416 protein-coding genes, 2 tRNA genes, 5 pseudogenes and 2 riboswitches (1 of these 425 only partly in view) are annotated in these 459,608 nt (G+C 55.7%); of the genes and pseudogenes, 242 read left to right on the forward strand and 181 right to left on the reverse strand.

Annotated features, from left to right (window positions below; all coding sequences use genetic code 11):
- Positions 1–298: 298 nt before the first annotated feature.
- A protein-coding gene (locus tag HMPREF1487_RS26840) for an IS5 family transposase (protein ID WP_154982403.1) occupies positions 299–1,152 on the reverse strand; the annotation gives its coding sequence in 2 pieces (ribosomal slippage) (positions 299–804 and positions 804–1,152; 855 coding nt in all).
- A 392-nt stretch (positions 1,153–1,544) separates the two neighbouring features.
- On the opposite strand from HMPREF1487_RS26840, the gene HMPREF1487_RS16830 reads away from it, so the two are divergent.
- The 8 genes from HMPREF1487_RS16830 to HMPREF1487_RS16865 all read left to right on the forward strand — a co-directional run bounded on the left by HMPREF1487_RS16830 (position 1,545) and on the right by HMPREF1487_RS16865 (position 9,416).
- Positions 1,545–2,393 (forward strand): flagellin domain-containing protein, encoded by an 849-nt coding sequence (locus tag HMPREF1487_RS16830; protein ID WP_010797887.1) that lies wholly within the window; start codon positions 1,545–1,547, stop codon positions 2,391–2,393.
- Between the two features lie 71 nt (positions 2,394–2,464).
- Positions 2,465–2,818: a flagellar protein FlaG gene (locus tag HMPREF1487_RS16835; protein ID WP_010797888.1), complete on the forward strand. Its 354-nt coding sequence runs from the start codon at positions 2,465–2,467 to the stop codon at positions 2,816–2,818.
- Between the two features lie 70 nt (positions 2,819–2,888).
- Positions 2,889–4,304, forward strand: coding sequence for a flagellar filament capping protein FliD (gene fliD, locus HMPREF1487_RS16840; protein WP_010797889.1), 1,416 nt, complete (start codon positions 2,889–2,891; stop codon positions 4,302–4,304).
- A 108-nt stretch (positions 4,305–4,412) separates the two neighbouring features.
- Positions 4,413–4,799, forward strand: a complete 387-nt coding sequence (fliS, locus tag HMPREF1487_RS16845) for a flagellar export chaperone FliS (protein ID WP_010797890.1) — start codon at positions 4,413–4,415, stop codon at positions 4,797–4,799.
- A 19-nt stretch (positions 4,800–4,818) separates the two neighbouring features.
- Positions 4,819–5,115 carry a hypothetical protein gene (locus HMPREF1487_RS16850; protein ID WP_010797891.1) on the forward strand — a complete coding sequence of 99 codons (297 nt, stop codon included), beginning with the start codon at positions 4,819–4,821 and terminating at the stop codon, positions 5,113–5,115.
- Between the two features lie 125 nt (positions 5,116–5,240).
- Positions 5,241–6,722, forward strand: coding sequence for a sigma-54 dependent transcriptional regulator (locus HMPREF1487_RS16855; RefSeq protein WP_010797892.1), 1,482 nt, complete (start codon positions 5,241–5,243; stop codon positions 6,720–6,722).
- A 91-nt stretch (positions 6,723–6,813) separates the two neighbouring features.
- Complete coding sequence (locus HMPREF1487_RS16860) at positions 6,814–8,019, forward strand: sensor histidine kinase (RefSeq protein ID WP_010797893.1); 1,206 nt, start codon at positions 6,814–6,816, stop codon at positions 8,017–8,019.
- The gene (locus HMPREF1487_RS16865) at positions 8,016–9,416 is read left to right on the forward strand and encodes a sigma-54-dependent transcriptional regulator (protein WP_010797894.1); all 1,401 of its coding nucleotides are present in this window, start codon (positions 8,016–8,018) and stop codon (positions 9,414–9,416) included. The genes HMPREF1487_RS16860 and HMPREF1487_RS16865 overlap by 4 nt, the downstream gene beginning before the upstream one ends.
- A 29-nt stretch (positions 9,417–9,445) precedes the next feature.
- Here HMPREF1487_RS16865 and HMPREF1487_RS16870 read toward each other — a convergent pair whose 3' ends face one another.
- The 3 genes from HMPREF1487_RS16870 to HMPREF1487_RS16885 all read right to left on the reverse strand — a co-directional run bounded on the left by HMPREF1487_RS16870 (position 9,446) and on the right by HMPREF1487_RS16885 (position 12,575).
- Positions 9,446–10,963, reverse strand: coding sequence for an amino acid permease (locus tag HMPREF1487_RS16870; RefSeq protein ID WP_010797895.1), 1,518 nt, complete (start codon positions 10,961–10,963; stop codon positions 9,446–9,448).
- Between the two features lie 273 nt (positions 10,964–11,236).
- A tRNA-Asn gene (locus HMPREF1487_RS16880) sits at positions 11,237–11,312 on the reverse strand.
- A 66-nt stretch (positions 11,313–11,378) separates the two neighbouring features.
- On the reverse strand, positions 11,379–12,575 hold the full coding sequence (locus HMPREF1487_RS16885; protein WP_010797896.1) for an amino acid aminotransferase: 1,197 nt from the start codon (positions 12,573–12,575) through the stop codon (positions 11,379–11,381).
- Between the two features lie 297 nt (positions 12,576–12,872).
- Between HMPREF1487_RS16885 and uvrB the strand changes: the two genes are divergently transcribed.
- From uvrB to HMPREF1487_RS26845, 8 genes and pseudogenes are all read left to right on the forward strand, one after another.
- Positions 12,873–14,882, forward strand: a complete 2,010-nt coding sequence (uvrB, locus tag HMPREF1487_RS16890) for an excinuclease ABC subunit UvrB (protein ID WP_010797897.1) — start codon at positions 12,873–12,875, stop codon at positions 14,880–14,882.
- Between the two features lie 119 nt (positions 14,883–15,001).
- Entirely contained in the window at positions 15,002–16,483 is a 1,482-nt protein-coding gene (gene gltX, locus HMPREF1487_RS16895; protein ID WP_010797898.1) for a glutamate--tRNA ligase, read from the forward strand.
- 211 nt (positions 16,484–16,694) lie between these two features.
- Positions 16,695–17,807 (forward strand): histidinol-phosphate transaminase, encoded by a 1,113-nt coding sequence (hisC, locus tag HMPREF1487_RS16900; RefSeq protein ID WP_010797899.1) that lies wholly within the window; start codon positions 16,695–16,697, stop codon positions 17,805–17,807.
- Positions 17,808–17,823: 16 nt separating this feature from the next.
- The gene (locus HMPREF1487_RS16905; RefSeq protein WP_037030159.1) at positions 17,824–20,031 is read left to right on the forward strand and encodes a bifunctional prephenate dehydrogenase/3-phosphoshikimate 1-carboxyvinyltransferase; all 2,208 of its coding nucleotides are present in this window, start codon (positions 17,824–17,826) and stop codon (positions 20,029–20,031) included.
- Complete coding sequence (cmk, locus tag HMPREF1487_RS16910; RefSeq protein WP_010797901.1) at positions 20,028–20,714, forward strand: (d)CMP kinase; 687 nt, start codon at positions 20,028–20,030, stop codon at positions 20,712–20,714. The genes HMPREF1487_RS16905 and cmk overlap by 4 nt, the downstream gene beginning before the upstream one ends.
- Before the next feature lie 147 nt (positions 20,715–20,861).
- A complete protein-coding gene (rpsA, locus tag HMPREF1487_RS16915) occupies positions 20,862–22,541 on the forward strand; it encodes a 30S ribosomal protein S1 (protein ID WP_010797902.1) in 1,680 nt (559 codons plus the stop codon).
- A gap of 201 nt (positions 22,542–22,742) precedes the next feature.
- Positions 22,743–23,027 carry an integration host factor subunit beta gene (gene ihfB / locus HMPREF1487_RS16920; RefSeq protein WP_010797903.1) on the forward strand — a complete coding sequence of 95 codons (285 nt, stop codon included), beginning with the start codon at positions 22,743–22,745 and terminating at the stop codon, positions 23,025–23,027.
- Between the two features lie 1,476 nt (positions 23,028–24,503).
- A pseudogene (locus HMPREF1487_RS26845) lies at positions 24,504–25,340 on the forward strand (IS5 family transposase).
- Positions 25,341–25,813: 473 nt separating this feature from the next.
- Here HMPREF1487_RS26845 and HMPREF1487_RS16930 read toward each other — a convergent pair.
- Both HMPREF1487_RS16930 and HMPREF1487_RS16935 read right to left on the reverse strand, forming a co-directional pair.
- Positions 25,814–26,038: a hypothetical protein gene (locus tag HMPREF1487_RS16930; protein ID WP_010797905.1), complete on the reverse strand. Its 225-nt coding sequence runs from the start codon at positions 26,036–26,038 to the stop codon at positions 25,814–25,816.
- Positions 26,035–27,309 (reverse strand): rhamnan synthesis F family protein, encoded by a 1,275-nt coding sequence (locus HMPREF1487_RS16935; protein WP_010797906.1) that lies wholly within the window; start codon positions 27,307–27,309, stop codon positions 26,035–26,037. The genes HMPREF1487_RS16930 and HMPREF1487_RS16935 overlap by 4 nt, the downstream gene beginning before the upstream one ends.
- A gap of 1,031 nt (positions 27,310–28,340) precedes the next feature.
- Between HMPREF1487_RS16935 and HMPREF1487_RS16945 the strand changes: the two genes are divergently transcribed.
- From HMPREF1487_RS16945 to flhB, 26 genes are all read left to right on the forward strand, one after another.
- The gene (locus HMPREF1487_RS16945) at positions 28,341–29,246 is read left to right on the forward strand and encodes a glycosyltransferase family 2 protein (RefSeq protein WP_010797908.1); all 906 of its coding nucleotides are present in this window, start codon (positions 28,341–28,343) and stop codon (positions 29,244–29,246) included.
- Positions 29,236–30,147 (forward strand): glycosyltransferase, encoded by a 912-nt coding sequence (locus HMPREF1487_RS16950; protein ID WP_010797909.1) that lies wholly within the window; start codon positions 29,236–29,238, stop codon positions 30,145–30,147. The genes HMPREF1487_RS16945 and HMPREF1487_RS16950 overlap by 11 nt, the downstream gene beginning before the upstream one ends.
- Entirely contained in the window at positions 30,148–31,107 is a 960-nt protein-coding gene (locus HMPREF1487_RS16955; RefSeq protein WP_010797910.1) for a UDP-glucose 4-epimerase family protein, read from the forward strand.
- Complete coding sequence (locus HMPREF1487_RS16960) at positions 31,107–32,126, forward strand: MraY family glycosyltransferase (RefSeq protein ID WP_010797911.1); 1,020 nt, start codon at positions 31,107–31,109, stop codon at positions 32,124–32,126. Before HMPREF1487_RS16955 ends, HMPREF1487_RS16960 begins: the two co-directional genes overlap by 1 nt.
- A gap of 44 nt (positions 32,127–32,170) precedes the next feature.
- Positions 32,171–34,159: a polysaccharide biosynthesis protein gene (locus HMPREF1487_RS16965; RefSeq protein WP_010797912.1), complete on the forward strand. Its 1,989-nt coding sequence runs from the start codon at positions 32,171–32,173 to the stop codon at positions 34,157–34,159.
- A gap of 339 nt (positions 34,160–34,498) precedes the next feature.
- Positions 34,499–35,563 (forward strand): dTDP-glucose 4,6-dehydratase, encoded by a 1,065-nt coding sequence (gene rfbB / locus HMPREF1487_RS16970; RefSeq protein WP_010797913.1) that lies wholly within the window; start codon positions 34,499–34,501, stop codon positions 35,561–35,563.
- A 62-nt stretch (positions 35,564–35,625) separates the two neighbouring features.
- Complete coding sequence (gene rfbA / locus HMPREF1487_RS16975; protein ID WP_010797914.1) at positions 35,626–36,507, forward strand: glucose-1-phosphate thymidylyltransferase RfbA; 882 nt, start codon at positions 35,626–35,628, stop codon at positions 36,505–36,507.
- Positions 36,507–37,043 (forward strand): dTDP-4-dehydrorhamnose 3,5-epimerase, encoded by a 537-nt coding sequence (gene rfbC / locus HMPREF1487_RS16980; RefSeq protein ID WP_010797915.1) that lies wholly within the window; start codon positions 36,507–36,509, stop codon positions 37,041–37,043. Before rfbA ends, rfbC begins: the two co-directional genes overlap by 1 nt.
- On the forward strand, positions 37,040–37,969 hold the full coding sequence (rfbD, locus tag HMPREF1487_RS16985; protein WP_010797916.1) for a dTDP-4-dehydrorhamnose reductase: 930 nt from the start codon (positions 37,040–37,042) through the stop codon (positions 37,967–37,969). Before rfbC ends, rfbD begins: the two co-directional genes overlap by 4 nt.
- A gap of 154 nt (positions 37,970–38,123) precedes the next feature.
- On the forward strand, positions 38,124–38,492 hold the full coding sequence (locus HMPREF1487_RS16990; protein ID WP_010797917.1) for a ComEA family DNA-binding protein: 369 nt from the start codon (positions 38,124–38,126) through the stop codon (positions 38,490–38,492).
- 331 nt (positions 38,493–38,823) lie between these two features.
- Positions 38,824–39,162 (forward strand): flagellar hook-basal body complex protein FliE, encoded by a 339-nt coding sequence (fliE, locus tag HMPREF1487_RS16995; protein ID WP_010797918.1) that lies wholly within the window; start codon positions 38,824–38,826, stop codon positions 39,160–39,162.
- A gap of 11 nt (positions 39,163–39,173) precedes the next feature.
- Positions 39,174–40,985, forward strand: a complete 1,812-nt coding sequence (fliF, locus tag HMPREF1487_RS17000; RefSeq protein WP_010797919.1) for a flagellar basal-body MS-ring/collar protein FliF — start codon at positions 39,174–39,176, stop codon at positions 40,983–40,985.
- Complete coding sequence (gene fliG / locus HMPREF1487_RS17005; protein ID WP_010797920.1) at positions 40,972–41,985, forward strand: flagellar motor switch protein FliG; 1,014 nt, start codon at positions 40,972–40,974, stop codon at positions 41,983–41,985. The genes fliF and fliG overlap by 14 nt, the downstream gene beginning before the upstream one ends.
- Positions 41,986–42,106: 121 nt before the next feature.
- Complete coding sequence (gene fliH / locus HMPREF1487_RS17010) at positions 42,107–42,889, forward strand: flagellar assembly protein FliH (RefSeq protein ID WP_010797921.1); 783 nt, start codon at positions 42,107–42,109, stop codon at positions 42,887–42,889.
- Positions 42,879–44,225, forward strand: coding sequence for a flagellar protein export ATPase FliI (gene fliI, locus HMPREF1487_RS17015; RefSeq protein ID WP_010797922.1), 1,347 nt, complete (start codon positions 42,879–42,881; stop codon positions 44,223–44,225). The genes fliH and fliI overlap by 11 nt, the downstream gene beginning before the upstream one ends.
- A gap of 6 nt (positions 44,226–44,231) precedes the next feature.
- Positions 44,232–44,678, forward strand: coding sequence for a flagellar export protein FliJ (fliJ, locus tag HMPREF1487_RS17020; RefSeq protein WP_010797923.1), 447 nt, complete (start codon positions 44,232–44,234; stop codon positions 44,676–44,678).
- Between the two features lie 425 nt (positions 44,679–45,103).
- Positions 45,104–45,457 carry an Hpt domain-containing protein gene (locus tag HMPREF1487_RS17025; protein ID WP_010797924.1) on the forward strand — a complete coding sequence of 118 codons (354 nt, stop codon included), beginning with the start codon at positions 45,104–45,106 and terminating at the stop codon, positions 45,455–45,457.
- 74 nt (positions 45,458–45,531) lie between these two features.
- A complete protein-coding gene (locus HMPREF1487_RS17030; protein ID WP_010797925.1) occupies positions 45,532–46,851 on the forward strand; it encodes a flagellar hook-length control protein FliK in 1,320 nt (439 codons plus the stop codon).
- A gap of 159 nt (positions 46,852–47,010) precedes the next feature.
- Entirely contained in the window at positions 47,011–47,523 is a 513-nt protein-coding gene (gene fliL / locus HMPREF1487_RS17035) for a flagellar basal body-associated protein FliL (protein ID WP_010797926.1), read from the forward strand.
- Between the two features lie 8 nt (positions 47,524–47,531).
- Complete coding sequence (fliM, locus tag HMPREF1487_RS17040; RefSeq protein WP_010797927.1) at positions 47,532–48,503, forward strand: flagellar motor switch protein FliM; 972 nt, start codon at positions 47,532–47,534, stop codon at positions 48,501–48,503.
- Positions 48,504–48,570: 67 nt separating this feature from the next.
- Positions 48,571–49,026, forward strand: coding sequence for a flagellar motor switch protein FliN (gene fliN, locus HMPREF1487_RS17045; protein WP_010797928.1), 456 nt, complete (start codon positions 48,571–48,573; stop codon positions 49,024–49,026).
- Between the two features lie 4 nt (positions 49,027–49,030).
- Complete coding sequence (gene fliO / locus HMPREF1487_RS17050) at positions 49,031–49,444, forward strand: flagellar biosynthetic protein FliO (RefSeq protein ID WP_010797929.1); 414 nt, start codon at positions 49,031–49,033, stop codon at positions 49,442–49,444.
- 82 nt (positions 49,445–49,526) lie between these two features.
- Complete coding sequence (gene fliP / locus HMPREF1487_RS17055) at positions 49,527–50,309, forward strand: flagellar type III secretion system pore protein FliP (RefSeq protein ID WP_371106385.1); 783 nt, start codon at positions 49,527–49,529, stop codon at positions 50,307–50,309.
- 13 nt (positions 50,310–50,322) lie between these two features.
- Positions 50,323–50,592 carry a flagellar biosynthesis protein FliQ gene (fliQ, locus tag HMPREF1487_RS17060; RefSeq protein ID WP_010797931.1) on the forward strand — a complete coding sequence of 90 codons (270 nt, stop codon included), beginning with the start codon at positions 50,323–50,325 and terminating at the stop codon, positions 50,590–50,592.
- A 3-nt stretch (positions 50,593–50,595) separates the two neighbouring features.
- Positions 50,596–51,372, forward strand: coding sequence for a flagellar biosynthetic protein FliR (gene fliR, locus HMPREF1487_RS17065; protein WP_010797932.1), 777 nt, complete (start codon positions 50,596–50,598; stop codon positions 51,370–51,372).
- A 13-nt stretch (positions 51,373–51,385) separates the two neighbouring features.
- Entirely contained in the window at positions 51,386–52,522 is a 1,137-nt protein-coding gene (gene flhB / locus HMPREF1487_RS17070; RefSeq protein ID WP_010797933.1) for a flagellar biosynthesis protein FlhB, read from the forward strand.
- A 33-nt stretch (positions 52,523–52,555) separates the two neighbouring features.
- On the opposite strand, the gene sodC is transcribed toward flhB, so the two are convergent.
- On the reverse strand, positions 52,556–53,083 hold the full coding sequence (gene sodC, locus HMPREF1487_RS17075; protein ID WP_010797934.1) for a superoxide dismutase family protein: 528 nt from the start codon (positions 53,081–53,083) through the stop codon (positions 52,556–52,558).
- A 279-nt stretch (positions 53,084–53,362) separates the two neighbouring features.
- On the opposite strand from sodC, the gene flhA reads away from it, so the two are divergent.
- The 14 genes from flhA to HMPREF1487_RS17145 all read left to right on the forward strand — a co-directional run bounded on the left by flhA (position 53,363) and on the right by HMPREF1487_RS17145 (position 67,766).
- Entirely contained in the window at positions 53,363–55,462 is a 2,100-nt protein-coding gene (flhA, locus tag HMPREF1487_RS17080) for a flagellar biosynthesis protein FlhA (protein WP_019365146.1), read from the forward strand.
- A gap of 10 nt (positions 55,463–55,472) precedes the next feature.
- On the forward strand, positions 55,473–56,801 hold the full coding sequence (gene flhF, locus HMPREF1487_RS17085) for a flagellar biosynthesis GTPase FlhF (protein ID WP_010797936.1): 1,329 nt from the start codon (positions 55,473–55,475) through the stop codon (positions 56,799–56,801).
- Between the two features lie 175 nt (positions 56,802–56,976).
- Positions 56,977–57,804, forward strand: a complete 828-nt coding sequence (gene fleN, locus HMPREF1487_RS17090; RefSeq protein WP_010797937.1) for a flagellar synthesis regulator FleN — start codon at positions 56,977–56,979, stop codon at positions 57,802–57,804.
- Entirely contained in the window at positions 57,801–58,541 is a 741-nt protein-coding gene (fliA, locus tag HMPREF1487_RS17095) for an RNA polymerase sigma factor FliA (protein WP_010797938.1), read from the forward strand. Before fleN ends, fliA begins: the two co-directional genes overlap by 4 nt.
- 79 nt (positions 58,542–58,620) lie before the next feature.
- On the forward strand, positions 58,621–58,995 hold the full coding sequence (locus HMPREF1487_RS17100; protein ID WP_173869067.1) for a chemotaxis response regulator CheY: 375 nt from the start codon (positions 58,621–58,623) through the stop codon (positions 58,993–58,995).
- Positions 58,996–59,014: 19 nt separating this feature from the next.
- The gene (locus HMPREF1487_RS17105; protein ID WP_010797940.1) at positions 59,015–59,800 is read left to right on the forward strand and encodes a protein phosphatase CheZ; all 786 of its coding nucleotides are present in this window, start codon (positions 59,015–59,017) and stop codon (positions 59,798–59,800) included.
- Positions 59,801–59,826: 26 nt separating this feature from the next.
- Positions 59,827–62,178, forward strand: a complete 2,352-nt coding sequence (locus HMPREF1487_RS17110; protein WP_010797941.1) for a chemotaxis protein CheA — start codon at positions 59,827–59,829, stop codon at positions 62,176–62,178.
- A 28-nt stretch (positions 62,179–62,206) separates the two neighbouring features.
- Entirely contained in the window at positions 62,207–63,310 is a 1,104-nt protein-coding gene (locus HMPREF1487_RS17115; RefSeq protein WP_010797942.1) for a protein-glutamate methylesterase/protein-glutamine glutaminase, read from the forward strand.
- An 85-nt stretch (positions 63,311–63,395) separates the two neighbouring features.
- Entirely contained in the window at positions 63,396–64,136 is a 741-nt protein-coding gene (locus tag HMPREF1487_RS17120) for a flagellar motor protein (protein WP_010797943.1), read from the forward strand.
- 3 nt (positions 64,137–64,139) lie between these two features.
- Entirely contained in the window at positions 64,140–64,961 is an 822-nt protein-coding gene (motD, locus tag HMPREF1487_RS17125; RefSeq protein WP_010797944.1) for a flagellar motor protein MotD, read from the forward strand.
- Positions 64,962–65,053: 92 nt separating this feature from the next.
- Positions 65,054–65,845, forward strand: a complete 792-nt coding sequence (locus HMPREF1487_RS17130) for a ParA family protein (RefSeq protein WP_010797945.1) — start codon at positions 65,054–65,056, stop codon at positions 65,843–65,845.
- A gap of 77 nt (positions 65,846–65,922) precedes the next feature.
- Positions 65,923–66,795: a CheW domain-containing protein gene (locus HMPREF1487_RS17135; protein ID WP_010797946.1), complete on the forward strand. Its 873-nt coding sequence runs from the start codon at positions 65,923–65,925 to the stop codon at positions 66,793–66,795.
- 93 nt (positions 66,796–66,888) lie between these two features.
- Positions 66,889–67,368, forward strand: coding sequence for a chemotaxis protein CheW (locus tag HMPREF1487_RS17140; RefSeq protein ID WP_010797947.1), 480 nt, complete (start codon positions 66,889–66,891; stop codon positions 67,366–67,368).
- A complete protein-coding gene (locus HMPREF1487_RS17145) occupies positions 67,368–67,766 on the forward strand; it encodes a DUF2802 domain-containing protein (protein WP_010797948.1) in 399 nt (132 codons plus the stop codon). Before HMPREF1487_RS17140 ends, HMPREF1487_RS17145 begins: the two co-directional genes overlap by 1 nt.
- Positions 67,767–67,890: 124 nt before the next feature.
- On the opposite strand, the gene HMPREF1487_RS17150 is transcribed toward HMPREF1487_RS17145, so the two are convergent.
- Complete coding sequence (locus tag HMPREF1487_RS17150; RefSeq protein WP_010797949.1) at positions 67,891–68,205, reverse strand: EscU/YscU/HrcU family type III secretion system export apparatus switch protein; 315 nt, start codon at positions 68,203–68,205, stop codon at positions 67,891–67,893.
- Positions 68,202–69,725, reverse strand: coding sequence for a flagellar hook-length control protein FliK (locus HMPREF1487_RS17155; RefSeq protein ID WP_010797950.1), 1,524 nt, complete (start codon positions 69,723–69,725; stop codon positions 68,202–68,204). Before HMPREF1487_RS17155 ends, HMPREF1487_RS17150 begins: the two co-directional genes overlap by 4 nt.
- 143 nt (positions 69,726–69,868) lie before the next feature.
- On the opposite strand from HMPREF1487_RS17155, the gene ccmA reads away from it, so the two are divergent.
- The 12 genes from ccmA (at position 69,869) to pepN (ending at position 80,786) form a co-directional block, all read left to right on the forward strand.
- Positions 69,869–70,492: a cytochrome c biogenesis heme-transporting ATPase CcmA gene (ccmA, locus tag HMPREF1487_RS17160; protein WP_010797951.1), complete on the forward strand. Its 624-nt coding sequence runs from the start codon at positions 69,869–69,871 to the stop codon at positions 70,490–70,492.
- Positions 70,489–71,160, forward strand: a complete 672-nt coding sequence (ccmB, locus tag HMPREF1487_RS17165) for a heme exporter protein CcmB (protein ID WP_010797952.1) — start codon at positions 70,489–70,491, stop codon at positions 71,158–71,160. The genes ccmA and ccmB overlap by 4 nt, the downstream gene beginning before the upstream one ends.
- A gap of 12 nt (positions 71,161–71,172) precedes the next feature.
- The gene (locus HMPREF1487_RS17170; RefSeq protein WP_010797953.1) at positions 71,173–71,934 is read left to right on the forward strand and encodes a heme ABC transporter permease; all 762 of its coding nucleotides are present in this window, start codon (positions 71,173–71,175) and stop codon (positions 71,932–71,934) included.
- Entirely contained in the window at positions 71,931–72,107 is a 177-nt protein-coding gene (gene ccmD / locus HMPREF1487_RS17175; RefSeq protein ID WP_010797954.1) for a heme exporter protein CcmD, read from the forward strand. The genes HMPREF1487_RS17170 and ccmD overlap by 4 nt, the downstream gene beginning before the upstream one ends.
- The gene (gene ccmE / locus HMPREF1487_RS17180; protein ID WP_010797955.1) at positions 72,104–72,562 is read left to right on the forward strand and encodes a cytochrome c maturation protein CcmE; all 459 of its coding nucleotides are present in this window, start codon (positions 72,104–72,106) and stop codon (positions 72,560–72,562) included. Before ccmD ends, ccmE begins: the two co-directional genes overlap by 4 nt.
- Before the next feature lie 47 nt (positions 72,563–72,609).
- Positions 72,610–74,583 carry a heme lyase CcmF/NrfE family subunit gene (locus HMPREF1487_RS17185; RefSeq protein ID WP_010797956.1) on the forward strand — a complete coding sequence of 658 codons (1,974 nt, stop codon included), beginning with the start codon at positions 72,610–72,612 and terminating at the stop codon, positions 74,581–74,583.
- Positions 74,580–75,116, forward strand: a complete 537-nt coding sequence (locus tag HMPREF1487_RS17190; RefSeq protein WP_010797957.1) for a DsbE family thiol:disulfide interchange protein — start codon at positions 74,580–74,582, stop codon at positions 75,114–75,116. Before HMPREF1487_RS17185 ends, HMPREF1487_RS17190 begins: the two co-directional genes overlap by 4 nt.
- Positions 75,116–75,586, forward strand: a complete 471-nt coding sequence (locus tag HMPREF1487_RS17195; protein ID WP_037030874.1) for a cytochrome c-type biogenesis protein — start codon at positions 75,116–75,118, stop codon at positions 75,584–75,586. Before HMPREF1487_RS17190 ends, HMPREF1487_RS17195 begins: the two co-directional genes overlap by 1 nt.
- Positions 75,586–76,791, forward strand: coding sequence for a c-type cytochrome biogenesis protein CcmI (gene ccmI, locus HMPREF1487_RS17200; RefSeq protein WP_010797959.1), 1,206 nt, complete (start codon positions 75,586–75,588; stop codon positions 76,789–76,791). The genes HMPREF1487_RS17195 and ccmI overlap by 1 nt, the downstream gene beginning before the upstream one ends.
- Before the next feature lie 122 nt (positions 76,792–76,913).
- On the forward strand, positions 76,914–77,177 hold the full coding sequence (locus HMPREF1487_RS17205; RefSeq protein ID WP_010797960.1) for a YeaC family protein: 264 nt from the start codon (positions 76,914–76,916) through the stop codon (positions 77,175–77,177).
- A 76-nt stretch (positions 77,178–77,253) separates the two neighbouring features.
- Complete coding sequence (locus HMPREF1487_RS17210; RefSeq protein WP_010797961.1) at positions 77,254–78,081, forward strand: DUF2797 domain-containing protein; 828 nt, start codon at positions 77,254–77,256, stop codon at positions 78,079–78,081.
- A 47-nt stretch (positions 78,082–78,128) separates the two neighbouring features.
- Positions 78,129–80,786 carry an aminopeptidase N gene (pepN, locus tag HMPREF1487_RS17215; RefSeq protein WP_010797962.1) on the forward strand — a complete coding sequence of 886 codons (2,658 nt, stop codon included), beginning with the start codon at positions 78,129–78,131 and terminating at the stop codon, positions 80,784–80,786.
- Positions 80,787–81,238: 452 nt separating this feature from the next.
- Here pepN and HMPREF1487_RS17220 read toward each other — a convergent pair whose 3' ends face one another.
- Genes HMPREF1487_RS17220 through HMPREF1487_RS17255 form a run of 8 tightly spaced genes read right to left on the reverse strand, consistent with a single transcriptional unit; the run spans position 81,239 to position 92,981 of the window.
- Complete coding sequence (locus HMPREF1487_RS17220; RefSeq protein ID WP_010797963.1) at positions 81,239–84,904, reverse strand: AAA family ATPase; 3,666 nt, start codon at positions 84,902–84,904, stop codon at positions 81,239–81,241.
- Positions 84,901–86,139, reverse strand: a complete 1,239-nt coding sequence (locus HMPREF1487_RS17225; protein WP_010797964.1) for an exonuclease SbcCD subunit D C-terminal domain-containing protein — start codon at positions 86,137–86,139, stop codon at positions 84,901–84,903. Before HMPREF1487_RS17225 ends, HMPREF1487_RS17220 begins: the two co-directional genes overlap by 4 nt.
- 45 nt (positions 86,140–86,184) lie before the next feature.
- Positions 86,185–87,825 (reverse strand): BatD family protein, encoded by a 1,641-nt coding sequence (locus HMPREF1487_RS17230; RefSeq protein ID WP_010797965.1) that lies wholly within the window; start codon positions 87,823–87,825, stop codon positions 86,185–86,187.
- Positions 87,822–89,555, reverse strand: a complete 1,734-nt coding sequence (locus tag HMPREF1487_RS17235; RefSeq protein ID WP_010797966.1) for a VWA domain-containing protein — start codon at positions 89,553–89,555, stop codon at positions 87,822–87,824. The genes HMPREF1487_RS17230 and HMPREF1487_RS17235 overlap by 4 nt, the downstream gene beginning before the upstream one ends.
- Positions 89,555–90,592 (reverse strand): vWA domain-containing protein, encoded by a 1,038-nt coding sequence (locus HMPREF1487_RS17240; RefSeq protein ID WP_010797967.1) that lies wholly within the window; start codon positions 90,590–90,592, stop codon positions 89,555–89,557. The genes HMPREF1487_RS17235 and HMPREF1487_RS17240 overlap by 1 nt, the downstream gene beginning before the upstream one ends.
- Positions 90,585–91,082, reverse strand: a complete 498-nt coding sequence (locus tag HMPREF1487_RS17245; protein ID WP_010797968.1) for a DUF4381 domain-containing protein — start codon at positions 91,080–91,082, stop codon at positions 90,585–90,587. The genes HMPREF1487_RS17240 and HMPREF1487_RS17245 overlap by 8 nt, the downstream gene beginning before the upstream one ends.
- Complete coding sequence (locus HMPREF1487_RS17250; RefSeq protein WP_010797969.1) at positions 91,079–92,017, reverse strand: DUF58 domain-containing protein; 939 nt, start codon at positions 92,015–92,017, stop codon at positions 91,079–91,081. Before HMPREF1487_RS17250 ends, HMPREF1487_RS17245 begins: the two co-directional genes overlap by 4 nt.
- A 4-nt stretch (positions 92,018–92,021) precedes the next feature.
- A complete protein-coding gene (locus tag HMPREF1487_RS17255) occupies positions 92,022–92,981 on the reverse strand; it encodes an AAA family ATPase (RefSeq protein ID WP_010797970.1) in 960 nt (319 codons plus the stop codon).
- A 203-nt stretch (positions 92,982–93,184) separates the two neighbouring features.
- Here HMPREF1487_RS17255 and HMPREF1487_RS17260 point away from each other — a divergent pair, with 203 nt between their 5' ends.
- The 3 genes from HMPREF1487_RS17260 to HMPREF1487_RS17270 all read left to right on the forward strand — a co-directional run bounded on the left by HMPREF1487_RS17260 (position 93,185) and on the right by HMPREF1487_RS17270 (position 101,291).
- A complete protein-coding gene (locus HMPREF1487_RS17260; protein ID WP_010797971.1) occupies positions 93,185–94,045 on the forward strand; it encodes an NHL repeat-containing protein in 861 nt (286 codons plus the stop codon).
- 3 nt (positions 94,046–94,048) lie between these two features.
- Positions 94,049–96,157 carry an LTA synthase family protein gene (locus HMPREF1487_RS17265; RefSeq protein ID WP_010797972.1) on the forward strand — a complete coding sequence of 703 codons (2,109 nt, stop codon included), beginning with the start codon at positions 94,049–94,051 and terminating at the stop codon, positions 96,155–96,157.
- Positions 96,158–96,419: 262 nt separating this feature from the next.
- On the forward strand, positions 96,420–101,291 hold the full coding sequence (locus HMPREF1487_RS17270) for an NAD-glutamate dehydrogenase (protein WP_010797973.1): 4,872 nt from the start codon (positions 96,420–96,422) through the stop codon (positions 101,289–101,291).
- 47 nt (positions 101,292–101,338) lie between these two features.
- On the opposite strand, the gene HMPREF1487_RS17275 is transcribed toward HMPREF1487_RS17270, so the two are convergent.
- Positions 101,339–102,343 carry an alpha/beta fold hydrolase gene (locus HMPREF1487_RS17275; RefSeq protein WP_010797974.1) on the reverse strand — a complete coding sequence of 335 codons (1,005 nt, stop codon included), beginning with the start codon at positions 102,341–102,343 and terminating at the stop codon, positions 101,339–101,341.
- Positions 102,344–102,572: 229 nt separating this feature from the next.
- Between HMPREF1487_RS17275 and HMPREF1487_RS17280 the strand changes: the two genes are divergently transcribed.
- The 4 genes from HMPREF1487_RS17280 (at position 102,573) to HMPREF1487_RS17295 (ending at position 108,387) form a co-directional block, all read left to right on the forward strand.
- Positions 102,573–104,831: an ATP-binding protein gene (locus tag HMPREF1487_RS17280; protein ID WP_010797975.1), complete on the forward strand. Its 2,259-nt coding sequence runs from the start codon at positions 102,573–102,575 to the stop codon at positions 104,829–104,831.
- Between the two features lie 10 nt (positions 104,832–104,841).
- Positions 104,842–105,303: a response regulator gene (locus HMPREF1487_RS17285; protein ID WP_010797976.1), complete on the forward strand. Its 462-nt coding sequence runs from the start codon at positions 104,842–104,844 to the stop codon at positions 105,301–105,303.
- A gap of 88 nt (positions 105,304–105,391) precedes the next feature.
- Positions 105,392–107,809 (forward strand): response regulator, encoded by a 2,418-nt coding sequence (locus HMPREF1487_RS17290; protein WP_010797977.1) that lies wholly within the window; start codon positions 105,392–105,394, stop codon positions 107,807–107,809.
- Positions 107,806–108,387 (forward strand): biliverdin-producing heme oxygenase, encoded by a 582-nt coding sequence (locus tag HMPREF1487_RS17295; RefSeq protein ID WP_010797978.1) that lies wholly within the window; start codon positions 107,806–107,808, stop codon positions 108,385–108,387. Before HMPREF1487_RS17290 ends, HMPREF1487_RS17295 begins: the two co-directional genes overlap by 4 nt.
- Here HMPREF1487_RS17295 and HMPREF1487_RS17300 read toward each other — a convergent pair.
- On the reverse strand, positions 108,373–109,308 hold the full coding sequence (locus HMPREF1487_RS17300) for a hypothetical protein (RefSeq protein ID WP_010797979.1): 936 nt from the start codon (positions 109,306–109,308) through the stop codon (positions 108,373–108,375). The two genes, HMPREF1487_RS17295 and HMPREF1487_RS17300, sit on opposite strands and share 15 nt — an antisense overlap.
- A gap of 394 nt (positions 109,309–109,702) precedes the next feature.
- On the opposite strand from HMPREF1487_RS17300, the gene HMPREF1487_RS17305 reads away from it, so the two are divergent.
- Complete coding sequence (locus HMPREF1487_RS17305; protein ID WP_010797980.1) at positions 109,703–110,731, forward strand: quinone-dependent dihydroorotate dehydrogenase; 1,029 nt, start codon at positions 109,703–109,705, stop codon at positions 110,729–110,731.
- A gap of 94 nt (positions 110,732–110,825) precedes the next feature.
- Here the strand turns inward: HMPREF1487_RS17305 and rmf are convergent, their stop codons facing one another.
- Complete coding sequence (rmf, locus tag HMPREF1487_RS17310; RefSeq protein ID WP_010797981.1) at positions 110,826–111,041, reverse strand: ribosome modulation factor; 216 nt, start codon at positions 111,039–111,041, stop codon at positions 110,826–110,828.
- Between the two features lie 312 nt (positions 111,042–111,353).
- On the opposite strand from rmf, the gene rlmKL reads away from it, so the two are divergent.
- Positions 111,354–113,546 (forward strand): bifunctional 23S rRNA (guanine(2069)-N(7))-methyltransferase RlmK/23S rRNA (guanine(2445)-N(2))-methyltransferase RlmL, encoded by a 2,193-nt coding sequence (rlmKL, locus tag HMPREF1487_RS17315; RefSeq protein WP_010797982.1) that lies wholly within the window; start codon positions 111,354–111,356, stop codon positions 113,544–113,546.
- A gap of 211 nt (positions 113,547–113,757) precedes the next feature.
- Complete coding sequence (locus HMPREF1487_RS17320; protein WP_010797983.1) at positions 113,758–114,798, forward strand: acyltransferase family protein; 1,041 nt, start codon at positions 113,758–113,760, stop codon at positions 114,796–114,798.
- Here HMPREF1487_RS17320 and HMPREF1487_RS17325 read toward each other — a convergent pair whose 3' ends face one another.
- The 9 genes from HMPREF1487_RS17325 to HMPREF1487_RS17365 form a co-directional block, all read right to left on the reverse strand.
- A complete protein-coding gene (locus HMPREF1487_RS17325) occupies positions 114,799–115,860 on the reverse strand; it encodes an oxidoreductase (RefSeq protein WP_010797984.1) in 1,062 nt (353 codons plus the stop codon). It abuts the gene before it with no gap.
- A gap of 110 nt (positions 115,861–115,970) precedes the next feature.
- Positions 115,971–116,396 (reverse strand): HPF/RaiA family ribosome-associated protein, encoded by a 426-nt coding sequence (locus HMPREF1487_RS17330; protein WP_010797985.1) that lies wholly within the window; start codon positions 116,394–116,396, stop codon positions 115,971–115,973.
- Between the two features lie 74 nt (positions 116,397–116,470).
- Entirely contained in the window at positions 116,471–117,976 is a 1,506-nt protein-coding gene (gene xylB, locus HMPREF1487_RS17335) for a xylulokinase (protein ID WP_010797986.1), read from the reverse strand.
- Positions 117,977–118,039: 63 nt separating this feature from the next.
- Positions 118,040–119,521: a mannitol dehydrogenase family protein gene (locus HMPREF1487_RS17340; RefSeq protein WP_010797987.1), complete on the reverse strand. Its 1,482-nt coding sequence runs from the start codon at positions 119,519–119,521 to the stop codon at positions 118,040–118,042.
- A 48-nt stretch (positions 119,522–119,569) separates the two neighbouring features.
- Positions 119,570–120,667 carry an ABC transporter ATP-binding protein gene (locus HMPREF1487_RS17345; RefSeq protein WP_010797988.1) on the reverse strand — a complete coding sequence of 366 codons (1,098 nt, stop codon included), beginning with the start codon at positions 120,665–120,667 and terminating at the stop codon, positions 119,570–119,572.
- Positions 120,668–120,684: 17 nt separating this feature from the next.
- Complete coding sequence (locus HMPREF1487_RS17350) at positions 120,685–121,518, reverse strand: carbohydrate ABC transporter permease (protein ID WP_010797989.1); 834 nt, start codon at positions 121,516–121,518, stop codon at positions 120,685–120,687.
- Positions 121,519–121,528: 10 nt separating this feature from the next.
- Positions 121,529–122,464 carry a carbohydrate ABC transporter permease gene (locus HMPREF1487_RS17355; RefSeq protein ID WP_010797990.1) on the reverse strand — a complete coding sequence of 312 codons (936 nt, stop codon included), beginning with the start codon at positions 122,462–122,464 and terminating at the stop codon, positions 121,529–121,531.
- A 116-nt stretch (positions 122,465–122,580) separates the two neighbouring features.
- A complete protein-coding gene (locus HMPREF1487_RS17360) occupies positions 122,581–123,888 on the reverse strand; it encodes an ABC transporter substrate-binding protein (RefSeq protein WP_010797991.1) in 1,308 nt (435 codons plus the stop codon).
- Between the two features lie 290 nt (positions 123,889–124,178).
- The gene (locus tag HMPREF1487_RS17365; protein WP_037030876.1) at positions 124,179–125,081 is read right to left on the reverse strand and encodes an AraC family transcriptional regulator; all 903 of its coding nucleotides are present in this window, start codon (positions 125,079–125,081) and stop codon (positions 124,179–124,181) included.
- A gap of 211 nt (positions 125,082–125,292) precedes the next feature.
- Between HMPREF1487_RS17365 and HMPREF1487_RS17370 the strand changes: the two genes are divergently transcribed.
- Entirely contained in the window at positions 125,293–126,582 is a 1,290-nt protein-coding gene (locus HMPREF1487_RS17370; protein ID WP_010797993.1) for a mechanosensitive ion channel family protein, read from the forward strand.
- A gap of 112 nt (positions 126,583–126,694) precedes the next feature.
- Positions 126,695–127,384 (forward strand): CatB-related O-acetyltransferase, encoded by a 690-nt coding sequence (locus HMPREF1487_RS17375; protein WP_010797994.1) that lies wholly within the window; start codon positions 126,695–126,697, stop codon positions 127,382–127,384.
- Between the two features lie 74 nt (positions 127,385–127,458).
- Here HMPREF1487_RS17375 and HMPREF1487_RS17380 read toward each other — a convergent pair whose 3' ends face one another.
- Positions 127,459–127,638 (reverse strand): hypothetical protein, encoded by a 180-nt coding sequence (locus HMPREF1487_RS17380; RefSeq protein WP_010797995.1) that lies wholly within the window; start codon positions 127,636–127,638, stop codon positions 127,459–127,461.
- A gap of 98 nt (positions 127,639–127,736) precedes the next feature.
- Positions 127,737–128,855 carry a GNAT family N-acetyltransferase/peptidase C39 family protein gene (locus HMPREF1487_RS17385; RefSeq protein ID WP_010797996.1) on the reverse strand — a complete coding sequence of 373 codons (1,119 nt, stop codon included), beginning with the start codon at positions 128,853–128,855 and terminating at the stop codon, positions 127,737–127,739.
- A gap of 197 nt (positions 128,856–129,052) precedes the next feature.
- Between HMPREF1487_RS17385 and HMPREF1487_RS17390 the strand changes: the two genes are divergently transcribed.
- Entirely contained in the window at positions 129,053–130,546 is a 1,494-nt protein-coding gene (locus HMPREF1487_RS17390; RefSeq protein ID WP_010797997.1) for a RimK family protein, read from the forward strand.
- 156 nt (positions 130,547–130,702) lie between these two features.
- On the opposite strand, the gene HMPREF1487_RS17395 is transcribed toward HMPREF1487_RS17390, so the two are convergent.
- Both HMPREF1487_RS17395 and HMPREF1487_RS17400 read right to left on the reverse strand, forming a co-directional pair.
- Positions 130,703–131,509 (reverse strand): hypothetical protein, encoded by an 807-nt coding sequence (locus HMPREF1487_RS17395; RefSeq protein ID WP_010797998.1) that lies wholly within the window; start codon positions 131,507–131,509, stop codon positions 130,703–130,705.
- 57 nt (positions 131,510–131,566) lie between these two features.
- On the reverse strand, positions 131,567–132,532 hold the full coding sequence (locus HMPREF1487_RS17400; RefSeq protein WP_177325227.1) for an alpha/beta hydrolase: 966 nt from the start codon (positions 132,530–132,532) through the stop codon (positions 131,567–131,569).
- A gap of 175 nt (positions 132,533–132,707) precedes the next feature.
- Between HMPREF1487_RS17400 and aroC the strand changes: the two genes are divergently transcribed.
- The 9 genes from aroC to HMPREF1487_RS17445 all read left to right on the forward strand — a co-directional run bounded on the left by aroC (position 132,708) and on the right by HMPREF1487_RS17445 (position 139,809).
- Positions 132,708–133,799 carry a chorismate synthase gene (gene aroC, locus HMPREF1487_RS17405; RefSeq protein WP_010798000.1) on the forward strand — a complete coding sequence of 364 codons (1,092 nt, stop codon included), beginning with the start codon at positions 132,708–132,710 and terminating at the stop codon, positions 133,797–133,799.
- Between the two features lie 126 nt (positions 133,800–133,925).
- Positions 133,926–135,107, forward strand: a complete 1,182-nt coding sequence (locus tag HMPREF1487_RS17410; protein WP_010798001.1) for an MFS transporter — start codon at positions 133,926–133,928, stop codon at positions 135,105–135,107.
- Complete coding sequence (locus HMPREF1487_RS17415; protein ID WP_010798002.1) at positions 135,067–135,684, forward strand: methylthioribulose 1-phosphate dehydratase; 618 nt, start codon at positions 135,067–135,069, stop codon at positions 135,682–135,684. Before HMPREF1487_RS17410 ends, HMPREF1487_RS17415 begins: the two co-directional genes overlap by 41 nt.
- Positions 135,681–136,232 (forward strand): 1,2-dihydroxy-3-keto-5-methylthiopentene dioxygenase, encoded by a 552-nt coding sequence (locus HMPREF1487_RS17420; RefSeq protein ID WP_010798003.1) that lies wholly within the window; start codon positions 135,681–135,683, stop codon positions 136,230–136,232. Before HMPREF1487_RS17415 ends, HMPREF1487_RS17420 begins: the two co-directional genes overlap by 4 nt.
- Positions 136,229–136,912 carry an acireductone synthase gene (gene mtnC, locus HMPREF1487_RS17425; RefSeq protein WP_010798004.1) on the forward strand — a complete coding sequence of 228 codons (684 nt, stop codon included), beginning with the start codon at positions 136,229–136,231 and terminating at the stop codon, positions 136,910–136,912. The genes HMPREF1487_RS17420 and mtnC overlap by 4 nt, the downstream gene beginning before the upstream one ends.
- A 94-nt stretch (positions 136,913–137,006) precedes the next feature.
- Positions 137,007–137,222, forward strand: coding sequence for a PLD nuclease N-terminal domain-containing protein (locus HMPREF1487_RS17430; RefSeq protein WP_010798005.1), 216 nt, complete (start codon positions 137,007–137,009; stop codon positions 137,220–137,222).
- Between the two features lie 102 nt (positions 137,223–137,324).
- Positions 137,325–138,185, forward strand: coding sequence for a polyamine aminopropyltransferase (gene speE, locus HMPREF1487_RS17435; RefSeq protein ID WP_010798006.1), 861 nt, complete (start codon positions 137,325–137,327; stop codon positions 138,183–138,185).
- A 250-nt stretch (positions 138,186–138,435) separates the two neighbouring features.
- Entirely contained in the window at positions 138,436–138,771 is a 336-nt protein-coding gene (locus HMPREF1487_RS17440; RefSeq protein ID WP_010798007.1) for a ribonuclease E inhibitor RraB, read from the forward strand.
- A 150-nt stretch (positions 138,772–138,921) separates the two neighbouring features.
- Entirely contained in the window at positions 138,922–139,809 is an 888-nt protein-coding gene (locus HMPREF1487_RS17445; protein WP_010798008.1) for an AEC family transporter, read from the forward strand.
- A 356-nt stretch (positions 139,810–140,165) separates the two neighbouring features.
- On the opposite strand, the gene HMPREF1487_RS17450 is transcribed toward HMPREF1487_RS17445, so the two are convergent.
- Positions 140,166–140,861, reverse strand: coding sequence for a crotonase/enoyl-CoA hydratase family protein (locus tag HMPREF1487_RS17450; RefSeq protein ID WP_010798010.1), 696 nt, complete (start codon positions 140,859–140,861; stop codon positions 140,166–140,168).
- Positions 140,862–141,063: 202 nt separating this feature from the next.
- Here HMPREF1487_RS17450 and HMPREF1487_RS17455 point away from each other — a divergent pair.
- A tRNA-Ser gene (locus HMPREF1487_RS17455) sits at positions 141,064–141,153 on the forward strand.
- Positions 141,154–141,236: 83 nt separating this feature from the next.
- Here the strand turns inward: HMPREF1487_RS17455 and HMPREF1487_RS27340 are convergent.
- Complete coding sequence (locus HMPREF1487_RS27340; RefSeq protein WP_010798011.1) at positions 141,237–141,521, reverse strand: hypothetical protein; 285 nt, start codon at positions 141,519–141,521, stop codon at positions 141,237–141,239.
- 430 nt (positions 141,522–141,951) lie between these two features.
- On the opposite strand from HMPREF1487_RS27340, the gene bcsE reads away from it, so the two are divergent.
- From bcsE to bcsG, 3 genes are all read left to right on the forward strand, one after another.
- Positions 141,952–143,517 (forward strand): cellulose biosynthesis protein BcsE, encoded by a 1,566-nt coding sequence (gene bcsE, locus HMPREF1487_RS17460; RefSeq protein WP_037030173.1) that lies wholly within the window; start codon positions 141,952–141,954, stop codon positions 143,515–143,517.
- The gene (locus HMPREF1487_RS17465) at positions 143,507–143,710 is read left to right on the forward strand and encodes a hypothetical protein (protein ID WP_010798013.1); all 204 of its coding nucleotides are present in this window, start codon (positions 143,507–143,509) and stop codon (positions 143,708–143,710) included. Before bcsE ends, HMPREF1487_RS17465 begins: the two co-directional genes overlap by 11 nt.
- A gap of 89 nt (positions 143,711–143,799) precedes the next feature.
- Positions 143,800–145,485 (forward strand): cellulose biosynthesis protein BcsG, encoded by a 1,686-nt coding sequence (gene bcsG / locus HMPREF1487_RS17470; protein ID WP_051370193.1) that lies wholly within the window; start codon positions 143,800–143,802, stop codon positions 145,483–145,485.
- A 48-nt stretch (positions 145,486–145,533) separates the two neighbouring features.
- Here the strand turns inward: bcsG and HMPREF1487_RS17475 are convergent, their stop codons facing one another.
- The 7 genes from HMPREF1487_RS17475 to bcsR form a co-directional block, all read right to left on the reverse strand.
- Complete coding sequence (locus HMPREF1487_RS17475) at positions 145,534–146,574, reverse strand: NADP-dependent oxidoreductase (protein ID WP_010798015.1); 1,041 nt, start codon at positions 146,572–146,574, stop codon at positions 145,534–145,536.
- A 132-nt stretch (positions 146,575–146,706) separates the two neighbouring features.
- A complete protein-coding gene (gene bcsC, locus HMPREF1487_RS17480; RefSeq protein WP_010798016.1) occupies positions 146,707–150,162 on the reverse strand; it encodes a cellulose synthase complex outer membrane protein BcsC in 3,456 nt (1,151 codons plus the stop codon).
- A complete protein-coding gene (gene bcsZ / locus HMPREF1487_RS17485; protein WP_010798017.1) occupies positions 150,150–151,253 on the reverse strand; it encodes a cellulose synthase complex periplasmic endoglucanase BcsZ in 1,104 nt (367 codons plus the stop codon). The genes bcsC and bcsZ overlap by 13 nt, the downstream gene beginning before the upstream one ends.
- Before the next feature lie 5 nt (positions 151,254–151,258).
- The gene (gene bcsB / locus HMPREF1487_RS17490) at positions 151,259–153,514 is read right to left on the reverse strand and encodes a cellulose biosynthesis cyclic di-GMP-binding regulatory protein BcsB (RefSeq protein WP_010798018.1); all 2,256 of its coding nucleotides are present in this window, start codon (positions 153,512–153,514) and stop codon (positions 151,259–151,261) included.
- Positions 153,515–153,516: 2 nt separating this feature from the next.
- Positions 153,517–156,105, reverse strand: coding sequence for a UDP-forming cellulose synthase catalytic subunit (gene bcsA, locus HMPREF1487_RS17495; protein WP_010798019.1), 2,589 nt, complete (start codon positions 156,103–156,105; stop codon positions 153,517–153,519).
- Positions 156,102–156,833: a cellulose biosynthesis protein BcsQ gene (gene bcsQ / locus HMPREF1487_RS17500; RefSeq protein WP_010798020.1), complete on the reverse strand. Its 732-nt coding sequence runs from the start codon at positions 156,831–156,833 to the stop codon at positions 156,102–156,104. Before bcsQ ends, bcsA begins: the two co-directional genes overlap by 4 nt.
- A gap of 3 nt (positions 156,834–156,836) precedes the next feature.
- Entirely contained in the window at positions 156,837–157,058 is a 222-nt protein-coding gene (gene bcsR, locus HMPREF1487_RS17505; RefSeq protein ID WP_010798021.1) for a BcsR/BcsP family cellulose biosynthesis protein, read from the reverse strand.
- Between the two features lie 433 nt (positions 157,059–157,491).
- On the opposite strand from bcsR, the gene earP reads away from it, so the two are divergent.
- The 3 genes from earP to HMPREF1487_RS17520 all read left to right on the forward strand — a co-directional run bounded on the left by earP (position 157,492) and on the right by HMPREF1487_RS17520 (position 160,075).
- Complete coding sequence (gene earP / locus HMPREF1487_RS17510) at positions 157,492–158,640, forward strand: elongation factor P maturation arginine rhamnosyltransferase EarP (RefSeq protein ID WP_010798022.1); 1,149 nt, start codon at positions 157,492–157,494, stop codon at positions 158,638–158,640.
- 30 nt (positions 158,641–158,670) lie between these two features.
- Positions 158,671–159,237 carry an elongation factor P gene (gene efp, locus HMPREF1487_RS17515; RefSeq protein WP_010798023.1) on the forward strand — a complete coding sequence of 189 codons (567 nt, stop codon included), beginning with the start codon at positions 158,671–158,673 and terminating at the stop codon, positions 159,235–159,237.
- A 91-nt stretch (positions 159,238–159,328) separates the two neighbouring features.
- Positions 159,329–160,075 carry a sulfite exporter TauE/SafE family protein gene (locus HMPREF1487_RS17520; RefSeq protein ID WP_010798024.1) on the forward strand — a complete coding sequence of 249 codons (747 nt, stop codon included), beginning with the start codon at positions 159,329–159,331 and terminating at the stop codon, positions 160,073–160,075.
- Here the strand turns inward: HMPREF1487_RS17520 and HMPREF1487_RS17525 are convergent, their stop codons facing one another.
- Positions 160,076–160,936, reverse strand: coding sequence for a LysR substrate-binding domain-containing protein (locus HMPREF1487_RS17525; RefSeq protein WP_010798025.1), 861 nt, complete (start codon positions 160,934–160,936; stop codon positions 160,076–160,078).
- A 99-nt stretch (positions 160,937–161,035) separates the two neighbouring features.
- Between HMPREF1487_RS17525 and HMPREF1487_RS17530 the strand changes: the two genes are divergently transcribed.
- A complete protein-coding gene (locus HMPREF1487_RS17530) occupies positions 161,036–161,266 on the forward strand; it encodes a DUF1127 domain-containing protein (protein WP_010798026.1) in 231 nt (76 codons plus the stop codon).
- A gap of 52 nt (positions 161,267–161,318) precedes the next feature.
- Complete coding sequence (locus HMPREF1487_RS17535; protein WP_010798027.1) at positions 161,319–162,548, forward strand: winged helix-turn-helix domain-containing protein; 1,230 nt, start codon at positions 161,319–161,321, stop codon at positions 162,546–162,548.
- Here HMPREF1487_RS17535 and HMPREF1487_RS17540 read toward each other — a convergent pair.
- Positions 162,529–163,875, reverse strand: coding sequence for a class II 3-deoxy-7-phosphoheptulonate synthase (locus HMPREF1487_RS17540; protein ID WP_010798028.1), 1,347 nt, complete (start codon positions 163,873–163,875; stop codon positions 162,529–162,531). The genes HMPREF1487_RS17535 and HMPREF1487_RS17540 overlap by 20 nt on opposite strands.
- A gap of 125 nt (positions 163,876–164,000) precedes the next feature.
- Between HMPREF1487_RS17540 and HMPREF1487_RS17545 the strand changes: the two genes are divergently transcribed.
- The 3 genes and pseudogenes from HMPREF1487_RS17545 (at position 164,001) to HMPREF1487_RS17555 (ending at position 167,448) form a co-directional block, all read left to right on the forward strand.
- Complete coding sequence (locus HMPREF1487_RS17545; protein ID WP_010798029.1) at positions 164,001–164,750, forward strand: spermidine synthase; 750 nt, start codon at positions 164,001–164,003, stop codon at positions 164,748–164,750.
- Positions 164,751–164,989: 239 nt separating this feature from the next.
- Positions 164,990–166,697, forward strand: a pseudogene (locus HMPREF1487_RS17550) (DEAD/DEAH box helicase).
- A gap of 94 nt (positions 166,698–166,791) precedes the next feature.
- A complete protein-coding gene (locus tag HMPREF1487_RS17555) occupies positions 166,792–167,448 on the forward strand; it encodes a thiopurine S-methyltransferase (protein ID WP_010798031.1) in 657 nt (218 codons plus the stop codon).
- Between the two features lie 32 nt (positions 167,449–167,480).
- On the opposite strand, the gene HMPREF1487_RS17560 is transcribed toward HMPREF1487_RS17555, so the two are convergent.
- Positions 167,481–168,866: an adenylate/guanylate cyclase domain-containing protein gene (locus HMPREF1487_RS17560; RefSeq protein ID WP_010798032.1), complete on the reverse strand. Its 1,386-nt coding sequence runs from the start codon at positions 168,864–168,866 to the stop codon at positions 167,481–167,483.
- A 223-nt stretch (positions 168,867–169,089) separates the two neighbouring features.
- Here HMPREF1487_RS17560 and HMPREF1487_RS17565 point away from each other — a divergent pair, with 223 nt between their 5' ends.
- Positions 169,090–169,650, forward strand: a complete 561-nt coding sequence (locus HMPREF1487_RS17565) for an NAD(P)H nitroreductase (protein WP_010798033.1) — start codon at positions 169,090–169,092, stop codon at positions 169,648–169,650.
- Here the strand turns inward: HMPREF1487_RS17565 and HMPREF1487_RS17570 are convergent.
- The 4 genes from HMPREF1487_RS17570 to HMPREF1487_RS17585 form a co-directional block, all read right to left on the reverse strand.
- Positions 169,631–170,965 (reverse strand): HAMP domain-containing sensor histidine kinase, encoded by a 1,335-nt coding sequence (locus HMPREF1487_RS17570; protein ID WP_037030878.1) that lies wholly within the window; start codon positions 170,963–170,965, stop codon positions 169,631–169,633. The genes HMPREF1487_RS17565 and HMPREF1487_RS17570 overlap by 20 nt on opposite strands.
- A gap of 61 nt (positions 170,966–171,026) precedes the next feature.
- Positions 171,027–171,473, reverse strand: coding sequence for a hypothetical protein (locus HMPREF1487_RS17575; RefSeq protein ID WP_010798035.1), 447 nt, complete (start codon positions 171,471–171,473; stop codon positions 171,027–171,029).
- A 130-nt stretch (positions 171,474–171,603) separates the two neighbouring features.
- On the reverse strand, positions 171,604–172,281 hold the full coding sequence (locus tag HMPREF1487_RS17580; protein WP_010798036.1) for a response regulator transcription factor: 678 nt from the start codon (positions 172,279–172,281) through the stop codon (positions 171,604–171,606).
- 78 nt (positions 172,282–172,359) lie between these two features.
- Entirely contained in the window at positions 172,360–172,944 is a 585-nt protein-coding gene (locus tag HMPREF1487_RS17585; protein ID WP_010798037.1) for a septation protein A, read from the reverse strand.
- Between the two features lie 62 nt (positions 172,945–173,006).
- Between HMPREF1487_RS17585 and HMPREF1487_RS17590 the strand changes: the two genes are divergently transcribed.
- From HMPREF1487_RS17590 to HMPREF1487_RS17600, 3 genes are all read left to right on the forward strand, one after another.
- Positions 173,007–173,879, forward strand: a complete 873-nt coding sequence (locus HMPREF1487_RS17590) for a PHP domain-containing protein (RefSeq protein ID WP_010798038.1) — start codon at positions 173,007–173,009, stop codon at positions 173,877–173,879.
- Positions 173,876–174,508: an L-threonylcarbamoyladenylate synthase gene (locus tag HMPREF1487_RS17595; protein WP_010798039.1), complete on the forward strand. Its 633-nt coding sequence runs from the start codon at positions 173,876–173,878 to the stop codon at positions 174,506–174,508. Before HMPREF1487_RS17590 ends, HMPREF1487_RS17595 begins: the two co-directional genes overlap by 4 nt.
- A 119-nt stretch (positions 174,509–174,627) precedes the next feature.
- Complete coding sequence (locus HMPREF1487_RS17600) at positions 174,628–175,362, forward strand: segregation and condensation protein A (RefSeq protein WP_167670392.1); 735 nt, start codon at positions 174,628–174,630, stop codon at positions 175,360–175,362.
- On the opposite strand, the gene HMPREF1487_RS17605 is transcribed toward HMPREF1487_RS17600, so the two are convergent.
- The 11 genes from HMPREF1487_RS17605 to HMPREF1487_RS17660 form a co-directional block, all read right to left on the reverse strand.
- Positions 175,363–176,088, reverse strand: a complete 726-nt coding sequence (locus HMPREF1487_RS17605; RefSeq protein WP_010798041.1) for a cobalt-precorrin-6A reductase — start codon at positions 176,086–176,088, stop codon at positions 175,363–175,365.
- Positions 176,085–177,176 (reverse strand): cobalt-precorrin-5B (C(1))-methyltransferase, encoded by a 1,092-nt coding sequence (locus tag HMPREF1487_RS17610; protein WP_010798042.1) that lies wholly within the window; start codon positions 177,174–177,176, stop codon positions 176,085–176,087. Before HMPREF1487_RS17610 ends, HMPREF1487_RS17605 begins: the two co-directional genes overlap by 4 nt.
- A 79-nt stretch (positions 177,177–177,255) precedes the next feature.
- A complete protein-coding gene (cobM, locus tag HMPREF1487_RS17615) occupies positions 177,256–178,044 on the reverse strand; it encodes a precorrin-4 C(11)-methyltransferase (protein WP_010798043.1) in 789 nt (262 codons plus the stop codon).
- The gene (cobJ, locus tag HMPREF1487_RS17620) at positions 178,041–178,805 is read right to left on the reverse strand and encodes a precorrin-3B C(17)-methyltransferase (protein WP_010798044.1); all 765 of its coding nucleotides are present in this window, start codon (positions 178,803–178,805) and stop codon (positions 178,041–178,043) included. Before cobJ ends, cobM begins: the two co-directional genes overlap by 4 nt.
- Positions 178,802–179,566 carry a cobalamin biosynthesis protein gene (locus tag HMPREF1487_RS28410; protein ID WP_010798045.1) on the reverse strand — a complete coding sequence of 255 codons (765 nt, stop codon included), beginning with the start codon at positions 179,564–179,566 and terminating at the stop codon, positions 178,802–178,804. The genes cobJ and HMPREF1487_RS28410 overlap by 4 nt, the downstream gene beginning before the upstream one ends.
- Positions 179,560–180,258 (reverse strand): precorrin-2 C(20)-methyltransferase, encoded by a 699-nt coding sequence (cobI, locus tag HMPREF1487_RS17635; RefSeq protein ID WP_010798046.1) that lies wholly within the window; start codon positions 180,256–180,258, stop codon positions 179,560–179,562. Before cobI ends, HMPREF1487_RS28410 begins: the two co-directional genes overlap by 7 nt.
- The gene (locus HMPREF1487_RS17640; protein ID WP_010798047.1) at positions 180,255–181,517 is read right to left on the reverse strand and encodes a bifunctional cobalt-precorrin-7 (C(5))-methyltransferase/cobalt-precorrin-6B (C(15))-methyltransferase; all 1,263 of its coding nucleotides are present in this window, start codon (positions 181,515–181,517) and stop codon (positions 180,255–180,257) included. The genes cobI and HMPREF1487_RS17640 overlap by 4 nt, the downstream gene beginning before the upstream one ends.
- Entirely contained in the window at positions 181,514–182,155 is a 642-nt protein-coding gene (locus tag HMPREF1487_RS17645; RefSeq protein ID WP_010798048.1) for a precorrin-8X methylmutase, read from the reverse strand. Before HMPREF1487_RS17645 ends, HMPREF1487_RS17640 begins: the two co-directional genes overlap by 4 nt.
- A gap of 4 nt (positions 182,156–182,159) precedes the next feature.
- Positions 182,160–183,188: a sirohydrochlorin chelatase gene (locus HMPREF1487_RS17650; protein ID WP_010798049.1), complete on the reverse strand. Its 1,029-nt coding sequence runs from the start codon at positions 183,186–183,188 to the stop codon at positions 182,160–182,162.
- Positions 183,188–183,874: a CbtA family protein gene (locus HMPREF1487_RS17655; protein WP_010798050.1), complete on the reverse strand. Its 687-nt coding sequence runs from the start codon at positions 183,872–183,874 to the stop codon at positions 183,188–183,190. Before HMPREF1487_RS17655 ends, HMPREF1487_RS17650 begins: the two co-directional genes overlap by 1 nt.
- Positions 183,875–183,883: 9 nt before the next feature.
- Positions 183,884–184,069, reverse strand: a complete 186-nt coding sequence (locus HMPREF1487_RS17660; protein ID WP_010798051.1) for a CbtB domain-containing protein — start codon at positions 184,067–184,069, stop codon at positions 183,884–183,886.
- Between the two features lie 95 nt (positions 184,070–184,164).
- Positions 184,165–184,381, reverse strand: a riboswitch (cobalamin riboswitch).
- 58 nt (positions 184,382–184,439) lie between these two features.
- A riboswitch (cobalamin riboswitch) is annotated at positions 184,440–184,630 on the forward strand.
- 122 nt (positions 184,631–184,752) lie between these two features.
- Here HMPREF1487_RS17660 and cobW point away from each other — a divergent pair.
- The 5 genes from cobW (at position 184,753) to HMPREF1487_RS17685 (ending at position 192,691) form a co-directional block, all read left to right on the forward strand.
- A complete protein-coding gene (gene cobW / locus HMPREF1487_RS17665) occupies positions 184,753–185,805 on the forward strand; it encodes a cobalamin biosynthesis protein CobW (RefSeq protein WP_010798053.1) in 1,053 nt (350 codons plus the stop codon).
- Between the two features lie 4 nt (positions 185,806–185,809).
- Positions 185,810–189,559 (forward strand): cobaltochelatase subunit CobN, encoded by a 3,750-nt coding sequence (cobN, locus tag HMPREF1487_RS17670; RefSeq protein ID WP_010798054.1) that lies wholly within the window; start codon positions 185,810–185,812, stop codon positions 189,557–189,559.
- 42 nt (positions 189,560–189,601) lie between these two features.
- A complete protein-coding gene (locus HMPREF1487_RS17675) occupies positions 189,602–190,612 on the forward strand; it encodes a magnesium chelatase ATPase subunit I (RefSeq protein WP_010798055.1) in 1,011 nt (336 codons plus the stop codon).
- Positions 190,594–191,298 carry a VWA domain-containing protein gene (locus HMPREF1487_RS17680; protein WP_010798056.1) on the forward strand — a complete coding sequence of 235 codons (705 nt, stop codon included), beginning with the start codon at positions 190,594–190,596 and terminating at the stop codon, positions 191,296–191,298. Before HMPREF1487_RS17675 ends, HMPREF1487_RS17680 begins: the two co-directional genes overlap by 19 nt.
- 73 nt (positions 191,299–191,371) lie before the next feature.
- The gene (locus HMPREF1487_RS17685; protein WP_010798057.1) at positions 191,372–192,691 is read left to right on the forward strand and encodes a DEAD/DEAH box helicase; all 1,320 of its coding nucleotides are present in this window, start codon (positions 191,372–191,374) and stop codon (positions 192,689–192,691) included.
- Positions 192,692–192,733: 42 nt separating this feature from the next.
- Here the strand turns inward: HMPREF1487_RS17685 and HMPREF1487_RS26340 are convergent, their stop codons facing one another.
- From HMPREF1487_RS26340 to HMPREF1487_RS17705, 5 genes are all read right to left on the reverse strand, one after another.
- Complete coding sequence (locus HMPREF1487_RS26340; RefSeq protein ID WP_177325221.1) at positions 192,734–193,792, reverse strand: putative bifunctional diguanylate cyclase/phosphodiesterase; 1,059 nt, start codon at positions 193,790–193,792, stop codon at positions 192,734–192,736.
- A 105-nt stretch (positions 193,793–193,897) separates the two neighbouring features.
- Positions 193,898–194,557: a GAF domain-containing protein gene (locus HMPREF1487_RS26345; RefSeq protein ID WP_010798059.1), complete on the reverse strand. Its 660-nt coding sequence runs from the start codon at positions 194,555–194,557 to the stop codon at positions 193,898–193,900.
- A 214-nt stretch (positions 194,558–194,771) separates the two neighbouring features.
- On the reverse strand, positions 194,772–195,731 hold the full coding sequence (gene egtD / locus HMPREF1487_RS17695; protein WP_010798060.1) for an L-histidine N(alpha)-methyltransferase: 960 nt from the start codon (positions 195,729–195,731) through the stop codon (positions 194,772–194,774).
- 2 nt (positions 195,732–195,733) lie between these two features.
- Positions 195,734–197,017, reverse strand: a complete 1,284-nt coding sequence (egtB, locus tag HMPREF1487_RS17700; protein WP_371106386.1) for an ergothioneine biosynthesis protein EgtB — start codon at positions 197,015–197,017, stop codon at positions 195,734–195,736.
- A 198-nt stretch (positions 197,018–197,215) separates the two neighbouring features.
- Positions 197,216–198,433: a maltoporin gene (locus HMPREF1487_RS17705; protein WP_010798062.1), complete on the reverse strand. Its 1,218-nt coding sequence runs from the start codon at positions 198,431–198,433 to the stop codon at positions 197,216–197,218.
- A gap of 202 nt (positions 198,434–198,635) precedes the next feature.
- Between HMPREF1487_RS17705 and HMPREF1487_RS17710 the strand changes: the two genes are divergently transcribed.
- The 3 genes from HMPREF1487_RS17710 to HMPREF1487_RS28415 all read left to right on the forward strand — a co-directional run bounded on the left by HMPREF1487_RS17710 (position 198,636) and on the right by HMPREF1487_RS28415 (position 206,262).
- A complete protein-coding gene (locus tag HMPREF1487_RS17710) occupies positions 198,636–200,129 on the forward strand; it encodes an MFS transporter (RefSeq protein WP_010798063.1) in 1,494 nt (497 codons plus the stop codon).
- Between the two features lie 116 nt (positions 200,130–200,245).
- Positions 200,246–204,616, forward strand: coding sequence for a DEAD/DEAH box helicase (locus HMPREF1487_RS17715; RefSeq protein ID WP_010798064.1), 4,371 nt, complete (start codon positions 200,246–200,248; stop codon positions 204,614–204,616).
- A gap of 1,040 nt (positions 204,617–205,656) precedes the next feature.
- Positions 205,657–206,262, forward strand: coding sequence for a methyl-accepting chemotaxis protein (locus HMPREF1487_RS28415; RefSeq protein ID WP_230382144.1), 606 nt, complete (start codon positions 205,657–205,659; stop codon positions 206,260–206,262).
- A gap of 37 nt (positions 206,263–206,299) precedes the next feature.
- Here HMPREF1487_RS28415 and HMPREF1487_RS17725 read toward each other — a convergent pair whose 3' ends face one another.
- Positions 206,300–207,028 (reverse strand): TorF family putative porin, encoded by a 729-nt coding sequence (locus tag HMPREF1487_RS17725; protein ID WP_010798066.1) that lies wholly within the window; start codon positions 207,026–207,028, stop codon positions 206,300–206,302.
- A gap of 330 nt (positions 207,029–207,358) precedes the next feature.
- Positions 207,359–208,282, reverse strand: a complete 924-nt coding sequence (locus HMPREF1487_RS17730; protein WP_019365038.1) for a DUF6279 family lipoprotein — start codon at positions 208,280–208,282, stop codon at positions 207,359–207,361.
- A 210-nt stretch (positions 208,283–208,492) separates the two neighbouring features.
- Here HMPREF1487_RS17730 and HMPREF1487_RS27710 point away from each other — a divergent pair, with 210 nt between their 5' ends.
- Positions 208,493–208,639, forward strand: coding sequence for a PA1414 family protein (locus tag HMPREF1487_RS27710; protein WP_010798068.1), 147 nt, complete (start codon positions 208,493–208,495; stop codon positions 208,637–208,639).
- A 312-nt stretch (positions 208,640–208,951) separates the two neighbouring features.
- Positions 208,952–210,091 (forward strand): PQQ-dependent sugar dehydrogenase, encoded by a 1,140-nt coding sequence (locus HMPREF1487_RS17735; protein ID WP_010798069.1) that lies wholly within the window; start codon positions 208,952–208,954, stop codon positions 210,089–210,091.
- Between the two features lie 24 nt (positions 210,092–210,115).
- On the opposite strand, the gene HMPREF1487_RS27715 is transcribed toward HMPREF1487_RS17735, so the two are convergent.
- The 3 genes from HMPREF1487_RS27715 to HMPREF1487_RS17745 all read right to left on the reverse strand — a co-directional run bounded on the left by HMPREF1487_RS27715 (position 210,116) and on the right by HMPREF1487_RS17745 (position 211,247).
- Complete coding sequence (locus HMPREF1487_RS27715) at positions 210,116–210,265, reverse strand: hypothetical protein (RefSeq protein WP_010798070.1); 150 nt, start codon at positions 210,263–210,265, stop codon at positions 210,116–210,118.
- Between the two features lie 85 nt (positions 210,266–210,350).
- Positions 210,351–210,959 carry a hypothetical protein gene (locus tag HMPREF1487_RS17740; RefSeq protein WP_010798071.1) on the reverse strand — a complete coding sequence of 203 codons (609 nt, stop codon included), beginning with the start codon at positions 210,957–210,959 and terminating at the stop codon, positions 210,351–210,353.
- Between the two features lie 78 nt (positions 210,960–211,037).
- On the reverse strand, positions 211,038–211,247 hold the full coding sequence (locus tag HMPREF1487_RS17745; RefSeq protein WP_010798072.1) for a cold-shock protein: 210 nt from the start codon (positions 211,245–211,247) through the stop codon (positions 211,038–211,040).
- A gap of 243 nt (positions 211,248–211,490) precedes the next feature.
- Between HMPREF1487_RS17745 and HMPREF1487_RS17750 the strand changes: the two genes are divergently transcribed.
- Together HMPREF1487_RS17750 and def are read left to right on the forward strand one after the other, a co-directional pair.
- Complete coding sequence (locus HMPREF1487_RS17750; RefSeq protein ID WP_010798073.1) at positions 211,491–212,339, forward strand: CvfB family protein; 849 nt, start codon at positions 211,491–211,493, stop codon at positions 212,337–212,339.
- Positions 212,340–212,373: 34 nt separating this feature from the next.
- On the forward strand, positions 212,374–212,913 hold the full coding sequence (def, locus tag HMPREF1487_RS17755) for a peptide deformylase (protein WP_010798074.1): 540 nt from the start codon (positions 212,374–212,376) through the stop codon (positions 212,911–212,913).
- 5 nt (positions 212,914–212,918) lie between these two features.
- On the opposite strand, the gene HMPREF1487_RS17760 is transcribed toward def, so the two are convergent.
- Both HMPREF1487_RS17760 and HMPREF1487_RS17765 read right to left on the reverse strand, forming a co-directional pair.
- Positions 212,919–213,548, reverse strand: a complete 630-nt coding sequence (locus HMPREF1487_RS17760; protein WP_010798075.1) for a DsbA family oxidoreductase — start codon at positions 213,546–213,548, stop codon at positions 212,919–212,921.
- A 46-nt stretch (positions 213,549–213,594) separates the two neighbouring features.
- On the reverse strand, positions 213,595–214,029 hold the full coding sequence (locus HMPREF1487_RS17765) for an NUDIX hydrolase (RefSeq protein WP_010798076.1): 435 nt from the start codon (positions 214,027–214,029) through the stop codon (positions 213,595–213,597).
- A gap of 319 nt (positions 214,030–214,348) precedes the next feature.
- On the opposite strand from HMPREF1487_RS17765, the gene HMPREF1487_RS26350 reads away from it, so the two are divergent.
- The 4 genes from HMPREF1487_RS26350 (at position 214,349) to HMPREF1487_RS17785 (ending at position 217,252) form a co-directional block, all read left to right on the forward strand.
- Positions 214,349–215,263 carry a hypothetical protein gene (locus tag HMPREF1487_RS26350; RefSeq protein WP_010798077.1) on the forward strand — a complete coding sequence of 305 codons (915 nt, stop codon included), beginning with the start codon at positions 214,349–214,351 and terminating at the stop codon, positions 215,261–215,263.
- Positions 215,264–215,265: 2 nt separating this feature from the next.
- Entirely contained in the window at positions 215,266–215,703 is a 438-nt protein-coding gene (locus tag HMPREF1487_RS17775) for a phage holin family protein (RefSeq protein WP_010798078.1), read from the forward strand.
- Positions 215,700–216,563, forward strand: coding sequence for a DUF3618 domain-containing protein (locus HMPREF1487_RS17780; RefSeq protein ID WP_010798079.1), 864 nt, complete (start codon positions 215,700–215,702; stop codon positions 216,561–216,563). Before HMPREF1487_RS17775 ends, HMPREF1487_RS17780 begins: the two co-directional genes overlap by 4 nt.
- A 353-nt stretch (positions 216,564–216,916) precedes the next feature.
- Positions 216,917–217,252 (forward strand): hypothetical protein, encoded by a 336-nt coding sequence (locus HMPREF1487_RS17785; RefSeq protein WP_051370197.1) that lies wholly within the window; start codon positions 216,917–216,919, stop codon positions 217,250–217,252.
- Here HMPREF1487_RS17785 and HMPREF1487_RS17790 read toward each other — a convergent pair.
- Positions 217,246–217,767, reverse strand: a complete 522-nt coding sequence (locus HMPREF1487_RS17790; protein WP_100217730.1) for a hypothetical protein — start codon at positions 217,765–217,767, stop codon at positions 217,246–217,248. The genes HMPREF1487_RS17785 and HMPREF1487_RS17790 overlap by 7 nt on opposite strands.
- Before the next feature lie 276 nt (positions 217,768–218,043).
- Between HMPREF1487_RS17790 and galU the strand changes: the two genes are divergently transcribed.
- Positions 218,044–218,874 carry a UTP--glucose-1-phosphate uridylyltransferase GalU gene (gene galU, locus HMPREF1487_RS17795; protein ID WP_010798082.1) on the forward strand — a complete coding sequence of 277 codons (831 nt, stop codon included), beginning with the start codon at positions 218,044–218,046 and terminating at the stop codon, positions 218,872–218,874.
- Between the two features lie 130 nt (positions 218,875–219,004).
- On the forward strand, positions 219,005–220,366 hold the full coding sequence (gorA, locus tag HMPREF1487_RS17800) for a glutathione-disulfide reductase (protein ID WP_010798083.1): 1,362 nt from the start codon (positions 219,005–219,007) through the stop codon (positions 220,364–220,366).
- A 63-nt stretch (positions 220,367–220,429) separates the two neighbouring features.
- On the opposite strand, the gene HMPREF1487_RS17805 is transcribed toward gorA, so the two are convergent.
- On the reverse strand, positions 220,430–221,443 hold the full coding sequence (locus HMPREF1487_RS17805; RefSeq protein ID WP_010798084.1) for a bile acid:sodium symporter family protein: 1,014 nt from the start codon (positions 221,441–221,443) through the stop codon (positions 220,430–220,432).
- 83 nt (positions 221,444–221,526) lie between these two features.
- On the opposite strand from HMPREF1487_RS17805, the gene HMPREF1487_RS17810 reads away from it, so the two are divergent.
- Together HMPREF1487_RS17810 and HMPREF1487_RS17815 are read left to right on the forward strand one after the other, a co-directional pair.
- The gene (locus HMPREF1487_RS17810; RefSeq protein WP_010798085.1) at positions 221,527–222,318 is read left to right on the forward strand and encodes an AraC family transcriptional regulator; all 792 of its coding nucleotides are present in this window, start codon (positions 221,527–221,529) and stop codon (positions 222,316–222,318) included.
- Positions 222,319–222,329: 11 nt separating this feature from the next.
- Positions 222,330–222,956, forward strand: a complete 627-nt coding sequence (locus HMPREF1487_RS17815; protein WP_010798086.1) for a trimeric intracellular cation channel family protein — start codon at positions 222,330–222,332, stop codon at positions 222,954–222,956.
- Positions 222,957–222,959: 3 nt separating this feature from the next.
- Here the strand turns inward: HMPREF1487_RS17815 and HMPREF1487_RS17820 are convergent, their stop codons facing one another.
- The 3 genes from HMPREF1487_RS17820 to HMPREF1487_RS17830 form a co-directional block, all read right to left on the reverse strand.
- Positions 222,960–223,700 carry a PIG-L deacetylase family protein gene (locus HMPREF1487_RS17820; RefSeq protein ID WP_010798087.1) on the reverse strand — a complete coding sequence of 247 codons (741 nt, stop codon included), beginning with the start codon at positions 223,698–223,700 and terminating at the stop codon, positions 222,960–222,962.
- A 91-nt stretch (positions 223,701–223,791) separates the two neighbouring features.
- Complete coding sequence (gene ligD / locus HMPREF1487_RS17825; RefSeq protein ID WP_010798088.1) at positions 223,792–226,359, reverse strand: DNA ligase D; 2,568 nt, start codon at positions 226,357–226,359, stop codon at positions 223,792–223,794.
- Between the two features lie 11 nt (positions 226,360–226,370).
- Positions 226,371–227,276 carry a non-homologous end joining protein Ku gene (locus HMPREF1487_RS17830; RefSeq protein ID WP_010798089.1) on the reverse strand — a complete coding sequence of 302 codons (906 nt, stop codon included), beginning with the start codon at positions 227,274–227,276 and terminating at the stop codon, positions 226,371–226,373.
- Between the two features lie 185 nt (positions 227,277–227,461).
- Here HMPREF1487_RS17830 and HMPREF1487_RS17835 point away from each other — a divergent pair, with 185 nt between their 5' ends.
- From HMPREF1487_RS17835 to nadE, 4 genes are all read left to right on the forward strand, one after another.
- Positions 227,462–228,451 carry an XdhC family protein gene (locus HMPREF1487_RS17835; protein ID WP_010798090.1) on the forward strand — a complete coding sequence of 330 codons (990 nt, stop codon included), beginning with the start codon at positions 227,462–227,464 and terminating at the stop codon, positions 228,449–228,451.
- 1 nt (position 228,452) lies between these two features.
- Complete coding sequence (locus HMPREF1487_RS17840) at positions 228,453–229,115, forward strand: nucleotidyltransferase family protein (protein WP_051370198.1); 663 nt, start codon at positions 228,453–228,455, stop codon at positions 229,113–229,115.
- A gap of 84 nt (positions 229,116–229,199) precedes the next feature.
- Positions 229,200–229,703: a CinA family protein gene (locus HMPREF1487_RS17845; RefSeq protein WP_010798092.1), complete on the forward strand. Its 504-nt coding sequence runs from the start codon at positions 229,200–229,202 to the stop codon at positions 229,701–229,703.
- Between the two features lie 4 nt (positions 229,704–229,707).
- On the forward strand, positions 229,708–230,541 hold the full coding sequence (gene nadE / locus HMPREF1487_RS17850; RefSeq protein ID WP_010798093.1) for an ammonia-dependent NAD(+) synthetase: 834 nt from the start codon (positions 229,708–229,710) through the stop codon (positions 230,539–230,541).
- A 52-nt stretch (positions 230,542–230,593) separates the two neighbouring features.
- Here nadE and HMPREF1487_RS17855 read toward each other — a convergent pair whose 3' ends face one another.
- Positions 230,594–231,331 carry a ferritin-like domain-containing protein gene (locus HMPREF1487_RS17855; protein WP_010798094.1) on the reverse strand — a complete coding sequence of 246 codons (738 nt, stop codon included), beginning with the start codon at positions 231,329–231,331 and terminating at the stop codon, positions 230,594–230,596.
- A gap of 9 nt (positions 231,332–231,340) precedes the next feature.
- The gene (locus HMPREF1487_RS17860; RefSeq protein ID WP_037030193.1) at positions 231,341–232,507 is read right to left on the reverse strand and encodes a hypothetical protein; all 1,167 of its coding nucleotides are present in this window, start codon (positions 232,505–232,507) and stop codon (positions 231,341–231,343) included.
- Between the two features lie 556 nt (positions 232,508–233,063).
- On the opposite strand from HMPREF1487_RS17860, the gene HMPREF1487_RS17865 reads away from it, so the two are divergent.
- On the forward strand, positions 233,064–233,570 hold the full coding sequence (locus HMPREF1487_RS17865) for a ferritin-like domain-containing protein (RefSeq protein ID WP_010798096.1): 507 nt from the start codon (positions 233,064–233,066) through the stop codon (positions 233,568–233,570).
- A 53-nt stretch (positions 233,571–233,623) separates the two neighbouring features.
- On the opposite strand, the gene HMPREF1487_RS17870 is transcribed toward HMPREF1487_RS17865, so the two are convergent.
- From HMPREF1487_RS17870 to HMPREF1487_RS17880, 3 genes are all read right to left on the reverse strand, one after another.
- The gene (locus HMPREF1487_RS17870; protein ID WP_010798097.1) at positions 233,624–234,607 is read right to left on the reverse strand and encodes an NAD(P)/FAD-dependent oxidoreductase; all 984 of its coding nucleotides are present in this window, start codon (positions 234,605–234,607) and stop codon (positions 233,624–233,626) included.
- Between the two features lie 127 nt (positions 234,608–234,734).
- Positions 234,735–235,469 (reverse strand): DUF421 domain-containing protein, encoded by a 735-nt coding sequence (locus HMPREF1487_RS17875; RefSeq protein ID WP_010798098.1) that lies wholly within the window; start codon positions 235,467–235,469, stop codon positions 234,735–234,737.
- Positions 235,470–236,168, reverse strand: a complete 699-nt coding sequence (locus HMPREF1487_RS17880; protein WP_010798099.1) for a DUF421 domain-containing protein — start codon at positions 236,166–236,168, stop codon at positions 235,470–235,472.
- Between the two features lie 155 nt (positions 236,169–236,323).
- Here HMPREF1487_RS17880 and HMPREF1487_RS17885 point away from each other — a divergent pair, with 155 nt between their 5' ends.
- Together HMPREF1487_RS17885 and HMPREF1487_RS17890 are read left to right on the forward strand one after the other, a co-directional pair.
- Positions 236,324–238,189, forward strand: coding sequence for a PAS domain-containing sensor histidine kinase (locus tag HMPREF1487_RS17885; RefSeq protein WP_037030197.1), 1,866 nt, complete (start codon positions 236,324–236,326; stop codon positions 238,187–238,189).
- Positions 238,186–238,542 carry a response regulator gene (locus HMPREF1487_RS17890; protein WP_037030199.1) on the forward strand — a complete coding sequence of 119 codons (357 nt, stop codon included), beginning with the start codon at positions 238,186–238,188 and terminating at the stop codon, positions 238,540–238,542. Before HMPREF1487_RS17885 ends, HMPREF1487_RS17890 begins: the two co-directional genes overlap by 4 nt.
- Positions 238,543–238,573: 31 nt before the next feature.
- Here HMPREF1487_RS17890 and HMPREF1487_RS17895 read toward each other — a convergent pair whose 3' ends face one another.
- The 10 genes from HMPREF1487_RS17895 to HMPREF1487_RS17940 form a co-directional block, all read right to left on the reverse strand.
- Positions 238,574–239,248 carry a sulfite oxidase-like oxidoreductase gene (locus HMPREF1487_RS17895; protein ID WP_010798102.1) on the reverse strand — a complete coding sequence of 225 codons (675 nt, stop codon included), beginning with the start codon at positions 239,246–239,248 and terminating at the stop codon, positions 238,574–238,576.
- Between the two features lie 13 nt (positions 239,249–239,261).
- Complete coding sequence (locus tag HMPREF1487_RS17900; RefSeq protein WP_010798103.1) at positions 239,262–240,431, reverse strand: zinc-dependent alcohol dehydrogenase; 1,170 nt, start codon at positions 240,429–240,431, stop codon at positions 239,262–239,264.
- Positions 240,431–241,291, reverse strand: coding sequence for an SRPBCC family protein (locus tag HMPREF1487_RS17905; RefSeq protein WP_010798104.1), 861 nt, complete (start codon positions 241,289–241,291; stop codon positions 240,431–240,433). The genes HMPREF1487_RS17900 and HMPREF1487_RS17905 overlap by 1 nt, the downstream gene beginning before the upstream one ends.
- A 135-nt stretch (positions 241,292–241,426) precedes the next feature.
- Entirely contained in the window at positions 241,427–242,776 is a 1,350-nt protein-coding gene (locus HMPREF1487_RS17910; RefSeq protein WP_010798105.1) for an MFS transporter, read from the reverse strand.
- Between the two features lie 379 nt (positions 242,777–243,155).
- On the reverse strand, positions 243,156–243,569 hold the full coding sequence (locus HMPREF1487_RS17915; protein WP_010798106.1) for a response regulator: 414 nt from the start codon (positions 243,567–243,569) through the stop codon (positions 243,156–243,158).
- 273 nt (positions 243,570–243,842) lie between these two features.
- Positions 243,843–245,663, reverse strand: a complete 1,821-nt coding sequence (locus tag HMPREF1487_RS17920; RefSeq protein ID WP_010798107.1) for an IucA/IucC family protein — start codon at positions 245,661–245,663, stop codon at positions 243,843–243,845.
- Complete coding sequence (locus HMPREF1487_RS17925; RefSeq protein WP_010798108.1) at positions 245,660–246,265, reverse strand: GNAT family N-acetyltransferase; 606 nt, start codon at positions 246,263–246,265, stop codon at positions 245,660–245,662. Before HMPREF1487_RS17925 ends, HMPREF1487_RS17920 begins: the two co-directional genes overlap by 4 nt.
- Position 246,266: 1 nt before the next feature.
- On the reverse strand, positions 246,267–247,430 hold the full coding sequence (locus HMPREF1487_RS17930; protein ID WP_010798109.1) for an MFS transporter: 1,164 nt from the start codon (positions 247,428–247,430) through the stop codon (positions 246,267–246,269).
- A complete protein-coding gene (locus HMPREF1487_RS17935; RefSeq protein ID WP_010798110.1) occupies positions 247,427–248,752 on the reverse strand; it encodes a lysine N(6)-hydroxylase/L-ornithine N(5)-oxygenase family protein in 1,326 nt (441 codons plus the stop codon). Before HMPREF1487_RS17935 ends, HMPREF1487_RS17930 begins: the two co-directional genes overlap by 4 nt.
- A 14-nt stretch (positions 248,753–248,766) precedes the next feature.
- Positions 248,767–250,323: a pyridoxal phosphate-dependent decarboxylase family protein gene (locus HMPREF1487_RS17940; RefSeq protein ID WP_010798111.1), complete on the reverse strand. Its 1,557-nt coding sequence runs from the start codon at positions 250,321–250,323 to the stop codon at positions 248,767–248,769.
- A 641-nt stretch (positions 250,324–250,964) separates the two neighbouring features.
- Here HMPREF1487_RS17940 and HMPREF1487_RS17945 point away from each other — a divergent pair.
- Positions 250,965–251,147, forward strand: a complete 183-nt coding sequence (locus tag HMPREF1487_RS17945; RefSeq protein ID WP_010798112.1) for a hypothetical protein — start codon at positions 250,965–250,967, stop codon at positions 251,145–251,147.
- Between the two features lie 86 nt (positions 251,148–251,233).
- On the opposite strand, the gene HMPREF1487_RS17950 is transcribed toward HMPREF1487_RS17945, so the two are convergent.
- The 8 genes from HMPREF1487_RS17950 to HMPREF1487_RS17985 form a co-directional block, all read right to left on the reverse strand.
- Entirely contained in the window at positions 251,234–252,829 is a 1,596-nt protein-coding gene (locus tag HMPREF1487_RS17950; protein WP_010798113.1) for a gamma-glutamyltransferase family protein, read from the reverse strand.
- 26 nt (positions 252,830–252,855) lie between these two features.
- Positions 252,856–253,728: an ABC transporter permease gene (locus tag HMPREF1487_RS17955; protein ID WP_010798114.1), complete on the reverse strand. Its 873-nt coding sequence runs from the start codon at positions 253,726–253,728 to the stop codon at positions 252,856–252,858.
- On the reverse strand, positions 253,725–254,672 hold the full coding sequence (locus HMPREF1487_RS17960; RefSeq protein ID WP_010798115.1) for an ABC transporter permease: 948 nt from the start codon (positions 254,670–254,672) through the stop codon (positions 253,725–253,727). Before HMPREF1487_RS17960 ends, HMPREF1487_RS17955 begins: the two co-directional genes overlap by 4 nt.
- 55 nt (positions 254,673–254,727) lie before the next feature.
- Complete coding sequence (locus HMPREF1487_RS17965) at positions 254,728–256,230, reverse strand: ABC transporter substrate-binding protein (protein ID WP_010798116.1); 1,503 nt, start codon at positions 256,228–256,230, stop codon at positions 254,728–254,730.
- The gene (locus HMPREF1487_RS17970) at positions 256,227–257,318 is read right to left on the reverse strand and encodes an ABC transporter ATP-binding protein (RefSeq protein ID WP_010798117.1); all 1,092 of its coding nucleotides are present in this window, start codon (positions 257,316–257,318) and stop codon (positions 256,227–256,229) included. Before HMPREF1487_RS17970 ends, HMPREF1487_RS17965 begins: the two co-directional genes overlap by 4 nt.
- Positions 257,315–258,310, reverse strand: coding sequence for an ABC transporter ATP-binding protein (locus HMPREF1487_RS17975; protein ID WP_010798118.1), 996 nt, complete (start codon positions 258,308–258,310; stop codon positions 257,315–257,317). Before HMPREF1487_RS17975 ends, HMPREF1487_RS17970 begins: the two co-directional genes overlap by 4 nt.
- Positions 258,307–259,044, reverse strand: a complete 738-nt coding sequence (locus tag HMPREF1487_RS17980; protein ID WP_037030203.1) for a FadR/GntR family transcriptional regulator — start codon at positions 259,042–259,044, stop codon at positions 258,307–258,309. Before HMPREF1487_RS17980 ends, HMPREF1487_RS17975 begins: the two co-directional genes overlap by 4 nt.
- Positions 259,045–259,396: 352 nt before the next feature.
- Positions 259,397–260,437 (reverse strand): purine-nucleoside phosphorylase, encoded by a 1,041-nt coding sequence (locus HMPREF1487_RS17985; RefSeq protein WP_010798120.1) that lies wholly within the window; start codon positions 260,435–260,437, stop codon positions 259,397–259,399.
- A 300-nt stretch (positions 260,438–260,737) separates the two neighbouring features.
- Here HMPREF1487_RS17985 and HMPREF1487_RS17990 point away from each other — a divergent pair, with 300 nt between their 5' ends.
- A complete protein-coding gene (locus tag HMPREF1487_RS17990) occupies positions 260,738–263,155 on the forward strand; it encodes an ELM1/GtrOC1 family putative glycosyltransferase (RefSeq protein WP_010798121.1) in 2,418 nt (805 codons plus the stop codon).
- Positions 263,156–263,213: 58 nt separating this feature from the next.
- Positions 263,214–263,981 carry an aspartyl/asparaginyl beta-hydroxylase domain-containing protein gene (locus tag HMPREF1487_RS17995; RefSeq protein ID WP_010798122.1) on the forward strand — a complete coding sequence of 256 codons (768 nt, stop codon included), beginning with the start codon at positions 263,214–263,216 and terminating at the stop codon, positions 263,979–263,981.
- 53 nt (positions 263,982–264,034) lie between these two features.
- Here the strand turns inward: HMPREF1487_RS17995 and HMPREF1487_RS18000 are convergent, their stop codons facing one another.
- From HMPREF1487_RS18000 to lptF, 6 genes are all read right to left on the reverse strand, one after another.
- Positions 264,035–264,805, reverse strand: coding sequence for an aspartyl/asparaginyl beta-hydroxylase domain-containing protein (locus HMPREF1487_RS18000; RefSeq protein WP_010798123.1), 771 nt, complete (start codon positions 264,803–264,805; stop codon positions 264,035–264,037).
- 67 nt (positions 264,806–264,872) lie between these two features.
- Positions 264,873–265,841, reverse strand: a complete 969-nt coding sequence (locus HMPREF1487_RS18005) for a hypothetical protein (RefSeq protein WP_010798124.1) — start codon at positions 265,839–265,841, stop codon at positions 264,873–264,875.
- 8 nt (positions 265,842–265,849) lie between these two features.
- Entirely contained in the window at positions 265,850–266,776 is a 927-nt protein-coding gene (locus tag HMPREF1487_RS18010) for a diacylglycerol/lipid kinase family protein (RefSeq protein ID WP_010798125.1), read from the reverse strand.
- A 37-nt stretch (positions 266,777–266,813) separates the two neighbouring features.
- Positions 266,814–267,998 carry a CDP-alcohol phosphatidyltransferase family protein gene (locus HMPREF1487_RS18015; protein WP_010798126.1) on the reverse strand — a complete coding sequence of 395 codons (1,185 nt, stop codon included), beginning with the start codon at positions 267,996–267,998 and terminating at the stop codon, positions 266,814–266,816.
- A 105-nt stretch (positions 267,999–268,103) separates the two neighbouring features.
- Positions 268,104–269,177, reverse strand: coding sequence for an LPS export ABC transporter permease LptG (lptG, locus tag HMPREF1487_RS18020; RefSeq protein WP_010798127.1), 1,074 nt, complete (start codon positions 269,175–269,177; stop codon positions 268,104–268,106).
- Positions 269,174–270,247: an LPS export ABC transporter permease LptF gene (gene lptF / locus HMPREF1487_RS18025; protein WP_010798128.1), complete on the reverse strand. Its 1,074-nt coding sequence runs from the start codon at positions 270,245–270,247 to the stop codon at positions 269,174–269,176. Before lptF ends, lptG begins: the two co-directional genes overlap by 4 nt.
- 148 nt (positions 270,248–270,395) lie before the next feature.
- On the opposite strand from lptF, the gene HMPREF1487_RS18030 reads away from it, so the two are divergent.
- Entirely contained in the window at positions 270,396–271,178 is a 783-nt protein-coding gene (locus HMPREF1487_RS18030; protein ID WP_010798129.1) for a phosphocholine cytidylyltransferase family protein, read from the forward strand.
- Here HMPREF1487_RS18030 and HMPREF1487_RS18035 read toward each other — a convergent pair.
- On the reverse strand, positions 271,169–271,999 hold the full coding sequence (locus tag HMPREF1487_RS18035) for a nucleotidyltransferase family protein (RefSeq protein ID WP_010798130.1): 831 nt from the start codon (positions 271,997–271,999) through the stop codon (positions 271,169–271,171). The genes HMPREF1487_RS18030 and HMPREF1487_RS18035 overlap by 10 nt on opposite strands.
- Positions 271,983–273,137 carry a hypothetical protein gene (locus HMPREF1487_RS18040; RefSeq protein WP_010798131.1) on the reverse strand — a complete coding sequence of 385 codons (1,155 nt, stop codon included), beginning with the start codon at positions 273,135–273,137 and terminating at the stop codon, positions 271,983–271,985. The genes HMPREF1487_RS18035 and HMPREF1487_RS18040 overlap by 17 nt, the downstream gene beginning before the upstream one ends.
- Before the next feature lie 226 nt (positions 273,138–273,363).
- On the opposite strand from HMPREF1487_RS18040, the gene HMPREF1487_RS18045 reads away from it, so the two are divergent.
- The 6 genes from HMPREF1487_RS18045 to HMPREF1487_RS18070 all read left to right on the forward strand — a co-directional run bounded on the left by HMPREF1487_RS18045 (position 273,364) and on the right by HMPREF1487_RS18070 (position 279,888).
- Complete coding sequence (locus HMPREF1487_RS18045) at positions 273,364–273,813, forward strand: HIT family protein (RefSeq protein ID WP_037030207.1); 450 nt, start codon at positions 273,364–273,366, stop codon at positions 273,811–273,813.
- Between the two features lie 42 nt (positions 273,814–273,855).
- Positions 273,856–275,604: a fatty acyl-AMP ligase gene (locus HMPREF1487_RS18050; protein WP_010798133.1), complete on the forward strand. Its 1,749-nt coding sequence runs from the start codon at positions 273,856–273,858 to the stop codon at positions 275,602–275,604.
- 4 nt (positions 275,605–275,608) lie between these two features.
- Complete coding sequence (locus tag HMPREF1487_RS18055) at positions 275,609–276,523, forward strand: NAD-dependent epimerase/dehydratase family protein (RefSeq protein ID WP_010798134.1); 915 nt, start codon at positions 275,609–275,611, stop codon at positions 276,521–276,523.
- Positions 276,524–276,560: 37 nt separating this feature from the next.
- A complete protein-coding gene (locus HMPREF1487_RS18060) occupies positions 276,561–276,824 on the forward strand; it encodes an acyl carrier protein (protein WP_010798135.1) in 264 nt (87 codons plus the stop codon).
- Positions 276,808–278,010 (forward strand): serine palmitoyltransferase, encoded by a 1,203-nt coding sequence (locus HMPREF1487_RS18065; protein ID WP_010798136.1) that lies wholly within the window; start codon positions 276,808–276,810, stop codon positions 278,008–278,010. Before HMPREF1487_RS18060 ends, HMPREF1487_RS18065 begins: the two co-directional genes overlap by 17 nt.
- 168 nt (positions 278,011–278,178) lie before the next feature.
- Positions 278,179–279,888 carry an ABC transporter ATP-binding protein gene (locus tag HMPREF1487_RS18070; protein WP_010798137.1) on the forward strand — a complete coding sequence of 570 codons (1,710 nt, stop codon included), beginning with the start codon at positions 278,179–278,181 and terminating at the stop codon, positions 279,886–279,888.
- Positions 279,889–279,932: 44 nt separating this feature from the next.
- Here the strand turns inward: HMPREF1487_RS18070 and HMPREF1487_RS18075 are convergent, their stop codons facing one another.
- Both HMPREF1487_RS18075 and HMPREF1487_RS18080 read right to left on the reverse strand, forming a co-directional pair.
- Positions 279,933–280,484: a GNAT family N-acetyltransferase gene (locus HMPREF1487_RS18075; RefSeq protein ID WP_010798138.1), complete on the reverse strand. Its 552-nt coding sequence runs from the start codon at positions 280,482–280,484 to the stop codon at positions 279,933–279,935.
- A 68-nt stretch (positions 280,485–280,552) separates the two neighbouring features.
- The gene (locus HMPREF1487_RS18080; RefSeq protein WP_010798139.1) at positions 280,553–281,338 is read right to left on the reverse strand and encodes an exodeoxyribonuclease III; all 786 of its coding nucleotides are present in this window, start codon (positions 281,336–281,338) and stop codon (positions 280,553–280,555) included.
- 211 nt (positions 281,339–281,549) lie between these two features.
- On the opposite strand from HMPREF1487_RS18080, the gene HMPREF1487_RS18085 reads away from it, so the two are divergent.
- A complete protein-coding gene (locus HMPREF1487_RS18085) occupies positions 281,550–282,245 on the forward strand; it encodes a TerC family protein (RefSeq protein WP_010798140.1) in 696 nt (231 codons plus the stop codon).
- Positions 282,246–282,641: 396 nt separating this feature from the next.
- Here HMPREF1487_RS18085 and HMPREF1487_RS18090 read toward each other — a convergent pair whose 3' ends face one another.
- From HMPREF1487_RS18090 to HMPREF1487_RS26850, 3 genes are all read right to left on the reverse strand, one after another.
- A complete protein-coding gene (locus tag HMPREF1487_RS18090; protein ID WP_010798142.1) occupies positions 282,642–282,962 on the reverse strand; it encodes an Arc family DNA-binding protein in 321 nt (106 codons plus the stop codon).
- A gap of 180 nt (positions 282,963–283,142) precedes the next feature.
- Complete coding sequence (locus HMPREF1487_RS18095) at positions 283,143–283,724, reverse strand: acyl-homoserine-lactone synthase (RefSeq protein WP_010798143.1); 582 nt, start codon at positions 283,722–283,724, stop codon at positions 283,143–283,145.
- Between the two features lie 80 nt (positions 283,725–283,804).
- Positions 283,805–284,221, reverse strand: coding sequence for a DUF4902 domain-containing protein (locus HMPREF1487_RS26850; protein WP_083397884.1), 417 nt, complete (start codon positions 284,219–284,221; stop codon positions 283,805–283,807).
- Between the two features lie 120 nt (positions 284,222–284,341).
- Between HMPREF1487_RS26850 and HMPREF1487_RS18100 the strand changes: the two genes are divergently transcribed.
- Complete coding sequence (locus tag HMPREF1487_RS18100; protein ID WP_010798145.1) at positions 284,342–285,055, forward strand: LuxR family transcriptional regulator; 714 nt, start codon at positions 284,342–284,344, stop codon at positions 285,053–285,055.
- Between the two features lie 66 nt (positions 285,056–285,121).
- Here the strand turns inward: HMPREF1487_RS18100 and HMPREF1487_RS18105 are convergent, their stop codons facing one another.
- Positions 285,122–285,787 carry a nucleoside/nucleotide kinase family protein gene (locus HMPREF1487_RS18105; RefSeq protein ID WP_010798146.1) on the reverse strand — a complete coding sequence of 222 codons (666 nt, stop codon included), beginning with the start codon at positions 285,785–285,787 and terminating at the stop codon, positions 285,122–285,124.
- A gap of 230 nt (positions 285,788–286,017) precedes the next feature.
- Here HMPREF1487_RS18105 and HMPREF1487_RS18110 point away from each other — a divergent pair, with 230 nt between their 5' ends.
- Complete coding sequence (locus HMPREF1487_RS18110) at positions 286,018–286,992, forward strand: Gfo/Idh/MocA family protein (protein WP_010798147.1); 975 nt, start codon at positions 286,018–286,020, stop codon at positions 286,990–286,992.
- Positions 286,993–287,128: 136 nt separating this feature from the next.
- Positions 287,129–289,090, forward strand: a complete 1,962-nt coding sequence (locus HMPREF1487_RS18115; protein WP_010798148.1) for a glycoside hydrolase family 3 protein — start codon at positions 287,129–287,131, stop codon at positions 289,088–289,090.
- 133 nt (positions 289,091–289,223) lie between these two features.
- Here the strand turns inward: HMPREF1487_RS18115 and pip are convergent, their stop codons facing one another.
- The 8 genes from pip to HMPREF1487_RS18155 form a co-directional block, all read right to left on the reverse strand.
- Positions 289,224–290,210, reverse strand: a complete 987-nt coding sequence (gene pip / locus HMPREF1487_RS18120; RefSeq protein WP_010798149.1) for a prolyl aminopeptidase — start codon at positions 290,208–290,210, stop codon at positions 289,224–289,226.
- Between the two features lie 245 nt (positions 290,211–290,455).
- Positions 290,456–292,420 carry a hybrid sensor histidine kinase/response regulator gene (locus tag HMPREF1487_RS18125; RefSeq protein WP_010798150.1) on the reverse strand — a complete coding sequence of 655 codons (1,965 nt, stop codon included), beginning with the start codon at positions 292,418–292,420 and terminating at the stop codon, positions 290,456–290,458.
- A gap of 220 nt (positions 292,421–292,640) precedes the next feature.
- The gene (locus tag HMPREF1487_RS18130) at positions 292,641–293,924 is read right to left on the reverse strand and encodes a TRAP transporter large permease (protein WP_010798151.1); all 1,284 of its coding nucleotides are present in this window, start codon (positions 293,922–293,924) and stop codon (positions 292,641–292,643) included.
- 1 nt (position 293,925) lies between these two features.
- Positions 293,926–294,456, reverse strand: coding sequence for a TRAP transporter small permease (locus HMPREF1487_RS18135; protein ID WP_010798152.1), 531 nt, complete (start codon positions 294,454–294,456; stop codon positions 293,926–293,928).
- Between the two features lie 89 nt (positions 294,457–294,545).
- Positions 294,546–295,529 (reverse strand): TRAP transporter substrate-binding protein, encoded by a 984-nt coding sequence (locus tag HMPREF1487_RS18140; protein ID WP_010798153.1) that lies wholly within the window; start codon positions 295,527–295,529, stop codon positions 294,546–294,548.
- Between the two features lie 65 nt (positions 295,530–295,594).
- On the reverse strand, positions 295,595–296,497 hold the full coding sequence (locus HMPREF1487_RS18145; RefSeq protein ID WP_037030894.1) for an SMP-30/gluconolactonase/LRE family protein: 903 nt from the start codon (positions 296,495–296,497) through the stop codon (positions 295,595–295,597).
- Positions 296,498–296,555: 58 nt separating this feature from the next.
- Positions 296,556–297,377 (reverse strand): NAD-dependent epimerase/dehydratase family protein, encoded by an 822-nt coding sequence (locus HMPREF1487_RS18150; protein ID WP_010798155.1) that lies wholly within the window; start codon positions 297,375–297,377, stop codon positions 296,556–296,558.
- Between the two features lie 399 nt (positions 297,378–297,776).
- Positions 297,777–298,700, reverse strand: a complete 924-nt coding sequence (locus HMPREF1487_RS18155; protein ID WP_010798156.1) for an AraC family transcriptional regulator — start codon at positions 298,698–298,700, stop codon at positions 297,777–297,779.
- 363 nt (positions 298,701–299,063) lie between these two features.
- Here HMPREF1487_RS18155 and HMPREF1487_RS18160 point away from each other — a divergent pair, with 363 nt between their 5' ends.
- Positions 299,064–299,801: an SDR family oxidoreductase gene (locus HMPREF1487_RS18160; RefSeq protein WP_010798157.1), complete on the forward strand. Its 738-nt coding sequence runs from the start codon at positions 299,064–299,066 to the stop codon at positions 299,799–299,801.
- A gap of 46 nt (positions 299,802–299,847) precedes the next feature.
- Positions 299,848–300,210 carry a putative quinol monooxygenase gene (locus HMPREF1487_RS18165; RefSeq protein ID WP_010798158.1) on the forward strand — a complete coding sequence of 121 codons (363 nt, stop codon included), beginning with the start codon at positions 299,848–299,850 and terminating at the stop codon, positions 300,208–300,210.
- A 45-nt stretch (positions 300,211–300,255) separates the two neighbouring features.
- Here HMPREF1487_RS18165 and HMPREF1487_RS26355 read toward each other — a convergent pair whose 3' ends face one another.
- A complete protein-coding gene (locus HMPREF1487_RS26355) occupies positions 300,256–301,563 on the reverse strand; it encodes an alpha/beta fold hydrolase (RefSeq protein WP_010798159.1) in 1,308 nt (435 codons plus the stop codon).
- Positions 301,564–302,273: 710 nt separating this feature from the next.
- Here HMPREF1487_RS26355 and HMPREF1487_RS18175 point away from each other — a divergent pair.
- From HMPREF1487_RS18175 to HMPREF1487_RS18205, 8 genes are all read left to right on the forward strand, one after another.
- Positions 302,274–303,242, forward strand: a complete 969-nt coding sequence (locus HMPREF1487_RS18175) for a DNA replication terminus site-binding protein (RefSeq protein WP_010798160.1) — start codon at positions 302,274–302,276, stop codon at positions 303,240–303,242.
- Between the two features lie 581 nt (positions 303,243–303,823).
- Complete coding sequence (locus HMPREF1487_RS27720) at positions 303,824–303,985, forward strand: hypothetical protein (protein WP_010798161.1); 162 nt, start codon at positions 303,824–303,826, stop codon at positions 303,983–303,985.
- Between the two features lie 120 nt (positions 303,986–304,105).
- Positions 304,106–305,011 (forward strand): SctD/MshK family protein, encoded by a 906-nt coding sequence (locus HMPREF1487_RS18180; RefSeq protein WP_167670390.1) that lies wholly within the window; start codon positions 304,106–304,108, stop codon positions 305,009–305,011.
- Positions 305,012–305,054: 43 nt separating this feature from the next.
- On the forward strand, positions 305,055–305,429 hold the full coding sequence (locus HMPREF1487_RS18185; RefSeq protein WP_010798163.1) for a hypothetical protein: 375 nt from the start codon (positions 305,055–305,057) through the stop codon (positions 305,427–305,429).
- The gene (locus tag HMPREF1487_RS18190; protein ID WP_010798164.1) at positions 305,426–305,773 is read left to right on the forward strand and encodes a tetratricopeptide repeat protein; all 348 of its coding nucleotides are present in this window, start codon (positions 305,426–305,428) and stop codon (positions 305,771–305,773) included. Before HMPREF1487_RS18185 ends, HMPREF1487_RS18190 begins: the two co-directional genes overlap by 4 nt.
- Positions 305,774–305,787: 14 nt before the next feature.
- Positions 305,788–307,887 carry a type III secretion system export apparatus subunit SctV gene (gene sctV / locus HMPREF1487_RS18195; protein WP_051370249.1) on the forward strand — a complete coding sequence of 700 codons (2,100 nt, stop codon included), beginning with the start codon at positions 305,788–305,790 and terminating at the stop codon, positions 307,885–307,887.
- A gap of 52 nt (positions 307,888–307,939) precedes the next feature.
- A complete protein-coding gene (locus tag HMPREF1487_RS18200; RefSeq protein ID WP_037030900.1) occupies positions 307,940–309,298 on the forward strand; it encodes a type II and III secretion system protein family protein in 1,359 nt (452 codons plus the stop codon).
- On the forward strand, positions 309,288–309,677 hold the full coding sequence (locus HMPREF1487_RS18205) for a CpaD family pilus assembly lipoprotein (RefSeq protein ID WP_010798167.1): 390 nt from the start codon (positions 309,288–309,290) through the stop codon (positions 309,675–309,677). The genes HMPREF1487_RS18200 and HMPREF1487_RS18205 overlap by 11 nt, the downstream gene beginning before the upstream one ends.
- Positions 309,678–309,710: 33 nt before the next feature.
- Here HMPREF1487_RS18205 and HMPREF1487_RS18210 read toward each other — a convergent pair whose 3' ends face one another.
- A complete protein-coding gene (locus HMPREF1487_RS18210) occupies positions 309,711–310,499 on the reverse strand; it encodes a tetratricopeptide repeat protein (protein WP_167670391.1) in 789 nt (262 codons plus the stop codon).
- A gap of 232 nt (positions 310,500–310,731) precedes the next feature.
- Between HMPREF1487_RS18210 and HMPREF1487_RS18215 the strand changes: the two genes are divergently transcribed.
- Genes HMPREF1487_RS18215 through HMPREF1487_RS18275 form a run of 13 tightly spaced genes read left to right on the forward strand, consistent with a single transcriptional unit; the run spans position 310,732 to position 319,889 of the window.
- A complete protein-coding gene (locus HMPREF1487_RS18215) occupies positions 310,732–311,448 on the forward strand; it encodes a type III secretion protein (protein WP_125912893.1) in 717 nt (238 codons plus the stop codon).
- A gap of 39 nt (positions 311,449–311,487) precedes the next feature.
- Positions 311,488–311,697 (forward strand): hypothetical protein, encoded by a 210-nt coding sequence (locus HMPREF1487_RS18220; RefSeq protein WP_010798170.1) that lies wholly within the window; start codon positions 311,488–311,490, stop codon positions 311,695–311,697.
- A gap of 44 nt (positions 311,698–311,741) precedes the next feature.
- The gene (locus tag HMPREF1487_RS18225; RefSeq protein ID WP_010798171.1) at positions 311,742–312,143 is read left to right on the forward strand and encodes a hypothetical protein; all 402 of its coding nucleotides are present in this window, start codon (positions 311,742–311,744) and stop codon (positions 312,141–312,143) included.
- 1 nt (position 312,144) lies between these two features.
- Positions 312,145–312,927, forward strand: coding sequence for a type III secretion system inner membrane ring lipoprotein SctJ (gene sctJ / locus HMPREF1487_RS18230; protein ID WP_010798172.1), 783 nt, complete (start codon positions 312,145–312,147; stop codon positions 312,925–312,927).
- Positions 312,924–313,595: a hypothetical protein gene (locus tag HMPREF1487_RS18235; protein ID WP_010798173.1), complete on the forward strand. Its 672-nt coding sequence runs from the start codon at positions 312,924–312,926 to the stop codon at positions 313,593–313,595. The genes sctJ and HMPREF1487_RS18235 overlap by 4 nt, the downstream gene beginning before the upstream one ends.
- Positions 313,592–314,185, forward strand: a complete 594-nt coding sequence (sctL, locus tag HMPREF1487_RS18240; protein ID WP_010798174.1) for a type III secretion system stator protein SctL — start codon at positions 313,592–313,594, stop codon at positions 314,183–314,185. Before HMPREF1487_RS18235 ends, sctL begins: the two co-directional genes overlap by 4 nt.
- A 20-nt stretch (positions 314,186–314,205) precedes the next feature.
- Positions 314,206–315,606, forward strand: coding sequence for a FliI/YscN family ATPase (locus HMPREF1487_RS18245; RefSeq protein ID WP_371106387.1), 1,401 nt, complete (start codon positions 314,206–314,208; stop codon positions 315,604–315,606).
- Complete coding sequence (locus HMPREF1487_RS18250) at positions 315,551–316,033, forward strand: hypothetical protein (RefSeq protein ID WP_010798176.1); 483 nt, start codon at positions 315,551–315,553, stop codon at positions 316,031–316,033. Before HMPREF1487_RS18245 ends, HMPREF1487_RS18250 begins: the two co-directional genes overlap by 56 nt.
- Positions 316,033–317,070, forward strand: coding sequence for a type III secretion system cytoplasmic ring protein SctQ (gene sctQ, locus HMPREF1487_RS26360; RefSeq protein ID WP_010798177.1), 1,038 nt, complete (start codon positions 316,033–316,035; stop codon positions 317,068–317,070). Before HMPREF1487_RS18250 ends, sctQ begins: the two co-directional genes overlap by 1 nt.
- Complete coding sequence (sctR, locus tag HMPREF1487_RS18260; RefSeq protein ID WP_010798178.1) at positions 317,063–317,719, forward strand: type III secretion system export apparatus subunit SctR; 657 nt, start codon at positions 317,063–317,065, stop codon at positions 317,717–317,719. Before sctQ ends, sctR begins: the two co-directional genes overlap by 8 nt.
- A gap of 1 nt (position 317,720) precedes the next feature.
- Complete coding sequence (locus tag HMPREF1487_RS18265; protein ID WP_010798179.1) at positions 317,721–317,990, forward strand: EscS/YscS/HrcS family type III secretion system export apparatus protein; 270 nt, start codon at positions 317,721–317,723, stop codon at positions 317,988–317,990.
- Positions 317,991–317,999: 9 nt separating this feature from the next.
- Positions 318,000–318,812, forward strand: coding sequence for a type III secretion system export apparatus subunit SctT (gene sctT / locus HMPREF1487_RS18270; RefSeq protein WP_010798180.1), 813 nt, complete (start codon positions 318,000–318,002; stop codon positions 318,810–318,812).
- Positions 318,813–318,845: 33 nt separating this feature from the next.
- Positions 318,846–319,889: an EscU/YscU/HrcU family type III secretion system export apparatus switch protein gene (locus tag HMPREF1487_RS18275; protein ID WP_010798181.1), complete on the forward strand. Its 1,044-nt coding sequence runs from the start codon at positions 318,846–318,848 to the stop codon at positions 319,887–319,889.
- Positions 319,890–320,017: 128 nt separating this feature from the next.
- Here the strand turns inward: HMPREF1487_RS18275 and HMPREF1487_RS18280 are convergent, their stop codons facing one another.
- A complete protein-coding gene (locus tag HMPREF1487_RS18280) occupies positions 320,018–320,395 on the reverse strand; it encodes an RcnB family protein (RefSeq protein WP_010798182.1) in 378 nt (125 codons plus the stop codon).
- A gap of 89 nt (positions 320,396–320,484) precedes the next feature.
- Entirely contained in the window at positions 320,485–321,423 is a 939-nt protein-coding gene (locus tag HMPREF1487_RS18285) for an AEC family transporter (RefSeq protein WP_037030913.1), read from the reverse strand.
- Between the two features lie 189 nt (positions 321,424–321,612).
- Here HMPREF1487_RS18285 and HMPREF1487_RS18290 point away from each other — a divergent pair, with 189 nt between their 5' ends.
- The 6 genes from HMPREF1487_RS18290 to HMPREF1487_RS18310 all read left to right on the forward strand — a co-directional run bounded on the left by HMPREF1487_RS18290 (position 321,613) and on the right by HMPREF1487_RS18310 (position 325,067).
- Complete coding sequence (locus HMPREF1487_RS18290) at positions 321,613–321,993, forward strand: hypothetical protein (protein WP_010798184.1); 381 nt, start codon at positions 321,613–321,615, stop codon at positions 321,991–321,993.
- A 144-nt stretch (positions 321,994–322,137) separates the two neighbouring features.
- Positions 322,138–322,602: a DUF2243 domain-containing protein gene (locus HMPREF1487_RS18295; RefSeq protein WP_010798185.1), complete on the forward strand. Its 465-nt coding sequence runs from the start codon at positions 322,138–322,140 to the stop codon at positions 322,600–322,602.
- Positions 322,603–322,623: 21 nt separating this feature from the next.
- Complete coding sequence (locus tag HMPREF1487_RS18300) at positions 322,624–323,445, forward strand: cytochrome c oxidase assembly protein (protein WP_010798186.1); 822 nt, start codon at positions 322,624–322,626, stop codon at positions 323,443–323,445.
- Between the two features lie 79 nt (positions 323,446–323,524).
- Positions 323,525–323,839 (forward strand): hypothetical protein, encoded by a 315-nt coding sequence (locus tag HMPREF1487_RS18305; RefSeq protein ID WP_010798187.1) that lies wholly within the window; start codon positions 323,525–323,527, stop codon positions 323,837–323,839.
- Between the two features lie 151 nt (positions 323,840–323,990).
- Entirely contained in the window at positions 323,991–324,308 is a 318-nt protein-coding gene (locus HMPREF1487_RS26365) for a hypothetical protein (RefSeq protein WP_010798188.1), read from the forward strand.
- 6 nt (positions 324,309–324,314) lie between these two features.
- Positions 324,315–325,067: an alpha/beta fold hydrolase gene (locus HMPREF1487_RS18310; RefSeq protein WP_010798189.1), complete on the forward strand. Its 753-nt coding sequence runs from the start codon at positions 324,315–324,317 to the stop codon at positions 325,065–325,067.
- A gap of 1 nt (position 325,068) precedes the next feature.
- Here HMPREF1487_RS18310 and HMPREF1487_RS18315 read toward each other — a convergent pair whose 3' ends face one another.
- Positions 325,069–325,848 carry an IclR family transcriptional regulator gene (locus HMPREF1487_RS18315; RefSeq protein WP_010798190.1) on the reverse strand — a complete coding sequence of 260 codons (780 nt, stop codon included), beginning with the start codon at positions 325,846–325,848 and terminating at the stop codon, positions 325,069–325,071.
- A 96-nt stretch (positions 325,849–325,944) separates the two neighbouring features.
- Here HMPREF1487_RS18315 and HMPREF1487_RS18320 point away from each other — a divergent pair, with 96 nt between their 5' ends.
- The 5 genes and pseudogenes from HMPREF1487_RS18320 to HMPREF1487_RS28425 all read left to right on the forward strand — a co-directional run bounded on the left by HMPREF1487_RS18320 (position 325,945) and on the right by HMPREF1487_RS28425 (position 332,184).
- Entirely contained in the window at positions 325,945–327,477 is a 1,533-nt protein-coding gene (locus HMPREF1487_RS18320; protein WP_010798191.1) for an MFS transporter, read from the forward strand.
- Complete coding sequence (locus HMPREF1487_RS18325) at positions 327,474–328,505, forward strand: HlyD family secretion protein (RefSeq protein ID WP_010798192.1); 1,032 nt, start codon at positions 327,474–327,476, stop codon at positions 328,503–328,505. The genes HMPREF1487_RS18320 and HMPREF1487_RS18325 overlap by 4 nt, the downstream gene beginning before the upstream one ends.
- Positions 328,505–329,935, forward strand: a complete 1,431-nt coding sequence (locus HMPREF1487_RS18330; protein ID WP_010798193.1) for an efflux transporter outer membrane subunit — start codon at positions 328,505–328,507, stop codon at positions 329,933–329,935. Before HMPREF1487_RS18325 ends, HMPREF1487_RS18330 begins: the two co-directional genes overlap by 1 nt.
- 323 nt (positions 329,936–330,258) lie before the next feature.
- Positions 330,259–331,326, forward strand: a pseudogene (locus tag HMPREF1487_RS28420) (HAMP domain-containing protein); the annotation flags it as partial.
- Positions 331,327–331,428: 102 nt separating this feature from the next.
- Positions 331,429–332,184, forward strand: coding sequence for a methyl-accepting chemotaxis protein (locus tag HMPREF1487_RS28425; RefSeq protein WP_371106388.1), 756 nt, complete (start codon positions 331,429–331,431; stop codon positions 332,182–332,184).
- A 189-nt stretch (positions 332,185–332,373) separates the two neighbouring features.
- Here HMPREF1487_RS28425 and HMPREF1487_RS27345 read toward each other — a convergent pair whose 3' ends face one another.
- From HMPREF1487_RS27345 to HMPREF1487_RS18350, 4 genes are read right to left on the reverse strand one after another with little or no spacing between them, the layout of a single operon-like run.
- A complete protein-coding gene (locus tag HMPREF1487_RS27345; RefSeq protein ID WP_125912895.1) occupies positions 332,374–332,676 on the reverse strand; it encodes a hypothetical protein in 303 nt (100 codons plus the stop codon).
- A 45-nt stretch (positions 332,677–332,721) separates the two neighbouring features.
- Positions 332,722–333,903 (reverse strand): MFS transporter, encoded by a 1,182-nt coding sequence (locus HMPREF1487_RS18340; RefSeq protein WP_010798196.1) that lies wholly within the window; start codon positions 333,901–333,903, stop codon positions 332,722–332,724.
- A 54-nt stretch (positions 333,904–333,957) separates the two neighbouring features.
- Positions 333,958–334,722, reverse strand: coding sequence for an SDR family oxidoreductase (locus HMPREF1487_RS18345; protein ID WP_010798197.1), 765 nt, complete (start codon positions 334,720–334,722; stop codon positions 333,958–333,960).
- A gap of 31 nt (positions 334,723–334,753) precedes the next feature.
- Positions 334,754–335,551, reverse strand: a complete 798-nt coding sequence (locus tag HMPREF1487_RS18350; protein WP_010798198.1) for an SDR family NAD(P)-dependent oxidoreductase — start codon at positions 335,549–335,551, stop codon at positions 334,754–334,756.
- Positions 335,552–335,655: 104 nt separating this feature from the next.
- On the opposite strand from HMPREF1487_RS18350, the gene HMPREF1487_RS18355 reads away from it, so the two are divergent.
- The 3 genes from HMPREF1487_RS18355 (at position 335,656) to HMPREF1487_RS18365 (ending at position 339,036) form a co-directional block, all read left to right on the forward strand.
- Positions 335,656–336,612, forward strand: coding sequence for a GlxA family transcriptional regulator (locus tag HMPREF1487_RS18355; protein ID WP_010798199.1), 957 nt, complete (start codon positions 335,656–335,658; stop codon positions 336,610–336,612).
- Between the two features lie 323 nt (positions 336,613–336,935).
- Positions 336,936–337,847 (forward strand): 5-dehydro-4-deoxyglucarate dehydratase, encoded by a 912-nt coding sequence (kdgD, locus tag HMPREF1487_RS18360; RefSeq protein ID WP_010797261.1) that lies wholly within the window; start codon positions 336,936–336,938, stop codon positions 337,845–337,847.
- A gap of 133 nt (positions 337,848–337,980) precedes the next feature.
- On the forward strand, positions 337,981–339,036 hold the full coding sequence (locus tag HMPREF1487_RS18365; RefSeq protein WP_010798200.1) for an Ldh family oxidoreductase: 1,056 nt from the start codon (positions 337,981–337,983) through the stop codon (positions 339,034–339,036).
- 40 nt (positions 339,037–339,076) lie between these two features.
- Here the strand turns inward: HMPREF1487_RS18365 and rnk are convergent, their stop codons facing one another.
- Positions 339,077–339,490 carry a nucleoside diphosphate kinase regulator gene (gene rnk / locus HMPREF1487_RS18370; RefSeq protein WP_010798201.1) on the reverse strand — a complete coding sequence of 138 codons (414 nt, stop codon included), beginning with the start codon at positions 339,488–339,490 and terminating at the stop codon, positions 339,077–339,079.
- 240 nt (positions 339,491–339,730) lie between these two features.
- On the opposite strand from rnk, the gene HMPREF1487_RS27990 reads away from it, so the two are divergent.
- On the forward strand, positions 339,731–339,865 hold the full coding sequence (locus tag HMPREF1487_RS27990; protein ID WP_010798202.1) for a hypothetical protein: 135 nt from the start codon (positions 339,731–339,733) through the stop codon (positions 339,863–339,865).
- Between the two features lie 68 nt (positions 339,866–339,933).
- Here HMPREF1487_RS27990 and HMPREF1487_RS27790 read toward each other — a convergent pair whose 3' ends face one another.
- On the reverse strand, positions 339,934–340,152 hold the full coding sequence (locus HMPREF1487_RS27790) for a macro domain-containing protein (protein ID WP_010798203.1): 219 nt from the start codon (positions 340,150–340,152) through the stop codon (positions 339,934–339,936).
- Between the two features lie 631 nt (positions 340,153–340,783).
- Here HMPREF1487_RS27790 and HMPREF1487_RS18380 point away from each other — a divergent pair.
- The 9 genes from HMPREF1487_RS18380 to HMPREF1487_RS18420 all read left to right on the forward strand — a co-directional run bounded on the left by HMPREF1487_RS18380 (position 340,784) and on the right by HMPREF1487_RS18420 (position 351,403).
- Complete coding sequence (locus HMPREF1487_RS18380) at positions 340,784–341,419, forward strand: MEDS domain-containing protein (protein WP_010798204.1); 636 nt, start codon at positions 340,784–340,786, stop codon at positions 341,417–341,419.
- A 41-nt stretch (positions 341,420–341,460) separates the two neighbouring features.
- Positions 341,461–343,086, forward strand: a complete 1,626-nt coding sequence (locus HMPREF1487_RS18385) for a hybrid sensor histidine kinase/response regulator (RefSeq protein ID WP_010798205.1) — start codon at positions 341,461–341,463, stop codon at positions 343,084–343,086.
- A gap of 761 nt (positions 343,087–343,847) precedes the next feature.
- Positions 343,848–344,597 (forward strand): GntR family transcriptional regulator, encoded by a 750-nt coding sequence (locus HMPREF1487_RS18390; RefSeq protein WP_010798206.1) that lies wholly within the window; start codon positions 343,848–343,850, stop codon positions 344,595–344,597.
- Positions 344,594–345,490 (forward strand): methylisocitrate lyase, encoded by an 897-nt coding sequence (gene prpB / locus HMPREF1487_RS18395; RefSeq protein WP_010798207.1) that lies wholly within the window; start codon positions 344,594–344,596, stop codon positions 345,488–345,490. The genes HMPREF1487_RS18390 and prpB overlap by 4 nt, the downstream gene beginning before the upstream one ends.
- Before the next feature lie 75 nt (positions 345,491–345,565).
- Positions 345,566–346,699, forward strand: coding sequence for a bifunctional 2-methylcitrate synthase/citrate synthase (gene prpC, locus HMPREF1487_RS18400; RefSeq protein WP_010798208.1), 1,134 nt, complete (start codon positions 345,566–345,568; stop codon positions 346,697–346,699).
- Between the two features lie 58 nt (positions 346,700–346,757).
- Complete coding sequence (gene prpD / locus HMPREF1487_RS18405) at positions 346,758–348,242, forward strand: 2-methylcitrate dehydratase (RefSeq protein ID WP_010798209.1); 1,485 nt, start codon at positions 346,758–346,760, stop codon at positions 348,240–348,242.
- A 246-nt stretch (positions 348,243–348,488) separates the two neighbouring features.
- Positions 348,489–349,829 carry an MFS transporter gene (locus HMPREF1487_RS18410; protein WP_010798210.1) on the forward strand — a complete coding sequence of 447 codons (1,341 nt, stop codon included), beginning with the start codon at positions 348,489–348,491 and terminating at the stop codon, positions 349,827–349,829.
- A 21-nt stretch (positions 349,830–349,850) separates the two neighbouring features.
- Positions 349,851–351,107, forward strand: a complete 1,257-nt coding sequence (locus HMPREF1487_RS18415) for a gallate dioxygenase (RefSeq protein WP_010798211.1) — start codon at positions 349,851–349,853, stop codon at positions 351,105–351,107.
- 74 nt (positions 351,108–351,181) lie between these two features.
- On the forward strand, positions 351,182–351,403 hold the full coding sequence (locus HMPREF1487_RS18420) for a DUF7740 domain-containing protein (RefSeq protein WP_010798212.1): 222 nt from the start codon (positions 351,182–351,184) through the stop codon (positions 351,401–351,403).
- A gap of 33 nt (positions 351,404–351,436) precedes the next feature.
- On the opposite strand, the gene HMPREF1487_RS18425 is transcribed toward HMPREF1487_RS18420, so the two are convergent.
- Positions 351,437–352,642, reverse strand: coding sequence for a LysR family transcriptional regulator (locus HMPREF1487_RS18425; RefSeq protein WP_010798213.1), 1,206 nt, complete (start codon positions 352,640–352,642; stop codon positions 351,437–351,439).
- 139 nt (positions 352,643–352,781) lie between these two features.
- Between HMPREF1487_RS18425 and galB the strand changes: the two genes are divergently transcribed.
- The 7 genes from galB to HMPREF1487_RS18460 all read left to right on the forward strand — a co-directional run bounded on the left by galB (position 352,782) and on the right by HMPREF1487_RS18460 (position 359,918).
- A complete protein-coding gene (galB, locus tag HMPREF1487_RS18430) occupies positions 352,782–353,519 on the forward strand; it encodes a 4-oxalmesaconate hydratase (RefSeq protein ID WP_010798214.1) in 738 nt (245 codons plus the stop codon).
- Positions 353,516–354,232 (forward strand): 4-carboxy-4-hydroxy-2-oxoadipate aldolase/oxaloacetate decarboxylase, encoded by a 717-nt coding sequence (locus tag HMPREF1487_RS18435; RefSeq protein ID WP_010798215.1) that lies wholly within the window; start codon positions 353,516–353,518, stop codon positions 354,230–354,232. Before galB ends, HMPREF1487_RS18435 begins: the two co-directional genes overlap by 4 nt.
- Before the next feature lie 3 nt (positions 354,233–354,235).
- Positions 354,236–355,318 carry a 4-oxalomesaconate tautomerase gene (locus tag HMPREF1487_RS18440; protein WP_010798216.1) on the forward strand — a complete coding sequence of 361 codons (1,083 nt, stop codon included), beginning with the start codon at positions 354,236–354,238 and terminating at the stop codon, positions 355,316–355,318.
- A 68-nt stretch (positions 355,319–355,386) separates the two neighbouring features.
- A complete protein-coding gene (locus tag HMPREF1487_RS18445) occupies positions 355,387–356,271 on the forward strand; it encodes a LysR family transcriptional regulator (RefSeq protein ID WP_010798217.1) in 885 nt (294 codons plus the stop codon).
- Between the two features lie 114 nt (positions 356,272–356,385).
- Positions 356,386–357,249 carry an amidohydrolase family protein gene (locus tag HMPREF1487_RS18450; RefSeq protein WP_010798218.1) on the forward strand — a complete coding sequence of 288 codons (864 nt, stop codon included), beginning with the start codon at positions 356,386–356,388 and terminating at the stop codon, positions 357,247–357,249.
- A 55-nt stretch (positions 357,250–357,304) separates the two neighbouring features.
- Complete coding sequence (locus HMPREF1487_RS18455) at positions 357,305–358,621, forward strand: dicarboxylate/amino acid:cation symporter (protein WP_010798219.1); 1,317 nt, start codon at positions 357,305–357,307, stop codon at positions 358,619–358,621.
- 70 nt (positions 358,622–358,691) lie between these two features.
- Complete coding sequence (locus HMPREF1487_RS18460; protein WP_010798220.1) at positions 358,692–359,918, forward strand: OprD family porin; 1,227 nt, start codon at positions 358,692–358,694, stop codon at positions 359,916–359,918.
- Between the two features lie 128 nt (positions 359,919–360,046).
- Here the strand turns inward: HMPREF1487_RS18460 and HMPREF1487_RS18465 are convergent, their stop codons facing one another.
- The 3 genes from HMPREF1487_RS18465 to baeS all read right to left on the reverse strand — a co-directional run bounded on the left by HMPREF1487_RS18465 (position 360,047) and on the right by baeS (position 363,619).
- Positions 360,047–361,117: a glycoside hydrolase family 5 protein gene (locus tag HMPREF1487_RS18465; RefSeq protein WP_010798221.1), complete on the reverse strand. Its 1,071-nt coding sequence runs from the start codon at positions 361,115–361,117 to the stop codon at positions 360,047–360,049.
- A 403-nt stretch (positions 361,118–361,520) separates the two neighbouring features.
- The gene (locus HMPREF1487_RS18470) at positions 361,521–362,213 is read right to left on the reverse strand and encodes a response regulator (protein WP_010798222.1); all 693 of its coding nucleotides are present in this window, start codon (positions 362,211–362,213) and stop codon (positions 361,521–361,523) included.
- 2 nt (positions 362,214–362,215) lie between these two features.
- On the reverse strand, positions 362,216–363,619 hold the full coding sequence (gene baeS / locus HMPREF1487_RS18475) for a sensor histidine kinase efflux regulator BaeS (RefSeq protein ID WP_010798223.1): 1,404 nt from the start codon (positions 363,617–363,619) through the stop codon (positions 362,216–362,218).
- Between the two features lie 290 nt (positions 363,620–363,909).
- Between baeS and HMPREF1487_RS18480 the strand changes: the two genes are divergently transcribed.
- Both HMPREF1487_RS18480 and HMPREF1487_RS18485 read left to right on the forward strand, forming a co-directional pair.
- Positions 363,910–365,697, forward strand: a complete 1,788-nt coding sequence (locus tag HMPREF1487_RS18480) for a tannase/feruloyl esterase family alpha/beta hydrolase (RefSeq protein WP_010798224.1) — start codon at positions 363,910–363,912, stop codon at positions 365,695–365,697.
- A 64-nt stretch (positions 365,698–365,761) separates the two neighbouring features.
- Complete coding sequence (locus HMPREF1487_RS18485) at positions 365,762–366,376, forward strand: O-methyltransferase (protein ID WP_010798225.1); 615 nt, start codon at positions 365,762–365,764, stop codon at positions 366,374–366,376.
- A gap of 93 nt (positions 366,377–366,469) precedes the next feature.
- Here the strand turns inward: HMPREF1487_RS18485 and HMPREF1487_RS18490 are convergent, their stop codons facing one another.
- The 3 genes from HMPREF1487_RS18490 to HMPREF1487_RS18500 form a co-directional block, all read right to left on the reverse strand.
- The gene (locus HMPREF1487_RS18490; RefSeq protein ID WP_010798226.1) at positions 366,470–367,291 is read right to left on the reverse strand and encodes a shikimate 5-dehydrogenase; all 822 of its coding nucleotides are present in this window, start codon (positions 367,289–367,291) and stop codon (positions 366,470–366,472) included.
- Between the two features lie 83 nt (positions 367,292–367,374).
- The gene (uvrA, locus tag HMPREF1487_RS18495; RefSeq protein ID WP_010798227.1) at positions 367,375–370,041 is read right to left on the reverse strand and encodes an excinuclease ABC subunit UvrA; all 2,667 of its coding nucleotides are present in this window, start codon (positions 370,039–370,041) and stop codon (positions 367,375–367,377) included.
- Positions 370,042–370,138: 97 nt separating this feature from the next.
- Positions 370,139–370,951, reverse strand: coding sequence for a hypothetical protein (locus HMPREF1487_RS18500; RefSeq protein ID WP_010798228.1), 813 nt, complete (start codon positions 370,949–370,951; stop codon positions 370,139–370,141).
- A gap of 198 nt (positions 370,952–371,149) precedes the next feature.
- Here HMPREF1487_RS18500 and HMPREF1487_RS18505 point away from each other — a divergent pair, with 198 nt between their 5' ends.
- The 3 genes and pseudogenes from HMPREF1487_RS18505 to HMPREF1487_RS28435 form a co-directional block, all read left to right on the forward strand.
- A complete protein-coding gene (locus HMPREF1487_RS18505) occupies positions 371,150–372,469 on the forward strand; it encodes an MFS transporter (RefSeq protein WP_037030221.1) in 1,320 nt (439 codons plus the stop codon).
- 335 nt (positions 372,470–372,804) lie between these two features.
- Positions 372,805–373,881, forward strand: a pseudogene (locus tag HMPREF1487_RS28430) (HAMP domain-containing protein); the annotation flags it as partial.
- 264 nt (positions 373,882–374,145) lie between these two features.
- A pseudogene (locus tag HMPREF1487_RS28435) lies at positions 374,146–374,736 on the forward strand (methyl-accepting chemotaxis protein); the annotation flags it as partial.
- Between the two features lie 129 nt (positions 374,737–374,865).
- Here the strand turns inward: HMPREF1487_RS28435 and HMPREF1487_RS18515 are convergent.
- Entirely contained in the window at positions 374,866–375,090 is a 225-nt protein-coding gene (locus HMPREF1487_RS18515) for a hypothetical protein (protein ID WP_010798231.1), read from the reverse strand.
- A 213-nt stretch (positions 375,091–375,303) separates the two neighbouring features.
- Between HMPREF1487_RS18515 and HMPREF1487_RS18520 the strand changes: the two genes are divergently transcribed.
- From HMPREF1487_RS18520 to HMPREF1487_RS18550, 7 genes are all read left to right on the forward strand, one after another.
- Positions 375,304–376,422, forward strand: coding sequence for an enoyl-CoA hydratase/isomerase family protein (locus tag HMPREF1487_RS18520; protein WP_010798232.1), 1,119 nt, complete (start codon positions 375,304–375,306; stop codon positions 376,420–376,422).
- An 84-nt stretch (positions 376,423–376,506) separates the two neighbouring features.
- Entirely contained in the window at positions 376,507–377,460 is a 954-nt protein-coding gene (locus tag HMPREF1487_RS18525; protein ID WP_083603087.1) for an AraC family transcriptional regulator, read from the forward strand.
- Positions 377,461–377,576: 116 nt separating this feature from the next.
- Entirely contained in the window at positions 377,577–379,235 is a 1,659-nt protein-coding gene (locus tag HMPREF1487_RS18530) for an acyl-CoA synthetase (RefSeq protein ID WP_010798234.1), read from the forward strand.
- Positions 379,236–379,245: 10 nt separating this feature from the next.
- On the forward strand, positions 379,246–380,013 hold the full coding sequence (locus HMPREF1487_RS18535; RefSeq protein WP_010798235.1) for an SDR family NAD(P)-dependent oxidoreductase: 768 nt from the start codon (positions 379,246–379,248) through the stop codon (positions 380,011–380,013).
- An 11-nt stretch (positions 380,014–380,024) separates the two neighbouring features.
- Positions 380,025–381,212, forward strand: coding sequence for an acetyl-CoA C-acyltransferase (locus HMPREF1487_RS18540; protein WP_010798236.1), 1,188 nt, complete (start codon positions 380,025–380,027; stop codon positions 381,210–381,212).
- A 15-nt stretch (positions 381,213–381,227) separates the two neighbouring features.
- The gene (locus tag HMPREF1487_RS18545) at positions 381,228–382,361 is read left to right on the forward strand and encodes an acyl-CoA dehydrogenase family protein (RefSeq protein ID WP_010798237.1); all 1,134 of its coding nucleotides are present in this window, start codon (positions 381,228–381,230) and stop codon (positions 382,359–382,361) included.
- 4 nt (positions 382,362–382,365) lie between these two features.
- Positions 382,366–383,139, forward strand: a complete 774-nt coding sequence (locus tag HMPREF1487_RS18550) for an enoyl-CoA hydratase (protein WP_010798238.1) — start codon at positions 382,366–382,368, stop codon at positions 383,137–383,139.
- Between the two features lie 38 nt (positions 383,140–383,177).
- Here HMPREF1487_RS18550 and HMPREF1487_RS18555 read toward each other — a convergent pair whose 3' ends face one another.
- Entirely contained in the window at positions 383,178–383,720 is a 543-nt protein-coding gene (locus tag HMPREF1487_RS18555; RefSeq protein WP_010798239.1) for a tetratricopeptide repeat protein, read from the reverse strand.
- A gap of 331 nt (positions 383,721–384,051) precedes the next feature.
- Between HMPREF1487_RS18555 and HMPREF1487_RS18560 the strand changes: the two genes are divergently transcribed.
- On the forward strand, positions 384,052–384,666 hold the full coding sequence (locus HMPREF1487_RS18560) for a DUF1826 domain-containing protein (protein ID WP_112297770.1): 615 nt from the start codon (positions 384,052–384,054) through the stop codon (positions 384,664–384,666).
- 140 nt (positions 384,667–384,806) lie between these two features.
- Here HMPREF1487_RS18560 and HMPREF1487_RS18565 read toward each other — a convergent pair whose 3' ends face one another.
- The 16 genes from HMPREF1487_RS18565 to HMPREF1487_RS18640 all read right to left on the reverse strand — a co-directional run bounded on the left by HMPREF1487_RS18565 (position 384,807) and on the right by HMPREF1487_RS18640 (position 401,030).
- Positions 384,807–386,105: an Nramp family divalent metal transporter gene (locus HMPREF1487_RS18565; protein ID WP_010798241.1), complete on the reverse strand. Its 1,299-nt coding sequence runs from the start codon at positions 386,103–386,105 to the stop codon at positions 384,807–384,809.
- A gap of 202 nt (positions 386,106–386,307) precedes the next feature.
- On the reverse strand, positions 386,308–387,261 hold the full coding sequence (locus HMPREF1487_RS18570; RefSeq protein ID WP_010798242.1) for a 2-hydroxyacid dehydrogenase: 954 nt from the start codon (positions 387,259–387,261) through the stop codon (positions 386,308–386,310).
- 145 nt (positions 387,262–387,406) lie between these two features.
- Positions 387,407–388,930, reverse strand: a complete 1,524-nt coding sequence (locus HMPREF1487_RS18575) for a tripartite tricarboxylate transporter permease (protein WP_010798243.1) — start codon at positions 388,928–388,930, stop codon at positions 387,407–387,409.
- Between the two features lie 10 nt (positions 388,931–388,940).
- The gene (locus HMPREF1487_RS18580) at positions 388,941–389,414 is read right to left on the reverse strand and encodes a tripartite tricarboxylate transporter TctB family protein (protein ID WP_010798244.1); all 474 of its coding nucleotides are present in this window, start codon (positions 389,412–389,414) and stop codon (positions 388,941–388,943) included.
- Positions 389,415–389,478: 64 nt separating this feature from the next.
- The gene (locus HMPREF1487_RS18585; protein WP_010798245.1) at positions 389,479–390,450 is read right to left on the reverse strand and encodes a tripartite tricarboxylate transporter substrate binding protein; all 972 of its coding nucleotides are present in this window, start codon (positions 390,448–390,450) and stop codon (positions 389,479–389,481) included.
- A 52-nt stretch (positions 390,451–390,502) separates the two neighbouring features.
- A complete protein-coding gene (gene gudD, locus HMPREF1487_RS18590) occupies positions 390,503–391,858 on the reverse strand; it encodes a glucarate dehydratase (RefSeq protein ID WP_010798246.1) in 1,356 nt (451 codons plus the stop codon).
- Between the two features lie 100 nt (positions 391,859–391,958).
- On the reverse strand, positions 391,959–393,302 hold the full coding sequence (locus HMPREF1487_RS18595; protein ID WP_010798247.1) for an MFS transporter: 1,344 nt from the start codon (positions 393,300–393,302) through the stop codon (positions 391,959–391,961).
- A 130-nt stretch (positions 393,303–393,432) separates the two neighbouring features.
- On the reverse strand, positions 393,433–394,344 hold the full coding sequence (kdgD, locus tag HMPREF1487_RS18600; protein ID WP_010798248.1) for a 5-dehydro-4-deoxyglucarate dehydratase: 912 nt from the start codon (positions 394,342–394,344) through the stop codon (positions 393,433–393,435).
- 121 nt (positions 394,345–394,465) lie between these two features.
- The gene (locus HMPREF1487_RS18605) at positions 394,466–395,194 is read right to left on the reverse strand and encodes a FadR/GntR family transcriptional regulator (protein WP_010798249.1); all 729 of its coding nucleotides are present in this window, start codon (positions 395,192–395,194) and stop codon (positions 394,466–394,468) included.
- Between the two features lie 165 nt (positions 395,195–395,359).
- The gene (locus tag HMPREF1487_RS18610) at positions 395,360–395,797 is read right to left on the reverse strand and encodes a DUF2628 domain-containing protein (RefSeq protein ID WP_010798250.1); all 438 of its coding nucleotides are present in this window, start codon (positions 395,795–395,797) and stop codon (positions 395,360–395,362) included.
- A gap of 313 nt (positions 395,798–396,110) precedes the next feature.
- Positions 396,111–396,362 carry a hypothetical protein gene (locus tag HMPREF1487_RS18615; protein WP_010798251.1) on the reverse strand — a complete coding sequence of 84 codons (252 nt, stop codon included), beginning with the start codon at positions 396,360–396,362 and terminating at the stop codon, positions 396,111–396,113.
- Complete coding sequence (locus tag HMPREF1487_RS18620) at positions 396,359–396,970, reverse strand: PqiC family protein (RefSeq protein WP_010798252.1); 612 nt, start codon at positions 396,968–396,970, stop codon at positions 396,359–396,361. Before HMPREF1487_RS18620 ends, HMPREF1487_RS18615 begins: the two co-directional genes overlap by 4 nt.
- Positions 396,967–398,643, reverse strand: coding sequence for a PqiB family protein (locus tag HMPREF1487_RS18625; protein ID WP_010798253.1), 1,677 nt, complete (start codon positions 398,641–398,643; stop codon positions 396,967–396,969). Before HMPREF1487_RS18625 ends, HMPREF1487_RS18620 begins: the two co-directional genes overlap by 4 nt.
- Positions 398,633–399,250, reverse strand: coding sequence for a paraquat-inducible protein A (locus HMPREF1487_RS18630; protein ID WP_010798254.1), 618 nt, complete (start codon positions 399,248–399,250; stop codon positions 398,633–398,635). The genes HMPREF1487_RS18625 and HMPREF1487_RS18630 overlap by 11 nt, the downstream gene beginning before the upstream one ends.
- On the reverse strand, positions 399,247–399,858 hold the full coding sequence (locus HMPREF1487_RS18635) for a paraquat-inducible protein A (protein ID WP_010798255.1): 612 nt from the start codon (positions 399,856–399,858) through the stop codon (positions 399,247–399,249). The genes HMPREF1487_RS18630 and HMPREF1487_RS18635 overlap by 4 nt, the downstream gene beginning before the upstream one ends.
- Before the next feature lie 218 nt (positions 399,859–400,076).
- Positions 400,077–401,030: a LysR family transcriptional regulator gene (locus HMPREF1487_RS18640; protein WP_196122091.1), complete on the reverse strand. Its 954-nt coding sequence runs from the start codon at positions 401,028–401,030 to the stop codon at positions 400,077–400,079.
- 126 nt (positions 401,031–401,156) lie between these two features.
- Between HMPREF1487_RS18640 and HMPREF1487_RS18645 the strand changes: the two genes are divergently transcribed.
- The 6 genes from HMPREF1487_RS18645 to HMPREF1487_RS18670 all read left to right on the forward strand — a co-directional run bounded on the left by HMPREF1487_RS18645 (position 401,157) and on the right by HMPREF1487_RS18670 (position 407,313).
- The gene (locus HMPREF1487_RS18645; RefSeq protein ID WP_010798257.1) at positions 401,157–402,530 is read left to right on the forward strand and encodes an MFS transporter; all 1,374 of its coding nucleotides are present in this window, start codon (positions 401,157–401,159) and stop codon (positions 402,528–402,530) included.
- Positions 402,527–404,053, forward strand: a complete 1,527-nt coding sequence (locus tag HMPREF1487_RS18650; protein WP_010798258.1) for a CoA-acylating methylmalonate-semialdehyde dehydrogenase — start codon at positions 402,527–402,529, stop codon at positions 404,051–404,053. The genes HMPREF1487_RS18645 and HMPREF1487_RS18650 overlap by 4 nt, the downstream gene beginning before the upstream one ends.
- Positions 404,054–404,090: 37 nt before the next feature.
- Positions 404,091–404,975: a 3-hydroxyisobutyrate dehydrogenase gene (mmsB, locus tag HMPREF1487_RS18655; protein WP_010798259.1), complete on the forward strand. Its 885-nt coding sequence runs from the start codon at positions 404,091–404,093 to the stop codon at positions 404,973–404,975.
- Between the two features lie 107 nt (positions 404,976–405,082).
- On the forward strand, positions 405,083–405,613 hold the full coding sequence (locus HMPREF1487_RS18660; RefSeq protein ID WP_010798260.1) for a hypothetical protein: 531 nt from the start codon (positions 405,083–405,085) through the stop codon (positions 405,611–405,613).
- A gap of 78 nt (positions 405,614–405,691) precedes the next feature.
- A complete protein-coding gene (locus tag HMPREF1487_RS18665; protein ID WP_010798261.1) occupies positions 405,692–405,967 on the forward strand; it encodes a peptidylprolyl isomerase in 276 nt (91 codons plus the stop codon).
- A gap of 122 nt (positions 405,968–406,089) precedes the next feature.
- The gene (locus HMPREF1487_RS18670) at positions 406,090–407,313 is read left to right on the forward strand and encodes a DUF445 domain-containing protein (protein ID WP_051370250.1); all 1,224 of its coding nucleotides are present in this window, start codon (positions 406,090–406,092) and stop codon (positions 407,311–407,313) included.
- A 41-nt stretch (positions 407,314–407,354) separates the two neighbouring features.
- Here the strand turns inward: HMPREF1487_RS18670 and bglX are convergent, their stop codons facing one another.
- Positions 407,355–409,652 (reverse strand): beta-glucosidase BglX, encoded by a 2,298-nt coding sequence (gene bglX / locus HMPREF1487_RS18675; protein WP_010798263.1) that lies wholly within the window; start codon positions 409,650–409,652, stop codon positions 407,355–407,357.
- 283 nt (positions 409,653–409,935) lie between these two features.
- Between bglX and HMPREF1487_RS18680 the strand changes: the two genes are divergently transcribed.
- The 3 genes from HMPREF1487_RS18680 to HMPREF1487_RS18690 all read left to right on the forward strand — a co-directional run bounded on the left by HMPREF1487_RS18680 (position 409,936) and on the right by HMPREF1487_RS18690 (position 412,813).
- Positions 409,936–410,682, forward strand: coding sequence for a LabA-like NYN domain-containing protein (locus tag HMPREF1487_RS18680; protein WP_010798264.1), 747 nt, complete (start codon positions 409,936–409,938; stop codon positions 410,680–410,682).
- 127 nt (positions 410,683–410,809) lie between these two features.
- The gene (locus tag HMPREF1487_RS18685; protein WP_010798265.1) at positions 410,810–412,354 is read left to right on the forward strand and encodes a sensor domain-containing diguanylate cyclase; all 1,545 of its coding nucleotides are present in this window, start codon (positions 410,810–410,812) and stop codon (positions 412,352–412,354) included.
- Between the two features lie 120 nt (positions 412,355–412,474).
- The gene (locus HMPREF1487_RS18690) at positions 412,475–412,813 is read left to right on the forward strand and encodes a hypothetical protein (protein ID WP_010798266.1); all 339 of its coding nucleotides are present in this window, start codon (positions 412,475–412,477) and stop codon (positions 412,811–412,813) included.
- A gap of 2 nt (positions 412,814–412,815) precedes the next feature.
- Here the strand turns inward: HMPREF1487_RS18690 and HMPREF1487_RS18695 are convergent, their stop codons facing one another.
- The 5 genes from HMPREF1487_RS18695 to HMPREF1487_RS18715 form a co-directional block, all read right to left on the reverse strand.
- Positions 412,816–413,160: a hypothetical protein gene (locus HMPREF1487_RS18695; protein WP_037030233.1), complete on the reverse strand. Its 345-nt coding sequence runs from the start codon at positions 413,158–413,160 to the stop codon at positions 412,816–412,818.
- A gap of 356 nt (positions 413,161–413,516) precedes the next feature.
- The gene (locus HMPREF1487_RS18700; protein ID WP_010798268.1) at positions 413,517–415,193 is read right to left on the reverse strand and encodes a Na+/H+ antiporter; all 1,677 of its coding nucleotides are present in this window, start codon (positions 415,191–415,193) and stop codon (positions 413,517–413,519) included.
- 280 nt (positions 415,194–415,473) lie between these two features.
- A complete protein-coding gene (locus HMPREF1487_RS18705) occupies positions 415,474–418,104 on the reverse strand; it encodes a molybdopterin-containing oxidoreductase family protein (protein ID WP_010798269.1) in 2,631 nt (876 codons plus the stop codon).
- A 37-nt stretch (positions 418,105–418,141) separates the two neighbouring features.
- Positions 418,142–418,807, reverse strand: a complete 666-nt coding sequence (locus tag HMPREF1487_RS18710; RefSeq protein WP_010798270.1) for a 4Fe-4S dicluster domain-containing protein — start codon at positions 418,805–418,807, stop codon at positions 418,142–418,144.
- A 197-nt stretch (positions 418,808–419,004) separates the two neighbouring features.
- Positions 419,005–419,748, reverse strand: a complete 744-nt coding sequence (locus tag HMPREF1487_RS18715) for an SDR family oxidoreductase (RefSeq protein WP_010798271.1) — start codon at positions 419,746–419,748, stop codon at positions 419,005–419,007.
- Positions 419,749–419,969: 221 nt separating this feature from the next.
- Between HMPREF1487_RS18715 and HMPREF1487_RS18720 the strand changes: the two genes are divergently transcribed.
- A complete protein-coding gene (locus tag HMPREF1487_RS18720; RefSeq protein ID WP_010798272.1) occupies positions 419,970–421,094 on the forward strand; it encodes a metallophosphoesterase in 1,125 nt (374 codons plus the stop codon).
- Here HMPREF1487_RS18720 and HMPREF1487_RS18725 read toward each other — a convergent pair whose 3' ends face one another.
- From HMPREF1487_RS18725 to HMPREF1487_RS18740, 4 genes are all read right to left on the reverse strand, one after another.
- Positions 421,095–421,370, reverse strand: a complete 276-nt coding sequence (locus HMPREF1487_RS18725) for a hypothetical protein (RefSeq protein WP_010798273.1) — start codon at positions 421,368–421,370, stop codon at positions 421,095–421,097.
- Between the two features lie 346 nt (positions 421,371–421,716).
- Positions 421,717–422,475, reverse strand: coding sequence for a molybdopterin-dependent oxidoreductase (locus HMPREF1487_RS18730; RefSeq protein ID WP_010798274.1), 759 nt, complete (start codon positions 422,473–422,475; stop codon positions 421,717–421,719).
- On the reverse strand, positions 422,468–423,091 hold the full coding sequence (locus HMPREF1487_RS18735; RefSeq protein ID WP_010798275.1) for a cytochrome b/b6 domain-containing protein: 624 nt from the start codon (positions 423,089–423,091) through the stop codon (positions 422,468–422,470). The genes HMPREF1487_RS18730 and HMPREF1487_RS18735 overlap by 8 nt, the downstream gene beginning before the upstream one ends.
- Before the next feature lie 54 nt (positions 423,092–423,145).
- Entirely contained in the window at positions 423,146–423,769 is a 624-nt protein-coding gene (locus tag HMPREF1487_RS18740; RefSeq protein WP_010798276.1) for a hypothetical protein, read from the reverse strand.
- Positions 423,770–423,908: 139 nt separating this feature from the next.
- Between HMPREF1487_RS18740 and HMPREF1487_RS18745 the strand changes: the two genes are divergently transcribed.
- Together HMPREF1487_RS18745 and HMPREF1487_RS18750 are read left to right on the forward strand one after the other, a co-directional pair.
- Entirely contained in the window at positions 423,909–424,604 is a 696-nt protein-coding gene (locus HMPREF1487_RS18745) for a heavy metal response regulator transcription factor (RefSeq protein WP_010798277.1), read from the forward strand.
- Positions 424,583–426,019 (forward strand): heavy metal sensor histidine kinase, encoded by a 1,437-nt coding sequence (locus tag HMPREF1487_RS18750; protein WP_051370252.1) that lies wholly within the window; start codon positions 424,583–424,585, stop codon positions 426,017–426,019. The genes HMPREF1487_RS18745 and HMPREF1487_RS18750 overlap by 22 nt, the downstream gene beginning before the upstream one ends.
- A gap of 193 nt (positions 426,020–426,212) precedes the next feature.
- Here HMPREF1487_RS18750 and HMPREF1487_RS18755 read toward each other — a convergent pair whose 3' ends face one another.
- The gene (locus HMPREF1487_RS18755; RefSeq protein WP_010798279.1) at positions 426,213–426,833 is read right to left on the reverse strand and encodes a flavin reductase family protein; all 621 of its coding nucleotides are present in this window, start codon (positions 426,831–426,833) and stop codon (positions 426,213–426,215) included.
- A 59-nt stretch (positions 426,834–426,892) separates the two neighbouring features.
- Here HMPREF1487_RS18755 and HMPREF1487_RS18760 point away from each other — a divergent pair, with 59 nt between their 5' ends.
- Positions 426,893–427,366 (forward strand): 3'-5' exonuclease family protein, encoded by a 474-nt coding sequence (locus HMPREF1487_RS18760; protein WP_010798280.1) that lies wholly within the window; start codon positions 426,893–426,895, stop codon positions 427,364–427,366.
- Between the two features lie 98 nt (positions 427,367–427,464).
- Here HMPREF1487_RS18760 and HMPREF1487_RS18765 read toward each other — a convergent pair whose 3' ends face one another.
- Complete coding sequence (locus HMPREF1487_RS18765; RefSeq protein ID WP_010798281.1) at positions 427,465–429,696, reverse strand: TonB-dependent siderophore receptor; 2,232 nt, start codon at positions 429,694–429,696, stop codon at positions 427,465–427,467.
- Between the two features lie 341 nt (positions 429,697–430,037).
- On the opposite strand from HMPREF1487_RS18765, the gene HMPREF1487_RS18770 reads away from it, so the two are divergent.
- On the forward strand, positions 430,038–430,691 hold the full coding sequence (locus HMPREF1487_RS18770) for a DUF4198 domain-containing protein (RefSeq protein WP_239380847.1): 654 nt from the start codon (positions 430,038–430,040) through the stop codon (positions 430,689–430,691).
- 70 nt (positions 430,692–430,761) lie between these two features.
- Here the strand turns inward: HMPREF1487_RS18770 and kdgR are convergent, their stop codons facing one another.
- Positions 430,762–431,550, reverse strand: coding sequence for a DNA-binding transcriptional regulator KdgR (kdgR, locus tag HMPREF1487_RS18775; RefSeq protein WP_010798283.1), 789 nt, complete (start codon positions 431,548–431,550; stop codon positions 430,762–430,764).
- 266 nt (positions 431,551–431,816) lie between these two features.
- On the opposite strand from kdgR, the gene HMPREF1487_RS18780 reads away from it, so the two are divergent.
- The 8 genes from HMPREF1487_RS18780 to HMPREF1487_RS18815 all read left to right on the forward strand — a co-directional run bounded on the left by HMPREF1487_RS18780 (position 431,817) and on the right by HMPREF1487_RS18815 (position 441,881).
- Positions 431,817–432,803 carry a 2-dehydro-3-deoxygluconokinase gene (locus HMPREF1487_RS18780; RefSeq protein ID WP_037030929.1) on the forward strand — a complete coding sequence of 329 codons (987 nt, stop codon included), beginning with the start codon at positions 431,817–431,819 and terminating at the stop codon, positions 432,801–432,803.
- 3 nt (positions 432,804–432,806) lie between these two features.
- A complete protein-coding gene (gene manD, locus HMPREF1487_RS18785; protein WP_010798285.1) occupies positions 432,807–434,018 on the forward strand; it encodes a D-mannonate dehydratase ManD in 1,212 nt (403 codons plus the stop codon).
- A gap of 125 nt (positions 434,019–434,143) precedes the next feature.
- Positions 434,144–435,175, forward strand: a complete 1,032-nt coding sequence (locus HMPREF1487_RS18790; protein WP_010798286.1) for a Zn-dependent oxidoreductase — start codon at positions 434,144–434,146, stop codon at positions 435,173–435,175.
- Positions 435,176–435,259: 84 nt separating this feature from the next.
- On the forward strand, positions 435,260–436,549 hold the full coding sequence (locus HMPREF1487_RS18795; RefSeq protein WP_010798287.1) for an MFS transporter: 1,290 nt from the start codon (positions 435,260–435,262) through the stop codon (positions 436,547–436,549).
- A 10-nt stretch (positions 436,550–436,559) separates the two neighbouring features.
- Positions 436,560–437,663 (forward strand): Ldh family oxidoreductase, encoded by a 1,104-nt coding sequence (locus tag HMPREF1487_RS18800; protein ID WP_010798288.1) that lies wholly within the window; start codon positions 436,560–436,562, stop codon positions 437,661–437,663.
- Positions 437,656–439,113, forward strand: coding sequence for a mannitol dehydrogenase family protein (locus HMPREF1487_RS18805; protein WP_010798289.1), 1,458 nt, complete (start codon positions 437,656–437,658; stop codon positions 439,111–439,113). Before HMPREF1487_RS18800 ends, HMPREF1487_RS18805 begins: the two co-directional genes overlap by 8 nt.
- 11 nt (positions 439,114–439,124) lie before the next feature.
- Positions 439,125–440,303 carry a mannonate dehydratase gene (gene uxuA, locus HMPREF1487_RS18810; RefSeq protein ID WP_010798290.1) on the forward strand — a complete coding sequence of 393 codons (1,179 nt, stop codon included), beginning with the start codon at positions 439,125–439,127 and terminating at the stop codon, positions 440,301–440,303.
- Positions 440,304–440,321: 18 nt separating this feature from the next.
- Positions 440,322–441,881 (forward strand): UxaA family hydrolase, encoded by a 1,560-nt coding sequence (locus HMPREF1487_RS18815; RefSeq protein ID WP_010798291.1) that lies wholly within the window; start codon positions 440,322–440,324, stop codon positions 441,879–441,881.
- Positions 441,882–443,216: 1,335 nt separating this feature from the next.
- Here the strand turns inward: HMPREF1487_RS18815 and HMPREF1487_RS18825 are convergent.
- Positions 443,217–444,785, reverse strand: a complete 1,569-nt coding sequence (locus tag HMPREF1487_RS18825; protein ID WP_010798293.1) for a sigma-54-dependent phenylalanine hydroxylase transcriptional regulator PhhR — start codon at positions 444,783–444,785, stop codon at positions 443,217–443,219.
- 278 nt (positions 444,786–445,063) lie between these two features.
- On the opposite strand from HMPREF1487_RS18825, the gene phhA reads away from it, so the two are divergent.
- Genes phhA through HMPREF1487_RS18840 form a run of 3 tightly spaced genes read left to right on the forward strand, consistent with a single transcriptional unit; the run spans position 445,064 to position 447,422 of the window.
- A complete protein-coding gene (gene phhA / locus HMPREF1487_RS18830) occupies positions 445,064–445,849 on the forward strand; it encodes a phenylalanine 4-monooxygenase (protein WP_010798294.1) in 786 nt (261 codons plus the stop codon).
- Positions 445,850–445,866: 17 nt separating this feature from the next.
- Positions 445,867–446,229, forward strand: coding sequence for a 4a-hydroxytetrahydrobiopterin dehydratase (locus HMPREF1487_RS18835; RefSeq protein WP_010798295.1), 363 nt, complete (start codon positions 445,867–445,869; stop codon positions 446,227–446,229).
- The gene (locus HMPREF1487_RS18840; protein ID WP_010798296.1) at positions 446,226–447,422 is read left to right on the forward strand and encodes an amino acid aminotransferase; all 1,197 of its coding nucleotides are present in this window, start codon (positions 446,226–446,228) and stop codon (positions 447,420–447,422) included. Before HMPREF1487_RS18835 ends, HMPREF1487_RS18840 begins: the two co-directional genes overlap by 4 nt.
- Positions 447,423–447,452: 30 nt before the next feature.
- Here HMPREF1487_RS18840 and HMPREF1487_RS18845 read toward each other — a convergent pair whose 3' ends face one another.
- The 3 genes from HMPREF1487_RS18845 to HMPREF1487_RS18855 form a co-directional block, all read right to left on the reverse strand.
- Positions 447,453–448,241 (reverse strand): SDR family oxidoreductase, encoded by a 789-nt coding sequence (locus HMPREF1487_RS18845; RefSeq protein ID WP_010798297.1) that lies wholly within the window; start codon positions 448,239–448,241, stop codon positions 447,453–447,455.
- A 109-nt stretch (positions 448,242–448,350) separates the two neighbouring features.
- Complete coding sequence (locus HMPREF1487_RS18850) at positions 448,351–449,772, reverse strand: amino acid permease (protein WP_010798298.1); 1,422 nt, start codon at positions 449,770–449,772, stop codon at positions 448,351–448,353.
- A 448-nt stretch (positions 449,773–450,220) separates the two neighbouring features.
- A complete protein-coding gene (locus HMPREF1487_RS18855; protein ID WP_010798299.1) occupies positions 450,221–452,443 on the reverse strand; it encodes an ATP-binding protein in 2,223 nt (740 codons plus the stop codon).
- Positions 452,444–452,618: 175 nt separating this feature from the next.
- Between HMPREF1487_RS18855 and HMPREF1487_RS18860 the strand changes: the two genes are divergently transcribed.
- Positions 452,619–453,680 (forward strand): ArsO family NAD(P)H-dependent flavin-containing monooxygenase, encoded by a 1,062-nt coding sequence (locus tag HMPREF1487_RS18860; RefSeq protein WP_010798300.1) that lies wholly within the window; start codon positions 452,619–452,621, stop codon positions 453,678–453,680.
- On the opposite strand, the gene arsH is transcribed toward HMPREF1487_RS18860, so the two are convergent.
- From arsH to HMPREF1487_RS18880, 4 genes are read right to left on the reverse strand one after another with little or no spacing between them, the layout of a single operon-like run.
- Positions 453,665–454,375: an arsenical resistance protein ArsH gene (gene arsH, locus HMPREF1487_RS18865; protein ID WP_010798301.1), complete on the reverse strand. Its 711-nt coding sequence runs from the start codon at positions 454,373–454,375 to the stop codon at positions 453,665–453,667. The two genes, HMPREF1487_RS18860 and arsH, sit on opposite strands and share 16 nt — an antisense overlap.
- 14 nt (positions 454,376–454,389) lie before the next feature.
- On the reverse strand, positions 454,390–454,857 hold the full coding sequence (locus HMPREF1487_RS18870) for an arsenate reductase ArsC (protein ID WP_010798302.1): 468 nt from the start codon (positions 454,855–454,857) through the stop codon (positions 454,390–454,392).
- Between the two features lie 15 nt (positions 454,858–454,872).
- Positions 454,873–456,156 carry an arsenic transporter gene (locus tag HMPREF1487_RS18875; RefSeq protein ID WP_010798303.1) on the reverse strand — a complete coding sequence of 428 codons (1,284 nt, stop codon included), beginning with the start codon at positions 456,154–456,156 and terminating at the stop codon, positions 454,873–454,875.
- 30 nt (positions 456,157–456,186) lie between these two features.
- Positions 456,187–456,543, reverse strand: coding sequence for a metalloregulator ArsR/SmtB family transcription factor (locus HMPREF1487_RS18880; protein WP_010798304.1), 357 nt, complete (start codon positions 456,541–456,543; stop codon positions 456,187–456,189).
- A gap of 149 nt (positions 456,544–456,692) precedes the next feature.
- Here HMPREF1487_RS18880 and HMPREF1487_RS18885 point away from each other — a divergent pair, with 149 nt between their 5' ends.
- A complete protein-coding gene (locus HMPREF1487_RS18885; protein ID WP_010798305.1) occupies positions 456,693–457,307 on the forward strand; it encodes a cyclodeaminase/cyclohydrolase family protein in 615 nt (204 codons plus the stop codon).
- Positions 457,308–457,390: 83 nt separating this feature from the next.
- Here HMPREF1487_RS18885 and HMPREF1487_RS18890 read toward each other — a convergent pair whose 3' ends face one another.
- Positions 457,391–457,705 (reverse strand): hypothetical protein, encoded by a 315-nt coding sequence (locus tag HMPREF1487_RS18890; protein WP_010798306.1) that lies wholly within the window; start codon positions 457,703–457,705, stop codon positions 457,391–457,393.
- A 645-nt stretch (positions 457,706–458,350) separates the two neighbouring features.
- Between HMPREF1487_RS18890 and HMPREF1487_RS18895 the strand changes: the two genes are divergently transcribed.
- Positions 458,351–458,821: an Hsp20 family protein gene (locus HMPREF1487_RS18895; RefSeq protein ID WP_010798307.1), complete on the forward strand. Its 471-nt coding sequence runs from the start codon at positions 458,351–458,353 to the stop codon at positions 458,819–458,821.
- Positions 458,822–459,293: 472 nt separating this feature from the next.
- On the opposite strand, the gene HMPREF1487_RS18900 is transcribed toward HMPREF1487_RS18895, so the two are convergent.
- Positions 459,294–459,608, reverse strand: the final stretch of a protein-coding gene (locus tag HMPREF1487_RS18900; RefSeq protein ID WP_037030240.1) for a hydroxymethylglutaryl-CoA lyase. Its footprint extends 579 nt past the window's final position; 315 of the gene's 894 nt are visible here — the last part of the coding sequence; the start codon falls outside the window, past its right edge; the stop codon is at positions 459,294–459,296.

The following is a 459,608-nucleotide window of genomic DNA, read 5'->3' on the forward strand; positions in this document are numbered from 1 at the left end:
AGGCCAACCAGCTGCCGAACGCTGTACTCAAGCTGCTCAACTAATCAGGGCTACTTTGTTGAAAGGGGAAGATGCGAAAGCATCTTCCCCTTTTTTGTTTGTGTCTTTTGTATGTGAAAGTCGCTACCAGCGGCACGTGAACTGCCTAATGCGGTTGAAGGCAGGACGCGGCATTTAGCATCTCTAGCTCCGCTGGGCCTGTCTTTGCCGGGGCTCTCTACGCCTTACTTGCCTTCCAAGAAATCTCTTGGCGCTTTTGTTTGAGCCAGGCAATTTCTGTTGTAGTGCTTTATAGAGACTAGGGTTTGTCTGAAAAGTCGGCCCGCATGCATCGCTCGATACAGGCCAGCGTTACCATGGCCTTGAAGCTGCTAGCCAGCTTGTCAAGGCGAGTACAGAGCCGACGCTTTTCCTTTAACCAACCGAATAGCCGTTCGATCACGTTACGCTGTTGATACTTGGGCCTATCAAACAGGCGAGGCAGATCTGTCCGGGGCTTGCGGTGCATCGTGCGCTGGGCAATCACCGGCTGCATACCGAAGCGGTCGCAATAGCGACGCAACCCTTCACTATCGTAGCCCTTGTCCGCGATCACTGTCCGGCAACGCTTGCGTGGTCTGCCCTGAGAGCCAGGAAGACGCACCTGATCTAGTAACGGAATAAAGTTGCGCGAATCGGCCTGCTGACCAGGCGAGAGGGTAAAGCTCAGCGGATAACCATTGGCATCGCAAAGCAGGTGAATCTTGGTACCTAACCCACCCCAGCTGCGTCCCAGGCAATGATCTACAGGTTCGTCCGGGCCCCTTTTTTTCCGCCTCCTGCCGCGGCACGGGTAGCTCGAATGGTCGTAGAGTCCACCATCCAGGTATCCAGATCGATAAAGCCATCCTGGCGAAGCCGCAGATGCAGACGAGTCAATACGCGCTCAAACGTTCCGTCGTCCCGCCATTGGCGAAAACGCTGATAGACCGTTTTCCAAGGGCCGTAGCGTTCGGGTAGATCACGCCATTTGGCGCCGGAGCAAAGGATCCAGAAGATACCATTGAGCCTCTGTCGATCATCCCGGCGAGGACGGCCCATGGTCTGGGGAGGAGAAACGATGTCTTCAATCAATGCCCAGCGCTGACTCGAAAGCTCGTAGCGACCTGTCATGTCTGCCTCCGCTTGCCACAACGGCATTAGGCTAACAAACGCGACTTTTCAGACAAACCCTAATAAGGTAAATCTGGTAGTTATTATAAAGCAGTCATTTAATTGGCTGTATAACTAATAGTGCCAACTTTGTGAGTGGCGGGGCAGCTAATCAATAAATCATGTTTTTCTAAAGTAAATTAGCGAAGAGCCGAAATAGAGAGTAACCAGTTTAGGCCATCTGCTGTAGGCGGGTGGGGTGGCGAAGTTAGCCAACTGCTTGGGAAAGACTGAAGAAAATTCTCCTAAAGCAAAGTGAGCAAACGCCGATAACTTAAACGTAGGTTCTCCAGGCCATTGAGGCAACCGCCAGGCCGGGGTATCAATCAAATGACTTTTGTGAGTATCTCATCATGGCTATGACCGTAAACACTAACGTTGCCTCCTTGTCTGTTCAGAAGAACCTGAACCGTGCTTCCGACAGCCTGAGCAGCTCCATGCAGCGCCTGTCCTCTGGCCTGAAAATCAACAGCGCCAAAGATGACGCCGCCGGCCTGCAGATCGCCAACCGTCTGACCAGCCAGATCCGTGGTCTGAACGTTGCTGTAAAGAACGCCAACGACGGCATCTCCATCGCCCAGACAGCTGAAGGCGCTCTGCAAGAGTCCACCAACATTTTGCAGCGTATGCGCGAACTGGCCCTGCAGTCCCGTAACGACAGCAACAGCGAAAAAGACCGTAACGCACTGAATGCTGAATTCACTGCAATGACCGAAGAACTGAGCCGTATTGCCAATACGACTACCTTTGGTAAGGACAAGCAGCTGTTGGACGGCTCTGCCGGCAACATGCAGTTCCAGGTAGGTGCGAACACTGGCACCAACGAAGTAATCGAAATCGACCTGAGCACTGGCTTTGATGCCACCACTCTGGGTGTTGCCGGTCTTGGCATCACAGGTGCGGACAACGCTACGACTCATACTGCAGTAGACGCAGCTATCACCGCGATCGACACCGCTATGGATACCATCAACTCCAAGCGTGCCGACCTGGGTGCGGTGCAGAACCGTATGAGCAGCACAATCTCCAACCTGCAGAACATCAGCGAGAACGCTACTGCCGCTCGCAGCCGTACTCAGGATGCTGACTTTGCTGCCGAAACATCAGAAATGACCAAGCAGCAGACCCTGCAGCAGGCTTCGACTGCGATCCTGGCCCAGGCCAACCAGCTGCCGAACGCTGTACTCAAGCTGCTCCAGTAATGAGCGTTTAGTCGCTAGCAACGAGGGGGTGCGAAAGCACCTCCTCGTTTTCTTGTTTGTGAGGTGATGACATGGACATGAATGTCAAGCTGAATACGGTTTACGCCCACAGCGGAAACTCCGCCAAGGCGGAAACAAGTGCCGGCGACCGTCAGTCTTTAAATGATTCTGCTTTGGCAAAAGCAAAAACACCTAAGCCGGATGCCAAAGAAGTAGAGCAAGCCGTTAAAAGTATCCAGGATTTTGTCGACTCGGTGCAGCGCAATCTCAAGTTTTCTATTGACGAAAGCACCGGAGATGTCGTCGTCAAGGTTATTGCCAAAGCCAGTGGTGAGTTAATCCGGCAGATTCCTTCAGAGGAAGCACTCAAACTGGCTCAAAGCTTAAAGGGTGACAATATCGCGCTTCTTCAGGATAAGGTTTAAAACTGGCCTGGATAATGCTTACTTAAAACCATGATGACTAGATAGTCAAAATTTTATTGAGGCGAAAATCATGGCAGGTATTTCGTTTAGTGGCCTTGGGTCAAGTGTCGATACAAAATCTATCGTTTCAGCGCTAGTTAATGCTGAAAAAGCACCCAAGCAGAATCAGATCGATACTCAGACCAAAAAAGCCAATACTACACTTTCGGCAATTGGTAGTCTGAAAAGTGCTTTGGAAACGTTCCAGAGTGCGGTAAAAAAACTTAACAGCGAGTCTGCTTTTGTTGGGTTAACTGCCAAGTCATCCAACGAAAAGACTGTCACTGTCACTTCCAGCACTGGTTCTGTAAATGGCAGTTATTCCCTTGATGTTAAAAATCTTGCAACCAGTTCCAAAGTGGCTACTCAAGTCATGGCGGCTGGCGTAACGACTGCTGATGCCGGTAAGCTGACTATTACTCAGGGTTCCGCCTCGGGCACAGGCAGTTCTTATGACGTCGATATTCCGGCTGGATCATCTCTATCTGAAGTGCGCGATGCGATTAACCAGCAGCTGCAAAGTAAGGGTATCACCGCTAACATCTTGACTGACTCATCAGGCAGCCGGCTTGTCTTGAGTTCAACGACAGCTGGAGCGGGTACTGATCTTTCGATCACTACAGGCGATAGTGCGCTTACTGCTTTCGCAGTTGATGGCACGACTCAGGTGAAGGATGCTAACGGTAAGCTCGTTAGTGGTTTCGTAGAGGCGCGTCCGGTGGATGCCAGCTTTACGGTTGATGGTTTGGAGATGACCAGTCCAAGTAATACACTGGACAAGACTATCAGTGGGCTTACCCTAACGTTAAGTGGAGTAGGTACTTCTACCGTATCTGTTTCCACTGATAAGGATGGTCTTAAAAAGTCTGTTCAAACGTTTGTTGATGCTTACAACGCATTGATGCAGACTACCAGCTCCCTGACTAAAGTCTCTTCTACCGTAGCTTCGGACTCTTCAAGCACTACAGCAGCTGCGCTTACAGGCGATGCTACTGTGCGGAGTCTTCTAAGTGATATTCGTAATGAACTTACGAACGTACAGAACTCTAGCACGGGTGGAATTAGTATGCTGTCCCAGTTAGGTATCATGACCAAGCAGGACGGTACGCTTGAAGTTAACAGTACCAAGCTGGATAAGGCTCTGACTGAAAACTATTCCGCTGTTGCAGGCTTTTTCACTGGCGACTCAGGACTTCTAAAAAGACTTGATAGCAGAGTTGATAGCTATACTCAGTCGAAGGGTATTCTTGATAGTAGGAAAATCAGTCTTCAAACTACCTTGGATAGTTTGACTGACCAGCAGTCAGCGCTTGATCTTCGAATTGAGAAGCTTGAAGAGACTTTGAACGCCAAGTATAACGCGATGGATAGTTTGGTAGCTCAGTTAAATGCTACCAGTACAAGCTTGATGACGACGCTAAACGCGTTAAACAACAGGAAAGAATGATTTCTTGATGTGAAAAAAGCCCGCCTTGTGCGGGCTTTTTTGTTTTAAAGCTTTCATTCGTCAGGCCGATATAAAGACATCGAAACCGAGTACGTGAGGAGCTCATTCATGTATGCCAAATCAGCTATGCGTCATTACCAGCAGGTAAACACGCACGCTCAAGTATTGGAAGCCAGTCCTCATCGACTGGTTCAGTTGCTAATGGAGACGGGTTTAACGAGGCTTGCTCAAGCAAAAGGAGCTATGGCTCGCGGTCAGGTTGCTGAAAAAGGCGTTCTGATTGGTAAGGCAATTGATATCATCGGTGGCTTGCGTGAAGCATTGGATCCTGAGAAAGGGGGGAAGATAGCCCTTAATCTTAATGATCTGTATGTCTATATGACACAACGTTTGATCGAGGCGAACCAGCATAACGATGAAACAAAAATAGATGAGGTTGCCAAGCTGTTACGCACCGTCAAAGAAGGTTGGGATGGCATAGCGCCTACAGCCTAAGAAAATCGGAGATCGCGTTATGTCACTGGCTATTCAGCGAATAGATGAGGCGCGGGAAGCTATGGCTACCGCACTCGATAATCAAGATTGGGACGCAATAGGGCCCTTGGATATAGCTTGCCGTTTATACATAGACGAAGCTATGCAAGAGCAGCCACGTAATGATTATGCTTTGCGTTTAAGTTTAGAGGAATTGCTCTCTTTTTACGGGAAGCTGATCTATGCTAGTCGGATGCAGCGTAACGAGCTTGCAAAAAAAGCAACCCGAGTAAAGCGATCCCAAAAAGCAGCCAATGTTTACAAGTTATTTGGCTAAGAATACGACCAGCGGAATAAATTTAAAGTAAGAAAAACACGTCATAAAATTGACTCTGTTCCCACTTTTGACTTTACTAGGGCTATGCCTGTTAGTGGTCTTTGGCGGAAAGGGAATAATTGAAGATGTGGCGTGAAACTAAAATCCTCCTGATAGAAGATGACGCGAAGCGTCGCCACGATCTTGCCGTCATTCTGGCCTTTCTAGGCGAAGAGCATGTCGCCTGTACGAGTGCTGATTGGGAGCAGGCTGTCGAGTCGTTTGAAAGTAGTCGAGCGGTACTGTGTGTTTTGCTGGGCCAGATCGACGCGCAGGGGGGGAGCGTCGAGCTGCTAAAAAAGCTTGCAGCGTTTGACGAGGTCCTCCCTATTCTATTGCTAGGTGCCGTCACGTACAGCGACTGGCCGGATGATGTCCGGCGGCGCATCCTGGCGACCTTAGAGGTTCCGGTTAAATACAACCAGCTGCTCGACTCGCTCCATCGCGCTCAGGTCTATCGGGATATGTATGATCAGGCGCGAGACCGCGGACGCCAGCGTGAGCCCAATCTTTTCCGTAGCCTGGTCGGCACCAGCCGCGCCATTCAGGGCGTGCGGAAGATGATGCAGCAAGTCGCGGATACCGAAGCCAGTGTCTTGATTCTCGGTGAGTCAGGTACAGGTAAGGAGGTTGTTGCGCGCAATCTGCATTTCCATTCAAAACGTAAAGACGGCCCTTTTGTTCCAGTAAACTGCGGCGCTATTCCAGCTGAGTTGCTGGAAAGTGAGCTGTTCGGTCATGAGAAGGGTGCGTTTACCGGGGCCATTACCAACCGCGCCGGGCGGTTCGAGCTGGCCAACACCGGTACGCTTTTCCTGGACGAGATCGGCGATATGCCACTCAACATGCAGGTCAAGCTGTTACGTGTGTTGCAGGAGCGTACCTACGAGCGTGTGGGCAGTAACAAGACTCAAACAGTCGATGTGCGCATCATTGCAGCAACTCACAAGAATCTCGAGAAGATGATCGAGGATGGGTCCTTCCGTGAGGACTTGTTCTATCGTCTTAACGTTTTTCCAATCGATATGCCGCCCCTGCGGGATCGTGCAGAAGATATTCCGCTGCTCATCAATGAGTTAATTTCCCGTATGGAGCATGAAAAGCGCGGCTCCATCCGCTTTAACTCGGCGGCTATTATGTCGCTGTGCCGGCACAGCTGGCCGGGTAACGTGCGTGAGCTTGCCAACCTGGTTGAGCGACTGGCGATCATGCATCCCTATGGCGTTATCGGTGTAGCTGAGCTGCCACAGAAATTCCGTTACGTAGAAGATGAAAACGACGCAATGACCACGTCCTTGCGTGAAGAACTTGAAGAGCGGGAAGCGGTAGCGCTAGCCAGTCTTCCGGGGCCGGCAGCATCCTCTGCACTACTGCCGTCAGAAGGGCTGGATCTCAAGGATTATCTGGCGAATCTTGAGCAAAGCCTTATCCAGCAAGCCCTTGATGATGCTGGCGGTGTGGTCGCTCGGGCAGCCGAGCGCTTGCGTATCAGGCGTACTACTCTGGTCGAAAAGATGCGCAAGTATGGTATGGGCCGCCGTGAGGACGAACTGGCGGATGAGGAGTAACGCTTGCCTCTGAGGCGCCTCTACTAACGGCACGCAGCTTGCACACTCTCTGTTTGGTGACGACTTCCTGTCATTAAACAGAGAGTACCGCATGAGTTCATCTGTAACGCCAGTTCCTTCTAATACGCCTTCTACGGATGACGTCAGACGAACACTTGAGCAGGCTAGTGTTCTGTTTGAGCCCATCTCCGATCTGTTCAATGAGCCGTATGGCTGGCTTGAAGATCGTCTATCGGATCTGAAAGGTGAGCTTGCACGCGAAACCGCCCAACGTGTTCAGGAGTTGGCAGAGAAGGAGCGGCTGGCTAACCGACTGCAAAGTCTTCTCGATATTCTTCCGGCTGGCATCATCGTTCTGGATGGGCAGGGCGTTGTCTGCGAGGCCAATCCTATTGTAGTCGGTCTACTAGGCGAGCCGCTGGTAGGTACGCTTTGGCGGGACGTTATCGGTCGCTGCTTCGCGCCTCGCAAAGATGATGGGCATGAGATATCACTCAAAAGTGGTCGTCGGGTGTCATTGGCGACACGCTCGCTGGATGGTGAACCCGGTCAGCTCATCATGCTGAGCGATATGACTGAAACGCGCCGCCTTCAGGAGCAGTTGGCTCGCCATGAGCGCTTATCCTCCATGGGGCGCATGGTTGCTTCGCTTGCACATCAGATTCGTACCCCCTTATCTGCCGCCATGTTGTATGCAGGTCACCTGTCTGAGCGACCCCAGCCATTCGAGCAGCAGCAACGATTTGCCAGCCGACTCAAAGATCGCCTCCATGAGCTTGAGAACCAGGTTCAGGATATGTTGATCTTTGCGCGCGGTGAGCTGCCGCTCAATGATCGAGTTTCTCCCGTTCAGTTGTTCGCTGCCATCCAGTCAATTGCCAATCCCTACCTGGAAGATCTGCAACTGCGATGGCAATGCGACGCATTTGTAGGAGAGGTACTTTGTAACCGGGACACGTTTGTAGGTGCAGTGATGAATGTTGTCCATAACGCTGTACAGGCCGCAGGCAAGACCGCGCGGTACAAGATTCACGCGTACGCCAGGCAGGACACCCTGAGGTTGTCCATCAGCGACAGCGGCCCTGGTATGACCGTTGAAACAGTAAGGCGGCTTGGCGAGCCATTTTTCACCACCAAACCCATGGGAACCGGCCTGGGCATGACTGTAGCCAGGACCGTAGCCAAGGCTCACCACGGCGACCTGTTGATTCGCTCCAGGCCAGGCAGGGGAACCTGTATGACATTTGTCTTGCCGCTTCATGGACCGCGATTGGTGCTGATGGAGAATCCCCTATGAGCGCTCGTATTCTGCTGGTAGAAGACGATGCAGCCCTGCGCGAAGCACTGGAGGATACGCTAGAGGTCGGTGGCTTCGACTTCGACTCGGTCGACAGTGCAGAGTCTGCATTGGTAGCACTGGGTCAGAGCGCCTATGGGCTGGTCATCAGCGATGTGAACATGGGCGGCATGGATGGCCATCAGCTCATGGCATGTATTCAGCAGAAGCAATGGCACGTACCGGTCCTGCTGATGACCGCGTTTGGCTCCATTCAGCGTGCTGTGGACGCTATGCGGCAAGGCGCTGTGGATTATCTGGTCAAGCCATTCGACCCTCGGGTGCTGCTGGAGCGAGTCGAGCGTTATGTAAGCCATTCAGTCGCTGATGAACAAGACAGTCCTGTTGCCCAAGAGCCGGCAAGTCGTCAGCTCCTGGCCTTGGCGGCCCGGGTTGCAAAAAGTGACTCAACCGTGCTGATTTCTGGCGAATCCGGTACAGGGAAAGAAGTATTGGCTCGTTATATCCATCTGCAATCAACGCGTGCAGCCGGACCTTTCGTAGCCATCAACTGCGCAGCCATCCCGGATAACATGCTTGAAGCCACCTTGTTTGGTCATGAGAAGGGCGCTTTTACCGGTGCCATAGCCTCACAGCCAGGCAAGTTCGAGTTGGCTGATGGTGGCACCATTCTGCTGGATGAAGTATCCGAGATGCCATTAGGGTTACAGGCCAAGCTTCTGCGGGTGCTTCAAGAGCGAGAAGTAGAGCGTGTTGGTGCACGCAAACCCAAGCAGGTGGATATTCGAGTGTTGGCAACCACCAACCGGGACCTTTCTTCTGAGGTAGCCGCCGGGCGCTTTCGAGAAGACTTGTATTATCGACTGTCTGTTTTTCCCTTGGCATGGCGACCGCTTCGTGAGCGCCCTGCGGATATTCTGCCGCTTGCAGATCGGCTTTTGAAAAAGCATGCCGCCAGGGCAGGGCAGAGCGGTATTGTGTTTTCGGAAGGAGCTGCCAGGCTGCTTCAGCACTACGGTTGGCCCGGAAATGTTCGCGAATTGGATAATGCGGTTCAGCGAGCCTTGATTCTGCAGCAGGCGGGTACCATTGAGCCTGAAGACCTATGCCTTGACGGTGCTCCCGGATTTTTTGCGCGTGATATCGCCCCGCCAGTGGCTGCAGTCAAAGCGCCTTTAAGTTCTACCGCTCTTGATGAATCACTAACTGCGGGAGCGTTGGAGGATGACCTGCGTCGTCGTGAATTCGAGGTCATCATGGAAACATTACGTGCTGAGCGAGGAAGGCGTAAGGAAGCGGCTGATCGGTTGGGTATCAGTGCACGCACCCTACGTTACAAGCTTGCACAGATGCGTGAGGCCGGTATTGATATCGAAGCCTATCTCTATGCCAGCTAGACCCCGGCCATGAGCCGGGGTCAAAGGCGTCAATCACTAGAGCTCAGGTCCATCTCTTTGTACCGAACCAGTCGGCTGCGGTGCTTGAAGCGGTAGCCCAGCCAGATCAGCAGGAACAGAGGGATGCTGATGTAGGTTGCTGCCAGACCTGCCCAGTCGATCTGCTCGCCAATAAGCGCCGTGTAGTTCTGCCCCATGGTAATGAATAGGCACAGAGCGAACGCAAGAAGCGGCCCGAAGGGGAAGAGTTTGGCCCGGTAGGGCAGGTCTTCGAGTCTTCCACCTTGAGCGACATAGCCTTTGCGGAATCGATAATGGGAAATGGCAATACCCAGCCAGGCAATGAAGCCACACATGCCTGAGGTATTCAGAAGCCAGGTATAAAGCACCTTATCGCCAACAATCGAAGTCAAAAAGCACAGGGCGCCTACCAGTGTAGTCGCGTACAGAGCATTACGTGGAATGCCGTTTCGCGAGACCTTGGCAAACAGACGGGGGGCTTTACCCTGCTCGGCCAGGCTAAACAGCATGCGCGTCGAGGCGTACATGCCAGAAGTTCCGGCAGAGAGAATGGCAGAAAGAATGACAGCATTCATGACGCCAGCTGCAGCAGCGAAGCCTGCACGTTCAAACAACAGCGTAAACGGGGAAACGCTAATGTCACTGGCTTCGTTTTGCAGCAAGCGTGGGTCGGTATAAGGGATCAGCATGGCAATTACAAAAATCGCCAGAATGTAGAACATCAGGATGCGCCAGAAAACCTGGCGGATAGCGATCGGAATGTTCTTTTTCGGATTTTCGGACTCACCTGCTGCCACGCCAATCAGCTCGGTTCCCTGGAAAGAGAAGCCGGCAATCATGGCCACGCCTACCATGGCCTGAAGACCACCCACGAAAGGCGCTTCACCAAGCGTGAAATTGGAGAAACCTGGGGCTTCAACGCCGTGCATAATGCCAAAGATGCTGGCTAGACCAATGCCAATAAAGATGACTACTGTCAGTACCTTGATCAGGGCAAACCAGAATTCGCTTTCTCCAAATCCGCGCGCTGAAAAGACATTGAGCAGGAACATCAAGGCAAGAAAGCCCGCGCTCCAGATGATTCCGGGAACATCCGGAAACCAGAAGCTCATGATCAGCTGCGCAGCGACAAGCTCGGCTGCAATCGTCACCGCCCAGTTATACCAATAGTTCCAACCCAGGGCGAAGCCAAAGCCATCTTCAACGAAGCGGCTTCCATAGGTGCTAAAGGAACCTGAGACGGGCATATAGGCCGCCATCTCGCCGAGGCTCGTCATGAGGAAATACACCATTAGACCAATCAGGGCATAGGCGAGCAGGGCACCACCAGGACCTGCTGAGGCAATGGTCGCGCCTGACGCAACGAAAAGTCCTGTGCCGATCGAGCCCCCAATGGCAATCATGTTCAGATGCCTAGGTTTCAGTACCCGGTTCAGGTGAGGCTTTTCCGCCGTGGTGGCTTGCTCTGCTGTAGATTGCCCCTGCGAGGCGGTCGGTTGTTCCGGAGGGAGGGAGACGGCAGTCATAAACAAAAGGTCCAACTAGGGCAGCAAGGGTCTGGTGATAGGCTCCAGACTCGGATAGTGCTCACCGGTATTGCCAGTGAAAGGGTTCTTACAGTGCAGGCAACTGCCTATGGCAGCACCTGATTGCAAAGCAGAGTTTGCAAAAAGGGCGGGAGTGTACAGCAAAAGGAAAACACGGGGCGCTTGATCGCCATTGAATTTCTGCATGAACGCTACCGTATGAAGCCTGGATGCGCCCATAAAAAAACCCAGCCATTGGCTGGGTTTTGAATTTGGCTCCGCGACCTGGACTCGAACCAGGGACCCAATGATTAACAGTCATTTGCTCTACCGACTGAGCTATCGCGGAACAACAAAACGTATCTTACTGATTGCTAAGGAGAAGTCAACACTTCTCCTTAGACAAAAAACACGCTTAGAGAACTTCGGCGATAGCCTTGATAACCGCGTCCAGATTGTTCCTGTTCAGTGCCGCTACACAGATTCTGCCAGTTCCTACCGCGTAGATACCAAACTCAGCTTTCAGGCGATCAACTTGGTCGGTCGTCAGTCCTGAATAGGAGAACATGCCGCGCTGTCCATTGACGAAGCTGAAATCGCGTTTGGCACCGGCTGTATTGAGTCCTTCCACCAGAGCATGGCGCATGCTACGGATGCGATCACGCATTTCTGCCAGTTCGGCCTCCCACATTGCGCGTAGCTCTGGATCGCGCAGAACAGTCGCAACGATCGTGGCACCGTGCGTCGGCGGATTGGAGTAATTGGTGCGTACCACACGCTTGACTTGCGACAGCACTCGAGCGGTTTCCTCTCGATCAGCCGTTACGATCGAAAGTGCGCCGACGCGCTCGCCATAGAGAGAAAATGATTTTGAGAACGAGCTAGAAACGAAAAAGGTCAGGCCTGATTCGGCAAACAGGCGGACAGCAGCAGCATCTTCCTCGATGCCATCGCCAAATCCCTGATAAGCGATATCCAGGAAGGGCACGTGCTCTCGCGTCTTGATGACTTCCAGCACTTCCTTCCAGTCGTCCAGCTGCAGATCGACACCGGTCGGGTTATGGCAGCATGCATGCAATACCACAATGGAATGCGGAGGAAGGGCGTTAAGGTCTTCCAGCAGGCCGCCGCGGTTCAGACCATTCGTGGCAGCATGGTAGTAGCGATAGTTTTGTACAGGGAAGCCTGCCGCCTCGAACAGGGCACGATGGTTCTCCCAGCTCGGATCACTGATGGCTACCGTGGCATCAGGCAGGAGACGCTTGAGAAAATCAGCGCCAACCTTTAATGCACCGGTTCCACCCAATGCCTGAATAGTAGCAACACGGCCTTCACTGATCAGTGAAGAGCCCTGACCGAACAGCAGGGTTTGCACTGCTTCGTCATAAGCGGCAATACCGTCAATGGGCAGGTATCCACGCGGCGCGCGGGCTACAACGCGTTTCTTTTCCGCTTCTTCTACGGCGCGTAGCAGGGGGATGCGGCCCTGCTCGTCGTAATAGACACCAACGCCCAGGTTAACCTTGGTAGGGCGGGCATCGGCATTGAAGGCTTCGTTTAGGCCCAGGATTGGATCGCGGGCAGCCATTTCGACGGCAGAGAACAAACTCATTGTGCGCAAGCTCGATTTAGAAGAATGAAAACACGCACAAGACCCGATTGCCGTTGTGCGCAAGCGGGGAGACAGTATAGCGGGCATCGTCTGTCGGAGCGACAAAAAACAGGTCCCGCCTGGCAGTAACTAGACTAATGTTCAATGCTTGAAAAATATGCTGTCAGGACGCATCTAAAAGAGTCTGAATGGCAATGTCATTCCAGGAGTACAGACAACGAAACGCTGGGTTCGTGTTGGTTATTTGGGGTGCATCTCGGGCAGGATGGCTCTCTGCACCTCCTCTTGAGGAAGCTCATGTCTGCATTTCAATTGTCTACACGTTATACCCCGGCTGGTGATCAGCCGGAGGCGATTCGCCAGATGGTCGAAGGGATCAATGCTGGTCTGTCACATCAAACCTTGCTGGGTGTGACCGGTTCGGGCAAAACCTTCAGTATCGCCAACGTCATCGCTCAGATTCAGCGACCCACGATCGTGCTGGCGCCCAATAAAACATTGGCGGCTCAGCTGTACGGCGAATTCAAGGCCTTTTTTCCTGATAATGCCGTCGAGTACTTCGTCTCTTACTATGACTACTATCAGCCAGAAGCCTATGTGCCTTCCTCGGATACCTTTATCGAGAAGGATTCGTCTATCAACGACCACATTGAGCAGATGCGACTGTCGGCAACCAAGGCATTATTGGAGCGCCGTGATGCAATCATCGTAGCGTCAGTATCCTCCATCTACGGCCTGGGCGATCCCAAGGCTTACCTCAAGATGGTGCTGCATCTGGATCGCGGAGATCGTATCGATCAGCGCACGCTGCTACGGCGTCTGACTGAATTACAGTATTCGCGCAACGATATGGAGTTCTCCCGTGCAACGTTTCGGGTGCGTGGTGATGTGATCGATATTTACCCGGCTGAGTCTGACCTTGAGGCTATTCGCGTAGAGCTATTTGATGACGAGGTGGAAAATCTTTCGGCCTTCGATCCCTTGACGGGGGAGGTCATCAGAAAGCTGCCGCGTTTTACCTTCTATCCCAAGACGCATTACGCCACGCCACGCGATACGCTGCTTGAGGCCATTGAGCATATCAAGGCGGAGCTCAAGGATCGGCTGGAATTCCTGCGTACGCAAAACCGCCTGCTTGAGGCGCAGCGACTTGAACAGCGAACCCGCTTTGATCTGGAAATGATCATGGAGTTGGGTTACTGCAATGGCATCGAAAACTACTCACGGTATCTGTCCGGGCGTGCTCCGGGTGAGCCGCCGCCAACCCTGTATGACTATCTACCTCCTGATGCGCTGCTGGTGATCGACGAATCTCACGTAACCGTGCCGCAGATAGGGGCAATGTTCAAAGGTGATCGCTCACGCAAAGAGACGCTGGTCGAGTATGGCTTCCGACTGCCTTCGGCTCTGGATAATCGCCCGCTGCGATTCGAGGAGTGGGAAGCGGGGAGTCCGCAAACCATATTTGTATCAGCAACGCCAGGGCCTTATGAAGCAGAGCATGCCGGCCGTGTTATTGAGCAGGTGGTGCGCCCGACAGGCCTGGTCGATCCGGAGATTGAAATCCGCCCGGCAACGACACAGGTAGATGATCTGCTTTCTGAAATCCGCTTGCGAGTAGCCAAGGATGAGCGTGTCCTGGTGACAACCCTTACCAAGCGCATGGCTGAAGACCTGACGGACTATCTGGCCGATCATGATGTTCGGGTTCGCTATTTGCACTCTGACATCGATACGGTAGAGCGGGTCGAGATCATTCGCGATCTTCGAATGGGAACGTTTGATGTGCTCGTCGGTATCAACCTGCTCCGTGAGGGACTGGATATGCCGGAGGTTTCGCTGGTTGCCATCTTGGATGCTGACAAGGAAGGCTTCTTGCGTTCAGAGCGTTCTCTTATCCAGACGATTGGTCGTGCAGCACGTAACCTGAGCGGCAAGGCGATTCTCTATGCCGATTCGATGACAGGCTCCATGCAGCGTGCCATTGATGAAACAGAGCGGCGCCGAGCCAAGCAATTGGCCTTTAACGAGGCTAACGGTATTGTGCCTAAGGGAATCAAGAAGGATATCCGCGATATCATGGAAGGTGCGGCTGTTCCGGGTGCCCGCGGTAAGCGTCGTGCCGCCAAGGCAGCCGAGGACAGCGGTCGTTATGAGGCCGAGCTGCGTTCACCGGCAGATATCACCAAGCGGATCGCTCAGCTTGAAGAGCGTATGCTCAAGCTGGCGCGTGATCTGGAATTTGAAGCCGCAGCCAAACTGCGTGATGAAATCCAGCAACTGCGTGAACGCCTCATGGCGGCTTGAGTGAGTGTCTAACACAAAGGCCCGGTCCTAAAGCCGGGCCTTTGTGTTTTCGGCGCTGGAAGCCAAGGCTTGCCCGCTGCTACCATCTCCTTTTGTATTGTTCTGTGTCGAGACCTCCCATGACCACTGTTCGCACGCGTATCGCACCGTCGCCTACTGGCGATCCCCATGTCGGTACCGCTTACATCGCCTTGTTCAATCTCTGCTTTGCTCGTCAGCATGGCGGTCAGTTCATCCTGCGTATCGAGGATACCGATCAGCTTCGCTCTACACGTGAGTCTGAACAGCAGATCTATGATGCGCTACGTTGGCTGGGTATCGAATGGGACGAGGGTCCTGACGTAGGAGGTCCACATGGACCTTATCGCCAGAGTGAGCGGGGTGAGATTTATAAGAAGTACTCCGACGAGCTTGTCTCCAAGGGACATGCGTTCCCATGCTTCTGCTCGGCCGAGCGTCTTGATCAGGTGCGTGCCGAGCAGACGGCCCGCAAAGAAACGCCCCGTTATGATGGACACTGCATGCATATCGATCCTGCCGAGGCGCAGCGTCGTATTGCTGAGGGTGAATCCCATGTCATACGAATGAAGGTGCCAACAGAAGGCATCTGCGTCGTGCCGGATATGCTGCGCGGCAATGTCGAAATTCCGTGGGACCGCATGGACATGCAGGTTCTAATGAAGGCAGACGGCTTGCCGACATACTTCCTGGCTAACGTGGTCGATGACCACTTGATGGGCATTACTCACGTTTTGCGTGGCGAAGAGTGGCTGCCTTCCGCACCCAAGCTCATCAAGCTGTACGAATACTTTGGCTGGGAGCAACCCGCACTGTGCTATATGCCGCTGCTGCGTAATCCAGACAAGAGCAAACTTTCCAAGCGCAAGAACCCGACGTCCGTAACGTTCTATGAGCGTATGGGATATTTGCCCCAGGCCATGTTGAACTACTTGGGCCGGATGGGTTGGTCAATGCCGGACGAGCGTGAAAAGTTCACGTTGGCTGAGATGATCGAGCACTTCGATATCAATCGTATCTCGCTTGGCGGCCCCATTTTCGACATTGAAAAACTGTCTTGGCTAAACGGACAGTGGATCCGTGAGCTGAGCGTGGAGGCATTTGCTGCCGAGGTTCAGAAATGGGCGCTCAACCCTGACTACCTGATGAAGATCGCGCCTCACGTACAGGGGCGTGTTGAAACCTTCAGTCAGATTGCGCCGCTGGCCAGTTTCTTTTTTGCCGGCGCTTTGCCGCTGGATGCGGGGTTGTTTGCTCACAAGAAGCTTTCTCCAGATCAGGTGCGCCAGGTAATGCAGCTGACTCTCTGGAAGTTGGAATCGCTACGGCAGTGGACCAAGGATAATATTACGGCATGTATTCAAGGTGTAGCCGAGGGACTTGAGCTCAAACTGCGAGACGTGATGCCATTGATGTTTGCAGCTATCACTGGACAGGCCAGCTCTGTCTCGGTCCTTGATGCTATGGAAATTCTTGGTCCCGACCTCACACGCTTCCGCTTGCGTCAGGCCATAGAGCTGCTCGGGGGAGTATCCAAGAAAGAAAACAAGGAGTGGGAAAAGCTCTTGGCTACCTTGGGGTAATAGAAAAGGGCGACGTAAGCAATTGCGGCGCCCTTTTTTCTGGCCTTTTGAAGTGGCTGATTACCTTGCATCAAGGTGATGAGCATTACTCATGTAGATCGGTTGTTGTTGAGTAATCCAGCGCCTTGGGCTGGGTTCCCGCGGCTGCATGGTCTACCATGGCGCCCATTCGTTTAATGGGTGCCGGGAGTCCGGCCATTATGAGGTTACAATGAGCTGCGATTTTCTAGCGCAAGCCCTGCCAGGCGTGCAGAAACTTTCACCTTATGTTCCAGGCAAGCCAGTCGATGAGTTGGCGCGCGAATTGGGACTGGATCCTCAGCGTATCGTCAAGTTGGCGAGCAATGAAAATCCATTAGGCCCGAGTCCCAAGGCAACTGAGGCGATAAGAGCCGAGCTGGCTGAGCTGACACGTTACCCGGATGGCAATGGGTTTGAGCTCAAGCAGAAAATTGCCAGTCGATGCGGCGTCAATATCGATCAGATAGCCTTGGGCAACGGTTCTAACGATATTCTCGAGCTGGTTGCACGCGCTTACCTAGCTCCTGGTCTTAATGCGGTATTTAGCGAGCATGCATTTGCCGTATATCCTCTGGTGACGCAGGCAATTGGTGCCGAAGGTCGTGCAGTTCCCGCCGTGAATTGGGGGCATGATCTGGATGCAATGCTCAAGGCTATCGACGAGCATACGCGAATCGTCTTTTTGGCTAATCCCAATAACCCAACAGGTACCTGGTTTGGTCCACGCGCTTTGGCGGCCTTTCTGAAGGCAGTACCCGAGAATGTGTTGGTGGTGCTTGATGAAGCCTATATTGAGTATGCCGAGGGAGACGAGTTGCCGGATGGTTTGAGCTATCTGGCGGACCACCCCAATCTCATGGTTTCACGTACATTCTCCAAGGCTTATGGCTTGGCCTCGTTACGGGTGGGGTATGCCATTTCTTCAGTGCAGATTGCGGATGTATTGAATCGCGTACGACAGCCATTCAATGTCAACAGCCTTGCCTTGGTTGCAGCATGCGTGGCTATGGATGACGCTGATTACTTGGCTAAAAGTCGTCAGGTCAATGACGAGGGAATGGCTCAGTTTGAACAGAGTTTTCAGCAGCTGGGACTTTCCTGGATTCCTTCCAAGGGAAACTTTATCGCCGTTGATCTCGGGCAGCCGGCCGCGCCTGTTTATCAGGCATTGCTGCAAGAGGGTGTGATTGTCCGTCCGGTCGCTGGATACGGCATGCCAACATTCCTTCGTGTTTCTATTGGTACGAAAGAGGAAAACAGTCGTTTCCTTGAGGCGCTTGCCAAGGTGCTGGCTCGTGGTTGAATCGCAAAAAGTCCCCATGTTTGGTCGTCTCGTCGTAGTAGGACTTGGACTGATTGGCGGCTCGTTTGCCAAGGGCATGAAGGAGAGCGGCCTGTTTCATGAAGTGGTCGGCGTAGATCGGGATAGAGAAACACGGCGTCTAGCGGTTGAGTTAGAGGTTGTTGATAGCGCTGAGGCAGAGCTGGCCGTTGCTTGTCAGAATGCAGACGTTATCCAGTTGGCGGTTCCCATTCTTGCCATGGAACGAGTCCTTGCAGAGCTTGCGGCTCTCGACATCGGCCAGGCTGTGCTGACCGATGTTGGGAGTGCAAAAGGCAGCGTTGCCCGGGCAGCCAGAAAGGCCTTTGCCGGCAAAGCGCTCCGCTTCGTCCCAGGGCATCCAATCGCTGGTTCTGAAAAGAGTGGTGTTACGGCGGCTAATGGTCAGCTATTCAAGCGGCACAAAGTCATTCTTACACCCCTTGATGAGGCGGATGCTGAGGCGCTTGCAAATATTGATCTACTTTGGCGGGCACTGGGTGCTGACGTTGAATACATGACGGTTGACCACCATGATGAGGTGTTGGCTGCAACCAGTCACTTGCCGCATCTGCTGGCTTTTACCCTGGTTGATTCGCTCGCCCAGCGTAGTGAGAATCTTGAGATATTTCGTTATGCCGCTGGTGGCTTTCGAGACTTCACCCGTATCGCTGGCAGTGATCCGGTCATGTGGCACGATATTTTTCTAGCCAACCGGGAAGCCGTACTGCGGACACTGGATACATTTCGTGACGACCTGGATGCATTGCGTCAGGCTGTCATTACACAGGATGGGCATCAGCTGCTGGGTGTCTTTACCCGCGCCCGGGTTGCCCGCGAGCATTTCGGCAAAATACTGGCCCGCCGGGCCTATGTGGACGCTATGCAAACTAAAGATCTTACCTATATCGCCAATCCTGGCGGCTCGTTGTCCGGACGCGTTCGAGTGCCCGGAGATAAGTCCATTTCGCATCGATCAATCATGCTGGGCTCCCTGGCGGATGGAACGACAGAGGTGGAAGGGTTCCTTGAGGGTGAGGATGCCCTCGCTACGCTGCAGGCGTTCCGTGATATGGGGGTCGTCATCAAGGGGCCCACCAATGGTCGTGTAACCATTCATGGTGTGGGATTGCATGGCCTCAAGGCGCCTGCAGGTCCGCTATACCTAGGAAATTCAGGCACCTCAATGCGACTGTTGTCCGGGATTCTTTCCGCTCAGGCATTTGATACCACCCTGACCGGTGATGCCTCGCTCTCCAAGCGCCCCATGAACCGGGTTGCCGATCCATTGCGGGAGATGGGGGCTGTTATCGAAACAGCAGAGCAGGGACGGCCACCGATGACCATTCGCGGCGGACAGAAGCTCAAAGGTATCCATTACGACATGCCCATGGCCAGCGCCCAGGTTAAGTCCTGCCTATTGCTGGCAGGCCTGTATGCCGAAGGGGAGACATCGGTTACTGAGCCTGCTCCGACGCGTGATCACACCGAGCGAATGTTGCAGGGGTTTGGTTATCCGGTGACGGTAGAAGGTAATGTGGCAAGAGTGCGCTCGGGCTCCAGGCTCACTGCCAATCGTATCGAAGTACCTGCAGATATTTCCTCGGCAGCTTTTTTCCTCGTGGCCGGAAGCATTGCGGAAAACTCCGAGTTGGTTCTTGAGCACGTGGGTATCAATCCTACTCGTACCGGGGTCATCGATATCCTGCGCCTGATGGGTGGCGACATTACGCTTGAGAATCAGCGTGAGGTAGGGGGAGAACCTGTAGCTGATCTGCGCGTCCGTTCAGCTACGTTGAAGGGAATCGAAATACCGGAAGCGTTGGTGCCGCTGGCAATTGATGAGTTCCCGGTTCTGTTTGTTGCCGCCAGTTGTGCTCAGGGGCGTACCGTTCTGCGAGGCGCAGAAGAGCTACGTGTCAAGGAGTCTGACCGTATTCAGGTCATGGCCGATGGTTTGAAAGTACTGGGTGTAAGTGCTACTCCTACGCCTGATGGAATCGTGATCGAGGGCGGCTCCATGGGTGGCGGAGAAGTGGAAAGTCATGGTGATCATCGCATCGCAATGGCGTTTAGTGTGGCCTCGCTGCGAGCGAGCGCACCGATACGAATCCGTGATTGTGCAAATGTTGCAACTTCCTTTCCCGGCTTTCTTGAACTGGCAGCTAAAGCTGGGATTCGTGTGAAAGAAGAGGCTTCCGTATGATGAGTACCGCTCCGGTTATTACAGTCGATGGGCCTGGAGGCTCTGGGAAGGGCACTATCGCGGCACTTCTTTCCCGCCGTCTGGGCTGGAATCTACTGGACTCCGGAGCGCTTTATCGCCTGCTGGCCTTCGCAGCGCGCAACCATGGCGTTGACCTGACGAATGAGGAGTCACTCAAGGCGTTGGCGGCGTATCTGGACGTACAATTCCAGGCTGGGCATGAGCATGGTCAGCGCATTGTCCTAGAGGGGGAGGATGTTACCGACTTCATTCGAACCGAAGATATTGGGGCAGGCGCTTCACAGGTGGCGATCCTGCCGGCTGTACGTGAAGCGTTGTTGCAGCGACAGAAAGCCTTTCGCGAGGCGCCTGGCCTTATTGCGGATGGTCGGGATATGGGAACCGTAGTTTTCCCAGATGCGGAATTAAAGATATTTCTGACCGCTAGCGCCGAAGAACGCGCCAGACGGCGCTATCTTCAGTTGAAGAAAAAGGGCGAAAGTGTTAATTTGCCGGGTCTCCTCGAAGAGATTCGTGAGCGCGACGAGCGTGATACTCAGCGCACCGTCGCCCCACTCAAGCCGGCAGATGATGCCATTGTCCTGGATTCGACGAATCTCTCGATTGAACAAGTGCTCGACCACATCCTTGCATTGGCTGCCGAGCGTGACCTGGCAGGATGACAGCCAGATTATCCTATCTTGGGATATTTGGTGAAGGCAGGCAGGAACCAGTCTCAACCTGTCTGCTGGATATTGATAACGAACCCCGCATTGGCTGGTGATGCGGTAGATCGGGTGCATCGTGTACCCAACATTACAGGTATAAACATGAGCGAAAGCTTCGCAGAACTCTTTGAAGAAAGTCTGAAATCCCTCGACATGCAACCGGGTGCCATCATCACAGGTACTGTGGTTTCCATCGATGGTGACTGGGTAGTTGTCGACACTGGCCTGAAATCTGAGGGTCTTGTTCCGCTCGAGCAGTTCTACAACGAACAAGGCGAGCTGACCATCAACGTGGGCGATGAAGTCCATGTGGCTCTCGATGCCGTGGAAGACGGTTTCGGCGAAACCAAAGTGTCTCGCGAGAAAGCCAAGCGCGCTGAGTCCTGGTTGGTCCTGGAAGCTGCGTTCAACGCTGACGAAGTGGTTAAGGGTGTTATCAACGGTAAGGTCAAGGGTGGTTTCACTGTTGACGTTAGCGGCATCCGCGCTTTCCTGCCAGGCTCCCTGGTTGATGTCCGTCCTGTGCGTGACACTGCCCACCTGGAAGGCAAAGAGCTAGAGTTCAAGGTCATCAAGCTTGACCAGAAGCGCAACAACGTTGTTGTTTCTCGCCGTAGCGTTCTTGAGGCTGAGAACAGTGCCGAGCGTGAAGCGCTGTTGGAGTCCTTGCAGGAAGGTCAGCAGGTTCGCGGTATCGTCAAGAACCTCACCGACTACGGTGCGTTCGTTGATCTGGGCGGCGTAGATGGCCTGCTCCACATCACTGACATGGCGTGGAAGCGTATCAAGCATCCTTCCGAGATCGTTAATGTTGGTGACGAGATCGACGTTAAGGTTCTGAAGTTTGATCGCGAGCGTAACCGCGTATCCCTGGGCCTGAAGCAGCTGGGCGAAGACCCATGGGTTGCTATCAAGGCGCGTTACCCAGAAGGTACACGTGTTCAGGCTCGTGTTACCAACCTGACTGATTACGGCTGCTTCGCTGAGCTGGAAGAAGGCGTTGAAGGTCTGGTACACGTATCCGAAATGGATTGGACCAACAAAAACATCCACCCGTCCAAAGTCGTACAGGTTGGCGACGAAGTGGAAGTTATGGTTCTGGATATTGACGAAGAGCGTCGTCGTATCTCTCTGGGTATCAAGCAGTGCCGTCCGAACCCATGGGAAGAGTTCTCCGGTCAGTTCAATAAGGGCGATCGTATCTCCGGTACTATCAAGTCCATTACTGACTTCGGTATCTTCATTGGTCTGGATGGTGGCATAGACGGTCTGGTTCACCTGTCCGATATTTCTTGGAACGAGCCGGGCGAAGAAGCCGTACGCCGCTTCAAGAAGGGTGATGAGCTGGATACCGTTATCCTGTCCGTTGATCCTGAGCGTGAGCGCATTTCTCTGGGCATCAAGCAGTTGGAAGACGATCCGTTCTCCAGCTACGCTGCTCTGAACGAGAAGGGCACCATCGTTCGTGGTACTGTGAAGGAAGTTGACGCCAAGGGCGCCATCATCACTCTGGGCCATGAGATCGAAGGCGTTCTGAAGGCTTCTGAAATCAGCCGTGATCGCGTTGAAGATGCGCGTAACGTTCTGAAGGAAGGCGACGAAGTTGAAGCCAAGATCATCAGCATCGATCGTAAGAGCCGCGTGATCAGCCTTTCCGTCAAGTCTAAGGATGTTGACGATGAGAAGGAAGCGATGACGTCCCTGCGTAACAAGCAGGAGCCGAGCGCAGGCCCGACTACTATCGGTGACCTGATCAAGGCGCAGATGGAAAACCAGGGTTAATCACCTTAGGTTTTCTAAGAAAGGGGTGGCTTAGGCCACCCTTTTTTATTGCCTAAAAAAAGCTTCTCAGATCTAAGGAGTTATATGTTTAGCGTCAAATAAATTTACAGCCTTTTGCTGGGTATATGCTTTTCAAAGCCAAGCGGTCATGCTAAAAGAGTTAAAAAATGATCTAGCCGCTTGAAAAAGAAGGAAAATTCCATGACCAAGTCGGAGTTGATCGAACGTATCGTTTCGGAGCAAGGGCAGCTGTCAGCTCGCGATGTTGAGCTGGCTATCAAGACAATGCTTGAGCAAATGGCCCAAGCGCTCTCAACCGGAGATCGTATTGAAATACGAGGCTTCGGCAGCTTCTCTTTGCATTATCGTTCACCTCGTACAGGGCGAAACCCTAAAACAGGAGAGTCTGTAACGTTGGATGGGAAATATGTTCCGCATTTTAAGCCAGGTAAAGAGTTGCGAGATCGTGTCAATGAGCTGGAGTAATCTTGGTAGCGTTAAAGCTTGATGGGGTGGACGGGTGGACCATATCGCAATGTTCCATGCGGATAAAGAGACGCAAGATTTGTCCGCCTTATATCTGTAAGTTGTTTAGTGCTCAAATGTGACACGGCAGACGGGGTACATCATGTTGTCAGTTGCTTTAGGGTGCGGAATTTATATCGCGAGTGTCTGGCCTTGGCTCCTTATTTATAGTCTTCGAATCGCATTGGCGCGGAATACTATGAGTTCTAAATTTTAAAGATTCTGAGTCCAAGCGAACAATTTGTATCTAATTGCAAAGACGGTGTGCAGCGAGCCATTCTAGGATTTTTGCCATGGTGCGCTGATGTATCACCTTATTCTATTATTAACTAATAACTTTACTAAACAATGTTGCTAATTGGCTACAGCTCTCATCAAGATTTTTAACTATCTATCCAAGACTAGATTGAGGCTGATTTTATCGATTTTTTATCGTCTTGGAGAGATTCTTGAGGTTTGGTGGTAAGCGGGACTGTTGCAAAATTTGAGCACTCCGCTAGGGCGATGAATAGGCATATTATTATTTTATAAGGCTTAGTTTATTTTGCGGGAGGTAAAAATTTTACCTGTAATATCTGGTAGTGAATGCAGAATATGTACTTTAGCTTTTAATAAAGGATGTATTGGGATTGTTTTAAGTAAGTGTAGTTTTGTTTAAGATGTTTTGCATGAATATCTTGTTTTTAAAATAAAAAGGTAGATATGAAGCTTGTGTCTTGGGTGTTTAGGTCCTGGTTATAGATTATATGATTTAAGTTAATATAAATATAAGCAGCGATTTTTTTTAATGTCTTTTTATTTGATGGCTTTTGATTTATTTATATGCCGTTGATTGCATGCGTAAGCTGATATGAATCATAAATCTTTGCTCTTTTTTAAGTGATAACTTGGCTTCTTGTTCTCGATCATTAGTTTGTTTCAAGCTGAGAATATTTTATTTTCACTGATTCATGATTATCTTTTTATCTAATTTCCGAAAGATGAGTTTTACAAAGTAGAATTCATTAAGGAAAATGGATCGAGTAGTAATCCGTTTCGCCAGTTTAATTAAAGCAGGTGTGCCGATTTTCATAAGTACCAAGAATTTTATAATTTTCTTCAGGATCATTTTTCTCGCAAAGCATCCTGCTTGATAAGAAGATAATGTATTGGGCCGAAACGCTCTTTATATGGTGATAGGGTTGACGTGTAATTCTTTAAGAACCTAGGCTGGCTTGAATATTTGCCAATTTCCTCCAGGGCTATAAGGAGCTTCTGTTTTATAATTTCGGTCTGCTTGTCTTCAGATTCATGGGTGTCCGCTTTCCAGAGTTGCTGTTAGGAATTCAATTATTTTCTTTTTTGAAGGCTGCGAGCTCTATTTTTTCATTCTGTCTACGCTCTGTCTGAAAAATCGGTTTGCTACTCTGTGATGTCTTTTCTAGGCGGAGATCAGAGATGACAGGGCGCTACGAGTTGGACGATCAATCATGGGAGCGGATCAGCGATCTGATTTCTTACAGGCAGCAACGGGGGCGGCATCGCAAGGATGATCGCCTGATGCTTAATGGCATCTTTTGGGTACTATGTTCAGGAGCTAAGTGGCGTGATTTGCCCGATCGCTTTGGAGCCTGGCAAACGGTCTATCACCGTTTCCGTACCTGGCGAGACCGCTCTTTATTTACGGCCCTGCTCAAACGGCTTCATTTAAGCTTGAGGCAGGACGGTCGTATTGGCCTCAACACCTGGATGGTTGACTCAAGCTCCATCCGTGCAACGCGTGCGGCTTCGGGTGCCGCTAAAAAAGGGGTGACCAAACGCTGGGACGCAGCCACGGTGGCCTGACCAGCAAGCTCCATCTGGTGTGATACACAAGGCATCCCCTTAAGCTTAACGGTTTCGCCTGGACATCACTCCGATAGCCGCTACTTTTCAACTGTCTTGGACAAGGTTTGCCTGCCGTCTTCACTAGGTCGACCGATCAAACGGTGCCGTACGGTTCTGGCTGACAAGGGTTATGACAGCGAGGCGCTGCGTCAGTACTGTGATCGCTTCAGGATCAAGCCCATCATCCCGTTACGCCAGATGCATTGTCGTCCCAAGAAAGGCCTGCCCAGACTCTTTGACCGACCGGCCTATTGCAAACGCAATGCGATTGAAAGGCTCTTTAGCTGGCTTAAGGAGCATCGCCGATTAGCCACCCGTTTCGAGAAACTCACCAGCAGCTTCGAAGCCATGATTTCTCTAGCCTGCATACGGATTTGCTTGAGAAAATCTTTTTCAGACAGAACCTAGTAGAGGCATTGATGGCGCGGCTATCATTTTTTATCTTTTTCTAGATAAGGCGTGTTTTCATAAATCTAGCGGTCTGTTCGCAATTAAATTATTAAGCTCCGCCTATTTCAATAAATTTTTTAGTAAATAAAGTCACCAAGAAGCCCATTTTTTGTACAGCAGTACATAAATGTCTTGAGTTCCAGTGTCCAATTTTTTCAGGGTTTTGGCTATTGCTAGGTAGAATTCATTCAGAAACTAATTATATCATAGGTGGCTGCATGCCTTTTAATGTACTGGTTATAACTTGAATAAGTCAGTTCGCTTATGGACCTGGCTACAATAATAAGCGAAATATTAGAACTGTACTGCTTTAGCGTGCATAAGGGTTCGGCTAGGGAGCTCCTTTTCTACAGAGGAAAAATGTTCACAAGACAGCAGCAGTTGATCCTTTTCACTGCTAGCTCTACTTAATCACTGTTTGATTTTGGCTTCTATACGCGCTTTGCAGAACGCTTTGGGGCAGCCATAGACAATGACATCGCCAAGTCTAACGCATTACCGCCTCGTATCGTTTGAAAGTCGCCACCAGCTATATTTACAGGATAAATCATGTTTTCGAACGTGCCGCTCAGCTCCAATTGTTGGAAGCAGCTCTGAAGGTGAGAGCTGCCAGTTTTATCCATTCCAATATGAATAAATGTATTTTTGAATTTCATATCAGGCCTCTATAAAATGCGGCACGCTTCCAGCCGAAAAACACGTTCCCGCCAAACGGGCGTGAATACATAAGCTGCCTAAATTCGTCTACTTGGTGACCGTCTAGATCCTGAGCGAGGCTTTCAACATCGCGGGCGATAAACATCCCTCGATAAAGCCCGTCAAGCTTTATCAGTGGCATGCCAATATGATGCAGAAAGATATTATTTTGATGAATCTGTGAGCCTCTGGAGAATGTTTCGACAAAGTGGGCTATCGCTTCTATACAGATGGTTTTATAAACGTCATCGTATGTTAGGTCTACATCTTCCAAATGCTTATAAACAAAGCCTGCTAAGGATCTAGTAGACATAACGAAGTTCATCCCAAAATCTTCAATCTCATTGCTTTTAACGTCTTTGCCCCATAAGCGCATCAGCTTATGGTTGCTATAAAGATATTTTTTTGTAAGCCCTTTTACCATGATACCTGAAGAATACGTGGGCCAGGGTAAAAGCTCGGATGCTCTGGATAGCGTAACCAGGCTGTCGATTAGGTCTGTGTGAGTTTCTAGGACTTTGGCAATACGTGTTGAGTCGTACAGCGCCTTGAACTGATCAGGTGACGTCACCACTCGCTTTAATGTCTTGGAAAGCACCATTTCCCCGCGCTTGATGACATCTGGTCGTACATCGGTCAGCTCGTAGTTCTTCCAATAATTTTGAAATACTTCGTTATTGAGTATCTTTTTATCAAGGGCTATACAGAATGAGCCAAGATGATGCTCTATTTCAAAGTTTTCAGTTGCACCCAGTGCTTCTATTTTGCTCTCAAACATTTCCTCCAAGAATTTATCGATGTGCTTGGAGCTGAAAAATATGCTGTCATTGATCATAAGAAGGCGAGGGCAGTCTTTCTGCATGCCTCTCCTGAAAAGGTGCTCAAAACCAGTTTTATAACTGCCGAAGTCCCGGCCGTAGTTATGCTTGTCAATGTAGCAATCAATGATGTCTTTGTGCTTTTCTATACTGGTTAGTTTTAGTGTGTTAACACAGATCGTATATATGCCTTGTTTCTTCGCGCTTTGAAGAAGGCCAATGACGTCATTTCTTAGAATGCCTTTCTCGTATAGTGCGAGGAGCATTATTTTTTGCCCTTCATAAGGCTTGTCTAAAATAATTTGTTCTTTGAATTTTTTTGACTTTTTCCAGTTCTGATACGATTGAAGCTTTAAGTAGTTATTTGCTGCTTGAAATACCAGCGTGTTTAAAATTTTGCTTAAGAGTCGCATTTAATACATCCGTCCTGGTTGACTGCTGTATAGCCTAATATTTATAGAAATTATGTTAACTGATAATGAGCAGGGTTTTTCTGCTAGAGGCATGGCATTCATTCAGCTGAAATATGCTTCTGTAACATCTTTTGCAGATCTAATCATCTTTACTGTTCCATGCTCCAACCAGATGGCACGGTTGCATACTTTTTCAATTAGCTCCCGCGAATACCTGGCTATGACCAGAATCTTGTTGGCGCTGATTATTTCCTTGATTCTTGCCTCCCCTTATGTTAGAGGTCTTCGTCCTCTGCCGAAAGCCATTCATCCATGAGCAGAATTTCCGGCCTAAATATTGCCGAAGGCCAGTCCCATGGTGCCGGTCATCACGCCCATACTAATTGTTAACCAGAATGGACCTAGCGCAGATCTCTTGTAGCGCTGTCTTACAGCCTGCCATCCTAGAAGGCCGATAGGTGATGAACATTTAATCGATGAATAGATATCGTTGAGTGCTGAAGAATTGTCTAGATGCATTGAGTTAGTACCATCCTCATTATTGGGCATGAGTTTTGTGACCGAGAGACCAGTTAAGATTGTTCCTAGCAAACTCTGTTACTGGAGTTATCAAACAAATATAGATGTTTAGCTTACAGCATCACTTGATTGGAAGCCGGTCTAGTGTCGCACCAACTGGCTGGACGGCAGAGCATCTATTAGGCGCAGATAGTGAAAAGGTGCGAGCAAAAACAAAAAAACGTGTCGCAGTTCTCACTAGCAAGGTGTCGGTCACCCTTTTTAAATAATTTTCTTGCCGGACTTTGGTTAGTCTCTCCAATCTTCAGACTTGCTTTTCATCATTAGTAAGAAAACCTGATAGTTCATACCCCTCCTCGGTTATGGCTGATGGGTTGCGCTTGTTAGCTTCGAGCCGGTCATGGCTTTTACGGCTGGCTTTGCTCGGAACAATTCACGCTTTTCTCTATCAAAGGGCAGCAATACAGATATGGCCCGGGCATTAGGGTGGACGGAAAATTTAGGTCAGGATGATGCTGAGAGTAATAGTTGCGGTCGTTGTTACGTATCATCCCGACATGGTAGCCCTCTGCAGGCAGCTGAAGCTAATTGCTCGTCAAGTTCATGCTGTCATGCTTGTGGATAATGCATCGCTTGGCGTCGAGGAAATCGATGAACTTTCTGAAATCGCGCAAGTTCATCAATGTGAGAGCAATGTAGGTATTGCCAAGGCTCAGAATATCGGTATTCAAAAAGCAATAGTGGCAGGCGCTGACGGGATTATTTTTTTCGATCAGGACAGCGTGGTGCCTGAAGGTATGATCGCTTCGCTTAGCCAAGAGTTCGATAGGCTATCGGTTAGACATCGAGTTGGCGCTGTCGGTCCAATTTATCGGGACTCCGAGCTTGGTTTCTACTATCCCGTTATTCGGATCGATAAATTAGGTTTGGTGCGGAAAATCATTCCATCAAGCGCCTCTGAACCTATACAGGTATCTTGTTGTATTTCTTCAGGCACTTTGGTCCCTGTTCATGTTCTGAATGATGTGGGTTTATTACAGCAGGCACTGTTTATTGATTATGTTGATACGGAGTGGTGCCTGCGTGCCGTCGCGAAGGGGTACGAGATTTTTGTAGTCCCCGATGCCCTGATGGAGCACAAAATTGGGGACGACACCTTGTCCTTTGGTCGCTGGAAAGTGCCTGTCCATTCACCGTTCCGCCGTTATTACCGTCTACGTAATGTTTTTATCCTTGCGGGGCTGAAGCATATTCCCATCCTTTTAATTGTTAAGGAAGGAGTGCAAGGGATATGCCACCAACTAATACTTGTTGCAACGCAAAAAGGCAGTCGGCTCGCCTATGCCAGGGCGGGAGTCAAAGGGCTGCTCGATGGCCTGAAATTATGTGCAAGTAGGCGGTTTGTAAATGATGCTTAGGCGGCCGCGGTTCGCCGTGGCGCTTGCGGCTTACAACGGCATGCTTTGGATTGACGACCAGCTCTCCAGTATTCTCGAGCAGCGGAGTGTAGATGTCGTCGTATTTATCAGTGTCGACATCTCGTCTGATGAAACATATGAGCATGTACTTTCGCTTGCCTCTAAAAATTCTCGCATATGTGTTTTGCCACAGATCGAGCGGTTTGGTGGGGCAGCCAAGAACTTCTATCGCTTGATACGCGATATAGACATTTCTGGATTTGACTATCTAGCCTTGGCTGACCAAGACGATATCTGGCTTGAGAATAAATTGATTAGAGCTCACCAAGTACTGATCGAACGGCAAGCTGAGGTCTATTCGGGTAATGTCATGGCATTTTGGGAGGATGGTCGGCAACGTCTCCTGGATAAGGCGCAGCCAATGCGCGCTTATGATTATCTTTTTGAGGCGGCTGGTCCCGGATGTTCCTACGTGATGGGTAGGGCCTTTGCTCAGCGTTTACAAGCGTTCATGGAAGAAAATTGGTCGGCTGTCAATGAGGTCGCGCTTCATGATTGGCTCATTTACGCGTATGGTCGTAGCTCTGAGGCGCAATGGTATATCGATCCGTGGCCTTCTGTTCTGTACAGACAGCATGGAGGTAATGTTGTGGGAGCCAATGTAGGTGTCCGCTCAGCCTTGAGCCGAATCAGGCGCATAAAAGGTGGGTGGTACCGAGACGAGTCGCGGAAGATCATCCGCTGTCTTGGTCTAGAAGATACCCCGGGTATCGCCCATATCATCTTAAAGAAAGAACGTTTAAGCGCGATTCGTTTGCTGGTTGAGGTCAATAAGACCAGGCGGAAGCTAACGGATCGGATCGCTTTAGCTCTCTTCATATTGCTAGGGCTGTACCGGTAGATGGCTAGAGTTCTGGTAACCGGGGCAGCCGGTTTTGTAGGCTCTAATCTTGTCTCGGCGTTAAATCAGCAGGGACATGAGGTTGTGGCGATGTCTCGTATGACAATCGAGACTGCAAGCGATCTTGTACAGCCCTGTCAAGCAGATTTTACAAGTCTGGATGCTAGTGCTTTTCGACGCCACCGTGTCGAGAGTGTCGTCCATTGCGCTGCTAAGGTTCATGCCATGCACGAAAAGCCAGGGCAGGGGCTGGGTGAGTACCAGCGGGTAAATGTCGACGGAACGATGAAGCTTGCGCGTCTGGCGGCTGCCCATGGGGTGCGTCGGTTTGTCTTTGTCAGCTCGGTAAAGGTCAACGGTGACGAGACGGTACCCGAACAACCTTTTTCTCCCTTAGACGCACCCCAGCCTTCCGATGCCTATGCCATTTCAAAATGGACTGCCGAACAGCAGCTCATGGAGCTGGCAAGAAATGGAGTAATGGAGGTCACCATTATTCGTCCGGTACTGGTATATGGGCCAGGCGTAAAAGCCAATTTTCTTACTATGCTACGTTGGTTAGACAAAGGCATTCCATTGCCGTTGGGTGCTATCGATAATCGTCGCAGCCTGGTTTCGGTCAACAACTTGGTGGATTTCATTTCAACATGCCTTTTTCATCCGGCTGCTGCCGGTCAGACCTTTATGGTGAGTGATGGAGAAGACCTTTCTACTACTGAGCTGCTTAAGCGCCTAGCCCGATTTTTAGAGCGTCCCATAAGGTTGATTCCTGTACCTCGAGGATTGGTAGAGGTTGGTGCAACCCTTCTTGGGAAGGGTGCGTTATCTCAGCGAGTGTGCCGTTCCCTGCAAGTCGATATTTCCAAGAACCTTGATATCACCGGTTGGCGGCCGCCTGTAGCTGTGAACGATGCTCTCCAAGCTACTGCAATTGATTTTTTGAGAAGCAAGGAAAGCTGATGACGCTATTTTTGGCTGTCTGCACGGTCGTCGCGTCTTGGGCTATGACACACTACGTTCGGCGTTATGCGTTAAAGGGACATCTTATGGATATTCCTAGTGTGCGCAGCTCTCACTCTATTCCTACGCCCCGGGGTGGTGGCTTAGCTATAGTTATCGTGTTTTCTATCGCCACCTTGGTCTGGCAATTTATTGGCGCCAATCTCTATTGGACGGATCTTGTCGCGTTGCTCGGTGCGGCATGTGGCGTTGCTCTAATTGGTTTTATTGATGACCATGGTCATATTCCGGCCAGGTGGAGGCTGCTCGGGCATTTTGCTTGCGCTGCTTGGGGGCTCTGGTGGTTGCAAGGATTTCCAACGGTCATGATTAATAATACGGCTATTAATTTTGGCTGGTTGGGCAACGCGTTTGCGTTGTTTTATCTGGTCTGGCTGCTTAATCTCTATAATTTCATGGATGGGATCGATGGCATTGCAAGTGTCGAGGCGATTTGCGTAGGAGCAGGCGGTGCCGCTCTATTCTGGATTACCGGACACGGTGCCATTGCATGGCTCCCGTTGCTGTTAGTGGCTGCCGTCTTAGGCTTTTTGATTCTAAATTTTCCGCCCGCTAGAATTTTCATGGGGGACGCGGGCAGTGGGTTTTTAGGAATCATTTTAGGATGTCTTTCTATCCTGGCTGCACGGCTTGATCCGGCTTTTTTTGTGGCATGGATTATCTTATTAGGTGTATTTGTGACGGATGCTTCCTTTACGCTGTTTCGTCGCTTGCTTAGAGGCGAAAAGGTTTATGAGGCTCATAGAAGTCACGCATACCAATCTGCTGCGCGCTTTCACAATGGGCATCGCCCCGTCACGTTGGCCGTTCTGTTAATCAATACTATTTTGCTTATACCTACGGCACTTTTGGTTGGTACAGGTTATCTATCGGGAGTTATAGGCGTGGCTGTTGCCTACGTTCCCTTGATCTATCTTGCCGTTCGTTATGAGGCAGGAAGGCCGGAAAGCTCTCGATAGATCATATTGGTAGGATTGGTGAAGGATTTGAGGGAGCTGTAGTTATGCTACGCGAGCGATTAGTCAGCCTAAGTCGTCGTAAAAAGCGTATTGTTCAAATAGCTGCAGATCTGATTCTGATCTGGGTCGCCTTATGGCTCGCCTTCTTCATACGTCTCGGAACCTCTGAAAGTATCGAGCCCTTTAGTGGTCACGCCTGGCTGTTTGCTTCGGCTCCAGTAATATGTATTCCACTGTTCATCCGCTTTGGTATGTACCGTGCAGTCATGCGTTACTTGGGGTATGACGCAATGATGGCTATTGCCAAAGCTGTTACGCTTTCGGTGTTAGTGTTGTCCCTAGTGATCTACTGGTATCAGGACAAGCCCGAGATTGTTCCAAGGTCGATGATCTTCAACTTCTGGTGGTTGAGCTTGTTCATGATTGGCGGGCTACGCTTGGCCATTAGACAGTACTTTCTCGGCGATTGGTATGCGGCATTGACCAGTGTTCCCTTTATGCGCCAGCAGACTGGACTGCCTAGGGTCGCGATTTATGGGGCTGGCTCGGCTGGTAATCAGTTAGTCGCTGCGCTCCGTGCGGGGCGTGCAATGCGACCTGTTGCGTTCATCGATGACGACAAGAGTATTGCCTGTCGTGTTATTGCTGGACTTAAAGTTTACCGCCCTAAACATATTCAGCAGATGCTCAATGAAACCGGGGCGGAAGAGGTATTGTTAGCTATCCCTTCATCTTCACGTGCTCGCCGGCGTGAGGTATTGGCTCAGCTGGAACCTTACCCTTTGCATGTTCGTACTGTTCCGGGTATTACCGATCTGGCTAGCGGCAAAGTCAAGGTCGAGGATATTCAGGAAGTTGATATTGCAGACTTGCTTGGACGGGACCAGGTTGCACCGAACCAGGCGCTTTTTGAGCGTTGTATTCGCGGTAAGGTTGTTTTAGTCACCGGAGCGGGTGGATCGATTGGCTCCGAACTATGCCGCCAGATTATGGGCCAGGGTCCATTAGGGCTAATTCTATTTGATCACTCAGAGTTTAATCTCTATAGCATTCATCAGGAGTTGGCGGGCGCTATAGAGCGCGAATCCTTGCCCATTTCTCTGGTTCCGATTCTAGGATCGGTGCGTAACAACAAACACTTGCTGCACATTTTGAGGTCATGGAAAGTCAATACTATTTATCATGCCGCTGCGTACAAGCATGTTCCTATAGTTGAGCACAATATTGTCGAAGGCGTGCTGAACAATGTATTTGGTACCGTTAATACTGCCGAGGCGGCCATTCAGGCAGGTATCGAGCACTTTGTTTTAGTCTCCACGGATAAGGCTGTACGACCGACGAATGTGATGGGGAGTAGCAAGCGGCTTGCAGAAATGGTGCTACAGGCCTTGAGTCAAGAATCTGCTCCAACGCTGTTTGGTGAGCAAGGTGGAATTCATCGTGTCAATAAGACGCGCTTTACCATGGTTCGTTTCGGTAACGTCTTGGGATCCTCTGGCTCTGTAATACCGCTGTTTCGCGCTCAGATTCGCAAGGGCGGTCCGGTAACCGTGACGCATCCTGGCATTACTCGTTTTTTCATGACCATTCCCGAGGCGGCTCAGCTCGTCATTCAGGCGGGGTCCATGGGTGCGGGAGGGGATGTATTCGTACTTGATATGGGTGAGCCAGTCAAGATCGTGGAGCTGGCGGAAAAGATGATCAACCTCTCGGGCATGACAGTCCGTTCGGAGAAAAATCCCCACGGAGATATTGCCATTGAGTTCACTGGTCTGCGCCCGGGGGAGAAGCTCTACGAGGAGCTGTTGATTGGTGACAACGTCTTGCCTACAGAGCATCCAATGATCATGCGGGCCAGTGAGGATTTCGTGTCTTGGGATGCCTTCAAGCTAGTGCTGGCTGATCTAAAGTCAGCGGTGCAGGCAGATGATTATTCTCGCATTAGGCAGCTATTGCGCGAAACCGTAGTGGGATATGTACCGCAGGGCGAAATCGTCGATTGGTTATACGTACAAAGCCGTCGGGACAGATAATAAGTAGCTCGTGTTAACCATCCTTTCGCCTTTATTAAGCAGTAAAATAGAATATAGATCAGCGTAGATGCAATTAAGAATCTTTCAGAGAAATTTTTGATGATGAGCACATTGAGTTAAGTTTTTCTTTCTTCGTGGAAACTTTTCTAAGTCAAAGCTGTTTAAGTCAGGTCTTGATGGCGGGTGGTGCTATTCATCAGCCTTAGGGCTTGCGTTCTAAATCTAGGGAACGAGACGCCTGTTGAGCTGTATTGGCTGCTTAACAGGAATTTATGATTTTTTAGCTGTGCCTTGCGCGTTTTGCTAACTGGCGCAGGCGTTTAAAAAGGCAGGTTCAGGATGAAAGTGCTGGTAACTGGTGGTGCGGGTTTCATTGGTTCTGCAGTGGTCCGTTTTTTGATCAACGAGACGAATTGCCATGTGGCAAACGTCGACAAACTGACTTACGCAGGCAACCTTGAGTCGCTAAATGAGGTCGCGTCATCTGATCGGTATGAGTTTCATCAGGTCGACATCTGCGATGCACCTGCCCTAAAAACTGTCTTCGATTCATTTCAGCCCGATGCGGTGATGCACCTTGCTGCCGAGTCACATGTGGATCGCTCTATCGAGGGGCCGGCTGAGTTCATTCGGACCAACGTTTTGGGGACCGGAATTATTCTAGAAGTGGCTCGTGCCTATTGGTCTGGACTCAATGCCGACCGGAAAGAAGCGTTCCGCTTCCATCATATTTCCACAGATGAGGTGTTCGGGGATCTGCATGGCACGGACGACTTGTTTACCGAAACGACACCTTATGCGCCAAGCTCTCCCTATTCAGCCAGCAAGGCGGGCAGCGATCATCTGGTACGCGCATGGGGGCGCACCTATGGATTGCCGGTGCTGATCACTAATTGTTCGAATAACTACGGACCGTTCCACTTCCCGGAAAAATTGATTCCTCACGTTATTCTGAACGCCATGCATGGCAAGCAGTTACCCGTATATGGTGACGGCTCGCAGATCCGCGATTGGCTATTCGTTGAAGACCATGCCCGTGCGCTCTACACCGTTGTAACCAAGGGTGTTATAGGTGAGACCTATAATATTGGCGGACATAACGAAAAGCGTAACCTGGAAGTGGTAGAAGCTATTTGTGATTTGCTCGAAGAGTTGGCACCTGAAAAGCCAGCTGGTATCACAGCCTACCGCGACTTGATTACTTTTGTGAAAGACCGCCCAGGCCATGACCTACGCTATGCGATTGATGCCAGCAAAATTGAGTCGGAGCTTGGTTGGGTTCCGCAGGAAAGCTTTGAAACAGGGCTTCGTAAGACTGTTCAGTGGTACCTCAACAACCGTTCCTGGTGGCAGCGCGTTCTTTCTGGTGCTTACCGTCTCGAGCGATTGGGTGAAGCTGTTTAATTTTCAGCCAGGGTTATTTGTATTTAGATCCTTAAGCCTATATCGATTGAGAGGGACGCGTAATGAAAAAGTATAAAGGGATATTGTTGGCGGGCGGTTCTGGAACCCGTTTGCACCCCATCACACTAGGTGTTTCGAAGCAGTCACTGCCTGTCTACGATAAGCCGATGATTTATTATCCTTTGTCGGTGTTAATGCTGGCCGGTATTCGGGAGATTCTCATAATTTCTACACCGACAGACTTGCCAGGTTTCAAGCGCATGCTGGGTGATGGTAGTCAATATGGTATCGAACTTAGTTATGCGGAGCAGCCAAGTCCCGATGGACTAGCTCAGGCGTTTATAATTGGATCCGAGTTTGTTGGTCAGGATAATGTCTGTCTTGTTCTGGGTGACAACATATTTTATGGTCAGCATTTCAGCGAAACGCTTATAAACGCTGCGTCCCGTGAACAAGGCGCAACGGTATTTGGTTATTACACTGCTGATCCAGAGCGTTTCGGTGTCGTTGAATTCGATGAAAATGGCAAAGCCATCAGCATCGAAGAGAAGCCTAAAAAGCCTAAGTCCAACTATGCAGTGACTGGTCTTTACTTCTACGATAACGACGTACTTGAGATTGCAGCCAATATCAAGCCGTCACCGCGCGGTGAGCTTGAAATTACCGATGTCAATAATGAGTATTTGCGTCGCGGCGATCTGAATGTTTCCGTTCTTGGCCGCGGCTTCGCTTGGCTTGATACCGGGACTCATGATGCGTTGCTAGAGGCTGGGCATTTTGTCCAGACCATTGAAAAGCGTCAGGGTCTCAAGGTTGCCTGCCTTGAAGAGATTGCCTTTCAGAAGGGGTGGGTTACTCGCGAGCAGGTAGCACTGCAGGCCGAGGCCTTGAGCAAGACAGGCTATGGTCAATATCTGGCCCGCTTGATTGCAGGAGATCGATGATGGAAGTGATCGATACGATCATTGCAGACGTAAAGATCATTCAGCCGCGAGTCTTTGGCGACTCGCGGGGATTCTTTCTAGAAACGTTTCAAGCCGATCGCTATGCAGAGCTGGCTGGCATAACATTGCCTTTTGTGCAGGACAATCATTCACGCTCAACGAGAGGTGTATTACGTGGCCTGCATTTTCAGCGCAGCCGTCCGCAAGGCAAGCTCGTTCGTTGCGTAAAGGGCGAAGTGTTGGATGTGGCTGTTGATATCCGTCAAGACTCGCCTACGTTTGGTCGCTGGGTTGCGGAAATCCTTTCTGAGGACAACAAGCGGCAGCTTTGGATCCCGCCAGGGCTTGCTCATGGTTTCGTTGTACTTTCTGAGACAGCGGATTTTGAATACAAATGTACTGACTATTATGATCCTTCCGCCGAGGGATGCTTGATCTGGAATGATCCTGATCTGGGTATTGACTGGAAGATCTCTGATCCTCAGTTGTCAGCCAAGGATGCTCAAGGCCTACGCTTGGTGGAGCTTTATAAATGAGAGTCATGGTCGCAGGGGGAAATGGTCAGGTAGGACAATGCCTGATTGATCGCTTGAAGCGCAGTGACTTGGCGTGGGAAGCGCATGGTCGTGCCACGTTGGACATTGCAGATGAGCGCTCTGTGGCCGAGCACCTGCAGCGTTTCAAGCCATCTGTGCTGATAAACGCTGCAGCCTATACCTCAGTGGACAAGGCGGAAATGGAGCCTGATGTAGCGGCACGCGCTAATATCAAGGGTCCTGCTACGTTAGCCAAGCTTTGCCATGAGCACGGCTGTTCGATATTACATATTTCTACCGACTATGTATTTTCGGGTGATGCTTCTGTTCCATATACACCTGATGACCCCGTGGGGCCGTCAGGTGTATACGGGGCGACCAAGTTGGAAGGTGAGTACCGTATTCAGGATGCCTGTCCGAATCATGTCATCATGAGAACGGCTTGGGTGTTTAGCGAGCATGGAAATAACTTCATGAAAACCATGCTCCGCCTGGCCTCGGAGCGAGACAAGCTACAGGTGGTGGACGACCAGCAAGGGACGCCCACTTACGCAGGGCATATTGCCGATGCTTTACTGTTGGTGGCTCATCGTATCGCTACTATTGATGACTCCCAGTTATTTGGTCTCTATCACTATGGGGGCAGCGATGCTGTTACCTGGTGTGGGTTCGCGCGGTATATTCTTGATGTTGCGCTTGAGAAGGGAATTATCAATAAGCTTCCCAAGGTAAACGGGATTACGACTGCTGATTTTCCTACCCCAGCGCGTCGTCCTTCCTATTCGGTACTAGACAGCACGCTACTCAAGAAACGGTTTGGTGTTGACCCGAGCGATTGGAAGACAGGGGTTAATGACTCCCTTGATGCATTAATAGCTGCAACCGCTGCTCACGCAAAGAATGCACCCAATCAGGTAAGTGCGTAACGTTAATAATGTGATGCTGCCAGTAGTTGGCCTTTCTGATAAGGCGTGAGTGGTTGGTAGCATATGCATTTAATTTCGAGTGAGGCCAAGGATACAGGCTCAAACTCTCCTGTAGTTGAACGTCAATTATGCGCTTGGAAAAGGATGTCTATTTATGCGCGCACTTCTATTATTTCGTATTGCCGTCTGTTTTACTCTTTTTACGCTCACTTCTGTTGCCTATGCTGAGACGTACGGTGATCCGCTGCATTATCAGTTACCCAAACCTGTACCTATCGCGCGGACCTCTACAGAGGTGTCCAGATCCTCTGGACCTGTTTCTTCCAGTAAGGTCAATATCAACACGGCAGATGCCGCTACGCTGGACAAAAGACTTAAAGGTGTTGGAGCTGCCAAAGCAAAAGCGATCGTTGATTATCGGAATGCGCATGGCCCGTTTCAGGCGATTGACGAGTTGATAGAAGTTAAGGGCATTGGACCTGCAATCTTGGAAAAGAATTCTGACGTCCTGACAATCAATTGACAAAAGCGGTGCTGGTAGCCAACTAGCCAGAGTTATTCTTTTGGCACACGGTAGTTGTTGAGCCAAATTTTACTAATTGCGTTTCCCCAAGGTATCTAAACCATTTTCTTCGCTTAAGCGCCTAGCCTTACTTAGTTCAACGCTAGGCTGCTTTCGCCCAAACCCCTTTCTGGCCTGTTAATTGCTCTGACCTTGATAGTGATTGAAACCTGGCGCCAAGCCGGTTCAGTTAGCCAATTTCAGCTGACAGACAAAACTTGGCATCGCCATTGCTACATCAAGGTATAGCTAAAAGCGCGGCGTCAAAAATCTGCGCTGGTTGGAGGGTGAAATGGTTCAAGGTGTTGAGTTCAATCGTTTAATGCTGGAGATGCGCTCCATGCAGACAGAGGCAATGGCGCGAAAGCCCGTTGCGAGCCCTGTCGGTGTTGAGGGTGCTGCAAATGTTCCCAGCTTTCCGGATTTACTTGGACAGGCTGTCCGTAAAGTCAACGAGACGCAAAAGGTTTCCAATGAGATGGCCACAGCGTTCGAGCTTGGTCAAGGCGGCGTTGATCTGACGGAAGTCATGATTGCCTCGCAGAAAGCTAGCGTTTCCTTCCAGGCCATGACCCAAGTCCGTAACAAGATGGTCCAGGCCTACCAAGACATTATGCAGATGCCTATCTGAGGATAGATTGAATGGCCGACACCGCCCTCAATAATCAGGTTCCCGCTAAGGTAGACGCCTCTGGCGCATCCAAGAAGCCTTTTCCGGGCCTGGGCTTTCTAGACAACCTGTCTGAAATGCCGATCTTGCGTCAAGTAGGCCTTATGGTTGGCTTGGCTGCCAGCGTTGCCTTAGGGTTTGCAGTAGTGCTGTGGTCACAGCAGCCTGATTACCGCCCCTTGTATGGCAGTATGTCAGGCCTGGATGCCAATCAGGTAGTTGAAGCGCTGACTTCAGCCGATATCAACTACAAGGTTGATCCTAATACCGGTGCCTTGTTGGTAAAGGCGGACGATCTGGGCCGTGCTCGCTTGAAAATGGCCAGCGCTGGCGTAGCGCCTACTGACGGTATCGTTGGTTTCGAGCTGTTGGACAAGGAGCAGCCTCTGGGAACCAGCCAATTCATGGAAGCGGCAAATTACCGTCGCGGCCTTGAGGGTGAACTGTCTCGTACGATTGCCAGCTTGAATGGCATTAAAAGTGCACGTGTTCATTTGGCGATTCCGAAGAGTTCTGTATTCGTACGGGATGAACGCAAGCCGACGGCTTCGGTTCTGGTCGAGTTGTATCCAGGCCGTACCTTGGAAACTGGGCAAGTAATGGCGATCGTTAATCTGGTTGCTACCAGTGTTCCAGAGTTGACGAAGTCTCAGGTAACGGTAGTCGATCAGAAGGGACAGCTCCTGTCGGATCAACTGAACCAGTCTGAGTTCAGTGTTGCAGGTAAGCAGCTGGATTATACGAACCGCATCGAAAGCACATTGACTCAACGTGTGCAAAACATGATGCAGCCAATCGTAGGAAACGGTCGCTTCAAGGCAGAAGTATCGGCAGATGTAGATTTCAATGCGGTTGAGTCAACGTCCGAGCAGTTTAACCCTGATCAGCCCGCACTGCGCAGCGAGCAGATCAATACCGAACAGCGTCAAACTGCCGGCGGTGGGCCGCAGGGTGTGCCGGGAGCCTTGTCGAACCAGCCGCCTGGACCAGCCACTGCACCTGAGAACGCAACAGCGGCAGCGGGTACCAACTTTACGGCGCCGGGTCAGCTGATTCGTGACCCTAATGATCAGTTCATTACTGACCCGAAGACAGGTCTGCCGGCGACAGTGCCTTATCCGACAGACAAGCGTGACCAAAGCACACGTAATTATGAGTTGGATCGCAGTATCAGCTACACCCGCCAGCAGCAAGGTCGAGTACGTCGTCTCTCTGTAGCGGTAGTGTTGGATGATCAAGTGAAATTGGATGCAGCGACAGGGCAGGTAAGTCATACGCCCTGGAGTGCAGATGACCTGGCTCGTTTTACTCGCCTGGTGCAAGACGCGGTAGGTTTCGATGCAAGTCGTGGTGATAGTGTTAGCGTGATCAACGCTCCCTTTGCTCCGATCGCTGCTGATGATGTGGAAAGTATCCCCTTCTACTCGCAGCCCTGGTTCTGGGATGTCGTTAAGCAAGGTCTAGGTGTGCTGTTTATCCTGGTCCTGGTGTTTGGTGTCCTGCGCCCTGTTCTGAACAACCTGGCAGGTACCAACAAGAGCAAGGACTTGGCACTGGCTGATGGTATGGGTGGTGCTGGAGATCTGGCGGGTAGTGGAGCGGGCGGCCTGAGTGGTGGTGATCTGGCCGATGACAAGGTAAGTCTGGCAAGTCCTGCAGCGCTGATGTTGCCTGGACCTAGCGAAAACTACGAAGTACAACTCAATGCCATCAAGCAATTGGTGACTGAAGACCCGGGCCTGGTTGCCCAAGTTGTGAGGGACTGGATCAATGCCGACGAGTGAATTCAACAGCATGAGCAATGTCGATAAAGCCGCTGTTCTGCTGCTCTCCCTGGGTGAGGCAGACGCTGCCCAGATCCTGCGTCACCTGGGCCCGAAAGAAGTACAGCGCGTCGGTACTGCGATGGCTCAAGTGCGTAACATCAGTCGTGACCAGGCCGAGCATGTACTGGGCAACTTTATCGAAGTGGTAGGTGAGCAGACCAGCCTGGGTGTAGGCACTGACGGTTATATCCGCAAGATGCTGACCCAGGCCCTGGGCGAAGACAAGGCTAACGGTCTGATCGACCGGATTCTGCTGGGTGGTAATACGAGCGGCCTGGATAGCCTCAAGTGGATGGAGCCTCGTGCGGTCGCGGATGTCATCCGTTACGAGCACCCACAAATCCAGGCGATTGTAGTGGCTTACCTGGATGCGGATCAGGCTGCCGAAGTTCTGGCGCATTTTGATCAGAAGATTCGGTTGGACATTATCCTGCGGGTGTCTTCGCTGAATACGGTCCAGCCAGCAGCACTGAAAGAATTGAATATGATTCTGGAGAAGCAGTTCTCGGGTAGTGCAAGCTCCGCCCGTACGACGCTGGGTGGCGTGAAGCGTGCAGCCGACATCATGAACTATCTGGATAGCGCGGTTGAGGCTCCGCTCATGGACGCTATCCGCGAAGTGGACGATGCGCTGTCTGCTCAGATCGAAGACCTTATGTTTGTCTTCGGCAACCTGGTTGATGTGGATGATCGGGGTATTCAGGCGCTGCTGCGTGAAGTCTCTTCCGATATCCTGGTTCTGGCGCTTAAGGGCGCAGATGACGGGATCAAGGACAAGTTCTTCCGCAACATGTCCAAGCGTGCAGGCGAGTTGCTGCGTGATGACTTGGAGTCCCGTGGCCCGGTTCGTATCTCCGAGGTGGAAGGGGCGCAGAAAGAGGTTATCGCAGTGGCCCGCCGTATGGCTGAGGCTGGCGAGATCGTCCTGGGTGCCAAGGGCGGCGAAGAAATGGTGTAAATCACCAAGTGGTTTCGAGCCCGGTCACTGTGTATTTGCAGTGGTCGGGCTTTTTTTATTCTGAGTTGGCCCAAGCTTTGCTATCTACCTGGCATACCGTAGCTTTTCTGTCAGGTGAGTCATGAACAAAGAGGACGCTAGCGATCTGATTCGCGCGAAGGAAGTCAGTATCTTCGAGCGATGGCTTTTGCCTGATCTGGATAGCAACCATGTTGAAGACGTGGCCGTTGAGCCTGATCCAGAGCCGGAAGCAGCGGAAGAGGAAACCGTCACCGTTGAAGACGTTCCGGTAGAGGAAGTCAAGCCGTTGACGTTGGAAGAGCTAGAGGCCATTCGGCAAGAGGCTTACAACGAAGGCTTCACTGCCGGTGAGCGCGATGGTTTTCACTCCGGGCAGGTAAGAGCGCGGCAAGAGGCTGAAGTAGCATTGACAGCCAAGCTGCGAAGTCTGGAAATCGTTATGGAGCAGCTGCTCGAGCCAATCGCCCAGCAGGATCGGGAGCTGGAGCAGGCGTTGGTTCGTCTGGTCGAGCATGTCACCAAACAAGTGATCCAACGTGAGTTGAAAGACGATTCTACGCAGCTGCAACGTATCCTGCGTGAGGCGCTGAAGCTTTTGCCCATGGGTGCTGAGAATATCCGCATTCATCTCAACCCGCAGGACTTCGATTTGGTGAAGGCCCTGCGTGATCGGCACGATGAGCGTTGGAAGCTGTTGGAAGATGAAAACCTGCTGCCGGGTGGTTGCCGTATCGAAAGCGAGAACAGCGTAATCGATGCAAGTATCGAAACGCGACTGGCTCAGGCACTGACGCAGATTATGGAACAGCAACGCCATCAGGCTACACAGCCTGCCGACCCTGACCTGCATATTCCTTTGGAGGATGCTGCTGATGCATCTTGATCGCCTGAGTTTCCAGCGTCGACTGGGTGGTTATATTGATGCAGTAAGCCTCCCGGGTGAGCCCGTAATCGAAGGGCGTCTGCTGCGCATGGTGGGTTTGACGCTTGAGGCAGAAGGCTTGCGTGCTGCAGTCGGAAGTCGCTGCCGGGTCATCAATGGAGGTACCTACCAACATGCTCAGGTAGAAGCCGAGGTCATGGGGTTTTCAGGTGATAGAACCTTTTTGATGCCGATTGGCAGTCTGGCAGGTATTGCTCCTGGGGCGCGTGTCGTGCCTCTGCCTGATACCGGACGCCTGCCTATGGGAATGTCGATGTTAGGGCGTGTGCTCGATGGGTTGGGTAATGCCCTCGATGGCAAAGGGCGGATGCGCGCCGAGGATTGGGTGCCGATCGACGGCCCGACCATCAACCCGCTCAAGCGCGAGCCTATTCATGAGCCGCTTGATGTTGGTGTACGTAGTATCAATGGTTTGTTGACGGTAGGACGCGGTCAGCGTCTTGGACTGTTTGCCGGTACTGGTGTTGGTAAGAGCGTGCTGCTCGGCATGATGACCCGCTTTACCAAGGCGGACATCATCGTTGTCGGGCTGATCGGTGAGCGGGGTCGTGAGGTTAAGGAATTTATCGAGCACATCCTGGGCGAAGAGGGCATCAAGCGTTCCGTCGTTGTTGCCTCGCCAGCGGATGATGCGCCTCTGCTGCGTCTGCGTGCAGCCATGTATTGCACACGTATTGCAGAGTACTTTCGTGACAAGGGTAAAAACGTTCTGTTGCTGATGGACTCTCTGACCCGGTATGCACAGGCTCAGCGTGAAATCGCACTGGCTATTGGTGAGCCGCCAGCGACAAAGGGTTATCCGCCATCCGTGTTTGCCAAGCTGCCCAGCTTGGTGGAGCGCGCGGGTAATGCTGAAAAGGGCGGTGGTTCTATCACGGCGTTCTACACTGTACTGTCAGAGGGTGATGATCAGCAGGACCCGATCGCTGATGCGGCGCGAGGGGTGCTGGATGGTCACTTTGTTTTGTCCCGTCGTCTGGCGGAAGAAGGTCATTACCCTGCCATTGACATTGAAGCGTCGATCAGCCGAGTGATGCCGCAGGTCGTAAGTCCTGAGCATTTGCGTAATGCCCAGCGTATGAAACAGTTGTGGTCTCGCTTCCAGCAAAGCCGCGATTTGATCAGTGTGGGCGCCTATGTACCAGGCGGCGATCCTGAAACTGACCAGGCAATCAAGCGCTACCCTGCGATGCAGCAGTACTTGCGCCAAGGACTGAATGAAAGCGAGTCGCTCGAGCAGAGCGGGCAAAATCTAGGCGTATTGCTGGAGAGCTGATGAATCATGAAAGGTCGTGCTGAGCGGTTGACCCCAGTGATAGACATGAGTGAGCAGGAGGAGCGGGACGCTGCTCGGCAATTAGGTAAGTGTCAGACACAACTGATGCAGGCAGAGCAAAAACTTGCTGACCTGCAGCGCTACCGGGACGATTACCACAAGCAATGGCTGAATGCGGGAAGTCAGGGTGTGTCAGGCCAGTGGATGATCGGTTATCAGCGTTTCCTCAGTCAGTTGGAGGATGCCATTGCGCAGCAGGAGCGGAGCACTAACTGGCACCGCGATGTTGTCGAAAAGGCACGCCAATCCTGGCAGCAACGATACGCACGCTTGGAAGGTTTGAAAAAGCTGGTAGAGAAATATCGCCAGGAACAGCGGCTGGTTGAGGACAAGCGAGAGCAGAAGCAGATGGATGAGTTTTCCCAACGGCTTTTGCAACGGGTTCGGATGTAAGGAAAAAGGGCCGGCCTTTTTGCAGGCCCTTTTTATTTCTTGCCAAACCTTCTAAAAGAGATCCTGAGGGTTGGCAGCTAATTTTCCAGCAACATAGATCCTCTGTTGCTCATTCGCTGGAATTTTGACGTCGGGCTTATGTTTACCTTCCAAAGTCTGGTAAAAGAGCAATTACCAGAGCGCCTTCCAGCGTAAGTCCACTGATATAAACGGTAGTAATGAGCGCTTTAGAACAAATTATTGTGTTCCAGGGGTGCCATTAGAGTGCCAGCTTTGCCAAAATCGCACTGACAGAAGGTTTGTTTAACCTAACTCCTAACGGAGGGCTTGATATGTCAGCGTTGTGTAGCAGAGCTCTTACGTTTCATCCTCATGTTACTTTGCCATTTCGTCTGGCATCTTTGGCCTGATGAGTGAGTCCTACCATGTCATTGCCACACTTAGATACCGATACTCTGCTTGCCCTGCAGGAAATTATGGAGGACGAGTACGGTAATCTGCTCGACACCTATATTTCCGACTCGGAAGAGCGTATCCGTGCGTTGAAGGAGGCCTATGCCGAACAGGAGCTGGTACAGCTTCGGCATGTGGCTCACAGCTTCAAGGGAAGTTCCAGTAACATGGGCGCCGTCGTTCTGACAAATCTTTGCCGGGACTTGGAGGAAGCTGCCCGTCGAAACGCTCCCTTGTCCGTTATAGATGAAAAGATCGAAAGCGTTCAACGCGAGTTTGCCATTGTGCGCATTCTGTTCAAGTCGGAACGGCAACGGCACGCGTGATTTTCAGCCGTTTTTCTTAAAGCTGGCCCAGCGTTTGCTTCTCTAGCTCCAGATACCTTAACTGGAGCAATTTTATGGCTGTCGCCTCTGACTTCATTTTGTCGTCGACGCCTGATATCAGCTCGGCCAAGACCGCGTTCAAAGCGCCGTTCAAGCCCGCTGAGTCAACTCGCAGCGATACCCCACGTTTCTCGGATGTTTATGCCAAAGAGCAGCAGCCTGCTCGTAATGAGGTGCGTACTCGCGATACGGATCCAAAGTCCGTGAAGCGCGAGGCTTCCGCATCGCGTCACGATAGCAAGGTTAACGACAGCGAGACTGGCGAGTCTGTTTCCTCAGACGTAAAGCAGAAAGAGACCTCTGGATCTGCCGATAGCGGCAAGGCCTTGCCGGTGGCCGATGAGCACGCCTCTGTTCCAGACGCGCAGCTGGACCCGTTATTGCTGCTTGGCATGACTGGAACCCTGCCTACGGAAGTGGCACCTTTGCCGGTTCCAAATGCTGTCAGCTCTTTGACGTCCCTGACGGAAGATACGCTGACATCGGGTATTACGTCAGCGCTTCCACAGGGGCTGGATCAAGTGGCTTCCTCGAATGACCAGGCTGCCTCTTCTGATGAGACTGCTGGCCAGCTGCTGGCCCAGGCCGGTAGTAAGCTACTTCAGACTACCGATACAGCATCTGGCACTGCTCAGGCCAATACAAGTCAAGGCTCATCTAAACAGGCCGAGGTTGTAAATGCTCTTCTGGCTGCGGCCGCTCAAAGTCAGCCTGCTGAGGGTGAGGCCGCCCTTGAAGCATTGCAGGGATTAAAAGATATCGATGATAGGGCCTTGCCTGACGGTCGAAACGAGACCTTTGCAGACAAGCTGAATAGCTTGTCCCAGACAATGGGAACGCCTGTGCAGACGGCTCGTCCCGTTGCGCCTACAGTGCCGGGCCAACCGCTGGCAATGAATCAGTCCGACTGGCATGAAGGTGTAATTGATCGAGTCATGTGGATGTCGAGTCAGAACCTCAGGAGTGCTGACATTCGGCTCGAACCGGCCGGGTTGGGGCGTCTTGAAGTTCGTATCGATATGACTAACGACCAGGCTCAGGTCACTTTTGCTAGTCCGCATGCGGATGTTCGTGATGCACTCGACAGCCAGTCTCATCGCTTGCGAGACATGTTCGTGCAGCAGGGGATGACGCTTGATGTAAACGTCTCGGATCAATCAGCGCATCGTAACTGGCAGGCCGCACAGCAGGACACGGGAACCGGAGGGCGACGGTCTTCGAATACTGGGTCAGGTAGCGAAGATCGTGCGATTGATGAAGTGGCAGGTACCTCAAGTGAGACGGTAGCGCGCACAATAAAGAGAAATGATGGAGTGGTGGACTTCTACGCTTGACCGGGACGCCTCCCGCAGGTGATGAGGTCCGTCTTACCAAGGGCGAATCTGACGGCTACGCCTCAAGCGATTGGCTAAAGATGAATGTATCAACAAAACTGCTGTTATTCCCTCTGCGTTTTAGGGCTGTAGGCGGTTCACTCAATTACGGATGTAAGCATGGCCAAGAAAGAACAAGCGGCTGATGACGCGGCCAAACCCGCTGGCAAAGGCAAGCTCAAGCTCATCATCATTATCGTGGTCGCATTGTTGTTGACGATAGGGGCTTCGGTAGGTGCAACATGGTTCATCATGAACAAGAAGGTTCATGATGCCGAGGCCGCAAAGGCGGAGCCCACCACTCCTGTCCGACTGCCTGCCATCTACGAAAAATTAACGCCATCTTTTGTGGTCAACTTCAATGTGAACGGCAGGCAGCGTTATATGCAGGTGGGTGTGGCGCTGATGGGACGCGATCAGGCAAAGATGGATGAACTCAAGGCTCATTTGCCCCAGGTACGCAATCAACTGGTCATGCTGCTTTCTGCCCAGAGTTATGACGCCTTATTGACGCCGGTTGGCAAGGAGTTGCTACGTCAACAGGCAACTTCCAAGATTCAGGAGCTTGCTCAGAAGCAGGTGGGTCAACCTACGGTCGAGCAGGTTTTGTTCACTAACTTCGTCCTGCAATAGGGATTGCCATGTCTGTACAAGATTTACTGTCTCAGGATGAAATCGACGCGCTTCTTCACGGAGTCGATGATGGTCTTGTCGAAACGGATCCTATAGCGCCTACAGGCTCGGTCAGGGGATATGACCTGACCAGCCAGGATCGTATCGTCCGTGGGCGGATGCCGACATTGGAGATGATCAACGAGCGCTTTGCCCGCTATACCCGGGTCAGCATGTTCAACCTGCTTCGTCGCTCGGCTGACGTGTCCGTAGGGGGTGTGCAGGTCTTGAAGTTCGGTGAGTATGTTCGCTCGCTGTATGTACCGACCAGCTTGAACATGGTGAAGATCAAGCCTTTGCGTGGTACGGCACTGTTTATTCTGGATGCCAAGTTGGTGTTCAAGCTGGTAGACAACTTCTTTGGTGGCGATGGCCGTCACGCCAAGATTGAAGGTCGTGAGTTTACGCCGACCGAGCTGCGTGTTGTACGCATGGTGCTTGACCAGTGCTTCGTTGACCTTAAAGAGGCCTGGGGCGCAATGCTCGCGTGTCAGTTCGAGTACATCAACTCCGAAGTCAACCCGGCCATGGCAAATATTGTCAGTCCGAACGAGGTGGTAGTGGTCAGCTCGTTCAGCATCGAGCTGGATGGCGGTGGCGGTGAGCTGCATATCGCCATGCCATACTCAATGATCGAGCCTATCCGCGAAATGCTGGACGCCGGCTTCCAGTCGGATGTGGATGATCAGGACGAGCGCTGGGTCAAGGCTATGCGCGAGGACCTTCTGGATATCCGTGTACCGCTGGAAGCGACGGTGGTGCGTCGTCAGCTCAGGCTACGTGACATCCTGCATATGCAGCCTGGCGATGTAATTCCGGTTGAGATGCCGGAGGAAATGCTGATGCGCGCCAATGGTATGCCAACTTTCAAAGTAAAGATGGGGGCTCGTAAAGGAAACCTGGCCTTGCAAATCATTGAACCGGTCAAGAACTCTCGCTGACGCGATTTTGACTGAATGCTTTTATTTCTTTCGAGCCGTAGGCTCACCGTTTTAGATTGAGGTTAAGATGGCAGATCAAAACACCAACAGCGAAGAACAGGCTCTGGCTGATGAGTGGGCCGCGGCGATGGCAGAGGCAGGCGACTCCAATCAGGATGAAATCGATGCGATGATGGCTCAGGGCTCGAACCCGGCTTCTCGCGCGCCTGTAGAGGAATTTGCCGGGATCCAAGGTAACAATCAGCAGATTACAGGTATGGAAGGTCCGAACCTGGATGTGATTCTGGACATTCCTGTCATGATTTCGATGGAAGTCGGCCATACCGACATTTCCATCCGGAACCTGCTACAACTGAATCAGGGCTCGGTTATCGAGCTTGATCGCCTGGCGGGAGAGCCGCTCGATGTACTGGTCAACGGTACCTTGATTGCTCACGGCGAGGTGGTGGTGGTTAACGAGAAGTTCGGTATCCGGCTGACCGATGTCATCAGCCCCAGTGAACGTATCAAGAAACTACGCTGACCTTATGCGAATGCTCATTGCTCTACTGGCGACCTTGCCGCTTGTCTCCCAGGCGGCTGAAACAGCTGCACCGTCAACCAATATGGGATCGCAGCTGACACAACTCGTGTTGGGTCTGCTGCTGATCATTGGCCTGATTTTCGGGCTGGCCTGGCTTATCCGTCGGGTACAGCAGGTGGGGCCGCGTGGCAATAATGCTATCAAATTGGTAGCCACCCAGCATCTGGGGCCGCGAGAGAGGCTGGTGCTGGTGCAGGTAGGGCAGGAGCAAATACTCGTAGGACTCACGGCTGGGCGCATTACTCCCTTGCATGTGATGAAGGAGCCGGTTCGCCTGGCCGATGAGCAACCGGCTTCGCCTGAGTTTGCTCAACGGCTTTTCGAGCTGATCAGCCGTGACCCAAAGGATAAGTCATGAGATTCGACTCATTGAAGTCTTTCGCGCGAGTGGTGCGGAGAATGAACTGGTGCTGACTGGTACAAGCGGTGTGTTTACGACGTTGTTGAAATCCCATCTTCGTTTGCTTCGTAATTGCCTGCTTGTGCTGGTAGCACTGGCGGCACCTTTGGCGTTTGGGCAGGAAAATGGGGCTAATAATCCGTTGTCCATTTCCGCTATTACCATGAGTACAAACGCCAACGGCCAGCAGGAGTACTCCGTAAGCCTGCAGATCCTGCTGATCATGACGGCGCTGAGTTTCATTCCAGCGTTTGTCATGCTGATGACCAGCTTTACGCGGATCATCATTGTGTTCGCCATTCTCCGCCAAGCCCTGGGCTTGCAGACAACGCCGTCAAACCAGGTGTTGATCGGACTGGCACTGTTCCTGACATTGTTCATCATGGCGCCGGTCTTTGATCGCATCAATAACGATGCCTTGCAGCCCTATATGAATGAGCAGCTGACGGCCCAGGATGCAATTGCGCGGGCAGAGGGGCCAATCAAGGACTTCATGTTGGCGCAGACCCGGCAATCCGATCTGGACATGTTCATGCGGCTATCCAAGCGTACAGACATCGCCACACCTGATCAGGCGCCGCTGACGATCGTGGTTCCGGCCTTTGTGACATCCGAATTGAAAACAGCCTTCCAGATCGGCTTCATGATCTTTATTCCATTCCTGGTAATTGACCTTGTGGTAGCCAGCGTGCTGATGGGGATGGGCATGATGATGCTTTCACCGATGATCATCTCGTTACCGTTCAAGCTGATGCTGTTCGTGCTGGTTGACGGTTGGTCGTTGATCATGGGTACGCTGGCTGGCAGCTTCGGTACTGTCTAAGAGGAGATACCCCATGACGCCTGAAGTAGCCGTAGATCTGTTTCGCCAAGCGCTCTGGTTGACGGCATTGCTGGTGGGCATCCTGATCGTGCCGAGCTTGCTGGTGGGCCTGGTCGTTTCAATGTTCCAGGCCGCTACACAGATCAACGAGCAGACCTTGAGTTTTCTGCCTCGACTGATTGTCACGTTGTTGACGCTGATTGTCCTAGGGCCTTGGCTCACCCGTGAGCTGATGGAGTTCATGCGCAACATGATCACCAATGTTCCGATGTTGATTGGTTAAATCATGCTTGAGCTGAGTGATGCGCAGATTGGCGGCTGGGTCGGTACGTTCCTGCTGCCTCTGTTCCGTATTGCTGCCGTCTTTATGACGATGCCTATCATCGGGACCAACATGGTTCCCGCGCGCGTAAAGCTCTATATGGCACTGGCCTTTACCGCTCTGCTGGTGCCTACGCTGCCCCCCATGCCGCAGGTCGATGCCGTGAGCGTACAGGCCTTGCCGCTGATTGCAGAGCAGATCCTGATTGGCGCTCTGATGGGTTTTAGCCTTCAGCTGTTCTTTCACGTCTTCGTGATTGCCGGGCAACTGCTCTCCACCCAGGCAGGACTTAGCTTTGCATCAATGGTCGATCCGGCCAATGGGATTTCGGTGCCTGTGCTGGGGCAGTTCTTCAACGTACTGGTGACGCTATTGTTCCTGTCCATGAACGGACACCTGATTGTCATGGAAATCCTGGCGGAAAGCTTTACCACGCTACCGGTTGGTCAGTTGCTGTCTGTTGACCATTTCTGGGAGCTGGCCGGTAAATTGAGTTGGGTGCTTGGTGCCGGCGTATTACTGGTCTTGCCTGCCATTACAGCATTGCTGGTCGTGAACCTTGCTTTTGGCGTAATGACCCGCGCAGCGCCTCAACTCAACATTTTTTCTATTGGCATGCCCCTAACCGTGTCGCTGGGTTTGGTCATTATCTGGATTGGTACAGCGGATATCTTTTCGCACTACGAATCATTAGTCACTGAAGCGCTGCAATGGCTCCGAGAGCTGGTGCGGGCGCGATAGGCAGGAGGTCGTCATGTCGGACGAATCCAGTAGTGAAGACCGTACAGAGGAGCCTACCGACAAACGTAAGCGAGAGGCGCGCGAGGAAGGGCAGTTACCCCGATCCCGTGAGCTTGGCACGCTGACGGTTGTAATGGGAGGGCTCATAGCGCTTCTGGCGTTTGGTTCAGTACTTGGGGACGCTTTACTCGACCTGATGCGCGGCAGTTTTTCACTGAACCGTGAGGCCGTTCTGGATGAGCGGAACATGGGGATCATGCTGCTAACATCCGGCAAGGCCGCCATGTTGGGCATGATGCCGGTTTTTCTCGTCCTTGTGCTGGCTGCCGTTATTGGCCCGATTGCACTGGGAGGCTTCTTGTTTTCCAGCAAATCCCTTCAGCCCAAGTTCAGTCGAATGAACCCTCTTTCAGGACTCAAGCGCATGTTTTCGACCCATGCGCTGATGGAGTTGGGCAAGGCGCTGGCCAAGTTCGTTCTGCTGCTAACCATCGCTATCATGGTTCTCTTGTCCGAGCGTGATGCGTTGCTGTCCATTGCAAAGGAGCCTTTAGGCAGTGCCATTATCCATAGTATAAAAGTGGCGGGACATGCAGCGTTGATGGTGTCTTTAGGGCTATTACTTATCGCAGCTATTGACGTACCGTTCCAATGGTATAGCAACAAGAAAAAGCTGATGATGACCAAGCAGCAGATTAAGGATGAATACAAGGACAGCGAAGGCAAGCCCGAAGTAAAAGGGCGGATGCGCCAGATGCAGCGCGAAATGGCGCAACGTCGCATGATGACCGCCGTGCCAGAGGCCGACGTCATTATCACCAACCCAACACATTATGCTGTGGCGCTAAAGTATGACGCTGCAACCGGTGGGGCGCCGATCCTGGTAGCCAAGGGTAGCGACTTTGTGGCATTGAAGATTCGTGAGCTTGCCCAGGAGCACGCCGTTACGACGCTTGAATCACCCGCCCTGGCGCGAGCAGTGTACTATTCCACTGATATCGATGGAGAGATTCCGGCAGGGCTTTACATCGCTGTGGCGCAAGTGCTGGCCTACGTTTATCAGCTCAAGCAGTACAAAGCTGGTCAGGGCCGGCGTCCAGAGCAACCGCATGAGCCGCCTATCCCGCCGGATTTACGGCGTGACGAGTAGATAAGAAAGGCCCCGCTGAACGGGGCCTTCTTGTTACTTGATAACCCCGCACGCCATCCGGGCTCCACCACCGCCTAGCGGTTTGGGATGATCCGAGTGGTTATCGCCGCCTACGTGAACCATGAGGGCGTGACCTTTGATTTCATTCAAGTCCTTGAGGCGCGGCGCCAGCACGGGCTGAGAGGCTGTTCCGTCGCTTGTGACATAAAGGGCGGGCAGATCACCTTTATGGCCGTCGCCCCAGGGAGCGTCATGCTTGCCGGTATTCTCAGGGTCCCAGTGACCGCCTGCGGCGCCTGCCGGCATGTTCTTGCCATCGACTTCTGCAGCGTCACAGCTGGGTTTGGCATGAATATGGAATCCATGTATCCCTGGCTCCAGCCCTTTTAGCTCAGGTGTAAATACCAAGCCGTAGTCAGTCTTTACGATGGTGACGCTGCCTACACTTTCGCCCGGGCCTTTCTCTGTTGCGATATTTAATGGAACAGTCACGGCGTCATCCGCCTGGGCCATACCAGCGAGTCCTGCTGACATCAGCGTTACGGCAATCCATTTTTTCATCGGGTTCTCCTGTTATCCACTTTATGCGCGTCTTGTGAAGGGACCTCATATGCGTGTTCAGGTTTCCTTATTACGGTGCTCGTATCAACAGTGGCTAAAGGCCGGTCTCAAGAAAACAGCCTGGCAGCCCGATATAACAGGCGCAAACGCAACAAATTCAAACAAAAAAGGAACTTGGCCCGTTGCTTGCTGAATAGCCTGTATCAAGACGCTCTGACGTCAAAAGATTGATATGCAAGGCATTCAAGAGGAACGACTGTGAAAGTTAATCACGGGCAAATGTTGACCAATGTTCGCAGCCTGAGCCGCGGTAACCTGGCTGTACCGATATTGGTTCTGGCCATGCTCGGCATGATGACATTGCCGATCCCGCCGTTTCTGCTGGACGTGCTGTTTACCTTTAATATTGCGCTGTCGATCGTAGTATTGCTGGTAAGCGTTTATGCGCTACGGCCCTTGGACTTTGCGGTGTTTCCGACGATTCTGCTCGTGGCCACGTTGCTGCGCCTGGCATTGAACGTAGCGTCTACACGTGTCGTTCTTTTGCATGGTCATGATGGCCATGCCGCTGCCGGTAAGGTGATTCAGGCCTTTGGTGACGTTGTTGTTGGCGGCAACTACATCGTCGGTGCAGTTGTGTTCGCCATCCTCATGATCATCAACTTTGTTGTGGTGACCAAGGGTGCCGGTCGTATTTCTGAAGTATCAGCACGTTTTACCCTGGATGCCATGCCCGGTAAGCAGATGGCCATCGACGCTGACCTCAATGCTGGTGTGATCGATCAGGCCGAAGCCAAGAAGCGTCGTGCCGAAGTAGGGCAGGAGGCTGATTTCTACGGCTCTATGGATGGTGCGAGTAAATTCGTGCGTGGCGACGCCGTTGCCGGTTTGTTGGTTCTGTTCATCAACCTGTTTGGTGGCATTGCTATCGGTATGTTGCAGCATAACTTGAGTATTGCTGACGCTGGTCGTATCTATGCGCTGCTGACTATTGGCGACGGTCTGGTAGCACAGGTGCCTTCGCTACTGTTGTCCGTTGCAGCGGCCATTATGGTGACGCGTGTTTCTTCTTCGGAAGACATGGGTCAGCAGATCAACCGACAGATGTTCGCCTCGCCCAAAGCGCTTATGGTCTCAGCTTGTATCATTATCGCCATGGGACTGGTTCCCGGCATGCCACATGTGCCGTTTCTGGGCCTGGGTTTTCTGGCGGCTGGTGCCGCCTATATGATCTGGGATCGTCAGAGAAAAGCAAAGCAAGCAGTAGAATTAGAGTCTAAGCGTCAGCAGGAGCTGGCCCCCGTACAGCGCCCCGCTGAAACCAAGGAGCTGGGCTGGGATGACGTAACGCCTGTCGACATGGTTGGCCTGGAAGTAGGTTATCGCCTGATTCCCTTGGTGGATCGCAACCAGGGCGGTGAGCTGCTAACGCGTATCAAGGGTGTTCGCAAGAAGCTGTCCCAGGACCTTGGCTTCCTTATGCCTGCTGTACATATTCGCGACAACCTGGAGCTGATGCCCAATGCTTATCGTTTGACACTGATGGGCGTGAATGTTGCGGAAGCCGAAATCTATCCGGACCGCGAACTGGCTATCAACCCGGGTCAGGTATTCGGCACGTTGAATGGTGTGATTGCCAAAGATCCGGCGTTTGGCCTTGATGCGGTTTGGATTGACGTCAGTCAGCGTGATCAGGCGCAGTCCCTGGGCTATACCGTGGTCGATGCCAGCACGGTCGTTGCGACCCACCTCAACCAGGTTCTCCAAAAGCATGCCCACGAGCTGTTGGGGCATGAAGAAGTGCAGCAATTACTGCAGCTTCTGGCCAAGAGTTCGCCCAAGTTGGCCGAAGAACTGGTGCCAGGCATGATTTCCTTGTCTACGCTTCTTAAGGTATTGCAGCAATTGCTGCAGGAGCAGGTCTCGGTACGTGATGTTCGCACGATTGCTGAGGCTATTGCGAATGTGGCGCCGCGTAGTCAAGATCCCGCCGTCATGGTTTCGTCGGTTCGTGTGGCGCTGTCCCGTGCAATCGTCCAGAACATCATTGGACTGGAGCCCGAGCTGCCTGTTATTACGCTGGAACCGAGATTGGAACAGATGTTGCTTAATGGTATGCAGAAGGCCGGACAGGGTGTTGAAGATGGCATGTTCCTGGAACCAGGAATGGCCGAGAAATTGCAGCGCTCTCTGGTAGATGCAGCACAGCGTCAAGAAATGATGGGTAAGCCAGTCGTGTTACTGGTAGCCGGTGCGATTCGCGGGATGATGTCCCGCTTCGCGAGAATGGCAGTTCCCACTATGTCTGTGCTGGCTTATCAGGAAATTCCGGATAACAAACAAGTCACCATTATCGCAACGGTTGGCCAGAACGGCTGAGGTTTGAACCATGCAAGTTAAACGCTTTTTTGCTGCTGATATGCGTCAAGCCATGAAAATGGTTCGTGACGAACTGGGTGCAGATGCCGCGATCCTGAGCAATCGCCGTGTTGCCGGTGGCATTGAGCTGACCGCTGCCCTGGATTATCAAGCGCCGACTCCCACTGCGCCGAATGCTGCGCTGGAAGCCGAGCTGCGTAAAACCCAAGTGCGTATCGCCGAAGCCCACGCTGAACTGGCCATTCGCTCGCCTAACCAGGGTGTCGCTGCGCCGCAAGCCAACGCTAGTCAACTCTTTGGCAGTGAGCAGATCAGCGCTCGCCAGGAACCTGTTATCTCCGAGCCCAAAGTTGCCCAGCCAGCACCTGCCGTTGCCGCCGCGCCTTCTGCCGAAGAGCGCCGCGCGCTGGATGCCATGCGCTCCGAGATCACCGGGCTACGTGAATTGATTGAAGTGCAGCTGGGCTCTATCGCCTGGGGCCAGATGCAGGACAAGCGTCCTGACGAAGCAAACTTCTGGCGCCGCCTGCAACGCATGGGACTTCCGGCTGATCTGTGCCGTGACCTGATGGCGCGTGTGGCAAGTGTGAACGAGCCCCGTCAGGCCTGGCGTATGCTGCTGGCCCATCTGACCCAGGCAATTGACACGCCCCAGGTTGATCTGCTGGAAGAGGGCGGTATCGTCGCGTTCGTCGGTCCTGCCGGATCGGGCAAGACCACTACGCTGTCCAAAATGGCAGCGAGCTATGTTCTGAAGTATGGCGCGCAAAGTCTTGCGCTGGTCACCATGGATAGCCATCGCATCGGCGCCCAAGAGCAAATCAAGACGTTGGGTCATATTCTCGATGTGCCGGTTACCGTTGTAGATCCACGTCAGTCGCTGGCTCAGGCGCTTGAGCCACTGGCTCGCAAGCGTATGGTCCTGATCGATACGGCAGGTATCCCAGCCAATGACCCCTCCCTGCGTCTGCAGTTGGAAGCGCTGGCTAATGAGAAACTGAAGATTCGCAACTATCTGGTCATGGCTGTAACCAGCCAGAGCCAGGTGCTGAAAGCGGCTTATCACAACTACAAGGGGTGCGGTCTGGCTGGTTGTGTTCTGACCAAACTGGATGAATCCGCGACGTTGGGTGAAGCTCTCGGTATAGCCATTAGCCATCATATCCCGGTAGCCTATCTCTCCGACGGTCCTCGCATCCCTGACGACCTGCATATTGCGCGCAAGCATCAGCTGGTTAGCCGTGCAGTCAATCGTCAGCTGACCGAGGAGCCAGCAGAGGAAACCATGGCGGATATGTTTGCCGAGCTTTATCAAAAGCCGGCCAAGCGCGTCGGTTAAGTTACAGTTTTTTGCAAGTTGGGTAAGGTTTTTGCAACAGAAGGTTTACAGGCGTCGTAGTGTCAGAAAGCAGTACACGCTTCAGGTTTAGTGCCAGCTGGCTCGTTAGCATAACGATCTGGCTACACCATAAGTGCCCTCTACGGGCTGGCTGGTTTTTCATAGGTGTACAGCAATGGGTATGCATCCCGTACAGGTAATTGCAGTGACAGGCGGCAAGGGAGGTGTTGGGAAAACCAACGTTTCGGTAAACCTTTCGCTGGCGTTGGCTGAACTGGGCCGACGTGTCATGTTGCTCGATGCCGACTTGGGCTTGGCAAACGTCGACGTTTTGCTCGGTTTGACTCCGAAGCAGACGCTCGCCGATGTGATCGAAGGCAAATGTGATCTTCGCGACGTGATTTTGCAAGGCCCTGGCGGTATCCGGGTCGTTCCGGCCGCTTCCGGTGCGCAAGCCATGGTGCAGTTGTCGTCTCTTCAACATGCCGGTCTGATCCAGGCATTCAGTGACATCAGCAACGATATCGATGTGCTTGTTGTCGATACGGCTGCCGGCATCGGTGATTCGGTCGTGAGCTTTGTACGGGCTGCCCAGGAGGTACTTCTGGTGGTCTGTGATGAGCCTACTTCGATCACGGACGCTTATGCGCTTATCAAGATGTTCAACCGCGATCATGGAATCACGCGGTTTCGCGTACTGGCGAATATGGCATTGACGCCCCAGGAAGGTCGCAATCTCTTTGCTAAGCTGACCAAGGTAACTGACCGTTTCTTGGATGTGGCTCTGCAGTATGTGGGTGCGGTTCCTTTTGATGAATGTGTACGGAAAGCCGTCCAGAAGCAGCGGTCCGTATACGAAGCATACCCGCGCTCCAAAGCCGCTCTGGCTTTCCGGGCTATTGCCCAGAAGGTGGATGCTTGGCCCTTGCCGGCCAACCCACGCGGTCACTTGGAGTTTTTCGTCGAACGATTGGTGCAACCCACTGTAGGGCCAAATGTATGACAGCGTCCAGCGGTCTCCGTATGTACAGTAAATCTCAGACCCATTCACAGCAGGAGCAACTGATCAATCAGTATGCGCCGCTGGTCAAGCGCATTGCCTATCACCTGTTGGCGCGTCTGCCTGCCAATGTACAGGTGGAAGATCTCATGCAGGCCGGCATGATCGGCCTGCTCGAGGCCTCCAAGAAGTACGATGCCGGCAAAGGTGCAAGCTTTGAAACCTATGCCGGTATCCGTATCCGCGGAGCCATGCTGGACGAGGTTCGCAAAGGTGATTGGGCACCTCGTTCGGTGCATCGTAACAGCCGTATGGTGGCCGATGCGATTCGTGCTGTTGAAGCAAGAACGGGTCGTGACGCTAAAGATCCTGAAGTTGCTGCCGAACTTGGTGTAAGCCTTGAAGAATATTACGGCATTCTCAATGACACATTGGGAAGTCGCCTGTTCAGCTTCGATGACTTGATGGAAGAGGGTGAGCACGGTCTCGAAGAGAGCGGAGCCCATGATTTCGAGCCAGGTCGAGGACTGGAAGATGATCGTTTCAAGCAGGCCCTGGCGGAAGCCATTGCCAATCTTCCAGAGCGTGAGCGTCTCGTCTTGTCGCTGTATTACGACGAGGAGTTGAACCTAAAGGAAATCGGAGAGGTGCTTGGGGTAAGTGAATCCCGAGTCTGTCAACTGCACAGTCAGTGCGCAGCACGTCTGCGGGCTCGTCTGGCTGAATGGCGTTCGCGCTAAGGCAAAACACTAAGCATGTATGGCATGCCTTTGAAAAGGCATGTCTGGGGTAAGGATGGAGGTCGACTTGGACAAAGATATGAAAATTCTCATCGTGGACGATTTTTCCACCATGAGACGCATCATCAAGAATCTGCTGCGAGATCTGGGGTTCACCAATACTACCGAGGCCGACGACGGCTTGACGGCGTTGCCGATGCTGCAAAGCGGCAACTTCGACTTCCTGGTAACGGACTGGAACATGCCGGGTATGACCGGTATCGACCTGCTACGGGAAGTCCGTGCCGATGCACGCCTGAAGAACCTGCCTGTTCTGATGGTAACGGCCGAAGCCAAGCGCGAACAAATTGTCGAGGCAGCTCAAGCGGGTGTGAATGGTTACGTTGTGAAGCCGTTTACTGCCCAGGTGCTCAAAGAAAAGATCGACAAGATCTTTGAGCGGGTCAACGGCTGATAACCATCTCGAGGATGTTATGGACCTTGGCAGTAAATCATTCGAAGACCTGGAATCGACCCTGAAAAAGCATGCCCAAGAGCTGGTTGCCAGCCTTGAAGATGGCAATTTCAGCCAGGCAGTGCAGCTCATCAATGAGCTCAATCAGGTGCGAGATCGTGGTCTGTATCAGGAAATCGGCAAGCTGACGCGTGAGTTGCACAACGCGATCGTCAACTTCCAGATCGATCCCCAGGCGTCCTATGCCAATGAAGTAACAAACATTGCAGACGCCACCGATCGCCTAAGCTACGTTGTGGAAATGACGGAGCGTGCTGCCAACCGTACCATGGACTTGGTCGATGCCAGCACACCGCTTATCGAATCATTTGGTAAGGACGCTCATGACCTCCACGCCGAGTGGGGCCGCTTTATGCGGCGCGAGCTCAGTGCCGAGGAGTTCCGCGAGCTGGCCAAGCGCGTCGGTGCGTTTCTGGGGCGCAGCGATGAGGACGCCCACAAGCTGTCTTCGTTGCTGAACGATATCCTGTTGGCGCAGGACTATCAGGATCTTACCGGTCAAGTCATCAAGCGTGTGACGAACCTTGTTACACAAGTCGAGCGCGATCTCGTCAAGCTGGTCCGTATGGCCGGTCAGGTGGATCGTTATGCAGGAATTAGCCACGACCACGTCAAGGCCATCGAAGAAATTCAAAAAGAAAAGTCTTCGAAGGGTGAAGGTCCGCAGATTCATGCCGATAAAAGAGAAGACGTCGTATCCAGCCAGGATGACGTAGATGACCTTCTGTCCAGCCTTGGTTTCTAAACCTGGCCTTTTTGGAGAGTGCATGAATGAGCTTCGACGCCGATGAAGAAATCCTCCAGGATTTCCTGGTAGAGGCCGGCGAGATTCTCGAATTGTTGTCCGAGCAATTGGTGGAACTCGAAAGCCGCCCGGATGATATGAATCTTCTCAACGCCATCTTCCGTGGATTCCACACGGTAAAGGGAGGGGCAGGCTTCCTCCAGCTGCACGCCCTTGTTGAGTGCTGCCACATTGCCGAAAACGTGTTCGACATCCTGCGTAAGGGTGAGCGCCGCGTTGATGCCGAGCTGATGGACGTTGTCCTTCAAGCTCTGGATACGGTAAACGAAATGTTCGGCCAGGTACGTGAGCGTACTGAGCCGACACCGGCTACTCCTGAGCTGCTGGCTGCCTTGGCACGTCTGGCGGAGCCTGAAGGCGCCGAACCTGCTCCCACTGCCGTGGAGCCGGTTCAGGTCCCTGTGGTTGCTGTCCAGGCACCTGCTGCCAGTGATGTAAGCGACGATGAGTTTGACCGACTCCTCGATGCAATCGGGAATGAGCCTGCACCTGTGGCAGCCGTTGGCTCAGCCGTACCTGCATCTGGCGACGAAATCACCGATGACGAGTTTGAATCTCTGCTGGATCAGCTGCACGGCAAAGGCAAGTTCGATGCTGCTGTTGCAGCGCCGTCCGAGCCTGCCAAGGCTGCTGCTCCGGTAGCCAAGTCAGGTGACGAGATCACGGATGACGAGTTTGAATCTCTGCTGGATCAGCTGCACGGCAAAGGTAAGTTTGATGCTGCTGTTGCAGCGCCGTCCGAACCTGCCAAGGCTGCTGCTCCGGTAGCCAAGTCAGGTGACGAGATCACGGATGACGAGTTTGAATCTCTGCTGGATCAGCTGCACGGCAAAGGTAAGTTTGATGCTGCTGTTGCAGCGCCGTCCGAACCTGCCAAGGCTGCTGCTCCGGTAGCCAAGTCAGGTGATGAAATCACGGATGACGAGTTCGAGTCTCTGCTGGATGAACTGCATGGAAAGGGCCGTTTCGATGGTGGTGTTGCGGCTGCTCCTGTAGCGCCTGCACCTGCTCCGGTTGCCAAGGCAGCATCTGCTCCTGTGGCGAAGCCCCAGCCTGCAGCGGCCCCTGCACCGACAGCCAGCGCAGCACCCAAAGCTGAACCGCGTGCGGCGGCGGCCCCGGCAGGCGAGAAGCCGGCCAGCGAAGCTGAAACAACCGTGCGTGTGGACACCGCCCGTCTCGACGAGATCATGAACATGGTCGGTGAGCTGGTGCTGGTGCGTAATCGTCTGGTTCGTCTTGGGCTGAACAGCGGCGATGAGGCCATGGCCAAGGCTGTATCAAACTTGGACGTTGTGACAGCGGATCTTCAGACCTCGGTCATGAAGACGCGCATGCAGCCAATCAAGAAGGTATTCGGACGCTTCCCGCGTCTGGTTCGTGACTTGGCGCGCAACCTGAAGAAAGAAATCAACCTTGAGCTTGTGGGTGAAGAAACCGATCTCGACAAGAACTTGGTAGAGGCCTTGGCTGACCCGCTGGTGCACTTGGTGCGCAACGCGGTCGACCATGGAATCGAGGAGCCTGCCGAGCGCGAGAAGAATGGCAAAGCCCGTGCGGGCCGTGTCGTTCTGTCTGCGGAGCAGGAGGGCGATCATATCCTGTTGGCCATTTCCGACGATGGCAAAGGGATGGATCCCAACGCTCTGCGCGCCAAGGCTGTTGAAAAAGGCCTGCTCGATAAGGATGCGGCGGAACGTCTGACCGATCTTGAATGCTACAATCTGATCTTTGCACCAGGCTTTTCAACCAAGACCGAAATCTCCGATATTTCCGGTCGTGGTGTGGGCATGGACGTGGTGAAGACCAAGATTACACAGCTTAACGGCACGGTAAACGTCTTCTCCAACAAGGGGCAGGGCTCCAAGATTGTGATCAAGGTCCCGCTGACCCTGGCGATCATGCCAACCCTGATGGTAATGCTGGGCGATCAGGCCTTTGCATTCCCACTGGTCAACGTGAACGAGATCTTCCACCTGGACCTCTCTCGCACCAATGTGGTCGACGGTCAGGAAGTGGTCGTGGTTCGCGACAAAGCACTGCCGCTGTTCTACCTCAAGCGCTGGCTGGTCAAGGATGCGGCTTACGATGAGCAACAGCAGGAAGGTCACGTTGTTATCCTGTCGGTCGGTACGCAACGCATCGGTTTTGTTGTGGATCAACTCGTAGGTCAGGAAGAAGTAGTCATCAAGCCATTAGGCAAGATGTTGCAAGGAACGCCGGGTATGTCGGGAGCCACCATTACAGGTGATGGCCGGATCGCATTGATCCTTGACGTACCGAGCATGCTCAAGCGCTACGCGCGCCGCGGTATTTGAGTCGAAGCCCCGCCGTTAGGAGTGTCATATGGCTGTAAGAGTGTTGGTGGTGGATGATTCGGGTTTCTTCCGCCGCCGTTTGACTGAAATCCTGGCGGGTGATCCCAATATTACGGTCGTCGGTACGGCGACCAATGGGCGTGAAGGGATTGATCAGGTGATGGCGTTGAAACCCGACGTCGTTACCATGGATTATGAGATGCCCTTCATGGATGGCATTACGGCCGTTCGGCACATCATGCAGAAGTGCCCGACGCCTGTTCTGATGTTTTCGTCGCTGACGCATGAAGGCGCTCGGGTTACGCTCGATGCGTTGGATGCGGGTGCGGTAGATTATCTACCCAAGAATTTCGAGGATATTTCCCGCCATCCCGAGAGCGTAAAGCGCTTGTTGTGCGAGAAGATCCATACCATTGCGCGCAGCAACCGCCGGTTATCGTCTGGAAGTGTGTCGGCCCATGCGCCTGCACCCACCTCGACAACCCCTCGCCCGGCGGCGCGGACTGCTTCGGCACATCCGGCAGGCTCCTCGGCTTCAGCGTCGGTGACCAGTGCTGCGCCACGGCGCAAGAATTACAAGCTGGTGGCCATCGGTACGTCGACCGGTGGTCCTGTGGCGTTGCAACGGGTACTGACCCAATTGCCTGCCAACTTTCCAGCGCCAATCGTGCTGATTCAGCACATGCCTGCCGCCTTTACCAAGGCGTTTGCAGAGCGTCTGGACAAATTGTGCAAGATTTCTGTCAAGGAAGCTGAGGATGGCGATCAGCTTCGTCCTGGGCTGGCGCTACTGGCGCCTGGCGGCAAGCAGATGATGTTGGATGGGCGTGGCGGCGTGAAGATATTGCCGGGCGATGAGCGACTGAATTACAAGCCCTGCGTCGATATCACCTTTGGCTCGGCGGCCAAGGTTTTCCCGGACAAGGTATTGGCGGTGGTGCTGACCGGCATGGGCTCCGATGGCCGTGAAGGTGCTCGCCTGCTCAAGCAGGCTGGTAGCCAGATCTGGGCGCAGGACGAGGCCAGCTGCGTGATTTATGGCATGCCCATGGCCGTGGTCAAGGCAAATCTGGCAGATGCCGTCTACAGTCTTGACGACATCGGTCGACACATTACTGACGCGTGCATGTAATGGTACCGCTCTTGCTAGACAGGAGCGGCGCCGGATTTGAATTTGACAGGTTTTGGCTTGCTGCCATGCCTTAGGGAGATGATGTGTGGATGTCTTGAGCCTGATTGGCATCCTGTTGGCCTTTATCGCCATCATTGGAGGTAATTTTCTTGAGGGTGGCACCATTGCTGCTCTACTCAACGGGCCTGCTGCCCTGATCGTACTGGGCGGCACATGCGGTGCGGCCATGCTGCAGACGCCTATCCGTGTTCTCAAGCGCTCCCTGACAATGCTCAGTTGGGTTTTCTTGCCGCCAAGAGTCGACATGCCAGCCGGTATCAATCGCATCATTGGCTGGAGCATGTCTGCCCGTAAGGAAGGTCTGCTGGGGCTTGAACCGCTCGTGGATGCCGAACGTGATCCATTCGCTCGCAAAGGCCTGCAGCTGCTGGTCGATGGTGCCGAGCCTGAAGCCATTCGCAGCATTCTGGAAGTCGATATGTATGGCCAGGAAGATCGTGATATCCAGGCGGCCAAGCTGTTCGAGGCCATGGGTGGGTATGCGCCTACCATTGGGATTATCGGTGCCGTGATGGGGCTTATCCATGTCATGCAGAACTTGGCAAACCCTTCCCAGCTGGGTAACGGGATTGCTGTTGCATTCGTAGCCACAATCTACGGGGTCGCATTCGCTAACCTGTTACTGCTTCCGATTGCCAACAAGCTCAAAGGCATGGTGCTGCGTCAGACTCGCTACCGAGAAATGCTTCTGGAAGGTTTGCTGTCTATTGGCGAAGGTGAAAACCCTCGTTCCATCGAACTCAAGCTGCAAGGCTTCATGGAGTAACCGATGCGTCGCCGTCGACACGAGGAGCATGAAAATCACGAACGCTGGCTGGTGTCCTACGCGGATTTCATCACCTTGCTGTTTGCCTTCTTTGTTGTGATGTATTCCATCTCATCCATCAATGAGGGCAAGTACAAGATTCTATCCGAGACGCTGACCGGTATCTTTACAGAGCCGGATCGCTCCATGAAACCTATTCCCATTGGGGATCAGGTGCCTCGCAGTGTTCAGCCTACCATCGAGCAGAATACGCCTGCATCAGATAACGCGCCGGCGACTACTCAAGCAGTCGATCCGCTTGAGCAGATAGCAACCAGTATGCAGAACGCCTTTGGCGATCTCATCAATTCAGACCAGATGACTCTGAGGGCAACCGAGACCTGGTTGGAAATCGAGCTGAATTCCAATCTGCTTTTTCCTAGCGGGGATGCCATTCCAGGCGATCCAGCCTTTGGCTTGATGGCGAAGGTTGCCAAAATTCTGGCGCCTTACAAGAACCCGATTCAGGTAGAAGGGTTTACTGACAATATTCCCATCAGTACGCCTCAATACCCCACCAACTGGGAGCTTTCAGCGGCGCGATCCGCCAGTATTGCTCGGCTGCTGATTGGTGATGGCGTTACACCCGAACGGCTCGCGGTGGTCGGGTATGGCAGCTATCAACCAATAGCAGATAACTCCACCCCTGAGGGCAGGGCGCGGAACCGTCGGGTGGTGTTGCTCATTTCACGGAATGTCGACATTCACCGTGGCGTGAGTGGTTTTCAGGAGCGCTCCGCTTCTGGTAGAAATGGCACGCAAAGTGCACCTGCTCCCTCCAAGTAAGCGATAGAACCAATCGCTGTCAAATCTTCGCCGCTGGTATATCCAGCGGCTTGGCCTTGGCAATGCAGTACGCTGCCTGGGGAGGGTAGAACGTGAGAGTTTGGGCAATAGCCAATCAAAAGGGCGGAGTAGGCAAGACAACAACGTCTGTTTCGCTGGCAGGGCTTCTGGCTGACTTGGGCAAGCGTGTCCTGATGGTCGATCTTGACCCCCATGGCTCCTTGACGAGTTATTTTGGACAGGACCCGGATCGACTGGAACGCAGCGCCTTCGAATTGTTCCTGCATCAGGGGCAGGTTCCGGACGGGCTACCCAAGCAACTTCTGCTCCCGACCAGCCATGAGCGCATCTCAATGCTGCCGGCCAGTACGGCGCTGGCGACCTTGGAGCGGCAATCGCCGGGGCAGAATGGCATGGGGTTGGTGATTTCCAAAAGCCTCGCGCAGTTGTGGAATGATTTTGATTATGCCCTGATCGACAGTCCGCCCTTGTTGGGCATTCTGATGGTCAATGCATTGGCGGCAAGCCAGCAGTTGGTCATTCCTGTGCAAACGGAATTTCTGGCGATCAAAGGATTGGAGCGCATGGTCAATACATTGGCCATGATCAACCGCTCCAGAAAACAGGCGCTTCCTTACACGATCGTACCGACGCTGTTCGACCGGCGTACCCAGGCTTCGCTGGGGACGCTCAAATACCTCCGAGACAATTACGTCGAGCACCTGTGGCAAGCGTTCGTTCCCATTGATACCAAGCTACGGGATGCCAGCCGTGCAGGGATAACCCCCTCGCAGAACGATGCGAATAGTCGTGGTGTCATTGCATATAGGGCGTTGCTTAAGCATCTGCTTGATATGCAGCCTGCCTCAATGAACGTCGCGTGAAGACATAGTGATGCAGTACTCAAGTTTTTGCGGTATCCAGCCGATAGTTTCTTCAATCTTGAAGTGTGATACGTGACATGAACCGTTCTACTAGCACTGAAATTCGTCCACAGCTGGCTTTGCAGTCCTATCTGGATGCGCTGCTGATGGAGGCGACACTCGAGCTGCCGGTAGAGACGCCTGCCGCCCTCCAGCATGAGGCGGTTGTCGTCTCGTTGGTTGAAGTGGTGTCCGTGGCTGCGCCTGATCCTGTTGCGCCTACGGCCCAAAGCGTGTCTTTGGACGAGTTCGAGGCGGCTGTACGTGAGGAGAAGGCACGCGATGCCCTGGTCAGGGAAACGCCTGCCCAGAACAGCCTGCCTGTGGTGCCGGTTGTTAAGCCTGTAGTGGCAGAGCCGGAAAAATTTGTCGATACCGTTATTCCGTTAAGAACTGTTCAGGCTGTCGAGCAGCAGGTGCAGCCTTTCAAGGTAAGCGACGACGGAAGGCCGGAATGGGCTGAAGAGCCGTTTGAATGTCTGTTGTTCGACGTGGCGGGGCTGACCCTTGCTGTGCCGCTGATATGTTTGGGAACGATTCATTCACTGGAAGGCCGCGAGCTGACGCCATTGTTTGGTCAGCCCGATTGGTTCCTGGGCATCCTGCCCAGCCCGCAGGGTAATTTGAAGGTATTGGATGCCGCGCGCTGGGTCATGCCAGAGCGCTACCGCGAAGACTTCAAGGAAGGCCTCCGGTTCGTTATCTCGGTTGAAGGGTATGACTGGGGAATTGCGGTACACCAGGTCAGCCGTTCGATACGTCTGGACCCTGCCGAGGTCAAATGGCGAACGCAACGATCCCAGCGGCCATGGCTGGCGGGAACGGTAATTGAGCATATGTGTGCCTTGCTGGATGTATCGGCGCTTGCGGCGCTGATTGAAAGCGGTGCTGCAAAGCAAAGGAAACAATAGAAGGGTTGACCTACGCTTAAGGGGTCGATTCTGGATCAACCAAGGCGGGAAGACCGCCAAGACCGCCAAGGCGGTATCAACGAGGCTGGGAAAATGAAGAAAACGTCTGCACAAGGTTCCGAAGATCCAATCCTGCAGTGGGTAACCTTCCGTCTGGACAACGAGACGTACGGTATCAACGTCATGCAGGTTCAGGAAGTGCTGCGCTATACGGAAATAGCTCCGGTGCCAGGTGCTCCAAGCTACGTGCTGGGTATCATCAACCTGCGCGGTAACGTCGTGACGGTAATTGATACACGTCAGCGTTTTGGCCTGGACTCTGCCGAGATCACGGATAACACCCGTATCGTGATTATCGAGGCCGACAAGCAAGTCGTTGGTATTCTTGTCGACAGCGTGGCTGAAGTCGTTTATTTACGTCAATCTGAAATCGAAACCGCGCCAAACGTGGGTAACGATGAATCCGCCAAGTTTATCCAGGGCGTTTGCAACAAGAACGGCGAGCTGCTGATTCTTGTCGAATTGGATAAGATGATGAGCGAAGAAGAATGGTCTGAGTTGGAAAGTATCTAATGTTGGCAGCGTTGATCGTGCTGGTGTTCATTTGCCTTGGGCTGGCGGGTGCCTGCTTTCTGCTATGGCAGGAGCTTAAACGGCAGGCGTCAAAGCTTGCCCAGCATGAGGAAACAACCGAAAAGCGCTTGAGGGCTCTAGCCAAGCGGCTGGAAACCTATCAGGCCGGCACGGTCCGTATGGGGGAGCAATTGCATGAAATTAATGAGATGGTTGCACCCCTGCCTGACAGGCTGACCCGTATCGAACAAAGCGATCCGGCCAGCCTGTCGTTCAGTCAGGCTGCGCGCCTTGTGGGGTTGGGTGCCAGCGTCGATGATCTGACTCAGTCCTGCGGCCTTTCACGGGCCGAGGCCGAACTGATCAGTAAGATGCATAAGGCGCGTCAGCAATCCTGACAAAGTGCATCTCGCAAGCCTGCCACAGATCTTGTGTCATATCCGGCAGGCCTTGCATTTCTTCATTTCCCGGAAAGCCATCAGTCATGCACTGATGGCTTTTTTGTGCTCTCGATAAGATGTTTCAGCATTTTCCGGATAGCGCCGATAGGATGGGATCATCCTGCCTGCATGACAGGCTCTGCAGATGCTTGCCCTTCAGATACCAGGCGAACGCGATGATTTCGGCAATCGTGCGGTATAGCGCTTCAGGAATGGCATCGCCAAGCTCAAGGCGTGCCAGCAGGCGTACCAGGTCAGCGTTCTCATAGATAGGGATTTCGTGCTCTCTGGCCAATGCCAGAATGGCTTCGGCAAGATCTGCATCGCCTTTGGCTGTTAGGGTGGGAGCGGTCTGGCCGTCATAGACCAGTGCAATAGCCTGCTTCGAAGTACTCATGCGCTTTCATCTATCCAGCGTTCTTCAATGTGCGTGCGTAGTCCACGCACCGGTTTTCCCAGCGTGCATTGCAGCTCGCCTACCAGAAGCCCGGCCTCCAGCAATCGCTCCTTGAAATGCTCCAGCTCATGGGTAATGAGCGCGGCGGTTTCCTTCTGCTCGGCCCAGAACTGGCTCGAAAGCGTACCGCGAGCAAGTTTAGCCTCGACCTGCATATTGCCGAGCGGCTCAAGATCAAAGGCAAGGTCGAGCTTCCAGATGCTGTCACGCAGTTCGCCAGCGCTTTTGGAAGGGCGTTCCTCTTGCAGCTTGTATTGCAGACTGGTGATGCGCTCACCGTTACGCATGGGGAGTTCCCCTTGCCAGGTAAGCAGCATGGATCCATCCGGGTAGTGCTGTGTCTGTTCAACGCCAGACAGCTGATGAGTTTGCAGGCGTGATAGGGCTGCTGTTGCCAACTTGAGCAGTTCTTCAAGCTCCATGCCTTCCTGCAGCAGCGAGCTAACTACCCGTGATGGCAGGGGAAAGCTCAACGCAGCATGCTTAGGGTTGCCTTGGCCTAATGCCGTTAGGGCATTGCGCAGGCTTCCTGGCAGGTTTGGCACGCCGACTTGAGGAGGAAAAGTGGAGGTCGTTGTAGCCTGGCTCAGTTGACTGATCAGGCGGAGCAGGAGCGTCTTGTAATCCTGCGGCAGCCGTTCGGTCTCACCTGAAATAAGGTGTCGCTCCAGCAAAATGCCGCTTCGCTCGAACAGGGTTTTTACGACATCCGGGTTCTTGAGTTCTTCAACCTCGGGTACGGAGGCGAGCAGCTGACCAAGCGTATCGCGCAACACGCCGGGCGTGGCGGGCGAGTCCGTGAGTAGCGGCAGAGCTTGAAACAACTGGGCCAGCGAGCCTTGTCGTTGGAACTGAGCCGTCAACTGCTGTCCCAGCTCAATCTGATCAAGTCTTCCGCTGGAGGGCACCAGAGCAACCTGCTGTGCATCGCGTACCGCAACCGTTATCAGGCTGCCGGGCTTAAGGGCATTTAGCGATTCGATTATCAGTTGTTTGCCTGCAAGGGCACCGTTGAGCAATGTCACAACGGATTTGAAGGATATCTGCCCCTCAGAGGCGTCGGCTGGTTGACTGCTGACCACTCGCGTCTGCAGCAGGGTGCCTGGCGGAAGCGCTTTGGTATCCAGGCTTTTCAAAGGCGTCTCTGCCTTGGCCTCGATCTGTACAGCCAGGCGGGTAGACGATAACGCCATGATGTTTAGTAGCGAACCGGTTGGCAGGGGTGAAGTGCTTTCCGCCGGTAGGGTAAGTTGACGTCCATTGGCAAGCGTCAACTGCAGCAATAACTGAAAACTCTGCAGATTCTGCTTAAGGGCAACAACTTGCGCCTGGGCTGTTTCGCCGGGCAGCAGAGGGCTTTCTGTCGGCAAGGTAATCCGCACGGCCGGCTCGGCGGGTAACGCTGCCCGCGTTGGGACAACTGGGGCAGAAGCGGGGCGGATAGTGCCTATGTCAGCCATGTAGCCACTCTGATAGTTTCATGCAGTCGGTCGTCCAGGCTGGCGTGATGTGTATAATGCTGGCCAATTGACGGGCTTGGTCTTGTTTCCAGCCTACTATAGCGGCCGATTCCGTTCCGACTTGATGCCAATGGTTGCGTGTAGTGATACCCCCTTGTCTTGAAGCCGTTGCGCTCACCTGTGAGCGTGACGAGCGCGTGCTGTTCGAGCAGCTGGATCTTGTGCTCGAATCTGGTGAAATGCTGCAGGTAATGGGGCCGAATGGCAGCGGTAAAACCAGTCTGCTACGTCTTCTGGCAGGGCTTATGGCTCCAACGGCCGGTGAGGTGCGTCTGGCTGGTAGGCAGCGACACGAGCCGTTCAGGCAGTTACTCTGGCTTGGCCATGCGACTGGAATCAAGGGACTCCTGACTGCCGAGGAAAACCTTACTTGGTTGTGCGCCTTGAACAAGCCCGCCACTCGGGAAGCGATCTGGCAGGCTCTGGACAGCGTAGGGCTGTCTGGCTTCGAGGATGTTCCCTGCCATACGCTCTCTGCCGGACAACAGCGTCGTGTCGCATTGGCTCGCCTGTATCTTGACCCTCCTGCCTTGTGGGTACTCGATGAGCCGTTTACGGCTCTCGACCGCCAAGCGGTGGAGCATCTTGAGCGGCATTTGAGCCAGCACTGTGAACAGGGTGGAGCAGTGGTGCTTACTACGCATCATCAAATGACGCAAACGCCGACGCGCTATCGCCAGCTAGAGCTAGGGCAGGGGGTCTCATGAGCGGGCTCTTCGTGCTTCTGCTTAAACGTGAAGCGCTACTGCTATGCCGACGCCCGGTGGAGCTGGCCAATCCCTTGGTGTTCTTTGCGATCGTGATTGCCCTGTTTCCCCTGGCGGTGGGACCTGAAAGCCAGCTGTTGAAAGAGCTGTCGCCAGGGTTGATTTGGGTCGCTGCCTTGTTGGCGGTATTGCTTTCACTGGACGGTCTGTTTCGTAGCGATTTTGAGGACGGCTCACTTGAGCAATGGGTGCTCTCGCCGCACCCACTCTTTGTTCTGGTATTGGCCAAGGTGATGGCGCACTGGGTGTTTACCGGACTGGCGCTAATCGTGCTCTCGCCTGTCCTGGCGCTCATGCTGGGGCTTCCTGTCCAGTGTTTGGGGGTGCTGCTGCTATCGTTGCTGCTCGGTACGCCTGTGTTGAGTTTACTGGGTGCTGTAGGTGCAGCGCTGACTGTAGGGCTCAAGCGGGGCGGGTTGCTGCTGGCTCTGCTTATTCTTCCGCTTTACATTCCGGTGCTCATTCTGGGCAGCGGTGCATTGCAAGCCTCTCTTCATGGAATGCCCGCCGCAGGACAGCTTTTGTGGCTGGGAAGTTTGATGGTTTTATCGCTGACGTTCTCTCCGTTCGCTATTGGCGCTGGGTTACGGATCAGTGTGGGTGAATAATGTGGAACAGTCATGAAGTGGACGTTTTTTCATAAACTGGGCTCGCCCAAATGGTTTTACGAGATCAGTGGCCGGTGGTTGCCCATCCTGGCGTGGGCGGCGGCATGCTTCGTTATGGTAGGCATGGTATGGGGCCTGGTCTTTGCGCCGCAGGATTATCAGCAGGGTAATAGCTTTCGCATCATCTATATCCATGTACCTGCTGCATTTTTGGCGCAGTCGGGGTATCTGCTTCTGGCAATTGCCGGGGTAGTAAGCCTGGTCTGGAAAATGAAGCTGGCCGATGTCGCACTCAAATGCGCAGCGCCCGTAGGCGCCTGGATGACTTTTGTTGCGCTGGTAACCGGGTCGATATGGGGCAAGCCAACCTGGGGTGCCTGGTGGGTGTGGGATGCACGGCTGACTTCCATGTTAATCCTGCTGTTCCTGTATTTCGGCATCATTGCGTTGGGGCAGGCTATTTCCAATCGGGAAAGTTCGGCCAAGGCCTGCGCGGTACTCGCCATCGTAGGTGTTATCAACCTGCCAATCATTAAATACAGCGTTGAATGGTGGAACACCCTACATCAGCCTGCCACGTTCACGCTTACCGAAAAACCGACAATGCCCATCGAGATGTGGCTTCCGCTTCTGATAATGGTGGTTGGTTTTTATTGTTTCTTCGGCGCTGTTGTCCTGATGCGCATGCGTCTTGAAATCTTACGCCGCGAATCACGAACGTCTTGGGCCAAGGCAGTGGTTGAAGAGAGCCTTGGTAAAAGGGGTAAAACATGACGTTTCATTCGATAAGCGAGTTTCTGGCCATGGGTCATCACGGACCTTATGTGTGGTCAGCTTACGGAATCACTGCACTGGTCCTGATAATCAATATCGTGATGCCACGGCTGGCACACCGTCGTTATCTGCAGAGCGAAGCACGCCGCCTGCGTCGGGAGATGAACCCGTGAATGCTGTCCGTAAAAAACGTCTTTTGATCATTCTGGCGATTCTGGCTGGCGTTGGGGTCGCCGTGGCCCTGGCTTTGTCGGCATTGCAACAGAACATCAACCTGTTCTACACGCCCAGCCAGATCGTTTCGGGTGAAGCCCCCGTGGGCACTCGTATCAGGGCGGGCGGTATGGTCGAGCGGGGCTCTCTCCAGCGATCGGCCGACTCGCTCGATGTACGCTTCATCGTGAGTGATGGCGTTCAACACATTTCCATCAGGTACCATGGCATCCTGCCGGATCTGTTTCGCGAAGGGCAGGGGATCGTCGCGTTAGGCAAGCTCGATGCATCTGGTGTGCTCAATGCCGACGAAGTGTTGGCAAAGCACGACGAAAATTACATGCCGCCTGAAGTAACCAAGGCCCTCAGGGACAGTGGCGCCTACCAGCAGTTTAGTAACCAGAAGGGCAGCTGATGCTGCCGGGCTCTGCATTTTTGTTTTTAGTGTAATGCGAGAAATTCATGATTCCTGAACTAGGCCACCTGGCTCTGATACTTGCGCTGTGCATGGCTGTGGTCCAGTCGACGTTTCCCTTGCTGGGCACATGGCGAGGCAACCGGCAATGGATGGGGCTTGCGCGGCCGGCGGCCTGGGGACAATTCGCTTTCCTTCTTTTTTCATTTGGCTGCCTGACCTGGTCATTCCTGACGAATGACTTCTCAGTGACCTATGTGGCGGAGAATTCAAACAGTCTATTGCCCTGGTACTACAAATTCAGTGCAGTCTGGGGTGCGCATGAGGGATCGCTGCTGCTATGGGCTCTGATCCTTGGCGGCTGGACGTTTGCTGTTTCCATCTTCTCCCGGCAATTGCCCGAAGACATGCTGACGCGGGTTCTGTCCATCATGGGAATGATCAGCTCAGGTTTCTTGCTGTTCCTGATCATGACGTCCAATCCATTCTCACGCCTGCTGCCCCAGTCGCCTGTGGACGGAAATGACCTGAATCCCTTGTTGCAGGATGTTGGGCTGATTGTGCACCCGCCTATGTTGTATATGGGCTACGTGGGGTTTTCCGTCGCCTTTGCCTTTGCCATCGCAGCCTTGCTGGGCGGGCGTCTGGACGCGGCATGGGCCCGCTGGTCCCGGCCCTGGACGCTGGTGGCCTGGACATTCCTGGGTATCGGTATTGTCCTGGGTTCCTGGTGGTCCTATTACGAGCTGGGTTGGGGTGGCTGGTGGTTCTGGGACCCGGTAGAAAACGCATCATTCATGCCGTGGCTGGTCGGGACAGCACTTATCCATTCGTTGTCCGTCACGGAAAAACGTGGGGTCTTCAAGAGCTGGACGGTATTGCTGGCAATTGCTGCGTTTTCCTTGAGTCTTCTGGGCACGTTCCTGGTTCGCTCAGGCGTGCTGACCTCTGTCCATGCGTTTGCTTCAGATCCTAGCCGCGGGGTGTTTATCCTTGCCTTCCTTCTGGTCGTAGTAGGCAGCTCGTTAACCCTGTTTGCCCTGCGGGCACCTGTCGTTAGAAGTCAGGTTGGATTTGAGCTGTGGTCTCGGGAAACGCTCCTGCTGATCAATAACCTCATTCTGGTCGTAGCGGCGTCCATGATCCTGCTGGGTACGCTGTATCCGCTGGTCATTGATGCACTAAGCGGTGCCAAGCTGTCTGTTGGTCCGCCTTATTTCAATGCCCTGTTTGTACCGCTGATGGTCATACTGATGATTGCACTGGCAATCGGCGTACTGGTGCGCTGGAAGAGCACCCCTGTGCGCTGGTTGCAGGGTCTGCTTATGCCGATACTCATTGTCAGCGTTGTTCTCGGCGTGCTGGCAGCGTTCATGCTGGGCGACTTTCATTGGGCGGTGCTGGCGGCGTGCTCGTTGGCGTCCTGGGTTGTACTGGCTGGCCTTCGCGATCTGCAGGACAAGACGCGCCATAAAGGTTGGCTCAAGGGTATTCGCAGCCTCGGCTGCAGTTACTGGGGGATGCAGGTTGCCCATCTGGGGCTTGCGGTGTCGGCATTAGGGATAGTGCTCTCTACCCAGTTCTCCGCTGAGCGCGACCTGCGCATGGCGCCAGGGGAGTCGGTCGAGCTGGCAGGTTATCACTTCATTTTCGATGGCACTCAGCATTTCGAGGGGCCTAACTTCAAGTCGGACTATGGCACTCTGCGGGTCTCGAAAGGCAATCAGGATGTTGCGGTTCTGCATCCGGAAAAGCGTCTTTATGTAGTACAGCGCTCGGTCATGACCGAGGCAGGCATTGATGCAGGGCTTATGCGTGATTTATACGTGGCGCTTGGTGAGCCGTTGGAAGACGGGGCCTGGGCAGTCCGCATCCATATCAAGCCATTCGTACGCTGGATCTGGCTGGGGGGCGTGCTGATGGCGCTAGGTGGACTACTTTCCATGTCGGACAAACGTTATCGACTCAAGGTGCGCCAGCGTGCCAGTCGGTCCCTGGGGCTCAAGGAGGCGCAGGCATGAAGCGTCGCCTGGTTCTGCTGGTTCCACTCGTCCTTTTTCTCGCCATGGCTGGCTTTTTGTTCAAGGGCCTGTATCTGAATCCATCCGAGCTACCGTCCGCACTGATCGACAAGCCATTGCCGCCATTTTCATTGCCCGCTGTTGACGACCCCGGCCGAACCCTGACTCAGGTTGATTTTCAAGGCAAGCCCGCCTTGGTCAATGTATGGGGCACCTGGTGTGTCGCATGCCGGGAGGAGCATCCCGTTCTGAATACGCTCAAAGAGCAGGGCATCACCATCTACGGCATCAATTACAAGGACGATAATGCCAGCGCATTGAGGTGGCTGAAGGAATTCCACAACCCTTATCAGCTCAACGTTCGCGATGACAAAGGCAGCCTGGGTCTGAACCTGGGTGTATACGGCGCACCAGAAACCTATCTGATCGATAGCAAAGGCGTCATCCGCTACAAGCATGTAGGCATTGTAAGCCAACAGGTGTGGCGTGATGAGCTGGCGCCGCGTTACCGGCAGCTCATGGAGGCGCCATGATCCGCCGGATAGGAGCATCGTTATTATTGCTGTTTATATGGATAGGCGTTGCACAGGCCGCCATCGAAACCTTCGCGTATACAAACGATGCCGAGCGCGAGCGCTTTCAAGCACTGACGCGTGAATTGCGCTGCCCGAAGTGCCAGAACCAGGACCTTGCCGACTCGAATGCACCCATCGCCGCTGATTTGCGAGGAGAGATTCATCGTCTGATGAACGAAGGTAAAAGCGATGAGCAGATCATCAACTATCTGGTGGCGCGATATGGTGAGTTCGTCATGTACAGGCCGCCTGTTGAACAGCGGACCTGGCTGCTCTGGTATGGGCCGGCTGCGTTTTTAATCTTAGGGTTCTGTATCATCCTGATCATCGTGCGACGTCGCCAGCAACAAACCTTGCCATCCAATGCTCCATTGTCTGCCGATGAGCAGGCACGCCTTGCATCACTTCTGAAAAAGAAAGATTCCTGATGATCGATTTCTGGCTCGCCATAGGGCTGCTGCTGCTCGTTGCCTTGGGCTTCCTCCTGATTCCCGCGATACGCCGTCAGCACGTTGCTTCTGGTAAAGACCGTGCCGCCGTCAACGTTGAGCTTTACGAGGAGCGACTGACAGAGCTCTCCCAGCAACACGCTGCAGGCTTGCTGACTGCTGGGCAGTGGGAAGAAGCCCGCTCCGAAGCTGCCCGTGAGCTGCTTTCCGACACTCAGCAGGCAGACACTGACGCCACAAGCGCTAAAGGCGGGCGCGCTGCGCCGTTGATCGTGGCGTTAATCGTTCCGCTCGTTGGACTTGGACTCTACCTGCATTGGGGTGCCAGCGACCGGGTCGAGCTCACTCGCGAGTTCAGCCAGCCGCCGCGCTCCATGGATGAAATGACTTCCCGGCTAGAGCGCGCGGTTGCCGTCCAGCCTGAGTCTTCTGAAGGCTGGTATCTGTTGGGTCGTACCTATATGAGCCAGGAGCGTTTCAGCGAGGCTGCTCATGCGTTTACCCAGGCAGTCCAGCAGGCCGGGCGTCAACCTGAGCTGCTAGGGCAGCTGGCGCAGGCGCAGTATTTTGCGGACGGTAAAGTCTTGACCCCGGAGGTCAAGACGTTGGCTGACGAAGCGCTCAAGGCTAATCCCAAGGAGGTGACTACGCTTGGGCTCCTGGGCATAGCGGCGTTCGAGCAGAAGGATTACGCCAGTGCAATCACTCATTGGCAAACCTTGGTCGATCAGCTGCCTACTGGTGATCCGTCCCGTAAGGCTATTCAAAGTGGTATCGAGCGGGCCCGGCGCTATATGGGCGCTAGCGGCGAAGCTGCATCTTCAGCCAGTGTTACTCAATCAGCTACCCTGAGTGTCACGGTAAGTCTTGATCCAGGCGTGAGCTCACATGTCAAGGCGAGTGATACCGTGTTCGTGTTTGCCCGCGCTGTATCAGGCCCCCCCATGCCATTGGCAGTAAAGCGTCTGACAGTAGCGGACCTGCCTGCCAGGGTATTGCTGAGTGATGCAGATGCGATGATGCCCCAGCTGAAGCTGTCAGGTTTTGATCAGGTTCAGCTGGTTGCGCGTATCTCTCGGCAGGGAAATCCGACGTCAGGTGAGTGGGTTGCGCTTGGCAAGCCGATTGCGGTTAAAGATGCCCAGCCGCAGGAGTTGAAAATAACGCAGCCCGACGCCAAATAGAAGATTTGCATGGCTTCTTGCAGGAGAGGCCATGCCTTGCCGGATGGCTGTGCGCAAGCATTCGCTTCCCGCTACACTTAAGCCTTTATTTGCCGGTATTTCTACTTAGCAGGAGCGGGAGCATGTCCACACCCTTTGCCCAAATGCTCGATAACATCACGCCGGAAATCTACGAGAACCTAAAACGCGCTGTAGAAATCGGTAAATGGCCGGATGGCCGCAAGCTGACGCGCGAGCAGGTCGAGCTCAGTTTGCAGGCAGTCATTGCCTATGAGGCCAGGCATGTCCCGGAGGACCAGCGAGTCGGCTACATGGGACCACAGGAATGCAGCTCAAAGTCCGAGCCGATTCCCAATCTTCTTTTCAAGTCCGACGCGATTCACTGATCTTCGCATCACTGCAGTTCCAAGCGCCGCGGCCCTACAGCCGTGGCGCTTTCATTTTAAAAGGTAGTGCAACACCATGACAGAGTTAGGGCGCGGCGCGCTAAGCAAGATGATGGTGCGTCTCGGCGAGCCCGTGCAGTATTCGTTTCGACTGGGCGAAACAGAGGTTCCCGTCAACCCGCTGATTGGCGAAAGAATCCGTCTGGAGTACCTGGGTGAAATCCATTGCACCCATTGTGGCCGCAAGACCAAGAAGAGCTTCGGTCAGGGTTACTGTTATCCCTGTTTTACCTCCCTTGCCCAGTGCGACAGCTGCATGATGAGTCCTGAGAAGTGCCATTTCGAGCATGGCACCTGTCGCGAGCCGGAGTGGGGAGAGTCTTTTTGCATGACGCCCCATATCGTCTACCTGGCCAACTCCTCAGGGCTTAAGGTCGGCATTACGCGTGCCAATCAGATCCCTACTCGCTGGATTGACCAGGGGGCTCATCAGGCGCTAGCCATCTTGCGTGTGGCTACCCGGCAGCAGTCGGGTCTGGTGGAGGACCTTTTTCGTAGCCAGGTAGGAGACCGCACCAACTGGCGCGCTATGCTCAAGGGAGAGGCAGAGCAGGCGGACCTCGCTGCGCTGCGCGACCAGATTCTGGATGCCTGTACGCAAGGGATGCACGTGCTTCAGGAGCGTTTTGGCCTGCAGGCGATCCAACCAATAGTCGACATGGAGCCGCTTCAGATTCATTATCCGGTTACGGTGTATCCCACCAAGATTGTTAGCCACGATCTGGAGAAGACGCCTGTAGTAGAAGGCACACTGCTTGGTATCAAGGGTCAATATCTGATGTTTGATACCGGGGTCATTAATATTCGCAAATACACAGCTTACCAGCTGGCCGTGCATCATTAAGCCGCCGCGGTACAACCGCCGTCGTGAATTAGCATAAGGGTTACGTCATGCGCACCGAGCAACCGAAGACGATACATCTCAAGGACTATCAGGCCCCTGAGTACCTCATTGACGAGACGCATCTCACGTTCGAGCTGTTCGATGACCATACGCTCGTTCATGCCGAGTTGCATATGCGGCGTAACCCTGACCGAGGCGCCGGTCTGCCACCCCTTGTTTTGCAGGGGGAGGAGCTTGAGCTGTTGAGCCTGTCGGTCAATGCCGAGCCCCAGACGCCTAATGAGTATCAGGTCGAGTCCGATCACCTGACGATCCAGCCCTGTGGCAACAACTTCACTCTCAGCACCACTGTACGCATCCATCCGGAAACCAATACGGCGCTGGAAGGCCTGTATACCTCTGGCAAGATGTTCTGTACGCAGTGCGAGGCCGAAGGTTTCCGCAAGATCACCTACTACCTCGACCGCCCGGATGTGATGAGCGTATTTACCACAACCATCAAGGCGGACAAGGTCAAGTATCCGATCCTGCTTTCCAATGGCAATCCGATTGCCAACGGTGAGGAAGAAGGCGGACGTCACTGGGCGACCTGGGAAGATCCCTTCAAGAAGCCGTCCTACCTGTTCGCGCTGGTAGCCGGTGATCTCTGGTGTATTGAGGATACGTATACCACGGGAAGCGGACGCGACGTAGCCCTGCGGATCTATGTGGAGCCGGAAAACATCGGCAAGCTGCAGCATGCCATGGACAGCCTCAAGCGCTCCATGCGCTGGGATGAGGAAGTCTATGGCCGTGAATACGATCTGGATATTTTCATGATCGTTGCGGTGAACGACTTCAACATGGGCGCCATGGAAAACAAAGGGCTGAACATTTTCAATTCCAGCGCTGTTCTGGCAAGCCCGGACACTGCCACAGACGCCGCGCATCAGCGGGTCGAGGCTATCGTTGCCCATGAATACTTCCATAACTGGTCGGGTAACCGTGTCACTTGCCGTGACTGGTTCCAGCTGTCCCTGAAGGAAGGCTTCACCGTATTCCGTGATGCCGGATTCTCCTCCGACATGAACTCGGAAACAGTCAAGCGTATTGAGGACGTGGCTTTTCTGCGGACCAATCAGTTCGCAGAGGACGCCGGTCCGATGGCACACCCGGTGCGCCCGGATTCCTTTATCGAGATCTCCAACTTCTACACCCTGACTGTCTATGAAAAGGGTGCTGAGGTGGTGCGCATGCTGCACACTTTGTTAGGTGCAAATGGTTTCCGCAAGGGGACCGATCTGTACTTCGAGCGCCATGATGGCCAGGCGGTCACTGTCGAGGATTTCGTCAAGGCCTTGGAAGATGCTAACGGCGCCGACTTCACTCAGTTCAAACGCTGGTACAGCCAGTCCGGTACACCGCGTCTGGAGGTGGCTGAAGCCTTTGATGAACAGGCCAAAACCTATACGCTGACCTTCCGCCAGAGCTGCCCGCCAACCCCTGGCCAGCCCACCAAGGAGCCCTTTGTAATTCCGGTTAAGTTAGGGCTGCTGGGGGGGCAAGGGCAAGAATTGCCGCTACGTCTTGCTGGTGAGACGGAAGACACTGTAACGGATCGCGTGATTGCCGTAACCGAGGCCGAGCAGTCCTTTACGTTCGAAGGTATTACGGAAAAACCGCTGCCCTCATTGCTGCGCGGATTCTCCGCACCGGTCAAGCTTAGCTTCCCCTATACGCGTGAGCAGCTGATGTTCCTCATGCAGCACGATTCCGACGGGTTCAATCGTTGGGATGCTGGTCAGCAACTGGCTGTACAGGTCTTGCAGGAGCTGATCATTCAGCAGCAGAAGGGTGAGGTGATGGTACTCGACCAGCGTCTTGTCGAGGCGCTGCGCACGGTACTGGAAGACGAGCGCCTGGATCAGGCTATGGTGGCAGAAATGCTGGCGCTTCCAACGGAGGCGTATCTGGTCGAGTTGTCTGAGGTCGCCGATATCGATGCTATCCATGCTGCCCGTGACTTCGCTCGTGATGAGTTGGTTAAGGCGTTGTATGAGCCGCTGTGGAAGCGCTATCAGGCGAACCGCGAAACCTCACGCAATACGCCGTATGTTGCCCAGGCGGATCATATTGCCCGCCGCAGTTTGCAGAACATCGCACTAGGCTATCTCATGCTGAGCCGCAAGCCGGAAGTGGTTGCAGCTGCTCAGGAGCAGTTCGACAACTGTGACAACATGACGGAACGCCTGGCGGCGCTGTCAGCCTTGGTAAACTCTGACTTCGAGGCGGAGAAGACCGAGGTGCTGGAGCGCTTTGCCGAGCGCTATAAGAATGATCCGCTGGTCATGGATTCCTGGTTCAATGTGCAGGCGGCCAGTTACCGTCCGGGTGGTTTAGACCGCGTCAAGGCATTGATGGGGCATCCTGCCTTCACCTTGAAGAACCCCAACAAGGTTCGTGCACTTATCGGCGCCTTCGCCAACCAGAACCTGATCAATTTCCATCAAAAGGACGGCAGCGGTTATCGCTTCCTGGCTGATCAGATCATTACGCTCAATGCCTTGAATCCGCAGATTGCATCCCGCCTGCTAACGCCGTTGACCCGCTGGCGCAAGTACGATGAAACTCGCCAGCAACTCATGCGTGGGGAACTGGAGCGGATCATGGCAAGCGGTCAGCTCTCGAGCGATGTGTATGAGGTGGTAAGCAAGAGCCTGGCATAACGTAAATGCTTGGGTAGCAGGCCTGAAGGATGGGCCTGCTACTTCCGGCTGATGCCTATAAGTGATGAGCAGGCGGACGCTTGCCGTGACAGTTCGGGCGAGTTCGCTACCGCTTGCACGCTTCTGCCATAAGTGATGTTTATTCTTTCCTGGCATTCTGGTCGCGCGGACTTTCCCTGGTGTCGCTCCATAACGCCTGGGTATCGACATGAGATACCTTTGCGCCAATCGGCGTACAGCTGACCCGTCAGCGGGGCTGATTGCAATCTGTTCGAAACCGCAAAAACCTGTAGGACATACGTGTAAGAAACGCTTCCTAAAGAAATCGTGCTTCAGTCACTGCTCCCGGATGTGCGCCCAGCGGATAGCCAGACGTTTGAAAAAATAAAATGATCACGAGTGGCGCTCGGTTCGTGTGAGCGCCACTGGACGGTGATGCCCGGCAGCATGGCTTAGTCAATAAAGCGAGGCGTCGGCCCCTGGATTCTTAACGTACTCAATCCGTTGCCCTGTTTGCATACCTGCACCTGGACAGGAATACGCTCATGCATTTCCTGGACATGGGAAATGACAGCAACCTTGCGGCCTTGAGCTTGAAGTCCGTCTAATGCGTCCATGGCAAGCTGTAGCGAATCAGGGTCAAGGCTGCCAAAGCCCTCATCAATAAACAGCGACTCGATCTTCAGGTTAGTCGACGCCATGGAGGCGAGACCCAGGGCCAGTGCCAGTGAAACGAGAAATGTTTCTCCACCGGACAGAGAATGTACCGAGCGCAGCTCATCGCCCATTTCGGTATCCATAACCAAGAGCCCTAGCGCACTGCCGCCTCGCTTGAGCCGATAGCGGCGGACCAGCTGCTGGAGTTGAGCATTGGCATGATGGATCAGCAGATCCAGATTGTAGCCTTGAGCAATCTTGCGGAAGGTATGACCATCGGCAGAGCCGATCAGCTCGTCCAGCTTGGCCCAGCGAAGATACTCCGCGCGGGCGCTCTCGATCGCGTTCAGCAACTCAGCGCTTTGTGTGCGCCGACGGTTGTCTTCAGCGATTTCAGCCCGTAGTTCGGCATGGCGTTCCTGAGAGGCCTGGTTGAGTTGGCTCAGCTCTGTCCAGCGCTGCTCCAGTGTCTCCTGCTCAGGAAGGTCGGCCCGCTCGGTCCGGTGGGCTGCCAGACGGTTTTCACGCTCTTGAACGACCACGTCAGCCTCATTGACAGCCCGTTCCAGGGTCTGCATCTGCCGGCGCAAGGCAGTGTGCTCACGGTCATCAATACCCAGCAGTCGAGTCAGCAGTGTCTCGTCAAGCGTACTGTGCTGGGCCCGCCAGGCCTCAAGCTCGACGAGAAGTAGACCATGTGCGGAGTCCAGCTTTTGCGCTTCGCCTCGCTTGAGTTCAACAGTATGGCGTAATTGCTCATGGCTCAGATTGGCCTCACTCCAGGCTTCCCTGGCTTGACTCTCTGCTTGGCGTGCCTGTTCAACGGATTGGTTCAATGCCTGTTGCCAGGCATGGGGGCTGGCATGTTCACCCAATGTTGTCTGAAGGCGCAGCTGACCACTCGTCAATTGTTCTTCCAGTGTTGCCAGCAGACTGGAAAGCTTTTCGTGCTGCTGAAGTCTGGTCTGCTGTTGATAACGCTCACGTTCGAGGTCGGACGTACAGGTCGTCAATGTCTTTTCCAGCTCCTGTTTGCGTAGCAGGTGATGGTGTCGAGCTTCTATGAGTGCTTCCAAGCGCGTAAACGTAGGCTGGGGCTGCTGTTGCCAATGTTCCAGCCAGGGTGCAGGCAGTAGTGCAGTGAGCTCAGCCAGCTCCTGAGCGTGTCGAAGCTCATCCTGCTGGATGGCTTTCAGGTGTTCTTCCAACTCCCATGCGGCCTGCTGGCTACGCTCGCGGGCGGTTTGCCAACGCTCCTGTAAGCCATCGATTTTTTGCTGATGATTCAATAGGAACTGCAGGCGCGTTTCTTCGGTCTGGATGCGCTTGCTGAGTGCTGTCAATTGTTCGTTCAGCCAGAAAGAGCGATGCTCCTCAGGTTGGGCGAGAAGTGTCTTGCCTTCCGGGTGGCCTCGCAGCTGCTCATGTATTCCCAACTGCTGTGCGGTCAGCTGTTCTTCTTGCTGCTTGAGATCCTTGAGTCGTTCATTCAGACCGGCAACAGCGCTTCGTAGACCAATCAGGCGTTCGTACAGCTGTTGCACATGTAGTCGAGCCTGCTCTTCTTCCCGAGCTTCATGGGAGGCTATAGCCTTTGCCAGAACACTCTCCTGATGAAAAGGATGCTCCTGGCTACCGCACACAGGGCAGGGCTCGCCCTCTACGAGTTGGGCACGCAGCTTTTCCACGCTTACGCTACGCATCAGCCGTTGCCGCTCAAGCACGGCAAGGGTGAGCTTGAGGTCGCGCTCGGCTTCGGCGTGCTCTGCAGCGGCGCGTTTACCCTCGGCTATGGTGTGGGCCCGCTCCTGCAAGAGCGCTGTCTGCTTTTCCTGATTACTGAGCCAATAGCCTTCGAGCTCTTCTCCTTGTTGCCAGAGATAGATGAGTCGTTCCAGTGAGCTGAGCAGGGGGCGGCTGGCCTGTTGCTGTTGCGTCAGCGCCTGGATTTGCTCGCTCAGGTTGCCTTCCGCGCCGGATTCCTGCTGGAGCGTCTGGATGGCTGTCTGATAAGTATCGGCCTCTTCCTGGGCTTTTTTTACAGCAGCCTGTAACTGGGGAATGCGCAGGCGGGACCCCGCCAAGCGCTCGCCGAGCTGCAGGTTCTGCTGAAGGCGAGGTCGGTAGGCTGACCAGGCATCACATAATGCTGACAGTGCCTCGCTTGCCTGAAGCTGTGTGGCTATCTGCTCCAGTGCCTGACGTTGCTCCACCTCGGTAGCCGCCAAGGCATTGATCCTTGCCAGGGATTCGCGTTGAAACGAGTCCTCTTGACGCCACGCCTCGCGGGTCTGCTGGACGTCGATCTTGAGGCGGCTGAGGTCGTTCTCTTCCTGAAAAGCCTGTTGCAGTGAATCGGCACTTTGATGCAGGGCTTCTTCCGCTGTTTGGCGACGAGTTTGAGCGTGCTGCTGGCGTTCTGTCAACTCGTCCAGGCGTTGTTCAAGCGCTTGTTTCTGCTGTTCAAGCTGTATGAGGTGGGCCGTCAGCTGGCCCATGTCATGCTCAAGCTGCGCCTTCTGCTGATAGCGATGACGCTGTGGTAGCAACTGATCAAGCCAATGAAGCGTCTGGCGCGCCTCTGTATGCTCATCGTGTTGCTGCCGCACTGTTGTACGCATTGTCTGCGCCTGAGCAAGTTCCTGCTCCAATCGCTTCAAATCCCTTAACCAGCGCCGCTGCTGTTCCACCTCACCAAGCTCGACCTGAATGCGGGCCAAGGCTTCCAGCGTGCTCTGGCATTGGGTTTCGAGTGCTGTGCGGCCAGCGTCGTCCAGGGGGCGGATACCACCTGCTTGCTGTTCCAGTTGATCAAGGGATTGCCGAGCCTGTTTCGCCCGTTCGAAGGCGCGTCGGCCAAGCTGGCTATAGATCGCAGTATCGGTCAATTTTTCCAAGAGTTCGCTGCGGCCGTTGTCGTCCGCTTTCAGAAAGGCGCTGAACTCGCTTTGCGCCAGTAGCACTGCGCGGGTGAACTGTTCAAAGGTGAGGCCCAGGCGCTGCTCAAGCTGGGTTTTGAATTCGGCTTTCTTGTCGGCTGTCAACAGCTGCTGTGTGTCCAGGTTCCGCAGGCTCTGGCGGCTGGGCTGAAGTTTTCCATCCGCTCTGTCTCGAGCGCGATTGGCTTCCCAGCGTGCACGGTAGCGATAACCGTCGATACCCAGGAAGTCCACTTCAGCATAGCCTGCACCACTACCGCGGCGAAGAAGGGTGCGTGGATCGCCTGTAGCAATTTCGTTGTCGCCGTCTGGCACCTTGGCTTCCTTGCGCACATTGCTAAGGCGTGGCACTTCACCAAACAGCCCTAGCGAAAGGGCATCCAGCAGTGTGCTCTTGCCTGAACCGGTTGGGCCGGTAATGGCAAACAGGCCGGTGCTGGCAAGGGGTTCAGCGGTGAAGTCCAGCTCATGCGGGCCGGCAAGAGAGGCAAGGTTCTTCAGGCGAACGGCTAGAATCTTCATGCCTGTTCTCCCAGTGCGATGTCTTCAAGCAACTGGGTAAAATCGTCCAGTGTGGACGATTCTGGCACTTGCCCATAGGTATCCTGCCAGGCACGGCTGAAAAGCTCTTGTGGCGTCAGTTGCTCCAGCGCCACCAGCTCCGGCGACTCGCTAGAAGTACTGACGGCTCCCGCGTATTGCACGCCGATCCGTACGAGGCGCAGCGATTTTCTTTCAAGAGCAGACTCCAGCCGCTGCCGTAGATCGGGTTGGGGTGCGTCGAGTATGACTCTGACTTCGAGCCAGGGAACCAAGTGGCTTTCGGGTGTATTGAAGAGGTCGATTTCGGATTGGCTTTTGAGATGCTCAAGGATATCTGCCAGTGGTGCAGGGCCCAGGCGCACCATGTCCACGGCTCGCGGGATCCGAATGCTCTCGACAGTCTTGAGCGCGTCTCCTTCGAACTGAACGCCAAGAATCTGGTGAGGATAGTCCACTTCCGCGAACGAGAGGGGAAGGGGAGATCCGCTGTACCGGATACGCTCCTGCTTGGCTACCTTTTGCGGCTTATGCAAATGACCCAATGCCACGTAGGCAATGCTTGGTGGAAACAGAGAGGCAGGTTGAGCTTCGGCATTACCAACAATAATATTGCGCTCTGAATCCTCCGATACCTGGCCTCCCGCCAAGTGTGCGTGGCTCATGGCAATAAGGGCCTGGCCTGGTGTGCGAAGTGTTTCAGCGTGGGCAATCAGCTCTGCGTGTACCTTGGCGATACCCTCCATATAGGTACCATCACTTCCCCCCGTTACTTCTGCCGGTCGTAAAAAAGGCAGGGCTAGGCACCAGGCTCTGATCGCGCCGTTTGCATCGGTAAGCGGAACCATTAGCCGCCTGGCATCCAGCGAGCCGTCATCCAGCCAGAGCACTCGCCCTAACGCATGGGTCCGCAGGCTGCGCATGAGCGGAGCGGGGAGTTCGATCCGGGCTCCAGAGTCATGGTTGCCTGCAATCATCACCACCGTTAGCGTAGGAAGCGCCAGGTGTGCCTGTACGATAAAGTCATAGAGGCGCTCCTGCGCCTTGACCGGCGGGTTGATCGTGTCGAAGACGTCGCCAGCGATGAGCAGGGCGTCGGGGCGGCGTGCCTTGAGTTGTGCCAACAGCCAATCGAGAAAACAGGCGTGTTCGAAGTCGCGATCCTGACCATGAAGGGTCTGGCCAAGATGCCAGTCGGAAGTATGAAGAATACGCATGGTGTTCCTGTTCAGGCGTGTGGTCGAGGCGTTGCGCCCGGACCATCAGCGCGGGTATAGCGGTGGCAGTGAGCCAGGCTCCTGTTGTACGGGCTGCGTAGAGGGTGGTAAAGCCTGGAACGCCTGCCACAGTGTCTCGCCTTGCCAATGCTGTCCGCTTTCGCTGTAAAGCGCGCCGTTAAGGTCATCCAGAGCGACAGAAAGCGGATCGAAGCGGGCTGCCATTTCTGCCAGGGTTTCTGGCTGTTGTCGAGCCCAGGCATCGAGCGCCTGACGCGTGGCATGCGGATCGTTAGCCTGGCAGGCGCGTCGCAAATCATCGAGCAGCGTGCGTGGGCTCGGGCCGGCAGGAGCCATTTTAATAATGGCGGGCAGTTGGCGGGCTCGCCACCATAGCCCGAAACCCAACAGTGTGGTCAGAAGCAGAATAAAACTGGCCAGCTGCCATGGCCAGAGAGGTAGTCGCTTCCCGTTCACACTGGTAGAGGCCTGCCCTGGGGACGGTGGCATTAGGGCCGGGTCGGCAGCGACGGTAAGGGTATGGGTAGGTAGCTGTGTATGCTCAAGTTGGTCGGTCCGAGTATTCCACCAGACAACTTCCAGAGCAGGTAGAGTGATGTCGCCGCTCCGGTTGGGTACGAGCGCCTCCCGCTCCTCGCGACTGCCGACCAGGCTTTGATCCTGCACGTCGTTGGTCAGCTTGGCCTGGTCTGGATAGCGGCGAAGCCCGTCTACAATCGGCTGCGGCAGAGGCGGCAGCTGTGCACTGGACAGGCCTTCTGCCTTGAGAAGAAGGTGGCGTGTTAATACGGCGCCCTGGCGCGCTTCTTCCGGCTGGGGATTCCACGCTTCGCTCAGCTCGATATGACGTGCCGGTAGCCAGGGTGCGTCAGCAGGATAATCGGCAGGCTTGGCTTTGACGTGAATGGGAATCTCGCTGGTATCCACGCGTATTACCCGACCCGGCCTTGAGCTGAACGGAGACGACTGCTGACCACTGGTTGAGGTATCAACCGCCGTGGCACTGAACGACAGGCTGGGGATGCGTAATAGACCGCTTTGCTGCGGAAAAATGGCATAGCGAATCTCGATAACACCATGTCTCACGCCGCCGATGGTCTGCTCATACGTCCTGGGCTCTCCCAAAGGCTCGACGCGCGCTGATGGCATGTTCAGCGTACTGAGGTTACTGTCATCGTAAAGCGGTACGGAGTGGAGGATGCGTAGCGTCAGGACCAGCTGCGCCTGCACATAAACGGTTTCCTGATCCACCGTAGCATCGATAAAGACCGGCTCCAGGTTTTGGGCGCTGGGGGTGAGTGTCGAAGTTTCGTTGACATGCAGCGTAATCGACTGGCTTCGCACCCCACTAAGGGTCAGCGGGGGAATCACTACGATTCCGCGCTGCCGCGGTTGAAGCATTACGATCCAGCGGGTGATAGGCTCGCTTTGATCGGGACCCGTACTCAACTGGTTGATCTGGCGTGTGCCGAGAATATCGAACTGGGGCTCCAGAGGAGACAGATCCGGTTTGCCGAAAAGCGTCGGATCGCTTGATTCGAGGACAAGCTCGAAGGTCTCGCCAGGTACGAGTTGGGTATGGTCCACGCGAGCCGTAAAGTCTGCCCCCCAGCCAGGCAGACTGACCAGTAGAAGCAGGGTGAGCGCAATACGGACTAGGCTCATGGTGTTCTATTTTCCTGTTTTTGTTGCTGCTGATGCCAGAACTTGCGGCGTAACAGCTCTGCGGGATCGTCTGGTATTTCCCTTAGCCATTGTTCCAGTGACTGCCTGCGTTCCTCGCTCAGTACGTTCGAGTGAGGCTGGGACAGAAGGTCGTCGTTCTCTTCCTCGGTCTCGACGGCCTCGCTATTGCTGGCTTCGCCTGGAGTTTGGCCAACGGGTTGCCCTGATTCGTCATGGTTCGACGCAGCCCTTGGCTCATCAGTGGCGTCACTGTTTTGCGGTGAGGGTTGGGCTTGGGTGTCGGACTGACTGTGCTGGTCGTCACTTCCTGCTTCATTGGGCGTGGCGTCCTGAGCGGTTGCCTGTTCCTGTTGCTGTTTGAGCAAGGCTTCTACCAGGGCTCTGTTATGGAGGGCCTCGGGAAAATTGCTTTGCAGCCTGAGTGCTTGGTCATAAGCGTCCAGCGCGCCAGTCAATTGACCGGCTTTGGCCAGGGCGTTAGCGCGGTTGTAGTGATCTACTGCACTGTTGCCCTGGGCAAAGGTTTTGGCAGCCTCTTCATATTGACCTGCTTCGTATTGGGCGACACCACGCCATTCACGATTCTCGAACCGTCGAGCGGCTTCGTCAGGACGTTGCGCTTCAAGCAAGCGGGCGCCTTGCTGATCCTTGCGCAACCAGAGATCTTCGAACGCAAACGCGTGAGCGGGAGGTGGCATGACAAACAGCAAAAGCGGTATACACAAGAGCCAGCCTTTTCGCCCTGCGCATGCAGCCAGAATCAGCACGGGGATAAGCAGCCAGTAGCCTTGGTCGACCCAGGCATCCAGGCGTACCTGTTCCTGTCGCTCGGCTACGGTGTCCGGTGTGTCGAGCAGACCCAACGCGCGGAGGTCACGCTCATCGGGCTGTTGGCGCTGATACTGCGCACCCACCGATTGAGCGAAGCGGAGCAAGGTAGCCTCATCCAGGCGTGACAGCAGGATATTACCTTGATTGTCGGTCAGATAGCCGCCTTCTTCCCGCGCCATCGGCGCACCTTCAAGTGTCCCCATACCCAGCATAAGCAAGGGAACCCTATAGCTGGATAGCGCTTCACGTATGCCTTTCTGTTCCTGGTTGCTGAGCTGGCTGGTTATTAGTAGGACTCGTCCTTCTGTACCGCTGCCTTGCCGGAGTAGCTGCAGTGCCTGGCGTACCGCTAAATCCGCACGCTCGCCGGCTTCTGGCATGATCGCCGGACGCACGGCTTCCAGCAGGCTTTGTGCCGTATGCAGGTCGTTGGTCAGCGGGACCAGGACATGACTGCTGCCGGCATAGACGACAATGGCAGTTTCAGCATCCCGACGAGCCGCCAACAGGTCCAGAATGGTGTGCTGGGCCTGAATCAGGCGAGAAGGGGAAACGTCCGAAGCCAGCATGTCCGGCGTCATGTCGAGCACGATAACCAGCGGATCGGTACGTATATAAGCCGGCTGCTCTGCGCGTTGCCAGCTGGGGCCGCTCAATGCCAGGATTGCCAGCGCAGCGCCAAGACCAAACAGTAACAACGGCAGGCGTTGGGTATCTCTGGATGGCGTGGTCAGCAGCCATTCGTGAAATGCCGTTGGCAAAAGCCGTTGCCAATGTCCTACGCGACGCGGACGATGCCACAGCTTCCAGAGGAGCCAGAGCAGCACGGGGAATGCTAGAAGCCAGAGAGGACGCGACAGGTGTGGAATCAGCGACATCATGTCTGCCTCCTCCCGCGCGCCTGTGCGTAGGCACGCAGCCGAGGAATACGCCGCCAGGGTTTCGGCCAGATATGCAAGGCAGCGGCGATCAGGCTGGTCAGAAGGGCAAGACTCAGTGGCCAGTAAAAGAGCGCTTTGGCTGGACGTACACGGGTGGGCTGTTGTGCAATCGGCTCGAAGCTGTTGAGTTCATTCGAGATGGCGGACAGCTCTTCCTGCGAACGGGCACGGAAATAGCGGCCTCCGGTTTCCTTGGCAATGGCTTTGAGTGTGTCCTCATCCAGATCCAGGCTGCTGAAACCGAATAGGCTCGAGAGACTGGCCTGTTGTGGGTCGGCACCAATCCCGATGGCATAGATCCGTACATGCTCTTCGGCGGCCAGGCGAGCAGCGATCAATGGATCGACGCGGCCACCGTTATTGGCGCCATCCGTAATCAAGACCATGACTCGACTATTTTCCGGACGCATCCTCAAATGCTTTACCGCCAGGCCAATGGCGTCACCGATAGCGGTGTTCTTGCCTGCAATACCTACCAGGGCCTCATCGAGCAGGGCATGGACCGTCCGGCGATCAAAGGTGAGCGGCGCCTGCACATAAGCTTGCGAACCAAAGAGGATAAGACCGATGCGATCACCCGTGCGGCCTTCGATAAAATCGCCGATCAGATGCTTTACCAGGGTGAGGCGGCTGATGTCTTCTCCCTTCCAGGTCATGTCGGGATAATCCATGGAGCCAGACACGTCAACGGCCAGCAAGATGTCTCTGCCACTGGTAGGAAGCGGAAGGGGTGAACCCACCCATTGGGGACGAGCTGTTGCTGCCAGAAGCAGCACCCAGATCAATACAAACGGCAACTGCCGCTTCAGGGCAGGCAGACGTGTATGGGCGCGGTGTCCTGCAAGGTGCTCAAGTTCTTTCAGAAAACTGACCTTGAGTGCTGACTCCTGGCTTTGCGCAGGCGGCAATATCAGCCTGGCCACCCAGGGCAAGGGTGCCAGGAAAAATATCCACGGCCAGGCAAATTCAAACATGTTTGCGAATCCATATGCTGACCGCGGCGTAAAGGCCATCGATGGTCTTGTCGTCCAACCGGCAGTCCGGGCGATAAGCGCCTTCTACCAAGACCATCCAGCGTGTCAGGCCAGCTGCCGTACACCGGGTGTCGAGAAAGGCCAGCCAGGCGCGCCCGCTCAATGTCTGGCAGTGGCTGTCGGGATAGCGGGTCATGCACAGCCGTTTGAGCAGGGCATTGAGACTTTGCAGCCAGGGCCCGGCGGATTCGCCATAGGGACGGGGCATTTGTGCCAGCTCAAGCAGTGCCGCCCGGCGAGGCCCCTCCAGTTGCTCTTCTTCTGAAACAGGCTGCTCCACAGACGTCTGGCGCCGATGCCGCCATACCATGAATGCTGCAGTAGGTAACGCCACTAACATGACCAGCGCTATCCACCAGCCGGGTGCCAACGGCCAGAACGAAACGGGCTCGGGCCTGACCAGAGGGGCCAATTGATCGAGCGGGTTCATTGTTGGTAGCCAGGCTGATGCTGGTGCAGATGCTTGCGCAGCTGCTCAATCAGGTCGTAGGAAGTAGAAAGCGGAAGCAGCGGGATACCCAGTCGCTGGCTTAGGCGTGTCCAGCGCTCCCGACGCTGCTTTGCCTGCTGCAGGTAGGCATTCGACAGCGTGCCGTTCAGGGTGTCGATTTCAAGCTCGGTGTCGTGCTGGGCGAAGCGAAGAAATCCGGCTGCTGGCAAACGGTGGTCCAGCGGATCGGAGACCGGTAACAGAACCAGGTCCGTATGGCGAGACGCCAGGGCCAGTTGCTGCTCCGCGGCCTCGCTCAGGCTACGCTCATCGCATAGGATCAATGCCATGCTGCCTGGACGCAGTACTTCACGTGCGCGCCGCAGCACCAATGAAAAGGCGTCGCTCGGAAGTTTGGGTTCGGTCTGGTCCATAAGACTGTGATTGGCCTTGATCAGATGATCGAACAACCTCAGCAGGTTTTGCTTGCTGCGCCGTGGACGCACGTCGTGAAAGCCGTCATCACCAAAAACCATGCCGCCAATGCGGTCGCTATGACCCAGTACGGACCAGCCGATTAGGGCAGCTGCCTGTGCCACCAATACCGATTTGAACACGCGCTCCGAGCCAAAGAACAAGCGTTGGCTCTGTTCAATCAGCAGATAGACAGGGCGCTCACGCTCTTCGTGAAACAGCTTGGTATGTGGCTCGCGGCTTCTGGCGGTCACACGCCAGTCAATGGTGCGGACGTCGTCGCCTGGTTGATACACCCGTACCTGATCGAAGTCCACGCCGCGACCCCGCAGGCGTGAATGGTGAACGCCAATGAGCGGGCTGCGTCGCCCGGCGGCCGCGAACAGTTTGACCTCTGGAACGCGGTGTCTCATGTCGATCAGCTCGGTCAGGCTGATACTGACGCTGCGCGGCGTGCCCATGGTGCTATGCAACGGCCACGACGTCGAGAATACGTTGCACAACGCGATCATGGTCGACGCCGGCCGCTTCGGCCTCGAAGGAGAGGATTATGCGGTGTCGCAGAACGTCGAACAGTACCGCCTGGATGTCTTCCGGACTGACGAAATCCCGCCCCGCAAGCCAGGCATGTGCGCGAGAGCAACGATCCAGCGCGATGGAGCCCCGCGGACTCGACCCATAGCTGAGCCACTGTGCCAGTTCGGCATCGAAGCGTGCCGGTGTCCGTGTCGCCATTATGAGCTGGACAAGATACTCCTCGACCGCGTCGGCCATATACAGCGAAACAACCTCCCGTCTGGCCGCAAAGATGGCCTCCTGCGTCACCTGATTAGGCGCCTTCGTTTCCCCGTGTAATGCCTCGCCTCGTGCCTGCGCCAGGATCCGTCGTTCAACGCTGGCATCCGGGTAACCAATCTTGACATGCATGAGGAACCGGTCGAGCTGGGCCTCCGGCAGCGGGTAGGTTCCTTCCTGCTCGATAGGATTTTGTGTAGCCATGACCAGGAACAACGGCGGTAAGTCATAGGTGGTGCGGCCAATACTGACCTGGCGCTCCGCCATGGCTTCCAGCAGGGCGGACTGTACCTTGGCCGGTGCTCGGTTGATCTCGTCTGCCAACACGAGATGGTGAAAGATAGGGCCGCGCTGGAATTCGAAGTTACCGCTGTCGGCTCGATAGATCTCGGTACCGGTAATGTCGGCCGGTAATAGGTCCGGAGTGAACTGGATGCGATGAAACTCGGCTTCCAGTCCGTCGGCGAGATCTTTGATTGCCTTGGTTTTCGCAAGTCCGGGAGCGCCTTCTACAAGAAGATGCCCGTCGGCGAGCAGTGCGATCAACAAACGCTCGATAAGCTTTTCCTGGCCCAGGATCTGGCTGGACAGGTAATTGCGTAGCGAGATCAGCGCTTCACGGTGTTCCATTAATACTTCCTGGAAAAATGGCAAGGATGAAAGCCTCGGCAGGGCGTTACTTTAATCCATTCCCATGCACTACACCTAACCTCTAGCGGCGTTTGGCTAGTACACGGAAGATCAATGGTCTTGCAAAGGCTGCAGGCGGTATTTTGACGAAATTTTGATTCCTGATCCGGCATTCTTACGCTTTTTGAACGGGCTGCGTATCAATGACGCTGAATAGGCGCGCCGGAAAGCTGGCTGCTATTGCAGGTATTGCGCTGATTGCAGCGGCCTGCGTTCCACTTTGGAAACACTTCTTCCCTGTCCAGGCCGCTAATGGCTGGGAGTACTCAATCTATCGCCAGGATATTCCTAACGTCAGTGCGCTGATCAGGGATGAGGCAGGCACTCTGTATGTAACGGAAGAGTTCCAGGATGGAAAGGGAAGAGTCATGACGCTTTCTCCCGATGGGACGTTAAATCCTTATGTCGAAGGTCTTTCCAAGCCTGATGGCCTGACGCTCTTTCAAGGGGGTGTGGTGTATAGCCAGGAGGCTGACCGACATCCCGTCATCTGGCAAAAGGGCGATCAAATACGCGAGCTGTTCATGGGAAACGATGTCGAGGAAGTCTCAACCGACGGACACTACCTCTACGCCATCGAAGATCTGCATGGCAACGGGCGATTGCTGCGCTATGACCCAAGCACCCAGGCGGTGACCATTCTGCGGCAGGGCCTTGATCAGGCAGAAGCCGTCGCACCTTGCCCGGACGGCTCGCTGTTCTATCTCGAAAAGCAGAAGGGTGAAATCCACCAATGGCAAGCCGGTGGCCAGGACCCTATAGTGCTCACCGGTTTGAATGCGCCTGGCTTCATGGTGTGCACCACGGAGGGTGTTTGGATTACGGAAGACGCCACGCACATGGCCCGGCTGCTGCTACTCGATCGGCAGGGCAGGGAGCATGTAATCCTGAGTCATCTTCGCTCTGCCCAGACCCTTCTGCCATCACCTGACGGCAGTTTTCTGCTATCCGAGCAGGGACGCAACCGCATCCTGAAACTCCAACGCACCAAAGAAGGCGCTTAAACAATGCAACAACCGGACGCCAAACGACCCGCTAATCCAGGGCGCAGGCCTATACAGCCAACTATTGCCAGTCATCTGGTCTTTACGCTGGGGAGTGCGCTGGCCTTGCTGGTCATGTTCGCCCTGCTGCGGCTGGCCTTGCTGGCTTACAATCATGAATCCATTGGCGATACGCCTGCCGGCGAGTTCATCGAGGCGTTTATCAACGGTGCTCGCTTCGACCTGCGCCTGATTGCATATATCTGTGTGCCGCTACTGCTTTCACTGCTCAGCGTGCGTGCCATGGCGGCTCGCCGTCTGCACTGCGTCTGGCTCACGGTCGCTGCAAGCCTTTGCCTGTTCCTGGGTGTGGTGGAGCTGAACTTCTACCGGGAATTTCATCAGCGCCTGAATGGCTTGGTGTTCCAGTACATGCAGGAAGATCTCAAGACCGTATTCAGTATGATCTGGTACGGCTTTCCTGTTGTTCGCCTTCTGCTGGCCTGGCTGGTAGCAGCGTTGTTGCTGGGATGGATGTTTCATCGTATCGAGCGGGCGACGCGGCCGAAGGTTGTCGCTTCGGACAGCACGGGAGCCCGCCCGGTTGCTTCACCTGCCTGGTATGCGCGGGGCGCGGTATTCGTGGTCTGTCTGCTGGTGGCGGTCGTTGTCGTACGTGGCACGCTGCGCCATGGCCCACCGCTGCGCTGGGGGGATGCCTATACAACGGAGTCGATGTTTGCCAATCATCTAGGGCTTAATGGCACTCTGACGCTTATCAATGCGGCAGAGCACTCCTTCTCTGACCATCGGGACAACACCTGGAAAGCGACCCTGCCCGAGGATGAGGCGCTGAAGACCGTACGCAGCATGTTGCTCACACCTCGTGATCAGCTGGTGGATGCCGATACCGCTGCCATTCGTCGCGTCTATACACCCGCGCCCGAAACCAGGCTGCCGGGTGTACGCAATGTTGTCGTCATTCTGATGGAGAGCATGGCGGGCCGGTACATTGGTGCGCTGGGCAGTACGGATAACATCACGCCCAATTTCGATGCGCTAAGCAAGGACGGCCTGCTGTTTACCCGTTTCTTTTCCAACGGCACTCACACCCACCAGGGGATGTTTGCCACCATGGCCTGCTTCCCGAACCTGCCGGCTTTCGAATACCTCATGCGGATGCCGGAGGGCAGTAACAAGTTTTCGGGACTGCCGCAGATGCTCAGCCCGCGCGGCTATAATGATGTCTATGTCTACAACGGAAGTTTCGCCTGGGACAATCAGTCTGGCTTCTTTAGCAACCAGGGTATGACCTCTTTCGTAGGGCGTGACGACTTTGTTAATCCGGTCTTTATCGATCCAACCTGGGGTGTCTCTGACCAGGACATGTTTGCCCGCTCGGCTGAAGAACTCAGCAAGCTCGAAAAGCAGGGCAAGCCGTTTTATGCCCTGCTGCAAACTCTTTCCAATCACACCCCTTACGCGTTACCCAAAGACCTGCCGGTTGAGCGTGTAACCGGACACGGTTCGCTGGACGAGCATCTGACAGCGATGCGCTACGCGGACTGGTCGCTGGGCCAGTTCTTTGCCGAGGCGCGCAAGCAGCCCTATTTCAAGGACACCCTGTTTGTCATCGTGGGCGACCACGGTTTCGGTGCGCCGGAACAGTTGACGGAAATGGATCTTTTCCGCTTCAACGTACCGCTGCTGCTGATTGGGCCTGGTGTACAGGAAACTTTTGGCAGCCGCCGCGATACGATTGGTAGCCAGGTCGACATAGTGCCCACCATCCTCGGCCGCTTGGGCGAGCCGGCCCGCCATCAATGCTGGGGGCGGGATTTGCTGGACCTGCCAGCAGGCGATCCTGGCGTTGCGGTTATTAAGCCGTCAGGAGGCGAGCAGACCGTGGCCATCGTGTCGGGTGACGATATTCTGGTGAAGCCCAAGGATCTTGACGCACGCCTGTATCGATACGAGTTGGGCGCTATCCGTCGTGCGGAAGTGGTCAATGATGCAGACAAGGCCTCTGCCATGCAGCACAAGCTGGATGCTTTCCTGCAAACCGCAACCGACAGCCTTTTGAGTAACACGACCGGTGTGACGCCGGCGACCCAGATTCCCTCCTCGAAGTAATCGTTCTGGCGCAGCGGCAAACGCTGCGCCATTCCTTTCCCAAACCCCATCTGCAACAGGTATGAACGAAGATGTCGCGGCACCGAATGCAGCGGCGGCAGCTTCGTTTTAAGCTTTTACCCGGCTGAAGTCGCTGCTGCCAAAAATGTCAGGGGCTTCAGTTGCAATAAAGTTGAACTCGAGCTGAACACCCTGGGTCCTCGTCCTTGTATGTAGGCACCAGGCGTGCAAAAAACGAATAAAGCCCAGATGGAGTACAACCATGGCGTTTTTTACCGCTGCCAGCAAAGCGGACTTTCAACACCAGTTACACCTTGCTCTTGCTCAGCATGTGGACGAGCCGACGCTCTCCAGGCTGACACCCTTCGCTGACCAGTTCTTCGGAATTGTCGCGTTGGAAGAACTGACCCAGCGCCGTCTTTCGGACCTTGTTGGTTGTGTACTCTCGGCCTGGCGCTTGTTGGAGCGTTTCAATCCGGTTCAGCCGCAGGTCAATGTATTCAACCCTGAATACGAGCGGCATGGTTGGCAGTCTGCCCACACGGCGGTAGAGGTCCTGCATGCCGATATCCCGTTCCTGGTTGACTCGGTCCGCATGCAGATCAATCGATCCGGACACAGCGTACATACCCTGCAGAACAGTGTGCTGAGCGTACGCCGTGATGAGACAGGCCGTCTGCTGGAGGTACTGCCCAAAGGTACCCAGGGAGAGGGAGTCAGCCAGGAATCAGTCATTTTCCTTGAGATCGATCGCTGTGCTTCAGCCAGCGACATGAAGGCGCTTGAATCAGCCCTGCTTGAAGTGCTGGGCGAGGTACGCCTGGCCGTGAACGATTTCAACCCCATGAAACAGCGTGTAGCGCATCTGCTCGATCAGCTGGATACCATGGCGGGGCCAAATGTGGCAGCAGAAGAGCTGGACGAGGTGAAGACCTTCCTGGCCTGGCTCAACGATAACCACTTCACGTTCTTGGGATACGAAGAATTTACCGTCGAGAACGAGGGTGAAGGTGGTCGTATTTTCTATGACGAGTCCTCTCTGCTGGGGCTTTCGCGGCAGCTGCGCATAGGCCTTACTGCCGAAGACGCTCATATCCAGACCGAGTCTCTGCAGTATTTCCGCGAGCCTTTGCTGCTCTCGTTTGCCAAAGCTGCGTTGCCAAGCCGGGTACATCGTCCGGCCTATCCCGATTTTGTCTCTATCCGTCAGTGCGACGAGCAGGGGCATGTCATTCGTGAACACCGGTTCATGGGGTTATATACCTCCAATGTCTATAACCAGAGCGTCGAAGCCATTCCCTTTATCCGGCGCAAGGCGGCGGAGGTCAGACGTCGGGCCGATTTCGGTGCCAGTGCGCACTTGGGCAAGGAACTGGCGCAGGTGCTTGAAGCGCTGCCTCGTGATGATCTCTTCCAGACGCCGGTAGATGATCTTTTCGCCACGGCGATGTCCATTGTGCAGATCCAGGAGCGCAACAAGGTTCGCGTCTTCCTACGCCGAGATCCCTACGGCCGCTTCTATTACTGCCTGGCCTATGTACCGCGCGACATCTACTCCACCGAGGTCCGTCAGCGCATGCAGCAGATCCTTATGGAGCGCTTGCATGGCACCGACTGCGAGTTCTGGACCTATTTCTCCGAATCCGTTCTGGCGCGTGTTCAGTTCATCCTGCGTATCGATCCGGGCCAGAAGCCGGAAATTGATCCTTCGCGTATCGAAAAGGAAATGGTGCAGGCGTGTCGGTCCTGGAAGGACGACTATGCGAGTCTGATCATCGATACCTTGGGCGAGGCGCAGGGTACAGCTGTACTGGCCGATTTCCCTCAGGGTTTCCCGGCCGGTTATCGTGAGCGTTTCGCGCCGCATCTGGCGGTGGTGGACATGCGGCATCTGCTGAACCTGTCGGAAAGCCGCCCGCTGATCATGAGCTTCTATCAGCCGCTCGGTTACAGCGGCGGCGACAATGTCCTGCATTGCAAGCTCTATCATGCGGATACGCCGCTGGCCTTGTCGGATGTATTGCCAATCCTTGAAAACCTTGGCTTGCGCGTATTGGGTGAGTTTCCTTATCACCTGCGCAAGAAAGATGGACGCGAATACTGGATCCACGATTTTGCCTTTACCACGGTGGCGGGGTTGCATGTGGACCTGCAACAGCTCAACGACACCTTCCAGGATGCGTTCATCCATATCGTCAATGGCAGCGCCGAGAATGACTCCTTTAACCGGCTGGTCCTGACGGCCGGGCTGCCCTGGCGTGATGTGGCCCTGCTACGTGCCTACGCGCGTTATCTCAAACAGATTCGCATTGGGTTCGACGTTGGCTACATTGCCAGTACGCTGAACAATCATGTGGACATTGCACGCGAGCTGACACGCCTGTTCCGTATGCGCTTCTATCTGGCGCGCCGCATGAGTCCGGAAGATCTGGAAGACAAGCAACAGCGTTTGGAGCAGGCAATCCTTGCAGCGCTGGATAACGTGGCAGTGCTCAACGAAGACCGCATCCTGCGTCGTTACCTGGATCTGATCAAGGCAACGCTGCGAACCAACTTCTACCAGCCAGACGAAAATGGCCAGCCCAAGGGCTATTTCAGCTTCAAGTTCAATCCGCGTGCGATCCCCGAACTGCCCAAGCCTGTACCGCGATTTGAGATTTTCGTGTACTCGCCACGTGTGGAAGGCGTCCACCTGCGAGGCGGCAAGGTTGCTCGTGGCGGTCTGCGTTGGTCGGATCGGGAAGAGGATTACCGTACAGAGGTGCTGGGCCTGGTAAAGGCGCAGCAGGTCAAAAACTCGGTAATCGTACCGGTAGGAGCAAAAGGTGGATTCGTACCGCGGCGTCTGCCTGTAGGCGGTAGCCGGGACGAGATCCTGGCTGAGGCAATAGCGTGCTACCGCATCTTTATTTCCGGTTTGCTGGATATCACGGACAACCTGAAAGAGGGTGAAATCGTTCCGCCGGTGGGTGTTGTGCGTCAGGACGATGACGATCCTTATCTGGTCGTGGCAGCCGACAAAGGCACGGCGACCTTCTCGGACATTGCCAATGGTATTGCGGCTGAATACGGCTTCTGGCTGGGTGATGCGTTCGCTTCTGGCGGTTCGGCAGGTTACGATCACAAGAAAATGGGTATCACCTCGCGGGGTGCCTGGGTTAGCGTACAGCGGCATTTTCGCGAGCGGGGCATTGACGTCCAGAAAGACCCAGTCACGGTACTGGGGATAGGCGACATGGCCGGCGATGTATTTGGTAACGGCCTGCTGCGCTCGGAAAGCCTTGAGCTGGTAGCGGCATTCAACCATCTACATATCTTTATCGACCCAAACCCCGATGCTGCCCGCAGCTTCGCCGAGCGCCAGCGTCTGTTTGACCTGCCACGCTCCAGCTGGACGGACTATGACGCCAGCCTGATTTCCGAGGGTGGCGGCATTTTCTCGCGTAGTGCCAAGCGAATTGAAATTTCGCCGCAGATGAAAGAGCGCTTCGATATCCAGGCCGATCAGCTGACGCCTAACGAGCTGATTCATGCACTGCTCAAGGCTCCGGTCGATCTTATCTGGAACGGCGGTATCGGTACTTACGTCAAGGCCAGCTTCGAATCCCATGCGGATATCGGAGACAAGGCCAACGATGCGCTACGGGTGAACGGCAACGAGTTGCGCGCCAAGGTGGTAGGTGAGGGCGGTAACCTGGGCATGAGCCAACTGGCACGGGTCGAGTATGGTCTCACTGGTGGCGCATGCAATACCGACTTCATTGATAATGCCGGCGGCGTGGACTGCTCTGACCATGAGGTCAACATCAAGATTCTCTTGGGTGATGTGGTGTCCTCTGGCGACATGACCCTGAAACAGCGTAATCAGCTGATGGGCGAGATGACCGATGAGGTTGGTGAGCTGGTCGTCAACAACAATTACATGCAAACCCAAGCGCTGTCTCTGGCGGAGCGTCGTGCACGGACGCATCTCATGGAGTACAAGCGTCTCATCGTGGACCTGGAAGGCCGTGGCAAGCTTGACCGCGCATTGGAGTTCCTGCCCTCTGATGATGTTCTGGCAGAGCGCGCCAGCCAAGGCATAGGCCTGACCCGCGCCGAGCTTTCGGTGCTGATCTCTTATAGCAAGATCGATTTGAAGGAGCAGTTGCTCAAGTCGAGCGTGCCGGACGATGAGTACCTTAGCCGCGACATGCATACTGCGTTCCCGCAGCGCCTGACTGAGGAGTTTGGCGAGGCGATGCAGCGGCATCGTCTGAAGCGCGAGATCGTGAGTACCCAGATCGCCAACGATCTGATCAACCATATGGGTATCACCTTTATCCAGCGCCTCAAGGAGTCCACCGCCATGAGCGCGGCGGATATCACGCGTGCCTATGTTGTGATGCGAGATGTCCTGCATCTGCCTCATTGGTGGCGTCAGATCGAAGCGCTGGACTATAAGGTTCCGGCAGATGTTCAGTTGAGTCTGATGGATGAGTTAATGCGCTTGGGGCGTCGTGCGACGCGCTGGTTCCTGCGCAGCCGTCGCGGTGAGCTGGATGCTGCGCGTGATGTTGCTCACTTCGGGCCACGTGTTGCCGCGCTGGGCGTTCGTTTGAACGAACTGCTCGAGGGCGAGCCACGCAGCCAGTGGGAAGGGCGGTATCAGCATTACATCGATCAGGGTACGCCGGAGCTACTGGCGCGTGTGGTGGCGGGTACGACGCACATCTATACGCTTTTGCCCATCATCCAGGCGGCTGACGTGACCGGGCATGATCCTATCCAGGTAGCCTCTACCTGGTTCGCTGTTGGCAATGCGCTCGACCTGACCTGGTATCAGCAACAGCTCAACGAGTTGCCGGTTGAAAATGCCTGGCAAGCATTGGCGCGTGAAGCGTTCAGAGATGAACTGGATGCACAGCAGCGCATCATCACGATTGCGGTTTTGCAGATGCCTGAGGCACCTGAAGATAACGCTGCGCGGCTGGCCCTATGGATGGAGCACAACCGTACCATGGTGGAACGCTGGAGAGGTATGCTCAGTGATGTGCGTGCCGCCAGCGGAAAGGATTTCGCCATGTATGCGGTGGCAGCCCGTGAACTAATGGACTTGGCTAGTCTGGGTTCTGCCACGAGTTCGACGATGTAAGTCGCACCATCGATAAAAAACCCCGCCGAGGCGGGGTTTTTTATGAGCTATTTAATTTCAGCCAATCCTTTGAGCAGCGCCTTGTGAAAGCGCTCGGGATCCTGGATTTGTGGTGCATGTCCCATGTCATCAAATTCGATTAGTGTGGCATGGGGAATTGTCTTGGCTGTCTGCTTGCCTAGGGTCGTGTAATCACCCAGCGCCTTCTGCACCTCTGGGGTGGCTGCGTCCTTGCCAATGGCGGTATTGTCCTTGGTGCCTATCATGAGCAGCGTTGGCATGCGCAGCTGATCAAATTCATAGACCACCGGCTGGGTATAGATCATGTCGTACAGCAGGGCCGAATTCCAGGCTACGACCTGCTTGCCTTCACCACGATACAGCCCGGCCAGCATATCGACCCAGCGATCGTATTCAGGCTTCCACTGGCCGGCGTAATAGGTGTTCTGTTCGTACTTGCGAATACCTTCAGCGCTTGTTTTGAGCTCCCGCTCGTACCATTGATCAACACTACGGTAAGGCACACCTTTGGTTTTCCAGTCTTCAAGGCCAATGGGGTTAACCATGACCAGCTGCTCGACCTGGCTGGGGTAGAGCAGGGCATAGCGGGTAGCCAGCATGCCACCGGTGGAATGACCTAAAACTGTGACCTTGTCTACACCCAGATGCTCGAGAAGCGCGTGGGTATTCACCGCCAGCTGCTGAAAGGTATATTGATAGTGTTCAGGTTTGGTAGATTTACAAAAACCAATCTGGTCCGGCGCTACGACCCGATAACCGGCCCCGCTCAGTTGGGCTATGGTCGTTTCCCAGGTTCCGGCACAAAAGTTCTTTCCATGCATTAACACCACGGTGCGCCCGTTAGGTGTTGCGGTAGGCTTCACATCGATGTAAGCCATTTGCAGGCGTTGATTTTGGGATGTGAACTCAAACTCACTTACCGGGTAAGCGTATTCGAAACCTTCCAGACGTGGACCATAGGCGGCATCGGCAGCCAACGCCGAATGTGTCAGGGTAGCTAGCAGCAAAGCAGGGGCGAGGCGCGCGAACATGGATAACTTGCTCCTTGGGATGATTCAGCCGTTTCGACTTACCCTAGGTAACTAATAGTTCCGCAGTCCACCAGCACTGTTTGACAAGACATGTACAACAGGAAAGCTCTAGCAGGCGGATCACAGATTTTTAGCGCTATCCCGATCAATCACACTTGTACAATAACGTACCTATGCAGGCACAATAGGCATAGACAAATTATCCATACGTAACGACAGGAGAGGATGCTTGGCCGTCGCCGACAATCCCAGTTCCTCGCTTCCAGCCAGCACGCTGACGGAATGTGCGAAAGAACCTATACACATTCCCGGTAGTATCCAGCCACATGGGTTTCTGCTGGCCCTGAGCGAGCCGAGCCTGACGATTACTCAGGTTAGCCAAAACGTACAAGACTATCTGCATGCCAGCCCTGCCGATCTGCTAGGGAAGTGCCTGAGTGATTTTCTGCCAGAAACGAATCTGTCCGAGCGGCTGAAAGAGCTGGTCATCGAGGACCACAATCCCTTCTATCTGGGTGACGTGGCCTTGCGGCTTGGCGATAACGGCTACTGTTTTGCCATGTTCGTGCATCGTTTCGATGATGTATTGATCGCCGAGTTCGAAGCGGCCGGCACGGCGGCAATGGCCTACACAACGATGTACCCGTTGGTGCGTACCTTTGTCGAGCAGCTGCAGCATGCCGAGTCCATTGAGGCGCTTTGCCTGCTGGCGGTACGAGAGGTCAAGCGTATTACGCAGTTTGGCCGAGTACTGGCATATCGCTTCGATCACGACGGCCATGGCCAGGTGATTGCCGAAGAGGCAGACGAGGGTTACGACCGTTACCTTGGCCATGTCTTCCCCGAGTCGGATATCCCGGCTCAAGCGCGTCGACTCTATCGTGAAAACCGGATTCGTGTCATTCAGGACGCCCATTACGAGCCCTCTATCATTGAGCCTTCCCTCAACCCGGAAACGGGGCGCCCGCTGGACCTGAGCTTTGCAATGCTACGCAGCGTATCGCCAGTGCATGTCCAATACATGCGTAACATGGGTACGCAGGCCTCGATGTCCATTTCCATTCTGGTGGATAACGAGCTCTGGGGGCTGATTTCCTGCCACGATGCCGAGCCAAAGTCGGTGAACTTCCAGAAGCGCACTGGCTGCGAACTCCTGGGACGTATGCTGTCCTTGCAGATCGAGGCTGGTGAGTCTCACAAGTTATCCGATCGCCGCCTGTCGCTTCGGCAGATGATCGTGCAGTTGCTGGCCGCGATGGCTGACCGCGACAGTGTTATCGAAGGCATCGCTGAAGTACCCGATATTTTCCTCCGGTTCGCCAGTGCGTCGGGTGGTGCTATCGTATCGGCTGAGCGCTGCGACCTGATTGGCCAGACGCCCCCGCGCTCGGTCGTCGAGTCGTTGGTGATGTGGCTCTCGACGCATGTTGAAGATGATTTCCATACCAACAATGTGACGCGTGATATTCCCGAACTGGAGTTGGGCGGCTATGTTGCCGGTCTGCTGGCAGTGCCGATCTCCGAGCTTCACTCCCATTACCTGATCTGGTTCAGGCCTGAGCAGGTTCAGGTCGTCAACTGGGCCGGACCGCCGCACAAGGAGGTGCAGGACGACGGAATGCTCAATCCCCGCCTGAGCTTTAGCACGTGGCAGGAAACCGTCCGAGGCTTCTCATTGCCGTGGGACCCGCTGGAGGTCGAGGGCAGCATCGAGCTGCGTAATGCCGTTCGCGGTATCGTCTTGCGCAAGGCTGAAGAGTTGGCCGAGCTGGCAGAAGAGCTCAAGCGAACCAATAAGGAACTTGAAGCCTTTTCCTATAGCGTCTCACATGACCTGCGTGCGCCTCTTCGGCACATTGCCGGTTATGCAGAATTACTCAATGACTTCGAGGGCGACAAGCTCTCTGATCGCGGCGCACGCTTCCTTGAGAACATCGGCGTTTCAGCACGGTTTGCCGGAACCCTGGTTGACAACCTGCTGAGCTTTTCCCAGATGGGAAGGGCTGCGATCCGCTATTCCGATGTCAATGTCGCAGCCTTGATCGAAGCGATTCGTCAGGAGATGGCGCCTGACTTTGCCGGGCGCAACATCGAGTGGAAGGTCGAGCCATTGCCGATGGTCATTGCAGATGCGGCTTTTATTCATCTGGCGCTCCGCAACCTGATTTCCAACGCGATTAAGTACACCCGCAACCGCGAGCAGGCGGTTATCGAGATCGGCTCAGAATCAACCGACAAGGAAGACATTTTCCATGTCAGGGATAACGGGGTCGGATTCAACATGGATTACGTGGGCAAGCTGTTCGGCGTCTTCCAGCGACTGCACCATATGGACGAGTTCGAAGGCATCGGTATCGGCCTTGCCACTGTCCGCCGTATCATAGAACGCCATGATGGCAGGGTCTGGGCTGAGGGCGAGCCGGGCACAGGTGCCACGTTCTATTTTGCTTTACCGAAACAGCGCCCCCTTTCCACACAGAAACGTTGAGACTCCTTCTATGCTTAAGCCGATTCTTCTGATCGAGGATAATCCGCACGATCTCGAGCTGACGCTGGTTGCGCTTGAACGGAGCCAGTTGGCCAACGAGGTCATTGTTCTACGCGACGGTGCCGAGGCGCTGGACTATCTCATGCGCCGGGGCGCTCATGCTGAGCGACTTGAGGGAAATCCGGCGGTAATGCTGCTGGACTTGAAATTACCCAAAGTCGATGGCCTTGAGGTGCTCAAAGAAGTGCGTGATACCCCGTCATTGCGCAGCATACCGGTTGTAATGCTGACCTCTTCTCGTGAGGAGCCTGATCTGGAGCGGGCCTATCAGCTCGGTGTCAATGCTTATGTGGTAAAACCTGTTGAGTTTCGTGATTTCGTAGCGGCCATCAGCGACCTAGGCATCTTCTGGGCTGTGCTCAACGAGCCGCCACCCGGTTCGTTCCGTCTAGCCCGTCGCCCCGGCTCATAGTGAGGTCCTTATCAAATCCTATACTGCAGATGATCCGAACGGCCTGATTTCACGTTCCATGCTCGTGGAACCTGCTCGGCGAAGCAATATGTCCTTACCGAAACGCATCAAGATATTGTTGGTCGAGGATAGCAAGCTCGACGTCGAGCTGATCCTTATCGAACTGGAGCGCAACGGCTTTAGTCTTGAGCCGACGGTTGTGTATGACCGAGCGGGGCTTGACGCAGCACTGTGCGGCCAGCCGTTCGATCTTATTCTGTCGGATATCATCCTGCCTGGCTTCTCTGGAGCCGAGGCGCTCAAAGTGGCGCGCGTAGCGGCTCCCGATACGCCGTTCATCTTTGTTTCCGGCATTTTTGGTGAGGCACATGCCGTTGAGATGATGCGCCTGGGCGCGAATGACTACGTGCTCAAACAGAGTCTGGAGCTGCTTTCTACTTCTGTAGAGCGTGCACTGACTGTTGTGCATGAACGACGGGAGCGCCGCAAGGCCGAAGAGGCTCTGCAAACGCTTGAAGTGCGCTCCCGGCTGGCAATCGATGCGGCGCGCCTGGGCATGTGGGAGCTTCAACCCGAGACCAACTGCCTGCTGTGGGACGAGCGCTGCAAGGCTATGTTCGACTTGCCTTCGGACGCACAGGTCGATTTGGAGTTGTTTGCTCGACTGGGGCATCCGGACGAAGTCCAGAAAATGTTTGATGCGGTCCGCCGTGCTACCGAGCATAGCAATGACCAGGAATATCACGCGGAATACCGGATTTCTCTTCCTGCTGGAGAACAGCGCTGGATCGAGGCGAGAGGCAAGGCATTCTTCGAGGATGGCATCTGCACTCGCCTGCTCGGGGTAATGATGGATATCACCCAGCAGAAGCGGGCCACCGAAGCGCTGGAGCAACTCAATACCTTGCTGGGCGAACGTGTACAGGAACGTACACGCGAGCGCGACCGTACCTGGGATCTGTCACGAGACCTGTTGATCGTAACCGGATCACAAGGTCGTCTGTTGGCATTGAATCCGGCCTGGGCTGAGACCCTAGGATGGGATCGCCAGGCCTTGATCGACAAGCCGTTCATTGAGCTGGTGCATTGTGATGATCGCAGCATTACCCAGGCTGAGCTGAACAGTGTCAGTAACGGCCGGATAACCAACCGGTTCGTTAATCGTATTCAGCATCGAGACGGCAGCTATCGCTGGATTTCCTGGACGGCTGTGCCCGAAGATGGAAAGTTGTATGGCTCGGGGCGAGACATCACCGCTGAAGTGGATGCCATGGAAGAGCTGGCGACAGCCAACCGGCAGCTGCGTGAGCAGATCAATGAGCGGGAGCGCGTAGAGGCGACGCTGCAGCAAATGCAGCGCTTGGAAGCCGTGGGTCAGCTTACGGCCGGTGTTGCGCATGACTTCAACAATCTATTGACTGTCATTCTCAGCAGTGCGGCGTTCATGGGGCGCGATCTGGAAAAGGGCACTTTAGAAAAGTTGCCTTCGCGTCTGCAGAACGTTCGCGAGGCGGGAGAGCGAGGCGCCAAGCTGATTGGCCAGTTATTGGCGTTTTCACGACGCCAGCGTCTTGCGCCAAAGCCTGTTGAGCTAAACGAGACGGTCAACAGCATGCTGGCCTTGCTGCAAAGCACCATGGGCGGCAGCGTTTGGATTGAGACCTCCCTGGAGCCGGGGCTTTGGCATGCCTTGGTCGATCCGACCCAGATCGAGTTGATCATCCTGAATCTGGCAATTAATGCTCGGGATGCCATGAGCGTAGGCGGGTCGCTGCGTCTGACCACGGCTAACCAGACGATTACCGCTGCACCTTCGCGGCCTGAAGAGCCAGAGCCGGGCGATTACGTCATGATGTCCGTGCGGGATTCTGGCACGGGTATGACAGATGAGGTGCTGGCCAAGGCATTCGAACCGTTCTTTACTACCAAGGAAGTAGGCAAGGGGTCTGGCCTGGGGCTTGCTCAGGTGTTTGGTTTTGCCAAGCAATCCGGTGGTGGAGTGCGCATCGAAACCGAATTGGGTGTAGGCACCGAAGTCAAAGTATTTCTACCTCGCGCCGAGGTGGAGTTGGATGATGCGGCGTCGGATACCCAGGCAGCCTCCGAAAGTCGCATGGATGGACCCAGACGTACGATCCTGCTGGTTGATGATGACAGTGCCGTTCGGGAGGTTACCTCAACGCTGCTTCAGGAGCTGGGATATAGCGTCATCGAGGCGCAAAACGGTTTTGCTGCATTGGCGGTGATAGAGCGTACGGCCAAGATTGATCTGTTGCTGGCTGACTTTGCCATGCCGGGCATGAACGGCGCCGAGCTTGTCCGAACGTTGCGCCAACGCCAGCCCGATCTTCCGGTAGTCTTCATTACCGGATACGCCGAACTCGGCGAGCTGGACGAGCAGGAATATTTCATCGTACCCAAGCCCTTCCGAGAAAATGACCTGGCGAACAAGGTTCATTCAGCCCTGAAAGGCTCCAATCCCTTGAAAGTAATACAGCAGACATGAGTACGTCCTCTATTCGTGAGCGTTTACGACAGGCCGGTGGCGAATTGCACCAGCAGGTGGACGCCTTGTTTTCGTCCTATCGACTAACGGATCTGGATGGCTACCAGACGTTTCTGGTTGCCCATGCATGGGCCTTGTTTCCCATGGAGGAGATGCTTGAGTCCTCCGGCATCGAAGCGATGATGCCTGACTGGAAGCAGCGTCGGCGTCGGTTTGCGTTGGCCGAAGATTTGGCCATGCTGGGTGTTTCTGTACCTGAATATAAGCCTTTGCAGGCCTGCAGTAATGAGGCCACCCTTTGGGGATATGCCTATGTGCTTGAAGGGTCACGGCTCGGCGGCAAGATGATTGCCCGCTATGTGGCTGGTAGTGATGAGCCATTGATTCGGGCTGCAACTCATTATCTGAGTCATGTTCCTGACTCCGGGCCGGCCGGATGGCCTGCTTTTCTGGCAGAGCTGGAGCATCGGGCGGTACATTGGAAAGAAGACGATCTCTTCAGCGGTCAATCTCAAGCCTTTGGCTTGTTTTTACAGGCAGGGCAACGCTTTCAACCGGTCGCCTCAAGCACCGCCTGATTCTTCAGGCGGTAACGGCGCTGTGGGTGTCCTTTCATCAGGAATCGCTCCAATCTGGCGTAGGCGAACCAACAGATCGGGAGCGCCTGCCAATTTGAGTCCCTGACCTAGCGCATCGCTTAACGGTGACTGACGGGGCAGCAGAAGCCATTCCAGCTGCTCCGGGTGTCCGGGAAGAGTAAGTCGGGCATAGGGAATGGCGTTATCAATCAGTAGTTTTACAAACCCTCGCTCGTTCCAGCACTCCGAGGGTACGGCAAGTACATGGAAGGCTTCACCGAGTGTCTCTACCGCAGCCGGATCGAGCTGATAGGTCGTCAATTCTGCGGGCAGTAGATATTCAAGGCCTCTCAGGCGTGCATAGGCTACTGCGCCTGCAAAAGCGCAAACCTGCTGCTCATCGCCATACCAGAACAGCCGTGAGCCGCGCCAGCTTGCTTCACGAAGCTGCAGTGAAAAGCGGTTTCCTGCCAGGGCCTGGCCCAGTGTGGACTCAAAGTCGCGATAACTGATAATGCGTACATGGCGGCGACAGTAGGGTGTAGCGGCCAGCTCTTCAAAGCTGCTCGCCGAGACCGTGCTGACGGCGGGGTGGCGTGTATAGACACCGTTGATCCAGCGCAGGTCGAAGCTGGAGTAGTTGATCTGCCGCGTCTTGATGAGCTGGCTGAGAAGCTCATAGGCAGGCGCCTTGTCTTCCTGAACCGGACCTGAAAGTGCTCCACGTGACAGGGAAATCAATTGATACAGGGGAAGCCCTTCATCCCACCAGATGCTTTCGACATCCTTCGGAAGTGGCTGAAAATCAAGATCCAGACGGCTGGCGCGATGCAGCACTCGACTGGCCGACTGGCCAAGTCTCAAGCGCTGGGTAAGCGCCATGAACCGAGCACTGAGGCTTAGCGCATTCCGCGGGCTCATTTTCCCTCCGTGGGACAATTCACTGGCGCTCCATTCGTATTCAAAGACCCGTTGATAAACGGCGGGCCATCGGACCCTGCCGACTGATAAAGATTCACTGATTGCACTAACAATTCACTATGGCATGCATAGGAAAGTCTGCGCGATTTTCTTCCGAACGGTTGGAATAACCCGGGGAAGTAGAGCACACGTTGAAAGGCACCAGCCAAATACGAGCGGGTTTTGAAAAATACTCTTTTTATTCTGACATTTTATAACTTGTTCAGTTCGTTACTGATAACTGCTTTGCAATTACAAAAGAGCTATGCGGTTTATTCCCGCTGCTGGCATGGCGAGACTCGTGACTTGTTGAACTGTATAATGACGAGTCCTTCCATTCGAACAGCCCTTGCCCATGTACTCCACGGTTCGTAACCTACTGTTCAAGCTTTCTCCAGAAACGTCCCACGATCTGACCCTTGATCTGATTGGTGCTGGTGGCAGGCTGGGTCTCAATGGCCTGTTTAATCGCCAGCCTTCGTTCCCCGTCACGGTCATGGGGCTGGAGTTCGCCAACCCTGTAGGCCTGGCGGCTGGACTGGATAAAAACGGTGCTGCCATTGATGGTTTTTCACAGCTGGGGTTCGGTTTTGTCGAGGTGGGTACGGTAACGCCAAGGCCACAGCCGGGTAACCCTCGGCCACGACTGTTCCGTATTCCCCAAGCTGAGGCCATCATCAATCGCATGGGGTTCAACAACCTGGGCGTCGACCATCTGATTCAGCGGGTTCGGGCCTCCCGGTACAAAGGCATTCTTGGAATCAATATCGGCAAGAATTTCGATACGCCTGTCGAGCGTGCCGCTGACGATTATCTGCTATGCCTGGACAAGGTCTATGAGCATGCCAGCTACGTGACCGTCAACGTCAGCTCGCCCAATACACCCGGACTGCGCAGCCTGCAATTTGGTGACTCGCTCAAAGCGCTTCTGGAAGCGCTTCGGCTTCGTCAGGAGGATCTGGCGGTGCGTTACGGCAAGCGAGTGCCGATTGCCATCAAGATCGCGCCGGACATGACGGATGAAGAGACTGTACTGGTAGCCCATGCTATTCATCAGGCAGGCATGGATGCGATCATCGCGACGAACACGACTCTGAGCCGGGACGGCGTGGAGAATCTTCCCTATGCTGCCGAGGCGGGCGGTCTTTCCGGTGCGCCGGTGCGTGATAAGAGTACGCATACGGTACGTGTGCTGGCGTCGGAGCTAAAGGGCAAAATGCCCATTATTGCGGCAGGCGGCATTACCGAGGGTATCCACGCAGAGCAGAAGATAGCGGCGGGTGCGAGCCTGGTTCAAATCTATACCGGCTTCATTTACAAGGGGCCGGCACTCATTCGCGAGTCGGTAGATGCTATCGCTTCGACAATCAAAAGGGCTCCTTAAGGAGCCCTGTGCCTCGTTGGAGGCGTATCTGGTGTTCACCAGTGCGATCTGTTTGAGGGCGTTAAGTCACCCGTCCAAAACGACTTAGGTTGTATCAGCCTGCTACGTTGAGTTGATTTAAGCGATGAATACCTGCTGTGCCGATGAAGCCATCCCAGTGGTCGCCGCGGCCTTCGCGCCAGCCGTTCATCCAGGCCTGGCGGATTTTTTGATGGTTAAAGGGGCAAAGATCGCGGGATTTTCCGCTAACGCCGTGCTGATAACCACGTTGAAAAGCTCGTTCCATCGGATCACGCTTAAGTCTTCTCATAGGGTGTTGCCCTCGTTTGTTGACTGTTTTTCCAATGGCCCTTGGGCCTCGTGGAAGCGTTGCCGGCGTGACGCTTCTCATCCCGCTCATTGCGAATCGGGATTGGTTAAGTTCTAACCAATGGTTACAGCTATGTGAATGATCGTTTTGGCATAACCATAGTGTTTTTATCAAATCTAACCATAACGACCGGCTAAGAAAGACCTTTACCAGGCCGGTCCTAACAGTCAAAGCCTTATGTAATAGGGCTTTTTATGGTTTTCAGTTTTCTGGCCGGTCAGTAAACCTGCCATCAATGAGTAATGACGATTCATGACCAATCAATACGAATTGTTTCTGACGTGCCCTAAAGGGCTGGACGGGCTGCTACTGGACGAGGCACAAGCGCTTGGTCTGGAGCAGGCACGCGCTCAGGTCTCTGCCATACGTGGGCAGGGCACGCTGGAGACAGCCTATCGGCTTTGCCTCTGGTCACGTTTGGCAAACCGGGTGCTGTTGGTACTGTCGCGCTTTGCAGTGACCAATGCCGATACCCTTTACGACGGGGTGGCGGCTATTGATTGGAGCGAACACCTTGAGCCCAACGGGACATTGGCCGTTGAATTTTCCGGAAAGGGTTCGGGGATTGATAACACACATTTCGGCGCGCTCAAGGTCAAGGACGCTATTGTCGATGGGCTGCGCAGGGTATCGGGGCAGCGTCCGTCGATTGACAAGGTGCGGCCGGACGTTCGCATTCACGTTCATCTGGATCGAGGTGAAGCGACGGTATCGCTGGATTTGTCCGGACACAGCCTGCACCAGCGAGGTTACCGTCTGCAGCAGGGTGCTGCACCGCTCAAGGAAAATCTGGCGGCGGCCATTCTGATTCGTGCGGGCTGGCCGCAACTGGCCGCGCAGGGCGGCGCGTTGGCTGACCCGATGTGTGGGGTAGGGACGTTCCTTGTTGAGGCAGGGTTGATGGCTGCGGACATCGCGCCCAATCTGAAGCGGGAACATTGGGGGTTCTCGAACTGGTTGGGGCATATCCCGGCGGTGTGGAATCGCTTGATTGACGAGGCCGAGGATCGAGCTGTCGCCGGGCTTGCGCGTCCACCGCTATGGATTCGCGGGTATGAAGCCGACCCTCGGCTTATTCAACCCGCCCGCAATAATATCGAACGGGCAGGGCTGGGCGACTGGATCAAGGTTTATCAGGGAGAAGTAGCGAATTTTGAACCGCGACCAGATAAGAACCAGACTGGTCTAGTCATCTGCAACCCACCCTATGGCGAGCGCCTGGGGGATGAGGCAAGCCTGCTGTATCTCTATCAGAACCTGGGTGAGCGTCTGCGCATGAGTTGCCTGAACTGGCGTGCCGGTGTGTTTACGGGAGCACCGGAGCTGGGCAAGCGCATGGGTATCCGCAGCCACAAGCAATATGCCTTCTGGAACGGTGCACTGCCTTGCAAGCTGCTCATGTTCGAGATCGAACCACGGCAATTTGTGACTGGTGAACGTTCTGCCACATCATCGCAATCCCGTGATGAAGCGCAGGTAGCATCGGAACCTGCCAAGCTGAGCGAAGGCGGGCAGATGTTTGCCAATCGCCTGCAAAAGAACCTGAAGCAACTTTCCAAATGGGCGCGTAAGGAAGAGATCGAGTGTTATCGCGTGTATGACGCGGACATGCCCGAGTACGCTGTTGCCGTCGATCTGTACCGTGACTGGGTTCATGTGCAGGAATACGCACCGCCCAAGACTATCGACCCGGAAAAGGCGCAGTCGCGGTTGTTGGACGCATTGGCAGCCATTCCGCAGGCGCTGAATATTGATCCTTCTCGTGTGGTCGTGAAGCGTCGCGAGCGCCAGACCGGTAAGAAGCAGTACGAGCGCCAGGCTGCGCAGGGTCACTTTATGGAGGTGATCGAAGGGAGTGTGAAGCTTCTGGTCAACCTGACCGACTATCTGGACACCGGCCTGTTCCTGGATCATCGACCCTTGCGCTTGCGTATCCAGCAGGAGGCCGCTGGCAAGCGTTTCCTGAACCTGTTCTGTTACACCGCGACGGCGACTGTACATGCAGCGGTTGGCGGTGCCCGCAGCACCACCAGCGTGGACATGTCACGGACCTATCTGGACTGGGGACGTCGCAATCTGGCGCTCAATGGTTTTTCTGACAAGCATCGTCTGGAACAAGCCAATGTCATGGAGTGGCTCGATGAGAACCGGGGAGAGTACGATCTGATCTTTATCGATCCGCCAACCTTCTCCAACTCCAAGCGTATGGAGGGCGTGTTCGATGTTCAGCGTGATCACGTTTCACTGATCGATATGGCCATGGCTCGGCTTGCCCGGGGAGGCCTCCTCTATTTTTCGAACAACTTCCGAAAGTTCGAGCTGGATGCTTCGCTCGCAGCACGCTATCAGGTAGAAGAGATTACGCACGAGACACTTGATCCGGATTTTGCACGGAACAGCAAGATTCACAGAGCGTGGCGGATTTCGGCTAAGCCAAAAGCATAATGATGCGCTCGCTTGTGACTTCTGTCATGAAGCGGGCCAAAACTTGAAACCCTGAGGGTCGATGAGAGTCGACCCTGGGCGGATATAGCCTCTAAGGTTTGTCTGAACAGGTCAGCGTTGCCTAATCAGTACCGAAAATGTGCTGTCAGAGCGGCTGATGCTGCAGCAGTCCTATCCGCATCAATGGGCTTCAAGGAGGCAAACGCTTTCAATGTTGGTTTCGCTTCAAGCGCTAAGGGCTCTAGCAGCCTGGCTCGTGGTGTTTCATCACTTCATGCAGGTCTTCTTTGATTTCCGGTCCGACACCCTGGTCGGCCATCTGCTCTCAACGCGAGGGCAAGTGGGAGTCGATATCTTTTTTGTGCTCAGTGGGTTCGTGATCTATATCTCGACAGCAGGTCGAGCCATGCCCACGTTCCGGTTCATGGTGAATAGGATCGCGCGAATAGTGCCCGCCTATTGGCTTTATACCGGTATTACCGCTGCCATCATTTATTTTGCGGCGGATGTGATGCCTGTTTATGGAGTGGCAAGCAAGGAGCTATTGCTATCGCTGTTTTTCATTCCGAGCCAGAATCCCGGAGGATTCGGTTTGTATCCCACGCTGCCGGTAGGATGGACGTTAAATTATGAAATGCTGTTCTATCTGTTGTTTGCACTGTCATTCAAAGTGCCGGAACGCTGGCGACTCTGGGTTGTATCGCTTCTGGTAGTTGGGGTCAGCGTTGCGTCAGCAGAGCAGCCTTTTATCAGCCATTTCTACCATAATCCCATCATGTATGAGTTCTTGTTGGGCATGGGTATCGGTGTGCTGTACCGAAAGGGGTTCATACCGCAAAGTCTGAAGGTAGCGCCACTGGTTGCAGGATTTTCGATAGCCACGATTCTGCATTTTGATGCCGGTAATGACTGGCGTTTGCTGACTTGGGGTGTTTCCAGCGCCTTGCTTGTAGCCAGCTGTATCGCAATGGAGCCACTGTTTGCGGGTAATCGGGTTCTCAAGGCGTTGGGTGATTGGTCTTACTCGGTCTATCTCATCCACGTCATCGTCCTATGGCTGGGCGACTACTGGCTACATCATCAGGTGGGGTTGAATCCCTATGAAACCCTGCTGCTGTGCTTGCCGATCATTCTCGTGTTGTCATGGCTCAGTTTTGAATTCATCGAGCGTCGAATGACCCGCAAGGTTAAGACGGCATTGGAAGCGGTCCCGGCGCGTATTGCCGAGACCCTGGAGGCGCGGGCTCGCTGATCAGCGCCAAGCGTTGCGCTCGGCTTCGCTAAAGTCGGGCACAACGCTGATCCCTTCTTTTGCAGAACGCTGGACAGCCTCGATGACAGCCATGAGTGAGCACGCCTGGGCTGGCGTAACCGGGTTCTCTGCCTCACGCCGTAACGCACTGATAACGCCTTGGTAATAACAACGATGATCTCCTGTGGGCACCGCTATAAGCTCTTGAGTGCCGTCGGCATGGAATAGCTGTCCGGCATCCTCATCCAGGCCCCAATGTTCTCCGCCCGGCAAAATACCCTGACGTAATGCGTCCTCCTGACGGTCAGCGCCACGCTTCAGCCAGCTGGCCTGTGTACCCTGGATCATGAAGCGGGGCGATCCTCCAGCGCTCAACATTCCGGCCTGCAGGATCGCCTGAGTACGTCCATAGTCGAGTACGACGTGAAACCAGTCATCCGCCAGTGCGCCTTGCCGCTGCTTTACAAGCTGGGCAGTTACACGGTGCGGTACACCAAACAGGCAGAGTGCCTGATCCGCCAAATGCGGCCCCAGGTCGTACCACAGGCCGCTGCCCGGTCCATCACTTTCACGCCAACGTTGCCTAACCTCGGGCCGGAAGCGTTCGATACGCGATTCATACACGGCGATCTCACCCAGACGATTGCTGTTTATCAGCTCCTGAGCGCCTAGGAAGTCACTGTCCCAGCGGCGATTCTGAAAAACGGACAGAAATCTGTTTTCTGCCTGAGCAATGTCTGCCAGCTGGCGCGCTTCGCGAAGCGTCAGTGTAAAGGGCTTGTCCACCACGACATGCTTACCCGCTCGCAAGGCTGCTTCAGCCAGTGTTGCATGGGTATCGTTGGGCGTGGCCAGGACCACCAGATCGACTTCAGGATGCATTACTGCAGCGTGATAATCACTGATGACATTGATATGAGGGAGTTGAGAGCGAATCTTATCGAGCTGGCGAGAGGCAATATGCGTCAGAAGAAGGCCATCGACGCTTTCGATGAGAGGGGCATGAAAGATTTCCCCTACAAAGCCATAACCGATGAGAGCAACTCGAACCTGCGTATCCATGATGAACTAATACACTGACTGAAATGAAGTCGCAGTATAGCCAGGCTGGACACTATCGATAAGAAAGCCGCGAGAGGAAACAATTCTCTCGCGGCAAGGTGGGAGATACGTTATTCCTTACCTAACGCTGCCTGCTTGGCCAAGAAGTCGTCCTGCAGAAGCGAGTCGGTAAATTCCTGTGAATCTTCCAGATTAATCGGGTCGTCGATGTGGCCGGTAGACGTAACCTTTGCATCAAGTTTTCCGGTGAGGTGTTCTAGGGCGTGTCGCATTTTTTCTGCAGCGCCATCTACGGCAAGGTCTAGCGCTTCGGCTTTATGAGTCACTGAGATCGAGCGGTACCCCTTGGGGCGGGCTTCGATCTGACAACGCTTATCTTCCGCTCCGGATTTTTGAGCATTCTCATCGCTCAAGTGAATTTCAACGCGGGTCAAGAGATCTTCGAAACGCTCCAGGCGATCGACAACAGCAGAACCTACCCATTCTTGCAGCTCGGCACTGCCTTCGATCTGATTGGTGTTCACTTGGACTTGCATACCACATCCTCATGTTTTTTGACGTGCCTATCTAATAGGACGGGCTCGGCAGTAGGAGGTTCATCTTTTAAAGACTAATGGATGCCAAGTGCTTCGCCATGCAAGGCATGGAGCTGGTGCCGATAACGCTGGTAGACAGCTTCATAGGCACGCGCGCGGTCGGGATCAGGAGAGACGTGCGATGCTTCGTCCAGCTGCACGCAGCGTTTGCTCAGCGATTCAAGGGTGTCTGCCGAGTCATGCTGAGAAGACCAGCACCATGCTGCCTGTATGGCACCGCCAAGGGCCGCCGCTTCGGTGTGAAGGGTGCTGATGACCGGCGTATCCATGATATCTGCCACCAGCTGCCGCCAGACAGGGCTTTTGGCTCCTCCGCCAATCAGGCGAACAGTCTGGCTATGCATGCCGGTGTCGCGCAGCAAGTCCAGCCCATAGCGCAGGCCAAAGGTTACGCCTTCGATCATCGCACGGCACAGGTTGGCACGGGTAAGGTTGGAGGCGGTCAGGCCCAGCAGGCTCGCCGTAGCAGTAGGCAGGGAAGGGACGCGCTCGCCGTTCAGGAAAGGTAGAACCGTAATACCCTCAGCCCCAATGGGTGCCTGTTCGACAAGGCGGTTGAAGGTATGCAGGTCGATGTCCAAAAGCTCGCGTAGCGCGCTGCTTGCGTTTGTCAGGTTCATGGTGCAGATCAGCGGCAGCCAGCCGCCAGTCGAAGAGCAAAACGTTGCGACAGATGCATGCGGGCTAACGCGGGGGCTAGCAGAGTAGGCGTATACCGTTCCGGAAGTGCCCAGGCTCATGGTAATAAGGCCTTCCTGACTGTTTCCGGTGCCGATTGCTCCCATCATGTTATCCCCACCGCCACTGGATACGATGACGTGCTCATTCAGACCCAGCCGCTTGGCAACCGGTGGAAGCAGCGTGCCGACAGGCTGATGGGCCTCGATGAGTTCAGGCAGAGCCTTCATCAAGCGTCCAGTCGGATCAAGGTGTAGAAGCAGGTCGTTATCCCACTGCCGGGACCGCACATCGAAGTAGCCTGTCCCTGACGCATCGCCAAACTCGGTACAGCAACGGCCGGTGAGCCAGTAATTCAGGTAGTCATGGGGAAGCAGAATATGAGCGATGCGGGCGAAGAGGTCGGGAAAGTGTTTTTGTGTCCATCGAAGCTTGGATACGGTATAGCCCGGCGCAATGGCTATACCAAGACGTTCCAGCGAACCGGCAGGCCCGCCTAGGTAATCGAGCAGCTCCTCGTTCTCTAGTGTTGACTCGGTGTCGCACCACAGCTTGGCAGGGCGGAGCACTTGGCCTTCATTGTCAAGTAATACCAGCCCATGTTGTTGGCCTGATATTCCAATACCCCGGAGAGCGTTTCCTGGCAGGCCAGCATGAGCGAGTGCTTGCTGTGTAGCCGTTTCAAATGCCTGGATCCACTGTTCAGGCAACTGCTCACGACGGCCGTTGGGCCCGCTGATCATGTCGTGGGCTGCGGAGCCTTCCCCCAGGATCTGGCCCGTAGCGGAGTCGAGAATGACGGCCTTGGTGCCTTGTGTACCGCAATCAATACCAAGAAACATGTGTAGTCTCGCTGTTGTTCGTTCTGAAAGGCTCCAGACGCGGTTGTCTATAGAGACTATGGATCACCTGTCTGACTTCAGAAGATTTTCCAGAGTTTTCTCTACGCCTAAGGTTTTCAGGCTGGCGAGGTTACGTTCGAAGGAGGCAATAAAGGCGGCGGATTTTGGGATAGAGGTTCCAAAGATTTCCTCAACACCCAGCAGCTGCTCGGTTAGGCGCTGATCGTTTCTGACCAGGGATTGGCAGAAGTCGGCGCGGGGATCAGGAATACGGTAGGTTTCGCCGCGCTCGTCTACGCCTTTGAGATAAAGCGCCCAGGCGGCCACGACGAGGGAGGCGCGATCCAGGTTCTGCTTGTCGGCAATCAGGCGATTAATGGTGGGAATGGTGAACTTGGGAAACTTGGACGATCCATCCGAGCAGACGCGCTCCAGCTGATCGGCAATCGCCTGGTTGGAAAAACGCTCGATCAGCTTGTCCTTGTAGGCTTCCAGATCAATACCGGGAACAGGGGCGAGCTGCGGGGTAACATCCTTGTTCATGTAATTACGAATGTACTGAACGAATAGCGGGTCATTCATGGTCTCGTGAACAAAACGATATCCCTTGAGAAAACCCAGGTAGGTAAGGGCAAGATGGCTGCCATTGAGCAGCTTGATTTTCATCTCCTCATACGGCGTAACGTCGTCAGTGAACTGAACACCTACCTTTTCCCAAGCCGGTCGGCCATTGACGAATTTGTCTTCCAGTACCCATTGTATGAAGGGCTCACACGCAACCGGCCAGGCATCTTCGATGCCGTAGCTGTCCTTTAGCTTTTGCTTGTGCGCGGTGCTGGTCATAGGGGTTATACGGTCGACCATCGCGTTAGGAAAGGAGACGGTTTTGGCGATCCAGTCCGCCAGCTCCTTGTCTACCAGTTTGGTAAAGGACAGCAGCATTCGCCGGGTGACGTCGCCATTATGAGGAATGTTGTCGCAGGACATGATGGTGAAAGGAGGTATGCCTTCGCAACGGCGTTTGCACAAGGCCGCCAGCAGAAATCCGAAAACCGTTTTAGGATCTTCCGGGTGGGCGATGTCATGCTGGACCAGCGGAAGTTCATCGTTGAACTCGCCGGTGCTGTCGTCCATGCAGTAGCCGCCCTCGGTGATGGTCAGCGAAACGATGCGAATATGGTGATGAGCCAGTTTATTGATCAGTGCCTGGGCACTGTCTTCTGCCAGCAGCATCTCGCTGATTGCCCCCACAACACGGACTTCAAGATCTGGCGTGTCGCCCAGCTCGAAAAGCGTATAGAGATAGTCCTGCTCGGCTAGAGTGTCGCGCATGGCGCGGTCTTCACTGCGCAATCCCACCCCACAGATGGACCAGTCCAGCGCCTCGCCCTGATTGAGAAGGGCTTCGGTATAGATGGCCTGATGGGCTCGATGAAAGCCACCAACGCCGATGTGAGCAATACCATGCCGGGTCTGACATGGTACGTAGCTTGGCGTGCGGATCGGGTCTGTCAGCTGTGCAAGATTCTGGCGATTGAGTTTCATGCAGGTGTCTCCAAGTGTGGCCCTGTTGAGCCACGCGAATTCAGTTGATCAGGCGGCTTGTTGCAGGGCACGGCTTACGGCCTGCCCATGCTCATCGAAGAGATGACAGTGGCTCACATCAACGGCCAGCTTGAGCCGCTCGCCATAGGCACCGGAAAAGTCTCCCGGTACGCGTACGGTGAGGGGTTCGCCAGACGGCGTGGTCATGTGACAGTAGGTATCGCTGCCCAGGCGCTCGGTTACGTCCGTGACCACGGGCAGCTGACCTTGAGGGTCTATGACGAGATGCTCAGGGCGAATACCCAGGGTGACTTCGTGGCCGACTGCCAATGCTCTGCCGTCACGTGGCAGACGCAGCCGAGGTCCGCTGTCTAGCTCGATTTCCGTCACCTGAGCGCTGGTATGGATGACCTTGGCTTTCAGGAAGCCCATCTTGGGTGTGCCCAGAAAACCTGCGACGAAGAGATTGGCAGGGTGATGGTAGAGGTCCAGCGGCGAGCCGACCTGTTCGATACGGCCGCCGTTGAGCACTACCACTTTGGTTGCCAGTGTCATGGCTTCGACCTGATCGTGGGTGACATAGATCATGGTCGCCTTGAGTTCCTGGTGCAGCCTGGCCAGTTCCAGGCGCATCTGGACACGCAAGGCAGCGTCCAGGTTGGACAGGGGCTCGTCGAAGAGAAAGACCTTTGGATTGCGTACGATGGCGCGGCCAATGGCGACACGCTGGCGTTGGCCGCCGGAAAGCTGGCGAGGCTTGCGTTCAAGCAAATGACCCAATTCGAGGATACGTGCCGCCTCGTCAACTTTCTTCTCTATTTCGCTTTTGGCAATTCCCGCCAGATCCAGCGCGAACGACATGTTCTTGCGCACCGTCATATGGGGGTAAAGCGCATAGGTCTGGAATACCATGGCCAGATCCCGTTTGGCGGGGCTGACCTCGGTAATATCACGGCCGTCCAGCTCGATGGTGCCGCTGGTGACATCCTCAAGGCCGGCAATCAGGCGCAGCAGCGTGGACTTGCCACAACCGGAAGGACCGACAAACACCACGAATTCACGGTCGTTGATATCCAGGTCGACACCCTTGATGATCTCGATGGAGTCAAAGCCTTTACGCAGGTTACGAATCTTTAACGTAGCCATGGAAAATCCTCTTGTTCTTATTTGACGGCGCCGAAGGACAGGCCGCGTACGAGTTGCTTCTGACTGATCCAGCCGAAAATCAGGATAGGTGCGCAGGCCAGTGTCGAGACGGCAGACAGCTTGGCCCAGAACAAGCCTTCCGGACTTGAATAGGACGCGATCAGGGCAGTCAGTGGCGCGGCGTTGGACGAGGTGAGGTTGAGTGACCAGAACGCTTCGTTCCAGCACAGGATCAGCGACAGCAGGACCGTCGACGCCAGGCCCCCTTTGCTGATGGGCAGAAGAACCCTGACGATTTCCTGAAAGGTGGTGGCGCCATCCAGGCGAGCAGCTTCCAGGATGTCCTTCGGAATTTCCTTGAAGTAGGTGTAGACCATCCAGACCATAATGGGCAGGTTGATCAGCGTGTAGATGATGATCAGCGAAAGCTTGGTATCGAGCAGGCCCAGGCTCTTGGTCATCAGGTAGATCGGCATGAGAACGCCTACGGCCGGTAACATCTTGGTCGAAAGCATCCAGAGCAATGTCTGCTTGGTCAGGCGCGTCTCATGGAAGGCCATGGAGTACGCCGCTGGAACCGCCAGCAGTAAGCCCAGCACTGTAGAGCCAAAGGAGATGGCGACGGAGTTCCAGGCAAAATGAAAGTAATCGCTGCGCTCCTGAATGTGCAGATAATTCTCCAGCGTGGGCATAAAGATGAACTGCGGAGGGGTTGCAAAGGCATCGATTTCAGTCTTGAAGCTGGTGAGGATCATCCAGAAGATTGGAAAGAACAGCACCAGCGCAATGATCCAGGCCAGCGTGCCGAGAACGGCACTGTGCAGGCGACGAGATTGCTTGAGCGTCATCATGGTCGCATCCTCACTGTTGGGTCAGGTTCTTGCCAAGCATCCGAACCAGGATGATGGCGGCAATGTTGGCGATCACGACAGCGATCAATCCGCCTGCCGAGGCCATGCCTACATCGAATTGCAGAAGTGCCTGGTTATAGATCAGATACGCAAGGTTGGTAGACGCGAAGCCAGGGCCGCCACTGGTGGTGGTAAAGATCTCAGCGAAGACCGAAAGTAGAAAGATCGTTTCGATCATCACCACGACGGCAATGGGACGCGCCAGATGGGGCAGGGTGAGGTGCCAAAAAATGGCAAGCGGGCCGGCGCCGTCCAGCCGTGCTGCTTCTTTCTGCTCCTGATCAAGCGACTGCATGGCGGTCATCAGGATAAGAATGGCGAAGGGCAGCCATTGCCAGGACACGATCAAGATGATCGACAGCAATGGGTAATTTGCCAGCCAGTCGATTGGCTGTGCGCCAAAAAACTTCCAGACGGCGGCGAGAATGCCTGAAACCGGATGGAAGATGAGGTTCTTCCAGATCAGTGCGCTGACGGTAGGCATGATGAAGAAGGGGGAAATCAGAAAGACCCGTACAATCCCACGCCCCCAGAACTCGGTGGCTTCCAGAAGCGCTGAAATCAGTACGCCCAGGACCACACTGATCAACAAGACACTGCCCACCAGTAGCAGGGTGTTGGTCATGCCCGGCATGAAGCCGGTGTCGGTGATGAAGTATTCGAAATTCTCCAGACCGACGAAGTCATTCTCACCGGGGTAGAGCAGGTTATAGCGAATTAGCGAAAAGTAGATGGTCATGCCCAATGGCACGATCATCCAGAGCAGAAGCAGCAGGACCGACGGGCTGACCAGAAACCAGCCGGGGCTGGTCCGGCGCTTGCGGGCGGTGTGCTCACGAGCTCGTGCCTGGGTAGAGACGGGGCTTTTCAACGTGGTTGTATTCATGACAGTCGCTCCGAACCGTTGCAGCGAGAGGTCTACAGGGCGGCCATCCAGAAAGCTGTCAGGCCAGGCTTGTCCTGAAGCGGCGCAGCCATTACGGCCACGCCGAACCGGTTAAGCTATTTGGGATAACCCGCGCGTTTCATTTCGCGAGAGGTCGACTGCTGGGCAGCCTGCAACGCCTGCTGCACGGGCATCTGTCCGGTCAGTGCCGCCGAGAACAACTTGCCCACCGAGGTGCCGATAGCCTGGAACTCAGGAATGGTTACGTACTGAATACCCACATAAGGAACAGGCTTGGCAGCGGGATGCGCCGGGTCGGCCTTTTCCAGCATGGACAGGGATACCTTGGCGAAGGGTGCGGCCTGCATGTAGGCCTCGCTGTATGTAGACTTGCGCGTACCTGGCGGGACGTTGGCGATACCTTCCTTGTCAGCTACCAAGGTGGCGTATTGCTTGGACGTCGCCCATGTCACAAAGGACTGTGCAGCTTCCTTGTTTTTGGAGCTGGAAGGAATCGCCAGGGACCAAGCATAAAGCCAAGACGAACCTTTATCGGTTACCTGCGTTGGGGAGGCGGCAAAGCCCACCTGGTCAGCCACCTTGCTTTGCGATTTGTCGGTCGTAAAAGACCCGGCCACGCTGGCATCCACCCATAGGGCGCACTTGCCGCTGTTGAACAGCGCCAGGTTTTCGTTGAAGCCGTTGCTGGACGCACCGGGAGGGCCGTACTTCTTCATCGTATCGACATAAAAGTTGGCGGCCTTGGTCCATTCCGGGCCAGTGAATTCCGGCTGCCACTTTTCATCGAACCAACGTGCACCGAAAGCATTGGCCATGGTGCCGATCAGCGCCATGTTTTCACCCCAGCCAGCTTTGCCGCGCAGGCAAATGCCATACTGATCCTTGTCGGGATGGTGAAGTTTGGCGGCAAATTCACCGAGCTGTTCCCAGGTTGGCTGCTCGGGCATGGTCAGCCCGGCGTCCTTGAAGAGGTCCTTACGGTAGTAGGTAATTGAGCTTTCCGCATAGAACGGCAAGGCATACAGCGTGCCCTTGACGGACAAACCTTCTCGTACCGAAGGAAACAGATCGTTCACATCATAGTCGGCTGGCAGGTCTTTCATAGGTTCCAGCCAGCCTTTGGCACCCCAGAGACCGGTTTCGTACATGCCAATGGTCAGCACGTCGAATTGACCGCCCTGCGTGGCAATGTCAGTCGTCAGGCGTTGGCGAAGTACGTTTTCTTCAAGGACTACCCAACTGAGTTTGATATCCGGATGCTGCTCTTCAAAGGTTTTGGAGAGCCGTTGCATCCGAATCATATCGCTGTTGTTAACGGTAGCGATGGTGACCGTGGCGGCCTGAGCATAGGTGACGGCACAAATTCCGGCTGTAGCGAAAAGCGCTTTCAATAGCATGTTCATGTCGCACTCCCTTCTGCGCCGTAGCGACAGAAGCTCTTATTGTTGTTTTAACCCCCAGACTGCGAAACAGGAGGAGCGTGTTCGATTGATTACACCCCTTAAGTTAAGCGGTAGACAAATGCGAAAACACACTCAGGCTGATACTTTTTTGCACTTGTTAGCGAGTGATCTTTGCGTGTGAAATAGCAACAGAACGCTCTGCAGTAGGGCTTGGTGCGTTTTTGGCGTTGAGCCTGCGTGACAGAAATTGCAAGGTATTGGCAGGCAATGAGCAGTCGCCTGGACCCGGTTTATACGTTCTGCTCGGTCAAGCGTTTTACCGTGAGGCGCCGATAATGCGTAGGCGTCATGCCTTTCATTTGTTGGAAGCGGCGATTGAAATTGGAAATGTTATTGAAGCCTGACTCAAAACAGACGTCTGTCACGGCCTTTTCGCTTTGCGATAACAGCTCGCAGGATTTGCTGATACGCAGGCTGTTCACGAATTCAATAAAGCACCGCCCGGTAGCCTTGCGAAAGAAGCGGGAAAAATAGGTAGGCGTCATGCCCAGGTGCTCTGCTGCTTCTTCAAGCGTGAGCTCACTGGTATAGCGCTCGAAGATGAAGTTAAGCGCCTTGTTGGTACGGTCCAGAGTATGTTCGTCGTCTTCCGAACGAATCGGCGCGCCGCTCAGCAGGTGATAATCCTCACAGGTCGCCAGCAGCTCCATCAGTACGAAAAAGTGACCCAGACGGCTGGCACCCCGCGTCTCGGCAATACGCTGCAGAAGATCTGCCGATTCATTGATGGTGCGCGAACAGTGGAACTGAATGCCGAAACGGGCGCGCTCAAGCAGCGGGTTCAGTGCATTGAGTTCAGGAAAGACTGTCGCCGCGTTTTCAAGCGTCTCATCGGTAAAGTTAACCAGCATGTCGCGCTTGTCGACGACCTCACCTTCCGCTACTTGGCTGATCCAGTTATGGGGCAGGTTAGGACCGGTCAAGAACAGGCTGTAAGGATAAAAGCTGCCGATATAGTCGCCAATGAAGGCTGTGCCCGAGCTGGCTATGATCAGATGCAGCTCGTATTCCTTGTGAAAATGCCAGCGAACCAGAGGGCAGGGGAAACCGTGCTCGCGGTAGATCACCGAATGGCCGCTAAGGTCGTCCATCAGTTCATACGACGGATCGCGTTTGCGCAAAGGTCGAGTCATGGCCGGGTCCGTGGTGTTGTGGTTATACGGAAAAGGCCACCGCAGCATAGTCTGCTTCCTCCGAAATGTCTTTAGCGGCTCAACGATACGGCCATGCCGGGTCAGGTAACGCCGGTTTGTCGCCGGTCATACAGAAGCCGGTTGCATTTTGCTACCGTAACGCCTCCCCGCCGTCCGGATCAGGATGGTGCGACTCTAAAAAGCAAAGATTATGACTACTTATTTAGATGCCTCGTTAAACTGGCTCAGGAACTATCCCGAGCTCTACACGCTGTTCTGCCTGACCTTGTTGCTGCTGGCTGCCTGGCTATGTAACTGGATTGTGAAGCGTATTCTGGTGAAGGGTGTTTACCGGCTATTAAGCAGTGCTTCGCTGGGTCTTAAAAGCGAGGTCACCAATACCCCGATGATCGCGCGCCTGGCTAATGTCGTGCCAGCCTTGATCCTGTCGACGGGTATACTCGCAGTGCCCGGCCTGCCGGAGGCGTTGGTCACAGTAGTTGGGAACGTGTGTAGCGCGTTCATTATCCTTACTATCGTGTTGGCGATCAGTAATCTGCTCGATATTGTCAATGCGGTTTACCAGCGCCGTCCCGATGCGCGATTCCGGCCGATCAAGGGGTACATCCAGGTCCTCAAGATCGGCATATTCTGCCTGGCATCCATTCTGATCATCGCCACGCTGATTGATCGCTCGCCATTGATTCTCCTGTCCGGACTGGGCGCGATGGCTGCTGTGCTGCTATTGATCTTCCAGGATACGCTCCTGTCACTGGTGGCCAGCGTACAGATCTCATCCGGGGACATCGTGCGCATCGGTGACTGGATAGAGATGCCCCAGCTCAACGCCAGTGGGGATGTCATCGATATCGCTTTGCACACGGTCAAAGTGCAGAACTTCGACAAGACGATCACCACGATTCCCACCAAACGCTTTATCTCCGATGCGTTCAAGAACTACCGCGGTATGCAGGAATCCGGCGGTCGCCGCATCAAGCGCAGCCTTTTCCTAGATCAGCAGAGCGTGCATTTCATCGATGGTGATGAGTATCGACATCTGCATCGTTTCAGCTTGCTGGCGGACTACCTGGACAACAAGCAGAAGGAGCTGAAGGAGTGGAATGATAAGCTGGCTGAGCGCGGTCAGGAGCCTGTCAACACGCGTCGTATTACCAACCTGGGTACATTTCGGGTGTATGTAGAGCGTTACCTGCGTAGCCATCCCGGCCTTCGGCAGGACATGACCCTACTGGTTCGCCAGCTCGATCCTACCTCCAGCGGTTTACCCCTGGAGGTGTACTGCTTTACCAATACGGTGATCTGGGCACAGTACGAGAATATCCAGAGCGATATTTTCGATCATTTGCTGGCGATCCTGCCGGAGTTTGGGCTTCGTATCTATCAACAACCCAGCGGGGCGGACATGCGTGCCTTTCTGACGTCGGATCATCCGATCAACGCGGTAACTTCGCTGGATGACAAGCATCTGACCATACGATAGGCCGGGACGCTTTTTACCTTTGACGGTGCAACCTGGGTAATACTAGCTAGCGACGGAGCGTCTGGGTCAAGCCAACGCTCCAGCTTGCGTGTCGGGTGGTTGAGAAGGTGCCGTGATAAAAGAATTCAGAAATGCCTACTGGAAACGCTGGCTCAGAAAGCAGGGCTGCAAGCTGTCGAACGGACCTCTTGGCCTCAGTAGCAGAACCACATTGCTACTGGAAGAGCATGTTTCGATCGGTCCTGTGGATGTGGCTGCCCGTCATCTTTCTGTTGGAGCCTATACCTATATTCGAGGCGGCAGCGAGCTATATCTGGTCCAGTCTATCGGGCGTTTTTGCTCGATTGGCAACAACGTTCTGATCGGACAGGAGCGGGATACCCATCCCGTTCACTGGGCAACTTCTCATCCGTTCGCGTCTGATGAGGCGGGGCTACCTTACCAAGGCAAGCAGAAGATGAGCGTCATTGGCCATGATGTATGGATTGGCCGTGATGCCATGATTATGGATGGGCTCTCGGTGGGTACCGGTGCGGTTATCGCTGCCCGAGCACTGGTTACTAAGGATGTGCCGCCTTATGCCATCGTAGGGGGTTCTCCGGCCAGGATCATTCGATACCGCTTTGCGCCTGAGCTTATTGAACGATTATTGGCGTCTCAATGGTGGACGCTCAGCCCGGAGGCGCTCAGGCAGCTTCCTTTCGATGATCCAGAGCGTTTCGTGCAGCACGCATCCAGTCACGCCCAGCCGGCAGCGTATAAAACGTTGGAAGTTACCCGCAAAGGGTGTCGGGTGCGCTGATTCATTTGCCAGATCTCCGCCAGCCGGGCTGACTGGTGCTTTTGAGTACATGGCCACGTATGCTGGAGGGACATTTACTTCAGAACACAGGACGCACTGATGGAGGGATTCATTTTTATCAGCTGGGTCCGCGCATCCATGCAGGTTTTCTGAGAGTTGAACTCCTGCATGGCGACCATAGGCGAGCTGCCCTTATCGGTATGAGGATTGGTTGTATTCAGAAGGGTCACCACAAGAAGAACCCAAGTGCTCATAGGAGCTCCGTTTTAGAGACGTCAGTGTCGTTATCAAGCGTTTTTTACCTTGGAAAGCTAAAGCGGACTTACCGCACTGAAGCAGTACGCTACTGCCCTTACGCTACCGAATTTGTCTCTGGGGCTGGAGGATAAAGGATCACCGCGGCCCGTAGCTTGTTCTTGCCAAAGCGGCTGAGTTTATCGAACTCGGCATGGCTGACCGGAATGTGTTGGCAGTCCAGCTCCCGACGATGCTGGCTATGGTCTACGTCTGGGTCGTGGAAGTAAATGAAGTCTTCGTCGCAACCGGTTACAGCGATCCAGTGAGGGCCTTTGGTCTGGATAAGGCGAAAGCTGCTGATCAACACCAATGGCAGACCACCGTCGGCAATGATTTGCGGGATATCCAGCTTTGTTCGAATCAGGCGTTCAATATCAGTCTGTTTGAGTTCCCGGCTGAAGTCCTCATGCACCAGCCGCATCACGTCACGTTTTTCTTCGCTGCGTACGCCTTCCAGGAAAAGAGGGCCGCGGGTGTTAACCTGTAACTTCACACGAAAGCCGCGGCGTCGGGCGGCCAGGGCCAAGCCGTGTGGCCCGCAGCCACCGTGGCCGGCGGTCATATAAATAGTGGTAGCCTCACGCCAGAGACGTAACTCTTCCCAACGCTCCAGCGGGCGTCCAGGCTCCAGCGCGCCCATGGCCATCAGAAGCGAGGCCGGGCCGCAGGTGAAATCCGTGGTCTGTCTATAGAAGGGTACCTTGCGTAGCCGGCCTTCACCGGGCTGACGGATACGTTTCTCGAAGCGCAGCGCCTGACTGTGATCTTCGTAATAGTCATCGACGGTTGCAAAAGGGAGATAGCCATTGCGTTCATACAGGGCAATAGCTGCAGTATTGTCCGGGCGCACCTCCAGACGCATGTACGCACAGTCCCGCTCAATGGCACAGGCTTCCGCAGCTTCGAGCAGGTGCTGCCCAAGCTTGTGCCCCCGAGCTGCCGGGTCGATGGCAATGGAATACAGCCGCGCCAGGGAGGTGTTTTGGTGAAACAGAACCAAGGCGTACCCCAGGGTATTTCCAGCCTCTTCCACCAGCGTGAGAGAGGCATTGGCTCGAGTCAGCATCCATTGGAAATTGCGCCGCGAAAGGCGGTCGTATTCAAAGCACCGTTTCTCCAGCTCAACCAGTGCGTTGAGGTCCTCGTGAACAGCAGGGCGTAGCATGAAATTCATTTGTGTGAATCCCTAGCCAGGTCAAGCGCCTCAAAGACAGTCGCTCGGTCCTCAGCAGTGCGGTTAAGCCGCGGTTAATGGAGGCTGTGTTACGTAGTTTTCGTCTGTCCATCAACTGGTACAGACCGAACCTGAGTCGTTTGACAGGAACGTTGGTAATAGGCTCCCAAGGCGATTATCTGCACCGAGGAGGTGTTGTGAGCAAGCTGTATATCATCGTCGAGCGCAAGGAGGATTGGTCATCCTATTATCCGAGCGAAGACGTTATCACTGCCCAGGAATACCTTGAGCAGTCAAATGAGCAAGATAACGGCAAGCGTGTGCAGGTCATCAACCTGTGCCGTAACCAGAAGTACCTAGGGCACGGGTATTACTGCTCATTACTGGCAGAGGCCCGGGGTCACAAGGTAATTCCCTCCGTTCGCACGATCAGTGAGCTCTCCCGTAAATCCATCTATAACCTGGCGCTGGAAGATCTCGACAGGTTACTGAGCAAGGCCTTGAAGGGCCATCCCTACGCCAGTGCTGATGGGTTCACGTTGACCCTGTACTTTGGGCGAACCGATATCGAAGCCTTGCAGGATCTGGCCCGCCAGCTGTTTGAAGCTTTCCCCAGTCCACTGCTGCTCGTGGATTTTCGCCGCAATCGTGAGGGCTGGCATATTGGGGGCGTCAAGCTGGGAGCCATACACAAGCTGCACGAAGCTCAGGAAGACCTTTTTGCCAATGCCTTGGATGGTTTTAGTCGACAGGTCTGGCTCAAGCCGCGCGTACGCGAAAAATATCGCTTCGAAATGGCTATCCTGCATGACCCGAAAGAAGCGTTTCCGCCTTCTGATGCCAAGGCTCTGAAAAGCTTTGTCCGGATTGGCAAGCGCCTGGGAATTGATGTCGAGTTGATCGAGAAAAAGGATTACTCACGCCTTTCGGAGTTCGATGCGCTGTTTATCCGTGAGACAACTGCCATCGATCATCACACGTATCGTTTCGCCAAAAAAGCGGAAAGCGAGGGGTTGGTGGTAATGGATGATCCCCGCTCGATCCTGCGATGCACCAATAAAGTCTATCTGGCGGATTTGCTTAAAGCACACAAGCTGGACATGCCCAAGACGGAAATTCTGTACAAGGACAATGCCGCCCAGTTGGCAACGGTAGGGGAGCGGCTGGGCTTTCCGCTGGTGCTAAAGATTCCGGATGGTTCGTTCTCGCGTGGCGTTATGAAGGTCTCCAATCAGGAGGAGTTGAACAAGGCGAGCGCCGAGTTGTTCGAGCGCTCCGTGCTGCTCCTGGCCCAGGAGTTCTTTTATACCGACTATGACTGGCGCATAGGGGTGCTCAACCAAGAGCCTATCTTTGCCTGTCAGTACTTCATGTCGAAAGGGCATTGGCAGATCTACGATCACAGCGCCGGTGCGGTCGAGAGCAGTGGTGACTTTCGTACCGTACCCATTCAGGAGGCACCTCATGAAGTGGTCGAGCTGGCGGTTCGTACTGCCAACCTTATCGGCGACGGCCTGTACGGAGTTGACCTCAAGCAGGCGGGCGAGCGAATGGCGGTCATCGAGGTCAACGACAATCCCAATATCGACTCAGGGATCGAGGATGCCGTCCTGAAGGATGATCTGTATGCGTTGGTTCTGGAGGAGTTCATCCGCCGGTTGGAGTTGCAGCGCAACGGTCAGCGTTGGTGATCACTGATGTTCTTAAAAACATTTGGACGCTAAAGTGTCCCGCAGAGCGGTTGGAGCCCTAGAGGGAGGGTTCTCAATCCCAAGTAAGCACGTGCCAAAAGAGTGCCGATAAAGCATCGGCTTCAGGCGTAGCTGTAACGCCTGAAGCCTTTTGACTCAATGAAACACCATCCAGATCAGCAGCCCGGCCTCGAAGAGGCAGAACGCCATCAGGCATGCCATGGTGAACTTCAGGCCCGCATCGTCACGACGGTAGGCGGCAATCTGCTCCTGCAGCTTGAACACGCTGAGGTCACGCTCATGCAGGTTCTTGTCCGCCTGTTCCAGCATGCTGCCTACATCCAGCAGGGAAAGCACCTGCACCTTATCCATGTTCCATTCGCTTTTAAGCTCGCTGGCCTTGGGCGCGCTACAGATGGCCTTGAGGGTTTGCCCCTCAAGATAGGTAAGGGTAAAACCCTGAGCTTCCAGTGCATGGTCGCGGCGCTTGCGCATCTCCTCGACAAATCCATCACGGGCTGGCAGATCAAGGTTGGCCACCTTGTAGTGGCCCCACTTGGTCTTGGCCCATGCAATGCCCTGAGCCAACAGAAAGCGGCCCAGGCCACGATTGGATGGCTCGACTTGCAACAGTCCGCCTTCAAGTCCGCCGGGTTCGGCGGTGAAGCGGATCTCCTTGTTCTCGTGATCAGCCCAGATATTCAGGAAGTTTTGATCACGGTGAACGCGCTGTCCGGGCAGCTGAATGCTCAACGATAAAACGCTCAGATCGTCTCCATGCCGTTCGGTCTTACCAAACTGCACAAAGCGCAGCGGGCGAGGCCCGGTAATACGATCCGTAGGCAACGGTGTCAGACGCAGCAGGTAAAAATATTCCGGTCCGAGCTCGGCCCAGGGATGCGTCTGCTTCTCAGGGGCGGTTTCCTCGGCGGTAGTGGGTTCTTCAATATCGGTTTCAGTCATGGCCGCGATCCTTTTCTACCTCCGCATGGGGTAATTCAAATCGCTATATCGGCCAAATCAGCGTGAACTAGAGACTTTTTCCTGAATGAAGACAGTCATTCGCTCCACCAATTCGCCCGCTAATGGAAGATCCGGGTTGTTGTAGGTGGAAAGCTGAGCTTCGACATTGGCTGGCGTGATTCTGAGCATATGATTCATACCGGGAATCAGTGCCAGCTCGGCCTCGGGCCTTGCCCGTTTAAGCGCCTCGGCATCCTTGATGTCTACCTGAATGTCATGCTTGCCCTGGATGATCAATGCCGGAGCCTTGACCTGAGCGAAGGCCTGGGCGGGATTCTCCCGGAAGAGGGTGATCAGGTAAGGCTGAACGCTAGGGCGAAACAGCACCATCAGGGGCTCCGGTACCTGAAGCTGCATCTGGCCTTTATCCAGCTGATCCATGATCCATTGTGCGCTGGCCAGCAGCGGAGGGGACAGCTTGGTTGCCAATTGCTCGCGCAACACGTCGTCGATGGGGCGGCCACTTCCCGACAAGGTAATCAGGGCATCGGCACCTGCATCGTTGGCAGCGAGGCTGGCCATGAGGGCGCCTTCGCTATGGCCGATCAGGATCAGTTTTGTAAAACGCGGGTCTGAGTGGAGCTTTTTCGACCATGCGACGATATCTGCAACATAGCGTGGGACGCTCAAGTCTTCTTCCCGTGGCGCAGCAGGCGTACTTTGTGCAACGCCACGCTTGTCATAGCGAACGCTGGCAATACCGTTCTCAGCCAGGGCCTCGGCCAGGCGTTTCAAGGCAAAGTTACGCGCCATGGGGTTATTGCCGTCACGGTCTGTAGGCCCGGAACCTGCAATGATAAGAGCTACCGGCTGTGGCTTGTGACTTTCCGGCATGACCAAGCTGCCATACAGCGTTCCGTTGGCCGTCTCAAGGTTGATAGGGTGATATAGGATCGGCCCCCTGGCCGCGAATGCGGGTAGCGTCAGAAGGCAACACAGCAGAACAAGCAGACGGGACATCACAACACTCATGACCATAAACAAAGGACACCGGACGGTTCCGGTAACCCGTAATTGGACGCAGCGTAACGGTTAGGGTTCTAAAGATGAACTCGGGAAAGCCAGAAGGTATACTCGTTCGCTTTCTGTGCCGGCGCTGGATAGGCTCCGGTCCATCGATTCTGCGGAGCTTTGCGACATGTCCGGCAATACCTTTGGCACATTGTTCACTGTTACCACGGCTGGCGAGAGCCATGGGCCCGGGCTGGTCGCGATTGTAGACGGATGCCCACCGGGGCTGCCGTTGGCGTTGGCTGACCTTCAACATGATCTGGACCGTCGCAAGCCGGGCACCAGTCGGCATACTACCCAGCGCCAGGAGCCGGATGAGGTCGAGATCTTGTCTGGCGTGTTCGAAGGCGTCACCACCGGTACGCCTATCGCCTTACTGATTCGCAACACCGACCAGAAGTCAAAGGACTACTCTGCCATCAAGGACCTGTTCCGCCCAGCTCACGCGGACTATACCTATCACCATAAGTACGGGTTGCGTGACTACCGTGGCGGTGGCCGCAGCTCTGCTCGTGAAACATCCATGCGGGTTGCGGCTGGCGCCATTGCCAAGAAGTTTCTGGCAACCAAGGGCATCCGTGTCCGGGGCTACATGAGCCAGCTCGGTCCTATCGAAATTCCGTTCAAGACCTGGGATAGCGTGGAGGAGAATGCGTTCTTCTGTCCTGATCCAGACAAGGTCCCAGAGTTGGAAACGTACATGGATCAGCTGCGTCGCGATCAGGATTCGGTAGGCGCCCGGGTCACGGTCGTGGCCGATGGTGTTCCGCCCGGCTTGGGTGAGCCAATCTTCGATCGTTTGGATGCCGAGCTGGCGTATGCCCTGATGAGCGTCAACGCGGTAAAGGGCGTCGAGATCGGCGCCGGATTTGCCAGTGTGGCGCAGCGGGGCACCGAGCACCGTGATGAGCTGACCCCCGAAGGTTTTCTCAGCAACAACGCCGGCGGTGTACTGGGAGGTATTTCCTCCGGGCAGCCGATCGTAGCGCATCTGGCGCTCAAGCCTACCTCAAGCATTACCACGTCTGGCCGTTCCATCGATGTGAATGGCCAGCCCGTTGATGTGATAACCAAGGGCCGCCACGATCCTTGCGTTGGTATTCGGGCCACCCCGATTGCCGAGGCGATGATGGCGCTCGTCCTGATGGATCACTACCTGCGACATCGTGCCCAGAATGCGGATGTACACGTAGGAACGCCTGTCTTGGGTCAGCTCTGATTGCGGGCTTATCAGCCTATAGACAGGTTCAACTGCAGCTGCCCGTGGAGGGCAGCTGCATGAATAGGCACGCCGCTGATCAGCTGTACCGGCCTACTCGGGCACTGCATGAATACACATGAGTCAATGCCGATTCCTTATTGGCGTCTGTCCAGCTTCTATTTCTTCTACTTCGCCTTGCTGGGCGCAACGGCGCCGTTTCTGTCGCTCTACTTTCATCATTTGGGGTTTTCCAGCGAGCATATCGGTCAACTGGTCGCTATTCCCATGCTGATGCGCTGCCTGGCACCCAATCTCTGGGGGTGGCTGGGCGACCGTACCGGTAAGCGGTTGACCATTGTTCGTTTCGGCGCCTGCTGCACGCTCATCTGCTTTGCGGGGATTTACCTCAGTCATAGCTACGCCTGGCTCGCCCTGGTCATGGCGGCCCATGCGTTCTTCTGGCACGCGGTGCTGCCACAGTTTGAAGCCATTACCCTGGCACACCTGCGTGAACAGGCTTCGCTGTATAGCCGCATTCGCCTCTGGGGATCCGTCGGGTTTATTGCAGCAGTGGTAGGGCTGGGCAAGCTGTTCGAGCATTTCAGTCTTGATCTGTACCCAGCCGGCCTGCTGGTCATCATGGCCGGTATTGTCATAGGCAGTATCTGGGTTCCGTCGCCTCTTGCGGTAAAACTGGAAAACAGCGGAAGCGAAGGCGGACTCATGGGTTGTCTGCGTCAACCGGGCGTCATGGCTTTTTATTTGGGGGCCTGCCTCATGCAGCTCTCCCATGGGCCTTATTACACCTTTCTAACGATACACCTGGAAAACCTGGGTTATGCTCGCGGCACGATCGGTCTCTTGTGGGCAATAGGGGTTGTGGCGGAGGTGCTGATCTTTTTGGTCATGCCTCGTTTGTTGACCCTGTTCAGCCTGAGACAGGTACTTGCGGCCAGCTTTCTGCTTGCAGCGCTGCGCTGGCTGCTGTTGGGTCATCTTGCCGATTACCTAGGGGTTCTGCTCTTTGCCCAGGTCATTCATGCGGCTACATTTGGTTGTTTTCATGCATCGGCGATCCATTTCATCCAGCGCCGTTTCGGAAACAGACATCAAGGGCAGGGGCAGGCACTGTATGCTGCACTGTCGGGAACCGGAGGCGCCTTGGGGGCGTTTTACTCCGGTTATAGCTGGCAGGTGTTGGGTCCTGCCTGGACATTCGGCTTCGCCAGCCTGGCAGCGCTGGTGGGGGCATGCATGATCATTACGCGTTTGGAAGATCGACATCATGATGAATCATCGGGAGCTGCTGGCGCAGCAAATCATTGAGGCGGGTCAGTTTCTCTACAGTCGGGGATGGTCTCCAGCAACCAGTAGCAATTACTCTGCCCGGCTGTCCGAGACCCGCGCGTTGCTTACAGTCTCAGGCAAGCACAAGGGACAGTTGGGCCTGGATGATGTGCTCGTAACGGACCTGGAAGGTAACAGCCTGGAGCCCGGCAAGAAGCCGTCGGCCGAAACGCTGCTGCATACCCAGCTGTATCGATGGAAGCCGGAGATTGGGGCGGTGCTGCATACGCATTCGGTTAATGCCACGGTTCTGTCCCGGATGGTTGCCGACGAGGCGCTGGTACTGCATGACTATGAGCTGCAGAAGGCCTTCAGCGGTATCACGACCCACGAGGGCAGGGTACTGGTACCGATCTTTGAAAACGATCAGGACATCGCCCGGCTTGCCACGCATGTTCAGACATGGCTCGACACGCATCCAGACTGCGTGGGGTATCTGATTCGTGGTCATGGTCTCTATACTTGGGGGGCTCGTATGAGCGATGCCTTGCGCCAGATCGAGGCGTTCGAGTTTCTTTTCGAATGTGAACTTAAAATATTGAGTATCCGGACATGAGCCGCCTGACTGTCTACCATGAGTCCCATCCCGAGCAGCCCAACAAGGTGCTTACCCAGGGTGATCATATCGCGGCAACGCTGGCCGAAGTAGGCGTTCGATTCGAACGCTGGCAGGCCACGGCGCCTGTAGCGCCGGGGGCGAGCCAGGAAGAAGTGATTGCCGCCTATCGTCCCGAGATCGATCGTCTTATCCAGGAGCGCGGCTATCAGACCGTGGATGTGATCAGCATGAAGGCTGATCATCCTCAGAAAGCCGAGCTGCGCGCCAAGTTTCTGGACGAGCATCGTCATGCAGAGGATGAGGTCCGCTTTTTCGTGGCCGGGCGTGGCCTCTTTACCTTGCATATCGGCGAATATATCTATGCCGTACTGTGCGAGAAGAATGACCTGATTTCAGTACCCGCCGGTACATCGCACTGGTTCGATATGAGCGAAGAGCCCAACTTCGTTGCGATCCGGCTGTTCAATAATCCTGAGGGATGGATCGCCCAGTTCACTGGGGAAGACATTGCTTCCCGTTTTCCACGCCTGGAGGCAGATGCATGACTATTCGCGCTATCCTGACCGATATCGAGGGCACGACCAGCGCGGTCAGCTTTGTCTTTGATGTCCTGTTTCCTTTTGCGGCCAAGCATCTGCCGGGCTATGTGCGTGAGCATGCTCAGGAGGTGGCAGTGGCAGAGCAGCTGGATGCGGTGCGCGCCGAGGCCGGGGAGTTGACTGCCGATACCGAGCGCGTCATCGAGATTCTGCTGGGCTGGATCGCTGAGGATCGTAAGGTTACACCGCTCAAGGCCTTGCAGGGCATGATCTGGGCACAGGGCTACAAGGCCGGCGAGCTGAAAGGGCACGTCTATCCGGATGCCGTCGAAGCCCTTCGGCGCTGGCATGCGCTGGGGATTGCGCTTTACGTCTATTCTTCCGGCTCTGTGCAGGCGCAAAAGCTCATCTTCGGTTGTTCCGAGGCTGGAGACCTGACGCCGCTGTTTTCCGGCTACTTCGATACGATGACCGGAGGCAAGCGTGAAGCCGCTTCCTATAGCCGTATCGCCAGCGCAACCACGCATCAGGCAGATGAAATTCTCTTCTTATCGGATGTTGTCGAGGAGCTGGATGCTGCCCGGTCTGCCGGTATGAAAACCTGTGGCCTGGTTCGCGAGGGCGGCGATCTGGCCGGTCACCCTTGCGTGAAAAGCTTTGCTGAAATCGACCCTCTGACGCTCTGACAAAAGGGATATCAGCGACATTCGGTCGTTTAAGGCGAACTACCGCCTCGGGTGCGCAGTCCCAATTTTACCGGAACTGAATTGGAGAGCACCCATGATTAACTCAACTATAGGCGGTGTCATCGGTTTCATCGTCTTCTTGCTGGATATCTGGGCTATCGTCAGCGTCATTCGCAGCGACAGCACCAGTAACAAGAAGATCTTCTGGACACTGCTTATCATCATTCTGCCAGTCGTGGGGCTGATTGCCTGGGGGCTTGCGGGTCCTCGCGGAAGTACGTCCGTATCGGCGCCAACGCATAAAGGGTAATAGAACGCGTCTGGAGACCGTCACGCATTGCCCTTACAATGCCCGCCTTTTCCAGGGCGGGCGTTTTCCGTTCCGCCCATCCGAGGAACGGGAGACCTCTCAATGAAAGATTATCTAGAAACTCTATATGACGGCTATGGTCAACGCTTTCGCATGGACGAGCTGCTTCATGAGGTTCGTACCGAGCATCAGCAACTCGTTATTTTCAAGAATGCCCGCATGGGGCGCGTCATGGCGCTGGACGGCGTAATCCAGACGACCGAAGCCGATGAGTTCATTTACCACGAGATGCTTACCCATGTGCCGTTGTTTGCCCATGGTCAGGCCAAGCGTGTCCTGATCATCGGTGGCGGTGACGGCGGCATCCTGCGTGAAGTGGCCAAGCACAAGAGTGTCGAGCACATCACCATGGTGGAAATCGATGCGGCCGTGGTCGACATGTGCAAAACCTATCTGCCCAATCACTCCAATGGCGCATTTGACGACTCGCGTCTCAACCTTGTCATCGATGACGGTATGCGCTTCGTGGCAAATACCACTGACCGTTTCGACGTGATCATTTCCGATTCGACCGATCCCATCGGCCCGGGTGAAGTGCTGTTCTCGGAAAACTTTTATCAGGCCTGCCATCGCTGCCTGAGTGAAGGTGGAATCCTGGTCACGCAGAACGGCACGCCCTTCATGCAGCTTGACGAAGTGAAGACCACAGCAAGCCGGGTCAACGGGCTCTTTGCAGACTGGCATTTCTATCAGGCTGCCGTACCGACCTACATTGGCGGCGCGATGACCTTTGCCTGGGGCAGCCGAGACGCTGGCAAACGCTTCGTGCCGGTAGATACCCTACGCGAACGTTTCGCAGCCTCCGGCATTGTTACGCGCTATTACAATGCCGACATCCATATTGGTGCCTTTGCGCTGCCTCAATATGTACTAGGCGCCATTGGCAAGACTTCCAACGCCTGATACCTTCGGAAGGTGCCCTGTAATCATTTGCAGGGCACGCACCACTCGTCGCTATCCAAGGAACCGGTGCCGCCTCAAAGCTCTCTTTTAGTTGTGTGCAATGCTATACGTCAGGCGTTTGTGTTGGCGTTCTTTTAGTTGAAAGGGCTCTGCGGGTGGCTTCGCTGATACCGGCGATCACCGTTGCAACGCCTCTATCATGCTCTATCGCATTAACTAAAAATCCCATTCAATGAGCAGGAGGTGCCCTATGCCTTTAAACATCTCCGATGATGTAAGCCTTACTGTGCTCCGGCAGATGAAGGAGGGTGGTTTCGACTTCTCACGCATACATCCCATCGATTTCTTCGCTATTTTTCCTGATGAAAAACAGGCCCGAGAGGCCGCATGTCAATTCAAGGGAGAGTCGTTGAACGCTCAGATAATCCCGCACGAAGAGGGCGGGTGGCACTTACAGGTCAGTAAGGTCATGTTTGCTACCTATACGACAATTGACGATTTCGAGTCTGATCTTGAGGCCGTCGTCAGTCCTCTTGGCGGAACGTTGGATGGCTGGGGCGTAACCCAGGAAATCAGGAGGACCTGATCCTGACGTCGAGGCATGGCCGTTCGTGTCATGCCTCATTTTAGTTTCTGCCACATGCTCCGTTTGATCTCACGTCCTGCGATACCGATTTACTACTCCCCGTTCCTGCCCAAGAGGGCATAATGAACCCTTGATTCAGGGGAGAAAGGCATGCTGTCAGAGTTATTCGCGGTCATGGCGCCTGTGCTCATTGGCGCAGGTATCGGCTATTTCTGGAAGCGCTGGGGCTATGAATATCCCACTGACTTCATCTCCCGCCTGGTCTTCAACGTAGCCTCTCCCTGTCTGGTCTTGGCGACACTGGGGCATGCACACATCGACAAGCACAGCTTTGGGCAAATGGCCCTGGCCTGCGTTATTATCTGCGCGATCATGGGGTTGGCAGCCTATGGGCTTGCCCGAGTCTTCAAGCGAGACTGGAAGGTATTAGCCCCGGCATTCATGTTTCCCAATGTAGGCAACATGGGCTTGCCGGTGTGCCTGTATGCGTTTGGCGAGCAAGGCATGACGCTGGCCGTGGCATTTTATCTGGTCTTGTCGATCGGTAATTTCAGTTTAGGGATCTTCTGGATGTCCGGCGAGCGCTCGCTCAAGATGCTGCTGGGAAATCCCATCATGATTAGCGTAGCGATTGCGTTATCGCTCATGATGCTCGATGCCCAATTGCCGCGCTGGATTGCCAATACCGTCGACCTCATGTCCGGCCTTGCCATTCCGCTCATGCTTATTACGCTGGGCGTGTCACTGGCCAGCATACGGCCACAACACCTGGGGTCCGGCTTCCTATTCGGCGGAATCCGGCTATGCCTGGGTGCTCTTGTGGGCTGGCTGGTGGGTTGGGCACTACATCTGCCACCTCTGGCCCATGCTGTCCTCGTCACCCAGTCATCTATGCCCGTAGCGGTTTTCAACTATCTCTATGCCCTACGCGCTAACCGGTCTCCCCAGGAAGTAGCCAGTCTCGTATTGTGTTCAACCATACTGGCGTTTGGGTTCTTGCCGCTGATGCTGGCATGGTGGCTGCCTGCCACAGGATAATCAGCCTCCCAGCAGGCGAGTCAGGTTGGGAAGTACAAGTACGATGGTGGTGATAATCAGCACAAGGCTCGCTTGCCGCCACTTGGGTGTCGGTTCTCTTAACATGACTCAAGCCCTTTCTTCTTATAGGGAGAAGCTCGATTGCTCTGTCGGCATTTATTATGGCCCTCGCAAGGGCCATATCACATTGAGTCGAGACTAGGTCGCAAGTTACAGCCTGTTTAGATCTAAAGCTTTTCTAAATCTCCTACTTAATGGTGTTTAGCGATTAAAAGGAGCGCTGTACAGCGTCTTTTCACTGTTATAGACGCGTTTCACAGAGGTTTCGTGACAGCGTGCCGTTTGTCTGATGATTGTCAGGCGCGGCCGAAGTGTTGGGCGTCCAGGGCGATAGCCTCATCCAGTGCGGACAGTAATGGCGCTCTGGCCTTTACCTTCGTATTCCCATGGGCTGACATGTTGAGCTTGCTCAGGCGCATAGCGGCGCGGTGAACAGCGTCTTCCAACGCTTCTGGCGCTACGACTTCATCCAGAAAGCCTGCTTCGACAGCCGCTTCAGGTGAAAACATTTCAGCACCAATCACGGCTCGTTGAAAGGCGGGACGGGGCAACCGGTCGCGTGCGATTTCAATACCCGCCTGATGCATTGTCATACCAATAGCGACTTCATTCAGCCCTATGGTAAAGGCGCCTTTGACGCCAATCCGGTAGTCCGCCGACAACAACAGGAAGGCACCTTTGGCAACGGCATGACCACCACATGCAACTATCACGGGGAAGGGGTGGGACAACAGACGACGTGACAGACGAGACCCCATTGTGACTAGGTCGATCGCCTGCTGCGGGCCGCTCATCATGACCTTCAGATCGAAGCCCCCGGAGAGGATTCCCGGTTGGCCTGTAATGACCACAATGGCTTTGTCCTTTTCGGCCTGATCGAGGGCCTCGTTCAGCGCATCGATAACAGCTGGCGAGAGCGCATTGACCTTGCCGTTGTTCAGCGTAAGCGTTGCCACAGGGGATTCATAGCGATAAGAAACAAGTGCGTTCATGAGTGAGCCGTTGTCGTTATTAATATTGCGGTGAACGTAACGACTGTTTCGAGTCACGTAAAGCCGTTTGGTTGACTGCCTGGTCACGCATGAACTGGGCTTTCTGATTTAAATGCATGAATACATTAAAAAAAATTTGCCATTTCAAAACTACATGGATATAGTAGCGCACCTCAACGACGCAGACGTTGAGAAAAACTCTGGTGAGGTGTCCGAGCGGTTGAAGGAGCACGCCTGGAAAGTGTGTATACGAGAAATCGTATCGTGGGTTCGAATCCCACCCTCACCGCCAGATTAACAAAACCCCTGAGAGCGAAAGCTCCAGGGGTTTTGTGCATTCTGGGTGAAATTTCTGCCGAATATACGGGCAGGATGTCAGCGTTTTAGATACCGAGCGCTTGGGGCGTAAGTTGCGAGTGTCAGATCCGGCAGGCAGGGTTCGCTGAAAGACGTTGGTTTGCGAAGTTCGCGCTCTATGTCCGTTAGCACAGTGTCCATCAGCAAAGGGTTCTGGACTTGCGCTGAGGTCAGCTTCCAGGTGAGCGGAGAATTCCCCGTTACGGGAGCTGCAGTAATGGTCAGGCTACCATCGCAATCGACCACTGTATTGACCTGGTAGCGTCCAAGCGAGAGATCCGACAGGTGAAGAAGTGACTTCATGATCAAAGAGCAGCGTTTTCCGTGATGAGTATTAGATACGGAATTTCCCAAACATTCCCGCACGGCTTGACCGTTTGTCAGATCTTCTTTTCCTGTCTTACGTCTTGATTTAGATCAAGAAAGAGGTTGTTTCACCGACGCTGTTGACTCAAGCCGCAGCGTGTCGTGGCGACATGTCCGCCGCGACTTGCCTTTTATGGCCAAAACTTCTGATGGCCTGAAGGCTGTACGGGAAGGATGGTGGTAGGTGCGGTTATAAGGTCGCTGCTTAATCGCCCGACTGTTGTTTGCCAAGTTGCTGGCTATTGAATGGCTAGGCTGACTTTTTCCCCTGGGTACTGTCAAAAACCGGGATTGTGGCGTGTGGCCAACTGGATGTTCGCTGGGTTGTCTGCAATGCTGTGTTTATCTTCAGGCAAAGGCGAACAGTTTGCACATCGCTATTCATTCCCTACCTCAACAATATGGCCATATGCGCCAGCCAGGTCTGTACTGGTTGTTGGTTAACCAGGCTCTGGTGGCCGATACGTTGCTGCTGTCAACCCTCCATGAGCAGGCTTCGGACGTATCGTCAATTTGCGTATTGCCTGACCGGCCCAAGGACAGCTGGATCGACGTTCTGCTGGCTCATAAAACTAACGTCCGGTTTTATACGCTAGCTGAACAGAACCATGAGCGCTGGCTGGAGCGGTTGACCGAAGAGCTTGAATGGTATGGCAGGTTGGCCGGCCGGCTGATCGTGGTGCAGTACGATGTTCGCCAATTGGACAGTCTGACCGAGGCTGCGCTGAAAAAGCGGCTGGCTCATCTGGCCGGATGGATCCGTAAGCACAAGGCTACATGGCTCATGATTGGGGTAGGAGATGGTGTCCAGCAGCGGACACGTCTGGCGCCACTAAGTGATGAGTTATCCGGCCTGGGTGAAATGGAGCGTCATGCCTTTCATGTGCATTACCATATTGATCACTGGCGTAGCGGGGAAGGTGGCGTTTTTCATGCTGACTTCTCACTTGAGCTGAGTGAGTCCGGCCTGCGACTGGCCAATGCCGCTGATGTGGAAGTGTCTACCAGTAACCGTGATGACGAGGTGGTTCTGGCCTGGCGAGAATGCCTGGCAGGCCGACAGGCACCCTCCCGGCATTGGCAGCTGTTTGACTCACTGGAAGATCTGCTTAATGCAGCCCATGGCGCACATGCCGCTACGGTAGTGCTGGGCATTGCAACTGCGGGCAAGGTAGAGGAGCTGGCAAGACAGATCCATGGCTTACGCGCTGCCCGAGGCAATCGGCTCAAGATTGTGATTCGTGAAATCAGTCAGTGTCTTCGCCACGTGGATGAACGGCTGTTCTTTTCAGCGGGTACCAACCTCGTTGTGCCGTACCTGAACGATGTATCCCGTTTCTTTAGTCAGTTGCAAAGTGTACAAGGACAGATTTATCGGCGAACGGGCGATACGGACTTCGATAAGCTCCTGCAGGCATTACGTCCCCAGTTCATGCGTGGCTATGTGGCTGCAGAGACCTTTATTGGCAGTGTACAGGCCGAACTGGAGCGCATCGTACAGGATGAGCTGCCCGGCATGGTATTAAAGCTCAAGCCCGCCCATGGTCTGACCGCTCTGGATCTATTGGCACAGTGCGACATGAAGCGTCGTGGCGATTTCGTGACGGTGGTCGAGCAAAGCTTGTACCTGTATCTGTTTGCGTGTCGCCTTAATGATATCGAACCGGCCTTGCGAAATATTTTTCGTGTTTCTGTCGATACGCTGGCATCGAGTGTCGAGATTTATGACAGCGCCGAGCGGTTGGGGCTGGAGCTGAGTCGAATGAATGCGCTACCGGCCCAGCATGACTATACGGATGACCTTGCCTTCCGGCTCAAAGGTATTGCCGAGCCGGCTGACATCAAAGATGTCTCTCCCGAATCGGGTGAGCCACAGCCTGTATTGAGGCGTGTTTCGCTTATGGTAAAGAGGACTGCAACCCATGAGCGATGAGCTGTTTCACTACGCCATCATTCTGACCGGCATTCTGGCTTTTCTGGCAGGTTTTTTGCTGCGCTCGGCTTGGAAGGCCATACTGGATTGGATATTTCACAAGACACAAAGGCCTCGTTACCTGAAACCCTCGATAGAGCTTAAAGGGGGCAAGATTCGTGATGGCGAGACAAAAGGGCGGGGTAATCAGTAAACCTGACGGACGTTTATGCTCCGTCATCCATTCGACTACGCCTCGCTATCGCCTTGAGCGGGCAGGACGCCTTGATTGAAGATGTGTTTATGACCGATAGACCACTGCTGCCGCTACCCACCGCGCTTCAATACTGGCGAGGGTTGGGCTTCTGGAATTATTACTTCCTCACCAAATTCGTGCTGGTCTGGCAAGGCCTGCTAAATTTTCATGCGTTGGAGAATTTGGCCTTTGCGGCTTTTCTGTTGGTGCCGCTGCCGCCGGTATGGCTGCACCGTCTGAGGCATGTCGTGGCGATTCCCATTGGCGTGTCGCTTTATCTATATGACACCTGGCTACCCCCTGTCAGCCGGCTCTTTGCCCAGTCTGCTGAGATATCGGCGTTCAGCTTTGACTATATCCTTGAGCTGGTAGGGCGGTTCATTAATACTTCCTGGCTGGCCGCAGGTCTCGTGCTGTTGGTGGGGTACCTGTTCTTCAGTCAGTGGATACGTTTCACGGCGGTAACGGTTGTAGCCTTGGTAGCGATTCTGATTGCTGGCCAGACAACCTTCAGGCGTTCATCAAACCCTGCCGCGGGACCAACACTTGTAGACGTCCCAACCACGGCTGTACAGCCTGGAGGACAGGCGTCGCCTGTGCCCAGGCCGGTGGCGGGCGGAACGGTAGAGCCAACCGATGCTAATCTCAATGCAACACTCAGTGATTTTTATACCCATCAGAGCACTCTGGTCAGCCAGTTCCCTCCAACTCTAGGTAGCGACGCGGCCCCCTTTGACGTGCTGATCCTGAATATCTGCTCATTGGCCTGGGACGACATGGAGGATGTCGGACTCAGTCAGCATCCGCTCTGGAACAAGATGGACGTGCTGTTTGATGACTTCAATTCGGCCGCTACTTACAGCGGACCAGCTGTATTGAGGCTGCTTCGAGCGAGCTGCGGCCAGTTGCCTAATGCCGGGTTGTATCAGCCTGCCAGCAAACAGTGCTTTCTCTTCGAAAATCTCAAGCAGTTGGGTTTTGACGAGGCCATGGTCATGAACCATACCGGTCGCTTCGATAATCTGATCGGGCAGGTCAAAGACAACGGTGATATGCAGGCGACTCTTTTCCCGTTTGGGGACTTGCGGCCCGTCATGACGGGCTTTGATGGCTCGCCCATTTACCGTGATGGACAAGTGCTCTCCAAATGGTGGCAACAGCGACTAGACAATGCGTCAGCGCGCGAGGCGATGTTTTATAACACAATCTCGCTGCACGACGGGAATCGGGTCATTGATCCAACGTCCGGCAAGACGGTCACGGCAGAATACAAGCCGCGTCTGCAAAACGTACTAGATGACCTGAGCGGATTTATTGATCGCCTCCAGGCTTCTGGAAAGCCGGTTCTGCTGGTGATCGTGTCCGAGCATGGCGCCGCATTGCGAGGCGATCTCATGCAGATCAAGGGAATGCGAGAAATTCCAAGCCCTACCGTGACGCACATTCCGGCCGGCGTAAAACTCATCAATGCCAAGGCGACGTTGAGCGGGGCGCCTGTTCATATCCGTACACCTGCCAGCTACTTTGCGTTGTCGGAATTGATTAATCACCTGGTGGATGGCGCTGCCTGGAAAAATCCGAATTTCGACCTGAATGCCGTTATTACCAGCCTGCCGCAGCTGGATCATGTGGTGGCGGAAAACGAAGGCAGTGTGATGATGCGTTTCAACAATACGCATTATTTGAGGCTGGATGGTAAAAGCTGGATCAAGTATCCGGAGCGGGGGAAGTAAGCGAGAAAGGCCAGTCGTAATGTACGGCTGGCCTTTCTGGCGCTAGCTTCAGTCGTTGCCGACCCGGACGACCAGCTTGCCAAAGTTCTTGCCTTCCAGGAGGCCCGTAAACGCGTCAGGGGCGTTTTCCAGACCGTCCACGATCTGCTCGCGGTACTTGATCTTGCCTTCGCTTACCCAGGGCGTCATGTTTTCCAGGAACTCACCGTAACGGTCGCCATAGTCCATGGTGATGATGAACCCTTGCATGCGAATGCGCTTGTGCAGGAACGTAGCCTCCAGCATCGGGAGGCGATCCTTGCCGTCAGGCAGATCCTTTGGATCCTTGTTGTAAGTGGCGATCAGACCGCACACCGGTACGCGTGCCTTGGTGTTCAGGAGAGGCAGAACCGCATCGAATACCTTGCCGCCTACGTTTTCGAAATATACATCAATGCCTTTGGGGCAGGCCTTGGCCAGTGCCTCGGCAAAATGCTCACTCCGGTGGTCGATGCATTCATCAAAGCCCAGGGCTTCTACGGCATGCTGGCATTTTTCGGCTCCGCCCGCGATTCCTACAACGCGGCAGCCCTTGAGCTTGGCAATCTGTCCCACCGTCGAGCCAACGGGACCGGTGGCCGCGGCAACCACAACGGTTTCATCCTCCTTGGGCTGTCCGATATCAAGCAGCCCCATGTAAGCAGTAAAACCAGGCATTCCAAGAACGCCCAATGACCAGGAGGGATGCTCCAGGTTATCGCCGAGCTTGTTGAGACCATCGCCATTGGAGACGGCATAATCCTGCCAGCCATTAGCAGCTAATACCCATTCGCCTTCCTTGTAATCCGGATGTCGGGAGCTTTCCACGCGGCAAACCGTGCCTCCTACCATCACATCGCCCACTTGCATCGGATCGGCATAAGATTTCGCATCGCTCATCCGGCCCCTCATGTAGGGGTCGAGAGACAGGTAGACCGTGCGCAGCAATACTTCACCGTCTTTGGGCTCAGGGCGAGGCTCGCGCTCCAGGCGAAAGTTCTCTTGCGTCGGTGCGCCTTGCGGGCGCGAGGCCATTACGATGCGGCGATTTTCGTTTTGGGATTGGGTCATGTCTCACTCCTGTGGATCATCCAGGGTCAGCGCTGTGCCTGTTCAACGAGAGCAGGCGGGCTGTTGGTTACAGGGAAGGGACTGACCCAGATGCCCAGGGTTCCTGAAAATCTCTTTCAGGCTGGCCTGGGTTTAATTGAACTGTGCATATTCCTGAAGTGGCTCGGGCGGCATCCTGAGATCGCCTTCCCAGGGAGCAAAACTGTAGCGCAGGTACACGAGTGCCTGGTTGGGTTTGTAGTCACTCCCCACGGAGCGCTCGATTCCGGCAGACGTACCGATGAACCAGTTGGGCGAAAGACGACGCTCCAGCGAAAAGCTGGCTCGATAGCCAAGGCCTTTGCTGCGGCCTCCCGTCAGTACAGGATTTCCTGCTTCGCGCTGCCAGGCGGACTTTGTCGGGAAGTAATCCGCATCATCCTCTTTCACCCACGAGTAGCTGGCTGATGCTTCGGCGTAAAACGACCAAGCATCCCAGCGTTGCGCAAAGTTGATCGGGACAGAGTAGGACAGGTATTGCTGTGGGCTATAATAGCCTCCCTGGCCGAACGTATAACCGCTCAGGTTTTCCTTGAAGTGCCAGTACATGACGTTACTGCCAACCCGCAGGCGTCGATTGGGCTCGTCGATCAGGCGAAAGTAGATTCCGCTCATCAGGCGCAGGCGATCATTGCTTTCCACGTTTTTACCAGTCAGACGATGAGTCTGCAGGCTCGACCAGATGCCATAGAAGCCGCCCTGGTCGTAGCTCAAACCAAGCGATACCCCATTGGTACGGACGCCACCCCAGGTTTTGCCTGTGCGAGGGTCTTCAGTACCTGCATAGGCCAATAAGGACGTGGACAGGGCGCGGCGGGAGATATCCATTGTCCAGCCAAGGGACTCAAGATTACCGCTCAGGCGTACGCCTCCCACGATATCCTGTACTGGAAACCCCAGGGGCGTAGTACCTACGTCCCACTGGGTGTCCTGCCCACGCCAGCCAACAGCCAGGCTGGTACCTTGGGCTCGTTGGTTGATATGCCCACGACTGCATTCCTCACGGGTCTGGCAGAGGGTGACACTTCCAAAGTTGTTCTGCTCAAGAATGTTTCCTAGGCTGCCATTATCCATCGTAATGGTTTCCGCCCGGAAAAAGCCTCTACCATCCCTGAGGGGATGATCAGCTTCAAAGCGTAGATCATGGGCCTTGAGGTCCGATATACCCGGTGTGCCTGAACTGTCCCATGCGTCATACTGCAGTGTCGCAGTAGCGGTCTGCTGTTGATAAAGCTCAGCGGTATCGCTGCGAATGCTGCGGTTGAGCCAGTCGTCATCAGGTTGTACTCGGGTTTGCCAGGTGAACTGCGCATCGTTTTCGCCCGGATCGCCCATGTTGCTTGTGCGCATAGCCTGGCGATAGCGATCAAGCGCCAGGTCCGGCTGTTGATTGCGCCTGGCGAGCCGCGCCGCGTCGCGCCATAGGAGCGGATCATGGGTCTCGACCTCCAGCGCGGCATTCATGTAGGCTGCGGCTTTCTCCGGCTCTCCCAATTCTGACCACAAATTGGCCATCCGACGTTGCTGTCCTGCAGTGGCTGCTTTGGAGGACAGCTCGGCCAGCTGGCGCCGTGCCTGGATATCAAGGCTCTGCTGATGGGCAAGCTCTGCCAGACTGAGTCCGGCTTCTATATTGTCGGGCTCAAGTACCTGAACTGCACGGTAATAACGCTTGGCCTCGCCAGTATGTCCACCTAATACCGACCACTCGCCCAGCAGGAGAGGAATACCCGCTTCCTTGGGAAAGCGCGTACGTGCCTTTTCAAGCAGGGCGGTCGCATCCTGGGTGCGGCCCTGATTGTTTAAATCGCGCGCTTGAGCCAGGGTCAGGCTGTAATCCAGTCGATAGGCAAGGCTATGCATGTCCTCACTCCACTGGTTGGCAGGGACTTGACGCAGGCTACCAAGCGCCCGTTGCGCCTGGTCCTGACTGTCTAGAAATAGCGCGTGGGCGTACCGCAGGACCGGATCAGTGGAGCGCTGACGCAGTTGATTTGCAAAGGCGTCTTCTGCCTTTGGATTACCCAGTGCTGCGCGCGCTCTAGCAAGGTTATAGGCCAGCCAGGGATCCTGCGGCTGCAGCTCAAGGGCTTCTGTCAGCTTGTGCTCAGCAGTTGCCCATTGACCTTTGGCGGCATGGGCATCGGCCTCGCGCGACAAGATGTTCGCCTGAAGCCGGTTTAGCTCAGGTGTATAACGCTGACGCTGATCCTGGGAAAGGGAGGCGATGAGAGATTTGGCCGTGTCGATCTGGTTTTGCTGAAGGTAAAGGTTGATGAGGCCGCGTAGTGCTGCGCCGTTTCGACGGTCATAGGCCAGCGCCCGCTTGTAGGTCTGCTCGGCTCTGTTCGTATCACCCTGCGCTGCATAGACATCGGCAAGGCCCGTCAAGGGCTCTACGGCGCGAGGTTGCAGTCTGGCAGCGTTCTGGTAGGCCTTTGTCGCTGCAGTGTAATTGCCTGCACGCAATGCAGCATCCCCATCATTGAGGGTTGCCCAGAACTGGGCTGTTGCAATCAGGCTCTGCCATTGGGCTCGCTGGTCGATGTTCTGCTCGTTGGCCAGGGCCCGCTGGTAAAAGGCTAACGCTTCCTGATGCCTGCCTTCCCGTTGCCGTAGTCTTCCCAAGCTGCCTAAAGCGTCAGAATCATTGGGGAAGCCCTTGAGGGCCTGCTGCAAGGCGCGCTCGATAGCGGCATGGTCCTGCGAGTCTTGCTCCAGGAGCTGCTGCGCCCTCTGCTTGGCTCTGAACGCTGGGTTTGCCAGCAGTTGTTGCTGCGCGGCTAACCCCTCGCGGGCAATAGGAGCTGCATCCGGGTAGGACTCAAGGTAACGCTTCCAGAGCGTGACAGCCCTATCTTCAACTGGCATTCGCTGAAGCTGGTCCAGCCATACAGCAGAGGCGCCCTGGCGGGCGTAGGGGTCCTGACTGAGCTTTTCCAGGTCCTTGTAGGCTTCTGGATCATACGGATTCAGATCAAGTCGCTGTCTGACCAGCGCCAGCCGATAGTTGCCACTTTGCGGATAGCGATTTACCAGTGATTGAATACCCTGTAGGGCTCTGGTATGACCCTGCGGCGTATTGGCAACCGCTTGCCAGTATTCCAGCTCGTATTCCGGCGACGGCAGGCCTGGCTTGAATAGCTCATCGTATAGCTTCAGGGCTTCGTCATAGCGACCCGCCCGGGCGAGCAGCCTGGCTTGAAGAAGCTGCGATTTTTTCTGTGGCTGATCAAGCTCGATATCAAGCCGTACCAGACTCAATGCCTGCGAACCCGGAGCAACCTTTTCCAGATGCTCCAGTGCAGACTGTGCTTCCTGAGGCTTGTTCTGCCTTAGTCTTAGGCGGGCGAGGGCAGCCAAGCCTTCCGGATGATCAGGTGCCACTTTGAAAAGGCGGTAAAGGCTGTCTTCGATCAGGTCATCTTTGTTACGCGCCTCGCCAGCCCTGACTTGCGCCATTAGCCGATCCTCCGGCGTAACGGGCCCCTCGGCCTGAGCCGACAGGCTAACCAATAGAAGAGACAGCAGAACAATCAGCGTGGGCATGCAGCGGTATCCGGCAACTGCAATTCACCATGAACGTTGAAGCGGAAGCGGCCTTCTTGCCAGCCTCGTCCAAACAGCGACAGGACATTGCCATAATAGGCATCTGCCTCGAGCGGCTCCTGCTTCAAGCGGGTTAGCTGAGCGTCGAGAGCCGCCTTGTCACCCAGGCTTGCCAGAAGCGGAAGTACAGCCGCCGAGAAGCCTAAAGGCCCGCGGTTTTGAGTAGTCCCTGTCTGGGCATTGATCTCTTCGGGCGGGTAGCCCCGTTGCGAGACATAAGTCTGCATGGGCTGGAAGCGCGAAAGCAGGCTGTCTCGACCGGCTGACCCAGGTGCCTGCATACCCGCCCACAGGTAGACGCGAATGGCATTATAACTGCCTTGCCAGTTGCTCCGTTCGGAGCCATGCCAGGCACCTGAGCGCCAATCAGTCCAGTCAGGTGCAAAGCCTTTGGGCGCGGTTTCGTTCAGCAGTCGCAGCGTAGGGGCAATCATGCCTTGCCAGGGGCCTTCCGGATGCTTGTATGCGAAGCTGCTGAGCAAAAAGAGCGGAGTGTAGCTAGGATTTAGCGTCCAGCTGTCCTCGTCGATAAAACCGACCGGGGCGGGCAGAAGCATTGGACCAAGCCCCTCGATTCGCGCGACTTCCTGCTTTTCGATCTGCTGAAGAAGCCGATTGGATAACGTCTGGTAATTGTGAATCCGCCAGAGGCGCGAGGCCTCCTGAAGGCTGTAGGCAATCCAGAGGTCGGCATCGGAAGCGGCGTTGTCATCCAGTATTTGAAAGTTGCCGTTTTCCGCACGCCCCCAGAGCCAGGCGGGCAGGTGTTTGGAAAAGTCTCCCTGGCTCAGATTGCCCTGCGTCCAGTTGACCAAACGCTGAAACGTGGTTCGGTCACCTGCCACCAGGGCGAAAAAGAGTGCATAGGATTGCCCCTCCGATGTCGTAATTGCGCGCTCGTCGCTGCGATCAATCACCCTGCCATTTTCGATGAACCCGCGCTTGAAACTTTCCCAAGCCGGCCACTGGCAGGCAGCCGAGACGGGGCTGGCGAGACTGATCAGACAGAGGGAGGCAAGCACTTTTTTCATGAAGGTTACTCCTGTTCCTGCAGGCGACGGCGCGCCAGCCAGCGGAGGACATTCCAGAGCAGGGCAGCCAATATCAGTGTGGTCACGATTGCAATGAATGCCAGTAGCAGCGGATGTGCGGACAGGTGATACCAGAGAAGCAGCCACCAGGGCAGGCTGCCTACGTAGTAAGGCTCCCCTACGATATGACTGTCGATCCGGTCTCCGCGGAAAAGACTGACGGACCCGGTGACATTCTCAAGCCCGGTATTCTGGCTCAAGGCCTCTTGCAGCTGCTGATAGCTGTTTTCGCCATAACCCATCAGAGCGACTACGCTGCGCGAGCTGGCGTATGGGGATTCAAATTCGACCAGCGCCGAGATCGGCCCCGACGACAACGTCTGCAACTGTGTGTCTGCCATGGCAGACCCAGTGTCCTGTAGCGGTGACTCAAGGCGGGATGTCTTGCGGTTGGGCAGCATGAGCGACGTTCGGGTCTTATCCACGAACGCTGTCATATTCTTGTCCAACTCGGTCCGAGCCTGCTCGGGAATTTCACCTATTATCAGAACGTCGCGTTCGCCTTTCTTTATGGTTGACCAGTCATCACCAATGGAGACCTGTGTCGCGGGATAGCCTGTAATGGCCCCCATGCGTCCCATCAACGTAAACAAAAGGCCTGTCTGTTCCGGCGTTGGCTGCGAGGGCATCATTACCTGCGTCTGGGATAGATCGGCAAGGCGAGTAAAGGGATATCCGGCACTGACAAAGGCGCGTAGGTCGGGCATGGCCTTGTAGTGATAGAGCGAAGAAAAATCAATGGTCGAGTCCGGATCGATTGCGGCCTGAACATTGAGCGGAAGCGTCGTGGTGCAGCTGGTATTGTCGCCATTGGCCGGGAAGGCGCCGAAAGAAAAATCAAAACGCAGCTCATTGCGAGCCCCCAGCTTGAGTGACGGCACTTGAAAGCCGGTACTGGTCCCTAGCAGATTTTCGTTAAGAATCGGCAGATTAACACCGCCCATGCTCTGGTTGGCATTCTTGCTCAGCGTAAAGGCCTTGATGAACTGGTTGTTGGCGTTGACCGTCAACAGGGCCGTATCGTCACGGAGCGGGGGCGTGTAGCGGTATTTAAGATCCAGCGGGATACCGCGATTACGCCACACGAACAGGTCCGGCGGAATATTGAACGCCAGCGTAATCGGTCGCGGCACCATGCCGGTGACTTCCAGCTGATTGGGATAATCCATTAGCTCGCCCAATCGAGTAGGGCGATCCAGTGAAACCCAATTTGGGGCATCGTAGGGTTGGCGGGGTGCCAGGGTTTGCAGAGAGTCCACGGTGGTGGATTGCCCTCGTAGCGTAACAGCGCCCAAGGCGACAGCTTTCGCTGCGGTCAGCAGGTCGTTGTCGTCGCGTCCAAGGATCAATAACAGCTTTCCATAAGGATTTTGCGGATTCTCGACAATCTCAATGGTCGGTGCTGTCACCTCCGCATGGTCTTCAATCAACGCAGGCAACTGTGCATTCGTTGCAAACACAACGGCATTGCCTTGGATGGGCAGGTGTCTAAAAGAAGTCGGGAAGCTGGCACCGCGCCAGCCACTCAGCGTTCCAAACCAGGACGCCATTACTGCCCCAGCAGTCTGCTGGGCACTGTTGGGACGATCTGCAAAGATGAATGGAACGCTCAGGGCCGCCGGGTCGCGCTGATCGAAAAAGGGCTCTGGTAATTTGGATAAGTCATTCTGGATCTTTAGTGCCTGAGTGCTCAGGAGCAGCTGGCTTTTCGCGCTGAAGTCAACCCATAGGCTGGAGTGCAGCGGGTCTTCGCAAATGGGGGCATAGTGGCCAACCAACTCAAAGCGCACGTTGTTGTAATCAGAAATAAACTGGGCATCGAGCGGTAAGTCTCGAGTAATTTCCTTGCCCAGATCCGCCTGATTGATAGGCAATACCCCCATCAACTCATTGTTCAGATAGACCTTCAGGTGCGACTGCACCGGAATCAGCGCCGGCGAGGGGGTATACACCAAATGGAGTCGAGCGCCTGTGACGACCTCATCGCTACGTAACCCGAACGATGCGTAGAGATTTCTCAAGACATTACGGGTCGTCAGGTTTCCCGCTGATGAGATCTGATTGAAGCCCAGCTGCCGCTCCTGTACCGGTGGGGCAACGGGTGTCGTGTTGGGAGCAGGCGCAACCGTAGGCGCCGCGGTAGTCCAGGGGGCGCAGGCCAGCAGAGCCGCTGCGATGAGAAAGCGGATTACGCCTTTCATGCTTATCCTTGCTGTTGTGTTCGTTTTGGCGGTAGGACAGGGGTTACAGGTATGAACGACACGAGTTTCTCCACCAGCCACACCGAGCCCTTGATAAGAGGACGGGAAAGCCTGGGGGAGTGCTGCAGCATGCGTTTATAACCTGATAATCCGACCCGGATAATGGCCAGGATGCTGCGTAGCGGACTGTCTTGCACGAAACTTTCCTGCCATTGGGCCCAAGTGTCGGCACGTGCAAACGTACACTGCACAAAATTGATGCGTGTCTGTACATCCATCGGTTCAAGCTCTAGCCCTGCCACCCGGCCTCGCTGGTTCCGAACGCGAGTGGCAAAGCTGTACTCCTCAAGGCCGCGCTTTAGTTGCAGAAAGATCTGCTCGTCCGTCTTGAGGTCCAGCGCCGGCGGCAGCTCCAGTCCCACACCGCCGTCGGAGTAGTCCGTCAGCGTACATGCATAAACGTGGCCGCCTGTCAGGCGTATGGCGGCAGGTAGTCTCAAGTCGACGCGGTGGGTGCGACGAACCTGACGAACTTCCGCGGCAACTGCAATGGCGCCCCCAAGGATAATCAGGTTATAGACGGTCCAGAGCATGCTGATGATGACAGTGCCTTGTTCGACGGCCGGGCCGGTAACGTAACGATAGACACCAAACAGCAGGCCTACCACATTCAATCCAGCCAGGAACAGAAAGGACTTCGAGATCGTCCAGTCAAAGACGTTTTCCTCAACCAGTCCCCCTTTAGCCGTTACGTTGAATTTACCCTTGTGCGGATTGATCAGCGCCACTGTGGTAGGCCGGGCGATGTACCAGGACAGCACCGTCTCGTAGATCTCGCTCCAGAAGGAATAACGGTACCGACCCTGGATGCGCGAATTGGTAATGCTGGCATGGGCGATGTGAGGCAGAACGAACAGCAGAATCAGCAGCGCCGGGGCATACAGGATATACGCATGCAGGATCAGGAAAGCCAATGGTGAAAGCAGGTAGATGAGCCTGGGTACGCCGGCGAGAAAATGCAGCATTGCGTTGCAATAGCAGAGTCGCTGCGGAAGCGAGAGGCCTTTGCCCATCAGAGGATTGTCCAGGCGGAAGATCTGCACCATGCCCCGTGCCCAGCGAATTCGCTGGCCGATATGGGCTGAGAGGCTTTCGGTGGCGAGGCCGGCTGCCTGGGGGATACGAATATAAGCGGACGTCCAGCCGTTGCGGTGCAGACGCAGGGACGTATGGGCATCCTCGGTTACGGTTTCCACGGCGAAACCACCAATGCTTTCCACGGCGGTGCGCCGCAAAATGGCGCAGGAGCCGCAGAAGAACGTGGCGTCCCACATGTCGTTTCCGTTCTGGACCAGACCGTAAAACAGGGTATTCTCGTTCGGCGTACGCCGGAAGTTACCCAGGTTGCGCTCGAAGGGGTCTGGCGACAGAAAATGGTGAGGCGTCTGCATAACGCCCAACTTTGGGCTTTTCAGGAACCAGCCCATGGTCATCTGTAGAAAAGAGCTGGTCGGAATATGGTCGCAGTCAAAGATCACCAGGAAATCACCTTTGGTGACTTTCATGGCCGCATTCAGATTGCCTGCCTTGGCGTGGCGATTATCCGAGCGAATCAGATAGTGCACCCCAACTTCCGCGGCAAACTGGCGAAATGACTCCCGTTTACCGTCATCAAGAATGTAGATGTTCAGCTTGTCTTTTGGCCAGTCGATACCCAGGGAGGCCAGTACCGTCGACCGAACGACAGCCAGGTCTTCGTTATAGGTGGGAATATAAATATCGACCGAAGGCCATTCGGCAATGTTGAGGGGGAGCGGATAGGGCTTGCGATCCAGCGGCCAGATTGTCTGGAAGTACCCAAGGATCAGTACCAGCCAGGAATAAGTTTCTGCCAGCAACAGGAGCAGGCCGCAGATGACATCCAGCGGATTTTCCCAGTTTAGCGTCTGCGTATAGCGCCACCAGAAATACCGACACGATACGAGCAGCGAAAGGATGATAAGCGCTAACGTCGGGAAGCGCCCCGGCATCTTGCGAATGACCATTGCCAGCGCCCATAGCATGGCGATAAAAACGATCTGCTGACCGATCTCGAATGGCTGCGTTACGCAAAGCAGCAAAAGCGGCGTGGCAATAAGCGCAAAGGCACCACCTAAGATGCATTTCGCTCTAACCGAAAGAGACGACCAAGTCTCTTCTTTCAGCGTAGCGAGTGGCAAGCGTTCCGGCAGACGTGCGGCTGAACGATAGAGGCGACGTCGATGCTCAAGCAGGGCAGGAAAACGTTGGAAACCCTTGGAGAGAGCAGCCAAGTAATCGGGACCTTTGCCATTGACGGGCCTGACCAGAATCAGCCAGATACTTTGCATGACAGTTCTGAGAGGATTGCCCAGGCGCCGCGTGGATAACTGAGGGTACAGCGCACGCCAGTTGATGGCGACCCATTGCCAGGTGGGGCGCTCGAATCGCAGGAATGTCCAGCCCAGTAGCCACAATGCCGTCATCAGTAAGGCAACCGGCGCGCGATGGCGCTCGCGGCTCTTGTGGTAGTACAGCGAAAGCCAGGATTTGGCAGCCGGTGCCAGGATCATGTGGCGCCTGCCTGCGCCACGCTCCATGTAGCCAGCGAGAGGAAGTTGTGGCTGGCCAGAGAGGCCGGAGCGCTATCTGCTAGCGGCCGCTTCAGGGCCAGGGCCTCGCGTACAGCTTCATCCTCGTGGATGATGGTTGAAATCAGTGTCTTGCCCAGGACCAGGCGCCAGAGTTGTATGAGATCCCGAGAGAGCTTGTAAGCGGGTTGGTAACGGTTCACCAACCAGAAGCGGTTGGGTGTATTCAGCTGGCCGACCAGTGATTGCTGATTAATCAGGGCATGGCAGGCAGGATCGGCCTGCACGATTTGAATCCATTGCAGGTCCGTAATCTGACCTAGTGCCTCGCGAAAGCTCGAGTGCTGTGGCACGTCGAAAATCACATAGGTATCGTCCGGCATCGCAAGTGCGCGCAGGGATGTGGGCAACCAGTCTGCAGCCAGCTCATGTAGATGGGAAAGCGAGGTCGGACGACCAAAGGGCAGCAGCCAGATGTGCTCCTTATAAAGGAAAGCGGTGCTTTGCCAGGGGTAGCCTTCGGCGAGAGCCTGTGCCCATCCGGCATCCTCTGTAACGGATAAGCCAAAGTGCAGTCCCAGTAGATTGCTGGGGCAAAGATCGATCAGCAGAACATGCTTCTGTAAGGTGGCTAGACTGGCCGCCAGGCCTGCGGCTACTGAGGTGGTTCCACAGCCGCCCCGTATTCCCTGGACGGCTATAACGTGCATATTTTATGAGGCATTCTTCAGTTTGGCTTGCTCTTGAGTCGGTAGTACGACCTGAAGCGTCTCCAGGAGAAGAGGCCATTCGGCCAACGCTTTATTCAGATTCTGTACAGTCTGAATCTCAGCGTAGCGGAAATTTTGCAAATCGTAATGACGAATTAGCGTGGAAACGTCTTCACGACCACTGTTGCCTGTGGCAACGATCTCAGTAACGGGCAGGGTAGCCATTCTGGTATTGCTCCTGTTTGCAAAGCATCTGGGCTTTGCCGCGTTTATTTCTAGTGCACCCAGCGGCGTAAGGTGCAATGGATAAGGCACTTGGAAATAAAAGCGTCATCAAGGGCCGCCATAATAGAGTTGCCCCACTACCGCCTGCGATCCGTGTCTTGAGTACAGTCTGTCCGGTCGCAGCCATGCCTTGAATTTGATTTCCTTAATCCACTCGATTCATTTTGTGAGCCAGTGCAAATTATCGGCGGCTATTCCCACTGCTTAAAGGCCTATCTGGCGTCTTCTGACCGAACGATTTTTTCTCAGGACGAATGGCGTTTTGATGGCATCTGTCTGTTTCCCTTATTTCTAGTTGACCTGAGCGCTGTGTCTGGCTAAATGCCGTCCGGTTGTGACGCTGAGTGCGTCATCCGCTGAGCAGTGAGGGTGAATGAACGCTTCGTGGGATATTTTTTGCAGTGTCGTCGATAATTATGGCGACATTGGTGTGACATGGCGCCTTGCGCGTCAGCTGGTAGCCGAGCATGGTCAGCAGGTACGCTTGTGGGTAGATGATTGGTCGTCCTTTGCACGTATTCATCCAGCCGCAGGTATCAGTGATGATCCTGTCCAGCGTCATCTGGGCGTCGAAGTGCATCGGTGGACAGCTGTATGGCCCGACGATGTCATTCCGGCAGATGTCGTTGTCGAAGCGTTTGGCTGTCCATTGCCGGCTCCCTACATCGACGCAATGGCTCGACGTGCCTCCCATCCCCTCTGGATCAACCTTGAATACCTAAGCGCCGAGGCCTGGGTGGAGAGCTGCCATCGCCTTCCATCGCCGCAGCAGGGGATGCAGAAATACTTTTTCTTTCCCGGCTTCACTCAGGGAACGGGAGGGCTGCTCAGAGAAAAGGACCTGCTCGATAAGCGTTTGCACTTTCAGGCGTCTACTGACGCACGGGCACGGTTTCTGGCTGCCCTGGGCATTACCCAGACGCCTGGCGAGCGCATCCTTTCATTGTTCAGCTATGAGATTCCAGCACTATCGGAGTGGTTGGATGAACTAGCCCAGGGCGCTGAGCCCACCTTGCTGCTCATTCCTGAAGGCCGTGTATTAAGCAACGTGGCCCATTGGCTGGAGGCTGAAGCGTTAAAGGCAGGCGAGGAATATCACCGAGGCGCATTGCGGCTCTGCATTGTTCCGTTCCGCCAGCAGGATGACTATGACCTGCTCTTATGGTGCTGCGACTTCAATGCTGCACGGGGCGAGGAGTCATTCATTCGAGCGCAGTGGGCTGGTCGACCCTTCATCTGGCATATTTATCCGCAGGAAGAGCGTGCCCATATGCTCAAGCTGGATGCGTTCCTGGACCGATATCTCGTCGGAGCAAGCCCGGCTGCGCAGGTGGCTACGCGTACGCTATGGCACGCATGGAACGGAGAAGGATCTCTTGGGCAGGCCTGGCGGGAATGGTCAAAACATGAAGCCGAAATGACCGCTCATGCGGAAAACTGGTGTGCCCGACAGAGTGAACTCAATGACTTGGCGTCAACGCTAGTACAATTCCATACAGAGCGGCTATTATACGGCGCTTGATTTTCTATCTTCTTCCAAACGGATAACCGCATGAAAACCGCACAAGAGTTCCGTGCCGGCCAAGTGGCCATGATCGACAACGCTCCCTGGGTCATCCAGAAGGCTGAGTACAACAAGTCCGGCCGTAACGCTGCAGTGGTCAAGATGAAGCTGAAGAGCCTGCTTTCCGGCAGCAGTACCGAAACGGTATTCCGTGCTGACGACAAGCTGGAACCAGTTATTCTGGATCGCAAGGAAGTAACCTACTCCTACTTCGCCGATCCGCTGTACGTGTTCATGGACAATGAATACAACCAGTACGAGATCGAAAAAGACGACCTGGGCGATGCGGTTAACTACATCGAAGACGGCATGACTGACGTCTGCGAAGCTGTTTTCTACAATGATCGTGTAATCTCCATCGAGATGCCGACCACTATCGTTCGTCAGATCGCCTACACCGAGCCGGCTGTTCGTGGTGATACGTCTGGCAAGGTGATGAAGACTGCTCGTCTGAACACCGGTTTCGAGCTGAAAGTTTCCGAGTTCTGCGATATCGGTGACCATATCGAAATCGATACTCGTACCAACGAGTACAAGTCACGCGCCAAGGTTTGATCGGCGAGTGTCACAAGAGCCCGGCTGATGCCGGGCTTTTTTGTGGGCCGTGTTTCGTTGGCCCAAAGCACAGTGATGGACAGGATGATGTATGGATGTAACGGCGATTGTGCTTGATATCCTGCTGGGTAGTGTTCTGGGCGTAGTGGGTGGTCTTTTTGGAATTGGGGGTGGTCTGATTGCGATCCCTGTGCTGGGGCTGCTCTTCGGGCTCGATCAGCAGTTGGCACAAGGCACAGCGTTGGTCATGGTCGTTCCTAATGTGCTGGTGTCAATCATCAAGTACAACCAACGCAATCGCATCGATTGGCGCCGTGCAGGTATTCTCTCGGGAGCGGGTATCCTGTCAGCCATTGCAGGGGCGATGCTGGCGGTAGGGCTGGATGCAGACCTGATGAGAAAAGGCTTTGTAGTCTTCCTGCTGTTTCTTGTGGCCTACAATCTCTGGCAGCTGCGCATGAAGAGCCATACGGTGACCAATCCACCTGGAGTCGCCTGGTTGGCAGTGTTGGGCGTGTTTGCCGGTCTGGTAGGAGGCCTCTTCGGCGTAGGCGGCGCGGTGATTGCGACCCCCATGTTGACGAGTGTCTTCGGCCTGTCCCAAGTCGTAGCGCAGGGGCTCTCGCTAACCATGGCGCTCCCGGCCACCAGCATTACGCTGGCAACCTATGCGATTCATCATGAGGTCGACTGGCTTATTGGCATGCCACTGGCAATTGGTGGTTTCTTCAGCGTCGGGTGGGGTGTAAGAATGGCCCACGCCTTGCCGGAGCGTCTGCTGCGTGGGCTGTTTTGCGGTTTTCTTCTGGTATGCGCCATATTGCTTGCGCTCAAATGATCAGCCAAGACGGAAGCCTTCGACAATGAAGTTTGCGAAGGCCTCCGTAACCTGGGACTCAGTGTTCGAATTACGAACCAGCATGATCCGGGCGGAGGGCAGGCGGGGCAGACCAGCCTCTTCCTCGTTGATGATTTCCAGTTCTGGCGTAGCCAGGCTGTGCAATTGCGCTGTTACGGCAAGGCCGGTGCCGGTCATGGCCAGGATGGCCGACAGGCTGTGGCTGCTATAGGCAACCCGGTAATCGATGCCCGCTGTCTCCAGGGCATTGCACATCCATAGACGGCAAAAACAGCCATGATTGAAGACCGCTACAGGCAACGGGCTTCGCTCAAGAGCGGAGCTGCCAATGGCCTGCATCCAGCGAACGGGTTCTTCTCTAAGGAACTGACCGATTTCGTGGCCTGGCTCGCAGGTCACGATGCTCAGATCAAGGTCATGCCGCTGCAACAGCTGCGCTGATGTCTCGCACTGAACTTCGACTTGCACAAGCGGATAGGCCTGAGCAAAGCGTGACAGAATACCGGGCAGAAAGCGCATAACGTAATCATCAGGAGTCCCGATGCGAACGGTACCTACCATATGGGGCTCGCGTAGCGTATTCAGCACTTCACTGTGCAACGCCATGATACGGCGAGCGTATCCCAGCAGCACCTGACCCTCAGCCGTGAGGCGAACCTGGCGTCCCTCTCGATCGAACAGCTGACGTTGAACGATATCCTCCTCGAGACGTTTCATCTGCATGCTAACGGCAGATTGGGTTCGGTTGACGACCTCGGCCGCACGCGTGAAGCCACCGCTGTCAGCAATGGCGATAAAGGTGCGCAAGAGTTCACTGTCAATGCTGGGGAAAAGGCTCAAAGCATCAATCTCCTGAATGCAAGGCATCAGAACTATTCGTTGGATTGATCTTATACGCGGGCCAAGAATGATGCCACTACATGAAGAGGAGGTATCAGCATGAACGCTCATGAGGTTATCCAGGCTTTCGATAGTGCGCGCCGCAAAATATCGGCTCTCTTGTTCTGGCAGAAAACACATGGAGTCATCAGGGCTTGGCGTGAGCAGGCCAGGCAACGCCAGACCCTGGCGATGTTAAGTGATGACGCCTTGAAGGATCTGGGCTTGAGCCGGGCGGATGCAGAGCGGGAGGGTTCCAAATGGTTCTGGGAGGGACCGTTTTCGCGTTGATGTCTGGCAGAGGGTTGACTAGGGTGTCCGTACCTGGCCCTTGGAATTCATCATGTCTGTCCCTTTGTCCCTGTCGTTGAAAGAGGCTCGCCGACTCGCCCTGACGGCCCAAGGCTTTTACGGCTTCAAGCCCAGGGGCGAGGTACGGCATCGGCATATCGAAGCGTTAATGAAGCGCTTGTGCATCCTGCAGATCGACTCGGTCAATGCACTCGTGCGGTCACATTACCTGCCATTATTTTCCCGGCTTGGGTTCTATCCCCGAAAGCTTCTGGATGAGATGGCATGGTCATTAGATAAACCGCACCAGCTGTTCGAGTGTTGGGGGCATGAAGCCTCCCTGATGCCTATGGAGGATTATCCGCTGATGCGCTGGCGCATGGAGCGGGCCGCTCAGGGGCGAGGCATCTATCGGGAGTTGGCACGGGTTGGGCGTGAGCAGCGCGCCGTGATTGAAGCGGTGCTACAGGCGGTACGGGAACGAGGCGTGCTTGGCGCGGGAAGCCTGACGACCCGAGTCGGCAAGGCGGGGCCCTGGTGGGACTGGAGCGTCGAAAAAAAAGCACTCGAATGGTTATTTGCGGCTGGAGAAGTAACGGTGGCAGGCAGGCGTGGCTTTGAACGTCTATACGATCTGCCTGAAAGGGTGATTCCGAAGGCCATACGAGAAAAGCCGCCACTGAGTGAGGCGGAGGCCCAGCGCGAGTTGATCCGCCGAAGCGCAGCAGCCATGGGGGTGGCGGCCGAAAAGGACCTACGAGACTATTACCGGCTCGATCCTGCTGATGCCAAGGTGCGTATCGCAGAATTGGTGGAATCCGGCGAGCTGCTGATGCTGACTGTAGAGGGCTGGAAAAAGCCGGCCTTTAGCCTTGGCGAACCGCAGCAATCCCTGCGCGCGCGACACGTGAGCGCGCTGTTATCACCTTTTGATTCGCTCATTTGGGAGCGCGCCCGTACGGAGCGATTGTTCAATTTCAGGTATCGGCTGGAACTCTATACGCCTGCTCATAAGCGAGTGTATGGCTACTATGTCTTGCCTTTTCTCTTCAATGAGCACCTGGTTGCACGGGTAGACCTGCGGGCTGAGCGCGCCCATGACCGGCTGGCGGTACATGCCCTGCATGGTGAGGAGGGACGTTTGAGCGAGGAGGCTAGTCGTTCGCTGGCAACCAATCTCCGCCAGTTGGCCAACTGGCTTGGCCTGGCGGAGATCAGTCTGCATGGCAGTGCAGCGGTGCTCAAGGCACCACTGGCTGAGGTCAGCGGCGGACCTGCTTGAGGGTTTCCGCAATCATGAAGGCCAGTTCCAGAGACTGGTCGGCATTCAGACGTGGGTCACAGTGGGTATGGTAGCGGTCGCACAGGCCGGCCTCGGTAATAGGTCGCGCACCCCCAATGCACTCAGTCACGTTCTGGCCGGTCATCTCGATATGAATGCCGCCCGCGTAACTGCCTTCGGCTTGATGCACCTGGAAGAACTCACGAACTTCCGATAGAACGCTGGCAAAGTCACGCGTCTTGTAGCCACTGGAAGCCTTGATCGTGTTGCCATGCATCGGGTCCGAACTCCAGAGCACCAGGCGGCCCTCTTTTTGTACAGCCTGAATCAGGCGGGGCAGGTGATCACCCACCTTGTTGGCGCCCATCCGTACAATCAGATTCAGACGGCCGGGATCGTTGTTCGGGTTCAGCGTATCGATGAGGCGTATCAGGTCTTCCGTTGACGTCGTCGGTCCAACCTTTACGCCGATCGGGTTATTGACACCCCGCAGGAACTCCACATGCGCGCCGTCGGGCTGACGGGTACGGTCGCCAATCCAGAGCATGTGCGCAGAGCAGTCATACCAGTCACCCGTCAGGCTGTCACGACGGACAAACGCCTCTTCATAATTGAGCAGCAGGGCTTCGTGAGCGGTAAAGAAGCTGGTTTCCTTAAGCTGCGGTGCGCTTTCCAGTCCGCAGGCACGCATGAAGGCGAGAGTTTCGTCAATGCGGTCCGCCAGTTGATGGTAGCGCTCGGCCAAAGCCGAGTTCGCAATGAAGTCCAGGTTCCATTTATGTACCTGATGCAAGTCGGCAAAGCCGCCCTGAGCGAAGGCACGCAACAGGTTCAGGGTTGCCGTCGCCTGGTGATAGGCCTGCAGCAGACGCTGAGGATCCGGTACGCGGTTGGCTTCATCAAAGGTGATGCCATTAACGATATCGCCGCGATAGGCTGGCAGCGTGACGCCATCCTGGGTTTCTTCACCCGAAGAGCGAGGCTTGGCGAACTGGCCGGCCATGCGACCCACCTTGACCACAGGGCACCCGGCGGCAAAGGTCATCACCACGGCCATCTGTAGCAGCACCTTGAACGTATCGCGGATCTTGCCGGCAGAGAACTCCGCAAAGCTCTCCGCGCAATCACCGCCCTGAAGCAGAAACGCCCGGCCATGGGTAACTTCGGCAAACTGGCGACGCAATTCACGGGCTTCACCTGCAAATACAAGAGGTGGAAAGCCGGCCAGGGTGCGCTCGACGTCGTTTAGACGCTTGGCATCGGGGTAGACGGGTTGTTGCTGGATGGGCAGTGCTCTCCAGCTGTCAGGGCTCCAAGGTTGAGTCATGATGGCTACTTGCTTTACGGATTATCCAATCGGGCAGGCATGTTAACCGATTAACAGCCTTTGGCGCTGATAGACGTGCTATATCAGTCTGCCTAAGATGGTGTGCTCTGTATAAAGGAGTCGACATGGATACTCAGGAGCGGTTACTGGCGGAAGTACACGACGAACATGGTCGTATTCGAGTCGTGGAAGCAGGGGAATACCGCTTTCTCGAGTTTGGAGACGAAATCGAGCAGAGTTGCGTATCGACTGCCAATCCCGGCTGGCTGGAATATGAGTATGGCCGGGCCATGCTGATGGGCGCGCTTTGCCATCCTGAACCACGGCGGGCGGTATTCATGGGCTTGGGTGCCGGAACACTGACGCGTGCCTGCCTTGATCATCTTCCATTGCAGGATGTTGAGGCAATCGAGCTGCGCGAAGCGGTACCGCCGCTGGCTCGACAGTATTTCGGTCTTGGTGACGATCCGCGCCTGCATATCCGCATTGGCGATGCGATGGATCTGCTGGACAGCTGCGAGCCAGCCGATCTGATTTTCGTCGACCTCTATACGGATGTAGGCCCCTCAGCCGCTCACTTGGCATGGGGGTTTCTGACAGGCTGCCAGAGCCGTCTCAATCCTGGTGGCTGGCTCATCATCAATCAGTGGAGCAGTACCGACGACAAGCCCCTGGGATCTGCATTCCTGCGTGGCATGTTCAGGCACCACTATTGGGAGTGCCCGGTGCCTGAGGGTAATGTCATTATTTTGGTGCCGGCCAGCTTCGAGCAAACCCTGGACCGGAGCGGACTGTCGGTACGTGTCGGTGCCATGGAGGAGAAGACTGGTTACTCACTGGGCCATCTGGTCGATCTGATTCGTCCGGCGAGCTAAATGCTTAGCCTTGAAAGCATTTTTGAGAAAGGCTGGGCTAATCCTGAGTTTTCCGGTATGATACGCCTCGGTCTTTTCAGACCTTTCCGTTCAGGAACTGCATTTTCCCGGTTCGCACCGGCCATAGCCTTGCAGTGCGAACTATTCCAGATGTAACACCACGTAATTTACTCATTCGCAAATCCTCACCTCGTCTGCCTGGGTGACTTCGGTCTATCGGAAATTAGCAGCACTAGGTCTTGGGTCTTTGCGATGTACAGAGGCAAGACAATGACCCAGGAAATCGGCGGTTTCGCCGCTCTCGATCTTAATCCTAACGTACTGGCGGCAATCAAGTCCGTTGGCTACGAAGAACCTTCTCCTATTCAGGCCCAGTCGATTCCAGTCATTCTGGCTGGCCACGACATGATCGGCCAGGCTCAAACGGGTACTGGCAAGACAGCCGCTTTTGCGCTTCCGTTGCTGTCTCGTATCGACCCTGCTCGCCGTGAGCCACAGGTCCTGATATTGGTGCCAACCCGTGAGCTGGCCCTGCAAGTGGCAACAGCCTGCGAAACCTACTCAACAGAAATGCCGGGTGTTAAGGTCGTTGCCTTATACGGTGGCGCGCCCATGGGCCCACAACTGCGCACGCTGCGTTTGGGCGCTCAGGTTCTGGTTGCTACGCCAGGCCGCCTGTGTGATCACCTTCGTCGAGATGACAAGATACTGTCCACTGTTGGACGTCTTGTACTCGACGAAGCGGACGAAATGCTCAAGCTGGGCTTCATGGACGACCTCGAATTCATTTTCGAAGCAATGCCTGAGTCGCGTCAGACCGTGCTGTTCTCCGCTACGCTGCCGCCGTCGATCCGTGCGATCGCCGAGCGTCATCTGAAAGAGCCCAAGCACATCCGCATTGCAGCCAAGACCCAGACAGTTGCCCGTATCGAACAGGCTCATCTGATGGTTCACGCTGATCAGAAGCCAGCCTCCGTGCTGCGTCTGCTGGAAGTGGAAAACTTCGATGCCCTGATTGCCTTCGTGCGTACCAAGCAAGCCACGCTGGACATGGCTGAAATGCTGGAGCGTCAAGGCTATCGCGTCAGTGCCTTGAACGGCGACATGCCCCAGGCTCAGCGAGAAAAAGTGATCGAGTCGCTCAAGGACGGATCGCTGGACATCGTGGTTGCAACAGACGTTGCCGCGCGGGGTCTGGACGTGTCTCGTATCACGCACGTACTGAACATCGACATGCCCTATGACCCAGAGTCCTACGTACACCGTATCGGTCGTACAGGTCGTGCAGGTCGTGAAGGTCGTGCGCTGCTGCTAGTAACGCCGCGTGAGCGTCGCATGCTGCAGGTCATCGAGCGTGTAACAGGTCAGAAGGTTGGCGAGATTCGCCTGCCCGATGCCGAAGCGGTACTGGAAGCCCGCATTTCCCGCCTGGCGGACAGTCTGGGTGCGCTACTCGCGGACGCAGAAGAAAACCGCGGTGCGCTGCGTGACGAGCTGTGCGAGCGTCTGCAGTGTGATCCGACAACATTGGCCGCTGCGGTATTGGCCAAGCTGACTGCTGGCCGTGCGCTGGATATCGACACGGTTCGCCGTGAGCAGCCGCTGACACCGGCGCCTCGCTCCGATCGTGGCGAGCGTCAGAGCAGTGGTGGTCGCAGTGAGCGTGGCGAGCCACGTGATCGTCGTCCGATGGCGCCACTGCCGGAGGGTCGCGTACGTTGCCGTACAGCCCTTGGTGCACGTGATGGCATCGCTGCCAAAAACCTGCTGGGTGCTATCCTTAATGAGGGTGGCGTTCAACGCGAGGCGATTGGTCGTATTCAGATCCGTGAATCCTTCAGCCTGATCGAGTTGCCGGAAGAAGGACTCGAAGGGCTGCTGAATCGTCTGAAAGATACGCGTGTAGGTGGCAAGCCGCTGCGTCTGCGTCGTTATCGCGAAGACTAAGCAGTGTGATTTGCAAAAAGCCCTGGCCTTGTGCCGGGGCTTTTTGTTTTCAGGTGTTGGATGCCTACTGTCTAGTTATCAGCAAGGAGGTCATGTGGAAGCAGCATTCTGGATATCCAAGTGGGAGCGCAACGAGATCGGTTTTCACGTGCCTGAAGTCAGTGCTTATCTCACACGAAACTGGGCGTCACTGGAGCTAGTAGCTGCCGGGTCGCGTGTACTGGTTCCGCTTTGTGGAAAAACACTGGATATGGTCTGGCTGGCAGAGCAGGGCTATCAGGTCGTGGGCATTGAACTCTCCCAGGTGGCGGTCGAGTCATTCTTTGCCGAGCAGGGGCTGAGTCCTATGCAGGAAAAGCGCGGTGATCTGGTGCTCTACAAGGCGGGACCTTATGAAATTGTGCAAGGTGATTTCTTCAAGGTAGGCGCAGAGCAAGTGGCGGCATGCGCTGGCTTCTATGACCGGGCAGCCTTGATTGCCTTGCCGGAAAACATGAGACCTTCTTACGTTAAGCAAATAAGCAGGCTTATGCCAGCCAAGGCGAAAGGACTCCTCGTAACTCTTGAATATGACCAGGACCAGCGCGCGGGCCCGCCGTTTTCAGTGTCAGAGCACGAACTCCATGCCTTGTATGGCTCTGCTTGGGGGCTGACCTGTCTGGAGCGCAATGATGTACTGGCGGAAAACGCCAAATTCGCCCGGCAGGGGGTGATCCGGCTTGATGAGGTGGTGTACCGAATCAGTCGGTAGGAAAGGAGGGGCAGCAATGCGCTGCCCCTGAGTCAGAGAATGACTTTATCTCGCAGCTTCTCAGCAGCCTGCTGCAAGGCCTGGATGACTTTTTCCTTGTCATAATTCTGGATGCTATTGGTATCCAGGTACATGGAAAAGCCTGGGGCTTCATGCTCCATGTAACTGGGTGAAGCGCCCAGATCACGGCGGAAGTCCACAACCTGATAGATCTGAACCGGACGGCTGAAGCCCTTTACGCTGATCTGGCTTTTATCCCGGCACATGATGACGTCCTTGATCAACGAGTAGGTCTCATGGCTGATCAGAATTTCCCCGGCATCGGCCGCACTTTCAAGCCGGCTGGCAAGGTTTACTTCACGGCCGATGATCGTGTAGTCCATCCGTGTGCTGGCACCGAAGTTACCGACCGTGCAGTAACCCGTATTGAGGCCCATTCGGATTTCCAGAGGCTTGGTAATGCCCTGGCTACGCCACTGCTGCCTGAGAACTTTCATGTGCTTGCGCATGGCGATGGCCATGGATACCGCTGCAACCGCGTCCTTCTTCGCGCCTTGGGTATTGGGATCACCAAAGAACACCATGACGCAGTCCCCTACGAATTTGTCGATCGTACCACCGTACTTGATGGCAATTTTCGACATCTCGTTGAGGTAGTTGTTGAGCATGTCCGTCAGTGCTTCGGCTTCAAGTTCTTCGGACAGCTCCGTAAACCCTTTGATGTCGGAAAAGAACACGGTGAGCTTTTTACGCTGGGTCTCCAGGATGACGTTCTTTTTGCCGGTAAAGATCGACTCCCATACTTGAGAAGGCAGGTACTTGGAAAGATTGTGGGCCAGATTCGCGGCTTTTTCATGTTCAAGCTTGAGTTCTTCCTGCGCTTGGCGCAGGCGAAGCCGCTGTTCATACATGAAGTACGCTGTCATGCAGAGGTGCAGACTGGTGCCTACGATACTGACAAAGGTAACCAGAAGCGGTGTGTGCGGTTCGATGTGCTCCAGCGCGACCGCACTGGTCGCCAGTAGAGCGCTGAAGGCTGTCAGCAATGCAATAGCAGCATAGCGGCCCCCTCCCATCAACAGGGAGGTAAACGTCAATAGCAGCAGGACCATGAAGCTGGGTACCAGCGAAAAGCCCAGCAGCAGAATGCTGATACCCGCATGCACCGAATCAATGAACAGCAGGATCAGGTCGGTTTCCTGGTTGCGGTTGCGGCGGAAGCGTATGCTGACCTGTTGAGCCACATGGGGATACAGCAGCGTGTAAGGCACCAGCCACAAAATGTTGTATGCGAAGTGGTGGGCATAGGCGCCTGCGGCAATGGTGGCTGCCAGGGCAAGGTAGGCCAATGCGCGAGAATAGTATTCGCCTAGGTACTCGGATGGGCTGTTGGCGTGTCGATGGGTCAGAAACTTCATAGAGTCGAACCATCTGGAAGAAAAAGTGATGCCATAGTAACCCTCAAAAGTCTTGCAAAGAGCTGTGCCAGAATAGCGTCGCTGGCGAGCGCGATCTTATCTGAGGTCGTTATTCTCGTCCAAAGTCTTTACTTGTTACCGATGAGCAGAAGTTTGGCATGGAGTAATGGCACAATTCAGCCGGTCTGTACAACAACGATCGTTTTGATGAAAAGAGGTGTTCATGGATGCACTCGATGTGCTGCTTAACCGCGTTTCCGTTGCTCGCTTGACCGAGCCTGCCCCTACGGCAGAGCAGTTGGAAACCCTCTTTGCTGCCGCGTTAAGGGCGCCCGATCATAAGCAGCTGCGCCCCTGGCGCTTTCTGACGATTCAGGGGGAAGGGCGCCAGGCGCTGGGCGAGTTGTTTTCAAGGGCGGTTCTGGCTCAACGCCCAGAGAGCCCGCCCGAAGCCTTGGCCAAGGCGCGCAACATGCCTATGCGTGCGCCTTTGCTGGTGGTGGCTGTGGCCTGCATTCAAGAGCACCCCAAAGTACCTGCGCAGGAGCAGATCCTGGCAGCAGGGTGTGCGGCTCATGCTCTGGAACTGGCGGCTTATGCCATGGGGTTAGGCGCTATATGGCGCTCCGGTGATCTTACGCATGATCCTGTCGTACGCGAAGGGCTGGGCATTGGTGCTCACGAGGAAATCGTCGGTTTCATTTACCTGGGGACGCCGGACGTTACTCCGCGCAAGCCGGTAGCGTTGGAAACGAAGCAATTCGTCAAGACTTGGCCGGTGTAATCAGGCTTGCGGGAAGCTCCAGTGTGGCGACGAACCCACCCTCGGGATGGTTGGCGAACACGAGCTTTCCCCCATGTCGCTCGACCGCGCGCCGGGCGATGGCCAGGCCCAGGCCGTAACCCTGACTCGTCTGGTTGGCCGCACGATAGAAGGGTTCGCCCAACCGTGGTAGGTCTTCATTCGCCACCCCTGTTCCGTGATCACGCACTGCGATAGTCAGTGTTCCCCCGGTCTGGTGGGCTGTAATTTCCAGAGGCGTTTCAGGTGGATTGAAGCGCAGTGCATTACGGATCAGGTTATCGATGGCGCGTTCGAGCAGGTCAGGCCATCCGTGCAGCATCAGGGTAGCGGGTACATTTACCTCGATCCGCTGCTCGGGTGCGGTCAGCTGAGCGTCATCGCACAGGTGTTCGATGAGTGCATTCAGAGGGATGTCTGCCCTGTCGCCAGATTCGCCGTCCAGGCGGGCCAGCGCCAGGATCTCACCGATCAGCGTTTCCAGACGATTGCATTCCTGTTCCAGCCTGGGCCACATGGCGGCGCGATCTTCAGGGGTCGCGCGCTCGGCCAGCGCAAGGGCAATGCGAAGTCGGGCAAGAGGCGAGCGTAACTCGTGAGAGACGTCTCGAAGCAGTTGACGCTGGCTGACTATGAGACTTTGCAGGCGGTCGCCCATTCGGTTGAAGTCCTGCGCCAATACGCCAAACTCGTCTCTTCGCCGAGAAAGCTTGGCAAGGCTGTCCTGCTGATAGGCCGTACGTCCCAGATCATGCACAGCGCTGCGCAGGCGGTTCAAGGGTCGGGTAATCGCCAGCGTTAACAGCAGACTGAACAGCGTCAGAACTACAAAGGCAATGACCAATACACTGATAGGGAAGAGCACTGAATCGCGCCGCCAGGCGTTCAGCTCGGGCAGTGGGATATGGTAAATGAACAGGTAACTGCGCCCGCTTTCGCTGCTGGTATATTCCGTAGTAATCCGTCGCCAGGGCGGCGGTCTTCTGGGGCCGCGTTTTTCCATTTCCATGACATGCGGAGGGAGGGTGCCGGGCACTAGTGGCGTCCCGTTCTCGCCCAGTACCTGTATATCGACGCCAAAGCGGCGCTTGCGGTGTTCGAGCAATCGTTGGGCCGCGTCTTCGCCTTCATGCTCGTAGCGCTCGACCCACTTGGCGGGCAGCTGTTGAAGGCCGGGATGGCGGGAAAGGATCCAGGAATCCTGATCGAGAATATGCCCCAGGAGCATGGTCAGGCCGACTGCCGACAGGATTGCCAGCCAGAAGGTACCGAATATTCGCCAGAACAATGTTCTCAATACCATGTGGAACCCTGGTTTGGATGGAAAACTGCCCAGCTGGGCTGGGCAGTTTTAGGCATCAATTGGATTTGTGTTCTTTCTTCCACTGCTGGAACTCAGCCCATTCCGCTTTGCGCTGTTCCTGCTTCTTGGCCAGCTCGTCGAACTTTTTGCGCTGATCAGGCGTGAGCTGATCGCGAATGGTCTTCTGCGTCTTTTCGCGGTTGGCCTTGAGCTCATCCTTCATGGCCTGACGCTCTTTTTCTGGCAACTTGTCCAGGTACTTGTGAATGATGTCCTGGCGATCGTGCATCTCCTGACCCATCAGCTTACCGATAGTACGGTGCTGCTCAGGCGTCAGATCAAGTTCCCGGAACGGTCCGCCCATCATGTCGCGATGTCCCTTGGGACCGTCCATATGCATGCCGGGCGGGGGCGGCGGCATGTCATCGGCTGGCGCAGGCGCTGCAAAAGATAAAGTAGGCAGCAGGGAAGCGAACAGCAGGGCGGGAATCATCTTGCGCATAAGGTTCTCCTTTTTGAGAGCCGGTATCGACCGGATGAGTCCACTTTAGCGGAGGCAAGGTCAGGCGCCGTCAATCAAGGTAAAGCTTGGGTAAATACGCAGTCAGTAAATTGTGTCAATACCGTGCCGGCTATTCACTGTAGTAATAGCCGCGGCCTCTAATGGCCATGATGCGGGGTCTGCCATCCGCATGGGCACCCAGTTTCTTGCGCAGATTGCTGACATGCATGTCGAGGCTGCGATCGTAAAGCGTAAGCTTACGTCCCAGGGCAATCTGGGCCAGAGCCTGTTTATCCAGAGGGTCACTGGGTTGGCGAAGCAGGGCTTCCAGAATGCGGCTCTCGGTAAGTGTCAGGTTGACCTCGTGCTCGCCGATGTTAGCGACGCCTCGGGCAACGCTTAATGACAGATCACCCAGCTGTAAGCGGGCTGCAGGCTGCGCCGGGTGGCTGCGGCGTAGAACGGCGCGCAGGCGCGCAGTCAGCTCTCGCGGGTCGCAGGGTTTGGCCAGATAGTCATCCGCGCCCAGCTCCAGGCCCAGGATGCGATCCAGGGGTTCGCCACGGCCGGACAGCATCACGACAGGTAGCTCGGGGTAGTCGCTGCGTAGCTGCTTGAGCAGCTCCAGACCACTTCCATCAGGCAGCATGACGTCCAGTACTACTGCAGAAGGGGTGTGGGCAGCCAGTTCCTGGCGTGCAGTCACGCCATCGTGGCTGGCGCGCACTTCGAATCCTTCCTGCTGCAACCAGGCACTTAGCAGATCGCAAAGCTCACGATCGTCATCGATCAGAAGAATTTGGCTCATTACGTTAGGCTCGTCGGAAACCGGAAGCAGGCTGCCGACGTATGACAGGCCGGCAGCTGTATGAAGACTTCAGCGGTTCTAGGATTTCTTGGAGTCGCTGTCATGCAAATGCCTGGACAGGTAAATGCCCTGACCAATCATGAAGAGCAGCGTCATGCCCAGGCTGCCAAACACCTTGAAGTCCACCCAGATGCTCTCGAACGTAAAGGCAACGAACAAATTGGCAAAGCCGCAGACCAAGAAGAAGATGATCCAGGCAATGTTGAGGCGTACCCAGATCACATGGGGCAGGGTCATGGCATGGCCCAGCATCCGCTCGATCAGCGGTTTGTCACCAATGAAATGACTGCCGATGAAGGCCAGGGCAAACAGCCAGTTGACCACAGGCGCTTTCCATTTCAGGAAGGTTTCGCTGTGGAACGCCAGGGTCATGCCACCAAACACCAGACAGGCCACCAGCGTCAGCCATTGGCCTTTCTCCAGATGTCGCTGCTGGATGAAAAGGATGCCATAGACGATGACTGACGCAATGATCAGAACCGCTGTTGCACTAAAGATGCCGCCCAGTGAGAAGGCATGACCTGCGAACTCGACGGTTCGAGGTTCAAGCTTGAAGACGATGAAGAACAGAAGCAGGGGGATGAAATCGATAAGTTGTTTCATTTAAGCAGCCGGAGCCAAGACATCCGGGCATAATAACAGACGAATCAAGACGAGGAACCAGGATGCGTGTCGATCTGCACTGCCACAGTACGGCTTCCGATGGGACATTGGCCCCGGCCGAGGTGGTTGCACGCGCCTATGAGCGGGGCGTTCGGTTACTGGCCCTGACCGATCATGACACCCTGGAAGGATTTGCCGAGGCGCGACAGACGGCCGATAAGCTGGGATTGACGTTACTGACAGGCGTTGAGCTCTCCTGTACCTGGGGCGGCGCAACCATCCATGTATTGGGCTACGGCTTTGACAGCGACTCTCCAGACTTGAAGCAGGCACTGGAGGCCCTTTACACGGGGCGTTGGGCGCGGGCCGAAGAAATTGATCGACGTTTGGCTGCCAAGGGCATGCCGGGGGCGCTTGAAGGCGCTCAGGCTATTCAGCAGGCGCTGGGTGATAGCCGTAATGCGCCTTCCCGCCCTCATTTCGCTGAGTTTCTAGTGCAGGCAGGCTATGTGAAGGACAGGGGCGAAGCATTCCGCAAATGGCTGGGCGGAGGCAAGATCGGTGATGTCAAGCAGCACTGGCCGACCCTGGAGGAAACAGTCACAACCCTGCGTGCGGCCAAGGCGTGGATCAGTCTGGCTCATCCATTGGCTTATGACTTTACACGGACTAAACGGCGCAAGCTGATCGGTGACTTCATCATGGCCGGCGGGCATGCCCTGGAAGTGGTCAATGGGGTCCAGCCAGCCGAACAGGTTGGCATGTTGGCAATTCTGGCGCGTGAGTTCGGTCTGATGGTTAGTGCCGGAAGTGATTTCCATACACCGAGTGACTGGTCTGACCTGGGCATGTACCGCCCGGTCCCTGAAGACCTGCCTCCGCTGTGGGCACGGTTCGGTCATGCCATCTACCCAGCCAGTCAGGAGCCAACGTGAGCCAGTACATCGAGATACATCCGCAAAATCCCCAGCCGAGGCTGATCCGTCAAGCCGTGGATATCATTCAAAGCGGCGGCGTGATCGCCTATCCCACCGACTCGTCTTATGCATTGGGCTGTCGGATCGGTGAGAAAAATGCCGTAGAACGCATCCGGCGAATTCGCCAGCTGGACGATAAGCACAACTTCACTCTGGTATGCCGCGATCTTTCCGAGCTTGGTTTATATGCCAAGGTCGACACGAGCACCTTTCGACTGATCAAGGCGCATACGCCAGGGCCCTATACCTTTATTCTCAACGCCACCCGTGAGGTGCCACGCATTCTGCTGCATCCCAAGCGCCGTACCATTGGTGTGCGAGTGCCCGAACATCCCATCACTCAGGCGCTTCTGGAAGAGCTGGGGGAGCCGCTGATGAGTGTCAGCCTTATCATGCCTGGCGAGAAAGAGTCGCTATCCGACCCTTATGAGATGAGAGACCAGCTGGACCATCTCGTTGACCTGATCATTGATGGTGGAATGGGGGGACTTGAGCCCTCTACGGTGGTCAGCCTGACCGACAGCGAGCCGGAAGTTCTACGTGTTGGTGCTGGTGATCCAGAGCCGTTTGAGCGTGAGCGTGCATGAGCGAGCCAGGCAGTCCTGACGTGAACGAGCCTTCGGCACGCATAGAGGCGGCAGTACCGCTGGTTTACGGGCAGGCTTTTACCGAGCTGCCACAGGACTTGTATATCCCGCCAGATGCGCTGGAGGTCTTCCTCGAAGCCTTTGAGGGACCGCTTGACCTGCTGCTTTACCTGATCCGCAAACAGAATATCGATATTCTCGATATTCCAGTGGCTGAGATCACGCGGCAGTACATGGGTTATGTCGAACTCATGAAATCGGTTCGTCTGGAGCTTGCTGCAGAGTATCTGGTCATGGCAGCCATGCTGGCGGAGATCAAGTCGCGCATGTTGCTGCCTCGCTCTTCGGAGGTGGAAGAGGAAGAGGAAGACCCTCGAGCTGAATTGATTCGCCGGTTGCAGGAGTACGAGCGCTTCAAAAAAGCTGCTGAGGATATAGATACTTTGCCTCGGGTAGGGCGTGACATTACCGTACCCACTTTACCGGCATCTGACGCCAAGGCGCGCAAGCTCCTGCCGGATGTCGGTCTGAACGAGCTGATGCTGGCTATGAGTGAGGTTATGCGGCGGGCGGATCTCTTCGAGAGCCATCAGGTATCACGGGAAGTCTTATCGACTCGTGAGCGCATGAGCGATGTGCTCGAACGCCTCAAGGGGGGGCAGTTCGTACCCTTTATTGCCTTGTTTACCGTCGAAGAAGGCCGTTTAGGTGTGGTGGTGACATTCATGGCTATCTTGGAGTTGGTAAAGGAATCGCTGATCGAATTGGTACAGAACGAGCCCTTTGCAGCGATTCATGTACGGGCCCGAGGCGAAGACGCGCCTGTTGCCGATGCAGATATTGCCCAGTCCTGACTACCGGCCTAGGCCTAGCGCCGTCATCAGGGAATCGATTGCAGTAAATGTCTGGTCCGCCTGTGGTAATGGGGGGCGAGTACGCATCAGGACAGGGATTTTCAAGTCGCGCGCAGCGATCAGTTTAGCCTCGGTGGCGCTGCTGCCGCTGTTCTTGCATACAATCACCTCGATCTCTTGATCTTTCAACAAGGTGTATTCGTCTTCTATCCGGAATGGTCCTCGTGCGTTCAGGAGCGTAACGTTGGAACGACTCTGCTCCGAAGTGACCAGGCAGCGAACCCACCAGCGCTGGTGACGGGGTATCTCATCGATATGGGTTAGCGGCTCTCGCCCGAGCGCCATCAGGACGCGGGCAAAGGGATAAAGCTGGGCCGTCAGATCGGGCCAGTGATGCCATTCCCGCCAGTTATCACCCGCGCAAGGATGCCAGGCCGGACGATGCAGCACCCAGTATGGAGTACCTGTTTGTCTAGCGGCTTTCTGAGCATGTCGGCTGATCTGTTCAGCGTACGGATGGGTCAGATCGAGCAGCAAATCAATTCGTTGTTCATGAATGAAACGAACTAGCCCATCGATACCGCCAAAGCCACCTACGTGGCAGCGGCAGGGTAAGTCATCGGGTATCTGACCCAGGCCAGCCAGGCTATAGATGGCATCAGCGGGAAGCTGATAGGCAAGGCGCAGACCTTCGCGAGTGCCGCCCAGCAGCAGAATTTTCTTCAAGACGCGCTTCCCATCAGATTGCCGGCGCGGTCGATGGCAAAAACGTCCAGTGCCGTGGCAGCGGGCAGTTTACTGAGCGCCACATTACGGGCGAGTCGGCAGATATGGTCAGCCAGGAGGAAACCGGCCTCATGAGAAAGCTTGAGCGCCTGTTGACTGGTAGTGCAGGAAGCAATAGCTGCTTGCAGGGAGGCACCTGCGCCGAGAGCTGCCGCCTGCTCAGCCAGCCAGGGCAGGTCTATGCTGGAGCTACGGCTGTGGAGATCCATGTGTCCGGCTGCCAATTTGCTGATCTTGCCAAAACCGCCACAGAGAGACAATCGTGGCACTGGAGCGCGCTTGGTATGTTTTAAGACCGCGCCGACAAAATCTCCCATCTCGATCAAGGCAATTTCAGGCAGGCCGAAGTGGGTCCGCATGGCCGCCTCGCTGGCATTGCCGGTACACGCAGCCAAGTGAGACTCTCCATTGGCGCGGGCAACATCAATAGCCTGCTGAATTGAGGCGATATAGGCTGCGCAGGAAAAGGGACGAACGATGCCGCTGGTACCCAGAATCGATAGCCCTCCCAGGATGCCCAGGCGGGCATTCATGGTCTTTTGCGCCAATACCTCGCCGTTTTCAACGCCGATAGTCACTTGGAATCCGCCAGGGTAGCCAGCCTCAAGGGCGAGCCGCTCCAGATGGTGGCGCATCATCTGCCGGGGTACCGGGTTGATCGCGGGCTCTCCAACCTCCAGTACCAGACCTGGTCGGGTTACTGTGCCAACGCCAGAACCTGCTAGAAAGGTAATACCGGGTTCGGCTGTCAGCTCGACCTGAGCGAAAATCCGTGCGCCATGGGTAACGTCCGGGTCATCTCCAGCATCCTTGATGATCGAGGCGATAGCACCCGTAGCACTACGCTCGCAATGCTCGATGCGAAGCAGAAGGGTTTTCCCGCCCTTAGGCAGGTCGATGGTCAAGGCATCAAAGGTTTCGCCACGCAAGAGCAGCCGTGCCGCTGCCAGGCTTGTGGCCGTGGCGCAGCTGCCTGTTGTAAAGCCGCTGCGCAGCGGACCTTTACGCTCGGGAGACTCCTCGCGCATGGGCGTTGGATCGTCCTTCAGCCCACCACTGACATGAGTGCGTCAGGTTTGGAATGGACGAACGGGCAGGTGAACGGTCTCATGCAGGCGGCTCCTCGCTGGCTTTTTTGCGACGCTTGTATGCCGGACGATATACATGAGCCTTGTCCTCCCGGTAAAGAAAGGATTCGGAAAAATCATCTGGTGCCAGCACACGCCCGACAAGAATCAGCGCCGTGCGGTGGAAGCCTTTGGCCCGAACCTTAGCCAGGATGTCTTCCAGCGTACCCATTACCCAGTCCTGATCCGGCCACGTAGCCCGGTGCACCACAGCCACGGGGCAATCGGCGCCATAGTGCGGGATCAGGTCCTCGACAATCTTGTGCAGTCGGTTGATTCCCAGGTGTATGGCAAGGGTTGCGCCATGCCGAGCAAGGTCCGGCAGTTGCTCACCTTCGGGCATAGCTGTCTTGCCTGCATAGCGCGTGAGAATAATGGTTTGAGAGATATCCGGAAGCGTCAGCTCTGTACCGAGCAAGGCAGCGCACGCAGACGTGGCTGTGACGCCCGGTATCACTTCGAAAGGAATGTCCAGCGCACGTAAACGGCGAATCTGTTCGCCAATTGCGCCATAGAGTGACGGGTCGCCTGAATGCACGCGTGCTACATCCTGGCCCTTGGCATGGGCAGCTTCGATCAGCGTCATGATTTCCGCCAGATGAAGCTCGGCAGTATTGATGACCTGTTCGGCTGTGTTGCCTTGGAGAACAGCCTCGGGGACCAGAGAGCCTGCATAGAGAATGACCGGGCAGCTGTGAATCAGTCGCTGGCCTTTGATGGTGATCAGCTCAGGGTCGCCAGGACCGGCGCCGATGAAATAAACCGTCATGCATCGGCTCCCAGTTTTTTGGCATAGCCGCGGGGCGTGTATACCCATTGGCCAACTCGGCGGGTTTCGCTGTTGCCCACCAGCACAATAGTCAGCATATCGACCTGAGCTGGGTCAAGTTCGCCTAGTGTAGTGACAGTGATCTGCTCTGTTGCCCGGGTAACGTTGCGACCGATAATGACAGGCGTGTCTGTTGGGCGTTTTTCCAGTAACAGCTCACGGGCACGTGCCAACTGCCAGGTACGCTTTTGGGAGACCGGGTTGTAGAAGGCCACTACAAAATCTCCTAGGCCTGCCGCACGGATGCGTGTCTCGATGGTTTCCCAAGGAGTGAGCAAGTCTGAAAGCGAGATAGTGCAGAAATCGTGGGCCAGTGGGGCGCCCACACGGCTGGCGCAGGCTTGCAGGGCTGAAATGCCGGGCACTACGGCAATCTCCACCTCGTGCCAGGCGGGCAGCGCCTCGTGCTCCAGTAGCTCGAACACCAGAGTCGCCATGGCATAGATGCCTGCATCTCCGCTGGAAATCAGCGCCACGCTTCGGCCTTCGGCGGCCAGCTCCAGGGAGCGGCGGGCACGGCCGATTTCATCACCCAGCGGGCTATCGTGACGTGCCTTGCCGGCCACGATCTCGCCGAGCAGGTCGACGTAGAGCGGGTATGCAACCAGGTCTGTAGCGCCTTCCAGCGCGCGGCTGGCAGCGGGGCTCAAGTGCTCCAGCCCGCCTGGGCCGGTACCGATGATAACTAAACGTCCAGTCATGAAGGATCCTGATAGGCGCGTGCAAGAGCAAGGGTCGCACGGGCGTTCTTGTGTTTGGGAATGATCAGCTCGGCCGGACCGCCCGTTACCTGCTCGGCCATTGCAAGGGCCGCTGCCTCTGCCACGCCATAGCAGCCCGTTTCGCGAAAAACGATAGCGGAGCGTTGAGTGAGCTGGTTTTCGTACCGGTTGAGCGTGTCGGCCTCAAAAAACCGAATAGGTACATTTAATGTTTCAGCCAATGCCAGCATGCCGACTTCGTCGTGTTTCAATGCGATGCTGGCGAAACCATTGATGTCGGCTACGGTCAGCGAATGGGCAGCCAGGGTTTCTGTCATCAGTGTATGCAGAACTGATTCCGGGCAGCCTCGCTCGCATCCCAGGCCAGCAATGTAGAGAGGACGGGTGTAGCGCCGGGCACTGGTGATAACGCATTGAGCCTGCAGCTGCTCCGACCATTCCTGCGCCCAGGCGTTGGCGCCGCCTTCATGGCCGGACAGCAGGGGAATGATGAACCGACCGGCTTCATCCAACACCAGCACCGGCGGGTCGCGGTACTTGTCTTGCAACACTGGCGCCAGGGTGCGTACGGCGATACCGCTGGCGCAGATCAATGCCAGCCGATGTCCGGCCTGGAAGCGTTGCTGTACGATTTCGATAAAAGGCTGAGGACGATGCAGCCACTCGGCACTTCGATCCAGTAACTGCAAGCGTTGAGCGAGCGCAGCACCGGCATCCGTCAGACTGACGATGGTCAGCATGGCTGTGCCCCGATTAGGAACAAGGCAAAGTAGGGGCCTTGTTCTCCATCAGGCATCGCTTCATGGCATCGAATGATCCGCTGTGTGTCACGGCTGGCGTATTCGACATAAACGCTATCAGCGTCACGTCCGGTACGTCGCAGCAAGCGCAGGATTTCACCATACTGGCGGCCGGGTTTCATGATCACGAGCGGTCCGGGCTCATGCAGGGCGCTGGCCAGCCGCTCCGGGCCGGCAGTAGCGGGCAGGATGCGCAGGCTTTGTTCGAGTCGCGTCAGCGGGTGACGCGCTGCAGCGGCGGCGGCCATGATCGAACTGATGCCCGGCACAATCTGGCAGGGAAACCGCTCGCCCAGCCGATCATGTAGATAGATGAAGCTGCCGAACAGTAGAGGATCGCCTTCGCATAGAACCGCCACGTCCTGTCCATGCTCAAGCCGGTGGGCAATATCGGCAGCAGCTTGATCATAGACAGAGAGCGCCGCATCGCGCTGACGCTCGAACGGCATGTAAATAGGCAGCTCCAGCTGATCGATCAGGTGTTCCTGGGCGATGACCCGCGCCTGGGAGGCACCTTGCTGATTGGCAATATAGGCTACTACCGGACACTGCCGGATCAGGCGGGCAGCCTTGAAGGTAAGCAGTTCGGGGTCGCCGGGGCCGACACCGATGCCATAAAGTGTACCAGTCATGGTTTGATTCGCTTGAAAAGAAGTACAGGCAGGTGCGGGCGCATGAGGCGTTGACCGGCGAGACGGTCGCCTCTGGAAACGGCCAACTGGATCCATTCGTCGTCCTGGGCAGGCTCAATTTGTGAAAAGCCATGCAAAGCCATACGCGCATCCTCGGTGACGGCACTGGCAATCAGGCGTCCTCCTGACGGGAGTCGAGCCCAGCATGCTTCAAGAATCGCAGCCAGATCACGGCCGCCACCGCCTACAAATACGACGGTCGGCGATGGCAGTTTAGCGATATGCTCAGGCGCACGGCCTTCATGAATATGCAGGTTCTTGATAACGCCGAAGCGGTCACGGTTCGTAGCAAGATGGGTGAGTCGCTCGGCGTGATACTCCAGGGCATGAACCTGCCCATAGGGGTTCCATCGGGCCCATTCCACCGCTACGCCACCACACCCTGCACCAATATCCCAGCCGATATCACCTGCACGGGGCTCAAGCAGCGAAAGAACACACAGCCGTACCTCGCGCTTGGTCAGCAGACCTCTGCCGGCCTCGTCACCGTCTGTGCTGAACGCGGCGTCGGTGATGCCCGGGAATTCAGGCAGTACGCCACCTGCACCTTGAGTCCTGAAGATCACGACGTTCAAGGGAGAAAAGACTTCAGTCGACTCACTGAGAAGGCTGGCCGTATGAGCGGACACACGTTCCTCATGGGTGCCTAGGTTTTCTGCTACCCAAACGGTGGAATCACCAAAGCCTCCTGCAACCAGCTCGTCTGCGATCGCGGCAGGATGGCTGTGGGCATCGGTGAGCGTTGCAAACCAGCGGTTGACCTTCAGGGCGGCGCGCAGACTGGAAAGGGGACGACCATGCAGGCTGACCACTTCAGCCTCTTGCCAGGGTTGGCCGATCCGGGCAAAGGCGGCCTGGATACTGGACACTGCCGGATAAAGGCGAAGCTGCTCAGCGGTGAGGTGCTTGCGCAGATGTCCGCCAAGGCCATAAAAAAGCGGGTCGCCAGAGGCAAGCAGGACGATGCGCTGGCCGGAGTGCTCTGCCAGAAGCGACCAGAGCGCTGAAAACGGGCTAGGGAAATGGGCCCGGCGAGGAACATCGAGGCCTTGCTGCTCAAGCGCTTCGAAATGACGCGGTGCACCAATAACCAGCTCAGCCGAGTCCAGTGCCTGCCTCGCTTCGGCCGAAAGGGCTTCGCCTGCGAGCCCAAGGCCGATGACTTCCAGCGTAGGGCCATTCCAGGTTCGTTCGCTCACCAGCGTATCCCTTGCTGCACACGTGCCAGTGCATTGAGCGTAGCGGCGGCCAACGCGCTGCCGCCCCGTCGGCCACTGAGCGCTATCCATTCGATGCCGAGTGCTTGCCCATGAGCCATGAGCGCATCCTTGGATTCTGCTGCACCAATGAAGCCAACCGGCATCCCGATGACAAGGGCGGGCCTGGAGCCACCCGTTTCCAAGTGCTCAAGCAGTCTGAACAGGGCTGTCGGGGCGTTGCCAATGACTACAATGCTGCCGGGCAGATAGGGCTCCCACAGCGACAGCGCCGCCATGCTGCGCGTTTCACCCGTTGCTTTTGCCAGCGCCGGGACACGCTCGTCATTCAGAAAGCATAAGGGACGCTCACCGAACAGGCGTCGGGTCAGGCCGTGCCTGACCATTTCGACATCACAGAGGATAGAGGCCTGCGCCTCCACGGCGGCAAGACCGGCTTCCATGGCATGTGGGCTGAAGTGCAGCGCTTCCACAATCTCCGGTTCGCCACAGGTGTGCACCAGGCGCATGGCAATCTGCGCCTGGTCAGGGTCGAAGCGGCTGAGGTCGGTCAATGTCCTGATCTGTTCAAAGGACTGACGCTCGATGGCCTCCGGGTCGCGCTGATAATCGAAGGGCATGCAATCAATCCGCCGGGGTCAGTTTCTGAACAGCTTTGAGCGGCGCTGCCTGGGCAGGTGACAGAGCATGATCGTGACTATGGCCATGGTCATGATTGTGGTGGTGATGACCATGATGGTGATGATGATGGTGGTCATGATCGGCATCGGTGCCAATACCGCGCACATGGTGGTGGTGTCCGAACTGGGGAGCACCGACACGGTCTTCGAAGCCGATGATCTGCTCGCGGTAATGGCAAAGCTGGCAGTTCATGTTGCCAGTGCCTTCCTCGGTTTCATGGAGTTTGTCCACCAACGCCTCGATGACCAAGGGATGGTCGTTGAGATAACCGGCCTTGACAACCCGTACCTCAGGATGCGCCTCGGCATAGGCATCTACGTCTGCATAGATGCGATCGATTAGGCGTCCTGTGAAAAGGAAGTAGGGGAATACGATGACATTGCGGTAGCCCAGGCGATGCACGACAGGCAGCGCGTCGGCTACCAGCGGCTTGGTTACGCCTGAATAGCAGGTCTCGGCCCAGGCGAAGCCCATGCCTTCCCACAGGAAGCGCGTGATCTTGGTGATGTTGGAGTTGGCGTCAGCATCGGACGCGCCTCGCCCGACAACGACCAGGAGGGTTTCATCGCGACGGTAACCATCGCCAAACTGCGCTTCGGCCGCCTCGATACGATCGCGTGCAGCGCGCATCATCTTGGCGTTGACGCCCAGTTCCACTCCGTAGGTGATCTTGACTTCCGGGTTCGCGGCCATGAACTCGTTGAGTTCGCTGGGAATGTCGTTCTTGGCATGGCCGGCGGCCATCAGCATGCCAGGAATGGCGGTAATGTTGCGAGCACCTTCTGCGATCAGCTTGTTAAGGCCTTCAGCAATGGTCGGGCGGGCGAATTCGAGAAAGCCTGTGGTGCACAGACGATCCGGAAAGCGGCTCTTGAGGTGTTCGGCGAGGCGGAAGAACTCTTCGACGCCCGGCCTGCTGCGAGTGCCATGCCCCACGACGAGAATGGCGGGTGCGCTGTTACTTAATGTCATCAGGTATTCTCAGCTGTATCACGGGTGTAGAACCAGGAGCTCAGCCAGCCCAGCACAATCCAGAAAACGGCATTGGAAACAAGTGCTGCCAACTGGAAATGTTGCTGCAGGGATTCAGGGGCCAGGCTTGCCTGTTCGGCAGGTTGTGGTGCGCCAATTATATGGGGCAGTGCCAAAAGGGCCAATGCGGCCAGACGCAACACCCTATGGCGGGTGAAAAATAGCAGAGCCAGGGCGCAGGCTGTGGCAGCCGCGGTGCCGATCCACCAGCCTTGCCGTGCGGTCAGTTCAGCCGCTGCGGTGCCGGGCAGTTCCGGTGGCAGCCCCAGGGAGGGCGCAAGACAAAAGGTCAGATAGCCGGTAGCGCCCCAAAGCAAGCCATGCCAGGCGTGGCGTGGGGCTCGTAGCGTAAACAGGCCTGCCAATATCAGGCTGAATCCAACCGCAACGACCAGGTTGCCGCCGAGTGTCGAAAGCGTTCGTTGCCAGCCGTCTTCAGGTGCCCAGGCCTCGTCGTCATGGTGGTGAGCAGGCGTGTCAGCGGCATGCGCGTGCGCTTCACCCGCTACCTCATAGGTTTCGGCTTCCAGGATAAGCGGCGTGATCCAAAGACCCTGCAGCACGCTCAGGAGCAGTGCCGCCAGTAGTCCGGCAAAGCCGGCGGTAAAGGCAATCCGTTTGTACATGTCACAGCCTCAATGGCAGGGGAAGCCTTCACTATGACGGGTGTCATGAGCGCCATTATGAATGGCGTCGATGTGTGAGAAGCCGGCTAGAAAGACCAGGCCTGCTCCCAACACGCACGCCAGGGCGGCGGCAGTCAGGCGTTGAGTCAGGGTGCCGGATGCCGTAGGCACATGAGACAGGGATTGGCTATTCATGGATTCCCTCCTAGGAGTGTGGCGAGGATGAGGGAACGCACGAAGGCGCGGTCGCTTGCGCGCCACGCCATTCAGCTGCGCCCGCCCACCGCGGGTTGCTCAATCGTCAATCAGGCCGGTCTCCGGACTTGTGAAGGGGGTGGAGCAAGGGGCTCCAACGCCTGCAAGATCGGCCTTCCCATGCTCTACAGCCGAGCACAGTGGATATCGATCTACACTCACGTACCGTTGCGGGGGCAGTGCCGGACTTGAACCGGCTTCCCGTTTCACCGCCACGAACCGCGTGGCGACACCTGAAATCAGGCGCAAGCAGACCACGAACACGGGCGAAGCGTCAACTTCATCGATTGACACTCCAGAGTGGCGCTCGTAGCCTTTGCGCCTTCAGGGTGCTTTGGCACATGACCAAAGCTAAGAGGGAATGCGGTGCGAGGCCGCAGCTGCCCCCGCAACTGTAAACGGTTGTTTAATCGATGCTTTTCAGGAAGCCACTGCTCTTGGGCGGGAAGGCGAGAAGCGTTGCCGTGAGCCAGGAGACCTGCCTTGAACACATTTCAGAATGCGGCTGCACGTGTGAGCCGTATTCTTTCCGACAACCGGGCGGGGTGATCCGGTGTGGCGTCTGGACTGCGTATGAGCGCGTCTTCGTCATGCCTGCCTGTCCCTTTTTCATAAGGCAGCTCATGAAAACCTTGGCCAAGATTCCTGTCACAATCATTACCGGCTTTCTCGGCGCCGGCAAAACCACATTGCTGCGCCATATTCTGGAAAATGCCCAAGGGCGGCGCATCGCTGTCATTGTGAATGAATTCGGTGAGCTGGGTATCGACGGTGAAATCCTGAAGCAGTGCAGCATCGGATGTACCGAAGAAGAAGCCGCAGGCCGGGTATTCGAGCTGGCTAACGGCTGTCTGTGCTGTACCGTGCAGGAAGAGTTCTTTCCGGTGATGCGCGACCTGGTGGCCCGACGTGCCGATATCGACCACATCCTGATCGAGACGTCTGGCCTAGCGCTGCCCAAGCCACTCGTACAAGCCTTCCAGTGGCCAGAAATCCGTAATGCGTGCACCGTGGATGCCGTTGTTACCGTGGTGGATAGCCCGGCGGTTGCCCTGGGTACGTTTGCGGCCTATCCCGAAAAAGTCGATGCCCAGCGTCAGCTGGACCCCAACGTGGATCACGAGTCCCCACTGCATGAGCTGTTCGAGGATCAACTGGCAAGTGCCGATCTGGTCATCCTGAACAAGGTCGACCAGATGCCGCAAATGGCCCTGGCGGCCGTCCGTAGCCAGATCGAAAGCGAACTGCCGGCGTCCGTCAAAATCATTGAAGCCAGCAACGGGCAGCTGCCGTTGTCTGTCCTGCTGGGGCTGAATGCCGAGGCTGAGCTGCATATCGACGCGCGAAAGACGCATCACGACCATGAGCCTCATGAGGAGCATGATCATGACGAATTCGACTCGTTTGCGGTCGATCTGCCAGAGGTGGAGGAGAGTGTCTTGCTGGACGCATTGACCGGGCTGGTGCAGCGCCACGGCATCCTGCGTATCAAGGGCTTCGTCGCCATCAAGGCCAAGCCGATGCGCCTGCTGGTGCAAGGGGTAGGTACCCGCTTCGACAAGCACTTCGATCGTGCCTGGAAGGCGGATGAGGTTCGGCAGACACGTCTGGTCGTGATTGGCCAGGATCTGGATCAGGCTGCCATCAGCGCTGAACTCCGCAGCGTACTGGCTTAATACGATGCATCTCCTTAGGACTCAGCCCGGCGGCTTTACGCCCGACGACGGAATCGCTCATCTTGCACAGACCCCGGGTGACCTGGTGATCCTGTGCAGTGCCGATTCTCATCTAGCGCTGCTGGCCGAAGCGGCGCGCGGGCTGCCTGAGGACTTTCCAAGCCTGCGCTTGGCCAATCCCATGCAGCTGATGAATCATGCCTCGGTTGATCTGTATGTCGATGAGGTGCTTCAGCATGCCAAGGTCATCATTGTCTCGTTGCTGGGCGGGGCGGCGTACTGGCGCTACGGTGTAGATCAGTTAGCCCAGCTGTCCGCACAAGGTGCCAGGCTGATTCTTGTACCCGGAGATGACAAACCCGATCCTGAGCTAATGGCGTTGGGTAACTCTTCCGTTGAGGATGCCGAGCGGATCTGGCAGTACCTTCGACAGGGCGGCATGGATAATGCCCGCATGCTGTATCGCTTCATCGGCCAGCGATGGTTTGGACATGAGGCGGTGTGGGTCGAGCCTCAGCCGCTACCGCGTGTTGTGGTGTATGCGCCAGAGCGTGATAAAGATAAGGCGCTGGGCTCGTGGCAGCAGCGTTGGCAGGAGGATGGGCCGGTAGCGGCCCTGTTGTTCTACCGCAGTCATCTACAAGCGGCCAATACAGGGTTCATCGATACGTTCTGCGAAGCATTGATAGCTCAAGGGATTAATCCGTTACCCGTTGCCGTAGCCAGTCTCAAGGAGCCGGAGTGCCTTGCTGAGGTCGAGGCACTGCTGGAGGCGACAGAGACCGAGCTGATCATCAATACGACAGGTTTTGCCCAGTCCAACCCGGATTCCCCTCATCTCCGCCCGTTTCGTCGCGATGTGCCGGTATTGCAGGCTATTTGTGCCCAGGATAACGAACCGGGATGGCGGGAGAACGCCCAAGGGCTTGGTCCACGCGACCTGGCGATGCACATTGCCTTACCGGAACTGGATGGGCGGATCATCACGCGCCCCGTCAGTTTTAAGGGCCTGGCCTGGCGAGATGAGCGCAGCCAGAGCGATGTGGTGTGTTATCAGCCCGTTCATGAGCGAATGGCGTTTGTGGCTGAACTGGCTCGGCGCTGGATCATGTTGGCTCGATTGCCAAATAGTGAAAAGCGTACCGCCTTGATCCTGGCCAATTACCCGACCCGGGACGGCCGGATTGGTAATGGTGTAGGGCTGGATACGCCTGCCGCTGCACTCAATATTCTCAAAGCGCTGGAGACCGAAGGGTATCCGGTCGAAGGCCTGCCCGAGAGCGGAACGGCCCTGGTCCATTCCCTATTGGGCGGCGTGACGAATGATCTGGGAAGCCTGGATCTACGGCCATGCCATCAAAGCCTGGGGATGGAGGACTACCTGCGCTTTTTCGCCGAATTGCCGCAGGTGAACCAGGACGCGGTGCGGGAACGCTGGGGCGATCCCGAGCAGGACCCCATGTTTCGCTGCGGCCGCATGATGGTTGCCGGGCTGCGGTTCGGACTGACGTTTGTAGGTATCCAGCCGGCGCGGGGCTATCACCTTGATCCCGGTGCGGTTTACCACGATCCGGACCTTGTGCCGCCGCATGGGTATCTGGCGTTCTATTTTTGGCTGAGGCACGTCTATCGCGCCCATGCGCTGGTGCATGTCGGCAAGCATGGCAACCTTGAGTGGCTTCCAGGGAAGGGTGTTGGTCTGTCTGAAACCTGTTGGCCAGATGCCGTGCTTGGCCCAACGCCCAACATTTATCCTTTCATTGTCAATGATCCGGGCGAAGGGGCGCAGGCCAAGCGTCGTACCCAGGCGGTTATCATCGATCATCTGATGCCTCCGCTGACGCGCGCCGAGAGCTATGGGCCTTTGCGCGATCTTGAGCGGCTTGCCGATGAGTTCTATGAAGCGCAACTGCTTGATCCGCGTCGCGCCCGCGAGCTGCAAGGCGATATCGCACAGCTGTTACGCCGCTCCAGTCTGGACCAGGAGCTGAAACTTTCGGATACCGAAGCACCCGAAGACTGGTTACCCAAGGTAGACGCCTACCTGTGCGAGCTGAAGGAATCGCAAATACGCGACGGGCTCCATATCTTTGGTGAGTCTCCGCAGGAGCGCCTGCGGCTTGATACCCTGCTGGCGTTGGTTCGTATTCCCCGCGGTAACGGGCAGGGCGGTAATGCCAGCCTGCTTCAGGCATTGGCTAAAGACCTGAGCCTGAATATTGATCCCCTTGATGCTGCGTTGGGAGAGCCCTGGCCTGGGCCGCACCCTGAAGCGTTACGGGCAGTCAGTACGGAGCCTTGGCGTATCGCCGGTGACACGCGTGAGCGCCTGGAATTACTGGCCGGTCGACTGATTGAGCAGGCACTGGGCGGTGAGTTGAATGAGGCGCAGTGGCCCTATGCGGGGCTGGTGCTGGCCCAGCTCAAAAGCCATATAGCACCGCTTCTTGACGCCTGCGGTCCGGCGGAGATCGAGGGCATTACCAGCGCACTGGCAGGACGGTTCGTCCCGGCAGGTGCCAGCGGAGCACCCAGTCGAGGCCGTCTGGATGTGTTGCCTACGGGCCGCAATTTCTATTCGGTAGACGTCCGCAACCTGCCAACCCAAACGGCATGGCGAATCGGTTGGCAATCAGCCAACCTCTTGCTGGAGCGTCATCTGCAGGATCATGGTGATTACCTGCGGCAACTGGGATTGTCCGTGTGGGGAACTGCCACCATGCGGACAGGCGGTGACGATATCGCCCAGGCCATGGCACTGCTGGGCGTGCGCCCCGTCTGGCAGGCCGATAGCCAGCGTGTAAGCGATTTCGAGATCCTTCCATTGACAATCCTGGACCGGCCGCGTGTAGACGTCACGTTGCGGGTTTCGGGTTTTTTCCGTGATGCCTTCGCCAACCTGATTAGGCTATTTGATGCCGCGGTGCAGGCGGTGGCCGCGCTGGACGAGCCGGACGATATGAATCCATTGGCCGCCCGGGTCCGTGAGGAGCAACGTGTCCTCGAAGCGAAGGGGCTGGCGACTAACGAGGCGCGGCGCCAAGCTGGCTGGCGGGTATTTGGTTCCAAGCCCGGCGCCTATGGGGCGGGTCTGCAAGGCCCGATCGATGAGCGTCAGTGGCAATCTCGCGATGATCTGGCGGAGGTATACCTTAATTGGGGCGGCTACGCCTATGGCGCAGATGACCCAGGCACGCCTGCACGGGAGCGCTTCGTCGAGCGGCTCGGCCATCTACAGGCTGTCTTGCACAACCAGGATAACCGTGAGCACGATCTGCTGGATTCGGACGACTACTATCAGTTCCAGGGTGGCATGCTGGCCGCCGCAGAGACATTGCAGGGCGAGGCAGTAGCGTCTTATCACGGCGACCACAGTCAGCCGGAGTCGCCTCGCATCCGTACACTCAAGGAAGAGCTCAACCGCGTCATTCGTTCCCGGGCTGCCAATCCCAAATGGATCGATGGCGTGAAGCGGCATGGGTATAAAGGTGCCTTTGAGCTGGCGGCCACGGTGGATTATCTGTTTGCCTTCGACGCCACGACAGCGTTGATCGATGACCACCAGTATGCGCTGTTGGCCGATGCCTATGTGCTCGATCCGGCCACCCGCGAATTCATCCAGCAGCACAATCCTGATGCCTTGCGAGAAATGACCGAGCGATTGCTGGAGGCCCAACAACGCGGGCTCTGGCAGGAGCCTGGGCATTATCGGGAAGCGCTGGAAAACATTCTGATGGACAGCGAGGAAAGCTAAGTAGATGTTTCCTCATAATACCAGCCCATTAATGAGCCCTCTATGACTGATACTCCGCAATTTCCTTTGGCTGCCATTGTAGGAGCTGACTCCTTGAAGTTGGCGCTTTGCCTCAATGCCATTGATCCGGGTATCGGTGGGGTATTGATCGAAGGCCCGCGCGGTATGGCGAAGTCCACCCTGGCACGCGGCGTGACCGCCCTGATGCCGGGTGGTTCATTCGTGACCTTGCCATTGGGGGCCAGCGAAGAGCGTATTACCGGCACACTCGACCTGAACGCCGCCCTGGGTGAAAAGCGCGCTGCATTTTCACCTGGCGTGTTGGCCAAGGCGGACGGCGGAGTGTTGTATGTGGATGAGGTCAATCTGCTGCCGGATCATCTGGTTGACCTGTTGTTGGACGTAGCCGCCAGTGGTGTAAACACCGTGGAGCGCGACGGGATTTCCCATCGGCATCCGGCGCGCTTTGTACTGATTGGCACCATGAACCCCGAGGAGGGGGAGTTACGTCCTCAATTACTGGATCGGTTTGGTTTCAATGTGGCGCTGAATGCCCATCCTGCGCCAGCAGAGCGAGCCGAAATCATGCGTCGTCGGCTGGCGTTCGACCTTGATCCGCCCGGCTTTATTGCCAGTTGGGCCGGAAGCCAGGCGGACCTTGTCGAGCGCTGCCAGGCTGCACGTAGCCGGTTGGCAGGGGTCGCACTGGATGATCTGTCGCTTTCGCGTATTGCCGAGCGCTGTTTTGCAGCGGCAGTGGATGGCATGCGTGCGGACCTGGTATGGCTAAGGGCAGCACGCGCCCATGCGGCTTGGCGCGGTAACGAAATGATTACTGAAGATGATATCGATGCGGTGGAAGAGTTCGCGTTGCGTCATCGCCGACGACAGCAACCCCCTTCGGAGTTACCGCCACCGCCATCTTCTGATCGTCCCGTCTCCGAACCCTCTTCAAGCCATTCGAAGAGTGAAGGGCAATGGGGTGAGCTACCGCCTCAGGCGACGGCGATTGGAGAAAAGCGCTCAGGTGAGGGTTGGCCAAAAAAGCGCTGAGCATTCGCCCGCGTGTAACCCAAGTGGCGGATGCTCGACCTTTACCGGGGAAGGCCAGTAGCGGTCGGCACGGTGCTTCTCGCACAGGTGAGGCAGGGGCAGTTGCCTGGGTACCCACCTTACTGAGGGGGCTTCCTCGACGTGAGGCTGACCTGATACGCCAGCCTCGCTCTCAGTTGCCACGAGAGCATTGGTTGTTCATTGTCGATGCCTCGGCGTCCATGCGACGTCATGGCGCCCTGGTTCAAGCCAAGGGCGTATTGCTGGGTTTTCTCGAGCAGGCTTACCGCGCGCGGGCAAGCGTAGCGGTGCTAGGGGCAACAGGTGTACAGCCGCACTGGCTTGCCCAGGCTCGTCGAGCCAGTCAGCAGGTTCCGGGTTGGCTTGAAGACCTGGGTGCAGGGGGCGGTACTCCCTTGCTTGAGTCCCTGGAACACGCACATGAGTGGCTAAAGCAACACCAATGTCGTCTCGGCAATGAGCCGGTAAGTGTCGTTGTGATGACCGATGGCCGTGTACGCGCCTGGACCTCATTGCCTCGTCTTGATGCGTCTGTCCTTGTCATCGATACCGAGCGTGCTCCGGTTCGCGTTGGACGTGCGCGTCAGCTGGCAGCTGATCTACAAGCCGTCTACTGCCACGTCGATGAGTTACCCATTGGGAAGCTGAAACATCCGCTGCGCTAAATAAGGCAGCGATTTTGTTGCGTAACCGGTAGGCTATACAGCAGAACTACGATTTTCTTTGAGGTATGCGTCCTTGTTTTCCGATTTCGACCTGCACGAGCGTCTGCTCAAGGCACTGGACACGCTGAAATTCAAAAAGCCCACGCCGGTTCAGGAGGCCGCCATCGGCCCGGCACTGGATGGGCGAGACCTGCGTGTGACTGCCCGTACTGGCAGTGGCAAGACGGCTGCCTTTGTCCTGCCGATTCTGCATCGTCTGTTGTCCGAGCCCAAACCCCAAGTGGGTGCTCGGGTGTTGATATTGCTGCCTACCCGCGAGCTGGCCCAGCAGACGCTCAAGGAAGTCGAGCGGTTTGCCCAGTTCACGTTTCTAAAGGCCGGACTCATTACCGGAGGTGAGGGGTTCAAGGAGCAGGCCGCGGCGATGCGCAAGAATCCCGAGATTCTTATCGGAACGCCCGGACGGCTGATCGAGCATCTAAATGGCGGTAGCCTTGAGTTGGACGATGTCGATTTTCTCGTCCTGGACGAAGCCGACCGGATGCTTGACATGGGTTTCTCCGAAGATGTGCTTAAACTGGCCGACGCGTGCACTTCAGAGTCCCGACAAACGTTGCTGTTCTCGGCTACCAGCGGCGGTAGCTCCCTGCGTACTGTCATAGAACATGTCCTGCGTGAGCCGGAAGTGCTCATGCTTGATCGCACCGGGGAACTCAACGAGGCGGTCACCCAGCAGATCATCACTGCCGATGACGTGGCTCACAAGGAGCGCCTGCTGCAATGGTTGCTGGCCCACGAGACCTATCGCAAGGCCATTGTCTTTACCAATACCCGTGTACAGGCCGACCGCCTGGGTGGCGTGTTGACCGCCAGCAACATCAAGGTTTTCGTTCTGCATGGCGAAAAGGACCAGAAAGACCGCAAGCTGGCGATGGAGCGCTTGAAGCAGGGCGCCGTGTCCGTGCTGGTTGCTACGGATGTAGCGGCCCGTGGCCTGGATGTGGAAGGCATGGATCTGGTCATTAACTTTGATATGCCGCGCAGCGGGGATGAGTATGTCCACCGTATTGGCCGTACCGGACGTGCCGGCGAGGCGGGCATGGCAATTTCGTTGATCTGCCATACCGACTGGAACCTGATGTCCAGCATCGAACGCTACCTGAAACTGCGTTTCGAGCGGCGCGTGGTGCAACCGCTTAAAGGCACCTATCAAGGGCCGAAGAAGCTCAAGGCGTCTGGCAAGGCTGCCAGCACCAAGAAGAAAAAGACCGACACCAAGAAGCCAGTGACGAAAGCCAAGACATCGCCACGGCCCAAGCGCCCCAGCGCTTCCAAGGTGGTCAGCCAGGATGGCATGGCGCCTCTGCGGCGTAAGAAGACGGACGCGGAATAAACGAGTTGGCCCTGTTTTTACAGGGCCAATTTCGTCTCAAGGCTAGTTCGTTGCGTAAGACGAGGAGAAAGGCGAGCCGCCCTGGCCAGAGGGTTGAGGCGTTACGGGTCGCCTGAGCCAGTGCTCAAGCTCAAGCGCACCCATGGGTTTGGCAATGTGGTAGCCCTGACCTTCATCGCATCCTAGCGCCAGCACGGTGTCCAGAATCTCGGGTGTTTCCACGCCTTCCGCGGTGACTTCGTATCCCAGGCCGTGTGCCAGTTCCACCATGGTGCGAACGATGAGTGCGTCCTTGTCGTCGCCTGGCAGGCAGCGAATGAAACTCTGATCGATCTTGATGTAATCCGTTGGTATCTGGCGGAGATAGATCAGGTTGTTGTATCCCGTTCCAAAGTCATCGATTGAGATAGAGGCTCCTAGATGCCGAAGCGCATCCAACTGGATGCGAGCGTTCTCAAAATTGCACATGAGCGAATTTTCCGTCACCTCGAACTCCACGCAGGAGGGCGGTACGCCATGTTTGGCCATTTTTTCCGCTACCCGCTCGGCAAAATCTGGATCGTCCAGGTCGTGGGACGAAATGTTGATCGACACATTGAAACAATGGCCGTCTGCTTTCCAAAGCGCATACTGGCTCAAGACAGCATCGATGACCCAGTAACTGATAGAGCGAATCAGGGCCGTTTTCTCAGCCAGTGCTATGAATTCGGTAGGCCCGATAGCGCCCAGCTTTGGGTGAGCCCAGCGCAACAGGGCTTCCACGCAGCGGCAGGCACCCGACTTGAGGTCTACGCGAGGCTGATAAAACAGGGAGAGCTGACCTTCGCTGTGCAGGGCGACCGGCAGGCTGCTCAACAGGGCAAAGGCCCGTTGCTGAGCAAGATCGTGGGCGGAGTCGTAATAACGGCTCCCCATTCTACGTTCGCGGGCTATATCGGCCGTCGAGATCAGCGCCCTCAGCCAATCACGGGTGTCGCCGGGCTTGAGCTTGAGAATCCCAAGACCGGGACGGGTTTCAATCGGGATGCCGTTGTAGTCGATAAGCCCCGTCATGCCGCGCTCGATGCAATCGAGTACTTCCTTGCCTTGCAGATCGGTCATGCCGTGGACCAAAAATGCAAAGCGGGCCGTACCGATGGAGTACAACCGTATCCCCGAAGGCATCAGGGAAAGCAGTCGCTCCTTGATGGACTGGAGCAGTCCTTCTTAGTGGTCCTGGCCCAGCGCATTGAGCAGGCCATTGAGATAGAACGGGTCGAACACATCCATGGAGACGGCCAGCAGCTCTTCGGAGCTGCGCAGCATCGATTCGGCATCTTCCAGCAGACGGCTGCGGTTAGGCAGTTGGGTAATAGGGTCTACGTAGCTGAGTGAACGCAGCGTCTCGATGCGCTCCATCAGCATATCGCGTAATTTACTGAGGAGTCGTACCTGGGCACCACTGAGCTCAGACCGTGGGTTGGTATCTATCAGGCATAAGGTGCCTAAGGCCAGGCCTTCGTGGGTCCGTAACGGGATGCCGGCATAGAAGCGTATGCCAGGGTTACCGGTTACCAGTGGATTATCCTTGAACCGTGGATCGGTCTGGGCATCACGCACCTGCATGATGTTTTCATCCAGGATGGCATGAGAGCAAAACGAGATATCCCGAGGCGTTTCCTGCGCGTCGAGTCCGCGGATAGACTTGAACCATTGTCGATGCTCATCCACCAGCGAAACGATGGCAATAGGCACGTCGAAGAGTTCGGTAGCAATTTCGGCTATGTGGTCAAATGCGGGGTCAGCTGGGCTGTCCAGCAAGTTTGAACTGCGCAAAGCAGCCAAGCGCTCTGTTTCATTAGGCGGAAGGGCAGCGCCATTACTCATAAGCTAAATCCTGCAGACATGTCTGCTAAATAACACACCCATACTTTCGCATGAGCGCTCTACAGCTCATTTCCACTAAACAGTTAGTAATCGCAACGGTTTAGTACAACTATAGGAATAGCTTAGCCTTGGCATCTGCGCCAGAGTGGCGCATCGGCATCATGAGTACCCTAACGGTCAGCCCTTAACGACGCGGCTGACCGCTGCTTGGGCGCTATCGTCCCAGATAGTGCACGCTAAAGAGGGCCGCGGGATCTTTCCATACGGCTATTGGGGAAAAACCGGCTTCCCGGCTCAAGGTTTCAAATCCTTTCAGACTGTATTTATAAGAGTTTTCGGTGTGCAGCGTTTCGCCCTGACGAAACATGAATCGCTGGTCTTCGACACGAATCGTCTGAGCGCGGCGGCTAACCAAGTGCATTTCAATACGAGACTGCGGTTCGTTATAAAAGGCGTAATGGCTGAAGCGCGAAGGATCAAGGTCGGTATCCATCTCGCGACGGATACGCTCCAGCAGATTGAGGTTGAACGCCGCGGTAATGCCCTCGGCATCGTTATAGGCCGCCTCCAGGCGGGCCTTGCTTTTGACCAGATCCACACCGATCAACAGGCCGCTGCCCGGTGGCAGCAATCGATGGAGGTTACGCAGAAAGGCACATGCCTGGGTTGGCGTGAAGTTGCCAATGCTCGAACCGGGGAAAAAGGCCAGCACGGGCGCTTTTCCCAGCGTTTGTGGAAGCTTCATCGGCTGTGTGAAATCCGTGCACAGCGCACTTACGTCCAGCCAGGGATAGTCGGCGGCCAGGCGGTGCGTGCTGGACAAAAGAAAGTCTCGGGAAATGTCCACACCCAGGTAGCTTTGAGGACGCAGGGCTTCCAGCAGGAGCCGAATCTTGCGGCTGGCACCACTGCCCAGTTCCATGAGCGTCATGCCGGAGCCTGCAATAGCAGCGATATCGCCAGCCGCTTCGGTCAGGATGCGCTCTTCAGTACGAGTCGGATAGTACTCTGGCGTACCGGTAATGGCTTCGAACAGTTCGGAGCCGCGCTGATCATAGAAGTACTTGGGCGGAATGGCCTTGGGTTCGGCTGCCAAACCATTCAGGACATCTTCACGTAGGGAGTCGCTGGCGACGTCCGGTTGTTGATCGTAGAAGCGAACCGCTAGAGCCATGATCAGATCTCCTTGGCAAGGCGAAGGCCGGCGAATTGCCAACGCATGGCTGGGTAGAAGAAGTTACGGTAGGTCGCGCGAATATGATCGGCAGGGGTAGCGCAACAGCCGCCCCGCAAGACCATCTGCCCGGACATGAATTTGCCGTTGTACTCGCCCAGACTGCCATCCAGCGGCTTGAAGCCGGGGTAGGGGCGATAGGCGCTGCCGGTCCATTCCCAAACGTCTCCAAACAGCTGGCAGGGTTGATCGGGCGTGTGAGTCCTACAGGCCACAGGCGAGAGATGGTCCTGCTCGACAAAGTTGCCTGTACGCGAAAGACCGGCGGCGGCCACTTCCCATTCGGCTTCGGTTGGCAGGCGGGCGCCGGCCCAACTGGCGTATGCATCCGCCTCGTAAAAGCTCAGGTGACAGACGGGAGCCTGCTCATCGACAGGTTGTAGGCCGCCCAAGCCCATGGCGTACCAGCGGCCGTCTACGTTCTCCCAGTAGAGGGGTGCTTGCCAGCCGGCCTGCCGCACTTGGCTGAAGCCATCGGACAGCCAGAGATCACTGCGGCTATAGCCCTGATCTTCGATAAAGGCCATGTACTCACCGTTGGTGACCAGGCGACTCGCCAACTGAAACTCATCGACGAAGACGCGGTGGCGTGGTGTCTCGCAATCAAAGGCAAAACCGTCACCGCTATGGCCTATGTGGCGTACGCCAGCCGGATATGAATGCCATGTCAGCGGAGTGGGATCAGCGTGTGTGGCTGGCTTGAGATCGTGCCGATATACCGGATGGAGAGGGTTCTGGGCCAGGATGTGCTTGATGTCCATGAGCAGCAGCTCCTGATGTTGCTGCTCATGGTGTAGCCCGAGTTCTGTCCGACGGGCGATTTCTTCAGCATGCTGTTCCGGCAGATGGTTTAGCAGTTCGAGCATGGCCTGATCGACCCATTGGCGAAAGCCATAGACCTCTGCAACGGTTGGACGGGAGATCAGCCCGCGCTTGGCTCGTGGGAACGGGGTGCCATGGGTTTCGTAATAGGAGTTGAACAGGTAATCGTAGGCTGGATCCAGCGTCTTGTAGCCCGGCAGGAAGGGCTTGAGAATGAACGCTTCGAAAAACCAGGTCACGTGGGCCAGATGCCATTTGGGCGGACTGACGTCTGGCATGCTTTGAATCAGGTAGTCTTCGGTCTGAAGGGGAGCACAAAGCTTTTCAGTAGCGGATCGAACTCGTTTAAAGCGTTCGATGAGGCAGCCAGGGGTGTCGAGAGCGAAGGCATCCACAGTGTTCATCTCGCGGGCGAGATGGCTCATGGCATTATCTCCAGGTCGTTCCGACAGATGCCGGAGGTGGGCTTCGTAGAACGGACCCGGAGAGAAACTTAAAGTTCTTTCTAGAATAGAGGCGGCTAAGATCGATTGCTTCTGGATGGTCGAAGGCTTATAGCCGTATCGGAGCTGATGCCAGAATACGGCTATAACGCTACCGCTTTACCACCAGGTTTCCAATTGCACGCCGAAGTTTGAACCGTGACGCTGAGAGCCGAATGCCCCTGAATCAGACAGTGCAGTGTCTTGCGCTGCGCTTAGCTGAGCGGCACGGTTCCACTGCGCATAAGTCCAATAGAATCGGATTTCGGGACGATCCATCAGACCCATCCCGCCTAACGCAAGGGTGGGCGCCACGGTGAACTTGGTCAATTTGCGTGTGCCGCCTTCTTCAGGGTCGATCTGATCGTGACCTGCTTCTACCAGAAGCTTGAAATGCTCGCTGAACGCATAGGATGGGCGGACACCAAAGGAGTACCACGTCTGGCCAGCGTTGTTAGGCGCGCGGTCACGCTGTACCAATGCCAGCAGCATTCCGCCAAAGCGCGGGGTAATCTGCCAGCGGGGCGATTCCAGAACCCTTATGCTCTTTACATCCTTGTCGGCTTGTACGTTACCGGTCTGGCCAAGCCCGATACCGGGACCTTCGCCGTATTGAACCGTAAACCGGTTTTCGCCACCAAAGAAATTCACCTGCTTATGTTCGGCCGAGATGGACCAGCCGCTGTGCGAGTCTTCAACATGTCCGGCTTTCTGAATGTAGCTCAGGCCAATTTCAATCTCGGCGTCCTTGTTGGCCTTGATGCCGCCCAGGTTGATGTCGTGTCGGTTGGCCTTGTGCTTCTGTTCGATATTGTCTTCTCGGGAGAAGGCATAGCTCAGGCGTAGTCCTGTGTCGCCCAGGCCATAGTCCTCGATACCCGCGCCTGTGCCGCTTGGGTTCCAGTAGTAGAAGTCATTGATGTGAATGTCGTGACGCTTGTAGTAGCGGCGACCGAACCAGAGGCCACCGCCGTTCAGTTCGGGCAACGCCAGACTGGTCCAGATTTGCGGCAAGCGGACATTGCCATTGGCGCCGCTAAACGTGGGCGACTGGTCATAGACATTGTAAAGGCTTGCCATGCCGTGCAATTTCCAGAGCGTCCCGTCAGCGCCCTTGTACAGTTCCTGGTGACCCTCTAGCTCCCAGTAGGTCTCGCACTCGTTACCCAAGCGGTATTTGGCAGGTGCCCCCGGAAGCTGAAAGCAGGACTGCTTACCGCCTGCATCAGCACCCCCTATACCAACACGTCCGTACCCATCAAATTCGAATGCCTGCCCTGTGAGCGGAAAGATGCAGGCTAAAAAAGCCGCAGAGGTGCCGCGAATCATTGTTTTCATTAGTTATTTTCTCTATCCCGATAGCGCAATAGTTCTTTTTTTAAAAAAAGCTTTTCTCGGACTCGCTGTTTCTCGACGAGTTGCGTAGCGCCTCGCTGAACTAGTTTTGTATGACCTAGCTCTCAATTTGTAGACGAGCTGTACAAAAGTGCCAGTCGCATCGCTGTGCGGCCCCTTTATAAAAATAGTGAGGACAAGAAATATGGCGGCCTCAGATGTTTCCGCTGTCCAAGAGACGGATTCCCCTTCTGGCAAAAAACTGCACGAGCACATTTACGAAACCAACCTTCCGGCCCGGCTCGACCGCCTGCCCTGGGGGCGCTTTCATACCCTGTTGGTCATGGCCTTGGGTATTACCTGGATCCTCGATGGTCTTGAAGTAACATTGGCGGGTTCGGTAGCCGGCGCCTTGAAGGCGAGTCCCGCGCTTCAGTTGACCAATGCTGATGTTGGATTGGCAGGTGGCGTTTACATCGCCGGTGCAGTTTTGGGTGCGTTATTTTTTGGCTGGCTGACGGACCGGCTAGGGCGTCGCAAGCTCTTTTTCATCACACTGTTTCTCTATGTAGGTGCAACGTTTCTGACGGCGTTTTCCTGGAACCTGTGGAGCTTTCTGCTGTTCCGCTTCCTGACAGGCGCAGGCATTGGAGGCGAGTACACGGCCATCAATTCCACCATTCAGGAATTCACGCCAGCGCGTTATCGCGGCTGGGTTGACCTGACGATCAACGGCTCGTTCTGGGTGGGCGCAGCCCTGGGTGCCATGGGCTCCATTGTGTTTCTGGACCCCGAACTGCTTCCAGGCGACCTGGGGTGGAGAATGTGCTTTGGCATTGGGGCAGCGCTCGGGTTGATCATTTTATTCATGCGCATGTGGATACCCGAAAGCCCGCGCTGGCTCATGATTCATAATGAGCCGGAAGAGGCCAAGCGCATTGTCGATAACATCGAAAAACGCTTCGAAGCCGAAGGCTACAAGCTTGAGCCGGTCGATCCCAAATTCCATTTGCGCATGCGCGGTCGGGACCATACGCCACTCAAGGAGGTCTTTCAGAGCTTGTTTGTCGTGCATCGCCAACGCGCATTGGTAGGCATGACCCTACTGACAGCTCAGGCCTTTTTCTACAATGCAATCTTCTTTACCTATGCGTTGGTACTGACGGATTTCTATGATGTACCCTCAGAAAATGTCGGCTGGTATGTACTGCCATTTGCGCTCGGTAATTTCTGTGGTCCACTGCTCCTGGGGCGACTGTTCGACGTGGTTGGTCGCCGGATCATGATCAGCTCTACCTACGCTATTTCGGGTGTCCTGCTCATCATCACAGGCTATATGTTCCAGCAGGGTATGTTGGATGCAACGACTCAGACGATTGCCTGGATGGTTATCTTCTTCTTTGCCTCAGCCGCAGCCAGCTCGGCTTATCTGACCGTTGCTGAAACGTTCCCGTTGGAAATCCGCGCCTTGGCGATTGCAGTGTTCTACGCCTTTGGTACGGGGCTTGGTGGAATTATTGGCCCAACCCTGTTTGGTCAGCTGATTGAGAGTGGTAGCCGAGTCAACGTCTTCTATGGCTACGCCATTGGCGCTAGCCTCATGATTGCAGCAGGGATAGTGCAGTCGATCTGGGGCGTGGCAGCCGAACGCAAGTCACTCGAGTCAGTCGCGCGACCGCTGTCGCTGGCAGACAATTGAGTCAGAAGGCTTGATGCAATCGTCTGTTACTAAGCCGGGCGAAGCGGAGAAATCCACTCGTCCGGCTTCGTTTATACCGCCTTGTCTGTTATCGAAGCCGCTCCCATAGTGCGGTCATGACTTATCCTTTACGTCCCGCTTCCAGCCAAGAGGCTCTGGCAGGTTTTCATCCTGCCGTGCAGTCCTGGTTTTCGCGTACCTTCGCCTACCCAACCCAAGCCCAGCAGCATGCCTGGCCTGCCATCAGGGCAGGACAGTCGACGTTGGTCGCAGCGCCTACCGGCTCTGGCAAGACCCTGACAGCCTTTATGGCAGCAATCGATGAACTGGTACGCCTGGGTGTTGAACACAACGGTGCCTTGCCGGATGAGACCTGGGTTGTTTACGTTTCACCGCTCAAGGCGTTATCGAACGATATTCGAATCAATCTGGAAAAGCCGCTCGCAGGTATCACGGCTGAGCTTGAACAGTGTGGTTTGCCGCCTGTAGCGATCCGAACGGCCGTCAGAACAGGCGATACACCGCAGCGCGAGCGTAATGCCATGCGTAAACGGCCGCCACACATCTTGGTGACGACGCCAGAATCGCTTTATGTACTGCTGGGCTCAGACTCTGGGCGCGCGCTTCTACATACGGTGCGCAGCGTCATTGTGGATGAGATCCATGCCATTGCTGACGGAAAGCGGGGCAGTCATTTGAGTCTTTCTCTTGCGCGCCTGGAGGCCTTATGCGAGCGGCCATTGGTGCGTATTGGATTGTCTGCTACACAAAAGCCCATCGGCGCCGTCGCGCGCTTTCTGGTGGGGTGCGATAGAGCAGGGCAGGAAAGACCTTGTGCGGTCGTTGATATCGGCCATGATCGTGTTCGGGATCTTGCTCTTGAAGTACCGCCCGCTCCGCTGCAGCCTGTGATGTCCAATGAAACGTGGGAAGGGCTTTATGATCGTCTGGCCGAGCAGGCTGAGGCCCATCGAACGACGCTGATTTTCGTCAATACGCGCCGTATGGCCGAGCGCATGGCCAGGCATCTGACGGACCGGCTCGGCAGTCGGGCAGTGGCCGCCCACCATGGCAGTCTGGCCAAAGAGCAGCGCCTCGACGCCGAACAGCGCCTCAAGCGTGGCGAACTCAAGGTGCTTGTAGCAACCGCATCGCTGGAATTGGGCATCGATATTGGTGAGGTTGATCTGGTCTGCCAGATCGGGTCACCTCGCTCCATTGCCGCTTTTCTTCAGCGTGTAGGCCGCTCGGGTCACCATGTCGAAGGGATTCCGAAAGGGCGACTGTTCCCAACGTCTCGGGATGATCTGATCGAATGTGCAGCGCTGCTTGATTGCATCCGACGTGGCGAAATGGATACGTTGGTTATTCCTAGGCAGCCGCTGGATGTGCTGGCACAACAGGTCGTAGCGGAAACCGCATGCCGTGAGTGGGACGAGGACGCCTTGTTTACGCTGGTCCGATGTGCCGAGCCCTATGCGGCACTGTCACGAACTGACTTCAACGCGGTAGTGACGATGCTGTGTGAAGGCTATAGCCATCGGCGAGGTGTTCGGACCGCCTATGTGCACCGCGACGCCGTGAACGGGCTCTTGCGCGGTCGTCGTGGTGGCAAGATGACTGCAGTCATGAGCGGTGGGACCATTCCTGAAACCGGCGATTATTCTGTCGTGCTGGAGCCGCAGGGGCATGGGATCGGGACGGTCAATGAGGACTTCGCGGTCGAGAGCCTGGTTGGCGATATCTTTCAGCTGGGCAATACGTCCTATCGAATTCTCAAGATCGAAAGTGGACGTGTCCGCGTTGAGGACGCACAGGGTCAGCCGCCCAATATTCCATTTTGGCACGGCGAAGCACCTGGGAGAACAGATGAGCTCTCACACGGTGTTTCGCGCTTGCGTCATGAGCTGGAGCTACGCTTATCCGATACGGCGTCGGTCATCGAATGGTTGAAAGTGGAAAAAGAGCTTCCAGCGGCGGCGGCTGAGCAGATCGTCGATTATCTGGGACGTGCTCGACAGATGCTGGGTGCGTTACCGACCCGGCAGACGTTGGTAATGGAACGGTTTTTCGATGAGGCAGGCGGCATGCAGCTTGTCATCCACTCGATTTATGGAAGCCGTGTCAACCGAGCCTGGGGACTGGCGCTGCGCAAGCGATTCTGCCGCCGATTCAATGTGGAGCTGCAAGCGGCGGCGACAGAGGATGCTCTCATCCTTTCGCTCTCTACCAGCCATAGTTTTCCGCTGGAAGAGGTGTGGCGGTACCTGCACTCAGCAAGTGCGGAGCACATTCTTATACAGGCGCTGCTTGAGGCACCGCTTTTTGGCATTCGCTGGCGCTGGAATGCCACCACCGCATTGGCCTTGCCGCGGTTCACGGCAGGTCGGAAGGTCGCGACTCAGGTCCAGCGGATGCGCAGCGATGATCTGCTGGCAACCGTCTTTCCCGATCAGGTGGCTTGTCTGGAAAACATTGTTGGCGAGCGCGAGGTGCCTGAGCATCCGCTGGTCAAACAAACCCTGCATGATTGCCTGCAGGTATCCATGGATAGCCGCGCCTGGCTGGAGCTGCTCGGGAATATCGAGGCGGGTACGGTCGCGACAAAGGTCTGCGATCTGCCTGCACCGTCACCCCTTGCAGCCGAAATTCTTACCGCACGTCCCTATGCCTTTCTGGACGATGCTCCTTTAGAGGAGCGCAGAACGCTGGCTGTGATGAATCGGCGTTGGTTGGATTCCGCGACTGGCGATGATCTGGGTGCGCTCGATGCCGAGGCGATTGACTCAGTACGGGAGCAGGCCTGGCCGCAGGCACGTGATGCCGATGAGCTGCACGAAGCGCTCACAGGACTGGTGTGCATGACTGAAAAAGAGATGTCTGCGCAAAACAGCTGGAAACCGTTTCTGGCCAAGTTACTCAAGGCAGGTCGGGTATGCCGTGTTGTTACCCCACATCAGGTCTTTTGGGCCCCGGTTGAGCGTGTACGCCTTTTGGAACTGGTTTATCCGGGAATGACACGTGATCCTGATGGTTCACTGCCTGTCGAACTTGATGAGATATGCACTCGGGAAGAGGCGCTGGTGGAGCTCATACGTGCCCGGCTGACAGGCTTCGGTCCGCTGACGTTAACAACGCTGAGCCAGCACATGGGGCTTTCAGCCTCAGAGCTCATGGTGGCACTCGCTGCACTGGAGCGGGAAGGTTATGTCTTGCGGGGGCGTTTCACGCCTGTCGCTGCTGAAGAGGAATGGTGTGAGCGTCATCTGCTGGCTCGCATTCACCGCTATACCGTCAACCGGCTACGTCGTGAGATCGAGCCGGTGAGTTGTACGGATTTCATGCAGTTCCTGTTTGACTGGCAGCATGTCACACCTGAGACCCAGGCCAGAGGGATCGAAGCCTTGTCTGCAGTACTGACCCAGCTGGAAGGGTATCAGGTGGCTGCTGCAGGCTGGGAAAGTGAGATATTACCTGCGCGCTTGCCGGATTATGGCTTTCATTGGCTGGATGATCTGTGTCGTAGCGGGCGTATGGTGTGGATGCGCCTGGATCCCGTAAGCAAAGCTGCTGGCGGACCTGTACGAGCTTCTCCCATTGTTTTATTGCCCAGACGCGACTTGGCTGTCTGGAATGCGCTGTCTGCTCATTCGGCCGAGCCGGAGCTTTCACCTAAGGCACAAAAGGTCATGGATGCCCTGTCCCGTCGCGGCGCGCTGTTTTTTGACGAACTGATGAGTGAAGCTCGTTTGTTGCGAACAGAGCTGGAAAATGCCCTGGGCGAGTTGGTCAATACAGGGATGGTCAACGCAGACAGCTTTGCCGGATTGAGGGCGTTATTACTGCCAGCCGCCAAGCGAGGCAGCCGTACCACGAGTCGTCGGGGCAGGGTGCCTCTGTATGGCGGGATGGACGATGCAGGCCGCTGGGCATTGATTCGGCGGCCTGCAGCAGAAGCCGAGCAGCAGGTATCCAAACCCCCACGCTGGGGTGATGACGTCATGGAGCACATTGCCTGGGTGTTGCTGAGGCGATATGGCGTCATCAGCTGGCACCTGCTGGCACGGGAGGCAGACGCCTTGCCGCCCTGGCGCGAACTGCTGCGCATCTATCACCGTCTCGAAGCGGGAGGAGACATACGCGGCGGGCGTTTCATAGCGGGTCTTTCCGGTGAGCAGTTCGCCTTGCCGGAAGCTGTTGCGCTACTACGCGCCGTGCGAACACGTGCCGCAACTGAATGCTATGTGCGTATTGCCGCCGTAGACCCACTCAATCTTGCCGGTACACTGCTACCTGGAGCCAAGGTTCCTGCGGTCATGGGGAATCGGCTGCTGTTCAGAAATGGCGTACCGATTGCGGCCTGGGTGGCCGGTAAGTTCAAGGCGTTGATCGCCTTAGAGCCAGAGGAAGAACAAAAGGCCCGGCTACTGCTGGTTCGAGGTGACGCCTACCTTGCACAGACAGGCGTAAGCAGCGTTTATGAATAGTGTGCTCATTACTTTGCCATTTGTCGTGATTAGATAAGTTTAATCAGGCGCTTACTCAATAAATTCAGGCAGCAGGTCGATACCTCCTACGACACGACTGTGTCGACCCATTAAACAATTATTTCTTGGTAGAGGGCATGCCTGTGTCCGAGTCCGTTTACTCCCTAACTACCTACTACCGCAAGGCCGATAAGTTGATGTTGGCTGTGGTTTGGGTCATGTTCGTCTATTCGCTCTGCCTGACCTACTGGGAAGGAAGTCTTACGCAGGCCCTGCTTGTCGGTGGAGCACTGGCTGCTTTGCCCACAGTGCTTTATAGCGTTGCACCCGGCTCACGCCTGATGCGTTGCACCATAGCCGTTGTATTTATGGGTTTTGCTGCATTGCAGATCCACCTCTTGCAAGGCATGGAGGAAATGCACTTCGGCGTCTTTGTACTGTTGGCGTTTCTGGTGTATTACCGTGACTGGTTACCTATTCTCATAGCGGCGGGCGTTATCGCTGTTCATCATGTTGGATTTTATGCAATCCAGGCGTCAGGATGGGATCTGCATGTCATCCATCGTAGCGAAACATGGGGCGTTATTTTCCTGCATGCGTTTTATGTGGTGTTGGAAAGCGCCATTCTTATCTATCTGTCGCTTCATACCCGTAAGCAGGCGGTTGTCAGTGAATCCTTGTTACTGGCAGTAAACTATCTGACACGTCATGGTCAGGCGGTTGATCTGAGCTATCGCATTTCACTGAAAAACGAACTGACAGACCGGTTCAACGGATTTCTTGACTCGCTCGACCACACTGTTGGAAGTGTCGTTTCTAACAGCCAAGGGCTCTCTGTCGCCGGTGAGGGGATGGCTAAAGCCACTTCTCACATGCGTGAGGGCTCACGCATACAGCATGAGCAAATTACTAAGGTTTCATCTGCTATTGATCAGATGGGAGCCACAATCGGTATAGCTGCTGAACAGGCTCAGCAGGCTGCTCAAGTAGCCGGTCAGGCGACTAAGCGTGCTTATAAAGGCAGTACCGATCTGAATGCCATGCAAAAGGAGTTCAGCCTTCTGGCTGAGCATCTTGAGGGAACCGATGAGGAAATGCGCGCTTTGGCCGCTCACTCTCAACAGATCGGAAAAGTGCTGGAAGTCATCAAAGCGATTGCCGAGCAAACTAACCTTCTGGCGCTTAACGCAGCCATCGAGGCGGCCCGGGCTGGAGATCAGGGTCGAGGGTTTGCGGTGGTGGCAGATGAGGTGCGGGCATTGGCGCAGAAGACAGCGGCCTCGACCTCAGAGATCGAAAACATCATTGGCTCATTGCAGATGGGAAGCAAAAGTGCAGTAGAAGCCATGCAGGAAAGCCGAGCGCGCGCGGTTCGCTGCGCTAGCGATGTACACAAGAGCGCTCAGTCCTTGCAATTGATCTCCGATGACATCCGTGCCATTAACGATATCAATGCGCAAGTAGCAGCTACCTCTTGTCATCAGGTTGAAGTCACTGGCGAGGTAAGTAAGCACCTCTACTCTGTACGGACAATCACTGAAAAGAATGCTTTAGAAGCGGAAGGGCTTGAGCATGAAAGCCAGCGTTTGAAAAGCCTCTCAGAGCAGTTCCATCAGCTGAGTAATGTTTTTAAAACCAGTCTTTAACCTATTGCATCCAGCGGTCCTATGACCGCTGGATGACTTAAAACAGAGGGTGCGACGCCTTCAGCAATAAAGCGGTATCGCAGTAGGCGTTGTGTCCTGAATAAGATGAGCAATCCTGTCCCTGAAGACTGGTTCCGGTATAAGAGAAGTTGAACTGGGTGTCAGCCCATTTGCGGGTCAGATTTACCGACCAATCATTATACGAGCGAACCATGTCGCCACTTGCCAGCGTCACCGGCGAGTTCAGCATGTAATTTCCATAACGCATGGAAAGGCCCATTCCGAGAATCGGAGTAGTACCCAGGTCCGCGTAAAGAGATGTGTTGCTACGGTCGGGATCATTGGCGAACGCCGCGCCAAAGCGGCTACCGAGAATGCTAATACCGGAGTAGATTTCCCGGCTGGGTTCTACGTCCTGCGTGACGTGATCGTAATTGATCAGGCCGAATTCATAACCGTATCCGCTGCTAGCAAAGCGATGCTTGTAGCCCGCATAAGTGTCCATTTCAATGGACAGGTTATCCGCGGAGGATCCGCTGTTCGCCGTCCACTGGCCAAAATACAAGCCAGTGTCATGGGTGAAATCCAGACCGCCATTTACTGCGCCGTTAGAAGGCTTGACGAGCCCCTGGGCCATAGTGCGCGTCTGGGTCGTTCCCAGGGTCATATCGAAGCCGCCCAGGTCACGCTGCAAGAGCGTCTGGGCTGTAGCAGGACCGGAGGCAAGAGCCGCCACAATAAAAACAAGCCATGAAGGGTTTGGCATGGGTTTCACTCCCCTAGGTTTAACAGGAGCGGCGATTGCTCAGCAGCCTGCACTAGCAGGCAAACAGCCAGAGGCCAAAGCAATGCCTGACGTCAACATTCATCCGTGGTTGAGCAGGTAGTTAATATTCAAAAAAGTCCGCCACGTGGAGCACGCTACGTTCTTGTTATGACAGGAGGAGCCAGGGCACTCAGGCACGTAAAACAGGCTCAGGGGAATAATATCGATCTAGCCGAATTGGAAAAGGTCATTCGTCGGTTAAATTTTGACCAATATTACAAACTTAGGAATAAGACCTCAGGTAATTACTCAACAGTTCCGCTGATCGTGCTAATTTTTCGTTCTATCGCACCGTTGAGGTTCAAGGTCTTTTTGTATATCCGTTAATCGACTGACGATCTGATTACGCTGTGTTTCATCCGTGGTTTTGTACACGTCGTCAATAAGCGAAATCGCTGCCTCCTGAGTTTTCGAAAAGCTTTCCCGGTAAGCAGGCGTCCACAGGCTTTCCCGATCCTGCAGCAGCTGTTTGACGCGCTGTGGGAAATCTGGCTCGCCGCGATGTTGCAAGGCCTCAAGTAGTTCTCGCTGCCACTGAATCCGATTGCCGACCCAGGCCTGATTTTGATCACCAAGTTGCACCGACCATTGCATGATTCGGTCTTTCTGAGCCGGATTGAGCGAGCCTGTCCAGAAGCTGATGCGTTCCTCCATACGAGCGGCCCGATCTCGAATCTGTTCGCCGCGAGAAGGGTCGAGGTACTTTTTACGACGGTCCCTGATGTCACGGTCCAGCTCTTCCTTCAGCTCTGCGACCTGCTGATCGGTCAGCTGTTTTAACAGATCGGTACTGGTCGGTGTGATTTCAACCGCCAGGGTATCGACGGCCTGTTTGAGTTCATCCATGCGAGCCCTGATCGTTACTGGGGATACCTGCTGGTTACGCACCATAGTCTTGATGCCATCCATCCACTCCAGATAGCGAGGCAGCTCGTGGCTACAGTGCCAACGCAGATGGTCCGCCAACCGTTCGTCAAACCAACGACGCTGCTCGGAGTTCATGTCGAGGTAATCGTTCATCGACCACGGTATAAGCGTATTGAGGTGCTTATAGGCAAATCCGACACGGGTACAAGCCCCGACGCTTAGGGCAATGGCAAAGATGACCAGCCAGGGTGAAAGCGGAACACGCATGAATACTGCCTCTTCCAGAGCACTACTGTTTAGTCCTTCAAAAACTGGTTCTGGTTGCATACTTGTCTGTTTGCAACGTAGCGCACAGGCCGTTTGGGTTAATCGAAATATAGTGTTACGGCTGGGGCAATAGTTCTGGAATTGAATAGGGCAAAATTGACTCAATATTAAGGTAAGCCTGCCGATAATCTGTTGAGTGCGTTATTCAGGCAATTTTCCGGCAGACACGTAGTCTCTGTATTACAGGTAGTAGATCTCAGGAGATCGGTAATGAAAGAACGTATTCAAGAGCTGGCGTCCAAATTGATCGAGGCGCTGGGCCTGGCTGATCAGCCGCGTCTTCAGCCTATTCCTGTGCGCAGCCGCGAGCGGGAGCGTTTGGCAGAAGAGCAGCGTCGTCGCGCACGTCGTCGCTAACCCCTACTTAAATTCTATGCATTGAACGCTTGTCTTTGCCGTAGCCCGTATAGTCAAGTCGGTAACGGCAACGTCCAATGCAGGAGTCGATGCTGATCACGGCTCCTCTTCCCTGATTAACCCCTGCAACCTGAATCGCTAACACTGCTTTCACAGCACTGATCTGCTATAGGGTAATACCATCCCTGTTAAAAGGTGCCGAAACGGACTACGTCTGTAAGCGTTCGCTTATTGTAACTGTCTATGTGAGTGGGCCTTTTTAGCCGAAGTAAAGCGCTACAGTCAGTTTTCCGGTTAAAAAGGGGGAACACTATGTTTAAGTGGGCGTTGGCAGCAGGCGCGTTGCTGTTAAGTGATGTAGTCATTGCTCAGGGACAGGTCGCTACCTATCCCAGTGAGAAAGGCAAGGTGAGCGTTACGGTCATTAAGAAAGGCTTGGACCATCCGTGGGGGCTGGCTTTTTTGCCTGATCAAAAGGGAATGCTGGTAACCGAGCGGCCCGGGCGCCTACGTGTACTCAAGAGCGACGGCTCTGTATCTAACCCTATTGCAGGCTTGCCGGATGTCTACAATCGCAGCCAGGGCGGCTTGATGGACGTGGCTTTGTCTCCTTCTTTTGCTGAAGATCGTCTTATTTATCTCAGTTACTCCGAAGGGGGAGGCAAGGATGACAAGGCTGGTACGGCGGTTGGGCGAGGCACGCTCTCTGCTGACATGACCCGTGTGGAAGGCTTTACCGTGATTTTCAGGCAAGAGCCCAAACTTTCCACCGGTGCGCATTTTGGCTCACGGCTGGTGTTTGATCAGCAGGGCTATCTATTCATTGCGCTGGGTGAGAACAACCAGCGTATCACGGCGCAGGCGCTCGATAAGCTCCAGGGCAAGCTTGTTCGCATCAAGGCCGATGGCACCGTTCCGAACGATAACCCCTTTGTAGACCAGTCAGGTGCTCGCCCGGAGATCTGGTCCTATGGGCATCGCAACCAGCAGGGCGCGGCCCTGAATCCCTGGACCGGACAGGTCTGGACGAATGAGCATGGGCCTCGTGGAGGAGATGAGGTCAATATTCCGCTGGCAGGTAAAAACTATGGTTGGCCTGTGGCTACCCACGGGATCAACTACTCCTATACACCCATTCCGGAAGCAAAGGGCAAGGACGTACCAGGGACAGAGCAGCCATTGTATGTATGGGAGAAGTCGCCGGGCGTCAGCGGCATGGCCTTTTACTCAGCCGATCGGTTTCCCGCCTGGAAAAACAGCCTCTTCATTGGCGCTCTTGCTCAAGAGAGTCTGATCCGGCTGCAGCTGGAGGGCAACAAGGTTGTCCATGAGGAGCGTTTGCTGGAAGAAAAAGGGGCACGTATCCGGGACGTTCGCCAGGGACCTGATGGTTATCTGTACGTATTAACGGATTCGTCAGAAGGGGAAGTGTTGAAAATAGGGCTTGAATGAAGAAGGGCGCATACGCGCCCTTTCTTAGTTATAACCCGTGCCGTCTTTCATGCGATCAGGGCTGTTGGGAGAGGGCGGGTTACGCTCCGAATCCACCTGGGCATGTTCTGTGCGGCGTGGCTTTTCTGCTTGATCTCTTTTTTCGTTTTCGGCATTTCGCGTTTGTTCAGTCATGGCTCACCTCGCATTGCGTGGTTATGAATGGCTCATAAGGTGTGACTGAACTTATACAGACCCGTTCAATGTTTTCGGCCAACGGTCATTGCAGTGTCTGTAACGTTGGCTGCTCAGCTATCAAGGTCTTTAGCAGCTCGTTGACCTGCCGGGTAAAGGTATCGGTAATCGCTTCGCCGGTTGTATGTCCCATGAAGGGAAGAAACCAGATACCCATCCAGGTCTTGATGGAATCATCGTTACGGTGCCGGGCAACTGGGTGCAGGCTAGGGTCGAATAACTCGCCTGTCAGGGTAAAGTTGTCCTTGGCCACGCCGGGGACAATAAATAGCGTTGCGCCGGTAAGCATGCCGCTGGCAACAGAAGCTGCCATGGCGCTGTGGTTGTATAGCTTCAACTTGAGTACGTAATCACCAGGCTCGGCACGATCAGGCGCCAGGTTGTAATGACTGAAGAGCTCCGAGGTCTGCAATGCCTGGATGAGGGCCGGTTCCAGGCCTTCACGCGCTACTGGAATGGATCGGGCATTCCCGTCGTCGGGTTCGCCCCGGTAGAAATTGAATTCCACGTGTAATCCAGGACGGGCGAAAGACGGCGAAGCGATGGGCGCTGGTGTAGGGGCGACCTGATCGCCTGGAAACACCGCACATCCTGATAGGGTCAGAAGCAGAACGAGTCCCAGTTTACGAAGCATATATCACCCTGTTATCTGTCGTGCAGGCATAAAAAAAGCCCAGCTTTGCAGCGGGGCTTTTTCGAGAAGTCGGGGTAGTTAGACTACCTGAACCTCATCAGCCTGCAGGCCCTTCTGGCCTTGCACGACCAGGAAGGAAACGGCTTGACCTTCCTTCAGGCTCTTGAAGCCAGTGCTCTGAATGGCACGGTAGTGTACGAAAACGTCCGGGCCGCTCTGCGGAGTGATGAAGCCGAAGCCTTTTTCATCGTTGAACCACTTGACGGTACCGGTTTGGCGAGTAGACATGGATTGCTCCCTGAACAAAGATTTTTGACAGCGCTGGAACTGCCCAGGCTGCAACTGAGTGCAAAGAGTCACCACTGCTAAGCGTGGCCATGGCCTCGCCGATAAACGGTACACGTGCAACACAGTGCAGGCACTGTAACGCTTTCGAAGATTTTGTCTAGCCCTTTTGCCAGGGCATTTCATGGTTTATCGGTTGAGCAGAATATGTCAGGTATGATAGTGGCTTCTTAATGAGGTACTAGCATGGCTTTAATCGGGCGTTTTAATAGTCTGCAAATTATCAAGCGGACGGACTTTGGCTTATATCTGGATGCCGAGCAGGACGGTGAAATCCTGTTGCCGAACCGCTATATCCCGAAGGATCAGCCCAACGAGGCGGGTGATTGGATCAATGTATTCGTTTATCTCGACAGTGAAGACCGGATCATTGCGACGACTCAAAAGCCCAAGGTTCAGGTAGGGCAGTTCGCCAGTCTGAAAGTGGTCGAGGTCAACCGTATCGGAATTTTTCTGGATTGGGGCCTACCCAAGGACCTGTTGCTCCCGCACTCCGAAGAAAAGCGCCCGTTGCAGGTTGGGGATTACTGCGTGGTCTATGTCTATATTGATCAGCGCACCCACCGAATTACCGCAACGGCGCGCCTGGATCGATACCTGGATACCGTACCGGCGTCTTACACAAGTGGTCAGGCAGTCGATCTGCTGGTGGCCGAACAAACGCCCATGGGCTTCAAGGCCATTATCGAAGGGAAGCATTGGGGACTCATTCATCAAAATGAGGTCTTCAAGTTTCTGCGTAGCGGTATGCAGGAAAAGGGCTTTATCAAGGAAGTGCGCCCCGATGGAAAGATCAGTCTTTCCCTGCAACCGTTGGGACGTCAGGCTGTCGATGCGCTGGGTCAGCAGATACTTGGGCTGGCAAAAGCCCGCAATGGCGTTCTCGAAGTCAGCGACAAAAGCTCGCCAGAACTGATCAGCAAGCTGTTCGGCGTCAGCAAGGGGACGTTCAAGAAGGCCATTGGCGGTTTGTACAAGCAGGGGCTGATCGTTATATACGACGACAGGATCGAATTACCTGAGACGGACGATTGATAGCCGCCTCACCTGAACATTGACGGAGGCAGAAATGATTCGTGAACTGGTGAGAATGGGTGATGAGCGCTTGTTGCGCATCGCCAAACCTGTGCCGGCATCCATGATTGGCAGCCAGGAGCTGGATGCGCTGGTGGCGGATATGTTCGAGACTATGGAACAAGCTGGTGGTGTGGGTTTGGCTGCTCCGCAGATCGGTGTGGATCTGCAGTTGTTCGTAATGGGCTTCGACAGCAGCGAACGCTACCCGGATGCACCTGCAGTGCCCCAAACCGTTGTTATCAATCCTGTGATAACGCCGTTGTCACAAGAGATGGAGGAGGGGTGGGAAGGCTGCCTTTCCATCCCCGGCCTGCGCGGTGTCGTTGATCGGTATGCCCGTATCCGTTACAAGGCAGTGGACGCGAGAGGCGAAACGATTGATCGGATCGCTGAAGGTTTTCATGCGCGCGTGGTGCAGCACGAATACGATCATTTGATCGGGCGGCTCTACCCGTCGCGTATCACTGACTTTTCCCGGTTCGGATTCACGGATGTCCTCTTTCCGGAAACCTCACCGGCAGCTCAACGCTAGCAGGCTCAGCGTTGAGTCGTGAGCGTCTCGATTGCCCGTGTGAGACGCTCATAGTCCACCGCGCCGCTAAGCTGGGTTGCTTCTTCGTAGGCTTGGCCTTCCAGACGGATTAGTAAAGTGGGCACCGCTGTAATACCCAGTGTCTGGGCCAGCGCTTCATCGTCGAGCACGCTCTGGGTATGACGATTTTCTTCAAGCGCCACACCTAATTCGAATGTATCGATGCCCTGCAGGTTTGCAATATCCAGCAGGATGTCGTCACGACCGATGTCGCGCCCTTGTTCAAAAAAGGCCTTGAATATCCCTTGATGCATGGCATCGAACTGTCCAGATTGCCGGGCATGTTCAGCTACTTCCAGTGCTCGTCGGCTACGGGGTTGCACGGGAGGCAGGCGCAATGTCAATCCCCGTTCTTCCGCCATGGGATATACCGCTCGCGCCCATGTGCTGCGTAAGTAATGGCTATCCGGGATAAGGGTTGGGATGGGGTCTGGTCTCAACTCGAAGGCATGCCATGTAACGGTCAGCCTGTCGCCATAATGCGCCTTCAGCTGATCGAGCAGCGGCAATTCCAGATAACAGAATGGGCAGACGTAATCGCTCCAGACGTCGATGTGGATAGGCAGTGTGCTCATAGGACTCTCCTTTGCAGGAACGACAGGCGTAGACTCTTGACTCTCGTTATGCCTGTCGGTTCGCAGGGGAAAAGCCCGTATTCCGCTGCAATAGCGGTAGAACGTGTTCAGACAGCAGGGGCGCCAGAGCAACCTCATAAGGTGGTGCCAGCGGTATCCAGGCCAGCGCCTCAAGCTCCGCCGCTACAGCCAGCGAGGGTGTATCTACATAAGCCATGAAAAGCTCTGCCTCGATCATGGTGTCTGGCTCGTTGGCAGCGGGCGCCTGGAAGAGGCCGAGCGGCTGGCAGGTCTCGGTATCCAGCAGCAGATTCAATTCTTCCTGAATCTCTCGTGCAAGTGCTTCGAGACCGCTTTCGCCTGCCTCCAGTTTGCCGCCAGGCAACATGAAGAATCGGGTATGTCGTTTACGTACCACGAGTAATTCGTTTGCCGGGTTGAGCAGGCAAGCGGCGGCAATCTTTAGGCGAGTAATAGGCATGACACATCCTTGTCTTGGAAGAGGGCCGCTATTGTCCGCACCTTGGTCAGTACTGACCAGCCCTATGTGCAGCTGGGGTATGAGGAATTGATGCGAAAACCAGAGGTAATCGATTTTTCCAACATTTCACAAAAAAACCTTTAAAGGCGGCGTATACCGATGCCGGTTATCGTGAATAGCGCTACTTGACAAAATCGAAACGAACTCCTCCGTGCCGCTGAAGTCACCTTATTAACGCGCAGTTTTATGTCTTTTGAGTCACCGCTGCGCTTACCAGCCGCTATTGTGCGGAAAAACGTAAAAATGGTGGGACCAAGCTATGACATCACCCTACGAGAGTAATACTCGAGAAAGCCAGCAGCAGAGTATGCCGTCTGCCCAAGAACAGGCCGAAGCCATGAAAGATAAGGCCCGGAGTGTGGCGGACAATGCAATGGTGCAAGGTAAAGGTCAGATTGATCGTTACAGCGACAAAGCCGCCAATGAAATCGAAACCGTCGCTAACAGTTTCAAAGCGGCAGCGTCGGAGCTGAGCGACCAGGATCGTGCCGGTCTCTCAGGCTATGTCTCCGATATCGCCCAAAGCATGGCCGGGCTAGCTGATACGCTACGTGGCAAAAGCGCTGATGAGTTGATCCAGGAAGCAGGCCGACTGGCCCGTGAAAACCCGGCACTCTTTTTGACCAGCAGCATCGCTATTGGCTTCGGACTGTCTCGCTTCGCCAAGGCCAGCAGCCGCAAAGCCAATACCTCCGGCATGGAGATGTCGTCCTCGAACACCAGCGGCTCCGGAGTAGGTTCCGATCTGTCCTCCGGTTCGTCCTATACCGCTCGGGCAGGTGCAACGGGTGAAACCATGACCACACCGCCAACGCTGGGCGAGAGCGACAAGGAAACATCCTGTCGTGTAATGGGCTCTAGTGCGGCCATGGGAACCACATCTTCGGTTAACCATGCCGGTATGGGTGGCTTTGAGCATTCAGATGGCACGCGTACTATCGATCCGGCATCCCAGACCAGCACACCTGTTATCGCCGAACAGGAAAGCACCTATCAAAACAGTACCTCCCAGTTGCCTAAAGGCGATACCACGGCCACTACCTCAATTGTCCGTCCAGTGCCTACATCCGACTTGGGCGATACCCCACCCTATGGTTCCCCCGCGCTTGATCCTGATCGTGCATCAACCACAGCGCTAGGCAATACCAAGAAGGACACTAACGGAGGTCTGTAATCATGAAAGAACAACCGAACCTACGTGATGCTACCTATCAAGAAGAGACTGGCATCGATTCAAATTCAACCTCGATTGCAGGTCTGGTGCGTCAGCTGACACGCGAAGTGCCTTCTCTGTTTACCAAGGAATTAGCACTAGCCAAGGCTGAGATTACCGAAGCCTTGAATACTACCAAGGCTGCCACAATCAGCATGGCATCAGGCGGTATTGTTTTGATGGCCGGTTTTATCATGCTGCTGCTTTCAGCCGTTCTTGGACTGAGCCAGGTCATGGCGCCCTGGTTGGCCGCCCTGATCGTGGGCGGTGTGGTGTGCATAGTGGGTCTGGTAATGGTATCTGCGGGCAAGAAGAAACTTGACCCTGCGGCGTTCAAGCCAGAGCGAACCATTAATAGCATGCAGAAAGATAAAGAAGCCGTGAAGGGGAAAGTAGCATGAGCACCGATACCCATAGCCGACTAGACGCTGAATCGCAAAAAGATCCTGCGACTCTTGAGCGTGAAATCGATCAGCAGCGTGACAGTATCAACGATATCGTGAATGCGCTGGAAAGCCGCCTTTCTCCCGGCGAGTTGCTTGACAAGGCAATGACCTATGCCAAGGGCAATGGAGGCGAATTTATCAATAACCTAGGCTCGACCATCAAGGCGAACCCAGTGCCGACACTGCTTACCTCGGTTGGGCTCATGTGGATGATGATGGGCCAGAATCGCAGTCAGCCCTATACCAATGCAGGCATGTCCTCCACTGGTATCGTCGATTCGCTAAGGGACAAAGCTTCAGGCCTGAGCGACACATTACACGACAAGGCCAACAGTATGTCCGGCGCGGTACATGACAAGACAGACAGTATGAGAACGCAAACTCAGGGCTTTAAGGACAAGGCTGCGGACATGCGCAGCAGCACGTCTGACTCCATGAGTTCAGCCCGTCAGACTGTAAGCGAAAAAGCTCAGACTGCATCCGAAACCATGCGTAACCAGACGGCCAAGGCCAAAAGTGGTTTCCAGTATATGCTGGAAGAGCAGCCGTTGGCGCTGGGTGCCATTGGGATTGCAGTAGGTGCGCTACTTGGAGCGACCTTGCCTGCAACCGAGCGTGAAAATCGCTTGATGGGCAAGACCAGTGATCGGATCACTGACAAAGTGAAGATGAAAGCCGAGCAGGGTTATGCCAAGGCAACTGAAGTAGGGCAGGATCTGGCTGATCAGGCGACAAATCGTGTTAAGGAAGAAGCCGACCACATGTCTTCCAAGCATCAGGAACAAGAGCCACAGCGCGCATCACGCTCCATGTGATATGTGCTTTCCCGCTAGCGGCCTGCGCTCGGTAGGCCGCTAGAATTTCTCTAGCTTTTGATTGGATTCTCCTGAGTCGTATCGGGTATAGCGGCCTTCTAACGGAGGTACGAACGTGCAATCGATATCTCACGATCCACTCCTTCCCGTATCCCTTTCTTTTTTCGTCTATAGAAAGCCTTTGTTGGGACTTTATTGAGTCCTGCCAGAATACTCTGCCTACGAACGCCGTCCTGGCTTCACACGCCCTACGCGGCACCACCGAAAAACTGAAAAGGTGTGCGACGGGACCAATGGTTTGAAACAGGCCCTTTCGTAGAGGTCTTAATGTGGAGGAGGGGCAGGAGATCGAAATGAGCGTATTTAAAATAGCAATGTGCGGGCTTGGGCTGGCATTGGCGTTGGCCGCTAATACAGGTATTGCAGACGAGTTTGATAGACGTGCGATACCCCGAACCTATATAAGCCCCGGAGCGTCCGGGAGCATCGAGACGCAGCAGCGTAGCCAGTACTATAATCTATACGGTGGTCAGGCTGTCCCGCGTGGAACGGTTCGGGAGTACCGCTCTCATTCCAGCGGACAGTATGAACAGCGAGGCTCGATTCGCCAGAGCACGGAATACCCTGGCGGAATCGAAATTGAACGGACGCCGGGCTCTACAACCAACCGGCTTGAACGTCGTCAGTGAGTCATGGCCGCTGTTTCGGAAGGCTTGTCACTGCTCAGACGCTCCACCAATACCAATGCCTTCTCGAAAGAAGGATAGCCGCTCTTGGCAACGTCAAGATCGCTGTAGCTGTCCTTGTAGGTTTCCGCTCGAATAGGGTCTGCTTCAGTTACCAGGTAAGGCTTGGAATAGACCTGATAGAGCATTGCATAGGCCAGCGGATACTCTTTCTTGGCTGAGGTTTCCAGCAGGGACAGCACGTCATCTGCTTGCGGGCCTTGCTTGATCATTACCAGCGCCTTGTAGAACTCGATCTCGCCGGTGCCTTCTTCAGCTTTGTCGGTTTGCATCGAGGCGCGATTGAGCAAGGCGTCAGCCAGTTTGAGTTCATCTTCCCCTCCGGATACTACAAGCATCTTTGCCTGGAGGAGGTCATTCTGGGTGAGCAGATGCAGTTCTTCCTGAGTAAGTTGAGGGGATTTACTGGCGCAGCCTACCAGCAATGCGGTAGCGAAAAGAGGAATCCATTTTTTCATAATAGATCGTTTGATCCCTTGTCTAACCATCTGAAGCAGCTTGTCTTCGACGGTGGTGGTGCCAACGAGTTCACTACTCATCATATCTCGTCTGCGGAAAAGCGCTTTATAATCGAACCGCTGGGCGCTTTCGTGGTCGGATCTCCCAACGCTCGGGGTCGAGCGCTTTTAGACGTCCATTTAATCGGTCACTGAGAGCCTCATGCTGAGCATTGTAACCCGATGAACGGCTGTTTAGACTGCCATAGTATTGCTCCCACAGATCAAAGGACGCCCATGATCACCAAATGTCTGTTCCCGGCCGCCGGCTACGGCACTCGCTTTCTTCCAGCAACCAAAGCGATGCCGAAGGAAATGCTGCCCATCGTGAACAAGCCCCTGGTCCAGTACGCCGTTGAAGAGGCACTCGACGCTGGGCTCAAGCAAATTGCTATGGTCACCGGGCGTGGCAAGCGCTCTCTGGAAGACCATTTCGATATCAGCTACGAGCTGGAAAGCCAGATCAAGAACACAGCGAAGGAAAAGTACCTGACCGGGATTCGCCGCCTGATCGACGAATGCTCCTTCTCTTATACCCGTCAGATCGAAATGAAAGGTCTGGGTCATGCCATCTTGACTGGCCGTCCTCTGATCGGTGACGAGCCGTTCGCCGTTGTGCTGGCGGACGACCTGTGCCTGAACCTCGAAGGCGATGGCGTTCTGAAGCAGATGGTCAAGCTGTACAACCAGTTCCGCTGCTCTATCGTGGCTATCCAGGAAGTACCTGCGAACGAAACACACAAGTACGGTGTGATCTCGGGCGAAATGATCCGTGATGATATCTACCGTGTGAACAACATGGTTGAGAAGCCCAAGCCGGAAGATGCACCTTCCAACCTGGCGATCATTGGCCGTTACATCCTGACGCCTGATATTTTCGACCTGATCGAGCAGACCGAGCCGGGCAAGGGCGGTGAAATCCAGATTACTGATGCCCTGATGAAGCAGGCTCAGGACGGTTGTGTTCTGGCTTACAAGTTCAAGGGTCAGCGTTTCGACTGCGGTAGTGCGGAAGGCTTCGTTGAAGCAACCAACTTCTGCTTCGAGAACGTCTACAAGGAGCTCTGATCTCCTTGTTAGCCTGTGTTTGACAGAAGCCACCTTAGGGTGGCTTCTGTCGTTTAAGGCAACAGTATTTTCGTCAGCAGCGATGCAGGTGCGTTAAGCTGGTGAGCAGTTGAGCCGATCAGGATTCGTCATGACATACGATTTTGACCTTTTTATCATCGGTGCGGGTTCGGGCGGTGTTCGTGCAGCGCGTTTTTCCGCCGATTTTGGTGCTCGCGTGGCCGTAGCGGAAAGCCGCTACCTGGGCGGCACCTGCGTAAACGTCGGCTGTATGCCGAAAAAGTATTTCGTCTACGGGGCTTCGTTCCACGACGAGTTCAGGCAGTCGCGCAGTTATGGCTGGAAGGTCGAGGAACAGGGGTTCGATTGGCAGAATCTGCTAGCCAATAAAGACCATGAGATTCGTCGACTGAACGGCATCTATCGTGCATTGCTCATCAACAGCGGTGTGACACTGCTGGAAGACCATGCGCGAATCATTGATGCGCATACTGTCGAGGTAACGGGCAAGCGCTACACCACCGAGCGAATCCTCATCGCTACCGGCGGTTGGCCGTCAGTGCCTGAGTTGCCTGGCCGTGAACACATCATCACGTCCAATGAAGCCTTTTATCTGGATAAGCTGCCCGAGCGAATGATCATCGTGGGTGGCGGTTATATCGCGATTGAATTTGCATCGATCTTTCACGGCCTGGGTGTGAAGGCGACTCTCATGTACCGCAAGGAGTTATTCCTGCGCGGGTTTGATGACTGCGTACGGGTGCATCTGCGGGATGAATTGCTCAAGCGAGGCCACGATCTGCAGTTTAATGCGGAAATTGCCCGTATCGACAAGCAGAGCGATGGCAGTTTGAAGGTTACGCTCAAGGATGGCCGTGTTCAGGAAACTGACTGCGTGTTCTATGCGACAGGCCGTCGCCCCATGCTGGATAACCTGGGCCTGGAAAACGTTGGCGTCGAGCTCGATGAACGTGGCTTTGTGAAGGTGGATGAAACCTTCCAAACCACGGAGCCCTCAGTGTATGCGATTGGGGATATCATTGGCCGTGTGCAGCTGACGCCTGTTGCCCTGGCAGAGGCCATGACCTTGGCCCGCAGCCTGTACAAGCCTGAAAGTTACAAGCCACTTGATTACAACCTCATCGCTAGCGCGGTTTACAGCTTGCCTAACGTCGGAACGGTAGGACTGAGTGAAGAGCAGGCCCGTGAAAAGGGCTACAAGCTCAGGATTTTCCAGACGACCTTCAAGCCTACCAAGCTCAGCCTGACCAATGAGACGGAGCGTACGCTCATGAAGCTGGTCGTAGACGCTGAGACTGATAAGGTGCTGGGTTGCCATATGGTCGGGCCCGATGCTCCTGAGCAGATCCAGTGTCTGGCAGTGGCTCTCAAGGCCGGTGCAACCAAAAGCTGCTTTGATGACACCATCGGTATTCACCCGACAGCAGCGGAAGAGTGGGTGACCATGCGCTCCCCAGTGAGAGAAGACTGATTTACGTAATACATAAAAAAGGCCGGTAGTGACCGGCCTTTTTTATAGGTTAAGCAAAAGAATTCAGTGCGCCTTGGCTACCTTGGTTTCACTGGCGGTTGTCTCTTCACGCCGCCCGTAGCGCTGTGACAATACCGCACATACCATCAGCTGGATCTGATGGAACAGCATGATGGGTAGCAGAATGGCACCCATGCTACTGCCAGCGAATAACACCTTGGCCATCGGCACGCCAGTCGCCAGACTCTTCTTGGAGCCGCAGAAAACCACTGTGATCTCGTCTTCTTTGTTAAAGCCCAACAGGCGCGCCGTATAGCGGGTAATCAGCAGCGCCAGCGTGAGGATTACCGAGCAGACTGCAGCAAGGCCCAGCAAAGCGGTCAGTGGAATGGATGACCAGAGGCCTTCAAGAATGGCAGCGCTGAACGCAGTATAGACAACAAGCAGAATGGAGCCCTGATCGACAAACTTGAGGCTGGACTTGTGTTTGTCGACCCATCCGCCAATCCAGCGGCGCAGGATTTGACCCGCAATAAAGGGAACCAGAAGCTGAAGGAAAATCTTGGTAATGGCATCTAGGGTGGACATGCCGTTGGTGTCTCCACTGCTTTGCGTGTCCAGCAGCAGGCTTACCAGTAGCGGCGTCAGGAACACACCAATCAGGCTGGACGCCGAGGCACTGCACACGGCGGCAGGCACGTTGCCGCGGCCCATTGAAACAAAGGCGATGGAAGACTGTACGGTTGCCGGTAGGGCACACATATACAGTACGCCCATGTAAAGCTCAGGCGTGACGAGGGGCGAAAGCAGCGGCTTGAGCGCCCAGCCCAGCAGCGGGAATAACAGGAAGGTGCAGCAGAAGATCAGGAGATGAAGGCGCCAGTGGGTAACGCCCGCTACAATGGCCTCGCGTGACAGCTTGGCGCCATGCAGGAAAAACAACAGGCCAATGGCGATGTTGGTGATCACATTGAGTACCCCGGCAGCGGCTCCGCTACAGGGAAAGATGCTAGCCAACGTGACGGTTGCTATCAGGTACAACGTAAAGTTGTCGGGTAAAAAGCGTGGACGAGCCATTCACATCTCTCGAACAGTTGTTGAGTCTGACTTCGCAGTCTACTGTGGTGTGATTATTCCGACTAACGTCAAAAAGGCTTTCAATGTCGCCTAACGGACAATCCGCTGAATTACGCCGGCAGATTCCTTCTCTCAAAGCGCTGCCTCGCCCGGTTTATGCCCGGGCCGAGTCGCTGGCACGTGGCTCCTGGACGCCTTGGCATAGTCATCCGTGGGCGCAGCTCTCCTACGCCATCAAGGGGGTGCTTTCGGTGCACACTAGCGCGGGTAGTTTTGTCGCACCTCCTCAGCGGGCCGTGTGGATTCCGGCGGGGCTGGAGCATGAGGTGCGCTCTTCAGCCGAGGCTGAAATGCGCAGCCTCTACCTAGGACCGCAGCTATTGCCGAACCGGGGGGCCGAGTGTCGGGTACTGAGCGTCAGTTTGTTGTTGCGCGAACTGATAAGAACGTTCACAACCTTTCCCGTCGAGTACGATGAAGAGGGTGGTGAAGGGCGCCTGGTCGAGGTGCTGATCGATCAACTGGCAATCGCGCCTCATATGGCGTTATCGCTGCCATTACCAGCAGATGCTCGACTGCGCCGATTGTGTGAACACTTGCAGCAAGCGCCGGATGATCAGCGCACCCTGGCGGAGTGGGCATTACTGCTGGGGGCTTCCGAAAAAACCCTGAGTAGACATTTTCAGCGGGAAACCGGTCTTACCTTCAGAGCCTGGCGGCAGAAGCTGCGTCTGCTAAGCGCACTGACCCTGCTTGAGCGGGGCGACAGTGTCACGGCGGTAGCTTTGAGTTGCGGCTATGATTCGCCGTCAGCCTTTATCGCTGCGTTTCGAGCGCAGTTCGGAACAACGCCGGGTGACTTCTTTACCCTCTGATGGAGCCCTCGATGGTTTCGCTGTTTTATCTGTGCGATCTATTTGGCGTTGCTGTTTTCGCTATTACCGGCGCCCTGATGGCCGGGCGCAAAGCAATGGATCTGTTTGGTGTTCTGGTAGTGGCCCTGGTAACTGCACTGGGTGGCGGAACCCTGCGAGACGTGATTCTGGGGTTGCATCCGGTAAGCTGGATACGGGACGACACCTACATTGCAGTGGTTGTCTTTGCCACTTTAGGTACGGTGCTGTGGGTACGTCTGACGCGACCGATACCGGAAAAAGCGCTTCTGATCGCCGATGCATTTGGTCTGGCAGTGTTTACCGTGATCGGAACGGAAGTCGCCCTGCGTCAGCAGGTACCTTTAAGCACAGCCGTCATCATGGGTGTCATGACCGGTGTGGCTGGTGGTGTCATCCGAGACATTATCTGCAATGACATTCCACTGATCTTTCATAAGGAGATCTACGCTACACCCTGTATTCTCGGCTCGCTGGTATATATCGGGTTGAACCGCCTGGCGCTGCCGGCAGAGCTAGTCACAGGCGTTGGGATGCTAGTGGTGCTTCTTATTCGCCTTGCCGCGATCCGTTGGCATTTCGCCTTGCCTCGCATGCAGTTGCTTGACCGTAACCGGTAGTGCTCAAACCAGAAAGATCTCCCAAGGCCGAAACAGGCGCGACAATACATGGGATGGCAGGATAGGCTCTGGCGCCGGGCCGTTGGCTGTGTTGAATGCCTCGACAGCATAGCGCTTAGCGGCAAGACTGGACTCATCCAGCGGCAGCCGTCGAGCCCGCTCCCAGGGAAAGCGGTCATCACCCGGACGGAGCCATTGCCATGCCCAAAGCGGGACTTCAATACAGCGAGCCCCTGTGACTACACAGGCAAAGCTGGCGGCACGGCCTGTCGCTTCGTGATCGGCATGACCATCCTCGCGCCAGGCGGTGAACACCGTATCGGTCGACTTGATGAGTGCCGCCAGTTGTTCGCTAAGCCGTTGTTCTTCATTGCTGGCGATGCCGTCGGAAAAGTCCAGCCGGCAGATGTCTACGGACTCCAGGCACAGCCGTCGGCTGGCTTCACGACTTTCCGGCAGGGTAGGTACATGGAAAACCGGTTGGCTGCCCAGTCCTTGCTTGTATTCACCCCGTGTTACGCTGACTAAAAGAACTTTGCGCCCCAGCTCGGCAAGCTGGGCCAACAAGCCGCCACAGCCCAGAATTTCGTCATCCGAATGAGGCGCAATGATTACGGCCCGTCGACCTGGCGGGACCAAATGATTGGCATCAACTTCCGGAATTCCGGCAAATCGGGGCCAGGCGGCCCACTCCTGCGCAGAGGCGCTTTTTTCCTCCAGGGTGCGGGTATTGAGCGTCGTCATATCGCTGTTCCTCGTGCGAGGCCACTACCTCGCATAATGCCGAACTGATATTGGGCGCTTTTGAGGCACATCAACAGTACAGGCGAATCATTTACTCCATACCTAACGTTTTTCGCTGCGCAGCGGTAATCCTCTGGCGCACGGTTGCGTAATCTGCCCAAGGATCATCTTGCCGATGATCCAAATGGTCGAACAGCGTTTCCAGTGTCCACTGGTCGCCTCGTTCAAGTGTTTTCAGCTCCTCACGGCCTATAGGGACCGATACGCCTAGACCTGGGCGTGCCCGTAGCGAATAGGCCGATACCGTAGTAGCACCTTCGCGATTGCGCAGGTAATCGATAAAGATCTTGCCGACTCTGTTCTGCGCGCCCATCTTGGCGGAGAAGCGCTCTGGAATAACCGCCGCCATATGCTGAGCAATGGCCTGTGCAAAGTCTTTCACGCTATCCCAGTCATCTCTGCGTTGCAGAGGAACAACAATGTGCAGGCCCTTGCCGCCACTGGTCTTGATAAAGGCTTTGAAGCCCAGCTCATCCAGTAGGGTCAGCAACAGCTCCGTTGCCTCCAGCATCTGTTTCCAGGGCAGTTTGGGATCAGGATCAAGATCGAAGATCATGCGATCCGGTTTACCGATCTGGTCAGCCCTGGCGTTCCAGGTATGCAGTTCGACTGTGCCCATCTGCGCAGCGCCCAGCAGTGCCTCAAGGCTATCAATCACCATAAGCGGTGCATGGCCTGGATCCAGAGCCGGGTCCAATTCGCGGATATGCGGGATTGCCAGGGTTTGCTTGTGCTTCTGGAATATCTGTTCGCCTTTGATGCCTTCAGGAGTCCGTACCAAGGCAACCGGCCGGTTTTTTAAGTGTGGCAACATCCATGGCGCAATACGCTCATAGTACTCTGCGACGTCTAGCTTGGTGGTTTTTGAAGACGGATCGATAACGCGCTCTGGGTGGCTGATGCGCACGCCTGCGACTTCAGCACCCTCTTTTTTCGTTAAGGCTAACGCTTTCTTTGGCGCAAGGGACGAAGCCTTACGCGGGACGACCTGCGCCTGTTCGAGCCCAATATCCTGAGCCGGCTTGTCTTGCCGCAACCCATGGAAAACACCCTGGCGTACAATTCCGTCGTTGGTGATAGCTGCAAACGCTACTTCACACAGTAATTCCGGCTTGAGCCATGTAACGCCGCGGGCTTGAGCACCCCGAGGCGGGTTCTTAAAGGGGGAGGTGTCAGTTGTGTAGGGCTGCATATGCTCATGGAGTGCAGCCAGGCTTTCCCGGGTAAATCCCGTTCCGATCTTTCCTGCAAAGCGTAGTGAGCCGTCCTTGTCATGCAGGCCGATCAGCAGCGCGCCAAAATGACTTCTTGCTCCCTGGGGTTGGGTATAGCCGCCAATGACGAACTCCTGCCGGCGCTTGCACTTAAGCTTGATCCAGTCGTTGCTGCGCCTGGAGGTATACGGGCTGCCAGCACGTTTTCCAATGACGCCTTCCAGGCCAATGGCGCAGGCACTTTCCAGTATCTTGTTGGCGGGTACGTCGAAGGCTTCCGAATACCGTATGACGTAAGACTGGGTGGTATCCAGTACGGCTTTGAGAGCACGACGACGTTCTTCGAGTGGATAACTGCGCAGGTCCGTACCGTTACAGAACGGCATATCGAACAGGTAGTAGAGGATGGTGGTGTTTCGGCCGGTATCGAAAGCGTTTTGCAGGGCCTGGAAATCAGAGACGCCATTGTCGTCGAGTACGATAATTTCGCCATCAAGCCAACCATTATCCAGGCCAAGTGTTGAGAGAGCCTTTGCCTGTTCTGGCAGACGATGGGTCCAGTCTTTGCCGTTGCGTGTGATAAAGCTGACCTTGCCATCATTAATACGGGTCAACAGGCGATACCCGTCAAACTTGATCTCATAGAGCCAATCGCCTGCTGGGGGCGCGTCGACCAGCGTGGCCAGTTGGGCTTCGACCACTTCAGGCAGTGCCAAAGGCGCAGCGGAAGATGTTGCCTTTGCCGCCGTGGTACGGGCCCGCCTGGGTTTTGCTGGCTCCGCTGCCTTAGCAACAGGCGCCGCTGCTTTGCCCAGTCGCGGTAAAGTCTTCTCGCTCAGTACGCTGTCAGGTAGAGCCTCGGTTACGTCATATTCGCTATGAGGTTTGGCGTCATCGTCTTTTTCCTTGATCAGCAGCCACTGCTCTTTTTTGCCGTTGCCATGCAGGCGCGTGCGCACCAGCGTCCAGTTGCCCTTGAGCTTTTCGCCTTGCAGCTCGAACTTGAGCTTGCCCGCCGCATAATCGGTAGCTGCATCGCCATGGGGTATCCAAATGCCACGATCCCAGACGATGACGTCTCCGCCACCGTATTCGCCTTCTGGAATGCTGCCCTCAAAGGTGCCGTATTCGATCGGATGATCTTCAACGTGAACAGCCAGGCGCTTTTCCTTGGGGTCATAGCTGGGACCTTTGGGAATGGCCCAACTCTTCAAGGTGCCGTCCAGCTCCAAACGAAAGTCATAATGCAGCCGGCGTGCATCATGTTTCTGAATGACGAACTGTAGCGCTTCGGGCGAGGTGCGCGTATGGGGCGCATTGCCTTCAGGCTCTGCAGTCACCTTGAAGTTTCGCTTACGGGAGTACTCGCTCAGCGGGTTCGCCATGGCCGGGTTCCTTATTTGGCTGATTTACGGCCTTTGGGTGAGGCGGTACCTGACGAACGTCGGGTGGTGCTGGTGCGCTTTGGCTTTGCCTTGGGGGGTTGGGCTTTTTCTTCGTCGCTCTCGGGCGGCGTGCGTGTGCCTCTCAGGCTACGTTTGAGCAGCTCGGTAAGGTCAATGACATCGGCCGTACGTTTGGGTGCTTCCTGTTCAGGCGCTTCAAGCGTTTCGAGCTTGCCCTCACGTACCTTGCGCTCAACCAGCTTCATGACGTTGTCTTCGAAGGTGTCATGGTATTGCTCTGGATCCCACGACTCGGTCATGTCTTCAACCAGGCGCTCGGCCATGTCGATCTCGCGCTTGGACACCTTGGCGTCCAGGTCTTCAAGGCCCACGTCCTCGGCTGAGCGAACCTCGTTGGCCCAGCGCAAGGTGTTGAGCACGAGCGTATCGCCCAAGGGCATGATCACAGCAAGGTGCTGCTTGGTGTGCATCACGACGTTGGCTACGCCAACCTTGCCGGTGCGTTTGAGTGTCTCTCGCAAAAGGATGTATACCTTCTCGCTGTGTTTCTCAGGAGATAGAAAATAGGGCTTTTCGAAGTGCAGGATGGAAATCTCGCTGGCCTCGACAAACGCCAGAATGTCGATCGTCTGGGTGGCTTCCGGCAGGGCGTTGTGAATCTCCTCGTCGCTAAGCACGACATACTCGCCTTTTTCGTGCTCGATACCTTTGACGATGTTTTCCCGGGAGACCTCTTTGCCCGTATTCTTGTTGACGCGCTTGTAGCCCACCGGGTCCATGCTGCGCTTGTCCAGCCAGTCGAAATCGATTCCATGGCTGGAGGTGGCGGATACCAGGGAAACCGGAATATTGACCAATCCAAAACTGACGGCGCCTTTCCAAATCGAACGTGGCATACCGGTTACCTCCAGGTGTGTGCTTTCCAGTTTTGAGTTGGCCGCTGCGTCCGAGGTTCCAAAGCGCCATGACGGACGGGGAACCAGATACGTTTCAAAGGCTCTACCCGTGACTGTCGAGGCAAAGCGCGCCTGCTATACACTGGCAGCGCATGGCCTCCTGGCTTACCGATTGAGTGAATTGAATGGATAGTGTGGATTCGAGCGTGTTGCGCAGCGCCTTGGCTTGGCGTCGGGAAGGGCATCGCGTTGTGTTGTTTACGGTGGTTCAGACCTGGGGAAGCTCCCCGCGTCCACCGGGTGCCATGTTGGCTCTGCGGGACGATGGTCGTGCTGCCGGCTCGGTTTCTGGTGGCTGCATCGAAGATGATCTGATTGCACGCATGCATGATGGCCGGATTCCCGAAACTGGAATAGAACTCATCACCTACGGTGTGACGCAGGAGGAGGCCGCTCGGTTCGGGCTTCCCTGTGGCGGAACGCTGCGTTTGGTGCAGGAGCCTTTAGGTGATCCACAGTGGATTGCCGAACTACTGAGCCGCTGTGACAATCACGAGCTGGTGGCCCGGCAGCTTGAGCTTGGCACCGGAGCCGTTCAGTTATTTCCGGCGCAGGCGGACGACGCCCTGCATTTGGATGGGCAGACCTTGCGTGTCGTCTATGGACCGCGTTGGCGATTGCTGTTGATTGGCGCAGGTCAGCTGTCCCGCTACGTTTCCGAAATGGCTCATATGCTGGATTTCGACGTGTTGATCTGCGATCCGCGGCAGGAATTCAACCACGGCTGGGAGACTTCAAAGGCGCGTTTCGTCCCGGGTATGCCAGACGATGCGGTGCTTTCCATTGTTCCTGATGAGCGGACGGCGATCGTGGCGCTGACTCACGATCCGCGTCTGGATGACATGGCGCTTCTAACCGCGCTCAAGTCCTCGGCTTTCTATGTCGGCGCGCTGGGCTCGTTGGGTAACAGTCGCAAGCGTCGGGAACGCTTGGCCTTGTTTGATTTGAGCGAGGATGAAATCGATCGCTTGCACGGCCCTATTGGCCTGCATATCGGTAGCCATACGCCGGCCGAGATTGCTGTTTCACTGCTGGCCGAAGTGATCGCTGTAAAAAATGGTGTTGCGCTGACGCAAAAGAAACAGCCCAAGCCTGTTGTCGATCAAGTGGCCTGACGTGGCTGATTCGCTGTGCGTGATCGTGATGGCGGCCGGGCAGGGCAGTCGCTTTCGCGCCCAGGCCGGGACTGACAAGCTGCTGGCCAGGTATGAAACTGGGGTAGGCGAGTCGACCCTCGTGCTTCAGCAAACTTTGCGCAACCTCAAGGGTATCGGGCAGCGGCGGGTGGTCGTGACCCGACCGGATAATGGAGAGGTGGCGGCTCTCGCCAGACGCGAAGGCTTTGACGTACTGGCCGTACAAACCCAAGGGATGGGCGAAACACTGGCGCAGGCGATTGCGGCCGAGCCAAATCATCGAGGCTGGTTGATCGCCTTGGGCGACATGCCGTTTGTACAGCCGGAGACGTTCCGCCAGATAGCCGAGGCGGTGTCAGAGGACGTGATTGCCGTGCCGTTCTGCTCTCTAAAGAACAGCGTTTCACCAGCATCCAGTAATTCTCCAGACGGTACTCTGGTGGTCGGCACTCCGGTGGCCGGCAACCCGGTGGCCGGCAATCCGGTGGCGTTTGGCCGTCGTTACTTCAAGGCGTTGTGTGCGCTCACGGGCGACCGTGGCGGGCGAGGGCTGTTTGGGCAAGGTGAGCTACGCTGGGTAGAGTGCAGTGATCCCGGCATCTATCGTGACGTGGATGTGCCTGACGATTTGAAGCGCACCTGACGGTACGTAAGCTCTTTCCAATCGAACTTGCGCGGCGGCTGCCTTTCATAACGGAAATGCGCACTTCGTTTCGTGGGAGCATCCATGAGGTCAGATATCCAACCGGTTCTCGATTATTTGAAAGAGTACGACATGCTGCTGGTGACAGCCGAGTCCTGCACGGCAGGGCGGGTCATTCACCTGCTGTCTGAAATTCCAGGCAGTGGATCCTGTCTTGATGCCGGTTATGTCGTTTATTCTCCTGCTGCCAAGCAGCGTTTGCTGGGCGTTCACCCGTACACGATCGATACGTTCAACCTGACCAGTGAAGAGGTGGCGCGGGAAATGGCCATCGGTGCCCTGCATGACAGTGATGCAGCGGTCGCCATCTCTAACACGGGGCTTGCAGGCCCGGATGGAGTAGATGGAATACCCCCTGGCACCGTATGCTTTGGCTGGGGCTTTCGTTATCAGGGCGAGCTGGTAGTCTTCTCCCGAACCGAGCGGTTCTTTGGTGGCCGGGAGGACGTGCAATTGGCAGCAGCCGTCTACAGTTTGACGAATATTCCATTATTCCATGCACGACTATTACGCGGAGAGAGAGGCTAAACGCATGTCAGACGATTACGAATCCATTCAGCGTGACATTATCAAGGCACTCGAAATACCCACCGAATTCGATGCCCAGCGTGAGGCCGAGCTGCGTATCAAGTTTCTCAAGGATTACCTGATCAGGACCGGCATGGAAGCCTATGTGCTGGGCATTAGCGGAGGGGTAGATTCCTCGACTGCCGGCCGTCTCGCCCAGTTGGCCGTCGAGCAGGCTCGTAGTGAAGGTCACAACGCCCGCTTCATTGCCATGCGGCTGCCCTATGGCGTGCAGAAGGATGAAGAAGATGCCCAGCGCGCATTAGGCTTCATTCAGGCGGACGAGGTGCTGACCGTGAATATCAAGCCGGCTACCGACGGGATGCTGCAGGGCTTGCAGGACAGCAAGCTGGCCTTTCGTGATGAAGGGCAGCAGGATTTCGTTATGGGCAATGTAAAGGCGCGTCAGCGCATGATTGCTCAGTATGCGGTGGCGGGTGCCCGCAAGGGGCTGGTCATCGGGACTGACCATGGTGCTGAAGCACTGATGGGGTTCTACACGAAGTTTGGCGACGGTGCCTGCGACCTGACTCCGCTGCATGGGTTGAACAAGCGCCGTGTACGCATGATTTGCGAATACCTGGGTGCGCCTGACAATCTTGTGCACAAGGTTCCCACGGCGGATCTGGAATCACTGTCGCCCGGTAAGCCGGACGAAGAGGCGTTTGGCATTAGCTACGCCGAAATCGATGATTTCCTTGAAGGCAAGAAGGTCAGTGACCATGCCTATCAGGTTATTTTCAAATACTACAGCGGTTCGCATCATAAGCGAGCCCTACCTGTTACACCGTATTCCTGAGACCAAACAAAAGGCCCGCATTATGCGGGCCTTCTGTTAGGACAATACTCAATCAGCTGAGCTGGGCCTTGAGTTCGTCACTCAACATCGTCTTGATCTTGACGAGGTGCTCTTCCTCATGGCGCATAGGCACCTCGAAGCTGGAAGCAATATTGGGATGGTTCGCCTGGCGAGCCAGCTCGATTAGCAACTCCCATGCAGCATTGTCTGTCAGCTCGATGGTCAGCATGGCATTAAGGCATTGCGCCATGTTGGTTCTGGGATCGGTCAATACCTGGATAATCCCCTGAGCCATGGTGCCAGAGACATGGGCGCAGGGCGTCATGGCAGTAGGGTCCGCACCCAGTGTTTCGATGGACTCACGTAGCAGCTGCATGTGCTCGGCTTCCTGCTGCTGGATAGTCCTGAGCGTTTCCAGCAGTTCCGGACGAGCATCCGGTGCTGCGGCGACCTTGGCAATGAAGGCTTCATACAGACGAACCCCGGTGCGCTCGTAGGCCAGGCGCTCGCCCAGCTTGTCGAGAAGCAATTCAGGGTTTTTACCCATCATTTTGTCCAGGCCGGTTTTCAGTACGCCTTTCACCGAGCCAGGTGGAGGAACGGAGCCGACCTGCTCATCAATAGCTTCATGCTCACGAATGAACTTGACGCGCTCTTCAGTAATGCGCGAGGCATCGCCTGGGGGGATATCCTGGCGGAACTGCTCAGTAGCCTCAATTTGTCTTTTGGTGTCCTCGGGGGACATTTGTGCGCCGGTGCGATTCAACCCCATGGGTGCAGAAGTAGTCATGGCGAGTCCTCAAGGTTTACGGAAGAGTTCGGTGCCGGGTGTCCAGATATAACCTGCCGAGGCCATATCCGAAGGGATACCTTCTGAGTTCAGGTGGTTGCGGTAATCCTGAGAAGCCCTGTCTTCCTGTTCTTTTGGTACGTAATGGATGCCGTGGGCGCGCAGGTCGATTTCTTTCGAAAGGGTCTCGCGTACAAAATCGCGGTTGCGCTTCAAGGGGCGCATTTTGGGCAGCTCGCCAACCAGCACTTCAGCCGGATCGCGACGCTCGTATTTCTTGAACAGGTCACAGGCAAATTCCAGGTGGCCCAGTTCGTAATCCAGGAAGCGCTCCCACAGGGCCTTGATGCGCGGGTTCTCTTCCTGTTCGGCACAACTCGCGTAGGCATACACTTCCATCGCCTCATGAACCAGCCACTTTTCCATGAAGGTTTCGCTGGCATCCATGAGGGACTCATATTGGGTCACATGCTGCTCTTCAACCGAAGCGATTTCCGCATACAGCGCGCGTGCAACCGGATCGGCAAACGTGTTGCCGATATTCATGTAATAATCGTGAGTCTGGTATTCCGAGCTGGTAATCATCGCCGCATGGATCTTAGTGATCAGCTGCGCGGTAGTTTTGTCATAGCTGTCACGTACATCGTCACTGGGATTCCGGTGGTGCTGGCTGGTCGGACGACCCGGAATGATGTCCGTGTACCCTTGCAGGATATTGTTCGGATCCTTGCCCTCCAGTCGGTCATACATGGCCGAGTAGCGATACAGGTGATCGAAGTCTTCCAGAAGTCCGAAGCGGTATGACTGTGCCTGGTAGGGGTCAGGCTCGTTCTGGGCGACTGCCGCCGTAACTTCAATAGCCACCTGCTCGTAGGCAATGGTCGTTTCCAGCGGGGAGTGGTCACCTGAGATCAGCCAGTTGATGGCGGTAGCCTGATGCTGCTCTACGCGGCGGATATGGGCCAGATGAGGTTGCAGCTCCTTGTGGAATCGCGCGCCGATATGCTTGAGCCGAAGGGCCTCGGTTTCAATGCCGTTCATGAGAATGATGCGGATGCGAGTCGTCGCATCGTCATCCAACTTGCTGATCGGCCGAGTGGCCATTTCACGCCAGGTAAACCGCTGCTTATCCAGCGGCGTGCCTTTCATATCCAGAAGTCCAGCAAATGTATCCATCTTGTCCCCCAGGTTTAATCGCTTCGGGAGAGGGTTAATTCCCTTTATCGCCTCGTCAGTAATAGTCACGGTTGCACACAATAGTGGCACCTGAGGATGGACTCTTGAGGCGTCATAGCATTCCTCTTGCCACAAAATAACTGACCAGTGGAATGTACTTTGAGGAAACTTTATTTTTAGATCTGATTAGTCCACTTATGACTCAAGAGTCGACTAGGCTGTTGTATAAATCTTGTATAAATTCAGTCGTCTCGCTATAGACATATGGCGCTTCATTGCTAACAGAGCGCTCTAGAATGGGATTTGAAGGTATTATGTCTGTGGGTATGTATTTTTCAGTCGGTCATAATGCGATGGTTGGCGAGAACTTTGTGAGAAGGGCAGTTGACTAAACAGAAGTGGATAGCGAAGAAACTAAGGCGTTGTGCATTATTTAATACAAGAGTTGTAAAACTTTAAGTAATAACAGCCGCTTATGTATTTCGGATTTAGCCGCGTAAGTTGGAAAGTTCGCTTCGCTTAACTAACTTCTACCCTGACCAAAAGGTGAAGAGACATGACTACTCGTCAAGAACATCTGATCGACTGGCTCAAAGATGCCCATGGCATGGAACAGCAGGCAGACAAAATGCTGAAGGGCCAGCTGGAACGTCTTGAGAATTATCCTAAGCTCTCCGCCCGTATTCAGCAGCACATCGAAGAAACCCAGTCCCAGCTTCAGCTGATCGAAGGCTGCCTGACCCGTCTGGGGACCAGCCCCTCCACCATGAAGGACTTTACCGGTAAGTTCATGGCCATGGGGCAGGCGATGGGCGGCATGTTCATGACTGACGAAGTGGTCAAGGGGTCCATGGCCAGTTATGTCTTTGAGAACGTCGAGATCGCCATGTACACCGTGCTGATCTCTGCCGCCGAAGCGGCTGGCGATCTTGAAACCAAGCGAGTGTGCGAGCAGATCCTGCCGCAGGAAATTGCCATGGCCGAGTGGGTGAGAGAGCATCTGCCGGAAGTCACCATGGCGTTCATGGCGCGCTCCGAAGCCGGTGAAACTGCCAAGAAGTAAGTATTCTGTTGTATCGAGGGCCAACCATACGGTTGGCCCTTTTTGTTGCATGCTTACTGTGTCGGGGCCGCGTTCCGCGCTGTCCAGGGATTGGTCTCAAGACTGTTGTGAATGGCTGTCGAGCAGAGTGCAGCGTGGCCGGTCGCTACGCTGATCTGCTTGAGTGATTTGATGACATCGCCTGCGGCATACAGGCCTGGAATGGAAGTACGCAGGTGTTCATCAACAATTAATGCTCCCGTATCGTCGGCTTCGGCGCCCAGGCGTATGGCCAGCTCGGAACGGACTCTGGAGCCCAAAGACGGGTAAACGATGTCGAACCGATGGATCTCGCCCTTGCAGGTCCTGAGTTCTACCTGCTGGTCTTCCAGCAGGCGGATGCCTTCAACGCGATCACTGATCAGGCGAATGTCATAATGTTCGGCCAGAGCAAACGCTTCCTCACAGGCCTTTGGCTCTCCGTGTACGACAACGGTCACCCGATTCGTAAACGTGCGCAGGAATACAGCGTGTGAGATGGCACATTCTGCCTCGCCATACACCGCCACATTATCACCATTGATCTCGTAGCCATCACAGATTGAGCACAGGCGCACGGAAGATGCTGCAATGGCCTCGTACACACTAGGCATATCGGGCAATTCATCCTTTATACCGGTGGCCAGCAATACGCGACGCGTCAACACGCTCTGGCCATTGAAGAATACTTCGAAACCTTCTGGGCGCTGTTGAATGTCATCGACTCGGGCATTTTCGAAACGAGCACCATAGGTCGTTGCCTGCTCCCGCAAACGCTCCAGCAGACCTTTGCCCGAAATGCCGGGTGGAAAGCCAGGATAGTTATGAGAAAGGGGAATCAAGGCGGCACGACTGGCACCGTCGTCGACGATCAGCGTCTTGCGGTGAAAGCGTGCCAGGTAGATGGCAGCTGTAAGGCCCGCTGGCCCTGCACCCACGATAACGCAATCCAGCTCATCGGCTGCGCTGGCACCCGTAATGGACTCAGGTTGGTCAAATATCTGCTCATAATCTTTCATGATGGGGAGGCCCTGTTGCGTATGGTTAAGATCACACCCAGTAGGGCTGTCGACCACCTATGAGAAGTAGAAGGCTGCGCACGTTTGAAAGTTCTCCACAATTATTATTGTCTGGCGTGCGGTAGGATTACTCCGATGCTTTCTGATCGTCTTCTTTCTCCTGCATCTTTACTCCTAGACGCCTCACAGCGGGTAGCCATTCCTTGTTGCCGCAGCAGTCGCACTCCTGATCTTCAGGCGCAGGGTTGCACTCCGTTACGTGACCGCATCGTGAGCAGGCATAGTGGCTATTGACCTGGATACGCTCACTCATTTCATCGTCTGGCGTTGGCAGCAGCCAGAGTCCATAGTGCGGCGTACGGTATTTAATCAGGCTGAAGTGGCCGGATGACTCCAGGTAGACACGGCGAACCTCGCCCAGATGCTGGATATTCTGCGCGCGCAGCTCCGAGTGAATACGCTCGGGTGAGAGGCGGGCCTTGACCATGTTATCGATGACCAGACGGCCATCCTTGACGAGAATGGTTGAGTCCCCCTGGGTCGCCACTTCTACCGAGCGTCTCTTGAACGAAAGAAACGACAGGCCTCGCTGAAAAATCAGAGCCGTCAGCAAGAGGACCGCAGCAGGCAGGATGCCTTTTTCCGGTGTCTGCAGGGGCACACCAATCGCCGCACCCAGCGTAATCATGACGGCCAGTTCCGAGATGCTGAGTTGAGCGGCGACACGGCGGCCCATCATGCGCATCATCATGAGCAGAAGCAGGTAGATCACACCGGTACGCAGCACCACCTCAATCATGAACGACCACTGCGTATCGCCCAGCAGAATACGGTGCCAATCCCAGGATGTAATGTTCAGCATTCAGTCCTCCAGCTCTACAGCGGCTGGCATCCAGCGCTCAGCCTTACAGTATTCGCAGGCACATTGCGGTTCTTGCTGAGTCTTGAGTGTGTACCCGCAGCTCGTACAGGAAAAATGGTCCCGGCTGGCTACTGCTTCCCGCAACTCGGTGTCGATCTCCGGAATAATAGAAAGCCCAGGGCAGGGCTGGTCAGTCAGTACGATGGAAATGGAGCCGGAAGGCTCGATATAGACGCGGCTGAGCTGGCCCAGGTGCTGAATGTTGCGCATGCGCAGTAGTGCAAAGATTTTTTCCCGAGACAGGACAGTCTTTCGCAAGACATCCAGTTCCAGTCGCCCATTGGTGATGGCAGTCATCACACTGCCCGAGACAGCATGGTTTACCTTGGGATGGCGCATGGTCAGGCGTGCAGTCACTCGTTGGAAGATAATGACGCCTGCCATGATGATCAGAGGCGGTAACATTCCGCGCTCTTGAGACTGTAGTGGTACACCAATCGCACCGGCCAGGGTAACGACTACGGAGAGTTCGAAGAGGGTATATTGGGAGGCCACGCGTCGTCCCAGGAGTCGCATGGCCATCATGATCAGAACATAAGTCAGCCCAGCCCGAATGACTACTTCTATCAGAAACGTCCAAGGTGTTTCGCCGAAAAGTATGCGGTGCCAGTCTGCCAGGGAAAATTGCTTAGCTTGCATAACGGCCTCAACATCAATACGCCATGTTTGAAGCAGAAAATGGCAAATCGGTTCGCTTGCTCCGACGAGGCGGTAACCCTTTGATCGATTAATGACCGTTTGTCGAGGCGGGCATGACGCGCTCAAGGCACAAAACTGTAAAATACCGACCTTTTATGGCCGGCTTGTTGAGCACCTCCTGGATTATGAACTGCACGCTGGAAGCCTCTTCCCTTGATCCCGTTCCTATGCCATCGCTGTCGTCAGATGTCTTGAACGATATGGTGTTCGAGCTTCTACCGGCCGCTGCGTTCGTCTGTGACGCAACGGGCGCCATTGTTCGTTATAACCGCAAGGCAGCAGAATTCTGGGGGCGGGAGCTTGTCCCTGGCGAAACCTACTACATCGGGATCGATCGAATTTTTCATGTCGACGGACGTGTGATGCAACCCGAAGAGTCGCCCATGGCCAGCGTGCTGCGCACCGGTGCTCCGGTGCGCAATCATGAGTTGCGAGTTCAGAGCCTGGCGGGGCAGGAGCATTGGGCACTGATCAATATTTCGCCGATTTTTGACGAGATCGGGCAGATCAAAGGTGCCATCAACTGCTTTCAGGATATTACCGAGCGCAAGGAAAGCGAGCGGAAATTGCAGGAAAGTCAGGCTTTTCTTCAAGCTATCGTTGATGCAACGCCCGAGTGCATCAAGATCGTAACCGAAGACGGCTCGCTGATGCAGATGAACGGGGCCGGCCTTGCCATGATTGAGGCCGACTGCCTTGAAGCGGTACAGGGGGCTTGCGTATTCGATCTCATCGTGCCCGAGCATCGGGAGATATGGATCGCGAATCACCTGCGCGTGTGTAATGGTGAGCAGCTCAGCTGGACCTACGACATCATTGGCTTGGCTGGCTCCTGGGTAAACATGGAAACCCATGCGGTTCCGCTGCGCCTGCCGGATGGTCGTAGAGTTCACTTGGCCGTGACCCATAACATCACCCAGCGGATAAAAGACGAGCAAGCCTTGCGCGAAAGCGAGCGGCATTTGAGTGAGCTGCTCGATGGGCTTGCCGTGGCCGTTTACACCACCGACGCGAAGGGTTACCTGACCTTTTACAACGAAGCCGCAGTGGAGCTTTGGGGCTATCGTCCCCGCTTGGGCCAGGCCCAGTGGTGTGGCTCGTGGAAAATGCAGTGGCCGGATGGTCGTGAGCTGAACCATGATGAATGCTTCATGGCTGAAGTACTTAGCGAAGGTAAGGCCATACAAGGTGGAGAGGGCTTTATTCTGCGGCAGGATGGCTCGCGTGTTCCATTCGCGGCGTACCCGTCCCCCTTGCGTAACGCGCAAGGTGAAATCACTGGCGCCGTCAACATGTGTGTGGATATCAGCCGCCACAAGAAGGCGGAGGCTCAGCAGCGTGAGCTTATCAACGAGTTGAACCACCGGGTGAAAAATACGCTGATGACGGTGCAGTCCATTGCAACCTATAGCCTGCGTAGCGCAAATGCCGAGTCTCGATTCCGCGAAACATTCGATGCCCGTTTGCTGGCCTTGAGCAAGGCCCACGACCTGCTGACCCATGAGCAATGGCAAGGGGCTCAACTCCGAGCGGTAATCGAGCAGGAGATTGCACCTTATACTGAGCAGGAAAAGTCTGACCGCATTGCGCTTTTTGGCAGTGATTATGCGCTTGAGCCTCGAGAAGCACTGGCCTTGGCCATGGTCTTTCATGAACTTATCACCAATGCCGCAAAATACGGTGCACTCTCCGTCCCGGAAGGGCGCTTGCAGCTGGAGTGGTATGTCGGTAAAGATGAACATACGGGGCATGATTGCCTGGAACTCCATTGGCTGGAGCGCGACGGTCCCACTGTCGAGGCTCCCCAGACCAAAGGCTTTGGCTCTCGCCTGATCGATCGCAGCATTACGCGTGAACTGAAAGGGCGCGTCGTAACCACATTCGTACCGCAAGGCCTCGAATGTCACTTATCCATCCCGCTGTTGTGCCTGCAGGTCAGGCCCAAAGGAAGCTTCGTTTGACCACTACCCGTAAACGTGTCCTGCTTGTCGAAGACGAAACACTGATCGCCATGCTGCTGGAAGATATCCTGGATGAGCTTGGCTACGACGTGGCAGGTAGCGCGGCTGATTTTGATGAAGGCATGCGGCTGGCCAGCTCAGAAACCTTCGATCTGGCCATTCTGGATGTAAATGTAGGTGGGCGTGAAATTTTTCCGATTGCCGAGCAGCTGGCCGCGCGCGACATCCCCTTTATGTTCTCTACTGGTTATGGGGCCTACGGGTTGCCGGAAGAGTGGAAAAATCGGCCGGTTCTGGCCAAGCCGTTCAAGCCTGACGATTTGGAAAGGGCATTACAGGGCAACTTCCCTTGATGAAAACAAGAGTGAGTGATGCCTGAAGGCATCACTCATCGTCGGAATAACGTTCTTCCTGCCAGGGATCACCACGATTGTGATACCCGCGCTCTTCCCAATAGCCGGGCACATCGCTGACCCGAAACTGGATTCGCCTGATCCACTTGGCACTTTTCCAGAAGTACAGGTGGGGTACGATCAGGCGTACCGGCCCGCCGTGCTCGGTTGAGAGGGGATTGCCTTCCCAGGAGTGGGCAAGCAGGGCACCCTGAGCTGCGAAATCCTCCAGCGTCAGGTTGGTGGTATACCCGTCGTTGGAGTAGAGCAGTACAAAACGCGCGTCCGGGTGCGGCTGTACACGATCCAGCAGGTCCTGTGTGGTTACGCCCTGCCATTGATTGTCGTAGCGAGACCAGCTGGTTACACAGTGAATATCGCTGACTAATCGAGACTGGGGTTGCGCCATGAAGGCATCCCAGTTCCAATTCTGTGGGTTTTTCACTGCGCCGATTACGTTTAGCTGCCAACGCTCCCGAGTAACGGTGGGCCTGACGCCCAGATCCAGTATGGGCCAGTTCTTGACCAGATGCTGACCGGGCGGTAAACGCTCCTCTTCGGGCCGTGAAATACGGCCTGTCAGATAGCGCCCCTCACTGACCCAGCGCTCTTTGGACTGGGTCAGCTTGGTGGGTTCTGGAGGCTGGTGATCCTTCTCGTCGTCCATGCACAACTCCCATTTACGGCATGAATACCGCGCGCATGCAGTCCTCGGTCTTTTCCTTGAACATGGCATAACCGCGCGGTGAATCTTCCAGACTCATCGGGTGCGTCAGCAGGTAGGACGGATCCAGCTCGCCTTTCTGAATGTGCTCGAACAGCTTATTGGCATACCGCTGGCCTGGCTGCTGGCCGGAACGAACCGTAAGGGCTTTGTTGACGATGGCGCCCATGGGGAATTTGTCCAGGAGGCCGCCGTAAACGCCCACCACGGATACCGTCCCGCCTTTGCGACAGGCCCGAATGGCCTGACGAAGCACAGTACCGCGCTCAGTGTGCAGGTGCATCAGTTGTTTAGTCTTGTCGTATACATAATCCAGCTCGGTGCCGTGTGCTTCCATGCCGACGCAGTCGATGCAGCGGTCTGGCCCGCGCCCACCAGTCAGCTCCAGCAAGGCTTCGTGGACATTCGTGGTTTCGTAATTGATGGTAATCGCCCCGGCCTTCTTCTCAGCCAGTTCAAGGCGAGAGGCGAAGCGGTCGATAGCAATAACCCGCTCGGCACCCATCAGGTAGGCGATGCGAATAGCCATCTGGCCAACACCGCCACAGCCCCAGACGGCGACAGTATCGCCCCGCTGGATATCGGCATTATCGGCGGCAAAATAGCCAGTCGGCGCAGCGTCCGACACAAAGACTGCCTGCTCATTGGTAACGCCGTCGGGCACCTTGAACAGGTTGACGTCGGCAAAGGGCACCCGGATATACGTCGCATGGCTTCCGGCATATCCGCCAAAGGCATGGCTGTAACCAATAATGCCGCAGCACGGTTGGCCGTAGGCCAGATCTGTCGTTTCCGGGTTCGGGTTGGAGTTGTCGCAGCAGGAAAAATCGCTACGCTGACAGTGTTCGCAGTTGCCGCACCCTATGATGGAAATGGTAACAACGCGATCACCCTTCTTGAATTGGCTAATGCCGGAGCCAACTTCAACTACCTCACCCATGAATTCATGGCCGATGATGTCTCCCGGCTTCATGGCCGGCACGTAACCGCCCAGCAGGTGAAGGTCGGAGCCGCATACCGATGACATGGTGACGCGAAGAATGACATCGCGTGGATTAACGATTTCCGGGTCCGGTACGGTTTCTACTTGAAGAACGTTAGGGGCTTGCCAGGTGAGCGCGCGCATCAGTAAGCCCCTCCCTGACGAGTCTCATCGGTATGTGACGCGATGGTGCGCGGCTCGCTGATCACTTCGCCTTCCAACGGTACGGTTGCTGACACTTCATCCACCGGGACCCGTTCAACAGCACCTGTTCTCATGAGGCTGTTGGTAATCTCGCCGGTCTCCAGGAGCTGCTTCAGGCGACGCAAATCAAGATTAAGCTCACGTCCCGAGAATTGGCTGATCAGACTGGCTGCGGCATAACCCACCCGGCCGGCTGGCGGTTCGCACGCCAAAACGACCTGTAACTCCGTTCCCATGCCGTTAGGGGCATCTCTGAAGGTGAGGGTGGCTTTATGCTGAAGGTATGCTGTGGATTCGGTGCTCCAGACAATACGTTCCTGCGCAATCTCTTCCTCCAGGAACGCATTCCACTCTACTGTCCGATTCTGTGGGCCTACCGCAACCCAGCGATAGTGAGTGGCGTCCATCTGCTGGACGCGTTCGAGGCGACGCAGGAAGAGGGGGAGATTTTCAATGCTGCGTACGAAGTCGTAGACCTCGGCACGAGGCTTGCCAATGGTAATCGTGCGGGAAATCGCTTCGGCATTGGTCCAGCCGTACTCTTCCTGCAGAAGCGATTCGTATGGCGTAGGCGTAAGCGCTGCCTTGGCCTTGCAACGACCAGTGACGCCACGGGCTGTTACCAGTGCGCCCAAGGCCATTTGTGCCAGCCCCAGAAGACCGCCACGGCGAAGGCCGCCTGCCAGGAGTAAGCCACCACCTACAAGGGAAAGGGTGCGCTCGGTTCCCTGTACATTAGGCTCATTGAGTGACTGCTGGGATTTGCGTGTGGCCATTAGTGGTTCATGCAGGGCTTTCATCGTGTGTTATCTCCATATAGAACCAATCGGTATCTAAAGGGGACTCCACTGCGAGACGTCCTGTTCCCTGGTCGTTACAAAGGCTGACAAACGTTCAGGCGATGGACAGGTTTGCCGCCTGACGCTGAAAGCGTCTCAGGTGGTTATGCTGGTCAAGGAAGCCGTCTCCGCAGCGGGCACACGCCCGGTTACCTCGCTCAGTTCAACCTTTGACGTCTCGGGTAGCAGCAGACCTCCGATCAACGCCATTACGGATATCGCGATGAGATAGAACGCTGGTGCCAGGTTGCTACCGCTCTGTGCAATCAAATAGGTTGCCATGAGAGGCGCAGTACCGCCGAAAACGGTATAAGCCATGTTGTAGGTAATGGCTGAGGCGGTGTAACGCGTCCGGGTGGGGAAGACTTCTGACAGCAGTGCAGCGGTAACGACACCGGACAGTACCGCTCCGACGGCCAACAGCAGTACACCCAGAACCGACAGCAGCAGGTTACCTGAGTTGGCCATCCAGAACGACGGATAGACCACAACGATCAGTAAGGTACAGGTTGTAAATACTGTAGCCTTGCGCCCGACCCTGTCTGAAAAGAGACCTGCGAATGGGCATAGCATGGCTGCAAAAACCAGGGCAATGACGGTAACCAGAAGGGCGGAGGCGCGATCAAGCCCACCGGCTACCTGCAGGTAAGTCGCAAAGTAGGTTGTGAACATGTAGAAGGACAGGGCCGTTACGGAAATAAACGCGCCCAGCCGACAGATAGCTCCGCCATTGGACTTTAGCGTTTCACGCAGTGGCGCATGTGCTACTGCGTGTTGAGCCTCGACAGACTGGAACGCCGGGGTCTCGCCTAGCCGCAACCTCAAATATAGGCCTACGAGGCCCAGAGGCGCTGCAATAAGAAAGGGTATACGCCAGCCCCAGCTGGCCATGGCGTCTTTGGTAAGCGTAGCATCCAGACCGTAGGCCAATACGGCTGCACAGGCAAAGGCCGAGAACGTCGATACGGGTACGAAACTTCCGTACGTGGCGCGTTTTTCCCGTGGTGCATGCTCCATGACATAGGCGCAGGCACCAGCGTATTCGCCTCCGGCCGAGAATCCCTGGACGCATCGGATAACGGTCAGCAGTAGCGGAGCGGCCATGCCTATGGCGGCATAGGTAGGTAACAGGCCTATCAGCGTCGTGGCACCGGCCATCATCAGGATTGTCAGGGCCAGTATCTTCTTGCGGCCGATCCGATCGCCCAGCATGCCGAAAACGATGCCGCCCAATGGCCGGAAGGCAAAGGCGACGGCGAATACGGCAAAGGTCTTGAGCAAAGCGGCTTTCGCGTCGCCGCTGGGAAAGAATTGCTCGGCAATGATCGTTGCAAGAAAGCCATAGATGGCAAAGTCGAACCACTCGACGAAATTACCGATCGAGGCGGCGGCAATGACTTTTCGCAACGTATGGGTGTCGACGGAACCGGATGCTGCCTGGGTCATGATCACGCTCCAGAGGAAAGGGATTCGCAACGGGCAGGAAAGAGCAGGCGCACGGATTATTAGGATAGTGAGGATAGGTGGCCTGGTGGTATCAAACGCTACCGTTCTGAACTGTAAAGGCGGTTTCCCAGGCACAGTGGTCTGCCACCGACCCTTACTATTGAGCAGGCGACATGTGGGTGGCAGTGTCTCTCATCATGGCGGTCTGCTCGGAAAGGTAATGTCGACCGGCACTGTCATAGCGTGTCACTTCCACAAGTAGTGGAAGTTCGTCTTGCTCGGAAAGAGGAAGGGTAGGCAAGGGCAAGACTGCGCGCTTGGTCTCTTTAACGGGCGCTCAAAACAAGCGAATTAGTCCTACTGTGGCCATAGGCTTTATTCAAAGACTGACGGATGTTTTATTTAGCATCTGGATAATGGCTTTTTTCATTTGCACCAGATCCCATGGTTTCTGCAGATAAAGCATGCCGTCTGGTAGCTCAGGAATGGTCTCCAGATCACGTCCGGTGGTTACAATGACCGAAAGACCTGGCCAGCGTGCGCCAACCATGGTTGCCAGCTCGGCGCCCTTGATCTGCCCAGGCACTAGATGATCGGTGACGACCAGAGAGGGCTTTTCACCTGCACTGAGCATATAAACCAACGCATCATCAGCCGTCTCGAAGCTGCTGACACGACCGCCCAGTTCTTCCACGAAGCCCGATAAGATACTTTGCAGAAGTGGATCATCTTCAATCAAGACAAGCCAGTGGCCTTCAAGCAAAGCTTTAGGCTCTTCGATAACACCATTCATAACTTTGCCAGCCCAGATCAGACGCGCTTAATGCGCAATCTCTTATTTTCTCAAATTTCAGGACGCTTCGCTTTATGGGTGGACGAACGTACACCTGTAAGTTACTTGATCCAATTAACACAACGCGACATCAGTAGTGATGCAGAAGGTGTTACACCCTAAGCGCACTGCGTGAAGATGCCATTAACAAGTGCAACGTCTGGCTGTTTCTACGGTTTCCCATCCTGTCCGCTCCGGCTGTCTATGCAGGCGGCCGGAGCGGAGTTATTCACGTTAACGCTTGAATGGTGCGATCGGATTGATCAAGGTTCCGGCAAGCTTCAGGTTTCCAGCCGGATCTGCCAGATTGACCATTTGTTGGTTGTTGCCCAATTGAAGACGGTTCAGGCAGGAGCGGATGAACTCGGGCGCAAACAGGTCGTATCGGGCAAATTTCTCGGCATATTGAGGATGGCTCTGCTGATAGGTGCTGACGCACTCGGCTACCAGCGACCAGAAACGGTCCTCAGAGTAGTCGGCTTTTTCCACCAGAATGGCGCTCATGTAGCGGAAGAAGCAGTCGAACACGTCGGTGAAGAGCGACAGGATTTTCAGCTCTTCGGGTACAGAGACCGCCAATCGCTTGATCTTTTCCGGCAGCTTGGCATCAGGGTTCAGCACGGCGATCTCTTCCGCAATGTCTTTCATGATTGCCCGCGACGGAACGTTGTTATCCAGCACCAGAATCAGGTTCTCCCCGTGAGGCATGTACACCAGATCGTGAGCATAGAAACAGTGCAGCAGGGGCGTCAGGTAGGCGTTGAGATAACGGCGCAACCAGGTGTCCGTATCTATGCCGGAGGAGGCAATCAGCGCCGTGAGGAGCGAGTCTCCCTGGGCGTCCAGATGCAGCAGCGAGGCCATCGTCATCAGGCGCTGCCCCGATTTTAACTGAGGGACCGGGCTTTCCCGCCAGAGGGCAGAGAGCATCTTCTTATAGGGCGTATCGTTAACCAGCGCTGTTTCATAATAGTGGTTTCGATAGCCTACCGCGGCGACTTCGCGCAGGATGCTGAAGCCGTTTTCCGTCAGGAATGGATCATTGTCAATTAGCGCTTTCAGCCATTCGTTAATGGCTGGGGTCGCCAGCATGTAGTAGGGCGACAGACCCCGCATAAAACCCATGTTAAGAATGGACAGGGCCGTCTTCACGTAGCGCTTTTCAGGGTGGCTGGTGTTGAAGAAGGTACGAATGGATTGCTGTGCAAGATAGCTGTCCTCTCCGTAACCCAGGCAGACAATATTCCGATTGGCAACGTCTGCTGAGAACGCCATGGAAAGCTTGTTGAACCACTGCCACGGGTGGGCAGGCATGAAGAGATAATCGTCCGGATCCAGGCCTTGCTCGGTGAGCTGGGCCGTGAAATCGGTGATTGTCGCTGTGCCAAGCTCCTCTTCTAGAAGCTGCTCATAGGTCAGGTCTGACAGTGACGAGAATGTTGCCTTGGTCTTACGCACAGCCAGCCAGATCAGCTGGATGGGCGAGGCGGCTTCGGGTGCATAGGCCCGGTAATCATTGGCGTCAAAGCCCATACGGCCGTTATTTGCGACGAACCCGGGGTGGCCTTCCATCATGCCTGTTTCTACAGCTTGGAAATCGGCACGGGTGAGCTCTTCGGCGGTTAGCCCCGGCTTGGCATGTTTGTAGGCGCTGCCATATAAGGTGCTACTGATCTCGTCCAGGTACACCGGCATCATGCTTTCCTGAATACCGAGGTGCTCCTTGAATTCAATAATGAACTCTAGCGCATCCAGCGGTACGGCCTGGCCATCCCTGGTCTTCTCGATAGAGGCGGTGTCGATCAGCCAGTGATCCAGCGCGAGCTTGCGAGCGCGAAAGCGGTATTCCAGCGTTGTATGTCCGTTATCCAGGCGATAGTGATCCCAGCCATTTCCGGATGTGGTCAGCACCGGCTCAATGAGCTTTTCATGGGCGAATTCCGCCAGCGCTTTACGTACAAGCAGCCGATTGACCTTACTCCAGCGTTCAGGTGTGAGATGCAGTGCAGCGTGCCCGGGCGTGGCAGCGGGCAGGGCGGTAATCATCTGGTTCATGGGCGGTTCTCCATTACAAGGCTGGCGGCGTAGTGTTCGCGAGTGCAGAAGGCGAGGTGGGCAGTTTTTTCGCCCAGTTGAATGACACGGTCGTACTCGAAACCGACACGCTGATTGAGCACGTGGATCTTGTCGTTACGGACATCGGGCTCGACGACGACGCGGCGGGCAAAGGGATCGCTGAAAATGAATTCCATGATGGTTCGCATCACGGCCAGGGTGAAGCCTGAAACAGGTTTCTCGCAGGGCGCGACGAGAAAATGCATGCCCCGGTCACCGGGCTTCACGTCGTAGTGCTGGCCTACCGGGTCATGAAGCGGCATATAGCATTCGACCAGGAAAGCCGGTGCGCCATCATGTAAACCCAGGTAGGCGTTGGCATGAGGAGAGGCCATGAGGTTGCGGTAGAATGCTTCCACTTCTGCCTGGGTCGCATTCTGCATCCCCCAGAAGCGTGCATAATCGCGAGTCAGCCAATCATGTAGTCGCGCCGTATCCTCTGGCAGGCTGAGTGGACGCAGGCTGAAGTGGCCGAGTCCATGCTGTGGCTTGCTGAAGCACGGGCGGGTATCGATGGGTGTTTGCAAGGCAATGGCAGTCATATCAGACCCCCTTGTCGATAACAGGTGTTGTCGTGGGCTGGGCCGTGCGGACCAGCAGCGGATAGGCAAGGGCGGTCAGGGCAAAGCCCGCCGCGCCGATCAGAAAGGGCACAGTCAGGCCAAACGTGCTGACCAGGGACCCCGCCGCAAAGGACGAGCCCACTACGCCGAGTTGTTGAAAGAAATTGATCTTGCTGAAGTCAGCGGCATACGCATCGGGCGTGCTCAGCTCGAAGAGCAGGGCATCCAGCCGTACCGTGACCTGGAACATGGCCCAGCCATACAGGCAGCGGCCAGTCAGGATCAGGGCGGTCTGCTCACCAGCTTGAAGCAGCAGGCCGCACACACCCAGCAGCAGCGCACCGCTCAGGGCCTGCTGTCGGCTGCCGGTACGCCGGTTCAGCCAGAGTCCGAGCAGGGCCATGCCACCAGGAATGGCATACACCAGTCCGGTCAGGGCGGCGTGGTCCAACTGAGCGACCTGCTCCCAGTACACCGTAAAGAAAGGCTTTACCAGGTAACCGCTGAAATAGAACAGCAGCATCAGCAGGCAGAGCCGGTAGATAGGCCATGCCTTGCCGGTACGGTGCGTAATGGCTTGTTCCGGCTTGGCATGGGGTGGTTCCCGCCGTAGCAGGCGCAGGCAGATCGCCATTTGCAGAAAATCCCCCGCGGCCATCACCACAAAGACATCTCGTGGCTCCAGTACCTGAAGGACCAGGCCGCCCACCACGGCGCCGAGGATGGCGCCGAAGTGAACGACAACCGACAGCATGCCGATGGTATGGGTATGGTTCCTGGAGTCCTCCAGGCTCATCACGTAGGGGTACATGAGCAGGTAGCTGCCCTTGAATACGATCATCCCCAGCGAGACAAGCCAGAACTCCAGGAGCGCCGATGCCCAATAGCAGTACAGGCACAGCAACCCGGCGGCGAGCTGCGTCCAGATCAGCAGCCGGATCGGGTGCACCCGCCGCGCCACGCGCGCCCAGAGGGGCAGCGCGAGCATGACCGTAAAGCAGATGGCGGCCAGATAGGCCCCCACATGCTCCGGCCGCGTTTCACCAAAACGGCTGGCAAAGTACTGCGGATAGAACGGAATCAGCATGGTGTCGCTGATGACGGCAAGGGCCGTCATGGCGATCAACGAGGTACGCAGCGTCATGTCTTGGCCGGCTCCGGCTGGAGCAGTGTCGAAGAGGGCGCCGTGAACTGCTGGAAGGCGATCTTGCGTTCGACGGGGTAATGTTCGCGGCCGAGCATCTCGCGAATGATATAGGCGTTGCGGTAGCACGCCATGCCCAGGTCGGGCGTTACCAGGCCATGCGTATGAAGCTCGGCGTTCTGGACGAAGATCTCCTGGCCGGCGGTATCAATCGTATAGTTTCGATTGACGGCGAAGCGGCCACGCTCATCGAAGCGCAGGCGTGAGCGTAACCCTTGAAGGAAAGGAGGGGTTCTGTAGCAATACCCAGTAGATAATACCAGCCCATCAGTCTGAAGCGTATAGCGGCTCTCCTGTTCCTCCTGAAACAAGGTAAGCGTAAAGGTGCCGGTACGCTCATCGTAGCGGCAGTCCTGCAGCTCCGTGTTGGTAAGCAGGTTGGTCCTGACCGGACCGCATAAGCTCTTGTTGTACAGCAGGTCGTAGATGTCATTGATCAGGGCACTGTTGATCCCCTTGTAGAGCCCCTTCTGACTGCGCATCAACGCGTCACGCTTGTGGGTAGGCAGCTGATGGAAGTAGTCGATGTACTCGGGCGATGTCATCTCCAGGGTCAGCTTGCTGTATTCCAGCGGGAAGAAGCGAGGCGAGCGGGTGATCCAGTTCAGGGTGTACTCGCGCGTGTCGATTTCCTGCAAGAGGTCATAGTAGATCTCCGCCGCGCTCTGACCGCTGCCGATCAGCGTAATGGTACTTTTTGCCTGTAGAGCCTGTTTGTCGGTCAGGTAGGTCGACGTGTGGGACAAGTGGCTGCTGGCGTCCTGGCAGCAGTCAGGGATATAGGGTGACGTGCCAGTTCCCAGGACCAGACGGCGCGCCTGATAAACCAGGCGTTCTCCTGTTTTGGTGCAGGTACAGTTCACCGTATAGAGGCCGGTTGCCGGATCATGGTCGATACGTTCGACGTATCGGTTGAACTCGATATTGGGCAGCCGATCGATGACCCATTGGCAGTACTGGTTGTACTCGCGACGCATCAGGAAGAAGTCTTCCTTGATGTAGAACGCATAGATGCGGCCTGTGGATTTAAGATAATTCAGGAAGCTGAACGGGCTGGTCGGGTCCGCCAGGGTGACCAGATCGGCCAGGAAGGGCGTCTGCAGGGTTGCAGATTCCAGCATCATGCCGGGATGCCAATCGAAGCACTCGTTCTTGTCGAGAAACAACCCATTGAGCTCGTCGATGGGAGCAGTCAGACACGCCAGACCCAGGTTGAAGGGGCCAACACCAATCGCGATGAAATCGTAGGTTGAAGCCGTCATGGTGGTTCTCCAGATCAGCACGTGGCCAGGGCAGATTGTTGGTTAACGTAACGGGCACCTTCATGCTTGATGGCGTCGAGAATGCCTCGCAGGTCGTCCAGGGTGGTCATGGGGTTGAGCAGGGTGAACTTGAGGTACTGTTGGCCGCCTACCTTGGTGCCCGCGACGATGGCGCGTCCGCTACGAGACAGCGCTTTGCGAATGGCTGCATTGGTCGCATCGATCTGCTCGGCACTCAGCGGCTCCTCGGGGATATAGCGGAAGACCAGGGTGCTCAGTTCAGGAACATGGGCAATGTCGAAGCGTGGGTCACGCTCGATAAGCGGATAGGTTGCGCGAGTCAAGTCGATTACGTGATCAAACAAGCTACCCAAGGCATTCGCACCCATGGTGCGCAACGTCATCCAGAGCTTGAGCGCATCAAAGCGGCGTGTAGTCTGAATGCTCTTGTTAACGAGGTTGGGTGTGCCTTCCTGGGTCTGGCTCTTGGGGTTCAGATAATCGGCATGGCAGGTGACATGGCCCAGCTCTCGACGATCCCGTACCAGAAACGCACTGCAACTGACCGGCTGGAAGAATGATTTGTGGTAATCGATAGTGACCGAGTCGGCATGTTCGATACCGGTCAGACGGTTACGGTATTTAGGCGAAATCAGCAGTCCGCCACCGTAGGCGGCATCGACATGCATCCAGATTTTTTTCTCGCGACAGATTGCCGCGATGTCTTCCAATGGATCGATGCTGCCGAAATCCGTAGTACCGGCAGTAGCCACTACCGCCATCGGAATCAGCCCTTCGGCTTCGCATTCTTCCAGCACGCGGCGCAGATCGCTCAAGTCCATTTTCTTGCGCGCATCGCTGCGTACCGGTATCACGGCGTCATAGCCCAGGCCCAGGATGGCCGCGGATTTCTGTACGCTGAAATGACTGACCTCGGATGACAGGATGCGCAGGCGTTTGAAATCGGTCGGCAAGCCTTGCGTCTTGTTGCTGGCGTGACCGGGCTGACGGTTGCACACATGATCACGTGCCAGCAGCATGGCCATCAGGTTGGACTGAGTACCACCACTGGTGAATACCCCATCGGCTTCGCTGCCCAGACCGATACGCTCAGCCGTCCAGTCAATCAACTTTTGTTCGATATACGTGCCGCCGGCACTTTGATCCCATGTATCCAGTGAGGAATTGATAGAAGAAAGTACCAGTTCGGCAAGAATAGCCGGAATAACAATAGGACAATTAAGATGAGCAACATAGTGAGGATGATGGAAGTAAACAGCATCTTTCAGGTACAACGCTTTTAATTCTTCCAGTGCCTCGTTGAAGTTACCCAGTTTTTCATCCAGATTCACTTCGTCAAACTGCCGCTTTAGTTCATGCGGCAATATGCCGGTATAAGGCTTATTGATACCGAGCAATGTTTCCTTTATACATTCAGCCCCTTGAACCATAAGGCTTTCATAGGCCTGCGCATTCTTTTCGTTGAAAAGATGCGAAGTCGCCTGATCATCCTGTAGGCGAGCGGAAGGGTATGCAGTAATGGCCGCATACGAATGCAATGGATTATTCACGAATGGAACCTCGGCAATTGATTAAACAATTCTGCAATAACCCAACATGTTGTCGGGATATATGCCTCGCCGGGCTCTCACGGTAGTTTGATATTAATAGTTAGCTATATGCCATTATCAAACGGCTTAGCCTTTATAATTTAAAAGCAGTGATAACGCATTAAAAGTAAGTGTTCATTACTATCGCAAAGCCCATTCAGAGTAGACCCTGTGTTGAATGAAAATCAATATCATTTAACACAATGCAGGTTATGAAGTGTGATGCACTTCGCTTAATGGTGCGCTCTTTTGGTGCTGTGGCGCGGTGATATTAGAAAAAAACGGATCGATGATGGAGCGAAACAAACACAACAGCGCTAACTTGGCCAGTCGCCTTGAGTTTACTCACATGGGCCAGCAGCGAGATTCGTGCGGAGCTGCCAAGGCCGAGGATCAATAGGAAAACCCGTCCAGTGACGGTTAAGGCACGACGGTTGCCTGTACCAGACTGAGCATAAACCTGTTGTATGAACAAAAAGGTCGTTGCTGTGATTGAAGCGAATTGCCAAGGAATATTTGGGTCCCATTAAAAGGGCGCCCAATTGCATGTACTGAGGGCGTGACGATAACGAATTCACCGTCCTGAGAAAGGGAGCGCACTCATGCAAGAGAAAGTCGTCAGCAGTTCCAATGGTTACTACGTGTTCGAGTGTGCAGATGCGACTGGCGGCAGCTGTTATGAAATCAGAATGGGCACACGCTGCGTCAAGCGCGTCGGCAGCCTCGACGAGGCCAAGCGATTCATCCAGTTCGCTTATGCAGAAGAAGAAAACTATCAGGACTAGCACCTTCGTGAAGACCTGGAATGAGCTAAGGCTCGATCAGGTGTAAGGAATGGGAGGAAGGCCTGCGCGGCCTCCCTCCGGCAAGGTCAGAACGCGACGGCCTGGCCGTCCTTGCGTGGATCAGAGCCACCGACATAACCATCGGCCGTTTTCTGAATGATCTGAGCCCCGCCGAATGCAAACACGCCGCTTGGCGCCTCAACCTGGATATCATGTCCTTTGGCGCGTAGGGCAGCTACGGTCTGTGAGTCGAACTGTCGCTCAACGGCAACCTTCCGACCTGACTCAATCCGCCAGCGGGGTGCGTCGGCCGCCGCCTGCGGGTTCTGCTTGTAGCGCAGGATACGCAACATCATCTGCAAGTGTCCCTGCGCCTGCATGGGACCGCCCATAAGGCCGAACGACATCAACGGCGTGCCGTCGGCATTCATGGCAAAACCGGGGATGATGGTGTGGAAGGGGCGCTTACCGGGAGCGACGGTGTTGACGTGCTCTGGGTCCAGAGAAAAGCCCGCCCCGCGGTTTTGCAGGCTGATTCCCGTGCCTGGAACCACTACGCCGGAGCCAAAACCCATGTAGTTGGATTGAATGAACGACACCATCATGCCGCTTTCATCTGCCGCTGACAGGTACACCGTACCGCCGGGCTTGGGCGAGCCATGGCCTGGGTCAGCAGCAGTCTCGCCGATCAGCCTGGCGCGCTCCTTTAGATAGGCCGGGTCAAGCAGATGGTGAGCCAGAACGCGCATATGGTCCCGATCTGTAATGTGATGATTGAGGTCCGCCAGGGCCAGCTTCATCGCTTCCAATACCACATGCAGGGTTTCGGGGCTGTCGACAGGATGATCGCCAATACCGATGGCCTCCAGAATTCCCAGGCCGCTGAGCGTAGCGATGCCCTGGCCGTTAGGAGGCAACTCATGGACCATGGCGCCTGCAAAGGGCGTGGATAGGGTATCGATCCAGTCAATTGAGTGATTGCCCAGGTCATCCAGGCTCATAACGCTGTTGTTGGCTCTGGCATGAGCAACCATGGCTTCGGCCAGGGCGCCTCGATAGAACGCTTCGCCGCGGGTTTCGGCGATCAGCTCCAGCGTTTTGGCATGGTCCCTGAGTTGAATCTTCTGCCCGGCTCTGGGGGCTCGGCCATCGGGCAGAAAACACTCAGCAAAGCCGGGCTGATCTTTCAGGAGCTGACCGCCTCTGTGCCAGAGCTCAGCGATTATAGGCGTTACCTGGTAACCCTCTCGCGCATAGCGTATGGCGGGTTCGGCCACCGTGGTGAAAGGCAGCTTGCCGTAACGCTCGGAAAGCCCGACCCAGGCGGAAACCGCACCGGGCACGGTCACTGCATTCCAGCCGCGCTCCGGCATGTGTTTGTGCCCTGCAAAATACTGGGGCGACCACGCTGCCGGTGCGCGTCCAGAGGCATTCAGGCCCTGTAATGTCTTGCCATCCCAGACGATGGCAAAGGCATCACTGCCGATACCACACCCTGTTGGCTCTACTACCGTAAGCACCATGGCAGCAGCAATTGCCGCATCTACCGCATTACCGCCACGGCGCAGCATGTCCAGGCCTGCCTGGGCGGCCAGTGGCTGGGAGGCCGCTACCATGTTCCGTCCCATGACAGGGGAGCGGGCAGAGGCGTAAGGCTGGCTATAATCCAGATGATCGAACATGGGATCACTCTCTTCTTGTCTGACGGTTAGTCTTTGGGATCCAGCGCATCGCGCAAGCCGTCGCCCAGCAGGTTGAAGCACAGCACCGTGATATAGATGGCCACGCCTGGAGCAATAGACATCCAGGGCGCCTGTTCCATGAAATTCTTGGCTGTGTTGAGCATGGAGCCCCAGGAGGGCGCTGGCGGTTGCTGGCCAAGGCCCAGGAACGACAGACTCGCTTCTGCGAGAATGGCTGAGGCAATGGTCAAGGTTGCCTGGACTACCAGCGGCGAAAGGACATTCGGTAATACATAGCGCAGAACGATCCAGCGATCCGGCAGGCCAATGGCGCAGGCACCTTCCAGGTAGTCCTCGTGTTTAATCGAAAGGACCTGTCCGCGCGTCAGGCGCGCAAAGATAGGCATGGCAGACAGGCCAATGGCGATCATGGCGTTAGTCAGGCTAGGGCCAAGAAATGCCCCCAGCGCGATAGCCAGCACCAGAAACGGACAAGACAGCAGTGCTTCCATGATCCGGGAAATAAGGGCATCCAGCGCGCCCCCAAAATAGCCGGCTATAAGACCTAGCGGAACACCGATGGCCATGGCGATGGCGACCGATACTCCACCCGCCAGCAACGAGCTGCGCGCACCCCAGAGCAGGCGTGAGAACAGATCGCGGCCCAGCTCATCCGTGCCTAACCAATACAGGGCCGAAGGTGCCTTGCGAACGGCCAGAAAGTTCGCCTTGAGTGGATCATGGGGCGCAATCCAGGGTGCCAGAACAGCTGCCAGGACAAATAACAAGAGGATAGCTGCACCGATGACAGCACCCTTGTTCTTCAAAAACTTTGCCAGGAAACGAGACTGTAGACGGGTCTGTAAGACAGGAGGGAGAGGGGTGGCAATGGCATTCATGCGGCAGTCCTCAGGCGCGGGTTGATCAGGCGATAGAGCACATCGGCCAGCAGATTCATCAATACGAATCCAATGGCTACGCACAGCACTACACCTTGCACCACGGCATAGTCCCGGTTGAAAACGGCATCGACGATCATCTTGCCGAAGCCGGGAATACTGAACACCTGCTCAGTCAGGACTGCGCCCCCAAGCAGTTCGCCGAACAGCAGTGTAGTCAGCGTCACGATGGGCATCAGCGCGTTACGAAAGGCGTGCTTGAGAATGACTGTTCTGGGAAACAGCCCTTTCGCGCGCGCTGTCCGCACATAGTCTGAGCGCAGCACTTCAAGCATGGCGCTGCGGGTATGACGCATCAGGGTTCCGGAAAGACCTGCACCCAGCACGAAGGCTGATAACAACAAGGTTTTAAGGTTTTGCAGCGGGTTTTCACTGAACGGTACAAAACCGGAGGCGGGCAGCCAGCGCAGCTTTACCGCAAACACCATGATGAGCAGTATCCCCAGCCAGAAGTGCGGAATAGAGATACCAGAAAGGGCAACGATGTTCGCACTGTAATCTACCGCGCTCCCTTTACGCACCGCCGAGAGAATACCGGTGGGGATACCTATCAACAGCGCAATCAGCAAGGCGAAAACTGACAATTCCAGGGTGACCGGCAGTTTCGAGACGATAAGCGCGGTCACTGGTTGCTCGGTGCGCAAGGAAGTACCGAAATCACCTTTCAAGACATTGCCCACCCAGTTCAGGTATTGAACCGGTACGGGATCGTTAAGACGATACTTGTCTCTTAAGTATTCGATGACAGCGGGGTCGCGCTCCTCCCCAGCCATGGCCAGCACCGGATCGCCGGGCAGCAGTTTTTGCAGGGTGAAGACAAAGAGCGAGACCAGAACCAGTGTTGGGATGGCACTGAGCAGGCGGCGAAGGATGAACGTCAGCATGCATAACCCTCGTGGATTACCGGCCCGTGCGGTTTACTGCAACGGGCCGTATCGGTCATTGCGCGAATGACACGTTGGCCAGGCGGATCAGTCCGTCCGGGTTGGAGACATACCCTGTCACTTTGCGATTCGCCACAATCAGTCGAGGCTCGAAGTAGAGGTAAATGTTCGGCGCTTCGTCCGCCACGATGGTCATCGCCTGGCGATACAGATCCTGACGCTGGGCCTGGTCATTGACAGTACGTGCCTTATTAAGCAGCTCATCCAGCTTTGGATTGCAGTAATGGCCATCGTTCTGGTTTCCTTTGCAGGTCACGAACTGATGGATATTGCCATCTGGATCAGGACGACCGGACCAGGCGCTCATACCTACCTGGAAGTTTCCGGATTGCTGCTCGTTAAGAAGCGTCGCGTACTCGGTGGCGACCAGATTGACGTTGAAGCCCGCTTCGGACGTCATCGCCTGGATAATTTGGCCTACCTGCTGAGAGACAGGTGTATTGCCAACCTTGAGCTCAACGTTTACCGGGAGCTTCACGCCTGCTTCCGCCAGCAGCGCTTGGCTCTTGGCAATGTCTCGCGAGGGGAGTGGTAGCTCCTTATCGAAATAAGGGCTACTTTGTGGAAAGGGTTGATTGCCCGGCGCGTAGAGCCCTTCGAATACCACCTGGTTGATAGCGTCCCGGTCCATTGCCAGCTCGAAGGCCTTGCGGACACGCTTGTCACTTCCCAACGGATTTTTGGCTTTGTCACCATTGGCGACATTGACCATCAGTTGCATATACCCCAGGCCGGGCGTGTTGTAGACCGTAAGATTCCGGTCATCCTTGACCGCCTTGATGTCCGTGGGAGCAACACGTTCGACGATGTCCAGGTCTCCAGAGCGCAAGTTTGCGAGACGAACCGACGTGTCAGGTATGGGCAGGAAAATCACTTTATCAAAGTGATAGGCCTGCTTGTTCCAGTAATGATCGAAGCGCTCCAGCACGATGCGATCCTGCTGTACGCGCTGCACGAATTTATAGGGTCCGGAGCAGACAGGTTTGGACCCGACATCGCTTTGTGATGCGTTGGGGGCAAGCATCATGCCGGCCCGGTCGGAAAGCTGGGCGATCAGGGTAGCGTCCGGTTGCTTCACCTTGATCGCTACGGTCTTGGGATCGATTACATCCACGTGTTCGATAGAGGCCAGTTCGCTCTTGCGCAGTGAATCGGGCAAGGTACGAGCTCGGTCCAGATTGAATTTGACCGAGGCGGCATCAAAGGCTTCGCCATCATGAAAGGTCACTCCTTCACGTAACGTCATGGTCAGGGTTAGGTTGTCGTCGCTCCAGCTCCAGCCTGTGGCCAGTTGCGGTACAAAGGTTAGGTCCGGCGCAACATCCACCAGTTTGTCGCACAGGGCGGTGTATACCAGACGTCCCGAATAGGTTCGTGAACGGTGCGGATCCAGAACATCCGGGTCGTCCTGGATGCCGATGCGCAGGGTGGTTTCGGCAAATGCCGTGGTGCCGATCGTCAATAACAAGGCTCCAGTCAACAGGCGTACAGGATTCAAGGCTGGCTCTCCAGGGCAAGGGGCTGATGGCTTTTGAATAGATGAAGGCGTTGGGAAAAGGCGGGGCTGGGAGCTGGCACAATCAAATTGCCTGCTCCGGCATTCGCAACTTCGCGCCAGAAATGGCAGGCAACCTGACGCGCCCCTTCGACAGATTCAAAGGCAGGTTTTGCCTCTTTGCAGAGGGGGCGGGCATGGGGACAGCGCGTGTGAAAACGGCAACCGGGCGGTGGATTGGCCGGGCTTGGCATATCCCCACCCAATACGGGGCGAGCCCGTCGCAGACCGGGGTGGCTGACAGGCACAGCGGCCATAAGCGCTTGTGTATACGGGTGAAGTGGTGTTTCGAACAGCGTGTCGACCTCGGCCAGCTCCACGATCTCCCCGAGATACATCACGGCGACTCTGTCGCTCATATGGCGGATCACGGCCAGTCCATGGGCCACGATAAGCAGCGTCAGCCCAAACTGATGCTTGAGGTCTTCCAGCAAATTGACGACCTGCGCCTGGACCGACACATCCAATGCCGAAACCGGTTCATCCCCCAGGATCAAGCGTGGATTGGAGGCCAAGGCGCGAGCAATGCCGATACGCTGGCGTTGCCCACCGGAAAACTCATGGGGATAACGGTTGGCATGTTCAGGGGCCAGGCCCACGGTATGCAAGAGTTCTGCTACTCGTGCTGCGCGATCTGCGCGGTGGCTATCGGTGTGCAGCCAGATGGGTTCGCCAATGATAGAGGCCACTGTCATCCGGGGGTTGAGTGAGGCAAAGGGGTCTTGAAAGATGATCTGCAATTCCCGCCTTGCCTGCCGGAGCTTATCCGCAGGCAGGTTTCCCAGGTTTCTGCCTTCGTAGATGACATCGCCAGCGGTAGGCGCCAGCAGGTTGAGCAGCAATCGCCCCAGAGTTGACTTGCCGGAGCCCGACTCGCCTACCAAGGCTAACGTCTCGCCTCGCTTGATCGACAGGGAAACATCCGTGACGGCTTGAACAGGAGCCTTCTTGCGTTGCAGAAAGCCTGTAGGTGACGTGAAGTGTTTGGTCAGATGAAGGCCTTCAAGAATAGGGCGTTCGGGCGTTTTCATGCGCTAACTCCCAAGTGCTGCTCCAGCGGTGTACGAATGCATGCTGCCAGATGCCCTGGTGTGATCTCGCGTAGCGGGGGACGATCTGCGCGGCACGCCTGAATCACAAAAGGGCAGCGGCTGGCGAAGCGGCAGCCACTGGGCATTTCTGCAGGCGTGGGAACACGGCCGGCAATGGTGGCCAAGCGATCTTCACGCGGGCCCATCGAGGGCATCGAGCCCATCAGGCCAATGGTGTAGGGGTGCTGAGGGTCATCGAACAGCGCAGTAACGGGACCGCTTTCGACAACCTGGCCCGCATACATGACCGCTACATCGTCAGCTACTTCTGCAACGACGCCCAAATCATGGGTAATCAGCATCATGGCTGTTCCGGTTTCGGCTTGCAGGTTTGCGATCAGGGAAAGAATCTGCGCCTGAATGGTTACATCCAGTGCAGTGGTTGGTTCATCGGCAATGATGAGGGCTGGGTCGTTGGCAAGCGCCATGGCAATCATGGCCCGCTGGCGCATACCCCCTGACAATTCGTGGGGAAAAGCCTCCAGCCGTTGAGCCGCTGCGGGTATACGGACTTTTTCCAGCATCTCCAATGCCCGGCGGCGGGCTTGTTGGGGAGACAGGCTTTGGTGACGCACGACGCTCTCGGTGATCTGATCACCTATGGTGAATGCCGGATTGAGTGACGTCATGGGTTCCTGAAAGATCATTGCCAGGCGGTTACCGCGTACATCCAGGCGACGCTGCTCAGTCATTGCCAGCAAAGGTTCGTTAAGGAAGGTCGAAGTATCGGCATGCACTTGGGCGCTATCCGGTAGAAGCCCCATCAGCGCCATGGATGTTACGCTCTTGCCGCAGCCGGATTCACCAACAATGGCCAGGGTTCGACCTGGCGCAATGTCGAATGACAAGCCATCTACTACATTGGCCGCTGCACCTTTAAAGCGAACGGTCAGGTTACGGATACTCAAGACAGAGCATGGGGATTCGCTCATAAACTGTTCACCAGATCGTGATGGATAACGGTGTCGAGCGCCTGTTGCAACGCACGCAAATGGCCACGCATGGCCATCGCCGCCTTGCCGGGGTCACGCTGTTCGATCGCGGACACAATGTCGTCGTGATCATGGCTATACGCATGCATGCGGTCAGTGTTGCGGGCACGCTGGCGCAGGTCGCGCCAGACAGAGTCCAGGCGAATGGCATCGAACATTTCGAAAATATCCAGCATCAGTCGGTTGCCAGCGGCTTCCGCAATGCCTCTATGAAAGGCGCTGTCCCAGAGTTCCAGTGCTTCTGCATCGGGCGTCTGGGCATTGAGTTGTTGGCCGGTACGTTCAGCGAGCCTCCGCAGCATTGCCATCTGCTCGCCGCTGGCGCGAATGGCAGCCAGTGAGGCAAGAGCAGGTTCCAGGTAAAGGCGGGCCTCCATGATTTCGATGAAGTTGGTTCGGCTGGACAGCCTGGTAAAGCTCAGAGACGCACTGGGTGGGGTTGGGCCTACAAAGGTGCCTTTGCCCTGGCGGCGCCACACCTGTCCTTCTGCTTCAAGCACTGAAAGGGCGCGGCGAACCGAGCGACGGCTAACGCCAAAGCCAGCAGCCAGATCACGCTCCGGAGGCAAAGGTCGTTCCGGAAATGCCGAATGCTGTGCCACCAGCTGGCGAAGGGCATCGAGTGCCATCCGGGCTGATTGATCGATAGGAGTTTCCGTTTCGCACGTTTGCATCATGCTCTCTCGGGCCAACATGAATGTCTGTCTGTGCGCCTCGTATATGCTTGATAGTAGGGCGCAACAGTTACAGGCAGTTTTGCAAGCGAGATGCCAATAGCGATTGGTTCATACTGGCGAAACGGTTATGACCGGGCGCTTAGGCTATGACTACAGGCGTGTCAGGCTTTTGGTACAAAGGTGTTGAGGCAGAGAGTAGGGGATGATCTGGCATTGGTTCAGTCTCTATGCGAACCAATTTCTGGAATGGTTACGGGAATGGTCCGTTTACGGGCGACACTGCACGTTAACGGTGCGGCTAGGATGACTGACAGGACCGAACATCTATGCCCGGTCCTGTTTTCATTAATCAGGAGGAGGGAACGCCCTTTTCCCAGGCACTCCAGTTCTTAACGATGTCCTGTACCAGAGGATTGCCTGTACGGAACAGGTTTTCCAAGGCAGGTTCAAAGCCGCCTTGCTTGGCGTAATCGATCAGGTTTTCAACATCTGAATAACCCTCGTAAGGACGATCGAAGTCAGAGCCGCCACGCACTACGGCCAGGCGCTGGATATCGACACGGCCCGTACGGCTGGCCCGTAGCAGCGCCTCATAAGTGGCGTTGTCTTCTTGCTGCGTAGTGCAGTAACGGCCTTTGCCATCCGTCAGCGTACGCGTCCATTCTTCGGCGCGCTGGGAGAGCAGCGTACCGGAGAACCAGGTATCGCCGGCGACGGTGTCACAGCGGGTAACCACAGGAGGCTGGTTGGCGGGCGCATAGTTGTACTTCTTGCGCCACGCAGTAGACTCGGGGCTTTCGATGAGCTTGACGTCCTTGGAAAGGGCATAAGCCTTTTCCATCAGCTTCTGGTTAACCTCGAACACTTCGGTCTTGTAGTCCAGAGGAGGCTTTTGAGTGGGATGACGCGTATTGATACCCAGGTAGCCACCTTTCCAGTCAGCCGGAGCTTCTCGAGCGTCCAGCTCCCATTGGATGCCGAAATCCACGAGGTAGTGCGCCCATGCCGTAGTGCCAATGGTGCCCTCGTGCGGGTTGATTCCTGCAATACCAGCGACCAGGAAATAGGTCTTGCGCAGATCGAACTTGGGCGAGAAGGCCAATGCCATGGTCGAGGCCGCGGCATTGGTGTGCCCCATTGCGGTCGTCATCAGACACACCTGCGCCTCATTACAGAGCACATCCGGATACTCGGCAGACAACCCTTCGACCGGCACCTTTTTATCGAGCTTGAGTTGCTCGATCCAGGTCTTGGCTTCCGGGCCAAACATGGCGATCAGCATGACTTTGGGCGCAATGGGTTTTTCCGCTGCGGATACCTGGGGCGCCGCGGTAAGTCCGCCCAGCAGACCTGCCAGTCCTAGCGCGCTTGCGAGGGATTTTTTCAGCATGGGATGGAATAGCCTCTTATAGAGTGAGCGTGAAAAACCTCACCGGATGTTCAAGGTACATGCCAGCGCTAGGCGCAAACGTGCAAAAGCGGTTGTCTGCAACACGAATCGCTGATAGAACGCGGGTTGGCTTCACGGGCTGGCAGTATAGGAAAAGCAGTGATAACAAAGGGCCAGCCACGCGCTTTGTGATGTGTGCAAGAGCCTGTTCAATCTGAACAGGGGAACTATAGTTCTTCCGTCAGCAACCAAGGCAGGTTGTACAGCTGTTCTGCCTCAGATCGAAGCATAAGAGGACGCATGACTTTCTTTGCCTGGAAAGCGCCGCGCGCTATACGTAAGTGGAAACTGCCCCGTTCGGAAAAAAAACGAGTGTCTCCCTCCACCGCTTCGGTCGGAACATCCGGTAGCCAGGCTGCCCATGCGCCCATGGCGGTTCCGCATATTGTGCCGATTGTGTTGGAAGCAAGGGCAGGGGCACCCGAACAGCCAGCTGTACGCATTTTCCTGGGAACCGAGCCTGCACAATACCGCGCCGAGCGGATCTTCGTGTATTCGTTGGAGCAGGTGCGCAATCCTGATCGGCGTTACGAGGTCTACCGTATGACCCGTCTGCCTGGCTTTGATGAAAGCCGCTGGCGTACCGGGTTTACGAATTATCGGTTTGCCATTCCGGATCTGTCCGGACGTCACGGGCGCGCCATTTATAACGATGTGGACCAGATCTATACGGCTGATCCGGCGGACCTCTTCGACCAGCCCATGGGTGAGCATGGTTATCTGGCGTTAACCCCAAACGACACGGCCGTCACCTTGATCGATTGCGAGCGCATGGTCGAGGTCTGGAATTTTGAAAAGGCACGTTGTGAAAGCAAGAAAGCTTTGCACGCCCAGGCTGCCGAGAAGCCCGGCCTGTGGGGACAGCTCGACCCCATCTGGCATGCGCGTGACCTTGAGTATGAGCATGGCCGTTCCAGATTGCTGCACTACACCACGCTGCACTTGCAGCCCTGGCGGCCAACACCTGAGCAATACTCCTATCAGATCAACCCGTATGCCGAGTATTTCCTGAGCCTTGAGCAGGCGGCCAATGCTAAAGGTTACGAGCCTTACACCATGGCGAGTCCTAGCCCTGACTTTAACGCAGCCTGTCAGACGCTGGCATCGCCTGCTGCGTCTCTGCCATCGGATGTCCTGTCCTTTGCAAGCGCACTGAGCGGCAACGATATCGCCTTCGTAGGGCACTGGACTGATGTTCATAAGGACTCACTGGCTACGACCCACTACCGCTTCGAGCAATTGCGCCAACCAGACCTGCCCAGCCATGACCTTTTGGCGGTCAGTGGTCTTGAGCATCTGCCACCGGAAGATGTGCCCTGGCTCGTGGACCGGCTGTTCAGGCTTAGCCGCAGTTTTGTCTACATCCGGACAGGACTGGGGACGGATGAGTCACTCATCGGCTCAATCAAGGGATGGCGGGCACTGCTGCGCCGTGTGTCCCAGCGCTATCCGGATCGTTGCTGGCAGCTTGACTGCGAAGACGGTAACGGCACCTTGCAGCGTTATCTGGCGGACTTCCCGTTACGTTCCCGGCGGGCAGAGGCGCTGCCCAGGGTGTGGGTACTGCTGGGCCAACATGCGGGCGATAATGCACAGTTGGTTGCCATTGCCGAGTCGCTTGGCTGGCCATACGAATGCAAGGAAACGCGGTTCAAGCCAGCCAAGTATGTGCCAGGTGCCTTGTTGCAGGGCAAGATGGCTCAGTCCGCGCCGGGTCTCGCCGCGCCCTGGCCGGATCTTGTCTTGAGTTCGGGCCGACGTACAGCACCGGTGGCGCACTGGATCCAGCGTCGTTCCGAAGGGCGGAGTCGTCTGGTAGTCGTTGGGCGCCCACGCGCACCGTTATCCAGCTTTGATCTGGTCCTGACCACACCTCAATACAGCCTGCCACTGCGGGACAACGTAGTGGATTTACCTGTGCCCTTTATCCAGAATCAGATACCGTCTGACCAAGAGCTGGCGGTCTGGAAAGAGCGTTTTGCGCATCTGCCGCGGCCCTGGGTCGCCATGTTGGTAGGGGGAAGCAGTATTCCTTACGAACTGGACAAGGCCGCAGGGCGAACACTGGGTGCCCAGGCCAGCGCTGCTGTCAAGGCCAAGGGGGGATCGCTTCTGATTTCTACAAGCCCCCGTACCGCAGAACCGGTTACCCAGTCGCTATTACAGGCCATCGAGACGCCGCACTGGTGTTACCGTTTCGACAAGGGTAGCGATAATCCCTACCGGGCATTGCTGGCGTTGGCTGATGCCTTCATCGTGACCGGCGAAAGTGTCTCCATGCTGACGGAGGCTGCCCTGACCGGCAAACCGGTTGCAGTTTTCCCATTACCGGTACGGCGCCATTTCAAGGCGCGTGTGCATCATGCGCTTGAACGCAAGCTGGGCGTGATTGACCGGGTGGCAGGTAGCCGTGGCACGCCCCGGCAGCAGAACAAGACCGGACGACTCTACGACAGTCTTGTAGAGGAAGGACTCATCAAGCGTGAGCGAAGAATCGAGGAAGTTCATGTAGCGCTGGGGCTTTTGCCTTTGCCGCAGGGACTTGATCAAATGCCAGGTCTGTCGCCAGCACTTATGGCTACCTCGCGCCAGCGTGCTATCGAGGCCGTACGGGCCGTGATTACAGGCGAGCGGGCCTTGTCGGCAAATCGCATCTAGGCGCATACATGCAGGCGGTCCGCTGGGCCGCATCGAATACCGTCAGGACACACGTACAATGACCAACGCCGCACCTCCTGTTGCCGCTAAAACAAAAGTCAAACGCAGCGCCCTCTACCGGACCGGTAAAAAGCTGCGGCCCGCGCTTAACAGCTATCTGGCCAAAAATTCTCTGGTCGGCGATCCGCCTGTATTCGATAAGCAGCTGTTTCCCTGGACGGCCTCGCTGGAGCAGCATTGGGAGGGTATACGACAGGAGGTACAACAGCTCTTGCAGGGCATGGATTCAATTCCTGCGCTTCGCGATATTTCGCCTGATCACCGCAGAATTGCCGAGGGTAATAGCTGGCGCTCCTATTTTCTGTGGGGGTATGGCTACAAGATCGAAGAGAATTGCCTGCGTTGCCCAAAGACCACCGAGGCCTTGTCCGTAGTGCCAGGTCTGAACAGTGCTTTCTTTTCCATCCTGACGCCGGGTGCGCACATTCCACGGCATACCGGAGTGACCAAGCGCATCATGACGTGTCACCTGGGACTGCTGACGCCCACTCCACGTGAAAATTGCCGCATTCAGGTAGGGGATGAAATGGTCTATTGGGACGATGGCAAATGTATCGTGTTCGATGACACCTATCCCCATGAGGTCTGGAATGAAACCGATCAGACGCGGGTCGTGCTACTGATCCAGTTCAAACGGCCATTGCGCCTCCCGGGACGGCTCTTGGGCGACCTGTTTTTAGGTGCAGTAAAGCGGAGCCCCTTCGTTCAGGAAGCACGTCGCAATCTTGCTGCGTGGGACGATGCTCAGAAATTGCTGGATGAATAACTACGTTTGAGTGACAGCTCGACGCCAGGAAACGCCGAGCCGTTATTCTATCGTTACGGCTCCAAACCACGTTCCCAGGCGCGATGGTTGCGCCGCGCATCCTGAATGAAGGGTGACCAGCGAATCAATCGTAAGATGATCCGGTTAAGCAGCGAGCCCGGCCAAGCCAAGGGTCGTTGAATGTCCAGGAACAGCACTACGCGGACGCCATCGGTCTCGTTCCAGACCTGATGTCGGTAGGTATCGTCAAAGATCATGCATTTACCGGTTTCCCAGTGCCGGGTCTCGCCACCCACCTCAATACGGCACTTTTCTTTCGGCTCGGGGACGACTAGCCCCAGGTGAGCCCGGAGCAGTCCGTTGTAGGGACCGCGGTGCAGTGGGATGTGCTTTCCAGGCTCCAGAATGGAAAAGAACGCCGTGAACATGCCTGGGATGGACTCGATGATGCGAGTTGTCTCCGGGCAGCGCAGGCAATTGCCATCCATCTTGTAGCCGTATCCGTACAGGAAGAAGGTTTTCCAACGATCATCCTGGGTGATGTTTTTCTGGTCCTTGGAGATGTCCTGGAAATTGGGAATCTTGTGCTTGTTTTGCAAGACTTCGTTCAGCTCGGCACGAATCGTTTCCCAGTGGGTTTCCAGTTCAGGCACCCAGGCAAACTGGCCGGCATCGATAAAGGGTGTCGTTTCTACCTTGGAGTAGTGCTTGATCGCTTTTTCCAGGCGCTTGATGATCCAGAGACCGATCGCCACACTGGGGCGGTGCTTTTTGCGTTTACGTTTCTGAGTAGACAGCGTGGCGTTGTCCTGGGTCTTTTCCACTCTTCACCTCGTAGGCAGTGCCGCATGGTTCCTGATGCAAGCGAAGAGCGCTCCGCTTGCGTTCGATTTAGCGTAAACGACGTTCCCTCAATAACCGCCACAGCAACGGCCAGCCGAAGATCAGCGGGTAGCGGCGCAGCCGAGGCGTTACCTCAATTGGCCGGCCCATATGCCGTTCTAGCTTCCAAGCGATGTAGTCCACTCCATTCTCGAATGTGAAAACGGACTTCATGAGCCGAAGAATATTCAGCATTCGTCCCTGACGCCGCCGGGTGCTCCACATCTGTCGGCTTTGCTGCAAGCGCTCGCGGGAAGGCATATGCGAATAAAGATCCTCTTCAGACGCTATTCGATGCATGCCGGAAAAGTCACTGACAACGGCTGCCGTTAACTGACGGTAGTAGGTTTTATCATAATGAACCAGCTCGGCAGGCCGACTTGCGGCTTCTGGACGCAGTTCAGTACCGTAGCTCAAGGCAAGGCCCGTTTGCCATAACTGTTCACTGCTAAAGCGTTCCGGCATCGAGGGCAGTGTTTGTTCCACTAACCTCAAGACGGCGTAGCCCAGTGCCTGATAAATACGCTGCCGTATCGTGTCGTCCCGGCAGTACACCAGGCGAGACGGCTGCGCAAACCGGCCCCATAGATAGCTCTGGAACCAGCGGGCAGTGCCGCGCTCCAGATCCTTCAGCGAAAGCACCGCGCATTTGGTTTGCAGCACTTCTCCTTCTGGCGTTCGGGCTTGAAGCATGAAGACATTAGGCGGTAGCCATGCATTAGCGGCCCTAAGCAGCGCATTGGCATGTACCTCTGCGTAACTATCGACAACGGCATACAGGTCAACGATGCCTTCGGCCGGATTGCCACTTCGCAGGCAGGAGCCATAAAACAGTACGCCAACAACGGACGCGCCAAACCTTCTCTGGACCGCTTCACACAGGCAATCGAGTTCCTGGCGTACCGGTTGCCCGCTTTGCCTGGCGATTACCTCAAGCAATGCCGGTGAAGGACGGGGGAGCGGGGCAAGATCTGGCATGGCCGGCCTCAGTAAGTTAGAAAGCGCAGGGGAGCGGTGGTTGAAAGACGAATCGGGCAAGTAGCCTCGAACTGTTCGCCGTCCAGAAGAAAATGTGAGCTGCCCTCAAGACTGAGTGTGCTGAGGTTACGACTGATATAGCCGTCCCGCTCATGCGCGACCGATTTGCCGCGACCGCACAGCAGGAACGGTAGGACGCGTATCAGCCGTCGCGGCTGATGCTCGACGGCTGTGAAATGCATGGGGGCCGCTTCGGTGCCCCAATACGGGCGGCAGCCGATCAACAGATTATCGAGCGTTGACGCGAGTACCAGAAGCCAGCTGCTGCTCCAGTCATGCGTGTCGGTTCTCAGTGACGCGGGTGTGGCTGGGAGAAGTGGATGGGGTTTGCTGCGCAGCAGCGACAGCAGCATACGGATAAAGGCCAGGGCAGGGCCTAGCGCACCGCGTACACCCGTTGGGCGAACATGCTGATGAAAATACCGGACACCGCTCAGAATCGCTCCCGTGCCGAAAAACATCCCGTACTGTGGCCCGCTCGTCTCGTTGCCCTCGACCTTTATCGCGGCGCGCTCCACCTGGCGCGGCGCCGCTCCCTGGCCCTCCAGCCAGGCGCGCAAGGCCTTCAGTACGGCCTCAGGTTTCGCCCGTGTGCCCAGGTCGGCGGCACTCATGTTTGTGGTGCCACCGGCAATTACCAACAAGGCAGGTAAGGGCGTGGAGGACGTTTGTAGCAGAGCCGTTAGGACGGCTTGTAACGTGCCGTCGCCGCCGATTACAACCACAAGTTCTGGTGAGGTTCCCTGCCATTGAAGCAGCGCGCGGGTAATATCCGCTGGTTCTGAAGCCTCATGCAACATGACACCGGGCAGGGTGGCAATCGATGCACGTAAAGGCTGCAGACGCCGACGAACACGACCGCTTAATGGATTCATGAGTATCCCGATCCGTTTCGGTACGGGAAGTTCGTATTCAGGCATCGGCCAGCCCGGAGCGGGGAGCAAATAGCCGAACCACCGGACGATGCCCTTCAGCCTTGAGGTCGATCTGGCTCAACCACGGCTGCAATTCAGCACCGCGTCGCCGCAACGTAATGGCCCATATGACGCGCCACGCCAGAACAAGCGTCGAGATGACTGTCCAGGCTGCCACCAGTAGCAGTCCCACATCATTGGCCCCAGCAGCCCATGCCAGCGTGAGCAGCAAGAGGTTGGGATTGCGACGGGCCGTAACCAGTCGGTTCAGCGAGTCGAAGGGTTTCCAGAGGAACATCGAAAAAGGGGCGGCAAACTTGAACGAGCCTTCGCACAGGCGTCCTGCTACATAGCCAATAAAGATGGCCCAGAACACTAAAGAAAGCGGCAGGCTGTAGCTCCAGGTTGCAGCAAGCCCCATACCCCAGGCGATGTACCAGAGCGGGGGATGCACGATATCAAGAGCGTGGTCGAAAATATTGCCAAAGCGGGTCGAGGTTACCGTTACGCGGGCAAGTTTGCCGTCCACGGTGTCGAGAAAGGTCATGATCCAGCCGGCGATCAGGCCCAGGCCGAACTGCCCGTTCCAGAACCACCAACCGGCCAGGATGGCCAGCACATAACTGGCGGTCGTGACGTGGTTGGGACTCAGGCCCAGACGAACACACAGGTGGGTTACCCAGCGTGCCGGCACAGGCCAGACGCCGCGGGTGATAAAGTCCGTTACACCCTTGTAAGCACCATTGAACAAGGACTTTTCCAGATGCTGGCGGTTGCTTTGGGTGATTCTTGCTACCCAAGGCTGATCGAATTTGCGCAGCTGGGTCTGTAGGCCGGAGGCTACGGTGTCAGGTTGCGCAGGACGCAGCTGAGCGACAGCAGGTGCATTCAGGTCGGCCACGCTAGACAGGCGCGAGGCGGAGAGTCGGGCCGCGACAACCGCGCCATCCCGAGGGTCCTGCAAGGCAACGTCTTGGGTATCCAGCAATCCTCTCAATACCCGGTCATCGTAAAGGTAATCCTCGCGCAGCAGCAGAACATCACCTTCAGCAGGAAGCGCTTCGCCGGGGCTGACCAGATGCGCCTTGGGAAATTTCTTCAGGATTCTTCGCAGTCGCTCCCGTGAGGTCAGGCCCCACAAGATCACCTCGCAACGGCCTACCAGATGGACCTGTATCGTCATAAGTTCTGCCTTAGTCCACGCAATGGATGTGTTATTTAAATTATTAAGCCTTGCAAGCCCTATCTGCCGAGGGCCGCAGCCTGTTTGGCAGCCTTTCGTACCGCCTTATCGTTTTCTGTCGAACCGAAAAATCAGGCTCATCGAGAATACCAGCATTAACAGCGCCGGAACGGTTCCCACCAGAACAGGAACAAGTCCGAACAGAATGCCTAGATTTACAATAATCTGATTGGTCAGATAAACTAGCAGCCCCGTTACTGCGCCAAGGGCCAGCTTGCTGCCCAGCCCGGTGGAGCGTACTTGGCTAAATGAAAAAGGCACTGCCAGCAGTATCATGGCCAGGGTCAGCAGAGGTGTTCCAAGCTTTTCCCATAAGGCCACTTCATACTGGGCCGATGGTTGCGCGGTACCCTTCAGGAATTCGATGTAGTGGTAGAGCTGCCGGGAGGAAAGACTGTCCGCCGGAAGCGCAACCTCCTGCAGGCGCGTTTCAGGCAGCACTGATTGCCAAATCATCTGATCCATGTGCTCGACCGTCTCGTCACTATCGACCCAGCGCTTCACTGTCACTTCATGCAGCTGCCATATCCCCTTGGGCTGAATGTCGGCATAGTTGGCAAACAGATATTCCTTGAGTACCTGGTCGCCGTCAAAGCTGAACACTTCGATATGGGTAGGAATCCGTCCCAGGCGCAGCCCGCCTACACGAACGAACTGCTGGTCCTTACGCCCCCAGATGCTGCCATCCTTGCCATTCCCTTCGACTGAGGCAATGGCATGTGCACGTAGCTGAATAGCGCTTTGCTGAAGAGGCGAGGCAGCAAACTCATCGACTGCCGCCAGTGCTACCGCAAGCAGCGCGCCGGCTAACACGGTACTCAGTCCGATACGAGCAGCAGAGATGCCAGCAGCACGCAGCGTGTTGAGCTCTTGCGTCAGAGCCAGCTGCCCCAGTGCAGCGATACCGCCCAGCAAGGCAATGAAGGGGCCGAGTTCTACCATGCGTCGAGGCAGCGTCATGGCGACTACCTCAATGGCCTGGACAAGCCGGTAATCTCCGCCAATGTCATCAAGCTCCCCGACAAGGTCCAGGGTGCTGAACAGTGGCAGTAACAATGCGGCAGCGGCTATGAAGCCCATGAAGAGGGACTGCAACAGATATTTATCAATGATCTTCATGCCGTGCGGATCCGCTTCTTGCCTACGTCCCGCCGGATGGCGACAAGCAGCGCCAGCATCATGAGAATAGGGATCAGCCACATGCCGGGAAAGAGGGGCAGCGAGCCATTGCCAACCATGCTCCGGCAAATGTCGCTGGCATAGAAAACCAGAGCAAATGCTGCCGTGACCGGTAGCATTCTCGCAAAACGGCCCTTGCGGGGAGCGGTATAGCTAAGTGGTATGGCAAAAAGTGCCAGCAGTAGGGTGGTGATGCCTCGGGTCTGGCGCCATTGCAGCTCTGCCTGATCAGATAAGGCTGACGAAGCTGCCAGTGCACTGCTGGGTGCGGCCTTGCGGCGATACTCGGCTGTTTGTGCAACCGGCGCCAAGTGCAGGGTCATATCCTTGAAAAGCATGGTCTGGTCCCGGCTGCCCTGGCGCTCCAGCGAGTAGGCAGTACCCTGTTCCAAGGACAGAACAGGGTCTTCCGGATTAGGGTCTGTAATCGATGCTTGGCGGGCCCTGAACAGGTGGGCTCTTTCTGCGCCGCTGTCGTAGATCAGCACATCCTTTAACGCGCCTGAGTCAGGCTCGATGTGTTTTGCCAGGATCATCCTGCCATTGTCTTCATTGACGTTGAAGCGTTCGGCCTGCAAATGATTGACGTCCAGATCCGTTTTGGACTGCTGTTCGAGTCGATAAGCGTTGTCATATGCCCAGGGTCGGCCATAGAGGGAAAGGCAGGCAACCGCGATCGCAACGGGCAGCGCAATCAACAGGATGGCTTTATACAGGCGCAGCGGGCTGACACCTGATGCAGCAATAGCCGTCATTTCCGTATCGTGGTACAAACGTCCCAGGCTCAGGACGACCGCGACATAAAGCGCTACAGGGACAAGCACTTCGAGCGCAATAAGTACCTTGTAATAGACGATATCCAGAACGACACTCAGTGCCAACGTGCCATTCGCAGCTTCAGCCAGATAGCGTTCCGAGGAGTAGCTGGCAAAAATGAAGGTAAGAATGCCCACCATGGCCAGTAAAGGACGGCATACCTCGGAGATAACATAACGCTCAATTAGACGCATGAACTCTGGAGCCTTCTGTGGTTCCAAAACACCCGCCGGTTACTATACCGTTTATTCATACGTAACTGGCTGAATAACCATCCTTAAATGTTTGGCCGGGGTTTGGCTGCTTCGAGGTGGTTAAGTTCCTTCCTGTTAGGAGACGGCATTGAATCATCTTGAACGGAATGAGCCCCGTCGGGCGATCATTTTAAGTGCGGGGCAAGGACGTCGGCTTCTTCCTTATACTGAAAACAAGCCCAAGTGCCTTATCGAGCTTGAGGGGCGTACGGTTATCGAATGGCAGATCGATGGTCTGATGGCCGCAGGAATAGAAGACATTACGGTTGTCGTAGGCTATGAGGCGGGTCAGGTAGAGCGTGTATTGAGTGACCGTTATGGTGCAGGCGTCATCCACACGCTGTTCAATCCCTTTTATGAGGTTGCGGATAACCTGGCCAGTTGCTGGATGGCGCGAGAAGCCATGCGTGATGATTTTCTGCTACTCAATGGCGATACGCTGTTTGATCTACCGGTACTCAAGCGTCTTTTGGGTGCGTCGCCGCGGCCTATCACACTGGCCATCGACCGCAAGCCCTCTTATGACAGCGATGATATGAAGGTCTGTCTCGAAGGCGATCAGCTGATGCGTGTGGGCAAGACGTTGCCGTTGCCAACGGTCAATGGCGAATCAATCGGCATGATGTACTTCCAGCCGGAGGGGGGCGTTCTGTTTCGCAAGGCGCTTGAAGACAACATGCGCAAGCCTGAAGCCCTGCAACGCTGGTATCTGAGCATTATCGATGAAATCGCTCAGCAGACCGGCCAGGTTTACGTACAGTCCATCGAAGGACTGAGCTGGGGCGAGCTGGATTTCCCCCAGGATCTCGAAGCTGCCAAGCACAAGGTGCATACCTGGCAGATGGCGACATCAGCGGCGGCTCAATACTGAGCCGCTTCACGCCCAACTCTTTCCGCCAGGATCGTCTCTACCAGTTGACGGTCCGCTGGCGTATCCACATCAACTGCGGCTTCGGCGAAGGGCAACACCACCGCGCCAATTCGCATGTTCAGTTTGCGTGACAACCGCTCCAGCGCCTGCTCCAAGGTCAACGTTCCCGCCAGGTAGCGAAGCACTGCCGTCCAGCCCAAAGCACCCGTGATGACTCGCCATGGTCGCTTGCGCTCCTGCTCGATCCGTCTCCAGAAGGGAGCCAGCTGATGACCACGCTCCGTCATAAACGCAAACAGGTTGCAGCCACAGAAAGGGCCGTCCTTGAGCTTGATCGCCGTACGGCGATTTCCGGGAAAGCGCGCCTTGACTGTTTCCAGGCGAGCAACGCCCACCACAAAGTCACATCCGCTGCGCCGGGCCTCGGTCAGGAAGTAATCGACTATGTCCGGCGTCAACAGTGCATGGTCGGCAGTCGTCAATAACACCGGTTGCGTTGGATCTTCCGCCTCAAGACCGAGCGCGGCGCTGGCGCTGGGAGAGTTAGCATGGCTCAGCCAGTTGATTTCACCGGCTTGCAGCCATGCTTCTACCTGAGGTTCCTGGCGCAACAGGGCGCGGGTAGGGCCTATGAGCGTAATGCGCTCCACCAGAGGGCTTGAGCGCAGGGTGCTAGTCACGCGGCGAACCATTGGAATGCCGTCTACGGTTGCCAATGCCTTGCAGTCCACACCGGCCGCCGTTGCCACTGCGTCCCCGTCATGTCGGTCAGCAGCCAGAACCAGTGCCGAAAAGGGTTTGGATTCAGAGCTGCTTTTCATAAACGCGGTATCGCTTGTACTGGTGGGTGCCAATCTGCTCGAGAATAGTGCGCATGCCGGTATTGCTTTCCAGAATCCAGGACATCTCCAGGGCTTCGAGGCCGTGCCTGACGAAGGGTGGTTTGAGCGCTTCGATCAGAAGCAGCGCCAGCGTAGGACCGAGGCGGCTAAATTGATGTTCCTGACGTACCCCCATCAACGGTACACGAGCCGTGGTTGGCTTGCGAATCTTCAGTCGCCACAGCAGACGCAGCCAGCCAAAGGGCAGGAGCTTGCCGTTGAGTGGCCTGATTACCTCATTCAGGTTGGGCAGGGCAATGATGAATGCGCTGGGCTTGCCATCTACTTCGGCGATGTACAGCAGGTCATCGGGCACCAGCAGCTTGAGGTTATTACCCATCTCCCGGAACTCGGCTTCGGTAAAGGGAACGAAGCCCCAGTTGTTGGCCCAGGCATCGTTGAAGATATCGCGCAGCGTCTGCATTTCTTCGGCGAAACGGCTACGGTCCAGCGTTCGGATGCGAACCCGCCCACGGTAGCGATCCATCATCCGGCGCATGGTCGGCGTGAAGTTGAGCTCGTCCGTACGCATCCAGTACGCCAGAAGATCGGCAGCGGGCCGGTAGCCATTGTTCTCCAGCTGCTGGCTGTAGTAAGGGTGGCCATGGCTCATCATGAACATTGGCGGTGTATCGAAGCCTTCGACGAGAAGGCCACTCTCCTCATTGATGGTCAGGCTGAAAGGGCCTGTAATACGACGAGCGCCTTGCTCGAGCAGCCAGGCTTCAGCCGTCTCGATCAGTGCCTGAAAGACGGTCGGATTATCAATGGCTTCGAGCATGCCGAAGTGACCGGTGTCCTGACCATGACGCTCTCGATGGAGCGTGTCCACCTGCGCCGTGATACGTCCTACCGGCTCGTGGCCTGACCAGGCGATCCAGGCCCGCCATTTCAAATGTTCGAATACGGGATTTTTTCGGGAGAGGTGCTCGTGGCGCTCGAAATGCAAAGGTTCGACCCAGTTCGGGTCGCTCTTGTAGAGGCGGCCCGGGAAACCGATAAAGATCGCCATATCCGTCTTGCTGACAACCGGTCTGACTTCGATTGTTCCTTTGATCCCGGAAGTAAGTTGGTCCACATGAAGGCCTTTGGCTTGGTTAGCTGAACAATGCTTCGCGTTGCACTAGAAACATGCTTCCTTACATACACACATTACTTCTTCCCACGGCACGATTATGCGCTTATGGTTTACGGATGTTTCAAAAAATAACAAGCATTAGTGATTCGAATAGGCTTTCAAAGCAGCGCATAAACATTTAACTTCCGTAGCCGAACCTAATCATACGATGATCAATGGGGTCTGGATGGAATCGACTGATGCGTTGAACGCCACCATGAAGAAGTTTGGCGCTCCTGATACTGTGATTCGTGATTACCGATATTGGGCGGTGCTGTTGCGACCCCAGCAGGTAACGTTGGGCTCTCTGGTATTGATTGCCAAGGAGCAGGTGACGGCCTTTGCCGAGTTGAGTCCGGCAGCATTTGCAGAGCTCAAAGCTGTTACTGTCGACATTGAAAGCACTTTAAAAACTATCTTCAACTACGACAAACTGAACTATCTAATGTTGATGATGGTCGATCCAGACGTCCATTTTCATGTAATACCTCGTTACAAGAGTCCCCGTACTTGGGCTGACCGGGAGTTCAGTGATAGTGCCTGGCCAGGACCCCCTCAGCTGAATTCATCGATTGAGTTTCAGGAGGTCGACAACATTAATTTACGTGATGAACTGATGCGCTGCTGGCCTTGCTGATCGGCCCGCTGCATGCGATGTGCTGAAAGCAGGACCAAAGGGATGGCCGAACTGTACATGTCTGCAACACTAACTCAACACGGTTTACCTCAGCGCCTGGCTGATTTTTCGACGTTGTCGGAAGCGCTTGATTATGCGGCTGAAGGTGAAACAGGGCTGAACTTCTATGATGGCCGTTGCCGCCTGACGGCTGTTGTACAGTACGGTGCCCTTAGAAGAGAGGCTCTCAAGGTCGCTAAACGGCTTCATGGTTTGGGCCTTGAGCGGGGAGATCGGGTTGCCCTGATCGCCGACACCGATCTGTCCTTCATGGAGGTTTTCTACGGCTGTCAGTACGGCGGCTTTGTGCCCGTTCCGCTGCCGATTCCCTCGGGGCTAGGCAGTCACGATATCTACGTCAAGAAACTCAAGGGACTCCTCAAGAGTTGCGAAGCCTCTGTCGTATTCGCACCGGCCGAGTTGGTCAAGTTTGCCAAGGAGGCCGCTGAGCAGCCGATGCGATTCATCGGTACGGCCAAGGAGCTCTCCTTGCGCCCGCTTATAGCAGTCGAGCTGGCGCCTTCCCGTGCCGATGAGGTCGCGTATTTGCAGTACACCTCCGGCAGTACCCGTTTCCCGCGTGGTGTCGTTGTAACGCAGCGGGCTGTGATGGCGAATCTGCAAGGCATTACGCGAGATGGCCTGGGCGTTCAGCCGGGTGATCGCTGCGTCTCGTGGTTACCGTTCTATCATGACATGGGGTTGGTCGGATTTGTCCTTGGCCCGATGGCGTCCCAACTGTCCGTTGACTATCTGCGGACTCAGGACTTTGCCATGCGTCCCAGGCAGTGGCTGAGTCTGATCAGCCAGAACCGCGGTACGATTTCGTTTGCACCTCCTTTTGGTTACGACATTTGCACGCGCCGTGTTCGCGAAAGCGATATGGAGCGTTTTGACCTGTCCAGCTGGCGCATCGCAGGTATTGGCGCCGAGCCTATCAGGGCAGAGGTGTTGAACCGTTTCGCCATGCAGTTCGAACGGACGGGCTTTGATCGCAAGGCGTTTTTGCCCTGTTATGGACTGGCGGAAAGCACCCTGGGCGTCAGCTTCGCGCGTCGTGATACCGGTATCCAGACGGACCGTATCAATCGCTGGGAGCTTGAGCACCATTCCCAGGCCATTCCTTTCGACGGGCCGGACAGCAACGCCAGCAGCTTTGTCAATTGTGGTGCGGCCCTGCCCGGACATACGCTTGAAATCCGTGATGACAACGGACATGCCTTGCCTGAGCGTGCAATCGGTCGTATTACCCTGAAAGGGCCGAGCCTGATGTCGGGTTATTTCTGCGACGAAGAGTCTACCCAGGCAGTCATGAGCCCTGAAGGTGATTGGCTGGATACGGGAGATCTGGGCTATCTCTCCAAGGGTGAGCTCTATATTACCGGTCGCCGCAAGGACTTGATCATTGTGCGCGGACGTAATATCTGGCCTCAAGACATTGAGTACCTGGCCGAATGCCAGCCGGATATTCGCCCCGGCGACGTCATTGCCTTTCTTATTCCAGGCGAAGAGGAGCCTCAGGTCGTCGTCCAGGTTCAGTGCCGTATCATGGATCTGGAACAGCGTGAGCATTTTGCTCAATCGCTGACCAAGCTCATCAACAGCGAGTTTGGCCTTACCTGCCGGGTGGAGCTGGTGCCGCCTCATTCATTACCGCGTACGTCCTCCGGCAAGCCCTCGCGAGCCGAGGCACGCAAGCGGTTTATCCAGCAGATCGAGGCTGATTGCGGCCTCTCTCTTGCTGCTGGATAAGCCTTTGACCGCTCAGGTTGTCGCCCTCACGGGGGCGACAGGCTTTATCGGAACCATCTTGCGCAAGCGTCTGGTTGAAGCGAATCTCACGGTACGCGCTCTAAACCGACGCGAAGACGGCCCCCGCGACGGTGTCACCTGGATCAAGGGTTCCCTTGGGGAGCCTGATTCACTTGAGCATCTGGTAGACGGGGCGGACATTGTTATCCACCTTGCCGGTGCCGTTAGAGGCAGCACGCCCCATCAGTTCAACCGGATCAACGTCGACGGCAGCGCCCATCTGATGGAGGCTGTACGGCGGATTGGTGCAGGCCGGCGGTTTCTTTTGATGTCTTCTTTAGCGGCTCGGCATCCAGAGTTGTCCTGGTATGCAGCCTCCAAACGTGAGGCAGAGCAGGCTATCCAGCAACGGGCCGGCGACCTTCCGGTTACGGTATTCAGACCTACCGCAGTTTATGGGCCGGGCGACAAGGAGATGCGGCCACTCTTCCAGTGGTTGCTGCGTGGCTGGCTATTGACGCTGGGTGAGCAATCCGCACGCTTGTCATTCATTCATGTGGAAGATCTCGTCCGCGCTGTGGTGGCCTGGGTCGGTGCCTCGCAGGTACACTCGGCTACCTATGAACTTAGTGATGGTCATCCTGACGGCTATGACTGGCAGAGCATTGCCGAGATTGCTAAAAGAGTTCGCCAAGGGCCGGTGCGTAAGGTTACTGTGCCTGCCGCAGTGCTTGAGGGAATGGCACAGGTCAATCTGTCCCTTTCCCGCCTGACACGACGTGCACCCATGCTGACACCCGCCAAGGTAGGTGAGTTGAGACATCCTGACTGGTCATGCAGTAATGCAGCCGTTGAGCAGGCACTGGGATGGCATCCAAATATCCTGCTGGAGAAGGCTTTGCAAGAGCGTAGTTTCTGAAAGGCCTAGGGCATTCATTCCGTTTAGGGACTTAGTCATGACATCCCAAGAAAAAATACTAGAAAAGATCTTTGCTTACCTCAATCGCCTTGCGCCTCCCGGTACGCCTATTCATCCCGACATCGATCTGATTCAGGAGCTTGGCCTGGACTCCATCAAGGTCATGGATCTTCTGATGGAAATGGAAGACGAGTTCGATATCTCCATCCCGCTCAATGTCCTGACCGACGTCCGAACCCCCGCGCAACTGGCACATGCTGTCATCGCCTTGCTGGAGCCTGCAGATGGCACTGTTCGATAAGTTCAACAAGCTGGCACAGGAACGTACCGCTCTGATCCAGGCGGAGCCCAGTCCCTTTGGTACGCGCATCGACGAAATCTATACGCCTACTGAAGGACGTATTGGGCAGTGGCGTGTAGTGCTTGCGGGAACCAACAATTACCTGGGGTTGACCTTCGATGCTGAATGCATCAAGGCTGCCCAGCAGGCGTTGGAACATGAAGGCACTGGTACGACCGGCTCGCGCATGGCCAATGGCAGCTACGGCAGCCACATGGCACTTGAAGAGGAATTAGGTGATTTCTTTCAGCGCCGCTCGGTCATTGTATTCTCGACAGGCTATCTGGCCAACCTGGGCATTATCGGCACCCTGGCGGGGCCGGACGACATCGTGCTGCTGGATGCCGATTGCCATGCCAGTATCTATGATGCCTGCCGCATGGGTGGGGCACAGGTCATTCGCTTCCGGCATAACGATGCCGCCGACCTGGAAAAGCGCATGCTTCGCCTGGGCGAAAAGGCCCGTGATGCGATCATCATTGTAGAAGGCATCTACAGCATGATGGGTGATCAGGCGCCACTCAATGAAATCGTCGAGATCAAGCGTCGTCTGGGTGGATATCTGCTGGTTGATGAAGCGCATTCCGTTGGGGTGCTGGGTGCCAACGGCCGCGGTCTGGCCGAGGAGCTGGGCGTCGAGGACGAAGTAGATGTCATCCTGGGTACGTTCAGCAAGAGTCTGGGTGCGATTGGCGGCTTTGCAGCAAGCCAGCACGCTGAGTTCGATCTGCTTCGTTATGCAAGTCGCCCTTATATCTTTACAGCGTCACCTTCGCCTTCAGTGATTGCTTCCGTGCGTACGGCGTTACGTAGCCTGCGTACCCGTCCCGAGCTTAGAACGCAGCTTTGGGACAATGCACGACAGCTGCACAAGGGATTGTCGGCGTTAGGCTATCGGGTAAGTTCAAGACCGAGTCCTGTCATTCCGGTCATGCTGGGTTCGCCCAAGGAGGGCGTTGCCTTCTGGGAAGCGCTGATCGAGCAGGGCGTTTATGTGAATCTGGTGCTGCCTCCTGCCAGCCCCAACGGGGATGCGCTGGTTCGCTGCAGTGTCAGCGCCGCTCATACGCCAAAACAGATCGACCAGATCATTGCTGCCTTTGCAACGCTACGTGATGTGTTTTCGACCGCGGCGCAAGTCAGCTGACGTGTCTGCCTTACGCCGCTTTTACAGGGGTAAGGCAGATCAAGAGTTTATGAACCAAGCTATAGGCTCACAGGGATACGGAGCTGGATTACCCCTTTGTAGTCTGGCGATAGGTCGAGCCGTGCGCTCCCTATCCAGTTAACCGAGCCCATCGCTAACGGATATACCATGCGGATTCTTTTTGCTTACGGCCGGGCTTACCCGGTGCGTACGTTTCTGATGTTGATAAGCCTGCTGCTGGCAGGTATCGCGGAAGGGGTCGGCTTGACGACCTTACTGCCGCTACTCTCCATTGCCCTGGGTGATCAGGCGCATTCCGACTTGGCCAATAAGGTCATTCATGTCCTTGGGCTGGTGGGTCTTGAGCCTACGCTGGTAACGATGCTGGTCGTGATCGTTGTGGGGCTGACGCTGAGCAGTACATTGGTGCTCTTGGGTAACCGTCAGGTCGGTTATGCCGTAGCCCATGTGGCCACTGACCTTCGAATCGATCTGATTCGTGCGTTGCTGGGGAGTCGCTGGGAATACTATCTGCGTCAGCCTGCCGGTGCGCTGGCCAATGCTGTAGCGACCGAAGCCTATCGTGCATCGACAGGGTATGAGCATGCGGCCAACATGTTGGCACTGGTCATCCAGGCGGTTGTGTATGCCGTCATTGCGTTCATCGTTTCTTGGAAGGCAACGCTGGTTTCGCTCATCCTTGGAGGTTTTCTCCTGATGGCCCTGCAGCGCCTGGTAAAGACGTCCCGGCGCGCCGGCAAGAGTCAGACCAGTCTCATGCGCGAGCTGCTGGCTCATCTGACCGATACGCTGGGATCGGTCAAGCCGCTCAAAGCCATGGCGCGTTATGACATTGCCGATTCGCTGCTTCGCCATCAGGCAGCCGAGCTCAACAAGGCGATGGAACGTGAGGTCATGAGCCGTGAAGCGTTGCGTGCGCTTCAGGAGCCCATGCTTGCCATCCTGGCAGCCGCTGGGCTGTATGCGGCGCTGGTGGTCTGGAAGCTGCCTCTGTCGTCTGTCATGGTGCTCATCTTTCTGGTGGTGCGGGTACTGGGTCTGCTTCACAAGGCACAGCAGCGCTATCATCGGATGGCCGCACAGGAGAGCGCTTATTGGGCGTTACAGGATTCCATCAACGCGGCGCTGGCGGATGCTGAGCCCAATGGCGGCACCCGCACACCGTCTCTGAAAAGCGCTATCGTGTTCGAGCAGGTGTCCTTTCATTACGGAAGCAAACCGATCCTGAGCGAGGTGGACCTTACTATTCCGGTCGGAACATTCACCAGCCTTATAGGGCCGTCTGGCTCGGGAAAGACCACTATTCTGGATCTGATATGTGCGCTGCTGGCTGCGCAGTCTGGGCGCGTCCTGATCGACAGTGTTCCGATTGAGGAGATCGACAAGCGCCAATGGCGTCGCCTGATTGGCTATGTGCCGCAGGAAACCTTACTGTTGCATGACACCGTTCTGGCTAACGTTACGCTGGGGGATCCCGAGCTTACGGCTGCTGATGCCGAGCGGGCGCTGAAGCAGGCCGGAGCATGGGAGTTCGTGGAAAAACTCACCGGCGGTATGAATGCTGTCGTAGGGGAGCGGGGCGGACGTCTTTCGGGCGGGCAGCGTCAGCGTATCGTTATTGCCCGTGCCCTGGCGCATAACCCTCGTTTGTTGATTCTGGATGAGGCCACCAGTGCGCTAGATCCTGAGTCCGAAGCCGCGATCAGCCATACCCTGAAAGCGCTAACCCCTGGTATTACCATAATTGCCGTATCGCACCGGCCTGCACTGATTGATGTGGCCGATCAGGTGTATCGCCTGTTCGAAGGGCGGCTGACGCAGATCAAAAGCAATGAGCTCGACGAGGTGGCGCATTGACCTCTAACACGGATGCCGTCCGGTCTGCCCCGGAGGGCATCCGTTCAGACGCTGGCTGCCTCACTTTGTGGGCTACGGGTGAGTCGATAGAACATCATCATTTCGTCTTCCGTTTTCAGACCTAGCGAAGCGGTTTTGGAAAACAGATACTCGAAGCCGCTCTTGACCAGAACCCTGCCTGAGGCAGGATTGCGCGCAAGGTGATTGCCGCGCACCTCGGTCAGGTCCAGCGTTTGAAAGCCAAAGTCTGTAATAGCCTTGCAGGCTTCGGAGCCGTATCCCTGATTCCAGTAATCCACGCCGATCCAATAGGCAACGATAGCGCGTCGGTCACGGATGTGATTCAGCGAAATGACGCCAATCAGCTGCTCTGTCTGTTTCAATCGAATGCCAAAGGCAGCCAGCTCGCCGGCTTCCCAGCGAGCGGTGTGAGTAGCGATCCATGATTCGGCCAATCCGTCGGGATACGGATGGGGAATGTGCGCCGTTACATCGGCAATCAAGGGCGAATTGGCCAGCAACTGAATGCGTGGCGCATCACTTGGCAGGAGCGGGCTTAATAGCAAACGGTCCGATAGGAGGGTAGGCTGAGTCACGGTCTGTTTTGTGGCGATGGACAGATCCCGAATGTAGCATGGTGTCCATGACCGGATCGTGTCTTCGTCTATGGGGCCTTGAGCGTAATCCAGGTAGGAGCGTGATCACTGGCATGGGGCTGGTCACGTACCCAGCGGTCTACACCGGCATCCAGCAGGCGTGGCGCAAGTGATGCACTGAGCAGGAGATGATCGATACGCATGCCCGAGTTTTTCTGCCAATGCTGGCGGAAATAGTCCCAGAATGTATAGATGCGCTCGTTAGGGTGGCAGGTGCGCAGGGCATCGGTCCAGCCTTGTTCCAGAAGCTGCTCGAAGCAGGCTCGGCTTTCCGGTTGCAATAACGCATCTTTCTGCCAGGAGCGCGTGCTATAGATATCCTCATCTGTAGGAATGACATTGTAGTCGCCTGCAAGAACGACCGGATGACCACTTGCCTGCAGCTGGGCAGCATGAGCATTCAGCTTTTCAAACCAATCCAGCTTGTAGTCAAATTTAGGACCTGGTTGTGGGTTGCCATTGGGAAGATACAGGCAACCCACGACGACTCCATGAGCGACCGCTTCCAGATAACGGCTCTGGGGGTCGTTCTCATTACCCGGGAGGCCGCGTCGACTTTCCTGGGGCGTTTCGCCCTTTGCCAGGATAGCCACTCCATTCCAGGACTTCTGGCCCTGCCATAACGCACCGTAACCGGCATTCTGGATCTCATCGACAGGAAAACTGGCATCAGCCATTTTCAATTCCTGCAAACACACAATGTCGGGGGATTCACGGTGTAGCCATTCGAGCAGATGAGCACGTCGTGCCTGCAGGCCATTCACATTGAATGTGGCGATTTTCAGCGGTTCCACAAGAGCTCCTTGTAGCGGTAATGTCATCCACAATGCGTTGTAGGGATAGACGTATGACCTCGGCAGCAGGCGTTCTTTCCGGTCGTCTGCACTTCTTCATGAAACCTTTGGATACATTGAGGCTCCACAAGGGGGTGTAAATCCTCACCGGCAGACTTTGCGTGTTCTGGCTCGGCACGTTGCGGCTGTCTCTGTTTCAAGGGAGATAGTGTTGACTGATTTGATGAATAATCCTGATCTTTGGCTTGCTGTTGGACAGATCATCCTGATCGATATCCTCTTGGGTGGCGACAATGCCGTGGTAATTGCATTGGCTTGTAGAAAACTGCCCGAGGCGCAGCGAAATAAAGCCATTCTGGGTGGCGCGCTCGGTGCCATCCTGCTCAGGATCGTATTGATCTTTTTCGCTCTTGAATTGTTGACGTTGCCTTATCTCAAGCTAATCGGTGCGCTGCTGCTCGCCTGGATCGGTGTAAAACTGATGCTGCCCGAGGGTGAGGACGAACATGCTGATTTGAAGGCAAGCCCGAAACTGCTGGGCGCTATCTGGACCATTATCGTGGCAGATGCGCTTATGAGCCTGGATAACGTTGTGGCGGTGGCAGGGGCGTCCCATGGCCAGCTCGAACTGGTCATTTTTGGAATCGTGGTCAGCATCCCGATCATTATTTGGGGGAGCAAGCTGGTGTTGCGCCTGATGGAGCGTTTTCCAATCATCATCAAATTGGGCGCGGCGCTGTTGGGCTGGATTGCGGGTGGAATGGCGGTGGCCGATACCAGCCTGCCTGCCTTGCCTTCATGGGCGCATTACGCAGCGGGTGTAACAGGCGCGCTGATCGTTGTCGCGATAGGTACGTTGCTGGGGCGCTATCAGCAACATCGTGCGCTACGGTCAGGTGGTGCTTAAGGTGAGGTTAGCCTGGCGCCTGATAAAGCCCAGGCACCAGAAGTATTCACGAGAACGTGATAAGGCCGGGGATATCAGAGAGTGATAACCAGAGAAATGCAAGACCAGTGGTAAGAATCAAGAGAAAGTAAAAGACGCGCATGGCGAAAGCCTCTGAACATACAGGCACGCAAGGGCAAAGAAGCAAGCAAACATTGCAGCCTGTTAAGATGACAAGAAGAGAGCAAAGGCAGAATCCAATTATAGATAATGCGGCGCTGTTGTCATCTGCGGTTCGCTTGTTTTTAGAGGGGATGAACCTAGGGCGGGGCTGGGGAGGTAGGGATGAGCCTTGGGCTGTACCTGAAAAGATCCGGACCCGCCCTTATGGCGGAAGGCAGGCCCGGATAAGAGTGCCTATTCGCGTGCTGCTGTCGCTGCGTTATCGGCGATCAATGAAATCAAGGCATTCTGCTGACGTCCTGACAAGCCCCTGAAGCGCTGCAGCAGTTCGCGTTCATGGGCGCTCAGCTCAGGGCTATCCAGCCGCATTCTGGCGCTACCGTCCATTTCACCATTCTGGATCAAGCTCTGCTCAAGGCGAGCGATAATTTCGGAGTTCATGCTCCGGTGATGGTGACGGGCTACATCCGCAATATGATCGCGCATTCCTTCAGGAAGACGGACGACAAATTTGTCTGCTGTACGGCTGGAATAAGATCTGATTGCCTGAGTCATGAGTTTAAGTCATCTAAATGATTGGGAAGCGTATATTCAAGGTCAAGCTGGCTTTCAGGTGTTGAAAGGCAGGGATCACCTGATGTGTTTTTAAAGCCAAACTAGGGCCTTTTTATCAACGTCCTTTTATTGATTGGTCTATCCATCTTTTTATTAAGCACGCATGGCAATCAGGTCGTTTTATTGAAGACCTAATGCATTTCTTGTCTGGTTGTCGATTTCTATCCAGAAAGCGACGACCGGTTTGTTATCAATAAGATGTGGTTTGGAAATACGGTGAATATTCAGGCCGGCACGTTTGAGCAGTCTTTCGTTGCCAACACCGGAAAAAGCGATCAGGCGGTGCGCTCCTCGAGCACTTGCAGCATCAACTACTTTTGACATCAAGGCGATATTGTTTTGCCATGATTGCGCGGCGGTTAATACTTTATTTTTGGGGGTGCTCAAGGCAAAGCGAGACAGTTCCCAAATATCGGAAGAATGCGGTAAGGCCGCGCCTTCCATTAATTCGGGGAAGACTTCACCCAGTAGATACGGCTTATGGGTAGGCAGTAAGCGGGCGCAGCCACAGACTTCGTTGTTGCTGTCATGTGCCACTACATAAAGGGTGTCTTCACGGTCGAACTCATCTTGTTCGTTACCTTCCTGACACTCGAGAGGCCAACCCATCTTTTCAACAAAAATGTTATATCGATATACCGAAAGGGCCTGTGCCATGGCCGGTTTTAAATCTTTAACCGTCCCTGTTACCATATTAAGCATATCGCATCTCCGTAAGTGTCTTTACTCCATTACAAGAGAGCGACGTTTTTTTGGACAGCTGCCCATCTGGACAGGTCTGCTTATAAGGTGACTGGAATTCCGGACTGCCAGTTTTGTCGAGAGAGCCAGGATATTAGTAGTTCTTCTGTAGCCCGTGGTCCCAGATCGTAACCGGTTGCACATCGCAGCATCAGATTGGTGCTGATTCCACCGGGAGCAAGGTAGGGGCTTCCAATTGAACTTTGTCTGAACCAGGTCCAGCCAATGCTGATGGAGGGTGAATGTGTCGTGCTGGCCCATTCGCAAAATCCGGCAGAAGCGGCGTCTATTCCAAGGCTGTGCAGCTCCTCGACGAGATCCATGTCCATCCAGGCCATGTATTGGTAAAAGGTGACGTCGCTGAACTCCTTGTAAGACATGCGGATGAAATGATCTGGTGCTAATAAAGACATGGCAGCGCCCTTGGGATGCGACGAAAGAATACCTAAATCGACCAAGATTCATCACCTTACAAGTTGTTTCGCAATAATTAAGTCATCACCAATAGATGATGGTACGGAGCCTGTTAGAAACAAACCACTGCCCATTTGGGCATCTTTTACAAAGGTTGAAGTAATGTGAAAGACTGGCGTGAGGATTATCTCTCTTTATGCTCCGGGGCTAAATCCGAACATCAATTGTTCAGTGAGCTTGGAAAGATCATTTCAGGTCTGGGGTTTCAATTCTGTTCTTATGGCCTTCAGGCGCCACTTCCTGTTTCTAGCCCAAAAATAGAACTTCTTACAACATTTCCTGATGCCTGGAAAAGTAAGTATGTAGCTAATAATTATTACTGCATCGACCCAACCGTACGGCACGGTATCCGGGAACAGTCCCCTCTGATCTGGTCAGCGGAGCAACCAGCGGTGGAGCATGATTTCTGGGAAGAGGCGATGCAGCATGACATTCGTCATGGCTGGTGCCTGTCGTCGCGAGGGCAGTTTGGAACGATGGGGCTGTTGTCGCTGGTTCGTTCTTCGGAAAAACTTACCGTTACAGAACTCGACGAAAAAGAAGCCAAGCTTATATGGCTGACCACGCTTGTTCATTCTTCAATGGTGCGTTTTCTGGCTCCGAAAACCATGCCTGAATGTACGAGTGAACTAACTTGCCGTGAGCGGGAAGTTCTCAAATGGACAGCCGTAGGCAAGACGTATATCGAAGTTGGACTGATTCTTAATATCGACGAGCGTACCGTTAAGTTTCACTTGGTAAATGCCATGCGGAAACTTCATGCATCCAATAAGGCGGAGGCGGCGGTCAAAGCGTCTTTGTTGGGGATGTTATTCTAGTGAGCACTGCCTCAAGGGCCTGTCTGAAACGCATCAGCCAGGTCCTTGATTCATTACGCAGCTCACTTACCGGGCCGGTCCATCAGACCAGGGAATCTGAAGATGGGCTCGATCCTTGTACTGGTCGATACGCAGAGCGTTGGGCTCATCAGTCTGCTCAACCCAGGCCTGAGCAGCTTCGCGGCTTCGCCCAAAATGCATATGGCGCTCGATCAGCCGGGTACGGCGCTCATCAGGGTCGACAGCAACGTACCAGCACTCGTCGAACAGTTCGGCCACGGGTTGCCAGGGGCCCTCATCAAGTAGCAGATAGTTTCCCTCACTGATGATCAGCGACACTTCGGATGAGATTGGAATCGATCCGGCAATGGCTTCCTCAATGTCACGATGAAACGAGGGCGCGTAGACCGTTTCGTCTGCCTGCTGGTGCCTGAGACGCTTCAGCAGGGCCCGGTATCCATACACATCGAACGTATCCGGTGCCCCTTTGCGTTCCGCGCGGCCAAGGCGAGCCAACTCCCGATTGGCCAGATGAAAGCCGTCCATGGGTACGACCAATGCTCGCGTGCCCAACTCAGCCGCCAGCAGATCCGCCACGGTCGACTTGCCAGCACCCGGTGGGCCAGCGATTCCCAGCAGGCGACGACCACCTTGCTGCAAAAGGGCTTCGGCCCGCTCGATAATGGGTTTAGGTAGGGAGAGGCCCGCTACCGGGCGTTGGCTGCTGGTCATCGTGGCTCGCTTCTTGTTGCGGATGGATTGTCTATGCCGAACGGGCTGTATGCCTGGGCAGACGGTTTGTCACCGCGCCGTTACCAACTAACAGTTCGCAGCATAGGGTGCAGTGACTACTATTCCGACACACCTGTTTTGTACGGTAGTCCTGAGTCTGCGTGGTCGCATCGCACGAAGACAAGGGAAAAAGTGCCAAACCTATTGATTCCTTGAACGGGAGAGAATTCATGGATGTTGTGCGCTGGGGAATGATTGGCTGTGGGGATGTGACGGAGCGGAAAAGCGGGCCAGCCTTTTACAAGGCGCCTGGCTCTGCGCTGGTAGCGGTGATGGGCCGCCGTGCCGAGGCTGTCACCGATTATGCGGCGCGTCATGGCATTGCGCGGATATACACCAATGCGCAAGCCTTGATCGATGATCCAGACGTGGACGCTGTTTATATCGCAACGCCTCCCGACAGCCATCATGCCTACAGCATGCAGGTGGCCACCGCAGGCAAACATTGTTGTGTCGAAAAGCCGATGGCGCTCAGCAGTACGCAGAGCGAGGAGATGCAGCAGGCATTCGACAAGGTGGGTCGCCATCTTTTCGTATCGTATTACCGTCGGTCACTGCCCCGGTTTCAGCGGATACGCGAATGGTTGACGCAGGGCCATATTGGCGAGGTCAGGCAGCTGACCTGGAGCCTGATAAAGCCGCCTTCGCAAAAAGATCTGGAGCAGCAGGCCAACTGGCGAACCGACCCGGCTGTCGCAGGGGGTGGATACTTTGCCGATCTGGCCAGTCATGGCCTTGACCTGTTCCAGTACCTGTTGGGCGATATCGTGGCCGTAAGCGGTTTCACTGCAAGACAGGCAGGGCTCTATGCGGCGGAAGATGCAGTAGTTGCAAGCTGGCGTTTCTCATCCGGCGCGCTCGGCATGGGGTGCTGGAATTTTGTGGCTGACCGCCATGAGGATCGAGTCGAAATCATTGGCAGTCGAGGGCGTATTCTCTTTTCAGTATTTGGTGATGAGCCGGTCCGGCTGGACGCTGAAGAAACTGTTAGCGAGTACATCCAGCACCCTGAGCATATCCAGTGGTATCACGTGCTGGGTATGAATGCGCATATTCGAGGTGAGCGTGACTACGCTGCGCTGGCGCGGGAAGCCGTTAAGACGGACCGGGTAATGGACCAGATTCTGGGGCGTGCCAAGGCATAGATAAGCTTGTTGAAATACCTGCGCCAGACAAATCGGTGCGGTTAGCAAGCGGATTCGTAAAACCTGCTCTATAGTTCCAGTGCCCTAGATCATTAGTGCGCTACGTTAACCAATAACAAGGAAAAGAGAGGGTTCGATGAAAAAGGCCGCTGCTTTAATCAGCTTAGCCACACTGGCGACAGGAGTCTCGGCGCAAGGTATTTCTTCGCACGGTGTAACGCTTGAGCAGAAAGACCTGCCTGTACTAACGGTGGGCGGCTTGCAGTTCAAGGACATGAACCGTAACGGTCGGCTGGATCGTTATGAGGATTGGCGACTGCCTGCCGAGGACCGTGCCCGCAATCTGGTTACCTGGATGACGCTTGAGGAGAAGGCAGGAGCCATGATGCATGGCACCTTTCCGACCGTAGCGGATGCCGGTGGGCTGGGTGGCGGTGCCGTCTATGATCAGGAGGCGATTGCCAAGACGATCGAAACCAAGAAGGTAAACACCTATATCACGCGCCTGGATACAGACCCCGAGAATTTCGCCAAACAGAACAATGCGCTGCAAGTCTTGGCTGAACAATCGCGGCTGGCGATTCCCCTGAGCATCAGCACCGACCCCCGTAACTCTTTCCTCTACACACCAGGCGCCAGCAACCAGTCCGGTTCGTTCTCCAAATGGCCGGAAGCCTTGGGGTTGGGCGCCATTGGGGACGCTAAGGTCGTCAAGACCTTTGCCGAGGTCGTACGCGATGAGTATCGCGCGGTAGGCATCAACGTGGCGCTATCTCCGCAGGCGGATCTCTATACCGAGCCGCGTTGGCCTCGCGGCAGTGGTACCTTCGGACAGGATGCCCAGTTGGCCAAGCGTCTGGTTCGCGCCTATGTTCAAGGCATGCAGAATGGTAATTTCCTAAACCCTGGCAGTGTGGTGACGGTGGTCAAGCACTGGGTAGGCTATGGAGAGGCGAAGGATGGCTGGGACAGCCACAATGCCTATGGCAAGTACGCAGACTTCTACGGCAAGGACATTCGCCAGCATATCGTTCCGTTCATAGGGGCATTCGAGGCGAATGTAGGCTCTGTCATGCCGACCTATTCGATTCTGCAGAACGCCTCTCACCAGGGACGGCCGATCGAAGAGCAGGTGGGGGCGGGATTCAACCGCTTCCTGCTACAGGATCTCCTGCGGGACCGCTATGGCTTCAAGGGCGTCGTCGTGAGCGACTGGCTGATTACCAAAGACTGTAACGAGGCCTGCCAGAACGGCAGCAAGCCGGGTGAGCCGTTCTCGCTGGGAATGCCCTGGGGTGTCGAGTCGCTGACTGAGCTTGAGCGTACCGCCAAGGCCATCAACGCCGGGGTCGACCAGCTTGGCGGAGTGGATGACAGCAGTCTCGTAGTGAGTGCGGTCAAGCAGGGGCTCGTGTCCGAGCGTCGTGTGGACGAGGCGGTCATCCGCATCATGAAGCAGAAGTTCGAGCAGGGACTCTTCGAGAATCCGTATGTGGATGAAACCAAGGCCGCCGAGGTTGTAGGCAGTGCAGAGCATCAGCAATTGGCAGATGACGCGCAAAAGAACTCGCTGGTACTGCTCAAGAACCGCAAGTTGCTGCCTATTGGCCAGGGCCGAAACGTTTATCTTTATAACGTCGATGCCACTGCGGCGCAAAAGGCCGGCCTGAATGTCGTGGATTCGCTGGACAAGGCGGACGTTGCCATCATGCGTTCCACAGCGCCCTACGAGCTGTTACATCCGAATTATCTGTTCGGAAGCATGCAGCATGAGGGTTCGTTGGACTACCCGGAGGACAATCCAGACCTTATCCAGATCAAGGCTGCCAGCGCAAAGGGTGTGCCGACTATTGTAAGTGTGTATCTGGATCGTCCGGCCGTGCTGACCAAGCTTGAGGGGCAGGTAGGTGCCCTGATCGGCAACTTTGGTGTATCCGACGAGATCCTTCTGGACGCGGTAGTCAATCCGACCCGCTTCAAAGGCAAGCTACCGTTTGATCTGCCGCTTTCCATGGAACAGGTAATCAACCGTCACTCAACTAACCAGGAAGGCAACCGCAAACCTCTGTACCCGATGGGGTATGGATTGATGTTCTAACTGCTCTCTGGAAAGGCTTGCCGTGTGGTTGCCGGTGTGGCAAACCCTGCCAGCAGCCTCGACCACGCCACAGGTCTTGTGTGGCGTGGTTTATTGCAAGCGCTCCAGCGGTATCTGTGTCGTGACAGAGCTATCAAGGCTGGTGGAAATCGCCGGTCTTCTTGAAGACCTCGAACGCCTGGATCAGCCCACTCAGCGTTCCGGGTTCCATTGGTGAGTGGCCTGCATCAGGCACCATGTTCAGCACGGAGCCAGGCCAGGATTTGTGCAGCCGATAGGCAGCATGAGGCGTTGCGATCATATCGTGCCCACCTTGCACAATGGCGCACGGCAGGTGGTTGATACGGTCAATGTTGCGAAGCAACTGGTCGTCTTCCAGAAACATGCTGTGCTTGAAGTAATACGGATCCAGGATACCCATGCCCATCATGGTCGTATCGTCAGCGGCTTGCTCTTCAACGCCTTCAGGATCATGGCGCAGCAGCGCACAGCTGCCGGAATATTTTACCCAGTAACGGGCGGCCTCCTGCCGAACGTCTCTATCTTCGGAGGTCACCCGCTTGCAATAGGCTTCTAACAGGTCACCTTGTTCCTCCTCCGGCAGCCACTTGACGAAGTCTTCATGGGCCTTTGGGAAAAACAGGCGCATACCGTAAACGAACCAGTTGATCTCATCGGTTGTGCCCAGAAAGATGCCACGCAGGACAAAACCCAGGCAACGCTCAGGATGGGCTTCGCCATAAGCAAGCGCCAGGGTGGTTCCCCATGAGCCGCCACAGACAAGCCATTTGTCAATGCCGAGCATCTCCCTCAGGGTCTCGATATCATCGATCAGATGCTGGGTCGTGTTGTTTTTAACCTCGGCCAGGGGAGTGGAGCGTAACGCGCCACGCTGATCGAAGAGGATGATGCGGTAATAGTCCGGGTCCCAGAATTGGCGCTTGGAGGGCGGGGCCCCTTCGCCAGGTCCGCCGTGCAGATAGACGACGGGTAACCCCTCAGGATTGCCGGACTCCTCCCAATAGAGTTGATGGGTGTCGTCAACCTGAAGCATCCCGCTTCGGTTGGGATTCTCGATGGGAGGGAAAATTGAATAACAAACTTCACACTGAGCATCCATAGATAACTCCGCAAGACAGATTTAATGCTCTATTCGACTGTGCGGCTTCCTGCTGAATGTGAGGCAATACCTGCCATATCAGGTTAGGGCGAATGAGGTATGAGCTGAGAAGAGGGTGGTAATCCAGATCAGGTTATTGATTCGGATACGTTTTATAGGAGCTGTTTCGCTGGCGTGGAGTTTCTATTGAAAGGTATCGAGCCGATAGAAGGCCGGGTGCGCGATGGCCACCCGGCGTGAGAGCATCAAGCCGAGGCTATGGCGTCCGGACGCATGGCCTGATCAATGGCCTTGGCCAGCTCTTCCAGGCGGAAGGGCTTAGCTAGCTTGTGCAGATCAACCGAAAGCGTTGCTGGCAACTCGGCATACCCTGATGCGAGCACTATGGGAAGGTCCGCCCAATGAGCCCGTATGGCCTCTGCCAATTGAGTGCCGCTCATGTAAGGCATGGCCTGATCAGTAATGACCAGATCGACAGGCGGATATGCCTTCCTCATTATATCGAGCGCCTGGGTGCCACTGGAGGCCTTGTAAACGGTGTTTCCCAGGTCTTCCAGCATGGCAGCGGTACTGGTCAGGACGAGCGGGTCGTCGTCTACCACCAGGATATGAAAGGTATTTCCGGGTTTGTCTGTTGAAGGCGCGGGTAGGGGTTCGTCAGTGGTCTGCATGCCGGCATCAGATACGTGTGCGGCGGGTAACCAGATTTCGGCTGTAGTGCCTTCGCCCAGCCGGCTTTTGAGGATGAGCCTGCCACCGGATTGTTCGGTAAGGCCGTGCACCATGGACAGTCCAAGCCCCGTTCCCTTACCGATGCCCTTGGTGGTAAAGAAAGGCTCCATGGCACGGGACAATGTGTCTTCATCCATTCCCTGGCCGGTGTCCTGTACCGATAGGCAGACGTAGGCCCCCGGTTTCAAGTGGCTGGGATGGCCTTGGGAGATCAGTTCATCACGGGCCGAGATGATGATGGAGCCGCCCTCCGGCATGGCGTCTCGTGCATTCATGGCCAGGTTGAGCAGGGCCAGCTCCAATTGATTGGTGTCGGCGTGGGCAGGTCTGAGAATCAGCGGAAAGCGGGTTTCGATCTTGATCGACGGGCCCAGGGAACGCTGAAGCAGTTCGGCCATACCGCGGACCAGAGTAGGCAGTTCAATGGTCTCCGGATTCAGTTCCTGACGGCGTGCGAAGGCCAGCATGCGCTGGGTCAGAGAAACGCCTCGCTGTGCCCCCTGGATGGCATTGTCGAGCAGCGGTGTAACCTTGGGATCATCCGGCAGACGCTTGCGAACCAGTTCAAGGCAGCCAATGAACACCATGAGCAGGTTGTTGAAGTCGTGGGCAATCCCACCGGTCAGCTGGCCCAGGGCTTCCATCTTCTGTGACTGGAACAGGGCCTCCCGGGCTTGCTCCAGAGCCAGTTGGGTTTCCCGTTTCTCGGTGATGTCACGGGTGACCTTGGCGTAGCCGAGGAGGGTGCCGTTGTCGTCCCTTATTGCATCGATGACAACATTGGCCCAAAAGCGTGTACCGTCCTTGCGGATTCGCCAGCCTTCCTTTTCAAAACGACCCTCACGTTGAGCCGTTTCCAGCCCCTGTTGGGGCAGGCCTGCTTCCCGATCTTCAGGGGTGTAGAAGCGTGAGAAATGCTGACCGATGATTTCCTGTGGGGTGTAACCCTTGATCTTCTCGGCACCGGCATTCCAGCTAGTCACCTGACCGGTCGGGTCCAGCATGTAAAGGGCATAATCGGAGACGCCTTGAACCAGCAGGCGGAACTGCTCTTCACTTTTTCTCAAGGCGTCTTCCGCCGCCTTTCGCTCGGTAAGGTCGCGCGTCACCTTGGCAAAGCCCAACAGCGTGCCTTGTGCGTTACGAATAGGGTCGATTACAACATGCGCCCAGAAGCGTGTGCCATCCTTGCGTACACGCCAGCCTTCCTCCTCGAACCGGCCTTCACAGCGGGCCTGCTCAAGTGCCCGGCCGGGTAGGCCGGTCAGCAAGTCCTCAGCGGTATAGAAGCACGAAAAGTGATGACCGAGGATTTCTGCTGTCTCGTACCCTTTGAAGCGGCGAGCGCCGGGATTCCAGCTTGCTACGAAACCGTCCGGATCCAGCATGAAAATCGCGTAGTCAGAAACGGCTTCCACGAGCAGACGATACTGCCCCTCATCGATGAGAGCGGCAGGCAGCCGTTCGGCATGTTGCATCAAGGCATCCTCCAGGTGGGGCTTTATCGTTCTTATAGGTTCAACAGGCTCAGGCCATTAATGCAGGCATTAACGTACTGAAAGGCTATCAATAATGGCACGTTCACTATAGGAAAAATTGCGGGGAAACGAAGCGAATTGCAGGGGTGATCCGATGAGCTGCCAGTCGGCAGTAGAGAGGGGCTGCTGGTCCCGATGAGACCAGCAGTCATGCGATGGATCAGTTACCCATCAGGCTGGGTAGGAAGAGAGAGATTGCGGGGATATAGGTTACGGCCATCAGGGCAGCAAACAGGGCTACATAGAACGGCAACAGTGCCTTTACGGTTTGCTCGATAGTCACCTTGCCTACAGCTGCGCCCACGAACAGCACGCCGCCTACCGGTGGGGTGATCAGACCGATACCCAGGTTGACCAGCATAATCATGCCGAAATGCACGGGATCTACGCCAATGGAGATCATGACCGGTAACAGGATAGGCGTCAGGATCAGGATCAGCGGAGCCATATCCATTACCGTACCCAGGATCAGCAGCATGATGTTTACGCACATCAGGATTACATAACGGTTTTCCGAAATGGTCATGAGGGCGCCGGTGATCTGTGCCGGAATCTGCATGAGCGTCATGATGTAGCCAAAGCTTGAGGCAAAGGCAATCAGGATCATCACCACAGAGACCGTACGTACGGTTCGATGCATGAGCTTGGGCAGTTCATTCCACTTGTAATCGCGGTAGATGAACATTGTCACGAAGAATGCCCACAGCACGGCAACCGCAGCAGATTCCGTTGCTGTAAAGATGCCGGAGATAATGCCACCGAGAATGATCACCATGGTCATCATGCCCCAGAGCGCCTCGACGCAGATCTTCAGCGCCTGCTTCATGGGAATGACTTCACCCTTGGGGTAGTTGCGCTTCTTGGCGAAGAACAGGCACATCAGCATCATGATGGCGCTGAGCAGAAGCCCCGGTCCAATGCCGGCGATGAACAGCGAGCCGATGGAAACCGTACCACCGGCGGCCAGCGAGTACAGGACGGAGTTGTGGCTGGGTGGAGTCAGCAGCGCCTGAACCGAGCCGCTGACCGTAACGGCAGTGGCATAGTCACGCGGATAACCCTTCTTTTCCATTTCCGGAATCAGCACCGAACCTACCGAGGCGGTATCCGCCAGGGAGGAGCCGGAAATTGCGCCAAAGAAGGTCGAGGCCAGGATGTTGACCAGCGACAGCCCACCGCGGATGAAGCCTACCAGTACGTTGGCGCACTCCACCAGCCGCCGCGACATACCCCCTTCGGCCATGATGGCCCCCGCCAGCACGAAGAAGGGAATGGCCAGCAGGGAAAACTTGTTGATACCCCCAGCCACCTGAATCATCAGCGCATCGAACGGAATATCGATCCACCAGGCGCCGACGAGCGCCGCTAGGCCAAGTGCGTAGGCAACCGGCATGCCCAGCAGAATCAGCAGTATGAAACTGCCTAGTAATACGAACGCATCCATATCAGGCAACTCCTTCGGCCGCTTCTTCTACCGCATCGTATTGCACGACGCGCCGTTGGCTTTGATCGCCAAAAATGATTCTTTCGAGCACGAACCAGAGGGTCAGCGCGCCACCGATTGGGATAGGCGAATAGGCAATCCCTACCCGGAGCCAGGCCAGGTCACTGGTGAACTGGTACCAGGTCGCCATGCACAGCTTGATACCCCAGATCGTCATGAAGAGGCTGATGGCGGTCATCAGCAGATTGACCAGAACGGCATCGTATTTCTTGAGCAGTGGCGGAAGACGATCGGTAAACATTGCTACAGCCATGTGCGCACCGGCACGGTAGCTGGGCGCTGCGCCAATGAACGTGAAAATGGACATGAGCAGAATGGCGATAGGCTCCGGCCAGGATGAACCGGTTCCCATTACGTAACGGGTAAAAATACCCCACGGAATGATGAGCGAGATGACAAGAATTGACAGGCCCGCTATCCAGACACAGAGGGTATAGATGACATCGTTGACACGCAGAAGAGCATGTTTCATGAAAAGCTCCGAGCGGCCGCATGCTCGCTGCGAGAGGACCTCGGAGCGAGCAGGGCATGTCAGGTTGTTGTTGTAATGGCCGTCAGGCCTTATTGCACCGCTTCAACACGCTTGACCAGCTCGGCGAATTTGGGTCCGTACTGCTGGCTATATTTTTCACGTACCGGCGCGGTGGCGTCATAGAAAGGCTTGCGGTCAACTTCGATAAACTCAACGTTGGCAGCTTTCAACTTGGCGACACTTTCCGCGTTGTACTTGTCCCACAGCTCACGCTCTTCCATCTGCGCTTCGCGTGCAGTTTTCTTGACCAGCGCCTGTTGATCCGGCGTCAGCTTGTTCCAGGTGGCCTTGGACATGACCAGCATTTCCGGCAGGATCAGGTGACCTGTCTGGGTGTAATACTTGGCTACCTGGAAATGGTTCTGCGTAACCATGGTAGGCGGGTTGTTTTCCGCGCCATCGATCACGCCGGTCTGCAAGGCGCTATAGATCTCACCGGTTGCCATCGCAATACCGCTGCCGCCCATGGCGTTCAGGGTGTCAATGAAGATCGGGTTGCCGATTACACGGATCTTCATGCCGCCAAGGTCTTCTATCTTGCGCACCGGCTTTTTGGTGTACAGATGGCGAGTACCGCCATCCATCCAACCCAGGGCCACGAGATTGAAGTTGGAGTTGGTTACGGTATCCAGCAACTCCTGGCCTACCTCACCATCAATCACTTTGCGCATATGCGCTTCGTCGCGGAAGACGAAGGGCAGGTTGAACACGTTGACTTCCGGTACCACCGGGCCTACCGATCCGATGGAAATGCGGGCCATCTGAATCGCGCCCAGCTGAACCTGCTCGACTACTTCCTTTTCGCTACCCAGGACGCCGCCGGGGAACATGCGAATGCTGAGTTCGCCGTCGGTTTCCTTCTTGAGTTTCTTGCCCATGTTGTCGACGGCAACGACCGTCGGATAGCCTGCCGGGTGAACGTCCGAAGACTTCAGGGTGATATCAGCCAGTGCGATTGCGGGAGTCAGAAGCGCACAGCATGCAGCGGCCAACAGGTTACGTTTGAAATTCATGAGATAACTCCTTAGTACATCTTGTCTTTGTTATGAGGAGTACAGCGGTAGTAGAAGGCGTTGTTCTATCCTCTGAACGTCGGCTCTTCCAGGCCTTTCACGCCAGGCCTCAAGGCAAACACACCGCCCGCCAGAGGTTGATCAGATAGATCACCGCCAGGTCGGATGGAGGTGACGAACAGCGTATCCAGGCCCGGTCCGCCAAAGGCGCACATGGCCGGTTTTTTTACCGGTACGGTCAGCGAACGATCCAGCTTCCCATCCGGGGTAAAGCGATGGATCTGGCCAGCATCATTACCGCAGATCCAATAGCAACCGTCCTCATCCACCGCGGCGCCATCAGGGCGACCAGGATAATTGTTCATATCAACGAACAGACGGCGGTTGTGAGGGGTGCCGGTATCCGTGTCGTAGTCGAATGCCCAGATCAGCTGTGCATTGGGATGCGAGTCGGACAGATACATGGTCCGGCCGTCTGGGCTGAAGCCCAGACCGTTGGGTACGATAAGGTCTTCCAGAATCGGGGTCAGGCCATCGGCTGCGGTCGAGTGTTGCTCAGGGAAGCGGTATAGCTTTCCCGCCGGTGTTGCAGCTGCCATATCCATGACCATGGTTCCCGCCCAAAAGCGACCCTGGCGGTCACAGCGTCCGTCATTGAAACGCATGTTTCCGGTCGGGTGCGTTACGTTGGCCAGGGCTGTGGCTTGCAAGGTGTCTCCGTCGGTGATCTCTACCTTGAACAGACCACTCTCAAGGCCTGCCAACCATGCAGTGTCACTGCCGTCATAGCGTGCCACGCAGGCGATCATTTCTGGAGCCAGCCAGGCGCGGGTGCTGCCATCGGCAGCACTCCAGCGGTTGAGGGTACGAGCAGGGATATCGACCCAGTAGAGCGCCTGTTCCCGTAGGTTCCAGACCGGGCTTTCTCCCGTACCGTTGCGGGCATCCAGAATCAGTTCAGCTTGCATCATTCTTATCTCTCTTGTTCAGTCCGATCGTCCTGATCCATCGCAAGCAACGGCGTACTTATTCAAACGGACCCGAGGCAACGAAAGCGCCGCCCTGATACACCATGGACGGATCATCCGCCGCCGGAGCCGGCTCTGCTTCGACTTTCTCGCGGAACTGCTCGGAGGAGTCCTGTGGCTCCCAGCCCAAGTGAGCGGCCAGGCGGTTATCCCACCATACGTCACGGTTCTTGGAGGCTCCAAACACGACGGTGTGGCCAACATTGGGCGTGAACAGGGAGCGGGCGATCAGATTGGTCAGATCGTTGTAGCTCAGCCAGGTAGCCAGCATGCGGCGGTTCTGCGGCTCGGGGAAGGAGGAGCCGATACGGATGCTAACGGTTTCGATGCCATAGCGATCAAAATAGAAGCTGGCGACGTCTTCACCATAGGATTTGGACAGCCCGTAGTAGCTGTCTGGGCGGCGCGGCGAGCTAGCATCGATACGTTCGGTCTGCTTGTAAAAGCCGATGACGTGGTTCGAGCTGGCGAAGATGACGCGCTTGACGCCATGGCGGCGTGCCGCTTCGTAAATGTGGAAGACGCCTTTGATGTTGGCTTCCAGGATTTCCTCGAAAGGACGCTCAACCGAAACCCCGCCAAAATGCAGAATCGCATCTACACCTTTGACGAGTTCATCGACGGCGGCTTTGTCAGAAAGGTCGCACGGAACGACTTCTTCATGGGGGCCTTCGGCGGGTGCCATGTTGGCGATATCGGAAAGCCGAATCACTTCAGCGTAAGGGCGGAGGGCTTCGCGGAGTACCTTCCCGAGACCGCCTGCGGCGCCGGTGAGAAGGATACGGTTCAAACGCTGATTCTCTACAGAACTGGTCGCCATGTCAGTTTCCTGGTTATTAGTATTATTTTGAGTCGTAAGACATCATACGACTAGATGGCGAAATTTTTAACAGTGCTTACCTGCGATGTCAACGACGCCTTTTTCTTGGAGGCGGTAAGTTGTCGTATCTTACGAGTTTCGCCAAGACTCCTGTAAGGAAACCCTTCGCTGGAAACATTCTCTTACAAGCTTTTAAGGGTGTCGATTAAGCTCAAAGCCAGGGTACAAGCGCCCTATAGTGGCGTAATGACCTGATTGATAAGAGCGGAGCAGAGAAATGCTGGGTTTGACCGATAGGTCATTGCTGTTGGTTAGACAAAGGTCTAATCCCGCCGGGGTAGTCTGCCGTGCTAGGTGCGCGCAAGGTTCTAAGTGCGGGCGGTAGGACGTCAGGTGTTACTACGCGCTCGCTCTTAAGCGGGCCATATCTTTCATGGGTGGTGCTCCAAATAACCGGCTGTATTCGCGGCTAAATTGGGAGGGGCTTTCATAACCCACCCGGTGCGCTGCCGACGAGCAATCGATGCCCTCATGGAGCATCAGGCGCTTGGCTTCCTGAAGGCGTAGCTGCTTCTGATATTGCAGTGGGCTCATCGCAGTCACCGCCTTGAAGCGATGATGCAGCGTTGAAGGGCTCAGATTGACGCGCCGGGCAAGCTCATCGATCTTCAACGGCTCAATGTAGTTCTGATTCAACCAGTTGATGGCGCGATTTACACGGTGGGTTTGGCTGTTCGTTATTGCCATTTCGTACAGTCGATATCCCTGGGGGCTACGCAGTAACCGATAATAGATCTCTCGTAGCACCAGAGGGGCCAGCATCGCCGCGTCACGCGGGGTGTGCAAGAGGCGAACCAGTCGAGTCACGGCATCGAGCATGGCATTATCCACGCGCTCGACGTACAGGCCCCGGTGAGCTGGTACGACGGGGACACCTGTCGGGCCGGCGTCGGCTATCAGGCGGGTAATTTCCGCCGGGTCCAGGTTGATCCGAATACAGAGATAGGGGCGCTCGGGGGTAGCCTCGATAATCTGGCCGGTCACAGGAAGCGAGACAGAGCCCACCAAGTAATACAGAGGGTCATAGGTAAAGCATTCATCGCCAAGCGTAACCTGCTTACGACCTTGTGCGATGACACAAAAGCTGGGGTTGCTGATCCCATGCACAGGGTCTGAGGGCTGGCTTGCACGCATCAAGCAGAGACCGTCGATCCGGGTGGTATGAGCGCCATCGGTCAACGTAAGCTGATCAATCAGCGCTGCCAGTTCCTGCTGCAGAAGCGTGTCTCGACTATGAGTGGATTCATGCGTTACACAGTCCATGCTGATCCCCTGAAGCTTGCGGTTCCCATTGTATCGGCGTGCACAGGCGTACCGATCAAGTCAGGCGTCACGATAACCAAAAGTGGCAATGCAGGGTTATATCAATTCTGCTGACTTCTTGCCTGATCCTGTCATGGTATGCCCGCGGTCCGCAGGATTGTGAAAGCCAGCGTAGTCCAACCTTGCCTGCAGAGCGCGAATAATCGTGTTGGACAGGCGCTCCCTGGCCCACTGCGTTCTTCTCCGTGCAGGATCAGGCAAGAAGCGAGCAGGATCCGTCTAACGTCTGAATGCCTTTCGGCTCTAGCCTTGTCACTAACGCGGCAATACCGGCCGCCCTCACTGACAGGCAAGGAGATTCGTATGAAAGGTCTAGAAGGCAAGGTCATCGCAATTACCGGCGCAAGCAGTGGCATTGGCGAAGCAACCGCACGGTATCTGGCGGCACAGGGCGGCTTCGTCATTCTAGGGGCGCGTCGTACAGAGCGGCTTGAGACCCTGGTAGCTGAAATCAGGGCGCAGGGCGGCAAGGCTGACTACCGCCGGCTCGACGTTACCGCATTGGAGGATATGGAGTCGTTTGTGCAGTTCGCTCAGCAGCAGGGCGGACGTCTGGATGTATTGGTCAACAATGCGGGTGTGATGCCGCTTTCCAAGCTTGAAGCGCTCAAGGTTGACGAATGGAATCGCATGATCGATGTAAACATTCGGGGCGTGCTCCACGGGATTGCGGCGGGCTTGCCGGTCATGCAACAGCAGCGTAGCGGACAGTTCATCAATCTGTCTTCGATTGGCGGGCATGCTGTCAGTCCTACTGCCGCGGTTTACTGTGCAACCAAGTTTGCCGTCAGGGCCATTTCCGAAGGGTTGCGTCAGGAGGTAGGAGCCGATATCCGCGTCACTGTGATCTCGCCCGGGGTAACGGAGTCTGAGCTGGCTGACACCATCACCGATCCAACCGCTCAGGCAGCCATGGACGCGTTTCGCCGAGGGGCTATTTCACCGGAGTCCATCGCGCGCGCCATTGCGTTTGCAATTGAACAGCCTGCTGAAGTGGACGTAAGCGAGATTATCGTCAGGCCGACCGCGAGCCCTTATTAAGGGCTTCCGGTTTCAACCCGTGGCACTTCATCTCGGAGGAGGACTCATGTCCGCATCGCCTTGTACATCGTTGCTCTTGATCCATGCCCGCACCGGGCGCTCCGCAGCCCTCAGGGCATGTCTCAGGGGATTGCCTTATCCAGGGCAGACGTGTCTCACCTTTACCGTCATGCCATCGCCGGAAGAGGAAAACTGCTGGTTGGTGTATGGCCAATGGCAGTCGCAGTCGGATATGGACAGCTACTTCAACACGCTTCCAGCCGAGCTGTGGATGCGCCTGGTAAATGGCTCCCTTGCGGCCCATATGGAGTTCATGACGTTCGAAGGTAACGAGTTGCCCAACGCCTATCGTTGGGCAACTCCACGGTTCAGCTCGCCTGGTTGCGCCTCCTATGCCTGTTGTGGCTAGGCGCAGGCGCCATGTCTCCCTGTAAGTTGTGAGCTGCGTTTTACGTCATTGGGAGTAGGTGTTCTCATCGGCGGTAGCCGGGTGGTAGTCCGTAGGAGCGCAGAGGCTCAGGTTTTGCACCGGCACCAGGCGAGCCGGGCCCATTGGAACTCGTGTTGCCGCCACAGCCAGCAGATTGAACGTACCTTGAGCCGCAACGGCCCAGCGTCCGGTTACGGGCTCGCCGCGAAGCAAGGTAGCGGCGGCCAGAAGGAGCTTCAATCCGCTGCAGGTATCGATATTGAGATGAACCGTCATGGGCAGCTTGCGCACCAGACCATACTCGTAGTTGGTCAGAAGACTGTAGGTTGCGGTTGAAAGACCTGCAACGGCAAACAGTTGGCGGGTGCGCGGTCCCCACTCGTTGACACCTGCCAATGCCAGACAGAGGCCTGCTGAGGCATAGTCCAGAAGGCCGTGCATGCGAGGTGATAATAACTTGGCTGGCGCCAGCCGATCACGACCCTGATCCATGCCAGAGACGACAATTTCATTACTCATGTCGGTTGCTCGGGTATCGAAACGACCGGTGATGAACCGATGGACCAGCTGCGACATGAGCGGCGCGGCGGTGTAGTGCGCGTTGTGCGCCGCGCCTTCTACAACCACCAGTTTGCCGTTGGGAAGTAGACTGGTGAATTCCTCTGCCCACTGCTGGGTAAGGGTCTTGTCGTATTGGCCACGGATTACAAGGGCAGGAACATGCACGTGGGACAGACGGTTTTCTATGGGGTCGTCCACCGTTCTGCGAAGCTGCTGAACCATGCGCGGTAGGCCATTGGAAAGATACTCCATGTGCATCAGCGGGTTGATCGAGGGTGCCTCGAACGGCATGTTCAAGACGAGGCGGGCGTACTGCCGCGCCGGTGTCCGATAGGCCGGGTCTGGCGTAGGTGCGATCAGGATCAGGCGCTCGACTCTATCCGGAAAGCGTGCCGCAATTTCAACGGCGATTTGTACGCCTACGGAGTTGCCGCACAGCACCGCCTTGTGGATTCCGTTGGCATCCATCCAGGCCAGCAGATGATTCGACTGCTCTCTGACATCCGGACCTGCTGGCCACTTGGACATCCGCGGCGCAGGCGAACGCCCGAAACCGGGCAAATCGGGTGCCATGACGTCATGACCCATCGATGCGAGACGTCTCCCCAGCGGGACCATATAGCGGCTTGAAAGCGCCAGGCCATGAATCAGGATGAATGGAACCTGATGTGGATCGTCTTCATGGGCTAGCCAGGTGCGGGCGTGCATGCGAATGCCGAGCGAAGGAATAGTCGTCCAGGTTTTGTAAGGGGCGTAAGCGAGTTTGAACATAAGGGACAGCTCCCATGTATATCGAGCCTTGCCCAGGTCGCAGCGTGCCTGAAGGCATCATGAGCCAATCATGCGGCATGCGCGGGCTCCTGGGCGTGAGCATTGTAAATGTCGTCTGAACATGCAGAAAAAAGAAGGCCCGCAGAGCGGGCCAAAACGAGCTTTGAACAGCTCGCTGCCGCGAAAGGGCCCGTTCCATCAAGGGCCCAGAGGGGAAGTTATTGCCGGGAAGTAATCAGTGATGATGAGCAGGTTCCGCAGTGAATAGCGGCTGAAAAAAAGGGGGCTGCACATCTCAAGACTCCTCATGTCACGGCGTATCACCATCGGTCTGAGCATAAGCTCGTACCGATTCGAATGTGAAAAGGGCAAGGTCAGCAAATATATGCCTTGCTTAATGACCGATAGTTTGGAAAAGAAAAAGTGCCTTGGAAGCGACGAACGTAAGTACCTTTTATCCCTTGCAAAACGATGACGGAGCCGATCAAACGATACGTTGAAGCTGACTAGAGAGGTAGACGGAACCCTGTCTTGTAATACCAGCCTAATAATAAGTAAGCGAGCCGAATTTCCAGCCTGTTGCAGCTTAGTGCAGGTTAATAGGCGCATCGACAATGGCTTTATCTGATTGTGAATATGTTTAATCGGTCAGATTGGGATGAGACGGCTATAATGAATGTTGGTATTACTTATTGAGGAAAGAGGTGCTCATGATCACTGACGTGCGCGAAGCGTGGCAGGAAATGGTAGAAGCTCAGCGGGCCTTCAACGCAACGTGGCCTTCGGCGGTGGTTCATGCACAAGTCTGGTTGCTTCCCATCAACAAGGAGCCCAAAGGCCAGACTAAAATCACACCGATGGAGCTAGTGGGTGAGCCTGCCATCGAGGCTGCGAAAAAGGCCATCCTGCAATTCGAGCAGGAGGAGGGGCAGCACCCTAGTACCGTCATGCGGCTCCCAGGGTGGATCGGCGTTTCGCAGTCAGTGCTGGAGTACGCCCGCGAGGCCAATGCCGCGCGTGATCGTTTTCTTGAGGTTCTGGCTCAGGAAACGGCCTCCATGAACCTGAAATCTCTATCCAAGGGAAAGCATCTTCGTAGCATTCTCAAGCTGCCGATCGTCATCAAGCAGATCGAGCGCCATATCCAGGTGTTTGAAGGGGTGCCACGGCGTATCCTGTTCACCTGGGCGGGCAAAACGGCGGCCCCGGAAAGCATCCCTGTCAAGGATGTGATCGAAAAGATCGAAACGCAGCTGGCTGATGCCGTGGCCAAGGCTGATATGGACAAGGAACTCAATCTGAGGCTTGAGCTCAAGGCGTTGGGGTTTCTGGATGCGAAGGCCGAACTGCATCGCTACCGTCCTATTGCGCCCCATCCGCGCGTGATGCTGTATTTCTCCAAAAGCCCTCGTTATGACGCCATGCCTCACGCCAATCTGCCGATTTTTGTTTCACTGGATGAGAAGCAGCCGTGGCCGCGGGTCGATGCGCTCGAAGAGTTTGATGCAGAAAACGCTCAGGCTGAGCGCTCGGACAAGGTGCCCCGCCAGGAAATCATTCCGCGCCTGGGGCTGTACCTTAAAACCGCGCCCGACCGTAAGCGCAGCCCCAGGACGGCCCGTGGGGACTCGACCGCCGTGGCGCGAGCGTTAGTCTCGTCTACTTATCAAAAGCGTTGAGTGGTAAACGGACACTCACAATATGTACGCAGAAGGTGGATTAAATAAGGGTCAACAGACTAACGCATTGGTTGAATAGAATATGTTCCGTTTCGATGACTGAAAGACTCTATTTTCAATTCATGTGCGAGGCGTTGCCAAATCTTATTCATATGCTATTTGCTAAGCGAGTAATGCTTTATACAAAGCAATACTCGCTCAGTTCATATATAAGCATCTGCTAGTTAGCGGTTATTTACAAATATTTACTCAATTAACTGTTTGAATATGCTGTTTGGTGAATCTGTTCGCATAATTAGTGCGTTGCAATCTTGACCGATAAAGTGACAAAGAATTCTTAATTGCTTGGAAAGCATGGCGTTAAGACATTAAAGCTCATTATATGAAGGGTCGGTTTGCAGCTATTTATAACTCTTAATATTCGTGTAATTAAATGTTCATGCCTTGCGGGGCAACATTCACTCGTCTGGCAGCGATTGGGGTTCGAAAGAATCAGGACGTTGCTGGAAATATGCTCTTCTCTGCAGCCGTGTAGTAGCAGTTGGCGCATGTCTAATTTCTTTCAATAAGGAGATATTGATATGAGTAATGTTACTCCGACCAGCACCAGTTCTTCTGACGCTGCTATCGACAAAATGACTGCCGCTTTCGATGCCGCCATCGAAAAATCCGCGAAGATCACTGAGATCACCACCGAGAAGAAAACTGAGCTTGACGCGACCAAACAGCGTCCTCAGAACTAAGGTGTGGACGGGCGGCGCCTTATGGCGCCGTCTGTTTGTTCAGACAGCTTTCCAGATTGGACCTGCATGCAGGCTGGCCTTGCCATGCGTGCCGGGTCAGGCAAAACAATGATGTCCGCAATGTCTTCTCTTCCCGGCTCAAAACCTGCAGTGCCCACTCTTGAGGTCATTGCGGGACTGCATACCGGCGTATCGGTATCGCTGGATGAACCTGCCTATTGCCTGGGCGCCTCCGACGAGGTGGATCTGGTGCTCAGGGATGCAGGCGTTGCGCCTCGCCATGCCGTGTTGCGTCTGGAGAAAAATACAGTTGCCGTTGAGGCAGTTGGAGGTGATGTACTCACGGCTGAAAAACGAATCCCTTTGGGCAAGGGGCTGCGCCTGCCATTACCGGTCGAGTTATCCGTTGGGGATGCTCGAATCCGCTTATCTGCTCCGCTGACAAAGTTGGTTGCGCCTCCCAAACGATGGCCTGTTACCCACGCCGGTATGATGGCACTTTTTGGCGCGGCGGTATTGCTAGGCCTGTATACGCTGATTGGCACCAGCGAAGCCGAAGATCGCTTATTGCCTATTGCCAACGCGCCAGTTAGCCCGGCACTCGACAGCGGCGCTGGTCAGGAGCCTGTAGTGCGGGACGATCAGGTTGCCCGGCAATTGCTGTCCCGACTTGAGGCCGCTGGACTTTCCGCGCTGCATGTGAAATCACAAGGTCGCCATTTCATGCTCTCTGGTGAAATTGATACTGCTCAGCAGCCAGCCTGGGTCGATATCCAGAAGTGGTTCGATGGTGAATATGGCAGCAGCCATGTACTGGTCAGCTCGGTCACGCTACGCAAGGCACCGGTTTCTCCCCGTGTCAGGTTCCAGGCGGTATGGCTGGGACAGGATCCTTATGTGGTTAGTGAGTCCGGTACACGTCTTTACCCCGGCGCATCGCTGGACGACGGCTGGGTGCTCAAGGGGATAGAGCCGCAGCGGATTGTCCTGAGTCGCAACGGCCACGAGTTTGCCCTGACCCTATGACGCTGCCATTGCTTACACAACCCCTGGGTGGGAGGCCTTTTCGATGAGAATCGATACCAGCCGACCGCTGGACCTGCAGCGGCCTGAAGAGGCGTCCAGCGAATCCCTGCGTCGGACCGGCTCGGTTGCCAGGGCCAGGCAGAGTGAGGTGTTCGAGTCGCTGCTGCGGCTGCGCAGCCGGACTCCGTTCAAATCCCTGCGTAACGAGCTGGCGGAGCTGATCGGCCCTCCCGTTAACGACCCTGGCATCTTCAGCCCTGGCCATTCGCTTCAGGTGCTGGAACACATCATTGATACGGTGTTGCCTCGGCTGGACGCCGAGCCGGAGATCAAAGCACTTGCTGCCAGCCTGCTTGAGCAGGAAATCCAGCAACGTCGGGAGCTTGGGATGCGGTTGAGCGAGATCGACGATTTATGAACTTACAGGATCGCGAGGCAGTACAGCTGCTGCACTCGCTTGGCGCTCTGTATCTACGCAGCGGACAACAGCGACGAGCGCTGATCTATCTGCTTCTGGCTATTCAGATCGACCCGGCAGATACCGCTTTGCTGCGTACGCTCACCAATGGCTTTATTGCCACTGGTGATGGGGAGCGGGCACTGGCTGCTATCGGAAGGCTGGAGCAGCTTGAAGGGTCAGGCATGCCGCTCAAGTTTCTGCGTAGCCGCGCATTATGGGCGTTGGGTGCCAAAGACGAGGCACGACGCTGTTTTCGTGATTATCTGGATAGTCGGAGGGCCGTAACGTGCTCGCCAGATTGAACCGCCTGGCTGTAATGGCCTCACAGCGTACCGATATCGTCATTGCACTGTTCATGATGCTGGCCATCGTGATGATGATCATCCCGCTCCCCACAGTAATGGTCGATGTGCTTATCGGCACCAATATCGCGTTCAGTCTGTTGGTTCTGGTCGTTGCGTTCTACGTGTCGCATTCAGTGGATTTTTCGGCACTCCCGCCGGTAATTCTGCTCAGTACGCTGTTTCGCCTGTCGCTTTCCATCACCACGACCCGGTTGATCCTGCTCAACGGAGAAGCGGGGGATATTGTCGAGGCATTTGGCAATTTCGTGATTGCCGGTGAGGTGGTCATTGGCCTGGTGGTTTTTCTGATCATTACCGTGGCGCAGTTCATCGTTATCACCAAGGGCGCCGAGCGGGTGGCCGAGGTGGCGGCTCGCTTTACTCTGGATGCGATGCCAGGCAAGCAGATGAGTATCGACAACGATCTGCGTAATGGTGATATCGATCAGGCCGAAGCCCGTCGACGTCGCTCACGCCTGGAGCGGGAAAGCCAGCTCTATGGGGCCATGGACGGTGCCATGAAATTCGTGAAAGGAGATGCGATCGCCGGATTGGTCATCCTGTGCGTGAACCTGCTGGGTGGCTTGCTGATCGGTATGATCAAGCGGGGCATGCCCTTTGGCGAGGCGGTGCATACCTATTCGCTATTAACCGTAGGCGATGGGTTGATCGCCCAGATTCCTGCCCTGTTGATTGCGGTTGCCGCAGGCACGGTAGTCACGCGCGTAACAACCGATGCAGAGACAGATCTCGGCACGGAAATTATTAGTCAACTAAGCGCCAACCAGCGGGCGTTGGCACTGACGTCTGCCATTCTGCTGGGCGTTGCGTTTATTCCAGGATTCCCGGCGCCTGTATTCATTGCCATTTCGCTGGTCCTGGGCGGAACGGCCTTCTACATGCATCGGCGTAAACAGACCGCGGAACAAGTTCCGGCTGCTCAGGAGGAGCCGGAACCACGTGAGGTTATGGCTGAGCCAATACAAGATGTAGAGGACACGGGTCATTTCCGCATTACGCTATGGATTAGTGAAGCCCATGTGTCACAGGTCTCGCTCAATACGCTCAGGCAGCGATTGGACAGTACTCGTTACGAGATCAGTGAGGACTTGGGCGTCGAGCTTCCCCGTATCGGCTTGCGCATTGACCGCAACGCCGTGGCGGAGCGGTTCAGGATTGATCTGGAGGGCGTGCCCGTCATGGAGGGAGCTATCCGCCCTGATGCGGTGTTGCTGCAGGACGATGAAGTTCATCTCGAGCTGCTGGCAATCGAGCATACAGCCTCGGCCCCGTTGTTACGCCGTAAGCCTGCCCTGTGGGTGGATGCACAACAGGCTGCCACGCTGGTAGAGGCTGGGGTAGGGCATCTAGATCTGGCGCAGACGTTTGACGCCTGCATGGATCAGACTTTACGCCGCTATGCGGCTGAATTCCTGGGTATCCAGGAGGCCCGTCAGATCCTGACCGAGATGGAAGAGCAGTATCCCGAGCTCGTTAAGGAGGCCCTCCGTGTGCTGCCCTTGCAGCGAATCGCGGATGTGCTGAGGCGGCTGGTCAGTGAGCATATTTCCATCCGCAACCGCCGCGCCATTCTTGAGGCGATTGTGGAGTGGGCACCGCGTGATCTGGATACGCCCATTCTGACCGAGCACGTCCGTGCTGCGCTAGCCCGGCAGATTTGCTATGCGTACGCCGACAGTCATCGCGTCATTTCGGCCTATGTCTTTTCCCGGGATTTGGAGGAGGCATTACGGGCGCCACTGCGCCGCAGTGATAAAGGCCGCCCTACGGTGCTGCCGCCCGACTTGACCCGCACCATTACGATCCAGCTTCAGCACGCGTATGACGCTGCCAGTCATGATCTGAATCCGGTGGTCATGGTGACGGCGGACATCCGTCGCCCGCTCCGGCAGTTGCTGACCCGGCATGATCTGGATGTTCCCGTGCTGTGCTACCAGGACCTGACCCGTGAATTCACCGTGCAGTCGCTGACGACGCTCACGCTACCGGAGGCCAATGCGGCCTTGCCACACACCGTAACGGAATCGTTGACGGCTCCACAACCGTTGTAAGGGAACAGAAAGGATGGTGAGGGTGTTTGAGGATTACCTGCAGGCAGGGTGTGTGCCGAGACCGACGTTAAGACAATGGCTGATTATTGGTTTCGGTTGTCTTTTACTGTCCGGCGGCTGGCTGGCTCCCGGGCGGGCCGTTGCGCAACCTGTTGAGGGGGTGAGTTCTGAGGGGCGTGTGCTTTACCTCGCCTCGGGGGAGGGCCAGATTGTGAAATTCAAGGCGCCGGTAGAGTCGGTATTTGTTGCTGATCCTGCCATTGCCGATCTGCGCGTTGTCTCGCCGGGAGTGGTGTATGTCTATGGCAAGACCAGTGGCGAAACGAATCTGATTGCCCTGAATGCAAACGAGGACATTCAAGGCACCTGGCAGCTCAAGGTCCAGCCCAATGTCGGGCCGATCAAGGAGGCCGTACAGGCATTGCAGCCAGGCAGCAGCGTTTCGGTGGCGCAATCCGGCAAGCGGCTGATAGCCAAGGGAGCCACCCAGGATGTTGCGTCGGCGCTGGATATAAATGCATTACTCGATAGCCAGACACCAGCCGGTGGCCCGCCACCCCTGAACACCACGACTTATCCTGAATCGCCCCAGGTCAATATCCGGGTACGTTTCGCCGAGGTGTCACGCGAGCAGTTGCTGCGGTATGGGGTGAACTGGAATGCGCTCATTACCCGTGGTTCGTTTTCGTTCGGGCTGGTGACAGGCGGTCCGCTGGCGCAGTCGGCAGTAGCCGGGGCCACGAATCTGATCTCGGCAGGTTACAGCACCGGCAGCGCCAATATCGATGTGCTACTCGATGCGCTGCAAAGTAACGGCATTCTCGAAATTCTGGCAGAGCCAAACATCACGGCGGTAACGGGGCAAACGGCCAGTTTCCTGGCAGGGGGCGAAGTGCCGGTACCGGTTCCTGTAAGTCGTGACCTGGTAGGTATTGAATACAAGCCATTTGGTGTATCGCTGCTCTTTACGCCTACGCTGCTTCCCAGTGGGCGTATTGCCATGCAGGTTCGCCCCGAGGTCAGCAGTCTTTCAACGACCAGTGCTGTGCAGATAGCGGGTACCAGTGTGCCAACGTTCCAGGTCCGGCGGGCCGATACGCGTGTTGAGGTAGGCAGTGGTCAGACATTTGCCATCGCCGGTCTTTTCCAGCGCAACAGCGCGCAGGATATGGACAAGCTTCCCATGCTGGGTGACGTTCCGATCCTGGGTGCATTGTTCCAGTCCAAACGCTTTCAGCGCAATGAAACCGAGCTGGTCATTCTGATCACGCCGTACCTTGTCGAGCCTGAGTCAGACCACACGCTGGCTACGCCACTTGATCCGAGCGCGTCCAATCCTACACAGCACTTGGCGCGAACGTCTACCACGCCCACCAAGCCTTACTCGGAGTTCGGGTTTTATGTGGATTGATTCGAGAGGCTCCCTTGCTGTGCTCGGCGCGGCTGTCATGCTGCTGGCGGGGTGCTCACTGGAGCCGGTGTCCTATGCATCGGATTATGTCCGTCTGGCTGATCGCAACGGTCAGGCGGTATGGGTGCCCCGTGTGTGCTTGAGTCCCGAAACAGCGGCAGCGCCCGATCGTTTACCCATGGGCTGCGCCAATGCGCTTAATCTGGCCAGAATGATCGAGCGACCTACTGACCTACAGCGTGGTCGTCCGATGGGACCCGCCATGGCTGCTCCGGTAGCACGTGCGGCAGAAGCTTATATCACCGGCCACACCGCCGATGACATCAGGCGGCAACGGCTCGAGCAGGAAGCGGCAAACCGTAACGCTGTCGGAATGTGATGATGTTCGTCAGATCAGGTCTGGCGAACATTTTTAATTGGGATGAGTGGCGATAAGCCCTACTGCCTGGGCGCGTTGCATCGGGTCGCGCAGGGACTTGATCTGCCGGGCCTGTTCGAGCAGCCGGGCTTTTTGAGCCGGTGTCGTTTGGGGAATGACCAAGCCCGTAGCCTCCTGCTCGTGACCGGCCAGTACCAGTGTCAGAAGCAGGTTGCGGTAATGGCCTGGCATGGCCAGAGGGGAGCGGGTGACTTCACGCAGCCGTGTGACGGCACGATCCGGTGAGCCTCCCAATGCCATGGCGACGGCCTGATTGCTTTGGATGTCCAGATTGCCGGGCGCCAATTCAAGCGCCTTGGAAAAGGCTGTTTCCGCTGCGGCTGACTGGCCCAACAGACTGTAGGCCGTGCCCAGCTTGCTATAGGTACTGGCCGTTTTCTTGAGCGGGGCAACTTCCTTCAGCGCATTTGCCGCACTGCTGGCATTGCCGAGCCGTAGCTGGGCACTACCAAATCCCAACAGCGCGTCGGGATTATGGGGTTCCTTTATCAGAGCCTCGCGAAAGGCCTGGGCGGCACCGTTGGCATCTCCGCTGCCAAGCCGGGCATTACCCAGACGAATGAACGCGGGAGCGTCCTGCTGCTGTTGAGCCGCGCGTGCATACAGGGCCGACGCGGTGGCAGGGTCGCCCCGGCGTTCGATGTCGGATGCCAGTTTGTCCAGCTGAAGATCAGGGTGAGGATTGGAAGGTGCAGAGCTGCAACCGGCCAGCCAGGAGCACACAACAGCCAGGGCGAGCCGGGTAGGGCGGGAGGTAGGCAAAATCACACTCCATGCTTTGACTGCAAAGAGCCACATCCTGCGCATTTGGCCGGACAAACATGACAGCTCGATGACAGCGCCCGGCTGTGTTTGAGGCTTGTCCTGTACCGCCCTGGTTCTGTGATACAGACAACACTCATTGGGTGACTTGCAACGGGCTTGTCACAAAGCCTCACCATACTCGGGGCATCGAGAAAGTGTCCGAACGTTCCGGATAAAGGATAAGCCGGAGTTGTCGTTTGGTTTGCTTCGTACAGGGATGGATCACTGTCTGCCATCGGTTCGAGTCGTATGTGGCATCGAGCCGGGTATGGAAGAGATGAAGAAGAACGAGCAAGCCATGCCGTTGCCTGTTTTTACCGCTCGCTGTTTACGTTCACTGTGTTGCCTGCTTGCGCTTGCAGGGGTTGCGCTTGATGGCTGGGCACAGACAGAGAAACCTGTCTGGCTGGACCAGCCCTATCACTACGTTGTGATTGATCAGGATGTACGCGGCGTACTGATGGAGTTCGGTCGTAATCTGTCATTGCCTGTGGTCTTGTCCGATCAGGTCAAGGGCCGGGTACAGGGCCATGTGCGGGCGGAGCGCGCGGGTGAGTTTCTCTCGCGTATCAGCGCCACCCAGGGGCTGGTCTGGTACTACGACGGCAGCGCCCTGCATGTGAACGCCAACCGCGAGCTGATCAGTCAGGTCATCGATACCCGCCGGTTCGATCAGAAGGCTTTGAGAGGCGTGCTCGACCAGCTGGGCCTGGTAGGCGAGAACGTATCGATACAGCTCAACCCCGGCCGCTCGGTTCTGAGCGTATCCGGGCCGCCTGCCTACATTGGCTATGTGCAGCGCAGTCTCGAAGGCCTGGAAAGGCCCGTTATTTCGAGGGGAAAAAGCCAGGGCATTCGTATTTTTAGGGGTGGCGCGGAAACCGAAGTCTTTAGCGGACAGGGTTGAACATCTGGCCTTTTGGCCCTCACAGACAAGGAGAAGGACATGGCAACAGCACCCATAGATAACAGCAGTACCGGCAGCGTCACTAACAGCGAGCAGACATTCGACGCTGCGCTCGAGTCGTCCGATACCGGCATGACCGATGAAGAGTTCACCCAGCAGTTAGTGGACGGTGCGGTGACCGTCGCCGGGCAGATGATCATCATGCCCCGTGCGAACGAAATCCTGAATGAGGCGATGTCGGACGAGTAAGTCTGGCGGCCCTGTGCATTATCGATGTGTGTCTGGAGATATTCATGACTGTCAGTATTCCTCCTGTAGCCCCGCAGCCCATGCCGGAACCTGCCGCGCAGGCTGCCCAGAATCTCTTCGAGCACATGGCGATGCATGCGCAGGGCCTTCCTCAGGGAGCAAGCCCGGCTCAACTGAGCCAGGGATTGATGGAGCGGCTGGATGGCTTTCTGGATCGTTCCCATCGCTTCGCTGAACGGGCCAACGGCGGGGTCGATCAGACGCAGACCTTCAGCCCGGTGATCCGTAGCTCCCAGGCCGAAGGCGCGGCGCTTCCGGACAGCCAGATGGACAAGGTTGTCACCGCACTGAGCCGCATGTTCGATCATTCGATCGAAACCCAGATGGTTGTCCGAGGCGCGACCCAGGTTTCCGGGGCGGCCAACACCCTGTTGCGTGGTCAATAAGATGACCGGTTGGAACGGATGGTTTGCAAAAGCGGTAATACTGCTCACGCTGGTGGCGTTGCTGCAGGGATGTAAAACGGACCTGTATACCAACCTCTCAGAACGCGATGCGAACAGCATGGTGGCGGAGTTGTTGCGGCGCGGCATTTCTGCTGAACGCGTCATTCAGAAGGACGGCCGTCTTACCGTCAAGGTAGACGAGGCACGCTTTGCCGAGGCCATGCATATCCTCGACGAAGCCGGCTTGCCAGGGCAATCCTTTGCCAACCTGGGCGATGTATTCAAGAGCAATGGACTGGTGTCTTCGCCTGTTCAGGAACGTGCTCAGATGATCTATGCCCTGAGCGAAGAACTCTCGCATACCGTATCGCAGGTCGATGGAGTGCTGTCGGCCCGGGTGCATGTGGTATTGCCCGATAATGACCTGCTTAAACGCAATGTCACGCCATCTTCCGCATCGGTTTTTATCCGGTATGAACCGGGGCTCGATATCAATCCGCTGATTCCACAGATCAAGACTCTGGTCGCTAGTAGCATTTCGGGCCTGACTTATCAGAACGTTTCAGTCGTACCGGTCGAGGCGGTCAAGCGGGTCGAAGGCTCCCAAGAGGGCGAACCCCTGGCTTCGTTCATGGGGGTCTGGATGCTTCAATCGAACGTCGGCAAGGCCGCCTGGATCATGGGCGGGCTGCTTTTCCTCGTGCTGGCGCTGGCTACTTCACTGGTTTACGTGGTGTGGCAGTCCCGGCGTGCTCAACCCTACGAATTGGTGCCATTGAAATGAGCCTGACACAGTCTGCAGAACTGCCGTTGTTTCGTGGTGAAAACGGGTGGAACCTCTTCAAGACCAACCCTTTGCGCTTCGTACACGGCAAGCACGTTGCTGAGTGCTTCAGTGAATGGGGCGAGTATTCCATCGTGGCCGCCATCCAGGCCGAGCAGCGGTTTCAGTCTCGACTTGAGCGTTTGTTCCAGGATCACTTCGCGCTGCCACCGTTAAATGAGGTAGAGCCGCCCGTTGAAGAGGACTTGGCCATTGCGTTACTGGCGCCGGAACACTTTGCTGCACTGGTAGTGCCGTGTGGTGTGGTCCTTCATGGACGCTCCTTCACCCAGGAGATCAGAGCGTCGGCCTTGCGTGCGCTGAAAGCGCGCTTTGGTGAGGACTTATTCGCCCTGGCCGTAACCAATGCCGATCTGGCCAGCACCTCCACCGTTCTGACCGATCTCGATGAACTGGAGCGGGCCGTTCAGTTGGATGGAGAGGCCTGTATCGCCGCCTGGCTGGCTGCTCAACCTACCTCGCTCGCCGCCTGGCTGCGACTGAAGGCGACGGATGAGCCTGTCTACAGCCGCGCACTTTCGACGGACCTGCTGCAACGCGGGCCCGCCATCGTCAGGCGTATAGCGCCGCACGTTCAGGCCTATGCAACAGTGAGGAAGGCTTCTTGAGCGAACTGCCTCGTCAACCTACCCAAACCATTCTTCGGCAAGCTGAGGCCGCCCAATGGATGGATGGCTACACGTTTCTCGAGCAGGCCCGACAGGAAGCGGATGCTCTGCTGGCCAGTACACAGGCGCAAGTCGATGCCGCCCGCACTCAAGGCTACGCTGAAGGCCAGCGCGCCGGCATCGAGGCGGCAAACAAGATCCTGGTGAATACCACCCACCAGATGGACCGGTATTTGGCCAGTCTGCCGGAGGCTTTGACCGACCTCGCTCTGGATGTGGTCCGCCGCGTTCTGGGCCAGTTTGAGCCCGGCGAGCTGGTGGCCCGTCTCGCTCGCGAAGCCCTGACGACCTTTCGTGGTCAGCACACGATAACCGTGAGGGTAGCGCCAGAGCATGTGGCCCACGTGGAAGCAATGCTGCTGGAAGGGGCTGGACCATCAGCCTCATTTCGCGTCGAGCCCGATGCCCAGCTCACAGCGACTCAATGCGTTATCGCCAGTCCTGTCGCTGTGGTGGATGCCAGCCTGGACATGCAGCTGGACGCGCTTCGTACCGCCTTGGTCAGCCCTGGCGAGTCTGAGGCGGTGTAATGCAGGAGTCGGTGTTGGAAGTGTTAGATCTCCAGACGATCATCCCCAGCTTGAAAGCGCGCCTGGATCGGGCAGAGTCGCGTCCGGTACGCGGACGTGTGAAGTGTATTCGCGGGATCATGGTGCATGCCATGTTGACCCAGGCGCGGGTTGGTGAACTCTGCTACCTACGCGACCCGCTCACGGGACGCACGATTCCCGCTGAAGTCATCGGCTTCGAGCATGACGAGGCGCTGCTGACACCGGTGGGTGAGTTGGAGGGTATGTCGACCCGTACAGAAGTTATCTCCACCGGTCAGGCGATGACAATCACCGTAGGTGATCATTTGCTCGGCGCGGTTATCAGTCCGACCGGCGAGCGGCTGGATCGTGTCGAAGGAACAGTTGATGGGCATGATACGCGCCGCTATCCGCTTCAGGCCGAGCCGCCAGCGCCGTTCGAGCGAAGCCTGATCAAGGAGCCCTTGCAATTAGGTATTCGCGCCATTGATGGACTCATGACGGTTGCCCGGGGTCAGCGCGTCGGGATTTTTGGTGAACCCGGTATCGGCAAGTCTTCTCTGTTGGCCAGTATTGTCAAAGGCACCGAGGCGGACATCATTGTTCTGGGATTGATTGGCGAGCGTGGCCGCGAAGTACGCGAACTGCTGGATGTACAATTGGGCAGGCGGGCACGGGCGCGTACCGTAGCGGTGGTGGCTACCTCGGATCGGCCTGCCATTGAGCGCGTCAAGGCCGCCTACGTGGCGACCAGCGTTGCCGAGTATTACCGTGACCAGGGCAAGAATGTATTGCTGCTCATGGACAGCATTACCCGGTATGCCCGTGCGCAGCGGGAGATCGGCCTGGCGGCAGGGGAGCCGCCTACTCGACGAGGGTACCCGCCATCCTTCTTTGCCGCATTGCCACGGCTGCTCGAACGGGCCGGCCCCGGGCAGCACGGAACGATCACTGCGTTGTATACCGTCCTGACTGAAGGGGACGGCACCCTTGATCCCGTCGCCGAAGAAACCAAGTCCATTCTGGATGGACATATTGTGCTGAGTGCAGAGTTGGCTCAACGCAATCATTTCCCAGCCATCGACGTATTGCGTAGTCGTAGCCGTTTGATGGACACGGTTGCGTCCGAGGCGCACCGCCGATGGGCGGGCCAGGTACGTGAACTGATGGCGCGCTATGCCGATATCGAATTGCTGCTCAAGGTGGGTGAATACACGACTGGCAGCGACGCCATGACAGATCAGGCCATTGCGCAACAGGGAGCGATCGAAGCCTTTTTACGGCAGCCTACCGAGGAACGCGCGGCGTTCGCCGAAACCGTGCGGCGTTCGCCGAAACCGTGCGGCGCTTGGCGAGCCTTGCATCATGACCCATTCCAGAAGTCGTCTGAATGTGTTGATTGCGTTGCGCACACGGCGTGAAGAACGTGCCATGGCAGCACTGGCAGCTGATACACAGCGCTCCAGCGAGGCGCAGGAGGCTGCTGCAAATGCCCGGAAACAGTATCACGCCTATTGCGTCGACCAGCATCAGCAGGAGGCGCAGCTTATGGCCACTCTGGCTCATGGAGCCTTTGGGCATCGTGATGTACAGCAGGTGGACGAGGCGCTCAAGGCATTGACCGGACGTCGGATGGATCTGGAAGACGAACTCCGCCGACTGGACGAGCAGCATGCCATGGCGCTGCTCAGGCGTAGCGAAGCCCTGCAGACGCGTAACCAGTGCTGGAAAGCGAGGCAGGCCGTCAGCCTTTTACTGGCCAATGAGGATAAAAACGTGCGTCTTGCAGAAGAGATGCAGGCTGATATCGAGACGGAAGATCGCCCGCAAGCTAGGAAGACCCCGTGATGTGGATGACCGATCCATCAGCTGGTGATGAGTTTTGCACGAGTAAAGAGGTTGCCCCTCTGGTGTTTCCCCTTGTCACACTCGAAGACGTCAGGCTTGCCAATCGTGTGTATCGCTCGCGTGAAGACTGGCAGGGAAAGATTACAGGTCATCCTGTCAGCGTTCGGCTTGCATGGAACTCCCAGCCCATCCAGTCCGCCTTGTCGTTTCCGCTCATGTTCGATGAGCAGCCAGCCTGTCTGCAGCTGCCATCATCGCTGACTCAGGCACTTGGCGGAGCGCTACTGGAGGGCATCGGCGCTCCAGCGCGTTTCCGGGCCTTGCTGATCGAGCAGGCGCTCCTGACCTCTATTCAGCCCATTGAGCAATCCACCGGATTCGCCATTCGATTCGCAGCCGGTCCCGTGGACATTCCTCATCCCATACGGCTCTCGTTTCAGGTAACGCTGCGGGACAAGACCTATCCCGTGATGCTGGATCTTTCAGCCACAACCCTTGGTCCGCTCTTGCCATGCCTCGATCAAACATTTCCTGCCAGTGATTTGCCTCTTTCTCAGCTGCGGCTCCCCGTAACGCTCTGCATCGGCAGCCAGCAGGTGCGCCTGAGTGAACTGCAAGGTTTGCAGCCTGGTGATGTGGTGATGCTGCGCTCGAACCAGGGCGCCTGGATATCGGTTGAAAACCGGCTCAGGGCGCCTCTGGCAGTAGTGGCCTCGGGATACCAGCTGCAAACCGGATTGGTTTTAACGTCTGTCAGTAAGGAATGGGACATGAGTGATACGTCCATGCATAAAACAACCGCCGAGGACGATCCATTAGGGGAGGTGCCTGTTACATTGGTATGTGAGGCGGGGCGGCTGGAGTTGCCGCTAGGTGAGGTCAAGGCGCTGTCGGAGGGAAGCATCCTTGCGTTTCCGGACTCGACTGACGAGGCCGTTGAGATCACTGTGAACGGCCGCCGACTCGGCCGCGGTACCCTGATCAGGATTGGCGAAGGGCTAGGCGTACGGATCACGAGCCTATCAACACATGGATGAATTTCAGCCCAACCTGATTGAGATCATCATTGTAGTTGCGACGATCGGGCTGGTTCCGCTTGCAGTCGTCACGATGACGGGATTTCTCAAGATCTCTGTCGTCTTGTTTCTGATCCGCAATGCTTTGGGCATTCAGCAAACGCCGCCGAACCTCGTCTTGTACGGTATTGCTTTGATTCTGACCGTGTATGTGACCACTCCGCTGGTAGGTGAGATGTACCGGCAGCTGGAGCATCAACCGATCAGTTTGGAGAGCGTGGACGGTGTCAAAGCAGCCGCCGGAGCGCTTCGCCAGCCATTGCAGAACCATCTTTCGAGGTTCGCCAATGATAATGAGCGCGCATTCTTCATGCAGGCGACAGAGAGCATCTGGTCGGAGGAGGCGCGGGCAGACTTACGGGACGACGATCTGGTTGTACTCATTCCCGCCTTTGTCAGTTCGGAGCTGACCCGCGCATTTGAGATAGGCTTTCTTTTATATATCCCGTTTCTGGTGATCGACCTGATCGTCTCCAATGCCCTCATGGCCATGGGCATGATGATGGTGTCGCCTACGTTGATTTCCATTCCCCTGAAAATTTTCCTGTTCGTGGCGGTTGAAGGATGGTCACGCCTGATGCACGGATTGATCATGAGTTACGGAGGCTGAGGTGGGACAGGATCTGTTTCTTTCCTTGATGAAGGAGTCACTGCTTACCGTGTTGCTCCTGTCGGCGCCGGCTCTGATCGTCGCCATCGTGATCGGCTTTGGGGTAGGGCTCATGCAGGCTCTTACACAGATTCAGGATCAAACGCTGCCGCAGGCCGTCAAGCTGGTGGCTGTGCTGCTTGTGCTGATCTTGGTCGGCCCGCTTCTGGCCGGGCAAGTGGGGCAATTGGCCGAACGGATGCTCGATAATTTCGCAGCCTGGACACGGTAAGGCACTGACGTGAATTTTGCCGTTGCCCAGGCGCTTCTGGACTATGTCTACCCCTTCCTCGCGGCCTTTGGCCTGGCAGTGGCACGGGCGTTGGGCATGGTCATCATCAGTCCGGCATTCAATCGTCTGGGACTGACCGGCATGATCCGTTCGGCGGTAGCCGTCGTGCTGGCCATTCCGGTGGCGCCAGTCATCTATGCCGGGCTTTCGCTGGCAGACGCACCGACTGGTTTTGCCATTGCAGGGCTGCTGATCAAGGAAATGGCGATTGGCTTGGTGATTGGTCTTGCCTTCGGTATTCCGTTCTGGGCTGCAGAGGTTGCAGGTGAGTTGGTCGATCTTCAGCGTGGGTCTACCATGGCCCAATTGGTAGATCCACTGGGCGCCGGTGAGACGAGTATTTCCTCCACGCTTCTGACGGTTACCCTGATCACACTGTTTTTCATGTCTGGGGGCTTTACGCTCATGGTAGATGGGTATTACCGCAGCTATGGCCTCTGGCCGACCCTGACCTTTAGCCCGATCGTGGTAGAAAACACGGCGCTGGAGATCGTGCGGATACTGGACCGTGTGATGCAGATCGGGGTGTTGCTGATCGCACCCATTGTCGTGGCGCTGCTAGTGGCTGACATGATGCTGGCCTATCTCTCCCGTATGGCGCCCCAGCTGCATGTATTCGATCTGTCTCTCCCGGTAAAGAATCTGCTGTTTTCGTTCTTGATGGTGCTTTACGCATCCTTCCTTGTGCCGCTCATGTTATCGGAGCTGGGTAGCCTGTATGAGGTGTTCGACTGGTTGGAACAGGCCGTCTCTAAGGGCTAGGGCAATGAACAGGCGCTTTCAGGTAGTGGTGTCATGAGTCAGCAGACTGAGGAAAAATCCCTCCCGGCCTCAGCCAAGAAACTGCGTGATGCACGTAAGAAAGGGCAGCTACCCAAAAGCCAGGATCTGGTAACCGGTATGGTTATCCTGGCCTGCACCCTGTGCGTGGTCGTGATAGCGCCCGATATCGAGGCGCGTGTGGAGGCGCTGTTGCTTGAGGCAGGCCGAATCTACGTCGAGCCATTCACCCAGGTCTGGCCAAGGCTGCAAATGCTGGGGCTTGATGTCCTAATGGCCGCTACGTTACCGCTGTTTGCTGTCACGGTAGTCACAGTGATTCTGACGAATATTGTGGTCATGCGCGGTATGGTCTTTTCGGCCGAGCCGGTGAAGCCAACGTATGAGCGGATCGATCCGGTTGCTGGCTTCAAGCGTATTTTTTCCATGCGCAGCGTTATCGAATTTCTGAAGGCGCTTATCAAGCTCTGCGCAATGGCGGTGGCGTTCATCATCGTCTACCGGCTGGGGCTGCAACGGCTAATGGAGTCTTCCTACTGCGGTACCTCCTGCCTGTATGCCACGTTCCTGGGGCTTCTAAAACCGTTAGTCATCACGGCTATCATCGCTTTTTTGATCGTAGGCGGTTTCGATGTGCTGATGCAGCGCTGGCTCTTTGCTCGGGAAATGCGCATGACCAAGAGCGAACAGAAGCGCGAACTCAAGGACACTGACGGCAACCCGATGGTCAAGCGTGAGCGCCAACGGTTACGCCGCGACATGCAGAGCCTTTCAGCCAAGCGTGGCCTGCAGCATGCCTCGCTCATTATTGGTGCGCCTGGGCAGTGGGTCGTAGGGTTGAGATATGTCAGGGGAGAGACACCGGTGCCGGTCATCGTCTGCCGTGCAGAACCCGAGCAATCCCACCAGATGATTCAGGACGCGCAGCGGCAGCGGCTCCCTTATGCGGTCAACGGAGGACTGGCTGAGCGCATTGCCCAGCGGACAGCCGGAGAAGGGGTGCCGGAAGCGACCTTTCAGGCCGTGGCGGACATTCTGGTAGGTGCTCGCCTGATTTAGCTGATAGACAAGGGCGCAGGCTAAGGAGTAAGTCAATAAAGGCCAAACGTATGAAGAATGCAAACAATAAGGGCCGGTAACTGTTCCGGCCCCTATGCGTAGTACTGACAGGCTTGATCAGCCCGCTGTTACTTCTTCGAGTCCTGCCCTTTGACGATCTTGATGATCGCGCCTTCGGTGTCTTTCAGGAGCACATAATCGTTACCGATCTTGACCCAGTGCTGGTTCTCTTCGGGAGCGCTCAGGCCGTGGGCTTTCCAATCCTTGATTCGGTAGGTATCACGCTGATATTTATCAGGCGCTTCGCTGCCTACCTTATATTCGTTGTTGCTGTTCGGGTCCTTGACGGTGGCATCTTCTGACTGATTAGGTGCCTTTTTCATTACTTCGGACTGGTACTTGCTGTTGGAAGGCTGGTGATCGCCAGCGGCTTGCTGGGCGAAGAGGGCACCGCTTGCAAGGGATGCGCTGATGGCTACAACGGCCGATAGTGCTTTGATATTCATCTCGTCCTCCAATGATCGAGTCTACACATGAGACCTGCATTGGCTCCTGGATATCCCCAAGGCGTTTTATTTTCCGCTGCGGCCCCGCGTCACGGTGCAGGGCTGATAAACATGAGCAAAGCACTGATTGTAAAAAACGAGGCGGTTGTGGCTACCATGAGCGCAGCCGCGCAACGGCCTTCCAGTCCATAGCGTTGTCCTATGATCGGATAAATACTCATCATCGGCGCGCTGGCGAACAAAACGGCTGCGAGCTTGAGCGTTGGATCAATGGAGGGCAGCATCAGGGTCATCAGAAAGACGGCCAGCGGATGCAGAATGAGTTTGCTGCCCGCAATCCGGCCGACGTCGACCAGCATGCCTTTTGCCTTCAGGCCATACAACGTGGCGCCAATTACGAAGAGCGCAGTGGGCGCCGAGGCGTGGGCCAGCATGTCGATCACCGTATAGATCGCGATAGGCAGTTTGATCTGTAGTGCCGACAGCAGGAGCCCGACAAGAATCGCAATGATCATCGGGTTCTTGCCCAGTCGCTTGACGATGTCCAAGAGCACTTTCAACACACCGCCTTCGCTGGAGCGACTAGCTTCAGCCAGCGCCAGCGCCAATGGAATCATCAGCATGTTTTCCACCAGCATGTTGAGGGCCAACGCTACCGCAGCCGGTTGTCCCAGTACCAATACGGCAATCGGATAGCCTATGAAGCCACTGTTGGACACAGACATGCCCATGCCTGTAATGGCGCTGACATCCAGGGTCTGTTTGAGCTTGTAGCGGGTAAAGCAAAAGCCGCCGGTGAAGACTAGAAGCGATCCTACCGCGTAAGCGATGAGATAGGATTTATTGAACACCTGATCGATCGGGCTTTCGGATAACGCTCGGATGATCAGGGCCGGCATTGCGAATGTGATGACGAAGCTACCCAAACCACGGATCTGCTCCCGCACCAGAATGCCGCTCTTGGAAGCAAAAAAACCAAGACCAATCAGGATGAAGATAGGGGTCGTGATGGACAGTATCTGTAGCACGGTAACCGCTGCGTCCTTGTTGTTTTGACTCATCATGGCAGCTTGGCAGGATCAGGGCCAGGCTCGATGCCAGCGTTCTTACGGCTATGATCCGTACCGCCTTTCTTAATTCATTCAAATAATGATTAATTGCATCGAACCTGCTGCATCGAACACTGTCATAGCGCCATCATTGCATGGAGCGACTTAATGGCAACCCCAAGGAAACACCCGAATCACAGGCTGAAGGCCGCGCAAACCCTCATGTTAAGCCTGGCTTTTTTGGGTGCCTCTTTCTCCTCGATCACAGTGCATGCGGCTGAAGTTTCGTTTCGTGAAGCAGGTCCCGAGCAAACCTGGCATGTGCAGACAGACAACGTGTTGGTGCGTAAATGGCCTGTTGTGTATGACACGGCAGCGGCTCGGCGGGGGAATGTGCAGACTCGTCTGGCAGCTGGCACATCCGTACGGATAGTGGATACGCGTGAATACAAGCGCTGGAAAAAGATCCAGATCTCTACGGGTGATCAGCAGCCGGTAGAGGGATGGATTGAAAGCAAGGATGTGCATTCCGCCATACGAGTAGAGTAATAAATTGCCTGACAGGTAATTGCTGCCTGCGCTGAACCAGTGGCTTTCCTCGAACGATCCCGCTCGTCTTGCGTCTTACTTCACAGAGGTTTGTCCAGACCACTGGATAAGACGAGTGAGTGACCGAGACAAGAAGGAATGCCCATGGCTACCGGAACATCAGCCACGCTACTGGCGCGCCGATCCCTGACAGCTGCGTTGCTTATTGGGATCGGCTTCATGGCCGCCATCGATGAAATCATTTTTCACCAGGTCTTGGCCTGGCATCATTTTGTGGATCGTGGCACGGGTGCTTTCGCCTTGCTTTCCGATGGCATCCTGCATTCGGCCGAACTCATTCTGATTATTGTCGGGTTTTTCATGGTGGCCGAACTGCGGGAGCGTAAAGCCTTTGCCAAACCTCAGGCCTGGGCCGGCTTTTTCATGGGGATGGGGGCATTTCAACTGTTCGATGGCCTGATTGATCACAAAGTCCTGCGCCTGCATCAGGTCCGATACGTCGACAATTTAATGCTGTATGACCTGCTCTGGAACCTCGCGGGTATCGTATTGCTGCTGATTGGCCTTTTATTGCTGAGAAGAGCCCGACGCACCTACGTCAGCCCATAACCCCTAGGAGCCTTGCTGATAATGCATGCCTATTTCCTGGGGCCGGGCCACGTAGCGGTATTCCCGATCCTGCTGGCTATCATCGTCTGGTTGTTCTACTGCTTCGGTGTAATCTGCTTGCAGCGGCAAGGGCGGACATGGTCCGGCTGGCGTACGCTCAGCTTTGCGGTTGGCATCGTCCTGATCGTGGTCGCCTTCATGCCACCGGTATCGAGCTTTGCTCATCAGGACCTTCGCGGACATATGCTCCAGCACCTTCTGCTGGGCATGTTTGCGCCGCTGGGCCTGGTATTTGGCGCACCGGGTACGCTGGTGCTGCGCACTATACCCATTGATACGGCACGGGTACTGGTTCGCTTGTTGGCGACGCGCTTCATGCGTGTGCTGACTCATCCGATTACGGCGGCGCTTCTGGATATAGGCGGTATGTATGTTCTGTATCTGACCTCATTTTTTGCGCTAAGCCAGACCAGCCCATGGGTTCATACCTGGCTGCATCTGCACTTTATCCTGTCGGGGTATCTGTTCACCTGGGCCATTGCCGGACCTGATTCCGCGCCTCATCGGCCTACGCTGCGCCTGCGGCTGGTCGTGCTGTTCATCGCTATGGCCGCCCACGCAGGGCTGGCCAAGATCATGTATGGGTTTGGTTATCCCCATGGGCTTGGTTATGCGCTTACCGAGATCGAATCTGCCGCTCAATGGATGTACTACGGTGGTGATTTGGCAGAGGTGCTACTGGCCGTTGCGTTCTGCAGGGTGTGGTTTCGTCATCGCAAACGCCTCCAGGTCCAGGCATACAGTCATCAGCCGCTGGTTTATGGGCTGACCAGGACAGGATAAGGAGAACCTGCACATCCTTTCAGTTATCGAAGCGTTAAAGACATGCTAGATTCGCGTTCCCACGGCTAGAGGTCCCGTTGTGAAAGAAGATAAAAGCCCCCATACCCATCTTAATACCGATGAGCCCGAGCCGCCGCCCAGTAAGGCCGGTTGCCTCTGGATGACCGTCGGTGCCATTGCCTTTGCCTTCGCACTGTTTGGCGGCATGATCTATCTCTTTACCCGCGGGCCTTCGCCTCAGGTTGAAGCCAACGAACGGAGTACGATCGAAGCCTGTCATCAGCGCGCTGATGCTGCCGCCGCTGGCTCAGGGGATCGTCTCTCGATCCAGCAGGCCTGCCAGGAAATGGAAAAGCAGTTCATCAAGAAATATGGCCACGCGCCTAACCAGTAAGGTCCTACACGGCGCCTTTCAGCGTTAGGCTCCGATTATTCAGAGGGTGTTGTCTGCCTTGCCAGTACACGCCCTTTGTCGTCTCTCTGGTTCTGACCGGAACCTCCGGTCTCATATTGTGGCCCACACCTTGAACAGGTTTGGAGGTCACATGAACAAGTCATCTTTCAATTTCGACAAGAAACGCTTGATCTTGAGTAGCGTGGCGGCGGCCTGTGCACTGGCCATGCCCCGTGGAGGGCTGCGCAGTATGGTGTCGGCTGCAGCGGCGTTGGGGCTGGGTAGCGCGTTGCTCAAGCCGAGTGCCAATGAGGCGTCAATCGATGCGAATGAGCAGGCAGCGCCCGAGCTTATTCGTACAGCCCTCGTCAATGGCATCACTATGCGGTGGGAGGAGCACGGTGATTCCGACCCAGGTGCAGTACCCGTCATCATGGTACATGGTATTCCTACTCATCCACGTCTGTGACGTTATGTGATTCCGCAGGTCTGCAAGCCGGGTGTGCGTTGCCTTGCCTGGGAGCTGGTGGGCTTTGGCTGGTCGATAGAAGAGGGCCTTGAGCGCGACATTTCGCTTCCCAAACAAGCGGACTACCTGTACGACTGGCTGCAGCACATGAACATCACCCAAGCCGTCTTCGTCGGACATGACCTCGGCGGGGGCGTACTTCAGGAACTCCTGGTCAGGCATCCTGAGCTCAGCAGCGGATTGGTGCTAGTCGATAGCGTCGCGTATGACAATTGGCCCGTTCCTACGGTGCGCTTGGCCAAACTCAAGGCGTCGGTCATCGAACAGCTTCCACCCAGTCTGTTCAAGCCACTCTTTTTAAGCGGTGTGTACAACTTAGGACACGATAACGAAGCCCGCCGCCAGGAGTCGATCAGCCTGCATTGGCAGCCGTACTCGCGAACAATCGGCCCCAAGGCCTTTGCGCATCAGATCAGTTGTCTGGACTCGAAAGACACCCAGGCACTGGCGGGGAAGCTGTCCGTCATCCGTGGGCCCAAGCGGATCGTCTGGGGAGATTCGGACTCCATTACGTTCGCTTCAGGCCAGCAGTTGGCAGCTGAGCTGAACGCCTCTCTGGTATCCATTCCCGGCGGGCGACATTTCAATCCTGAAGACCACCCGAGCATTGTCAGTCAGGCAATCAGCGAGGTGCTTCAGTTGGCCGACAAAAATGCTGGAGTCGATCCATTGGTTGCAGAAGGTGCAGAACTCGCCTGACTCATCCAGCCGGCGGATGATCGACCTGAGGGCTACGCAGCGCGTCGGCTAGTGCGTTACGGCAATCTGTTAACGCGCGGCGCAGGCCCTCGTCATTTGCCTCCATCCGCCAGGCAGGGCCAACCAGGGAAATGGCATACCGGCCTTGAGGCGTTTCAATGCCGATAGCCATGGCATGGACACCCAGCATGTGCTCTTCGCGATCATAGGAAAAGCCATCCTCCCGAATCTGCTGCAATTCATCGAGCAAGGCGGGCAGGGTGGAAAGGGTCTTGTGAGTAAGCACTTTTAGCTCGGGTCCAAGCAGCTGGGTTACTACGCCGTCCGTCATGCCCGACAGCAGCATTTTTCCACCCGAAGTAGCGTGAATGGCCAGAAAGTTACCGGGGGTGGGTGCTACTCGTAGTTCCTGACTGGATATAACCGAGTGCAGCACCATCAATTCAGCGCGATTGGCATGCACCAGTACAGCCGTCTCGCCGGTGTGCTTGGACAACTCTTCCAGAAAGGGGCGCACCCGCTGGGTGATATCGCCATGGCTCCGGGACGCCAACCGGATCAGGGCTGGTCCTAACCGCACGCCGCCAGCGCCATGAACCTCGAGCAGCTGCTCCAATGCCAGTGCATCCACCAGCCGCTGCACGGTGGAGCGGGGCAGGTCGATGCGTTTGGCGATAGCGCCAAGGCTTAGCCCTGCGGGTTCATTTTCAAGGCAACGAAGGATGGCCGCTGCCCGTGAAATGACCTGAATGGCACCACGTTCCGGCTCAGAGGTCGTCATGGATATTGTCCTGTGTATCACTGTTCGGTACACTGTACCGCATATTGCTTCTGCACCATAGGCTTAGTTTCGAGCCCTTTCGTTTCTGGAAATTCTATGTCTCCTACTGCGCCACCGGCGCCAGCTCCAGCACCCTTTGGCTGGCGTTTGGCTATTGGACTTATCGGTGTCCTGATTGCAGCGTTGACTTCAGGTCTCAACGACCGCGTAACGGAAATCGCCCTTGCAGATATACGGGGCGTATTTGGAATCGGTCATGACGAAGGCACCTGGATCAGCGCATTGTACGGAGCCGCCGAGGTGTCGGCGATGCTCATTTCACCGTGGCTGGCGGTCACGTTCTCGCTGCGCCGATTTGCTATCGGGGTAACACTGGCGTTTGCCTTCCTGGGATTGCTGTGTCCGTTTGCACCAGATCTGCCGTCGCTGCTGTTTTTACGCGTCCTCCAGGGATTGGCCGGAGGGGCGCTGCCGCCGCTCCTGATGACGGCGGCGCTACGCTTCCTGCCCTGGCATATCAAGTTGTATGGTCTTTCAGCCTATGCCCTGACCGCGACGTTCGGCCCAAACCTTGCCGTACCGCTGGCTGCCGTCTGGACGGATTATCTGGACTGGCATCTGGTGTTCTGGCAGGTGGTGCCTTCCTGCCTGATCGCCGCCGCCTGTATCGCTTATGGCTTGCCGCAGGACCCGCTGCGTCTTGAGCGCTTCAAACAAGCCGACTGGCTGGGTGCACTGCTTGGGTGTGGCAGTGTGGCTATGTTTGTGATTGCCCTGATGCAGGGGGAGCGGCTGGACTGGCTGGCTTCGCCACTGATCCGCACGTTGTTCATCGGCGCTGCCATCCTGTTTCCTCTGTTTCTGATCAACGAGTGGTTTCACCCGCTTCCGCTGGTAAAGCTGCAACTGCTCAGTCGACGCAATTTCTCATTCGGCATCGTTACGCTGGCCAGTTTTCTGATCCTGGGCATGTCGGGTGTGGCGATTCCGTCCGCTTATCTTGCCCACGTGCATGACTACCGTCCCCTGCAAACCATGCCGATTGCTCTGATGATCGCCTTGCCACAGCTTCTTATGGCGCCATTGGTAGCCACTGTCATCAATCGCAACTGGGTGGACTCCCGTTGGGTCATTGCCTGTGGCCTTGGCCTGATGACGCTGGCTTGTCTGGGTGGCTCCCAACTGACAAGCGATTGGATTCGGGACGATTTCTATACCTTGCAAATCCTGCAGACCCTGGCGCAGCCGATGATTGTGGTTCCGCTGCTCATGTGCGCCACGGGTGTGGTACAGCCTATTGAAGGTCCTTTTGCCTCCGCCACCGTCAATACCGTACGGGGTCTTTTCTCTGTAATCGGTGCGGCGCTGCTGGAGCATTTCATCACGGTGCGTGAGCACTTTCATTCTAATGTCCTGCTTGACCGGCTCGGGTCGGCGCAGGCCCAGCTATTACCTCTGCTGACCAACGATTCGATGTCGGCCTTGAGCCACCGCGTTCGCGAGCAGGCCTTCGTTCTGTCGTTCAGCGACGCCTATCTGGCTCTGATCGGCGTCGCGGCATTCATGCTGCTGGTCCTGCTGACCCTGCCCAAGCGGGCTTATCCACCTCAACCTCCGGTAATGCCATGAGTCATAAAACCGCGTTTTCTCTTGTCGGCGTCGCCGTTGTGCTTGGCGCCCTGTATGCCTGTGTCCATGTCGCTCAGAATGATGGAACGCAAAGCACAGACGATGCTTTTATCACCGCTGATTCAGTACTGGTCGCGCCCAAGATCGCAGGTATGGTGTCCGAGGTGCTCGTCTCGGATAACCAGCCAGTCAAGGCAGGCCAATTGTTGGCCCGTATCGATGACCGGGATTTCGTGGCGGCGCAGGCTTCGGCTCAGGCGGCGGTGAAGGCTGCTGCGGCCGAGGTGGCCAACCTGACTGCTGAAATCGATCGTCAGGCTGCCATCATCGATCAGGCGGCGGCGACGGTGCGTGCCACCGATGCATCGCTTACATTTGCCCAAGCCAATGCCAAGCGCTATCGCAACCTGTCCAAGGCAGGGGCCGGTACCGTCGAGGAGCAGCAGAAGGCTGAGGCCGAACTCCTGCAATGGCAGGCCGCCAGGGATCGTGACAGTGCAGCCCGCGTCGCGGCCCAGAAGCACTTGGCCGTACTCAAGGCGCAGCGCGATGTCGCAATAGCCACCCAGGCAAAGGCCGAAGCTGCACGCGAACAAGCCGACCTGAATGTGTCATACACTCATATTGTAGCGCCTCGCGATGGCGTGATTGCCCAACGCTCGGTTCGGGTAGGTGCCTACGTAGCGCCGGGCAAACCGTTGCTTGCCGTGGTACCGGTCAGTGAAGCCTATGTGGTGGCGAATTTCCGTGAAACACAGCTGGGAAGGATGCAGGCCAATCAGCCGGTCGATGTGCGGGTCGATGTTTTCCCGGATCAGGTCCTGCATGGCCATATCGACAGTCTCGCACCCGCTACGGGTCTTGCGTTTTCAGCGATTGCACCCGATAACGCCACCGGCAACTTTACCAAGGTCGCCCAGCGGGTCCCGGTCAAGATCGTGTTCGAGCCTGATCAGCCAGCCGTTGCCAATCTGCGTGTAGGGTTGTCGGTGGTGGCGACTGTTAATACTCAGGGAGAGGTTCACTGATGCGCCGCTCTCTATTGGCTATCACGTTGGCCGTGCTTTCCGGGTGCAGCGTGGGACCTGATTTTCATAGACCTGAGGCGGTCCTGCCCGAGGCTTGGCAAGGCCCGTCACAGGCCGTTGGCAGCGTGACGGTTAGCCATCCTATTGAAAAGGCGTGGTGGACACAGTTTAACGATCCACTCCTGACCTCACTCGTTGAGCGGGCCGCCTCCACCAACCTGGACCTGGCTCTTGCCAGCAGCCGCTTCGAGCAGAGTCGTTCGCTGCTGCAGATTGCCGGTGCGGATGTACTGCCAGACGTCTCGGCTACAGGAGGCTACCAGCGTGCACGCAACAGCGAGCAAGGCCTTATGGATGCCTCGGGCAATAATGGAAAGTCCGACTTCAATCTTTGGCAGTACGGCCTCAAGGCGAGCTGGGAGGTAGACCTTTGGGGCCATGTCAGGCGTACCCTGGAGGCTGCCAACGCAGGCGTTGCCTTGAGCGAGGCTGAACGGAATGGCGTCGCCTTGAGCATTGCGACAGAAACCGCAGCGGATTACCTGCGCCTGCGGGGTATTCAGGCAACGTTGGCGGTTACCCGGCAGAACCTGGATATTGCCAGGCAAAGTCAGGCACTTACCAAAACCCGTTTTGAGAATGGTGTAACAACCAACCTGGATACTGCCAACTCGGCTGCCCAGGTGGCCACGATCGAAGCCCGTATTCCGTTGCTAGAGGCAGAGGAGGCCCGTCTCATCAATGCCTTGAGTTATCTGCTTGGCCAGGAGCCCCATGCGCTCGGCCAGGAGTTGGGGCAGCCGCGAGACTTGCCAGAGCCGCCGTCGGCCGTACCGGTGGGGTTGCCGTCGGAGCTTGCCCGTCGTCGTCCGGATATCCAGAAGGCCGAAGCAGCTCTGCATCAGGCTACAGCAGCCGTAGGCGTAGCCCAGGCTGATTTCTACCCACGCATCAGCCTGGGCGGCAATTTTGGCTTCCAGGCGCTGGAAGGCTCTAATCTCGGGTTATGGAGCGCCCGCCAGTTCTCGATCGGCCCCAGCCTTTACCTGCCTGTTTTCCAAGGTGGACGCCTGACTGGCACGCTGGAGTTGCGCGAACGTCAGCAACAGGAAGCGGCCTTGAATTACCGACGCACCGTATTGGCTGCCTGGCATGAAGTAGAAGATGCACTGACATCCTACAGTGCTGAGCAACGTCACCATGCGGCGCTTGCACAAGCGGTCAGTCAAAACCGTATCGCGCTGGAAACAGCCCAGGCGCGCTACAAGGAAGGCGCTATTGATTTCATCAACGTGCTGAATGTCCAGCGTGAGCTGATCCAGACTCAAAGCGCGCTGGTAGACAGTGCTACCCGCGTTTCGACGGATCTGGTGCAAGTGTACAAAGTGCTGGCCGGTGGATGGCCGAAAGCTTCGGGCCATCAAGGTTAAACCGTAACCCTGCAATAGGAATGTTTAAATCCTTCATAGGAATAATCTAATCAAGCGCAGCGGGAGTAGGCCGATAGCAAAGGCATCAATTTAATCAGGCCTTTACTATGTTCAACCGTCTTTCAATCCAGCTGAAGATCACTGCGCTGGCAGGCTTATGCCTGCTGGCTATTGTGACACTGCTGGTCGGTGCGTCTCTTTACCAGGCCAAGCGTAGCGGTGAGGTGGTCAAGCAGACCAGTTCCAGCATGCTTGAGCAGTCCGCGGAGCTTCGCTTGCAAACCTCAGGCGAAGCCCAGGCGCTGCGCATCCAGCGAGACTTCATGAGTGCCTATCACTACGGACTGGGCCTGGCAGGCCAGGTCAAGTTGCTGAGTGAGCAGCAGGCAAGAGGGGCTATCAGTGCCCGTGAATTGCGTCAGGAGCTGGTTGAGGTAGTGGGCAACGCACTCAAGGCACGCCCTGACCTGTTGGGGCTGTACATTGCCTTCGAACCCAACGCGCTAGACGGACAGGACAGACAGTTCATCAATGCGGAAGAGGAAAGCAGCAACGCAAGTGGCCGTTTTGCCTTGTACTGGTCTCAAGGGGAGCCGGGAACATTCGATTTCGAATCAATGACCGAAGAAGAGCTTACCAAGACGACTCCCGGGCCGAGTGGTGCAGCCTATAACGCTTGGTACACTTGTCCTCGTGATACGCGTAAGGCCTGTCTGCTGGACCCTTATTTCGATGAGGTGAATGAGCAGCAGGTCCTGATGACCAGCATCGCCCTGCCTATTGAGCAAAACGGCAAGGTGACCGGTGTTATCGGCATTGATATCAGCCTGAACACACTTCAGCAGATTGCCGAAAAAGCCAGCGACAAGCTGTACAAGGGGGAGGGCGAGGTCAGCATCATCAGCCCAGCTGGTCTCCTGGCGGGTCATAGCCTGGATGCCAAGCGGTTGGGAGAGTCCCTGGACAAGATCTATGCCAGTCAGGCAGGTGAGCTGAAGCAGGCTTTGGCGACAGGCGAGTCTGCCATGTTGTCCCATGATGATCTGGTACGTGTCATCGAGCCAATCAGGCCCATCCCGGAAGCCAAGCCGTGGGGCATCCTGCTTGAGGCGCCCAAGAAGCTGGTTCTGTCCCGTGCCATTCAACTATCCGATGAGCTGGACGAGCGGCGCGTTTCCGACAGTGTGTTCTCGGTTGTGGTGGGCCTGATTGCGGTGCTGAGCGGTCTGGTATTGATGTGGTTCGCTGCCCGCAGCGTAACCCGGCCGATTCTGGCCGTTGCCGCCATGCTCAAGGACATCGCCAGTGGTGAAGGTGACCTGACCCGCCGCCTGGGATATGCCAAGCAGGACGAATTGGGACAGTTGGCGGGCTGGTTCAACCGGTTCCTCGACAAGCTCCAACCCATTATTGCGGACGTAAAGCGCTCGGTTCAGGATGCGCGCACAACGGCGGACCAGTCTGCGGCCATTGCGACTCGTACAAGTGAGGGCATGCAGCACCAGTTCCATGAGGTGGAGCAGGTTGCAACGGCATCTCACGAGATGAGCGCCACGGCCCATGACGTTGCTCGCAACGCTGCACAGGCCGCAGAGGCTGCACGTGGGGCCGATCATGCGACCCATGAAGGTCTGGACATCATTACCGAGACCACGCGCAGCATCGAAAAGCTGGCAGCTGATATGAGCGCGTCCATGAGTCAGGTCGAGGGTCTGGCGGAAAGCAGCGAGCAGATTGGCAGCGTTCTGGAGGTCATCCGGGGAGTTGCCGAGCAGACCAATCTGTTGGCGCTAAACGCTGCCATCGAAGCGGCACGGGCTGGTGATGCGGGCCGTGGCTTTGCGGTCGTGGCCGATGAGGTGCGTGGCCTTGCCAAGCGGACCCAGGAGTCGGTCGAGGAGATTCGTCAGGTGATCGAAGGGTTGCAAAAGGGCACGCGGAACGTAGTGGATTCCATGCACGATGGTCACCGGCAGGCTCAGGGTAACGTCGAGCATGTAGGTAAAGCCGTGTCGGCCCTGCGTCAGATTGGTGATGCCGTCTCGGTCATTACCGAAATGAACCTGCAGATCGCCAGCGCTGCTGAAGAGCAAAGCGCCGTGGCAGAAGAAATCAACCGTAACGTCAGCGGTATCCGTGAGGTCACGGAGTCGCTTTCAGAGCAGGCGGAAGAGTCCGCTCGGGTCAGCCAGTCGCTGAATGCGCTGGCCAACCATCAACAGACCCTAATGGATCAGTTCAAGGTGTAACCGCAAAGGCCGCCCTCCGGGGCGGCTTTTCATTTTTGACCGTCTTTTACGGTGCCGTACTATCCCGCCTGCATCTGGTATACAAACTTCCACTCCTTGGTTACGGACATGCTGAGCCGATCGTAGGGCCGCTTGGCTGGGTTGTTCTAGAGTACGGTCAAGACCACCGGTATGGATGCACATCGCGCTTCACGCAACAGATTTGTCACCAGGGTAGTGGCAATACCGTTGCCCTGTTGCTCCGGGATGATTTGGAGCTGAAGCAGTTTCCACGTACTGTCTGATTTCACTACCTTGATGAGCCCCTATGGGTGTGTTCTCAAGCACTATCAGTTGGCCACTTTCAAGGTGCGCCAATACCCGGGCCTTATGCTCTTCCTCGGAGCGCTGCATACCGGCTGCCACTTCATGAGGTACAAGCACGCGTCTCCTCAAACCAAGAGGAAAAGACACATCTGCTTCTGATATCGGCTTGAGGGTCAGCGTATCCATACGGCTCTTCTACGATGGGTCGTTGTGGTTAACCTTTCATACGATTTACGCCACTGGAATAGCAGCCTTAGTCTGACTGTATGACACCACAAGGCAGACAGTTGCCATAACAAAGAACAGTAATGAGGCGCTTAGCACGCCCGTATAGCCATAGGCAGGATAGACCCAGCCCGCCACCGCCGATCCAAATCCAATGCCGCAAAACATGAAGGAAGCCGTCAGCGCCAGGGCGATACCGCGTCGTTCCGGCATACGCTCGACTACCCGCCGTTGCTGTGAAGGCCATACCATGTCCGTAGCGAATGCCCACAGAACCAGCACAGGCAGCAGCCAGCCCAGGTGAGCGGGACCGTATCCCAAGAGTAGAAGCGTTACGGCCAGGAGGCTGATTCCGGACAGAAGCATATGCTCTGCACTGTAACGTCCGGCAGCCCGTGTCACGAACAGGTTGCCTGCTACGCCCGCTATGCCCAGCACGGTCAGGGCAACAGACACGTCCTCTGGCCCACCGTGATACACATCGCGGATGATGGGGGACAGAAACGCATAGGTAGAAAACACGCCTGAAGTGATGAAAAACACCACCAGAAAGGTACTGAGCGAACCAAGGCGTGTGAGCAGGGATACAACCGTTGAAACCGCGATGCGCTCACCTTGCACATAGTCGGGAACGAATCGGGCAATCAGAAGGGCAGTCATGAAGCCCGCGACGCTCAGCATCAGATAAAGCGAGCGTACGTCCCAATGCTGAGCGATCCAGGCGGCCAAGGGAATGCCTGCCATCCCGGCCACGCTCAATCCCAACAATACCATGGCAATGGCGCGGCCTTGCTGGGCCCGGTCAACCAGGGCTGAGCCCAGTGCACCCAATACCGGACCGATAAAGCCTGCGCCCAATCCCATAAGAACGCGAGCCAGCACCAGCACGCCGTAATTTGGCGCCAGTGCGAATAGAAGCGAAGCGCTGCTGAAAAGGCCCAGGCCAAGCAGAACCTGCCGCCGTCTGGGTAGATGTCCCAGAACGACCTGCAGCAGGGGCGCAGCCAGGGCAAAGGTGATGCCGAAGAGGGAGATCAGGTACGCGCTTTGGGTATCGGTCAGCAACCATTCCTGGGAAATCTGCTGCAGACAGCCAACCACGGACAAAGCACCTACCGCCTGGACGAAATACGCAAAACTCAAGGATCGCAATGCAAGCAAGGTGGGTGGCGCGATAAGACCTTTCATGAGCGTCTCCAGTGAATCACCCAGGCCACCCGTGACGAGTGGCCTGGGGCGTATTCAGCCGACAGGAATAGGGTTGGCAATCAGGGCCTGGTTGAATTGCTCTACCAACGCATGCTCATTGGGGCCGGGATTGGCGCGGAAGGCCGCAACACGATCGACAATGACTTCCGTTTCAGCGCTTTGCAGCTTCTCCAGAATCTCCGTAATGAATTCATCCAGCGGCATGGCGCGTGGATCACCACTCTTGTGAGTGAGATCGGTATCGACCCATGGCGGTGCGATTTCCAGCACCTTTACTGACGTATCCCGAAGCATGAAGCGCTGCGACAGGCTATAAGAGTGAATCGCCGCCTTGGTGGCGGAGTACAGTGCGGTAACTGCCAGCGGTACATAGGCCAGAATCGAACTGTTGTTGATGATGTACGCTTCGGGCTGCCGCTTTAGATGTTCTACAAATGCAGCACTGACCCTGACCGGACCCAGGAGGTTGGTCATGAGCAGCTGCACCGCCTGTTCATCGTCCAGTGCGCCGGAGGCCGCATTATCGAACGGCATGACGCCAGCATTGTTGATGATGACGTTAAGGGTAGGGTGGCGCTTGATGACTGTTTGGACGACGGCTTTGATCTGTTCCGGATCGTTGATATCCAGCGCGATGGTATCGATACCGGGATTAGCCCTGGCGACTTCATCGAGCAGTGCTTGGCGTCTGCCCGCAACGATAACCTTGTTCCCACGTTGATGAAAGGCTTCGGCCAGTGCACGACCAATGCCAGACGTACCGCCAGTGATGAAGATAGTGTTTCCGCTTGTGTTCATGGTGAAGTCTCCTGGTTGAATGTAGAAGTGATCAGTACGAGGCGTAGCGGGAAGCAGGCGTATTGCTGGAGAGCTGCGTGGCCAGGGCCTGGCGGGCCGCTTCAAGGGCTTCCCAGCGTTCGAGGGCGTGCAACGAAGGAATGGTGATCAGCTCGCCCTGGTCAAAGCCGGCCAGCGCTGCTTTCACCAGGTCTTCCGGTGACATGACGATGCGTTTGTCGAGGTTTTCCAGCGGCAGACCGCCGATATCCCAGAATTCAGTGGCCGTAGCGCCGGGCAGGACGGCCTGTACGCGGATGCCTTTGTCGGCCAGTTCATGGCTCAGAGACTGAGAGAACGCCGTCACGTACGCCTTGCTGCCGCCGTAGACGCCATTGAGGATCTCTGGTGCAAGGCTGACGATGGAGGAGATATTGATAATGGCGCCCTTGCCGCGGTGGACGAATCCCGGAACGGCAGCGTAGGTAAGGCGAGTGAGTGCCGTCACGTTCAGGTAAATCATTCGCACCATCTGCTCGATATCGCTCCCAAGTAATGGGGTGTGAGTACCGATTCCCGCGTTGTTCACCAGAAGAGTGATGCTGGCGTCTTCCTTGAGCTTTGCCTCAACGGCTGCTAAAGATGATTTATCGTTGAGATCGGCAGGCAGGACCTCCACGGCTCGTCCGGTCAGCGTGGCAATGCGCTCGGCCTGAGTGTTGAGTCGCTCACGGTTGTGGGCAACCAGAATCAGGTCATAACCGCGACGGGCCAATTGCTCGGCATATACCGCGCCGATACCGGAAGAGGCGCCAGTGATGAGTGCAGTGCCTTGATGAAGAGTGTTCATGATGCTGCTCCGTTTGGGTGGGTGTGGAGGCATCATGCAGTGAATTGACCGCGACCTAAATGACGTTTATGGTGCGTTTTCAGGACATCGTCAGGGAGACGATCATGCACCGGGTAGGCTACATGCTGTCAAACGGGTTCCAGATCCTTTCACTGGCGACGCAAACGGTTTTCGAATATGCCAACGTGGTGGCAGGCGAGCCGTTCTACGAAGTCGAGAACTTCTCGCTGGAGGGCGGCGAGGTCCGCTCCTCGCTTGGCCTGACGGTGGGTTCTCGGGCACTCGGGCCCGATAGCCAGGCGGATACCTGGATCGTGGCGGGGGTAAACAATCCACTGGCTGGACCATCACCTGACGCTGTGCTTGGTTTTATTCAGGACGCCAGTACCCAGGCGCGCCGGATGACCGCAATCTGTACCGGTGGCTTTGTACTGGCGGAAGCTGGATTACTGGCGGGACGACGTGCGACCACCCACTGGGCATATGCACGGGAGTTGCAGCGGCGTTATCCTGAGATCCGTGTCGAGGAAGACCGTATTTATATCACGGACGGTCCGATGTGGACGTCAGCCGGGATGACGGCAGGGCTTGATCTGACGCTTGCAATCGTGGAAAAGGATTTGGGTAATGAGGTTGCCCGGTCGGTAGCACACAAGCTGGTCATGCACCAACGACGTGCCGGTGGTCAGAGCCAGCATTCCGAAATGCTAAACCTTGCACCTAAGTCTGATCGTATCCAGAACGCCCTGAACTATGCCCGACAACACCTGAGCCGCCCTTTGAGCGTGGAAGAGCTGGCCGAATCCGTTCACCTCAGCCCGCGTCAGTTCAGCCGTGTCTTTACTGCGGAAACCGGCCAATCACCTGCCAAGGCTATCGAGAGTCTTCGCCTGGAAGCGGCTCGACTCATGATCGAGCAAAGTCGTCATTCATTAGATGTGATTGCCAAGGAAACCGGCTTTCGTGATCGCCGCCATATGCGAGAGGCCTTTATACGCGGCTTCGGCATGCCACCACAGGCAATACGGCGAGGTAATGCGATGACTGAAGAGATGCTCTGAAGGGAAGGGCGCATACAGCCGTGCGGCAAGATGCTTGGCAATATTCAATCGGTTGGAAGCATAAAAAGGACTGGGAATAAGCCAACTCTACCGATTTGAATAAAAACGGTTAGGCTCTTCATGCAGCCAAGCCATGACGCCTATTAGCCCTGTAATTGTAAGAAATTGTTCTGTTGTTTCAGCCACTTGCTCTAGGTTGCGCCTTTCCAGTCAGACATAGACTCTCATCTAGGTTGCACTTTACTTTCTATAGTCATACGATGTCGTACAACAAGTAACGGTTATTCCTTAGCCACGTACGCCATCAAGCAAGGTGCAACAAAATGACTCCACAAGAACTCAAGCACACCCTTTCATCCGGATTGCTGTCCTTTCCGGTAACCGATTTCGATGCGCAGGGCGACTTCCGCCGCGATACCTATATCAAGCGCCTGGAATGGCTGGCGCCCTACGGTGCCAGCGCCCTGTTTGCGGCTGGCGGCACCGGTGAGTTCTTCTCGCTGGACCAGAAGGAATACTCCGACATCATCAAAACGGCCGTGGACACCTGCAAGGGCATGGTCCCGATCCTGGCCGGTGCCGGTGGTCCGACCCGCGTAGCGATCCAGCAGGCTCAGGAAGCCGAGCGCCTGGGCGCCCAGGGCATCCTGCTGCTGCCGCACTACCTGACCGAAGCCAGCCCTGAAGGCGTGGCCGCGCACGTCGAGGCAGTGTGCAAGTCCGTCAAGTTTGGCGTGGTGGTGTACAACCGTAACGTCTGTCGCCTGAAGCCTGACCAGCTGGAAATGTTGGCCGAGCGCTGCCCCAACCTGATTGGTTTCAAGGATGGCATGGGCGATATCGAGCTGATGGTCTCCATCCGCCGTCGCCTGGGTGATCGCTTCACCTACCTGGGTGGCCTACCGACCGCTGAAGTCTACGCCGCGGCCTACAAGGCGCTGGGTGTACCGGTGTACTCCTCGGCGGTGTTCAACTTTGTTCCCAAGACGGCCATGGACTTCTACAAGGCCATCGCTGCGGATGACCACGAGACCGTGGGCAAGCTGATCGATGATTTCTTCCTGCCATACCTGGACATCCGTAACCGCTGCGCAGGCTATGCGGTAAGCATCGTCAAGGCGGGTGCGAAGATCGCAGGGTACGATGCCGGTCCGGTACGCGCACCGTTGACCGACCTCAAGCCTGACGAGTACGAGCGTCTGGCTGCGCTGATGGACAAACTCGGTCCGCAGTAAGGCTCTGTGAGTGGGCTGGCCTCTTAGGCTGGCCCACCAGTTAATAAACCTGCAAGACTGGCCGCCTGCCTGGCCATTTCCATAACCCATTTCAAATGCTTCTCTGACACGACAATTCTAAAAAGGAGAATCCATGACTGCCTCAAGCGCTTCCCAGACCCATGCTTCTGGGCAAGACACGGTTCACCTTACGCTTGATGACGTACGGGCACTGGCGACGCGTGTGCTCCAACACTATGACTTTACCGCACCTCATGTCCGCTACGTTACCGAAACGTTAGTGGCTGGCGAGCGCGATGGATGTTCATCCCATGGTCTGTATCGGCTGTTGTCCTGCATCAATACCTTCAAGGCAGGCAAGGTCTCTCCGGATGCCGAGCCAGAACTGCATGACATGGCGCCCGCTCTGGTACGTATCGATGCCAAGGGTGGCTTTTCGCAAGTCGCTTACCAGATGGCACTGCCACATCTGATCCAGAAAGCCAATACACTGGGTATTGCTGCATTGGGCATCAACCATTGCGCTCATTTCTCAGCCCTATGGGCAGACATCGAACCGCTTACGGATGCCGGTCTGGTTGCCTTGGCCTGCACGCCCAGCCATGCCTGGGTGATGCCTGCCGGTGGGAGCAAACCACTTTTCGGAACCAACCCTTTTGCCTTTGGCTGGCCTCGTCCAGACAAGCCGGCATTTATCTTTGATTTTGCGACCAGCATGGTGGCGCGGGGTGAAATTGAGCTGCATCGCCGCGCTGGCAAGCCTATTCCTGAAGGCTGGGGCGTAGACGCCGAAGGCAGACCTTGTACCGATCCGGCCACCGTGCTCGACAAGGGCGCCATGCTGACGTTCGGAGGGCATAAAGGCTCGGCTCTGGCCGCAATGGTGGAGCTGATCGCTGGCCCCCTGATCGCCGACATGACCAGTGCCGAGTCGCTGGCATTTGATAACGGCGCACGGGTTACTTCCATGGGAGGCGAGCTGATTATTGCTATCGATCCGCAACGCTTCCTGGGTGAGCAGGCTGAGACCGAGCTTGCCCGTGCCGAAAAGCTGTTCGAGTCCATGGTGGCCCAGGGCGCGCGTCTACCTTCGCAGAGGCGTTATCAGGCTCGTGAAAAAAGCCTGCGTGAAGGGGTCTGGATACCCAAGGCACTCTACAACGATATCCAGGCGCTGCTAAGCGCTTGATCCGGCAGGAGGAGCACACCTGATGCTCCTCCTGACCTGCCTACCGGTGATATTGCCCGGCCTGTTCAGGCTGAAAGGGGATATCCATGATCCTGACCTTGAGCATTCCTTTGCCTGGGGTCGGCCACTCAATGTAGTCCCCGATGGACAGCCCCAGCAGCGCACTGCCTACCGGGGCGAGGATAGAAACCTGCCCCGAATCGCCTGCAAGATCCTTGGGATACACCAGTGTCTTGCAGAATTCCTCACCAGTTGCGTCCATGCGAAAGCGCACGGTTGAATTCATGGTGACGACCGTAGGCGGTATCTCATGCGGATCGACAATATCAGCTCGACCAAGCTCCTCCTGTAAGGCGGTTTGCATGGAGTGTTCGCTGGCCGGCAGGAACTCGAGCAAATCTTCTATCCGCTCAAGGTCCAGTGAGGACACGACAATATCCGGTTTCATGGTCATAAAGGCTCTTGTTGAAAGTGTGCATCCTGTTGTGAATGCTGGGGAAATAACGTCTTGCACGGAATCGAGTATGGACCGCTTATCCGCTTTCAACTACCTGAAACCATTAACGCCTGTTTCTGTAGACAGTGCGATCCCTTGCAGGGAGGAGGCGTGCTGAACAGGCTTTTGCGGTTTACAAGCGTTTGTTGAACGCATGGCCTGATCAGGTATCAGATGACAAACACGCAGAGGTGATTTATGAGCAACCCGGAAAACATGCCTGATCAAGGCCAGACGCCTGATGAATATGATGAATACGGTGACGTTCCTGATACCCAAGACACGCCTAACATGGATGAAAGACCAGACGTGGACGACAGTCCGTTAGGGTGATACTGGGCTAGCAAGACCTGGGCAGCCGTCAAGGGCGGTTGCATCAGTGAGGCAAAAACGCACGAAAGCTAAGGCAAATACTCCACCAGAGTATGGTCAAGGCCTGCCAGCTCCTCATTAATGAGGGCACCGATGATTGCCCAGTCACCCTCTGCAAGCCCGGCGCCAATGCGAGGATAGCCGATACGGCATCCCGAGAACCCTTGCCGAATCGCCCTCACGACTGCGCGGATAGCCTCATAATCTGCCTTGACGCTCTTTCCGCGCCAGTGAGTGTAAGCATTCACTACTGTAAGCTCGAAGTTGCCTTGCTTAATTCGAGTGCATGAGCAAGTGCCCAGTTTTCCCGTACTCCTTTCGAAGCTAGGCAATCAGCTTCATAGGATTCAGGAGACCCTCTTTATAGTCTTAGCGATTTCTGACCTATTTTGCGCTGGCAATTACATCCATGGACGATAATGTTGAATTGGCCCGTTAGAGCAAGTTTGACCAAGTCTCCTTTTATTACCGGCATGATTCATAGCCTTCCCAAATAAGATTAGTGTAACTGATGGTATGTAAACGCATAAAACAGCCAGCAAGCTGAAGAGAGCCTGTACACTATTACCTATTCAAAGACCTTGTTTTTGACAAGCGAGCTCACGAAAGCAAATTTTGACCCCTGCACATTTAGGCCGTGGCAAGGTTCTTGCGTCTTATAAGGTAACGACAGAAAATTGTTATCTAGACTCAGCCAAAATGACTGGCTGGTCAGAATCTGTTTATTAAGCAAATAAAATCTTCAGCTAAATGATATTTAGCACTAAGCTTCTTCGCTAGCTAAATTGCCAAGCGGTAGAGGCAATTAGCCATCTTGGATGGGATTTCAAATTCAAGCTCGTCACGTCAGCTGCTGGTTGTTCTAGAGGACATCTACACATGAACGAATTGTCATTGGCAGGCACACAAATTGAACACTTTCATGTCTGCGCTTTTTTCGATAGTCGTGAGCAGGAGTACGATGTCCTGACTCCTTTTTTCAAGGAGGGGATTGATCAGGGCGAGAAGAATATACATATCGTAAATCCTGCCAAGATGGATGACCATCGGGTACGCCTTAACAGGGCGGGAATCGATACTCATGCCTGTGAGGCCTGTGGGCAACTTGAGGTTCAATCGTGGCAGGGTGCCTATCTTGATGAAGCCGGCACCTTTAATAAGGACCGCATGCTCAATACGCTGGAAAGTGCCTGCAAAGCCGCGCGGGAAGCTGGATTTCCACGCGTGCGTATCATGGGCAATATGGACTGGGTCTTTAATGATGTGCCTGGTGCTAAAGACATTCTGGCGTACGAGGCCGAAGTAAATGAAGTGCTTTCCCAGAACCGTCAACCAGCCGTATGTGTATATGACATTGCAAAAATGTCCGGCTCCATGATGATGGATCTCTTACGTACCCATCCGTTGACGCTTATCAATGGTGTAGTACAGGAAAATCCCTTCTATACCCCAGCATCAGAAATGCTGGCTGAGCTTGCCAAGCGTCAGGTCAAGGAAGACGCCTCGACCACCTGATATGTTATTTTCCTCCTTTCATTTCGCCTTTTTGGAAGACAATGAGCCGTTATCCTGAAGTATTACCGGTTCCCTCCCAGGAAGGCGATTCCTCAGAACGTGGTATTCGAGACCTGATGGGTCTTCTCGCCTTACCCGCCTTGTGGGCAGGGCGAGAGGGTGAGACGGTTCTTCGCCTCATGATCGAGGCCGCCGAACGTATCGTTCCCCTTCGCTTTAGCTATGCCCAGGCGCTGTTGGCTGATAATCCATCCTTCAAAGGCCTTTTGCGAGTCGAGGGGCGTTATTGCCAGGGCGAAGAGCTATCTCGCTGGGAAGTTACAGCCGAAGCCTGGAAAAACACGCGTGTTCCTGACGGGCGAGCCTATGAGTCAGATACTCCATTGGGGTCCATGTACATTGTTCACTTGAGCATGGGCTATGGAACGTATGGTGGAAAAATCTGGTTTGGTTCTTCTGCGCCAGGTTTTCCAAGCATCAACCAATTAGCTCTTTTGCGAGCTGCTGCTTCATTGGCTGCTACAGGATTACAAGCCGCAAGGGCAGATTTTGAGCGTGAGCAGGCCAGTCGAGCCAAAGATGAATTTCTAGCGATGCTGGGGCATGAATTGCGTAATCCCCTGGCACCCATTGTCATGGCGCTTGGATTGATCAAAAGAAGGCATCAGGGCCTGTTTCCGCGAGAGCTGCAGATCATCGAGCGGCAGGCTGATCATTTGTCGCGTCTGGTGGATGACCTGCTCGATATTACGCGCATCACTCGTGGAAAAATCGAAATCAATAAAGAGCCTACAAGCATAACAGGAGTAGTGCTCCAAGCCCTTGAGAATACAAGTGCGCTTGTTGGTGACCGGCGTCAGCAGATCACTCATATATTTCCCGATGAAGAGGTCTGGGTGTCAGGGGACTCCGTCCGCCTGACCCAGGTCTTTACCAATCTACTGACCAATGCGGCCAAGTACACTCATGTTGGGGGCCAAATAGAGGTCGAGGTAAAGACTGACGGTGAACAGGTTTCTATTCTAGTCAAAGATAATGGCTCCGGTATCAGTCCTCAGTTATTGCCCCGTATTTTCAATATTTTCGAGCAGGGTGCGGTTACCATAGATCGGGCGAAAGGCGGATTGGGTATTGGTCTGGCCTTGGTCAAGAGTTTCCTAAGCCTGCATGAAGGAACGGTAGCGGCTAGCAGTGGCGGTGTTGGTTGCGGTTCTACTTTTACGGTTACGTTGCCACGGCTTTTGTTGGCCATCAGCGAACCAACGCAGGTCCTTGAGGAAAATAGCAATACGGTAGTAAAACCGGCTCGGATCCTGATTGTTGATGACAACCTTGATGCGCTTGAAAGTACCCAGGCTGTCTTGCGTCAACAGGGACATACCGTCCAGGCAAGCAGTAATCCATTCGATGTACTGAATATAGTCCGTGAGCTCAAGCCCGAGGTTGCGGTGCTCGACATAGGGCTGCCCGACCTGGATGGTTTTCAGTTGGCCTCTATGCTCCGTGAGCATTTTCCTCCATCAGCGCTAGGATTGATCGCTTTGACCGGTTATGGGCAAGTTAAAGACCGGGAGCGTTCCAAAGCGGCAGGTTTTGATGTGCATCTGGTTAAGCCGGCTTCACTCCATGACCTGACAGCCGCTATTACACGTCTTTCATCAAAATAGATATTCTTTTCTGGTTTATAGCCTGCCTATGCGAGCGCAGGTTTAAACAGGATGAAAAGCCGGGTTATTGAAGAATAAGCCTTGAGCCATGAAGCGGGTAAATAACGACTTATTTCATGTCTGGCTTTAAGCCAAGGCCTAGTACTTTCCATATCCAACCCATCCGAACACCTGCGAGTCACGTTCAGACGCAACTCTTCTGGATACTCTCAAGCACGAACCTGCCGTAGCCGTACCGTCCTATCCTTATAGGATCCACAGTTATCGGTATGGGACTCTAATGAAGCCTGTCCGATTCGCTTTGACCGGCCTATTGGGGTAAATGGGTGCTGTTGATAAACAAGGGCTAGGTTTACCTGAGTTTGCGCATCTTGAGGGCATGCCGGTTATGACGAAGTCATGTTCGATTTGCCGGGACGGAACAGAAACGGGAGTTTATCAGCAGAAGTAGGGCAGCCCATGCCCAGCACCCGCTAGGAATAATTTGCTGGTGTTGTGTGTTGATGAGGAGCATTCCGCGCTACCCAAAGGCGGCTAAAAAGCTGGAGCACCAGCCCGTTGCACCAAAGTGTTCATATTGGCAAATAAACAATCTGACCTATTAGGGCCCAGACGGATAGCGCGTAGTGCTATGCCGGGCCCCTAGGTTTACAGTGATTGCCAACGCTGAAACCATAGGTGATTAAGATTGTTGACACTTTTCTGTTTTTGGGCCTAATGTTTGACACAAAGGTCGCTAAAAAAATAAATGTGTCGACAGTATGAATCAACTAAGCGAAATACCTTCTGCCAATACGCCTGAAAGCGAGACGCTTTCGGAGCATGTCTTTCGCCATATCCAGGCGGCCATCATTAAGGGTGAAATTAAACCGGGCAGCAAAATTTCAGAGCCTGAGTTGGCGCGTACCTATGGGATCAGTCGAGGTCCATTGCGTGAGGCTATTCATCGTCTGGAAGGGCAAAAGCTGGTCGTACGCGTGCCCCACGTGGGCGCTCGTGTTGTCTCGCTGGGCCTTGAGGAGCTGGTTGAGCTCTATCAAATCCGTGAATCGCTTGAAGGAATGGCGTGCCGACTGGCAGCCGAACGCATGACCGACGCAGAGATTCTCGAACTACGGCAGGTGCTAGAAACCCATGAGCAGGACGCCTCGTTTCAAGCTGGGGTGGGGTACTACCAGCAGGAAGGCGACCATGATTTTCATTACCGCATCATTCAGGGCAGCCGAAACCGCACACTGACCCGCATGCTGTGCGATGAGCTGTATCAGCTGGTACGCATGTACCGGATCCAGTTTTCCGCCACACCCCACCGGCCGCGCCAGGCCTTTGCCGAGCACCATCGTATTCTCGACGCCATCGCTGACCGTGACGGTGAGCTGGCCGAACTCTTGATGAAGCGCCACATTGCTGCGTCACGGCGCAATATCGAGCGCCAACTTGACACTCAGCACCAACCCGAGCATGCCGTGGTAAGCGCGGCGTCTGCCAACAAGAATAGAGGTGAATCATGAGTCAGGGTCTTTCCATGCGTCCCGGCCAGCGTTTTCGAGAGGCTGTTGCGGTCGAACATCCGCTCCAGGTAGTTGGCACTATCAATGCCAATCATGCCTTGCTAGCCCAGCGCGCCGGCTTTAAGGCCATTTACCTGTCCGGTGGTGGCGTTGCAGCCGGTTCATTGGGGCTACCGGATTTGGGTATTTCAAACCTGGATGATGTCTTGACTGATGTGCGCCGGATTACCGATGTGTGCGACTTGCCATTGCTGGTTGACGTAGATACCGGGTTTGGCTCGTCAGCGTTCAATGTGGCCCGCACGGTCAAATCAATGATCAAGTTTGGCGCGGCGGCCCTGCATATCGAGGATCAGGTGGGGGCCAAGCGCTGCGGTCATCGACCCAACAAGGAGATCGTCTCGCAGCAGGAAATGGTGGATCGCATCAAAGCGGCCGTGGATGCCCGGACTGATGACAGCTTCGTGATCATGGCGCGAACCGATGCGCTGGCGGTTGAAGGATTACAGTCGGCTATCGATCGAGCCTGCGCCTGTGTAGAAGCGGGCGCGGACATGATCTTCCCAGAAGCCATGACCGAGCTTGGGATGTACAGGGAGTTCGCTGGCGCGGTGAAGGTACCGGTACTGGCAAATATTACCGAGTTTGGCTCGACGCCACTGTTCACAACCGAGGAGCTGGCCTCCGCAGATGTCTCGTTGGTGCTCTATCCCTTGTCAGCTTTCCGCGCCATGAACAAGGTGGCTGAAAACGTCTACACCGCGATTCGGCGCGACGGTACGCAAAAGAATGTAGTCGACACCATGCAAACGCGTATGGAGCTATACGAAAGCATTGGCTATCACGAGTTCGAGCAAAAGCTGGATGCACTGTTCGCCCAGAACAAGCGCTGATCCGGCGAAGGTCCGTCAGCTAACCTGACAGATGCAGTTGCACCATCCATAACAAATCCAAGAAAGGAGAGAGCAATGGCTGAAGCAAAAGTATTGAGCGGCGCTGGCCTACGGGGTCAGGTCGCCGGCCAGACAGCCTTGTCTACCGTAGGTAAAGAAGGCGCTGGTCTGACCTATCGAGGTTATGACGTGCGCGAGCTGGCCGAGCATGCCCAGTTCGAAGAAGTGGCTTATCTGCTGTTCCGGGGTGAGCTGCCCACTCGTGAGCAGCTAAATGACTACCTGAATCGTCTGATGACCCTGCGTGATCTGCCACAGGCGTTGAAAGAGGTGCTTGAGCGCATCCCGGCGCAGGCGCATCCGATGGATGTGATGCGGACCGGCGTCTCGATGCTGGGCAACCTGGAGCCTGAGCGCAGCTTTGAGCAACAGCAGGTCGTATCGGATCGGCTGCTCGCCGCATTACCGGCCATCATGTGTTACTGGTATCGCTTCAGCCATCAGGGTGTGCGCATCAAGTGCGTAACGGAAGAACCTTCGATTGCCGGGCACTTCCTCAAGCTTCTGCATGGCAAGGCACCCAACGAGCTGCACCGCAAGGTGATGAACGTGTCGCTGATCCTTTACGCCGAGCATGAGTTCAACGCCTCGACGTTTACCGCGCGCGTATGTGCATCCACGCTTTCGGACATGTATTCCTGCATCACCGGTGCGATTGGTTCATTGCGTGGGCCTCTGCATGGCGGGGCCAACGAGGCGGCCATGGACATGATCCAGCGCTTCAAGTCACCTCAAGAGGCCATTGAGGGCACGCTTGGCATGCTGGAGCGCAAGGACAAGATCATGGGCTTTGGCCATGCCGTCTATAAGGATTCGGACCCGCGCAATGAAGTCATCAAGGTCTGGTCAAAAAAGCTCTCCGAGGAAGTAGGCGATACGGTGCTATTCCCTGTATCGGAAGCGATCGACCACACCATGTGGGAGCAGAAGAAGCTGTTCCCCAACGCCGATTTCTACCACGCGTCCGCGTACCACTTCATGGGAATTCCCACCAAGTTGTTTACCCCGATCTTTGTCTGCTCGCGGGTTACAGGCTGGGCGTCCCATGTGTTCGAGCAGCGTGCCAACAACCGCATCATTCGCCCGAGTGCGGAGTATACCGGCGTCGAGCAGCGCCCGTATGTGTCGCTCGAAGAGCGCAGCGCGTAGATACATCCAAAGGCAGCGACTGCTGCCTCACATAACAATGAACCATGAGAGCGAGAGCATGAGCGCCAACGTCGACCTGAATAATCGTCCTGACTATGACAACGTCCTGCAGGACATCGCCGACTACGTCCTGAACTATACGATTGACTCTACCGAGGCGCTAAACACGGCGCGTAATTGTCTGATGGATACGCTGGGGTGTGGCCTTCTGGCCCTGCGTTTCCCAGAATGCACCAAGCATCTGGGTCCGTTTGTGGAAGGGACCGTGGTGCCACATGGTGCGCGCGTACCTGGAACGAGTTTTCGCCTGGACCCGGTAAAGGCTGCCTGGGATATCGGCTGTATCGTGCGTTGGCTGGATTACAACGATACCTGGCTCGCAGCGGAGTGGGGACATCCTTCGGATAACCTGGGCGGCATTCTGGCAGTAGCCGATCATTTGTCGCAAAAGCGCGTTGCGCAGGGCGAGGCGCCTCTGACCATGCGCGCCGTGCTTGAAGCCATGATCATGGCGCACGAGATTCAGGGCGTGTTTGCGCTGGAGAACTCCTTCAACCGGGTCGGACTTGACCATGTCATCCTCGTCAAGGTGGCGTCTACGGCGGTTGCGGCCAAGTTGATGGGCGCCAATCGCGAGCAGATGCTTGCCGCTATCTCTCACGCCTTTGTAGATGGACAGGCACTGCGTACCTATCGGCACGCGCCGAATGCAGGTTCGCGCAAGTCCTGGGCAGCAGGGGACGCCACCAGCCGCGGTGTACGTCTGGCAGACATTGCCATGCGCGGCGAAATGGGTATTCCGGGCGTGCTGAGCGCACCTCAATGGGGCTTTTATGATGTGCTGTTCAGCCACACCAACAAGGACCTGGAGACCAAGCCGCAGGACAGGCGCCAATTCAGCTTCCCGCAGGGGTTTGGCAGTTACGTAATGGAAAACGTCCTGTTCAAAATCAGTTTCCCTGCGGAGTTTCACGCCCAGACGGCGGCCGAGGCAGCGGTCATTCTGCATCCCCAGGTTCGTGAGAAGCTCGATCAGGTCGAGAAAATCGTGGTGACTACCCACGAGTCTGCCATCCGCATCATTTCCAAAGTCGGCCCGCTGGCCAACGCGGCTGACCGCGACCACTGCCTGCAGTACATGATTGCCGTGCCGCTGTTGTACGGAGACCTGGTGGCCGAGCACTACGAAGATGCCTTCCATGCAGCGCATCCGCTGATCGATCAGTTGCGCGAGAAAATGGAAATCATCGAAGACCTGCGCTACAGCCAGGAGTACCTGGAGTCTGACAAGCGCTCTATAGCCAATGCCATCCAGGTATTCTTTAAGGATGGCACCTGTACCGACAAGGTCACGGTAGAGTATCCGATTGGCCATCGCCGTCGCCGCGACGAAGGCATCCCGCTGCTCGAGGCCAAGTTCAAGAACAACCTGGCTACTCGTTTCCCGGCACAGCGCTGTGAGCAGATTTTTGCTTTGTGTAAGGATCAGGCGACCCTCGAGCGTACTCCGGTCAATCGGTTCGTTGATCTCTTTGTCATCTGACGTATCCCTTCAGGCCCGTATGACACGGGCTTGCCTTCCTTTCAGCCTCAGGCACCCGAGTATCGTTTCGCTCAGGTGCCTAAGGCCCTCATAAAAAAATCAGATACCCCCTTAAGCATTTCCCAGACGACGGGCCAGGCGAGTGGCTTTAACGTCTGGGCTGACCGTGAGGCAGTTTCGTTCTGCCATCACGTGATAAGCCCTATGGGCATTCGAATCACCATAAAAACAACAAGGGTGGCCGTCATGCACACCGACTCGCCTGTCGACGTTAAACAATGGATTGATAACCGGCCTGTCTCGGGCTATCAGTGGTTGATCCTTGTCCTGTGTTTTTTCATCGTCCTGTTCGATGGTGTGGATGTCGCCGTCATGGGCTTCATTGCGCCGTCACTGATGCAGGACTGGAATCTATCCAAAACCGCCTTCGGACCGGTCATGAGTGCGGCCATGGTTGGTCTTGCGGTGGGTGCATTGGTTGCGGGCCCTTATGCCGACCGCTTCGGTCGCAAGACGGTACTGCTTGGCGCTGTGACTGTATTTGGTGCGCTGAGCCTGGCATGCGCCTTCGCACGTAACCCTTATGAGCTGGCCATCCTGCGTTTTCTCACCGGGGTAGGGCTCGGGGCGGCGATGCCCAATACGACGACACTGCTTTCGGAGTATTTACCCGAGCGCTATCGCTCCGTGCTGATTACCGTGATGTTTACCGGGTTCAACCTGGGCTCGGGTGCCGGCGGCTTTGTAGCTGCCTGGCTGATTCCCCATTATGGTTGGCAGTCTGTGCTGCTGGTGGGTGGCCTTCTACCTATCCTCTTGCTGCCGTTCCTCTGGCTGTTTTTGCCTGAGTCTGCCCGGTTTCTTGTCGTAAAAGACGCACCTGCCGCCCGTATCGCCAAAGTGCTGAATCGACTGGGTGGCCAGTTTACGGCGCAAACACGTTTTATCACGCTTGAGCCTACGGTTCACCACAAGGCGCCGGTTCGCGCCTTGTTTGCAGAGCGTTATCGTTTAGGAACGTTTTCCCTCTGGGTTACCTATTTCATGGGGCTGCTCGTGATCTATCTGATGATGGGCTGGTTGCCTACGCTGATTCGTGAGTCCGGTATCCCGATCGAGCGTGCAGCGACCATCACAGGACTGTTTCAGATTGGCGGGACGGTAGGAGCAATCGTGGTTGGCTGGATCATGGACAGGCGTAATCCCAATCGTGTTATTGCAGGCTCCTATGCTTTGGGCGGTGCGTTCATCCTGCTCTTGGGTGCCTTTGGCCTGGAATCCAGCCTGCTGACACTTGGCGTTATCGCGGCGGGCTTTTGTATGAGCGGCGCGCAGACAGGTCTTAATGCCTATGCCCCCGGCTATTACCCTACCGAGTCCCGCGCCACAGGTGTGAGCTGGATGTTGGGGATAGGCCGCTTTGGTGCGATCTTCGGCTCGGTAATCGGTGGTGCGGTGCTGAGCCTTGGGCTGAGCTTCGGGTTGATTTTTGCAGTGCTGGCGATACCGGCTTTCGTGGCAGCGCTGGCCATACTGGGCAATGGTTATGCTGCACGGCGTGCAGCCCAGCCTGCCTTGGCGTCTTGATCATTCATTAAGGATTATTTTATGGCACGTATTATCGGAGGCCTGGCCGTCTCGCACACGCCTACGATCGGCTTTGCAGTCGACCACAACAAGCAGGAGGAGGCCGCCTGGGCGCCCATCTTCAAGAGCTTCGAGCCGATGAAGGAGTGGCTTAAGGATAAGCAGCCTGATGTGCTGTTTTATATCTTTAACGATCACATCACCTCGTTCTTCTTCGATCACTATTCGGCCTTCGCCCTGGGCGTAGACGATCACTATGGTGTGGCAGACGAGGGCGGTGGCGTACGTGGACTGCCTGCTATTGGTGGGCATGCGGCGCTGGCCCGGCATATCGGGGCCAGTCTCATGGCTGATGAGTTCGACATGTCGTTCTTTCGTGACAAGCCGATCGACCATGGTCTGTTCTCGCCCATGTCTGCGCTGCTGCCGTTCGAGCCGGAATGGCCGGTAGACGTAGTGCCTCTGCAGGTCGGTGTGTTGCAGTTTCCGATCCCGAGTGCCAAGCGCTGCTACAACTTGGGACAGGCCTTGCGGCGTGCCATCGAGAGCTATCCCGAGGATCTGAAGGTGGTCATTGCTGCCACGGGTGGTGTGTCCCATCAGGTCCATGGTGAGCGGTGTGGCTTCAATAATCCTGAATGGGACGCCCAGTTTGTTGATCTCTTTGTCAACGATCCCGCGCGTCTTACCGAGATGACCATTGCCGAATACGCAACGCTAGGTGGACTTGAGGGGTCGGAGGTCATCACTTGGCTGATCATGCGTGGTGCGCTCTCATCCAATGTAAAGCTGATTCATCAGGATTATTACCTGCCTTCGATGACCGGGATCGCGACGCTGCTCTTGGAAAACCAGGCGCGGACATTACCCATCGACGTACAAGCCCGCCACCGCGAACACATGAACCATCAGTTGGCTGGTGTCGAAAAGCTGGAGGGCACGTACCCGTTTACGCTGGAGCGCAGTGCCAAGGGGTATCGGCTGAACAAATTCCTGCATGGCATGATCACTCCGACCTGGCGTGAGCGTTTTCTGGAGGAATCGGAGGCCATGTTCGAGGAAGCCGACCTGACTGATGAAGAACGCGACCTGATTCGACGCCGCGATTGGCGTGGGTTGATTCACTACGGTGTTATTTTCTTCCTGCTAGAGAAGCTCGGCGCGGTGGTAGGGGTATCCAACCTGCACATCTATTCAGCCATGCGTGGCCAATCACTGGAAGAGTTCCAGAAAACGCGTAATCAGCAGGTGCTGTACTCGGTTGCTGGAAAGAAATAACTCCAACCCAGGGCGCGGTGCCTGTCGCTGCGTCCATTCACTAAATGGCGATAGTCCATTGGCAGTCTGGTGTCATGACGTTTCTGGAAGCACTTCTCGCCCTGGCACTTGCTGCCGAAATACACGACTCTAACGAGGCCGTAACACGAACGGCCAAGCGATGCCTTGACCAGATTCCTGCCAAATACAAGGCAGTAGTGGCATCCATCGCAGACAGTCCTTCACCACTGTTTTGCGTCAAGGTGCTGATCAAAACCATCCCTGACAGCGTTATTGGCAAAGTAGGTGCGGTCTAGGCTGGCTTATAAAGCGCCTGCATCCCAGTAAAATCAGGCGTCCAAACGCTCCAGGGCTACTTCACGGATCTTTTCCATCAACGCATTGGCTGCAGGTGAGTGCAGGCCACCGGTGCGGTAGATCAAACCTATGGCGCGGGTGGTATGGCGAAGCCGCAAGGGGAGACGTTGCAACTCGCCTGAGGCGATCTCGTATTCAAGTTGATGGGCTGAAACAACAGCCAACATATCGGAGCGTACGAGCAGCCCACGGATAATCGCCAGATCCCCCGTTTCAACTACCGGTAGTGGCGTTTCCGTACCCAGCTCGCTAAAGAAGGCATCGAGCTGGTTGCGGGCCGGCGAGCCTGCACGGGGCAGCACCCAGCGAGCATGGATAAGGTCATTGGTATTTACCCCCTGATCCAGTAATGGATGGCCCCGGCGTACCAGTACCACCAGCTCTTCAGTCAGCAGCGTTTCACCCAACAGATCGCTGGCATAGTCGGAGGGGCGCAGGGCGCCCAGTACAAAGTCGATGTCACCGGCCCGCAGGTCGGTAGCCAACAGGTCAAACGCACTTTCATTGGTCGCCACACGAATTTGAGGGTACGCAGAGACGAGGCGCACAATAGCTTCAGGCAACAGCCGGGTTCGCCCCAAGGGCAAGGCACCCACCATGACGGTTCCCTGGAGCGAGCCGCGTAGGGCGGCAATGTCGGCATCGATATGGCGCAGCTCATTCAATGCCCGACGAATCGGCAGGACAATATCCAGGCTCGCTCGTGTAGGCTGAAGGCCTTTGGGAGTGCGCTCGAACAGTGTATGGCCGCAACCACCTTCCAACACTTTGAGGGCTGCACTCACAGCGGGTTGGGTCAGACCGAAAAGGGTAGCTACCGTTTGCATATGGTGGGTTTCGCACAGCTTGACAAACACTTCCAGACGCCGGGTATGCATCAGATAAAGGGGTTCGGTGATCGCGCTTGGATGGGTACCCAGCAAGCGGGGCACTGTCTCCAGCTCAGCCAATGCCTGTCGTGCACGAGGCAAGATGCGGGCGCCGTAATCGGTCAGCCGCATTCCATTGGCATGCCGTTCGAACAATGCAATGGTAAGCCGCTCTTCCAGGTCGCGAATGGAACGGGTGACAACAGATTGCGCGCGGTACAGTACTTCAGACGCCTTGGAAACACTGCCTTGGTCCGCCACCCGGACAAACGCGCGTATCTGCATTAGATTGGGAAGTTCGGCAGTCATGGTGTTCTCTTGGCAGGGCACATGCCTGCATCATGCGCGCGGCGTGTTGATAAGTAAAAGGTATACCTGCTCTAGCTGAACGCAATATTCGCTCAGGATCAGCCGTGCGACTCTCCCTGAAAACATGAGGAGCCTGGACATGATCGATTCCAACAAAAAAACTGCTCTGGTCGTCAGCGCCCATTCCGCTGATTTCGTCTGGCGTGCAGGTGGCGCTATCGCTCTGCATGTCGGGCAGGGTTATGACGTGCATGTCGTCTGCCTGTCCTTTGGTGAGCGGGGCGAGTCGGCCAAACTCTGGCGCAAGGGCGAAATGACCGAAGAGAAGGTCAAGGCGGCGCGCCGTGAAGAGGCGCAGGCGGCAGCTGAGATACTGGGTGCCACTGTCGAGTTCTTCGACATCGGTGATTACCCTATGCGTGCCGACAAGGAAACGCTGTTTCGTCTGGCCGATGTGTTCCGCCGCGTACAGCCGGAATTTGTGCTTAGTCACTCGCTGAAGGACCCCTACAACTACGACCATCCACTGGCTACGCACCTGGCACAGGAAGCGCGCATCATCGCTCAGGCAGAAGGCTACAAGCCGGGCGAGAAAATTGTCGGTGCGCCGCCCGTCTATTGCTTCGAGCCGCACCAGCCTGAGCAGTGCGAATGGCGCCCGGACGTACTGCTAGACATCACCGACGTGTGGGACAAGAAGTATGCCGCTATTCAGTGCATGGCTGGCCAGGAACACTTGTGGGAGTACTACACCCGTGTAGCGCTACAACGTGGCGTACAGGCCAAGCGCAACGTAGGCATTACCTCCAGTAAGAACATCATCTACGGTGAGGGCTACCAGAGCATCTTCCCACGCGTGACGGAGAATCTGGGATGAGCAGCTTGATCGGCAAGAACGGCGTTGTAGTCCGCACTATCGCACGGGCCGAAGTGGGGCTGGTTGATGAGCTGGGTCAGTATGGTGTGGCAACCGTTCACGAAGCTCAGGGTCGCAAAGGGCTGCTGGCTCCAGATATTCGCCCGATTCAGCAGGATTATGGCATCAGCGGTTCGGCTGTAACTGTACTGGTAGCACCTGGGGACAACTGGATGTTCCATGTTGCGGTAGAGCAGTGCCAGCCGGGCGATATCCTGGTCGTAGCACCCAGTTCGCCATGCCACGATGGTTACTTTGGTGATCTGCTGGCGACCTCGCTCAAAGCACGCGGTGTACGTGGGCTGGTGGTCGATGCAGGTGTGCGCGATAGCCGCACGCTGCGGGAGATGGGCTTTGCCGTGTGGTCGAAAGCGGTCTATGCCCAGGGCACGGTCAAGGAAACGCTCGGCTCGGTCAACATTCCAGTGATTTGTGCCGGCCAGCTGATCAACCCCGGCGACGTTATTGTGGCTGATGACGATGGCGTTGTGGTGGTTCGGCGTGCCGAGGTGCAAACCGTGGTCGAGGCCAGTCGCAAGCGGGCCGATGCCGAAGAGCAGAAGCGGATTCGGCTGGCTAATGGCGAATTAGGGCTCGACATCTACAACATGCGTCCTCGCCTGGCCGAAAAGGGCCTTCGGTACGTTGATAGTCTGGACGAGCTGGAGGGCTGAACCATGGGACAGACTCGTATTCCTTGCCTGATGATGCGCGGCGGTACTTCCAAGGGAGCCTACTTTCTCGCCACTGATCTTCCTAACGATGGAGCACTGCGGGAAAAAGTCCTGCTGGCCGTTATGGGCTCGCCTGACAAGCGCCAGATTGACGGTATCGGCGGCGCAGATTCGCTGACCAGTAAGGTTGCGATCATCAAGCGCTCCGAGCGACCGGATGTCGATGTGGACTACCTGTTCGCTCAGGTACTGGTAGAGGAAGCGCGAGTCGACTATGGGCAGAACTGCGGCAATATTCTGGCGGGTGTTGGCCCGTTTGCCATAGAACAAGGACTGGTTCCTGTGCTGGAAGATACAACTCAGGTTCGTATCTTCATGGAAAACACCGGTCAGATTGCCGTTGCGAATGTACTTACGCCAAACGGTGAGGTGCAGTATGAAGGCGATGCCCGCATTGATGGCGTACCGGGTACGGCCGCTCCGCTGATTGTTGAATTCGAGGATATTGCTGGCTCTAGTTGTGGTGCGCTGTTACCGACCGGAAACGTGTGCGACACGTTTGATGGGATTGAGGTGACCTGTATCGATAATGGCATGCCGGTAGTGCTGCTTCGAGCGGCCGATCTGGGTCGCACCGGTTATGAGACGCGTGAGCAGCTGGATGGCGATACCGAACTTAAGACCAGAATCGAGTCGATTCGTCTTCAGGCCGGGCCGCGTATGAACCTGGGGGATGTTACCCACCGTACAGTCCCCAAAATGTGCTTGATTGCTGAACCCCAAGCGGGTGGTGCTATCAGTAGCCGAACTTTTATTCCCCATCGCTGCCACGCCTCTATTGGCGTTTTCGGTGCGGTAAGCGTGGCCTCGGCCTGTCTGATCGAAGGCTCGGTGGCTGATGGGTTGGCCCGGGTAGAGCAGGGCGACTCGTTGCGGCTCTCTGTTGAACATCCCACGGGAGAATTTACTGTCGAGCTCCATCGTCGGCAGGGTGAGTTGGCCGGATGTGGACTGCTGCGTACCGCGCGGTTGTTGTTTAACGGTGTAGTGTGTATACCGGCATCGGTCTGGTCCGGCAAGGTCTGAAGACGTCGGGTACTCTCATCTGCAGAAAGGCGATAAGCTGCCCTTTTGCCGTATGAGATCATGTGTTCATGGACCTCAAGCAATTGGAGTGCTTTGTACGGGTCGCCGAGTTCGGTAGCTTTACCAAGGCTGCGGCGGTACTTGGCCTGTCCCAATCGGTGGTCAGCCGGCAGGTGCGTCAGTTAGAGGTCGAGTTGCAGGAGCATCTGCTGCTGCGCAATGGCCGTGGTGTCACGCTGACGGCCTCCGGGATGCGGTTGTTCGAGCATGGGCAAGGCATCTTACGGCAGGTTCAGGTGGCTCGGGAGGAATTGCGTGAGCAGCGGGACACCTTGTCGGGCAAAGTGGTTATCGGCTTGCCGCCGAGCATTGCACGCTGCCACACCGTCGGGCTGGTAACGGCCTTTCGCGAGCGCTTTCCTCACTGCGCGCTGGGCATTAAGGAAGGGCTGACGCACTCGATACGGGAGTGGCTGCTGCTAGGACGGCTGGATTTTGCGCTACTGTTCAACCCGGCCCAGAATGCCCAACTCTGTTATGAGCATTTGCACTCGGAGCCGCTAGTGCTGGTGGGTGCAAAATCCTCGAATCTACCAGATGAAATCCCCCTCAAAGAACTGGGCCGCTATCCCTTGATCATTCCGAGCCAACCCCATTCTTTGCGTCGCCTGGTTGAGTCCGAGGCAGCTCGCCATACCGTCGAGCTGGATGTCGCGCTTGAGGTGGATGGCATTCCTTCTCTGCTTGAGCTGGTGGCCCTGGGGTTGGGCTACGGCATTCTGTTCCGTACGGCGTTGTCCGGGCCTTATGTACCAGAAGGCCTGCGCTCGGCAGCTATTATCGACCCGGTTGTTCATACGCATCTGTTTGTTACAACCGCCGCGCAGCGGCCCCTGACGCGATTGGCTGACCAAACGCTGGCGATGGTCCGCGAACACGTGCATAGCCGCTGACCCGTTATGCAAATCCTGCATAGCTGCTAGAACCCAGGCTTTATTGTTGCTCCAAGAAATAGCCGTCACCATCGACGTATCCCTTCGAATAATCACAATGAACGAGGAGACGTGATGAAAAGCTGTCTGGCACCTGATCCCCAACCTACCAAGCCACACCATACCCTGCCGGAAGGTGCATGGGATGCCCATTGCCATGTGTTCGGCCCAAGTAGTCGATTCCCGTACGCTCCGGATCGTAGCTACACGCCACCGGATGCACCCTTTGAAACCTTACGTAATCTTCATGATTTTCTAGGCTTTAGTCGGGCTGTGATCGTACAGGCGAGCTGCCATGGCAGCGATAACCGGGCCATGCTCGACGCTATCGCGCGTAGTGAAGGACGCTATCGAGGTGTGGCCATTGTCAACGGCCGTGAAAGCGATGCGCAATTGGCTGAAATGGATGCTGGTGGCGTTCGCGGCGTACGCTTCAACTTTGTAGCCCACTTGGGTGGTGCACCCGACCTGGAGCTATTTGATCAGGTATTGGAACGCCTGGAACCGCTGGGCTGGCATGTGGTACTGCATTTGGATGCTCAGGATATCGTTACTTATGCCGATCGGTTGGAGCGTATCGGGGTTCCTTTCATCATTGACCATATGGGGCGTGTCAAGGCTCAGGAGGGACTTGATCAGGCACCATTCAAAGCCCTGCTGGAACTTATGGAAAACCCGCTGGCCTGGGTCAAGGTCTGTGGTGCAGAGCGCGTTTCAGCAGGACGCAAACCCTTCGAGGATGCCATTCCATTTGCCGAACGGCTCATTGAACATGCGCCTGATCGCGTGCTCTGGGGGACTGACTGGCCGCATCCAAATATCACCCGTGACATGCCCAACGATGGCGGTTTGGTAGACCTGATGTTTCGCTTCTGCGCTGATCCGGCGCTTCGCCAGAAACTTCTGGTAGATAACCCCATGACGCTTTATGGGCGCTGATAGAGCGCCTTCGCCACACCAAATCCAACAACAATGACTGGTAGTGGAGTCCTATATGAATCCTCTCTCGCAGGCCACCACCCCCGTAGGTGCGTCAACCCAAAACACCGTCAAGACCAAGCAACCGTTTTACCGCGCCATGTATGTTCAGGTACTGATAGGCATTCTGCTCGGCGTGGTCGTCGGGCATTTTTGGCCTGACTTTGCAGCGGATCTCAAGCCGCTCGGTGATGCGTTTATCAAGCTCATCAAGATGATTATCGGGCCGGTCGTATTCTGTACCGTGGTCATCGGTATTGCCGGCATGCAGGACCTGAAGAAAGTAGGGCGAGTAGGCGGTAAGGCCTTGCTTTACTTTGAAATCATTTCAACCCTCTCCCTTATCATTGGCTTGATTGGCGGACACCTGTTCAATCCCGGTGGTGGATTCAATATCGACCCCAGCACCCTGGATGCCTCGGCGGTTACGGGCTTTGCAGAAAAGGCCAAGCACCTGCATATGGTCGACTTTCTGATGAGCATTATTCCTACCACCTTTTTTCAGGCATTTGCAGAAGGAAATGTACTGTGCATTCTTCTGGTTTCGGTGTTCTTTGGATGTGCGCTGTCGGCCATGGGTGAGAAGGGCAAGCCGGTCTACGACATGATAGAAGGCCTGTCGGGTGTGTTCTTTCGCATTGTGCATATCATTGCTAAGCTGTCAGCCATCGGGGCGTTTGGCGCTATTGCATTTACGGTTGGTACTTATGGCGCCGCCTCACTGCTACCCCTGTTTAAACTGATCGGCAGCTTCTATCTGCTCTGCGTTCTGTTCATTGTCGTGGTGCTGGGAGGCGTTGCACGGCTCTCTGGTTTCAGCATCCTGCGCTTTATAGCGTATATCAAGGATGAGCTGCTGGTCGTGTTGGGAACGAGCTCATCCGAAGTGGTGCTACCGCAGATCATGGAAAAAATGGAGCGCCTGGGTTGCTCCAAGTCGGTTGTGGGGTTAGTTGTACCTACGGGGTACTCGTTCAACCTGGACGGCACCAATATCTACCTGACCATGGCGGTGCTCTTCATTGCCCAGGCTCTGAACATTGATTTGAGCTTAAGTCAGCAACTGACTCTGGTCATCGTGGCGATGCTGACCTCCAAAGGTGCCAGTGGTGTGTCGGGCGCGGCTTTTGTGATGTTGACCAGTACCTTGATGGTGATTCCAGTGGTGCCAGTGGCTGGCATGGTGTTGATCCTGGGTATCCACCGCTTCATGGGGACGGGCCTTGCAATGACAAACCTGGTCGGCAACGGCGTAGCTACGCTCGTAGTGTCCTCATGGGAGAAAGAACTGGACCGCGACAAGCTGGCCCAAGAGCTCCACCACAAGCACTAAATCCCGCCGTTTATCTTGGTCCTGTCCGGTTATGCCGGGCAGTGCTCTCTTGCGCCTGGAGAAAACAACAATGATTCATATCCTGCGCCATACCGTATTCACCTTAGGCATGCTTTGCTCTCTACCGTTATGGGCTGCTGGCTTCATGGATGACAGCAAGGCCCGACTCGATATCCGTAACTTCTATTACAACGGTGACTTTCGGGAAGAGGCCGGTGTTTCGAAGCGGGATGAGTGGGCTCAAGGGCTTTTGCTGCAGTACGAGTCCGGATTTACCGAGGGGACGGTAGGTCTGGGCCTTGATGCGATGGGCTTTTGGGGACTCAAGCTTGATTCCAGTCCTGATCGTACAGGGAGTGGCCTGCTGCCCAAGACCAACTCGGGAGAAGCGGCAGAGGAATATTCAAAGGGCGGTATAGCGGCCAAAATCAAGTATTCCAAGACGGTGCTGCGTCAAGGAATTGCCTTGCCAAAGGTTCCGGTCCTTCAGTTCAACGGTAGCCGGATGTTTCCTCAGTTTTACCAGGGAACGCAGATCAGCTCGAATGAAATCACAGGGCTTTCGCTCAACGTTGCTCAGTTCGACCGTACCACCACCCCTGACTCGACCGATCTGCAAAAAATCATGATAGCCACCAAAGAGGGTCGCTTCCGCGCGACAGGTGAGGGCGATCATTTCCGTTATGGGGGTGGCAGTTACACTGTCACGCCAGCACTGACGGCCAGCTATTACTACGGCGAATTACAGGGTGTCTATCGGCAGCATTTTCTAGGGCTTACTCACCGCCAGAAATGGGGCGAAGGAACGGTAGAGGCCGATCTAAGGACTTTTTTTAGCCGTGACACAGGTGCGGCGCGGGTGGGGGAAATAGAGAGCGATGTATACAGCGGATCCCTGACGTACAGTGTGAAAGGCCATAGCTTTACGGCAGTTTATCAACATCTGGAAGGCTCAAGCGGCTTTCCTTATATCAACAATCCGTACCTGCCGAATTATGTGCAATACCATGACTTTGGCACCGCAGGTGAGCGGAGCTGGCAGGTGCGCTATGGCTATGATTTTGCCCCGATGGGGCTGCCGGGACTCAGTTTCTTTACGAGTTATATCCACGGCTCGCATCTGGATAAAGTCGGAGGAGGCCATGAGTGGGAACGTGATATAGACGTGACGTATGTCGTTCAGCAGGGCCCGAAAGGGCTTTCGATACGCTGGCGAAACGCAATCTACCGGAGCAGTTATGGCAGGGATATCGATGAGAACAGGCTGATCATTAATTATCCGTTTTCGTTCCTATAAGTATTGGATGTCTGCTGCGTGGTCGGTGAGCGCTACTGCTCATGGAGGCTTTTACAACGTTTGCAAAAGCCTCTTCTATCTTGGCAAGACGCATGCAGGCATACGCTAGGAGCCTCCGCTGCGCAGCGCTATTTAGGTGGACCAAACGTTGAACAGCTGGTGTTGTTGATGTATTTCTTTAGCGTTGCCCATTGCGGTCTCTCGCGACCGCCAACAGGCTCCACAGACATAAAATAATTTCCCCAGCCTGGCCCTGCTGCCCAATAGGTAGCTGGAATGCAATTCTGCTTCAGATACGCCAGCATGTTGTCCATCATGGCTAGCCAGCGGGGGTCATTATCTGGAACCCCGAACTCTCCGATGTAGCCTCGTTTGCCATTTTTCTTGAGCCATTCTACAAACGGTTTTACTCGCGTTACGCCATACATGGGGTCTAGTTTTCCGACATCTACCGCCTGGTAGTTCCCACCTGCATTTTCGTCGAAATAAGAGTGAGCGGAATAGACGATATTATTTGCCGGGTCCTTCAGGTTGAGCAAAGAGTCGTTCCATTCCGGCCATCGGGTTGCGCTGGCCCAGCCGTTGCCCTCGATAATAATTGGCTTTGTTTTATCAATGACACGTACGCCATCTATCCCATATTGAGCGGCGGTTGGCCAATAAGCGAGAGCTCCATTGGGCTCGTTCATGATGTCATAGGCAAACAGTGCCGGTTGGCTACTCCACTTGGTAGCGATATGGGTCATTATTTCCTTGTAACGGGAGTAGGGTACAGCGGAGGTTCCTATGATCTGCCCCTTGTATCGCGCATAATTATGAAGGTCCAGAATAACTTTCATATTATACTTCTGAGCGTAAGCAAAGGTTCTATCCACCAAGGCGATATAGTTTTGATCAAGAGGCCCCCCGAGGTTTGATTGAAGTCTCTCCCAAATAATGGGGAAACGAATCAGTCTGATGCCCTGGCTGCTCCAATACTTAAAGTAATTTTCTGTAGGAAATACATAGTTCTTTTCATTAATGCCAGGAAGAACCTGCGGAGCAAAGCCGGCACCCGACATATTCAAGCCTAGAAGTTCAAAGCCAGCGCTCTGGGCTTTTACGTTACCATTTAAAAATCCAAAGGCTCCAGCAAGTATTATTGCTAACTGAAATTTTGATATACGCTTAATAAAATAAAGTTCGCCAAGGTACTTCATATGCGTTTTCCCGCAAAAGTTTACATACATGAATAGTTTTAACAATCCAGTCTGAACGACTTGCGAGGAAAGCATGCTTCCAGGATGCTTTAGGTAAAAGATATCATCAGTCTGGTATTCTCCTCTTTATGATTAAGGATAGTCTTATTAAAGAGGGGATTTTTTATATTGCAAGACCGATTGTCCTTATTGGGTTAAATATCTATTTGATATCGAATTGATATCTTTTTGGATTTATTAAAGTAAGTGACGTTATGTTTGTTTTATAAAATGTTCTTTTGTGGCGGCTCTTTACCCGCAATGAATGCATACGTATGAAAGCCAGTAGTCAGGCTATTTGTCGGAAGCGCCTGAAGTCTATGACACATGAAAGGGAGTAAGTAGAGGCCAGTGCCGACTCTGACTAGTCCAACTTGAAGCTGTAACCTACGCCATATACCGAGCGAATGAACTCTTGATTGGGCAGGTGTTGCTGTAGTTTGCGACGCAAATTGCTGACGTGGCTGTCTACCGTTCTGTCCGATACGATGCGGTGATCCTGATACAGGTTGTTCATGAGCTGATCGCGTGAGAAGACTTGCTCAGGGTGTTCGGCAAAGGTCATCAGCAGGCGAAACTCTACAGGCGTCAGATCAAGCAGGGCTCCGTTAAGAAAGGCCTGGTAGCGGTCGGTATCAATACTCAAGCCGCCTGGCAGGGCTGGCGCAGGTGTTTGCGTTCGACGCAGCACGGCCTTGATCCGGGCAATGACTTCGCGCGGACTGAAAGGTTTGCAGATGTAGTCATCCGCGCCAATCTCCAGGCCCAGCAAGCGATCCACTTCTTCCACCCTGGCTGTTACCATGATCACAGGCGTCTGGCTGATGGCGCGAATCTCGTGACACACCTCAATTCCGTCCTTGCCGGGCAGCATGAGGTCAAGCAGGACCAGGCTTGGGCTGTATTGCGTAAAAGCAGGCAGCACCTCAAGACCGTTCATGACCAGCTGGGCATTCCAGCCGGCCGCTCTGACGTAATCTGCCAGGAGCGCGGCCAGCTTGGGTTCGTCTTCCACAATCAGGATGGTAGGTGTTGAGAGAGAGGAGCGGTGCGGCATCTTTAGTTACTCGCCAAGTCAGGCAGGGGATCAAACTGCAATGTCACGCAGAGCCCGCCCAAGGGCGAGGATGTGGCGTCAATTCGCCCACCATGGGCTTCGACAATACCGCGGCAAATCGCCAGCCCAAGCCCAGCGCCGCCAGTGGCCCGGTTGCGTGATTGCTCGACTCGGTAGAATCGCTCGAACAGGCGGCCCAGTTGCTCTTCGGATACGCCTGGCGCGGAGTCTTCACAGCTGATGAGGATGCCGTCTCGCTCTCGTCGAGCGCGTATCAGGATATGACCGCCCGCATCGGTATAACGCAGGCTGTTTTCCAGCAAGTTAGTAAAGAGTTGTTGAAGCCGACTTTCATCACCGCTGATCCACAGCGGTTCGCCGGGTATTTCCAGGGTTAACGATAGCGTGTTTACCAAGCAGCGCCTTTCAAACGTAGCGGCAATGCCATAAAGAACGGACTCCAACTGCACTGGACGCTTTTGGTAGGCCTGAGCACCCAGCTCAGAAAGGGATAGGGCAAAAATATCGTCAACCAGCTTGCTCAGGGATTCCACTTCGGCCTGAAGGGAGGCAATTGCCTCCTTGGTCAGCGGGCGAATGCCATCTTCAAGCGCCTCCATTTCCCCTTTCAGGACAGCAAGTGGCGTTCTTAGCTCATGGGAGATATCCGCCATGAAGTGGCGCCGCATGTTCTCGTTGTTTTCCAGGGTTTTGGCCATCTGATTGAAGTCCTGAGCAAGCTGGCCCACTTCATCCTGTGAGTGGACGCCAACCCGTGTGCTGTACTCTCCTCGGGCCAGCCGATGGGTAGCCAATGCCACCTGCCTGATCGGACGCGACAGCGTGCGGGCAATACGCCAGGCAATGAAGGAGGAGATGATCAAACTGGCGCCCACGATCAACCAGATTGAGCGAACCTGGTCTTGTTGAAAGCGCTCATCACCAATGGCCGTAACGCTCTCGAAGGGCGTCATGCCCATCCAGCCTACAACCATACCGTTTGCCTGTACCGGTTTGAAGGTGGCGATGTCCTTGTAGTTGGGATAACCATTGATATAGCGGTGCTGGGCATCCAGAAGGGTGAAGCGCATATGCGCTCCCGTCAGATCGGCTATGGGAGGCTCGCGTCGGGTATGGGGCTCACCTTCATGCTGCCTGAGACTGGTACTCAAGAGTTCGAACCATTGAACATGCGTTCCTACCAGAAACTGCCAGCTGCCATGTTGGGTATAGGCATCTTCCAATGTTGGAATGGCATTGGTCATGCGAATAATAGCCTGCTCGTTCAGAAAGCCTACAAAGCTGCGGGTAAAGCTCCAGTAGGCGGCAAACCCCATGCTGAGCACTGCCAGGACCGACAGCGTTTGTATGGCAATAAAGGCTTTTGTGGAAATGCTGAGCTTCATAAGGAGCGGGCCTGAAGGGTACTGCTAGTTATATTTAGGCGGGTGTGTCTGACGTTTTCAAGGACATAGCCCAATCTTCACATTGCCTGCACAGTTGTTACTCACACTTGAGGCTGAAAAAAGCATGAGCGACAGCCTGACTGATTCAGCCATGCGTCAAATACCTGATGGGATAACCCAGGATAGCCCTGTACTACCGGCACTGGCAGTCGATTGCAGCAGCAGTAGTCACTGCACAAGCGGTATGCCTGGAAGCTAACCTGTTTTTAAGTATTCATAGAGATCGTCCCATGTACAACGAACGTCTCAGACGCGCCTGTATGGCCGTTACGTTATGGGTGTGTTCATCAGCTGCCAGTGTGGCGGGCGCTGCTACCCAGGAAGATAATTCAGCTGCTTCGCTGGCGTTGTCTCAATCACTGCCTATCGTCCAACCTGCTCAGGCTTGTTCGTCGCTTAAAAGTCTCGATATGAGCGACATTGGCGGTAAGGGCAGTTCGATCACTTCAGCCACTGAAACCTCTGATAATGGCGTAGCAGTGTGTGCGGTTGAGGGGGCGCTGGCCCCCTCGATTGGCTTCAAGGTAGTTCTTCCCTTGCACAGCTGGACTCAGCGCTATCTGCAGGTGGGATGCGGTGGATTATGTGGCCGTATCTCGCTTGAGGTCGGTGCGGCCGAAGGGTGTACGCCGCTCGATACAGGCGGCTTTGTCACGGCAAGCACGGACATGGGACACCAGGGCGAGGAGTCGTTCGGAGAAGATTCGCAAAAGCGTCAAGACTTTGCCTTTCGCGGTGTGCATCTTACGGCCCTGGCCGCCAAAAAGCTGATCCATGCCTTTTATGGTCGTAGTGAGGCCTACTCCTACTTTAACGGTTGCTCTGATGGCGGACGCGAAGCGTTGATGGAGGCGCAGCGCTATCCAAACGATTTCAATGGCATCATTGCCGGTGCCGCGGCGATGAACTTCCAGACCCAGAATGCGATGTATCACGCCTGGCAGGCACGTACGAACACCAGCCCAGACGGTAAGGCTGTTCTGATAGCCTCTCGCCTTCCGTTGATTCACAGGGCTGTACTCAATCACTGTGACGCGTTGGATGGGCAGGTCGATGGTCTGATTTCCGACCCGCGGGCCTGCCATTTTGATCCGGGCACGTTGCAATGCAAGAGCGAGCAGAAAGGCGATAGCCCTAACTGTCTGACTGCGGCCGAGGTTAGCGTGGTGCGTCGCTTGTACGAAGGACCTAAAGATCCTGCGACTGGCCAGCGGCTGATTGCTGGTGGACCGCAGCCGGGATCTGAATTGGCGTGGGCGGATGTCTTTGTTCCGCAAAGCCATGACGATCCTATTTTCAGCAAAATGATTGCCATGGGCGCACTGCAATGGCTGTCATTTGAGCAGAGTCCGGGCAAGGACTTCAAACTCTCGGATATGCAATTCGACTTGAAGACCTTTGACCGCCTAAGGCCGTTGCATGCGTTTTATGATGCAACCAACCCGGACCTATCAGCCTTTGCCAAGGCTGGCGGCAAGCTCATCATCTGGCATGGCTGGGCTGATCCGCATATCTCGCCCATTAACTCCATTGCGTATCACGAGGCTGTTCAGCGCGTCATGGGCAAGGAGCAGGCTTCAACCTTCGAACGGCTTTACCTGTTGCCAGGCGTCTACCATTGTGGTCAAGGTGAAGGCCCGGCGAAGCTTGACCTGTTGACACCCATGCTCTCCTGGGTTGAGGGCGGACAAGCACCTGAAGCCATCCTTACAAACCAGACCGATGGGCAAAACGTCATGGGCCACTTTGGCGCACCGACGGATAGACCCATGAAGGACGCTCCTGGCTTCAAGAAGATGAAGGATGCTCCAAACCTCATGAAAAAGCCGGTAGTAAAAGATGAAAAGGTGATCCGTTCGCGGCCGGTCTATCCCTATCCGTATGTGGCAGCTTACGACGGCAAGGGCGACCCAGCCAACGCTGAAAGCTATAAGCAGGGTAAGCCTCTTTTCAACGAGGAGACTCGTCCGTGGGCCGGCTCGGATTTCTATAGCCCCTACACGTTCCGCATGCAATAACCATTAAGGTGGCGCGAGAAGGCGGCACCTGTGTGGCTATCGAACGAACAGGCAAGGAAAGGATATGGACGAGAAAATCAATACGGTGCTTGAGACTTATCACGCGCGGATACACAAAGAGCAAAGCGCGCCCCGCGAGCTTCCTCCTGGCGGACGTGACGGCGGGCAGGATCAACGCATGCGCGCTGTCGGACCGCAAACCGGACAGCTGATCAATATCTTGGCGAAAAGCCTGGAGACCCCTACGATTCTGGAAATTGGTACCTCTTTTGGCTATTCCGGAATCTGGCTTGGCGAGGCTGCACGCGCAACGGGTGGACAGCTGATTACTCTGGAGCTGCATGAGTACAAGTCACTCTATGCACGGGAGATGGCCGAAAAAGCAGGGCTTGCAGACTACATCGACTTTCAGGTCGGTGATGCCGTACAGCTGATCGAGGCGCTACCCGGTAGAGTGGACTTTGTCCTGCTTGATCTGTGGAAAGACCTCTATGTACCGTGTCTTGAGGCGTTTTATCCCAAGCTCAACCCGGGTGCGATCATTGTTGCGGATAATATGATCCGGCCCGGCAATGACGATGTGAAGCGCTATGGGCGCGCTATTCGAGCCAAGGCGGGCATTACCAGTGTATTGCTGCCGGTAGGAACAGGACTTGAGGTAAGCCGGTTCGAGGCGTGATATTCAGGCACAATCTGTTAGACAGCACTGTGCCTTCGAACGTTGACGGTCAAGAGCGGGGCAATCGTCATGTGCGGTTGCCCCTATTTACCTTTATTGGTTGCGCGAGTATGCCGCGGCGGCTTCAACCTGCTCAGGACTTGGGCGGATGCCGGTGTACAGGACAAACTGCTCCAGTGCCTGGAGGGCAACAACCTCTGCGCCGGTAATGACGGGCTTGCCCAGTTCGCGGGCGCGTTTGATGAGTGGGGTTTCGGATGGCATTGCCACGACATCAAATACCACTTTGGCCTTTTGAATCACTTCGTCATCAAAAGACAGATCGTCCGCTTCCGGTCCGCCGGTCATGCCTACGGGTGTCACATTGATGATGAGTTCAGGGCGCAAGTCGCCCAGGGATTCGGTCCACTCATACCCGCAGGATTCAGCCAGGGCTCGGCCGGTAGTGGGATTGCGAGCCACGATGTGTCCCTTCTTGAAGCCGGCCTCCCGCAAGGCAAACGCCACGGCTTTGGCCATACCGCCGCTACCCCGCAGCGCAAGCGTCAGATCACGAGACACCTGATGGCTATCAAGCAGTGAGGCGACAGCCAGAAAGTCCGTGTTATAGCCTGTCAGCTTACCGTCATCGTTCACAATAGTATTGACCGAATCGATCACGGCGGCAGAAGGGTCGAGGCCATCCAGAAGAGGAATGCAGGCTTCCTTGAACGGCATGGAAATAGCGCATCCGCGTATGCCAAGCGCTCGGATGCCGCCAATGGCAGCAGGCAGGTCGGTGGTTGTGAACGCCTTGTAGAGATAATTCAGGTTCAGGGCTTCGTACAGATGATTGTGAAACCGTGTACCGGTGTTGCCAGGGCGTCCCGCCAGGGACATGCAAACCTTGGTGTCTTTATTGATGGCGTGAGGCATTTTGATTCCTTCAAAAAAGCGGCCCCTGTTTGTCAGCCAAGCGGGCCGGTGGTTCCCAGGCACCGCTTGGCATGTGAACCCGATCAGCTCTCCAGTACCGCCCGCAGGTAAGGCGAGGTCTTGCTGCTGGTCTCTTTTGCAACGCTCTCGGGTGTACCGCTCGCGACAATGTGTCCGCCTCTATCACCAGCCCCTGGGCCGATATCGATGACCCAATCGCTTTGCGCCACGACGCGCATGTCATGTTCAACCACAACAACTGTATTGCCAGCCTCTACCAGACCGTTGAGCTGGCGCACCAGGAGGTCCGTATCAGTAGGGTGTAGACCCGTTGTAGGCTCATCAAGTACATAGAGCGTAGCGCCGCGCTGGGTACGTTGCAGCTCGGTTGCCAGCTTGATGCGCTGTGCTTCACCGCCGGAAAGCTCCGTGGCTGGTTGCCCCAGGCGCAGATAGCCCAGACCAATATCACGCAGGACGTGCAAGGGACGGAGTACGCCAGCTTCCTCCGCGAAAAAGGTACAGGCATCCTCTACCGTCAGGTTCAGGACTTCCGCAATGGTTTTTCCTTGCCAGGTGACTTCCAGCGTTTCGGCGTTGTAACGGGCGCCATGGCAGGTCGGGCAGGGCGCATACACGCTGGGCATGAACAGCAGTTCGACACTGACGAAGCCTTCGCCCTCACAGGTCGGGCAACGCCCCTTGGCTACGTTGAATGAAAAGCGACCGGCGTCATATCGCCGTTTCCGGGCTTCCGGGGTCGCGGCAAACAGTTTGCGGATGCCGTCAAAAAGGCCTGTATAAGTGGCAAGGTTGGAGCGCGGTGTGCGACCGATCGGCTTCTGATCCACCTGGACCAGTCGGCGAATATGCTCCATGCCTTCAATGATTTGTCCTGAGAGCGGCTGAGGAGCCTCCTCGTCCAGCGGTGATTCGTCTTCATCGCGCTCGGCCAGTGGCCGGCCTAGGTGCTCACCGACCAACTCCAATAGTGCCTGGCTGACAAGAGTCGATTTGCCGGAGCCAGAGATACCGGTAACGGAGGTAAAGCAGCCAAGTGGAAACGCAACATCAAGGGCCTTGAGGTTGTTGCGCGTTACGCCGGTTAGTCTTAGCCAATGAAGCGGCTTGCGGTGCGGGCGTCTCAAGGGGGCTGCTGTGCGCCGAGACGCAAACAGGTAATCCCGCGTTTGGGACGCTTCGACATGGGCCAATCCGGCGGGCGGTCCGCTGTAGAGAACCGTACCACCGTATTCGCCTGCTGCAGGGCCCACATCTACCAGCCAGTCTGCACGACGCATCGTCTCTAGATCGTGTTCCACTACGAACAAGGAATTGCCGGCCGCCTTGAGTTGATCCAGAGCCGTAAACAACGCTTCGCCGTCAGCAGGATGCAGACCGGCGGACGGTTCATCGAGCACATAGATCACTCCGAAAAGCTGCGAATTCAACTGAGTGGCAAGGCGTAGACGTTGCAGCTCTCCCGAAGACAATGTTGGGGTGCTGCGTTCCAAGGAGAGGTATCCCAGCCCTAGCTCGGTCAGGGTGGTCAGGCGCTCCAGCAGATCCTGGGCGATACGTTGGGCCGCCAGGCGCTTTTCGTCTGACAGGGTCGGCGTACGGCGCACGTCCGGGGCGGCCTCATGGGAAGCGCCACCTTCCCGGGCACGCGCTTCACGTGCGCGGCGTGATTCTTCCCTTGTGAAGGTTTTCTCCACGGGGGATGACCCTGAAGCCAGCGCACCGGCTGCAACAGGTGTGAGGACATCAACCAGGGTCAGCAGAGGCATGCGGGCCAGCTCGCCAATGTCATGCCCGGCAAAGGTGACGGACAGCGCCTCACGCTTCAGGCGCTTACCTTCACACAGCGGACACAGACTACCCACCATGAACTGGGATACGCGCTTTTTCATTAACGCGCTCTGCGAATGGGCAAAGGTGTGCAGCACATAGCGGCGCGCACCGGTGAAGGTGCCCATGTAACTGGGCTCGCGCTTGTGCTTGAGGGCTTCGCGGGTCTGCTCTGGTGTCAGGCCGGCATAGACCGGAACGGTCGGCTGTTCTTCAGTAAAGAGAATCCAGTCGCGATCCTTTTGGGGGATATCGCGCCAAGGTATGTCTACGTCGTAGCCCAGGGTTACCAGAATGTCCCGCAGATTCTGCCCCTGCCAGGCAGTAGGCCAGGCGGCAATGGCCCGCTCGCGAATAGTCAGCGAGTCGTCCGGTACCATAGACTGCTCGGTTACTTCATAGACTCGTCCGAGCCCATGACATTGAGGACAGGCGCCTTGGGGTGTGTTGGGCGAAAAGTCCTCTGCGTAGAGCATGGGCTGATCAGGCGGATAGGTGCCGACGCGTGAGTACAGCATGCGGATCAGGCTGGACAGGGTAGTGACGCTACCCACCGAAGAGCGAGCGCTGGGCGTGCCGCGTTGCTGCTGGAGAGCAACAGCCGGAGGCAATCCTTCTATGGCATCCACATCCGGTACGCCTACCTGATCGATCAGGCGACGGGCATAGGGTGCCACCGATTCAAAGTAACGACGCTGGGCCTCGGCGTACAGGGTTCCAAAGGCAAGGGAGGACTTGCCAGAGCCCGAAACGCCGGTAAAAACAACCAGGCTGTCGCGGGGGATGTCGACATCTACATTCTTGAGATTGTGCTCACGCGCGCCCCGGACGCGGACAAAGCCGGGGGCTGTAGAGGGAGAGGCGTGGGTGGGATCAGGCGTGCTTCGTTTGTTGGGCATGCGTCAGGTCTTGGCGTAGGAACGTATTCATAGGACCTTTTACCTGCCGGGACGACTGCACAACAGCCAGGAAAACCGCTACGTTGCGATCCAGGCCTCATGCACGTTGCAAGATATCCCCACGTAAATACCCACCGGCGTATCCACGAATCGGGTTGCCGTACACATCCTCAAGGCCCAAGACCTCCCGGGCGCAGTTCATCCAGGCCTGAAGCATGTCTGGAGAGCCATTCAGGGCGCCGACCTTGATACGTCCGCTCCGTGGCTCCGGCATGCTGTACATGACGGGGCGCCCCAAGATGGCGGACGCCTCGGAGAGTTCGGGGATGTCGTGATCCATGGCATCGAAGAACTCATGGCCGGCGATGGAGATTGGTTTGAGCGCCTTGACCTGTTCGATTGCCGCCTCGATCGTGGCTCGTAATTGATCAGGTTTGATCTTTTGCCAGTTCGACCGGGAGGCGATACGCCACGCGCGTAGATCAGCCGGATCGACCCCGGGGCAGAGACCCTTGTAGGCTGCGCTCAGGCAATGGTCGGCGGCGGCAGCCAGTTGCAGCTCCGGGGTCGGCTCGATCTCCAGCAGCTGGCAGACCTGCCCCAGCGAGGAGCCTTCCCAGTAGCGCGCCGGAGGCATGTCATACCCCGGATCGCCTTCATGATGATGGTCTACCACAATATCACGAGGTTGGGAGGTATCGGCGAGGCCGCATTCCACCCAGACGATAGGGCCATGGGGCTCGCCTTGGCGGGCAGATGTGCGATCGGCTTTATAGGCATTGCCCGCGTATACCCGACGCTCATCCGCCAGCGCATAGGCCAGTCGATGCCGTGCCCTAAGAACCAGGGTCTCGATGAGCATCATTTCAGGATCTCGCGCACCAAGGATGAACAGGTATTTCATAAACATGACTGACGCTTCAGGGAGTTGAGTTATATCAGGGATAGGCGTATCGGATTAGACCCGCTGCCGTGCCATGGGTTGAGGCGAACACTTAGACGATTGACATGATGGACTTCGAGATACGTTTACACTGTAACAAGACAGCGACTTCCCTGTATTCTGCGCCGCCTCATGTTTAGGCAAGAAGAGAGCGGGCACGTTTACATGCATAGCGACATTCATACGCCTACCCGGCGATTATCCTGGCAGGACCATAAGACCCTGGGTCTGGCGGCGCTGGGCGGTGCCCTGGAAATCTACGACTTCATTATTTTCGTCTTTTTCGCGCTGGTGCTCAGCCAGTTGTTTTTCCCGCCGGAAATGCCTGAATGGCTGCGGCTGCTGCAAAGCTTCGGCATTTTTGCCACCGGGTACCTGGCGCGCCCCTTGGGCGGGATTCTCATGGCGCATTATGCCGACCGCCTGGGGCGCAAGCGCATGTTCAACCTGAGCATCCTGCTTATGGCATTGCCAAGCCTGCTCATTGGCGTGATGCCTACTTATGCGCAGATCGGCTACTTTGCACCGCTGATCCTGCTGGCGCTACGGGTATTGCAGGGGGCTGCCGTCGGCGGCGAGGTGCCCAGTGCCTGGGTGTTTGTAGCAGAGCATGCCCCGGCCAATCACCGAGGTTATGCGCTGGGTATTCTTCAGGCAGGCCTGACATTTGGCTACCTGTTGGGTGCACTAACGGCCACGGTGCTCTCATCAATCTACGCCGAGAAAGAACTCCACGCCTATGCCTGGCGTATCCCCTTTATCCTGGGTGGCTTTTTTGGCGTCCTGGCGGTATGGCTACGGCGGTGGCTGAACGAGACGCCTGTCTTCATGGAGATGCAGGCTCGCAAGGTATTATCGGCGCGCCTGCCGTTATCGACGGTCCTGCGAGAACACCGCACCGCCTTGCTGCCGGCGGCACTGCTGACTTGCGTTCTGACTTCGGCAGTGGTCGTCCTGGTGGTTGTGACGCCTACCGTGATGCAGAAGTACTTTCATATTCCAACCAGTACCGCGTTCCGCATGAGCTGCATCGGTATCGTGTTTCTGAATATTGGCTGCGTCATCGCCGGACGCATCGCCGATCGAATAGGTCCCTGGCAGGCGATGGGATTGTACAGCGCCGTTCTCGCCCCCGGTATTGCAGTCCTGTATGCGAGTCTGGTCAGCGAGGCGATAGCGCTCTGGCTGGGCTACGCAATCGCAGGTCTTGCCTGCGGCATTGTGGGCGTCGTGCCATCGGTGATGATCGGGCTGTTTCCCTCCAATATTCGAGTCACGGGTATTTCCTTTACCTACAACATTGCGTACTCGATCTGGGGCAGTATCACGCCGTTGATTCTGATTGCCCTGATGCCGGTCAGCCCCTGGTTCTGCGTGGGCTACTGTGCGGTCATGGGCCTGGTCGGACTTGTCCTTATGCTGGCTTACCGGCATGACCCTCGATTGTCGCGGCCCCTGACCGATTTCTCCTCCTCGTCAGACTGATTTTGCTTCTGCACCTGTCCTGTCGGCTGAGCACCCGGCAAGACAGGCGCGACGAGGTGTTGTCCTAACCGACAGGCTGCAATTCAGCTTTTCTGGTCTGCGCCGATAGAGCCTTTTAGCTAAGCAGACATGGGAAAGGCACCATGAAATTCAAGTCCATTCAGTACACCATCATGGCGTATGCCGGTGCCTGTATCCTGGCGATCGTCATCGCCCTGGTGGGGTATGCGTTGGTTACCGGCGAGCGTACACAGGATCAGGCGGCCAAGGGTACAGAGGCGTTGTTTGAAAAGGTCATCCAGGAGCGGCTGATTTCTCTGGCCGATGCCAACGTCATGCATATCCAGCATGACCTTGAAAAGCCATTGAACATCGCAGCATCACTGGCGCAGCTGAGCGCCTTGGCTGCCAGCGATCCGAGCACCAGCGTCCATCTGTCGCGAGATGAGCAGGATCGAATCGTTCGAAATGCGATGGAAAAGCACCCTGAACTCCTGGGCGCTTATCTGGGCTGGGAGCCCAATGCCTTTGCAGGTGACGACTATCAGTTCATGGGGCAGCCTGGGCATGACAGCACTGGCCGCTTTCTGCCGTACTGGTTCCGCAATGCCGATGGTACGCTCGGCCATGACATCATTCAGTTCATGGAAAGCCAGAAACGCTCCGACCTGGGCGTGCGCGAGGGCGAGTACTATTTGTGCGCCAAGGAAACGCAACAGCTTTGCGCCGTTGACCCCTATACCTATGACGTCGCTGGCAAGCCTGTCCTGATGGCATCGTTTACCGCGCCTATCATGGTCAAAGGCAAGTTCCAGGGTATTGCCGGTGCGGACCTGTCCGTCGGCTTTATCCAGGATGCTCTGGTCAAGGCCAACCAGTCGCTCTACCAGGGCGCAGGTCAAATGGCACTGATTGCCAGTAATGGTGCCTTGATTGCCTATACCAAGGACGCCGGCCAGCTGGGCAAGTCTGTCAGTACTCTGCTGGATGAAAACGAGCTGAATAATCTGAAGCAGCTGAAGTCGACCGAGCCGCTATACGACTATGACGAAGCGCATGGGCATATCGAGCTGTTCCTACCGTTCAAGGTCGGTAACACGTCCGCTCAGTGGACACTGATGATCCAGCTGCCCATCCAGGCCGCACTGGGTGAGTCTCTGAAGCTTCACGACGATATCAAGGCGCAGAGCGATCGAAATACCTTCGGGATGGGATTGGTCGGCCTGGCCCTTGCCATTATCGGGCTTGGCGCGCTGTGGCTGGTAAGCCGCAGTATCACGCGACCACTGAAGCAAATGGTGCTGATGCTAGATGATATCGCTCAAGGCGAGGGCGATCTGACCCGTCGGCTGGATGAAAACCGGCCCGATGAGCTGGGTGCCATGGCAAAAGGTTTCAACCGCTTCCTGGCCAAGCTGCAAGCCATGATTACCCAGGTAGTATCCTCGGTACAAAAAGTGAGCGATGCATCCGAGCATACAGCAGAGATCGCCATTCACACCCAGCAAGGGGTACAGAAGCAACAATCTGAAATCGATCAAGTGGCAACGGCCATTCAGGAAATGTCCGCTACAGCCCAGGAAGTTGCCCGCAGTGCCAACCAGGCGGCCGAGGCGGCAGGTAATGCAGATCAGTCGGCTAACCACGGGCGGACCATTGTGCAGAACTCCAGCGATGCGATTTCCGCACTGGCTGCCGAGATCGACCGTGCGGTTGTCAGCGTGGAAGGGCTGGCCAAGGACAGCGAAAACATTACCACGATCCTGGTCAGCATTCGCGGCATTGCCGAACAGACCAACCTACTGGCCCTCAACGCAGCCATTGAGGCGGCACGGGCTGGTGAGCAGGGCCGCGGCTTTGCCGTAGTGGCGGATGAAGTTCGTAATCTGGCGGGCAAGACTCAGCAGGCGACTCAGGAAATCCAGACCATGATCCAGCAGCTGCAAAGCGGTACGCAGGACGTGGTGCAGATCATGCAGGCCAGTCAGGCGAAGACCGAGACCAGCGTGCAGCAATCTTCCGAGGCCGCAGCTGCGCTGGCGGCGATCACCGAGGCGGTTTCCGTCATCACGGAAATGAACATCCAGATCGCGGGAGCGGCCGAAGAGCAAAGTGCCGTGGCGGAGGACATCAACCGTAATGTTACCGTGATCGGAACGGTTGCGTCTGAAGTGGCCCAGGGTGCAGAGCAGTCGTCGCACGCCAGTGCCGAGCTGACACAGCTGGCCGAGCAGCAGCGTCGCCTGGTCAATCAGTTCAAGGTCTGACGGCAGAACTGCCCGCCCGCGACAAGGGCGGGCAACGCAGGGAAGCAATCGGAGTAGGGGAGGGCGGTTCTTACACTGCAATACGGCGATAAGAACACGACCCTCTCAGGTCAGCAGCGTGGGGCCGGGTTACAGCTCAGCCAGCCGGATGAGATAGCCGTCGATTTCTTGCACAGGCATGCCAGTTTCGGTGCAAAGGTAGGTACTTTGCACCACCTTGTCGTCAAGAATCATCGGTGAGTTGGCAGCGTCTTTCCCTTTCAACTCCGTCAGTGCTTCTTTCAAATCAAATACAGCATCGCTATAGCTAACCAGCTTGTGACCATACTGGCCCTGCATGATGAGAAAATGCATGAGGTTTGTCCTGTAGGTTGCTGACCTAATTAGTTATAGGTGACTTTTAGGCATTTACAAAGCCCCGCTAATCGGCAAGCGGCTAACTTCTTATCACCGTTAGGATTAATTGTCTCCCTTGGGTGGAATGTGCTTATCTGATAGGGCATTTCTCATGGCCCCGTCGCTCCTGGCAGACAGGGCGACCGATAAGAACAAGACGAGAGCACCTACATGAGTGAGCGCTGCATCCAGGTAACGGAACTGCCACTGGCCTCCGGCAAGCGGCTCGGACGCGTGACGCTAGACGCACCAAGCAGCCTGAACGCCCTATCCTTCAACATGGCCGTCCAGCTGGAAGAACAACTCAGGCACTGGGCGGAGCAGGACGACATTGACGCGGTCTGGCTGGAGGGAACTGGTGAAAAGGCCTTTTGCGCGGGAGGCGATATCGTCGCGCTCTACAAGGCCATGCGGGAAGGAGAAGCTGGGCCGGGCAAGGCCACCGGTGAGTACTTTACGCTGGAATACCGGCTCGATCACTTCATCCATCATTACCCCAAGCCGCTTATTGCCTGGGGGGCGGGTTACGTCATGGGAGGAGGGCTTGGGTTGCTCGCCGGTGCCTCTCATCGCGTGGTATGCGAGAGCACCCGTGTTGCCATGCCTGAGGTCAGCATCGGGTTATATCCCGATGTAGGGGCGAGCTGGTTTCTCAACCGCATGCCGGGCCGTTGCGGGCTGTTCCTGGGTGTTACCGGCGCACAGCTTACGGCGCGTGATGCGGTTTTCGTCGGGCTGGCGGATCGCTGCATTGCGGCGGAGCGGCGTGAGCAGGTCATTGCCGATTTGCAGGCCATGCCCGACAGGGTGCTCGGCCATGCCTCGGTTGCACAGGTGCTACGCCAGCATGAGCAAGTGAGCCTGCCCCTGATGCCTGAGCCAAATGTACAACCCCTCTTCGATACCCTTCAGGCCCTGACGGATTTCGATGATGACAAAACTGTACTTGCTGAAATCAAGGCCTACAGCGGCGATAATCCCTGGCTAACCAAGGCGGCCAAGACATTGGCCCAGGGCTCACCGACTTCGGCGGCCATCACGCTGCGTCAGCTCAGGCGCAGCAAGCGCTGGTCGCTGGCCGAGGCGCTGCGCAGTGAATTGGACCTGTCGGTGCGCTGCACTCAGCTCGGTGAGCTGCAAGAGGGGATACGCGCCCTGCTGATCGACAAGGACCGCCAGCCGAAATGGCATGCAGATCCACTCGCAACGGACGACCCGGCTTGGCTGGATGCCTTTTTCGAGCCTGCCTTTCCGGCCCACGAGCATCCGCTGCGCGTCCTGAAGGACTGATCAGTGGTCAGCCGTGCCGTTCCCAAGGGCACCATCTCGACCTATCTGGTGGAGGAGGCGCTACAGGCCTTTGCTGCGCGGGGAATGAGCCATGCGGAATTATTGTGCGACATCGGGCTGGCGCCAGACTGTCTGGCGGAGCCGGGCGGCCGGGTGCCCGTCCCCTTTTACGGGCGCATCTGGCGGCGTCTGGCCCGGCGCTTTGATGATGAGTTTTTTGGCATGGATCCGCGTGGCATGCGGTCCGGTAGTTTCGAGTTTCTCTGCCGGGCCTGCCTGTCCCAACCTACGGTAGGCGCAGCGTTGATTCATGGGCTGGCTTTTCTCGGGCTTACCTTCGAGCGCCTTCGTGGTGAGCTGGTCCGCAGCCAGAGCCTGGCGGAAATTATATTGCGGGAGCCCGCCGGGGCGCCCAATCGAGCCTTCGCGTATTTCACCTACTGGATGATCGTTCACGGCGTAGCCTGCTGGCTGGCTGGCCGCCGGATCCCGATTCTGGCAATCGAGCTGCGCTGCCCCGAACCCGCCTTTACGGCCGATTACAAGGTCATGTTCTCGGACAACCTGCGTTTCAACCAGAGTCGGACGCGCATCATCTTTGCTGCTGAGGTGCTGGATGTGCCGGTAAGACGCAGCAAGGCGGACCTGCAGCGTTTTCTGGCTGAGGCACCCTGCAATATTCTGGAGAAATACCGCGATTCGGATAGTTTGGCGAGCCGGATCAAGCTGCAGCTGCGGCAATTGCCAGGCGAGCAATGGCCTACCAGTGAAGCCCTGGCGCCCACCCTGTGCATGTCGCCTGCAACCCTGCGGCGGCGTCTGGCAGAGCAGGCGCAGTCCTACCAGGCGATCAAGGACACCGTACGCAAGGAGCAGGCGATCGACTGGCTGGCCGATCCCTCGATGACCTATTCGGACATTGCTACTCAGCTTGGCTTCGCTGATATCAGCGCCTTCTACAAGGCCTTTCGTAAATGGACCGGAACCAACCCTGGTCACTATCGCAACCTGATCCTCGCCCAAGCCGACTCTGCCTGATTGTCCAAACCGCTCAGCCAGATTGAAGGGTTTGACCATTGCAAGCCAGCGCTGGCGCGATACAGTCAAAAAAGACGCTCCTGACGTTCCAATAACAACAAGCCGAGGAACTGATCATGCAGGACTATCAGGCTGCCTATTCCAGCTTTGATTTCCCTTCTGTTGTTGCCAGCCGACTGAGCGGGACGCTCGAGTCGCTCAACGCCTGTATCGAATGCTGCGACCGCCATGCTCTGCCGGGCCGTATCGCCCTGTTCTGGGAGGGCCGCGACGGCAGCAGCGAAACCTGGACGTTTATCGACCTCATGCAGCGCGCGGCCCAGTTCGCCCATTTTCTGGTGGCCCAGGGGATAGGTCCGGGTGATCGTGTGGCGGGCCTGCTGCCGCGTACGCCAGAGCTTCTTGTGACGATCCTTGGCACGTGGCGGGCCGGTGCGGTCTACCAGCCCGTGTTCACAGCGTTTGGCCCCAAGGCCATCGAGCATCGACTTACGACATCAGAGGCGAAACTGGTCGTGACCGATGGGGCCAACCGAGGCAAGCTGAGCGACGTCGATCATTGCCCCACCATTGTTACGCTGGGTGGCCGACGTGGTCTGGGCATTGAGCGTGGCGACTTCAGTTTTTGGAGCGAACTGGAAAAGCATCCTACCCATTTCGAGCCGGTCATGCGTGCAGGGGATGATCCTTTCCTGCTCATGTTTACTTCGGGCACCACAGGCCCTGCCAAGCCACTGGCCGTTCCGCTGAAGGCCATCGCCGCGTTCATGGGTTACATGAGCGATGCCATCGACCTGCGCCCGGAAGATGCCTTCTGGAACGTGGCTGATCCCGGCTGGGCCTATGGACTGTACTACGCCGTGACAGGCCCTCTGGCGCTGGGACATCCCACTACGTTTTATGATGGTCCGTTCTCGGTGGAGAGCACCTGTCGCATCATCCGCAAATATGGCATTACCAACCTGGCCGGTTCGCCTACTGCTTACCGGATGCTGATCGCTGGTGGTGACAGCGTAATCGACTGCCTCAAAGGGCGGTTGCGAGCGGTCAGCAGTGCAGGAGAGCCGCTCAACCCGGAGGTAATCCGCTGGTTCGCACAGAACCTGGGCACAACCATCCATGACCATTACGGGCAGACCGAGCTGGGCATGGTGTTGTGTAATCACCACGCACTGGAGCATCCGGTGCGGCCCGGCTCGGCAGGCTTTGCCAGTCCTGGACACCGAGTCGTGGTAGTGGATGACCAGGCGCAGGAGTTGCCCCCTGGCCAGCCCGGTATCCTGGCAGTAGATCTCTCACAGTCGCCCATGTGCTGGTTTGGTGGGTATCTGGGGCTGCCTACCAAGTCCTTCGTCGGCGCTTACTACCTCAGCGGCGATACGGTCGAGCTGAACGATGACGGCAGTATCAGCTTTGTAGGGCGATCCGATGATGTGATCACAACATCGGGCTATCGCGTAGGACCGTTCGATGTGGAAAGTGCCTTGATCGAGCATCCGGCCGTGATCGAGGCGGCCGTAGTGGGCAAGCCTGATCCAGAGCGTACCGAAATCATCAAAGCATTCGTCGTCATTCATAGCCGGTACTGTGATACCCCAGAGCTTGCCGAAGAGCTGCGCCAGTACGTACGCAAACGCCTGGCCGCCCATGCCTATCCGCGGGAAATCGAATTTGTGGCGGAGCTTCCCAAAACCCCCAGTGGCAAGGTCCAGCGATTCATCCTGCGTAACCAGGAGATTGCGAAGGCCCAGGCTACCCCGGCATCTGCCGCCTAAGGAGTGCTGTATGCAGATTGAAAACAAAACGTTCCTTGTGACCGGTGCGGGCTCGGGCCTGGGGGCTGCTACCGCGACCATGCTGGTGGAGGCTGGAGCCAACGTTATGCTGGTGGATATGCATGCGCCCAGTGTCGAGGCGAAGGTCGAGGTACTTGGCCCACGGGCACGCTGCGCCGTGACCAATGTCACCGACGAAACTCAGGCGCGTTCAGCCGTAGCGGCCACGATGGAGGCCTTTGGCGCCGTTCATGGGCTGGTCAATTGCGCAGGTGTCGTAGGGGGTGAAAAGGTACTGGGAAAAAGCGGTGTTCATGGTTTGGACAGCTTCAGCCGAATCGTCGGCATCAATCTTATTGGCAGTTTCAACATGCTGCGTCTGGCCGCCGAAGCTATGACGCAGGGCGAGGCTGAGGCCAGTGGCGAACGTGGCGTCATCATCAACACCGCTTCCATTGCGGCCTTTGACGGGCAAATCGGGCAAGTAGCCTATGCAGCCTCGAAAGGCGGCGTCGCCAGCATGACGCTACCGGCTGCCCGGGAGTTGGCACGTTACGGGATACGGGTCATGACCATCGCCCCAGGTATCTTCGAGACGCCCATGATGGCAGGCATGACAGAGGCCGTGCGCGAATCCCTTGCTACAGGCGTGCCGTTCCCGCCGCGTCTTGGCAGGCCTGAGGAATATGCAGCCCTGGTCAGGCACATCATTGAAAACAGCATGCTCAACGGCGAGGTGATTCGTCTCGACGGCGCCTTGCGCATGGCAGCCAAATAAGAGAGATCATCATGAATCAGGATCCCATCGTTATCGTCAGTCTTGCCCGCACCCCCATGGGCGGTTTCCAGGGCGATCTGCAAGGGCTGAGCGCAACGGAGCTGGGCGCCCAGGCTATCGGCGCGGTTATCGAGCGTAGCGGCGTCAGCGTTGAGGCAGTAGATGAGGTGCTCATGGGCTGCGTGCTTCCCGCCGGCCTGGGGCAGGCACCGGCACGGCAGGCTGCCCTGGGTGCAGGCCTTACCCAACACACACCCTGCACTACGCTCAACAAAATGTGTGGCTCCGGCATGCAGGCTGCCATTCTCGGCCATGACCTGCTGCGGGCTGGCAGTGCCAACGTTGTCATTGCCGGGGGCATGGAAAGCATGTCCAACGCACCGTATCTGTTGGATCGTGCCCGCGCCGGCTATCGCATGGGCCATGGGCGCGTACTGGATCATATGTTCCTGGATGGGCTGGAGGATGCCTATGACAAGGGACGCCTCATGGGGACTTTTGCCGAAGACTGTGCCCAGCAGCATGATGTCAGCCGTGCTGCCCAGGATGAGTATGCGATGGCCTCTCTGACCCGGGCGCGCAAGGCCATCGAGGAGGGCGCCTTTTCGGCCGAGATCGTACCGGTTAGTGTCAAGACCCGTAAGGAAGAACGCCTTATCCGCGATGATGAGCAGCCGCCCAAGGCCCGGCTCGACAAGATTCCCGAATTAAAGCCCGCGTTCCGTCAGGACGGTACGGTAACGGCTGCCAACGCCAGTTCGATTTCCGATGGTGCAGCGGCGCTGGTACTGATGCGCCGCTCCGAGGCCGAGCGGCAGGGGCTGACGCCATTGGCCGCTATCCACGGACATGCAGCCTTCGCCGATGCACCGCATCTGTTTCCCACGGCGCCCATTGGCGCCATCCAGAAGCTCATGAAGCGGACAGGCTGGTCGCTGAACGACGTGGATCTGTTCGAAATCAACGAAGCATTTGCTGTAGTTGCCATGGTCACTATGCGCGAGCTTGGACTGCCCCATGAAAAGGTCAACATTCATGGCGGTGCGTGTGCACTGGGCCATCCTATTGGCGCTTCAGGTGCACGGATTCTGGTGACCCTGATTTCGGCCTTGCGCCGTCATGGTCTGCGCCGAGGCGTAGCGGCCATTTGCATTGGCGGCGGCGAGGCAACCGCGATGGCCGTGGAATGCCTGTATTGATGTGAGGACAAGATCATGCTGATTACCGAAGAACAACAAAGCATTGCCGACATGGCCCGTCAGTTTGCTCAGGAGCGGTTGCGTCCGTTCTCGGCAGAATGGGACCGCGAGCATACCTTTCCTCGAGAAGCGTTACGGGAGATGGCTGAGCTGGGTTTCATGGGCATGCTGGTGCCTGATACCTGGGGCGGCTGCGAGACAGGTTATGTTGCCTATGCACTGGCCCTTGAGGAAATTGCCGCCGGTGACGGGGCCTGTTCTACCATCATGAGCGTGCATAATTCGGTAGGCTGCGTCCCGATTCATCACTTCGGCACCGATGAGCAGAAAACCCAGTTTCTGATACCGCTGGCTACGGGTGAAATGATCGGTGCCTTTGCACTCACCGAACCTCAGGCTGGCTCGGACGCCAGTGATCTACGGACCAAGGCACGGCGGGAAGGTGATGAGTACGTAATCAACGGGGCCAAGCAGTTCATTACCTCCGGCAGTAATGCAGGCGTTGTGATTGTCTTTGCCGTGACGGATCCGTCCGCTGGTAAACGAGGCATCACCGCCTTTCTGGTGCCGACCTCAACGCCCGGCTATTCGGTCGTTCGTGTAGAGCACAAATTGGGCATTCATGCCTCCGACACCTGTCAGATCCAACTGGACAACGTGCGTATCCCGGCGGCTTATCGGCTGGGCGAGGAAGGGCAAGGCTACAAGATCGCCCTGGCCAACCTTGAGGGCGGACGCATCGGTATTGCAGCGCAAGCAGTGGGCATGGCACGCGCGGCATTCGAATATGCGCGCGATTACGCCCGTGACCGGCAGACCTTTGGCAAGCCTATCGTCGAGCATCAGGCTGTGTCTTTCCGCCTGGCGGACATGGCAACCGAAATCGCCGTGGCTCGGCAGATGGTGCTGCATGCCGCCGCGCTCAGGGACGCCGGCAGGCCTGCATTGGTCGAGGCCTCCATGGCCAAGCTGTTTGCCTCCGAGATGACGGAGCGCGTCTGCTCCGCTGCCTTGCAAACCCTGGGTGGCTATGGCTACCTCAACGACTATCCGCTGGAGCGCATCTATCGCGACGCCCGGATCTGCCAGATTTACGAGGGCACCAGTGATATTCAGCGGCTTGTCATTGCCCGCCATCTAGGAGAGTAACTTCATGTCCTATGAAACCCTGGTGATCGAAATACAAGAGCGTGTTGCGCTGATCACACTCAACCGCCCTCAAGCCCTGAATGCCCTGAACACAAAACTGATCAACGAACTCAATCAGGCGTTGGACGGGCTGGAGCGGGACAGCACCATTGGCTGCATCGTGCTGACCGGGTCGTCCAAGGCCTTTGCGGCAGGTGCGGATATCAAGGAAATGGCTGACCTGACCTTTCCTGACATTTATCTGGATGATTTTTTCTCTGCTGTGGATCGTGTCGCCAGCCGGCGCAAGCCGATGATTGCAGCCGTAGCCGGATATGCCTTGGGAGGTGGGTGTGAACTGGCGTTGCTATGCGACTTCATCTACGCCGCGGACAATGCCAAGTTTGGCCTGCCGGAAATCAAGCTTGGCGTCTTGCCGGGCATGGGAGGTACTCAGCGGCTGACGCGGGCGCTGGGCAAGGCCAAGGCCATGGAAATGTGCCTGACCGGCCGCATGATGGAGGCACCGGAAGCCGAGCGGGCAGGGCTGGTAGCCCGTATTTTTCCTGTGGACAGCCTTGTGAGCGAAACCCTGAAGGTTGCTCATGAGATCGCCAATAAGTCACTGACGGCAACATTGATGGCCAAGGAAAGTATCAACCGGGTCTTTGAAACGAGCCTGAGTGAAGGTGTGCGGTTCGAACGGCGCATTTTCCATGCCGTCTTCGCCACGGCGGATCAGAAAGAGGGCATGAAGGCCTTTGTTGAAAAGCGGGACGCAGATTTTAAGCACCGGTAATGTCGAGGCTGGGTCTGATGGCGGACCCAGCCCTTGTTTCAGGGAAGCGTAGACAGCCGCTGGCAGCTGCTCTCGAACTTCTTGTCGCAGGCGCTCATGTAGAGCTGCTTGGCCTGAAAGGTATCCTTGGGCAGGCCATGCATGCCTTCCATATAAAAGTTACCCAGCATGTGCTGAGCCATGGGATTGCCACCGGCTGCTGACTGATTAAGGTATTTGATCATATCGGCCTCGTTGGCCAGGGCCGGATCAGCTTGTCCTGAATACAGAAATGCCAGGTTCACGGCCGCCTCGGGATGACCGCGGTCAGCGGCCAGCTTCCACCAGCGCTCGGCCTGTCTTAAGTCCTTGGTTGGCTTGCCCATGAAATAGAAGCTGCCCAGCTGGATCTGCGCGTCGATATCGCCACGCTCGGCCATCGCTTTGGCGGTATTGAAGTCCATGGGCGCCTGAGTGGTCGGACTGGCCGCAGTGCCTTGGGTGGGTTGGTCGGTTGTTTCTGGCGTATCCGCTTCTTGATGGGCGCAGCCACTCAACAGCATAAGGCCAAGCAGTGGACCTGCCAGTTTTCTAATGAGCATTCGTTCTCCTTGATAATAACGTCCGGGTCTGGCCCTTAGGCTTGTACATAAACGAAAGATTCAACACGCCGCAACGCATCGCTTCAAGAACATTGTCTTGGCGCACATGACCACTATCCGAGAGATATCAAAGGTGATTACAGGATAGAGCAGGCATTCTCAAAAGCTGATTTATGTTATGTTATAACTTAATCAATTATCTTATGTTTAAGTCTATATCCGACAGGTCCTGCCGATGCTGCGTCAATACGCATTTACACCCAACATACTGACCTCTTGTTTGTTAGGTGGGGAAGCAAGCCTGTGCCTGACGCTTTAAAAAGTGAGTCTGATGAACATGGCAGAACCTAGCGTTACACCCCGGCAAATAGCAGGCGATACCCCTGCCGTTTTGGCTGATGTGCTCCATGAGGGTATCAATCTCGCCATCTGGAACCGCTGCCTTCCTTTGCACATTGAACAGTTCGCCCGGATGTTGACCGGCGTGGCCGAGCCATTTGCCCAGTCTCTGGTGGTGCAACTGGAGGATGCGGAAGCCGAACCCAATCTGAGTCAGCTGGCCGGCACCCATAAGGATTTGGAGGGTCACGAAGGGTTTGTTGCAGACGTCGCCTGGCTGGTCAAAGCCTTCGCCTATTTGCTCAATGCCCGCCGAGTCGGGGTGCGTTTGCGCTTGCTGGACAAGGCAATGTGCCCACGCTTTCACGTTGACCACGTGCCGCTTCGGCTGGTGACGACCTATTCCGGGCCGGGCAGTCTCTGGTCAGGCAAAAGCCAGCTGACCACTATCTCTCCGGACGAAGCCCATCAACTCGCGTCGGGTGCAGTGGCGCTGCTCAAGGGTGACAAGTGGGAGGGCAACGAAGGGGCAGGCATTGTGCATTGTTCGCCTGCCTTGGAGGCGGGCGAGAAGCGCCTGTTTCTGTCACTGGACTGGCTGGCTTAGGGAGGTTTACATAAATCAAAGCCTGTCACCCATTAAAACCTAGGTTGTATTGATTAGATTATGGAAGGAAGAGACGGCGTCTGGTTGGAACGGTTGACTTCGAGGAAGGCCTGAGGGACGAACCCCTCAGGCCATGTGGATCAGCTGAACAGATTAATACCCAGTTGGAAAGCAATCCATACGGCCAAAGCCGTCGCGAACCCCAGCGCGATATTCTCGAACCAGTTGTTCCGGTATTTACCCAACAGTGATTTCTGGTTGGACATGATCAGCAGTCCAAGGGAGATCACCGGCAAACCAATGATGTTCAAGGCATTGACTGCGATCGTCAGGGTAACGAAGTTAGGCATTCCCGGAAGCGACCACACCAATGGCGTAACCAGGATGAACAGCATGAACCACTTATGCATCGGATCATGGTGCAGGACCTTGCCGTAGCGCTCACGGCGACCGGGGCGGATGTACTGGAAAGCATCGGTAATCAACATGGGCAGGGCGGTTGTCTTGCCTGAAATGCTGGCAAACAGCGTTGCAAACACGCCCACAAAGAAGATCAGCCATCCCCCTTGGCCAAAATATAGCTCCAGCGCAGCGCCCAGATCATCCAGCGTATTGACCTGAATACCGTTGGGTCGCAGGATCTCTGCGCCTACGACCCAGATGGCCAGGTTGATAATGATGCCGACAATCACCGCAAACAGAAGGTCGTTACGCTGGATGCGTTTGTGCTCAGGCCCTGTCCAGCCTTTTTCCTTCATCACATAGGGGTGAACGAAATTGGAAAACGAACCCGCCACGGCACCAATGACAGACACCGCCACCAGCAGCGCGCCGTGAACGCCTTCATCGGCCGGTATGCTGAAACCGATGGTTCCACGCAGGATGCCGCCCATATCCGGCGTAGCCATGATCGCCAGGGTCAGGAAGGCCAGCGTCATGATAGCCAGTAGCAACTTCATGACGCCTTCGATCATCGCATAGAAGTTTCGCCCCACCAGCATCCACACGGCCAGCACGACCGCCACCGAGCACAATAAGGGCTGGTTAACGTGCAGTAATGTCGAAAGCGCCTCGCCGGCCCCCTTGATCATGTAGGCATTGGTCAGGTGTGCCATGATCAGCGCATAGCCAAACATGAAGTAGGCGAAGAGCGGGTGAAGTTGGGCATAGCCTTGCAGGATGCTCATGCCCTGGTTGTTGCACAGCTGGAAGCGGGCAATGATGTTGACGATCAAGAAGCGGAGCAAAAGGGATACGGCCAATACCCACATCATGGCATAGCCATAATTCGAGCCGGCGACCGATGAGGTGATCAGGTCGCCCGCGCCTAGCCAGGAGAGCACTGCGATAATGCCAGGGCCGAGCACCTTGGCGAGGTTGGAAAGAGAATAACGGGAAGTACTGACTGCCTTTTTGGAAACCGATTCGGTATGTGCCATGACGTAACTCTCTGAATAGGTTGATTGTTCTTGTCACTATCAAGAGCGTTTTGCAGTCCAATGTCGGCAGACCTACTGCAGGCCATGGAACGGGGTTCGGACAAGCCCGCCTCGTTGGTATGTAAGCGATCTGAAGGTGGTCGTGTCTCCTGTTGAGAAGGGAACGTTAAGCCTCCGGTGAAACCGCTGGAGGCTCGGTGGATTACACGGGGGTCTTGAGTTTTCCGCTCGTGAAATACAGGTTGAGATTTTCAAGCACAAGATCGGCCATGGCCTGACGTGTCTCATGTGTCCCGCTGCCCAGATGGGGTGTCAGGACAACGTTATCCATTTCCAGCAATGGCTGAGGCACTTCGGGTTCATGGGCGAATACATCAAGCCCGGCGCCTGCAATAACGCCTTGTTGCAGTGCACTCACTAGCGCGGCTTCATCTACCACCGAACCACGGGCAATGTTGATCAGGAAGCCATCCTTGCCCAATGCCTGTAGTACGTCTGTACCGATAAGGTGATGGGTCGCGTTACCACCGGGGACCGCCAGCACCAGAAAGTCGGACTGGCTGGCCAGCGCCTTCAGGTCCGGCTCGTAGCGGTAGGGCACATCTGCTTGTTGATGGCGACCATAATAAGCAACATTCATGTCAAAGGCGGAAACCCGCTTGGCTATGGCTTTGCCAATGTTGCCCAACCCCACAATACCGCAGGTCTTGCCGCCGAGCTTGCGTCCCAGGGGAAACTTTTCCTTGAGCCAGCGGCCATTGCGAACGAAGCGGTCTGCCGCGCTGATGCCGCGAGCTACGTCGATCAGCAGGGCAAATGCAGTGTCGGCCACGCAGTCGTCCAGTACGCCTGGTGTATTGCTGACCGCTACCCCTCGGTCTCGTGCAGTGGCGATGTCGATTGCGTCATAACCCACGCCGAAACTAACGATAACTTTCAGGTTGGGAAGCGCCCGCATTACCTCGCCTTTGCAGCCGTGAATTCCGCTGGTGACGATCCCTTGAATAGAGTCACCATGACTCTTGAAAAAGGTGTTTTTGTCCTCGACGTCCCAGAGCTTGTAGACCGTATACATCGATTCGATCTGCTGCTGTAGCGCTGGCAATAAAGGACCAATCAGTAAGAGCGTAGGCGTTTGATTTGTGGTCTCGCTCATAAGCGTCTCCTGTAAAGAGATGGAGTATGTTCGTCTGGCCTCTTTTAAAGGTTAGTCAGCTTTTTGTTGTGTACTGTTAATAAGGCGCTCGCGACGTGTGGTGCTAACTCAAACGCGCCCGGCACATTCGCACCGGGCGGTAAGGTCAGGAGCGCATTAGTTCGGCGGCTCCTCCCTTCTTGGCCGGGCGCAGCGTGCCATACACATGCCAGGCGACCGAGAGCGCAGCCAAAGCCAGGAAAGTGGCGCAAATCGGATTGGTCAGGAAGCCTGTGAAGTTTCCATCCGAAAGCATCAGCCCACGCCGCAGGTTGGTTTCGGCCATCGGCCCTAGGATAAATCCGATAATAAATGGCGCAGCAGGTATACCGCCTTTCACAAAGCCATAGCCAATCAGGCCAAACAACAGAATGGTCCAGATATCGAAGATACGGCTACTCAGGCCAAACGCACCCACTACGCACAGTACAAGGATGATGGGCAGAAGGATGTGCTTAGGTACGGCAAGCAGTTTGATGAAGATACGCAGGCCATAAAATTCCAATATCAACATCATGACGGAAGCCAGGAGCAGGGCGGCAAAAATGGTATATACCAGCGTTCCCTGACTCATGAATAGCATCGGTCCTGGCTGAATGCCATGAATCATAAAACCACCCAGCAGAATGGCTGTGACGGCATCGCCGGGAATTCCCAGAGTTAGCAGCGGAATCATCGCACCGCCGATTCCGGCATTGTTAGCGGTTTCACTGGCTACCACACCGTCGATTACACCTTTGCCAAACTTCTCGGGATGCTTCGAGCGTTTCTTGGCCACGATGTAGGACACGATGTTCGAGGTGCCAGCTCCTACGCCGGGTAGAATCCCGATGCCGATACCGATCAATGATGAGCGAATCGAGTTGGGCAATTGACCAATGAATTCCTTCATTGAGAAACCAAATCCCTTGATCTGCTTCATGCTGACCGAAGCAACGGCCGCCTTGCGTTCTGACCGCACGCTTTCAGCGACTTTAATGATCTCAGAGATGGCAAAAATGCCCACCAGCACGGTAAGAATCTCAAAACCGCTGTTGAGGTTAGGGGTATCAAAGGTAAAGCGCCGGATGGCATCCACCGGTGCAATGCCTACCGTGGCAAAGACAAAGCCTACTACGCCGGAAAACAGGCCCTTGATCATCGAGCCGGTCGAAAGCGTGGCGATCAGCGTCAGGGAAAAAATCGCAATCCCGAAATACTCATGAGGGCCAAACCGCAGGGCAACTTTGGCTAGCCAGGGAGCGATAAACATGAGTGCAGCGATACTGACAATCGTACCGATAAACGAGAATACAATCCCTGCACCGAGTGCCTTGACGCCTTCACCTTTCTCCATCATCGGCGCGCCGTCAAACGTTGTCGCAATGGACGAGGGTGTGCCAGGAATCTTCAGTAGGATGGCCGAAATCAAGCCGCCTGAAGTCGCGCCAATATACAGTGATACCAACAGCGACAAACCCGCAGCAGGTCCCATTGTGTAAGTCAGTGGCAGGCTCAGAGCGATTGCCATGACAGCGGTGAGACCCGGTACCGCTCCAAATACGATCCCAACGGCTACGCCCAAGGTAATAAGGATTAAAATCTGAAACGAGAATACGGCGGAAAAGCCTTCCTGCAAGAGTTCTAACATGGCCGTCTCCTTATAGGTCCAGGAATCCGGCCGGTAGCATCAGATCGAAGCCATGGCGGAAGATGAAATAGATAGAGGTTGAGGCGATAACGGCAATGATCAGATAGTTCACATGTTTGACACGGTGGCTGGCGGGTGTCAGTACGATGAACTGTAGATAGAGATACAGCGCGGTGATCACGAGAAAACCTACTGTATCCAGCAGGGCCGCATAAAGAACAATCAACCCCAGCGTCTTCAATACAGTTGCATAATCAGCCGGAGCACTGACGCTTTCGTTGTCCCCCTCAGGGTTGGCCGGCTTTCTGCTGGCAATCAACTGCATTACGCCTAACAGGCACATCATCATAGAGAGGGCATAAGGTACAAAGGCGGCGTCAACAAAACCTTTGCGGGGTAGGTTCATTGTCATGAACAGGTAAATCAGACCAGCGCCAAGCATAACCACGCCGATCACAAGCTCTTTTTTCTTGTGGCTTTCCATATAACGTCCTCACATGGAAACAGCAGCGCCAGGCTCGATTGACGAGCCTGGCTGGCAGGGTGGCTTACTTGTTTTGCTGCAACATATCCTTGTACTGCATGAACGTTTCGCGCGTTTCCTTCAGACGAGCAACAGCCTGTTCAGTATTGTAGTAGCTGACCGGCTGCTTGAAGCCCTGCTCAAGATCTTTCGCATAAGCAGGCAATTCAGTAATCTGCTTCATGACGTCAGCCATTTTCTTAACGATGGCTGGGTCCGTCCCTTTGGGAAAGGCGATGATGTAGGGCTTATCCATGACAAAGTCGATACCCTGAGACTTGAAGGTCTTTACATCACCCAAAAGCGGGTTCGGCTCTTCGTTAGGCTGCGCCAGGATATGCATATCGCCGGTTTTGACATAGTCCTGTACGGCGCCATAGCTCACTGCAGACATATCGATACGGCCGCCAAGCAGGGAAGTGACTTTCTCAGCTGCCGAACCAGTATCAACCATCTTAAGTTGTACCCCGGCAAGCTTCTGGAAGATAAGTCCCTGCAAGTGCGAGAAGCCGCCCAGCTCTGTTCCATAGATAACGCTATTAGGTTTTGCCTTGGCTTTTTCGATTAGTGCGTCCAGCGAGTCGACGCCGGATGGCTTACCCGATACAAATACGGCTCCTTTGTCTACCGCAGCGATGCTGGATATGTCGAAGGCGTCATAGCTGTAATCCACTAGGCCGGAAACCTCGTTGACAATCAGTTGGCCGACGTGAGCAAACAGGATCGTATTGCCGTTGGGCTCGGCATTCTTGACCTGGGAGGTAGCTACAGAGCCGCCACCTCCGCCCATGTTGGTAATGACCATCGATTTACCCGTGATCTGGGTAAAGTACTTAGCCATAGTGCGGGCGTTGAAATCCGTATCACCGCCCGCACTGGCAGGCACAATGACCTGTACCGGACGAGTAGGCCACTTGGTTTCCTCCGCAGCAAAAGCACTGCTTGCAGTGAGTGAAACGAATGCAGTCAGAAGGGAGGCGCATAAAGCTTTTTTCATTGTTTTACTCCAAGGTACGGCTATGCTGCGTGTATTGATGGAACGAACAAATTCAGCGGACCATGCAAGGACGCTTGTTATTGAATGTCCAGTTCGGCACGAGGAACTGCATGGCGACAGCATCATCCCGTGCGCCCAGTCCCATGCCTTTGTACAGCTCGTGGGCCTTGGCAACCTGATCCATGTCGATCTCGACGCCCAGTCCCGGCTTTTGCGGAACAGCGACCAGACCGCCCTTGATCTGGAAAGGCTCCTTGGTCAGGCGCTGACCGTCCTGCCAGATCCAGTGTGTATCGATGGCTGTGATTTTTCCTGGCGCGGCCGCAGCGACGTGGGTGAACATGGCCAGGGAAATATCAAAGTGATTGTTGGAGTGCGAACCCCAGGTCAGGCCCCAGTCATTGCACATTTGCGCAACACGAACTGAACCTTGCATCGTCCAGAAATGCGGGTCGGCCAGCGGGATATCCACGGACTGCAGCTGGATAGCATGACCCATCTGACGCCAGTCGGTCGCAATCATGTTGGTAGCAGTCGGAAGGCCTGTGGCGCGACGGAACTCAGCCATCACCTCACGGCCGGAGTAGCCATCCTCTGCTCCACAGGGATCTTCGGCATAGGCCAGTACGTCATGCTTGTCACGGCAAAGAGCGATCGCCTCCTTGAGTGACCAGGCACCGTTCGGGTCCAGCGTGATCCGCGCTTCGGGGAAACGTTCAGCCAGAGCCGTCACCGCTTCCATTTCTTCTTCGCCGCGCAGCACGCCGCCCTTGAGTTTGAAGTCGTTGAAGCCGTAGCGGGCATGGGCTGCTTCGGCCAGGCGCACCACAGCTTCCGGGGTCAGGGCTTCCTCATGGCGCACACGGAACCAGTCATTATCGGCCTCTGGCTCGCTGCGGTAGGGAAGATTGGTCTTGTTGCGGTCGCCTACGTAGAACAAATAACCCAGCATTTCTACAGCGTCGCGCTGCTGACCTTCGCCCAGCAGGGCGGCAACCGGAACGCCCAGGTGCTGACCGAGCAGGTCCAATAGGGCGGCTTCTACAGCTGTTACGGCATGAATGGTGATGCGCAGGTCAAATGTCTGTAGGCCTCGACCGGCAGCATCACGATCCGCGAACGTACGGCGCATCTGATTAAGGATGTTGTTATAGGTACCAACGGTCTGCCCAACAATGAGTGCACGAGCATCTTCAAGGGTCTGCCGGATCTTTTCGCCGCCGGGTACCTCACCCACGCCAACATGACCTGCATTGTCTTTCAGGATAACGATATTGCGAGTAAAGAACGGACCATGCGCGCCGCTGAGGTTGAGCAGCATGCCATCGTGTCCTGCAACCGGAACGACCTGCATGTCGGTGATGACGGGCGCTTGTGTGAGAGCCTCATGAGTGACCTGTACGTTCATACCTATTCCTCTTCACGCTTTATTCTTGTGGCAGGCAGTGGAGTACTGCCGGTACGCTTGTTTAGGTAACGCCCAGCGGTAAAGCCGGGCGTAGTGGGAGTTAAACGGGCTTGAGTTCCAGGCCTGTGCTGCCAGCGTCTGGTTTCTGTCCTTTGGGCTTGGTCCGGGCAAAGAACACCACGATGGCCGCCAGGATGGACGTAGCCGCCAAGCCATAAAGGCCGCCCTGGATTGAACCGGTCCGCTCTTCAAGGATGCCGAAGACAGTCGGTGCAACGAAGCCACCCAGGTTGCCCAGCGAGTTGATGAGGGCCAATACGGCTGCTGCGATGCGAGCATCCAGGTACGCCTGGGGAATCGGCCAGAAGCATGAGGATGCGGACTTGAAGCCGATGGCGGCAAAGCAGATGGCAACGTAGGCAAAGATGGGGCCGCCTGTGGTCGACATGAACATGCCTGCCGCCGCTACCAGGAGGGCAACGGCAACCCAGGCCTGCTGGAATTTCCAGCGTGCCGAAAGCGAGGCGAAGGCATACATGGCCACAATGGAGATCAGCCAGGGTACGGAGTTGAACAACCCGACCTCAAAGTCGCTGATGTTGCCCATTTTCTTGATGATGCTGGGCAACCAGAACGTGGCGGCATAGATGGTCAGCTGGATGGCAAAGTAAATCACGCAGAACAGCATGATCTGGGAGTCTTTGAGCAGTTGCATCAGAGTCGGTTTAACCGTCTGTGCCTGTTCCCGCTGACGTTGCTCATCCTCAATGGTTGATACCAGAGCATCCTGCTCTTCGCGCTTTAGCCATTTGGCATCATGGGGCAGTGAGTCCAGCCAAAACCAGACAAAGCCGCACAGCGCAACGGAGAAAAGCCCCTCGATCAAAAACATCCATTGCCAACCGTGCAGGCCCAGCCCCTCGATTTGCAGCAGGGCGCCTGTTACCGGGCCGGAAATGATCGAGGCGATAGCCGATCCGGAAAGGAATAGCGCAATGGCCTTGCCGCGCTCGGCACCGGGTAGCCAGCGAGTAAAGTAGTAGATGACACCCGGAAAGAAGCCCGCTTCGGCCACACCGAGCAGAAAGCGCAGGATATAAAAGTGCGTTTCGTTCTGGATAAAGGCCATCATGGCAGCCACGATGCCCCAGGTGGCCATGATGCGTGTCAGCCAGGCGCGTGCGCCAACCCGTTGCAGCAGGATGTTGGAGGGGACCTCAAACAGCGCATAGCCGACAAAGAACAGACCAGCGCCCAGACCATAGGCGGCTACACCAATGCCCAGGTCAGTTTGAAGATGGTTTTTGACAAACCCGATGTTCACGCGATCAATGTAATTGACGATGAACATGATGATGAACAGTGGTAGGACGTGTCGCTTTACCTTGGCGACTGCGCTCGCCAGAACGTCGGCTGATACAGCCGATTGAGCGGTATGGCTCATGAATGCTCTCCCACTTTTATTGTTGTGGCGGGTACTGCATTGTCAAAAAGGGCGGGGCGGACCGCCCTTGGCTGTAAAACAGGCTCGGTTGCAATACGCTGCGTAGGGGGCACGCAACCGGCCCAAATGCTTACTGCGGACCGAGTTTGTCCATCAGCGCAGCCAGACGCTCGTACTCGTCAGGCTTGAGGTCGGTCAACGGTGCGCGTACCGGACCGGCATCGTAACCTGCGATCTTCGCACCCGCCTTGACGATGCTTACCGCATAGCCTGCGCAGCGGTTACGGATGTCCAGGTACGGCAGGAAGAAGTCATCGATCAGCTTGCCCACGGTCTCGTGGTCATCCGCAGCAATGGCCTTGTAGAAGTCCATGGCCGTCTTGGGAACAAAGTTGAACACCGCCGAGGAGTACACTGGTACACCCAGCGCCTTGTAGGCCGCGGCATAGACTTCAGCGGTCGGCAGACCGCCCAGGTAGGTGAAGCGATCACCCAGGCGACGGCGGATGGAGACCATCAGCTCGATGTCACCCATGCCATCCTTGAAGCCGATCAGGTTGGGGCAGCGCTCGGCCAGCATTTCCAGCTGGTCAGGCTTCAAACGGCAGACGTTACGGTTGTACACCACCACGCCAAACTTGACGGACTTGCACACCGCCTCGACATGCGCGGCCACGCCTTCAGGGCTGGCTTCGGTCAGGTAGTGCGGCAGCAGCAGGATGCCCTGGGCGCCCAGGCGCTCGGCTTCCTGAGCCTGCTGGATCGCCACGCGGGTTGGGCCACCGGCACCGGCCAGAATCGGGACCATGCCCTTGCAGGTGTCCACGGCCGTTTTGATGATGTCGGAGTATTCCTTCTGGTCCAGCGAGAAGAACTCACCGGTGCCGCCGGCCGCAAACAGGGCGCTAGCGCCGTAGGGCCCCAGCCATTCCAGGCGCTTGATGTAGGTATCGCGGCGGAAATCGCCCTGCGCATCGAAATCGGTTACCGGAAAGGACAGCAATCCGGATGAAAGGGTGTGCTTGAGTTCTTGCGGATTCATGTATTGCACCCTGCTGAGAGCCATGAGGTTTGTTGTTGTGGATTTAGCCTAACCTCTCATCAGTCGTCATACAAGTGGGTATGATGCTCTTTTGCTTATTTTTTGATTGCAGCTGGCCCTTCTAAAGTGACTGCATCACTTTTACCAATCGTTCTCGGCTGTTACTAAGGTGCAGACGCATAGCTGCCGCAGCACCAATGGCATCCTGCCGGGCAATGGCGTTATAGATGTCTTCATGTTCGGCATCGCGCCGCTCAAGATAGGCTTGGGACAGCGAACTTTCATTAAAGGCTTTGTTCAGGCGCATACGTGGAATGAGTTCTCGGCTAAGGCAGCTCATGATCTCTGTAAAGTAGCGATTACCGGTTGCCTGGGCGATCAAAAGGTGCATTTCCATGTCGAGATCCTCTGAGGGAGAGGACGCTCTTGCCCGTGCCTGCATACGGTCGAGCAGAGCTCTAAACTGCGTCAGATGGGCCTCTGAGCGTCTTTGTGCTGCCAGGGCTGCCGCTTCGGACTCAAGGCTGATTCGGACTTCAACGACTGAAAGAACATCCTGCAGTGTCTCTACACTGGAGGGATCAATCATGCCTGATAGCCGAATAATGGGCTCGCAGACAAATGTGCCGATACCTTGCCGGGTGACTACCTTGCCGTTTGCCTGAAGGTGGGAAAGCGCTTCACGAACAACCGAGCGACTCACGCCATGAGCCTTCATGATTTGCGCTTCGGAAGGCAGTTTTGCGCCAGGGCTAAGCTGGCCATCGCGTATCTGGCTATCGAGAATATTGGCCAGCTCCTGCGAAAGATTATGCGAGCGTTTGGCGAGAAAAACAGGCTCGGAATGCATCTGGAACACCTTCTTATTTAGATTAGTTATCCGGTCTACCTATAAGATGTCTGACAAGTTTAGCGCTGTAAAGAGGTTTTGCAGTAGAGGTACGTTGGCTATTTTGATAAATAACCAACGTCGTTGTAAAAACCGAAGTCTTCCAAGCGGAGAGAGCTAGCCCGCCTAAATCCATCCGAAAGCCGAGAAACCTTCCCACGGATTCCAGCTCTGCGTATTTTTCATTTCTTTAAGGTAATAGGCGTAATTGGCAATCATTGAGTTAGCAATCGCAAAGCCTATGCTAATGCCAAAGTCAAGCGCTTGGGGTACATCAATCCCCGTCAGCTCCTGAAATAAAAGTTCAAGTAAGCCGGTAGAGAAGGCAATGCCTAACATGGCTAAACCTTTTTTCTTTAAACCTAAAGCAAAAATCAAATAGAAAGGTCCGAGAAAAAAGGCTGGCCAGCATCTAATGATCAGGAGCTTCTTTCGAAAAGGAAGCTCCTTGAATGCCTTTTTGCATGTAGCGGTTTTAGGTGCACCATAGGTTTCGTAAAAGGCGAAACGCTCTTGCCATTTTGGCGGATATGATGCTTCTCTGGAGGGTTCCGTGGTGTCCATATTGTTACTCCTTGGCATGTAGCCTGTATTTTTTACAAAGGGGGTAGCCGTGAGGTTCACCCGCACGTGTGCGGCTTGACATAAGCCCGTGCATGGCGAAGGAGGGCGAACATACCGAGGCGATGGGAGGTTCGGTTTCTATCCCGTCTCAAAACGCTTATTTGAACGTATTGAAAGGAGGCCTGGTTCAAACAGCAGGGGCTACACAGGCAGAAAGCCTGCTGCCTGTGAGAAGGGATCATCAGCCGTAAGGTCTGAGTAAACAGGCAGTAGGTACAAGAGGGCGTTTTAGCCCCTTATATAGAGGCGTGGCTTACATGCCGCAGCTGGTTAACGTTCCGGTTTGGTAGTTCACTTCACTGCCAAGACTAAAGAGTACATCGCTCGAAAAGGACGTACTCTCTACAAAATAGGCGCTATGCTCTCGCAGGCGCTTGGCCAAGCCGCTTGCTTGCTCGACAGGCAGGAATAAAAGGACAAATGCTGTGCCGAAAGCAAAACAGACTTCAAAGACACTGGTTTGTGAGCAGGCGTGGCGGATACGCAGGTACCAATCGATTATCATGGGCATTCTGTAGTCGGCAGTTCGTTCCAACGCTGCGCGGTTTGCGCAATGGTTTTGGCTAGAGTAGCAATAGCCTTCTGATGGGCTATGACGAGGCTTTCAAGCTCCATGCCGGCAGGCTCGCGAATGATACTGCTGCAGGTCAACGTTCGGCGTGGGCTACCTTCGCTTCTCAGGTTAAGGCTCCAGACTACATCAATCAAGGCATACCGCTCGGGCAGCATGTCGAAGCGGCGTACATCAGTGCGTAGCGTCAACACCGGCTTGCCGGAGGTTTTGGGAAGTCCTGCCAGATCCCGGACGCCGAGCTGTTGCTCAAGCTGACCTGCCAGTGCGTCATGAAATTCATCGCCAAGCGGCGCGCTCCAGCGTTCGGACTCCAGAATGGCGAGGCTACCATTGCTTTGCCTCACCACCAGTTGAGGCTGGTCAACCTGCACAGGCATGCGCACAGGCGCAAGCTCGAACTGAAACGCTGCGGAGGCGGTGTGAGAAGCCGCCTGGCCAGACAGGGGAGGCAGTAGTGTGTAGTAATGCGTAGGGGCTGAGCTGCACGCGGCAAGCCCCAGCGTGGCCGCTATTGCAGCCAGCGATAAGCGAAGGGTCATGGCTGGGACTCCATTTCAATGTCTCGAGAGGATGACTTCCCTTTATAGGAGCCGGGCGCCGCTTCCTCGGTACGGCCACGAATCAGCGACTCGGGATGGCGGCTCAGATAATCGGTCAGTACACGCACGGAGCGAGCGGTTCGCTGGACCTCGTCCATGGCTTGGTTGACCTGCTGACGTGCCGGCGAATCTTCATCCAACGTTTCGTTGGCAGTCTTGAGCGTGTTTTGCAGCTCCTCGAGCGTACCTCGCATTTGCGGCAACACATCGCCATTGACCTGTTTCATCGTTTTCTGCAACTCGTTCAGGCTGCCGTTCAGGTTGTTGGCAATCGAGTCGATAGGTAGCTTGCTGATCTTGTCGACCATAGCCTGCAGCTGCTCCTGTAGCTTATCGAACCCGCCTGGAACCGTCGGAATCTCAAGAGGACGACTGTTGGGGTTGAAGCTGACCTTGGCCGCCTTGGGTTCGAAATCCAGCGCAATATAAAGCTGTCCTGTCAGAAGGTTGCCCGTGCGGGCCTGGGCTCGCAGACCTTGCTCGACCAGACGCTTGATCAGTTGAGCGGATTGCTCTTCGCTTTCACCGCCGATCTGCTTGACCAGCTTGTCATGGGCACTGCCCAGACGCTGCGGATAGACCACTGCACCTACCGTAGTCGGGAACCGCTGCGTTTTGGGGTCATAATCAAGATCCACTGAGACAACCCGGCCGATATTCACCCCCAGGAACTCCACGGGAGCATTCACCGCAAGTCCGCGTAAGGACTGATTGAACCGCAGGCGAATAAACCGAGGTTCGCCGGAGGGAGGCGCCAGTGCCGTCTGCTGGTCGTTATAGAGCGTGAACTCGTAGTGCTCTGGAGCTGGTTTGGCGTCCGGGCTGTAATTAGGCTCCCGGAAGGCAATGCCGCCCGCCAGAATGGAGGGGATCGTCTGGGTGTTGACCTTCAGGCCGCTGGCATCAACCGAGACGTCAATGCCGCTGGCATTCCAGAAGCGGGTATCGTCGGTCACAAACGCATCGTTGGGCGAATTGACGAACACCTGAACATCTACCCCTTTGCCATCTTCCGTCAGGTTATACGAGATGACCTGGCCTACCTGAATGCGGCGATAGTAGACCGGCGAGCCAATATCCAATGAGCCAAGATCGTCGGTATGAAGGGTAAAGCGCTTGCCCCTTTGCCCGTAGGTGACAGGAGGAGGGTTTTCCAGTCCGACGAAATCTTTTTTGGTCACGTCGGAACGGCCAGCGTCCGCACCGATGAAGGGGCCGGAGAGCAGTGTGTCTACACCGGAAACCCCGTTGGCGCCGATACGCGGACGGACCACCCAATACTGGGTATCCTCGCGGGTAAAGGGTTCGGCTGACTTATCCAGGTCAATCGTGGCGGTAACGTGGGTGCGGTCTTCGCTGAGGGCGATCCGGGTAACCGTACCGATTACCACGTTCTTGTACTTTACCTGGGTCTTGTTTGCTTCAAGCCCCTCAGCCGTCTGAAAACTGACGTTGACCTGAGGACCTGCCCGCAACCAGCTGTTGACGACCATGGATAGCCCTACCAGAGCCGCCACGATCGGGACCAGCCAGACCAGAGAAATACTGAAGCGCCGCTTTCTGATCTGAGGCGTGCCAGGGGTTGGAAAAGCAGTGTTCGGGTTATTCGACATCATTTACCTCAGCGTCCCAGATCAGGCGCGGATCAAAGCTCATGGCAGACAGCATGGTCAACACAACAACCAGGCCAAAGAACAGGATACCCAGACGGGGCTCGATCGTGCTCAAGGCTCGGAATTGAACTAGCGCAGCCACCAAGGCCACGACCAATACATCGAGCATCGACCAATAGCCGATCAGCTCTACGAAGCGATAAAGCTTGGCCCGTTCGCGCATGGCCCAGCGGCTGCGCCTTTGACAGGTAATCAGCAAAGTACCCAGGACGCAAAATTTCATGCAAGGCACGGCAACGCTGGCAATGAAAATCAGGATAGCGATGTCCCATGAGCCGTGCTGCCAGAACTCGATGACACCGCTCATGATCGTATTTTCACTGCCCCCGCTGAACATGCTGGTATACATCACCGGCAGGACATTGGCCGGCACATAAAAGATGATCGAAGCAAGCAGAAAGGCCCAGGTACGGGCGATGCTGTTGGGTTTGCGCGTATGAACCGGGGAATAGCAGCGCGGGCATTCATGCGCTCCCTCAGGGCAGACAAATCCACAGGTATGGCACAGGCAAACCTTGAGTTCGCGCGCGTAGGGCGGTTTATTCATATAACCGGCACCTCCAGATCATCCCAGAGGTAGCGGATGTCACGACCGGCAATGAGAATAATCAGCACCGTCAGCATGGCCATAGCCCATAAGCCGACGCCAGGCGAAACGTTGAGCATACCGGCCAGTTTGATAATGGCTACGAGAATGCCAAGCAGGCAGACCTCCAGCATGCTCCAGGGTCGTAAATGCTCAAGCGCCCGCATACAGGCCCTGAAACCAGGGGCCATTTCGCCCACATAAGCGTAACCCAGCACCCAGCCCAGCAGCAGAATCTGAAACAGCGGCGCGAAGATAATCGCCAGGCCTGCCACCAGCGCAATCAACGTAATACGACCTTGAGCCAATGCCTCGACAGATTCCCAGAGCGTGGCCTCGTTGCTCAGCCCTTGCAAGCTGATGTGCATGATGGGGAAGACGTTGGCCAATATGAACAGGATGCCAGCTGCCAGCGTAAGGGCGAACAACTGTTCGACATTGAGCCGTCTGCTGCGCTCGATCACGGCATCGCAACGCACGCAGCGGGCAGCTTCGCCCCGCGCGAGTGGGCGCCGATGGTAGACCGAATCGCAGTGCTCGCAGATGATCCAGTCAGGGTGTTGAGGCATGGCTGATGGTGTGCATTGGATAGGTTTCGGTGAAGTGTGGAAACGCCGACCCGTCGACCAGCACCTGATCGTTAGGATACTGCGTTAGGCCGTTTCGCTGTATGGGTGTTCGAAACGGTGCGTTGTCGATTTTGTAACAAGGACACATAGAGCACCGTACTTGTTTCATATGACCGGTAAAAACCTGTGGGTGGTAGAAGCGTTAGATACGCTGTAGGTCACGAAGGATCGATGAATCTCATTTCACTGGAGGCGCCGCTTAACAGTGGTTCGTTCAGTTCGGCGCAGGCTTTGAGGTAGTCCCAAAGTAGCGTAACGCGCTTCAATGCCCGCAAATCCTCCTGACAATACATCCAGAAATGCCGTGTTATTTGGATTTCCTCCGCAAGCAGCGGTTGCAAACGGAGATCCGGGCCGGCCAGAAAGCAGGGCAAGATCGCCAGCGAGCGTCCCTGAAGCGCCGCCGTATATTGAGCGATTACACTGGTGCTGCGTAACACCGATCGAGCGCTTGGAACAGCGTGTTCCAAATACAACAGCTCCGGGCTAAAAGCGAGATCATCTACATAGGTGATAAAGGTATGCTCAGCCAGATCGCTCCGATCATGAATGGGGCCGTGCCGCTCTAGATAGCCCGGAGTCGCATAGAGCTTGAGCTGGTAATCACACAGTTTCGTGCAGACGTAAGGCCCTCGTTCAGGCCGCTCCAGGGTAATGGCAATGTCTGCCTCACGTTTGGACAGGCTGATGAAATGCGGAACCGGCAAGACATCGACCGTCAGGCTTGGATAGGTTTGCTGAAAATGGCTGACTTGCGGCGCGATGAAGAAGCTGCCGAACCCTTCTGTGGAGCCAATTCGGACATGTCCCGACAGGGACAGCCCTGCACCGGCGACCTCTTCACAGGCCGATTGCAGCGTGCTCTCGATAGCCTCTGCATAGCCCAGGAGCCGCTGGCCCTCGGTGGTCATTGCAAAGCCGCTGCTGCGTGATTTTTCAAACAGTAAGGCGCCTAGCGTCTGCTCCAGAATACGGATACGGCGTGACACCGTCGTGTAGTCCACCGCCAGCCTACGGGCCGCGCCGGTAGCCGTTCGTGTCCGGGCTACCTCCAGGAAAAACTTGAGATCGTCCCAGTCAAGTGCGGCAGGGGACATGAGATTTTTTTGCATATCGGTCCGGCTTTTTTGTGCGTTCTTATCGGAAGTTTGCACATCTATACTCCGAAACAGCCGCAAGCGCCAGAACGCGATTCCGGCTGATGACACCTCGCACAACAACAATAAGCGGAGGCGTTTATGACTACAGGCACGCCATCACCCAGAGCGACCTCATCTGGTCGCAAGCACTATCGGATCGCCGGGTTGGCCAGCATGGCCGGAACCACCATTGAGTGGTATGACTTTTTCCTCTACGGCACTGCTGCGGCATTGGTCTTCAATAAGCTGTTCTTTCCTGCCCTCGATCCCATGAGTGGCGTACTGGCTGCCTTTGCCACCTACGCTGTGGGGTTTCTTGGTCGTCCCATGGGCGGCATCGTGTTTGGTCATTTCGGTGACCGGATTGGGCGAAAATCCATGTTATTGTTGACGCTCATGTTGATGGGCGTTCCTACCATCGCCATCGGCCTGATTCCCACCTATGACCAGATCGGCTACTGGGCAGCCTTGCTGTTGGTAGTCATGCGCTTTCTGCAAGGCATGGCCGTAGGGGGCGAGTGGGGCGGCGCCGTGCTGATGGCGGTCGAGCATGCGCCGGAGGGCAAAAAAGGCTTTTATGGCAGCCTGCCGCAGACTGGTGTTGGAGCAGGCTTGGTACTGGCCTCGCTGGCCATGGGTGCGGTGGCTACTTTACCAGAGGAAGATATGCTGGCCTGGGGGTGGCGGCTGCCATTCCTGGCCAGTGTGGTACTGCTGGGTATTGGCTGGCTGATCCGGGTAAAGGTGGCGGAGTCGCCTGACTTCGAACGGCTCAAGCAGGAGGGGCGCAAGGTCAAGGTCCCCTTGTTTACAGTGCTCAAGGAGCACCCTCGGGAAACTCTGGCCATCATCGGCGCCCGCACGGCTGAAAACGCCTGGTTCTATATGGCGGTCACCTTTGCGCTGGCCTATGCCGCCAATCAGCTCCAGATTCCCCGCGCCAGTGTACTGAATGCTATTACCGCCGGTGCCGCACTGTCCCTGGTCACCATGCCGTTCTGTGGTTATCTCTCTGATCGGGTAGGGCAGCGGCGTCTCTATTTCACCGGGCTGCTCCTGTTGTGCGCCTTTGTTTATCCCTTCTTTGCCATGCTGGGAACACGTGAACCCCTGCTTGTTTGGTGGGCCATGGTGCTGGCCGTGGGCGTAGTGTTTCCCATCCTGTATGCGCCTGAGTCACTGTTGTTTGCCCGTCAGTATCCGGCGCAGATTCGCTATAGCGGAATTTCGCTTTCCGTGCAGTTTGCTGGCGTGCTGGGCGGCGGCTTTGCACCCATGATCGCCACTACGCTGCTGTCGCTGGGAGAAGGCAATCCGCGATACGTCATCGTCTATCTGCTGGTCATGGGTGCGATCGCATTGCTTTGTACGGCCCTGATGAAGCCGGATCCTCAGGTCGGCCGCTCCGCTATTTCCACTACCGCTTCCCGCCCCGTTGGCATGGTCAATTCCACCTCAGGAGAATCCCTATGAACGCCCCCTTGAATGATGCCAAGGCTGATATCAGCCAAGTCAAACTGCTGATCAACGGTGAGTGGGTGGACTCCAAAACGCACGAGTGGCGCGATATTGTCAACCCGGCAACTCAGCAGGTGCTGGCTCGTGTTCCCTTTGCCACGACCGATGAGGTCAATGCGGCTATCGCTGCTGCCCAGCAGGCGTTCACCCGCTGGAAGCGTACGCCTATCGGTGCGCGTATGCGCATCATGCTCAAGTATCAGGCATTGATCCGTGAGCATATGAAGCCCATTGCCCAAACGTTGAGTGCCGAACAGGGCAAGACCGTGGCCGATGCCGAGGGTGACATCTTCCGGGGTCTGGAGGTCGTCGAGCACGCCTGCTCGGTGGGTAGTCTGCAGATGGGCGAGTTTGCCGAAAACGTGGCGGGCGAGGTGGATACTTATACGCTACGCCAGCCCATTGGCGTCTGCGCAGGCATTACACCCTTCAATTTCCCGGCCATGATCCCGCTGTGGATGTTCCCTATGGCTATCGTCTGCGGCAATACGTTCGTGCTCAAGCCCTCCGAGCAGGACCCGCTTTCCACGATGCAGCTGGTCGAGTTGGCGCTTGAGGCCGGCATTCCACCCGGTGTGCTCAATGTGGTGCACGGCGGAAAAGACGTGGTCGATGCGCTGTGTACTCATCCCGATATAAAGGCTGTCTCCTTTGTCGGGTCTACAGCCGTTGGTACTCATGTTTACAACCTGGCGGGTCAGCACGGCAAGCGCGTGCAGGCGATGATGGGCGCCAAGAATCACGCGGTGGTGTTACCCGATGCCAACAAGGAGCAGACGCTTAATGCATTGGTAGGTGCGGCTTTTGGTGCTGCCGGCCAACGCTGCATGGCCACTTCGGTGGCTGTTCTGGTAGGCAAGGCGCGCGAATGGCTGCCGGAGCTCAAGGCCAAGGCTGAACAACTCAAGGTCAATGCCGGGTCCGAACCGGGGACTGACGTTGGTCCGCTGATCTCCAAACAGGCCAGGGAGCGTGTGCTCGGTCTGATCGAAAGCGGGGTGGCGGAAGGTGCTTCATTGCTGCTTGACGGGCGCAATGTTCAGGTGCCCGGATACGAGCAGGGTAATTTCGTAGGGCCTACGCTGTTTTCCGGCGTTACGACAGACATGCGTATCTACACGGAAGAAATCTTTGGCCCGGTCCTGCTGACTCTCGAAGTTGATACGCTGGATGACGCGATTGCTCTGGTAAATCGCAACCCCTTTGGTAACGGAACCGGACTCTTCACCCAGAGCGGTGCAGCGGCTCGCAAATTCCAAAGTGAAATCGATGTTGGTCAGGTAGGAATCAATATTCCGATTCCGGTACCGGTTCCCTTCTTCAGCTTTACCGGTTCTCGTGGCTCCAAATTGGGTGATCTGGGGCCCTACGGTAAGCAGGTTGTTCAGTTCTATACCCAGACCAAAACCGTCACGGCCCGCTGGTTCGACGATGACAGTGTCAGCGATGGGGTGAATACCACGATTACCTTGCGTTGATCGGAGCGGTCTTCAACGTTACAGAAGGAGAATAACCATGCGTATTGCCTTTATTGGTTTGGGAAACATGGGGGCTCCGATGGCGCATAACCTGCTGAAAGCCGGACATGCGCTCACGGTCTTCGATGTCAACGCACAGGCGGTTGGCGCTCTGGCGGAAGCGGGCGCCAAGGCGGCAAACTCCGCCCGGGACGCTGTACTGGAATGTGAGCTGGTCATTACCATGCTGCCTGCCGCGGCCCATGTGCGCAGCGTCTACCTGGGCGAGGAGGGGCTGCTGGCGGCGCTGCCTGACGGAGCCGTAGCAGTTGACAGCAGCACCATCGATCCTCAGACGGCCCGGGAGGTCGCCCAGGTGGCGGCAGGGCGAGGAATCGCCATGGCCGATGCGCCGGTTTCAGGGGGGACCGGCGGTGCGCAGGCAGGCACCTTGACTTTTATGGTCGGCGCGACGCCTGAGCTGTTCAATCTCATACAGCCCGTACTCTCTGATATGGGTAGGAATATCGTGCATTGTGGTGAGGTCGGAACCGGACAGGTCGCCAAAGTCTGTAACAACCTGCTGCTGGGCATCAGCATGATCGGTGTTGCAGAAGCCATGGCGCTGGGCGATGCGCTCGGCATCGACACCAAGGTTCTGGCCGGCATCATCAATACCTCTACCGGACGCTGCTGGAGTTCGGATACCTATAACCCCTGGCCGGGTATCATCGAGACGGCGCCGTCTTCACGAGGCTACACCGGTGGGTTTGGGGCTGACCTCATGCTCAAGGATCTGGGGCTTGCCACTGAAGCGGCGAAGCAGGTGCGCCAACCGGTTCTGTTGGGTGCGCTGGCACAACAGCTCTACCAGGGCATGAGCCAGCGAGGTGAGGGCGGCAAGGACTTTTCCGGCATCATCGGGCTGTACCGCAAGCCTTAGCGCTGATCAGTCGGCCCAGTGGTAATACCACGCCGCTGGGCCAGCGAGTCGGCATCCGGCAGCGCCTCCCTGTACACTAGGCATTCGATTATTTCCGGATGCCTCACATGAAAGACCAACTCCTTGAACTGATCACCCTAATCAGCTCCGGCTGTATGAGCGATGAGGAGATCGCGCGGATCGCTGACGAAGCTGCACAAGCTTATGCCGATCCCGAAGCGTTCCTGGCAGCCAATCCGGATATCAATTACGACGAGACCTTCCCGATTTCGCTGGGCGAGTGGGTAGTAGTCGGCAGTTTGCCGGAAACGGTACTGTTCCAGGCCGATAGCTACGATGAGCTGCTCCAGCACATCATGGATTCCTTCGGCAAGAATGTGCCGTTCAACATCAAACCCAAGCAGCTGGTGAAGGTTGAACCACTCAAGGCGCTCAATCGGATCCAGGTTCAGCTGAGCAGCATGTACAAGGAAAAGGGTGGCTACACCCTGATGGATTTCAGTGAGCCACTTGATGATGAGCTGCAAGCCGTTCTGGTGTACACCCATGACGTGCAGCGCGTACTGGATCTCTGCGCCGAGCTCGACATCTACGCGGCGCCCTCCTATGAAGCGCTAAAGAACGCGTTGGAAGACTGAGGCGTTCAGTCATCAACCTGCCATCTCTCCACTGGATAAACAGCGGGTCGGCCATTATCGACCCTGAGGTTCCCTTTTATGAAAGCCATGGCCAAACATATTCTGGTCAAGACATCCGACGAGGCGGACGCCCTCAAGAAGCGCCTTGAAAAAGGCGAGGCCTTTGACGTACTGGCGAAGAAATTTTCGATTTGCCCTTCAGGAAAGCGGGGCGGCGACCTTGGCGAGGTCAAGCCGGGCCAGATGGTCAGGGTGATCGATCAGGTAATTTTCAAGAAGTCGGTCGGTGATATTCATGGTCCGGTCAAAAGCAAGTTTGGCTATCACCTGGTCAAAGTGTATTACCGGGACTGAGCGCAGCCTGCTCAGTCACCCAGACAGGAACAACGACCCGAGCGAGGACCGTTTTGGCCAACGAACCTGTAACACCTGATGCACCTGCAAAATCCGATCGCTGGCAGTCCCCAGTCTTTCGCATGAAGGTTCTGGCGGGCTGCCTGTTGCTGGCAGCCGCTGTCCTGTATGCGGTCGCTACCGCACTGCATGACATCCATCCTGGCTGGGGGTATGTCGCCGCCTTTGCCGAGGCGGCGATGGTTGGCGCGATCGCCGACTGGTTTGCGGTTACCGCGCTGTTCAGGCATCCCCTGGGGCTGCCCATTCCTCACACGGCTATCATTCCACGTAACAAGGCGGGCATAGGGCGCAAGCTTTCGGATTTCATCTGTCTTAATTTCCTGTCCACCCCTCAGCTGATGGCAAAGGTCAGAGAATTCAACGCAGCCGACCAACTGGCCGGCTGGCTGCAAAAGCCTCACCATGCCGAAGCCCTAGGTAATCATCTGATAGGGGTGGCCCGATTCGGTGTAGGTGCCTTGCGGGATGAGCGTGTTCAGCGCTTTATCCAGCGCACGGCGACGGCTCGGTTGCAGCAGGTTGACCTGGCACTGTTGAGCGGGCAGCTGCTGGATGTCATGACGGCAGACCGGCGCCATCAGGCCATGCTCGATGATGTGCTGCGTGAGATCGACCGCATGATGAGGGACGAAGATACTCAGGCGATGATTGCCCGTGCCATCTCTTCAGAGCTCAGAGCGTTGCGCTATGTTCGGCTTGATGAGTATGCGGGGCGCTGGTCGGCCGAGAAGGTCGTCAAGCGGATCTCGATGCTCATTACCGAGATCAGCGAAGACAAGGATCATGAGATGAGGGCTCGCTTCGACCATTATGTCGCCGACTTCATCGAGAAGCTCAAGAACGATCCCGAATTTCGAGTGAAAGGCGAGCAGGTCCGTATGCAGCTGATCGAGCACCCCGCCATTGCCGAGTATCTGCAAGGGCTCTGGGATGATCTGATTGACTGGCTGCAGGATGATCTGGGCAAGGACGATTCCTCAATACGTCGACGCCTGATTCGTCTGACCCAAGGGCTGGGGGCTGCGCTGGCAGCGGATGCGCCTATGCGGCAATGGATCAATGACCAGATCGAGGAGGTAGCGCCTCCTGTCATTGAGCGTTATCGCGGTCAGGTGGGAGACTACATCGCCGAGCGAGTCGAAGCCTGGAACACTGACGAGTTGGTCGAACAGCTTGAGAAGAACGTAGGCAGAGACCTGCAGTTCATCCGTATCAACGGCACGCTCGTAGGCGGACTGGTTGGACTGATCATCCATACGGTCACCCAACTGCTGGTAGGGTAGCCGGGTGAAGAAGTGCCGGATGGCCCGGCACTTCCAGCTGGTTAAAGCAGGCGGAACTGCTGCTCCTTTACCTCTTCCGAATCCAGTCCGATATAGACCTTGAATGCACCGGGCTCGGCGGCGTACTTCAGGTCTGCATTGTAGAATTTTAGGTCTTCTTCACTGATGTCGAAGTCGATAATCTCTTCTTCGCCAGGTTGCAGCATGACCTTGCGGAAATTCTTCAGCTCCTTGATCGGACGACTGATTGAGGCAGTAACGTCTCGCAAGTACAGCTGTACAACCGTCTCGCCCGCGCGCTGTCCCGTATTTTTCAGCGTCACACTGGCTTTCAATCTGCCATTTCGGTGCAGCGTGCCGCTGGAGAGCGTTATATCGGAAAGGTCGAAAGTGGTGTAGCTCAAGCCGTAGCCGAAGGGATACAGCGGTCCGTTAGCCTCATCGAAATAGCGAGACGTGTATTTGCCCGGGTCCTTGGGATTGAACGGTCTGCCGGTATTGAGGTGATTGTAATAGATGGGTATCTGGCCAACCGAGCGTGGAAAGGTCATGGGCAGCTTGCCGGAGGGGTTGTAATCGCCAAACAAGACATCGGCGATAGCGTTACCGCCCTCAGTGCCACTAAACCAGGTTTCCAGTAGCGCGTCGGCCTGTTGGCTTTCCCAACTCAGATCCAGTGGTCGGCCATTCATGAGCACCAGTACCAGAGGCTTACCAGTGTCTTTCAAGGCTCTGATCAAGCGGCGCTGATTATTCGGAATATCGATATGGGCGCGGCTGGATGCTTCATGGGCCATGCCTTGCGACTCACCTACCGCGGCGACAATGACATCCGCTTTCGAGGCTACCTCTACCGCTTCCTCGATCATGTCTTCGGTAGAGCGGTGGTCCACCTCGACAGCAGGGTCGTAGGAGTTCAGATAGGCAAGAATGCTGGCGTCATCAGTAATGTTGGCGCCTTTGGCATAGACCAGTGTGGCCTTGTCACCGACCGCGTTAGCCAGGCCCTGATAAAGGGAGACGGCTTGCTGGGTCATCCCGGCGGCTGACCAGTTTCCCATTACGTCGCGCTGGCTCTTGGCCAGGGGACCGATAACCGCAATGGTACCGTTCTTTTCAAGTGGAAGCAGGTTGCCTTTATTCTTGAGCAGGACCTGGCTTTTGCGGCCTACCTCCCGCGCGGCTTCGCGGTGTAAGCGGCTCTCGGCGTTGGTATCAAAAGGCGGATCGTTCGGTTTGCCCAGGAAGGCATAAGGGTCCTTGAACAGGCCCAGGTCATATTTGGCACTAAGTACATAACGGCAGGCATCGTCGATTTCCTGTTGGCTGACTTCGCCGCTCTTGAGCAGGGCGGGAAGCTGGGTGCCATACAAGTCGTCGTGCATGTTCAAGTCCACGCCTGCCTTGATAGCGAGTTTTGCGGCTTCGCGCCCATCTTCGGCGACGCCGTGACGGATCAACTCGTTGATGGCGCCGTGGTCGCTGATGATGAGACCCTTGAATCCCCACTGGTCTCTCAGCAGATCCTTGAGCAGCCAGCGGTTGGCTGTGGAAGGAATGCCGTTAATGGCATTGAGGGAAACCATGACGCTGCCCGAGCCTGCCTCCACCGCCGCCTTGTAGGGGGCAAGATAGTCCTGGAACATGCGCTGGGGGCTCATGTCGACCGTGTTGTAATCACGACCGCCTTCAGTCGCGCCGTACAACGCGAAGTGCTTGAAGCTGGCCATAATCGAATGCGCAGACGCCAGGTCGTCACCCTGATACGCCTTGATCAGTGTGCCGGCAATCCTTGAGGTCAGGTAGCTATCTTCACCAAACGTCTCGGAAACCCGTCCCCAGCGAGGGTCACGAGTGACGTCAACTGTCGGCGAGAAGGTGAGATTCAGACCGTCTGCACTGGCTTCCTCTGCTGAAATGCGCCCGCTCAAGGCAATCGCATCCAGATCCCAGCTGGACGCCATCCCCAGGTTGATAGGAAAAATGGTGCGGTGGCCATGCACCACATCATAAGCATATAACAGTGGAATCTTGAGGCGGCTGTGCTCTACCGCCTGGACCTGCATCTGACGAATGTCGGGCCGAGTGACTGTATTGAACATCGCGCCTACCTTACCGGCCCGAATGTCTGCCATGATGGCGTCCTTGGTGTAGTCAGGACCAACGCTTACCAGGTTGAGCTGGCCTATCTTTTCTTCAAGCGTCATTTGTTTCATGAGCTTGTCGATAAAAACACTCTTGTCATGTTCCCTGACTGAAGGGGCAGCGCGGTCTGTTTCAGCCAGCGCAGCAGCACAAAAACATGCCGCCAAGGTTCCTAGCACATACAGCTTCTTCAAATGACACCTCAAAGGGTTTTATTCTTCTTTCTTTCTTGCAGCGAAACGGCAAGAGTGAGCAGTTTCGCATAACAGCAAAATGCGGGCATGTGATTTCTGAAGCGTCGAGTTCAGCCGGTTGACCGACTGTCTTTTTAGTTCGACAGGCTACTGTTTTCAGGTCCGTGATGTCATTCTGATAACCTGTGACTTCGGCGGATGGACGCGGCAGGGTATATTAGCGATCTATACTGATAGCGTTCATCGGACGTTGTCATGGTTTGCAGTTCAGTAAGGGTTACCCGTGCGCACAGGCATCTACGTCGATTCAGACAATATCAGCTCAAGTGGCGGCAGCTACATGCGCTACGAAACGCTCAGGCGTTTCTATGAGGCATCCAGCGTAGTCACTATCGCCAAGGCTTATCATGCCTTCGACGAAGTGCTGGCCGAAGAGAAGCCCGAGTATGCGAACTGGCATGCTGCCCACGTCGCCCGTATCCAGGGCGCCGGGTTTCGGTTGTTGATCAAGCCGGTCAAGCGCTACAACAACGATACGGGCACGTCCCGCAAGGGCAATGTCGATGTGGAACTGACCGTTGATGTCCTGACCCAAGCTGACAAGCTGGATCGGGTCGTGCTGGTGACAGGCGACGGTGATTTTGTCGCGCTGGCACAGGCGCTTCAGGCGAAGGGCGTACGGGTGGAAGTCGTAGCGTTCAAAAATATCTCAAGCGATCTTGTCCAGATCGCCGATGTGTTCCTGAATGCCTATCTGATCCCCGATATTCTGGCTGGCGATGCTCAGCCTCGGGACCGAGTAATTCAGATCATGAATGTCGACCTGAATGGACAGCGAGCCTTCTATTCCTGCCTGGAGCAGGCGCCCACCTCACTCTCGCCGGATGATCCGGCCTGGTTGCGTGGCGAGCTCAGGTTGACCAAGTCGATGATTGACTCCCGTAATTTCCGTCCCGGCAAGATTCTCGCCTGGCGTGGACGTAACGCGGATGAGCAGGCGTTTGAAGTTTTGGCAACGCAGCGACTGTAATTTAATGCTGTCGCCATGTGACTCGGGGTGCAGGATTGCACTCTATGAATTAAGGTGATTTGCAGCATTAACCCTTACAGTATGCAATCTTTGTTTCAGGCTTTTGGTCTTCCAGGTTTGCCTAGATATGCTTGATCTCGAAAATGGGTACGACTCGAAGGCCAAGCGGTTACCGCTACAGCTCCTGACGATTCTCTTTTTGGTCACGGTTTGCCTGTCAATGGTGGCATTGACGGCTTGGCAGGTCTGGAATTCGCGAAATGTCCAGATCAGCGAAGGCGAGGTCATGACCTCCAACCTTGCAAAGTCCTTGGCCCAGCATGCTGAAGATACGTTCACCGAGGCTGATGCCGTACTGCTCGGTTTGCAGGAGCGTATGGAAATAGATGGCACCAGCGCCCAGCACATGACTCGGATGAGTATGCTGCTCAGGCGGCATGTGCAAGATCTTCCACAGCTCGAGGGATTGTTCGTCTATGATGAGAAGGGCGATTGGCTGGCGACATCCTTTCCGACGATACCGGCCAATAGTAACAATGCGGACCGTAACTACTTCAAGCAGCATGTCTCCAATTTCAATCTGACGCCACACATTGATCATGCCGTGCGCAGCCGCTCTTCCAACAACTGGATCATTCCGATCTCGCGGCGTTTCAACAAGCCTGATGGAAGCTTTGGTGGCATTGTGTTGGCTACGGTCAAGATGAGCTATTTCCAACAGTTCTATGACAGTTTCAAGCTTGATGACGAGGGCGCGATCTTTCTTGCCCTGACCGATGGCTCGATCATCGCCCGACGTCCTTTTAAAGATGAATACGTTAACAAAAGCATTCAGCAAGGTCCGATTTTCAGTAATTATCTTCCTGGCGCACCTGTAGGTGTCGCGGTGGTTCGCGCGTCCGTAGATAACGTTGAGCGCATGTATGGTTATCGCCAGTTAGAGCGTTATCCATTGGTAATTGGTGCCGCCTTGTCCAAAAAAGCTGTTCTGGCTAATTGGACTGACGAGACGCGCAGAGCCGTTGCCATGGTGGCGCTGATGCTGTTGGGCATGACGATGTTCGGGCTTTTACTACTCAGGCAGATTCAGCACGGCATGCAGGCAGAGGCTGACCTGGTCGATGCCAAGCAGGGGCTTGAAAAGTTGGCCATGCATGACGGCCTGACCGGTCTCGCCAACAGACGTTATCTGGATACATTGTTGCCTGCCGAGCTGGGACGTGCACTTCGTTATTCTCATCCGGTCGGTCTGATCATGATCGATATCGACTACTTCAAGACGTATAACGATCTCTTCGGCCATCCAGGCGGCGACGATTGTCTGCAACGTGTCGCCAAAGCCATCCAGAAAAGCCTCAACCGCCCCAGCGATGTTGCTGTTCGCTATGGTGGCGAGGAGATTTCGGTACTTCTACCAGGAAGCGATCTGGATGGATCCGTTCTGGTTGCGGAGCGGATTCGTGAAAATGTACGAGAGCTCAAGCTGGCGCATCCTGGTAATCCAACCGGCTATGTAACGGTCAGCTGCGGTGTGCATGCGTATGTACCTAGTCGTGGCGATGAGTGTTCCGGCAAGAAACTCATCATGAACGCGGATCAGGCGCTTTACCGTGCCAAACGTGACGGCAGAAATCAGGTTCAGGCGAACCGTGAGCCTTTTCATCAAGCATAATCTGCATGCATAGATGAGATTTTGCTATAAGATTACAGCCTAGTTTATTGTTTAAATTGAACTAATTCTCATCTGTAAGGTCTTTGCGCAACCTAGTTATCTGTAGTTGGGCAGGGACCTATGCAACATTTACGTTACGAAGCCATTTGTGGAAAGATCCGATACGCCCTGGCGCCTCTTCGCTGCGTCTTTAAACAAGGTGAGGCGTACAGAACTTTCAGCTTCATGGTTCACGATAAGGAAAATGGCATCCTGTTCAGTTCCGAGCCGTTGAACAGTGCTTATTTCAGCAACCCCATCGTCTTGCATCATTACCTGAAGGACTTACGTGAGCGCCTGGCTGATCAAGGCGTTGCGCTCGCTGACTGGCAGGATTGCATTACGCTTGAAAAACTGGCGACATGGCGCAAGCGGGTATTACCCAAGCCAGGCCCCACCATGCGAGCTGCAACGTCCTGAGGTCAGTCGAATCGTCTGCCGTCTGAGAAGGGACGTATGTCCAGTCCTGGTTGCAAAGGCGGCTCTACATGATCAGGGGTCGGCTTTGGGCGTTGATAGTTTCTGGATTCGGCTATCAGCGCCTTGGCAGAACCGAGCAGCGCTTCAAGTTCAGTGTCGATCTGAATCAACCGGTCTATCAGATAACGTGCCTTGTCTGCGTATTCAGGATGAATACTGCCATCGAGCACCAAGGCCAGACGGCAAACCTCAGAGACATATGTCTGAAAGCGTGCTGAATCGATGGCCGCTACAGCACTGTCGATACGAAACTCGCTGGCATCCTTGCTGGCATGAGTGAAACTCAAGATGATCTTCCATTCCACAATAAATGTAGGTTATTAGATCACAGGGTTAATGGTAATGGCTAATTGCCTTTATATCATTTTGATCTAGGTTCCAAAGCGCTCAGATAACGCCTTGATGTTTGCACGTTTGGCTCACCCTAGAAGATTAAAGGCTGTTCAGCTTTTGTTTTGGTTGGATGGGATATCTTGAAACTGCAATCTCATCACCTCCTATGAGCTTAGTCAGCACCGTTAGAACCGCATTACTGACAACCCCGCCTCGGCGGGGTTTTTATTTGCCTTAAGAAAATCCAATGGTTACCGGCAACCCCGCAGGACCGGTTCAGGCTCCCGCGGGCTATCAGTGTCACCGATATTTAATGAGATTTCTCAGCGTTGTTGCCCAGAGCGGTCTCAAGCAGGTCTGCCTCACGCACGAGTTTGCGTAAGGTGTTGTCATTGATAATGTGCTTGCTGCGCAACTTGTAATACTCATGGCGCTCAGCTTTCAATGCTTCCAGACGGGTTTCACGCTCCAGCTCCCGGCGACTTTCCAGGACAGGTGTGGAGAGTTCGACATTATTGATTTCCAACCGCTTGTGGTAGTAGTCCATCAGTTGGAGCGTAACGTCATTGAACGCAATGATGATTTCTTCATCACCCTTGTGCTCGGCCAGTTTCTTGGCTTTTTCCTGACGGTAGCTTTCAATTCGACGAATAGCCGCTTCAGCGCCGCGAATGCGGGCTGTTCGCTCCTCTTCATACGCCTTGGTGTCCTTTGGCAAGTGCAGATTCCGAAGCACCAGGGGAAGGCCGATACTGCCGGCAATCAAGGTAAACACAATGACGCCGGTAGCCAGGAAGATAAGTAGCTCTCGTGCTGGAAAGGGAGTGCCATCATTCATTGCGACCGGTAAGGAGAGCGCTGCCGCCAAGGTTACCGTGCCACGGATACCAGCCAGGCTACCTGCAAGAATGACGCGCATCGATACCCTGGGTCTGGCTTCACGCCTGGATAGCAGGCGAGGCAGGTGGGCTGCGCCCAGAATCCAGACAAAACGCATGGCAAACAATGATAGGGAAATCAGGCCGACCAGACCTAGCAGCTTGAAGAATTCGAGCGTACCGCCATTCTGCTCCGCATAGTGCAGGGCACCCTCGATGATTTCGGGTAGTTGAAAACCTAGGAGCAGGAAGACCAGGGCGTTGAGCACAAACTCAAGCATGTCCCAAACGCTGCGCGTTTGAATGCGTGAGCTGGTCTGGTCCTGACGTTTCAGGTCCTTATAGTTGATGACCATCCCCGCGGCTACGGCGGACAGAATGCCCGACATATTGAAATGCTCAGCCACCAGATAAGCTGCAAAGGGCAGCAGAAGCAGTAGAAGCACGATTTGGATCGTTGAAGCTTCGCCCAGTCGGCGCTCGATCAGGCGCGTTCTGATGAAGTTGAAAACAAAGGCCATGGCCGCGCCGATGACGAGACCACCTATCGAGATCATGAGGAAGCCCACAGTGGCATCCATGATGGAAAACGCGCCGGTAAGCGCTGCCGCAACTGCAAACTTGAACGCCACAAGGCCTGAGGCATCGTTCATCAACGATTCGCCTTCGAGGATATGCATGAGCCGCGGCGGAACGGGGAGACGACCGGAAATGGCGGACACCGCCACGGCATCGGTGGGAGACAGAATAGCAGTGAGCGCAAAGCAGACGGGCAAGGGCAGGTGAGGGAATATCCAATGCACGACATAGCCGACACCAACCACCGTCATAAGCACCAGACCCAGGGCCAGCGCCAGGATAGGACCTCGCAGAATCATGAGCTCCCTTTGCGGGAAGCGTCGCGCATCGGCAAAGAGAAGCGGCGCAATAAAGAGCAGCATGAAGATTTCAGGCTCAAGTTCCACATGCAGACCGCCAGTAGGCCAGGCCAGCAAGGCACCAAATGCGATTTGAACCAGCGGTGTCGGAAGTACGGGTAGGAAGCGGGCAGCCACACCGGTTGCAGACGCTACCAGTAGCAGAATCAGAACGAGATAAACGGTATTCATGGGTAAGGCGAATCAACCTGCGGGAAAGGGTTGATGGCTAGTCAAACCGTCGAGCGGGACGAGGCGTATAAATGCTAGAGGGAAACGCAGGGAAGCATAACTACGGCAAGGTACAGCTTAAGGTGTTGAAGCCAGAATGGATTGCAGTCGAGACAGCCTTGACATAGCTTTTGGCTATAAGCAAGGCCGTACCGATTAGACTCTATTAGTTATTTATCGCGATGTCCATGAACGCATTGTCGCGTACGTTGTGGCATGGCCTAGACCTCTGCCTACCTTTTCACGCCTCTCTACCTTCGACTTTGCGGATGGTACAAACCGTATCGAACCAGGCCTGATTACCAATGAGCGGTTGTGGATTGATGGGAATAATTCGGTTCACGTTGTAACCGTTACCGCGGCCGCCCTGGCGTTCATCCCACCAGAGCGAGGTGCTTAGGTCATCCTGTTCTGGAGTCCCTCCATAACCCTGCTGGCCAAGTGTCGCTTCGGTATTGCGCTCGCCCTGACGTGCAAGGGCAGCGCGACCCGATACGAGATAGCCAAGGCTGTTGGATACCGCAAACACGCGAGGATGTATGCCCTGGGTTACGAAAATACGAACACGCTCGGAACCTACAGGCTCACCTGTCCCCTTATAGGCCTGGTCACCATGCGGGCCGCTGACCGGGCGGTAGGTGGTCAATTCAACCCAGTCGCCGGTTTTAAGGCCAAGTGACGCGGCAGTGGATGCATTGATCCACATGGGATTGTCATGGACGATTTCCGTCAGGTATTTCTGATTGGCTGTCCGGGCCTGAGTATGCACATTCCATTTGAAGCTGGTCAGGATGAACCGGTCTTCTAGCAGGCTCTGGTGCGCAGGAATAGGTATATAACTGGGCAGACCGTCATCGGTAATGCCGAGTGTCGTAGCGACCTTGACCAGCTCCGGACAGTACAGCTCGAATTTGCGAGAGGGTGTTTGGAAACCTCTGACTGCTGTGCGAATCCCGTCCTCTTTGATCATCAGGCCAATAGCACTTTCCTGGCCGGCCGCATTCGCCGTGTAGATGATCTGCGTGGCTTCGTCGACTCTCATGTTATGGAGCTGTTCAGGCGTGAGGCGACGGCGATGTACCTCGTAGCTTTTCGGAGCGCTTCGGTCGACGTATACGCCATGCTTTTTCATGTACTCGAAGCCATCAGCTTCTTCGCCAGCCGGTATGTTGGCGCATTGGTGTCGGACAAACGCCTCATGGTCACCAAACTGAAAGTATCTGGCCTGTTCCGGGCCGAGGCGTCGGCCGATATCAAACAGTACATCGGCATAGCTACGTGCCTCGCCCGGCGGCTGCACCATGGGTTGACGCAAGGTAACGAAGTGCTGGAGTTCCAGGCTGTTACGGGTATCAAGCCCCCAGCGCTCCAGGTAGGTCGCATCCGGCAGGATCAGATCGGCGTAATGGGCCATCTCTGAATAAACTACGTCGGAGCAGGCATGAAAAGGGATCAGGGATTCATCCTTGAGCACCTCGACCGTTGTCGAGCGGCCCTCAGGCCAGGTCATGGGGGAGCTGATCGTATAGGATAGATACACATCAACCTTGGCGCGGCCTTGGCGGATGTAGTCATACACAATCTGGCCCACCTTCATCTCCTGCCAGCGGTTGGCCAGTGGCCACTCGGGTGGATCTTCCAGATCCGTTCTCAGCTTCGGCTTGGGCGGCACAGGTTGCGGGTGCGGGTAGCGAGTGGCGCTGAGCTTTTCTTCCAGGCCATAGCAGTAACCACCCGGCTGGCCTACAGCGCCAACCAGGGCATTGAGCATGACCACGGCGCGTTCAGCATTGAGTCCATTGTAATGGGCGCCTGTCCCCCGGTTGGTAAACGCCACAGCAGCGGGGCGCTGGCGAGCAAATTCAAGTGCAAGGCGTTCGATGTCGCTGGCGGCGATCCCTGACTGCTGGGCCGCCCATTCAGGCGTGTAAGGGGCAAGGAAGGCATGGACTTCTTTCAGGCTCAGGTTGACGAAGTGCTCCATGAACCTGCGGTCGTATTCACCCTCGCGCATGATGACATGGCCCATGGCGAGTGCAATAGCACCCTCGGTACCCGGAAAAGGCGCGTGCCACTCATCGCTGCGGCCAGCAGTGTTGGATAGGCGAACGTCGAAGGTAACAAGCTTGGCACCATGATCGAAGCGGGCGGTTGCCACACGCTTGGCCAAATGAAGACCGCCCTGGTGGGCCTCATAAAAATTGGAGCCGAAGTTCAGAAAGTATCGGCAGCGCTCGGCATCGATGGACTCCCAGTCGGTGTCGCCCAGGCTGATGTAGTTGGCGCCGCGCTTGCTGGCCGAGCACAAGGCGCGATGGTTGAGCTGCACGGGTGAGCCTATAGCGCCTAAAAAACGCTTAATTTCCGCATCGATGCGAGAGCGTCCGGCATGCAAGGCGACCCGTTCGGGGTGCCCTGCATCGATACTGCGCTGAATGCGCGAGGCAATCTCTGTATAAGCTTCGTCCCAGCTAATCCGTTGCCATAAGCCTTCGCCCCGAGCGCCCGCCCGCTTCAGAGGATAAAGCAGTCGCTCGGGATAGTCATTGATCGTCGGCCCGCTCTGACCCTTGGCACAGGTCATGTAGCTACCCATGTTTGGATCGAGAGGGTTGCCACGAATCTTGACGACCTGGTTATCAATGACAAAGCCTTCGATACCGCATACGGTGGAGCAGTTCAGGCATACGCTTTTGACGCGTTTGGCCTGACTGTAGTCATGCCTGGTCTTGCGGGGCGGTGGATCCATGGCCAGGGCGGCAGCGACACCACCGGCACCAACGGCGGTACCTACGCCCAGATAGATGTATTCACCCAGTTTAAGCTGCGCGAGCGCTGCCATTCCGGATTTGATGAACGTGCGACGTTTCATTGATTCATGCTCGAAAAGGGACAGGACGCAAGCGTGTTCAGGTAGGCGTACCGAGCTCCGCCCACGTATCGATCTCGTAGGAATGCGGGTCGTGGTTGCGTCCGTGTGGCAGCTTGGTCTCGATGGTACGAGGCGCAACGCGATCCAGTCCTCGATAGAGCACTTGCGGCTGAGTGGCCTGTTCAGGCTTGAGGCTGGCCAGCTCGGCTCCGCGCTTCTGGTAGAACTGCGCGACAGGGCTTGCTGCATCGCTGATATCACCAAAGACCAGTACGCCGGTTGGGCAGGCTTCGACGCAGGCAGGCTGCATGGCCTGTTCCAGGCGGTGGCTACAGAAGTCGCACTTGTCGGCGACCCACTGGACCGGATCAATGTGCAGGGCGCCGTATGGGCAAGCGGTCACGCAGCTGCCCCAGGTATCACACGTATCCACGTTGATTCGAACAATGCCGTCCTTGCCCTTTTCGATGGAATGCGTAGGGCACGCCTTGATACAGGGTGCATCGGCGCATTGCATGCACAAGGCCGGAAGAAAGCTGCGCTGTGTGTGAGGAAATTCGCCTTGGTCGTGGTAATAGACCTTGGTTCTGAAGTGGCCAAGTTCCACTTGGTTTTCGACCTTGCAGGCGACCGAGCAGGCATGACAACCGATACAGCGCTCCAAATCGATTGCCATGCGCCATTGGGGGGAGATGTCCTCCATACCAAACCTTCTAGTGCTATTTATAAGTGATTCGTGCACCGGAACGTCTGGTCTGATCCAGACGAAACGGGCAACCGCAGTCAGGGCGGAAGCGGTAAAGATGGAAATTGTGGCACAGCTAGGCAGGACGTCAAAAAAACTGACGGCATAGCGCAGGGCGAAACAGGGTCTTGCGTGCAAGACCCCGTGGAGCAGTATCAGTAGTCCTGAAGCGTAGGACGGAAGAGAATCTCGTTGATGTCTACATCATCCGGCTGGCTCATGGCATAAACGACGGCTCGCGCGAAGGAGTCGGCCGGAATAGCGATTTCATAAAATTTGCGGACGTTTTCGGCGACGTCCTGCTCGGTGATGCTGTCTGGCAGCTCTGTAGCAACTGCGCCTGGAGAAATGATGGTGGTGCGGATGTTGTAGGGCTTCACCTCCTGGCGTAGTCCTTCGGAGATGATGCGTACGGCATGCTTGGTCGCAGAGTAGACCGTACTGCCAGCGCGCACCTTGTGTCCGGCTACTGACGACACGTTGATGATATGACCGGCCTTGCGCTCGGACATGTAGGGCAGTACCGCAGCAATGCCGTAAAGCACACCTTTGACGTTGACGTCGATCATGCGGTCCCAGTCTTCGATCTTGAGCCGCTCAAGCGGGGAGTGCGGCATGAGTCCTGCGTTGTTCAACAGGGTGTCGACGCGGCCATAGGTGGCGATGGCTTTTTCGACCAGTGCCTTGACCTGTGCACTGTCGGTGACGTCAGTCTTCATGGCAAGCGCCTTGCCGCCGTTGCCATTGATTTCATCAGCCAAGGCCTGGATACGCTCCAGGCGGCGCGCGCCCAAAACAACGGTTGCGCCCATCTGACTTAACTGTCGGGCCGTTGCCTCGCCCAGCCCGCTACTGGCACCGGTAATCACAACGATCTTGCCTTCAATGTTGTTGCTCATAGCCTGTCTCCTTGGGGTTTAAGCCTTGGATAAAGAACAACGCGAACGGGCATAGGTTCTATTGAAGTCTCCTACAGACCAGGGAAACAGAAGGCCGGTCGTTTGTTGCAACCATGGAACCGGTTTCTATCAGCGGCTTTCTGCTGGTGTGCTGCCTATAACTCGGTTATGTTTCCGCAACGTTGTGGTCTTACCTGAATGCTCTAGAACAGGATCTTTAAATGTTTCGCTCACGCTGGACGATGCCGGTCATCCTGATTTTGCTTCATGTTTATGTCGGCGTGACGCTGATTCCCCATCTGCCGCTTAACGATGTAGGGCAGTTGCTTGCCGCGCTTTTGCTGGCGCTGTCCTGCTACCTGGTGCCATTAGGGTTTCGCTCGCGCAGTTTGCGCATGCCCTGGCTGGCCTGGGCAGGTCTATTGGCTATGGGAATATTTTCCAGCCTGGCCGTGCTAAGCCTGTTGCGCGGTGTGCTGATCGCTGTGCTCATGTTATTTCCTGGCGCGCTGTCCGAGGCGGTCACAGAGCGCTCTGCCGAGGCAGTCGTAGGTCTGGTGCTGCTTTTCACGGTGCTGGGCGTCTTCAATGCACGACGAATTGCAAACGTCGTTGACGTTGAATTACCCATCGAAGACCTGCCGGAAGCCCTGGAAGGTTTTACGATCGCTCAGATCAGCGATATCCATGTCGGACCGACAATTCACCGGTCTTATATTTCTGCCATCGTTCAACGTGTAAACCGTCTTGAGGCCGATGTCGTCGCGGTAACAGGGGATCTCGTCGACGGCTCTGTAAAGCAGTTGGCCGAGCACATTCAGCCACTGGCCGAACTAAAAGGCCGTTACGGTGTGTACGTGGTGACAGGCAATCATGAGTACTACTCAGGTGCTTTGGAGTGGGTAAGCCACTTGAAACATATGGGGCTCAGGGTGCTGCTCAACGAGCACGTGGTGATTGCTCACAACGGGGCTGAGCTGGTGCTGGCGGGAATTACGGATTATTCCGCCGGAATGTTTGTGCCGCAGCACAAAAGCGATCCGCAGGCAGCGCTCCAGGGTGCGCCGAACAACGTGCCCAAGGTTCTTCTGGCCCACCAGCCACGCTCAGCAAAGCTGGCAGCCGAGGCGGGGTTTGATGTTCAGCTTTCCGGACATACCCATGGAGGGCAGTTCTGGCCGTGGATGCATTTTGTGCGTTTCCAGCAGCCGTGGGTGGCCGGTATCCATCGGCTGGGAAGGCTTTGTGTCTATATCAGCCGGGGCACAGGTTATTGGGGGCCTCCGATTCGCTTTGGCGCGCCCTCAGAAATCACCCGCATCCGACTGGTCTCTGCGCGTCGCTGATTACTTGTCGGACGTGGCGGTTGCTGGCGTAACCGCTGCATCCAGGAACAGAAGTGATCCGCTGAAAGACACCGCCATGAACAGGAACCAGGATACTTTGCGCAGCATCCAGATGATGATGTCGCTGCGGTTATCTGCACTGTTCAGCATCAGATGATGCGTTTTGAAGGGGTCGAAAAAACCTAGCAGGCCGAACAGTGCCAGCGTGCCGCAAAATAGGAAGACTAGCGCGAGTGCGTAATAGCGCGCGTTCTTCGAGGCGAGTAAGTTGTGCATGAAATAACCTTTGAAAAGACGTTGGATAAATAAGGCCCGGTCGGTCTTTTCAGCAACAATGCTGCGCTCTTGTTCAGGAGCGGCATGATTGATTTATCAGGTCTGAAAGCTCGATGCCCATATGCTCTATGACGGCACGGCTGTCCGATACTTGAATCGGGCCGTCGACGTACGACAGGTTCAGACCTGGTTGATGCCAGCCTAGGCGGTATTGGGATTGTTCTAGGAATAAGGGCGTTAACCCGTACAAGCGCAGCATGACGCTGAAAAGAGGCGTACCGGCGCAAAGGCAAATACGGTACGCATCATATGGCTGGCTCTTAATATAAGGGCAGAATGCTGGGTTTCAAATACCGCTGAACCAATTGTAGCCCTGATCTTCCCAGTACCCTCCTGGGTATTGGTTGGTAACAAACAACTCGCCAATATGCTTGGGGTTCTTGAAGCCCAGCTTGGTAGGTACGCGCAGGCGAAGCGGGTAGCCGTAATCGGGCGGCAACGGTGTCTTGCCAAAGTCCAGTGCCAGAAGGGTTTGAGGGTGAAGGGCAGTGGCCATGTCGATGCTGGAGTAATAGCGGTCGGCACACTTGAAGGCAACATACTTTGCCGTAGTATCAGCACCGATGTGTTCGAGAAAGGTTTTGAGCGGTACGCCACTCCACTGACCAATGGCACTCCAACCTTCGATACAGATCAGCCGAGTAATGTCGCTGCGCTGAGGAAGTCGCCGCAGCGCTTCCAGCGTCCAGGGCTGCTTCTTTTGTACGAGCCCCGAGACCTCAAGGCGATAATCGCTCAGGTCTACATCAGGAACGTTGTATTCAGGGTAAAAGGCGTTGAAAGGAAAGGGGTGAGTGATCTGGTCTTCCCGGTAGACCGGCGCCAGACGCTGGCCGCCAAACAACCAGGCCTGAACCCGATCATTCCAACGGGACAGGGCCCAGAGTACCTTGTCTACCTGATCGCCATCCTGCAGATTACAGCCGGTCAGCATGGCCATGGCGCCGACGGTAAGACCGGAGCGCAGGAACAGTCGACGCTGCAGGTTAACCACTTGCGTACGCTGCGCTGGCTCAAGATAAATTCTGGTTTTGCGCTCACTCATGATGCGTCTCCTTGACCCGACCGGTAATCATCGGAAGAAAGGTGCGAGGGACAAGCATGACGAGGGCAAGGTGGATAATCACAAACCCGCCGATCCCAGCCATGGCAAGGAAGTGGACATAGCGTGCCCGGTCAAATCCACCGAACAGAGTGGCCAGGGCCTGCAACTGTACGGGCTTCCAGATTGCAAGACCCGACAGTACGACCAGAGCGCCCATGGCCAGTACGAACCAGTACATCAGCCGCTGCACAGCGTTATACGTCCCCAGTCGATGGGCTAACCGAAAGCGCAGCGCATCCATGAGGTCCTGGCGAAAGGCCCGAGCGCCTATGGGCAACAAGTCCCGACGAAAGTGTCGGCTGGCGAGGCTGTACAGCACATAGAGGGCGCCATTAATCACCAAGACCCACATGACCGCGAAATGCCAGGCAATGGAGCCACCCAGCCAGCCGCCCAAGGTAGCCCAGGTCGGAAAGGCGAACCCGAATAGCGGTGAGGCGTTGTAGATACCCCATCCGCTCAAAAACATGCAGGGCATGGCAAGGGCGTTGATCCAGTGAGTCAGGCGTACCGGCCAGGCATGCACCAGCCGCCGCGTGGTAGTCGGATGCGTCATGGGTCATCTCCCGGTAGGAGGGTAGGCGCACCGCTCCGGTGCGCCTCAGCTGGGCTACATGGGTGGGGTATAGCCGTCTTTACCGATCGCAACGCCTTTGGCCGTCTTGCCATCAGCATCAGGAAACAACACGATCTTGGTTCCAGGCTTGAGTTCGTCCGCCTTGCCGGGTTCTACATAGGCAATCGGCACATCTTCAGGCACATGCAACTGCTTTTCGCCGCCCTTGTACTGCACTGTCAGGGTGCGGCCGTTGGCATTCTTGAGTTCTCCAACAGTACCGTTGGTCATGGTACCGGAAGAGCCATCAGCGTTTTCCCATCCGTAATGGCCTTCGCCAGTACCCCGCAGGCTAGCTTCAAATACGGTGACTTCCAGTGCCTTGAGGCTGCCGTCCGGCTGCGGAATGGCGGCGGAACCTACAAAGCTGTTGGGCTCGATTGCGTCCAGTTTGGCCGGAGAGACCAGGCGATAAGATGTCTTGTCAGTCAACGCAACCGACAGGTGCTGGCCATTGCGAGTGGTGAGGTCCAGCGTGTTGGATTGCACGGCATCTACCGTTCCGCGAACCGGCTTGACAGTCGGCATGGCGGCGCCGGCGGGCGTGGCGGCATGGACAAGCAGCGTGCTGCCCAGTAACAAGGTACCTAGGGCAGTGGATAACAGATTCTTGGTCATGGGCGAATCCTTCTGGGATAGGTTGCAGGAGCCATGCTCGCGCAGGGAAGGGGTCATGAAGATGACGGGCGAATGACAAAAATGTAATCCACCGTCGTCGTCGTGCTCGTTAGAATTGACTGATCGCAGGAGAGCAACTGTGCACCTATTACTGATTGAAGACGACACGAAAACCGGCGAGTACCTGAAGAAAGGGCTGGGTGAGTCCGGCTATGTAGTGGACTGGGCCCAGCATGGAGCGGACGGTCTGCACATGGCGCTTGAGCATCATTATGACCTGATCATTCTGGACGTCATGCTGCCTGGCATCGACGGTTGGCAGATCATGGAGGTGCTGCGCAAGAAGCACGACGTGCCCGTCCTGTTTCTTACTGCCCGCGATCAGGTACAGGACCGTATCCGCGGCCTTGAGCTGGGCGCGGATGACTATCTGGTCAAGCCGTTTTCGTTTACCGAGCTGGTGTTGCGCATCCGTACGTTGCTCAGGCGTGGCGTTGTCCGTGAGGTCGACCACTACCACCTGGCAGATCTGGAGCTGGATCTGCTCAGGCGGCGCGTTACGCGGCAGCAGCAGGTGATTACGCTGACCAACAAGGAGTTCGCATTGTTGCATCTGCTGCTGCGCCGTGAAGGTGAGGTGCTCTCGCGTACTCTGATCGCGTCGGAGGTGTGGGACATGAATTTCGATAGCGACACCAATGTGGTGGATGTGGCCATCAAGCGACTACGCAGCAAGATCGATCAACCCTATCCCATCAAACTTATTCATACGGTACGCGGCATTGGCTACGTCTGTGAGGCTCGGCCATGCGCATCCGAAGACAGCCCTCTCTAACCCTTCGGGCAACTCTGGCCTTTGCGGTTGTCGCCATGCTGACCGTAGGCGGCGTGGGCGTTTATCTGTACGGCTCGTTGAAACACACGCTACTGGAGCGCAGTGATTATGCCGTACTTGGGCGGGTCGACCATTTTCGCAAGCTGTTGAGGTATGACCTGAATCTTGCGGATCTGCAGCGCAATCCGCAGCTGTTCGAAAACATGCTGGGTAATGAGGATGATGTCTTCATCATCAGCCAGCAGGGGCAGTCTATCGTCATGGTCAATCCCAAGCAGGCCATACTGCCGGATATGCCTGTGGTCGGCAGTGACGAGTCATTGAGTCTGGATGACCTGCGCAGTGGCGTTGCGCCGAACAATATTCCCCTGCGCGCGGCGGCGGCTGAAGTCCGTTCCGGGGATACCTCGGTTCGTGTCGTGGCGGCTCATCTGCTGGTCAAGGAAATGGCCATGCTTGATACGTTCCGTGAGCGCATCCTGGGCGCCGTAGTGCTGGCGTTTCTGCTGACAGCTATTCTGGGCTATCTGTTGCTGCGCAGAGGGTTGCTGCCTATTCGTGAAATGGCTGCCCATGCCGCAACAATCACACCCGCGAGATTGAACAGTCGACTCGATCCCGCCAATACGCCCAAGGAGTTGGATCAACTCACCACGGCGTTCAACGGTATGCTGGATCGGCTGGCGGATGGCTATCAGCGTCTGGTGCAGTTCTCAGCGGACCTTGCCCACGAGATTCGCACGCCTATCGGTTCGCTGATGGGGATCTGCCAGGTTACGTTGCAGCAACCTCGCTCTCTGGATGAGTACCAAAGTGTGATCGCCTCCAATCTGGAAGAGCTGGAGCGTATTTCACGCATGGTGGAAAGCATTCTGTTTCTTGCCCGCGCCGATGATGCGCAGGCAGTACTGGATTACAAAACCCTGGCGCTTGCAGACGAGCTGGAGCGTGTGGCGGACTATTTCGAGGGGCTAGCCGAAGAGCGTGAGCTGCGGCTCAGCACTGAAGGCGACGGGAAGTTGGAAGCTGATCCGTTGATGGTGCGCCGTGCGCTGAGCAATCTGGTTGCCAACGCCATTCGATATGCGGACAAAGGTTCCGTTATCCATATCCGTACACTGCAAAAAGGACAGGAGCAATGGATCCAGGTAGAGAACAGCTGCCCTATGCTCGAACCTCGTCAGCTGGAACGCTTGTTTGATCGGTTCTACCGAGGTGATGCGGCACGGCATGGCTCGGAATCCAACGGGCTTGGACTGGCGATTGTAGCAGCCATCATGCGTCTGCATGGGGGAAGTGCAAGCGTCGAGCAGGATGAGCATCGGCACATTTGCTTTACCTTGCGCTTTCCCCATGTGGCTCCAAAGCGCGAGTCCATACTGACGGCACCTATGGCAAAAGGCTTACACGGATAGAAGTCGGTTGGCGCTAGGCCTGCATGCAGCATCTGCGTAATCTACACATATCGAAATGCAGCGCAGGAAGCGCTCATCGCACCTCAAGGACGACGACCACGCCAGGATGGCAACTTGACAGGATGTTGAGTAAGGTCAACGAAACCCCGCCAAGCGCGGGGTTTTTCGTTTGCGCTGAATAATTATGGGGTATTTATTTCGGCCGGTACATCTTGAAGAGCTGCGCTTCGGTAATCTCGAAATAGTCTGCCGGACCGCCCCCGCGCAGGATGGGCCGTGCGGCCGCAGTCTGATAGACCCCGTCGACCAGCAGTGACCTGTCGATATGTACGCCGACCACCTCGCCCAACACCAGCCAGCTTTCCACCGAATCCCCGGCTGCGGTTTGCAACTGGATCAGTTGGGTGAGCTTGCATTCGAAGGCCACCGGCGTTTCGGCAACACGTGGTACCGAGATCACGCGTGAGGGGGTAGTCGTCAACCCGGCCAGTTCAAATTCGTTGACCTCCGGCGCTACCGCTGCACAGCTGGTGTTCATCTGTTCCGCCAGTGCGCGTGTCGCAAGGTTCCAGCAGAACTCACCCGTCCGCTCGATATTACGTACGCTATCCTTATAGCCAATGCTGGAAAAGCCGATAATGGGCGGCACATAGTTGAAGGCATTGAAGAAACTGTACGGCGCCAGATTCAATTGCCCCTGCTCGTTGTGAGAGGAAATCCAGCCAATCGGACGTGGGCCGACGATCGCATTAAAGGGATCGTGGGGCAGATCATGGCCTTTGGCGGGTTCGTAGAAATGAACGTGTTCAGACATCGACAGCCTCTCCTGACTAGATGGTTACATACTGACACACACCAGCTCAGGGTGACGCAATGCCATTTGCTTTTCTTGATACAGAGTTCACCAGTCTTACTGCGCAAGCCAGACTGATTTCGCTGGCGCTGGTTGTTCCAGACGGCCCCGAGTTCGATGTTGAATTGCCGCAGAATTGGGACCTTGCAGACTGCTCTGACTTTGTCATTGAAGTTGTGCTGCCGCAGCTGGACCCTGTGCAGTATGGCATGAGTGTGCCGGACGCCAGGGATGCGCTATGGCAGTTTCTATCCCGCTTTGATGAGGAGGTCATCGTGTGCTGTGATGCGCCACTATGGGATTGGGAGTTCTTCAGTCAACTGGCATATCGCCATGGCAAGTGGCCTGCCAATGTGCGTAATGCCCCCCGTAACAGCTATGACCTGATACTGGACCTTGCCAGGGCCATTCCTGAAGAACAGGTGCCTCATCACGCACTGCTGGATGCGCGTCTGGCGGCCAGGCACTACCGCATTGCGACCAGCCGGGGCTAGGCCGCAACACGACCTAATCGCTACGCAAGCCAATATAGCCCGTTGTGAGGCGAGGTTATCGCCACTGCTTGATGCTCAACCTCGCTCCGGCGGAGCTGTTACCACTGATACGTTGCGCTCAACTGCGCCGTACGCTGCGAACCGTACCAGCACCACGAATACGAGTAGCAGGTGGTGATGTATTCCTTGTCTGTCAGGTTGGTCACATTCAGGGCCAGCCGCAGGTTATCGGTAGGGCTGTTGATAGGGCCGACGTCGTAATGAATGGCCGCATCAAACAGCGTATAGCCAGATACTTTTAACGTGTTGGCGGCATCGCCCCAAGAGGAGCTGACGTAGCGTACACCGCCGCCTACTCCAAGACCTTTAACCGGCCCCTCATGAAAAGTGTAATCGGCCCAGGCGGAAGCGGTATGGCGAGGCAGGCCGTAAGTGGTCGTGCCTTCCACGGGTACCTCGGGACCGTTTGCAACACCCGTCACCCCAGGGGCTCTGCTGGTGGTATTGTTGGATTTTGTGATCCGGTTGTCGAGGTAGGCGTAGGCGGCAGTGATGTCCAGATTGTTGGTCAGGCTGGCTTTGCCTTCAATCTCCAGGCCACGGGACTGGACTTCGCCATCCTGTACCTGGCAGCGACTGCCGTTACACAGATGGGTAGGGTCTGGGTCGAGTGTCGGTACGTTGGTCTTGCGCAGATCAAACGCCGCGATGGTGATAAAGCTGTTGCTCCCAGGCGGTTGGTATTTGATTCCGATTTCGTACTGCTTGCCTTCCGATGGCTGAAAGAGCGAGCCGCCATAGAGCGTGCCCGACTGCGGCTCGAACGACTCCGCATAGCTTACATAAGGTGCGAACCCATTATCGAACAAGTAGACCAGCCCCAGACGTCCTGTAAATGCTTCGCTGGACTGCAAACTTTTGGCTTTTCTGCCAGTGCTGAGGGTGAGTGTGCTATTGCTGGTATCTGCCCAGTCGTATCGTCCTCCCATTAGCAGGACCCAGCGGTCCCAACTCAGATGATCCTGTAGGTAGAGACCTTTCTGCTCACTGCGCTGAGTCGCGTCGGTGGAGAAGGCAGGATAGCGATCGATACCGGTATAGACAGGGTCGAAGATATCCAGGCTACTGCCTTTTCCATAACCGGCCTTGGTATCGCTGCTGGTGTTCTGATAGTCAGCACCCAGTAACACGGTGTGCTGTAACGGGCCCGTACCAAACTTGGCCTGGAGTTGGTTGTCGAGGGCGTAGGAGTCAATGTCTACATCGGTTGCAATGGTGCTGCGGCTCATCGTGCGGTAGTCAGCTGCCAGAACGGATGCATTGTACAAGCTGCGGTAAATGCCCTCGCTGCGCAGGTAGCGAGCGTTTTGCCGTACAGTCCAGGTATCGTTGAAGCGATGTTCGAACTGATAACCGAGTGAATAGTACTCACGATCAGACTTTTCAAACTCCTTGTCACCGTCGTAAAAGTCGACCTTGATGCGCCTGCCAGTTGGACTATGCAGTGCTGAGCCATAGGCGGGAATGGAGCCGTAGGAGCCCCCTTTGGGATCCCGCTGGAAATGGCCCAGCAGTGTAAGGGTCGTGTTCTCCGAGGGGCGCCAGGTGAATGACGGTGCAATAGACTGTCGACGTACTTCGGTGTGTTCGATCTGGCCATCCGCATCGTCATAAAGACCCAGCAGGCGGTAGGAAAACTCTCCTGCGTCGTCTAAAGGACCGCTGAAATCCAGCGTGGTCCGCTTCTTGTCAAACGTGCCTATCTGAACAGCGATTTCATGGTAGGGCGTATCCAGGGGACGCTTGCTGACCATATTAATCACGCCTGCCGGGCTGGATTGTCCATAAAGTACCGACGCAGGCCCTCGTAGTACCTCTACACGCTCCAGATCAAAGGCATCTTCCTGAGGAAGGGCATCCCGGCTGCCGGGCATGCGCAGCCCGTCCAGGTAACTGCCTGGTGAAAACCCTCGAATGGTCAACTGGTCCAGGCGCGAGGCGGTAGCGCCACGACTTTCCGGAATGACGGCCGCGGTGTAACGCAGGATCTGATTGAGGCTCTGCGCATCCTGAGCCTGCATCTGATCACGGGTAATGATCGAAATGGACTGCGGTGTCTCGATCAATGAGGCATCGGTCTTGGTTGCCGTAAGGCTGCGATTGGCGACATATCCACTTACCGGCCCTGTAGGACTTTCATCCAGCGATTCCTCGCTGATTTCGGTAGCGTCCAGTTCAAAGGCAGCCTCTTGTTCAGCCGCATTTATGGGTGAGGCAAGCAGGGTCACGCAGGCAACGATAGCGCAAGATGAAGCAGCAGAGCGGTACATACAAGTCCTTTGTAGATAAGCGCTTAAGCACAACCACAGCTAATAGCGCGAGGTGAGAGAATTTCTATCTACCTGATAACTTATATCAATTGAGAATTTGTATCAAAAAAGAAAATATCTCATTACAAATTAGCCATAAGGCTTTATCGACGTAACGGGATAGGATGAATGTGAGGTAAGGGCTAAAGAGGTCAAGCAGGCGGAAAAACGCTTCTCATCAGTGATTTTTACATGCTTTATGTACTGCTGCGCGATACATGAAAGCGGTGCAACCGGTGCGAATTTCTTTTGCCAAGTGGTGAAGGGGCGCTTCCAATAACCTTCAATAAGGAAAACCTGTGGTGATACTTAGAAACGCTCTGCTCTGTATTGGTCTTGGTAGCGTTGTACTTAATGCAAGCGCGCATGAACTCTGGCTTGAGCGGGATGCAAGTGGCCCCATACGTGTCTACCTCGGCGAGCCGGACGAGGGCGTATTGGAAACCGGCGAGACCATTGCTGCGCTGGCCCCTACCACTCAAGTGTTTACCCATGATCGAAATGCAACGGCAAAGGTTGTAGCACGTGAAGATCACCTGGAGGCTGCAGTAAACGAGCAGGGGGATGTTCGCAGTTATAACGATCAGGTCTGGAAACCTTGGAAGGATGAGCAGGGCCATTATACAGCCGCCTTGATGCACGCTCGTGCAGGCCGCACCGAGACCAAGGCATTGCTGGATTACGAACTCGTGCCTGCTGCTGCAAACAGTAACCGCTTTACCTTACTGTTCAAAGGCAAGCCGCTTGCCGAACATGATGTGGTTCTGTTCGATCCAAAAAATCAGGCGCTGAAATTGAAGACGGATAGTCAGGGCGTTGTCGATGTCCCTGCCAAGGAGAAAGGTCGGTTCATCTTGGCAAGTGGTTACCAGACGCCTGCGAATGGTTATGAAGTAGCCGGTCAAAAGATGGATAATCTCTATTACGGTACTACCACAAGCTTTATCGTGGATTGACGGCTGCACACTAAATGCACTGTTACTTCTCCGCTGCTTTCGCTAGTAGCAGCGGAGACACGTCGAACATTTAGTTAAACATGCTTTCGGGGCAACCCAAGCGGCGCGAAATGACCTGGGCTGTTTTTAGTAATTCCTGAACGTATTCGTCTTTGAGTTCTTCTCTGAAGCGAAAGCAGGGGAAGGAAACACTCATTCCAGCAACGACATGGCCGAAGCGGTCATGGATGGGCGCGGCAAGGCAGCGCATATTCTCTTCGAATTCTTCTTTGTCCTCACCGTATCCCTGGCTGCGGATAAGTGCCAGCTCCTCAAGGTAGGCCTCCAGACTCGACAGGGTATTGGCCGTACGAGGCTGGAAGGTCTCGCTCGCCAGGCGCTTGCGTACATCCTGCTCGTCGCGCCAGGCCATCAGTACCTTGCCAATGCCTGTGCAATAAAGCGGCGCACGCAAGCCGATCCGCGAGTACATCCGCAGGTTGTAGCGCGAGTCGATCTTGTGGACATAAACGATATTGTCTTCATCGAGAATGCCTAGATGCACTGTTTCGCTCGTAAGCTCATTGATGGTACGCATGCCGGGCTCGGCTTCACGTACTAGATCAATATGCGGCAATGCCTTACTGCCCAGTTCGAACAGCCGCACGCTGAGGCGATAACGATCCTCGCTGTCCTGTACGACATACCCTAGCGATTTAAGGGTCTGTAGAAAGCGGTAGACGGTGCTCTTGGACATGTCCAGCTTTTGCGCAATTTCTGAAACGCCACTTTCTTCAGGACACTGACCCAGCGCTTCCAGAACAGCCATGGTCCGGCTAACCGCGGTTACAGATTCATTATTGGTAGTGGGACTATCCATGCGGGCTCCTCTGCGAACGTTGTTAAGTGTATCTGAATTCCATTTCGAAACAGCGTTTCATTTCTCTTGACGTGCCTTGTTGAATCGCTACACTCGGTTCAATACAGGAATTGAAACCACGTTTCAATAATGCTGATGTAGGGGCCGCAAGCGTGGAACCCCGCTACAAAAACAAGAAGGCACCAGATGATGCAGGCTATTCCACAGCGGTATCTAATGCCCGTCCAGGCAGACGCGTATGTGACGAATCGGGTGGGGGGCTCCCTATGACGACCCTCTTCAAATCTTTGCCATCCCCGATACGGGTTGCCCTGGTTGGTGAATGCATGATCGAGCTGCAACGCGACAGCGCAGGCACGATTACTCAGGCATTTGGCGGGGATACACTCAACGCCGCGGTCTACCTGGCTCGGCTATGCCAGTCCACGGCCATTTCGGTGGACTATATAACCGCCATCGGTCAAGACCCGTTCAGCGAGGCCATGTGTCAAACCTGGCAGGCTGAAGGGCTGGGTACACAAAATGTGCGACACCTGCCTGATGCATTGCCTGGTCTTTATTTCATCCAGACTGATGAGCAGGGCGAGCGGCAGTTTCTTTACTGGCGTGGTGAGGCGGCCGCCCGACGCTGCTTCGATGGCCATGAGGCAGCGCAGACGCTGGCGGCCTTGCTCAACTATGACGTCATCTACCTGAGTGGCATCAGCTTGGCGGTGCTGACTGCTGAAGGCCGGGCACGGCTTCTCGAGACATTGGCCGAGGCGCGCATGCAGGGCACGCGGATCGTGTTCGATAATAATTACCGCCCCCGACTCTGGCCGGATCGCGGCGCGGCACAACACTGCTATCAGGCATTGCTGGCGTTGGTCGACCTGGCGCTGATTACCTGGGAGGACGATGTCGAGCTGTTCGGCTTCTCTTCACCTGAGGCCTTGTTCCGTACCTATGCCCAGTCAGGCGTTACCGAAATAGTCCTCAAGCGGGGGGAGGCTCCGTGTCTGATCCATACCGGACGGCAGGTTCTGACGATTCCCGGCGAGAAGGCGCAGCAGGTGGTCGATACCACCGCCGCCGGTGACTCTTTCAGCGCAGCATACTTAGCCTGTCGTCTGCAGGGCGGTAATCCTGAACAGGCTGCCCGGTGGGGTCACCGGTTGGCTGTCAATGTCATTCAGCACCGAGGCGCCCTGATCCCGCCTCCCGCCATGCCGGCAATGCCCGCGCTTTCGTATTCCCTAGCTGCCCAGGCTTGAACAATGAAGATAAGAGAAGCCCGCGTTATCGTGACCTGTCCCGGTCGTAATCTAGTCACTCTCAAGATTGTGACTGACGAAGGTCTTTACGGAATCGGCGATGCTACCCTCAATGGCCGTGAGCTGGCCGTGGTCGCCTATCTGGAAGAACATGTTATTCCTGCCTTGATCGGACGGGATGCTCATCGAATCGAAGACATCTGGCAGTACCTGTACCGCGGTGCCTACTGGCGTCGTGGGCCCGTCACCATGACGGCGATTGCCGCGGTTGACCTGGCGTTGTGGGACATCAAGGCCAAGGCCGCCAATATGCCGTTGTATCAATTGCTTGGCGGCAAGAGTCGTGAGCAGGTGATGGTATACGGGCACGCTACCGGCAAGGACATTGAGTCCTGCCTGGATGAGGTAGCCCGACATGTAGAGCTGGGCTATAAGGCCGTCCGAGTCCAATGTGGCATTCCCGGTATTCCCACCACCTATGGTGTAGCCAAGCGCGAAGGTGAGCGCTACGAGCCGGCAGACAGTGACCTGCCGGCCGAACACGTCTGGGACACTGCCAAGTACCTCAAGTATGTCCCCAAGCTGTTTGCTGCGGTTCGTGAACGCTTCGGTGACGACCTGCACATCCTCCACGACGTGCACCATCGCCTGACGCCTATTGAAGCAGGGCGTCTGGGTAAGTCGGTAGAGGAATTCAATCTGTTCTGGCTGGAAGACTGTACGCCTGCCGAGAATCAGGAAGGTTTCCGCCTGATCCGCCAGCACACCACCACACCACTGGCGGTGGGTGAAGTCTTCAACTCGATCCATGACTGCCGCGAGTTGATCCAGGAGCAGCTGATCGATTATATCCGTGCAACGCTTGTGCATGCCGGTGGCATTACCCATGTCCGGCGGATCGCTGATCTGGCGGCGCTGTACCACGTGCGTACCGGTTTTCACGGCGCAACTGACCTGTCACCGGTATGCATGGGAGCGGCACTGCACTTCGATACCTGGGTACCTAACTTTGGCATCCAGGAGCACATGCCCCATGAGGAGCGGATCGATGAAGTCTTCCCCCACGCGTATCGATTCGAAGATGGTCATTTCACGCCGGGCGAAGCGCCAGGGCATGGCGTAGACATCGATGAAGATCTGGCGGCGCGCTATCCCTACAAGCGTGCCAGTCTGCCGGTAAACCGCCTCGTAGACGGTACGCTCTGGCACTGGTGAATCATGCTCGACAATGACAACAACAGACGGGTACGCACAATGAACAAACAGAACCGATTGTATGCAGGGAGGCTGCTGGGTAACGCCGGTGCAGCCGTTAGGTCGATCCAGAGGAGTGGCAAATAATGAAAGCCTTTCAGGTACGGGCTCCCCATGAGTTCAGTCTGGCCCAGGTCGAGACACCAGTCGCTGCGCCAGGTGAGGTGGTGGTAGGCGTGGCGTATGCGGGTATCTGCGGTTCGGACATGCATATCATCCATGGGCAGAACGCATTCGTTCGGTTTCCACGGGTGACCGGGCATGAGTTTGCCGGTGTCGTTCAGGAGGTCGGCGAGGGTGTCGAGACGCTGAGCGTTGGCGATCGTGTGTGCGTCGATCCGGTCATCAGTTGCGGCACCTGCTACCCCTGTCGCATTGGCCGTTCTAATGTCTGTACCCATTTGCAAGTGATTGGCGTGCACCGCGACGGTGGTTTCAGCGAGCGCGTCAGTGTGCCAGCGGAGAACGCTCACAAACTGCCAGAGGGGATGCCGCTCAGCCATGCCGCCTTGGTGGAGCCGTATTCCATCGCGCTGAACGTGCTTGATCGCATGCAACCTCAGCCAGGCGACTCTGTACTGGTCTATGGCGCTGGCGTTATCGGGTTGACCATCGTGCAGATGGCGCGCGCCCTGGGACTTACCGACATCACTGTTACCGATGTGATTGATACGCGCCTGCAAACAGCCCGGGCGTTGGGCGCGACATGCACGATCAACGGGCAGGCACAGGATGTGGAGTCTGTCATGAAGGAGCAGACCGGAGGCGAGGGCGTACCGCTCATTGTAGATGCAGCCTGTATTCCTGCGTTGATGCCTCAAATAGTGCGGCTGGCGTCACCCGCCGGGCGGATTGGTCTTCTGGGTTTCAATGCAGCGCCCAGCGACCTGGTACAGCTGGAAATGATCAAGAAGGAATTGACGCTAGTAGGATCGCGGCTCAACAACCGCAAATTTCCACGGGTGATTGAGCTGATGGCGACCGGAAAGCTGAATGCGCAGGATCTGATCAGCCATCGCGTAGCCTTTGACGATATGCCTGAGGCCATTGATCTGATCGAAAGCCATCCTGAGCAGACGCGTAAGGTGTTAGTGGAGTTGATGCACGTGGCGGGTTAACTCGGACGGCCTTAGCCGTCTTTCCAATCGATACGCGCCCACCCGGGCGCCCTCACCGATAAATACAAGAAGCGGGAGGTTTCCATGTTTGGTCAAGGTCGTAGCCTGGTACTCGTCATGCTGTTTCTGGCGGGTGTCATCAATTATCTGGATCGCTCGGCATTGTCTGTGGCGGCTCCGTTCATTCAGAAGGACTTTGGGCTCAATGCCGGCGAGATGGGGCTGATCTTCAGCAGCTTTTTCGTAGGGTATGCAGCCTTCAACTTTGTCGGCGGCTGGGCGGCAGATCGTTACGGCGCCAAAACCACGCTGCTGGTAGCCATGGTGCTGTGGTCACTGTTCAGTGGCTTGACGGTGCTGGCCCTGGGCTTTGCCTCATTGTTCCTGATCCGCGTGCTGTTTGGCATGGGGGAAGGGCCGCTAAGCGTGACGACCAGCAAGATGGTGAACACGTGGTACGCGCCCGATAAGCGAGCACGCGTCTTGGGCGTTTCCATGGCCGGTACGCCGTTGGGTGGCGCCATTTCCGGGCCGGTGGTAGGCATCATTGCCGTCACCTACGGCTGGAAGGAGTCCTTTATCGTCATCATGATTATTGGCCTCGTATGGGCGGCGGTGTGGTTCAAGTTTATCAAGGCCAAGCCGGACGGTGCGGCAGCACGTGAAATCGAAGAGGGTGAACGGCTCACCGAGATTGCCAACGTGCCGACTCAGCCACTCCGGTATTACCTCAAGCAGCCTACCGTGCTGTTTACGGCGTTTGCCTTCTTCACCTACAACTACACGCTGTACTTCTTCCTGACCTGGTTCCCAAGCTACCTGACCATGGCTCATGGCATGAACGTGAAGGACATGAGCATCGCGACCGTCATTCCGTGGATTCTGGGATGCCTGGGACTGGCGCTGGGTGGCTTCGTGTCCGACTTCGTGCTCAAGAAAACCGGCCGGGTGATGTTCTCGCGCAAGGTGGTGCTGGTGGGGTGCCTGTTGTGCTGTGCGGTCTGCATCGGTTGCGCCGGGCTTGTTTCCACCATGTATAGCGCGGTAGCGCTGGTGGCGCTGTCTGTATTCTTCCTGTATCTGACCGGCGCTATTTACTGGGCCATCATCCAGGATACCGTACCGGCGGCACGGGTCGGTGGAGTAAGCGGCTTCATGCATTTCCTGGCCAATACCTCCGGCATCGTCGGACCAACCGTGACCGGTTTTATCGTCCAGTTTACCGGGGCATTTACCAGTGCCTTCCTCCTGGCAGGTCTTTTGACGGTTGTGGGTGCGCTGTGTGTGGCCCGTTTCGTCAAGCCTATTGCCCCTGTGCAGGCGGAGATGGCGCCATCGGTCGCTACGCCGTCAGTACTGGGCCGTTCCTCGTAAGGAGTTGCAGATGCAGTACACATGTGTAGAACAAGGGGCGCTTGAAGGATTCTGCCAGCAGGTCTTTAGAGCCCATGGTCTCGCCGCACCGGACGCCGAACTCGCTGCCCGAGTGCTGGTGAACTCCGACGCCCGGGGCATTCCTTCCCATGGCGTAGCACGTCTGCCGCGCTATGTGCGAGGGCTCAAGGCGGGCAGTATCCTGACAGATGCCAAACCGAAGCTGATTCATGAAACGCCGCTCTCGCTGGTGTTGGACGCCCAGGGCGGTATGGGCACCACGGTCAGCCAGCAGGCCATGGATGCCGTGATTGCCAAAGCCTGCGAGCACGGCGCGGGTTTCGCGACCGTACGCGATTCGAACCACTTTGGTATTGCCGCCTGGTACGCCATGCAGGCGCTGCCCCATGACCTGATTGGCATCGCCATGACCAACACGGCGGCACTTGGCGTTCCCACGCATGGTCGACAATGCATGTTTGGCACCAACCCGATCGCTTTTGCCGCACCGGCCGACAGGGAAAAGGCCTTTGTGCTGGACATGTCGACCACAGCCGTGACGCGCGGCAAGCTAGAAGTCTATGGCCGGCAGAACACACCGTTGCCCACTGGATGGGCTGCGGCACCGGATGGAGGCGATGCCCATGATGCCCCCAGTCTCCTGGAAAGCATGAACATCTATGCAGGCGGCGGGTTGCACCCATTAGGCGGTGCGGGCACCGAGTTTGGTGGCCACAAGGGCTATGGTCTTGCCGTGATGGTCGACATCCTTTGTGGCGCACTGGCGGGGCATGGGTTTGGCAGGCACCTGCACGATACGCCTGGGAGTACGGGGCGAGTGGGGCACTTTTTTGCTGCTTTTCGAATCGACCTGTTCCGTCCCGCGGATGAGTTTCGCCAAGCCATGGATCAGCTCTTGTCAGACCTGCGCACCTCGGAGCCTGCCGCAGGGCACGATCAGGTCTGGTACGCGGGACTCAAGGAAATCCAGGCCCAGGAAGCGGCATCGCGTGAGGGTGTGCCGGTTGAGACAGGGGTGATCGAATCCCTTCAAGCGCTGGGGGAAGCCTGTGGCGTTACTCTGGCAGGAATCAAGGAGCCTTCCCATGCGTGAAGTCGAGCGGTATCCCTCAACCTATCCAAAGCCGATCATCGGCATCGTGCATCTGGGCCTTGGTGCATTTCACCGAGCGCATCAGGCGGTCTACCTGGAGCGCACTCTGGCACGGCATGGTGGAGGCGAATGGGGTATATGCAGCGCCAACATTCGGTCCAACCGGGTACTTGTCGATCAGCTTCGTGCGCAAGGTTGTCGCTATCACGTGGCCGAATACCGCGACAGTGAGCACGTTGCCTTGCGGGAAATCGCGGCGCTGCAGGAGGTACTTTATGCCGGCGAAGACGGTGAAGATAAAGAAGCCTTGCTCGAACGAATGGCCGATCCGGCGACACGCATGGTAACGCTAACTGTGACGGAAAAAGGCTACTGCTTGAGTCCCGCCACTGGGCAGCTACGCGTAGATGACCCCAATATCGTCCATGATATTCGCACGCCTCATGCGCCGCGCACGGCCCCAGGTCTGCTGGTAGAGGCCTTGCGCCGACGTCATGCCCGTGGGATAGCCCCCTTTACAGTATTGTGCTGTGACAACATGCCGGACAACGGCCAGCGAACACGGCAGGCGGTAACGCAATTGGCGGCTGCCCAAGATGAACGACTGGCCGCCTGGATCAGTCAGGAGGTCGCGTTTCCCTGCAGTATGGTAGACCGCATTGTTCCGGCCATGACTGACGCCTCGTTCGAAACGTTGCGTCAGCTTGGGTGTGAGGACTCGGCAGCCGTTATCGGCGAAGCCTTCAGCCAGTGGGTGATAGAGGATCAGTTTCCTCAGGGGCGGCCCGACTGGGAGCAGGAGGGGGTGCAGATGGTAACGGATGTACGCCCATTCGAAACCATGAAACTACGCCTGCTCAATGGCAGCCATTCACTTTTGGCCTACGTAGGTGCACTGGTAGGTCATACCACGGTGTATGACGCCATGAATGATCCTGCACTGGTCAGACTCATCCGGCATTACATGAAGGACGAGGCCATGCCGACGCTGGAGATGCCGGCAGGAATCGACCTCAACGCCTATGCTGATGATCTGATAGCACGCTTTCGCAACGACAGCCTCCAGCACCGTTTGCATCAGATCGCTATGGACGGCTCGCAAAAGCTGCCTCAGCGCTGGCTCTCCGGCACGGAAGCACGGCTTGCTCAGGGAGGCGGAATCAGCTGCATTGCGTTTGGCGTAGCGGCCTGGATTGAGTACTGCTCCGGGCAGAGCAGCCAAGGGGCGCATGAGGTAAATGATCCGCTGCGTGACACCTTTGCTGAGTTGCATGCGCACCGGCAGGGAGGGGCACTGGTCGAGGCCTTTCTGGGACTTATGGACGTCTTTCCGGCGAGTCTGACCGAGCAGGAGGGGTTCCGGCAGGCCGTGCATCAAGCCTACCGTGTGCTGAGCACCCAAGGTATTGCCGCGGCGCTCGCAGAAGCGACGAACAATAATAATCACTGAGGAGCGAAGTCATGGAGCATACCTGGCGCTGGTTCGGCCCTAACGACCCCATCAGCTTGAGCGACATTCGGCAGACCGGCGCGACAGGCATCGTCACGGCCTTGCATCAGGTTCCCAACGGGGAAGTCTGGACAGTAGAGGCGATCAGTGAACGAAAGGCGATGATCGAGGCAGCTGGACTGACCTGGTCGGTGGTGGAAAGTATTCCCGTTCACGAGGATATCAAGCGAGGCTGTGGCCGCCGCGATGACTACATTGGCAACTACCAACAGAGCCTTCGCAATCTCGCGGCGTGCGGTATCGACATCGTCTGCTATAACTTCATGCCCATCCTCGACTGGACCCGTACGGACCTCGCATGGCCGCTGGAGGACGGCGGGTGGGCACTACGCTTTGATCAGGATGCATTTGCCGCGTTTGATCTCTTTATCCTCAAGCGTGAAGGCGCCGAGGCGGACTACACCGAGGACGATATCCAGCGGGCCCGTACCTATTTTGACAACCTGGACGACACCCGGCGCGATACGCTCGTTGCTACTTTGATTGCCGGTCTGCCAGGCGCTGAAGAGCACTATAGCCTGGATGATTTCAAAGGACTGCTTGCGACCTATGCGGACATCGACGCGGAGCAGCTTCGGGAAAACCTGGGCTACTTTCTCAAGGCCATTATGCCGGTGGCGGAGGCGGCGGGCGTACGCATGGCCATTCACCCCGACGATCCGCCACGGCCTCTTCTGGGCTTGCCTCGTATCGTGTCTACCGCACAGGACGCCCAATGGCTTCTTGATGCGGCACCCAGTCCGGCCAACGGGTTGACCTTTTGCACCGGATCCTACGGGGTGCGTGCAGATAACGATCTCGTTGCCATGGCTCGGCAGTTTGCGCCTCGCATCTATTTCACTCACCTGCGCTCGGTGAAGCGCGAGGCTGATCCGCGCAGCTTTCACGAAGCGCATCACCTGGCCGGAGACGCAGACATGGTCGGTGTGATCCGTGAGCTGGTTCTGGAAGAGCGTCGACGCGAACATGAGCATGGCCCCCGACTTCCCTTGCGGCCCGATCATGGTCATCAGCTGCTGGATGATCAGCATCGCCGTACCAACCCCGGCTATTCACTGATCGGCCGTCTCAAAGGATTGGCAGAGTTGCGCGGGGTAGAGCTGGCCGTGCGTCAATTACTGCAAAATTGACATTACCGTGAGAACGCCATGGAACTGATAACAAAAACAGGCGGGATCGATACCGCCAAAGCCGTGATTCGCCTCCACCCGCAGGACGACGTCCTCGTGGCTCTACAGCCGCTGCCGGCAGGGCTTGCCATCGTGGAGGAGCGCGTAACCCTCAGTCAGCCCATTCCCGCAGGCCACAAGTTCTCGGTGCGCCGGATTGATAGCGGGCAACCGGTGCGCCGCTATGGTCAGATCATCGGCTTTGCCACGACCCCTATCATGCCCGGCGAGCACATCCATGTTCATAACCTGGCGATGGGCGAGTTTGCCCGGGATTATGCTTTTGGAGAGGATGCCCACGTGCAGGCCTTTCCCACCGAGGGGCCAATGTTTCAAGGTATCGTCCGCCCGGATGGTCGTATAGCGACGCGCAACTACATCGGTATCCTGACCTCGGTAAATTGCTCGGCGACTGTAGCTCGGGCAGTGGCTGACTATTTTCGGCGGGATATCAATCCGGCCGCTCTGGCGCCTTATCCCAATGTGGATGGCGTCGTCGCGCTGACGCATACCTCCGGCTGCGCTGTGGATTCAGCAGGCGAGCCTCTGGCCATCTTGCGCCGCACCCTGGGCGGATATGCCGTCCATCCCAATTTCGCGGCGGTCATGGTGATCGGACTTGGCTGCGAAACCAACCAGATCGAAGGCATGATGGCGGCTCAGGGGCTGGAAGCGACCGCAACACTGCGTACGTTCACCATCCAGGATACGGGAGGTACGGCCAAGACCGTAGCCAAAGGCATTGCGTATGTGAAAGACCTCTTGAGCGAAGCCAATCGCATCGAGCGCCAGCCTGTGAGTGCCCGTCATTTGATAGTAGGCCTGCAATGCGGCGGCTCGGATGGCTACTCCGGTATTACCGCCAATCCGGCCCTGGGTAATGCGGTGGACCGATTGGTAGCCTGCGGTGGTACGGCTATCCTGTCCGAAACACCGGAAATATATGGTGCCGAGCATCTGCTGACCCGTCGGGCTACCAGCCGTGAGGTAGGCGAAAAGCTTATCGAGCGCATCCATTGGTGGGAAGAATATTGCCGACGCACGGGAGCGGAAATGAACAACAATCCGTCTGCAGGCAACAAGGCGGGTGGTCTTACGACCATTCTGGAAAAATCGCTTGGCGCGGTAGCGAAAGCCGGATCAAGTAACTTGATGGCTGTCTATGAATATGCCGAGCCGGTAAGGGCTCAGGGATTGGTATTCATGGACACGCCCGGCTATGACCCGGTTTCCGCTACCGGACAGGTTGCGGGAGGCGCAAATCTCATTGCCTTTACTACCGGACGGGGCTCGGCCTATGGATGCGCACCGGCGCCCTCGATCAAGCTTTCGACCAATAACGCCCTTTGGCAGCGTCAGGAAGAGGACATGGACATCAATTGTGGCGAAATCGCGACCGGTACGCTGACCATCGAAGCATCCGGAGCCGAGATTTTCGACAAAATGCTCAGGATTGCCTCGGGCGAGCGAAGCAAGAGCGAGCAGCACGGCTATGGGCAGAATGAATTCGTTCCCTGGCATATTGGCGCCATCACATAATCTGTTCGGCCGCACGGTGTGATCCTTCCTGTATCGGCACCGGCGTGTCAACCAACAGCCTGCCGACGCTGTCGTGTGAGGCATGCTGACGGTTGACCCCTTCAACCGCAGGGTCTATGGCATTCGGCGAGCGCAGCGTGCTGTTGTGTCTAGGGCGCATCGACTAATAACGCTCAAACGGCCTGCCTAATACCGGATAATTATGCCAACCCGAGGCTGGTACTGGACGCAGGACCGGCAAACCCTCTGGTTAACATAGGTAGGCCCTGGAGACACGATCGGCGGAATCGAGTGGAGCTCATCGGTAGATCCGCTCAATTCTCCAATCTATGTGTCGATCAACAATTCCTCAAATCAGAATCACACGTTGGCGCCTGATTTCCAGAAAAGCTGGAAGGGTGGTATGTGGTCCGCGCTGGATGCGACAACTGGCCGGATTCTCTGCCAAGTGCCTGCCACCGGTACCAATCCGGTGACGTCAAAATAGGCAGTCGGGTTAGGGCCGATGGCGTCGTCGCCGGGTCTGGTTTATGCCGGTTCGATGTCCGGTGACATGGTAGTGCTCGACGCAATACCGGGGCTACTATCTGGAAGTATGCGTCAGGTGGCTCGGTAGCCAGTGCGCCATCGATTATAAATGGTCAACTGTTCTGGGGCTCTGGCTATGGTCGCTTCAATTTTGGCAGGCCCTAATGACAAGCTTTATAAGTTCACGCCAGTCGGCTCCGCACCAGCTCCGCATTGATCAACGTACAAAGCCTCCTGTCTGACCGCAGGGGCTTTTCAGATGAGAGCGCACGGCATGCTTTAATGTTGGTTTATATCTATAAATAACATTAAATTACATAAATAAGTTTTTGATTTATAGCGATTAAATCTTCTATTCGATCAGATTTGAACAGCTCTTTACGTAGCTACCCAGTATTTAAAAACCGTTCACTTAACGTTAGATATAGGATCAATTTTTTAGTTTAAATAATTGAAATTTAAGGATAAAATGTCCGGTGCAGTAGTCTGCCAAATTAGGATCTAGTAGTGCGTAAAGTACCTTGAGAGGTCGAAGCGTTCTGTCTCGCGCTCGAATCAAGTGACCCTTCAGGTTAAAGGCCGTCGAGTCCGCCGCGTCGTGCAACAGGGACTCGCTGATTAACCAATACTCAATCAACATGGCGTCTTTACCACCGGTTCGGACAGCTTCATGAAAAACCGGCCTACGTTCATCGGTTGTGGCTATGCTGAGTAAGCGTGGCCATCTTGTGGTTGCGGATACTATTCAGGCATTAACTGTGCAGATCGTGTTCGATCACCTGGATATTTCACACCGATTTTGGCTGTTTATCCTTGCGGCTCGGTAGGCTGCCCAATGCTGTATAACCGGAGCTTGTTGGCAATGGTGGTATGGGAGACGCCAAGTCGTTTTCCCAGTAAGCGGCTGCTGGGGTATTGGGTAATCAGCTGTTCCAGCACTGCCTTTTCGAATCGACCAACGATCTGGTCAAGATTACCGTCCAGCGTGAAGTGTCCCAGCGGTTGTGGGGTACCGTAATCCGGCAGGCGTATGTGCTCAGGTTTAACTACCTTGCCTTCGGCCAAGGAAACCGCTTGAAAGAGTGCATTTTCAAGCTGACGCACATTGCCAGGCCAGGGGTAATGGCGTAGTCGCTCGAAGGCGGCAGGGGCCAAAGGCTTGAGCGGGCAGCCGATCTGGCGGCTGGCTTGATCCAGAAAGTGTTCGACCAGCGGCTCCAGTCCATCCAGGCATTCCCGTAAGGGGGGGATGTGCAGCGAAAGCACATTGAGGCGATGGTACAGATCCTGGCGAAATTCGCCTTGTACGCACAGATCGGACAGATCCTGCTGGGTGGCGCAGATGACACGGACGTCCAGGTAGACCTCCTCGTCGCTACCCACCCGGCGAAAAATCCCATCTTGCAGAAACCGAACCAGTTTGGCTTGAAGGCGCAGACTCATCTCACCCACTTCATCCAGAAAAAGCGTGCCGCCGGCGGTAAGCTCAAGCAGTCCAAGCTTGCCCTCTGGCCGAGCCCCTTCAAATGCACCAGCGCTGTATCCAAACAGTTCCGTCTCAGCCATCGACTCGGGCAGACCCGCACAGTTGAGCACCATGAAGGGGGCTTGACCGCGAGGGCTTGCCAGGTGACAGGCCCGCGCCAGCAGTTCTTTGCCGGTACCGGTTTCGCCGGTAATCAGCAGCGGCGCATCAAGAGGAGCCATGCGTCGCGCCTCCCGGACGACAGCAGCCATGGACCTGGAGCTTTGGAAGATGCTGTCAAACCCTCGAAGCTCCTGCTTGCGTACCTGATAGATACGCTCGCCCACCTGGTCGGCACGGTGCAGCGTCAGTACGGCGCCCGCCAGGGCCTCGCTGTCGTCATGCCCGGTCTGCAGGGGGGTAATATCGGCGAGAAAGACATCGCCCTTGATCTGAATACGCAGACCGTTGAGCCGGGATTTGTTGGCACGAACCAGCTCAGGCAAGTCCAGCTCATCCACATATTTTGAGAGTGCCATCCCGGGCACCTCGTCCACTCGGGCACCCAATAGCTGTGCTGCTGCGCGGTTGGCTGCAACGATATGGCCAGCCATATCAATCGACAGCACGGGAAACTCCAACGCGCCGAGCAGCGTATTGAGTTCCAGGTGGCGACGCTCGCTGGGCATGAGGCTGATACGCCAGATATCGAACACACCGGGGATGGCCGCGAGCTTGGGTCGCAGTGCCTGGAATTGCAGATTGATCAGATTAGGGCAGTAGAGATAGACCGTATTGCCTTGGTCGCCTCCCACCTCGCCACGGGCCACGTTGATCCCGTAGTCAGCCAACAGATTGAGCATGTCGCGCAGAATGCCTACGCGGTTCTGACACAAAACTTTGATTCGCATCGAGCAGGCCCATTGTTGTGATTATGGCGGGCGGTGCAGCCGAATTTTTCAATGGGCCGCAAATTGAGTGTCAAGAATATGTGCCAGATAGGCCTTTTATCAAGTAAACCACACAGCCTGAAGTGAACCCTTAACAGTTTGCTGTAAAGATTTTCTTACGAATTATCCAGGCAACATATGCTGCCTTGATCTTTTACCCTTATACACACAGACCGCCTTCGCGCTATTGCTAGAGCCATACAACAAGACCCAGCGGCATCCGCCGTCAAGGAGGCTACATGAAAGGTACGCAGTACGTGGCGAGAAAACCGGATGAGTCTGGTTTTATTCATTACTCGGATGACGAACACGGTGTATGGAATACGCTGATCACCCGGCAGTTGAAGGTGATTGAAGGCAAGGCCTGCCAGGAATACCTGGACGGTATTACCCAGCTTGATCTGCCTATGGACCGCATACCTCAGTTGTCCGAAGTCAACCGCGTACTGGAACGCACCACGGGCTGGCGCGTGGCACAAGTGCCAGCGTTGATCCCTTTCGAGACGTTTTTCGCCTTGTTGGCTAGCCAGCAGTTTCCAGTCGCCACGTTCATTCGAACCCGGGAAGAGCTGGACTACTTGCAGGAGCCCGATATCTTCCATGAAATCTTTGGCCATTGTCCGCTGCTGACCAATCCCTGGTTTGCCGAATTCACCCATACCTACGGCAAGTTGGGGCTCGCTGCCTCCAAGGAAGAGCGCATCTTCCTGGCGCGCCTGTACTGGATGACCATTGAGTTTGGACTGGTGGATACGCCGATGGGACGTAAGATCTATGGAGGCGGTATCCTGTCATCGCCCAAGGAGACGGTGTATTCGCTTTCGGCCGAACCGGAGCACCTGCCGTTCGACCCCATCGAGGCCATGCGTACCCCGTATCGAATCGATATTCTGCAACCCGTCTATTTCGTGTTGCCTGAACTCAAGCGGCTATTCCAGGTCGCTCATGAAGACATCATGGGCATGGTTCGCGAGGCCATGCAGCTCGGGCTTCACAAACCCCGCTTTTCGCCCAAAGCAGCCTGATATTACAAGGAGAAGACATGACTGCTACCGCTCTGAAACAAGGCCACTGCGAAGCCTGTAGCGCCGATGCCCCCAAAGTCAGCGAAGAAGAGCTGGCGGAGCTGATTCGGCAGATTCCGGACTGGAGCATTGAAGTGCGTGACGGAATCATGCAGCTCGAAAAGGTCTTCCGCTTCAAGAATTTTCGCCATGCGCTGGCGTTCACCAATGCCGTTGGCGCTATTGCTGAGGAAGAAGGGCATCATCCCGGCCTCTTGACCGAATGGGGCAAGGTGACGGTGACCTGGTGGAGCCATTCGATCAAAGGACTTCATCGCAACGATTTCATCATGGCGGCCCGCACGGACGAGGTGGCGGCTACAGCGGAGGGGCGCAAGTGAGCCATTTTAAGACGGTCGACTGGGTAGCCGGCGACCCGATCATGGGGCTGCTTGAAGCGTTTCGAGCCGATCCTAACCCCGCCAAGCTGGATCTGGGCGTAGGCGTATATAAGGATCGGCAAGGCCTTACTCCCATTCCCAAAGCCGTCAAACTGGCGGAGCAGGCATTGATTGGCAGCGAACAGACCAAAAGCTATGTTGGCGGCCACGGCGATGTGAGCTTCGGGACCTACCTGCTGCACCTTGTTCTAGGTGCACATAGCGCGGTGATCGATGACAAACGGGCCGGCTGTACCCAGACCGCCGGTGGTACAGGAGCCCTGCGGCTAACAGGGGAGTTCATTGCGCAGTGTCTGCCAGGCAAGGGCGTCTGGTTGAGTCAGCCAACCTGGCCGATTCACGAAACGCTGTTCAGGGCCGCCGGGCTCGCCGTGCAGCATTACCCCTATGTGGGGGCAGATAACCGTCTTGATGTAGCCGGTATGCTCGAAGCCATGCGGCAGATTCCCAAAGGTGACGTCATCCTGTTGCACGCCTGTTGTCATAATCCGACTGGCTTCGATTTGAGTCGGGCCGATTGGCAGCAGGTATTGGGGATCGTAAAGGAGCGCGAGCTGCTGCCCTTGTTCGACTTTGCCTATCAGGGGTTTGGCGACGGGTTGGAAGAAGACGCCTGGGCTGTCAGGTTATTTGCCCAGGCGTTGCCAGAGCTTTTGATTACCAGCTCCTGCTCGAAGAACTTTGGTCTGTACCGTGAACGTACGGGAGGGCTGATCGTGGTGGCGGAAGATGCAGATCGTCTTCTGGCCATACGCAGCCAGCTCGCCTCGATTGCCCGTAATCTTTGGTCTACGCCACCTTCCCATGGTGCGGCGGTCGTGGCCGAGATCCTGGGTACTGCTTCATTGCGCACAATGTGGGAGGAAGAAGTCAATGCCATGCGCACGCGTATCACGAGCTTGCGCAAGGGACTGGTCGAAGCACTGATCCCCTTTGGCTTGAACGAGCGCTTTGCTCATATTGCCGTGCAGCGCGGTATGTTCTCGTATACAGGACTCACCGCTGAGCAGGTCGCACAGCTCAAGGCGCGTTATAGCGTTTATCTCGTCAGTAGCGGCAGGGCCAATGTCGCCGGGCTGGACGAGAGCCGGCTTGATGAGCTGGCACGTGCGATTGCCGAGGTCTCTCGGTAGCGGAAAAGCCGGCAATCGCCGGCTTTTCTTTCAGAACGTGCCCTGGTAATGCCCACCATCGAGCAACACGTTCTGGCCGGTCATGTAACTCGCATGTTGGCTGCATAGAAAAGCACACACCGCACCGAATTCATCTGCCGTGCCGAAGCGTCTGGCGGGGATCGTCTGTAATCGCTGCTGAACGATATCTGCTACCGGCTTGCCAGTGGACTGTGCAGAACGCTCCAGCGTGTTCTGTAGCCGATCGGTATCGAAAGAACCTGGCAGAAGGTTGTTGATCGTAACGTTGCGCTCCGCCAGACGAGCCTGACGCGCAAGCCCGGCGACAAACCCCGTCAGGCCGCTGCGTGCGCCATTGGATAATCCTAGAATATCGATAGGCGCCTTGACGGCAGAGGACGTGATATTCACGACACGACCGAATCCTCGCTCCGCCATGCCATCAACGGTTGCCTTGATCAGCTCGATGGGCGTCAGCATATTGGTCTCGACGGCGCTCAGCCAGTCCTCCCGCGTCCAGTCACGAAAGTCTCCCGGCGGAGGTCCGCCTGCGTTGTTCACAAGGATGTCGACCTGTGGACATTGAGTCAGGAGTGCCTGTCTGACGTTTTCATCACTGATATCGCCTGCGACACAGCGGACCTCAATAGCAGGATTGAGCGAGCGTAGAAATGTGGCGGTCTCCTCCAGTGCTTCAAGGCCGCGTGCATTGATTACCAGGTTGACGCCTTCCTGAGCTAACGCGCTGGCACAGCCTTTACCCAGCCCCTTGCTGGCAGCACATACCACTGCCCAGCGTCCCGAAATGCCTAAATCCATTGCTCTTCCTCCGGTTGCGAACACGCAAGATCGGAGCATTAGGCTACAGCGGGAGGGAAAAGTTGATACAGAGGAGGAGCCTGGACCCTTACGGGTCCAGGTGTCTGGCTTAGTCAGCCGAAGTGGCTGCCAGCGAAGGTTCTGCGGCGTTGGCGTCCGGCTTACGCTTGAGGCGATAGCACGCCACCATGATGACCAGCCATACCGGAATGGCGTAGACCGAGATATTGATGCCGGGAATCAACAGCATGGTGCCCAGGATGAAGACTACAAACGCTAGGCACAGGTAGTTCCCATAGGGATACCAGAACGCCTTGAACGCCGTGCTGACACCCTGGCGCTTCATCTGCGCACGAAACTTCAGATGCGCCAGGCTGATCATCGCCCAGTTGATTACCAGCGTTGCCACTACCAGCGACATCAGGAGCTCAAGCGCCTGCTGCGGCATCAGATAATTGACAACTACCGCCAGGAAGGTAATAGCGGCCGAGAACAGAAGGGCACTTACCGGTACGCCGCGAGCATCGACCTTGGCCAGGAAACGAGGCGCATCGCCTTGCTCAGCCAGACCCAACAGCATGCGTCCGTTACAGTAGCAACCACTGTTGTAGACGGACAACGCTGCGGTCAGTACGACAAAGTTCAGGATGTGGGCCGCTGCATCACTGCCAATCAGAGAGAAGATCTGGACAAAGGGGCTACCGCTGTACGCATCGCCGGAGGCAGTCAGCGTCTGTACCAGCGAATCCCAGGGCTTGAGTGAAAGCAGAATGATCAGGGCGCCGACATAAAAGATCAGGATACGGTAGATTACTTGGTTGATGGCTTTGGGGATGACTTTCTTGGGCTCCGAGGCTTCGGCGGCGGTAAAGCCCAGCATTTCCAGGCCACCAAACGAGAACATGATGATGGCCATGGACATGACCAATCCCTGAATGCCGTGGGGGAAGAAGCCGCCATGCGACCACAGGTTGCTGACAGAAGCCTGTGGGTCACTGCCACCGATAAGCAGGTAAGTTCCCAGCAGGATCATGCCGATGATGGCAACCACTTTGATGATTGCAAACCAGAACTCGGCCTCGCCGAACAGTTTCACATTGGCCAGGTTAATGGCATTGACCAGCAGGAAAAAGAAGGCGGCGCTGGCCCAAGTGGGTATCTCCGGCCACCAGTAATGAATGTACTTGCCAACCGCCGTCAGCTCGGACATGCCTACCAGGATATAGAGAACCCAGCAGTTCCAGCCTGACAGAAAGCCGGCAAAGCCTCCCCAGTATCGATGAGCGAAGTGGCTGAACGAGCCGGCTACAGGTTCCTCGACAATCATTTCGCCCAGTTGGCGCATGATGAGAAAGGCAATAAATCCAGCCAGGGCATAGCCCAGGATCATGGAAGGGCCGGCCGACTGCATGACGCCTGCCGAGCCAAGAAACAAACCAGTACCAATAGCGCCACCCAGGGCTATCAATTGGATATGGCGATTTTTCAGGCCACGTTTGAGTGTACCCGATTGGGTGTTACGACCAACCATTTAAACGTCCTCACGCAAGGTGTTGTTATTGTGCGGTGTGAAGCGTGTCTATGCGAAGGCCAAACTAGGTAAAAATGTCGCAGGTACTCCGCCTTTTATCGGTTGAAGCACTCTTTTGATGAGTACACCTGTGATAGGTAAGGTTAATCGAGGCGGTTTTAGAGCTAGAAAGCAGGCAGTCTACGTTCAGGATCATGCGTCACCTTTTATTGTTGTATGTGACGGAGCGGACGTACCGGAGAAGCGGTAATGGAATGTCCTTTCCAGTAGGCCTATATGAGCCGAAGCCAGCACAAGTAACAACCCCGGCCTGAAGGACCCGGGCTGTTGCTGTGGGATAAAGTGTCACGTTTTTCTGACAGCCGTGCCAACATCCACGGTTTGCAAGGCTTGCTGTAAAGGTTTCTTGACGAGCAGATCACTAGTAGTGGACTAACGCCTCAGTCAATCAAGCGGCCAGGGGCAGCGTGAAATGAAAGGTGCTGCCTTGTCCGGGATCGCTCACGACCCAAATTCTACCTCCATGCGCTTCCACAATTCCCTTGCTAATGAATAGGCCCAGCCCGGTTCCCGTTGGGTTGCCTGCCTTGACGTGCCAGTAACGATCAAAGATGTGCTCCAATTCGTCATCGGAAATGCCTATGCCGCTGTCTTTGATGGAGAAGCAGGCGTGGCTACCCTCACGCGTCACGGATATTTCGATACTGCCACCAGCAGGCGTGAACTTGATACCGTTACTGATCAGATTCGATAGCACCTGAAAGAGCCGCTCGGCATCGGCATTCAGGATCACGTCGTCTTCTACATGAATCTTGAGCTGAATGGATTTGGTTTCGGCGAGCGACTGCAAGAGTTGCACCGCCTGGTGGACCAGACTGGAAGCATCATGGGGCTGAGGTGAAATCTGAAAGCGGCCCGATTCAATCTTGGACAGGTCCAACAGGTCGCCAATCATGCTATTCATGCGTGTAGCGACCGTTTGAATGATATTGATCGCCGACAGCAAGCGCTTGGATGATTCACGTTGATCGCCCACGATCATCCGCTGCATAAGGCCTGCCTGCATGGTCACAATCGTCATGGGATTACGCAGGTCATGGGAGACTACTGCCACAATCTCGTCACGGGCACGTACGGCCTCGCGTTCGCGGGCGACCTGAAGGGCCAGATCAATTTCTATCGCTGAGCGGCGCAAGTCCTTGACGGCATAAATATCTCCAGGAAGCCAGCGCTTGGAGCGTCCACGTACCTGTTCTCGCCAAACGGCAAAGCTGCGCCGCGGATGAGGACGCAGCTGACCGGTCTCTGGGTCCGCTTCTAAGGGTTTATTCGGATTACCGCTCCATTTGAGGGTTTTGACCAGCTCTGGTCTGAACCACAGCACCATATTGGTGACTGGCTTGGGCAGGGTAATAGCCATAAGGCCGCTACCCAGGTGCGCATAGGCAGAGGCATCAGCCAGCTCATTGGGCAGACAGCGCGTATGGAAAATCCCGCTCTCGCCAAGTTGCAATTCAGCCCATTGGGCAAGCGCCCTGATTTCAGCATCACTTGGGCAATCCCCCACAGCCAATACGCGCTGATCGACCAAAATGGCAGCGCCACTGGCATCCGCAAGCGCCAGAAGATCGTCCCCTTTGTACATCAGCCCGATCAACGCCTCATCTTCAGCCGAATGCATGGCTTCCACCAGGCGAGAAAGGTATTCCTGCTTGGCTTCACGCTGCTGTTGGGCATCCCGCTCTTGGAGCGCATTGATCTGGAGCGACGTTAACTCGCCAATTGCCTGGCAAGCGGCACGAATTCGGTAGGGAAGGTAATGGGGCTCCCTATGACCGCAGCTGATCAGGCCCCATAAGGAATCGCCCTGCATAAGCGATACACTCATTGACGCCCGCAAGCCTTGATAGCCAATGTATTCCCGATGCAGCGGCGAAACACTGCGCAGGATTGCACAACTAAGGTCTACCGGCTGGCCTGTCTCGCTTCTGAATGGCGGAAGCAGGGGGGCCGGCTCATAGCGAGCATCGGGAATCAGGCGAATCCAGTTATGCTCATAGAGCTTACGGGCCTGGGCCGGTATATCAGAGGCAGGAAACCGAAGCTCGAGATAGGGATCTACCTCAGGATCTCGTGCCTCTGCCACCACTTGGCCGTCACCTTCGTTATCGAATCGGTAGACCACAACGCGGTCGAAGCCTGTCAGGGCTCTGACCTCCTCGACTACCACTTGCTGCAAATCCGCCAACGTGCGTACTTTTTGCAGGCGACGCAACGCGCGTGAATTCAGAACGCCGTCAGAAGGCGAAGTGGGTTGAGCACGCTCCAGTTCGAGAAAGATCAAGCCATCATGTTGATGCAGCAGACCCTCGTATTCGTGGCCCCCGACCGTCAATAACAGCGGATTGACCTCGTCGAAATGGGGCTGCCGGAGCGCTTGCTCGACCTGCGACAGCGCTTGAGCATTCAGGATCTTTGCAAGAGGCTGTCCAAGTACCGCATCCGCTTTGCAGTCCAAAAGCGTAGGGAGGTTGGCGCTGATGTGCTGAACGCGAGTATCGGCTTCTCTAAAAGCAATCAGATACCCATGAGGCTGAATAGCGCCTGGAATATGAATAGGCTCGCTCTCACAGCGTATGGGGTCGGCTTCGCGTTGATCGTGGCCAGTCATGCCGAATGTAAACTCCTTCTAATCCAGAGCTGTGCAGTCAATAACTGCCACTTCGTCTGTTATAGATGTGACTGCATTTGGCCTTGATCGTTTGATCAAGGTGTCGAAGCGGTAGGCACCCCTAGGGTGCATGAACGGTCAGAAACTACTGAGAGTGGCAGGGTGGAGCAGGGTTATGCAGCAGATTGACGTGGTTGTGGTAGGAGGAGGGCAGTCCGCGCTGGCAGTTGCCTATTTCCTGCGCCGTACGTCACGTTCATTCGTGTTGCTGGATGCAGAGCAGCATCCAGGTGGTGCCTGGCAACACGGGTGGGATTCGTTGTATCTTTTCTCACCGGCCAGCTCCAGCTCCATTCCTGGTTGGCCCATGCCTCCTACCCACGAAGAAACGCCTTCGCGTGACCATGTCCTGGATTATCTGACCCGGTATGAGCAGCGTTACGGGTTTCCCATCAGGCGTCCTGTCTGGGTAGAGAGCATTGAGTCACGCCCGGACGGCTTGCTGGTCAAGGCTGGCGCAGAGGCATGGCTAGCCCAGGCGGTAGTCAGCGCAACCGGAACCTGGCGACATCCCTACACACCTCGTTATCCGTGCCAAACACTGTTCAGCGGACAGCAGATTCATTCGGCACAGTATGTCAATGCCGAGCCTTTTATGGACAAAAGCGTATTGATTGTCGGAGGGGGCAATTCAGGGGCTCAGATCCTGGCTGAAGTATCCAGGGTGGCAGAGGCTCATTGGATTACCCTGGCGGATCCACAATTTCTACCGGACGATGTGGATGGATATGTCTTGTTCGAGCGAGCAACCGAGCGCTGGAGGGCGCAGCAGGAAGGCCGCGTCTGGGATGAGCCCGCGGGTGGGCTGGGCGATATTGTCATGGTTCCCAGCGTGAAGGAGGCAAGGACACGAAGCGTATTACGGGCCGTGCGGCCATTCGAGCGCTTTACTGAGAGCGGCGTAGTCTGGTCCGACGGACATGAAATTGCAGTAGACGCGGTAATCTGGTGCACGGGCTTCAGGCCTGCGTTGACGCATCTGGAAGCGCTGGGGCTAGTCGAGCCGGATGGACGCGTTCAGGTTAACCGCACTCGTTCGGTCAAGGAGCCCCGTGTGTGGCTCGTGGGCTACGGTGAGTGGACCGGTATGGCATCAGCAACGCTGGTAGGCGTCACCCGAACGGCACGGAGCACCGTTCAGGAGATTGAAGTCTATCTCGATCAGAGGGAGCGTTGATTGACGCGCCGGGACAGTGCCTCGGCAGATTCCTTGCGTTCCGAGTAACGATCTACCAGATACGTCTGGCGCCCACGGAGCAGGAGCGTGAACTTCATCAGTTCTTCCATGACGTCCACCAGGCGATCGTAATAGGGCGAAGGTTTCATTCGTCCTGCCTCATCGAATTCCAGAAACGCCTTGGGTACCGAGGACTGATTTGGAATCGTGAACATCCGCATCCAACGACCTAAAACACGCAGCTGATTCACGACATTGAAGGACTGCGAGCCTCCGCAGACCTGCAGAACAGCGAGGGTCTTGCCTTGGGTAGGGCGAACCGCACCCATGGCCAGCGGAACCCAGTCGATTTGTGCTTTGAAAACGGCGCTCATGGAGCCGTGTCGCTCAGGTGAGCACCATACCTGACCTTCTGACCATTGCATCAATTCCCGCAGCTCAATGACTTTCTCATGGGTATCGGGGGCATCGTCAGGCAAGGGGAGACCTGAAGGGTCAAAAATTTGGACGTCGGCGCCAAAATGTTCGAGCAGAAGAGCAGCTTCCTGTGTCAGGAGTCGGCTGAAGGAGCGCTCTCGGTTCGATCCATAAAGCAACAGGATCCTGGGCTTATGGGGCAGGGGCTGCTGACTATCCAGGCGCTCGACAGCGGGAATGTCGATCAGGGACATATCGAGATTCGGCAGGTTATCCAAGTGAAGCCTCCCGGTCAGTTGCCAAGCGCATTAACTGCGGAGCGGAGTTCGTCCCGATTCAACCGATCAAATGGTAGGGCAAGGAATGCCTGCACGCGCTGCTCGATGACCCTTAGCGTTTTCTCGAAGGCTTGCTGAATATCCGCTTCGCTGGCCTCCAGTGCAGAGGGATCCTCCAGCCCCCAATGAGCCTTGAGTGCATGACCAAAATAGACCGGGCAGGCTTCGCCAGCTGCCCGGTCGCAGACGGTAATAACCACATCAGGCGGAGCGTCAGCAAACACGTCGGAAGACTTGCTATAAAGTCCCTCCGTTGTAATACCAGCCCTTTTTAGAGCATGTAAAGTCAATGGACTGACCTCCCCGCTAGGATGGCTACCAGCGCTAACCGCCTCGAATCCATCAGGAGCCAGATGATTGAACATTGCCTCCGATAGAATGCTTCTACAACGGTTATGGGTACACATGAACAGTACTTTCATAAAACCTCCTGGCGCTTACAGACTTAAACGCAGAGCGAGCGCAGCAAGCGTCGCGAGCAAAACGGGCAGGGTAAGCACGATACCTACCTTGAAGTAGTAACCCCAGGTAATCGTAATGTCCTTGCGTGCAAGAACATGTAGCCAGAGCAGCGTGGCCAGACTCCCGATAGGGGTGATCTTCGGGCCCAGGTCGCTGCCAATAACGTTGGCGTAAATCATGGCCTGCTGGACCACACCGCTGGTTTCACTGTCATGAATGGAAAGCGCTCCAATGAGAACCGTAGGCAGGTTGTTCATGATGGACGACAAAAAAGCGGTTAGCAGGCCGGTTCCGACTGCAGCGCCCCATACACCGTAATGAGCGCAATATTTCAACGCCTGCGTCACGTAGTCTGTCAGGCCCGCATTGCGTAGCCCGTATACCACCAGATACATCCCAAGGGAAAAGACGACAATTTGCCAGGGAGCGTCCTTGAGCACCTTCTGGGTGCTGATCACATGACCTCGCGCCGCAATTACGAATAGCAGCAGGGCACAGGCCGCAGAAATAACGCTGATAGGTACACCCATCGGCTCAATGATGAAGAAGCCAATGAGCAAAAGGCCCAGCACCCACCAGCCAGCAATGAACGTTGCACGGTCGCGTATGGCTTCACGGGGGGCCTTGATCTGGGCCAAGTCGTAGTGCTGAGGAATTTCACGGCGGAAAAACCAGAGCAGCATAATCAGCGTGGCCAGAATGCTCACGATATTCACGGGTGCCATGATGGCGGCATATTCGCCAAAGCTGATGCCGAAATAATCCGCCGAAACGATGTTTACCAAGTTGGATACCACGAGCGGCAGGCTGGCTGTATCGGCAATAAAACCGGCCGCCATGACGAATGCCAGCGTGGCGGCTGGAGAAAAGCGCAAGGCCATTAGCATGGCGATGACAATAGGAGTGAGGATCAGCGCCGCACCGTCATTGGCGAACAGGGCAGAAACCGCAGCCCCCAGCAGGATAATGAACGCGAACAGCCTGCGTCCGTTGCCGCCACCCCAGCGGGCGACATGCAATGCGGCCCATTCGAAAAAGCCTGCCTCATCCAGTAGCAGGCTGATGACGATAATGGCGATAAAGGTGGCAGTAGCATTCCATACGATATGCCATACGACCGGAATGTCTCCCAGGCTTACGACACCTGTCAGAAGTGCTAGAACGGCTCCTAGGGATGCGCTCCAGCCCACGCCTAACCCTTTGGGCTGCCAGATGACCAGAACGATCGTTATCAGAAAGATCAGAGATGCAATCAGCATGCATGAAACTCGATGGAAGGTTGACGTTGGTTAACAGCAAAGCGCCTTACGCTCGGGACGGTTACCCATTTTGTGCAGGCGGTCCATGTCTACCGCGAGCCACGCTGGATTGGCTTCCAGCGTGCTCCGAAGGACAGCCTGAATCCACCCGGGCAAGGTTGGGTGAATCCGGTAATACACCCATTGGCCCTGGCGACGATCCGCTAGCAGTCCACATTGGCGCAGGTGTGCCAGATGGCGAGAAATCTTTGGTTGGATTTCATCCAGAGCGCTGGCGAGTTCACATACACATAGCTCTTCCTCTTGAAGGATCAGCAATGTCATGCGTGCACGGGTCTCGTCGGCGAGGCATTTAAACAGGAGTGAAGGCGTCAGGGATTGGGACATATGGCTTCCTTCAATAAGGGAGGCACTATAATTAATATATGAAAATTCGTATATATGCACATCCATATAATCTGTTAACACTTACGTTGGAAACGTATTTGCTTGCTGGCCGCTCTGATAAGAACAGACAAAGAGTGCAGGTGTGAATCATGAGCAGTATCTGGAGCATGACGCTGGCAGCCTTTCGTGATGCAACGGCTGCCAACAGCTCGACACCCAGCTGTGGGGCAGCAGCGGTCGTCTCGGCCACGATGGGAAGTGCGTTGATACTCATGGCGCTGCGGATCAGCGAATCCAAATCGGCTGCTCCTGGTCGGAGCGAGCTGATCAAGCGCGTCGAGCAGCAGATGGCGAAGCTTGGTACCTACGCCGACGCAGATGTAAGAGCGTTTGAGCGATACATGGATGCGGCTCGACTACCGGAGCATTCCTCAATCCAGGCAGAAGAACGTGAGCAGGAGGTACAAGATGCCGAGGTCGAGGCCACGCAGGTCCCGTTGGAAACAGCAGAAACCTGTCTCGAACTGCTTCGTCTGGCGGAAGAAGGCGTTTCGTTTACATCCGAGAATGTGCTGAGCGACATACTGTCTGGGAGTCTGTTATTGCAGGGTGGGTTATCGGCGGTACTGCTCAATGTAGATGCAGATGCAAAGATGCTGGAGAAGGGCAAGATGCGGGAGCAGGCAGTTACAAAACGGCAATGGCTTGAGCAGCAGGCAGACCTGTATCTACAGTCCATTAGGAAGGCAGTCTGTACCCGCTAGACACTTTTCTACGGATGTGACTAACCATTTGGCCTGAATAAGCCAAATGGTTCTATCGTACCTGTACGGTGTTGCAGTACGGGTTAAGTTGCTTTTTCGATAGCTAGGGCCAGCAGATCCTTGGGTTCCAGGTCACGTCCCAATACATCAATCACGCCCGGCGTAAAGCTGGCCGTGATTTTTTTGGGATTGGACTTCCAGCCCTGAAGAATCATCAATGTCGCCTTCTGGCCATTTTTATGGATGACTCGTAAAGAGGCACGTGATAATTGAGTCAAAAGTGCCTCAATTTCGCTAATCTCATCAGTATCGTGCGGGATAATGATCAGTTCGTTGCGTTTGCGATCATCAAAAAAGATTTCTTCGGTGCGGCGCAGGGCGTTGTTGTATTTAGCCATGAAAGGTATCTCGAAATCGGTAGGGAGACGGGAGCAAAGGCTCTGAACCAGTCTCAATATTGCTGGAGCTCCATCAGCTACGACCGGCCATGAGAACGGTGAACTGTTCAGCCTGAGCCTCGCCTGAGAAAAATTTCAGGCGATCTGAAACGAGATTTTCCAGCCGCTATAGCGTTTGCATACTACGCACAGGCAGTTTGCAAACGGTTTCCAATTTAATGGGGCAACCGTTACGAGCACTTACTCGACAACAACGGCGAGATTTGGCGGGGATCAAAAATTTCATAGCTGAATCAACTTCTTACCTTCAGCATGAATACTGCGTTGCTCAAACCCGTCCATCTCACGTGCTTGAAAGGGTAGCGTTCATAGCGTTAGAAAAGTGAGACGCATGTCTCGTTATTGCATTTTGCTGTCTTCTGATCGTCATAAAGTCGACGCCAATACGAAAGAAGTTGCACCGATACGCAGCGAAGCCGTATTCATCTACCGACTCCTGCACACATCGGCTGATACTAGGTGAAGATTTACCGTTCGTCGGGCGTGCTACTTGAAAAAAGCGAGCGGGTTCCTATATGGAATTCTGCAGGGCGCCGAAGCCGGGCCCTGCGTTGAAACTTGCTGATGACTCAGGAGATTCCCTATATGAACACTGCATTCTCTCTTGCTCCCTTGTTCCGCCATTCCGTTGGATTCGACCGCTTCAATGACCTGTTCGAATCCGCATTGCGCAACGAGTCGGGCAGCTCCTATCCACCCTATAACGTGGAAAAGCATGGCGACGATCGCTATCGCATCGTGATCGCGGCTGCCGGCCTTGCCGAAGACGACCTTGAGCTCGAAGTGGAGCGGGGCGTGTTGACCGTGAAGAGCGGCCGCCGTGAGAAGAGCGCCGACAGCGTGACCTACTTGCACCAGGGCATCGCCCAGCGTGCGTTCAAGCTGTCCTTCCGCCTGGCTGACCACATTGAGGTGAAGGGCGCGAGCTTGAAGAATGGCCTGCTCAACATCGATCTGCTGCGTGAAGTACCGGAAGAGGCCAAGCCCAAGCGCATCGCCATCAACGGCCAGTTGAGTGCCGATGAAAAGCCTGCGCTGGAAGGCCAGATTGCCTAAGTACAGCAGGCATCAAACAGTAGAAAAAGGGGCGCCATGTGCGTCCCTTTTTGTAGTGCCTAAGTAATACCAGCCCCTTTATAGGCTTTTCAAACACCTCCATAAAAGCAACAAGTCATCAGGAAAAACCGCTACGTTAAGAAGCTGGCTTCATACAAACGTAGCTTTCATGCCAGGAGAAGAGGGGCATTACCAGCCGTAGAAATGAATCGCTGTCTAACCAAATATTTTTCCAGTGCTCCAGCTTCATCTTTTCCTTCCAGATCAGCGGAGCGGGGCATTCGCGTCGGCATCGCAATCAGCGTTTCGAGCAGTAATCGAACGGTAGGAAATACGCCCAATGTATCCAGACCTCTAGCATTGCTCCATGATGTTGATGCTTACCTCATGAAGCATGATCGGTAAAAGTGGGTACGTTGCATATGAACCGTTACGAGTACCTATAAAGTCTCGTAACGGTAGGGGAGGAGCGCTATTTAAAAGCCTTGGCGACTCGAGAGCCTGTATCGCGGCCTAGGACCTCACAGATTCGCTGACCTGCGGCAATCAGCCGAGAAAGATCTACTCCAGTCTGGATACCAAGGCCGTTGAGCATGTAGAGCACGTCCTCTGTGGCCACATTACCGCTTGCACCAGTTGCATAGGGACAGCCTCCCAGGCCGGCAACAGAGCTATCGACCACAGAGACACCCTCCAGCAGGGCAGCATAGATATTGGCCAATGCCTGGCCATAAGTGTCGTGGAAATGCACAGCCAGTCGATCACACGGAATCTCTTGGGAGAGCTT

It is taken from the genome of Pseudomonas sp. HPB0071 (assembly GCF_000478505.2).
GTDB classification, from domain to species: domain Bacteria; phylum Pseudomonadota; class Gammaproteobacteria; order Pseudomonadales; family Pseudomonadaceae; genus Chryseomonas; species Chryseomonas luteola.

Excerpts from the sequence above, each read along its gene's own strand:
- HMPREF1487_RS16830 (WP_010797887.1), top strand. The coding sequence starts at position 1,545 with ATGGCTATGACCGTAAACACTAACGTTGCCTCCTTGTCTGTTCAGAAG.
- HMPREF1487_RS16835 (WP_010797888.1), top strand. The coding sequence starts at position 2,465 with ATGGACATGAATGTCAAGCTGAATACGGTTTACGCCCACAGCGGAAAC.
- fliD (WP_010797889.1), top strand. The coding sequence starts at position 2,889 with ATGGCAGGTATTTCGTTTAGTGGCCTTGGGTCAAGTGTCGATACAAAA.
- fliS (WP_010797890.1), top strand. The coding sequence starts at position 4,413 with ATGTATGCCAAATCAGCTATGCGTCATTACCAGCAGGTAAACACGCAC.
- HMPREF1487_RS16850 (WP_010797891.1), top strand. The coding sequence starts at position 4,819 with ATGTCACTGGCTATTCAGCGAATAGATGAGGCGCGGGAAGCTATGGCT.
- HMPREF1487_RS16855 (WP_010797892.1), top strand. The coding sequence starts at position 5,241 with ATGTGGCGTGAAACTAAAATCCTCCTGATAGAAGATGACGCGAAGCGT.
- HMPREF1487_RS16860 (WP_010797893.1), top strand. The coding sequence starts at position 6,814 with ATGAGTTCATCTGTAACGCCAGTTCCTTCTAATACGCCTTCTACGGAT.
- HMPREF1487_RS16865 (WP_010797894.1), top strand. The coding sequence starts at position 8,016 with ATGAGCGCTCGTATTCTGCTGGTAGAAGACGATGCAGCCCTGCGCGAA.
- HMPREF1487_RS16870 (WP_010797895.1), bottom strand. The coding sequence starts at position 10,963 with ATGACTGCCGTCTCCCTCCCTCCGGAACAACCGACCGCCTCGCAGGGG.
- HMPREF1487_RS16885 (WP_010797896.1), bottom strand. The coding sequence starts at position 12,575 with ATGAGTTTGTTCTCTGCCGTCGAAATGGCTGCCCGCGATCCAATCCTG.
- uvrB (WP_010797897.1), top strand. The coding sequence starts at position 12,873 with ATGTCTGCATTTCAATTGTCTACACGTTATACCCCGGCTGGTGATCAG.
- gltX (WP_010797898.1), top strand. The coding sequence starts at position 15,002 with ATGACCACTGTTCGCACGCGTATCGCACCGTCGCCTACTGGCGATCCC.
- hisC (WP_010797899.1), top strand. The coding sequence starts at position 16,695 with ATGAGCTGCGATTTTCTAGCGCAAGCCCTGCCAGGCGTGCAGAAACTT.
- HMPREF1487_RS16905 (WP_037030159.1), top strand. The coding sequence starts at position 17,824 with ATGTTTGGTCGTCTCGTCGTAGTAGGACTTGGACTGATTGGCGGCTCG.
- cmk (WP_010797901.1), top strand. The coding sequence starts at position 20,028 with ATGATGAGTACCGCTCCGGTTATTACAGTCGATGGGCCTGGAGGCTCT.
- rpsA (WP_010797902.1), top strand. The coding sequence starts at position 20,862 with ATGAGCGAAAGCTTCGCAGAACTCTTTGAAGAAAGTCTGAAATCCCTC.
- ihfB (WP_010797903.1), top strand. The coding sequence starts at position 22,743 with ATGACCAAGTCGGAGTTGATCGAACGTATCGTTTCGGAGCAAGGGCAG.
- HMPREF1487_RS16930 (WP_010797905.1), bottom strand. The coding sequence starts at position 26,038 with ATGAAATTCAAAAATACATTTATTCATATTGGAATGGATAAAACTGGC.
- HMPREF1487_RS16935 (WP_010797906.1), bottom strand. The coding sequence starts at position 27,309 with ATGCGACTCTTAAGCAAAATTTTAAACACGCTGGTATTTCAAGCAGCA.
- HMPREF1487_RS16945 (WP_010797908.1), top strand. The coding sequence starts at position 28,341 with ATGCTGAGAGTAATAGTTGCGGTCGTTGTTACGTATCATCCCGACATG.
- HMPREF1487_RS16950 (WP_010797909.1), top strand. The coding sequence starts at position 29,236 with ATGATGCTTAGGCGGCCGCGGTTCGCCGTGGCGCTTGCGGCTTACAAC.
- HMPREF1487_RS16955 (WP_010797910.1), top strand. The coding sequence starts at position 30,148 with ATGGCTAGAGTTCTGGTAACCGGGGCAGCCGGTTTTGTAGGCTCTAAT.
- HMPREF1487_RS16960 (WP_010797911.1), top strand. The coding sequence starts at position 31,107 with ATGACGCTATTTTTGGCTGTCTGCACGGTCGTCGCGTCTTGGGCTATG.
- HMPREF1487_RS16965 (WP_010797912.1), top strand. The coding sequence starts at position 32,171 with ATGCTACGCGAGCGATTAGTCAGCCTAAGTCGTCGTAAAAAGCGTATT.
- rfbB (WP_010797913.1), top strand. The coding sequence starts at position 34,499 with ATGAAAGTGCTGGTAACTGGTGGTGCGGGTTTCATTGGTTCTGCAGTG.
- rfbA (WP_010797914.1), top strand. The coding sequence starts at position 35,626 with ATGAAAAAGTATAAAGGGATATTGTTGGCGGGCGGTTCTGGAACCCGT.
- rfbC (WP_010797915.1), top strand. The coding sequence starts at position 36,507 with ATGGAAGTGATCGATACGATCATTGCAGACGTAAAGATCATTCAGCCG.
- rfbD (WP_010797916.1), top strand. The coding sequence starts at position 37,040 with ATGAGAGTCATGGTCGCAGGGGGAAATGGTCAGGTAGGACAATGCCTG.
- HMPREF1487_RS16990 (WP_010797917.1), top strand. The coding sequence starts at position 38,124 with ATGCGCGCACTTCTATTATTTCGTATTGCCGTCTGTTTTACTCTTTTT.
- fliE (WP_010797918.1), top strand. The coding sequence starts at position 38,824 with ATGGTTCAAGGTGTTGAGTTCAATCGTTTAATGCTGGAGATGCGCTCC.
- fliF (WP_010797919.1), top strand. The coding sequence starts at position 39,174 with ATGGCCGACACCGCCCTCAATAATCAGGTTCCCGCTAAGGTAGACGCC.
- fliG (WP_010797920.1), top strand. The coding sequence starts at position 40,972 with ATGCCGACGAGTGAATTCAACAGCATGAGCAATGTCGATAAAGCCGCT.
- fliH (WP_010797921.1), top strand. The coding sequence starts at position 42,107 with ATGAACAAAGAGGACGCTAGCGATCTGATTCGCGCGAAGGAAGTCAGT.
- fliI (WP_010797922.1), top strand. The coding sequence starts at position 42,879 with ATGCATCTTGATCGCCTGAGTTTCCAGCGTCGACTGGGTGGTTATATT.
- fliJ (WP_010797923.1), top strand. The coding sequence starts at position 44,232 with ATGAAAGGTCGTGCTGAGCGGTTGACCCCAGTGATAGACATGAGTGAG.
- HMPREF1487_RS17025 (WP_010797924.1), top strand. The coding sequence starts at position 45,104 with ATGTCATTGCCACACTTAGATACCGATACTCTGCTTGCCCTGCAGGAA.
- HMPREF1487_RS17030 (WP_010797925.1), top strand. The coding sequence starts at position 45,532 with ATGGCTGTCGCCTCTGACTTCATTTTGTCGTCGACGCCTGATATCAGC.
- fliL (WP_010797926.1), top strand. The coding sequence starts at position 47,011 with ATGGCCAAGAAAGAACAAGCGGCTGATGACGCGGCCAAACCCGCTGGC.
- fliM (WP_010797927.1), top strand. The coding sequence starts at position 47,532 with ATGTCTGTACAAGATTTACTGTCTCAGGATGAAATCGACGCGCTTCTT.
- fliN (WP_010797928.1), top strand. The coding sequence starts at position 48,571 with ATGGCAGATCAAAACACCAACAGCGAAGAACAGGCTCTGGCTGATGAG.
- fliO (WP_010797929.1), top strand. The coding sequence starts at position 49,031 with ATGCGAATGCTCATTGCTCTACTGGCGACCTTGCCGCTTGTCTCCCAG.
- fliQ (WP_010797931.1), top strand. The coding sequence starts at position 50,323 with ATGACGCCTGAAGTAGCCGTAGATCTGTTTCGCCAAGCGCTCTGGTTG.
- fliR (WP_010797932.1), top strand. The coding sequence starts at position 50,596 with ATGCTTGAGCTGAGTGATGCGCAGATTGGCGGCTGGGTCGGTACGTTC.
- flhB (WP_010797933.1), top strand. The coding sequence starts at position 51,386 with ATGTCGGACGAATCCAGTAGTGAAGACCGTACAGAGGAGCCTACCGAC.
- sodC (WP_010797934.1), bottom strand. The coding sequence starts at position 53,083 with ATGAAAAAATGGATTGCCGTAACGCTGATGTCAGCAGGACTCGCTGGT.
- flhA (WP_019365146.1), top strand. The coding sequence starts at position 53,363 with ATGTTGACCAATGTTCGCAGCCTGAGCCGCGGTAACCTGGCTGTACCG.
- flhF (WP_010797936.1), top strand. The coding sequence starts at position 55,473 with ATGCAAGTTAAACGCTTTTTTGCTGCTGATATGCGTCAAGCCATGAAA.
- fleN (WP_010797937.1), top strand. The coding sequence starts at position 56,977 with ATGGGTATGCATCCCGTACAGGTAATTGCAGTGACAGGCGGCAAGGGA.
- fliA (WP_010797938.1), top strand. The coding sequence starts at position 57,801 with ATGACAGCGTCCAGCGGTCTCCGTATGTACAGTAAATCTCAGACCCAT.
- HMPREF1487_RS17100 (WP_173869067.1), top strand. The coding sequence starts at position 58,621 with ATGAAAATTCTCATCGTGGACGATTTTTCCACCATGAGACGCATCATC.
- HMPREF1487_RS17105 (WP_010797940.1), top strand. The coding sequence starts at position 59,015 with ATGGACCTTGGCAGTAAATCATTCGAAGACCTGGAATCGACCCTGAAA.
- HMPREF1487_RS17110 (WP_010797941.1), top strand. The coding sequence starts at position 59,827 with ATGAGCTTCGACGCCGATGAAGAAATCCTCCAGGATTTCCTGGTAGAG.
- HMPREF1487_RS17115 (WP_010797942.1), top strand. The coding sequence starts at position 62,207 with ATGGCTGTAAGAGTGTTGGTGGTGGATGATTCGGGTTTCTTCCGCCGC.
- motD (WP_010797944.1), top strand. The coding sequence starts at position 64,140 with ATGCGTCGCCGTCGACACGAGGAGCATGAAAATCACGAACGCTGGCTG.
- HMPREF1487_RS17135 (WP_010797946.1), top strand. The coding sequence starts at position 65,923 with ATGAACCGTTCTACTAGCACTGAAATTCGTCCACAGCTGGCTTTGCAG.
- HMPREF1487_RS17140 (WP_010797947.1), top strand. The coding sequence starts at position 66,889 with ATGAAGAAAACGTCTGCACAAGGTTCCGAAGATCCAATCCTGCAGTGG.
- HMPREF1487_RS17145 (WP_010797948.1), top strand. The coding sequence starts at position 67,368 with ATGTTGGCAGCGTTGATCGTGCTGGTGTTCATTTGCCTTGGGCTGGCG.
- HMPREF1487_RS17150 (WP_010797949.1), bottom strand. The coding sequence starts at position 68,205 with ATGAGTACTTCGAAGCAGGCTATTGCACTGGTCTATGACGGCCAGACC.
- HMPREF1487_RS17155 (WP_010797950.1), bottom strand. The coding sequence starts at position 69,725 with ATGGCTGACATAGGCACTATCCGCCCCGCTTCTGCCCCAGTTGTCCCA.
- ccmB (WP_010797952.1), top strand. The coding sequence starts at position 70,489 with ATGAGCGGGCTCTTCGTGCTTCTGCTTAAACGTGAAGCGCTACTGCTA.
- HMPREF1487_RS17170 (WP_010797953.1), top strand. The coding sequence starts at position 71,173 with ATGAAGTGGACGTTTTTTCATAAACTGGGCTCGCCCAAATGGTTTTAC.
- ccmD (WP_010797954.1), top strand. The coding sequence starts at position 71,931 with ATGACGTTTCATTCGATAAGCGAGTTTCTGGCCATGGGTCATCACGGA.
- HMPREF1487_RS17185 (WP_010797956.1), top strand. The coding sequence starts at position 72,610 with ATGATTCCTGAACTAGGCCACCTGGCTCTGATACTTGCGCTGTGCATG.
- HMPREF1487_RS17190 (WP_010797957.1), top strand. The coding sequence starts at position 74,580 with ATGAAGCGTCGCCTGGTTCTGCTGGTTCCACTCGTCCTTTTTCTCGCC.
- ccmI (WP_010797959.1), top strand. The coding sequence starts at position 75,586 with ATGATCGATTTCTGGCTCGCCATAGGGCTGCTGCTGCTCGTTGCCTTG.
- HMPREF1487_RS17205 (WP_010797960.1), top strand. The coding sequence starts at position 76,914 with ATGTCCACACCCTTTGCCCAAATGCTCGATAACATCACGCCGGAAATC.
- HMPREF1487_RS17210 (WP_010797961.1), top strand. The coding sequence starts at position 77,254 with ATGACAGAGTTAGGGCGCGGCGCGCTAAGCAAGATGATGGTGCGTCTC.
- pepN (WP_010797962.1), top strand. The coding sequence starts at position 78,129 with ATGCGCACCGAGCAACCGAAGACGATACATCTCAAGGACTATCAGGCC.
- HMPREF1487_RS17220 (WP_010797963.1), bottom strand. The coding sequence starts at position 84,904 with ATGAAGATTCTAGCCGTTCGCCTGAAGAACCTTGCCTCTCTTGCCGGC.
- HMPREF1487_RS17225 (WP_010797964.1), bottom strand. The coding sequence starts at position 86,139 with ATGCGTATTCTTCATACTTCCGACTGGCATCTTGGCCAGACCCTTCAT.
- HMPREF1487_RS17230 (WP_010797965.1), bottom strand. The coding sequence starts at position 87,825 with ATGAGCCTAGTCCGTATTGCGCTCACCCTGCTTCTACTGGTCAGTCTG.
- HMPREF1487_RS17235 (WP_010797966.1), bottom strand. The coding sequence starts at position 89,555 with ATGTCGCTGATTCCACACCTGTCGCGTCCTCTCTGGCTTCTAGCATTC.
- HMPREF1487_RS17240 (WP_010797967.1), bottom strand. The coding sequence starts at position 90,592 with ATGTTTGAATTTGCCTGGCCGTGGATATTTTTCCTGGCACCCTTGCCC.
- HMPREF1487_RS17245 (WP_010797968.1), bottom strand. The coding sequence starts at position 91,082 with ATGAACCCGCTCGATCAATTGGCCCCTCTGGTCAGGCCCGAGCCCGTT.
- HMPREF1487_RS17250 (WP_010797969.1), bottom strand. The coding sequence starts at position 92,017 with ATGGGCACGCCGCGCAGCGTCAGTATCAGCCTGACCGAGCTGATCGAC.
- HMPREF1487_RS17255 (WP_010797970.1), bottom strand. The coding sequence starts at position 92,981 with ATGGAACACCGTGAAGCGCTGATCTCGCTACGCAATTACCTGTCCAGC.
- HMPREF1487_RS17260 (WP_010797971.1), top strand. The coding sequence starts at position 93,185 with ATGACGCTGAATAGGCGCGCCGGAAAGCTGGCTGCTATTGCAGGTATT.
- HMPREF1487_RS17265 (WP_010797972.1), top strand. The coding sequence starts at position 94,049 with ATGCAACAACCGGACGCCAAACGACCCGCTAATCCAGGGCGCAGGCCT.
- HMPREF1487_RS17270 (WP_010797973.1), top strand. The coding sequence starts at position 96,420 with ATGGCGTTTTTTACCGCTGCCAGCAAAGCGGACTTTCAACACCAGTTA.
- HMPREF1487_RS17275 (WP_010797974.1), bottom strand. The coding sequence starts at position 102,343 with ATGTTCGCGCGCCTCGCCCCTGCTTTGCTGCTAGCTACCCTGACACAT.
- HMPREF1487_RS17285 (WP_010797976.1), top strand. The coding sequence starts at position 104,842 with ATGCTTAAGCCGATTCTTCTGATCGAGGATAATCCGCACGATCTCGAG.
- HMPREF1487_RS17290 (WP_010797977.1), top strand. The coding sequence starts at position 105,392 with ATGTCCTTACCGAAACGCATCAAGATATTGTTGGTCGAGGATAGCAAG.
- HMPREF1487_RS17295 (WP_010797978.1), top strand. The coding sequence starts at position 107,806 with ATGAGTACGTCCTCTATTCGTGAGCGTTTACGACAGGCCGGTGGCGAA.
- HMPREF1487_RS17300 (WP_010797979.1), bottom strand. The coding sequence starts at position 109,308 with ATGAGCCCGCGGAATGCGCTAAGCCTCAGTGCTCGGTTCATGGCGCTT.
- HMPREF1487_RS17305 (WP_010797980.1), top strand. The coding sequence starts at position 109,703 with ATGTACTCCACGGTTCGTAACCTACTGTTCAAGCTTTCTCCAGAAACG.
- rmf (WP_010797981.1), bottom strand. The coding sequence starts at position 111,041 with ATGAGAAGACTTAAGCGTGATCCGATGGAACGAGCTTTTCAACGTGGT.
- rlmKL (WP_010797982.1), top strand. The coding sequence starts at position 111,354 with ATGACCAATCAATACGAATTGTTTCTGACGTGCCCTAAAGGGCTGGAC.
- HMPREF1487_RS17320 (WP_010797983.1), top strand. The coding sequence starts at position 113,758 with ATGTTGGTTTCGCTTCAAGCGCTAAGGGCTCTAGCAGCCTGGCTCGTG.
- HMPREF1487_RS17325 (WP_010797984.1), bottom strand. The coding sequence starts at position 115,860 with ATGGATACGCAGGTTCGAGTTGCTCTCATCGGTTATGGCTTTGTAGGG.
- HMPREF1487_RS17330 (WP_010797985.1), bottom strand. The coding sequence starts at position 116,396 with ATGCAAGTCCAAGTGAACACCAATCAGATCGAAGGCAGTGCCGAGCTG.
- xylB (WP_010797986.1), bottom strand. The coding sequence starts at position 117,976 with ATGTTTCTTGGTATTGATTGCGGTACACAAGGCACCAAGGCCGTCATT.
- HMPREF1487_RS17340 (WP_010797987.1), bottom strand. The coding sequence starts at position 119,521 with ATGAAACTCAATCGCCAGAATCTTGCACAGCTGACAGACCCGATCCGC.
- HMPREF1487_RS17345 (WP_010797988.1), bottom strand. The coding sequence starts at position 120,667 with ATGGCTACGTTAAAGATTCGTAACCTGCGTAAAGGCTTTGACTCCATC.
- HMPREF1487_RS17350 (WP_010797989.1), bottom strand. The coding sequence starts at position 121,518 with ATGATGACGCTCAAGCAATCTCGTCGCCTGCACAGTGCCGTTCTCGGC.
- HMPREF1487_RS17355 (WP_010797990.1), bottom strand. The coding sequence starts at position 122,464 with ATGAATACAACCACGTTGAAAAGCCCCGTCTCTACCCAGGCACGAGCT.
- HMPREF1487_RS17360 (WP_010797991.1), bottom strand. The coding sequence starts at position 123,888 with ATGAACATGCTATTGAAAGCGCTTTTCGCTACAGCCGGAATTTGTGCC.
- HMPREF1487_RS17365 (WP_037030876.1), bottom strand. The coding sequence starts at position 125,081 with ATGACTCGACCTTTGCGCAAACGCGATCCGTCGTATGAACTGATGGAC.
- HMPREF1487_RS17370 (WP_010797993.1), top strand. The coding sequence starts at position 125,293 with ATGACTACTTATTTAGATGCCTCGTTAAACTGGCTCAGGAACTATCCC.
- HMPREF1487_RS17380 (WP_010797995.1), bottom strand. The coding sequence starts at position 127,638 with ATGAGCACTTGGGTTCTTCTTGTGGTGACCCTTCTGAATACAACCAAT.
- HMPREF1487_RS17385 (WP_010797996.1), bottom strand. The coding sequence starts at position 128,855 with ATGAATTTCATGCTACGCCCTGCTGTTCACGAGGACCTCAACGCACTG.
- HMPREF1487_RS17395 (WP_010797998.1), bottom strand. The coding sequence starts at position 131,509 with ATGACTGAAACCGATATTGAAGAACCCACTACCGCCGAGGAAACCGCC.
- aroC (WP_010798000.1), top strand. The coding sequence starts at position 132,708 with ATGTCCGGCAATACCTTTGGCACATTGTTCACTGTTACCACGGCTGGC.
- HMPREF1487_RS17410 (WP_010798001.1), top strand. The coding sequence starts at position 133,926 with ATGCCGATTCCTTATTGGCGTCTGTCCAGCTTCTATTTCTTCTACTTC.
- HMPREF1487_RS17415 (WP_010798002.1), top strand. The coding sequence starts at position 135,067 with ATGATGAATCATCGGGAGCTGCTGGCGCAGCAAATCATTGAGGCGGGT.
- HMPREF1487_RS17420 (WP_010798003.1), top strand. The coding sequence starts at position 135,681 with ATGAGCCGCCTGACTGTCTACCATGAGTCCCATCCCGAGCAGCCCAAC.
- mtnC (WP_010798004.1), top strand. The coding sequence starts at position 136,229 with ATGACTATTCGCGCTATCCTGACCGATATCGAGGGCACGACCAGCGCG.
- HMPREF1487_RS17430 (WP_010798005.1), top strand. The coding sequence starts at position 137,007 with ATGATTAACTCAACTATAGGCGGTGTCATCGGTTTCATCGTCTTCTTG.
- speE (WP_010798006.1), top strand. The coding sequence starts at position 137,325 with ATGAAAGATTATCTAGAAACTCTATATGACGGCTATGGTCAACGCTTT.
- HMPREF1487_RS17440 (WP_010798007.1), top strand. The coding sequence starts at position 138,436 with ATGCCTTTAAACATCTCCGATGATGTAAGCCTTACTGTGCTCCGGCAG.
- HMPREF1487_RS17445 (WP_010798008.1), top strand. The coding sequence starts at position 138,922 with ATGCTGTCAGAGTTATTCGCGGTCATGGCGCCTGTGCTCATTGGCGCA.
- HMPREF1487_RS17450 (WP_010798010.1), bottom strand. The coding sequence starts at position 140,861 with ATGAACGCACTTGTTTCTTATCGCTATGAATCCCCTGTGGCAACGCTT.
- HMPREF1487_RS27340 (WP_010798011.1), bottom strand. The coding sequence starts at position 141,521 with ATGAAGTCACTTCTTCACCTGTCGGATCTCTCGCTTGGACGCTACCAG.
- HMPREF1487_RS17465 (WP_010798013.1), top strand. The coding sequence starts at position 143,507 with ATGAGCGATGAGCTGTTTCACTACGCCATCATTCTGACCGGCATTCTG.
- bcsG (WP_051370193.1), top strand. The coding sequence starts at position 143,800 with ATGACCGATAGACCACTGCTGCCGCTACCCACCGCGCTTCAATACTGG.
- HMPREF1487_RS17475 (WP_010798015.1), bottom strand. The coding sequence starts at position 146,574 with ATGACCCAATCCCAAAACGAAAATCGCCGCATCGTAATGGCCTCGCGC.
- bcsC (WP_010798016.1), bottom strand. The coding sequence starts at position 150,162 with ATGCCCACGCTGATTGTTCTGCTGTCTCTTCTATTGGTTAGCCTGTCG.
- bcsZ (WP_010798017.1), bottom strand. The coding sequence starts at position 151,253 with ATGAAAAAAGTGCTTGCCTCCCTCTGTCTGATCAGTCTCGCCAGCCCC.
- bcsB (WP_010798018.1), bottom strand. The coding sequence starts at position 153,514 with ATGAAAGGCGTAATCCGCTTTCTCATCGCAGCGGCTCTGCTGGCCTGC.
- bcsA (WP_010798019.1), bottom strand. The coding sequence starts at position 156,105 with ATGATCCTGGCACCGGCTGCCAAATCCTGGCTTTCGCTGTACTACCAC.
- bcsQ (WP_010798020.1), bottom strand. The coding sequence starts at position 156,833 with ATGCACGTTATAGCCGTCCAGGGAATACGGGGCGGCTGTGGAACCACC.
- bcsR (WP_010798021.1), bottom strand. The coding sequence starts at position 157,058 with ATGGCTACCCTGCCCGTTACTGAGATCGTTGCCACAGGCAACAGTGGT.
- earP (WP_010798022.1), top strand. The coding sequence starts at position 157,492 with ATGAACGCTTCGTGGGATATTTTTTGCAGTGTCGTCGATAATTATGGC.
- efp (WP_010798023.1), top strand. The coding sequence starts at position 158,671 with ATGAAAACCGCACAAGAGTTCCGTGCCGGCCAAGTGGCCATGATCGAC.
- HMPREF1487_RS17520 (WP_010798024.1), top strand. The coding sequence starts at position 159,329 with ATGGATGTAACGGCGATTGTGCTTGATATCCTGCTGGGTAGTGTTCTG.
- HMPREF1487_RS17530 (WP_010798026.1), top strand. The coding sequence starts at position 161,036 with ATGAACGCTCATGAGGTTATCCAGGCTTTCGATAGTGCGCGCCGCAAA.
- HMPREF1487_RS17535 (WP_010798027.1), top strand. The coding sequence starts at position 161,319 with ATGTCTGTCCCTTTGTCCCTGTCGTTGAAAGAGGCTCGCCGACTCGCC.
- HMPREF1487_RS17540 (WP_010798028.1), bottom strand. The coding sequence starts at position 163,875 with ATGACTCAACCTTGGAGCCCTGACAGCTGGAGAGCACTGCCCATCCAG.
- HMPREF1487_RS17545 (WP_010798029.1), top strand. The coding sequence starts at position 164,001 with ATGGATACTCAGGAGCGGTTACTGGCGGAAGTACACGACGAACATGGT.
- HMPREF1487_RS17560 (WP_010798032.1), bottom strand. The coding sequence starts at position 168,866 with ATGAAGTTTCTGACCCATCGACACGCCAACAGCCCATCCGAGTACCTA.
- HMPREF1487_RS17565 (WP_010798033.1), top strand. The coding sequence starts at position 169,090 with ATGGATGCACTCGATGTGCTGCTTAACCGCGTTTCCGTTGCTCGCTTG.
- HMPREF1487_RS17575 (WP_010798035.1), bottom strand. The coding sequence starts at position 171,473 with ATGCGCAAGATGATTCCCGCCCTGCTGTTCGCTTCCCTGCTGCCTACT.
- HMPREF1487_RS17580 (WP_010798036.1), bottom strand. The coding sequence starts at position 172,281 with ATGAGCCAAATTCTTCTGATCGATGACGATCGTGAGCTTTGCGATCTG.
- HMPREF1487_RS17585 (WP_010798037.1), bottom strand. The coding sequence starts at position 172,944 with ATGAAACAACTTATCGATTTCATCCCCCTGCTTCTGTTCTTCATCGTC.
- HMPREF1487_RS17590 (WP_010798038.1), top strand. The coding sequence starts at position 173,007 with ATGCGTGTCGATCTGCACTGCCACAGTACGGCTTCCGATGGGACATTG.
- HMPREF1487_RS17610 (WP_010798042.1), bottom strand. The coding sequence starts at position 177,176 with ATGCGCGAGGAGTCTCCCGAGCGTAAAGGTCCGCTGCGCAGCGGCTTT.
- cobM (WP_010798043.1), bottom strand. The coding sequence starts at position 178,044 with ATGACGGTTTATTTCATCGGCGCCGGTCCTGGCGACCCTGAGCTGATC.
- cobJ (WP_010798044.1), bottom strand. The coding sequence starts at position 178,805 with ATGACTGGACGTTTAGTTATCATCGGTACCGGCCCAGGCGGGCTGGAG.
- HMPREF1487_RS28410 (WP_010798045.1), bottom strand. The coding sequence starts at position 179,566 with ATGCTGACCATCGTCAGTCTGACGGATGCCGGTGCTGCGCTCGCTCAA.
- cobI (WP_010798046.1), bottom strand. The coding sequence starts at position 180,258 with ATGACTGGTACACTTTATGGCATCGGTGTCGGCCCCGGCGACCCCGAA.
- HMPREF1487_RS17645 (WP_010798048.1), bottom strand. The coding sequence starts at position 182,155 with ATGCCCTTCGATTATCAGCGCGACCCGGAGGCCATCGAGCGTCAGTCC.
- HMPREF1487_RS17650 (WP_010798049.1), bottom strand. The coding sequence starts at position 183,188 with ATGACATTAAGTAACAGCGCACCCGCCATTCTCGTCGTGGGGCATGGC.
- HMPREF1487_RS17655 (WP_010798050.1), bottom strand. The coding sequence starts at position 183,874 with ATGTACAAACGGATTGCCTTTACCGCCGGCTTTGCCGGACTACTGGCG.
- HMPREF1487_RS17660 (WP_010798051.1), bottom strand. The coding sequence starts at position 184,069 with ATGAATAGCCAATCCCTGTCTCATGTGCCTACGGCATCCGGCACCCTG.
- cobW (WP_010798053.1), top strand. The coding sequence starts at position 184,753 with ATGAAAACCTTGGCCAAGATTCCTGTCACAATCATTACCGGCTTTCTC.
- cobN (WP_010798054.1), top strand. The coding sequence starts at position 185,810 with ATGCATCTCCTTAGGACTCAGCCCGGCGGCTTTACGCCCGACGACGGA.
- HMPREF1487_RS17675 (WP_010798055.1), top strand. The coding sequence starts at position 189,602 with ATGACTGATACTCCGCAATTTCCTTTGGCTGCCATTGTAGGAGCTGAC.
- HMPREF1487_RS26340 (WP_177325221.1), bottom strand. The coding sequence starts at position 193,792 with ATGACCGATCTGCAAGGCAAGGAAGTACTCGATTGCATCGAGCGCGGC.
- HMPREF1487_RS26345 (WP_010798059.1), bottom strand. The coding sequence starts at position 194,557 with ATGAGTAATGGCGCTGCCCTTCCGCCTAATGAAACAGAGCGCTTGGCT.
- egtD (WP_010798060.1), bottom strand. The coding sequence starts at position 195,731 with ATGGCTCTAGCGGTTCGCTTCTACGATCAACAACCGGACGTCGCCAGC.
- egtB (WP_371106386.1), bottom strand. The coding sequence starts at position 197,017 with ATGAACACTGTGGATGCCTTCGCTCTCGACACCCCTGGCTGCCTCATC.
- HMPREF1487_RS17705 (WP_010798062.1), bottom strand. The coding sequence starts at position 198,433 with ATGAAAACAATGATTCGCGGCACCTCTGCGGCTTTTTTAGCCTGCATC.
- HMPREF1487_RS17710 (WP_010798063.1), top strand. The coding sequence starts at position 198,636 with ATGGCGGCCTCAGATGTTTCCGCTGTCCAAGAGACGGATTCCCCTTCT.
- HMPREF1487_RS17715 (WP_010798064.1), top strand. The coding sequence starts at position 200,246 with ATGACTTATCCTTTACGTCCCGCTTCCAGCCAAGAGGCTCTGGCAGGT.
- HMPREF1487_RS28415 (WP_230382144.1), top strand. The coding sequence starts at position 205,657 with ATGCAAAAGGAGTTCAGCCTTCTGGCTGAGCATCTTGAGGGAACCGAT.
- HMPREF1487_RS17725 (WP_010798066.1), bottom strand. The coding sequence starts at position 207,028 with ATGCCAAACCCTTCATGGCTTGTTTTTATTGTGGCGGCTCTTGCCTCC.
- HMPREF1487_RS17730 (WP_019365038.1), bottom strand. The coding sequence starts at position 208,282 with ATGCAACCAGAACCAGTTTTTGAAGGACTAAACAGTAGTGCTCTGGAA.
- HMPREF1487_RS27710 (WP_010798068.1), top strand. The coding sequence starts at position 208,493 with ATGAAAGAACGTATTCAAGAGCTGGCGTCCAAATTGATCGAGGCGCTG.
- HMPREF1487_RS17735 (WP_010798069.1), top strand. The coding sequence starts at position 208,952 with ATGTTTAAGTGGGCGTTGGCAGCAGGCGCGTTGCTGTTAAGTGATGTA.
- HMPREF1487_RS27715 (WP_010798070.1), bottom strand. The coding sequence starts at position 210,265 with ATGACTGAACAAACGCGAAATGCCGAAAACGAAAAAAGAGATCAAGCA.
- HMPREF1487_RS17740 (WP_010798071.1), bottom strand. The coding sequence starts at position 210,959 with ATGCTTCGTAAACTGGGACTCGTTCTGCTTCTGACCCTATCAGGATGT.
- HMPREF1487_RS17745 (WP_010798072.1), bottom strand. The coding sequence starts at position 211,247 with ATGTCTACTCGCCAAACCGGTACCGTCAAGTGGTTCAACGATGAAAAA.
- HMPREF1487_RS17750 (WP_010798073.1), top strand. The coding sequence starts at position 211,491 with ATGGCTTTAATCGGGCGTTTTAATAGTCTGCAAATTATCAAGCGGACG.
- def (WP_010798074.1), top strand. The coding sequence starts at position 212,374 with ATGATTCGTGAACTGGTGAGAATGGGTGATGAGCGCTTGTTGCGCATC.
- HMPREF1487_RS17760 (WP_010798075.1), bottom strand. The coding sequence starts at position 213,548 with ATGAGCACACTGCCTATCCACATCGACGTCTGGAGCGATTACGTCTGC.
- HMPREF1487_RS17765 (WP_010798076.1), bottom strand. The coding sequence starts at position 214,029 with ATGCCTATTACTCGCCTAAAGATTGCCGCCGCTTGCCTGCTCAACCCG.
- HMPREF1487_RS26350 (WP_010798077.1), top strand. The coding sequence starts at position 214,349 with ATGACATCACCCTACGAGAGTAATACTCGAGAAAGCCAGCAGCAGAGT.
- HMPREF1487_RS17775 (WP_010798078.1), top strand. The coding sequence starts at position 215,266 with ATGAAAGAACAACCGAACCTACGTGATGCTACCTATCAAGAAGAGACT.
- HMPREF1487_RS17780 (WP_010798079.1), top strand. The coding sequence starts at position 215,700 with ATGAGCACCGATACCCATAGCCGACTAGACGCTGAATCGCAAAAAGAT.
- HMPREF1487_RS17785 (WP_051370197.1), top strand. The coding sequence starts at position 216,917 with ATGAGCGTATTTAAAATAGCAATGTGCGGGCTTGGGCTGGCATTGGCG.
- HMPREF1487_RS17790 (WP_100217730.1), bottom strand. The coding sequence starts at position 217,767 with ATGAAAAAATGGATTCCTCTTTTCGCTACCGCATTGCTGGTAGGCTGC.
- galU (WP_010798082.1), top strand. The coding sequence starts at position 218,044 with ATGATCACCAAATGTCTGTTCCCGGCCGCCGGCTACGGCACTCGCTTT.
- gorA (WP_010798083.1), top strand. The coding sequence starts at position 219,005 with ATGACATACGATTTTGACCTTTTTATCATCGGTGCGGGTTCGGGCGGT.
- HMPREF1487_RS17805 (WP_010798084.1), bottom strand. The coding sequence starts at position 221,443 with ATGGCTCGTCCACGCTTTTTACCCGACAACTTTACGTTGTACCTGATA.
- HMPREF1487_RS17810 (WP_010798085.1), top strand. The coding sequence starts at position 221,527 with ATGTCGCCTAACGGACAATCCGCTGAATTACGCCGGCAGATTCCTTCT.
- HMPREF1487_RS17815 (WP_010798086.1), top strand. The coding sequence starts at position 222,330 with ATGGTTTCGCTGTTTTATCTGTGCGATCTATTTGGCGTTGCTGTTTTC.
- HMPREF1487_RS17820 (WP_010798087.1), bottom strand. The coding sequence starts at position 223,700 with ATGACGACGCTCAATACCCGCACCCTGGAGGAAAAAAGCGCCTCTGCG.
- ligD (WP_010798088.1), bottom strand. The coding sequence starts at position 226,359 with ATGGCGAACCCGCTGAGCGAGTACTCCCGTAAGCGAAACTTCAAGGTG.
- HMPREF1487_RS17830 (WP_010798089.1), bottom strand. The coding sequence starts at position 227,276 with ATGCCACGTTCGATTTGGAAAGGCGCCGTCAGTTTTGGATTGGTCAAT.
- HMPREF1487_RS17835 (WP_010798090.1), top strand. The coding sequence starts at position 227,462 with ATGGATAGTGTGGATTCGAGCGTGTTGCGCAGCGCCTTGGCTTGGCGT.
- HMPREF1487_RS17845 (WP_010798092.1), top strand. The coding sequence starts at position 229,200 with ATGAGGTCAGATATCCAACCGGTTCTCGATTATTTGAAAGAGTACGAC.
- nadE (WP_010798093.1), top strand. The coding sequence starts at position 229,708 with ATGTCAGACGATTACGAATCCATTCAGCGTGACATTATCAAGGCACTC.
- HMPREF1487_RS17855 (WP_010798094.1), bottom strand. The coding sequence starts at position 231,331 with ATGACTACTTCTGCACCCATGGGGTTGAATCGCACCGGCGCACAAATG.
- HMPREF1487_RS17860 (WP_037030193.1), bottom strand. The coding sequence starts at position 232,507 with ATGGATACATTTGCTGGACTTCTGGATATGAAAGGCACGCCGCTGGAT.
- HMPREF1487_RS17865 (WP_010798096.1), top strand. The coding sequence starts at position 233,064 with ATGACTACTCGTCAAGAACATCTGATCGACTGGCTCAAAGATGCCCAT.
- HMPREF1487_RS17870 (WP_010798097.1), bottom strand. The coding sequence starts at position 234,607 with ATGAAAGATTATGAGCAGATATTTGACCAACCTGAGTCCATTACGGGT.
- HMPREF1487_RS17875 (WP_010798098.1), bottom strand. The coding sequence starts at position 235,469 with ATGCTGAACATTACATCCTGGGATTGGCACCGTATTCTGCTGGGCGAT.
- HMPREF1487_RS17880 (WP_010798099.1), bottom strand. The coding sequence starts at position 236,168 with ATGCAAGCTAAGCAATTTTCCCTGGCAGACTGGCACCGCATACTTTTC.
- HMPREF1487_RS17885 (WP_037030197.1), top strand. The coding sequence starts at position 236,324 with ATGGCCGGCTTGTTGAGCACCTCCTGGATTATGAACTGCACGCTGGAA.
- HMPREF1487_RS17895 (WP_010798102.1), bottom strand. The coding sequence starts at position 239,248 with ATGGACGACGAGAAGGATCACCAGCCTCCAGAACCCACCAAGCTGACC.
- HMPREF1487_RS17900 (WP_010798103.1), bottom strand. The coding sequence starts at position 240,431 with ATGCGCGCGCTCACCTGGCAAGCCCCTAACGTTCTTCAAGTAGAAACC.
- HMPREF1487_RS17905 (WP_010798104.1), bottom strand. The coding sequence starts at position 241,291 with ATGAAAGCCCTGCATGAACCACTAATGGCCACACGCAAATCCCAGCAG.
- HMPREF1487_RS17910 (WP_010798105.1), bottom strand. The coding sequence starts at position 242,776 with ATGACCCAGGCAGCATCCGGTTCCGTCGACACCCATACGTTGCGAAAA.
- HMPREF1487_RS17915 (WP_010798106.1), bottom strand. The coding sequence starts at position 243,569 with ATGAATGGTGTTATCGAAGAGCCTAAAGCTTTGCTTGAAGGCCACTGG.
- HMPREF1487_RS17920 (WP_010798107.1), bottom strand. The coding sequence starts at position 245,663 with ATGAACCAGATGATTACCGCCCTGCCCGCTGCCACGCCCGGGCACGCT.
- HMPREF1487_RS17925 (WP_010798108.1), bottom strand. The coding sequence starts at position 246,265 with ATGACTGCCATTGCCTTGCAAACACCCATCGATACCCGCCCGTGCTTC.
- HMPREF1487_RS17930 (WP_010798109.1), bottom strand. The coding sequence starts at position 247,430 with ATGACGCTGCGTACCTCGTTGATCGCCATGACGGCCCTTGCCGTCATC.
- HMPREF1487_RS17935 (WP_010798110.1), bottom strand. The coding sequence starts at position 248,752 with ATGACGGCTTCAACCTACGATTTCATCGCGATTGGTGTTGGCCCCTTC.
- HMPREF1487_RS17945 (WP_010798112.1), top strand. The coding sequence starts at position 250,965 with ATGCAAGAGAAAGTCGTCAGCAGTTCCAATGGTTACTACGTGTTCGAG.
- HMPREF1487_RS17950 (WP_010798113.1), bottom strand. The coding sequence starts at position 252,829 with ATGTTCGATCATCTGGATTATAGCCAGCCTTACGCCTCTGCCCGCTCC.
- HMPREF1487_RS17955 (WP_010798114.1), bottom strand. The coding sequence starts at position 253,728 with ATGAATGCCATTGCCACCCCTCTCCCTCCTGTCTTACAGACCCGTCTA.
- HMPREF1487_RS17960 (WP_010798115.1), bottom strand. The coding sequence starts at position 254,672 with ATGCTGACGTTCATCCTTCGCCGCCTGCTCAGTGCCATCCCAACACTG.
- HMPREF1487_RS17970 (WP_010798117.1), bottom strand. The coding sequence starts at position 257,318 with ATGAAAACGCCCGAACGCCCTATTCTTGAAGGCCTTCATCTGACCAAA.
- HMPREF1487_RS17975 (WP_010798118.1), bottom strand. The coding sequence starts at position 258,310 with ATGAGCGAATCCCCATGCTCTGTCTTGAGTATCCGTAACCTGACCGTT.
- HMPREF1487_RS17980 (WP_037030203.1), bottom strand. The coding sequence starts at position 259,044 with ATGCAAACGTGCGAAACGGAAACTCCTATCGATCAATCAGCCCGGATG.
- HMPREF1487_RS17985 (WP_010798120.1), bottom strand. The coding sequence starts at position 260,437 with ATGCTGAAAAAATCCCTCGCAAGCGCGCTAGGACTGGCAGGTCTGCTG.
- HMPREF1487_RS17990 (WP_010798121.1), top strand. The coding sequence starts at position 260,738 with ATGACTTTCTTTGCCTGGAAAGCGCCGCGCGCTATACGTAAGTGGAAA.
- HMPREF1487_RS17995 (WP_010798122.1), top strand. The coding sequence starts at position 263,214 with ATGACCAACGCCGCACCTCCTGTTGCCGCTAAAACAAAAGTCAAACGC.
- HMPREF1487_RS18005 (WP_010798124.1), bottom strand. The coding sequence starts at position 265,841 with ATGCCAGATCTTGCCCCGCTCCCCCGTCCTTCACCGGCATTGCTTGAG.
- HMPREF1487_RS18010 (WP_010798125.1), bottom strand. The coding sequence starts at position 266,776 with ATGAATCCATTAAGCGGTCGTGTTCGTCGGCGTCTGCAGCCTTTACGT.
- HMPREF1487_RS18015 (WP_010798126.1), bottom strand. The coding sequence starts at position 267,998 with ATGACGATACAGGTCCATCTGGTAGGCCGTTGCGAGGTGATCTTGTGG.
- lptG (WP_010798127.1), bottom strand. The coding sequence starts at position 269,177 with ATGAAGATCATTGATAAATATCTGTTGCAGTCCCTCTTCATGGGCTTC.
- lptF (WP_010798128.1), bottom strand. The coding sequence starts at position 270,247 with ATGCGTCTAATTGAGCGTTATGTTATCTCCGAGGTATGCCGTCCTTTA.
- HMPREF1487_RS18035 (WP_010798130.1), bottom strand. The coding sequence starts at position 271,999 with ATGAAAAGCAGCTCTGAATCCAAACCCTTTTCGGCACTGGTTCTGGCT.
- HMPREF1487_RS18045 (WP_037030207.1), top strand. The coding sequence starts at position 273,364 with ATGGAATCGACTGATGCGTTGAACGCCACCATGAAGAAGTTTGGCGCT.
- HMPREF1487_RS18050 (WP_010798133.1), top strand. The coding sequence starts at position 273,856 with ATGGCCGAACTGTACATGTCTGCAACACTAACTCAACACGGTTTACCT.
- HMPREF1487_RS18060 (WP_010798135.1), top strand. The coding sequence starts at position 276,561 with ATGACATCCCAAGAAAAAATACTAGAAAAGATCTTTGCTTACCTCAAT.
- HMPREF1487_RS18065 (WP_010798136.1), top strand. The coding sequence starts at position 276,808 with ATGGCACTGTTCGATAAGTTCAACAAGCTGGCACAGGAACGTACCGCT.
- HMPREF1487_RS18070 (WP_010798137.1), top strand. The coding sequence starts at position 278,179 with ATGCGGATTCTTTTTGCTTACGGCCGGGCTTACCCGGTGCGTACGTTT.
- HMPREF1487_RS18090 (WP_010798142.1), bottom strand. The coding sequence starts at position 282,962 with ATGACTCAGGCAATCAGATCTTATTCCAGCCGTACAGCAGACAAATTT.
- HMPREF1487_RS18095 (WP_010798143.1), bottom strand. The coding sequence starts at position 283,724 with ATGCTTAATATGGTAACAGGGACGGTTAAAGATTTAAAACCGGCCATG.
- HMPREF1487_RS18105 (WP_010798146.1), bottom strand. The coding sequence starts at position 285,787 with ATGACCAGCAGCCAACGCCCGGTAGCGGGCCTCTCCCTACCTAAACCC.
- HMPREF1487_RS18110 (WP_010798147.1), top strand. The coding sequence starts at position 286,018 with ATGGATGTTGTGCGCTGGGGAATGATTGGCTGTGGGGATGTGACGGAG.
- HMPREF1487_RS18115 (WP_010798148.1), top strand. The coding sequence starts at position 287,129 with ATGAAAAAGGCCGCTGCTTTAATCAGCTTAGCCACACTGGCGACAGGA.
- pip (WP_010798149.1), bottom strand. The coding sequence starts at position 290,210 with ATGGATGCTCAGTGTGAAGTTTGTTATTCAATTTTCCCTCCCATCGAG.
- HMPREF1487_RS18125 (WP_010798150.1), bottom strand. The coding sequence starts at position 292,420 with ATGCAACATGCCGAACGGCTGCCTGCCGCTCTCATCGATGAGGGGCAG.
- HMPREF1487_RS18130 (WP_010798151.1), bottom strand. The coding sequence starts at position 293,924 with ATGGATGCGTTCGTATTACTAGGCAGTTTCATACTGCTGATTCTGCTG.
- HMPREF1487_RS18135 (WP_010798152.1), bottom strand. The coding sequence starts at position 294,456 with ATGAAACATGCTCTTCTGCGTGTCAACGATGTCATCTATACCCTCTGT.
- HMPREF1487_RS18140 (WP_010798153.1), bottom strand. The coding sequence starts at position 295,529 with ATGAATTTCAAACGTAACCTGTTGGCCGCTGCATGCTGTGCGCTTCTG.
- HMPREF1487_RS18145 (WP_037030894.1), bottom strand. The coding sequence starts at position 296,497 with ATGCAAGCTGAACTGATTCTGGATGCCCGCAACGGTACGGGAGAAAGC.
- HMPREF1487_RS18150 (WP_010798155.1), bottom strand. The coding sequence starts at position 297,377 with ATGGCGACCAGTTCTGTAGAGAATCAGCGTTTGAACCGTATCCTTCTC.
- HMPREF1487_RS18155 (WP_010798156.1), bottom strand. The coding sequence starts at position 298,700 with ATGGACTGTGTAACGCATGAATCCACTCATAGTCGAGACACGCTTCTG.
- HMPREF1487_RS18160 (WP_010798157.1), top strand. The coding sequence starts at position 299,064 with ATGAAAGGTCTAGAAGGCAAGGTCATCGCAATTACCGGCGCAAGCAGT.
- HMPREF1487_RS18165 (WP_010798158.1), top strand. The coding sequence starts at position 299,848 with ATGTCCGCATCGCCTTGTACATCGTTGCTCTTGATCCATGCCCGCACC.
- HMPREF1487_RS26355 (WP_010798159.1), bottom strand. The coding sequence starts at position 301,563 with ATGTTCAAACTCGCTTACGCCCCTTACAAAACCTGGACGACTATTCCT.
- HMPREF1487_RS18175 (WP_010798160.1), top strand. The coding sequence starts at position 302,274 with ATGATCACTGACGTGCGCGAAGCGTGGCAGGAAATGGTAGAAGCTCAG.
- HMPREF1487_RS27720 (WP_010798161.1), top strand. The coding sequence starts at position 303,824 with ATGAGTAATGTTACTCCGACCAGCACCAGTTCTTCTGACGCTGCTATC.
- HMPREF1487_RS18180 (WP_167670390.1), top strand. The coding sequence starts at position 304,106 with ATGTCTTCTCTTCCCGGCTCAAAACCTGCAGTGCCCACTCTTGAGGTC.
- HMPREF1487_RS18185 (WP_010798163.1), top strand. The coding sequence starts at position 305,055 with ATGAGAATCGATACCAGCCGACCGCTGGACCTGCAGCGGCCTGAAGAG.
- HMPREF1487_RS18190 (WP_010798164.1), top strand. The coding sequence starts at position 305,426 with ATGAACTTACAGGATCGCGAGGCAGTACAGCTGCTGCACTCGCTTGGC.
- sctV (WP_051370249.1), top strand. The coding sequence starts at position 305,788 with ATGGCCTCACAGCGTACCGATATCGTCATTGCACTGTTCATGATGCTG.
- HMPREF1487_RS18205 (WP_010798167.1), top strand. The coding sequence starts at position 309,288 with ATGTGGATTGATTCGAGAGGCTCCCTTGCTGTGCTCGGCGCGGCTGTC.
- HMPREF1487_RS18220 (WP_010798170.1), top strand. The coding sequence starts at position 311,488 with ATGGCAACAGCACCCATAGATAACAGCAGTACCGGCAGCGTCACTAAC.
- HMPREF1487_RS18225 (WP_010798171.1), top strand. The coding sequence starts at position 311,742 with ATGACTGTCAGTATTCCTCCTGTAGCCCCGCAGCCCATGCCGGAACCT.
- sctJ (WP_010798172.1), top strand. The coding sequence starts at position 312,145 with ATGACCGGTTGGAACGGATGGTTTGCAAAAGCGGTAATACTGCTCACG.
- HMPREF1487_RS18235 (WP_010798173.1), top strand. The coding sequence starts at position 312,924 with ATGAGCCTGACACAGTCTGCAGAACTGCCGTTGTTTCGTGGTGAAAAC.
- HMPREF1487_RS18250 (WP_010798176.1), top strand. The coding sequence starts at position 315,551 with ATGACCCATTCCAGAAGTCGTCTGAATGTGTTGATTGCGTTGCGCACA.
- sctQ (WP_010798177.1), top strand. The coding sequence starts at position 316,033 with ATGTGGATGACCGATCCATCAGCTGGTGATGAGTTTTGCACGAGTAAA.
- sctR (WP_010798178.1), top strand. The coding sequence starts at position 317,063 with ATGGATGAATTTCAGCCCAACCTGATTGAGATCATCATTGTAGTTGCG.
- HMPREF1487_RS18275 (WP_010798181.1), top strand. The coding sequence starts at position 318,846 with ATGAGTCAGCAGACTGAGGAAAAATCCCTCCCGGCCTCAGCCAAGAAA.
- HMPREF1487_RS18280 (WP_010798182.1), bottom strand. The coding sequence starts at position 320,395 with ATGAATATCAAAGCACTATCGGCCGTTGTAGCCATCAGCGCATCCCTT.
- HMPREF1487_RS18290 (WP_010798184.1), top strand. The coding sequence starts at position 321,613 with ATGGCAACCCCAAGGAAACACCCGAATCACAGGCTGAAGGCCGCGCAA.
- HMPREF1487_RS18295 (WP_010798185.1), top strand. The coding sequence starts at position 322,138 with ATGGCTACCGGAACATCAGCCACGCTACTGGCGCGCCGATCCCTGACA.
- HMPREF1487_RS18300 (WP_010798186.1), top strand. The coding sequence starts at position 322,624 with ATGCATGCCTATTTCCTGGGGCCGGGCCACGTAGCGGTATTCCCGATC.
- HMPREF1487_RS26365 (WP_010798188.1), top strand. The coding sequence starts at position 323,991 with ATGAACAAGTCATCTTTCAATTTCGACAAGAAACGCTTGATCTTGAGT.
- HMPREF1487_RS18315 (WP_010798190.1), bottom strand. The coding sequence starts at position 325,848 with ATGACGACCTCTGAGCCGGAACGTGGTGCCATTCAGGTCATTTCACGG.
- HMPREF1487_RS18320 (WP_010798191.1), top strand. The coding sequence starts at position 325,945 with ATGTCTCCTACTGCGCCACCGGCGCCAGCTCCAGCACCCTTTGGCTGG.
- HMPREF1487_RS18325 (WP_010798192.1), top strand. The coding sequence starts at position 327,474 with ATGAGTCATAAAACCGCGTTTTCTCTTGTCGGCGTCGCCGTTGTGCTT.
- HMPREF1487_RS18330 (WP_010798193.1), top strand. The coding sequence starts at position 328,505 with ATGCGCCGCTCTCTATTGGCTATCACGTTGGCCGTGCTTTCCGGGTGC.
- HMPREF1487_RS28425 (WP_371106388.1), top strand. The coding sequence starts at position 331,429 with ATGCAGCACCAGTTCCATGAGGTGGAGCAGGTTGCAACGGCATCTCAC.
- HMPREF1487_RS27345 (WP_125912895.1), bottom strand. The coding sequence starts at position 332,676 with ATGGATACGCTGACCCTCAAGCCGATATCAGAAGCAGATGTGTCTTTT.
- HMPREF1487_RS18340 (WP_010798196.1), bottom strand. The coding sequence starts at position 333,903 with ATGAAAGGTCTTATCGCGCCACCCACCTTGCTTGCATTGCGATCCTTG.
- HMPREF1487_RS18345 (WP_010798197.1), bottom strand. The coding sequence starts at position 334,722 with ATGAACACAAGCGGAAACACTATCTTCATCACTGGCGGTACGTCTGGC.
- HMPREF1487_RS18350 (WP_010798198.1), bottom strand. The coding sequence starts at position 335,551 with ATGAACACTCTTCATCAAGGCACTGCACTCATCACTGGCGCCTCTTCC.
- HMPREF1487_RS18355 (WP_010798199.1), top strand. The coding sequence starts at position 335,656 with ATGCACCGGGTAGGCTACATGCTGTCAAACGGGTTCCAGATCCTTTCA.
- kdgD (WP_010797261.1), top strand. The coding sequence starts at position 336,936 with ATGACTCCACAAGAACTCAAGCACACCCTTTCATCCGGATTGCTGTCC.
- HMPREF1487_RS18365 (WP_010798200.1), top strand. The coding sequence starts at position 337,981 with ATGACTGCCTCAAGCGCTTCCCAGACCCATGCTTCTGGGCAAGACACG.
- rnk (WP_010798201.1), bottom strand. The coding sequence starts at position 339,490 with ATGACCATGAAACCGGATATTGTCGTGTCCTCACTGGACCTTGAGCGG.
- HMPREF1487_RS27990 (WP_010798202.1), top strand. The coding sequence starts at position 339,731 with ATGAGCAACCCGGAAAACATGCCTGATCAAGGCCAGACGCCTGATGAA.
- HMPREF1487_RS18380 (WP_010798204.1), top strand. The coding sequence starts at position 340,784 with ATGAACGAATTGTCATTGGCAGGCACACAAATTGAACACTTTCATGTC.
- HMPREF1487_RS18385 (WP_010798205.1), top strand. The coding sequence starts at position 341,461 with ATGAGCCGTTATCCTGAAGTATTACCGGTTCCCTCCCAGGAAGGCGAT.
- HMPREF1487_RS18390 (WP_010798206.1), top strand. The coding sequence starts at position 343,848 with ATGAATCAACTAAGCGAAATACCTTCTGCCAATACGCCTGAAAGCGAG.
- prpB (WP_010798207.1), top strand. The coding sequence starts at position 344,594 with ATGAGTCAGGGTCTTTCCATGCGTCCCGGCCAGCGTTTTCGAGAGGCT.
- prpC (WP_010798208.1), top strand. The coding sequence starts at position 345,566 with ATGGCTGAAGCAAAAGTATTGAGCGGCGCTGGCCTACGGGGTCAGGTC.
- prpD (WP_010798209.1), top strand. The coding sequence starts at position 346,758 with ATGAGCGCCAACGTCGACCTGAATAATCGTCCTGACTATGACAACGTC.
- HMPREF1487_RS18410 (WP_010798210.1), top strand. The coding sequence starts at position 348,489 with ATGCACACCGACTCGCCTGTCGACGTTAAACAATGGATTGATAACCGG.
- HMPREF1487_RS18415 (WP_010798211.1), top strand. The coding sequence starts at position 349,851 with ATGGCACGTATTATCGGAGGCCTGGCCGTCTCGCACACGCCTACGATC.
- HMPREF1487_RS18420 (WP_010798212.1), top strand. The coding sequence starts at position 351,182 with ATGACGTTTCTGGAAGCACTTCTCGCCCTGGCACTTGCTGCCGAAATA.
- HMPREF1487_RS18425 (WP_010798213.1), bottom strand. The coding sequence starts at position 352,642 with ATGACTGCCGAACTTCCCAATCTAATGCAGATACGCGCGTTTGTCCGG.
- galB (WP_010798214.1), top strand. The coding sequence starts at position 352,782 with ATGATCGATTCCAACAAAAAAACTGCTCTGGTCGTCAGCGCCCATTCC.
- HMPREF1487_RS18435 (WP_010798215.1), top strand. The coding sequence starts at position 353,516 with ATGAGCAGCTTGATCGGCAAGAACGGCGTTGTAGTCCGCACTATCGCA.
- HMPREF1487_RS18440 (WP_010798216.1), top strand. The coding sequence starts at position 354,236 with ATGGGACAGACTCGTATTCCTTGCCTGATGATGCGCGGCGGTACTTCC.
- HMPREF1487_RS18445 (WP_010798217.1), top strand. The coding sequence starts at position 355,387 with ATGGACCTCAAGCAATTGGAGTGCTTTGTACGGGTCGCCGAGTTCGGT.
- HMPREF1487_RS18450 (WP_010798218.1), top strand. The coding sequence starts at position 356,386 with ATGAAAAGCTGTCTGGCACCTGATCCCCAACCTACCAAGCCACACCAT.
- HMPREF1487_RS18455 (WP_010798219.1), top strand. The coding sequence starts at position 357,305 with ATGAATCCTCTCTCGCAGGCCACCACCCCCGTAGGTGCGTCAACCCAA.
- HMPREF1487_RS18460 (WP_010798220.1), top strand. The coding sequence starts at position 358,692 with ATGATTCATATCCTGCGCCATACCGTATTCACCTTAGGCATGCTTTGC.
- HMPREF1487_RS18465 (WP_010798221.1), bottom strand. The coding sequence starts at position 361,117 with ATGAAGTACCTTGGCGAACTTTATTTTATTAAGCGTATATCAAAATTT.
- HMPREF1487_RS18470 (WP_010798222.1), bottom strand. The coding sequence starts at position 362,213 with ATGCCGCACCGCTCCTCTCTCTCAACACCTACCATCCTGATTGTGGAA.
- baeS (WP_010798223.1), bottom strand. The coding sequence starts at position 363,619 with ATGAAGCTCAGCATTTCCACAAAAGCCTTTATTGCCATACAAACGCTG.
- HMPREF1487_RS18480 (WP_010798224.1), top strand. The coding sequence starts at position 363,910 with ATGTACAACGAACGTCTCAGACGCGCCTGTATGGCCGTTACGTTATGG.
- HMPREF1487_RS18485 (WP_010798225.1), top strand. The coding sequence starts at position 365,762 with ATGGACGAGAAAATCAATACGGTGCTTGAGACTTATCACGCGCGGATA.
- HMPREF1487_RS18490 (WP_010798226.1), bottom strand. The coding sequence starts at position 367,291 with ATGCCTCACGCCATCAATAAAGACACCAAGGTTTGCATGTCCCTGGCG.
- uvrA (WP_010798227.1), bottom strand. The coding sequence starts at position 370,041 with ATGCCCAACAAACGAAGCACGCCTGATCCCACCCACGCCTCTCCCTCT.
- HMPREF1487_RS18500 (WP_010798228.1), bottom strand. The coding sequence starts at position 370,951 with ATGTTTATGAAATACCTGTTCATCCTTGGTGCGCGAGATCCTGAAATG.
- HMPREF1487_RS18505 (WP_037030221.1), top strand. The coding sequence starts at position 371,150 with ATGCATAGCGACATTCATACGCCTACCCGGCGATTATCCTGGCAGGAC.
- HMPREF1487_RS18515 (WP_010798231.1), bottom strand. The coding sequence starts at position 375,090 with ATGCATTTTCTCATCATGCAGGGCCAGTATGGTCACAAGCTGGTTAGC.
- HMPREF1487_RS18520 (WP_010798232.1), top strand. The coding sequence starts at position 375,304 with ATGAGTGAGCGCTGCATCCAGGTAACGGAACTGCCACTGGCCTCCGGC.
- HMPREF1487_RS18525 (WP_083603087.1), top strand. The coding sequence starts at position 376,507 with ATGAGCCATGCGGAATTATTGTGCGACATCGGGCTGGCGCCAGACTGT.
- HMPREF1487_RS18530 (WP_010798234.1), top strand. The coding sequence starts at position 377,577 with ATGCAGGACTATCAGGCTGCCTATTCCAGCTTTGATTTCCCTTCTGTT.
- HMPREF1487_RS18535 (WP_010798235.1), top strand. The coding sequence starts at position 379,246 with ATGCAGATTGAAAACAAAACGTTCCTTGTGACCGGTGCGGGCTCGGGC.
- HMPREF1487_RS18540 (WP_010798236.1), top strand. The coding sequence starts at position 380,025 with ATGAATCAGGATCCCATCGTTATCGTCAGTCTTGCCCGCACCCCCATG.
- HMPREF1487_RS18545 (WP_010798237.1), top strand. The coding sequence starts at position 381,228 with ATGCTGATTACCGAAGAACAACAAAGCATTGCCGACATGGCCCGTCAG.
- HMPREF1487_RS18550 (WP_010798238.1), top strand. The coding sequence starts at position 382,366 with ATGTCCTATGAAACCCTGGTGATCGAAATACAAGAGCGTGTTGCGCTG.
- HMPREF1487_RS18555 (WP_010798239.1), bottom strand. The coding sequence starts at position 383,720 with ATGCTCATTAGAAAACTGGCAGGTCCACTGCTTGGCCTTATGCTGTTG.
- HMPREF1487_RS18560 (WP_112297770.1), top strand. The coding sequence starts at position 384,052 with ATGAACATGGCAGAACCTAGCGTTACACCCCGGCAAATAGCAGGCGAT.
- HMPREF1487_RS18565 (WP_010798241.1), bottom strand. The coding sequence starts at position 386,105 with ATGGCACATACCGAATCGGTTTCCAAAAAGGCAGTCAGTACTTCCCGT.
- HMPREF1487_RS18570 (WP_010798242.1), bottom strand. The coding sequence starts at position 387,261 with ATGAGCGAGACCACAAATCAAACGCCTACGCTCTTACTGATTGGTCCT.
- HMPREF1487_RS18575 (WP_010798243.1), bottom strand. The coding sequence starts at position 388,930 with ATGTTAGAACTCTTGCAGGAAGGCTTTTCCGCCGTATTCTCGTTTCAG.
- HMPREF1487_RS18580 (WP_010798244.1), bottom strand. The coding sequence starts at position 389,414 with ATGGAAAGCCACAAGAAAAAAGAGCTTGTGATCGGCGTGGTTATGCTT.
- HMPREF1487_RS18585 (WP_010798245.1), bottom strand. The coding sequence starts at position 390,450 with ATGAAAAAAGCTTTATGCGCCTCCCTTCTGACTGCATTCGTTTCACTC.
- gudD (WP_010798246.1), bottom strand. The coding sequence starts at position 391,858 with ATGAACGTACAGGTCACTCATGAGGCTCTCACACAAGCGCCCGTCATC.
- HMPREF1487_RS18595 (WP_010798247.1), bottom strand. The coding sequence starts at position 393,302 with ATGAGCCATACCGCTCAATCGGCTGTATCAGCCGACGTTCTGGCGAGC.
- kdgD (WP_010798248.1), bottom strand. The coding sequence starts at position 394,344 with ATGAATCCGCAAGAACTCAAGCACACCCTTTCATCCGGATTGCTGTCC.
- HMPREF1487_RS18605 (WP_010798249.1), bottom strand. The coding sequence starts at position 395,194 with ATGCATTCCGAGCCTGTTTTTCTCGCCAAACGCTCGCATAATCTTTCG.
- HMPREF1487_RS18610 (WP_010798250.1), bottom strand. The coding sequence starts at position 395,797 with ATGGACACCACGGAACCCTCCAGAGAAGCATCATATCCGCCAAAATGG.
- HMPREF1487_RS18615 (WP_010798251.1), bottom strand. The coding sequence starts at position 396,362 with ATGATAATCGATTGGTACCTGCGTATCCGCCACGCCTGCTCACAAACC.
- HMPREF1487_RS18620 (WP_010798252.1), bottom strand. The coding sequence starts at position 396,970 with ATGACCCTTCGCTTATCGCTGGCTGCAATAGCGGCCACGCTGGGGCTT.
- HMPREF1487_RS18625 (WP_010798253.1), bottom strand. The coding sequence starts at position 398,643 with ATGTCGAATAACCCGAACACTGCTTTTCCAACCCCTGGCACGCCTCAG.
- HMPREF1487_RS18630 (WP_010798254.1), bottom strand. The coding sequence starts at position 399,250 with ATGAATAAACCGCCCTACGCGCGCGAACTCAAGGTTTGCCTGTGCCAT.
- HMPREF1487_RS18635 (WP_010798255.1), bottom strand. The coding sequence starts at position 399,858 with ATGCCTCAACACCCTGACTGGATCATCTGCGAGCACTGCGATTCGGTC.
- HMPREF1487_RS18640 (WP_196122091.1), bottom strand. The coding sequence starts at position 401,030 with ATGCAAAAAAATCTCATGTCCCCTGCCGCACTTGACTGGGACGATCTC.
- HMPREF1487_RS18645 (WP_010798257.1), top strand. The coding sequence starts at position 401,157 with ATGACTACAGGCACGCCATCACCCAGAGCGACCTCATCTGGTCGCAAG.
- HMPREF1487_RS18650 (WP_010798258.1), top strand. The coding sequence starts at position 402,527 with ATGAACGCCCCCTTGAATGATGCCAAGGCTGATATCAGCCAAGTCAAA.
- mmsB (WP_010798259.1), top strand. The coding sequence starts at position 404,091 with ATGCGTATTGCCTTTATTGGTTTGGGAAACATGGGGGCTCCGATGGCG.
- HMPREF1487_RS18660 (WP_010798260.1), top strand. The coding sequence starts at position 405,083 with ATGAAAGACCAACTCCTTGAACTGATCACCCTAATCAGCTCCGGCTGT.
- HMPREF1487_RS18665 (WP_010798261.1), top strand. The coding sequence starts at position 405,692 with ATGAAAGCCATGGCCAAACATATTCTGGTCAAGACATCCGACGAGGCG.
- HMPREF1487_RS18670 (WP_051370250.1), top strand. The coding sequence starts at position 406,090 with ATGAAGGTTCTGGCGGGCTGCCTGTTGCTGGCAGCCGCTGTCCTGTAT.
- HMPREF1487_RS18685 (WP_010798265.1), top strand. The coding sequence starts at position 410,810 with ATGCTTGATCTCGAAAATGGGTACGACTCGAAGGCCAAGCGGTTACCG.
- HMPREF1487_RS18690 (WP_010798266.1), top strand. The coding sequence starts at position 412,475 with ATGCAACATTTACGTTACGAAGCCATTTGTGGAAAGATCCGATACGCC.
- HMPREF1487_RS18700 (WP_010798268.1), bottom strand. The coding sequence starts at position 415,193 with ATGAATACCGTTTATCTCGTTCTGATTCTGCTACTGGTAGCGTCTGCA.
- HMPREF1487_RS18705 (WP_010798269.1), bottom strand. The coding sequence starts at position 418,104 with ATGAAACGTCGCACGTTCATCAAATCCGGAATGGCAGCGCTCGCGCAG.
- HMPREF1487_RS18710 (WP_010798270.1), bottom strand. The coding sequence starts at position 418,807 with ATGGAGGACATCTCCCCCCAATGGCGCATGGCAATCGATTTGGAGCGC.
- HMPREF1487_RS18715 (WP_010798271.1), bottom strand. The coding sequence starts at position 419,748 with ATGAGCAACAACATTGAAGGCAAGATCGTTGTGATTACCGGTGCCAGT.
- HMPREF1487_RS18720 (WP_010798272.1), top strand. The coding sequence starts at position 419,970 with ATGTTTCGCTCACGCTGGACGATGCCGGTCATCCTGATTTTGCTTCAT.
- HMPREF1487_RS18725 (WP_010798273.1), bottom strand. The coding sequence starts at position 421,370 with ATGCACAACTTACTCGCCTCGAAGAACGCGCGCTATTACGCACTCGCG.
- HMPREF1487_RS18730 (WP_010798274.1), bottom strand. The coding sequence starts at position 422,475 with ATGAGTGAGCGCAAAACCAGAATTTATCTTGAGCCAGCGCAGCGTACG.
- HMPREF1487_RS18735 (WP_010798275.1), bottom strand. The coding sequence starts at position 423,091 with ATGACGCATCCGACTACCACGCGGCGGCTGGTGCATGCCTGGCCGGTA.
- HMPREF1487_RS18740 (WP_010798276.1), bottom strand. The coding sequence starts at position 423,769 with ATGACCAAGAATCTGTTATCCACTGCCCTAGGTACCTTGTTACTGGGC.
- HMPREF1487_RS18755 (WP_010798279.1), bottom strand. The coding sequence starts at position 426,833 with ATGTCTGAACACGTTCATTTCTACGAACCCGCCAAAGGCCATGATCTG.
- HMPREF1487_RS18760 (WP_010798280.1), top strand. The coding sequence starts at position 426,893 with ATGCCATTTGCTTTTCTTGATACAGAGTTCACCAGTCTTACTGCGCAA.
- HMPREF1487_RS18765 (WP_010798281.1), bottom strand. The coding sequence starts at position 429,696 with ATGTACCGCTCTGCTGCTTCATCTTGCGCTATCGTTGCCTGCGTGACC.
- kdgR (WP_010798283.1), bottom strand. The coding sequence starts at position 431,550 with ATGGATAGTCCCACTACCAATAATGAATCTGTAACCGCGGTTAGCCGG.
- HMPREF1487_RS18780 (WP_037030929.1), top strand. The coding sequence starts at position 431,817 with ATGACGACCCTCTTCAAATCTTTGCCATCCCCGATACGGGTTGCCCTG.
- manD (WP_010798285.1), top strand. The coding sequence starts at position 432,807 with ATGAAGATAAGAGAAGCCCGCGTTATCGTGACCTGTCCCGGTCGTAAT.
- HMPREF1487_RS18790 (WP_010798286.1), top strand. The coding sequence starts at position 434,144 with ATGAAAGCCTTTCAGGTACGGGCTCCCCATGAGTTCAGTCTGGCCCAG.
- HMPREF1487_RS18795 (WP_010798287.1), top strand. The coding sequence starts at position 435,260 with ATGTTTGGTCAAGGTCGTAGCCTGGTACTCGTCATGCTGTTTCTGGCG.
- HMPREF1487_RS18800 (WP_010798288.1), top strand. The coding sequence starts at position 436,560 with ATGCAGTACACATGTGTAGAACAAGGGGCGCTTGAAGGATTCTGCCAG.
- HMPREF1487_RS18805 (WP_010798289.1), top strand. The coding sequence starts at position 437,656 with ATGCGTGAAGTCGAGCGGTATCCCTCAACCTATCCAAAGCCGATCATC.
- uxuA (WP_010798290.1), top strand. The coding sequence starts at position 439,125 with ATGGAGCATACCTGGCGCTGGTTCGGCCCTAACGACCCCATCAGCTTG.
- HMPREF1487_RS18815 (WP_010798291.1), top strand. The coding sequence starts at position 440,322 with ATGGAACTGATAACAAAAACAGGCGGGATCGATACCGCCAAAGCCGTG.
- HMPREF1487_RS18825 (WP_010798293.1), bottom strand. The coding sequence starts at position 444,785 with ATGCGAATCAAAGTTTTGTGTCAGAACCGCGTAGGCATTCTGCGCGAC.
- phhA (WP_010798294.1), top strand. The coding sequence starts at position 445,064 with ATGAAAGGTACGCAGTACGTGGCGAGAAAACCGGATGAGTCTGGTTTT.
- HMPREF1487_RS18835 (WP_010798295.1), top strand. The coding sequence starts at position 445,867 with ATGACTGCTACCGCTCTGAAACAAGGCCACTGCGAAGCCTGTAGCGCC.
- HMPREF1487_RS18845 (WP_010798297.1), bottom strand. The coding sequence starts at position 448,241 with ATGGATTTAGGCATTTCGGGACGCTGGGCAGTGGTATGTGCTGCCAGC.
- HMPREF1487_RS18850 (WP_010798298.1), bottom strand. The coding sequence starts at position 449,772 with ATGGTTGGTCGTAACACCCAATCGGGTACACTCAAACGTGGCCTGAAA.
- HMPREF1487_RS18855 (WP_010798299.1), bottom strand. The coding sequence starts at position 452,443 with ATGACTGGCCACGATCAACGCGAAGCCGACCCCATACGCTGTGAGAGC.
- HMPREF1487_RS18860 (WP_010798300.1), top strand. The coding sequence starts at position 452,619 with ATGCAGCAGATTGACGTGGTTGTGGTAGGAGGAGGGCAGTCCGCGCTG.
- HMPREF1487_RS18870 (WP_010798302.1), bottom strand. The coding sequence starts at position 454,857 with ATGAAAGTACTGTTCATGTGTACCCATAACCGTTGTAGAAGCATTCTA.
- HMPREF1487_RS18875 (WP_010798303.1), bottom strand. The coding sequence starts at position 456,156 with ATGCTGATTGCATCTCTGATCTTTCTGATAACGATCGTTCTGGTCATC.
- HMPREF1487_RS18880 (WP_010798304.1), bottom strand. The coding sequence starts at position 456,543 with ATGTCCCAATCCCTGACGCCTTCACTCCTGTTTAAATGCCTCGCCGAC.
- HMPREF1487_RS18885 (WP_010798305.1), top strand. The coding sequence starts at position 456,693 with ATGAGCAGTATCTGGAGCATGACGCTGGCAGCCTTTCGTGATGCAACG.
- HMPREF1487_RS18890 (WP_010798306.1), bottom strand. The coding sequence starts at position 457,705 with ATGGCTAAATACAACAACGCCCTGCGCCGCACCGAAGAAATCTTTTTT.
- HMPREF1487_RS18895 (WP_010798307.1), top strand. The coding sequence starts at position 458,351 with ATGAACACTGCATTCTCTCTTGCTCCCTTGTTCCGCCATTCCGTTGGA.